Genomic DNA, 461,373 nt, shown 5'->3' on the forward strand with positions numbered 1-461,373 from the left:
TTCCACGGCCGGCGATGGAGAACACGTCTTCCACCGGCATCAGGAAGGGCTTGTCCGTCGCGCGCTGCGGCGTCGGGATGTAGCTGTCCACCGCCTCCATCAGCTTCAGGATGGCGCCCTCGCCGACGTCGCTCGTGTCACCCTCGAGCGCCTTCATGGCGGAGCCAGGGACGATGGGAATCGAGTCGCCCGGGAAGTCGTACTTCTTCAGCAGGTCGCGAACTTCCATCTCCACGAGCTCGCGCAGCTCGGGGTCGTCCAGCAGGTCGACCTTGTTCAGGAAGACCACGATGTACGGAACACCGACCTGGCGCGCCAGCAGGATGTGCTCACGCGTCTGGGGCATCGGGCCGTCCGCGGCCGAGACCACGAGAATCGCGCCGTCCATCTGCGCCGCGCCCGTGATCATGTTCTTCACGTAGTCGGCGTGACCCGGGCAATCCACGTGCGCGTAGTGCCGGTTCTTCGTCTGGTACTCCACGTGCGCCGTGGAGATGGTGATGCCGCGCTCACGCTCTTCCGGCGCCTTATCGATCTGGTCGTACGCCAGGAACGTGGCGCCGCCGGTCTTGGCCAGCACCTTCGTGATGGCCGCCGTCAGCGACGTCTTGCCGTGGTCCACGTGTCCGATCGTGCCGATGTTCACGTGGGGCTTGTTACGCTCGAACTTCTCCTTGGCCATGACACTCCTCTAAAAAATGGAGCCCTGAACCAGGATTGAACTGGTGACCTCATCCTTACCAAGGATGCGCTCTGCCAACTGAGCTATCAGGGCTTGGCGATGCTATGAACTACAACGTTTGGAGCGGGAAATGGGATTCGAACCCACGACATTCAGCTTGGAAGGCTGACGCTCTACCAACTGAGCTATTCCCGCGTTGCCGAGTGGAGGGAGATGGATTCGAACCATCGAAGGCGTAGAGCCGGCAGATTTACAGTCTGCTCCCTTTGGCCGCTTGGGTATCCCTCCGCACTTTTACTTCAGACTGCGTACTGCACCCCATACTGCTCGTCTCGGGCCCTCATCCGCGGCCCCCGTCCTGCTTGGCCGGCGGCGGGACTTGAACCCGCGACCTACTGATTACAAATCAGTTGCTCTACCGACTGAGCTACACCGGCACTCATCCGGCTCCTGCCCACCGCCCTACCCCACCTCCACCGAACCCGTCAACAACCCGGCTCCGATGTGCGAGGCGCGCCCTTTTAGAAGTCCCCATCATCCAAGTCAAGGGGATTGATCCCAGATGATGGCCGACTAACGGGAGGCGCTCCCCCGCTGCCGGGCGACCTCGTATAGCAGAATGCCGGCAGAAACGGACGCATTGAGTGAACCGACCTGACCCGCCATCGGAATCCGCAGGCGATGGTCGCAGTGCTTGAGCACTCCCTCCCTCACCCCTGCCCCCTCGGCCCCCACCACCAGGGCCAGGGGCCCGTCCAGTCGGGCGCTCCACATGGGCTCGGTCGCGTCCACGTCCGCCGCGGCCACCCAGAGCCCTGCTTCCTTCAGTTCTTCCAGGGCGCGAGAGATGTTCACGACCCGGGCGATGAGGCAGTGCTCCACCGCGCCCGCTGACGCCTTGGCCACCGTGCCCGTCACCTGCACGGCGCGGTCCTTGGCGATGACGACCCCATGCGCACCCAGCGCGTGGGCCGAGCGGATGATGGCGCCCAGGTTGTGCGGATCCTGGATACCGTCGAGCACTACGACGAGGGGAGGCCGCTTGCTGGCCTTGGCCGCGTCGATGATGTCCTCCAGCGCCGAGTACGTGAAGCCTCGAAGCTCGAGCACGACGCCCTGGTGGACCCCGCCGTCGGCCATGGCGGCGAGGCGCTCGCGCGACACCTTCTCCACCCGGACACCCGCGTCCCGGGCGCGGCTGAGCAGCTCCCCCGCCGCCTTGGCGGCCAGCTGCCCCTCCACGATGAACAGCCGCTCCACTTCGTCCGGTCGGGCCCTCAGGGCCTCGAGGACCGGATTGACGCCATAGACGTGACGCGCCGGGGAGTCCCCGCCCTCACGCTCACCTCGACCACCCTTGGGGGGACGCTCACGCATGGGAATTAGAGGACCTCGACGGGAACGGAGAGGGTCTTCTGCTGGCGCGCGCAGATCTTCTCCGTGCAGATGAAGAAGACGAGCTTCGCGTCCACCGAGCCCTTGCCCGCGGCCGTGGCGGAGAAGGGAATCTCGAAGCGGGGGTCCGCGAACTCCTGGCCCGCGGCCTTCTTCGCGACCGAGTCCTCTCGTCCCAGCTTCTCCTTCGCGACGGAGACCTGCGTGCCCTTCACCTCGAGCTTCAGCGGGGCCTCCTCGGAGACATGGGCGCCGGGCTTCGTCTTGACCGAGACCACGAAGACGCCCTTCTCCCCCGTCTTGACCTGGCTGGAGGAGCCGTCCGTGGACACGTCATAGAGGCTGGCGGGGTCCACTTCGTCGGCGGACGCCGGGGCCGTCCAGACGCAGGCCACCAGCAACGCGGCAACGGAGGTGAAGCTTCGGATGTGCGACATGGCGGGTCTCCTGAAAACGGGTGCTGCCTATCATGCCTGCGACGTGGGGCGCCGGCATTCTCTTCACGCGCCCCCTGCTCCGCTCGTGGGCGTACGACTCGTGCGCTTCCTGCGCGGTGCCGGAGATGTTGGCAGCCCCGGCGAGGGAAGACTTCGAGGTGGCAGGAGGTCTGGCACGGACACGGGGTCCGCGCCCGCGACCAGTTCCTCGGCGCGGATGATGATGGGCGTCGCCAGGTCCATGCCCGTGACAGCCTCCATCTCAGGCAAGGCGGGCGAGCTGTTCACCTCGAAGACCTTCGATTGGCCCTGGACGTCCAGCAGGTCCACCGCAGCCACCTCCAGCCCCACCAGCCGTGTGGCCTTCTCCGCCGTGGCACGCTGCCCAGGCGACAGCTCCATCGCTTCCAGTCGAGCTCCCTTGATGAGCGTGTGAGCGAACCGACCCGGACGCGCGCGGCGGCGCACCGCGGCCACCGCCTTGCCACCCACGACGAGCACACGTACATCCTGGCTCGTGCTCTTCACGTACTCCTGCATCACCAGGTTGTGGCCGAGGCCAAGCACCGCCTCGAGCGCGGCCTCCAGCGACTGGAGGCTCTCGCACACCATCACCCCGTGATTCTCCTGCCCCTGGAGCAGCTTCACGAGCACGGGCACCCCACCCACCAGCCCCACCATCTCCTTCAAGTGGGCGGCGTCCCGCGCCATCACCGTGGCGGGAATGTCGATGCCATGCGCGGACAGCAACTGCAGTGAGCGCATCTTGCTGCGCGACTGCGCGATGGCCTGGGCGTGATTGACGAGCGGCACCCCGCCCAGTGCGAACTGATTCACCACCGCGAGCCCGTACGTGTTGATGGATTGGGCGATGCGCGGAAGGACCACGTCCGTGGGCGAGAGCTTCTTGCGGTCGTAGTAGAGCGTGGCGCTGCCCCCGTCCAGGTGCATCTGCACCCGGAGCGGGTTGAGCACGCGCATCTTGTGCCCCCGCGCGCGGCCCGCCTCGACAAGACGCCGAGTGGAGGGAATGGAAGCGGACCGCGAGAGGAGGGTGACTTTCATGGGCAGGGGACGGCAACCGGGCCGGAGGCGAGGGGACCTATAATCCCCGCACCGTCCCGGGTAAAGCCGCCCCCGGCCGCCTGCCTAGCGCTGACGGATGGCGCGAACCTCGATCTTGATGGGCGCTTCTGGTCGGGAGTTCTTGATGCGCTCGCACGCCGCGCCGTTGAAGAGAACGCCGTCCGACGTCAGCGACCAGGTTCCGTCACCCGCCAGGGTGCGCTCACCCTCGATGTAGACGACGATGAGCTTCGGGTCCGAGGGAAGCTGCGGGCCCTTCAGGGGAATCAGGCAAGGCTCCAGGTTCAAGACCTCCTTGCTGATCCGCTCCAGCGCGTCTGCCAACTCCACCTGGTTACCTGCCTGATAGAAGGCTCGGCCACACAGGCCCGTCGCCGCGATGCACGTGTCGTTCGCGCCACAGGCCGTCGGGTCATCGGTGCAGGAACGGGCGAAACCACCCGCCGACGCCATCGCCTGGAGCACTGCCGGACCATCACCCGAAGCCGTCTCGGCGCCAAAGCCGATGACGATGGTCGTGATCTTCTTGTCGCTCAGCGCCTGCACAGCCCGCACGGAGGCATTGGTGTCGAGGCAGCCACGCTTCTCGAAGGCGGTGGAGATCTGCGAACCGCAGAGATTGCCAGCGATGGTGCACTTGCACAGTTCCGGTTGATCTCGGCCAGAGTACTCATTCTCCGGGTTGCAGTTGGGCAGACCGTCCGTCAGCAGGATGACGAAGTTCTTGCGGTCCTTGTCCTGCAAGCCGGCCATGGACCCGATGAAGTTCAGGCTTCCGCTCGTCGGAGTTCCGCCCACCGGCTGCCCGGTGCCGTGGTTCGGAATGCCCTGGATCAAATCGTTGATGGAGTTGGCGTGGGCCAGCAGCGACGCATCGTCCTCGACGACCGGCAGGTCCTTGCGGACCGACGTCGCGGTGGGACCGGTGCAGGCCTCGATGCTCGAGCCCGTCGAGGCCTCGGGATAGGTCGTGAGCGCGAAGCGCACGTAGGGACCGCTGTTCGCGAGGAACTGGGGGACGGCGGCCTGCAGCTCCGACCACCGAGTGGGGCACGTGGCCGTGGGGCACGCGTTCTCATTGCCACACAGCACCGTCAAGCCGTCCTTGTCCTGCACCTGGCAGGACGGCCGCGACGTGTCCACCGGGAGCGTCATCGAGCCGGAGATGTCCACCAGCATCATGATGTTGGGCTTGCTCGCCAGGGCGGAGATGGTCTCCTCGACCGTCGTCTGTGCGATGGCGAGCGGCTCCACCGGCTCGAAGTCGTAGGACTGACAACCCGCGACGACGACACCCGAGAGGGCGCCGAGGACGAGAGCGCTCAGGAGGGGCAACTTGGCGCGCATAGGTAATGAATTCCTTCTGCTTCTCATGGGGGGACGCGGAGCTCCGCGCGGCCGGGCTCTTCAGGGGACGGCTTGGGTGAAGAGTATCGCGTGACTCCCCTCGGAGGCTACAGCCTCAAATGGAGGGCTGCATCCGGTTCAACTGATACTGCGAGGTTACAGCAGGAACCGATGGGTTCCCCTCGACAGGCACACACGTGGTGTGGCGTGGACGACATTGGCGCCTGCCTGATCCCTCTTCACTACGGCTCACCTAGAGCGTCAGCGTGCGCGCCCCCTGCGTCAGCCGCCATAGGGAGGCCAGCCCCATCACCTCGTCCAGGGGGCCCTGAAGCGCCTCGGGCTCGAAGCCACACAGGCGCACCGTCGTGTCGCAGGCGATCAACTTCGCGCCCAAGGCCCTCGCCTCCTCCATCATCTTGAGGGGAGCCGGTACGCCCAGGGTCTCGCCTCGGGCGTGCTCCTCTCGCTCCCGCTCGCCCTCGGGCTGACCGAAGGTTCCGCCCACCCAGGACCGGAGCGCGTCGAAGGCGAAGACGAAGTAGACCTCGTCACCCATGGCCACGGCGGTGATGCCCATGGAACTCGCCTGGAACGCCGGCTCATACGTGGCGTGCTGCAGAAAGAAGAAGACGCGTCCAGCCATCAACGCAGCACCATAACGGGGTTCGAGTCCGAGCGGGCAACCGGCATATAACCCGGGACGTTCCCCTGCTCGAGGCGCCCCCATGCCAACACCGACCTCGCCGCCACCTTCTCGCACCATCGCGCTCCTCCCCTCTCGCGGACGACGGTGGTGGCACCTCCTGCTCGGAGCGGGGCTGATCGCGAGCTCCGGGGGCACCGCGCTCGCGTACTCACACGCCTCGGGAGAAGCCTCGCCGGCCGTGCCCACCGCACCCGCCCCAACTCCGGTCCCGTCAGGTGGTTTGAGGGAGCAGGTGCTGATGTTGCTCGACCCCTCCCAGGGACCTCTTCGAGAGGAGCAGTGGCGTCAGCTTGGGCCCCAGGCCGTGCCAGTCCTTCGCTCGCTCGTGGTGGACCCGTCGGTTCCCTCGACTCGACGCGCTCGCGCCATGGCATCGCTCGCCCTCATCGACCCGCCGCAGGGCGCCCCTTCCATCCAGGAAGTGCTGGAGGACCCCCGCGCTCCCGCGGACGTGCGCGCCAGCGCCGCGGGTGCCCTGGCGCGCTGCCTGGGGACCGAAGCCATTCGCCCCCTCGCGGCTCGACTCATGGACCGTGAGGACCCCGTTCGGGAGGCCGTGGCCCTGGCGCTCGGGCGGCTGGGCGGACAGCAGGCCCGTCAGGCTCTCGAGGAGCGACTCCCCATCGAGGAACGCCCTCTCGTGCGCGAAGCCCTCCAGCGAGGACTCAGCCTCGCGGAGCCCTGAGCGTCCGTGACGTGACTTCCGGACTCGCGTCGGCCCTAGGCTTCCGTTAGATGGGGGCCATGCGCCCCACGGTCCTCCTGTTCGACATCGATGGCACCCTCGTCACCACCGGTGGAGCGGGACGCCGTGCCATGGACCGAGCCTTCGAGCAGCTTCATGGTCGCCGCGATGCCTGCGACTCCTTCCACATGTCCGGCATGACGGACCGAGCCATCGTCCGCACCGCTCTGCGCATCATCGGCGTCGAGGACACCGATGCCGCCATCGATGCCGGCATCGCCGCCTACCTCGCGCACCTCGCGGATGAAATCCAGAAGGTGGAGGCCCCTCGCTACCGTGTGTTCCCCGGCATGCGCGAGGCCGTACTCGAGGCGCGAAGCCGCCCCGGAGTCGCCGTGGGACTCGGCACTGGCAACGTCCGCGACGGCGCGCGCCTGAAGCTGGAGCGAGTGGCCATCCATGACCAGTTCGCCTTCGGCGGCTTCGGCTGCGACCACGAGAACCGCGTGGAGCTGATTCGTCGAGGTGCCGAGGCGGGCGCGGCGACGCTCGGTGTCCCGCGCGAGCAGTGCCGGGTGGTCGTCATCGGAGATACGCCCAAGGACGTCGATGCGGCCATCGGCATCGGCGCCGAGTGCATCGGCGTGGGCACCGGGACCTTCACCGCCGAGGCCCTTCTCCAGGCCGGCGCACACGCCGCCTTCCCTGACTTCTCGCACCGCGAGGCCCTTCCGACGCTGCTCGGCGGAAGCTGACGCCTCCCACCCGCGCTCGGAGCCGAGCCCGGCCTGTGGTATCTCCCGCCGCCCTTCCGAGGAGCCCGTCGCATGTCATCCACGCTCGAGTCCTATGAGCTCATCCGCTTCGCCGAGGCCTTCGAGGGTCGGATCGCGACCGCGGGCGAGATGCTCGCTGGCCGCCCCGGCCTGGAAGCCGAGAAGAGCTGGCTGACCACCGCCTTCGAGTTGGTGCGCACCACTCGCGCCCCCGCCGCTGGCGTGGTCGACCGCGTCAAGGACCTGCCCGAGCTGGATGAAGCTCGCGAGGAATACGCCTTCCATCAACAGGGCCTGTGGGTCGATGCCCTGGAGAAACTGCACGCGGGCATCACCTTCACCGCCAGCAGCCGCGCTCCCGTCATCGAAGCGCTCTTCCCCCACCTCAAGTTCGCCCAGCTCCGACGCGCGCCTCGCGAAGTCATCTTCGAGTACGCCACGTCGTACGAGCGGCGCACCCGCAGCTCCTACGTCTCCCGCATCTTCGCTCGCGAGGACTTTGCGCTCGTCCGTCCCGTGATGGACCAGGTCGCCGCCGCCCATGCCGCGTGGCGCGCCAGTCATGAGCCCGCGCCACTCTCGCTCGAACAGGAGGCCGTGCTCCGCGAGGAGTTGGTGAACCTGGGGCGCAAGCTCGAAGTGGCGCTGCGACAGGCGCGCCTGCTCTCCGAGGCCGCGCTCGTCCCCGTGCCCAGTGTCCATGAAGCCGCCGCGCTCGGCCTCAAGCCCAAGCGTAAAGCGGGTCGCGGACTGGCTCCCTCCGATGATGGATTGGGGGCACTGGACCTCGAGCCCTCGGACTCCATGGAGCCCACCGAGGCCGAACTCGCGGAGGTCGCTGCCCTGGATTCGTCGTCCGACGACGCGGAGCCTTCCGCCCTACGGCACAGGGCTGGGAGCAACCCGGCGGCGACCGAACCGCTCAATACGGATGAGCCCGTGGACGTCGACGTGCACTCGACTCGCGGCAAGAACGAGGCACAGTCTGCCCCCGCTCTCGAGGGTGTCGAGGACGCGTCCGTGTCCGAGCACCTGGGGACGAGCGAGCCGGCGCCTTCCGATGTCGAGAGCCCTGCGTCCGAAGGCGGACCGGTCCAAGGCGGAGCTCGTGGCCGCAAGCGCGATGCGAACGCCTCCGCGCCCGTCGTCGAGTCCGGGTCCGACGCAACGGGCGTCCCCGCTCCGTCGGCCCAGGGTTCGGCTCTTGAACTCGATGGCGGACACGCCCCCATGGATGAGCGCGCGGACACGACGGAGGAGCCGCGTGCCTCGGGCCCTCGTGGACGCAAGCGTGACGCCGAAGGTGCCCCCACTTCAGTCGCTGAGGGCGCGGACATCGCAGGGACTTCACGTCCCGCCGGGGGCCGCGGGCGAAAGCGCGGCACAGAACCGGGTTCGACCTCTGCCGACGCAGCCAGTGCGCCAGAAGGTGCGCGCGGACAGGTGACTCGTGGCCGTGCGCGTGATTCGAGTCCACTCCCCACCGCTGGTGGTGACACTGCTGACGCATCGGCGGACTCGGGTGCCCAGAGTTCCCGCGGACGTGCTCGCGATTCGAGCGCACCCTCGGCATCCACCGATACCGCGACCCCGGAAGGCTCGCGTGCCCAGGCTCCCGCCGTGCGCAAGAAGAAGGGCGTGACGTCGACCCCTGGCGCGGTAGGCACCGAGACCCCCTGAGCGAGCCTCGGCTCGCGCGTTCAAGGAACCCGGACATGGCGGACGCCGCCCTTCCCATCGACCCGCTCCTTCCGGAAATTGTCTCCACCTTGCGCGGTGCGCGCTCGCTCGTGCTCGAGGCTCCTCCTGGCGCCGGAAAGACGACGCGCGTGCCCCGCGCACTGCTGGAGGCCGGGCTCGGCGGGGGCAAGGAGATCGTCGTCCTCCAGCCGCGACGCCTCCCCACCCGACTCGCCGCCCAGCGCGTGTCCGAGGAAATCGGCGAGCGCGTGGGCGACACCGTCGGCTATCAGGTCCGCTTCGAGGACGTGCGCAGCGCCAAGACCCGCCTGTCCTTCGTCACCGAGGGTGTGCTCGGGCGCCGCCTCCTGTCCGACCCGACCCTTCGCGACGTGGGCATCGTCGTGCTCGACGAGTTCCACGAGCGACACCTGTCCGCCGACATCTCGCTCGCGCTGCTGCGCCGCCTGCAAGAGACTCGTCGCCCCGACCTCAAGCTCGTCGTCATGTCCGCGACCCTGGAGGCCGAACCCGTCCGGGCGTACCTTGGAGGTTGTCCCTCCCTGCGCTCCCAGGGCCGACGCTTCGACGTCAGCGTGGAGTATCTCCCCGCTCCAGATGACCGGCACCTGGACCTGCAGGTCCTCTCCGCCATCAAACGCCTGTTCACCCACGGCGTGGATGGCGACGTGCTCGTCTTCCTTCCCGGCGCCGGAGAGATTCGCCGCACCCGCGACGCCTGCGCGGAGTTCGCCGAGCGCCATGACGCCGACGTCCTCCCGCTCCACGGAGACCTGTCCCCCGCGGAACAGGACCGCGCCGTGCGCAGGAGCTCGCGCCGGAAGATCATCCTCTCCACCAACGTGGCGGAGACCTCCGTCACCATCGACGGTGTCGCCGTGGTCATCGACACTGGCCTCGCACGTGTCGCCAGCCACTCGCCGTGGTCCGGGCTGCCCACCCTCAAGCTGTCCAAGGTGAGCCGCGCCTCCGCCATCCAGCGCGCCGGACGCGCCGGACGCACCCGTGCCGGCCACTGCATCCGCCTCTACACGCAGCACGACTTCGATGGCCGTCCCGAACAGGAGGCCCCCGAAATCCGCCGCATGGACCTGGCGGAGACCGTGCTCTCCCTGCGCGCCTCCGGCGTCGTCGACCTCGGTGCCTTCCCTTTCTTCGAGCCTCCTCCCGCGGCGTCACTCGACGCGGCCGAGACGCTGCTTCGCCGTTTGGGCGCCGTCGACCCGAAGGGCATCGTCACGGACGTCGGACAGCGCCTGCTGCGCTTCCCCGTCCACCCCCGCCAGGGCCGGGTCATCGTCGAAGGTGAGCGCCGGGGCGTCGGCGCCGAAGCAGCCACGCTCGCCGCGCTCATGGGCGAGCGGGACATCCGTCGAGAGGCCCGCGCCAATCTGGGCGGAGGAGGCCGCGCCGCCGCCGTCGTCAGTGGACCCTCGGACCTGCTCGAATTGCTGGAGCGCTTCCGCGAGGCCGAACGCACGGGCTTCGCGTCCGGTCGACTGCATTCGCTCTCCCTCGAACAGGGCGCGGTGCAGTCCGTGGACCGCGTCCAGAAGCAGCTACGGCGCACGGTGCGCAGCCAGGGCGAGAAACCCCACCGCGCGGAGGACATCGAGCAGGCTCTCATGCTCAGCGTCCTCGCCGGCTACCCGGACCGCGTCGCGCGCAGGCGAAGGCCTCGCTCTCCCGAGCTGCTGCTCTTCGGCGGCGGCACCGCGTCCCTCTCCGAGCTGAGCGTCGTGCAGGACGCGGACTTGATGGTGGCCGTGGACGCCGAGGAGCGCCCTGGCAAAGGCGCCGTGGTGCGACTGGCCAGCGCCGTCGAACCCGAGTGGCTGCTGGACCTCTACCCCGAGACACTCGAAGAGGTGGACACCCTCCAGTGGAACGCCGAGGCACGACGCGTGGAACGCCTCACGCGCCTTTCCTACGGCAACCTCATGCTCGAGGAGACCCGCGCCCACGCGCCCGCCTCGGAACAAACCGCGCGGGTGCTTGTCGAAGCGGCGCTCGCGGCGGGCCCCGGACGGTTCGCGGACCCCGAGGCCCTGCAGCAGTGGCGCACGCGCGTGGCCCTGCTCACGCAGGCCTTCCCCGAGGCGAAGTTCCCCACCGTGGATGACGCCTTCCTGCGCGATGCGCTCGCATCCCTGTGCTCGGACGCGCGCAGCTTCAAGGACCTGGAAGGCGTGTCCCTCATCGACGCGCTCTACGCGCGACTCACCTCCGAGCAACAACGCCTGCTCGCCACCCACGCCCCCGAGCGCGTCACGCTGCCCGGAGGCCGCGGCGTCAAGGTGAACTACGAGCCGGGCAAGCCGCCCTGGGTCGAGTCACGCCTGCAGGATTTCTTCGGGATGGCCCAGGGCCCCAGCGTGTGCGCCGGCCGCGTGTCGCTCGTGCTCCACCTGCTCGCGCCCAACATGCGCGCGGTGCAGGTGACGACCGACCTGGCGGGTTTCTGGGAGCGGCACTACCCGGCGCTCCGCAAGGAGCTGGGACGCAAGTACCCGCGTCACTCGTGGCCCGAGGACCCGAGGCACGCGCAACCGCCCGCGCCCCGCCCTCCGCGCCGCTGACTAGAAACGCTTGCGCATCTCCAGGTGGTCGATGCCGCCTTCGAGGAAGACGGTGCCCATCTCGGTGTAGCCGTGCTTCTTGTAGAACTCGAGGGCGTAGAGCTGCGCGTGCAGCATGATGCCCTTGACGCCTCGTCGCCGGGCTTCCTCCTCCAGCGACGTCAACAGCAGCGAGCCCACGCGTGCCTTGCGATGCGCCTGGAGCACCGCCATGCGCCCTACCTGGCCCCACAGGCCCTGCTCACCCACGGGAGGCTGAGGCAACATCACCAGCCGCCCCGTGCCGATGGCGTGGCCTCCCTGGTTGGCGATGATGTGGTAGGCGTGCGCGTCTTCTGCATCCCGCTCGATGCCCTCGGGGACGTGCTGCTCCTCGATGAACACCACCTCGCGGATGGCGAGCGCCTGCATGAGCTCCGCCTCACTCTTGATCTGAGTGATGGAGACGGGCGCGGAAGTATCCGTGGGACTGGCCATGTCGCGGGCAAGGTACACAAAAGGACGCGAGGTCAACAGGCGGAAAAGCACCCGGACATGTCAAGGTCCCAACCGTCCATGAACCCCCGCCCCGTCGCCAGCCGTCTGCCGCTGGCGGGCTTCTACTTCTTGTACTTCGCCACCGTGGGCATCGTCCTTCCGTTCCTGCCCGCCTGGTTCAAGTCCCTCTCCCTCTCCGCGACGCAGGTGGGGCTCCTGCTGTGTCTCAGCCCGTGCATCTCGCTCATCGTCCCCTCGTTGTGGGGGCACCTCGCCGACCGCACCGGCCGTACGTCCCGCGTCCTCACCGTGCTGGCGCTCGGCGCGACGCTCGCCTTCGGACTGGTGGCCAGCGCTCGCACCTTCGAGACACTCGTCCCCGCCATGGCGCTGTACGCCTGCTTCGCCTCCGCGTTCACGCCGCTCGTGGACAGCCTCGCCCTGCACCACGTCGCGCGCACCGGTGACAGCTTCGCGCACGTGCGGCTCTTCGGCTCCGTGGGGTTCATCGTGTCGTCCGTTCTCTTCGGACTGCTCGCCACGGATGTGGACCGGACCGTGGTCCTCGTTCCACTCGCGCTGCTGGCCATGCTCGTCCCCTGGAGCCTCGCCCTGCGCGACACCGCGGCTCCGAGCCGGGGGCTGAGCCCCTTCGCGGGACTGAAGCTGCTGCGTCACCGCGACGTGCGCTGGCTGCTCGCCGCCACGAGTCTGCACTGGATGGCGTGCGCGCCCTTTCATGGGACCTTCTCCATCCACGTCATGGCGCTGGGCTTGTCCCCCGCGGTGGTGGGAGTCGTGGCGGGCCTCGGTGTCCTCGCGGAAGTGGGAGTGATGGCGCTCTACCCTCGCGTGGCCGGCGGGCTGGCGCCGCGCCTTGTCCTCGCGGTCGCCTTCGCCGCGAGCGCGCTGCGCTGGGGCGGCATGGCCCTGGTGTCGTCTCCCACGGGCATGGTGCTGCTCGCGCCCCTGCACGGCCTGACGTTCGGCGCCTTCTACGTGGGCAGCGTGGCCTTCCTGTCGCGACGCGTACCCCCGGAGCTGCGGGCCTCCGGACAAGCCCTGTTCGCCGCCTTCACGTTCGGCCTGGGCGGCCTGGTGGGCTACCTGTCCGCGGGGGCCGGCTACGACTGGCTGGGAGGACACCGACTCTTCGCCGTCGCCGGGGTGCTGGAGCTCTTCGCGGCCGGCCTGGTCCTGAGGGCCTCCATCCTGCCCGCGGAGCCGGCGTCGGGGCCCCTCTCCGCGGGGGCCTCGGGGTGATAGGCTGGGGGCCTCATGCGTATCGCCCGACTGCTCGCACTCGCCCTGGGCCTGCTGGCCGGCCCCGCCACCGCTCAGCCGGAGTTCTTCTTCGGCACGGGTGAAGCCCCCACCTTCCGCGAGGAAGCCGTGGACAAGCGCTTCCTCCGCACGCGCCTGTTCCAGGCCCTGAACCAGGGCACAGCGGATGCCGCCTGCGCACAGGTGCTGGGCGCGTACCTGACGCTGCTCGGCGAGGTGGGCACCCAGTTCCACAAGCGCGACGAGAACTTCATGCTGGACCCCGCGCTGGTGCAGGCGCTGAGCACGCAGCTGGTTACGGACCGCTTCCCGGGCAACAGCTTCTTCGTGGCCATGGTGCGCCGGGTGCTCATCGACAAGCAGCTGCGCACCGACTGGCTCCAGACGGCCGAGTCGCTCGTCCCCTTCTATCCCGCCATCGACATGGCGCGGATGCGCTTCCTCGCCGATGGCGTGAAGCCGGTGGACAGCTTCCTGCTCACCCTGCCCGTGTTGCGTGAGCGCTATGCGGAGGAAGTCAGCCGCGTCAACTCGGTGGCCGTCTCCACCGCCGAGGCCCTGTTCCGCGACAACTACCTGGACCACGACGTGGCCTTCAGCGGCATGGAGCTGGTGGACGTCAAGCTGGAGAAGCCCAAGAAGAAGAAGCTCAAGAAGGGCGAGGAGCCCGAGCCGGAGCGCATGGTGGCCCGCCTCGTCTGGGTGGAGCCCGAGCCTCCCGCGACGGCGACCTACGAGTTCCAGTTCGGCAAGCCGCGCAAGCGCGAGCGCGTGGACATCGTCGCCATCCTCCAGGACAAGCAGTACGTCGACCTCAACAAGCTGCTCAAGGGCAACCGCGTGCTCGTGCGGGGGCGCTTCTGGGAATACAAGAAGGGCCTGTCGTCCGTCGAACTGCGCGACGCCCTGCTCTTCCAGGAGCGGGACTGGGCACGCGTGGGCGCCCTCGTCGATCCGATGGCGCTGGCCACCTGCCCCCTGGCCGTCAACGACCTGTCCGGCATCGCCCCTGTCCAACCCGGCGCATTCAACAGCAGACCGCGCTGAGCCCCCGTCCCTCGCGGGAGCCCCACCTCCGCGAGGTGGGATGGTGACGTCGGCCTTCGACACGTCGGTCCCTGGCGTCGCATCCCTGGCATGACGGCTGCTTCGTCCCTCGCGCCAACGCCAGCGAGGGATGACATGAAGGTCGACGCCGAGGCCCCAGCCGACAGCACTCCGACGAAGCAACGCCCCGACGCGGAGCGGTTCCAACGGGCACTCCAGGAAGCACCTCAGCGAAGCGCCGCGCTGCCCGCATCCAGGCCGCCGGCCGCGCTCGCTCCCCTCCGCGCACCGCCCCCCACGCTTCGCGCCCCGCCCCGCGCGGAGGCACTCATCGCCGCGCGCGCCACGTCGCCCGTCCTTGCGACCACTCGGGGAGCACTGGCCAGTCCAGAGCGCCTCGCGGTGACACGCCAGGCGATGCATGCCGAGTCCTCCCGCCTGGGCAGCGTTCGCGGTGAAGCCCAGGCCTCAAACCAGGAGCGCACCGAGCACCGACTCACGGACCTCCTCGCCCGAGAGCTTTCGCGCGAGCCCCGGGTGCCCACGAGCGCCCCCCTCAAGACGGAGTCGACGCTCGCGCCACCCGAGGCCCCTCGGCTCGCCGCATCGCCAGAGAGCACGGGGACAGAAGGACGCATGCCCGTGACAGGCGCGGGCAGCGCGGCACGGAGCGAGGCGCCCCCCACCTCCCGCGTCGATTCGGCGCTGGAGCTCATCGAGCGCATCGAGGTCTTCGTGAAGTCGCAGCGTCCCGCGCTGAGCATCAGCGTCCGGGGAACCCTCGACGCGACGGTGGAGGTGGAGCGGACGGGCCCTCGCGAAGTGGTGCTGCGCATCCAGGGACACCACGGGCCGGTGCCCACCCAGGATGTCGCTCGGCTGCGGGATGCCCTGGAGGCACGCGGGCTGAAGCTCCGCTCGCTGCGTGCTGGATGAGCGGGCCCGAAACGACGAAGGCCCTCTCGCCAGCGACGGGCGGGAGGGCCTCCACGAGACTCACGGGCGCGAACGGCGCCAGTGGCCTACTTGCCGGGCGCGGTCTCCAGCATCGCGCGCTTGCCGTCCTTCTCCTTGTACTCCTCGGCCTCGGCGAGCGGCGCCTTCTTCTCCGCGATGTTCGGCCACTTATTGTTGGAGAAGTCGGCGTTCAGCGCCTTGTACTCCGCCCACTTCGCGGGGAGCTCGGTCTCCGGGAAGATGGCCTTGGTGGGGCACACGGGCTCACAGGCGCCACAGTCGATGCACTCGTCCGGGTGGATGACCAGGAAGTTCGCACCCTCGTAGAAACAATTGACCGGGCAGACCTCGACACAGTCAGTGTACTTGCACTTGATGCAAGGGTCCGCGACGACGTAGGCCATGAAAGCTCTCCTCTAAATATCTTCAGCGCGTCCGTGGGCGCGCAGACTAATGGTTCGTTCCAGGGATGGCACCCTGAATTTGTGACACCTGTCCGACGCGTGTCGCTGTCAGCCGAGCAACCCCTGGGCCCGCAGCTGTTCGGCCACGAGGATGGACCCGCGCGCGGCCCCCATCTTGGTGTTGTGGGAGACGAGCACGTACTTGAAGCCGTTCTCCAGCACACCATCCTCGCGCACGCGGCCCACCGTGGTGGCCATGCCGCCATGCGTCTCCCGGTCCAGCCTCGGCTGAGGACGGAAGGGGTCGTCCATCACCTCAATCCAGCGAACAGGCGAGGAAGGCAGGTCCCGGGCCACCTCGGCGCCGCGCCACTCGCGCATCGCCTGGGTGACCTCCGCCACCGTGGCCTTGGTGCCGAGCGAGACGAAGACGGACTCGGTATGCCCCTCCATCACCGCCACGCGGGTGCAGGTGCAGGACACCCGAATGTCGTGGGGAGTGAGGGCCGCGCCCCCTGCGTTCAGGGCACCGAGGATCTTCTTCGTCTCCACCTCGACCTTGTGCTCCTCCTTCGGGATGTAGGGGATGACGTTGTCGATGATGTCCATGCCGATGACGCCCGGAGAACGTCCAGCGCCGGACATGGCCTGCAGGCTGGTCATCAGCACGGCCTTCACCCCGAAGCGCTCGACGAGCGGGGCCAGCGTGACGGCGAGGCCCGTCGTCGTGCAGTTGGGGCTGGGGACGATGAAGCCCTTCCAGCCCCTCGTGCGCTGCTGCTCGCGCACGAGCGGCGCGTGCGCGGCGTTGACGGGAGGGATGAGCAGCGGGACGTCATCGTCGTAACGGAAGGCGCTGGCGGCGGAGAAGACGGGGATGTCCCTGGCCAGCCGCGGCTCCAGCTCACGCGCCACGTCCGCCTCCACGGCGGAGAAGACGAGGTCGTAGTCCCTGGCCTGGAGCGCATCGCCGCTGATGACCTGCATGCGGGCCGTCTCGGGCGACAGCGGCTCCGAGACGAACCACGCCGTCATGCCGTTGGCCGTGCGCAGGGCGTCCCCGTAGGATTTACCCGCCGAGCGAGGCGACGCGGCCAGGCCGGTCAGCTCGATGAACGGGTGATTCCTGAGGGCAGCGATGAACTGCTGCCCCGCGAGTCCGGTGGCGCCAACGAGGGCGGCACGAAGCTTGGCCATGGGGACGGGTCTCCAAAGGAGGAAGTCCGCCGCTCCATACACCCTTTGACGACGCACCGCATCCACCGAACCTCAGCGGGGCAGCGCCACCTGGGCACGGACATGGCGCTCGGTGGGGTAGCCCCCCCGAATCCAGCCCGAGAGGCCTCCGTCGAGACACACCGCCTCACGCCCATGCATGCGCAGCAGGCGGCAGACCCGGCGCACCTCGGACCCGTCGTGCGTGCCACCGCACAGGACGATGAGCTCGTCGTCGGGAAGCATGCGGTGGTCCCGGGCCACCTCCATGGGGGTCATCCTCAAGGCGCCGGGGATGTGCAGATCATGATGCTCCCATTCGGACGAAGCGCGACAGTCGATGACGAGGACCTCGTCATCTCCCAGGCGCAGATACAGCTCGGTACACAGGATGCTGGGCTCCACGAGGACCTCCGCGGGGGGCTCTCGGGGCTCAACCCGGGACCCCGCGGACCTCTTCCATCCCGCCTGGTCGCCTGCCCCTCCCCGGTTGCACCGGGGCCGGCGGGCCTACAGGCCGAGCTGCTTGGCGATGATCTCGTTCATCACCTCGCTGGCCCCGCCACCGATGGGACCCAGGCGGGCATCCCGCCAATGACGCTGGATGTCGTACTCCATCATGTAGCCCGCGCCCCCGTGGAGCTGGAGGCACTCGTCGGCGACGCGGCACGCGGTCTCCGTGGCGACCTTCTTCGCCATGGAGGTCTGCGCCACGGCCCACTCCCCCGCCGCGTGAAGGCGCAGGGCGTGGTAGGTCAGCTGACGGGCGCACTCGCGGGCGGTGAACAGGTCCGCGAGCTTGTGGCGCACCACCTGGAGCTGACTGAGCGACTGGCCAAAGGCGCGGCGCGACTTCACGTGCTCGACGACGCGCTCCAGCATGTCCTCCATGGCGCCCACGGCCCCCAGCGCGAGCGACAGGCGCTCCCACTGGAAGTTGCCCATGATCTGCGAGAAGCCCTGGTTCTCCACCCCCAGCAGGTTCTCCACGGGGATGCGGCAGTCCTCCAGGAACAACTCGGCGGTGTCCGAGGCCCGCCACCCCAGCTTCTTCAGCTTGCGGCTCACCGTGAAGCCGGGCGTGTCCTTCTCCACCACCAGCATGGACAGCCCCTTGTGCCCCGCGGAGGTGTCCGTCTTCACCGCCATGACGACGAAGTCCGCGCGCACGCCGTTGGTGATGTACGTCTTGGAGCCGTTGACGACGTAGTGGGCGCCATCGCGCCGCGCCGTGGTGCGCAGGCCCGCCACGTCCGAGCCGGCATCCGGCTCGGTGATTCCCAGCGCGCCAATCTTCTCGCCCCGAATCGCCGGGGCCAGCCAGCGGCGCTTCTGCTCGTCCGTGCCGAACAGGTGGAGGGGGCCGGTGGCGATGGTGAACTGCGCCCCCAGACCCGCGGACACTCCGCCCGAGCCACACCGCCCCAGTTCCTCCAGCAGCACCGCCTCGTAGAGGGGGCCGGCGTCCGTGCCGCCGTACTCGACGGGGTACTTCAGCCCCAGGAAGCCCAGCTCACCGAAACGCGCGAAGAGCTCCCGGGGGAACTCCTCCGCCTCCTCCCAACCCGCGACGTGGGGGAGGATCTCCTTCTCCACCACCGCCCTCACCGTGCGGCGAAAGGCGTCGTGCTCTTCCTCGTACACCCCATGACCATGCAGCATCTGGAAACCCCTCGGCCCATTCGAGCGCGCGAAGCCCAGCGACGGGCACCGCTTCTGACGCGAATCGTACCGGCCGGAGCCGCCCACGGCTTCCGTTGAATCTTGACCGGGCGGCGGAGGGCTGCGTATAAACCCGGCCCCAGCCGTTGGCGCCATAGCCAAGTGGTAAGGCAAAGGTCTGCAAAACCTTCATTCCCCGGTTCGAATCCGGGTGGCGCCTCAATGAAAAAAGGCCCGATGCGGAAGTTACTCCGCATCGGGCCTTTTCATTTTCCGCGGGCCCAGTGGCGGGCCGGTCGCACGTAGGCCCGGCACTCCCCCTGGAGGCGGTTCAGCGGATCAGCAGCCCAGTTCCACGGCGCCGATGTCGGGAGCACCGCCGCAGAAAGGCAGGCCCACGTCGGTGCCCTTGTCCACGGCCAGGGCGCCCGGGCCGAAGCCCTCGCCCAGGTCCGCGGAGCCGCTGGCGGACGACGCGTCACCCGTCGTGGACTTGAACTGGTCCACGCTCACCACCGCGCCGTTGCTCTTGAACTGACCGCTGGCGGCGAAGAGGTTGTTGCCCAGCTTCATGCCCGGCGCCTGTCCGCCCATGTCCACGGAGATGGCACCGTCCAGGATGTTGTTGCGCACCACCGGAGACTGGGTGGGGCCGCCCGTGCCGTGGCCAATGACGAGGCCGGTGGACACGTTGGTGACGGTGTTGTTCACCACCACGGTGCCCTTGGAGTTCTCCAGGCGGATGCCCGTCCCCTCCCCGCCGCCCGCCGCGGTGATGTCGTGCACGCGGTTGCGGCGCACGACGATGCCGGAGGGCACGGGGCCCTCGTGATTCCCACCGACGGAGATGCCCTTGGCGCCGTCGTAGATTTCGTTGTCCTCCACCATCACGTTGTTGGCGGAGTAGTGCACCACCACCACGTCGCCCTTGGCGGTGCTCGACGGGCGGAACTGGTGCATGCGGTTGTTGCGGATGACCACGCCGTAGCAGGTCTTGATGTCCACCGCGTTCTCACGGTTGTTGTAGAAGTGGTTGTTCTCCACCAGCACCCCGTCCGCGGGCGGCAACGAGCTGAAGCCCTCGGGCCCCAGGCACTGCACGGAGTCACCCGAGTTGTCGTGGATGTCGTTGTTGCGGACGGTGATGTCCTTGGACGTGGGCTGCACGACGATGCCGTGCGAGTCCTGGTTGCCCGTCGTCTTCAGGAAGTCGTGGATGTGGTTGTTCTCGATGATGGCGCCAGTGGCCTTGTTGTAGGTCGTCACGCCCGCGCCACCACCACCGTGGTGCAGCTCCGAGTTCACCAGCGTGGAGCCGGCGACGTTGCCCTCGAAGGTGACGCCGAAGATGGGCTGACGCTGCACGTCCAGCTCGAAGCCGTCGATGACCCAGTGCGGCTGACGCACCTGCACCATCGCGCCACTGCCAGCACCGGGGATGATGCGCGGGCTGCCCTCGCCCTGGAGGGTGATCTTCCCGCCCTCGGTGCCCGGCTTCGCGTTGGCGCCGATGATGACGCGCTCGGCGTACGTCCCGGCCTGCACACGGATGACCTCGCCAGGGCCCGCCTGGCTGATGGCCTTGTTGATGGTGCGCAAGGGCTGCGCGGCGCTGCCGTCACCGGCGTCATTTCCAGAGGGGCTCACCACCCACTCGCGGGTAAAGGACTTGGCTGACGCGGGCGACAGCGCATTCGCCTGGATGCCCGGCTGGGGCGAAGGCGTGGCGATGTTGGAGTGGTCCGGATGCGACGGCAGCGCGGCCACGGGCGTGTTGGGGACGGCCTGGACACCGATGGGAGGCAGGCTGCCGGTCGCGCTCGGGGCGCCGGGCGTCGAAGGATTGGAGGGCGTCCGAGTCACCGGAGCACCGGGGATGTTCGGCGTGGGAAGGAAGGCACCCAGGCCCGCTGCGTGAGCGGTCGAACCGAGCATGAGCAGGCTGGCGGCCAGGGTGGCCACGGGAGTCTTCAGCTTCAGGTAGTTGCCTTTGAAAATTCGCATGAGCAGGACCAACGCGAGACGCGCCGCGTTCTATTCGCCACGTGCCAAGCCCACCCGAACGAGCCAACGGGCGTCCGGTCCGTGACAGGCCCCGCCCCGGCGGGTACGGTGTCGCCCCCCGTGCGCACCGCCGTCCTGCTCCTGCTCTCCGTCGTGCTGTTCGCCTCCTGCGCGAGCCCCAAGCCACCACCGAACCTGGCCGGCGCCTCGATGGACAGCCCGGCCAGCGAGCGCCAGGACGCCGGGACGGATGGGGGCTCCGTGGAGCCGCTACCCGTCGAGGACGCCGGGACGACCGACGCGGGCGTGGAGCCCTCCACGGCCGTGAGCACGCCCGGAGAAGACCCGCTCGCCCAGGGCATTCCGGGGCCCGGCGAGCTCAAGCGCCTGGACTTCCGAGGCGGAGAGCCCCGGCTCCCCATCAAGCTCATGGAAGGACGGCGCGAGGCGACGTTCTCCCCCCGAGGCCGGATGCGGATGCGCTTCGGTGGGGCGGTGGACAAGGTGCTGGACGCCGCGGCGGGAACGCGGTGGACGGTGCGCGTGACACAGGGCGAGCCGGCGGTGCTCGCCGCGCGCGTGCAGCTGGGCGAGCACCGGTTCGCGGACCGGGAGGGACTCGCCGCCGCGCAGGAAGAGTGGAAGGCGCGGGGCCTCGCGGTGCGCGCGCAGGTGCTGGGCGCGGTGTACGGCATCGCCGGCAAGGTCATCGACAACCGGCGCTCGCTGCTCCTCGTCGATGAAGTTCTCACCCCCGAGGACGCGGCGACACGACAGGCGGAGCTGCTGCACCAGTTCGGCGCCAGGACGACGCTCTTCGAGGAGGTCCGCACCCCGGCGCGCGCCATCCTCGAGGTGCGCGACGAGTCCGGCGCGGTGGTGGGCCTGGCGCAGGACCGACTGGACGCGGACTCACCGGACGGCGCGGGCTTCGACGTGCGCCAGGTGGAGTTCGGCGTCGGCTACGACTTCCACGGCTTCGAGGACCGGACCTTCCGGGGCGCGCTCCAGTTCTCCGTGGACCGCGCGGGCCTGCTGGCCGTGGTGAACGTGGTGCCGCTCGAGGACCTGCTCAAGGGGCTGGTGCCGGCGGAGATCTTCGCGCGGGCCCACTCGGAGGCGCTCAAGGCCCAGGCCGTCACCGCGCGCGGCGAGGTGCTCGCGAAGGTGGGCATCAAGCACCTGGCGGACCCGTATCTGCTGTGCTCGGAGCAGCACTGCGCGGTGTACCGCGGCCGAACGGGCGAGGCGGCCAGCACCTCCGCGGCGGTGGAGGCGACCCGGGGCGAGGCGCTGTTCAGCGCGGACGGTCGGCTGGTGGACTCCGTCTACAGCGCGGTGTGTGGTGGCCACACCGAGGACAACGACATCGTCTGGGGCGGCCCACCGGACCCGAGCCTGCGCGGACGCCCGGACATCCTGGAGCCCTCGGAGGCCCCCCCTTCCCCTTCGCGGCTGGAGGCCTGGCTGGCCACGCCCGACGTGGGGGCCGCCTGCCGGCTGTCCAGCTTCGCCCAGCCCAGCAAGTTCCGCTGGGAGAAGCGCTTCACGGCGGCGCAGGTGGACGCGCTCGTCGCCCGGCTGGGCGTGGGCCGAGTCCAGGCCATGAGCTTCCAGGAGCGGGGCGTGTCCGGCCGGGCCCGGGTGCTCGCGTTATCCGGGGACCTGGGGGCCACCCAGGTGCGTGGCGAACTGAACATCCGGCGGCTCTTCGGGATGTTGAACAGCAGCATGGCGGTGGTGGAAGCCGAGCGGAACGCCGAGGGCCGGCCCACCCACTGGCTTTTCCGTGGCGGAGGCTGGGGCCACGGAGTAGGGATGTGTCAGACGGGCGCCATCGGCCGAGCGGAGGCCGGGCAGCGATACCAGGATATCCTCCGTCACTACTTCAATGGTGCTGAAGTCGCCCCTATTTACTGACGTGAAGAGGGGGCGCGCCTGCGGAACAGTGCACGTCTCGTGAATGTCCTCCCCTGCCCACCTGTTCTGCCGCGAACGGGACGGGACTAGGCAGCGGGCCCGGAGGTTTATCATCGCGCCGTGAGCACGGGTTCCTCTCCGAAGACAGACTGGCGCCGCAAGAGGCGGCGGCAATCCCCGTGGCGAGTGGTCGCCGCGGTGCTGCTTGCCCTGGCGGTCCATGTCGCCTACCTGTCGGTCGTGCTCTTCACGGGAACGCTTCCCCCCACGGGGCGTGAGCGCAAGCCCGTCACGCGTCCTCCCACGTCCGTGGCCGTGCGGCCCCTGACGGAGGACCAGTGGTCCCGGAACCGGGGCAAGACGGACTCGAAGACGCAGACGACCCAGAAGCCCCGCGTCCAGGACAAGAAGCCCGAAGAGAAGAAGCCGGAGACCCGGCCCAATGGGCAGGTGGTGGACCTGGCGCCCGGCAACGAGCAGGAAGCCCCCGACGCGAAGTACCTCGCGGAGCACAACAACCGCGTGGACAAGGAGACGCGGGCCCGGGAGCAGACGCCCTTCTACCGGAACGCCATGCCGCAGCGCACCGCGCCCCAGGAGCAGAAGGGCGCGGACGTGGAGCCGCAGGCGCCGCGCATCGCCGGCAACAACGGCATGGGCAACGATGACAGGCCGCTCGCCGAGGGTGGCCAGAAGTTCGCCTTCGAGATCCCCGACATCCACCGCAAGAACGAAGTGAAGGTGAAGACGGACCCGAACACGCCCGGGGGCGTGGCGGTGAACAACCAGAACGAGAGCGACGAGCTGTCGGGCAACGCGAAGCGGCTGCGAATCCAGCCGGGCGACACCGGAGGCGAGGAAGAAGGCTCCGCCGGACGCGTGGGCTCGCCGGGCATCGCCGCGTTGATGCCGTCGCGCGCGGTGATGGACAAGGTGGTGGGCGCGGCGCCCAATGACCACCTGCGCGACGTGGACGAAGGCGACGGCACGCTGCTCAACTCTCGTGAGTGGAAGTACGCCAGCTTCTTCAACCGCGTGAAGCAGAGCGTGGGCATGCACTGGAAGCCCAACGAGACGCTGCGCCGCAGAGACCCTACCGGCAACATGTTCACTGGGAAGGACCGGCACACGATGCTGGAGATCACGCTGGACGAGAAGGGCCGCGTGACGAACATCGAGGTGGAGAAGAGCAGCGGCCTGGACTTCCTGGACATGGAGGCCGTGTCCTCGTTCCAGCGCGCACAGCCCTTCCCCAACCCACCGCCGGGGTTGTTGAACGACGACTCGAAGGTGCGCTTCTCGTTCGGCTTCTTCCTGGAGATGGGCGGCGGCCCGCGCATGCGGCTGTTCCGTCAGCCCAACTGACGTTCGCTTCACCACGCGTGGCGTGCGAGGTCCTCGCGGCCGGACGCGGTTCCCACTACGGTGCCGCGCCGTGGACACCTCCCCCGCCGAGAGAAGCGTCGCGCTCCAGCAGCGCAGCAAACGCATCCGCTTCGTGTTGCTCGCCATCCTCCTGGCCAACTGGGTGGTGGCCGGCGCGAAGCTCATCTTCGGACTCATCAGCCAGTCCGCCGCCGTGACGGCGGATGGACTCCACTCGTTCATCGACGGTGGCTCCAACGTGCTGGGCCTGGTGGCCATGGGCGTGGCCTCGCGGCCCGCTGACGACGACCACCCCTACGGACACGGCAAGTTCGAGGCGCTCGCGTCGCTGGGCATCGGCGCGATGATTGGCATCGGCATGTTGGAGTTGGGGCGCATGGCGCTCGACTCGCTGATTCATGACCGTCACGCGCAGGTGACGCCGGCCATGGCGGTGGTGATGGTGCTCACCCTCTGCGTCAATCTGGTGGTGACGCGCGTGGAGGGGCACTACGGGCGCAAGTACAAGAGCAGCCTGCTGCTGGCGGACGCGAGCCACACGATGTCGGACGTCTTCGTCACGCTGGCGGTGCTCGCGTCGTTGGGCCTGGTGGCGATGGGCTACCCCAAGGCGGACGGCATCATCGCGCTGGGCGTCATGGTCTTCGTGGCCTGGGTGGCCTACGGCATCGTCCGGCAGGCGGTGGGCATCCTCTCCGACACGGCGAGGTTGGACCCCGCGCAGGTGGCGCAGCACACCGTGGGCGTGGCCGGCGTGCGCAGCTGCCGCGACGTGCGCAGCCGGGGCATGGAGGAGAGCGTCTACGTGGACCTGAAAATAGAGGTGGACCCGAACCTCACCACCGCGCAGGCCCACGAGGTGGCGGACCGGGTGGAGCGCACACTCCACGCCGCCTATCCGCAGGTGGTGGACGTCGTCGTCCACGTGGAGCCGGAGCACGACAACGCGGACCGCGCGCAAGGTGCCACGCCGCACGTGAGCTGAGTCGGCCCCCCGCGAGACGCGTGGGAGCGCGAAGGCCACGCGTAACGACAAGGGCCGCCTCCCCACGTAAGGGAGACGGCCCCAGGAAGCACCCGGCCTATACGGCCCGTCAGGCGACGGCGGGCTTCGGCTCCGGCGTCATGTAGTCCTCGATGGGCGGGCACGAGCACACGAGCTTGCGGTCCCCGAGCACGTTGTTCAGGCGGCCCACGGACGGCCAGAACTTGTTGTCGCGCACCCACGGCGCCGGGAACACCGCCAGCTCTCGCGAGTACGGGCGGTTCCACTCCGGATTCGTAATCGTGCGGACCGTGTGGGGCGCGTTCTTCAGGACGTTGTTGTCCTTCGGCATGCGCCCCTCCTCGACCTCACGAATCTCCTGACGAATCGCGATCATCGCGTCGCAGAAACGGTCCAGCTCCGCGCGGGACTCGCTCTCCGTCGGCTCGATCATCAGCGTGCCCGCGACGGGGAACGACACCGTCGGCGCATGGAACCCGTAGTCCATCAGCCGCTTGGCCACGTCCTCGACCTCGACACCCGACGTCTTCTTCAGCGGGCGCAGGTCGACGATGCACTCGTGCGCCACCCTGCCCCGCTTGCCCCGGTACAACACCGGGTAGTGGGGCTGGAGCCGCTCGGCGATGTAGTTGGCGTTGAGGATGGCCAGCTTCGTCGCCTTCGTCAGGCCCTCGCCGCCCATCATCGCGATGTACATCCAGGAGATGAGCAGGATGCTCGCGCTGCCCCACGGGGCCGCGGAGATGGCGCCGATGGCGTCCGCCCCGCCCGTCTGGATGACCGGGTGTCCCGGCAGGTACTTCACCAGGTGGCTCGCCACGCAGATGGGACCCATGCCCGGGCCACCACCGCCGTGCGGGATGCAGAACGTCTTGTGCAGGTTGATGTGGCAGACATCCGCGCCGACCAGCCCGGGCGCCGTGAGGCCCACCTGCGCGTTCAGGTTCGCGCCATCCATGTACACCTGCCCACCACGCTCGTGGATGATGGAGCAGATCTCCTTGATCTCCTCCTCGAACACGCCGTGCGTGGACGGGTACGTCACCATCAGCGCGGCGAGCTTGTCCTTGTGCTCCTCCGCGCGGGCGCGCAAGTCGGTCAGGTCGATGTTGCCGTTCTCATCGCACTTGGTGACGACGACCTTGTAGCCCGCCATGACGGCGGAGGCCGGGTTGGTGCCGTGCGCGGAGGACGGGATGAGGCACACGTCGCGGTGCCCCTGCCCTCGCCCCTGGTGGTACGCGCGGATGACGAGCAGGCCCGCGTACTCGCCCTGGCTGCCCGCGTTCGGCTGCAGCGAGCAGCCCGCGAAGCCCGTGATTTGCGAGAGCATCTGCTCGAGCTGCTCGAAGATGACCTTGTAGCCGGCCGCCTGCGAGGTGGGCGCGAAGGGATGCAGCCGGCCGAACTGCGGCCACGTCACCGGAATCATCTCCGCGGTGGCGTTGAGCTTCATCGTGCAGCTGCCCAGCGGAATCATCGAGTGCGTCAAGGACAGGTCCTTCGCCTCGAGCCGCCGGATGTACCGCAGCATCTCCGTCTCGGAGTGGTAGCTGTTGAAGACGGCGTGCGTGAGGAACGCGCTCGTGCGGCGCAGCTCCGGCACCACCGGCGTCTCCACGTTGGCGCCCACGTCCTCCAGCGACGGCGCCGCCGCCTTGCCCGCGCCCGTGGCGAACGCGGTGAGGATGGCCTCCACGTCGGACACGCGGGACGTCTCGTCCAGCGACACACCCAGCGTCTTCTCGTCGATGCGGCGGAAGTTCATCCGCGCCGACTCCGCCGCCCCGAGCACCGCGCGCACCTGCGGCGTCGTCAGCTCCACGCGCAGCGTGTCGAAGTACTGCTCGTGCCGGACCTTCAGGCCCAGCTTCGCCAGCCCCCGCGCCAGCAACACGGTGAGCCCGTGCACGCGCTCGGCGATGGCCTTCAGGCCCTGGGGGCCATGGTAGACGGCGTACATGCTGGCGATGACGGCCAGCAGCACCTGCGCGGTGCAGATGTTGCTCGTCGCCTTCTCGCGGCGGATGTGCTGCTCGCGCGTCTGCAGCGCCATGCGCAGCGCGCGCCGGCCCTGCGCGTCCTCGGAGACGCCGATGAGGCGGCCCGGCATCACGCGGGTGTACGCGTTCTTCGTCGCGAAGTAGCCCGCGTGCGGACCGCCGTACCCCATGGGCACGCCGAAGCGCTGCGCGCTGCCCACCGCCACGTCCGCGCCGAACTCGCCCGGAGGCGTCAGCAGCGTGAGGCTCAAGAGGTCCGCGGCGACGATGAACAGGCCCCCCGCCGCGTGAACCTTCTCGCCGAACGCGCGGTAGTCCAGCACCGCCCCATCCGTGGCCGGGTACTGCACCAGCGCGCCCACGTACTTCTTCGCGCCCAGGTCCACCGTGCGGTGGTCACCCACGACGACCTCCACGCCCAGCGGCTCGGCGCGCGTGCGCACCACATCCACCGTCTGCGGGTGGCAGCCCTCGGAGACGAAGAAGGCGGCATTGGCGTCGTCGCCCTTCACGTGCAGCGCCAGCGCCATCGCCTCGGCGGCGGCCGTGCCCTCGTCGAGCAGGGACGCGTTGGCGACCTCCAGGCCCGTCAGGTCCATCACCAGCGTCTGGAAGTTGAGCAGCGCCTCCAGCCGGCCCTGGGCAATCTCCGCCTGATAGGGCGTGTACTGCGTGTACCAGCCCGGGTTCTGGAAGATGTTGCGGAGGATGACGTTGGGCGTGTGCGTGTCGTGGTAGCCCATGCCGATGAAGGACCGGAACACCTGGTTCTTCGCGGCGATGGCCTCCAGCTGAGCGAGCAGGTCATGCTCCCCACGCGCCGGCCCCAGCCGCAGCGGCTCCTTGGAGCGGATGGCCGGAGGCACGGTCTGGTCGATGAAAGCATCGAGCGAGTCCACGCCCAGCGCGGACAACATCTGCTTCAGCTCCTGCTCATCCGGACCGATGTGCCGGCCGGCGAACGACTCCTGGTACTTCCAGTTCAGGGACATGGCGGTGGTGGCTCGCGTGCGACTCACGACGGCGGAGTCGGAAAATTCGAGGACCGTCACTAACAACGGCCCTGCGGCGCTTCACTCTCAGGCTTCTTTGAGCAGGTTGCCGTAGGCGGCGGCATCCAGGAGCTCGCTCAACTGCTTGGTGTCCGAGAGCTCGATTTCGACAATCCACCCGTCGCCATAGGGGTCGGTGTTCAGCGTCTCGGGGGCGTCGGAGAGTGCAGCGTTCACCTTCGTGATCTTCCCGGAAACGGGAGAGAAGAGCTCGGAGACGGCCTTCACGGACTCGACGGTGCCGAACGGCTCGTCCTTTTCGATCGTCGTGCCCACCTTGGGCAGCTCCACATAGACGACGTCGCCGAGCGTGTTCTGGGCGTGGTGGGTGATGCCCACCGTCACCTTGTTGCCCTCGACGCGGGCCCACTCGTGCTCGTTGGTGTACTTGAGGTTTTCGGGGATGTTCGGATCGGACATGGGGTGCTCCTCGACAGGGCTAGAAGGAACTCAGGGCTTCTTGTGGAACGGCGTCTTCACCACCACGGCGGGAACGGCGCGACCGCGAATCTCGACGTCGAAGGTGGAGCCCTCCGCGGCCAGCTCCGCGGGCACGTAGCCGATACCGATGGGCTTCTTCACCGTCGGGCCCATGGTGCCGCTCGTCACCTCGCCCACCGGCTTGCCGTCCTTGTGGATGGGATAGCCGTGACGGGGGATGCCCGCGCCGGTCAGCTCGAAGCCCACCAGCTTGCGCTTCACGCCCGCGGCCTTCTGCGCCACCAGCGCGTCCTTGCCGATGAAGCCCGCCTTGTCCAGCTTGACGATCCACCCCAGCCCCGCCTCCAGCGCGGTGTGCGAGTCGTCGATGTCATTGCCGTAGAGCGCGTACTTCATCTCCGTGCGCAGGCTGTCGCGCGACGCCAGGCCGCACGGCTTCACGCCGTCCTGCTCGCCCTCGGTGAGCAGCGCGTTCCAGAGCGCCACCGCGTCACCCGGGGCGCAGTACAGCTCGAAGCCATCCTCACCCGTGTAGCCGGTGCGCGAGATGATGGCGCGCACGCCCGCCACCTCGCCCTCCGCGAAGCGGTAGGTGCCCACCTTGGACGTGTCCGTCTTCGTCAGCCGCTGCACCAGGCCGGCGGCCTTGGGGCCCTGCACGGCGATCTGCGCGTAGTCCTCACCCCGGTCCACGGGCGTGACACCGCGCGCATGCTCCTTCATCCACGCGAAGTCCTTGTCGCGGTTGCTCGCGTTGACGCAGATGAGGATGCGCTCGGGGCTGAAGCGGTAGGCGACGACGTCGTCGACGAAGCCTCCCTGCTCGTTGAGCAAGCCCGCATAGACGGCCTGCCCGTCCGCGATGCGAGCGAGGTCATTGGAGATGAGGGCGTTGACCGTCTCCAGCGCGCCGGGACCCGCGAACTCCACCTCGCCCATGTGCGACACGTCGAAGAGTCCAACGTGGTTGCGCACCGCCTCGTGCTCGGCGATGACGGAGGTGTACTGAACGGGCATGTCCCAACCCGCGAAGTCGACCATCCGAGCGCCCAGCGCGCGGTGGGCGTCGTTGAGCGGCGTACGCCGGGCCATCGGCTTCTCCTGATGAAGGGGGAGTGAAAACGGCGCGGACTATAGCCGCGCACCTTCGCCGATCAAGGCCGACGGGGACCGTCTACACTGGGACCAACATGAAGATTCGTAATCGATTGAATCCGTCCAACCCCTGCTTCTCCTTCGAGTTCTTCCCCCCGAAGACCGACGAAGGGGTGGCCAACCTGCTCAAGACGCTGGAGGACCTGGCGCCGCTGGAGCCCGGGTTCGTCTCCGTGACGTACGGGGCCGGCGGCAGCACGCGGGACAGGACGCTGGAGCTCGTCACGCGCATCAAGGCGGAGACGGGAATCGAGGCCATGGCCCACCTGACGTGTGTGGGCCACACGCGGCAGGAGCTGCGGGAGCTGCTCCAGCGACTGACGGACGCGAAGATGGACAACGTCCTCATCCTGCGTGGAGATCCGCCGCAGGGACAAAAGTCCTTCGTCACCGCCGAGGGCGGCTTCACCTACGCCACGGAGCTGGTGCGATTCATCCGAGAAGAGGATTTCAACTTCTGCCTGGGAGGCGCGTGCTATCCGGAGGGCCACGTGGAGACGGCCTCCCGTGACGACGACCTGCGTCATCTCAAGGCCAAGGTCGATGCGGGGCTGGACTTCGTGGTGACGCAGCTCTTCTTCGACAACGCGTTCTACTTCGACTTCGTGGAGCGGGCCCGTCGCGCGGGCATCAACGTCCCCATCGTCCCCGGCATCATGCCCATCACCAACTTCGAGCAGGTGCAGCGCTTCACGCGGATGTGCGGAGCGACGGTGCCCATGCGGCTGGGCCTGCAGTTGGAGCGGGTGAAGGACCAGCCGGACGCGGTGGTGCAGTTGGGCGTGGCGCACGCCACGGTGCAGTGCATGGAGCTGCTGTCACGCGGCGTGCCCGGCATCCACTTCTACACGCTCAACAAGTCCCCGGCGACGCGGATGATCGTGAGCGCACTGAGAGCCCGTACATGAGCGGTCCTGGTATCCAACTTCCTCCGGAGGACCCGCGCGCGAAGGTCATCGAGATTGTCCGCGCCCCGGCCTTCTTCCTGCTGTGCACGGGCGTGCTGAACGTCATCTTCAACATCCTGGGCTTCGTGCTCGCCGCGTTGAATGTGACGTCGCCGTTCGCGGGCCCGGGCGGGGCTCCGCTGGAGCTGTCGGGCTCGCTGGCGCTGATGCTGCTGGTGGGCATCCTCTGCGGCGTGCTGTCCACGTGGGGCGCGCTGAGCGCGCTCAACCTCAAGGGCTACGGCCTGGCCACGGTCGGCGGCATCACCGCGCTGTACATCCTGTCCCCCGGCTGCGTCGTGGGAGTGCCGGTGGCCGTCTGGATGCTCTTCACCTTGCGCCGCGACGGCGTGCGCGAGGCCTTCCGAAGCTGACGGGCCCGCAGGACGGGCCCGCAGTCGGAGGCGATGTTTCAGACAGACGTGTTGGACGAGAAGCCAACGGGTGTCTCGTCCCGTCGGGAGGCATTCATTCCAGCCTTCCGCACAAAGACTGTCGAGTCCGTGTGCGAGTGGCTGCCCTGGAGTCCCAAGGCGTCTGGGAGTCTTCGTCCACGGAGTTCTCATGTCGCTGGAGGGGACGAGCACCCTCGTCATCACCCGGCTGCTCTGAAGCGCCGCGCGGCGGACGTGGGCCGCTGGTTCCCGACAGGGCCGTGCGACTGACGGTCGGACTGGTGAGGTCGCTTCACGGGCCTCACTCATCCGGCCCCGCGCAACTGGCTTTCATGGGTGCGGGGTGGACGGCTCGGGCGCTCCGAGCCTTCCAGCGACTCACATCCCAGCCGCCCACGGAGCCCTTCATGACGTCGAGAGTCCTCCTGTCCGCCCTGCCCGCGCTGCTCGGCGCACTCCTCCTCCAAGCCACGCCCGCGTCGGCGCAGGTGGGCACGACGGACCTGACGTGCTCCGGCGGCGCCTATCAGACCTGGGAGCCCGGACTCCGGCTGTCCAACCGACGCGTCACCGCCACGAACTACACGAGCTACGACACGTGCACCTCGAACGACACGCTCGTCACCTCGGGCGTGCTCGTGGCCACGACGGAGCTGTCCACCAGCTGCGGCGGCAACCTGGGCCCCAGCGAGACGACCGTCACCTGGGATGACGGCTCCGTCTCGACCTTCGCCCTCAAGGGCGCCGGAGTGGATGTCATCAACGGCGCCCGCGTCTTCGTCTCCGTCGGGCTGGTGACGGGAGGCCGCTTCCAGGGAGACGCCGTGATGATGACCCAGGCCATGAGTCCCCTGGACCTCACGCCGTGCCTGTATCCCTCCGGCCTGACGGCGCTGTCGGGCCCGAGCACCCTCCGCCTTACGCGCCTGTTCTGAGGCGCGGGCCTTCGCGCCTCACGACGAGCAGGCGACCCCAGTCACTGAGCGCGCTCGGGGCAGGCAGATGGTGAAGACACTGCCCTCCCCCTCGCGGCTCTCCACCCGCAACGTCCCACCGTGCTGCCGCACCGTGCTGGACACCACCGTCAGCCCCAGGCCGGTGCCGTGCTCCTTGGTGGTGAAGAGCGGGTCGAAGATGTGGTCCAGCACACCCGCCGGAATCCCTCCGCCGTTGTCGGAGACCCGGATGTGGAAGGCCCGTCCGACGCCCAGCTCCGCGGAGACCTCCACGACTCCCTGGCGGCCCAGGGGCATCGCCTCCACCGCGTTCTGCACCAGGTTGATGAGGACCTTGCGCAGCATCTCCCGGTCCACCCAGGGGGGCTCGAGCGCCGTGGGCACGCGGTTCATCACCGCCACGCCCTCGCGGGAGGGCACCACGTCGATGACCTCTTCCATCAGCCCGTGCAACGAGCACGGCTGGAGCACCAGCGGACGCTCCCGCACGAACTCCAGCATCTCCGACGTGAGGCTGGCGCAGACGCCCAGCTCCCGGTCGACGATGGCGAGGAAGCGCTGCAGCCGGGGGTCCTCCAGCGCCCCCTCCACGTTGCGCAGCCTCCGCGCCACCGCCGCGTTCGCCGTGCGGGCGGCCGCCAGCGGATTGCGCAGCTCGTGGCTCACCGTCGCCGTCAACTGCCCCACCGCCGCGAGCTTCTCCAGGCGAGCCATCCGCTCACGCGAGTCCTCCAGCTCCCGGCCACTGCGCTCCGTCACCCGCTCGCGCTCCTGCTTCTCGCGCTCATACGCGCGCTCCAGCAACACCTGCCGCTCCGCGACGCGCCGCATCTCCCGCGCCACGCCCCGACACGCGAGCACCAGCACCCCGTCCACCAGCCCCACCCAGAACGCCAACTCCAGCACGCTCCACCCCGGCGCGCCGGAGAACGTCGCCCCCGGCTCCGGCCAGCCAATCCCTCGCAGCACGTGGGCCACCACCGCCGTCACGCCCGCGGTCAGCAGCACCCTCGGGTCCCGATAGAAGCTCAGGAGCGCCAGCGAGCCGAAGACGTGGAAGTGTGTCTCCAGCCGCGCGCCCGACAGATGCACGAGCAGCACGGACCACAACACCTGCGTCACCGCCATCACCTGCCGCGTCACCACCGCGCCCGGCCGCACCAGTGCCAGCGTCACCGGGATGATGCACAGCGGCCCGCCCAGGAGCAGCGCCACCCACAGCGGCTCCGGACTGGGGCGCAGCCTCCAGTCCCACGGGTGCGCGGACGTCACCACGGCCAGGGCGAGCGCGAAGAGCCACTGCCCCCCCATCAGCCAGATGCACAGCCCATCCGCCCGCCTTCGCACCGCGCTCAAGTACTCCGACAACAGCCACCGCACGCGCGACTCCAGCGCCGCGTCCAGCGGCTTGGAATCCTGTCGCCCGGGCTCCGCCGCCAGCGGCGTGGGACGCAGGACCTCCAGCGTGCCCAGATGACTCGCCAACGCCCGTCCCGCGAGCGCATCCGCTTCTTGGTTCTTCGACATCCTCAGGCTCACCCCGGCCGTGCTGGCCCCTCAGGATCCGCCCCATACTAACGCGCCGCGCATATCCAGCAATGCAGTTATTTCGGCTTTAACAGGTTGTGGCGTCGCCAACATCTGTCCCGGCCTCGTGGGCGGCGGGGCGCTGCGGGCTCCAATGGCAGGCGTTGTACCTGGGTACAATTCCAAAGCCAGACGCGACGACATCCGGTCAATCCGGCTTTAAATCGAGTTGCAGGAAGCCGCCCTGGACATATCATCGCGGCGTGGTGATGGCGGAGGACGCGGCCCACGCAGGCCGGAGCCTGCTCTGGCCCGGGCCGGTGGACTCCCCGACGGCTGGCGTTGGATTGAAGGCCTCGCTCCGCCCCCGGGGGGGTGGGCGGAGCGAGGCCCGCGGTATCCCTTCAGCTCAGCGTGCGGCGTGCACCAGCAGCTTGCGCAAGAGCGGCTCCAGCAGCTCGCGCCCCCGCAGCGCCGAACGCCACCGCTCCGGAATGGCCCGCGCGCCCAGCATCACTCCCGCGACGCCGCCCGCCACCGCCGCCGTGGTGTCGGTGTCATTGCCCAGTCGCACCGCGGCGCGGACCACCTGCTCGTAGCCGCCGCCGGCCGCCACGCAGTCGCGCGCTGAACGCAGACAGTCCACCACATACCCCGAGCCGCGCCCGGGCGTGTCCTCGGCGCCGCGCGGAAGGACGGCATCGTCCAGCTCCGTGCGGGCCTCGGTGCCCTCGGGATGCAGCGACCGGAAGGCCTCCAACGCGGCGTCCCAGGGACGGTCCGAGCCCTCCAGCGCGCGGCGGGCCCAGAGGCAGTACAGCGCGCAACACACCCGCGAGCGAAGGTGGCCATGCGTCACCAGGGACTGGAGCATGGCATCGGAGGCGAGCTCCGCGTCAGTCCCGCGATGCCACAGCGCGAGCGGAAGCACGCGCATGAGCGAGCCATTGCCGTTGTCCTGCTGACCCGAAGGTCCGGAGCTCGTCCCAGGCACTCCGGCGCGGAACATGGACAGGGCCCGGTCCGTCTGGATGCCCACGTCGAAGACCTGGCCATCCACCGCGAGGTAACCCCATTCCCGCCAGTTCACCAGGCGCCGGCCCAGGTCCTCCAGGTCCAGCCGCCCCTGATAGAGCAACGAGTCCAACAGGCACAGCGCGTGGGCGCCATCGTCGGACCATGTCCCAGGGGGAACGTCGGGGTGGGAGCGACCAAAGCCCGCGGGGGGCTCGAACTCAATCGCGTCCGCCGAGGGAATCCTCTCCGACGGGTGGAACTCGTAAGGCACGCCCAGGGCGTCTCCCACCAACAGCCCCAGCAGCCCTCCCTCGATTCGCTCCTCGCGCGTCACCACGAACCCCCTCCAGTCCTTCGCCCAGCGTCCGGGATTGGACGCTGGCGCCCACGCCCGCCCTCCGTCAAGCCGTCACGGCGCGGACGCGGCAAGGGGCCTTCCGGGAGCAGGCGTGCAACGGCCCCCCTGCCCGAGCACGCCGCCAGGGTGATGTTCCCCGGCAAGGCGGTCCGCACTTTCGTCCCCTGAAGAGTCGTTCGCTCCGGAGCCCCCGGCGCCATGCAGGCGATGAGCGACTCCCCGCACCGGGCCAACTGGTGCCGAACCACGGAGGAGGCATTCGCATGGCTTTCAACCTCATCGACATGGTGCGTGAGCGTTTCACGGGCAACGTGATGCAGCAGATGGGTTCCGCGATGGGCGAGGACCCCAGCACCCTGGGCAAGGCCTTGCCCGGTGCCATCGCCGCGGTGGGCGGGAGCGTGGCGGAGCGAGGCTCCACGGAAGCAGGCGCCCAGCGGCTGATGTCCCAGCTCAACGAAGGCGGCTTCACGGGGCCCAACGCGGGCAAGGAAGACATCCTCTCCGCGGACACCGAGGAGAAGGGACAGGGCATGCTCAGTGGCCTGTTTGGAGACAAGCTGGGCAGCATCACCAGTGCGCTCGGTCGCTCCAGCGGGTTCAGCAACAGCAAGTCCGCGGGCGGGATGATGGCGCTGGTGGCTCCCGTCATCATGGGCGTCATCGGCAAGCACGTGCGTGACAACCGCATGGGCGCCGCGGGGCTGGGACAGCTCCTGGGCAGCCAGAAGTCGCTGCTGTCGTCCGCGCTGCCCGCGGGGCTGGGCAGCATCCTGGGCATCGGTGGCGCCGCCGCGGCGGTGGGGCCTCGCGTCGTCGAGGAGGTCCACGAGACGCGCGCCATCCCCACCGTGGAGACGGTGCGGCGGCAGCAGCCCATCGAACGGGCGCCGGTGCACCACGCGGAGCCCAAGAAGAAGAACCTCTCCTGGGTCATCCCCGTGGCGCTGCTCGCGCTGCTGGCGGGCTGGTTCCTCACGCGCGGACGCCGCAGTGAGCCCCGGCGCGAGCAGGCGGCCGTCACGGAGCCCGCGCGGCCCCAGGCGCAGCCGCAGCCACAGCAGCGCCCGACGGACACCGGCGTGGGTGGCGGCGGCACGGCGGGCACCACGCCGCCGGTGGCCCGGGATGCGCAGGGCATGCGGCAGGCCATCGACAGCGGCGCGCGCAGCTTCATCCTGGCGGGCGTGGCCTTCGAGGAAGGCTCCGCGACGCTGACGCCGCAGAGCGACGCGAGCGTGGGGCAGCTGGCCTCGGTGCTGCGTGAGAAGCCCAACTCGCGCGTGCGCATCACCGGCCACACGGATGCCACGGGTGATGCGACCGTCAACAGCCAGCTGGCGAAGCGCCGGGCGGAGGCGGTGCGCTCCGCGCTCGTCGATGATGGCATCTCCGCCAATCGCGTGGACGTCGCCGCCGTGGGTGCCGCGCAGCCCCTGGCGCCCAACACCACCACGGAGGGTCGCGACATGAACCGCCGCATCGAGGTCCAGGTGCTGAGCCGCTGAGTCCTCGGACGTCCCCGGTCCGCCGGGCGCGTCGTCAGACACGAGCACGGGTCGGGCCTCCGCGTGGAAGAACACGTGGGGGCCCGACGCGTCATGTCGTCGACGACAGACAGCGCCCTCGCCCTCCCGCGTCATCCCACGGCACATCGCGCCGTGGCCCGCAGGGGGCTCGGCCTGCGACGTGTGAACACACCGTGCGTTCATTCCATGAGTGGGACGCAACGACCAGAAGCCGCCACATCCCGCATGCCTGGCGGTCCGCGCTGTGAATTGGCCATCACCTCCCGGCGCGGTGGGGATGAGCCTCTTGTCCCGGCCCCTCGTCTGGAAGGTGCCTGCAACTGTCCCCGCTGAGACAGCACACACCGACCCGCGTCGCACCCGGCCGGGCTTTTCAGAGTACTCGGATTGCCTCACTTTCAGGAGCGAGTCCGGGGGCCGCGCGCTCCCAGGCTCAACTTCCATGTCGGGGGGGAGCCCATGACAGTGATTGCGTTCCGGAGCAGGGAAAGAGAAGTCATCGACCCTGGGTGCGAGCTGGAACGGCGACTGGGACTGACGGCGAGCGAAGACAGGGCCCGGGGCATGTTCTTCCTGGGCGTGCTGGACGTGGTGCGCCGCGAATCAGGAGAGACGGCGGCGGCCCGCTGCCTGGCGGCCTCCGGCGAGCGGCGCTTCGTCCCCTTCTTCCTCTACCCGGTCAGCGCCTTCCTCCGGATGTCTTTCGCGGCGGCGGAAGTCCTCGCACCCAGACTCGGCGGCTTCGAGACGGCGATGCGCATCATCGGCGCCCAGGCGACCCATGACTTCCTCGACTCGGTGGTGGGCCGCAGCTTCCTGATGCTCGCCGCGGGAGATCCGCGTCGACTCATCAACAATCTTCCGTCTGGCTATCGCACCGCCGTCACGTATGGCGAACGGCATGTCACCTGGACGGGCGCGCACGAGGGCTGCTTCAACGTGTTCAGGGACTTCATGCCGCACACCTACCATGAGGGGGTGTTGCTGGCGGTGTTGCAGGCCGTGGGGACGCGCGTCGCCAGGGTCCGCGGACGGCCCTTGAGCCTGCTGGACTGCGAATACGTCATGTCCTGGGCGTAGGAAACGCCGCCATGCCGTCATCAGGGGCGGCGGATGTGAAGTGCCGCTCAACTCCTCCCGAGGAGGGCGTGGGTTTCCCAGACAAGCGGCGTACGACCATGACATGGACGCGAGCACGCACAGGGACGAGGGTCTGGAGATGGGCGAGGAACGCGGCGGGGTCGACCCCCTCACGGAGCTCGCGAGAAGACTGGCGTTGACCACGTCGCGCGACAAGGCGCGAGGCATGTTCTTCCTGGGCGTCCTGGACGTGGTGCGCCGCGTGGCCGGAGAGGCGGCCCGAGCCCGGTGCCTCACCACCTCCAAGGAGCGCCGCTTCGTCCCCTTCTTCCTCTACCCCATCAATGACTTCCTCCGGTTGTCGTACTGCGCCGCCGGGCTGCTCGCGCCCAGGCTCGGCGGCTTCGACAGGGCCCTGGAGACGATGGGAGCGCAGGCCACGCGGGACTTCCTCGCGTCGGCGCTGGGAAGGACGCTGCTGACCGCGGCCAATGGCTCACCCCGCCGGCTCGTCGAACACCTGCCGTGGGGATACTCCGCGTCCGTCAGCTACGGTGAGCGGCACGTGTCGTGGGAGAGCGAGCGCAAGGGCTGTCTCCACATGCGGCGCGACTTCATGCCTCCTCCGTATCACCAGGGGGTGTTGCTCGCCGTATTGCAGACCCTCGGCGCCAGGGACGTGCGCGTCGAGGGTCATGAGCCACGGCTGCTGGACTGCGACTACGCCCTGGCCTGGGAATGAGTCACGCCGGCCGCGTCACTCGTTCTGGCTGATGTAGTGGATGATGGCGGCGTAGAACCCCAGCTCGTCGAACAGGTCCGGGCCGAAGCCGACGACGTCCAGGTGGTCCTGGTCCAGGACGCTGGAAAGCGACGTCATCTGCGCGCTGCCGGGCGCGTTGAGGTCCGTGACGGGCCCCAGCGAGCCGTCCACGGTGATGGAGTCCAGCCCGAGCGGCGCGTCCGTGTAGCGCAGCCGAGGCCCCATCTGCTGGGAGTTGATGCCAACCACGCCGTCGTCATCGCGCTCGTTGCGCACGCCGTCGCCCTGCCCCGCCGCGCCGTCGTTGTCACAGTCGTCGACGCAGAACCCATCCCCGTCGATGTCATAGAACGCCAGGCGCACCAGGAAGAACGCGGGATTGACCTCCAGCCCTGCCTGCGCGGTGAGCAGCGACGCATAGTGGGAGGCATAACGCGCGTCCATGGGGTTGGCCGCGTTGAAGGCCTTCATGCCCGTGACGATGCCGTCCGTGGCGTCCGCGTCGTTGTAGATGAGCTGCTTGACGGCGGCGATGCCGTCGTTGCCCGGCTTGTAGATGATGTCGCCGAAGATGTTCGCCAGCGCGGAGGCAACGGACGTCACCCCGGGCCCCAGGTCCAACACATACTTCGCCACCGGCGAGCCCCGGTGCGGCGAGGACACACTCACGATGACGTCCACCACGGCGCGGCCCTGCCGCTCGAAGAGCACCTTGGAGGCCTTGCGCGCGTCGATGCCGCCCTGCGAGTGGCCGACGATGTTCACCCGCGTCGCGCCCGTGGTCGCCAGCACGCCCTCGATATCGGACGCCAGGTCCAGCCCACGCACCTCCGAGGACTGGAAGGCCTGCACCTGCGCGCCGAACGCCCGCTGTCCCGAGTTGAGATAGGGGTTGCAGCTCAATTCCAGCAATTCGTCACACGCATCCCCCACGAAGTTGCCCAGCTCGTCCCCGAAGTAATCAAAGCCCAGCAGGTCGTCATAGCCGGACAGGCCATGCGCGAAGACCACCGGATGAAGCGTGCGCCGCGCTTGCTGTGCCCAGGCGACGCCCTCCCCTCCCATCCACCAGGCGCAGACGAGCGCCAACCCTGTCTGAATCCCTCTCATGTCGCTCACTCCTCACCCACGCCTGCTCGCGTGGGCCCTCAGCGCCTCTGCGGGCAGACCCGCCACCCGCACGGCTCGTGTCCGGCCCGTTCCCCCTGGCCAGCACCCACCGACGAACAACGTGCGACGCGAGACAACCGGGCAGTCAGGCCCGGCGGAGGACTCGCCGGAGAGCGTCTGCCTTTACTAGCGAAGACCCGGGCTCCCCAGGGCGGCCAATTCCAGGAGCGTCGTGAAACACACACGCCATCTCCCCAAAGACTGTCAATGGGAGGAAGGGACAAGATTCCGGATGGCCGCCTCGAGCGTGTTGCGGATGAGCATGGCGATGGTCATGGGCCCGACGCCGCCGGGCACGGGGGTGATGAAGGACGCGCGCTCGGAGGCGGCGGCGAACTCCACGTCACCCACCAGCTTGTTGTCCTCCTCCTTGCGGTTCATCCCCACGTCGATGACCACCGCGCCAGGCTTTATCCACGCGCCCTTCACCAGCTCCCGCACGCCCACCGCCACGACGAGGATATCCGCCCGCGACACCTCGCTCGGCAGGTCGCTCTTGCTGTGGCAGAGTGTGACGGTGGCGTTGCGCTGCAGGAGCATCAGCGCCATCGGCTTGCCCACGATGTTGCTGCGGCCCACGACGACGGCCCGCTTGCCGGACGGCTCGCAGCCAATCTCCTCCAACAGCCGCATGACGCCCAGGGGCGTGCAGGGCCGGGTCGCCGCGCGGCCCAGCAGCAGGCTGCCCGCGTTCATCGGGTGGAAGCCGTCCGCGTCCTTCTCCGGCCGCACCGCGGAGATGATGACGTCCGCGTCGATGTGCCGGGGCAGGGGCAGCTGCACCAGGATGCCGTGCACCGCGGGGTCCTCGTTGAGCCGGTGCACCAGCGCCAGGAGCTCGTCCTGCGACACCGTGGAATCCCGGTGGTGCTCCCAGGAGTGGAAGCCCACTTCCTCGGCGGCCTTCTTCTTTCCGGTGACATACGTCTTGGACGCGGGGTCTTCCCCCACCCGCACCACGGCGAGTCCGGGGACGAGGCCCCGCTCCACCTTGAGCCGATCCACCTCCGCCTTCACCTCGGCTCGCACCCGCGCCGCCACTGCCTTGCCGTCGATCAACTGGGCCATAGCGCGGCCCACTCTATGAGAGACTCCCTTCCCGGTAGGGAGGGAAACCGCGGCCATGGGCTCAGGAAAAGTGCTCGGGGTGATGATAGGTCTCTGTGTCGGGCTGCTCATCGGCAGTCCGTGGGCCATTGTCCTGCTTGGGGCAGTGGGTGGCTTCGTCGGACACCGGTTCGACGAGATGAACGCCCTGCCCGCCGAGTCCCCCGACGCCCTCGCCGACTTCCCCCCCGTCGTGCCCTCCGCGTTCGCGGGACGGGGCGGGCCCCGCGACGCCGCGTCCGTGCAGGAGGAGGCCGACGCGCACCTCACGCGCAGCCTCTGTGCCCTCTTCGTGGAGGTCGCTCGCGCCGACGGTGAAGTCCGCCGCGAGGAGGTCCGGGAGATTCGCCGCTACTTCGAGGAGGTCCTCAAGTACGGCCCGGACTCGCTCGAGTTCGTCCGAGGGCGCCTCAAGGACTTCATCTCCGTCCCGCCCGACCTCGATGACGCCGTGGCGGCCTGCCAGGAGGCGCTCCCTTCCAGCGAGCGGCGCCGGCTCCTGGACGCGCTCTTCGAGCTGTCGCTCGTGGACGGCTCCCTGCAGCGCTCCGAGCGCGAGGTGCTCAGCCGGGTGGGCGACGGCCTGAAGCTCTCCGCCGAGGAGCAGCACGCCATCGCCGCGCTGCACCTGGGTGACAGCTCGGCCCACTACGAGGTACTCGGGCTGACGCCCGACGCCACGGACTCCGAGGTAAAGAGCGCCTTCCGGCGGCTCGCCGCGGAGCTCCACCCGGACAAACATGCCCACCTGAAGGGCGAGGACGCCGAAGAGGTCGCCCGCCACTTCCAGGAAGTCCGCGACGCCTACGAGGAAATCCGGCGCCTGCGCGGGATGTAGCCCCCGGTTACATCCCGCCATCGCCCACGACGAGGTCTTCTCCCGCCATGAGCTCGCAGAAAAAATCCCCTCCGAAGAAGAAGGACGAGGCGTTCCACAACAACCCCTTCAAGGGCGCCATCAAGTCCATCCAGGACCAGGAGAAGAAGGAGGCACAGGCCCGCGCCGCCTCCGAGGCGGAGAAGCGCAAGCCCGCGGCCGCCCCCGTGCGCGCCAAGGCGAAGCCGACCCGAGAGAGCGCCGAGGACGACGCCGCCCTCTTCTATTCCGCCATGGACGGCGTGGCGCAAATCACGAATCGGGGCGAGGCGCCCAAGTCCAACCCGCGCCTGCCGGAGCTCATCGACGAGAACGCGGAGGCGCTCGCGCAGCTTTCCGAGCTGGTCGCCGGCCAGGGAGACTTCGACATCTCCTCCGGCGCGGACGAGTTCCTGGAGGGCACCAGCCCCGGCGTGGACCGCAACCTGCTGCGCGCCCTGCGCCGCGGAGACTTCTCCATCCAGGGTCAGTTGGACCTGCACGGCAAGACGCAGCCCGAGGCGAAGGCGGCACTGGAGCGTTTCCTCTCCGACAGCCGCCGCGCCCGCCACCGGTGCGTGCTCATCGTCCACGGACGCGGTTTGCACTCCAAGGACCAGATGCCCGTCTTGAAGGAGCTGATGAAGTCGTGGCTGTCACAGAAACGTATTGGCGGACTGGTGCTGGCGTTCGCCACCGCACGTCCACAAGACGGAGGAACGGGGGCTGTCTACGTCCTGCTGAGACGGTGACAGCCGTATCCTTTACGCGCGCCCGGCACTGTGCATACATACCGCCATGGCACGTGAACTGATCGACCTGCACATCCACGTGGGCGGCTCGGTGGCCCCCCACATCCTCTGGTCCATCGCCCATCAGCAAGGCTTCAAGCTCCCAGTCAAGACGTACTTCGACTTCGTGGAGCTCATCACCTCCCGTCCGGGCAAGGTGGGGAGCCTGGACGACTACCTGAAGATCCTCCACACCTGGACGGAGAAGATTCAGTCGTCGCCCAGCGCGATTGAGCGCTCCGTCTACGAAATCATCGGCAAGGAATACCGGGGCAGCCGGGTGACGCAGATTGAGCTGCGCTTCAATCCCATGAAGCGCAACCTCCAATCCGAGCTGGACCTGGACCACATCATCCACGCGGCGCTGCGCGGCATGGACCGGGCGGTGCTCGAGTACGGCGTGAAGGTGGGCTTCATCTTCTGTCTGGCCCGTGAGTTCGACCACCGGCTCAACAGCATCCTGGTGGACAAGGCCATCAAGTACCGCACGCGCGGCGTGTACGGCATCGACCTGGCCGGCACGGAGACCAACGCCATGGAGCTCAAGCCGGAGGTCGTCGCGCAGTACGAGGACCTCTTCGCCCGGGCGCGGCGCGCGGGGCTCAAGTGCACGGTGCACACCGGCGAGACGCGGGGCACGGGCGCCGAGGGCGTCATGTCCGTGGTGGAGAAGCTCAAGCCGCACCGCATCGGCCACGGCATCCGCGCGGCCTATGACGAGAACGCGATGAAGGTGCTGCGCGAGAACGACATCGTGCTGGAGCTGTGCCCGACGTCGAACCTGCACACCAAGGCGGTGGAGGGCGTGGAGGAGCTGCGCCACATCATCCGCACCTTCTGGGACCGCAAGGTGAAGTTCACCATCAACACCGACGGCCCCTACCTGCTCGAGACGGACATGCGCCGGGAAATCGAGCTGGTGGAGAACAACGGCATCCTCACGCCGGAGCAGGTGGACCAGACGCTCGCCTGGGCCCGCCAGGCGTCGTTCATCCCCGCCTGAGCCCGCGCGCATGTACGGACTGACTCGCTCGCTGCTCTTCCGACTCCCGGCGGAGCCCGCGCACCGGCTGGGCCTCTTCGGGTTGAGGGAGCTGGGGCACTCCCAGGAGCTGTGCCAGTCCCTGCGGGGACGGGCCCTGCGGGGCGGCACCGACGCGCTGGCCGTGGAGGTGGCGGGCCTGCGCTTCGCCCACCCCGTGGCCCTGGCCGCGGGCCTGGACAAAGACGCGGAGGCGGTGGACGGCCTGTTCGCCTGCGGCTTCTCCGCCGTGGAGATTGGCACCCTCACCCCCCGCCCCCAGCCGGGCAACCCGACGCCCCGCTTGTTCCGTCTGCCGGAGCACCAGGCCGTCATCAACCGCATGGGCTTCAACAACCACGGCGCCGCCGTGGCCGCGGCCCACCTGCGCCAACGCGACTGGCGCCCCGGCCCGCTGGGCATCAACGTGGGCAAGAACAAGGACACGCCGCTGGAGCGGGCGGTGGACGACTACGTGGCGTGCGTGGACGCGCTCGCGCCCCTGGGCGACTACGTGGTGGTCAACGCCTCGTCACCCAACACGCCGGGCCTTCGCAAGCTCCAGGAGCCCGAGCAGCTCTCCGCGCTCCTGGGCGCGGTGCAGGAGCGTCTGGCCTCCGTGGCTCCGGGCAAGCCGCTGTTCCTCAAGATTGCCCCGGACCTGACGCCCGAGGCCGTGGACGAAGTGGTGGACGTGGTGCGCGCCCAGAAGCTCGCGGGCCTCATCGCCACCAACACCACGGTGGCGCGGCCCTTCGAACATCCGCTCGCGAAGGAGGCCGGCGGCCTGTCCGGCGCTCCCGTGCGGGAGGCCGCCAACGCCGTCATCCGCCGCGCGTACCAGCGCTCGGGCGGAGCGCTGGCCATCATCGGCGTGGGCGGCGTCTTCACCGCCGAGGACGTCTACGAGAAGCTGCGTGCGGGAGCATCCGTGGTGCAGGTGTACACGGGCTTCATCTACGAGGGGCCGGGCATGGTGCGCCGCATCCTCCCCGCCCTGTCCGCCCTGCTCGCGAGAGATGGCTTCACGAGCGTCACTCAGGCCATTGGCGCGGAGCACCGGAGCGCGGGGACGCCCGCTTCCTGAAGGCCGGGGCTCGCCCTGGGGGCGGCCCGTCGGCCGGGGGCCCCTCGTCTCGCGCCACGGTGGTGGGGACGTAAAGGGGCCCGACAAAAAAGTGAGCGCTCGCCGGCGCCTTGGAGTTTCACCGGCGAGCGCCCCGGGCCGTCTGACTGGGAGACGGGCCTCGAAAGCTATTCCTGGACGGTCAGCGAGCCACCGACGGTGCTCACTTCCACCTCGTGGGTGCCCGCGCCATAGGTCTTCTTCCGCGAACCCAGGGCGACGCTGCTCCCGTTGAAACTCCCCCCTACAGAGCTGAATTCCACTTGCGCGTCCGCTCGCTCCGGCAGCTTCAGCCGGACGTTGCCCGACACCGTCGTGATTTCGGTGTCCTCGAGCTTCCGGGGAGCCAGTACCACCTCTCCCTCAACGCTACTCACCGACAAACGTCGCTCCGAGCCGTTCACTTCCACACGGCCGTTGACGGTGGCGTGCTTCTGCGGCCCCGTCACGCCCTTCACCACCACCGCCCCGTTCACCGCCGACACTTCCAGCTCCGACGCGCGCGGCACCTTCACCGTCAACCGCACCGTGCCCTGGTCCGCCCGGCATGACTGCTGCCGTTCCGCACACGGCCCACAGCACACCCTCGCCCGCACCGCGTCACCGTCCTGGGTGACTTCGACCTCCAACGGCTTCCGGGAATTGTCGGGGTTTTCCGGAACCGCTTCGATTACCACATTATTCCCGTCTACCGCATCTACGCGGACCGCGCCATTAACATTGGAAAGATGGACCTGGGGAGTTCCATCCGTGTCGAACTTCCAGGTCTGCGTCGTCGGGGCGGCGGAGGCCAGCACGGCCAGGAGGGGCAGCAGCATGAAGGGTGCTCCGAGGTAGGGTGTGAACACCCCACCTACGAACGAGCCGGCGCCCCATTGCCGGCCAACGACGCGAAGTATCCACACCGGTCTGACATGCCCTCAGGGGCCGTGGACCACGCGTTGGTACAGCGCGTCATGGAGGCGGATCAGCCGCTCCAGGGACAGCTCGCGGGCGACGAAGTCCCGGGCCGCGCGGCCCATGCGCTTCGCCTTCTCCGGGCTCGAGAGCAATTGGTTGAAGGCCTGCGCGAGTTGGGCCGGGCGCTCGGCGGGGACGACGAGGCCTCGCTCGCCGTCGCGGACGAGGTCGGTGTTCCCCCCCACCCGCGTCACCACCATGGGGAGGCCAGCGGCCATGCCCTCCATGACGGCGTTGGACATGCCCTCCGCGCTGGAGCACAGCACGCCCAGGGTGGCGCGCGCGTAGATGGCGGCGACGTCCGTGCGGTGCCGCAGGAAGTGCACGGTGTCCGACACCCCCAACTCCGCGGCCAGCTTCTCCAGGCTCTTGCGGCGGGGCCCGTCGCCCACGAGGAAGGCGTGCAGCGGCGTGCCTCCGTGGTGGAGCATGGCGAGCGCCAGCAGCAGGTCCTCCTGGCGCTTCACCGGGTGGTTCATGTTGGCGACGTGGACGATGACGGGCGCGTCGCCGGTGTCGGGCAACGGGGACTTGAGGCCCTCGCGCATCCGCGCGTCGAAGCGGGCCAGGTCCAGGCCGTTGTGGATGACGGAGACGCGGGAGGCGGGCAGGCCCTCCTCTTCCACCAGCATCCGGCGGATGGCCTCCGCGTTGGCGACGACGTGGTCCGCCATGGCCGTCAGCCGCGAGTGCACCGCGCGCCGCGCGCTGCCCTGCCAGTGGGACAGGTCCAACCGTCCGACGATGACCTTCGTCCCAGCGAGCTTCGCGGCCGGCACGGCGATGAGCGTGGAGTAGAAGTCATGCACGTGGACCAGGTCCACGCGATTGGTCTTCAGCCACCGGGCCATGCGCATCACCTGGTACGCGGTGTTGGCCTGCGCGACGGAGCCCTTCAGGGGAAACGTCTCCGCCACGTAGCCCAGCTTCCACACCGCGCCCATCAACGGCCCCGCGTCCTCCAGTACGGAGACCTGGAGCTGGTAGCTGGGGGGAAGGCCCCGCAGCAGCTCCAGCACCTGCACCTCCGTGCCGCCAATGTGGAACGACCGGGTGAACTGCACCAGGCGCAGTGGCCTGGCCCCCATCTTCACGTCCTCACGCCGCATGTCCCGACCCCTCCCACGCCCCCACGGGCCCGACAGGCGCCTGTCCGTCCGGGATGCCCACCGTCTCCGTCACCTCCGCCGCGCGGGCGATGCGGTGCGCCGCGGCAGCCAGGCCGAAGAGCACGTAGCAGTGAGCGGAGAGGATGTATCCGGAGAACAAGTCACACGTCAGGTAGCCCGCCACGGACGCGGACAGCGCCCGTGCAATCCAGCCCACCTCTCGACTGCGTGATGCGGTGAAGGCGCCTCCGGATGCGCCTCCCGCGAACATCATGAAGAGCGCCAGGCCCACCCAGCCCAGCTCTCCCACGACGTCCAGGAAGATGTTGTGCGCCACGTACGCGCGCCGCGCTTCTGGAGGCGCGTACTCCGCCCACGCGTAGCGGAAGCTGCCCGCGCCCACCCCCAGCAGCGGCCGGTCCAGGCTGATGCGGCTGGCCACCTGCCACGCGTAGACGCGGCCCATCGCGGACGCATCCTCGTGGAAGGCCGCCACCGTCTCGTTGCGGGCCCAGAAGCTCTCCGGCGCGAAGACGAGCAGGCCCATCACGAAGAGCGCGCCCACGACGATGGCCTGGATGCGGCGCTTCTCACGGAAGGCCCACAGGCCCATGGCGACGGACAGGCCGATGAAGCCACCGCGCGAGTGCGACAGGACGATGGCCACCACCGCCAGCACCGCCGCCAGCAGACACGCCACCCGCCACACCCAGGGCGAGCCCTTGCGGGCCACGAAGGCCACCGCGAGAGGCACCACCAGCACCAGGTTCATGGCCATGTGGTTCGGGTCCGCGTACACGCCCACCCAGCGCGCGCGGAAGCCCTCCACCAGGTTCTCCCCCACCACGTACCAGTTGATGACGCCAATGGACGTCACCACGGAGGCCAGGACAATGGACCCGCACACGACGGCGAGCCTGCGCCCATTGGAGATGACGTTGACGACAGTGAGGTAGATGGCCGTCAGCTTCAACAGCTCCATGCCCGTGTAGCGGGCCACCTCCGCGTTCACCGCCCACGACACGGACAGCACCGCCAGGCAGGAGAAGCCGATGAGCCCCCAGCCCCGCGCGCCATCCAGGTAGAGGGGCTCCGCGCGCCCCAACCTCCGAATCACCATCAACCCCGCGGCCACCACTGACGTCAGCAGCGCCAACCGAAGCGGCGCCAGCACGGGGATCCACTCACCCGGCACCGCGTACATCACCGCGGCGAATGCGGTCAGCGCATAGAAGGCCCACACGTCACGGCGCTGCCCCTGCTCTCCCGGCACCATGTCCCTCCTCCTCTGGCAGTTCACGCGCGTACACCTTCGCGTGCGCCACGCAGTAGCAGAGGGCGTGCCAGGGTCCGGGCTCGCAAAGGCCCGGATCTCCACAGGCCGGAAGGCCCCCGGATGCCCGGAGACCCTCCCGGACTGAAAAAGCTACGGCACCGGGTGGCTCTCCATGGGCAGGACTTCGGACGCGACGGGACTCCACTTCGCGTCCTCCAGCCACGCCGCGCCCAGCTCCGACAACAGCCGCGTGAGCGTCACACCCACCATGCGCCGCAGCTCCGCGCGAGCCTCCGGGGCCACCGCGCCCTCCAGGCCCGACAGGGCGCGCACGGAGGCGGAGTCGAGCAGGCGCGGGGCCTGGGGGGTGCCCTCGAAGAGGCGCTGGCCCAGCTCCACCGTGCGGCCCAGCGGCACCGGGCGGGCGTCCGGCCGGGCCTCCAGCACCGCCATGGCGACCACGGCGGCGAAGAGGCGCTCCACGCCAAGTGTCTCCAACGGAACACCGAAGCGGGCCACGGCCTCGAGCGCGGACTCCGGCGTGCCACCCAGCACGCCCCGGAAGACCTCCACCTGGGCCTCCGCGCGCGCCAGCACGGCCTCGCTGGCGGCGACCTCGCGCAGCGAGCGGAACGGCACCGGCTCCGCGCCCTCCACCTTCAGCGCGCGACGGGGCCGCTTGCGGCGCAGCGCCTCCAGCGCGGCGGCCTCCTCCGGCAGCACCAGCAGCACGCCGTCCACCACCGCTCCCGGCGACTTCGCCAGCCGGTCCGCGCGGAACTTGAGCTGGAGCGTCAGCGTGAAGCCCGTCTGGAAGATGCGCCGCAGGGGCGTGTCGCGCAGCACCTCGGTGGCCTGCGAGGGGTCCGCCCCCGTCAGGTGCTCCAGCCCGAGCGAGAGGTAGTCCCGCACCATCTCCCCGACCCGGCGCACCGCGTCCAGGTCGCCGGGGTCCGCGAGCTCCGCCACCAACGCCGCGTTGGCCACGCCCGCCAGTTCGTCCTCCGCGTTCTGACGTTCGACCTCCGTCAGTCCCCGGAACGCCGCCGCCAGGTAGTCCACGTGGCCCTGGGACGCCGTCAGCGCCGCCGGGGTTGACGTACTCGAGGGCCGACGCGACGGAACGTCCACGCGGCTGAAGAGGGCCATCGCGTCCTCCAGCGTCGGGAAGCCCAAATCGAGCAGGCGCGCCTTGCGGAACTGGAAGGCCGTCTCCTCCAGCTCGGCGGGAACCTCCCAGCGCACGGCCTCCAGCAGGCGCACGGCCTCGAAGGGGTTCTCCGCGATGAGGTCGGTGACGAGCGCGCGCACCGCGGACATCTCCGCGCCCTCGGCCTTGATTTCGACCAGGTAGCGACCCTCCGGAGTCTCCAGCGTCACCCCCTGCGGGTTGACGTCCGGGTTCTCCTCCAGGTCATGCACGGCGACCAGTTCGTGCAGCAGGTACTCCAGCACCTCCATGTCCACCGCGTGCAGCTTACGCAGGAACTCCGGGGTGTCATCGAAGCCGCCGCGCGCGGCGCGCAGCCACGTCAGCACGGCGTGCGAGTCCAGCTTGTCGCGCTTCCACGCGCCCAGGTCCACGAAGGCGCGGAACTGACCGGGCGACGCGAGCTGCACCAGCTCCGTCGCGTCCTCGAGCCCCACTTCCTGGATGGTGACGTAGAGGCTCTCCGGAGGCAGGGCGCGCACCAACGCCTGTGCATCCGCTCCCTCCAGAAGCGCGTCCATGCGCCTCCGGGGTGACAGCCTCATCAACTGCTGCTGCAACTCGCGCAGGGCGAGCTGCGAATCCCTGCCATTACCCTTGCCGTTCTCGGAGGACACGGCGCCGTGCCTACCACAGCGCCTCCCTCGTCGGGAGGGGAACGCCACGGAGAGCGGCGACTAGACGATGGAGCCCCGGGGTACCGGAGCCTGGGCTCAAACGCGCGAGGCCTTGCCGAAGGTGTCCAGGAGCGCGCCCCAGACCTCGTCCACGCCCCGCCGCTCCGTCGAGGAGAACGGAAGAATCGCCTCCATGGGCAGGTCCAGCTGGCGCGACAGCTCCTGGAGCCGGGGCAGCGTCTTGGCCTTGGTGAGCCGGTCGATCTTGGTGGCCACCACCAGCACCTTGCGCTTGTGGGATTGCAGATAGTCGAGCGTGGCCAGGTCGTCCGGCGTCGGGCCGACCTCCGCGTCGATGATGCTCACCACCACTTCGAGCCGATGCCGCTTCTCGAGGTAGGTGGTGATCATCTGCTCCCACTGGGCCTTGTCCGCCTTGCTCGCGCGGGCGAAGCCGTAGCCCGGCAAGTCACACAGGCGCACCTGGTGGCGGAAGGTGCCGCGCTCCAGGTCCACGTCGAAGAAATTGAGCGTCCGGGTACGGCCCGGGGTGTTCGACACTCGCACCAGCTTCTTGCGGCCGGTGAGGGTGTTGATCATGGAGGACTTACCGACGTTGGAGCGGCCAACGAAGGCCACCTCGGCGGTATGTCCCTGCGGGTAGCCCTTGGGCTCCACCGCGGTGACGACGAAACGGGCGTCCAGAATCTTGATCAATCGACTATTTCTTCGCGGTGGAGGGGGGAGTGGCCGGGGCCTCGGTCCGGGCCGCGCGACGGGCGCGTTCGGCCGACCAGTGGTCGATGGCCTTGAGCGACTCCTTGAAGTCGAACGGCCGCAAGGAGGGCGAGGAGGCGTCGTGGCAGGAGCGGCACTGCTTCTCGGACGGGTCCACCAACCCCACCAGGCGCGCCAGCTCCGGGTCCTTCATCACGTACTCGGGCGAGTAGTACTGGCCGCCGCCGTGACATGTCTCGCAGCTCACACTGGCCTGCGTCTGCGCCACCTGGTCCGGTGAGTGGCACGACAGGCAGCGGCCGTCCTTCTGCTGCTGCTCGGAGAGGGAGCTCACCGCCCGGGCGTGTTTGGACTGCATCCACGCCTCGTAGGCCTCCGGGTGGCAGCCCTTGCAACTGTCAGCGCCGACGAAATCAGCCGCCCCGGCCGCGCCACAGAGGGCCAGCAGGAGGACGGAAAGAATCCTGGAGCCAGGAGCGCGCATGGCTCGCGAAGTAGCAGACCCCCCCGGACGGGGCAAGGCGTCTCGTGGTTGAATGCCCGTCGGAATCGTCCGTTGAAAAGAGAGGGCAGCGCTTGAGCCCCGCCCGCCCTTTCCATTAGGGAGGAAGTCGTGATGAGGACCTTGATTGCGCTCGCCGTGATTGCCGTCGCCTTCCCCGCTGTCGCCAAGCCGTGGCAGGGCGTGGAGCCCGGCGTCACCAAGAAGGACGAGGTCGTCAAGAAGTTCGGCGAGCCCTCGCGCACCGTCAGCCAGGACGGCAAGGAGACCATCGCCTACCTCGGCAAGGAGGCCATCAAGGGCACCAGCCAGGCGCAGTTCAAGGTGGACCCCGGCACGGGACTCATCGAGCGCATCGACGTCTTCCCCGGGCCCGTCATCGACAAGGAGACCATCGAGACGAGCTACGGCCCCGCCTGCCCCTCCGGCCCCGTGCCCTCCTCGCCGTGCTACCAGCGCAAGCTGACGGACGACTTCCGCACCTACTTCCTCTACCCGAAGCTGGGGCTGGCCATCTTCTTCAACGAGGACGGCAAGACGGTGCAGTCGTTCACCTTCACCACGCAGAAGGCCGCGAAGTAGGCCCGCGGATGCACGTCTTCGGACTGACGGGCGGCATCGGTTCCGGAAAGAGCACCGTCACCCGGATGCTCCGGGAGCTGGGCGCGGAGGTGCTCGACGCGGACGTGCTCGCCCGCGAAGTCGTCGAGCCGGGCACGCCGGGCCTCGCCGCCATCGCGGAGCGCTTCCCTGGCGTGGTGGGCCCCGACGGCCGCCTGGACCGAGCGAAGCTGGGCGCGCACGTGTTCGGCAACGACACGGAGCGCGCCGCCCTCAACGCCATCACCCACCCTCGCGTTCGCGAGGCCTTCATGGAGAAGCTCGAGGCGCTGACGGCTCGGGGCGTGGAGCGTGTCATCTACGACGTCCCGCTGCTGATCGAAGCCGGGATGCACGAGTGGATGGAGGGGGTGGCGCTGGTGTGGGTGCCCCGGGACCTGCAAAAAGCGCGGCTGATGGCGCGTGACGGGCTGGATGCGACGGCCGCCGAGGCGCGGCTGGCCGCCCAGCTCCCCCTGGACGACAAGCGGGTCCACGCGACGTGGGTCATCGACAACAGCCAGGACCTGTCATCCACCCGGGAGCAAGTGGAGTCGGTCTGGCGCGCCATGCTCGCGCGCGGCTGACGGGCGAGTATGCTCCGCGCGCAATGAGCGAGACGCGCAAGAAGACCGGTGCTGGGACGTATTTCATCACCGGCTATCCGGGGTTCATCGGCAAGCGGCTGGTGGAGCACATCGCGCGGGAGGACCCGAAAGGGCACGTCTACGCGCTGGTGCAGCCCAAGGCGCTCAAGGAAGCGCAGAAGCACGCGTCCAAGCTGAAGGGCGCCACGGTGGAGCTGCTCACCGGCGACGTGGTGGACATGCACCTGGGCCTGTCGGGCGAGGAGTACCAGCGCCTGTGCGAACGGGTGACGGACATCTTCCACCTGGCGGCGGTGGCGCAGTTGGGCGTGGCCAAGGACACCGCGTGGCGCGTGAATGTGGACGGCACGCGCAACATGCTGGAGCTCGCGCGCGACTGCGAGCACCTGGCGCGCTTCAACCACTTCTCCACCTGCTACGTGTCCGGCGACCGCGTGGGCGTCATCGCCGAGGACGAGCTGGACCGCGGCCAGGGCTTCCGCAATCCGTACGAGGAGACGAAGTTCCAGGCCGAGCGGTTGGTGATGCGCGCCAGCTCCACCCTGCCCGTCACGGTGTACCGGCCCTCCAGCGTGGTGGGCGATTCGCGCACGGGGGAGATCGACAAGTTCGAGGGGCCCTACTACCTGGGCATCCTGCTCGTCACGTCGCCGCTGGTGGTGCCGCTGCCCCTGCCCGGCAACGGCGTGGCGCCGCTCAACGTGGTGCCGGTGGACTACGTGGTGGAGGCGGTGTGGCGCTTGTCGAAGGACCCTCGCGCCGCGGGCCGCACGTTCCACCTGGTGGACCCGAACCCGATGAGCGCACGGCGCGTGTACGAGCTCATCGCGGAGAAGGCGAACAAGAAGCTGCCGCGCTTCAACCTGTCGGCGCGCGCGGCGGACGTCATGCTGCGGCTGCCGGTGCTGGAGAAGCTGGCCCGGCCGCAGCGCGCGGCCATCAGCTATGTGAACCATCTGGCCATCTACAACTGTCACAACACGCTGGAGCTCTTGGACGGCACGGGCGTGCGTTGCCCTCCCCTGTCCTCGTACCTGGACCAGTTGGTGGCGTATGTGCGCGAGCAGTACCGCAAGCGCCGAGAAGGCTCTGAAGTGGATGACCCGTTGGACCAGGGCTCCGCGACGGGGTGAGCGAGCGGGGCCTCCGTGCTAAATCAGGGGGCCTCATGGCACGCACCTTCCAGGTAGGCGATACCTTCACGCACGTCCGCGAGTGCGACCTGTACCGGCCGATCTACTACGCGGGCGCATCCGGGGACTTCAATCCCATCCACATCGACCCGGAGGTCGGCAAGGTGGCCGGCCTCGACGGCGTCATCTTGCAGGGGCTCTGCACGCTGGGCTGGGCGGTGGAAGCCGTCGCCGTCTTCGTGGGAGACCCGGGCCGCATCCGCAAGGTGAAGGTGCGCTTCTCTCGCCCTGTTCGTCCCGAGGACGTCGTGACGTTCGAAGGCAAGGTCACCGCCATCGAAGCGGACCGGCTCACCACGGAAGTCACCGCCACCAACCAGCGCGGCGAGGCCGTCCTCAAGGGCGCCGTCGTCGAAGCCTCCATCGGATAGTCGCCATGGCCATCGACAAGCGCTTCATCGGCCGGGAATACGGCCCGTACACGTACACGATTGGCGCGGAGAAGCTGCGCGAGTTCACCCTGGCCGTGGGAGGCGCGCATCCCGCCGCCGGCACACCGGGCGAGCCGCCTGAGCACGTCAGTCCCCTCCTCTACGACGACACCGCCGCGAAGCAGGGCCCGTACGGCGACCTGATTGCGTTCCCCAGCTTCGCCGTCGTCTTCGCCATCCGCCCGTTCGGCGCGGCCGTCGCGGACCCGGAGCTGGGCGTGAATCTGCTGATGCTGGTGCACGGTGAACAGGAGCTGGAGTTCCTGGACGTCATGCGCCCCGGCGACGTGATGACGACCACGGGCCGCATCGAGAACATCTACGTGAAGGCCGGCAAGGAGTTCGTCGTCGTCAACACGGAGTCGCGCAACCAGCGCGGCGACGTCGTGGTGAAGGGCGTCTGGACGGGCGTCGTCCGCGCGTAGCCGTGGCACGTGGGCTCGGGGGCCATTGCCCCCCGGGCCCGCCCTACTCCTGCGCGCGCATGAGGGTGTCGACCGCGGCCCTGTCCGCCTCGAGCGACGCCCGCTCCGAAGCCGGGAGCACCAGGGCGTCGAATTCGCGGAGCGATTGATTCGCGCGTGGCAGGTCCGCCAGCGCCACGGCCAGCTCGGCACGAGCCACCAGCGCCCGCGCTCGCTCCAGCGGCGTGCCGGCATCGGGCTTCTTCAGCGCGGCGTCGAGGACCTTCGCGGCCGTCGCGTCGTCACTCTTGAAGTCACGCAACCGCCGTGCGGTCTTCAGCGCCTTGCCCAACAGCGTGGCGGAGTCGTCTTCGTCGTCACCGTAGCCACCAGGCTCGTCGCGACGGATGAACATCACGCTGTTGCCGGACGGGTCGACGACGGTGAAGCGCGTCTGCCCCTTCTTCATCCGGGTGATTCTCGGCACGCCTCGCACGGGCACCTTGCCGTAGGTCTTTCGCAGGGCCGCCGCGAAGCCTTCATGCAGCTGCTCGACTTCGTCGACGATGATGAGACAGCAGCTATAGGCCGCCAGCGGGTCCAACCCCTTCACACCGAAGAAGTGGAGCTGGGCCCCTCCACGCCGCGTCGCCGCATAGGGATTCGGCAGACGCTGCTGGTACGTCACCTCGAAGCCCAGCAGGCCGTAGAACTCGAGCGTCGGTTCGAGCGCGACACAGGGCAGCGCCGGAATGCTGGCGTCATGCTTCATGGGTGTGTGCCTCCCGCGCGACGCGGGCCCAGGAGTGGCCTCGACTCACGCGCGAACACGAAACAACCTGTCATCATGACAGGACCCTGTCAACACACCCAGAAAGGCGCGCCTGCGTGAACCCGGCTTCGAGGGAGGTCAGGCGGCGGCGATGACGCCTTCGTCGAGGAGCTGGGCGAGGATGCGGGCGGTATCCAGCCGCGTCATCCCGGACAGCGAGAAGAGGTCCTCGAACGTCACGGCGCCATCAATCTGCGCGAGGACGAAGCCCGCGCGGTGGTCCAGGCTGAGCCAGATGATGTCATCCGGCTGGAGGCGCACGCGGGGCACACGGCCCAGGTCGCCCAGCTTCGACTCCAGCATGGCCATCAGCATGCGCTCGCTGCGGATGAGCAGCACATCCACGCGCGGGTCTCCCGGCGCCAGCTCCTGCGCCTTGAACAGCAGGTCCACCGCGCCCGAGTGGTCATCCAGCTCCAGCAGGTCGGCCGCGCCGCGCAGCAACCGCTCCAGCTCGCTCTCCGTGACGGGGACACCGAACTCGTCCGTGTCACCCTCGGGGACGCCGTACTCCTGCGTGGTGGGCTCGTCGCGCGAGAGCAGGTCCAGCACGTCACCTCCTGGTGGAGGTCCGTCGCCCTCTGGAATCAGCACGCTGGGAGAACGCTCCTCGTCCTCTTCGTCCAGCGGGTGGCCCTCGCCTTCGGCCCACGCGCCCCAGTCGCCATCCAGCGAGGGCAGTGGCGTGCCTCGCGTGGACGCATCCGCCGATGCCCCCGCGAACGGGCTGCTCCGTCCGAATGGGGTCTCCAGCGCGGCCAGGGATTCGCGCGCCCGGACATTGTCGGGGTCCAGCACGAGCGCCCGCTCGAACAGCTTCTGCGCACCCTGGGCGTCGCCACTCAGGCGCAGCCACAGTCCCGCCTCGACGAGCTGGTTGGCGCGCTGGGTGCTCATCTATCGCCCCATGCCACTGCGTGACGGGCCCTTGAGCTGGGTCAGACATCCCGTGAGCAGCTCACACGCGCGGCCCAGCGCCCCCACGTCCTCACCCGCGCGGACCTGCCGCGCATGTTCCAGCACCTGCTCCGCGCGAGGCACCGCGTCGGCGGGAAGCCCACCACCCCCGGGCAACAGCCTCGCTCGCGTCAGCGCATCCATGACGTCGCGCGCGAGCGAGTCCAGCTCCATGCGCTTGACCTTGAGTTCCTCGGAGATGCGCGCGGCCATGAGGTAGCCGCGCTGCTCATCCATGATGCGCTTGAGCTCCTCCTCGGTGAGTCCACTGGACGCGGTGACGGTGATGGACTGGCGCAGGCCCGTCTCCCTGTCGCGCGCGGAGACGGAGACGATGCCCTCCGCGTTGATGTCGAACGTCACCTCGATTTCCACCTGCCCCCGAGGTGCCTCGCGCAGACCGGTGAGGACGAACTCGCCCAGCAGCTCGTTCTGGTGCGCCAGCTCGTGCTCGCCCTGGAGCACCATGATCTTCACCAGCCGCTGGAAGTCCTTCGACGTCGCGAAGACCTCCGTGGCCGACGTGGGCACCGTCGTGTTCTTCGGGATGATGCGCCGCACGTAGCCGCCGGCGATGGCCACCCCCAGGCTCTGCGGCGTGACGTCCAGGAGCAGCAGCTCGCCCTCCTGCGCCACCAGCGCGTGCGCCTGCACCGCGGCGCCCAGCGCCACCACCTCGTCCGGATGCACGCCCTTGCACGGCTCACGTCGGAAGTAGCCGCGCACCGCCTCGACAATCTTGGGCATGCGCGACATGCCACCGACGAGGATGACTTCCTTCAGCTCCGAGGCCCGCACACCCGCCTCGCCCAGCACCTCCGTGGTGATGCCCACCACGCGCTCGGCCAGGTCCGCCGTCAGGTCATCCAGCTTCTCGCGGGACAACGCGGCCTGCAGGTGCAGCGCGGCGCCGCCACCGGGAGGCGTGCTGATGAACGGAAGGTTGAGCTGCGTCTCCTTCACGCTCGACAGCTCCACCTTCGCCTTCTCCGCCGCGTCCTTGAGCCGCTGCAACGCCATGCGGTCCTTGCGCAGGTCGATGCCGTGCTCCTTCGCGAAGCCGAAGACGAGCCACTCGATGATGCGGTTGTCCCAGTCCTCGCCCCCCAGGTACGTGTCGCCGCCGGTGCCCACCACGTCGAAGACACCCTGGTTGATCTCCAGCACCGACACGTCGAACGTGCCGCCGCCCAGGTCCAACACGGCCACGCGGCCATTCACGGTGCGGCTGAAGCCATACGCCAGCGCCGCCGCGGTGGGCTCGTTGATGATGCGCAGCACGTCCAACCCGGCGATGCGCCCCGCGTCCTTGGTGGCCTGCCGTTGGGCGTCGTTGAAGTACGCCGGCACCGTGACGACGGCCTTGCTCACCGGCCTGCCGAAGTGCGCTTCCGCGTCCGCCTTCAGCTCCTGGAGGATCATGGCGCTGATCTCCGGAACCGACATGTCCTTGCCGCCCATGCGGATGCGCAGGTCATCGTGCTGCCCCGGCACCACCTCGTAGGGCAACGAGCGCAGCGCGTCCTGCACCTCGTGCGAGGAGAACTTCCGGCCGATGAGCCGCTTGGCCGCGTACACCGTCTCCTGCGGGTTGGTGATGGCCTGACGCTTGGCGATGCCACCCACCAGTCGCTTGCCGTTCTTGGACACGGCGATGACCGACGGCGTGAGCGCCTGGCCCGTGCGGTTCTTGATGACGACGGGCTGCCCGTCCTGGACGGTGGCGACGATGCTGTTCGTCGTCCCCAGGTCGATGCCTATGAGGGGTTCGGGATCAGCCATGAGAGAGCGTGCTCATCCTAGAACGTCCAGCGCAGCTTCTTGAGCGCCGTCTTGGCCTCGGCATTGTCCGGATCCAACTTCGCTGCATCTTCGAAGACCCGCTTGGCCAGTTTCTTCGATCCCGCGTCGGCGAGCACCCGTCCCAGCAACAAATGGTGCTCGATTCGCCCTCCCTGAAGGTCCACGGCACGCTGTGCCAGGGAGCGAACCTCGCCCACGTCCTGGCCCTGCTGGAGTCCCAGTCTGGCCGCACGGAAGGCGGCCTCCGGGTTCTGCCCATCCAGGGAATACGCCAGCCGATAGGCCGCGAGCGCCCCCACGGTATCGCCGTGCTGCTCCAGTTCCCGCCCGCGCGCCAACTCGATGGCCCCACGCTGTTCGTCGTGGCGGCGGCGCGCCTCCGTCAGCAGCGTCGTCACCTCGCGGTTCTTCGGATCCAACGTCTGGACCTGGTGGAAGTCCTGGTAGGCCCGCTCCCAGTCGCCTCGGGCGATGGCCGCCTTGCCGCGCGCCACCAGCTCCGACAGCCGCACGTTGCGCGCCATGTACGGGTGCCGAGCGAGCCGCGCCTGCCGCTCCGCCCTGCGTGCCTCCGACTCCGCGTCCTGCACCGGAGGTGGCGTCGACGGGGCGGACGCCTGCAGCGGGGACGAGAGGCGCGCCGGGCGCGGCGTGGGAGCGAAGGGCATCAGCTCCTGGGTGGGATCCATCACCGGCACGGGCACGGGCGCGGGGGTCGCGGCGGCCACGGAAGCCGTCGCGAGCGCCGGGTGTGCCTTGAGGTACGCGTCCCGCTTGTCCTGCTGGGTGAGGATGTTGTGGGCGTCCGTGAGCCTCCGGAAGATGCGCTCCATGCGCGCGCGGAAGCTGCCCAGGTTCTTTCCGAAGTAGCGGTCCGGGTGATAGCGGCGGGACGCGTTGTAGTACGCCTGCTTCACCTCGGCGGCCGGAGCACCGGGGCGCAATCCGAGGACGGCGAAGTGATCCAACCCGTCCAGCGCCCGCTCCAGGTCGATGATCTCCTTCTTCCGCTCCGGCTCCAGGTCCACTTCCTCGGCCAGCGCGGCGTCCACCGCGGGAGCCGGCTGGTTCTTCTGCACCACGCGCGCGGGGACGATGGCCCCCTTGGCCCGCAGGGCGAGCAGCACGGCGATGGTGCGTGCTTCACCCAGGGTAGAGCGTGACAACACCTGGTCGATGCGCTCCACCCTGCCGACGAGCGACAGGACAGACGCTTCCTCCGACGAGAGCTGGAGGCGAGCGAAGTCCAGATTGGGCACCGTGGCGATGTGGTCCGTCCGGGCCCCCAGGCCGACAATCGTATTTGGCGCGCTCACAGGACGGTCCACGAATGGGTTGCCGAAAGGTCGAGCCTAGGTTTGGGGGACGCGGGGCGTCAAACACCCAGTGCCCCCTCCCAGGCTCCATCCGGCGGAAAATCGGCCTCAGAGGGCCATGAGCACCCGCTCGATGATGGCGAGGCTCTGATCCAACTCCTCCCGGGTGACAGTGAACGGAGGGGCGAAACGGACCGTCCGGTCACCCGCCGCGTTGCCCAGCACCCCGGCCTCGCGCAGCCTGGCGAGCACCTGGGGCGCCTCCCGGTCCACTTCCAGGCCCACCAGCAGGCCCTGTCCTCGGACCTCGACGACGCGACCCGGGGGCAGCTTGCCCTGGATTTCCCGCAGCCGGCCCAGGAAGTACGCACCCTTGGCCGTCACTTCGTCCAGGAAGCCCGGCTGGCGGATGACCTTGAGGGCGGCGTGGGCGGCGGCGGCGGCCACCAGGTTGCCGCCGAACGTCGAGCCGTGGCTGCCCGGGGACAGGCTCGCGCCCACGTCCTCGCGGCACAACATGGCGCCAATGGGCAGACCATTGCCCAGCGCCTTCGCCATGCTGATGGCGTCCGGCCGGATGCCCTCGCGCATGAAGCCGAAGGGGATGCCGGTGCGGCCCATGCCCGTCTGGATTTCGTCGACGAGGAGCAACAGGCCCTTCTCGTCGCACAACGCGCGCAGCCCCTTGAGGAAGCCCTCGGGGGCCAGACGCACCCCTCCCTCCCCCTGGATGGGCTCCACCAGGATGGCGGCGGTGGCCGGACCCACGGCGCGGCGGACCGCCTCCAGGTCACCGTACGGCACGTGGTGGAAGCCGGCCGGCAGCGGCTCGAAGCCCGCGTGGTACTTCGGCTGTCCCGTGGCCGTGACGGTGGCCAGGGTGCGGCCGTGGAAGCTGCGCTCGAAGGTGATGACCTCGTAGCGCTCCGGGGTGCCCCGGTCCTTCATCACCTTGCGGGCCAGCTTCAGCAGCGCCTCGTTGGCCTCCGCGCCGGAGTTGCAGAAGAAGGCGCGCTCGAACCCACTCCACTCACACAGCTGCGCCGCCAGGTCGATCTGCGGCTGCGAGTAGAACGCGTTCGACACGTGCCACAGCGAGTCCAGCTGCGCGTGCGCCGCCGCCACCAGGTCCGGATGACAGTGTCCGAGCGCGCACGTCGCCACGCCGCCGATGAGGTCCAGATACTCACGACCGTCCGCGTCCCACACGCGCGTACCCCGACCTTTGACCAGGACGATGGGCTGCTGCTTGTAGTTCTGCAGCAGGTGGCTCTTGGCCTTGGAGATGAGGGTGTCGTTGGAAGTCGAGGCGGCGGCGGAGGGCACGGGCTGCGGCAAGGGTGTCTACCTTCCTTGGTGGTGGGGGAACGGCTGCGAGCGCGCCATATACCGCGCTAGAGGATGTAGCGCGACAGGTCCTCGTCCTGGACGATGGAACTCAGGCGCTCACGCACATAATTGCCGTCCACCTGGAAGTCGCGGGGCCCCAGCTCACTGGCGGAGAAGGACACCTCGTCGAGCAGTCGCTCCAGCACGGTGTGCAGGCGGCGAGCACCGATGTTCTGCGTGCGCTCGTTCGCCTGCTGGGCGATGCGCGCCAGCTCCGTCACCGCGTCGTCGGTGAAGGACAGGCGCACACCCTCGGTGTGGAGGAGCGCGGTGTACTGGCGCAGGAGGGAGTTCTTCGGCTCGCGGAGGATGCGGATGAGGTCGTCACCGGAGAGCGCCTCCAGCTCCACGCGGATGGGGAAGCGCCCCTGCAGCTCGGGAATCAGGTCGCTGGGCTTGGAGACGTGGAACGCGCCCGCCGCGATGAAGAGCATGTGGTCCGTCTTCACCATGCCGTACTTGGTGTTGACAGTGGAGCCCTCGACGATGGGGAGGATGTCTCGCTGCACACCCTCGCGCGAGACGTCCGGGCCGCTGCTGCCCTTGGCGCCCTCGCGGCTGGCGATCTTGTCGATTTCGTCGATGAAGACGATGCCGCTCGACTCGGCGCGCACCACGGCCTCGCGCTGCACGCGGTCCGGGTCCACCAGCTTCTGGGCCTCTTCCTGACGCAGCAGTTGGAGCGCCTCCGGCACGCGCACGCGACGTCGGCGCGTCTTGCTCATGCCCGGCATGTTCTTGAAGAGGTCCTGCAGGTTGACGCCAATCTCCTCCATGCCCTGGCCGGAGAAGCCGCGCATGAACGTCTGCCCGCTGTCGCTCGTCTCCACGTCCACGAACTGGTCATCGAGCGTTCCCGCGCGCAGCTGGGCGCGGAGCTTCTCCCGCTCGGTGTCTCCCAGGCGCTGTGGCGCGGGAGGAGGCGGCGGAGGCGGCGAGAAGCCGAAGGGCGGCGGCGGGGGCGGAGGAGGACGGGAGCCGCCACTGTGGAGCAGCTCCATCAGCCGGTCCTCGGCCAGCTCCTCGGCGCGGGGGCGGACCTTCTCCGTCTCCTCCTCGCGCACCAGGGAGATGGCGTTCTCGACGAGGTCGCGAATCATCGACTCCACGTCGCGGCCCACGTAGCCGACCTCGGTGAACTTGGAGGCCTCCACCTTCACGAAGGGCGCCTGCGCGAGCTTCGCCAGCCGGCGGGCAATCTCCGTCTTCCCCACGCCGGTGGGTCCAATCATGATGATGTTCTTCGGATGGATTTCGTCGCGCAGGTCGTCATTGACCTGCTGACGGCGCCACCGGTTGCGCAGGGCGATGGCCACCGCGCGCTTGGCGGCGTTCTGCCCGACGATGTAACGGTCCAGCTCGCTCACCACCTCGCGAGGCGTGAAGGCGGACGGCTTTCGCGATTCGGCCACGGGGGGCTCCTAGAGCTCTTCGAGGGAGATGTTGGCGTTGGTGTAGATGTCGATTTCGCCGGCGATGGAGAGCGACTCCCGCGCCACGTCCCGCGCGGGCATCTGCGTGTGCGCCATGAGCGCGCGCGCGGCGGCGAGCGCATACGGGCCTCCGCTGCCCACCGCGGCGATGCCGTAGTCCGGCTCAATCACGTCACCCGCCCCGGAGAGGATGAACGTCTTGTCCTTGTCCGCGACGACGAGCAGCGCCTCCAGCCGACGAAGGAACCTGTCGGTGCGCCAGTCCTTGCCCAGCTCCACGCAGGCGCGCGCCATGTTCTTCTGGTGCTCCTTGAGCTTGCCCTCGAAGCGCTCGAAGAGGGTGAAGGCATCGGCGGTGCTGCCCGCGAAGCCGGCGAGCACCTGGCCCTCGCCCAGCTTGCGAACCTTCTTCGCCGTGTTCTTCATCACCGTCTTGTCGAGGGAGACCTGCCCGTCGCTGGCGATGGCGACCTTCCCGTCACGCCGCACACAGAGGATGGTGGTTCCGTGGAACATGGAGCGGGTTTAACAAGCCGCGCCCCGCGTTTCCAAGGAACACCGCCTGCCTGTCCGCTCCCGCACCGTTTCCTCGCGCCAGGGAGCGGCGAGGCGCACCCTCACGCCCGGGGATGGGCCGCGTCGTAGACCTGCTGGAGCTGCTCCCAGCTGACGTGGGTATACCGCTGCGTGGTGGACAGACTCGCGTGGCCCAGCAGCTCCTGGATGCTGCGGATGTCCGCGCCCCCTCCGAGCAGGTGCGTGGCGAAGGAGTGACGCAGCGCGTGTGGACTCACCTTGCGCGCCAGCGCGCACTTCAGCACGTGCGCGTCCAGGTGTCGGCGGATGCTCCGAGGCGTCAGCCGTCCCCCACGGAAGTTGAGGAAGATGGCCTCTGGCGCCTGGCTGGGTTTCGGCTCCGCCAGCAGCTCCCCGCGCCGGGCGAGGTATGCCTCCAGCGAGCGGATGGCCTGCGCGTTGACGGGGACGAGGCGCTCCTTGCTGCCCTTGCCCATGACCCGGACGATGCGCCCGCTCCGGTCCACGGCGAGCAGGTCCAAGTCACACAGCTCGCTGATGCGAAGCCCGCCGCCGTAGAGCAGCTCCAGGATGGCCTTGTCGCGCAGCCCGAGCACCGTCTTCAAGTCATGCACGTCCAGGAGCGCGAAGACCTCCTCCACCGGCAGGACCTTGGGCAACGCCTTGGGCAACTTGGGGCTCTTCACCAGCTTCGCGGGGCTCGCGGGCAGGAGCTTCTGCCGCACCAGGTACTTGTAGAAGGACTTGATGGACGCGAGCCGACGGGCGCGGCTCGCGGGGGCATGGTCCACGCTCAGCGTGCCCAGGTAGCCGCGAATGGCGGCGTGGGAGCCGGCCAGGAGCGAGAGCTTCATCCGCTCGACGAGGTAGCGCTCGTAGTCCACCAGGTCGACCAGGTAGTTGCGCACCGTGTGCGGTGACGACCCCTTCTCGTCCTCCAGGTGGACGCGGAACTTCTCCAGCAGCGGCGAGAGGGTCGTCATGGCGAGGCCAGCGTAGGGGGCCCGGAGAGGCTCGCAAGATTCCGGGCCCCGCGAAACCCCTACTTCGTCGGCACGGCGGGGGCAACGACTGGAACCACGGGCGTCGGCGCGGGCAGCAGCGCGACACACGTGGCGTCCGACAGCCACGCCTTCTCACACATCCACGTGAGGATGGGGTTGCGCACCTGCCAGAGCAGCACGAAGAAAATGAGCGCCCCGAGCCCGAACCGAGCCCAGCCGGACAGCCCCTCCGTCTCGCCATCCTCGTCCTGCTGGGCGAGCATCGCCGGGCGGACCATGTCCCGTCGGTCCACGCGCGCTCCCCGGGGCAGCCTTGGACGCCGGGTCACGAGCGTGGACAGTCCATGTGTCAACATGAGGCGGTCATTGAGCGCCCAGCCGGAGCCCTCCAGGAGCAGCGCCAGATTGCGGCGCCGCAGCTTCAGCCAGCCGAGCAGGCCCGCGGGCGCCATGACGACGATGGCGATGAGGGACGCCGCGGTGATGACGTCCACCATCGTCAGCGACTTCACCTGCGTGACGATGAACGCGAAGGACGAGCCCAACGCCGCCGCCGCGATGCTGCCCGCCGCGATGACTCCCGCGAGCCCACCGGGAGATGGGGCCGGAGCCGCCGCCGGAGCCGCGACGGGAGCAGGCGCCGCCGCCACGGTCTGCGAATACCCCTGCTCCAGCGTGGCGTCGAAGGTCTTCTCCCCCGCCGACGCGAGCCCTTCAATCTTGCCGGTGATGAACGAGGCCATGCGAGTGAAGGGCATGGTCATCGACTCCCACAGCGACACGGGCTGGCGGACGACATGCGTCACCGTGGCGTCGTGCTCCTGGCCATCCACGTCGTAGAAGACGCCGCGCTTGCCCACGACGAGGTCCGTGCTCCGGCCGCGTGTGACGGGCACCGCCACCTCGTAGCCGGGCGTGCCGTCCTTGGGCGCCACCAGCACGTAGAGGATGCACGTGGTGCCCTGGCTCGTGAGCGCCGCGTGCTCCGCGCGGTTCTTCGCGAGCACCGACAGCGTGTACTTGCGTCCGCCGAGGATGAGCGTCCCCTTCTCCATCAGCGCGGGCGCCTTGGGGAGATAGAGGTTGGGCATGCTGATGAAGTTGTTGGCGAACACCAGCAGCCAGCGCTGGTAGAGCACCAGTCGCTCCAGCTCGACGATGGCGGCCAGCGTGGGCGCCAGCGAGAGGTCCGCCTGACTGGCCGCGTCGATGGCGTCCAGGTCCGTGAGCGACACGGTGGGCAGCGAGTCGGCCAGCTTGTGCACCGGGTTCGCCTCGCGCTGGGTGAACCATGCGAGCACGGCGTCCGCCTTCGCCACCAGCTCGCGCCACGCCGTGTCCGACAGGCCCTCCGAGTCTCCCGTCACCGGCGCGGCGACGTCGCGACGGAACGACTGCAGCTGCTCATACGAGGGGCCACGCAAGAGCCGCGCCCACTCCAGCACGCCCGAGGCTTCCGGCACCGCGATGGGCAGATCCCCCGCCGCCTTGCCCAGCGCGGCCGAGTCACCCAGCGAGCTCTCCACCCGCTCCGCGCGCAGCCTCAAGTTGGCCGCGGCCTCCGGCTGCACCGCCACCAGGCGGCACTGGAGGAAGTACGTGTCCAGCAGCGGCGCCACCTCGCGGATGCGTCGCGCGCGCGACTCGCTCTCGTCGCCCCACACGAAGACGTCGCCACGCTTGCCCAGATGGGCCAGCAGCGCCTCGCGAGCCTCGCGGAAGCGCTGCAGCATCGGCCGGTCCACGCCCGCCTCGCCCGAGCGGTTCTTCAACTCGGGGAAGGACGCCATGACGTCCTTCGCGAGCGGGCGCAGGGACTCCGGCAGGCGCTCCGGGGCGATGATGCCATCACCGTTCTGCCCCGACTTGCGCAGCTCCAGGTCGCTCGCTCGCACCTGGCCAAGCGAGATGCGCCCCATGTCTGGCGCGCCCACCGTGCGCAGAATCATCTCCGCCGCGGTCCGCAGCGAGGCCGCGTCCGAGGACAGCGCGTTCAAGTCCAGCACATCACTGTTCGCGTCCGCGCCGCGCCGGTCCTTCAAGTGCTTCGCGGCCCAGGCCACCGCGGCGCGCACCTCCGCCACGCGGACGCGCGCATTGCCGTCCGTGTCCAGGAACTTGAGGAAGGCCGGGTCGCAGCTCAGCCCCTCCAGCGGACACGCCGTGGCGATCCACTGCGTCTCGGGAATGCGCGCGGCCTCCACGAGCACATCGAAGGAAGGAATGTCGACCTGAAGCGAGCCGCCATAGCGGCGATAGGTGAGCGGAGTCGAAGTCATACAGGCGGCGGACCTAAGCACACCCGACGTCACCTCGCACGGCTCCGAAGCAGCGTCTCTCCATGAGGCCAGCCGCTCGGCTGTCACGTCGGACCGGGTGTCCCATCACCCGGACGACGGCGCGTTCCAAGCCACCGGAACGACGTGCGCCTGCGAGTGGCGAGCCCCCTGCAATCGACGCGGCGGCACACCTGGCCTCGCACGAAAGAAAGGCAGCCCATGCACGCCGCCGCCGAATACGACGACCGCTTCCACCTGAGCCGCAAGCGCTACTACCAACTGCTCGCGCTCTCCACCCTCTGGTTCACGGTGAACGAGACGCCGCTGCTGCCCGTTGGCCTGCTCTTCGCGCTGCGCTTCGTGGGAGCCAACTACGAGACGACGTTCTTCCACTCCCTGCGCACGGGTCGAAAGGTCGCCCTCATGTGCCTGGGCATGGCCCTGTTCTCCCTGCTCCTCTTCGGCCCCCACGCGGGCTTCAGCGTCGGGCCCGGAGGCGTGAGCTTCCAACTCACTTCTGGGCGGTAGAAAACCCCAAGCAGGACGCGCTGTTACCCGCTATCGCCTTGATTCTCCTCGGGTCAGTCTTCCCGCCCCGTCCCAGCCTGTCCCCCAGTGTGCCGCCCCGTTCCACGCTGGAGGGGCACACTGGGGACACATGGCGGCTCCGTCACTGACTCGCAGGGCTACCAGCTCCGTTCAAGCTTCGTCGTCCGGCAGGAGCATCCGGAGAAGCTCGTCGTCGGGTCCGAGCGGGCGCCAGCCAGCGGGCGGCGGATTGGCGCGCAGCACCTCCCTTGCTAGTCGCACCCGCTCCCTGTGGGTGTCTGGGACGATGCCGGACCAGAGGCCAAGAGCCTTGGCGACCTTGAAGCGGTTGTCGTCATCCAACACGGCGGGCCAACCGTCAGGGAGGCTACCCCATAGCTCGCGCACGAGCTGCCCACGCACCAAGCGGGTCACTTGCTTGCTTCGCACCGCCTCGGCAACCAACCCATCGTACACCTGAACTCCTGCAACGTCGTCCGGACCAAGTTCCTCTGCCAGTGCCACCAACGACGCGGTGGGACGGGCCTCGGCAAAAGCCGTGAGTGAGTCGTAGCCGCGTTCGCGGACGCGCTCATACAGGCGGGCCTTCCAGCTCCCCTGCCACGAACGTCCATCGGTCATCGGCTTCTCCCTTTCGTGAATGTGATCGGGACGCGGTAGGTCTTCATGCGTTCCGCGACGATGTCCAGGACCTGATTCCGCGTCAACAGCCGTCCGGCCTCAACCTCGGCATCCATCAGAGTCTGCATGATCATCCGGTTCCACTCACCGGGCCATGTGCGCCCCAGCTTCCAGTTGCCACCTCCGTGAATCGCTTCGTGGTGGGCCAGCTCCAGTCGGACACAGAACTGGTCAATGTCCATGTCGCCCTTGAAACCGCGCGCCTCGAACCACTCGCGGTGCTCCTTCGGCATGACGTGGTGCTTCGGTGCCTCGGACATGCCCGCTCCAGCTCTATCTGTCACCTGCATGCCGCGCACCTCGGGACTGTCGCCCAGCGCTTCTCGCACGCCCTCGGGCAGGTCCTGGTGAGCTTGCGCCATCATGACCTGACCACCGTGGATGCGGATGGCCGCGCTCACCACGGGAACGGAGAGGACGCCCGCCTGGACGAGCCTGCGCATCATCTCCACCCACTCAGCGGAGACGACGAGCCTCGAGCCGGCCATGACGCCGCCTGAACTCATGACGAGTCCCACGCCGAGCGTCGCGGGGGCGGACGGTGGAAGCCTGGGCATCCCCATCTTCAGCGTGGAAACCATGGCGAGCATCTCCAACACCTGCACCGCTACCATGACCTTGCCGCCTTCCTCCATGGCGGTCTTGGCATCCGCAAGCATCATGTTGAACTCGTGCGTCAGCTCCCCCATCAGTTCGGGCATCGCGAGGGTCGCCGCCTCGACGCGCTCGGGGTCACGAGAGGCGAGGTCCGCCAGCGTGGGCTCCATCAAGCCCTGAACGCGGTGGAGGTCCAGGAACAACTTCTCGTCGCCGCACATCGGGCACTCGCGCAGCAGGACGTCGGAGAGCTGGAGGAAGTCCACCCAGGTGGCGAACAGCAGGGCACCGAACATCGCGGACTGGAGCCGTGGGCCCGCCATGCGCAGGACGGCAAGATCCATCTCCGAGTCCCCCAACTCCGACGCGCCCCCCGCCAGCATCGTCGCGCTTCCGAGGGCGCCGCGAACCCACGCCACTTCATTGGTGCCGTGGTCGAGATAGCGCGTGAACGCTCCCCCACTGAGAGCCCTGCCACTGAACACGGGAGCGCGCTCCGCGAGTTTGGAGAGCATGGCTTCGGCCCCCTTCATCGAGCCTTTCACCTCAGCGAGGGAGTCGAGGAGGGATTGCCGCGCCGAGACGGCTTGCGGGCCCCTGCCTCCGATAGCTCCAGATACGGTGCCAGGTCCAGCGAGCGTCACGGCTGTTCGTGGAGTCCCCTGTCGCCACCGCCGTTGTTCCTCAGCGGGTCCAGCGAAGGAGGACGGGAGGTCAACCGGACCGCGTGCGGACGTGTCGCTCGGCGCATCTCTCCGCGAGGGAAGCGGGGTCACACGAGGCGCCTCGCTCAGCGCTCCACCTCTCCCAGGGGACTGAACCCCTGAGGCGACTCCCGAGGACAGCGACAGCAGCAACACGGCCAAGAACAGGGCGTCAGCGCGCATTGTCCACCCCCATGCCCACCGAGGCGAACGCCCCCGGGCGTAGCGTCCCTTCCTTCGTGGGGAACAGCAGCGTGCCCCCTGTCCCCATCGCGTAGAGCTTGCCGCCAAGGAACCTCCAGCGGACCTCCGTCGCCCCGAGGTAGCGCGCTCCCGGCTTGCCAGCGCCCACTGCGAGCCCCTTCAAGGCCACCTCCAGGCTGCGCGAGAAGAGCTGCATGGCCACGCGCCCGTCGACATCGAAGCGCCCCCACGAGAAAGCTTCCGCGCCGAGCGTCAGCGTGAAGTGCCTGGAGTGACCACCGAGACCGGCTGCATCCCAGTCCACTTCCGCTTCGGTGAAGGCCGAGTAGCCATCCGGAAAGGTCGCCTCCGCGAGAGGCCCGCCGTCAGGCCCCGCTCCCTGGAAGCGCGCCAACTCGTAGTCCGGCCCGAAGAAGCCTTGCCGGAAGCCGCCGTGCTGCCGCCGCCCCTCCAACCGGAGCCGCAAACGGAGCTTCTCTCTCCCCAGGTCGAGCCCAGCGCCCACGACAGCGCCCCACGCGCCATCCGCACCAGGACGGCCTCCCACCCCGACAATCACATGGGCTTCGTAGTCGGGCCGAATCAGGACACCGGTCGTGATGTCCAGGTGCGCCAGCGTCACGGAGGGAGCGCGGCCCCCGGCTCGCCCCCAGTCATGCACTCCCGACAGCGCCAGCGTGTACCGCCCCGCGTATTGGGGCTTACCGAAGATGACGTGCTCCAAGTCCAGGGACAGCTCCGCCCCCATCACCCGCGCGCCCAGCACGTCCGAGGTGAAGGCTTCTGTGTAGAGCGGGCCCAGCTTGCCTGTGAGGACGCCCCCGGCCGGGTGGTAGTCCGGGTTCGTGCGGTTGGAGTAGCGGCGGACCAGATGCCCGGAGAGGAGGCTGTGTTCCTCCAAGGCGCCGACCCACACCCCCAAGGGCGTGTACTCGGAGCCGAACTTGAGGCCGCGAACGAGTTGCCCCCAGTCCGAGAGCGTGTCCCAATCCTCGCGACGCACGAAGGCCGCGCCGTCACCACCGCCCCACATGCGGAAGCGCACGGGAGCGCCCACGTTGACGCCGAAATCGCGGCCACCATCGAGGATGAACGTGGGCTCCACCTGCAAGTAGCCCTCTTCTTTCCCCACGCCACCGCGAGGCAGGAACGCCAGCGTCGTGGCTTCCACGCGCGTCAGGTAGTGCCACTTGCGCGCGGGGGGGGTCGGCGGGGAGGTGGGTGCTTCTTCCTCGGGGGCGGGAGGCTCCGAAGCCCATCCCGTCCTGGACAGAAGCAACAGCAGCAGCGCGGCCAGACAGCTTCGCTTCCTGTGCATACACGTCTCCTGTGCGTGCCCCGGAATGAGGCACGAAGAACACACGTCTCCCGGTCGGCTTGAGCGGCTCGCGCCATGCCGGTGGTGAATCAGCGGTGGTGAGGGGAAGAGGTGCCTCAGCTACGCGGTCGGCTGCTTCGTCAACGTGCGGCGGCGCGGACCGGCACCGGGCTCCGTGGGCACATCATCCGGGTTGCGCGAGTCAAACGACGCTCGCCGCGCGCCCCGGGGTGAGGCTGAATCCGTCGTGGGCTCGGAGCGACTCCACACCTCAGTGACAGGGGGCGTGATGCCGCCTTCGTCGCTCGGCAACTCGAAGTCCCAGAGTCCTTCGCTGGCCTCCCCGAGCGCATGCTGGGCCTCCTGCAATGCCTCCTCGCGCGTGTACCCGCCCAGCCGCGCCAACTGTGAGCGCAGGACAAGCTCCAACTCGGCAGCCGTGGCGAAGCGCTCGGAGGGGTTGCGCCGCAGCACCGTGTGGAGAATGTCCCGGAGCGGAACCGAGAGCCCTTGCGCCGCGTGCTCTACGTCCCGGGGGTGATAGGCCATGGCGCACCAGATAGCGTCCTCCGCGAATGCTGGCAGCTCCGTCACCATGGACGCCACCGAGGCCGCGAGCGCCTGTTGTCGCGCCTCTTTCGACAACCGCGCCTCCACCTCTTCAATGCGGACGTGCCCTGGGTCGTAGAGGTGGCGCCCCGTGGCGAACTCCAGCAGCGTCAGCCCCAGGGAGAACAGGTCCGCGCGCGCGTCCACCACTTCGCCCAACAGCATCTCGGGAGCCGAGTAGAGGACTTCACCTTGGGGGCGCGGCAGGGAGGTGGCCAGCCGCCCGGTGAGGCGCGAGAGGGCCACGCCAAAATCCGTCAGCCTCACCTCGCCATGCGGCCCCAGCCGGATGCGGGCGGGGTTCACGTCGCGGTTGACGATGCCAAGCGGGAAGCCCGCGTCATCCGTGCATGTGTGAGCGTAGGACAGCGCAGCAGCGACCTCCGCGCCCACGTAGAGGATGAACGCCTCGGAGAAGTAGCGACCGCGCGCCTGGGCAACGGCCAACAGCGTGTTGAGCGAGAGCCCTTCGGCGTTCTCCATCGCCACGCACAGGCCATGCTCGATTTCAAAGAGGCCATGGACGCGGGCGATTCGGGGGTGACGAAGGTACTGCGCCAACCGGACCTCTTCTTCCAGACGGGCTCGGGTGCGAAGGAACTTCTCCGTCACGTCCGCCGCTTTCGGCAACGGCAGGCACTTGAGCACCACGCATTCCCCGAGGCCCTTGGGCGTGCGGGTCTGCGCGAGGAGGATTCGCTCACCGACGCGGCCTTCTCCCAAGTCCCTGAAGAACTCGTAAGAGGTGTCGCCGTTCGTGAATAGGACAACGCTCCCGGCAGGCCGAGAGTCAGACGGATTGAACATGGGCGGGAAGCTCCGAGTGCCCGCGCGAGAGGGATTCGCGCAAAGGCAGACTCAAGGTACTGCCAGCCCTTCCAGACCTGAACGACCTGACAGGTCTAAAAAGATGGAATTATCATTCACCCCGAGTGAACAAGAAAGGACCCATTCTGCAAAGCCCCTTTACGCCCTCAGAGGGAAACTAGGGCCAGCGATCGACGGGATAGGCCGGAAGACTTCGCCCCACCACCGCAGCTCCTGGCTTGGACCAGTCCTCCTTTTCAACGTACCCCCGCTTTCCCAGGACGATGCACACCGGCACGGTGCGGCCATCAAGCAGGTGAGCCTCTGTGTAGCGCCCTACGAGGACCTCCCCTCCGGTCCATAGGTAGCCCGAGAGCCGCGTGCCTTCTGGCAGGCCACGCACGTCGCTGATGTTCACTACCCCAGTGACAGGGCCGTCAGCATAGGAACCCGCTTCGCCTATGTCCCCAGGCTGGCGGATGTCCAATGTCAGCATCACTGAATACCCCGGCCTCAAACGCAGTCCCCGTTTCTGGTCCCGATTGAACATGAAGTCGCGTGCCTCGGAGGGGCAGTCGCCCGGCTCGGGCCGGACCTGGGCACCTGGGCACCCAAGAGAGAGCGCAGCGGCAGCAGAAGCACCCGCGCACGTCTTGAGGAACCCAGCCCACGGTGACGGAGGCCAGCTCGGACGGGAGGCCAGGGTCTTCGGCTTCCTGGAGGTGGACTCGGCGGGAGGGGGCATCGGAAAGGGAGCGCGCTTCACAGGAGAGCTTTCTTTCTCGGCAGGTGCAGGAGGGGGCAACGCTACCCCAGGGGACGACGCCATGGGGGTGGGGGGCACGGCAGGGGGCGGTGAGGCAGCAGGGCCAGCATCCCGCACCGTGGAGGCCGTGAGGGGCGCGCTGGGCCTCTCCGCGTTCGCGGCAAGGCGCAGGGCCATGTAGCCCGCCAGCGAGGCCACAACGAGCCCCAGGGCGGCCACGGCCCCCGCTACGCGTCGCCCTCGGGATTGCTTCGGCACCGGGGCCGGGGCCACTTCCTGGGGAACGTCGTTGTGGGGTGCCTCGGACGCAAGCGGGAGCTGGGGCCTAGGGACATGAATCGGCACCCTCCACGCCTCGCCCTCTTCCGACAGCAACGCCTCCAACTCGCGCCGCATGACTTCCGCCGTGGGGGCGCGCTTCTCGGTCTGCCGGTCAATGAAGTGCATCGCAGCCGCGCTCAGTGAGTCGGGCACTCGCGGATTCAACGCGTGCGGTGCTGGGGGAGGCCACTGGGCGCCCACCAGGGTGCGCGGCGCCTCGCTCTCGGGCTGGGGATTTGTCAGCAAGTCATAGAGGCAGACGCCCAGCGCGTACACGTCGTCGGTCGCCTTGAATTCGTAGCGCGCGCCGTGCTCGTGCCCATGCTCGCGGAGGAAGCGCGCCGCCTCGGGAGAACGGTAGCGCCGGGTGCCGGGGGGCAAGGGCGTGTCCGTCAGCTCTGGAGCAAGCGTGTAGTCCCCCACGCTGAAGTCCAGGACGAAGGGCTCCCCATCCGAAGCGCGCACGAGGATGTTCCCCAACTTCAAGTCGCGGTGAAAGACGCCGCGCACATGGAGGTGGGCCAAAGCCCCCGCGAGCTTGCCGAACACCCGGGCCACCTCATGCGCCGTGGGGTGCGTCTTCTCCACCCACTCCCCCAGCGTATAGCCCTCCACGTAGTCGAGGACGACGTAGAGCCACCCCTGGGTTGGGTGCTGCCAGCGTCCGTGTGCGTGAACCTCCACGACGTTGGAGTGTCCGCTCACCTGGGACAGGCACACCATCTCACGCAATAGCCGCGCGTCGGCCTGCTCAGCGTCCCCGCTACTGGCGCGGTGCATGGCCATCTTCATCGCGAAGCGGTGGCCTTCCTTCTCCACGAGGTAGACGGCGCCGAAGCTCCCCGCGCCCAGCGGTTTCACGACGCGCCAGCCGTCCACTGTCTGCCCGGGTTGCAGGTGCGCCGGGCTCAGCCCTATCAACATGGAAGGCGGTTCTAGAACGAGATGCGGGGAATAAGAAGACTACGCCCGCCCTCATTGTCGCGAAGTTCCAACCGGAGGGCCGCACCTTCCGACCAGTTGGGCGCCCCAGTCTCCACCACTACGAGGGCCACCTCACCCGGTTCAATCCGAGGCTCCCTCATGCGCACCGCGAGCACGTTGACGCGCTCGCCGCTCGCGACCACGGAGAGCCGCGCCTCCACAGGCCTCCAGGGTTGAGCGCCAGTGTTGCGGACTCGGAGGGCAACAGCTCCCCACCCACTTGCGCGGTACGTCACGACATCCCGAGAGACCACGTCTCCCCTCCCCTGGGACAGCAGCCTCTCCGGCTCACCAGCCTTGACGCCCAGTTTGTCCAGGAGGCCCGCGAAAATCATCCCAGCCGGGCCGCTCGCCACGCTTCGGGCACGGAGCGCTTCCAACTCGGCATCCTTGGCCGCACAGGCGACGCGGACCTCGTCCAGCTCGGCCTGAATCGCTTCTGCGGCGCGAGGCAGGCGCGACACCATCACCTGCGCGTCCACCTCGGCAGGGTGCGTGACGAGCGAGAACACGACGCGGGCAGGTGCGGCGCCATCCGCGAAAGTGACGGTCAGCTCCACGCTTCGTCCGGGCCCCAGATCCATCGCGGGCTTGAGGAAGATGGCCCGTGCTGTGACCTCGAAAAGCGCGAACCGGCTTCCAGCGCCCCCGGCCATCACCGCATCACGGTCTACAGGGGAGTCGAACTCCAACGCGGTGAGGTAGTCCGAAGCGACGTGCAGCTCCACCGGCTTGTCGGCGGTGGACACCGTGAGCGACACCCGCCGCCGCTTCATCTCTCGCCCGCGTAGGGACTCCTGGGCCTCCGCCGTGGCCGAGAGCCCCACGAGGAGCACGAGGGGCAGGGCAAGCCGGGCAAGTGACGGGAACACGCGCGGGCGACCTCCAAGGGACATGGCGGAACCGTACCAGGAAGCACACGACTTCCAGCGGTTCTCTGTTTGTCCTGACGCGGGGGAGGGACGCCGGTTTCCATCAAGATCTGCCGCCCGCGCCCCTTAAAACTCCCGGCGCCGCTCGGAGCGCTCGGCCTCACGCGGCATGTGTTCAGGAACTTCGCGAACCAGTGCGCCACGCTGAACACATCGAGCTGGGGGCCTCACGGTTTTCCAGGGAGTTTTCTCGGCGTGTACCACCGCCAAGCAAGGCGTGAAGGGACCTCGCTCCGGAAATCCGAACCGGGGGGGCCTGCCCTGAACCACTCCCGGAATCCGCACCCATTTACCGAGGGCAAGCCACGGACAGACGTGGCCAGGAAAAGGCCCAGGAAATTCGTCGCGTGAGCCACTCGCGGAAACCGCACGCATTTACGGGGAGACAGCACACCGTCAAACGCGGCCAGCGAAGGCCCAGCGGAGCCAGTCGCGGAAAGCGTCCCCATAAAGAGAGTTGAAGGAGAACAACGCATGCTTGAACAGGTTGAGCAGTACCGCCCCCACGTCATTGCCGCGCTCACCAACGCCGCTCCCCAAGGGCTCACCGTGAAGGAGCTGTGCGGCGCGCTCGGAGCGGGAGAGCAGGCCATCCGCCGTTGCCTCGCGGCGCTCGTTCTGACGGGCGTCCTGCGCGAGTCCGCACGGTACACGCCCGGCGCTCGTGGTGCAGTGCCCCGGGCCTACAGCCTTGCCGCGAGGGGCCAATGAACGCGCGCTGTCCCCAGCCCCGTCGCGGTCATGACGGAATGACTGACGGACAGTGGTCTCTCCTCTCCCTTCTCTCTCTTCTTCTTAGGAGTGAGAGGACTCCGTCATTCCGTCATGAAGAGGGTCACTTTCAGAGGAGAAATAGCCATGACGGAGCTGTGACGGGCCAAACACGCGTCCGTCATTCCGTCACGGCAGCGCCCCAGCTTCATCGCCCGCTTCGGTCAGCCGCGAAGCCCTCCAGCGTCGCCGCGCCTGTGCAACGCCGCGCCGTGGCCGTGCCTCCATCCAACCCCTCACCCCCGCACCCCATGACCTGGACTCTCTGCATCACACCCTCGCGCTTCACCCCGGACCAACTCTCCATCCTGGAGTTCTCGTCCATCGATGACCTCATGTCGGAGTTCTTCGAGGACGCCACGGACCCGATGCTTCGCGCGGAGAAGAACGGTCACGCGATCATCCCCGCGCGGCCCTGCCCCCCTCGCGCTGATGGCCTCTACGAAGGCAAGGGCGGCGACCCCACGCCCACCCCATACAGGCGCAATGCGAACTTCTCGCACGTCACCTTGGCCGTCGTGGACTTCGATTGCGAGGAACAGTCCGCGCTGGATTCGTGGCTCGCGGGCCTGCGCCAGCGTGGCCTCTGGTTCGTTGCGTACCCGACCCACTCGTACGGGCAGCCCACCAAGCCCATCCGCTACCGCGTCGTCCTGCCGTTCAGTGAGCCCGTCGCTGTTGGCTCGCCCAGTAGGTGGGCCGATAGCCTCTGGCCGCGCCTCATGGACTCCCTGGGGCTCGCCTCTCAGGCCACAGCCGCGTTGAAGGCGGATCCAGCCTGCAAGGATGTGGCGCGGCTCTACTACCTCCCGAGCTGGAACCCGTCGAACGCAACCCCGCGCCCCGCCCCCGAGCATCACCAAGGTCAACCGCTCGACGTGGAGGCGCTGTTTGGGCCCCTGCTGCGTCAGCCCTTCGCGCGCTACGTCGAGCGCCCTAGCGAGCAGCATGTCACCGGAGCCGTGCCCGTGGACCTCCAGGCCATTCGGAAACGACTGCGCCGCTTCAGGCGTAAGGACTACTGCCAGGCCATCGCGCAGATGGACGCAGGCGAAGTCCTCATTCTCGATGGGCAGCGCCACCTTGGCATCAACAGGCTGACGGAGATGCTGGCCCGAGTTGCCGCGCCCGATGAAAGCTCGGAGAGTCTTCTGGCCATCGCCCAGCGCTCGCTTGACGCACTCGCCAGCCTGGAGCCCTCCCGCGATGTCTGGGGCGAGGCGCTTCGAGGGTTGGACGGAGCACGCGCCAAGCTCCAGCAGTGGGACCTTCAGCGGAAGGCCAACCGAGAAGCGGAAGAAGCCGCATGGCGTCGCACCGTCATGCTCGTGGCCACCTCCAACCACCGACGTGGGAGCACCCCGTGACTCCGAACTGCCCCAATGAAAACGAGGTTGCGCCTGCCACCGACTATGAAGCGGCTCTTGCCGAGGTGGCCAAGCTCCCTCTCGTGAAGGTCGTCCCGCTGGAGCGCTACCTCACGCGCCGCCCGGGTGGACGGGCTTTCAACTCAGACCTTCTCACCCAGAAGGCCGCCGAGGATTACCTGATGCTGCGCGAACTCCTGTCCTCTCGCGCCACATGGCCGCGCGGCGCCAGCCCCCTGGCTGCATCACCCAACGTGCCGAAGCTGTGCGTCGGAGTGATGGGGCTCGAATGCCGCCCCAACGCACCGGAGCTGTTGGTACGCGAGGACGACATGTACGCGGTCAATACATGGGAAGCGCCGACGCTCACTCCTGCGCCGGGCGAGTGGCCTGATGTGCGGCGGGTCCTCCTCTGGCTCGCGGAGGATGAAGCTGGGCTCGACTGGCTCCTGAACTGGATTGCGTTCAAGGTCCAGAACCCGGGCTCCAAGCCGGGAACCGCAGTCCTGCTTCAAGGCCCCCCGGGCACCGGGAAGAACGTGCTCTATCGCATCCTGGCTCACGTGCTCGGCCCCTCGAACTGCGTCCAGATTGGGGAGGCGGACCTCGCCAAGCCCTACAACCACCACTTCGCCACGAAGCTGTTGGTCTTCGCCAACGAACTGCTCGACAACCACAAGCGCGGTGGGGCGCTGGGCGACGGGCTCAAGGCGACCATCACCGATGGCGAGGTGTTCCTGGAGAGCAAGGGCGTTGGCCGCACCCCAGCGGTCAACCGCGTCGCGCTCATCGCGGCGACCAACCGCTCCAAGCCCATCGAGCTTGAGGAGAGTGACCGGCGCTGGACGGTCTTCCACAACAAGACGAAGCCCGCCGAGTACCAACACCCCGACCTGGGGATGACCCACCGGGATTTCTTGGAGGCGCTCCATGCGCAGGGCGCTGATGACGCCTTCACACCGGAGTTCATGCGGCAGGTAGCAGCCTTCGCCTATGAGATGGGCACCTACGTCGTGGACATGAAGCGAGTCCGAAGACCGCACACGAACGCCTCCCGCGATGAACTCCAGCAACTCAGCGAGCCTGTGACGGAGCAATTCCTCCGCGAACTCAGCGAGAGCGCCGACCCGGACCGCCAGCTCTACGATTGGGCGTCTTACGAACCTCGTGGCAACGCAATCTGGCACTCCCCTCCGGGTCCCCGGGTCGGCAAGACGCAAGCGTTCGTAAACGACGCCCTCTTCATTGCCGTGGTCGGGTTCTGCAAGTCCATCGGGCAGCGGCACCCACCTCAGAAACGAACTTTCCTGGTCGCGTTGAAGTCAGCGGGCTGGGTTGAGCAGCGAGACAGCAAGAGTCGGGGTTGGCTCCCGCCGTGGCACGCGACACGTAGCGACGCACCAGCGACGGACGCCGCGAACGTTGTTCCCTTCAGCCCGTTGCGCACCCCGCCCGCGCCATGCCCCGTCAGTGCGCATCCCGTCACGCCGCATCTGAGTCCCCCTACTGAGAACACCCCATGAGTACATGCCCGCCCCAGGGCTCGCACGGGCCCGAGTTCCTCACCGTGAAAGAAGCCGCCAAGCTCCTGCGCGTGAACCGGAAGACGCTCTATGAGGCCATCCGGCTCGGGCAGGTGCCCGACATCGTCCGCCTCGGAAGAGTCCTCCGCATTCGTCGAAGTGCCCTGGTAGAGTGGCAGCCGGGTAACAGCGGTCCTGCGCTCGGAGAAAACCGATGAGCGTCAGACTGCGGAAGTGGACGGACACGAAGGACAAGTTGCAGGAGGCGTGGGTTGTGGACGTGAAGCTCCAGCATCCGGATGGGCGAGTCGAGCGCATCCGCAAGGTGTCCCCGGTGAACACGCGCCGGGGTGCCGAGCAGTACGAGCGGGAGCTACGCCACGCACTCCTCAGCGGCACCTTCGGGAAGGAGAAGACACCGGAGAAGCGCATCCCCACGTTGGAGGGGTTCACTCCGCGCTTCCTCACCTACAGCGAGAACAACAACAAGCACTCCACTGTCGTCACCAAGAAGCAGATTCTAAGGGACCACGTCCTCCCGTTCTTCGGAAAGATGGCGCTGGATGCCATCGGCCCGGCAGAAATCGAGGACTTCAAAGCACTGATGCGAACGAAGCCGTCTCGCTCACGCGTCAGGCAGGACACCCCGGTGCGGCCTGCCCTCAACGCGCGCAATGTGCCGAGTCCAGAGCCTCTGTCCGCCAAGTACATCAACGACACACTCAAGGTGCTCCACAAGCTGCTGGCCTTGGCGCAAGAGCAAGGCGTTGTCCCGCACGTCCCCCACGTCAAGGGGCTCAAGACGCAGAAGCCCTCTTTCGACTTCCTTGGCTTTGCGGAAGCGGAGCACCTCATCGAAACGTCCGAGCCCGAGTGGAGGCCCCTACTTCTCGTCGCCATCAAGGCAGGGCTTCGACAGGGCGAGTTGATTGGTCTCCAGTGGAACGACTTGGACTTGAAGGGAAGCAAACTGCAAGTCAAACGCTCCATCTGGCGAGGGGTGACAGGCTTGCCCAAGAGCGGGCGTGAGCGAACAGTGGACCTCCCCGCGTCGGTGGTAGACGCACTCAGGACGCATCGACACCTGCGCGGGCCTTATGTGTTCTGCCAGGAAGATGGCCAACCGCTCACATCCGGCAAGATGGTCTCCCCACTCGAACGCTCGCTCCGTCGAGCGGGCATCACTCGCGAGGTGGGAATCATCGGCTGGCACGACCTGCGACACACCTACGGAAGCCACCTCGCCATGCGGGGAGTGCCGATGAAGGTCATCCAGGAACTGATGGGGCATGCCGACATCGCAGAGACGATGCGCTACGCCCATCTATCGCCGGAGACACGAGCGAGCGCGGTGCAGCAGCTTGACCAGCCGAGCCCTCTGACTCTTGCCGTTTCGGGTATCGCCACCGAAGGGGCACATAGGGGGCACACGCCGAACGCGGCGGCTCTCAGCGGTTCGGCAAACCACTGAAAACCCTGGAGGTTCGGGACGGAGAGGCGTGAGCTTCCAACTCACGCTCCGGTGAACCCCACGCGACGCGCGACTACGGGAGGGCCGACACGCTGTAGACGCCGGCCTTCGGCCCCTGGGAGATGATGTACACGGCGCGCGAGTCATCCTTGCCGCCGAAGTACACCGGCACCTGGACGCCCTGGTCCAACGGCTTTCGCGCCTGCGTCTTCGCGTCGTACACGGCGATGTCGTACGTGTCCGAGTCCATCCGCGCCGACGTCGCCAGCACGCGCTGACCATCCGCGGAGAGCTTGTAGCTGAAGATGCCCTGGAGCCACGTCTGCGGGTCCGCCTTCTGGGGCAGCTCGAGCGCCTTGAAGTCACACGCGCGTCCGTTGCGGATGCAGTTGGCGCGGAACACCACCTGCCCGTTGCCCGGCATGAAGCCGTAGCCGAAGACGCCCCGGTGCACCTTCTCCGCCTTCTCCGCGCCCAGGGGATAGAGCATCAGGTCCACGGAGTACTCCGGCTTGAGGAAGCGCGAAAGGAAGGCCACGTAGCGCGCGTCCGAGCCCCAGACGAAGTTGGGCACACGGTCCCCCACCCGCTTGGGCGCGCCATCCGGCAGCGAGGCCACGGCCATCAAGCCCGCGCGCGCCGTCACGTCGTACCTGTCCAGGAAGCCCACGGCCTGCGAGTCCGGGGAGAAGGAGAAGATCTCCACGCGCTCGCCCACCTTGCGGCCCGGCCCGCCGGAGGCAGGGCCCACGTACAAGTCACCCGGCACGTCCGGCTTGCCGTTCTCCGAGCGCGCCAGCCACTTGCCATCCGGAGAGAACCCGAAGGCCTGCGCCGCCACGGCCAGCCGCTTCGGCTTCTGCGCCGGCAGCTCCGCCAGGTACAAGTCGTAGAGCCCGCGCACGGACTCACTGCGCACCTGGAAGGCCACGCGCTGACCATCCGGAGACACGGCGTAGTCACCCACCTGGTCCGCGAGCTTGCGCGGCGCCTCCTCGGGCTTCTCCACCGACACCGCCGCGAGGCCACCCGCGGCGGACAGCCGCCGCTTGAGCAGCAGCGTCTTGCTGTCGGAGGTGAACTGCGCGGTGCTCACCTCGGCCGCCACGTCGACGAACGGCCCCGAGGGCAGCGGGCCCAGCTTCAGCTTGCCGCCGTCCACGAAGGCCAGCTTCGTCCCGTCCGGCGACGGCAGCATGTAGCTGACCGCCGTGCCCAGCACCGTCGGCTCCGCCTTCGCGTCATCCAGCACCGCCACGTTGAGCGAGCCGGACTGCGAGGCCGGGTTGTAGCCGGTGAGGTACAGCGCGTGCTTCGAGTCCGCCGAGAACAGCAGCCCGCCCGGCACGTTCGTCACGCTGTCGCCCAGCTTGCGCGGCTCGCCCCCCTCCACGGCCACCACGAACAGCTCCCCGAGCAACATCTGCGGAGGCACGCCGTCCAGCCGGGGCTTCTGCCCGTTCAACAGGTACGTGGCGAAGCGTCCGTCCGACGTCAGCCGCAGGTCCGCCGCGCGGCCCGCCGCCAGCAGCAGGCCCTGCCCTGCTCCAGCGGGCGCGCCACGTCCGGAGCTGCTCGGCGCGGACGCGCGGCTCGGAGGCGCGGAGCCACCCGAGGCCGTCGCGGCGGGGGCATTCCCCTTCGCCCCGCTGTCCTCGCCCTTCTTGCACCCCGTGCCCGCCACCATGAGCGAGGCCATCAGGCCCGCGCCCAGAAGTCGTCCCAGCCTCGGCCGCATCATGCGCTCCTCTGCTCCTCAAGCTCCGGGGTGCCCGACGAGGGGACACCCGCGTGCGGCAGCCACGCCGCCAGGTCCTGCTTCGCGCGGGCCGAGTACGCCGCCCGCTTGTCCGCCTTCTTCATCCGCCCGGTCAGCGGCGGGAAGAGGCCATAGATGATGTTGGAGGGCTGATGCGGGTAGTCCGGCGGGTGCGCTTCGCCCGTCACATGACGGAACAGCGAGCCCAGCGCCGTCGTCGCCGGGGGCGGCACCCACTCCTTCCCGCTCAGGCGCGCGTGCAGCGCCAGCGCCACCAGGTAGCCACACGCCGCGCTCTCCACGTACCCCTCCACGCCGGACACCTGCCCCGCGAAGAACACCCGGGGCTCGGTCTTCAGGGACAAGTCAGCCGACAGCAGCCGGGGCGAGTCGATGAAGGTGTTGCGGTGGATCTGCCCCATCCGGAGGAACTCCGCGTTCTGGAGGCCGGGGATGCAGGAGACGAAGATGCGCTTCTGCTCGCCCCACGTCAGGCGCGTCTGGAAGCCCACCATGTTCCAGGACGTGCCGGCGCGGTCCTCCATGCGCAACTGCACCACCGCGTGCGGCTCCTGGCCCGTGCGAGGGTCCCGGAGTCCCACCGGCTTCATCGGCCCATAGGCCAGGGTGTCGTCGCCGCGTTCCGCCATGACCTCGATGGGCAGACAGCCTTCGAAGTACTTCGGTTCCTCGAAACTGTGCGGCACCACCTTCTGCCCCGCCTTCAACTCCGCGATGAAGCGGTAGTACTCCTCGCGGTTCATCGGCAGGTTCAGGTAGTCGTCGCCGCCGCCCTTGCCGTAGCGACTCTGTCGGAAGGCCACCGTCAGGTCGATGGAGTCTCCGGAGAGGATGGGGGCGATGGAGTCGTAGAAATACAGCTTCTGCCCCACGTGCCGCTCCAGCTCGCGAGTGAGGGCATCCGAGGTCAGCGGCCCGGTGGCCACGACGACGGGGCCCTCCTCTGGCAGCGTCTCCACCTCACCGGCAACCAGTTCCACGCCCGCCTGGCGTAGCAGCGACTCGGTGATGGCCTTGGAGAAGCCCTCGCGCTCCACCGCCAGCGCGTCTCCGGCGGGTACCCGGTGGGCATCCGCGCTGCTCAGAATCAGAGAGCCCAGCGAGCGCAGCTCCGCGTGCAGCAGGCCAATGGCGCTCTCCGGGTTGTCCGAGCGCAGCGAGTTGCTGCACACCAGCTCCGCGAGCTGATCCGACTTGTGCGCCGGAGAACGCTTGTGGGGCTTCATTTCGCGCAGCACCACCGGCACGCCCCGGCGGGCGAGCTGGTATGCGCACTCCGTACCGGCCAGGCCGCCGCCAATCACCGTCACCCGCTGCTGCTTCACGTCCGCCATCCTGTTCCTCCCGGTAGCGCCGAGCGCCAGCCCGTCAGCGAACAGTTAGCAGGACTGGCACGCCCTGTCCCACTCGCGAAGCCATGGGCGTCAACCCGGCGTCTTGTCCAGGGCCCCACGTCCGGCCGCCTGCCCCCCGAGCCACCTTCGCCCCTGGTTGGAAGGCGCGGTTTCCCCACCTGGGTTGCACCCCTACGTTTCTCGCGTTCATCGCTCGAGGCAGCGTTCTTCCGAGCGAGCGCACAACGCACTCGAAGACAGCAACACGGAAACGAGGCCACCATGAGCCGAGCCCAAGATTTGCTGAAGGTTCGCGAGATTCTTCAGCGCCGCAGGCGGGAAATCCTCACCACCAGCAGCGGCACGCACCGCGAGCTGACCGCGCTCAAGGAGCAGGAGCGGGATCCCGAGTACGAGGAGAACGCCCAGTCGGAGCTGGCGGACTACACCCTGTCCAGTCTGATGGAGGCCCAGCGCCGCGAGGTCATGCTCATCGACGCCGCGCTGCTGCGCATGGACACGGGCGTCTTCGGCGAGTGCGTGGACTGCGGCCAGGAGATCTCCATGGACCGCCTGGAAGCCCTGCCCTTCGCCATCCGCTGCGCGGAGGACGCCGAGCAGCACGAGCAGGACACACGCGGCGGGCACTACGCGACGCCGTCGCTGTAGCCCCGCGCTGGTGACGTGACAGGCGGGCGCTCCCTGGTTCCGCCGGGGAGCGCCACTCGTTCTTCAGTCGCCCTCTTTCTTGAGGACGACGAAGCGGTAGTTCTCCAGCTCGTTCTGCCCCGCCGTGTAGAGCACACTGAGGAGCAAATCGTAGGGGACCTTGCGGTCCGCGATGACCGACAGCTCCTTGCTGAAGGGCGCCTGAGGGTTGCGCTCGGCGATGTACTTCAGCTTCTCCACTTCCTTCTTGAACCGGGCGTCGAGCGGGAGCACCAGCCGGCCCTGGAGTGCCTCGGCGGGGAGCTGACCGTTCTGCAGCCGCAGCACCTCCCGCTCCCCCACCAGCAGGCTCTTGGCGGTGATGGTGACGGCGATGGTGTCCTGCGGCGTGGCGCGCGTGGTGGAGATGGGCGGCCGGACGTCCTCGGAGGCCGTCACCGCGGCGGAGGACGACGCGAAGGACTTGAGCAGGAACACCAGGAGGATGGTCATCATGTCCATCATCGCGGTGATGTTCAGCTCCTTGATTTCTCCCGCCGCGTCGCGCTCCTTGCGCTTCTTGCGAGACAGCGCCCGGCGGAAGCGCAGCCGCGCCAGGGCCTCCTCGTCGACGGCATCAGGCGCGTGCGACATGGGTTCGGAGGACATGGCTCAGGTCCCCGCCAGGGTGACATCGGGGAACAGCAACCGGCGCTGGGGACCCTGCTCCTCGCGCAACGCATCCATCGTCTGGATGAGCACGTCGTAGGGCACATCCGCGTCCGCGCCGACGATGACCTTCGTCTCCTTGGGAAACTCGGTCTTTATCTTCACCATCCACGCGTTGAGCGCGGCGTAGTCGTAGACGCCGTCGGCGGTCGTCGGCACCGTGGGCGCGCCGCCTTCTCCGAGGATGGCGTTCTCACTGCTGACGAAGTGGCCCCTGCGGGAGATGAGCACGGACAGCGTGAGCTTCGGCTCGTCGCTCGGCGACTCAGGCGTCATCGCCGTGGACGGCGCGCCGTAGCCTGGCGCGCTCACGTTGAGGATGCCGAACGAGGTCAGCCCCGTGATCGACAGCAGCATGAAGATGATGAGGTTCATGAGGATGTCGAGGTACGGGACGACGTTCAGCTCGCCCGACTCTTCTTCCTCGCGGACCTTCAGCTTGCGGCGGGAGTAGTGGAACGCCATGGCGCGCGCTCGCCCCGCCCTACGACGCGCGGGCTTCGAGCTCCGTGGCCGCCGGGTCCACGCTGCCGCGACGCGACAGGAGGTTCTCCAGCTTCAGCGCGTTGAGCTCCAGGCTCTCCACCATGCTCTTCGCGTACGACGTGAGGAACAGGTGGAAGATGATGCAGACCACCGCGATGGAGAGCGCGAAGGCGGTGTTGTTCATCGCCTTGGAGATGCCGTCCGACAACAGCCGCTGCTTCTGGTCCGCCGGCACGTCGCCCAGCGCCTGGAAGGTGCCGATGAGACCGAAGATGGTGCCGACCAGGCCCACCAGCGTGGCGATGTTCGCCAGGGACCACAGCCAGGGGATGCGCTTGGACACGTGCGGGCTGTGCTCGATGAGGGCCTCTTCCACCGCCTTGGCCACCTCGATTTCACCCCGGTTCGCGTGCACCAGCCCCGCGCGGATGACCTTGGCCAGGGGCGCGGTCGGCGCCATGCCGCACACCTTCACCGCGCGGTCCAGGTTGCCGCCGCGCACCAGCTTGGAGATCTGCTCCATGAAGGGCGCCGGGTTCAGGTTGTAGCGGAACACCAGCGTGACGATGCGCTCCAACGCCACCGCCAGCGCGCACGCCAGCCAGAACAGGTTCACGAACATGAACGGACCGCCATCCTTGAAGAACTTGATGACGGAGTCCGTGACGCCGAGCTTTCCGGCGTCCGCGGCCGCGAGGCTCGCGTTGACCAGCAGCTCGCTGACCACCGAGGAAATCATTGGTCGGGTTGTAGGGCGGGCCCGCCGAAGCTGTCAAGCCACGGACGGGCCAGCCCCCTGTAAACACTTGGGTTTTCAGGCCGCCGACGAAGTTCCCGGGTCCGTGGGGACGCCCGACTGCTCAGCGACCTCCCGCCGGTAACCACACTCCTTGTTCGGGCAGGCGACGTACGCGCCGTCCCGCTTGGAGTACTTCTGGAGCAGATACGGCGACGCGCAATCCGGGCACGCCTCCGCCAGGGGCCGGTCCCATGCGGCGAAGCGGCAGTCCGGGTAGCGGTTGCAGCCGAAGAAGATCTTCCCGCGGCCACTGCGGCGCTCGGTCAGGTAGCCCTGCTTGCACTCCGGGCAACCCACGCCGATGGAGATGGGCTTGGACGTCTTGCAGTCCGGGTAGCCCGAGCACGCCATGAAGCGCCCGAAGCGGCCGCGCTTGATGACCATGGGCTTGCCGCACTTCTCGCACAGCTCGTCCGTCGTCTCTTCCTCGACGATGACGATCTTCCCCTCGGCATCCCGCTTGAAGTCCTTGGTGTTCTTGCAGTCGGGGTAGTTCGAACAGGCGAGGAAGTGCCCCATCTTTCCGAACTTGATGACGAAGTGGTTGCTGCACTTCTCACAGGCGATGTCGGTCTTGATCTCCTCGCGCTTGACGTCGCGCATCTCCGCCTTCGCCTTCTCGAGCGTGTCCTTGAAGGGCCCGTAGAAGTCGCGCAGCACCGACACCCACTTCGCTTCACCCTCGGAGATCTGGTCGAGCTTCTCCTCCATCGTCGCGGTGAAGGTGACGTCCAGTTCGTGGGGGAAGTGTTTGACGAGCATCTCGTTCGTCATCTGCCCCAGGTCCGTGGGCCGGAAGCGGCCCTCGAGCTTCTCCACGTACTTCTTGTCCTGGATGGTGGAGAGGATGGCCGCGTAGGTGGACGGGCGGCCAATGCCCTTCTCTTCCAGCTCCTTCACCAGCGTGGCCTCGCTGAAGCGCGGGGGCGGCTGGGTGAAGTGCTGCTCGTGCAGGAGCTTCTGCAGGCCCAGCTTGTCGTTGTCGTTGAGCAGCGGCAGGTCGCCCACGGCGTCGGCGCCATCCGCGCCCTCTTCGCCCGCGGCCTTCGCCTTCTCCTTCTCCGACTCCTCTTCCGGCGTCAGGCCCGCGCCGTACACCGCGAGGTAGCCGGGGAACTTCAGCGTGCTGCCGGAGGCGCGGAACGTGGCTCGGCCCGCGGCGATGTCCGCGCTCGTCTGGTCATACACGGCGGGCTTCATCTGGCACGCCACGAAGCGGTTGTAGATGAGTTCGTAGAGCCGGAACATGTCCTGCTCGTCCATCGCGTCGAAGAAGGGCCGCACGCGCTCCGGCGGGTACTCCAGCGACGTGGGGCGGATGGCCTCGTGGGCATCCTGCGCGCTCTTCCTGGACTTGTAGACCACCGGCTCTTCCGGCAGGTACTCCGCGCCGTACTTGGAGCCGATCATCTCCCGCACCTGCTTCACGGCGTCGTCCGACAGACGCGTGGAGTCCGTGCGCATATACGTGATGAGCGCCGTCTGGCCTTCCTCGCCGAGGGGCACGCCCTCGTAGAGCTTCTGCGCCAGCGTCATCGTCTTCTTCGCGGTGAAGGACAGCCGGTTGGCCGCCTCCTGCTGGAGCTTGGAGGTGATGAAGGGCGCGGGCGCGTTGCGGCGCCGCTCGCGGCGGTCCACCTTGGCCACGGAGAACGCGGCGTCCTTCAGCTCGTTGACCAGGCCCTCGGTGATGGCGCGGTCCTTCAGCTCCACCTTCTTGCCGTCCACCTTGGACAGCTTGGCCTTGAACGGCGGCGGGCCGGTGGGGCCTTCCAGGAGCGCGTCGAGCGTCCAGTACTCCTCGGGGACGAAGGCCTTGATCTCCGCCTCGCGCTCCACGATGAGGCGCACCGCGACGGACTGCACGCGTCCGGCGGACAGGCCCCGGCGGATCTTCTGCCAGAGCAGCGGCGAGATTTGATAGCCCACCAGGCGGTCCAGGATGCGACGCGTCTGCTGCGAGTCGTAGTTGTCCTGGTTCAGCTCACGCGGCTGGGCGATGGCTTCCTGGATGGCCTTCTTGGTGATTTCGTTGAAGGTCACCCGCATCGCGTCCGGATGCGCCAGCTCTTCCTTGATGTGCCACGCAATGGCCTCGCCCTCGCGGTCGGGGTCCGTGGCCAGGAAGACCTTGTCGGCGGACTTCGCCATCTTCTTCAGCTCGTTGAGCACCTTCTCCTTGCCCTTGATGACCTCGTACTCGGGCTGGAAGTCGTGCTCCACGTCGACGCCAATCTTGCTCTTGGGCAAGTCCTTCACGTGCCCCACGGACGCCTTCACCGTGTAGCCGGAGCCCAGGTACTTCTTGATGGTCTTCGCCTTGGCGGGCGACTCCACGACGACCAGGTAGTGCGGCCCCTTGCCGCGCGGCGTGGCCTCTTCCTCGGCGTCCGCGTCCACGGCGGGCAGCGAGTCGTCGTCACCCTTCTTGGTGGTACGCCGGCGGGCCGCGGTCTTCTTGGCCGCGGTCTTCTTGGCCGCGGGCTTCTTCTTGGCCGCAGTCTTCTTCTTGGCGGCCGTGCGACCGGCCGCCTCGCGGGGCGCCTTTTCCTCGGTCGCCTCGGTCTCTTCCGCCTTCTTCTTCGTCCGCGTGGCCATGACTCTCCTACCTAGATCTTCTCGTACAGCCTGCCCGGGTGCTGGACGACCAGCCCCGTCATCTCCAGCTCCACCAGCGCGCTGACGAGCGCCGCGGGTGTGAGGGTGCTCCCGGTCAGCACCTCATCGAACGTCCGGGGAATCCGGTCCAACACCGCATAGGCGCCCCGCGCTTCCGCGGAGAGCCCTTCCCACGAATCAGCCTTTCCCGGCGCCACCATCCACCCAGGGTCAACACCCACCGCCCGCCAGACGTCCTTCGCATCCAGGCACGCACTCGCGTGCCCTTCCCGCAGCAGGGCGTTGCAGCCTGCCGCATCCGCCTGACGTACATCCCCCGGCATCGCCAGCACCGGCCGGCCCTGCGCCCGCCCCGCCTTCGCCGTGTGCAAACTGCCCGACTCCGCCCCCGCCCTCATCACCAGGACCGCATCCGATGCGCCGGAGATGAGCCGGTTGCGCCGGGGAAACGTGGAGGTGCTTGCCCGCACCCCAGGCGGCAGCTCGCTGAAGAACACCCCGCCCCTCTCCAAAAAGTGAGGAAGCAGGCGGGCTTGCGCCGGGTCCAACGCATCCAGCGCCGACCCCAGAAAAGCCCACGTCTCCGCGCCCACGTCCAGTGCACCCCAGTGGCACGCCCGGTCCACGCCCGCCGCCGCACCCGACACCACCCCCACCCCACCCTCGGCCACCTGACGGGCGAAGGCACGGGCAAAAGGCAGGAAACCCTGATCCGGATGTCGGCTGCCCACCATGGCCACCCGCCTGCGCGGCGGCCCGGGCTGGCCCCGGTGGAACAGCAGGGGCGGCGCGTCCTCCACCTGCTTGAGACGCTCCGGATAGGTCCGCTGTTCGGCGAACGCCACCCGCATGCCTCCTGCGTGACACGCCTCCTGCAACCGCTCCGCGACGACGGGGAGCCGCTCCAGGGTCGCCAGCCGACGACGAACTTGTGGGGAAACCGGCGCTTCGGACACCCAGTCTCCTACCGGAGTCGCGGCCAGGGGAGCGAGACGACCGTCGGCGAATGCGCGCAAGGCGGCCAGCGTCCTCGGCCCCAGGCCGGGAACGGCCCAGAGCGCCAGGCATGCCTGCTGTTCCGCCGTGAGGCTGTCCGTCTCAGCGTCCGCCATACCCAACCCCCCTCCATTCCCACCTATATAGAAGATGGGTCCGCAGGGAGGGGCGCGACACATAAACACCGGACCGCCACCGGTCAAGCACTCAACCCCTCCTGGACGGGAGGGGATGCACTTTTCCTGCCGGAATCAGCGGCTGGCGGTGGGGGCGGGGCTGACGCGCATGTACGCGCGGTCGCCGGTGTTGATCTCCTCGGTGGAGCGCATCATCAGGCAGTTGTTGGTGCGCTCCTTCACCTCGGTGACCATGCACGTGCCGATGTTCTCCCACGGCAGCGCCTTGTCGGACGCGGGCGGCGGGGGGAGCTCCGGCTTGCCCAGCACCTGCCGGGACGGGTCGCCCTGGCGGAGGATGAGGAAGGTGTTGCCCAGCTGGACGCCATCCGCGCTGCCCTTGTCCAGCACCACGGTGTTGTGCTCGCCGAGCAGCGACAGGTACGGCACCAGCGCCGTCACGACGGTGGCGTTGAGCTCCTTCGTGTTGGGCCGGGGGGCGACGCGCTCGCTGAGCTTCTCGCCGTAGGGGCCCACCAGGTCGCCACGCTCGATGCCGTCCCAGGTGTCGACGATCTGCGCGGTGACGACGCCCTTGTCCACGCGCACCACGCGCAGCGTGCCCACGAAGTCCGTCAGGAAGCCCAGCTCCTTGCCCGAGCGCGGGTGCTTCACTTTCTGCGTGGTGTGGAAGACGACGTAGCGGTCACCGACCTTCGCGTCGGCCTTGCGCTTGAAGCGCACGTAGACGTTGTCCGGGAAGGCCAGCATCAGCGCGCCGTTCGGGGAGCCCTCGATGCGGCCCGCCTCCTCCAGCTCACGGGCGGTGACGAAGCCCTGCGTCGTCACCGGCCGCGACGAGGACACGTCGTAGCCAATCTTGCCCGACACCGAGACCATGTCCCCGCCGGACAGCTCCGTGGGGGCGGCCACGTCGACGGTGTCGTCGCCGGTCTCCACGCGCTGGGGCACTTCCTCGCCCCCGCCGAAGAAGCTCACCTGGTTGCCCGGGTAGATCCAATGCGGGTTGGCGATCTCCGGGTTGTAGGACCAGACCTTCGGCCAGTACCAGGGGCTGCCCAGGTAGCGCGAGGACAGGTCCCACAGCGTGTCACCGGACTCGACGGTGTGGACCACGCCGGGGGCGCTGTCACGGCCCTTGGCCGCGCCGGGCGGCAGCGTCACGTTGGTGCCGGAGGGGCGCTCGGGCGCCTCGTCCATGACCTCCGCGCCTTCCGTCTCACCGCCGGCCTCGGTGTCCTCCGGGTCGCTGCCCTCCTGCTGCTGCGCGAATGCGCTCCAGGCGGGGGCGACGGCGAGGCTCAACATCAGCGAGGTGAGGATCCGGGTGCGCATCGCACGACATCCTTTCGAAGAAGACTTCACTGCGGGAGGGCGGCGAGCCGCTGCTCCGCCTGCGTGGCGGCGGCCGTCCCCGGAAACTGGGTGACGACGCGCGTGTAGAGAGCCCGGGCATCCGCGGCCTGGTTGAGCCGCATCCGGCACTCGGCGAGCCGGAGCATGCCGTCCAGCATGGCGTCCCCGGCGGGATAGGTGGCGATCAGCCGCTCGAACGACTTCGCGGCGTCCTTGAACTCGTTGAGCCCCATCTGACCCAGCCCGCTGAAGTACAGCGCGTTGTCCGCGCGCGGGTGGCGAGGGTTCTCCTCGGAGAAGCGGCGCAGGCGCTGCACGCCCCCCTCCACGTTGCCGGTGCGCAGGAGCGACACCGACTTCTCGTAGTCGGCCTCGAGCACATCCGGGTCCGGCTGGTCCGCGGGGTCATCCTCCCGCGTGGTCACCATGGTGGCCCCGCCCGTCGACGCCAGGGTGGTGCCACCCGAGGCGGACCCAGGCGTGCCGTCCGGCACCGAGCTGATGAACATCTCCACCTGCTCGGACTCGGGCTCCACCACCGCCACCTGCGTGGACAGCTTGGGCGCGGGCTCGAAGCGCGGCTTGAGCTTCACCACCGCCAGGTCCGGGGTCGACGTCAGCGCCCCACCCTGCTCCGGCGCGGTGACTCGCACGGGAACCGTGGAGGACTGCTTCGCCGCGGGGGCACTAGGGGCCCGCGCGCGGTCAACGGCGGCATGGGCCTCCAGGCGCTCCAGCCGGTCCACCAGGCGCGTCTGCGACTCGCGCAGCGTGCGCAGCTCCGCCTGCAGCGCCGCGACCTCCGCCTGGGAGGCGGCGGTGGTGGCACAAGCACACAGCGCGCACAGCGGCGCTGCGGCGAGCAAGCGGAAGATGGCGGAGCGCTCGAGCACGGGCCTCGACGGATGAAAGTCCCTCCGAGGATAGGAAGGCACGTCGGAGAGCGTCAAGAAAACGGCCGGCGCTCCCCGCCTAGAACCTGTTTACCACCAGGTTGAGGTGGCGTCCGGTACGCCCCGCGTCACGCCGGTGGGAGAAGAACCGCGAGGGCTCGCACGCGGTACAGGCCTGTAGCACGTCCACATGGGCCGCCCGCAGCCCCGCACCCAGCAACGTCAGCCGCACCGCCCGTGACAGGTCCAACCGGATGCGCCCGCCCTCCTCGGCCACGACTTCCGAGCCGAAGCGCGTCGTGAAGCGCTGCCCCAGCTCCGCCGAGACTTCGTAGCAACAGCGCTGAATCGCGGGCCCCACCGCCGCCAGCAGCCGCTCTGGCCGAGCCCCCCGCGCCACCAGCGCCTCCACCGCGCGAGCGCTGATATCCGCGTCCGTCCCACGCCACCCCGAGTGCACCGCCGCCACACGCCGTCCGTCCGGGTCCACCAGCAACACCGGTACGCAGTCCGCCGTGCCCACGGCCACCCACGTTTCGGGCACTTCGGTCCAAAGCCCGTCCGCCTCGCCCTCGGGAGGCCGCAGCGTGTCGCCCCCCTCCTCCACCCGGGCCTCCAGCACCCGGTCCCCGTGCACCTGGGAGACACGCGACAGCGCGCCCAGCGGAGCACCGGCCGCCGTGGCCAGCCTGCGCAGGTTCTCCTCCACCTTCGCCCGGTCATCTCCCGTGGAGAACCCCAGGTTGAGCGAGGCGAAGGGCCCCTCGGACACACCGCCCGCGCGAGTCGCGAAGCCGTGCGGAACGGGAAGCAACGAGGACGTGAGCAACTCGGTCGCCATGAGGTGGCCCTTCTAACCGTCACGCCCGCCCCGACGCACGCGGACGTCGACGTGCGCCAACCGGATGCGCCAACGGAATGATAAAATTCCCGTGCAAGTACGTTTGACAGTCCGCGTCAGCCCATTGACAATTCCGCGGACTCTTCGTGAAACGAGTTGAATCCTTTCGAACGAAGTGACGCGAACGCGCGCATGCCCTTGGGTCCCGACACCGTAGGCCGGAAGCTCCTCTGGAGCATCGCTCTGCCGGGGTTGGTGGTGGCGTTGCTGGGCGTGGGCCACTTCTGGCGCGAGGCGCGGGTGGCGGTGCAGGACGCCACGCAGGTGGAGTCGCTCGCACTCGCGGAGTTCGTCGCCTCGACGTTCATGTTACCGCAGGGGCCCGGTGCGCCCGCGCATGGCGCGGTGGCGGAGGTGCTCCACTCGGACACGCGGTTGTTCCGCTCGGTGGCGGACGTGCGTGTGCTGACGCCGGACGGGCGCGTGCGCTGGTCTCGCGAGCCGTCCGAGGTCGGCTCGGTGCACCCGGAGGCCTCGCGGCTCACCCGCCCCGGGCCGGAGACGGCGCGCTCGGCGGACGATGTCACGGAGGTGGTGCGGCCCCTGGGCGGTCCCGAGTGCGGGAGCTGTCACTCGCGCGGGGAGGTTCCGGGCGCCAGTGTCCTGCAGATGCGGATGACGGAGCCCGCGCTGCATCAGCAACTGACGAAGGTGTTCGGTGGCGCGCTGGGGTCCATGGCGGTGTTCGCCATCCTGCTCGCGCTCGTCATCGCGTTGTCGCTGCACTTCAACCTCACGCGTCCGCTGCGTCGGCTGAGCGCGGCCATGGGGCGCGCGGAGGCGGGAGATCTGCTGGTGCGCGCGGACGTGCGCGGCACGGATGAACTCGCGCGCCTGGGCGCCGCCTTCAACCAGATGCTGGCGCGGCTCACCGCGATGAAGGCGGAGGAGATCGACACCCACCGCGACCTGGAGCTGGTGAAGGAGAAGCTCGCGCTCAAGGACGAGTTGGAAGACCGGCTTCGCGAGCTGTCTCTGCTGTTCGACGTGACGCGCTCCCTCAACGCCACGCTGGAGCTGGACGAGCTGCTGGAGGCCGTCACCCGGCTGGTGGTGGAGCGGCTCCAGATTCCGGAGTTCTCCATCATGCTCGTCAGTCCGGAGGGCGCGCTGGAGGTGAAGCAGGCGTGGCCGGAGGGCCGTGGCTCGGAGGGGCTCACCTTCTCCGTGGGCGAAGGCGCCTGCGGCCGCGCGGCCCAGACGCACAAGGCGGTGTACCTGCCGGACGTCGCGGACCACTCCAGCATCTTCGCGCGGCGCGGACTGGTGACGGACGCCATGCTCACCGGCGCGCTGCTCGCGGTGCCCATGGTGCACGCGGGCACGCTCATGGGCGTGGTGAACTTCCAGCGTCCGCTCATCGCCAGCTTCTCGGCGGGGGAAATCGAGCTGCTCACCGCGGTGGCGGACATCGCGGCGGCCGCCGTGAAGAACGCCCAACTGCACGCGGAGACGGTGAAGCTCACCATGACGGACCCGCTGACGGGGGTGCCCAACCGGCGTCACCTCTTCCAGCGCATGGAGCTGGAGCTGGCGCGAGCGCAGCGCTTCGGCACGCCGCTGGCGCTGCTCATGGTGGACGTGGATCACTTCAAGCGCCTCAACGACCTGGCCGGCCACCGGGCGGGAGACGAGACGCTCCGCCGCGTCTGCGACATCCTCCGCTCGCGCGTGCGCAAGGTGGACACGCTGGCGCGCTACGGCGGCGAGGAGTTCGTCATTCTCCTCCCCCATTCCACCAAGCAGGACGCGGTGGACGTGGCGGAGAAGCTGCGTCGCGCGGTGGCGGAGACCATCGTGCTCAACCAGCCCGGCCTCCCGGGCGGCCACGTCACCGTGTCCGTGGGCGTGTCCCACTTCCCCAGCGACGCCAACACGCAAGAGGGACTCGTCGACAGCGCGGACGCGGCCCTCTATTGCAGCAAGCGCACGGGCCGCAACCGCACGACGCCGTTCGAGATGGGCATGGAGATCCACCCCGGTCGCGAACGAGGCCCCCACGCGCCTCCGACCGAGCCGACCGCCAGCGCTCCTCCCGGCAGCGTGGCCAAGGCGTAGCGCGCGGCCCGGCTGCCTCAGCGGGACACGAGCGTGCGCACCGTGGGCAACATCAGGTCCGCCCACTCCTCGTAGCCTTCCTCGGAGGGGTGGAAGCCATCCCCGGAGAAGAAGTGCGGCGAGCGGGGAAACATCTCCTGACTCGCCGAATACATGTCCACCAGGTGCAGCCCCTCCGTGCGCGCCACCTGGGCGATGGCGGCGTTGAAGGGCTCGATGCGTCCTTCGTAGAGGGCACTGGGCACCAACTTCGCGACGGGCGCCATCGCCATGTCCGCGATGTTCACCAGCACCAGGGGGGCACCCGTCTGCTTCAGACGCCGGGCGATGCGCTCCAACTCCTCCTGGAAATCCTCCACCGCCGTGCCGCGCCAGAGGTCATTGGTCCCCACCCCCAGCGTCACCAGCGTGGGTTGCGCGGCCACCGTGGCCTTGAGCTGCCCGGTGAAGACGTCGCGGACGCGCGCCCCGCTGACGCCCAGGTTGGTGAGCCCCACTGACAGCCCAGCTCGGCGCAGCCGTGAGGCGAGGCGCTCGGGATAGCCCCCGCCGCGCGGCGCGCCCACGCCCACCGCGGTGCTGTCTCCGAGCGCGACGTAGTTGACGCTCATGTCCGCCGCTCCACTACGGCATGCGCAGGGCGCGGAGCATGCGGCTGCCTCCCGGGGCCGCCACGCGCAGGAGCAGCGTGCTGCCGGCGGGCGCCGCGCGAATCGCCTTGGCCAGGTCGTCCGCGCTGTTCACCGGCTTGCGGTTGGCCTCCACCACCACCATGCCCGGCTCGAGCTGCGCGCGGTCCGCCGGAGAGCCCGGCACCACGTCGGTGATGAGGGCGCCCTGGCGCTCATTGAAGCCCGCCTGCTGCGCGGTGCGCGCATCCAGGTTCTGGAGGCTGACGCCCACGCGGCGCGAGCTCTCCTGCGAGTCGTCGCCCTGCGGCTTGCGCGAAGTCACACCCTCCAGGTCGGGCCGCGTGCCAAGAATCACCTTCACGTCCTGCTTCTTGCCTTCACGGAACACCGTCAGCGTGGAGGTGCTGCCCGGGCGCTTGAGCGCCACGGTGCGAGTGAGCTGGCCGCTGGACGTCACCGGCTGCCCATCGATAGCGGTGACGACGTCGTCGGACTTCAGGCCCGCCTTCGCCGCCGGAGAGGCAGGATTCACCTGCGTGAGGATGGCGCCCTCCGTCACTGGCAGCTTGAGCGCGCTCGACAAGTCCCGCGTCAGGTCCTGGATGCCCACGCCCAGCCACGCGCGCGTGACGGAGCCTTCCTTCTCCAGTTGGGGCACCAGCGCCGTGACGAGGTTGCTGGGCACCGCGAAGCCGATGCCCGTGCCGCCGCCGACGATGGCGGTGTTGATGCCGACGACCTCACCTCGCATGTTGAACAACGGGCCGCCCGAGTTGCCCGGGTTGATGGCCGCGTCGGTCTGGAGGAACTCGTCGTAGGGCCCCGCGCCGATATCGCGTGCTCGCGCGGAGACGATGCCCAGGCTGACGCTGGAAGCCAGTCCGAAGGGATTGCCAATGGCGACGACCCAGTCGCCCACGCGCAGCGCGTCGGAGTTGCCCAGCTTCACCGTGGGCAGCCCCTCCACCTTGTCCTTGATCTTCACCACCGCGACGTCGGTGAGCGGGTCCCTGCCCACGACGACCGCGGAGAACGAGCGCCCGTCATCCAATCGCACGGTGATGGACACCGCGTCCTCCACCACATGGTTGTTGGTGAGCACGATGCCCGTCGGCTCGATGATGAAGCCGGAGCCCGCGCCCTGGCGGAGCTGCTCCCGCCCTCCTCCCCGGCCTCCCCCACCGCCAAAGAAGCGGTCGAAGAGCGGGTTGTCCTCCATGCCCCTCGGCCCTCCGCCACCGCCACGGGCCTGCACGTCCACGTTGACGACGGCGGACTTCACCGAGTCCACCAGCGGCGCCAGCGAAGGGAGCGCCTGAGCCTCCCGGGTCGCCGGCTGGAGGTTGCCGGGCTGGCCCTGCGCGGGAGCGGGCGCCGGAGCCTGCGCCCACGAGGCCGACGGGACGGCGAGGAGCAGCGCGGTGGCCAGGGCTCTCCGGAACGCGACGGAAGAACGGTTCATATGCTCCCCAAGCTAAAGCCGAAATGCTGTCCCGCAAGCGAAACGGCCCACGGTCATCCATCGAAACATTCGAGCCCGACGCCCACGTGCCGGAAGGTCACCCCGGGCGATAGAGACGGTAGTCGAGTTCCGGAAAGACGTTGTCGCGGCCCTCCAATTGAGCAAGCCAGCCCTCGTCGATGGTGCCCGCGCGCAGTTCGTCGTGCAGCCGGAGGAAATGCCGCACGTGCTCCTGGGTGCGTCGCCTGGCGTACTCCACCATGGTGCCCGTCTTCATGATGAAGGCCCAGTCGGAGCTCTGGGCGAGCAGGAGTTCCCGCGCCGCCTGGTTGAGCGCGCGACGTTGCAGAGCCGTGGCGTCGGGGAAGTCCCGCGCGAGTTCCACCATCTTCCGCGCGCAGTGGGTCAAGTGGCGGTAGACCCAGTCGTTGGTGCCATCCAGCCACATATGGGCGTAGCCTCCCGCGCCCCAGGAGGACATCGGCGGCGTGGCCACCTGGTTCTCCGGCGTCTCGCGCAGGTCGTCCGACGGCGTCACCAGCTCGAACGTGGACTGCTCGCGCGCCGCCTTGCGGATGAGGGCTTCCAGGAACCACGGGCCCTCGAACCACCAGTGCCCGAACAGCTCCGCGTCGTAGGGCGCGACGACCACGGGCTTGCGACCTCCGAGACGCGAGGCGAGGTGCTCGATTTGTCGCTGGCGGTTGAAGAGGAAGTTGCCGGCGTGCACCGCGGCGCGCTCGCGCGCCAGCTCCGGGTCATAGGGCTGCTTGTCGTTCGTCTTCCCGGTGATGCGGTAGTACTTGAAGCCGGTGTTCTTCCGGTCCCCCGTGGGCTGGATGAAGGGACGGATGTAATCCAGGTCCAGGTCCCAGCCGATGTCCCGGTAGAACTCGCGGTAGTCCGGGTCGCCCGGATAGCCGTGCTCGGAGCTCCAGACCTGCTGACTGCTCTCCGGGTCTCTCGCGAAGGCGGCGACACCCGACTCGGTGAAGATGGGTGCGTAGGGGCCGTGCAGTGGACGCGGCGTGGCGTCCGTCAGGCCGTGCGTGTCCACGAAGAAGTAGCGGATGCGCTCGGTGGCCAGGACGCGCTCCAGACCCGGGTAGTAGCCGCACTCAGCCAGCCAGATGCCCGCGGGGTCCCTGCCGAAGTTCTGACGGTAGTGGTTGGCGGCCACCGTGACCTGGGCGCGCACGGCCTCCGGCACCTGCTGCATGAGCGGCAGGAAGCCATGCGTCGCGTTGCACGTGAGGATGTCCAGGTGGCCCGCGTCCTGGAGGCGCCGGAACGCGGCGACGAGGTCCCGACGGTAGCGGTCGTGGAAGGCCCGGCGCAGGGACTCGAAGTGGTCGCGATAGAAGCGCGCCAGTCTTCCGAAGGTCGCGTCGTTCCGGGTGCGGTGGACCTCGCGGTCGCCCAACTCGCAGAGCTGGTCCAGCTTGCGCGAGTAGCGCGTCATCAGCAGCTCGTCACGCAGCATGGTGACGAGCGTGGGAGACAGCGTCATCGACAGCCGGAACGGGATGCCGTCTTCCGCCAGGGAGTCGAAGGCGAGGAGCAACGGGAGATAGGTCTCGGAGATGGCCTCGTAGAGCCAGTCCTCTTCGAGAAAGTCCTCGTGCTCGGGGTGTCGGACGAACGGAAGATGCGCGTGAAGGACGAGTGCGAGAGAGCCCAGGCTCATGGTCGGTCGAAGTGTCCTTGCGGGTTCACGAGCGGCCCCCGCCCGAGGGCGGCTTCCGGTGCGCGTCCTGTTCCGAGGTTCCTGACGGGTGTGTCACCGCGCCAGGGGTCGTGTTGCCCGACAGGTCCGAGTAGCGCCGGTCCGACGCCCCGGAAGCACGAGGTGGTGACTCGAAGTAGCGCAGGTCCGAAGCGCCCGACGCACGAGGCGGGGACTCGAAATAGTTCAGGTCCGAGGCGCGGGGCGCGGACGCGAATTCCTCCGGGCCCGTGTTCGCGGGAGCCCGCTGTGAGGGGTCGGCGTAGCGCATGTCGGAGGCACCTGGCGCACGACCGATGTCCAGGTACTGATACGCGGGACGAGCGCCCTGCGCTTCTCCGCGCACCGCGCCATCCTGGTATCGCTGGTCGGAGGCGCCAGGAGCGCGCACCTGCCCCAGTTCGAGATACTCGAACGCATGCGGTGACGACGTGGCCTGCACGACGCCGTCCCCGTACCGCATGTCCGACGCACCCGCCGCGCGCTCCTGTGCTTCCAGGTAGCGATGCGAGGCGAGGTAGCGCTGGTCAGAGGATCCCGGTGCGCGCTCAATGCCTTGCAGATAGGTCCCGGAGCCCACCTGGGCGCCCGGTCCTTCGGGGGACGGGGGAACACCGGGCCCGACACCTTCACGGTGGACGACGGGAATGTCCTTCACACCCGCGCTGCCGGGTAGGTTCACGCGGTGCCACGTGACGTACTCGCGCTCGCGGTTCTCCTCTGTCGGGGTGGCGACGGGAGCCTCCACGGGTGCCTCGGGCTCCACCGGAATGGGCCGGCGAAGGAAGCGCACCGAGGTATCCGTCGACACGCCCGCTGGCGGAAGCGCCACGCGATTGCTGGAAGGACCGATGCGATGATTCCGCCCGTCGTGCCCGACGAAATGCGCCTCGAACCGGTACGGCCTCCCAGGTGAGAGCCCGTGGATGTAGTAGCCGCGCGACTCGAGTGCGCAATCCACTTCGCGCACGAGCGACTCACCATCGAATACACGCAGGACGGCCCGAGGATCCTCCAGTCCGTGCATCGCACGCGCGCGCGTGGCGGGACTGAAATCCCACAGGGCGAAGAGGGTATGGGGGTCCCTCGGGAGGAGCAGCGCGGTGTCGTCCTGATACTCGACAGGAAGTGGCTCCAGTCCTTCGGACTCCGCACCCACGCGGGGGGCCGAAGTTGACGCAGCTTGCTCCTGGAGATGATGCCGACGGGCCTCTGCCTCACCTCGGACGCGTGCGACGAAGAAACCCTCGATCAGCGGCTCGGCGGGGTGCTGTTCCACCGGGGGCGCTGAGGGAGGTGTCCCCGAGCCCGGCTCGGATGGGGTGGCGGGGGCCGCTTCAGCACGAGCACCAGTCTCGACCTCGGGCTCCGCGAACGTCGCCGTGTCGCGCGAACCGCGGGGCTTGGGTGGAAAGTTCACGATGTGAGCCGGACGCGCGGAGGGGGGACTGTCCGGCTTCTCGGAAGCGCGCTTGGCCGCCACGCGTTTGGGTGCGGAGACACGTCCCTGCTCCGACATCTCGGTGGCCGCCTTCCGTGGGGTCTTTGCACGCGGTTTGTCAGCGGAGAGCGAATCCGCGGGCTTCGCCGTCTCGATGATGGGTACGGCGCTTTCGACAGGGAAGTCGCTTCCCGTCGCGGGGACCGACTTCGCGGCGACGGCAGGCTCCTGCTCCGTTTCCGACACGGTCGAGCGATTCACCTCCGTGGGTGCCTCGCTCGTCGTGGGCGGAGCGGCGGCGACCTTCGGTGCTCGCTGCGCCTTCACCTTGGACGATGCGGCCAGCTCCGCCGTGGGCTCGAACTGGGGCTTTGCCTTGGACGTTGCGGCGGCGACCTTCGCCTTGGGCTCGTCCTGACGCTTCGCCTTGGACGATGCGGCGGCAACCTCCGCCATGGGCTCGACCTGGGGCATTGCCTTGGACGGTGCGGCGGCGACCTTCGCCTTGGGCTCAACCTGGGGCTTTGCCTTGGACGATGCGGCGACCTTCACCTTGGGCTCATCCTGACGCTTCGCCTTGGACGATGCGGCGACCTTCTCCTTGGACTCGACCTGACGCTTCGCCTTGGACGAACTGGCGGCGACCTTCGCCTTGGGCTCGACCTGGCGCTTCGCCTTGGACGAACTGGCGGCGACCTTCGCCTTGGATGGCGCGGCCGGAACTTTCACGGGGGGCTGTGCTTTCGCCCTGGATGACGCAGCTCCGGCCTTCACGGTCGGCCTGGCCGATACAGGCCCCGCTTTCACTGACGGTTGCCCCTTCGCCTTCGAGGGCACGGTCAGCGCCTTCACTGGCGGAGCGGCTTTGGACGCGGTCCGGGTCAACGCCTTCGACTTGGCGGAGGGCGTCATGACCTTGGCCTTCGCCGCAGCATCCCGAGTGGATTCAGGCCTCTTGGGGGCCTTGGCGGGCTCGGCCGAGGCTTTCTTCGCGGCGGGGCGCTTGCGCGGCAGCTCGATGCCCGCCAACCGGGCAAGCTTCGCTAGCGCGGGAACGAACCCGGCAAGGGCGGCGATCAACTCTTCCTTATTGAGCTTGCTGTATCCGCTCCCCAGATGCTTCCGGGCCAGCTCTCTCAGGGAGCCGACGGTGACGCTCTTGAGGTCGTCCATGGGCAAGGTCGCCTTTAGGTCGCCGGCCGTGGTGGGTCAACGTGCCAGCATTGCTTGTGTTCGTCGCCCGACCCCCTCCCCACCACCTCACCCGATGACACCCAGGATGCACCTGGGTATTCTGCCCCCGCTTTGAGCGACCTGCCCAGACTGCTCCTGTGCAGCTTCGACGTCATCCCCGGCCCTTCCGGCTCGTCACGTCGTTTGACCGAGTACCTCAAGGCGTTGCCGGATCGCTTCTCCGTGGTGGTGCTATCGGCGAAGACGCCTGACCACTCCCACATCGAGAAGTACCAGGGTGCTCGACTGCTGCGCGTCCCGGTAGGCTCGGGCGACCTCGCCTCTCGAATCCAGGCTTTCGAGCGGGCCGTCCGCCGCCAGCTCGAGAGCGAGGACTACGCGCTCGCCCACTTCACGGACCCGTTCGGCGGCTATGCCCTGTGCGAGCTGAAGGGCGACTACGGCTACCGCCTCATCTACGAGGCCCAGACCTTCCCCTCGCAGGAGCTGCGCTACACGCATCCGCAGACAGAGGGCGACCGGCGCTTCCTGTCGAAGGTCCGCAGGCAGGAGCTGTTCTGCCTGATGAACGCGGACCTCATCGTCACCGGCTCCCAGACGACGCGCTCGTACATCCAGTCGCTCGGTGCGAGCGAGGAGCTCATCCGCGTCGTGCGCGCACCGGTGGACCTCGCGCCGTTCGCGCCTGATGTCCTGGGCGCTCCGGATGGCGAGCCCCTGCGGTTGATGTACCTGGGCAGCCACGTGGGCTGGCAGGGCCTGCCGACGTTGCTGCGCGCCGTAGCGCTGGCGGGGCAACAGGTCGAGGTGCGCCTCACGCTCGTGGGAGCGCAGCACCCAGACTGGCAGCCCCATCTGGATGACCTCGTGAAGGACCTCGGCCTGAAGGACCGGGTGGAGTTCCAGCCGCCGGTGCATCACGACGACGTGGCGAAGGTGCTCGCGCTGGCGGACGTGGGAGTGCTCGCGCTCGACGACGTGGAGCGCAATCGGCTGCAGGGTGGCCCCCTGGCCAAGGTGTCCGAGTACTTCGCCGCTGGCCGTCCCGTCATCGCCACCGACCTGCCCGTCTGCCGCGAACTCATTCCAGAGGATGCGGCGCTCTTCTTCCCGGCCGGGGACAGCCGGTCCATGGCCGACCGCATCATCGAGCTGGCACGGAACGTTCCCCGTCGTGTCGAGATGGGCAATCGAGCCCGCGAGCACGCCGAGGCAGCGCTCGATGCCGGCGTCATCCGGGGCCAGTTGCTGGACCTCTACGACTCGCTATTGGAGAAGCGAACGGGTCCGGTGACGAGGTCGAGCGAGGACGATCTACCGGCGGCGACGATGGTGACGGGGACCCCCACCAGCCGGCTCGCGACGCTGCTGCCTCCGGACAGTGGGCGGGTGAAGATTCCCCAGCCCGAGAAGCGAGAGCCTGTCGCGGAGAGTCCCGCCGAGCCGCCTGTCGACGCCTCCAGTGACGACCCTCCCGTGGTGATGGGGATGGTGCTGGACGACGGGTTCGATACGCGACTCATCAAGACGGAGCCGGACGCACGCCCCATCGAACCGCCCGTCGTGATGGGTCTGCCCCTGCGCGAGAGGGCTGTCGTTCCTCCCGCGGCGACATCGAGTCCCGAGGTCTCCACCTCGAATGGAGCAACGAGTCCCGCGCCGTCAGAGCCGACGCCCCTGACGTCGACGGCCATATCCGCGGACCCGACGCCCGTCACGCCGATTCGCGCAGCGTCGACCGAGGCGACGGGGTCCGAAGAGAAGCCTACCGACCGCCAGATGGAGGCTCGCGAGGAGGACGAAAAGCCCGAGGAGCCCAGCAAGTCCGCGACACCGCACCTCGAAGATGCTCCACCTGGCCCGACGCCGGTGGAGCCACAGTCGTCCAGGACGGACGAGGAATCACGTGCCCGTCCTGAGGCTGGCGAGCCCTCGAATGGGGACGACCGCGCGGATGAAGCGCCCTCGCCCACTCCGGTCGTCCGTGCACCTGCACCGCTGAGTCTCGACGAGCCCCCTTCGCCCACGCCCATCGTTCGGGCTCCAGCGCCGCTCCAGAGGGACGAGCCGCTCTCGCCCACGCCGATCGTTCGGACTCCAGCGCCGCTCCAACGGGAAGAGCCCCCTTCGCCTACGCCCATCGTCCGGGCTCCAGCGCCGCTCCAGAGGGACGAGCCGCCCTCGCCCACGCCCATCGTTCGGGCTCCAGCGCCGCTCGATCGTGACGAGCCGCCCACCCCCACGCCCATTGTTCGGGCTCCCGCTCCGCTCCAGCGGGATGAGCCGCCCTCGCCCACGCCCATCGTTCGGGCTCCCGCTCCGCTTCCGTTCGACGAGCCGCCCTCGCCGACGCCCATCGTCCGGGCTCCGGCGCCGCTCCAGAGGGACGAACCGCCTTCGCCCACGCCCATCGTCCGCAGCCCTATCGCCGCAAGGCACGAGGACGAAGCACCTGCTCCGACGCCGATCATCCCTGCTCGCTCCGTGCTCGCCAGTCGCAGCACATCGTCGCGAGTGGAGACGCCTTCCCGTCGGATGTCTCAGCTCACCACTCCGACAAAGGGGACTCAGTCCGTCGACTCGGAGCGAGGAGCAGCCCGTACGGATGCGGTCCGCGAATCGGAGCGTCCGTCTGGGCGCACCAACTCCGTCTCCGAACCTGAGCGGTCCACAGGTCGCGCCGGTTCCTCCGCCGAATCGGACCGCCCGTCGGTTCGCGGCGCTGCCGTTCCCGAGCCAGAACGTCCTTCTGCGCGCGGCAGTTCCTCCACTGACTCTGAGCGCCCATCGGTTCGTGGCGCTGTCGTGCCAGAGCCTGAACGCCCCTCGGCACGCACGAGCGGCTCCACCGAATCGGAACGCCCGTCGGTTCGCGGTGCCCCGGTTCCCGAGCCTGAACGTCCCTCGGCACGCACGAGCGGCTCCACCGAATCGGAACGCCCGTCGGCTCGCGGTGCCGCGGTTCCCGAGCCGGAACGCCCCTCCACACGTACGGGTTCGTCCACTGACTCGGAGCGTCCCTCCGTTCGCGGTACTCCCGTCCCCGAGCCGGAGCGCCCCTCTGGTCGAACCCCATCCGTGCCCGACGTGGAACGTGCGTCAACTCGCACGGGAACCACCGACTCGGAGCGTCCCTCCGTTCGCGGAGCCACTGCCCCGGATCCGGAGCGTCCCTCGGGCCGGACCACGTCCGTGTCCGAGTTGGAGCGCGCGTCAGCTCGCACGGGAACCACCGACCCGGAGCGTCCCTCGGGCCGAGGAGCCGTCCCCGAGCTCCCTCCACGAAGCACCGACCCGGAGCGACACACCCCGCGCCCCTCGGGCATCGTCGAACCCGAGCGTCCGCGCGGCGCCTTTGACGCCGACCGACTCCCGCCCCTGGTCCGCCCGACCCCGCCCACCGAGCCCGGCCGCACCGCATCACTCCGTGGAAGCGCGACCGATCCCGAGCGTCCACCCCCCGTCCTCACCCCGGGCCCCGTCCTCACCAGCACGGACCGCCCCGCCCCCCTCCTGGGCGACCTCCCCTCCCTCGATACGGATCGCGGTCCGCCGATCCTCCGGCCCGGCGCTCCAACGTCGGACACGGACCGTTCCGCCCGAAGCGAACCCGACCGCCCACCCGCGCTGCCCCCTCGCGCCAGCGCGCCGCCGCCCCCCGTCCCCCGTCAGCGCCCTCCCCGGCTGATGTCCGTGGACGGACCGCCTCGGCTGGAGCCCATCGACGGAGCCGCCGCTCGCCCCGCGCTGAAGGCCGCCACCTCGGCCGCCGAACCCGAGGACGAGCCCGAGGAGATCTCCGAGGACGAAGCCCAGGCCATCGAGGATGGTGATGACGCGGGGCCTACTCCATCCCACTCCCGCCCACGTCTCGATGAACCGGACGAAATCAGCAGCGACGAGGTGGAGGAGGCCGAGGTCTCCGTCAGCAGCGCCGCGCAGCTGATCGAAGACGAGGACGAACTCCAGGAGGCCGAAGCCGAGGAGGCCCTCCCGGAGCCGGCCACGGACGACGACGGCCCCGCGCCCGAGCCCCTCTCCTCGACGCTGAATCCCTGGTTCGCCCAGCTCGCCCACGGGTACTGTCCACCCGAAGGCACTCGGTTCGCCCGTCACACGCCCCCCACCACCTTCCCGGGGCGGGATGACGATACGGATCCGTCCCGATTGCCCCCCACGCCCCGTGCACAAGGCGTCGTTCGCGGCAAGGGCTCGTGAAGCAGCCAACCGAGCACCCTCCGGAAACTTTCCAAGCTTCACGCCCGCCCAGTAGGATGTTGCGGTTTTCACTGCACTTTTTACGGGTGAAAGGGCTTCATGGAGCGCCGCGTCCTCATCGTTGAAAGCCAAAACGACTTCGCCCTCAGCATGGCGACCGTGCTCAAGAGCGCGGGTTACCAGACCGCCATGGCGGCGACTGCCACGGATGCGCAGCGCGAGCTGGAGAAGCGCCGGCCGGATCTCGTCGTCCTCCGAGCCGAGCTGCCGGATCAATCCGGGTTCACGCTGTGCGGGCAGATCAAGAAGGGCAAGTGGGGCCAGAATCTCAAGGTCCTGCTCCTGTCCTCCGACACGGGAGTTGAAGGTCTCACGCAGCACCGGCAGACGCCGGGCGCCGCGGACGGCTACCTCGTCATCCCCTTTGAAATGGGGGAGCTGGCGTCGCTGAGCACGGGCATCGTCCCCCCGGGGACGGATGAGTCCGACGCGTCCCTTGACGCGGCGCTCTCAGGCAACGGCCCTCGCGAGGCCCCGCCTCCGATGCCGGCCATCCGCACCAGTCCGGGCGGTCCGCCCAAGCTTCCCAAGCGCGAGCGCCGCAGCGCGATGACGGAAGAGGACCGCGCGTTCCTCGACCGCGCGTTCCAATCCATCGCCGACCGCAAGGCGGAGCTGCTGGCGGAGTCGCGCCAGCTCAAGCGCCCACCTCCGCGCCGCGAGCTGATGGGCACGCCGGAGGGGAAGATCCAGATCCTCCGCGACGAGCTGAAGACGCGCGAGGCCCAGCTCGCCCGCCTCTCCGAAATCTGGAGCGTGCGCGAGCGCGAACTCCTGTCCGGCGAGGACCGGCTCCACGAGAAAGACGTGGAGCTGCAGGGCCTCAAGATGCAGGTCGACGACCTGTTGCGCCGCTTCAACGAGGCGCAGCAGGCCATGCTCCAGAAGGAACGCGAGCACGGCGCCACCGTCGATGATCTGCTGCTCCAGAAGTTCTCCTCGGAGAAGGACCTCATCGAGGTCGTCGCCTCCAAGGAGAAGGACATCAACCTGCTGCGCAAGGAGGTCCACAACCGCGAGGACGAAGTCGCGCGGCGTGGCACCGACCTGGAGCACCTCCGAGCCGAGTACGACAAGCTGGAGAAGCTCCACAACGTCGTCACGCTGGAGTTCGAGGTCAAGGAGCAGAAGCTCCATGACACCGTCCGCGCGAACGAGGCGGAGATCGCCCAGCTGGGCAAGCGCGGTGACGACTTCGAGTCGGAGCTGGGCCGCACCGTCAGCGAGAGGGATCAGCGCTACGCCGAGCTGGACGGGGAGATTCAGGCCCTCCAGGAGCGGCTGCAGCAGACGGAGCAGGAGCGCGACACCACCGTCCGCGGCCTGGAGACCCGAGCCGCCTCCGCCGAGGAGCACGGCGCCCGGGGCGACGCGGAGATCATCCGGCTGAACGCGGAGCGCGACGCGCTCGAGGCGCGGCTCAGCCAGCAGGTGGCGGATCTGGAGTCCGATCTCGCGCGCACCACGAGCGAGCGCGAACAGCTCCGGATGGACAAGGACGCCCAGGAGACGGAGCTCAATCAGCGCGTCGAGGATCGCGACGCGAAGATCTCCTCCCTGGACCGCGAGCTGGCGGAGACCATCGCTCACAACGAGCGCACCGAGGCGGACCTCAACTCCAGCATCCAGCAGCAGCTGGAGCGCATCGGCGAGCTGGAGGGCGAGGTCGAGGCCGTCAAGGCGCACCTGGCCGACCGCGAAGCCGAGCTGTCTGGCGAACTCCAGGCACTCACCGACGCGAAGAACGCGCTGGAAGAGGACCTCACCGGCCGTCTCGAGGCGCTGCAGATCGCCAAGGACGCGCTGGAGGAAGACCTCACCCGGCAGCTCGAGGACGTGCGCGCGGCGAAGGCCGAGCAGGAAGCCGACCTCACCGGGCAGATCCAGGCCCTCACCTCGCAGCTCGAGGAATCGCAGCGCCTTGGCGAGCAGCTCCAGGCGCGCGTCGCATCGCTGGAGGACACCGTCGCCCAGCGCGAGTCCACCATCGAGGGGCTCCAGGGTGACGTCGCGGCGAGGGATCAGCGCATCTCCGAACTGACGGGAGACCTGGAGGCCACCAGCCAGACGCTCTCGCAGACGCAGGACACGCTGGCTCGCACCGAGCAGCAGCTCGCGGACACGCAGAACACCCTGGCGAGCACGGAGCAGACGCTCTCCGAGACTCGCGGCGAGCTGGAGGCCACCAGCCAGACGCTGAGCGAGACGCAGACGCGGCTGGCCCAGACGGAAGAGGCGCTGTCCACCACGCGCGGCGAGCTGGAGGCCACCAGCCAGACGCTCGCGCAGACCCAGGACACGCTGGCTCGCACCGAGCAACAGCTCGCGGACACGCAAGGCACGCTGGCCCAGACGGAAGGCTCGCTGGCGGAGACTCGCGGCGAGCTGGAGGCCACCACCCAGGCGCTCACCCAGACGCAGAACACGCTGGAGGAGACGCGCGACGAGCTGGGCACCACCACCGCGCACCGCGACGCCCTCAAGGTCGAGCTGGACGAGACCCACGGGGCGCTGCAGACGACGCAAGCCGCGCTGGCGAGGACCACCGGCGAGCGGGATCAGCGCATCGCCGAGCTGCAGGCCCTGGGCGAGGCCAAGGACGCGCTGGAGCAGCTGCTCACCGGCCAGATTGGCCATCTGCGCGGAGAGCTCGCGGAGACGCTGGGCAACTACGAGGCGGAGCGGGCCGCGCACGAGAAGCTCGCCGCCGAGACGAGCGCGAACATCGAGGACCTCACCAGCGAGCGCGACGGACTGCGCTCGGAGCTGGAGGCCACCAGCCAGTCGCTCGAGCAGGTGCAGGGACAGCTCGCCGCCACGAGCGATGCGCTGTCCCGTGAGCAGCAGGCGCACACGACCAGTCGTCAGCAGGCGGCCAGCGCCCAGTCCGCGCTGGAGGCGGAGCTCAACGACGCGCGCAACCAGGTGGAGGAGCTGGGCGAACAGCTCACCATCACCAAGCACGAGCTGGGCGCTCGGGTGGCGGAAGTCACCCAGCTGTCGTCCCATCTCGCTCAGGTCGAGGACACGCGGGCCAACCTCAAGGAGCGGCTGGACGCGCTCACCGAGGAGTCCCAGCGCCGCGAGGAGCTGCTCCAGAACGACCTGGCCACCAAGGGCAAGGAGCTCTCGGACACGCTGCGCAAGCTCACCCAGGTGACGCAGGAGAAGATGCGTCAGGCCGAGGTGCTCAACCGCGAGGTCGCCACCCGCACCGAGCAGCTCAAGGCGCTGGAGACCAAGCTCCAGACGCAGGCCGCCGACGCCAAGCGCCACGCGGACGGACTCGGCCAGCAGATGGCCGGGCTCAACAACCAGTTCGAGCTGGCGAAGAAGACGCTCGGCGAGCGCGAGGAGCAGCTGCGCGCGGCGGGTGCCCAGCACCAGAAGCTGGTGCAGGAGCGCGACGGCGTCTCCGGTCAGCTCCAGCAGTCCGAGGCCCGGCTCCAGCAGCAGGCCCAGCAGGCGCAGCAGGAGCGCGCCGAGGCCAAGCGAGCCTCCGACGAGCTGGCGGCGAAGCTGGCCAAGGCCGAGCAGCGCGTCGCGCAGCTCACGCAGGAGGCCCAGGCGAAGGCCGCCGACGCCGACGCGAAGGCCAAGGACATGCAGGGTCAGCTCGCCACCCGCACCAAGAAGGTGCAGGACCTGGAGCTGGCGCTGGAGAACGCCCAGGGCGCCAAGGCCCGCGCGGAGAAGGACCTGGTCGCGAAGGTGTCCGCCGCCGAGGGCAAGGCCAACGAGGCCGCCGCCCGACTGGCCACCGCCCAGAAGGAGCGCAAGGACCTGGAGGCGCGGCAGCTGCGCGAAATCGATGAACTGGGCGCCAAGCAGAAGGCCGAGCTGGAGCGTCGCGAAGCCATCAAGACGCAAGAGGTGACGCGCCTGCAGCAGTCCGTGCAGGAGAAGAGCAAGGCGCTCAAGGTCGCGGAGCTGGAGCTGGCCCGCTTCAAGAGCAAGTCACCCGCCACCCCTGCCCCGGTCGCGGGCAAGGCCGCCAAGGCCGCGGCTCCCTCGGACGACGACGAACAGCTCGCCCTGCGCACGCAGCTCAATCAGATCATCCCCGCCGCGGCCGCTCCCGCCGCGGCTGCTCCCGCGAAGGCCGCCAAGGCCGCCGCGAAGCCCGCCGCCGCGAAGAAGGCCGCCCCCGCCCCCGCCTCCGCGGCCACGCCGCTGGGTGGCGAGGAGTCGGAGCCCACCGACCGCACCATGCTCGTGCAGCTCCCCGTCGGTGGGGTGAAAGAGGATGACGACTGGACGGCGCTGGTGGACGAGCTCGACAAGTAGCTCGCTGCCCGGGGGCCGCCGCCACGGTGGCGGCCCTCGCCGGAAATCCCTACCTCGCGCTGTCTGGAGTTCCGGCACCCGCCGGGAAACCGGCACGGGGGCCGGGGAGCCTCAGGCGGTGTCGCGAGCCTTCGGGCCGCGACATCCATGCCCTACCGAGGCGGAAAACTCAGAGGGCGGCGCGCGCGTCGCGCACCAGTTCCTTGAAGTGCAGGCTGGCGAGGACGTCGCGGAGGGAAGCCTCACGCCCGACGCTGTGCGCCTGCATCTGCGCCTCACGCCAGCGGCTCACCAGCGTCCGCACGGCGATGTACGACAGCAGCAGGGGGAAACCACCCGGCAACAGGATGATTGCCAGCGCCATCACCATCCTCATCCACGCCCACACCATGACCACGGACCTCGCTGCTTTCCTTCGTGAGTTGCGCCATAGAGATGCACGACGTGTGCCCACGGTGCGCAAATAATTTCCCCACGTTTTTCCGCAGGGTTGGAGGGCAGCGAGGCAGGAAGGTTGGGGACGAAGGCCACGGACCCTGGCATTTTTGCCGCAGTCGCCTGGGGGGCGTCGGTTAAGTTCCACCGGGTGAGCACCCCTTCGACGGCAGAGATCCGCACCTTCACCAGCGTGGCGGACGCGGAGAAACACCTGGAGCAGGTGGGATACCTGCCCTCCCCGGAGATCGCCACGGCGGCCTTCCTGGCGGACCGGATGGACAAGCCCATCCTCGTCGAAGGCCCCGCGGGTGTGGGCAAGACGGAGCTGGCGCGGGCCATGGCCACGGCGCTGGGCCGCGAGCTCATCCGCCTCCAGTGCTACGAGGGGCTGGACGAGGCCAAGGCCCTCTATGAGTGGGAGTACGCCAAGCAGCTGCTCTACACCCAGCTCCTCAAGGACAAGATTGGGGAGATGGTGCAGGGCACCTCCACGCTGTCGGAGGCGGCGGACCGGCTGGCCTCGAGCGACGCCGTCTTCTTCTCCGAGCGCTTCCTCCTGCCGCGCCCCATCCTCCGCGCCCAGCTCTCCGAGCGCCCCGCCCTGCTGCTGGTGGATGAAATCGACAAGGCGGACCCGGAGTTCGAGGCCTTCCTGCTGGAGGTCCTCTCCGACAACGCCGTCACCATCCCCGAGCTGGGCACCTTCCACGCCAAGCACATCCCCCGCGTGCTGCTGACGTCCAACAACGCGCGCGAGCTGTCCGACGCGCTCAAGCGCCGTTGCCTGCACCTGCACATCGACTTCCCGGACCGGGAGCGGGAGCTGCGCATCGTCCGCTCGCGGCTGCCCCACGTGCCGCAGATGCTGGCCGAACAGGTGGTGGAAGCCGTCGCCGCCATCCGCGCCCTGGACTTGAAGAAGGCGCCCTCCATCAGCGAGACGCTGGACTGGGCGCAGAGCCTGGTGCTGCTCAACGCGGAGCAGCTCACCTCGGACGTCGTGGCCTCCACGCTCAATCTCGTCCTCAAGTACGAGGGCGACATCGAGAAGGCCCGCGCCAACCTGCCGCAGATCGCCCAGGCGTGAAGCCCTTCATGACGCCCGCCCTCCCGGGGGCGGCGGGAGGGTGTCCGACAGACGGTGTATGCTCGGGGCTCGCGCCCACCGAGGCCCTGGCTCACTTGTGCTCCTGAAGGAACGCTTCCAGATCACCCGGCCGCTCGAGGAGCTGGAGCTCTCCCTCGTGCGCGCGTCCCTGGCGACGCCTGGCCTGCTCGACGAGCGCGAGGAGGCCGTGCTGCGCACCGCGCTGTCACTCGCGCGGCTCTACAAGGTCCAACACGGGGGGCTGGACGTGGGTGTGGGCGCCCTGCTCACGCCGTTCCGCGAGGAAGTGGAGCGCCGGCTCACGCCCGTGCTCGGTGGGCTCCGGCCTCCGACGCGAGACAGGCTGGTGCCCCACGTGAGGGACTTGCGCGAGCACGCCGCGAAGGCGCGTGACGGCGTGGTGGCCCGGCTGCGAGGGCGTGTCCCTCCGGAGGCGTTGGACCGCGAGCTGCGTCACAAGGAACTGGTGATGGTGACGGGGGGCGGAGGCGGCACCGCCTTCGTGTACCTGGGCGTGATGAGCCTGCTGGCCGAGCACGGCCTGGAGCCGAAGCTGCTCGCGGGCGCGTCCATGGGCGCCATCCTCGCCATCATGCGCTCGCGCATGGCTCTCTTCGACCCCACTGAGATGATCAACATCGTCCGGGGGCTGTCCTTCCGGAAGCTCTTCCGCTTCATCTCCACGGAGAGCCGCTACGGTCTGCCCGCGGCGCTGCGCCTGTTCCTGCGCGCGGGCCTGGGACGTTTCTTCGGCGCGGGCCCCGAGGGCAGCGGCTTGCGCCTCAAGGACCTGCCAGTGCCCACGCTCATCTCCGTGGGCGGCATCCGCCGAGGCATGCTTCCCCGCCCGCTCGAGTATTACGAGCGCCTGATGGGCACCAGTCCCCTGGGCCTGCTCAACCCCGCGGGCGTGGCGCGCCGCATCCAGGCCGCCATGGGCGCCATGGCGGAGCTGTTCACCCGCCCCGAAATCACCGTGCGCCTGCACCTGGGCTCGGACGACTCCACCGGCGAATTCGACGCGCTCGACGCCGCGGGCTTCTCCTCCGCGCTGCCCGGCGTCATCCACTACGACGTGCTGCGCGAGGACCCTCGCATGCACTCGCTGCTCGATGACCTGCTCGCGCACCACGGCGTGGCGAGACTCATCGACGGGGGCCTCGTCGACAACCTCCCCGCGAAGGCCGCGTGGAAGGCCGTCGCGCGAGGACGCATCGGCACGCGCAACACCCTCATCCTCGCGCTGGACGGCTTCGCGCCCCGACTCGCCACGCCCTTCTGGCTCCCCCTCCAGCGCCTGGCCGCGATGACGGTGGCCCCCAACCTGCCCTACGCCCATCACATCAAGCGCTTCTCCCGCACGCTGTCACCGCTGGATGTCGTGCCCTCCGTGGAACTCGCGTCCAAGGCGCTCCACTACGGCCGAAAGGCGCTCGCCGAGGACCTGCCCTTCTTGCGACGCATGCTGGCCCCACTGCCACACGTGCTCTGATTTCCCTGAAACGGCTTTCACGCTTTGACCTCATAGGGTCCAGTGGCTAGAAGGGCCGGGCAGTCCCACTTCTTACAGGCCGAAGGAACCCCCGCATGAGCTCGACCTCGACCAGTGTTTTGCGTGCCGACCAGATATGGCTCGACGGCAAATTGGTGAAATGGGACGAGGGCCACGTGCATGTGATGACGCATGCGCTGCACTACGGGCTCGGCGTCTTCGAGGGCATCCGCGCGTACAAGACGCATGATGGCCAGCTGGCGGTGTTCCGCCTGCGCGAGCACATCCAGCGGCTGCTCGACTCGGCGCACATCTGCATGTTGAAGATGCCGTACACCGAGGACGAGCTCGTCGAGGCGTGCCTGGACCTGCTGCGCAAGCAGAAGGACCTGTTCGCCAACGGCGCGTACCTGCGGCCGGTGGCCTTCATGGGCGATGGCGCCATGGGCCTGGGCGCGGTGAACCCCACCCGCGTGGCCGTGACGGCGTGGGATTGGGGCGCGTACCTGGGCGACAAGGGCATCCGCGAGGGCATCCGCGCCAAGGTCAGCTCCTTCACGCGCCTGCACGTCAACGTGAACATGGTGCGCGGCAAGATTTCCGGCCAGTACGTCAACTCCATCCTCGCCAAGCGCGAGGTGGTGCTGGCGGGCTACGACGAGGCCATCCTCCTGGACATCAGCGGCTTCGTGGCCGAGGCGTCCGGGGAGAACATCTTCATGGTGAACAAGAAGGGCGTCATCAAGACCCCACCCTTGTCCTCGCCCATCCTCGACGGCATCACCCGCGACACCGTCCTCAAGATTCTCCGCGACAGCGGTCGCACCGTGGATGAGGTGACCTTCACCCGCGACGCGCTCTACATCTGCAACGAGATCTTCTTCACCGGCACCGCCGCGGAAATCACCCCCGTGCGCGAGGTGGACGACCGCACCGTCGGGACCGGCAAGCCCGGCCCCATCGGTACCTTCGTGCAGGACATGTACTTCCGCACGGTCCGGGGCATGGAGCCGCGCTACGCCGAGTGGCTCACCTACGTCTGACCCCCGGCGCCAGGCCTCCGGCGCCGTCCGGGGTAGGGAGCCTGCCTCCCTGCCCCCAGACCCCGGGAATCATCCCTTCTGCCCTCCCAACGCGGGTTTGGGCTAGAAAGGGGCCCGATGGCACCCGCCGGACACGCCTACGACGACAATCCGTTCAAGCTTGAGAACCCTTCCATCCTCGACATCGCTCCCGCGGAGCCGAAGTCGGTGGAGGAGACGGGGCTCAAGATGGGACTGCTCGCGGACATCGCGCTGAAGTTCCTCTATTACACCGGCACCGGCACCGGCATGGTCATCGCGGCCGAGATGCGCCTTCCATGGTCGGGCGTCATCGAGCACGTGGTGGACTTCCTCGCCACGGAGAAGCTGGTGGACCTGCGCGGCGGCAAGGGCTTCGGCCGCGCGTCCGTGGAGTTCATCCTCACGGAGAAGGGCCGCGAGTACGCCCGCGACGCGCTCACCCGCACCACGTACGTGGGCCCCGCCCCCGTGCCCATTGAGCAGTACAACGCGCTCATCACCAGCCAGACGGAGGAGACGCCCGTCGTCAGCCAGGAGGAGCTGGTGATGGCGCTCAGCCACCTCACCGTCCCCGCCGAGCTGATGGACAAGCTGGGCCCCGCGGTGAACTCCGGGCGCTCGCTCTTCCTCTACGGCCCCCCGGGCAACGGCAAGACGAGCCTCGCGGAGGCCGTCTCCCACATGTTCGGCGGCGAGGTCTACGTGCCGCACTGCCTGGAGATCGGCAATCAGATCATCCAGGTGCATGACCACCTCATCCACACGCCCGTCTCGCTGGAGATGGGCGGCGATGCGTCCGGCCGCCGTCAGAGCTTCGAGATGGACAACCGGTGGATGCTCTGCCGCCGGCCCGCCGTCGTCGTCGGTGGCGAACTCACGCTGGAGACCCTGGACCTCATCTACTCGGAGAGCACCCGCTTCTACGAAGCCCCGTTCCAGGTGAAGGCCAACGGCGGCATGCTCCTCATCGACGACTTCGGCCGCCAGAAAGTCCACCCCACAGACCTTCTCAACCGGTGGATCGTTCCCCTGGAAAAGCGGGTGGACTTCCTCACCCTCCATACCGGCAAGAAGTTCGAAATCCCATTTGATCAGCTTCTCGTCTTTTCCACGAATTTGGACCCCAAGGAGTTGGTGGACGAGGCGTTCCTGCGCCGCATCAAGTACAAAATCGAGGTCACCAATCCCGACGAGGAGTCCTATCGGGAGATCTTCCGCCGGGTGTGCGAGGCGGCGGGAATTCCCTATGTGGACCAGGCCGTCACGTACCTCGTCGAGCACTATTACAAGCCCAGGACGATGCAGCTTCGCGCGTGCCATCCCCGCGATTTGGTGGGGCTCATCAAGGACGCGGCCCGGTACCGGCAGATACCGCCGGCCCTGTCCAAGGACCTGCTCGACCAGGCGTGCGAGGTCTTCCTCGTCAATCTCTAGTGGATTTCGTTGTTACAACCGTGCGGAATTTCTAGAATCCGCATGCCGTTGTATCGCTCGGCCGCACGCTTCGGTCTCCGCCCCGCGGGGATACGACGCAAGAAGGAGCCGCAGTCCGTGAAGGAACGCTACCAGGACATCGACGAGAAGAACGAGGCGCTGCGCGAGTACCTCGACATCTACAAGGACAAGCAGCCAGCGCGTGACTTCCTCGAACAGTTCGAGATGTCGTGGATCTACCACGACGCCGCACTGGAAGGCGTGGTCTACACCCACCAGGAACTGAAGGCCGCGCTGTTCCCCAGTCGCGCGAGCGCCGAGGCCTCCATGATTCCGGTGGTGCTCGAGATTCGCAATCACAAGGCCGTCTGCGACTTCATTCGCGAGGAAGCCGCGGGCGCCAAGAAGCAGGCGCAGATCACCCTCACCACCATCAAGCGGATGCACGACCTCTTCCTCGGGAACACCCCGGAGGCATTGGCCGAGCGAGCGCGCATGGAGCGACGGGAGCGCACGGAGAAGGAGCTCGCCAAGGAGCGCGAGCGCTCGGGGCTGCGCAAGGACATGCCGCTGCACCGCACGTACTTCCACGACATCCACCAGCCCGCGAAGATCCAACCGGCGCTGGAGAAGCTCGTGGACTACACGGCCAGCGCCGAGTTCCGCGAGTTCCATCCCATCAAACAGGCCGCCACGGTGCAGCACAGCTTCCTGCAGATCTTCCCGTTCACCGAGCACAGCGGGAAGGTGGGGCGCATGTGCAGCAACCTCATCCTGCTGCGCAATGGCTACATGCCCGCCGTCATCCACTCCATTGACCGGCAGCGCTATTACGAGTGCTTCCGGGGCCCGGTGGCGCAGTTCCGCACGGTGCTGATGGACGCCATGGAAAACTCGCTCGACAACGGGGTGAAGTACTTCAGGGACCTCGGGCGCAAGTACAAGGCCATCAACAACTAGTTGGACCTCCTCAAGGGGGCAGGAAGGCGTCCGGGCACACGGCCTTCCGCCCCTCCGTGAACGTCGGGGGGGGCGTTTGCACCATTGATGTGCGGGTGACACCGCGCCCTCAATGTCGAGGAGACAACATCCGGCATCTCGAAACCCGAGGCCGGAGGAAGTAAAGAAGACCATCCATGCCCGTGACCCAGTCCTTCAACAGCCGCCGTGCCCAGGGAACCATCGGGGGCGAGCTGACGGAGCCTCCGCCACCGCGACTGGCCCTGCTATCGGCCCGGGACAAGCTGGACCGGCTGCTCCAGGTGGCCAAGGGGCACCGCAAGGCGCTCATCCTCACGCACGACAACCCGGACCCGGACTCGCTGGCCGCCGCGGTGGCGCTCGCCCACCTGCTGGAGCGCCGAGCGGACGTGGAGGCCCACGTGGGCTACGGGGGCATCATCGGCCGGGCGGAGAACATCGCCTTCGTGAAGGTGCTGCGGCTGCCCATCTCCCACGTGTCGCAGATCGACTTCGACGAGTACGACCTCTTCGGGTTGGTGGACACGCAGCCCAAGGTGGGCAACCACTCGCTGCCCGTGCGGCTGGAGGCCCACCTCGTGGTAGACCATCACCCGCTGCGCGAGGAGAGCCTGGCGTCGCCCTTCGCGGACGTGGGCGGGGACTTCGGCGCGACGTCCACCATGCTGGTGGAGTACCTGCGCGCCGCGCGCGTGGAGCCCTCCGTCGAAGTGGCCACCGCGCTGTTCTACGGCATCAAGGCGGACACGAGGGACCTGGGCCGCGAGACGACGCAGACGGACATCGACAGCTACCTGTGGCTGTTCCCGCGCATGGACAAGTCGATGCTCGCGCAGATCGAACACCCCGAGCTGCCGGCGCGCTACTTCCAGCTGTACCACACGGCTTTCGAGCGGGCGAAGGTCTACGGCACCGCCATCGTCACCGACCTGGAGGAGGTCTACTCCCCGGACATGGTGGCGGAGGTCGCCGAGCGGCTGATGTTCCTCGAGGGCACGAAGTGGTCGCTGGCCTTCGGCACGTACCGCAACCAGCTCTACTTCAGCCTGCGCGTGAAGGACCGGCGGATGAACGCGGGCCGGCTCATCCGCGAAATCTTCGAGGACTACGGCGGCTCCTCCGGCGGCCACGGCAGCATGGCCGGCGCGCGGCTGCCGCTGTCGGGCAAGGCGGCGCAGCGCAAGGCGCTCAAGCGTGAGCTGGTGAGTCGCTTCCTGGAGGCCTTCGGCGTCTCGGACGAACGTCCCGTGTCGCTGCTCTCCGCGCAGGACTCGTGATCTACTGGGACTACAACGCCGCCGCGCCTGTCCGGCCGGAAGTCGCGACGGGGCTCGCGCACGCCCTCGTCCACGGTGGCCATGGCAATGCCTCCAGCGTGCACGCCGCCGGCCGCGAGGCCCGCGCCAGGCTGGACGCCGCGAGAGCCCGGGTGGCGCGCGTGCTGGGCTGCGAGCCGAAGGAAGTCTGCTTCACGGCCTCGGGCAGCGAGGCGGATGCCCTGGCCCTGGTGGGCGCGTGGCATGCGCGTCCCTCGCCGGAGCGACGTCGGCTGGTGACGTCGGCGGTGGAGCACCCCGCCCTGCTGGGCGCGGTGGCGCAGCTCGAGCGGGAAGGCGCGCAGGTGGTGCGAGTCGCCCCAGGCCCGGATGGGCGCGTGCGCGAGGAGGACCTGCTCGCGGCGCTGACGCCGGACACCGCGCTGTGCTCGCTGATGTGGGCCAACAACGAGACGGGCGTGGTGCAGCCCGTGGCGGCCGTCGCCCGCGCGTGCCGCAAGCAGGGCGTGATCTTCCACACGGACGCGGTGCAGGCGGCGGGCAAGCTCCCGCTGTCGCTGCGCGAGGTGGACGCGGATCTGCTGTCGTTGTCGGCGCACAAGTTCGGCGGGCCCTCGGGCGTGGGCGTGCTGGTGGTGCGCAAGGGCGTGGACGTGCGCGCCCTCACCCCCGGACACCAGGAAGGGGGCCGTCGCGGAGGGACGCAGAACATCCCGTATGCGGAGGCCCTGGCGCTCGCGCTGGAACTCGCCGCGGGTGAGCAGGCGACGCTGGCGGCCCGGCTCGGCGCGCTGCGCGACGACTTCGAGCGCGCGGTGCTGGAGTCGGTGGTGGGCGTGACGGTGAACGGCGCGGGTGTGGCCCGCGTGCCCAACACGAGCAACCTGCGCTTCGATGGCGTGGAGGGCGAGGCGCTGCTCATCGCGCTCGACCTGGATGGCGTCTGCGTGTCGATGGGCGCTGCCTGCGCGTCCGGGACGTTGACGCCCTCGCACGTGCTCCGGGCCATGGGACTGTCAGCGGTCCAGGCACGCGGAAGCCTCCGCTTCAGCCTGGGGCCCGACACCCGCGAGGACGATGTGCGCCGCGTCGTCGACGCACTCCGTCGTCACGTGCCCCTGGTTCGCGCCCTCGCGGGCTAGGTCCTCTTCGCGCCCGACGCACGCGCGTGGCCCCGCGTCCTTGCACGCCGCCACGTACGTCAGGCGCACTTGACGCATATCCATCCCCGCCGAACCACGAGCATCCTCCTGTGAATGCCGCGTCCCCCTTGGGGGCATGGGCGCTTGATGAAGGCGACTCCGGTGGAAAGCATCATCCCCACTGCCGACAAATCAGGGGGGCTGCAAATGGGTCAGGGTTCGAAGGGGCTGGGGTTTCTGAGGAATCGGTTCGCGGTGCTCGTGTACGGGCTCGCGCTCGCATGTGGCCCGGGCTCGGCGGAGCTGGGGGCCGGTGACACACAGCGCCCTGGAACGGAGACGGGTGCGACTCGAGTCACCGCGCTTCGGGGTGACACGAGCGCCGCTGGCGACGACCCGGCGCTGTGGGAAGAGCAGATGACACCGCTCAACGCGAAGGAGTTGTTCCGGAGCCAGTGCCCCTCGGCGGCCGACGCGCAGGGCCCCACGCTGTACGTCGCGAACACGGGGCCCCGGGATGCAGAGGCTCCGCTGGGCTCCTCGGACAATCCCTTCCCCACCATCATGGCGGCGGTGAAGGTGGCGCAGCCGGGCGACGTCATCCAGGTTCGCGAAGGGACGTATCCCGAGCAGGTCGCCATCAATCCACTGAAGGCGCGCGCCGGAACGGCCACGTCGCCCATCGTCCTGAGGGGGGAGCCGTCGCGCCGACCTCGCATCGTCCCTTCAACGACCGACGTGGGCAGCCTGCTGGTGCTGAGCCAGCCCTATTGGATCGTCCAGTCCGTGGAGGTGGACGTGCTCGAGCGCCCCTCGTTCGCCGCGCTCTTCGAGGACAGCACCACCTGCTCGCAGTTGACCGACTCCGTGCTCCATGGCGGCCGGGCTGGCGGAGGGGTCGTCGTCAGCGATGCGACTCGCGTGCTCGTCGACGGCAACGCCATCCACGACTTCTCCAGGACGGGCCTCGACTCCCACGGGGTGGCGGTGAAGGGCTCCTCGCGCGAGGTTTTCATCCTGGAGAACACCATCCACGATGCGTCGGGCGACGGCGTGCAGTGCCAGCCCAGTGAAGCGAGGCCGTCCACCGTCTTCATCGAGCGAAACCAGATGTACGACTGCGGCGAGAATGGCATCGACGTCAAGGCGTGTGACGACATCGCCATCTACGAGAACGTCCTCTTCCGCTTCCCCAACCTGGAGCGCTACCCGTGGCAGGAGAAGACCTCCGCCGCCGAGGCGGTGTTGATCCACGAGGACGCGACGAACATCCAGATTGTCGGCAACCTCGTCTTCCAGGCGGGCCGCGGCATCTCCATTGGCGGGACGTCCCCGGTGGACAACCCCGTCAACGTGCTGGTGCAGGGCAACAGGGTGACGGACATCTACAACTTCGCGAACCGGCACAACGGCCAGGGCATCCGCGTCGTGAGGGCGCAGGGAGTGCGTGTGCTCGGCAACCTCATCGAACGCACGGCGGACTCGGGCCTGCGACTGGCCGCGGACGAGCCCTTCGTCGTCTCGGACCTGACCGTCTTCGACAACACCCTGAGGGACATGCGCAGCTTCGTGAAGCTGGGCCGCGACACGTCCCGCCCCGGCCTGCGGTTGGACCGCAACCGCTACGAAGGAGCGAGCGGCATCTTCAGCGCCTTTGGACTCCTGTCCGAAGGTGACTTCGCGGCCTGGCACGGCAGGCTCACACCCTACGGACTCGAACAGCACTCCGTGCGAGTCACACCGGGAGACCCCGATGACCTCCCGCTCCCCATGTTCATCCCCACCGCCCTACCAGTTCTGCTCGGGGAGTGACTTCTCACGCACGTCTTCGTCCGGTTGGCCGTAGCCTGGCATCCCGTCCTCGCGCGGCTCATCGGGCTTGGGCGGAAGCCGCTGGGGAAGGTCCTCGCGTGTCTTGCGCTCGGGGGCGGGCTCTTCGGGCTGGGGCTTCGGAGGCTGGGGCTGGGTGGCCATGGCGATCCTCGGGGTGCGGACATGCACGCTCGGAAGGAAGCATCTCCATCCCCTCGGCCAGAGGGGACTGGGGCCGCGAGCCTCGGCGCGAGCGCGCGCCTGCTCCCCTACTCCGCGCGCGACGTGCCGGAAGGGGGCACCGGCGTGCTCGCGGCTGCGTCGTCACTGGCTCCGAACAGGCCACGCACCACGGCGGCGATGGCCAGCGGCGTGCCCACCCGCTCGTCGTAGTGCGGCGCGAGCGCCTGGGCGAAGGACTCGGCCGAGGGGAAGCGGTCCTCGGGACGCTCGGAGAAGGCGCGCCGCACCACGTCCTCGAGCGCCTCCGGCACGTCCGGGCGCAGCTCCCGCAGCGGCCGGTAGCTTCGCGAGCGGATGGCGTGGAACACCTCGTCCGGCGTGGTGCCGGTGAAGGGACGCTCCAGCGTCAGCAGCTCGTACAACACCACCGTCGCCGCCCACAGGTCCGCCTCCGGGCTCACCTCGCCGAGCAGCGACTCCGGGGACAGGTAGTAGGGCTTGCCCAGCACCTCGCCCTCCTGGAGCTTGCCGTCGACGAGCACGCGGGAGACGCCGAAGTCGCCCAGCTTGATTTCGCCCACGCGGGAGATGAAGAGGTTGGACGGGGACACGTCACAGTGGACGATGCCCAGCGGCTCGCCCTGCGGCCCGGTGGCGCCGTGCGCGTACGCGAGCGCCTCCAGCAGCACCTTGCCCAGGTACACCGCGAAGTCCAGCGGCAGGGGGATGCCGCGCACCTTGCAGCGACGGAGGATCTGACCGAGGTCCCGGCCATCCACCAGCTCCATGACGATGAAGTAGATGCCCTCCAGCTCGCCTGCATCCAGCACCGTGACGATGTTCGGGTGGTGCAGCTGCTTGGACAGCTGCGCCTCGCGCGAGAACAGCGACACCGACTCCGGATCCGCCGTCAGCGCCGGCAAGAGCCGCTTGAGGGCCACCGTCCAGCCCTCACGCGGGCCGGACAACACCCGCGCGCGATACACCTCCGCCATGCCGCCCTTGCCCAGCACGGAGAGAATCTCGTAGTGGCCGAAGACCCGCTGGGTCCTGGGGGGCGAGGGCGTCTGACTCACGGGCTGGTGCTTCCGGCTCCCGCCGACTCGCGGCCCGGCGCGCGCTTTCGATTCTTCGCCTGCCTGGCCTGCTCGATGTCACCGGCCAGCGCCTTCACCAGCGCGGCCTCCCAGGGCTTGGGCTCCTCGGGCTTCCAGCCCAGGTCCAGCGCCCGGCGCAGCAGATACGGAACCCGGCTCTTGTTGCCGGCCATGTCATGCGCATACGCCTGCCACGCATAGACATCCGGCCGCCCGGCGGGCACCGAGGAGATCCGGTTCAGCGACTCCAGCGCCTTGGAGGAGTTGCCCGTCCCCAGATGGCAGCCGGCCATGCCCACGAGCGCGTCCAGGTTGCGAGCATCCTCCAGGAGCGCTGCCTCGAAGCGCGAGCGGGCGACCTCCCACTTGCCCACCGCGAGCAACTGCAGGCCCATGCTCACGGGACTTGTCGCCACCACGGGGGGGCGGGCCTCGGCGACCTTCGCCTCGGGGCTCTTCGGCGCCGCGGCGACGGCCTCCTCGGGCTCGTCGGTGGCGGCATCCGGCGCGCTCCCCTGCGCTCCAGAAGCGGCGCCCTCCTCCTCGCCCTCCTCCACCGGCGCGCCGCCCAGGCCCCGCAGCAGCAGCTGCGAGTCCTTCAGCCCCGGAGAGTGGCACCCCTCGGGCAGCCGGAAACGCGCGGTGATGACCGACGACTGGGGGTTGTAGACGGCCAGCACCGGGAAGCTCCGGGCACCCACGCACTCGGGTACCCCGGACAGGCACACCTGCACCGTGGCCACCAGGACGTTCCCCTGGAACTCACCGGTGAGGACCTCCGTGCCCGCGGGGAACTTGCAGCCGCCCCCGGACCCGGCGGACGTGCCGACCAGGCGCTCGCCCACCATGTGCAGGTCCACCTGCCCGTAGGTATCCCCCATATAGGGGCCTGCGAGCTTCGGGCCCGCCCAGGCGAGGCCGGAGGTGACGGAAAGAGCCGTCACGAGTCCCTTGTTTAGAAGCGAGGGCGGCATGTGCGGGGTGTGGGGGGCTCCCATCATAGGGGGGCCGTGGCTGGCTTGTAAACGCGCGAGGATGCCTTGACCCCGCCGCTTCCCATCCTTATCATTTCAAAAGGTGGTCGCGAGATTTCTCAGTTATTTCGAGGCCTTGGTGGCACTGTAGCTTTGTTTCAAGGGCTGTCCCCTGCGGGGCGCGTGATGCCCAGCGGAAATTCGAACCGATACGTCCGTTCCGGGGTCCGTTTCGGCTTCCATGTGCAAGCCCTCCCCTCTCACGAGGGATGAGGGAAGCCTGCGGAGGCATGATTTCGGTCCCCACCTGGCTTTTAGGGTTCAATGGACGCTGGGCACACGGCCATGCGGCGGGGGACTTTTTCTGCGGAGCGGCGGCGGTGAGCGAGACGGTGGTGGAAGAGGCGGCGGCGGCGAGGAAGCAGACGCTGCGGGATGAGTTGACGGCGCGCCGAAAGGCGATGACGCCCGACCTCATCGATACGCGGGGTCTCAAGGTGCAGTCTCGATTCCTGGCGACGCAGTACTATCATAAAGCGAGGACTGTGGCGTTGTACGCCCCCATCCGGGGCGAGGTGCCGACACGGGACATTCTCATCGCGGCGTTGCAGGACGAGAAGATCGTCTGCTACCCGCTGTCCCATGTGCACGGGCGGATTCTCTCGTTCCGGGCCATCAAGTCGGAGGCGGAGTTGGAACCGGGCCGGCTGGGCGTCCGGGAGCCGACGAACTCCTCGGACCTGATCGCGGTGGACCAGATCGACCTGTTCGTTGTTCCGGGTCTGGGCTTCACGCGGGACGGCAAGCGACTGGGACGCGGAGGCGGCTACTACGACGCCACCCTGCGCGCGGCCAGTGCTCGCAGTCGGCGGGTGGGACTGGCCTTCAGTGATCAGCTCGTCGAAATCCTGCCTACGACAGGGGACGACGTGGACATGGACCTCGTGGTGACGGAATCCGAGACCTGCCGCGGCCTGTTCCGCGAGCCGGAATTCCTGGATACGTGAAGGTCCTCTTCATGGGAGACGTGGTGGGTCGTCCGGGGCTTCAAGCCGTCCGAGCGCTCCTGCCACGCCTGAAGGCCACCCATGGCGTGGACGTGACGATCGCCAACGCTGAGAACAGCGATCAGGGTGCCGGCATCTCTCCGGAGACGGCCGACACCCTGCTCGCCGCTGGCGTTGACCTGCTGACCAGCGGCAATCACTTCTGGTCCAAGAAGGCCATCATCCCCTGGGTGACGGCCCATCCGGACAAGCTGCTGCGGCCGGCGAACTACCCCAAGGACACTCCAGGACGAGGGCACGGCGTGGTGACGCTCAAGGACGGGCGCGCGCTGGGCGTCATCAACCTGGAGGGCCGCGTCTTCATGCGCGCGCACGACAACCCCTTCGAGGTGGTGCAGGGGTTGGTGGAGGAGCTGCGCGCGCGAACGCCGTGCATCCTCGTGGACATGCACTGCGAGGCCTCCAGCGAGAAGAACGCCATGGGGGCGCACCTGGATGGGCGGGTGTCCGTCGTGGTGGGGACGCACACCCATGTGCAGACGGCGGATGAGCGCATCCTCCCCGGCGGCACGGCCTTCATCACCGACGTGGGCATGTGTGGCCCACTGGACTCAGTCATTGGGATGAAGAAGGAGCAGTCCCTGGCGCGCTTCCTGGGGCAGAAGAACGCGCCCTATGAAGTGGCCGAGCGGCTCGTCTATCTCCAGGGTGTGGTGGTGGACATCGACGATGCCTCCGGACGCGGCAAGAGCATCGAGCGTGTCCGAGTCCACCTTCCGGGCACCTGAAAGTCGCGGTGGAAGGGCCGCTCGCGCGGCGCCACTTTCGGCTAAGGTCCGCCGCCCATGAATCCGGACGCGCTGCGCAAGGCGACCCCCGAGGAGCAGTTCGAAGAAGTCACCCGAGGCACGGTGGATCTCCACTCGCCCGAGGACCTGAAGAAGAAGCTCAAGTACGCGTATGACTCGGGCAAGCCCCTGGTCATCAAGGCGGGGTTCGACCCGAGCCGGCCGGACCTGCACCTGGGGCACTCGCTGCTGCTCACGCGCATGCGACGCTTCCAGGACTTCGGGCACACGGTGGTGTTCCTCATCGGTGACTTCACCGCGCTGATTGGCGACCCCACGGGCCGCAACGCCACGCGCCCCGCGCTCACCCGCGACGAGGTGAAGGCCAACGCGGAGACGTACAAGCAGCAGGTCTTCAAGGTGCTGGACGAGGCCAAGACGACGGTGCGCTTCAACTCCGAGTGGTTGGACCAGCTCGGCACCGAGGGGATGATTCGCCTGGCGTCGCGCTACTCGCTGCAGCGCATGCTGGAGCGGGACGACTTCAAGAAGCGCTTCCGGGAGAACGTCTCCATCGCCATCCACGAGATGCTCTACCCGCTCTTGCAGGGGTTCGACTCCGTGGCGCTGAAGTCGGACGTGGAGCTGGGCGCGACGGACCAGCTCTTCAACCTCCTGGTGGGCCGGCAGCTCATGCGCGAGGAGAACCTGGCGCCGCAGGTCATCATGACGGGCCCCATCCTGGAGGGCCTCAGCGCGAAGCTCGTCGAGGGGAAGATCGTCGGCGACAAGATGTCCAAGAGCCTGGACAACTACGTGGGCGTCAGCGAGCCGGCGGACACCATGTTCGGCAAGCTGATGAGCATCACCGACGACCTCATGTGGCGCTACTACCAGCTCCTGTCGTCGCTGACGCTCAAGGAGCTGGGCGAGTTGCAGGCCAAGGTCGCCAGTGGCGAGGTGCATCCGAAGGTCGCCAAGCTGGGCTTCGCGCGGGAGATGACGGCGCGTTTCCACGGCGCCGAGGCGGGGCGCAAGGCGGAGGAGGACTTCGAGAAGCGCTTCGCGAAGAAGGAGCTGACGGCGGAGGACCTGCCGCAAGTGGAGAGCTCCCTGGCCGGCGCGGCGACAATGCCGGTGACGAAGATCCTGGTCGAGGCGAAGCTGGTGGCCTCCTCGACCGAGGGGCGGAAGATGATTTCCCAGGGTGGCGTGCGGGTGAACGGCGAGAAGGTGATGGACGCCAAGGCGGAACTGGGGGCCGGCGAGTACACGGTGCAGGTCGGCAGGCTGAAGGCGGCGCGCGTCAAGCTGGTGTGAATTCCCTGGGGCACCCCGACGTCCCAGGTGCCCGAGGAGCCACCCCACCCGCCCCCATGTCGAGGGGCGGGGTGGGATTGGGATAGAGTCACGCACCATGCGTTTTCCCGCCCTGAGCCTCGGCCTGCTGCTGACCGCCCTCCCCGCCCTGGCGGGCCCCGGCGCGTTCGTGTCCGACGTCTCCGTGGACGCGGTGGAGCAGCCGGAGTCATCCAAGGTCGTCTTCACCGTGGAGGCCGGGACGACGTACCCCCTGCTCAAGAAGGGCGGACCCGGGCGATCCTGGTGCAAGCTGCGGGGTGTCTCCACCGAGGGCTGGGTGCTGTGCGAAGGCGCCCAGGAGTCCGCGGTGCAAGCGGCTCCGAGCGCCGCGGTGCTGGCGGCCGCGGACCGTGCGGACTCAGCCCAGCGCGCCCAGGCTCGGCAGCAGCTGTTCGCGGCCCGCGCGGATGAGTCGGACGAGGAGCAAGCCGTGGCCGTCGTCGTCTCGGCGCCCAGTGGCGCGGCCCCGCGCTACGAAGGAGCCGCCCCGGCCGCGAGCGCTCCCCCCCCGACGGTGGCGGTGACTTGGAAGGCCGCCACGGGCTGTGCGACGACGTGCTCCCGCAAGCCGCTCTTCGACAAGCGCCCCACGCTGTCCGCGATGGACAAGGAAGTGCTGGCGCTGTGCCCCGCGCGCCCGGATGTGAGCGTGAGCGCGAACGACGTGCGGCGCTTCGTCACCCGTTACTACGACGACCCGCGCATCCAGCAGGCCCTGTCGGCGGCGGGACGCCCGGGCACGCGTCAGCCGAACATCGACTGGCTGACCAGCCTGTGGGTGAGCACGGGTCCGCGCAACGCCTTCACACACGTGTTCTGCGGAGACGACTGGGATAGGGGCCCCATCGGCGGACTGCACTTCCTGCCGCGCTATGCGCAGCTCGAGTCCGAGGGAAAGCTCTGCTACGGCGGCCCGGCGCGCGGGGGCGTGGCCAAGAACAAGGACAAGTACCTCATCCGCTACCAGGGCGTCGCGCCCTGGTCCTGTGGGGAGAAGCGGATGGGCGGCTTCTCCGAGGCCCCGGACGCGGTGGGCATCCTGTCGATTGGCACACGGGCCTTCGCGCGGTGCTGCGCCCGCGACGGCGCGAAGAAGGAAGGCGGCATCTACGGAGCGAAGGACCTGGGAGACACGCGCTGGCAGATCTGGTGCGGCACACGCAACGGCACCTACGGCATCGCCACGCTCTACCCCACGGACGACGCCGCCACCTGCGGCGAGTGAGCCCGGCCCACCTCGGCCGCGAAAGCGCCAGTCTTGGCGCGAAGGCGAGCCCCGAGAGGTCCACGCATGACGCCTGCGGCGAGACGGACGTGCGAGGCCCGTAGCCCGGTCACCTGAAAACACCCAGGGCCCGCTCGTGTCTCCGAGTCGGGCCCTGAGTCGAAACCAGGAGGACCGCCGTGAAGCCCGCGCTACTTCGCCGGCCCCACGGTGAGCACCGCGCCCGTCGAGTACGCGGTGAACTCCGGCGCATACATGGACTGCACGGTGGCGGGACCCACGCGGAAGGTGCCCGCCATGTTCGCGCGCAGCCGGTACTTGAAGGTGTATTCACCCGCGGGCAGCCACTCGAAGAAGAAGTTGGTGCCCGAGTCGCGCGTCTCCTCGTACCAGACGATGCCCAGGTCCCACTTGTGGCGGGACTGCGCGTTCTCCGGCTCCAGGCCCGCGGCACGCGGATCTCTCAGGTGGACGTACTCCGCGGCGTGTTTCGTGCGCAGTGACAGCTGCACCTCCACCTCGTCACCGGGGTTGAGCAGCGCCCCCTCGGCGAGCGGCTGGAGCACGGCCTCGCGGCCCTCGCGCTCGCGGCGGAAGTAGCGGCGCGACACCTGGAAGAAGTCCCCTCGGTCCTCGTCCGGCAGCTTCTCCGTGGAGAAGTGCCATGTGGCCGAGGCGAAGGCGAAGCCCTTCGTCGTTTTCTCCACCACCACGGAGCTCATCGTCTCCGGCCGGAGCTCCGGCCCCGGCACCACCACCTGGTTCTTCTTCCCCGTGTACACGTCCGGCGCGAACTCCATCTGCACCACGCGCGGGCCCACCGTCACCTTCGCGTCCTCGCGGATGCCCAGGGCGCCCTCCGCCTCCAGGTACTTCACCAGCGCGTAGAGCGCCTCGGCCGTGGCGCGCGTGGACTTCCAGTGGTTGAGCTTCTTGTCGAGCAACAACCACTGCACCAGGCCCTCGCGCCGCTCGTCCTTCGGCTTGAGCTCCGTCAGCACGCGCAGGGCGAAGGCCTGCGTCTCCGTGGTGTCGTTGTACCAGAGCCAGCTGCGGTCCTCGGGTGCCCAGTAGGTACCCAGGTCCTCCGTCGTCTTCGACGAGTCCATCACGCTGTCCCAGACCTTCAGCGCGTCCGACTGGCGTCCCGCGCGCTTCAGCGTCAGCGACAGGTAGCCCTTCAGGTAGGGCGAGTGCTTCTTCCAGTGCGTGAAGCTGAAGGCGAGCATCGCCTTGCGCTCGTCCGCGGTCAGCGCCTCGCCGGTGTAGCTGGCATCCGGGTACGCGGAGGCCACGTAGTTGAGGAAGGTGATGAACTCCCAGCTCTGCCCCTTCTTCGTGAGCTTCTCCGCGTACTCCTCTCGGAAGTGTCGGGCCAGATAGCCCCACGCGTTGCGCGTCATGTCCTGCGGCACCTCGACGCCGTACTCCATGGCGCGCGACAGGCCGTGGACGATGTAGAGCGTCATGTACGGCGACGGCGGGCCGCCCGGCCACCAGGGGAAACCACCGCTGGACGTCTGTGCCTTGCGCAGCTTCCCCATGGCCGCGTCGCGCTCGGCGCGCGCAATCTTGGGGTCCAGCACCTTCACCAGGTCCTGGTCCGAATCCGGGCCGCCCTTCGCCATCTCCAGCCAGGGCGTCTCCTCCAGCGTCATCTTCCGATTGGGGTCCACCGAGTCCCAGGTCTCGAAGCGCGTGGGACGCTGGCTCATCTCCTTCGCCATCTTCGCCACGGCCGGATACTTCGCGTAGAGGCTGGCGAGGATGCCGGAGGACACGAAGCGATTGAGCGTCTGCTCCGAGCACTCATAGGGATAGTTCACCAGGTACGGCAGGGACTGGAGCGCCGCGTAGAACAACTGCGTGTCCACGGTGACGACGAGCTGCTCGTTCACCCGCGTCGCGTCGCCCCCCTTCTTCAAGTCGTCGAAGCGCATCGTCTTGGAGCCCGGCCCCTTCAACGTGACGAAGCGCGACTGCGCCAGGTGGACGCGGCCGGGCAGCACGGGCAACGGCCGCAGCTCGCCGTCGCTCAGGTTCCCCGCGCGAGCCTCCACACGGAAGGCCACCGTCCCGACGCGCGCGGGCGTGGTGAGCGGGAAGCGCAGGTTCGTCCCCTTCCCCGGCGCCACCGTGAAGTTCTGCGACGCGCCCTTCACCCCGAACTCCGACAGCAGGCTCTTGCGCGTCTCCGGGTCCACGATGTCCAGCGTGAGCGTGCCCTGGCGCGCCTCTTCCGACGCGTTGTTCACCACCACCTCCAGCACCGCGCGGTCTCCCTCACGCAGGAAGCGCGGCACGTAGGGCCGCACCATCAGCTCCTTCACGCTGCGGGTGGTGCGCTGCACCGAGCCGCCCTCCAGGTCCCTCGTCAGGCCGTGGACCCACACGCTCCACGCCGTCACCGAGTCCGGCACGGTGAACTCCAGCGTCGCGGACCCGTCAGCGCCCGTGAGGAGCTGCGGCACCCAGAACGCCGTCTCGGCGAAGTTGGAGCGCAGCGCGGCTGGTGCGGCCGCCTCGGCCTGGGCGGGAGCGCCTTGCAGCTTGTCCGCCGCGGCGTTCATCTCCTCCATCGGGGGCATGCCGGGCGGCGGAGGTGGAGCCTCGGGCTCTTCCCGCATCGACTTCTCCTTCGACTCGGAGCGAGCCACCGGCGCCGGGCGCGGCGCGGAGACACCTCCAAAGGACTCGAAGGACCGCGAGTTGCCATTCCGGTAGCGTCTGCGCCCTGGCCCTCCCAGGCCGTAGTTGTCCTCGAACTTCAGCCGATCCGAGGTCGGAGGCTCCCACTGGAAGGCCTCGCCATAGCCCTGGGAGACGAGCCACTGCGACTGCCCCATCGACAGGGACGACAGCAGGGACACCGACGACATGCGCGGCGGATAGAGCGAGGAGACACTCGGCGGCGAGTGCGGCGCGAACAGGTCCAACGACTGGTCGTACATATACGCGAGCAGCTCGGCCGCGCCCGCCTCCACCTTCGCGCCCTTGGGGCCCTTCACCGTCACGCGGAAGGTCTCCTTCGCGCCCGGGCGGAGCTTGTCGCGGAACGTGGCGAACTCCAGGCTCAGCTCCTTGTTGTCCCACGGGACGAACACGTGCTCGGAGAACTGGACGAGCTGCCAGTCGCGCACGAGCGTCAGCACCGCGGTGAAGCCTCCACGCAGCGCCTCCGTCACCGGCACCTCCACCACCGCCGGCGTCTGGCCGCCCACCAGCGACTTGCGCAGGACACGCTGGTCGCCCTGGTAGAGGTCCAACATCAACGGCTGGCCCTCGAAGCCGGAGATGGCCAACAACCGAGCCACCTCTCCGACGCGCACGCTCGAGTTCTCCACCGTCAGCGCCGCCGCCAGTGCGACGGGCGCGCGCGCACCCGCGACCAGCAGCTCGCGCGCCACCGTGAACTTCTGCCCGAAGGCATCCGTCGTCTCGTAGTGCAGCCGATAGGCGCCCGCCTTCAGCGAGGGCAGCTTCACGCGCGCGACACCGTCCGCGCCGTGCTGCACGGTGCCCTTCGTCTGCTCCGCGCCGTCCTCCCAGCGTGCCATCACGGACTGCGGCTTGTACGTCTGCATCCACCGCGCCTGGAGCGCATCACCCGGCGTGGGCTTCTTCACCGCGTCCGGGTCCACCTCCAGGAGCGGGAGCGCGGGCTGCGGCTCGTCCGCGGGCATCAGCGGCTGCGTGGGCTGCTTCAACGCGACCAGGCGCCAGCGTCCCGCGCCCGGCTGCGGCGCACCGTCCAGGGTGGAGCGCACCAGTCGGACCTCGGCCTGCGAGCCTTCGCGCAGGAAACCCGTGTCCGTGTCCACGCGCCCCTCCACCGCGACGAAGCCCAGGCGGAAGGCCCGACTGGCCGAGCGCGTCTCGCCGCCCTCGTCCGTGGCATCGGCCTCCACGCGATAGCGCCACGTGAGGCCCGGCGTGCGCGCGGAGCGCTCATCGGCCTCCGGGGTGAAGGTCACCTTGAAGCCGCCGTCCTCCTCCACCGACGACGAGCCCGCGGCCACGAGCTGCCGCTGCCGAGAGATGAAGCCGGAGTCGTACCACCACCACCAGGGCAGCACCGGCTCACGGTAGGCACGCCAGCGCACCGTGCCCGACGCCACGGGCAGGCCGAAGTAGTAGCGCGCCTCGCCCTTGAAGGTGGCCGGACGGTTCAGGCGCAGCGGCGCGTCCGCGTCCTTCAGCGTCACCTCGAAGGTGGGCCGCTTGTACTCCTCCACGCGAATCGTGGACAAGCCCCCGGACTCCACCTGCACCGTCCACACGCCCAGTAGCCGCCCCGTGGGAACGGTGAACTCGCCCGCCACCGAGCCGAAGTCATTGGTGCGAACGTTGAGTCGCTCCACCTCCTGGTGGTTCGGGTCGATCAACCTCACCACCAGGCTGTGCTGCTCCAAGGTCTTGTACCGCGCCTGGTCTCCACGTCCTGAGAAGGCCACCACCTTCCACTGCACCTTCTGCAAGGGCCGGTAGACGCTCCGGTCCGTGAAGACCAGGGACGACGTCGCCTCCCTCGGCGGCGAGCGGTTGTAGAAGGCCAGGCCATTGGGCAAGAGCAAGGCCCCGCGTCCCTCGCCCACCACCATCAGGTACGAGCGGTAGCCCTGTCCCGGCGGCGCGGGGAAGGACACGTCACCCTGAGGATTCGTCCGAGCGCGGGCCGCCTCGCGGAAGCCGGTGCGGTAGTCCATCTGGATGAGCCGCACCAACACTTCCGAGGCGGGCTTGCCGGAGTCGCCCTTCAGGATGCGCGCCTCCATCGAGTTGCCCTCCACGTTCCGGGTGAGGGCCACCCACGGCGTCACGGCCAGGAAGGTGGCCTGGATGCGGTTGCCCTTCTCCCGGAAGTCCTCGCGCGCGGAGGAGAGGATGAGGTACGTGCCCGTCTCCTTCAGCGGAGGCGTGACGAAGGTGCGGTGCAACTGGAAGTCGGGCGTCGCGGGGAGCTGGGTAGACCACGTCGTCGTGGGCTTGCGTCCCCGGTTGTAGCGCATCAGCTCGTCGCCGGAGGGCAGGACGTTGTAGTCGTCCACCTTCTTCAGCCGCGCCTCGACGTCGAGCAGGAACGCCCGGAAGTAGACCACCGGCACGTTGCGGTGGGTCACCTCGATGGAGCGGCGGTCCGCGCCGTCCGACTGCATGGAGGCGACACGGAAATCAGGCGCCTCCAGCGTCTCCACCAGCGTGCGACAGCGCGTGGCCCCCAGCGACTTCGGGTGGGCCTGCATTCCCTCCTTCGCCAGCGCATGCGCGCGCACCGCGTGGCCCGCGGCGTTCTCCTGCTCCGCGAGCAGGCCCTGCCCCATGGACCACCAGGGCACGTCCCGGAACGCGTTCAGGTGCGCAGCCAGGTGCTGACGGATGCGCGCGCGGTCCTCCGCCTCGGAGAAGTGCTGGTGCAGCACCTCGTAGCGACGCAGCCGGGCCTCCAGCGCCGCCTCACGTCGCCCACCCGTCCGGTGCCACGCCTCCAGGTCCCCCAGCACGGCGGCCACCTTCACCAGCGGGTGGATGTTGGCATCCGTCAGCTCCACCGTCGGCGCGCCCTCCAGCAGCGAGCCCAGGTCCAACCGGAACACCTCGTTGGCCTGCTCGGGTCGCCAGTGCGAGCTGTCCGCCAGCAGCTCCACGCGCAGATACGAGACGGCGTCGCGCAGCGTGGAGCGGATGCCCGCGGGATAGGTGTTGGGCTCGACGTACTCGGACAGCACCTTCACCGGCTCGGCGCCCAACGACTGCCGCTGCTTCCAGACGTCCTCGTAGGCGCGCTGGGCCTCGGTGAGAATCTGGTCGTACGTCCACGCCTTCAGGTCCATCGGCCCCGATGACGCCACCTGCTCGCGCTGCCGCACCTCCCAGCCGTACGCCTGCGCATAGGTGACGAGCGCGTTGGCGTAGTAGAGGTTCAGCGTCGCGCGAGCCAGCGCACCCTTGGGCCAGGGTTGTTCGCGCAGGAAGCGCACCGCCGTCTCATAGCCGTGCAACGCCGAGCGGAGCTGTACGGTGCGAATCAGCGCGCGCGCCCACTCGGACTCGTCCGCGCCGTTGCGCGCCTGGGCGAGGCGGGCCTCCGCGGCCTGCGCGGCGGCCTCCACCTTCTGGTTCGACACCAGCGCGTCGATGTCCTTCCAGGAAGAGAGCGCCTTGGCCTGCGCCGCCCGGGCCACGGGCGTGGCGAGCAGCAACAGGGACAACAGCGACAGCGCGACAGCGGATGTCCAGGTCCGGAGGGTGTGGTGCATGGTCGGCACTCTAGACACAGGAGGCCGCCCAGGCGTTCCACATTACGGCTCAGGAAGTCGGAGTCGCCTCGCCCGAGGGGGCCTTGCGACGCAGCCCCACCAGATAGACCTCCATGCTGGCGCCGCGCGTTGCCTCGGGGCGAACCACCTTCACTTCCTCGAAGAGGGCGCGCACCTGGTTGCGGAAGTCCTCGAAGTCGCCGCCCATGAACACCTTCGCCACGAAGGACGAGCCCGGCCGGCCCCGCGCCACCGCGAGCTCCAGCGCCTTGCCCGCCAGCCGCAGGCTGCGCGCCTCGTCGGTGGCCTTGATGCCGCTCGTCTTCGGCGCCATGTCGGAGATGACCGCGTCGAACAGACCGTCATGCATCGCGGTCAGCTTCGCGTCGAAGTCGTCCGCGAGCACGTCCAGCACCGCCGTGCGCACGTGCCGCTGCGTGAAGGGACGGATGGCGACGATATCCACGCCAATCACCTGCCCCGAAGCGCCCACGGCCTCCGCGAGAATCTGGAGGAACCCTCCAGGCGCGGCCCCCAGGTCGAGCACCACATGGCCCTTCTTCACCATGGGGAAGCGCTTGATGAGCTCGTCCACCTTGAAGGCGGAGCGAGCGCGAAGGCCCTCCTGCTTGGCTTTCTGGAAATAGTGGTCTTTAGGACGGTAGGGCTTGCCCATGTCAGAGGGGCTCCCTACCATCCGCTACTGTCTTCGGGAAGCCGGAGCGGTCGTGGGTGTCGAGGCCCGCGCAATGGCGGATCCGGAGGACGTTGAGATGGGCACCCGGAGCTTGACGGCAGCGCTGTGCCTCACCCTGTTTTCGTCGGGTGGAGCGGTCTACTGCTACACCCGGGCGGACGCACTCCAGGTCCAGGGCCAGTGGCTGATGGAGCGAGGCACCGCCCAGGCCGAGGATTATGCGCTGCGGCTGGACGGCAAGGCCGCGGACGCCCAGCTGAAGACCTTCGCCGAGCGGCGCGGGGTGATGGAGAAGGCCCACCTGTGGGAGCGGGGCATGATGCTCGGCATCCTGGCGGCCGCCATGGCCCTGGTGGGCGCGTACGTGCTGTTCCTGCTCAAACGCCTGGATGACCAGCTCCTGGATGCCATGGGCGACCTGCGCCCGTCCTCGCCCCCGTCGGTTGCTCCCTCGGAGCCCACGGGAGCACTCATGTCCAGCCTCCAACGGTAGGACTCCCAGGCGCCTCGGCGCGCTGGCACAATGGCGACCCTGCTCTCGCGGAGGTGGCCATGCCCGGCTGTGCGCACTGTGGACACTCGCTCGACATCATCGCCAATCAGGTGGGACGCAGCGACACGTGTCCGAACTGTGACGAGGACGTGCGCTCGTGCCGCAACTGTCGGCACTACGACGCGAGCGTGGCCAAGGAGTGCAAGGAGCCCTTCGCGGAGGTGCCCGCCGACAAGGACGGCGCCAACTTCTGCGAGCTGTTCCAGGTGGGCGAAGGCGGCCTGCACGCGAAGGCCAGCCGCGACGCGATGATGAACGCCGCGGAGGCCCTGTTCAGGAAGCGCTGACGAGGGCGACGGCTCAGCGCGAAAGCCCCGGCGCCACCGCCACGGCCGAGCCCACGAACGGGACGACCTTGGAGAAGCCCTGGGGCGGGTTCGCGAGCGCGGAGGGTCCACACTCGCCCCACTGCGTGATTCCGTGGGGCAGGAGGTCCTTCAAGTCGTAGCGCGCGCCGTTCAGCTCGAACGCGGTGCTCCACACGATGCGCGCCGTGAAGACGTTGAGCGACAGCGAACGTCCGGAGCTCGCGGGCCCGTCGAAGGCGCCGCCCACCACGACGCTGGCCCGGCGGAACGTGGCGATGGGACGCCCGGCGGAGAACGACTCCGGGTCGTCGAAGTGGGGCCGCCCGGGGCGCTGCTCGTTGAGGTAGACGGTGAAGTCTCCCACCGGATCCACGCTCAGCGACAGGCCGCCGTTGTCGAGCGTCACGGACTTGAACGGCGTGGAGCGGAAGGTCAGGAGCGCGGTGGACTCGGCCACCTTCCCGCTGGGGTCCTCGAACAGCGGCCCGTGCAACCCCTCCAGGTGGATGAAGTAGCCCAGGTCCTGGAGCATCGAGTCCTTCGACGCCAGATAGAAACGGCCCGTCACGTACCACGCCACGCTCGCCGGAATCACAGGTGCCATCACCACCTCCACGGCGACACCCTAACCGACGCGCGGCCCGTGCTAAACGGCGGGACATGATCCGCAACCTCCTCGCCCTGTCCACGCTGCTGTGCCTGACTGGCTGCACCACCATCGGCGCCACCAACTACGCAGTCCCCAAGGAGCGGGCCACCGAGTGCAAGCAGATCTGCACCGACCTGGATATGGAGTTGGGCGCGGTGGTCGTCATCCGCAGCTCGGCCGGGTGCGTGTGTCAGCCGCGTCCCGCGGAGGGCTCGCCCACGGGCGCCGGCGCGGCGGCGGCGGGCAGCGCGGCCATCCAGGTCATCGAGGAGGAGCAGAACAGCGGCACCTACGCGCAGCAGCATCAGAGCACCCGGTAGGCCCCCGGCGCGGCGCGGGTCCAGGCGGGTGTTCGAGGCGACGGGCGGGCCCTGACTGACGGACCCGCCCCGTCCACACGGCTCAGAAGCCGTAGAGCTTCGAGATGATCTCCTTCATCACCTCGGAAGTCCCACCGCCGATGGTGATGAGGCGCACGTCGCGCCACATGCGGGCGATGGGCGTCTCCTCGATGTAGCCCATGCCGCCGAAGAACTGCTGCGTGTCGTAGGCGACGCGCTGGGCCAGGTCTCCCGCGAACAACTTCGCCATGGAGACCTCCTTCACCGGGTTCTCCTTCCGGTCGAAGAGGTCCACCGCGTGGTACGTCAGCCGCTTCGCCGCTTCGATGGCCGTCAGGTGCTCCACGAACTTGTGGCGCCACACCTGGAACTTCATCAGCGGCCGGCCGAATGCCTCGCGCTCGCTGCCGTACTGGATGGCGTCCTCCATCATCCGCTCCATGCCGGACACGGTGGTGATGGCGCCGACCAGGCGCTCGCCCTGGAAGTTCGTCATGATGTGGTAGAAGCCCTCGTTCTCCTCGCCCAGCACGTAGCGGGCGGGGATGCGACAGTCCTCGAAGTAGAGGATGGCCGTGTCCGAGGACAGGTTGCCAATCTTGTCCAGCTTCTTGGAGACGCCGAAGCCCTTCACGTCCGTGGGGAACGTCACCAGGGAGATGCCGCCGTAGCCCTCGCCACCCGTGCGCACCGCCAGGGTGATGAAGTCCGCGCGCGTGCCGTTGGTGATCCACATCTTCGAGCCGTTGATGACGTAGTCGTCGCCGTCGCGCCGCGCCGTCGTCTTGATGCTCGCCACGTCCGAGCCGCACCCCGGCTCGCTCACGCCCAGCGCGGCGATGCGCTCGCCCTTGAGCGCGGGCTCCAGGAACTCCCGCTTCTGCTCGTCGGTGCCAATCTCGTTGATGATGGGCGTGGCCATCTGGCTCTGCACCAGCAGCGCCATGTTCACGCCCGCGTTGCGGCTGTAGCTCAGCTCTTCGCAGAACGCCGTCACGTACCAGTAGTCCAGCCCACTGCCGCCGAACTTCGGATCATGGTTGATGCCGAGGAAGCCCAGGTCCGCGCACTTCTTGAACAGCTCGCGAGGAAAGATGCCCGCCCGGTCCCACTCCAGCCCGTACGGCGCCATTTCCTTTTCGACAAACGCGCGCACCGTCTTGCGGAAGGCCTCGTGCTCCTCGGTGAAGGGGTTCGGCATGCACACTCCTCATTGGCGGGGGGACAACAAGATTGATTTTCGAATCAATAGCAGGCGTCCCGGGGAAGCAACAAGGACCGGCCATCAGCCCCGTACTCCGGGGCAACCCCTGAAGAAAGTCCTGCTCGCCCGGCAGGCGGGCGTTAGGTAGGCCCGGTGGGAGATAGTCCGCATCGCGGAGTATCTCCTTGACAGACAGTTCAGGAACTGTAGTTTCCGGGCCGCAGAATTTCCAAAGGTTTGAGCCGGCGTGGAGTCCTGGAGGGGTCCGGGGACCGCGAGCTGGCAGGAGCAGGACGACCGTGATTCGACGCATGTGGGTGGCCGCGGTGCTGGCGGCGGTGATGATGACGGGCTGCGGCAAGGGCGGCGCCAAGCCTGCCCTGCCCGAGCAGCAGGGCCCGGCGGCGATGGGTGTGAAGGCCATCGCGCCCGCGACGGAGCTGGAGGCCAGCATGACCCGCGTGACGGGTCAGGTCCGCTCCAAGCAGGAGGCGACGCTGAGCGCGCAGGCCACCGGCACCATCGCGAAGATGCTGGTGAAGGTCGGCGACAAGGTGAAGAAGGGCCAGCCGCTGGCGGTGCTGGATACCTCCAACGTCGTCATTGGCGTGGAGCAGGCCCGGGCGGTGAAGGCGGCCGCGGACGCGGCGCTGCAGCTGGCGACGAACAACCTGGAGCGCACCCGCAAGGTGGCGGAGTCGGGTGGCATCGCCGCGGCGGGGTTGGATCAGGCGGAGATCGGCACGAAGCAGGCCGCCGCCCAGGCCGCCCAGGCGGGCGCCACGCTGCGCATGGCGGAGGAGAACCTGCGCGACATGGCCATCATCGCGCCCTTCGACGGCGTCATCACCGCGCGCATGAAGAACATCGGCGACACGGTGGCGATGATGCCGCCCACGCCCGTCTTCACGCTGGTGGACATCACCGGCCTGGAAGTGCGCGCGCTGGTGCCGGAGTCCGTGGTGGACAAGATCAAGCCCGGCTCCAAGACGCAGGGCACGGTGAGCCCCAGCGGGATGCGCTTCGAGGTGACGGTCGCCAACGTGGGCGCCACCGTCGACATCACCAACCGCACGGTGGAGGTGCTGGCGGACGTGGTGGGTGAGACGGCGTCGCCGCTGCGCCCGGGCGCGCTGGTGGACCTGGACTTCTCCAACGTGGCGGGCCAGTCCGATGACAAGGGCCTCTTCCTGCCGACGCAGGCCGTCAGCGCGCGGGGGCAGACCGGCTTCGTGTGGGTGGTGCAGGACGGAACCGTGCGCAAGCGCGACGTGCGCGTGGAGCGAGTGCTCCCCGGCTACGTGCGCATTCTCCAGGGCCTGGCCGCCGACGAGCGCGTGCTCGCCGACTCTTCCCTGGACGTGAAGGAGGGCACGGCCGTCCGCGTGGTGCAGTGACGCCTGCCCTCCCCCTTACCTTTTGGAGCTCCTGAATGAGCCCGCTCAAGACATTTATTTCACGGCCCATCTTCACCGCCATGTTGATGATGGCGGTGGTCGTGTTCGGCATCAACGCTTACCCGCGCATCGGCGTCGACCAGTTCCCCGACGTCGACTTCCCCGTCGTCACCGTGACGACGGTGCTTCCTGGCGCGGACCCGGAGACCATCGAGAAGAACGTCAGTGACCCGCTGGAAGAGGCGCTCAACACGCTCAACGGCGTGGAGCAGCTTCGCTCCATCAACATGGAGAGCGTGTCGCAGATCGTCGTTCGCTTCACCCTGGCCAGCAAGGTGGACGTGGCCGCGCAGGACGTGCGTGATCGCGTCCAGGCCACGCTGAGCAAGCTGCCGGACGAAATCGAGACGCCCGTCGTCGAGAAGTTCGACATCGGCGCCGCCCCCATCATCACCCTGTCGCTGTCTGGCGCGCTCCCGATTGAAGAGCTGACGCGCACGGCGGAGGACATCATCAAGCCCGCGCTGCAGCGTCAGAAGGGCGTGGGCAGCATCGACGTCATCGGCGGTCGCGAGCGGGAGATCCAGCTCGTCGTCGACCCGGACCGCCTGCGCGGCTTCGGGCTGGCCATCAGCGACGTGAGCCAGGCGGTGCGCGCGCAAAGCCTGGACGTCCCGGGTGGCCGCACCATGGACGGCGGTCGCGAGCGCGTGCTGCGCCTCACGTCCGAGGCGAAGAGCGTGGATGAGATCCGCAACATCATCATCGCCAGCCCCAACGGCGCGCCGGTGCGCGTGCGAGACATCGCAGATGTGGTGGACGGCCCCGAGGAAGCGCGTGGCGCCGCGAAGAACGGCGACCGCAGCGCGGTGGCGCTGGTGGTGCGCAAGCAGTCCGGCTCCAACACGGTGCAGGTGGCCTCGCTCGTCAAGGAGTCCCTGGGAGAGATCAACAGCCGGCTGCCCGAGGGCATCACCGTGGACATGGTGTCGGACAACGCGCGCTTCATCCGTTCGTCCATCGCCTCGGTGCAGTTCGACATGGTGCTCGGCGGCATCCTCGCCGTGGTCATCGTGCTGCTGTTCCTGCGCAACCTGAACTCCACCATCGTCGCGGCCGTCGCCCTGCCGGTGTCCGTGGTTGGCACGTTCGCGGTGATGGCGGCGCTGGGCTTCACCTTCAACATGATCACGATGCTGGCGCTGACGCTCTCCATCGGTCTGCTCATCGACGACGCCATCGTGGTCATCGAGAACATCGTCCGTCACATGGAAGAGGGAAAGACGCCCATGCAGGCCGCGCTGGACGGCGCCGGGCAGATTGCCCTCGCCGTGCTCGCGGTGACGCTGGCCATCGTCGCGGTGTTCATCCCCGTGGCGTTCATGGACGGCATCATGGGCATGTTCTTCTACCAGTTCGGTGTCACGGTGGCGGTGGCGACGCTCATCTCCTACGCCGTGTCCATGACGCTCACGCCCATGCTGTCCTCGCGCATGCTGCGCCACCACGGTCAGCCCACGGGCGTGTCCGCGGCGGTGGAGAAGGTGCTGGTGGGCATGGAGAACGGCTACCGCAAGATGCTGGCCGCCATCCTCCGTCGCCGCCTGGTGACGATGGCGGTGGCGGTGGTGGTGCTCTTCGCGACCTTCGGCCTGGCCCGCTTCCTCAAGTTCACGTTCATCCCGGAGTCGGACAACGGGAACATCAAGCTGGCGGTGGAGCTCCCCATCGGCTCGACGCTCTACGAGACGCAGGCGGAGATCGACCAGCTCGACGCCCAGGTGCGTGCACTGCCGGGCATTGCCTCCACCTTCGCCACCGTCGGTGGCGGCGTGCAGGAGGAAGTCCACAAGGGCGAGCTGCTCATCAACCTGGTGCCCATCAAGGAGCGCAGCTATCCGCAGGGTGAGCTGAAGACGTATCTGCGCGGCGCCATCAAGCCCCGTCCGGGCGTGTCGGTGACGGTGCAGGACGTCACTGGCATCGCCGGTGGTGGTTCGCGCTCGCAGCAGGTGCAGTTCAACCTGCGCGGCGACAACTGGCAGGAGCTCATCGCCACGTCGGAGAAGATGAAGGTGGCGATGAGGACCAACAAGGGCCTGGTGGACATCGACTCCACGTACCGCTCCGGCAAGCCCCAGTACGACGTGGTGGTGGACCGCGAGCGCGCCGCCAGCCTCGGTGTCCCGGCCGCGTCGCTGGGCACCACGCTGCGCGCCTTCCTCGGCCGCGACAAGTTCGCGGACTACCGAGAGGGCGGCGAGACGTACGAGGTGAAGCTGCGGCTGCCGCCGGAGACCCTGGCGTCCGCCGATGCACTCGGAAAGCTCACGGTGCGTGCCCCCAGCGGGCAGCTCGTGGAGCTGCGCAACCTGGCCTCCGTCACTCCGGCGGATGGCCCGGTGCAGATCGACCGTGAGTCCCAGAAGCGGCAGATCACCCTGCTCGCCAACCTGGCCTCCGGCTACCAGCTGGGTGACGCCGTGGCCTTCATGAACACGACCGCGGAGAAGGAAGTGCCCAAGGGGATCATCTACGACTTCGAGGGCAACGCGAAGGAGATGGGCAAGGCGGTGTCCGCGTTCGGCGCCGCGCTGCTGCTCGGCATCATCCTCGTGTACATGATTCTGGCGGCGCAGTTCGAAAGCCTCGTCCACCCGTTCACCATCATGTTGTCGCTGCCCTTCGCCTTCATCGGCGCCATTGGCGCGCTGCTCATCACCGGCCAGGCCATGTCCATGTTCGCCCTCATCGGCGTCATCATGCTCATGGGTCTGGTGGTGAAGAACGGCATCCTCCTGGTCGACTTCACGCTGCAGTTGCGTGAGGAAGGCAAGAGCGCCACGGAGGCCCTGCTGGGCGCCGCTCCGGTCCGTCTGCGTCCGATTCTCATGACGACCATCGCGATGATCGCCGGCATGATTCCGGTGGCGATTGCCCGGGGCGACGGCGCGGAGACGCGCGCGCCCATGGCCATCACCATCATCGGCGGCCTCATCACCTCCACGGTGCTGACGCTGGGCGTGGTGCCGGTGGTGTACTCGCTGCTGGACCAGCTCACCGAGAAGTTCAAGCGGCGCAAGGGCCCGGGCACCGCCCCGGACCATGGCACGCCGCACGCGGTGGGTCCGCACGGCGAGAAGGCCGCGGTGGCCGCGGCCGCGCGAGTGGAGACGGCCTGATGCGAGTGCCGGCGAACAGACCGGCCCTCCGCGTGCAGCCGTCCGGCGCAGGCGAGGAGGAGCTCGAGCTCACCGAGGAGGGCGGCGTCACGGACGACGCCCTGCCCGAGGCCGAGCAGGACTCCCCCACGCCCGCGTCACGGCGGCTGCACGAGCTCATCATCCAGCTCGGGCGGTACCGCTCCCTGCGGGACCCGCTGCATGGCATCTGCGAGAGCAATCAGCTCACCCCCACGCAGATCCACGCGCTGATGTGGCTGGGCAATGACGGCCCCACGCACGTGGGCGTCCTGGCCCAGCGTGTCGGCATCACCAAGAAGACCATCACCGGTGTGGTGGACCGGCTGGAGGACATGAAGCTGGTGGAGCGCACGAGGGACGCCGAGGACCGGCGCGCCGTCGTCGCGCAGCTCACCACGGAGGGCGTCAAGCTCTTCAACCTCATCAGTCGCAGCGTGGACCAGGGCCTGCGACGCATGCTGGACCTGCTCCCCGCCGACGACCAGGAGGCCCTCTTCGGCCTGCTGGAGCGGGTGCTGAAGCGGCTCGGGGGCCCCGCCTCCGAGCAGGCCCTCTAGGATGCACGAGCGCGCGCCGGTGGCGACCTCCGCCCGGCGCGCGCTCCGTTGTTTCCCGAAGTTGTTCTCCCTCTTCTTTCTCGTGCTCGTTATCCCGGCGTCGGGTGCCACCCCGCTGGGCCAGGAGCTGGCCGGACGGTGCCGCGCCTGGGCCGCGGATGCGCGCAACCCCTGGGCGCTCGCGCACGGCGTCGTGCTGGAGGGCCAGGCCTTCCGCGCGAGTGACGGCCGGCTCGCCTCCGACGTGATGGTGTCCGACTTCCTACGCCGGACTCCCGCGTCCGAAGACAGTCCCTCGAAGCAGGCGGACCTCTTCTTCGAGTCCTCCACTCCCGACGGAACTCCCGTCGAACCCCACCCTGCCCTCCTCGTGAAGACGTTGCTGGCCGCTGGCCAGCCGCTGTCCCAGCGCTTCACGACGGCATGGGGCACGGTGACGCTGCGCGAGGTGGTGGAAGACGTGAAGCGCGACTTCCGTATGGAACAGGTGGCCTCGCCCGAGAGCGCCTGGAAGCTCGAGGTCCTCTCGCTGAGCGCTCGTCCTGGCGACACGTTCCGCGACGGCACGGGACGCAAGGTGAGCGTGGATGCGGTGATGGAGCGCGCGCTCGCCACGCTGGAAGCGGAGCAGGCCGCGCTCGCCTCGGGCATGAAGGCCGGGCGACCCGAAGTGCCCAAGCGAGGTCAGGGCATCTACGCGCATCCGTGCGGTGGGTTGCATTACTTCCAGGCCGTGGCGGGCTGGGCACGACATCCATCCGTGCGTGCGACGTGGAGGCCACGGCTGGCGGCACAGGTGGAGGTGTTGCTGTACCGGCTGGACTCGGAGACTCGGCAGTACGAGACGGCCTGGGCTTCGGCGCCCACGCAACGCGAGCAGGTGCTGGCGCAGATGCTGAAGTTTCAGGGGCACTTGCTGGAGACGCTCGGACGCTTCCGCGATGACATCGGCTGGCGCCCCACGGCACGCCAACAAGACACCGTGGAGCGCGCGCGCAGGTATCTGGAGAACACGGTGCGCAGGATGGACGAGACGGGCCTGCTCGCGGCCCCCGCGTCCGTGGCCACGCGGAATCGACAGCTCGCGCTGGACCTGGTGGGCGACACCTGCCACGCGGCGCGGGGCGAAGCGCTCTGGAGCCGCCCTTCCGCCAGACGAACTCCGTAGCCAGCGCGAGGCGTCCGCCGCGTCACACGCCCAGGCGCGCCATCTCGTCCTCCGTGAAGCCCGCTTCCGCGAGCACCTCGCGAGAGTGCTGGCCCAACGCGGGAGGCTCGCGCAGCGGCGTTGGCCCCATGCGCAGCGGCGTCAGCAGATGCGTCACCTTGCGGCCCAGTCGAGCATCCTCCGCCTCGACAAAGAGGCCGCGAGCACGAAGCTGCGCATCGGCCAGCACCTCGTCCCCTTCCGCCACCGGCTCCACGCACAGGTCCGAGCCCGCGAACTTCTCCGCCCAGTACGCCAGCGGCTGCTCCGCGAACAAGCGCGTCAGCTCCGCCTTCACCCGCGCCCCGTCCTCGCCCGGCGTGTACGCGTCGTCGAGCAACTCCGGGCGCCCCAGCCGCTGACACACTCCCGCGAAGAACTTGGGCTCCAGCGCCCCCACGGCCAGCCACCGGTCATCCGCCGTGCGGTACAGGCCGTAGCACGCGTACCCGCCATTGAGCGCCTCGCGGCCGCGCTCGAGCGGCGCGCCCTGCTCGCCCATGAAGAGCCGGGCCGCCAGGTGCATGTGCAGAAAGGCGGTGGCCCCATCCGTCATGGACACGTCAACGAAGCGGCCCTTCCCCGTGCGCTCGCGTTCGTGCAGCGCCGCCAGGATGCCCACCAGCGCGAAGAGACTCCCACCGCCGATGTCCCCCATCTGCACGCCGGGAAAAGCCGGTGCCCCACCCGCCTCACCGCCGTAACCCAGCAGGCCCGCGCGGGCCACGTAGTTCAAATCGTGCCCCGCCTTGAGCCGGTCCGGCCCCGTCTGCCCATAGCCGGAGATGGCGCAGTAGATGAGCCGGGGGTTCTCCGCCCGCAGCACCGACTCGCCCACGCCCAGCTTGTCCATGACACCCGGCCGGAAGCTCTCCACCAACACGTCATGCGTGCGCGCCAGCCGCTTGAGCGCGTCACGCCCCTCGGGCGTCTTGAGGTTCAGGGTGAGCGACCGCTTGTTCCGATTGAGGCCGTAGAACAGCGCCCCCACATCATCGCGCGACGGCGGCATCGCCCGGACATAGTCGCCGCCCTCCGGCTCCTCCACCTTCACCACCGTGGCGCCCAGGTCCGCGAGCACCAACGTGGCATAGGGGCCGGGCAACAGGCGCGACAGGTCCAGCACGCGCAGACCCGTGAGTGGCAGCGAAGACATGGCGGTTCTCCAGGAGTCGAACGAGACGAGAGGGGCCTGAAACGACGTGCGGCGCGCCCCCGGAGTGGGAACGCGCCGCGCGGGTCGGAGCGAAGGTCGGCACCAGGGCCCACCCTCACGCTCCGAGGGAACTACGACAGCAGCTTCGCGAGCTTCATCGCGAGGCCCATGTCCATGGGCTTGAACTTCAGCTTGCCCTGCATGGCCGCCATCTGGGCGTTGAGCTTCTTCTCGCGGATCTTCACGAAGTCCTCGTTGCTCACCAGGATGGTCATCTTGGACGCGCCCTCGATGCCCGGGGAGACCCAGCCCTCGGCCTTGGTCAGGTCCAGCGTCCACTTCCCGCCGCCCTCGCCGGAGATGTCGAAGTGGATGATGGCGTTGATGTCCTTCGCCAGCTCCGGCTTCGCCTGGAGAACTTCCGGAATCTGGGTCTCGATGATGTCCTTCGCGGTCATGACGCGCTCCTTGGCCTGGTCGTTGATTGAAGAATCAAGACGGGTGGAGGGGACCGTAATGGCGCCCCCCTGACAGGTCAAGCAGCGCGACGCGCGGTGTTCATCACGCGCTGGTGCTGCTCGCGGTGGACGGGTTCAGCGAGCGGCGCACCATGTCCAGCAAGTCGTTCAGCTCGAAGGGCTTGGCCAGGTGACCCACGGCGCCAATGTCCTGGGCCTTGCTGCCCACGTTGCGGTCCGCGCTGAGGACGATGAGCGGGATACCCGCCACGGCGGGCGGCTTCTGTCGCATGCGTTGGGCGAACTCCCAGCCATCCATCACCGGCATCATCAAGTCCAACAAGATGAGGTGGGGAGGCTCCGGCTCGAGGCGCTCCAGCGCCTCCTTCCCGTTGCGGGCACGACGAATGACGAAGCCTTCGGCCTCCAGAATCTCGGAGAGGGCTTCGAGGATATCCGGGTCGTCATCCACGACGAGGACGACGGGAGCACCATCAGGCTGTGTGTTAGGCGGAGTCAGGGCAGTCTCCCTCGGTGCGACGCTGGGGATTCTTCCACCATCCTCCCATCCAGCGGCGCAAGAAAGTGCGCTCCCCGCACACGATGGGGATGCACGTTGCAAAACCGACAGTGCCGCCCCACCCTTTCCGTGACCTGCTGGACAGGAGGTGGAAAACGTGAGGAGCCCTGGGGAGATGGGAGCTGGCAGCACGGCGGAAGCGCCTGGCCTCGTCCTCGTCCCCACGCAGGGGCCCCCTCGCCTGCTGGGCGGGTTGCTGCTCGAGCATCTGGGCCTCCAGGAGCTGCCCCCGGGCGCCACCTCCGTGGAGGCGCTCCTGGGCGCGGCGGGCTTCCAGCGTCGCGCGGGAGACATGCGCGTGTGGGAGCGGGGAGATGAGGTGGTCCTCGCCGGAGAAGAGCCCCTGGGCGACGGAGGGCGGCTCCTGTGGACCTTCCCGGTGGGCTGGAACGAGTCGGATGCGCGCCGCAGGGTGCGCTACCTGGGCATGGCCTCGCATGACCTGCGCGGCTCCCTGGCCAACATCCGCTCCTATGCCGCGCTGCTGCTCAATGGCCGCGTCCCGCTGGAGCCCAAGGTGCAACGCGGGCTGGAGACCATCCTGCGCAACGCGGACCGCTCGCTGTCCTTCTCGCAGGACTTCTTCGACTCGAGCAGGGCCGACCTGGGCTCGCTCGCCTGCGAGCCGGAGCGCCAGTCGCTCATCCCCCTGCTGGACGCGGCCGTGGAGCGCCAGCGCGCGGCGGCCACCGCCGCGAATGTGGCGCTCGTACTGGACCTGGATCCCCGCGTGGCTCCGCCCGACGTCGCCGTGGACGGAGCCCGAATCCAGCACGCCGTGGAGGCCTTCATCCTGTACCAGCTCTCCCGCTCCCAGCCCGGCGAGGTCATCTACCTGAGGGTGCACCCGGGTGCCCCGAGGGTGCGGGTGGAGGTGCGACGGGAGGGTGTCCCCCTGTCCGACGAAGACGCCTCCGTCGTGTTCCGGCGTGAGGAGCGGGCCTTTCGCGAGAAGAAGCTGGAGGACCCGCTGCGCATCTACCTGGCCCGCCAGGAGGTGGAGGCGCACGGCGGAAGCGTCGGCGTGGAGACGGATGCGTCCGGTAGCTCCCTCTTCATCACCCTCACCGCGCTTCCGGGGGCCATGCTCGGCACTCCAGCGGCCCTCCAGGCATGAGGCCTCCGCTCTTGCTGGCGGTCCACGGCGCCCCCCGCTATGCTCCGGCCGATTTCGCGAAGGAGCCGTGATGCTGGGGCTGAAGCCGATGGAACTTCTTCTCATCCTGTTTGTGCTGCTGCTCCTCTTCGGGGCCACGCGGCTGCCGCAGCTCGGCTCGTCCCTGGGCAGCGCGATTCGCAACTTCAAGCGCGGCTTTGGCGGTGAAGAAGAGACGGGTACGCCGGGCGCCGACAAGAAGGGCACCGGCACGCTCGCCGGCGGCGGCAACGTGGACAAGGACGTGAAGTCCACCACGCCCAGCAGCCACGCGTAATCCGCTCCGGGCACTCCCGGAAAGCACGACGCCCGCTCCACCCCGTCTTCCGGGGCCGAGCGGGCGTTGACGTTTCAACCACCTGGCCTGTCCGTCCCCTGTCCCAACGGGGCGGCACGCCCCCAGTCGATAGCACTGGGGGCGAGCGGCCGAATGCTCAGTCGATGACGGCCACGTTGTCGTACATGGCGTCGATCTGCGCCTTGTACTTCGTGCTGCAGACCTTGCGCTTGACCTTCAGGGTGGGCGTCAGCTCGCCGGACTCCTGGGTGAAGTCCGCGGGCATCACCGTGAAGCGCTTGATGGTGGCGTACGGCGGTGAATCCGCGTTCATCTTGTCCAGCACCGCCTTCACGGCGGCGTGGATCTCCGGCCGCTTCGCGTTGTCCGCGTAGCTGCCCACCGGGGCGCCCTTCTCCTCGAGCAGCTTGCGCGCGGAGTCTTCCGCCACGGTGATGAGCGCCACGAGGTACGGGCGCTTGTCGCCGTACACCATGGCCTGGCTCAGCAGCGGGAACGTCTTCAGCGTGTTCTCGATGTTCTGAGGCGCCACGTTCTTGCCGCCCGCCGTGACGATGATGTCCTTCTTGCGGTCGGTGATGCGCAGGTAGCCGTCGGCATCCAGCTCGCCGATGTCACCGGTGTGGAACCAGCCGTCCTTCTCCAGCACCTCGGCCGTGGCCGTGTCGTTCTTGTAGTAGCCCTTCATGATGCAGGGGCCACGCACAAGCACCTCGCCGTCCGCGGCGATCTTCGCCTCGGTGCCCGGCAGCGCGGGACCGACGGTGCCAATCTTGATCTTGTTCGGACGGTTGGCGTTGGTGGGAGCCGCCGTCTCCGTCAGGCCGTAGCCCTCCACGACCTTGAAGCCCAGCAGGTCGAAGAAGTAGCCAATCTTGCGCGACAGCGGCGCGCCACCGGAGACGAACAGGCGCATGTTGCCGCCCAGCTTCTCGTCCAGCGTGGCCCGCACCTTGGTGAACACCAGCTTCTTCGCCAGCGTGAAGCCGAGCGTGTCGTACGGCCGGCCCTGCTGCATCGCATCGACGTACTCGTCGAAGAGCTTGAAGGCCCAGCGCGTCAGCCGGCCCTTGAGGCCCGGAGCCGACGTGCCGTTGGACACCACCGTGTTGTAGACCTTCTCGAAGACGCGGGGCACCGACGGCAGCACCGTGGGACGCGTCTCCACGATGTTCGCCATCAGCTTGTCCACCGACTCCGCGATGATGAGGCGGAAGCCCATGCTCAGCCACGCCGCCTTCACCACCTGGGCGAAGACGTGCGCCAGCGGCAGGAACAGCATGACGGCGTCCGACGGCTCCATCATGCCGATGGCCTGCACCGCGTGCGCCTGGTACGTCCAGTTGCCGTGGGTGAGGATGGCGCCCTTCGGATCACCCGTGGTGCCGGAGGTGTAGATGAGGCAGTTGGTGTCCTCGGACTTCACGGACGCCACCCGCTCCTCGAAGGCGCCAGGGTTGGCCTGGTGCGCCTCGCGGCCCTGCGCCATGACCTCCGCCAGGGCGACTTCCTGGCCGCCCGCCACGGGACCGTCGAAGACGATGACCTTGGTGACGGTGGGACACTCGGCCAGCTTCTGCCGGACGCGCGTCAGCCGCCCCGCCTGCTTCGCATCCTTCTCGTCGTTGTCCACGAGGACGAACGACGTCTCCGAGTGCTTGATGACATAGCGGAACTCGTCCGGAAGGTTGGACGAGTAGATGGGCACGGTGATGGCCTGCGCCGCGGTGATGGCCAGGTCCGCGACGATCCACTGGAGGCTGGTGTTGGCGAACAGCGCCACCCGGTCTCCGGGCTTCACGCCCTGGGCCACCAGGCCCGCGGACAACGCCTTCACGTCGTCCAGCACCTGTCCGAACGTCACGTCCTGCCAGCGGCCGTCCTTCTTGTGCGTCACACCCGCCTTGGAGGCGTTCTGCGCGCGCTGGATCAGCAACTGGACCAGGTTTCCCTCTTGCGCTCCGGCCGCCGAAGCCGAAGGTGCTACCTGATTCTCTGCTCTCACTTGAGCTCCTCCTCGATGTCGGCTTCGACCTTCTTCGCCCACTCCTGGATGCGCTGACCCTCCGGAGGGTCATACGCGACGCTTCCCTGCTTCACCTTCTGGATGGCGTCACGCGCCTCCTTGGCCTTGTCGTCCTTGAGGAGCGTCTCGGCGAGGAAGTAATGCGCGCGCAGCATCTCCGGGTGTTTCTTGATGGCCTTCTCGTAATACTCCGCCGACTTCTTCAGATCCCGCTTCGGCCAGGGCAGCTCGTAGAAGTAGCGACCCTTCACGAGGAGCGGCGCGCTCCAGTTGAAGGTCGGATCAATCTTGACGGCCGTGTCCACGCGCTCGTTGAACTTGCCCTCCAGCCCCTCACCCAGCGCCTTCATGACGCCTACTGCTTGAGAGTAGGCGCCGATACCCGTCGCCGCGTAGTAGTGGCCCTCCACGCGGGCGGGGGCCAGCTTGATGGCCTTCTCGGAGACGTCCCACGTCTGCCGCCCGAGCACCTTCTTGAGCTTCTCGTTGCCCGCCCCGTCCGCCTGCCACTGGAGGAGCCGGGCCTGACGCCACACCAGCTCGAAGTCGTCCGGCGTCGCCGTCAACGCCTTCTTGAGCTCCGCCTCCAGCTCCTTCACCGCCGCGGCGTCCGCGCGACTGGCGTGCAGAGCATCCAGGCGGGCCCACACCTCGGCGTCGGCCGCCCGTGCCGAACCGGCAACGAGCAGGCACAAGGCAAGTAAAATCAGGCGCATGGGCGGTGGGCTTAGCACGCACGCTCGGCCGCACGCAAACCACGCAGGCAGCCTTTCCGGCAAAAAACAAGAGCGGGGCCGGCAAGGGTGGAAGACCCCGCCAGTCCCGCTCAGTCCGCGTATCTCCCCAGGTGGGGAGAAGGTCGGCTCAGGCCGCGTCGGCGGCGGCCTGCTCCTCGTTCTCGTTGAAGGCGGACAGGTAGCGCTCCAGGAACGTCTTCGTCTTGAGCTCCACCTGGCGCACGCGCTCGCGCGATACGCCCCACCGCTGTCCCAGTTCCTCCAGCGTCAGCGGCTTGTCCTGCGTCAGCCGCTCCGTGAGGATGTCCCAGCCCAGGTCGCCAATGCGCTTGCGGACCTTGGTGAGCGCGTCGTGGATTTCGGTGTCCTGCTCATTCGAGAGGAACACGTCCTGGGGCGACGGCCCGTTGTCCTCCAGGCGGTCCAGGAAGGTGGTCTCCCCTTCCTCGTCGATGGAGGCGTCGAGCGAGAAGTCCACCATGCTGCCCCGCTCGGCTTCTCCGCCACGGACCTGGCTGCGGTTGTCCTTCAGGTAGCGGGTGATGTAGGCGCGAATCCACCACACCGCATACGTCGCGAAGCGCACGTTCTTCTTCGGGTCGAAGTGCTCAATCGCCTTCATCAAGCCCACGTTGCCTTCCTGGATGAGGTCATCCAGGCGCGCGCCGCGATTGGCGAACTTCTTCGCCACGGCGACAACGAAGGCCAGATTGGAGGTCGCGAGCGTCTGTCGCGCGGACTCGTCGCCCTTGCGAGCACGACGTGCGAGCTCGTACTCCTGCTCGCGCGTCAGTTGGTGATGTCCCCCCAGGTGACGCAGGTATTGCGACAGGCCCTCCGCCGCAAACTTCGTCGAGTTGGCCATGATTTCCCGTCCTCCGTTCGATGCCGGACGCGCTGTCCCCGCCGACTCGCGTCCACCTGCATCTAGGACGCCCAACGAGCGAAAGGGTTTCTCATTCCATCGCCGAAAGTCGTTTCGACTGTCGACCGTCGTCCCGTGGCGGACGAGAGGCTCGCGCTTCCGCTGACTTGCAAGGTTGAGGAGCGCGGTTATCCCTCGGCGATGGTCACGCTACGGCTACTCACGTAGAACGCTTGAGCGCGGGGAAGATTTTCTGCGGATTGAGCAACCCTGATGGGTCAAAGAAGGACTTGAGCCGCCGCTGGAGGTCGAGCAGCGCGGGTCCTTGTTCGAGCGCGAGAAATTCCCGCTTCGCGAGGCCCACACCATGCTCGCCTGTGATCGTGCCGCCCAGTTCCACCGTCATCACCAACATGCGGCGCAGGGCTTCGTCCACCAGGCCACGCTGGTGCGGCCCCTCATAGAGGATGTTGGCGTGGAGGTTTCCGTCGCCCGCGTGGCCATAGGTGGCCACGGTGAGTCCCAGCTCGGCGCCCATCATTTTCAGTCGCTGGATGATTTCGGGAATTTTTGAGCGCGGGACGACGATGTCCTCCGAAATCTTGTGAGGCTTCAGCGCGCGCAGCGCCGGCGAAATGGCCCGCCGCACGGCCCACAGCTTCTCTCGCTGCCCCTCATCCCGCGCGACGAGCGTCTGGGTGGCGCCCTGCTGTGCGCAGATGTCGCCGAGCCGTGACAGTTCCTCCAACAGACCTTCTTCACCGTGGCCGTCGACCTCCGCGATGACGACCGAGCCGGCGCCCGCGGGAAACTGGAAGCCCCGGCCGTCCACGGCGCGCAGGGCCACGTCGTCGATGAGCTCCAGGCAGCGCGGGAGGATGCCCGCGGCGAGCACGGCCGAGACTCCGCGCGCGGCGTCCAGCACGGACGGAAAGACGACGAGGGCGGTCAGGACTTTTCGTGGCAGCGGAATGAGCTGCAGGGTGATTTCGGTCGCCACGCCCAAGGTGCCTTCGGAACCCACGAAGAGGCCCACGAGGTCATAACCCGCGACGCCCTTGATGGTGCGGCGGCCGACCCGCAGGACTTCTCCGTCCGGAAGCACCCACTCCAGGCCGATGACGTAGTCGCGCGTGACGCCGTACTTGAGCGCGCGAGGTCCCCCCGCGTTCTCCGCGACGTTGCCGCCCAGCGTGCAGAACTCCCAGGAGTTCGGATCCGGTGGATAGAAGAGGCCCTGCGCTTCCACGGCCTTCATCAAGTCGCCCGTCACCACGCCGGGCCCCACCACCGCCGTGAGGTCCTCCGCGGAGATGGAGTGGATGCGGTTCATCCGCTCCAGGCTCACCGCCACGCCACCATTCAGGGGCAGCGAGCCACCGCTCTTGCCACTGCGCGCGCCACAGGGCGTGAAGGGCACGCCGTGCGCCACGCAGGCCTTGAAGACGGCCGACACCTGCGCGGTGGTCTCCGGAAACACCACGACATCCGGAGGGAACACGCCGCTGTCGGACTCGTCCCGCCCGTAGGCCGCGAGCGTGTCCGCGTCGCGCCGCAGCTGCCCTTGCGCGAGGACGCTCGCCAGGGCTGCACACACCCGCTCCACGCGCTCGGCATCCACGCGGTCTGTCCGCGCGGACGGGCCACTCATCGCCGAGCCCCCAGCCGGGCCCACAGCTCACGACGAAGCGAGCCATCTCGCCGCAGCTCGCCCTCGTACGCCTCCGCGTGGGTGATGGCGTCGTGTTGCTGGGCGCCTCGCATGCGCAAGCACGCCTGCTCTGCTTCGATGATGCAGGCGGTGGCGGGGCTGCCCAGCACGCGGGCCAGGGCGCTGGACACCTCGCGGGCCAGGTCTTCCTGGAGGATGAGCCGATGCGCGAAGCAGTCCACCAGCGCGGACAGCCTGCCGAAGCCGGCCATCCGCTTGCCCGGCACATACGCGACATGCACGCGGCCCGTCACCGGCAACAGATGGTGCGGACACATGGAGACGAAGCGCAGGTTCGTCACGACCACGAGCTCGCGCGACGAACCCTTCGGCGTGGGGAACGTCTTGCCCAGCACCTCCTCGGGCGTCTTGGCGTAGCCATCCAGGAACTCACGGCTCCAGGCGTCAGCCACGCGCTGCGGAGTGTCCACCAGGTTCGCATCCCCCAGGGGCAGTCCGGCGGCGTGCAGGAAGGCCTCCACCGCGCGAGCCATGGCGGCGGGGTCCGGCAGGCTGACCAGGGGACTCGGGACGGGGGCCTTGCGAGTGCGAGCTTTGGACGAAGTCACGGGGGAAGGGGCTCCTACAAGGGGCGTTCAGGGAAAGCCGACGCTATCCGATGCCGCGATGAGGATCTCGTCACCTCGCACACGGACTTCGTAGATGCGGACGCTCGCGTCGGGACGCCAGGGGCAGCGCCCCGTCCGCACATCGAAGGGCCAGGCATGCAGCGGACAATGCAGCAGGTGGCCGTCCAGGTCCCCCTCGGCCAGCGAGCCGCCGCGATGGGGACAGGTGTCGGCCAGCGCATGCAGCCGCCCGTCCACACGGACGAGCGCCACCCGGGTGTCTCCCACCTGGACCACGGCGCGACCCCGTGCGTCCAACGCGGTGAGCCGAGCCACCGGAATGTATCGTCCGTCCGGTTGTCCTTCGTCCATACAGGTGTCTCCAACGCCCCGCGAGCCGTCGTCCATCCCGGTGAATGCGGTGACAGAGGTGTACGTCCCACCGCCGTGCTAGCCTGCCTTGACTCGCCCTGGTGCCGTCAGTAGAGCACCTGTGCCTCCTTCATTCCGATGATCCAGCGCGCCCATACCTTCGCCCGTGGCATCGCGACGTTGCTCGTCGCGCTGTGGGCGTTGCAGCCGCTGGGGGCCCTGCTCCACGTCCGGGACGAGCACGCCCACCGCTTCTGCCCCGAGCACCAGACCTTCGAGGAGACCGCCCGGGGCACGGGCTCGATTCAGGCTCGGCTGGCTCCCGAGAAGCTGGCGCAGTTGTCCGCCCTCCCCTCGTCGAACACCGACTCGACGCGGCTGACCCATGAGGCCTGCCCGCTCCTGACGTCGGGCTCGCGCGACGAGCTGTTCTTCTCCTCGCCGTCCTCCTGGGCCCTGGCCCGGCTCGCGGTCAGTCGTCCCGCCACCGCGCCACCCCACGTCTCTCCCCCGCTCTCCGTCCTCGACACCGCGCCCAAGTCCTCACCACCCGCGCACGCCTGAGACGCGTCCAGCAGGAGTGGTCAGGTCATGGAGTGGGGCGTGTGCGCACGCGCGCGTCCAGTTTCGAGGAGCATTCCCGGTGTCATCCGTCTCACGTCGTCCGCACGGCGCGTTCATCGCCGTGTCCATCGCAGCCCTGTTGTCCACGGCCACCGCCGCGGCCCAGGAAAACCAACCCCCTCTTTCTCCCGATGCGGGTGTTCCCGAGCCCGACGCGGGAACACCCGATGAAGTCCCCGCGGGCCTCACGCCCGAGGAGATGGCCGAAATCGAGAAGGCCTTCGGTGGCGACACCCAGCAAGGTGTTCCCGCCGGCACGTCCTCCGCGCCGGACCCCACGCCCGGAGGCGGCCTGCCGCTGTCGATTCCCGGAGGGACGAGCGGCACCAACTTCCTGGACATGAGCTTCATCCTGGATCTCGCCGCGGCGGCCTTCACGTCCAAGGAGCCGCTCCAGGGCGGCGCGCATGACCCCACGCGCAACGGCTTCAACCTCCAGCAGCTGGAGCTGTCCATCGGCTCGGTGGTGGACCCGTACTTCCGCTTCGACGCGAACATCGTCTACAGCCAGTTCGGCGTCGAAATCGAAGAGGCCTACGGCACCACGCTGGCCCTTCCCGGCAGCCTCCAGGTGCGGGCGGGCCAGTTCCTCACGCGCTTTGGCCGCCTGAATGCCACGCACCCGCACGCGTGGGACTTCGTGGATCAACCGTTCGCCATGAGCCGCGTCTTCGGCGCGGAGGGCAACCGGGGCCTGGGCGTGGAGCTGTCCTGGCTGACGCCCCTGCCCTGGTACGTGGAGCTGACCGGCAGCCTCACCGATGCCACGGGCGAGGCCACCGCGCGCAGCTTCCTGGGCGCATCGAATGACCGCGTCCTCTCGCCGCTGGACCTCCAGGCCACGGGCGTCCTGAAGCAGTTCTTCGCGCTGTCGGACGACCTGTCCCTGCTGTGGGGACTGTCCGGCGCCACGGGCCCCAATCCCACCGGCTATCGCAACCGTACGGATGTCTTCGGCACCGACGTGTACCTGCGCTACCGCCCCATCACCGAGGCCAGCAACACGCTCGTCACCCTCCAGGTGGAGGCCCTCTACCGCCGACGCCAGGTGCCCGATGACGTGCTGACGGACATCAACACCTACGCCCAGCTCGCGTGGCGCTTCTCGCAGCGCTGGGCCGCCGCCGCGCGCTATGAGTTCGGAACACCGGCGAAGAGTGAAGGCGGCGCGGTGGCGTTGGATCCGCTGGACCCGGAGTGGACCAAGAACCGGGACCGGATCTCCGCCAACCTCACCTTCTGGCCCACCGAGTTCTCCCGCCTGCGGGTGCAGGCCGCCAGAGACCGGGCACGTTGGCGCGACGAGGCGGACTACTCCGTCTTCCTCGCGCTCGAGCTGGTGACGGGCGCCCACGGCGCTCATGCGTTCTAAACCTCTTTCACGGGAGCCCTGCCCCATGCGCCACCTTCGTTTCGTCGCGGCCCTGTGCGCCGCCCTCTGCCTCTTCGCCGCCGCGCCCGCTCGCGCGGCCCTCAATGTCGTCACCACCCTTCCGGACCTCGCCGCGCTGACCAAGGCGGTGGGCGGAGACCTGGTCCAGGTGCAGTCCATGGCGCTGGGAAGCCAGGACCCGCACCGCGTGGACGCGAAGCCCAGCCTCGCGCTCGCGCTGCGCAACGCGGACCTGCTCATCTCCGTGGGACTCGACCTGGAGATCGGCTGGTTGCCCAATCTCCAGACCGGCTCGCGCAACCCGCGCATCCAGGTGGGCAACCCCGGCTTCCTCAATGCCTCGCAGTTCGTCCGGTTGCTGGAGGTCCCCGCCACCAAGGTGGACCGCAGCGAGGGCGACGTCCACCCCGGAGGCAACCCCCACTATCTCTATGACCCGCGACAGGGCGCGGCGGTGGCTCGCGGTATCGCCGAGCGACTCGCGCAGCTCGACGCGAAGAACGCGGCGACGTACCGCGCCAACGCCGCGAAGCTGACCGCCGAGCTGGATGCCGCGCGCGTCGGCTGGGAGAAGCGCCTCGCGGGCCTTCGCGGTGCGCCCATCGTCGCGTTCCACCGGACGACGCCGTACCTCGCGGACTGGCTGGGCTTCGAGCCCATCGCGTTCCTCGAGCCCAAGCCGGGCATCCCTCCCAACCCGTCCCACGTGGCCGGCGTCCTCGTGCTGGCTCGGCAGCGCAAGGCCCGCATGGTGCTCATCGAGAGCTACTACAACGACCGGGAGGCGAAGATGGTCGCGGGCATGATTCCGGCGCCAGTCGTCGTCCTCCACGGCGGCACGGACTTCCGCTCGGGTGAGACGTACGTCCAGCACATCAACGAGCTGGTGGGCAACCTAGAGAAGGCGCTCACCCCTGGAAAGGGAGGCTGAGTCATGAGGACTCGACTGCTGCTCCCCGTGTTGCTCCTGTCCGGCTGCGCGCTGGACTCGGGCGAGGGCTTCGCGGTGTTGGAGCCCACCGTCACCGCGAGCTACGTCCCCGTGGCATCGCGTGACGCGGGCAATGGCTTCCAGCGCCTCGCGTCGGACTATCAGGTGAGCCTGGGCTCGGCCGCGCTGGGCATCTCCCACGTGGAGCTGGTGGGGGGCGCGGGAGGCGGAGGGCCAACGACGTTCGACCCCGCCAATCCGCCACCGGGTTACAGCCTGTGCCACAACGGGCACTGCCACAGCGACAGCGGCGGGCTCGTGGACTACGAGGACATCGAGGCGGAACTCGGTGGAGGCGGCTCCTCATCCACGCTCGTCGCCGCGCTCCATGTGGATGGCGAGCTGAACCTGCTGACCCCCGAAGCCACGCCGGTGGAGTGTGAGCCTGACTGCGAGCTGCCCCGCACCACCGTGTCCCGAGGTGTCTGGGAAGTGACGTCGGTGACGCTGACGGGCACGGTGCGCGACTCGCGCGCCACGCCGAGGCTTCAGGAAACGGCCTTCCGGATGACCGTGGTGTCCGAGGACGTCGCGGAGGGCGAGGAGGCCACGCCGCTCTTCACGCTGACGGGCGAGGTGGACGTGCCGTCGGACCGGGAGCACGAGCCGCGCGTGAAGCTGGCGCTGGCGCTCGAGGTTCCGCCCACCGTGTTCGACGGACTGGACTGGGCCACATTGACTCCTGGCGCGGACGGCGTGCTGGACCTGGGCACCGTCGCCAACGAGGCGGCGCGCAAGGCCCTGCTGGAAGAGCTCGCGGCCCTGAAGCCCGAGGCGGAGGTGCGACGTGAAGACCGATGAGCCCGTGAGTCCCGAGGCCACAACCCACGCGGTGCCGCCGAGCTTCACGCTCGGCGAGCCGCTGCTCACCTGCACCGAGCTGGTCATCGGCTACAACGATAAGGCCATGCTGCCACCCATCAACATGGTCATCCGCCGGGGCCAGTTCGTCGCGGTGGTGGGCCGCAACGGCTCCGGCAAGAGCACGTGGTTCAAGACGCTGCTGGGGATGATCGACCCGGTATCGGGCGCCATTACCCGGGGCCATCCGGAGATGCGCAGCGCCTACGTGCCACAGACATCCAGCATCGACTCGCTGCTGCCGCTACGGGCCTGGGAGCTGACCGCCTGGGGCCGGCTGCGCAACTGGAGCTTCCTGTGGCCCTTCGCGCGCAAGGCGGACCGGGCCGCCGTGGAGGTCGCGCTGGAGACGGCCGGCGCCAAGGCCATCGCGAACAGGCCCTATCGCGAGCTCTCCGAGGGACAGAAGCAACGCACGCTCCTGGCCCGACTCATCGCCACCGAGGCGGACATGGTGCTGCTCGACGAGCCGACCGCCGCGATGGACGCGGTGGCCGAGCGCGAGACGATGCAGCGGCTGTGCATGCTCGCGCGGCAGCGAGGACTGGGCGTGGTGGTGGTGTGCCACGACCTGGAGGTCGCCGCCGAGCACGCGGACGTGCTGCTCTTCGTGGACCGGGAGACCTCCGCCTTCGTCGTGGGCGACGCGCGCACCGTGTTCTGCCACCCCGCCTTCCGTCGTCAGTACGGCGACGAGTACTGCCACCGCGCCCCCGAGGGACCCCACCGTGGATCCGATGCTCGCTGAACCGTCCCAGTGGCAGCAGTTCGTCGAGGGGTTCGAGCTGTTCCGGGACCCGCTGCTGTGCGCACTCCTCGCCGGAGGCGTGCTGGGCTTCCTGAGCGTCTACGTGGTGCTGCGGCGCATGGTGTTCGTCAGCGCCGCGGTGGCCCAGTCCGCCGGCCTGGGCGTGGCGCTCGCGTTCTACATGGGCATCCACCTGGGCTTCGAGGTGGAGCCCGTCATCGGCGCCACCGCGCTCGCGCTCCTGGCGACGCTGCTCCTGATGATGGACCCCACGAAGCTGCGGCTGACGCGAGAGAGCCTGCTGGGCCTCGCCTACGCGCTGTCCGGCGGCGCGGCCGTGCTGGTGGGTGACCGCATCGCCCAGGAGTCCCACGACATCCAGGGCATCCTCTTCGGCACCGCCGTGCTGGTGACACCCGAGCAACTGCGCACCGTGGCCATCGCCAGCATCCTCGTCATGGTCATCCACCTCTGGTGGTACCGGGGCATCACCTTCGCGAGCTTCGACCGCATCGGCGCGCTGGTGCAGGGCCTGCCCGTCCGCCTGTTGGACGGCGTGCTGATGGTGTCCATCGGCGTCATGGTCGGCGTGTGTGCCCGAGCCCTCGGCGCGCTGCCGGTGTTCGCCTTCTCCACGCTGTCCGCCATCGCCGCGCTGATGTTGGATTTGCGGCTGCCCTGGACGTTCTTCGTGGCCACGCTCGCGGGCATCGTCTCCGGCGTGGGCGGCTACATGTTCGCCTACTTCTTCGACTTCCCAGTGGGTGGCTCGCAGACGGTGGTCGCGGCGATGCTGGTGGGCCTGGCCATGGGTGCGCGCGCACTCATCCAACTGGCCCAGCGCGGAGCGAAGTGAGCAGCAACCGCGCCGGGTGAGCGACATTCCCCGGCGCGCAGATATGAGACTGAGTGACATCCGTTCCCCCTTCATCTCGACGATGGATTTCCCGAGGGGGTGCGCATGAGGCAGCGAGGCTGGTGGCTGTGTCTGCTCTGGATGGCGAGCATGGGTTGCGTGCATGGCCCACGCACCACGGAGCCCGAGACGCCGAAGTTCGAGCACGTCTTCCAGAAGCCCCTGGAGGAAGCGCTGGCCGCCACCCGGCAGTTGCTCGCCTCCCGAGGCTACGCCATCGAGGAGACGACGGACCCCACCCAGTTCCTCACGAAGTGGAAGACCCAGGACAGGGGCGACACGGGGAATGACCGCTACACGCGCTTCGTGGTGACGGGCCTCTCCGTGGCCCCGCGACAATCCGTCGTCCGCATCTTCCGGATGAACTTCAACGCCATGGGCAACGACGTCAACCACAAGGCCAACTGGTGGCGGATCGAGTACAACTACTATGTCCACGACTCGAGCCCCTTCAACGACCAGGGGCCACCGCTCCGAAATGCGCGGAGCGAACGCATCGAGTTGCGCACGCTGACGAATGGCACGCGAGACCTGGACCTCGAGCGGGAGTTGACGCTGAGACTGGAGTCGACCCCGTCGTTGGAGGTGGTGAGCGGCAACGTGCGAGAGGAGCCGCGCCCCAAGGCCGTGCGCGACTCGGACTTCTACCTCACGAGGTGGAAGCAGGAGGCCGCCGAAGCGGGCCCCTGTGGCGAGGCCATGCGTGGGCTTCCGGAGGTGCTGGACCTCGGACTGACGCTGCTGGTGGGAGAACAGCTCGGCTCTCGTGAAGCCCCCTCGGTGGTGGGAGAGCTGGTGTGTCAGGTCGCCGAGGCAGGGCTGCCCGTCGCACTGGGGTTGTCCATTCCCCGCTCCGAGCAGGAACGGGTGGACCGCTACCTCGCGAGCCCGGGCGCTCCCGCGGACCAGGATGCGCTGCTAGAGGGGCGCTTCTGGCAGCGGCCCTACCAGGATGGCCGCAGCAGCCGCGCCATCATGGACCTCATCGACCGCGTCCGCGCTCTGCGCATGGCGGGGTTGAGCGTGACGCTCCTTGCGTATGACACGGACCTGGCTGGCGGAAGCAAACGCGATGCTCAGCAGGCCGCTTTCTGGAACCAGCGCCGCGAGACAAAACCGTTCGAAGTCCAGGTCATCCTCGCCGGCAACACGCATACGCGCACCGTCACCGGCACCCCCTGGGACCAGGACTTCACGCCCATGGCGCATCTCTTGAAGTCCCCACGCCTCGTCGTTCTGGAGATGAGCTACGCCCAGGGGACGCGCTGGGGTTGCGACCTGGACCGCGAAGGGAAGCTTCAGTGCGGGCTCATTGGCTCGACACCGTCGGGCAGGGTTGCGGCACACCCCGGCATGTCGCCGTTCATCACGTCCTTCGCCACGCCGACGCCCGAGGGTACCCACGGCATGCTCTATGTCGGAGCGCTGACGCCGTCCCTCCCCGCCATCTCCAAGCAGCAGGAGGCGCCGCTTCCCATTCGCCCCCCGCTGCCGCCGCTGCGGGATGGAGACAAGCCTCCGATGTTCTAGGCGTCAACGGACCGCGGTGGAGACCTTCTTGAACTCGGGCGTGCCAGCGCGCCCGAGCAAGTCGAACAGCGCGGCCTCCACCGTGGCCACCGTCGCTCCCGCATCGCGGCACAGGTCCAGGCCCACGCGCCGGTCCTCCGTCGAGCGCGACAGCACCGCGTCCGCCAGCAACACCGGCGTGAAGCCACGCTCCGCGAAATCGCGCACCGTCTGGAAGACACAGATGTGCGTCTCCATGCCGGCCACCAGCACCTGCTTGCGCGTCCCCAGTTGCGCGAGCACGTCCGGCACGGCGGCGCTGAACTCCAGCTTCTCCACCGCCTTGAAGCTCCCCAGCTTCAGCCGCAGCAGCGAGTGCGTGGGCCCCAGGCCCTGGGGATACTGCTCGGTGATGATGACGGGGAGGCCGAGCGCCCGGGCGCCTTCGACGGCGGCGCTGGTGCGCGCGAGCATCCGGTCCAGCGCGTCGCGGTCCATGGCCGCGCACAGGCGCTCCTGGATGTCCACGACGAGCAACGCGGCCTGGTCCTGAGTGAGACGGAAGGTGGGCATGCCCCCTCTCCTCGCGCGAACGACTCCGGCCCGTCAAGCGGCGGGCGCATCGGACGCCCTTGGCTCGACGCTTTCGCTCAGCCGGCTTCGGGCGGGCAACACTCGCGACACAGGGCCCGGTTGCGCCCATGCGCCACGGCCATCAACAACCCGCCTCCCAGGGTGAGCCCCATCTCCCACCGCTCGCCCGCGCCCTCGGGGACCAGGAACGCCCCCGCGCCCAGCAGGGCCAGCCCACCTCCGGCGAGCACGGGCACCACCCCACGCCGATGCAGCCTCCATCCCGGGATGAAGGCCGCGAGCGCGCCCAGCAACACCAGCGCGAACAACCATCGATGCGTCCCCTCCCCGCCCAACCACCGCGCCGCCGCCGCCGGCACGAGCCCGAGCACGGCGGGGAGCACCACGCAGTGGACGACACACAGCGCGGAGAGCAGCTGCCCCACCCCATCCCAACGCGAGGGCGCGGCGAGACTTCGTTCCAAGGAACTCAACAGGACACCTTCTCCAACGGGCGGAAATCAGGAGGCACCGGGAGCGGAGCCTCGGTCGTGTGGACCAGTCGCAGGATGCGGCCACGCCCGTCGACATACGTCCGCGCGCGCCGCAGCTCCGGCAGGTGCGCGTCCGCGTCACGCCACCGGTCGAGGAAGGAATTGAAGTCCTGCACCGCCAGGACCCTGTCTCCCAGGGCCGCCCGCGCCTCGGCCAGGAGCAGACGGAAGTGACCGCAACCCGGTCGCTCAACCACCAGGGCCCGGGCCAGCTCCAGCGCCTTCTCCTCGCGCTCACCGCGCAGCCGGGCTCTCGCCAGCGTCTCTCGCGCGGGGCGGGAGAACGGCGCGGGTCCCGACGCGCGAAGCCGGCGCTCCATGCGCCACGCTCGAATCAACGTGGCCTCCGCGCGGCCTCCATCTCCCCGCCGTGCCTCCAGCGAGCCACGCAGCTCGTTCTCCGCTACCTCCAGCACCCGCGCGACATCGCGAGGGCACAGCGCGCGTCCCTCCGAGCGACGCACCTCGGACAGCGATGGCTGCAACTGCTCGAGCGCCACGCATGCACGCTCCACGTCCGACAGCCGTCCCCCATCCAGCGCGTTGATGCCCCGCGTATACAGTCGGACACCGTCGCGAAGGACACGCTCGGCGGTGGTGAGCTCGCCGGCGAACTCCAGCTGCACATCCGCCGCCGCTCGACAGAATCCGAAGCGCAGGTGCGTGGCCACCAGCGTGGTCGCCGCGAACAGCAGCGCCTGCGGCTCGCCTCCCGCTGACTCCACGCGCTGACGCAGCCGCCGCGCCCATGTCTGCGCGTCACTGTACTGCCCCGCTTCCGCGCAGCCGTGGCTCAGCAGCCGCATGGCCAGCTCCGCGCAAGGCGCGAAGACAGCGGGCAGCGACTCCCTCGCGAGGTACACGTCATCCGCTTCCACCGCGGTCTCCAGCACGCGGTAGGCGGCGTCCGTCTCGCCCAGCCGGCCCAGCAGTCGTCCCGAGGCCAGCAGCGCGAAGCTGGCTCCGGGCGCGAGCTTCGGCAGCCGCAGCGCGCTCTCCCGTGCCGCTTCGGGCCGGGCGCTCGGGAGCATGGTGCAGACCCAGGCGAAGTGGACGCCGGAGTGGTCGGGGTTCGTGCGCAGCAGCTCGCGCAGCATCACCTGCGCATAGGGCTGCCCCTGGCCGGGACGCCCATCCGGCTCGTAGCCATCCGCCAGGAAGCCGGCCAGCAACAGCCGCGCCTCGGAGTCCTCCGGATAGCGGTCGACCAGGCTCTCCATCTCCCGCACGAAGGCGTGGCGCCCGTTCGACGGTCCCTTCTCCGCGAGCAGGCTGGCCGCGACGATGTAGCGCTGTTCGACATCCGGCAGCCCCTCGCTCAACGCGAGCGCTCGGGCCATCGCGTCGGCCCGAGCAGCAGCGAAGCGCGCTCCAGCCCCCCGCGTCAGCGCCAGGCCCCACCACGCCATGGCCAGCTCCGGGTCCAGCCGGGCCGCCTCCGCGAAGGAGCGACGCGCCTCCGAACCCCAGCCCAGGTGCAGCAGGCTCAAGCCCTGGTCGAAGTAGGCCTGCGCCAGCGGCACGCCCGTGCTCACCTTCAGGTGAGATGTGCCCAGCCCCTCGCGAAGCGGCGGTCGAGGAAGCGCCTCATCCGCGACGTCCTCCCAGGCGGCCTGGACGTAGACGGATGGCTCATCGTTGCGAAGCAGTCGCGACAGCATGATGTCCTCCCAGTGCCCCGGAAGCCGAGGCGCCACAGGCGTTGAAACCCAAATCCAGTGAGCGGATGCGCGTGCCGAGCCGCCACCACGCGGCGGCCAGCGTCTCCGGTGGAACAGCGGGCGCCTTGCGTCGAGCCGCGACACAGGCGCGCCTCCATTCGAGTCCCACTTCCCGGGTCACCCAGTCTTCGTGCCCGGCGAACCACTCGGCGAGCCCCGCCAGACTCCGACGGACCTCGCGTCGCTCCTCCACTGTGGCGGGAGCGCGCCACGTGCCCAGCTCACAGGCCCGGTACGTCGGACCCGACGGGGCACGCTCCAGCCAGCGAGGGGTGAAACCGTCCCGTGGGACGAAGACGGCCTGACCGCACTCGCACAACGCGCCGAAGCCCCACAGCGACAGACGACCTCCGTCCGGCAACGCGACGGAGTACGCGCTTTGACCTTCCACCCCCTCGGGCCGCGCGTGGCGGACGAGGCCGCGACGCATGAGGAGGTTGCCCTCCGGGCAGAGCACGTCCTGCCCGAGACACCACAAGGTGACGTCGAACAACCGGTCCGCGTCCCGATGGACGTCGTGAGGGAGAATCGGTAGGGCTTCGGCGATGGACATGCGGGCCTTTCGACTCAGCTCGCGGACTTCTTCGCGGGGCCGGAGCGAACGGCGACCTCGCCGAACAGGGCCTTGGGGTCCACCGCGCCGCTCCCCTTCTTCGAGAGCACCGCGTTGATGGCCCGCACCAGCTTGCCGCGCACCCGACGCGGAAGCGGCTGGTCCGCGAGCGCCGCCTGGAGCTGCTGCCCGCTCACGCCCCTGCCACTCTTCGGCTTGGCGAGCGACAGCTCCGTGTAGCTCTTGCCCTGCGTGTCCTTGTTGCGCCGCTTGTCGGAGCGCTTGCGCTTGAGCGTGCGGTCCGTTTCGGCCTGGGCCTCCAACTGGCGCGACAGGCGCAGCAGCGTGTCGGAGGCAATCTGCTTCTCGGTCAGGAACTGCTGAAAGGCTCCCATGGTCTTCGTCTCCAGGAGGGGCCGGCACGAAGCCGGCCCCGAATTCAGGGTGAAGCGCCGGGGCACCCGCCCCGGGCTCGCGGCTAGTGCTCGTGGCCCTCGTGCGACGCCTCCTCGATGACGAGGTTGACGGACGCCGCGGACGTGGGGCCGAAGGTGAAGGTGTGCGTGCCGACCGTCAGCGGGACGACGTGCCGTCCCTTGATTTCGGTGCACGTCTCGGAGCTCTTGGTGCTCTCCTCGATTTCCACCGCCGCGCCGCTGCCGTTGGTGATGGAAACGGGGACGTCCGCGCTGGTGTAGAGGACGTAGTCCGTGGCTTCCGACGCGGCGAAGGTGACGGAGCCCGTGCGGCCGCCCGAGCCATCCACCAGGGTGATGTCGTAGCGGCGGTGGTCGTTGGCCACCAGCGGAGGCGTGCCCGTGGTGGTGGCGAGGATGGGGACGGCAGGACCCTCGCGCAGGTGCTCGCACCCCTCGACGTCAACGGGCTCCTCGGGCTCCTCGTCGTCGCCGCAGGCGGCGGACAGGAGCGCGGTGGACATCAGGAGGGCGGCCAGAAGCTTCTTGTTCATGTGTGTAGCTCCACGTGGATGGACAGCAGGTCCCCAGCCACCAACGCCGCCACGGACCCCACCGGTGAAGGCGGAGCCAGAACGGACACCGGAGGCGGGGTGGGAATCGCGCGGAACACGCGCGACACGGGGGCGAGAGCGTGCACGCAGGGGAAACGGGCCATCCGGCGGCGCGTCGCGCGACCGCTGACGCACGGCTCCATTTCCTGGAACCGGACGTCAGTCAGTGGCCACGGACCGCGGCCTTCTCACGGCGTGACTGTGCCGGTGGCGAGGGACGCGTACCCTGGGTGATGGCTCAGGCGCGAGGCGGAGAGGCCTTGGGGGCCAGATGCAGCCGGGCGACAGGCTCCGCATGGAAGCGGAACACCGCCAGCGCCGGCGCGGAACGGGTGGGCACCCGGGTGAGGACGGGGCTGCCCTCCACCGGAGGCGGGGCCTCCCGGCGGATCAACGTGTGAAGACAGTGCGCCTCGGCGCCATGGCCCGGAGGAGCATCCTCACGGGAGGCGAGCCGGACGTCGTCGAAGGACTCCTCGACGACAGGCGCCAGGTGCGAGCCACCCTCCTCCACGTGGACCACTTCCCCATGCTCCAGACACGTCGCGTGCTGGACCAGGGCGAAGTGCAGCACGTTCCCCATGTACGCCAGCGCACACACGGCCACGAGCGGCAGCGCCAGCAGGCGCGACCGGGCGAGACACGAAGGCGTTGGGCGAAGAGAGCGGCTCACGTGAAGGGATTTCCGGCGGTAAACGCAATGCGGTTGTAAGCCAGACGGAGCGCGCGTGCAAGTCATACGGAATCACACACATCACTCCGTGCCCCCGCACGCGGCGAGTGTCTCCACCGACGTCACACGAGGGCGTGGAGCCTCCGGCCGGCGAACGGGCGGGCCGCTGAGTCGGGGCACCACCGCGTCCAGGGGACTCGCGCCGATGGACGGTGGGCCCCTCGGAGAATAGGTTCGCCAGCTCCCGGGCTCGTCCCGGGCAAGCCGAGGGACAGAAATACCCGTGCAAGAGCTCATCGACGTGCTGCGACACCAGGCACGCCACTTCGCGCCCGAGCTGTCACAGCTCGCCTACAAGCGGGGTCTGGCGGTGACGCAGCTGGACGGCACCACCCGCCCCATCCCCATCACCGCGACGCCCGTCATCCTCGACGCCGCGGAGATCCGCCGTCGCGCGGAGCTGTCCGCGCGCCTGTCCTCCGCCACGGTGAAGATGGCACGCGCCACGCTCGAGGGGCCCGACGCCCAGGAGCTGCTGGGCGCCCTGTCCCCGCTCGAGCGAACGCTCGCCGAGCGCACGTGGCGGCAGTCCGCGCGACTGGCCACCACCCGCGTGGACTACTTCGTGTCGGGCGGGAAACCCTGGGCGCTGGAGGTCAACGCGACCATCCCAGCCATGCAGGGCTATTCGGACATCGCGGCCCGCTCGTTCATCGAGGTGGTGGCCCGGCACTTCCGCTATCCGGAGAAGGCCCTCGCCTCGCTGCTGGCCCTCAACGGCAGCAACGCGCTGGCGCTGTACCGAGCCCTGCTGGACGGCTACGCGGCCGAGCGCCCCGGGAAGTTCCCGGACACGGTGGCCCTGCTGTGTCGCCGCAACGACGCGCAGATCTCCGAGCTGCGCTGGCTGTGTGAGCGCTTCCGCGAGATGGGCGCGGACGCGGACCTGGTGCACCCGGACGAGGTCTCCGGCGACGACGCCTTCGAGGTGCGCGGCAAGAAGTACGACCTCGTCTATCGCCACCTCTTCGTGCGGCGGCTGGAGCAGACACCGTCCCCGTGGGTGGAGGACTTCCTGGGCACGGTGCCCGGCAAGAAGGCCGTGTTCCTCAACCCTCCCGCCTCGCAGGTGGAGGTGAAGTCCACCTTCGCGCGGCTGTCCCAGGCGCTCGCGGAGCCCGCGCTCGCCGAGGCCGCGGGCCTCACCGCCGAGGAGCTGGAGGCCGTGCGCACCTCGGTTCCCTGGACGCGCATCTTCAAGACCGGCCCCGCCTCGGGCCCGGACGGAGGGCAACTGGACGACCTGGTCGCCGAGGTGGCGAGGACGCCCGCTCGCTTCGTGCTCAAGCGGGCCTGGGACTATGGCGGCAAGGCCGTCTTCATCGGTCGCTCGGTGGGCACGGTGCCCTACACGGAGCGCGTGACGGCCGCGTATGGCGAGCTGCTGGGCTGGCCGGAGCTGTGCGCCCGCGCCGCGGCGGACCCGACGGGCGGCGGGTTCGTGGTGCAGGAAATCGTGGACTCTCCCCCGGAGGACCACCTGCTCTGCGAGCCGAACGGTACGGTGTTCCCCGCATCGTTCTTCGTGGACTACTCGGCGTACGCCTCCGTGGGGCTGGAGAAGCAGCCTGCCTGGGGGGGCGTGTGTCGGGGCTCCCTGGCGGAAATCGTGAATATCGTGGGCGGCGGCGGCGTGCTGCCACTCATCACCACCGAGGTCGCCTCGAAGCTTTTGCTCGCGTGGAAGGCGATTTAAGGGAAGCGTCCTACGGGGTCCGCGCACGCCCCGGGTGAAGACGCTATAAGCAGTGGCGCCGCCGGGCTGAAGCTCCGGCGCGAAAGGATACGGTTCATGGCCTGGGAAACTTCCGGATGGCAGACGGCCGAGAGCGACTCGGTCAACTCCGTGCTGGTGCAGGAGTCGAAGCGCGCGTTCATGACGCGCGTGCATGGGTGGATGTTCGCGGGGCTGCTCGTCACCGGCGTGATGGCCATGGCGACGCTGAGCAACGAGGCGCTTTTGCGCACGGTCATCAACTGGCGCCTGGGATTGTTCGGCGTGCAGCTTGTCGCGGTGCTCGGGCTGTCGTTCCTCGCGCCGCGCCTGTCGGGCCCGGTCGCCGCGGCGCTGTTCCTCGGCTACTCCGCGCTCACGGGGATGACCCTCTCCGTCATCTTCCTCATCTACACGGCGGGCAGCATCGCCCAGGCGTTCTTCCTGACAGCGGGCGTCTACGGCGCCATGGCCATCTACGGCACCGTCACGAAGAAGGACCTGAGCGCGTGGGGTACCTTCCTCTTCATGGGCCTCATCGGCGTGGTGCTGGCCGGCGTCGTCAACATCTTCGTGCGCAGTGACATGGTGTCCTTCGTCGGCGCCTGCGCGGCCGTGCTCGTCTTCTCCGGCCTGACGGCGTACGACACCCAGAAGCTGCGGGAGATGCACGCCAACACCGGCTACAGCAGCGCCGCCACGGTGAGCATCGTCGGCGCGCTGACGCTGTACCTGGACTTCATCAACCTGTTCCTCGCCATCCTCCGGCTGCTCGGTCGCCGTCGGTAGTCGGCCAGTCAACAGTTCCAGCCTTACGAAGCGGCGGCGCGTTCCCACCCGGGTCGCGTCGCCGCTTTTCGTTTTCGAGCGTTGACCCGATTTCCAGCCTTCTTTCCTCCATCCATGGGCACAGGAGGAAACCCGCAATGTTCAGGCCCCTCGCGTCATCACTCGTCGTGCTGTCCCTGCTGTCCGCCAGTCTGGCGTCAGCGCACGGCTCCATGGAGGTCCCCCTCAGTCGCGTCTACAGCTGCTTCAAGGAAGGTCCGGAGTCGCCCAAGTCCGCGGCGTGCAAGGCCGCCATCCAGGCCGGTGGCACGCAGGCGCTCTACGACTGGAACGGCGTGCGGCAGGGCGCGGCCAACGGCCGGCACCGCGAGCTCATCGCCGACGGCAAGCTTTGCAGCGCCGCCAACGAGAGCCACAAGGGCCTGGACCTGGCTCGCACGGACTGGCCCGCGACGCTCATCGCCCCGGACTCCAGCAACCGCTTCGAGTTCGTCTTCCACGCGACGGCGCTGCACGCGACGTCCTACTTCCATCTCTACGTCACGAAGGAAGGCTACAACCCGGCGCTGCCGCTGAAGTGGTCCGACCTGGAAGCCACCCCCTTCTGCACGCTGACGGGGAACGCCCTGCAGTCGAACAACCGCTACCGCTTCACGTGCCCCTTCCCGCAGGGGCGCACGGGGCAGCACGTCATCTATGCCATCTGGCAGCGCTCCGACAGCCCGGAGGCCTTTTACTCCTGCAGCGACGTGAAGTTCAGCAACACGCCGCCGCCGCCCACGTCGTGGAAGGAGCTGGGCGCGGTGCAGGCCCGCGAGGACCTGCCGGCCCGGAGCAAGGTGACGCTGCGCCTGTTCAACAGCGGCGGAGGTGACGCGGAGACGCACCCGCTCCAGCTCGACTCGGCCACGCCCGCGGCCACGTGGATGTACCTGCTGGCCCAGCGGGTGAACGCCAGCTCCAGCCGCGTGCAGGTGGGCGAGCTGCAATCCACGGGCGTCGTCAACCCCGTCAACAGCGCCACCGGAAACCGCGTCTACTCGCGCGAGGCGAGCGACACCTTCCAGCTCGATATCGAGAAGCCCACGGGCGGTGGCGGAGACCCCGCGCAGTACACGTACCCGAATGGCATCTCCAACTACGTGGCGGGAACGCTCGTCCAGGGCACGAACGGGAGCATCTACCGCTGCAAGCCCTTCCCCTACTCCGGCTGGTGCCAGGGCTCGGCGCCGTACTACGCCCCGGGCACCGGCAGCCACTGGGGCGACGCATGGGAGTTCGTGCGCTGAAGCGGACGTCCGCTGTCACGACGTGAGCCCGCACGCGGGCCGCGACACACCCGAGGGCGGGGAGCCGACAGTCGTCAGCTCTCCGCCTTCTCCTTGCGCGCGAAGGGCATCACCAGCCGCGCCACGGGGCGGCCCTGCATCAGGTGCTCCTCGACGATTTCGGGCACGTCCTCCACCTTCACTCCGCCGTACCAGGTGCCCTCCGGGTAGACGACCACGGAGACGCCAAAGGAGCAGGTGTCGAGGCACCCGGCCGCGTTGGCGCGCATCCGTCCCTTCACCCCGCGCTTGTCGAGCTCCGCCTTGAAGGCCGCGCGCACCTCCTCCGCGCCCTTGGAGGCGCAACAGCCCTTGGGATTCCCATCCGGGCGGCGGTTGGTACAGACGAAGACGTGGCTCTGGAACGGAGGAGGCATGAGCGCCTCCTAACGCGCTGGTTCCCCGAAATCGACCCCCACCTGTCCGCCGGACAACGGACCGAACAGGCGGGCAGATGACGAATCGGGACGTCGCCCCTAGCCAGCTACAGGGATGATGCACAGACTTTCAGCAAACGTCCCCCAGTGATCACGCTCGTTTGCATCGGAGTGACGCTACATGCCTCGCCAGCTGTTATCAGCAAACGTAGAGTCCCCCTTGACTTGGCGCGGAAAAGGCCCCGAATCTGCCCCTCCTGGCTGGTCGTGCTACAGGCCGCTACGCCTTTCCCCCGCACCGAGGCTCGCCGGCGGAGCCACATTTAGTAGTGTGTGCGACACTTCCCAGCACTACTAGTGGGGTCAGTGCTGTTCTTGATCAGCCGCCCCCAAACGCGTATTGATCCGGCCGCCTGGCCAGCGGCCAGGCAATCTCCCCATCTGCGGTCCGGGGCTCGAGCCCCGCCACGAAACACTTCGCGAGTCCACTCCGGAGTCGTCCACGGCTGTCCGCGTGACGTCCCTGGAACCTTCGGAATCTCGCGCCCTTAGCGTTTCGCAAATTTTGCATCACAACCCAGAGTGTATTTTTGGAGGGTGGCGACATGGAGAAGGAGCTGAGTGCGAAGCCCCTGGTGAGCGGGAAGGAGCGGCGGGCGAGTCGCGGCAAGGCGAAGGTCGCCGCGACGGGGCTGAGCGTGGAGCGCTACTTCACGACGCCTGGAGTGGACCCGGCGGACGAGCTGGCGTGGGAGTACCGCAGCGCGAGCATCACCGGTGAGGACGGCAAGGCGGTCTTCGAGCAGAAGAACATCGAGGTCCCCCGCTCCTGGTCGATGCTGGCGACGAACGTGGTGGCGTCGAAGTATTTCCGGGGCACGCCGGGGACGGATGAACGTGAGACGAGCGTGCGCAAGCTGGTGGCGCGCGTGGTGGACACCCTGTCCCGCTGGGGCGTGGAGGGGGGTTACTTCTCCGCCGAGACGGACCGCGAGACGTTCCACGCGGAGCTGACGCACCTGCTCTTGCGGCAGAAGGCCTCGTTCAACTCGCCGGTCTGGTTCAACGTGGGCGTGGAGGCGCAGCCGCAGTGCTCGGCGTGTTTCATCAACAGCGTGGATGACTCCATGGAGTCCATCCTCACGCTGGCGCGCACGGAGGGCATGCTCTTCAAGTACGGCAGTGGCACGGGCAGCAACCTGTCCACCATCCGGGGCAGCAAGGAACTCCTGGCGGGCGGCGGCACCGCGTCCGGGCCGGTGTCGTTCATGCGCGGCTTCGACGCCTTCGCCGGCGTCATCAAGAGCGGCGGCAAGACGCGGCGCGCGGCGAAGATGGTCATCCTCAACGCGGACCATCCGGACGTGCTCGAGTTCATCCGGTGCAAGTCGAACGAGGAGAAGAAGGCCTGGGCGCTCATCGAGGCCGGGTATGACCCGTCGTTCAACGGCGAGGCGTACGCGTCGGTGTTCTTCCAGAACTCGAACAACTCGGTGCGCGTCACCGACGACTTCATGAAGGCCGTGGTGGCGGACGGGCCGTGGCAGACGCGCACGGTGCGCGAGGGCCAGCCGCTGGAGACCTTCCGGGCAAGGGACCTGTTCCGCGAAATCGCCGAGGCCGCGCACCTGTGCGGCGACCCGGGGATGCAGTTCGACACGACGGTGAACCACTGGCACACGTGCGCGGGCACGGCGCGAATCAACGCGTCCAACCCGTGCTCGGAGTACATGTTCCTGGACGATTCGGCGTGCAACCTGGCGTCGCTGAACCTGATGCACTTCCGCGACATCGCCGGCGACTTCGACGTGCCCGCCTTCAAGCACGCGGTGGACGTGCTCCTCCTGGCGCAGGAGATCATCGTCGGCTTCTCGCGCTACCCCACCGAGCGCATCGGCAAGAACAGCCACGACTACCGGCCGCTGGGGCTGGGCTTCGCGAACCTGGGCGCGCTGCTGATGGCGTCGGGCCTGCCGTATGACTCCGACGCGGGCCGCAACTACGCGTCCGCCATCACCTCGCTGATGTGTGGCGAGGCGTACGCGATGAGCGCGCGCATGGCGGAGAAGCAGGGTCCGTTCGCTGGCTACGCGAAGAACGCGGAGCCGATGCTGGGCGTCATCCGCAAGCACCGCAAGGCGGCGTACAACGTCCCCGCGCAAGGCGTGACGGCGGAGCTGCACGCGGCGCAGAAGGCGGCGTGGGACGTGGCGCTGGCGCTCGGCGAGGTGCACGGCTTCCGCAACAGCCAGGTGACGGTGCTGGCGCCCACGGGGACCATCGGCTTCATGATGGACTGCGACACCACGGGCATCGAGCCCGACATCGCGCTCATCAAGTACAAGAAGCTGGTGGGCGGCGGGATGCTGAAGATCGTCAACCAGACGGTGCCGCAGGCGCTGGAGAAGCTGGGTTATCCGCAGACGCAGGCCCAGGACATCATCAGCGCCCTGGACAAGGCGGACACGATTGAAGGCGCACCGCATCTGAAGTCCGAGCACCTGGCGGTGTTCGACTGCGCGTTCAAGCCGGCGAAGGGCTCACGCAGCATCCACTGGATGGGCCACATCCAGATGATGGAGGCGTGCCAGCCGTTCCTCTCCGGAGCCATCTCCAAGACGGTGAACATGCCGGCGGACTCGACGGTGGAGGACATCGAGAAGGCCTACATGGAGTCGTGGAAGCGCGGCCTGAAGGCGGTGGCCGTGTACCGCGACGGGTGCAAGCGCACGCAGCCGTTGAACACGTCGAAGGAGACGGTGAAGGACACGCGCAAGGCCCCGGTGGCCGCCGTCGTCGAGCCCGCGGTGAAGCCCGAGCCTCGCGCGGTGCGGCGCCGGCTGCCGGACGAGCGGCGCTCCATCACCCACAAGTTCTCCATCGGCGGCCATGAGGGTTACCTCACGGTGGGCATGTACGAGGACGGGACGCCGGGTGAGCTGTTCATCGTCATGGCGAAGGAGGGCTCGGTGGTCAGCGGGCTGATGGACAGCTTCGCGACCAGCATCTCCCTGGCGCTCCAGTACGGCGTCCCGCTGAAGGTGATGGTGGACAAGCTGAGCCACACGCGCTTCGAGCCGAGCGGCTTCACGGGCAACCCCGCCATCCCCATCGCCAAGTCCATCACCGACTACATCTTCCGGTGGCTGGAGCTGAAGTTCCTGCCGAACGAGGACGCGGTCGAGGACGCCATCCTCGCCCCAGCGGACGCGCCGGCGACGCAGCCCGCCCTGCCCGCGCAGGTGACGTCGCTGTCGCTCCCCGCGCAGAACACTCGCGCGACGTGGCTCAACCAGGCGGACGCCCCGCCCTGCCACACCTGCGGCGCCATCATGGTGCGCAGCGGCGCTTGCTATAAGTGCGGCAACTGCGGAGCCACCAGCGGCTGCAGCTGAAGCCGTCGGACGCGGACTTCCGTGAAGGACGACAAGGGCTCCGGGACCATGCGTTCCGGGGCCCTTGCCATGTGCGGTGTACCGCGCGGGCGTCAGTCCCGGGTCAGCGTGACATCGTCCACCTGGATATAGGTGTCCGTGCCGGACGCCCACAGGCCCGCGAACAGCTCCACCGAGTGGTTGGCGCCCGAGTCGAAGCTCACCGAGAGCTGTGTGTAGCCCGACAACGGTTGGGTGTAGTGGACCTCGGAGAGGACGGGGCCGCCCCTCGGCAGGCGGGCACCGAAGTAGCCGTCGTTGTGCGCGCCGGACGTGCGCACCCAGCCCTTCAGCGTGTAGCGCGTGTGGGGCGTCACGGCGGCCTCCTGCTTGATGGCATGCCAGCCCTGCGTGCCCCGGGCCCAGGCGTTGTTGGCGCCCGTCCGCGCGAAGCCCGCGCCCCGGTCGATTCCGGCGTTGCCGTCCGCGTACCAGGGCGACGTCGCGCTCGTGGACGCCTGCTGCTCGAAGCCCGCGTGCGCCACCAGGTTGGTGCCCCGCTTGAGGCTCACGTCATCGAGTTGCAGCCAGGTGTCTTCGGTCGCCCAGAGGCCTCCGTACACCTCGACGATGGCGTTTGGGCCGGAGTTGAAGGTGACGACCTGCTCCGTGTACGCCGGCAGAGAGGCGAAGGCGCGCTCACCGAGGATGGGGCCATTGCCGGGGCCGCGTGCTCCGAAGTAGCCCGTCGTGTTGTTCGCGGACGTGCGGACCCAACCCCGAAGCGTGTAGTCGGTGTGCGGCTGAACGACGACGCTCTGCTTCAGCGCGTTCCAACCGGAGTCGTAGCGCACGAAGCCGTTGTCCTGCCCGGTGCGCGCCTGACCGACGTTGCGGTCCACGCCGGCATTGCCCACCGGGTACCAGGGCGCCGTCACGGGGGTAGCGGACTGGGACTCGAAGCCGGGCTCGGAGAGGAGGTTGTCTCCGTCCGCGTCCGCCACGAGCGTCGCTCGCATCAGGAAGGTGTTGTACGGCGTCCACTGGGACATGACGAAGTAGAGGCTCGTCGCCGTGCTGCCCCACGGGTGGATGAACGCGTTGTAGAGGCCCGGGAACTGACTGCCGAGGGCGAGGATCTTCTCACCGCTCCACGGCCCCACAGGCGTTCCCGCGTCCCGCATGACGGCTGCCTGCCGGTGCTCGTTCAGGTACGTCATGAGGAACCGGCCGAGCGCCGCGTTGTACGAGACGGACAGCTCTCCCGCGATGCCGATGGCCACGGGTTGGGATGCGGCCTGGGACACAGCCCAGCCGTTGCCGTCCCAGTAACGGTAGGCGTTGATATCGAGGAGCGCGCCCTCGGGCACCCGGGCGAGGTGGACGTTGCCGTAGCGTCCGTTCGGCGTACCGTACAGGTAGACGAACCCACCATTCTTGACGAGCGCGGCCATCTGGAAGTTGTTCGTCCAGGAGGCGTTGTTCCACCAGCGCGCGTTCGCGTGCTTCACCCACGTCTGTCCGTTGTCGTCCGAGTACGCGAGGCCCGAGTAGTTCGTGTACCACCGGCCCGCTTCGCCCCAGTGGTGGATGGACATGTAGTGGATGAAGTGGCGCGAGCCCACCGTGACGCCCGCCGTGGGGATGACTGTGATTTCGTCGTTGTTGATCTTCTTCGAGGGGAGGACCTCCTTCGCGTGCCGGGCGTAGTCCTGGACCATCGAGGAGAAGGTGAGCCCATCCGCGAGATTCGTATCGGACGAGCGCGCGAGGACATTGCTCCGCCAGCCCGTCCCACACCCGCCATTGCCACACCACCCCGCGCCGAACGTGTCACCGAAGAGGACGAAGACCTCTCCCCCACCCTTGTCCCAGACAATGCCAAGGTCCGTCCCATACACCTCGTGATTCGCGTGGGTCTGATTGGGATTGGGGAGGAATTCACCGGCGGGAGTGGCCCCCGTCACCCGGGAGACCTTCGTCACGCCTGTCGGAGTCACGGCTCCGGCGGCGCCCGTGTACATCCAGGCAAGGATCCATACGGCTCGGTGCAACGACGACCACTCCCAGGGCTGCTCGCGACTCATCGTGCGTCTCCGCCTCTCTGGTTCGTCTCGATGCGTTCAGGACATCCGTGCCGGGGGAACACAAGCCCACCGACCCGGCCGGCGCATCCAAGCACAGACAGACGGACAGACAGGCCATGGTGACCACGCCTCGGCGCACGGATGAACGCTTCGTCAGGTGTGGAGCATCGAGGGAGCGCGAGGCCCGTGGACGACGGACCTCGCGCTGCACCGCGACGTGGCTCAGTCCGCGCGGGACGCGGGGAGACGGTCGTAGACCTCCGACGCCTTGGCGGACACGCGCGACAGCTCATCGAGCGTCGTGGATGCCACGGGCGTTCCACCCGAGTCCGCGATGACGAAGGCCACGGGACGGCCACGGGCGCGAATCGGCACGACGAGCAGACGCGACGACGGGCCGCCGAGCGCGGAGAAGATGGCCTCGTCTTGAGGACAGGTGGGAGTGTCGAAGCTGCTGGGCCCGAGCTGCTCCAGCGCGGACATCAGGAGCGACGGCGCTTCCAGGTCCACCTTGAGCGCGGAGACTTGAGGACTGTCGCATCCGGGCCCCCACGCATGGCCGACGCGCACGAGCCCGAAGCTCTCCCCCAACAGGAAGGCCCGCTGGAAACGTCCGGCGCAGTAAGCGAGCAGCACCTTGCCGAGCACTCCCTGCGTCCCCACGTCCTCCAGCGCCGTGAGCACCTGCTCCGCCGACACCGCGGGCCCCTCGCTCCCGGGAGCCACGGGGGCATCGGTCGCGGCCAGGAGCGTCCTCAGCGCTTCCGACTGTTCACGCGCCTGGGGCTGCCAGGGCTGCTGAATGAAGTCCCAGGCGGAGGCGAGGGGCAGCTCACTCGCGGGCGCAGCTCGCTGCACCGTGCCGTCGAGGTCCACCGCGCGGTCCTCCCATGTGTTCTCCGCGACATGACCGATGGTGCCGTTGCCCTCGGAGCCCTGCCACCCCACGAACTCCCAGGTCGAGGCGAGCTGCATGGGTGCGTCATCCGTGGCGGGCAGGTCATCGAGTTCGATGGGCGCGCGCCGCGTCACCGCGGGCTTGGGGGGCTCCAGGACCGCGGGCTCCGCGTTCGCCGCGCGGACCGCGTCCAGCGAGACCACGGTGCCCTCGGGGGACGGACTGGCCTCTCCCGAGGCCGCATCGTGGGACTCTCCCGTGGCGGCTCGTGCGGACTTGAAGTCGCCCAAGGACGAGAGTGGCTCGGGGGCTTCGAACGTGACAGCCGCAGCCGGGGCGGGTTCGCCTGACGTCTCCTTGGACTCGGTGGCGGTGCTGGAATCAGGGAGGTTCGAGGCCACTGGCTCGGGCTCCGTGACCGCACGCTGTGGAGAGACGTTGTCAGCCGGGAGTTCGCTCGCGGAATCGCTTGTCCCGGTGACATCGCGCTGAGTCGTGGGCTCGACGCGAGTGGACTGCTCGCCGTGCGACGCGAGCAAGGCACCGGCGGCCTCCAGTTCGAGCGACTCGCCGGCATCCTCATCACCTGCGAGGCTTTTCGGCTGAATGGAGTCATCCGAGGTGGCGGGCCCGCTCGGGTCTGCGTCGCTCGGTCGCGACCTTACGAGCTTCCAGGGCTCGCCTTCGCTCGTGTGCCCTGTGCCTTGCGACTCCGCCGTGGAATCCGCTGAACTGGCGGGACGTGCGCTGTGCGCTGACGCGATTCCGGTATGAGCCGCCTCTTCGCTGGCGTCCAGGTAGGCGACGGACGTCGACTCCGAGGCGCCGGTGGGCGGCACGAACAGCGTGGATGGCTCCGTGCTGGATGAGGCCGACTCGCTCGACGCGTCACTTGGCAGGTCGGCGGATGCCGAGATTCGAAGCCCTGTTTGGGGCGACCCATCGCCTGGGTCCACCAGGGTTTGTGGAGTGGCCTCCGCGACCTCTTCGATTCGTGGCGTTGAGTGGACTGGCGTCGGGTCGGTGGAGGTGCTCGAGGACGGAGCCTCGGATGCGGCGACGTCGGACGCTTGGGCGAGCGACGTCTCGAATGAAACGTGCTCGCTGGACTCCCCCATGGCCGAGCGGAACTCGATCGTCGTCACGGCCGGGACTGGAGTCTCTTTGCTCGAAGCGCCCCCTGGCGTGCTGGACTCGGACTCCGCCGACTTGGGCGCAGCCTCTTCGATTGCGCCCCCTGTCGCCGTGCTGGCGGTAACCGTTCCGACTTCGGGGACATCATCATCGCGGGTTGCGAACGAGGACTTTGCTCCCTCGAACAGAACGAGGCCACTCGATGTCTGTGACTCGGACGTCACGACTTCGGTTGAGGTTTCCTCGGTCGCGCGAGTGGCCCGTGTTGGGACAGCAAGCGAGTGGACCTCTTCGAGCATGCTCGACGGCCCATGTTCACCCTGCCCGACCTCAATCGATGCGTGTACCGATGCGGCTGACTCAACACCGTGGGCTTCGCCCTGAGTGACCTCGGGAAAATGCGGCGCCACTGAGCGGTCCAAGCCGAGGGCATCGCTTGCGACAAGCGCGGGCGCGTCCGAGACAGGCGCAAAGTCGGGCACCATGACTTCGAGCGACCCCACCGTCGACGCGCTCGGCTCGGATGCAAGCACTGCTTGGTTGTCTGCGTTCGGACCGATCAACTCGGATGCAGTGGCTCCGTGCACCACCGCTGCCGATGCACCTGACTCGGACGGAAGTCCTGGCGGCGCGGATGCGGTCGAGTCTTCCGTTGCGAGATCAATGCCTCTGTGCAGCGTCTCCGTCGACTCCGGTGCGATGCCATCGTGCACGCTCACCGACACGGGCACATCAGCCGAGACCTCGGCAGCAGTGCCTTCACGCGCCGCAAACACGGGTGCAGCGGTATCGCCCCCAGCTTCTTCGCTCGCGATGCTCCACGACGTGGGCGGCTCCGTCACCGCACCGAACGCACTTCCTTCGCGAGCGGCATTCACAGATGCGACATCATCGAATGTGGAACCCTCGCTCGCGATGCTCCACGACGTGGGCGCATCCGTCACCGCACCGAACGCACTTCCTTCGCGCGCGGCATTCACGGGTGCAGCGACTTCGAATGTGGAACCTTCGCTCGCGATGCTCCACGACGTGGGCGCATCCGTCACCGCATCAGGGGCACTTCCTTCGTGCGCGCGCTCTATCGATGCAGAGAGAGCGAATGCACGGTCCTCGCTCGGTTGCCCCCACGACTCGGGCACATCTGACAACGACTCCGACGCAGGCACTTCGCGCGCGTCAGCGCCCCCTGCGCTCGCGGAAGCAGGTGCGGGCAGCCCGACCAATCCATCGATCGCGCGAGGGGTGATTCCCGGTGCGGCGTCCGAGACCGACGAAACAGACTCCGTCGCCGGACGCGTTGAATCTGCCCACTCGACTTCGAGCGGAGCCGGCTGACCGGGAGACACCTCAATGACAGCGTCGACTCCATGCGGAGACGTTGGCGTCGCGCTCGGCAGATCCAACTGTGCAGAGCCACCTCCCTCGAAGGGCGCCATTCCCTTCGGTGCCATACCCGGCGGCTGAGGCCCTGTGCTTCCCGGCGGTGTCGACCGCAGCAGTCCGGGCGATTGTGGCGACTCCGCCAACGAAGGCTGCACGCCCCCCGACGGGGTCGCGACGTGCGCGTGAGATGGAACTCCAGGCTGCGGCGGACGCGCCATTCCAGGCGGCGGACCCACGGGGCCACTCGCCACCGAAGCCGGTCGCCCTCCCGCGGCCACACTCAGGCCCGGAGGAACCACTCCCTGTGGACCAGGGGCCGACGGAAGGCCCGTCCCTGATGGCGGCCTCGCGCCTGCCATTCCATGAGGCACGGTGCCCGGAGGACCCGATACGGCGGGCATCCCTGCGCTCGAAGGCCGTGTGACTGCTGCCATACCCGGCGGAATCGCGCCCTGCGATCCTGTTCCCGCTGGCATGCCCGGCAGCACCGCACCATGCGGCCCTGAACTCACTGACATGCCCGGCGCTCCTGCTCCTGCTGGCATGCCCTGCGGCACTGATCCTGCGGCCAGGCCCTGCGGAATCGCGCCCTGCGACACGGCTCCCGCTGACATGCCCGGTGACACCGCACTCGGCGGCACTGCTCCCGCTGACATGCCCGGTGGCATCGCACCCGGCGGCACTGCTCCCGCTGTCTGGCCCAGTGGCACCGCGCCCGGCGGCGCTGCTCCCGCTGCCAGGCCCGGTGGCACCACACCCGGCGGCGCTGCTCCTGCTGCCATGCCTAGCGGCACCGCACCCGGCGGCACCGCGCCCGCTGCCATGCCCGGCGGCACCGCGCCCGGCGGCCCTGAGACGGGCCGCGCACCCACGCCACCCATCCCTGGGGGAACGGCCCCCTGCGCTCCGGGCACCGTAGGCATTCCCGTCCTCGATGGGGGGCGTGCCCCCATCATCCCGGGAGGAACGGTGCCTTGTGATCCTGGCGGCGGGGGGGCACTCGGGCCGGCGCTCTGCGGTCCCTGCGCGGATGGCATGCCCGTATTCGACGGAGGCCGTGCCCCCATCATCCCCGGCGGAATCGGCGCACCTTGCGGGCCTGCGGGAACACTCGCCCCCGGTGGCGGCCGTGCTCCCGCCATCCCTGGCGGAACCGCTCCTTGGGGTCCAGCACTCGAACCACCAGGACCTTGCGGCCCCTGTATCGATGGCGTGCCCGTGCTCGACGGAGGCCGTGCTCCCGCCATCCCTGGCGGAACCGCTCCTTGTGCTCCCGGCGCCAGAGGGGCATTCGGGCCCGCAACGCCCTGTGGTCCCTGCGCTGACGGCATGCCTGTACTCGACAGAGGCCGTGTCCCCATCATCCCAGGGGGAACAGGGCCTTGAGGTCCCGCCCCCATGGGGATGCTCGCGACAACAACGCCCGGCGGGCCCTGCACCGAAGGCAGGCCCGTGCCCGACGGAGGCCGTGCCCCCATCATCCCCGGCGGAACCGCGCCAGGCACCGAAGTGACAACGCCCGCGCTCGATGGAGGCCGTGCCCCCGTCATCCCCGGCGGAACCGCGCCTTGCGGCCCTGGCACCGAGGGAACACCGGCAGTCGAGGGCCTCGTGCTCGCCGTTCCGGCAGGCACCGGTCCCGCGACGGCAGGAGTCCCCGTGGACGAAGGCGGGCGCACGCCCGGAGGCCCCATTCCCTGTCCTCCGGGAACCGGAGCCATTCCCGCTCCCGGAGAGGGCCTCGCGCCCGGCGCTCCCGCGACAACCTGCCCCGCGCCTTGCGGAATCGAGGGCAGGCCCGTCCCCGAAGGAGGCCGTCCACCCGGAGCGACCATCCCAGGAGGCACCGCCAGCTCGGCGAATGGTCCAGGCCCCGCTGGCCGCGCGGCACCCGCATTCACGGGAGCACCCGAAGGAGGCACTCCACCCGCCGGCACCAGAGGCTGAACTCCAGGTCCGCCTTGCGGCCCTACCGACGACGCGTCACTCACGCTCGGCCGCATCGATACTGCCTGCGGCCCCATCGACGACGCTTCACTCGCGCCCCGAACCACCGCGCCTCCAGGCGCAGCCGGCGGCCCCATCGTCGACGCCTCACTCGCGCCCGGCCGAACCGCCACGGCTCCAGGCGCGGCCGGCGGTCCCACCACGGACGCGGGCGGCCTCGCCCCCGCGCCTCCTGGGGCGCCAGCACCCGGCGCCCGGTTCAACCCAGGCGGCTGATGCGGAGACCACTGCCCTCCCGAGTGTCGCGAGACCATGCCGGGCGGCTGCGCGGCAATCCCTCCCTGCCCCTCCCCCACGACACCTCGCTCGCCCTGCCCCGCGAACACCGGCGGTCTCGGCGCGGGAGGCTCCACGACCTCCTCCATGACGCCCTCGAGCACCTCCTCGGTGTCCACGAGCTCCAGTTCCTCGGTGGGGTCGATCTCCTCCGCCGCCTCGAACTCTTCCTCCGGCTCAATTTCCTCCGCCACCTCCAGCTCCAGCGGAGCCACGGGCGGAGACAGCCGCGGCGGCGCAGCGGGCGACAGTCGGGGCGGCCCATCCATCCGGTTCCCCCCTTGAGCCACCGCCACGGGAGCAAGTTGCGGTGGACCCGAAGGTGCCAGCATCGGAGGCCCTGCCTCGGCCCGAGCGCTTCCTCGAAGCTCCATCGCGTCGCCGGAAATCCCGGCCCCGGAAGCGCTCGACGCGCTCCACTCCACGTCCTCCGCCGCCACGTCCTCGGCGTCGTCGCTCAGGAACTGCCCGGGCGCCAGCCCCCCGAATATCCCCTCCGTGCCCGGCTCCGCGCGTACGGGCGCTGGAGGCGGAGCCACCTCGGGCAGCGGAACCATCACCCCGCGCCCCGGTGCCACCGCGCCCCGAGGCTGCACCGCGCGCCGCGCCGTGGCCATGCTCATGGAGCGCGACTCGCGACGGATGCCGTAACGCTGCGCCTGGTAGTGGAACAGCCGCAGTTCCGGAGTGATGTGCGGAAGGATGCGCAGGCCCGTGATGAACCCGAGCGCGTCCGTGTGCTGGATTTCAAAGGGGCTCGCCATCGCCACCTTCAACCGGCGCCCCTCCTGGGCCAGCGGAAAGGCCAGGTGCTTCTCCGCCAGCGCCGCCGGCAGCAACCTCAGCGTCGCGTCGGTGACGACCTCGAAGTCGGCCTCCTGGGCCACCGGGTAGCGCGTCTGCTCCCCCAGGACCATCGCCACCGTGTCGATGTCCAGCAAGTCCAGCTCGATGAGGATGGACCCCAACCGCCCACCGTAGATGAGCTGGGCCTTCAGGGCCTCGTCGAGCTGCGCCTGCGTGAGGAGGCCCTTACGGACCAGGATCGCTCCGAGCTTTTCCGCCATGCCCTTCGGAGTCTAGACGGCTTCGCCTCCCCTCGGGGCCGGCTCCCCGCCCCTCCCCGCGTCATTTCGACCCGCCACCCCGGCACCTCGCACACAACCCGGCCGCAACAATCGCGCTCCGTGTGAAATCAGACGGGGCTCCACCGACCGCCCTCCCCGCGAGGCGGTGTCCTTTCTGCATCCAGAACCCTTCCCCCGCACAAACGCCACCGGCCCCACACATCCTCCTGCTCTTGCAACTCAATCATCAACAGCGAGGCGGCTCTGTCAGTGATAACCGCTATAACCGGTTGTGCAGCCTGAGCTGCGAAGTCCCATCCCCACAGGAGAGCAGATGAAACGAATCCAGCTCGCAGGTCTCGTCGCCGCGCTGACACTCAGCGCGCCGGCCGCGCTGGCCTCGGCCCCCGTGTGCAAGGCGGCGGCCTCCCCCGCTTCCCAGCGCGCCACGAAGGTCGGCGAGGACGTGTACCGACGCTTCGAGTCGGCACACCCCTACGCCACCGCGGAGCTGCGCAGGCAGAGCGGTCCGCTGCACACCGACGTCATCACCCACCCGGGGGCCGCGTACATCGCCGCGCACTTCGAGCGGCTGGAGCTGGAGGAGGGAGACTTCGTCGTCGTGCGTTCGCCGGACGGCACGCGCTCGCGACGGTATGACGGCTCGCACCCGGGGGCGCGCGACGGCTTCTGGGCCATGCACATCCCCGGCGACACCGCCATCGTCGAGTTGCACGGCACCGACTCCCCAGGGCGCCGAGGCATCCTCAACCAGCACGGCTACTCCATCGACCGCTTCGCGCGCGGCTACACCAACGCGGAGCAGGGCTTCACGTCCGAGCTGAACAAGGCCCTGTGCGGCGTGGACGACTCGGGCTGGGCTCCCTGCTACGCCACCAGCGAGCCGACCCTCTATGGCCGCGCCCGTCCCGTGGCGCGCCTGCTCATCGGTGGCTCCAGCGCCTGCACCGGCTGGCTCGTGGGCAGCCAGGGCCACATCCTCACGAACCAGCACTGCATCGGCACCGCCAGCGATGCGCAGAACACCGACTTCGAGTTCATGGCCGAGGGCGCCAGCTGTGCGACGAGCTGCGGGAGCTGGTTCGGCTGCCCGGGCCACGTCATCTCCGGCGGCACGCTGGTGCAGGCGGACGCGCCTCGTGACTACGCGCTGGTGCGGCTCGCGGTGAACCCCACCAACAGCTTCGGCTACCTCCAGGTGCGCGGCGCGGGCGCGGTGGTGAACGAGCGCATCTACATTCCCCAGCACCCCGCGGGGTACGGCAAGAAGATCGCCGTCACCTCCACGGACTCCACCGACGAGTCTGGCTTCGCGGAGGTCTACAGCCTGAACGAGGCGTCCTGCCAATCCGGCGGCCCCAATGACGTGGGCTACTTCGCGGACACGCAGGGAGGCTCGTCCGGCTCGCCCGTGGTGGGCTACTCGGACCACCTGGTCGTCTCCCTGCACCACTGCGCGAACTGCCCCAACCGGGGCGTGCCCATCCAGGCCGTCGTCAGCCACCTGGGAGCCAACCTGCCCCAGTGCGCGCTGCCCACCGCCGGCTGCCCGGACCCCAACGGCAACGGCGAGCCGCCCCCGGAGGAGCCGCCTCCGCCGGCCAACTCCTTCACGTACACGGCCACCAACACCAACAACGCGCAGCAGAACACCACCAACAAGAAGCTGGCCCTCACCGCCGGCCAGCAGCTCACCGTGGCCACCTGTGGGCTGACGGGCGCGAAGACCACGGGTGACACGTACATGCGGCTCTTCAACCCCGCGGGTACTTCCGTCGCCACCAACGACGACGCGTGCGGCGGCCGGGGCTCCAGCATCACCTTCACCGCCACCACCGCGGGCGAGTACGAGGTGCGCGCCGGCTGCTATTCCACCGGAAGCTGTGGCGGCACCGTCGTCTGGGAGATTTCCGGGGGCAATCCCCCGCCGGCCACGTCCGGCTCGTTCGCCTTCAGCGGGAGCAACACCAACAGCGCCCAGCAGGCGACCACCAACCGCGACCTCACCGTCACCGCCGGCCAGGTCCTCACCGTGGCCACCTGCGGAGCGACGGGCGCGTCCTTCACCGGGGACACGTACCTGCGCCTCTTCAGCGGCGCCACCCAGTCCGCGGCCAATGACGACGCGTGCAGCGGCCGAGGCTCCAGCTTGAGCTTCACCGCCACCACGTCCGGCACGCTCCAGATTCGCGCCGGCTGCTACAGCAATACGACGTGCAGCGGCACCGTGGTCTGGAACATCCAGTAGCGACCGCGGTCCACCGCGCGTCGCGCTCACGGAAATCCGTGTCCGACGCGGGGCCCGGGCCACGGATTTCCGTGGCCTGGGCACGCCCGCCTCCTCAGTAGGCGTTCTTCGAGAGGAAGCCGCCCAGCGCGGTGCGCACGAGAATCTTCAGGTCCATCAAGAGCGACCAGTTCTCGATGTAGTACAGGTCGTACTCGATGCGCTTCTCGATGCACGTCTGACCGCGCAGGCCGTTGATCTGCGCCCAGCCGGTGATGCCCGCCTTCACCTTGTGCCGCAGGTGGTAGCGCGGAATCTGCCGCTTGAACTCCTCGATGAAGACGGGGCGCTCGGGGCGCGGGCCGACCAGGCTCATGTCCCCCGTCAGCACGTTGAAGAACTGTGGCAGCTCATCCAGGGAGTACTTGCGCAGGACGGTGCCGATGACGGTGCGGCGCGGGTCGTCCTTGGCCGCCATCATCGCCCCGGAATGCTCGGCGTCCACGCGCATGGTGCGGAACTTGAGGATGTGGAAGGTGCGGCCATCCATCCCCATGCGCTCCTGTCGGTAGAGCATGGGACCGCGGCTCGTCAGCCGCACCGCCAGCGCGGTGGCCGCCATGAGCGGCGCGGTGACGAGGATGGCCAGCAGCGAGAAGAGGATGTCGAAAGCGCGCTTGGAGACGCGGCTCCAGCCCTCCATCGGGTCACCCTGGAGCCGGATGATGGGCAGGCCGCCGAACTCCTCCAGCCCGCCGTACAGGGTGATGTACTGGTAGAGGTCCGGCACCACCCTGACGTCCACGGTGCGCAGCGCCAGTTGCTCCATCAGCCGCTTCACGTGCGCCTGGTCCTCCAGCGGCAGCGCGAGGATGACCTGGTCCACCGGCTGCGCATCCAGCACGCGCTCCACGTCGTCCACGTGGCCGATGATGCGCACCCCGTTGACGTATTGGCCCACCTTCTCCGGCCGCAGCGACAAAAGGCCCGTCACGCGGAAGCCCAGCTCGCGGTGGCCCTCCACCGTCTCCACGACACGCTGGCCCAGCTCCCCCGCGCCGATGACGAGGATGGACTTGAGGTTGTGGCCCCGGCGCCGCACCTCGCTCAACACGTAGCGGAACGCCAGCCGGATGCACGTCACCAGCACGAAGGCGTAGACGACGAAGATGACCAGCGTCAGGCGCGAGTAACGCTCCCGCGCGAAGTACGTCGCGGCCACCAGGATGAGCGTCGCGGTGATGGTGGACTTGAAGACCTCGAACACCTCACCCGTGTTCGTCCGGGAGCGGTTCGTCGCGTAGAGCCTCGACTGCTTGAAGGCCGCCGGGAAGATGACGAGCACCATCAGCAGCGAGACGAGCGAATCCTCCCAGGGTGGGATTCCTTCCGTGACGGGGACGATGCCGGAGAACCGCGTGGCGTACGCCAAGGCGAACGCCACCGCGAGCATCACCATGTCCGCGACAACCTTGATGGACGTGTAGAAGCGCTGGAGACGACTGAACACGCCTGGACTCCTGTAACCTGGTCAACGGGGCGCCACCCCTTTGCAAGACTCGCACCCCGGTACAACGAGCACGTGCCCTGCCCGACTCCCTCTGACAGGCTGGCGTCGTAGCACGGAAAATCCCGTGAAACCAACGAGTTACCCCTGCCCCGGGTGGACAGTGACAAGAGGCGGACACGACTCGCTGATGAAAGACGGAGCCTGGGATGACAGCGGCGTCACACCGCCGCCACGCGACGTGGGGATTTCCTCGACACCCTGAGGACGGACTCCACCTCGGACAACATGGCGCGCTGGAAGACAGCGCGCCCAAAGCGCTCGGCCTGTGAGCGGGCATCCTCCGCTCGGAAGCCGACCTCCCACGTCTCGAAGCGCCGCACGGCGTCCGCGAGCGAGGCGGGTGTCTGCTCGGAGAAGAAGAGTCCCGTGCGGCTGTTTACCGTCTCCAGCGCCCCGCCCTTGCCGAAAGCGATGACGGGGCGACCGGTGGCCTGGGCCTCCAGCGGGGTGATGCCGAAGTCCTCCTCGGGCGTGAAGATGAGCGCGCGAGCATCCCGGTACAGAGACGGCAGCGCGTCGTCGGAGACGTTGCCGAGGAAGCGGATGTGCGGCGACGACGCCGTCGACCCCAGGCGCGAGGCCTCCTGCCCGGTGCCCACGACCCACAGCGGAGCGCCCAGCGCGCGGAAGGCCTCCAGCGCGATGTCCAGCCGCTTGTAGGGCGCGAAGGCGCCGAGCCACAGGAAGTAGCCACCCTGGCCGCCCCCCTCCAGGGGAAGCCGGGTGAAGCGCTCCAGGTCCACGGGAGGATGGACCACGGTGGCGCCGCGGCCCCAGAAGCGCTGGAGCTTGCCGGCGACGTGGTGGCTGTTGGCGACGAAGTGGTCCACGCGCTCGGCCGAGGCGCGGTCCCACCGCTGGAGCCAGGGACGCACGGCATGGGCCGCCACGCGCACCGGCAGGCGGGTGCGCCCCGGGCCAAAGTAGTCGTCGAACAAGTCCCACATGTACCGCATGGGCGCGTGCACGTAGCTCAGGTGCGGCAGCCCCGGCGGCACGCGCAGCCCCTTGGCGACGCAGTGGCTGGAGGAGAGGACGACGTCGTAGTCGTCCTGGAGGCGCAGCGATTCGATGGCCCGGGGCATCAGGGGCAGGAAGTGCCGGTAGCGCTCGTGGATGCCGGGAATCCGCTGAAGGAAGGACGTGAAGATGCGGCGGCCTTCAATGGCCGGGGACTGGCTGCCGGGCCGGTGGATGAGGGTGTAGATATCCGCGTCGGGCAGCACTTCGCAGAGCGCATCAAGCACACGCTCCCCCCCGCGGTGGGTGACGAGCCAGTCGTGGACCAGGGCGACCTTCACGATGCGGGCCTTCTAGCACCGGGCGTGCCGCGTGCCGACAGCAACGCGAAGCGGGCGCCTGCCCGCCCCCCATGAGGGCCGCGCGTGTGGTACGCCAAGCACGTGGCTCATGTCCTCCTCGACCTGCGCATGGTGCGCGGCCGGCTGCACGGGATTGCCCGCTATGCGCTCGAGCTGGCGCGGCGCGTCCCCTCGCTTGCCCCGGACCTGCGCTTCACCGCGCTGGTGCCCCCCGAGGGCCTGCCCTCGGACCTGGGAGCGCTCGCGCCGCGCGTGCCCATGCATCGCTCGTTCGCGGGGTTCCTGTCCCCGGTGGAGCAGCCCGCGCTGGCGGCGGACCTGGCGCGCCTGTCGCCCGACGTCTTCCACGCCACGTCGTTCGCCCTGCCCCTGTTCTGGAGCGGCCCGCTGGTGGCCACGCTGCACGATGCCAACCACGTGGCGCTGGCCCATCAGTATTCGCCAGCGCAGAGCCTGTACTACCGCGTGGTGGTGGGGCCTCGCGCGAAGCGGGCCGCCGCCCTGGTGACGGTATCCGAGTTCTCGCGCGAGGAGCTGGCGCGGCACCTCAAGCTGTCGCCCTACCGGTTGCAGGTGATTCCCAATGGCGTGGACGCGCGCTTCCAGCCACCCTCCGCGGCGGAGGCCCGCGAGTTCAGGGAGCGCAACGAGCTGCCCGCGCGCTACGTGGCGGCGGTGGGCAACGCGAAGCCCTTCAAGAACCTGGCGCTGTTGAAGCACTTCGCGGCGGACCTGCCGGTGCCCATCGTCCTGCTCGCGGGCAAGGGCGCGGTGGCGCACGAGTTGGGGCTGTACGAGAACGTGATTGACCTGGAGGAGCTGCCCGAATCGGAGATGCCGCTCTTCTATGGCGCGGCGGCGGCGCTGCTGCTGCCATCGAAGTACGAGGGCTTCGGCCTGCCCGCGCTGGAGGCGATGGCGACGGGCTGTCCGGTGCTCGCCTCCGACGCGACGGCGCTCCCGGAAGTCGTGGGCGGCGCCGCGCTGCGGCTCTCCCCCGAGGACCCGGTGGCCTGGCGCGAGGCGACGCTGCGCGTGCTTCGGGACGAGGCCCTGCGCACGGAGTTGACGGACCTGGGCCGCGAGCGCGCCGCGCGCTTCACCTGGGACGAGTGCGCGCGCAAGACGGTCGCCGTGTACCGGCGCGTGCTCGAAAGCCACCCGCCTTCTCCTCGTTGACGGAGGCGGGGTCCGAGCCCGCGACAGCTAGCGGGACGCCGGACGCGCGCGCAGCACGTCACTGCCCTCGCACAGCCCCAGGCCCCAGATGAGGGCGAAGGAGAGGTGCACGCTGGAGTGGAATGGCAGGTAGTGCACCAGCGCGAGGATGTGGAAACCCACGAAGGACAGGAGCGCGCCGGTGGCGGCCAGCGAGCCCGCGCGATAGCGACGGATGAGCGCCAGCCCCAGCAAGCCATGCATGGCCAGCGTCAGCAGGAGGCCCACCAGCCCCGTCTCGGCCCACACCGTCAGCCAGAGGTTGTGCGAGTCGGTGGCCAGCAGGTCGGTGATTCCCGACTCCCCCTGCCGCGCGAGCACCGCGGCCTTGTGGTTGCCGAAGCCCACGCCCACCAGCGGGTGCTCGCGCACGAGGCCCCAGCCCACCGTCATGGCCAGCTCACGCTCACCGCCGTAGATGTTGCCCACGGCCTTCTCCATGCGGGCGCGCCAGGCGGGTGAGGCCAGGACGACCACCACCAGCACCGCGATGAGCCCCAGCCCCGCCTTGCGTGCGACTCCACTGACCAGCAGCAGCAGCGCCACCACGCTGACCAGCAACGCCGCGCCCAGCGCCGCGCGAGCGAAGGCGTTGTAGATGGACACCAGCATGCCGAGCACCACCGCGCCCGCCAGCACCCGCCGCCGCGCTACCTCGGAGCCGCCCAGAATCGCCAGCGCGGGGCCCATCGCGGCAATCGCGCCATGGGCGAAGCGCAGCCGGTGGAAGAAGACGCCCCCGGCCGCGTAGCGCGGAGACGTCTCCGTGCCGAAGTTCTCGTGAAGCCGGCCCGGGTTCAGCTTGAGGAACGCGAAGGGCTCCCAGGGCCAGCGCACCCGGTTCTGGAACATGCCCAGCGCCGCGGCGAACAACCACCCCGCCGCCACCGTGCCCGCGAGCGCCAGCCACGGCACACCCACCGTGCCCACGCACGCCACGGCCGCGCCCGCCACCGAGTCCAGCACCTGTCCATAGCGCGAGCTTCGCGGCCACCCACTCGCAGCGCCCGTCAGCAGCGCCAGCCCGGGAGACACCACCTGCCACGCGCACAGCGCCACGCTGGCCAGCACATAGGCGCGCACGTCGGGGGCGAGCTTCAGGTGGCGCCGCGCGGCCAGCACCAGCGCCAGTAGCACCGCCGCGGACGCGGCCACTTGAAGAACGACCTCCGCCAGCACCAGGCCCACCGCCCAGGCGAGCAGCACTCCAGCCACGGCGCGACGAAGGAATGTGTCCAGCCGGGGCTGGGCGAGAAGGTCCATGGATGGACTCACGCTACCTCACCGCGAGCCAACGGCGGGGCATGTGAAGAAAGCCCTCGCGTCGCAGCCACAGCGCCCCGGCCGCCAGCACGAGCAGGACGGGGGGGGTCCACGCGGCCACCAGCGGCGTCAACCTCTCGGTGAGCACCAGCGTGCGGCACACCATCATCAAGCCCCACATCGCCACCGCGACGAGCAGGCCCTCGACGATGGCGGCGGTGAGGTGCCCTCGGCGATTCGTGCGCAGCGCCAGCCCCACCCCCAGCAGCGCCGCGGGAAGTGCCGCCAGCGGATAGGCGAAGCGGTTGTGCAGCGCGAGCTCGAACTGCTTCGTCGCGAGCCCCACCTCCCGGCGCGCGACAATCTGCTCGCGCAGCTCCCGCACCCGCATCTGCTCCGGACGTCCCGGCCGGATGCGAAAGGCAGAGGCGGCGATGCCCAGCTCATATTCGGCGCTCTCCAGGCTCTTCACGGAGGTGTGCTTCTCCCCGGTGAAGGCGCGCTCCACCACGCCCATCAGCCGCCAGCGCGTCCCGTCCACCCACTCCATCCGCGCCGCGTCCAGCCGCCGCTGCAGCTTGAACTCCCGCGACAGCGTGAAGATGGACACGTCCTGGAAGCCCTCCTGCGCGCTGCCCGCGCGGAGGAAGAAGATGTGGTCGCCTCGTCGGAACCACTGCTTCGGCGTGTAGTAGAAGCGCCAGTCACCCCAGCGGTTGAAGCGCTGCGTGGTGATTTCATCGACGCGGCGCCCGGCATGCGTCGCGACGACTTCATCGAAGGCGATGAGCCCCGTGCACGCCATCAACCCGAAGGCCAGCACCGGCGCGTACAGCGCCGTGGGCCCGAAGGTCAGCGCCCGGATGGCCGTCACTTCGCCTTGCTTGCGCAACGCGGACACCGTCGTGCCCGCGGCCAGCAACAACGCCGCCGGTCCGAGCTGCTGCACCGCCATCAGCGCCTTGTACCCGTAGAGCTTCGCCGCGTCCGTCACCCAGCCCGGCCCGGTGTACGTCTTCGCGCGGTCCACGAAGTCCACCACCACGAAGACGAGCACCAACCCACCGAGGATTCCCAGCGCGTAACGAACGTAGGTCCGCAGCACGTACCCGAAGAGCGTCAGTCTCACCGGACCGTCCCAGAGCGGCTCACCCGATACAGGGCCACCGCACCCACCAGCATGAAGACGACGTTGGCCAGCTGTCCCGCCAGGGGTGCCGGCAGCTTGCCCTGCTGCCCCAACTGCTCGAAGGCGCGGCTCAGCAGGTAGTACAGGACGTAACCGCCCAGTGTCAGCAGATAGCCCCACGCCCGGCCCGCCTGTCGCCGGCCGATGGCCAGCGGCGTGCCCAGCAGCGCGAAGGCGATGGGAGCCAGCGCGCCACCGAGTCGGCTGTGCAGCGCCATCCTGAAGCCGCGCGCATCCCCACCGCTCGCCTCCGCCTCGCTCGCGGCCTGGAGCAACTCCGATGGCGTCAGCTCTTCCTTCGCGGAGGTGAAGCGACCCCGCTTGCCCATGGACGCGCCCACGCCCACGCTGATCTCCGCCCGGTCGAAGTGGATGACGCTGTAGTCCTCGGAGGCTCGGCCGGAGCGGTGTACCTCTCCATCCTCCAGGGCGAAGCGCAGCACCTCGCCACCACTGGACGTCCCCACCTGCCCCCGGTGCGCGAGCACCAACAGCGGCGAGCTCGCCTCGCGGTCGTCGTGCAGCAGCACGTTGGTCCACTTCCCATCCGGGGACACCTGCTCCGCGTACAGCGTCAGGTCGCTCAGGTCCTCGTAGAAGGTGCCGGACTTCACGTCGCCCACGACGTTCTTCCGGATGACCTCGCTCACCAGCTCCTTCACTCCCGTAAGGCCCCAGGGCTGCGCGGTGGAGGTGATGAGCAGCATCAGCGCGCTGAGCGCCACCGCCACGCCCATGGGCGCGAACAGCAGGCGCGTGGGCCCCACCCCCAGCGCCTGGAGCGCCGTCAGCTCGCGGTCTTCTCCCAGTCGCCCCAGCCCCAGCAGGATGGCCAGCAGGAAGGCGATGGGCAGCGCCATCATCAGGAAGTGCGGCGTGAGATAGGCCACCAGCCGGCCCAGGTCCGTAATCGTCACCGACGAGCCCAGCAGCACGTCCGTGCCCCGCAGGAACTGCATCACGAACAGCAGCAGGAACATGAAGGCCACCCACACGCCGAGCGGGACCAACAGCTCCTGAAGGAGATAGCGGGAGATGCGCGTCACGGTGCCGCCTTCAGCCCCTTCACGCCGATGTCATGACGAAAGTGCATGCCCTCGAAGCGCACCGCCGCCACCGCCGCGTAGGCTCGCTCTCGCGCTCGCGCCAGGTCATCGCCCCGCGCGCACACCGTCAGCACCCGTCCGCCGCTCGTCACCAGCACCCCGTCCCGCATCTCCGCGCTCGCGACGAACACCGTGGCGTCCTCGGGGACCGCATCCAGCCCGTCGATGCGCTGCCCCTTGCGAGGCGCCTCCGGGTAGCCCTCCGCCGCCAGCACCACGCCCACCGACGCGCCAGGCGCCGCCACCAGCGGGCGCGCCTGCAACTGTCCACGTGCGCACGCGTCCACCAGCGGCAGCAGGTCTTCACCCAATTGCATCATCAACACCTGCGTCTCCGGGTCCCCGAAGCGCGCGTTGAACTCCAGCACCTTGGGTCCGTTGCGCGTCAGCATCAGCCCCGCGTACAGCACCCCCTTGAAGGGCAGCCCGCGCCCGCGCAGCACCGCCAGCGTCGGAGCGATGACGCTCTCCCCGACGTCGGCCAGTTGCTCCGCGTCGAGGAACGGCGCCGGGCTGTAGGCCCCCATGCCGCCGGTGTTGGGGCCGGTGTCGCCATCGCCCACGCGCTTGTGGTCCTGCGACAGGGGCAGCATGACGTAGCGCTCGCCGTCACACAGCGCCATGGCGGAGACCTCCTCGCCCTCCAGCAGTTCCTCCAGCACCATGCGCTGCCCCGATGTGCCCAGGGCCGCCACCGCGCGCACCGCCTCTCGCGCGGAGTCCACGTCGTGCGCGACGATGACCCCCTTGCCCGCCGCCAGCCCATCCGCCTTCACGACGATGCGGCCTTGCGCCACCGCGTAGGCCTCCGCCTCGACGGCGTCCGTGAAGGTGCGGAAGGCCGCGGTGGGGACTCCCGCCTCGGCCATGATTTCCTTGGCGAAGGCCTTGGAGCCCTCGATGAGCGCCGCGCCCGCCACGGGCCCGAAGCAGGGGATGCCCGCCTTCGCCAGCGCGTCCGCCACGCCGGCCACCAGCGGCGCCTCCGGTCCCACCACCACCAGGTCCACCGACTCCCGGCGGGCGAGCGCGACCACCTCGTCCGGCGCATCCGCCTTCACGGGCACGTTGGTCGCAAGCTTCGCCGTGCCCGGGTTGCCGGGGGCACACCACAACCGCGTGAGCCGAGGACTCTGGGAGAGCTTCCACGCCAGCGCGTGCTCACGGCCTCCGGAACCCAGCAACAGGACCTTCACATCCACCTCACCGTTCCAACAGGTAGAGCATCCGCTTGGCCGGGAGGTACGCGGGGTCCAACCCCACCACCTTCACCAACTGAGTTCGCGCGTCGTCACGCCGCTGCGCCGCTTCCAGCTCCGCGAGCCGCGCCTTGGCCGACAGCAACGTGGGAGACAGCCCCAACGCCTCGCGCAACGAGCGCTTCGCCGGTTCCACCTGACGGCTCTCCGCCAGCACCAGCCCCTGCGCCAGATGCGCCACCGGCAGCTGCCGCCCCGCGGACACCGCGCGCGTCGACAGCGCTCGCGCCTCCGCCAGGTTCCCCCGCCGCAGCGCGATGAGCGCCCGGTACGACAGCGCGCCCGCGTTGTTCGCGTCCGACTCCAACACGTCGCGGAAGTGCCGGTCCGCCGCGTCCAGGTCTCCCTGGTGGAAGCGCAGCAAGCCCTCGTAGAGATACGGCCCCGGGTCCTCGGCGTTCTCCGCCAGCGAGAGGATGACGTCCTCCACGCCCCTCACCGTCTCCGAGGGCCGCATCCAGAAGCGCGTCGCCACGGGCCTGGGCTCCAGCCGCAGCGGGTCCGCGCGCAGCGCCAGGTTCAGCGCCCGGAAGGCGTCCTCGCGCCGCTTCGCGCCCGCCGCCGCCACGCCCGCCAGCAGCTGCGCGTCCAGCCGACGCTCATCCCGAGTCAGTGCATCCTGAAAGCGCTCCAGCGCCTCCGCGGGCTTCTTCTCCAGCAGCAACAGCCGGCCTTCCAGCACCAGCTCCAGCGCGCGGTCTTCCAGCCGCCCCTTGATGCCGTCCAGGTGCTTGCGAGCCCTCGCCGCGTCGCGCTGTTCCAGGGCGACGAGGAAGACCTGCAGGTGCGCCTCGGGCAGATCCTTCACCAACCCGAGCGCCTCCTCGGCGGACTTCACTCCCGCCTCGCTGTTGCCCGCCGCGCGCTCCGCGGCGGCCAGATGGACGAGCACCTCCGCCACATCGCGGCCACCATGGCTGTCGCGGCTCTTCAGCAGCGCGCGCAACTCGCGCACACCCGTCGCGGGATTGCCTTCCATCTGGTAGCGCAGCACCGCGAGCGGCAGCAGGGCGCGCAGCTCACCGGGGTCCGCCTTCACGCGCGCTTCGTACAGCCGGCGCGCCTCGCCCACCTCGCCCACCTCTTGATAGATGCGCGAGGTCGCCGCCAGGCTGTCCCAGTCCCTCGGGTCCACCGTCAGGCGCTTGCGCAGCGTCTCCAGCGCGAGCGAATACTCACCGTCCGACTCGTGCGCGAGCGCGCGGTAGTACTGGATGCGCTTGAACTCCGGCGCCAGTTGCTGCGCGGAGTCGAAGTGCTTGCGTGCCAGCCCGCCCGACGTCGACAGGTACGCCCGACCCAGCACCAGATTGGCTTCGGCCTTCTGCTCGTTCGTCGCCTGCGCCTGCACCAGCAACTCGTTCGCCAGGGCCTTCGCCCTATCGAGCGGCTCGGACTGTCGAGAGCGCGTCAGGAGCAGGTTGGCGTGCGCCAGCAGCAGCAGCGGGGTGCGCCCCGCGCGCGACTCCGACGCCTCGATGAGCGCGCTCGCCTCCGAGAAGGTGGACTCATCCAGCCCGGCGCCTCGCCCCAGCGCCAGCGCCTGGACGTAGCCCGCGATGGCCGCGTCGCTGCGAGGATCCAGGAGCAGGGCCTGCTGGAAGGACTCCTCGGCCTCCGAGTAGGAGGAGCGCTCGTCGCGGGCGAGTTGCTGCTGCCCCTCCGCGAGCCGCTCCGCGCTCGTGCCTTCCAGCATCAGGTACTTCAGCTTCCACCGGGGCAGCACCGCCTTCACGGCCTCGGGAATCACCGCCACGGGAGGAGACTCCGTCCGACGACGCTCCTGCTCCTGGTGCTGCACGAAGAAGTAGCCGCCCACGCCCGTGCCGACGACGAGCAGCGTCAGTCCACCGACGAGCGCCCAGCGTCCTCCCCTGGAGGAGCCGCGCGAGCCCGGCATTTCCGCGGAGCCGGAGCGAACGTTGGACTGACTCCGGGCCGCACCCGACGCCGCGCGGGGATTGCTGCGGGGCTCGGAGCCCAGCGAAGGCACACCGGACGCAGCACGCGAGCCCTCCCGGGGCATCAGCTCCAGCGAATCGGAGCCACCCTCCTCCGGCGCGGTGAGCGGAGGCAGGAAGTCCGCCGTCCCGGGCGCGGCGACGGGCACCGGGGCCGCCGCCTTGGGCGCCCCTCCCGCGGGCTCACGCTGTCGACAGTCGTCGCAGATGCCGAGCGCCTGGTCGAATGGATCCAGCAGCGGCTTGTTGCACGTGCGGCAGCCCATGGTCGCGGGCTTGGGCGCGGCGGCCGCGACCGGAGCCGACGCCGTGCGCTGCGGCGCCGCGGCTGCCGGCGGTGCCACAGAGACCGGCACCGCGCCGGGCTCCGACGAGATGCGCGCGACGGGCGCGGGTGGAGCCGTGGGTGCGGGCCCGAGGAAGTCGAGCAGCGGATCCCCTCCGCCGGACGACTCGGGAGCCGGCCCCAAGGCCGCGAAGGGATCCACGGGGGGCGCCGTCGCGGGAGACGGCGCAGGCAGCGCGCCGAAGTCCGCGAACAGGTCCGCTTCCGGCGCCGCGGCTTTCGCGGGCCGGGCCGGTGGGGCGGGCGGCTCCACGGCGGCGGGCGGATTGCCGAAGTCGCCAAACAGGTCATCCGCCGGAGGTGGCGCGGACGACGCAGGGGTGGGCGCCGAGGGACGCGGCGGTGCGGCCGGCACGTCCCCTGAGGGCACGGCCGAAGGATCGCGCCGGACGAGCTGCAAGTTCCGGCAACGGGGACACTGCGCGCGGACACCCTTCGCCGTGATCAGTCGATCATCGATGGCATAGGCAGCCGCGCATTTCTGGCAGACGATGCGCATGAGTCAGTGCCGGAAGTGTCGCACTCCGGTCACCACCATGGCCATCCCATGTTCGTCGGCGGCCGAAATGACCTCCGCATCCCGAACAGAGCCGCCTGGCTGGATGACGCACGTCGCCCCTGCCCTGGCCGCCTCGTCCAGGCCGTCCCGAAAGGGGAAGAAGGCATCCGAGGCCACGGCGGCCCCCTGGAGGGCCTGTCCGCCGCGCTGCATCGCGATTCGGACCGAATCCACTCGATTCGTCTGTCCGCCGCCCTGGGCCAGCAGCTGGCTGCCAGAGGCGAAGACGATGGCGTTGCTCTTGACGTGCTTGCACACCTTCCAGGCGAACCGAAGGGCCCGCTCCTCGTCCGGTGTGGGTGCCCGCTTGGACACCACCTTCCAGCTCAATTCCGGCTCCACCGCGTCCCGGTCCATGAGGAGCAGCCCTCCGGACACGCTCCGGCCATCGAGCTGAGCCCTCGGCCGGGCGGTCGGCGAAGCCAGCGCCGCCCCCGCCTCCAGGAGCCGCAGGTTCTTCTTCGCCGCGAGCACCTGGAGCGCCGCCTGCGAGTAGGAGGGCGCGATGACCGCCTCCAGGAATGTCTCCGCCATGGCCTGGGCCGTGGCCTCGTCCACCTCGCGGTTGAACGCGACGATGCCACCGAAGGCGGAGATCTCATCCACCGCCCGTGCCGTGCGGTACGCCTTCACCAGCGAGTCATCCACCGCCACACCACACGGAGTGTTGTGCTTGATGATGACGGCGGTGGGGTGCTCGGGGAACTCGAGCACCAGCCCCAGCGCGGCATCCAGGTCCAGGATGTTGTTGTACGAAAGCTCCTTGCCCTGCAGCACCCGGGCGAAGCCCACCGTCGGCTCCGAGGGCGCCGAGTGCTCACGATAGAAGGCGCCGCGCTGGTGCGGGTTCTCCCCGTAGCGCAGGTCCTGCGCCTTGCGGAACGACAGCGACAGCTCTCCGGGGAACGGCTCGCCCGCCTCGGCGGACAACCACGCGGAGATGGAGGCGTCGTAGGCCGCCGTGTGCGCGAATGCCTTGCGCATCAGCTTGCGGCGCGTCGCCTCGCCCACCGACTTCTGCTGCTCCAGCTCCGCGAGCACCGCGGGGTAGTCGTCCGGGTCCACGACGATGGCCACGTGACGGAAGTTCTTCGCGGAGGCGCGCACCATCGCGGGCCCGCCGATATCAATCTGCTCGATGACCTCCGCTTCGGCCGCGCCCGACGCCACCGTCTGGCGGAACGGATAGAGGTTCACGGCGACCAGGGAGATGGGCTCGATGCCGTGAGCCTTCATCTCCTCGCGGTCCGCCTCCAGCTCCAGCCGACCGAGGATGCCGCCGTGGATGCGCGGGTGGAGCGTCTTCACACGTCCGCCGAGAATCTCCGGACTGTGTGTGTGCTCGGACACCTGCGTGGCGGCGATACCGGCGCCCTTGAGCGCCTCCAACGTGCCACCCGTCGACAGCAGACGGTAGCCCAGGCCAACCAGCCCCTGGGCGAAGGGAACCAGACCTCGCTTATCGGAAACGCTGAGGAGAGCCAGCACGTGTGCGCCTCGGTGTGCGGGGAGCGGCGGTAGTAGCAACCACCCCCTGGGGTGTCAACGCAACACGTCGGCGCTACGTCGGCGGCAGCAAGCCGCCGGTCACTTCAAGGCTTGCGGGCCGAGACAGGAGGCTCGGCCTCGGTGGCCTCGCGCAGCTTCATCAGCCCGCGCGTCTCCACCTGACGGATGCGCTCACGGGTGAGGTTCATGATTTCCCCCACCTCCTCGAGCGTGATGCCGCCCTTCTCCGCCACGTCCAGGGCGCAGGTGTGCTCCAGCTCCCAGATTTCCTTGTCCGGGAAGTTGAGCTTGATGGACCCCGTCTCCGGATTCACATCCAGATAGAGGTTGTGCTTGCAGGAAACGAACATGCACGGGCGCGGACCGTTGACGCAGTCGGCGCGGGTGCGCGGACGCGTGTCGTCCATCTGCTTGAGCAGGTCCGCTTCTTCCGGGTCCACCTGACCCGTGAGACGTCGACGGCGCAAATCACGCGCCATCTCCTTGCGCGACATCGTCTTGGACCGTCGGCGCTCCTGCGCCAGGTCCTCTTGCGCCTGGTCTCCGCCCTCCTCCACTTGCTTCACTTCCGACATGTCCCCTCCACGTGAGGCCAGTCTAACCGGGTCCACCGGCTCCAGGGCCGGCATCTTATTGCGAACTCATCGTTTCGTCTTCGCGTGCGGTGACTGCGCTGCCCAGCCGGGCCACGTCCCGGACCAGATCCTGCGCTCTTTGCCGCAGCGTTGCCAACTCCGCCTCGAGCGAACGTCGGTGCTCTCCCCCGAAGGCTCGCTCTCCCAACTCGTCCCGCAGCCCATCCAATAGACCGCCGAGGTCCCGCTCCACCTGGTCGATGTGGTTGCTGTGGAACACGAAGGACTTCTTGATGTCCTCGAGGGTGTGCCCCTCCGCCATCATCTTCTTGATGACGTTGATGCGGCGCACCGCTTCCACCGGATAGAGCCCCAGGCTCCCCTGGTGCTTGCCCTTCCGCCCCACCCGACGGCTCCTCGGTAGCAACCCCGCCTGGACGTACTTGCGGAAGGTCGCTTCCGACAGACGCACGCCCCTCGGACGAAAGATTTCCAGAATCGCGCTCGCGGGAAGTCCTCCCGCGTTGTCGCGCTCAATCCGAGCAATCTCGTCGGGAGCCAGCAGGTCCATCGGTTCCATTGAATATAAGCTACTCAGAGGAGGACACTGAGTGCCAGAAACAGGCCTTCGGTGTCAAGGCAGACCGCTACAGGTCCGTTGCGGTGTCGGCCGGTTCACGTTTCGAGAAAGAGGGCGCGAGGACGCGTCCGTGCGTCACGGCGCGGTGTCACGACGGGGGTAGATGGAGACCCGGAGCGCTTCGAACAGCACGAACCGCGGGCGAGACGACGGCGCCCGTTGGGCACGCACGCGTCAGCGCGGGGTCGACAGGGGGATGCGGGATGCGCCGAGGTGGCGCGGGCTCAGCGGCCGCGCGGCGCGCGGAACTCGCGCGTCACCGTGGCGCCGGCGGTGATGGTGACGTCGAAGCGCTTCTCGCCCAAGGGGTGCTTGAACAGCAGCGTGTACGTGCCGGGGGGCAGCTTGTAGGAGGCGCGTCCCGAGACTTCGCCCAGGCGTCGCCCATCCAGGAACACCGTCGCGTACGGGGTTGCCCGGAGTTGGAGCAGGCCCGTCGCGCTGGGCGCGGCTCGCGGCGTGGATTCCGAGCGGACCTCCGGGTCGACGGCCTTCGAGCCGATACCAAGAACGGCCTCTCGCTTCAGGCCTTCCACTTCCACATCCGACTCGGAGGGCACCGGCTCGGGGCTCGCGGCGGACGGAGTGGTGCCTGATGCGACGGAGCCCGGCTCGGCCTGGGACGGCGTCACGGCGGGCACCGGGCCGTTCGTCTCCTTCACGACACTTCCGCCAGGCTCGCCCCCAGGAGGCGCGCTATCGGTGGGCGCCGGTGGGGTGGCTCCGGTGGGCGTGCCGTCCTTCGGAGCGGCGGCCAAGGGGCCGTTGCCAGTGGTGGCCGTCTCCGTCGACGGGTCTCCTCGGAGACCATTCATCACCCCGGCCCCCACGATGAGCAGCAGCCCCAGTCTCATGGTGAGACCCAACATGCGACGAGGCCGGAGCCACACCGAGGGCTTCGGCCTTCCCGGCGAGGTATCGGTGACAGTGGGGACCTCGCTGCCGGAGAGGGACTGAGGCCCCCCCTCTCGCGCATCCAGCACGGGCGCTCGGGTCGAAGGTGCGGTCGACGCGTGCCCACTGGAGGTTGCCCCGGCACCGCGCTCCTTGGAGTCACGCTGTTCGTGAGAGGCGGTCGACAGCTCAGGAGCCACGGACGCAGACACGACATCGGCACGCCCGGAGTTCGACGGGAGGGCCATCTCCGAGGCGGGCGTCAGCGCATCGGAGGAGTCCCGCTCGCTAGCATTCGCCGGGAGATCCTCCTCCCAGGCGCCGTCTTCCTCGGAGTCTTCCCACGAAGCCCCGATACTCCCCTGCTTCGCAGGGCTCATCGCGTCTGCCTCGCGTGAGGGACGCACGGCCTGCCCCGACTCGGAGTTTTGTCCGGAGGGCTCGACGTCGCCGCGCGCCACCTCGTCGCCACCCAGCGAGGAGCGCTCCGACTCGGCGCCTCGCGACGAAGCATCGGAAGGAGCCTGCGTCGCGACCGGCGCCAGCCCACCCGAACGGCTCGGTGTCTTCGTGGGCACCGACGTGCTCTCGGCGCGGAGCCCAGCGCCAGTGCCCGCTGAGTTCATCGCCACGGATGCCAGCTCGCCCGAACGGCTCGGCGCCTTCGTGGGTGCCGATGTGTTGTCGGGGTGAAGCCCTTCCCCCCTCGAACCATTCGCCACGGGCGACAGCCCACCCGAACGGCTCGGCGTCTTCGTGGAGGCCCGCGCGAAGTCCCCCTCCCCCTGCGAACCACTCGCCACGGGCGACAGCCCACCCGAACGGCTCGGCGTCTTCGTGGGCACCGGCGTGACGTCGGAGCGCGGACCTCCACCGCCCCCCTCCTCCGACGAAGCCACGGCGGGCGTCCCCTCGGGACGGCTCGGGCGCACCGTGGCGATGGGCGCGGCCAACGGCGGCAGCGGCGCGTTCGCGCGAGGCACGGGTGACGAAGCCACCGCGGGCAGCGGCATCATCGGCGTGGCCATGGGTGGCAGCGGCACGGACAGCGCCTCCACGTCCTCACTCCGACGGGGAAGCACGAACGTGGACGCATCCACGTCCTCATCGGGCGAGGACGGCACCGCCACCCCCACGCGTCCCGCCGCCATCACCGCCGTGGGTTCCCTGCGCGGCGCTGGCACATCGTCATCATCGTCGTCGGGAACCGGCGTCCCCTGGACCACGTGCGTGCGCTCCTGCACCGTGGGCATCGCCTGCGTGAGGCTCCCGGGGAACAGGCGCCGCAGGAAGGCTCCCAGGTCCGTGTCGTCCACCGACGTCGCGTGCTTCAACACGCACTGGGCCAGGGCCCGCTCCAGCTCACCCGCCGTCTGGAAGCGCGCGGACGGGTCGCGCTCCAGCGCGCGCATCACCACCGCGTCCAGCTCCGGGGGCACCTCCGGGTTGAGCCGGGCCGGCGGAGCAATGGCGCTGTGCTGCACCGCGCGCAGCACCGCCAGCTCCGAGTCCCCGTCGAACAACCGCCCGCCCGTCAGCATCTCCCACAGCACCACGCCCAGCGCGAAGAGGTCCGTGCGGGAGTCCACCGCCTCCCCTCGCGCCTGCTCCGGGGACATGTACGCGAACTTGCCCTTGAGCACTCCGGGCTGCGTCAGCTTCTTGCCGGCCTTCGCGATGCCGAAGTCCGTCAGCTTCACCGCGCCGTCGTATGACAGCAGCACGTTGTGCGGCGTGACGTCCCGGTGCACCAGGTCGAGCGGCTGCCCGTTCACCTTCAGCCGATGCGCGTAGTGCAGCCCCCGGGCCACCTCCGCGCCAATGTGCGCCACCAGCATCGGAGGCACCGGGTCCATCATCTCCTTGGACCGCCGCCGCAGCTCCCACAAGGAGCAGCCACGCACGTACTCCATGGCCAGGTAGTACGTGTCCTCGTGCTTGTCGAAGTCGAAGATCTGCACCACGTTCTCGTGGTTCAGCCGCGAGGCCAGCCGGGCCTCCGCGATGAACATCCCCACGAACTCCGGGTCGCTGGCGAGGAAGGCACGCACCCGCTTGATGACGACTTCCTTCTCGAAACCCTCCGCGCCCCGCGCGGTGCACAGGTAGATCTCCGCCATCCCGCCCTCCGCGAGCTTGCGGCGGACGACGTACTTGCCGATCTGCATGCCGGCGACGAGCGTCAAGAGGGCTTCCGGAACATGCGCTATTCGAACTTCACACTCACCACGTTGAGGTCGATGGCCTTCACCTCGATACGTCGACTGAGCGTCTTCTTGAGGTCGGGGTTGAAGAATTTGCAGTCATAGGTGCCGACGCGCAGCTCCACCGCCTCGAACGGCGTCTCCCCCAGCTTCTTCCCTCCGCACGTCACCTCCGCCCACGGCCGCACCGCGAAGCGGACCTTGGCCGTGCGCGTCTCCGCCCGCGACTCCTGCCTCGGAGGACGCGGCGGCGTCACGGGAGGCGCCACCCGAGCCTCCGGATGCAACGTGAAGCGCTCCACCTGCTCCGGCCCCGAGCCCACCGTCACCGTGCGCTCACTCGGCTGATGCTTCGCGGCCTCGACCCGGACTGCCAGCGCCACCCCCGGCGCGGCCTCCAGCATCACCGGCGCCGCGCCCTGCGGCCGCCCATCCACGATGACGACGGCCTGCGCGGGCTGCGCCTCCACCCGCAGCCGCACCTTCGCCACGGCCGCGGGCTCCTGGGCCGGCGGTGCGTTCTCCACGGCCACGGGCGGCGTCTCCGGCACATGCGCCTGCTGCACCACCGGAACCAGCCGCAGCACGCCCAGCGGCACCGGCCCCGTGGCCTGGACCTCCAGCTCCGTCCGCAGCTCCTGGTAGCCCTCGCGCGACAGCACGAGCGAATAACGCCCCTCGGGCATCGCGGGCAGCGTCACCGGCGTGCGCTCCGCCAGCTCCTGCCCGTCGAACATGACCCGCGCCCCCGTGGGCACGGACTCGACGCGCGCGGGCGCCTGCGCGGCGGGCCCCGGCTTCAGCCAGCCCCACAGCAGCACCAGGACCACCAGCCCCAACCCCACCGTGGGAATCCACCACCCCAGCCGCGAAGCCGGGGGCGGCGTCTCCGCCTGACGCCCCGCCGCTGCCTTCTTGCGCCCGGGCCGAGACATCCCCAGCGACAGCGTGGGCGCGTCCTCCTCCTGCTCCTCCAACGCGTCCAGGGCCGCGGCGCCCCGAGGCAGCGGCAGCGCCAATCGTGACGGCCGGGGCAGCGGTCCCGCCATCTCCGGCATTGCCAGCGTCGGCGCGTCCTCTTCCACGTGATGCACGACGGCGGGCATCGGCCGCGTGACGGCGCGCCCCTCCGCCCCCTGCGACTCCTGCTCCCGCGCCTGCGGGTTCGACACGCGCGAAGCAGCACGCCCCTCGACAGGCTTCGGCTCGGTGGCGGCCTTCACGTCCGTCAGCGTCGCGCGCGCGGCGGCGCGGCCATCCATCGTCGGCGCGTCCTCTTCCACCCGATGCACCGGCGGCACCGCGCCCAGGCCCGAACGCGAGGCCCTGTCCGGGGGTGCCGACTCCACCGCGCGGCGCTGCCCCGTCATCCGGGAGCTGGGCGACTCCAGCTCGATGCGCCCCGTCCTCCCCGTGCCACGAGGGCGCAGCGCCGCCGTCTCCCCCTCCGGCGCCACACTGGCGCGAGACAGCGCGGGCCGCAGCCCCGAACGCCGCGAGCTCGCGTCCTGCCGCCCGGAGCCCGACGCCGGATCCGAGTCCTCCATCAACAGCTCGCCCGAGCGCGCCTCCGACGCCAGCCGCTCCGCGTAGATCTCCTTCATGTACGCGCCGACATGGGCCGTCGACGACGGCAACCGACGCTCCGTCAGCCAGTCCTCCAGCGCCAGCTGCAGGTGGACCGCTTCCTGGTAGCGCTCCGCCGGGTCCTTCGCGAGCGCCTTGAGGACGATGGCGTCCAGATCTTGCGGCACGCGCGGCGTCACCTGCGACGGCGGCGCCACCTTGCACTCGGCCACGGCGGCCAGCGTCTGGATGTCACTGGGGCGCTTGAACAGGCGCGTGCTCGTGAGCAGCTCGTACAGCACCACGCCCAGCGCGAAGATGTCCGAGCGACAATCCACGCGCTGCCCCGCCGCCTGCTCCGGCGACATGTACGAATACTTCCCCTTCAGCACGCCCGAGCGCGTGACGGTGGCCTGGTCCGCCGCCTTGGCGATGCCGAAGTCCACCACCTTCACGCCGCCTTCGAACGTGACGAGGATGTTCTGCGGGGACACGTCGCGGTGGACGATGTCCAGCGGCCGGCCCGACGTCGGGTCCGTGCGCTTGTGCGCGTAGTCCAGGCCCGAGCACGCCTCGATGAGGATGCGGCACACCAGCGGCACGGGTATCGGCTGCCCCACGGCCTCCGACTGCTTCCACACCCGCCGCATGTCCTCGCCATGGATGTACTCCATGGCGATGAAGAACGAGTCGTCCTGCGCGCCCAGGTCGAAGATCTGCACGACGTTGGCGTGATTGAGCCGCGCGGCGATTCGCGCCTCGTCCAGGAACATCTTGACGAAGTCGTCGTTCTCCGCGAGGTGCGGAAGAATTCGCTTCACCACCACCAGCTTCTCGAAGCCCTCCGGACCTGGCTGGCGCGCCAGATACAGCTGCGCCATCCCGCCCATGGCGAGTCGCTTCAGGAGCTGGTACCTGCCATACGTTTCAATGGTCACGGCGACCTGACCGCACCCCACGGGGAAAACCCACGGCCCGTGGCCTTCCGGGATCCGGGCGCGGCGAAGCCCGGAGCGTAAGCGCACAGGACAGGGGGGTCAAACCCTTGTAGGCACGGCGGAACCGACAGCGCCGCGATTACCTCCGAGCGGCGCGGACCTCGCGCGACTCCCGCATCAGCGCCTCCAACTCGTCCAGGTGCCGCTTGAGCACCGGCATCAGCACCGGCGCCGCGTCCACCCGGTCGAACAGGTCCAGGACCCGGTCCACCTTACGCTCGATTTCCTGGGCTCGAGCCGGAGTAATCCGGCGGAGCAGCATGTCCGCGCCGGCCTCCATCAGCGCGCGGGCCACGGCGTCCCGGGAAGCGAGCGGCTCTTGCTGTCGGCGGCCCTCACCCTGGATGACCCGCAGGCCCGGGGCGCGCGCCGGGGAAGCGCGACCCGCGCTCGTCGTCTTCGTGTTTTCGGAGTCTGGGGACATCACCGGGTGCCTCCTCGGCGGGCGCGGGTACGACCTCAGGGTACACACCGTGAGGAGCCCTCCAATTTTCTGGTCATCCGCACAGGCGGAAGCAGACCTGTAGCACCCGGGACCGACATGAACGTCGAGGGCCGGATGACCGGCCCTTCGACTGGCTCACACATCGAGCCTGCTCCCCCGCTTCAGCCCGCGTCGCAGGAGCGACGGTAGGAGATGGCCACCTTCGCGCCCGGCGCCGGCACGTTGGCGAAGATGACGCTGTTGGTGGGGGCGTCGTAGCGCCAGCCCGTCGTCACCGGGGCGCCGTCCACCGTCACCGTGACGCTGCCCGGCTCCGGCGCGTCGCTGAGCGGGAAGCGGTCCTGCGCGGAGAAGGCCTTGTTGGCCACGGCGGCCAGGAGGGGCCCGTAGTTGGCCGCGCACACGTTCATCACCTCGCCGCCGGTGCGCGCCGTCGCCTCCGCGTAGCGCGTGCCGGAGCCGCCCGCGGTGCCACACGCCGTCGCCGTGGGGGCAATGGAGTAGAACGTCGCGCGCTGCGGCTGGTTCTGCCCCTTTCGCTGCTGCGCCCACTGCACGTAGGTGTCCACCGCGTCCGGCGAGTGGTCGTCCTCGTCACCCACGAAGACGACGACCAGCGCCGCCGAGTCGCGCAGGAAGCCCAGGTTGCCGTCCTGCGGCACGGGCGTGCGCGGGTCATCCGCGGTGTTCACCAGCGGCGGAGACAGCGCGCGGCGCATCGCCTCGAAGCCCTGCTCCACCTGGGCGCACTGCCCCACCTGCACGTTCTGCTGGAGCAGCGCCGTCAGGTTCGCCATGCCGTTGGTGAGGATGCGGGGCCGGGCGTTGTTGACCGGGAAGAAGCGCCCCGCCTCGCCGCCCTGCGCGCCGCCGGGGCACGTCCCCGACACCGCCGTGATACCCGTCGTGGTGACGGCCACGTGCATGTCCACCTTTTTGGCGAGCGCCGCGTCCACGAACGAGGGGATGGCGGACACCAGACGCGGGTGCTCCTCCACCATGGACGCGGTGTTGTCCACGACGAAGAGGACGTCCACCTTGCTCACGTCCTGCTGGGTGAAGGTGTCCGTCTTGTCCACGCGCTTGGAGGACTCGCCGATGAGCGGCACCAGCAGCGGCGCCGGCAAATCGGACGAGCTCACGAAGAGCGGCGACAGGTTCATGCCGTACACCTGCGCGGCGTAGTCCAGGTCCACCGTGAAGGCCTCGCCCGGCTGCAGCGTGAAGGGCAAGGGCGCGGGCACGCCGCCCACGGTGAACTCGCCATCCGTGGTGCCAGGGCCAATCCACACGTTGGAAACCGACACGGGCATGGTGCACGCGTTGAGGTAGTTCACCTCGCGCGGCTCGGGAGGACAGTCGCGCCGCGCCACGCCCCAGTCCACGTACCAGGGCGACGCCATCAGACACGTCGCCTGCGAGTGGGCCAGCAGCGGCACGAGGATGACGGGATTCGCCGGGTCCATCTGCTCCACCTGGAGCATGCCCGTGAAGTCTCCGCCCGCATGGGGTGCCTGGAAGGCCACCTGGAAGCTGAACCAGTCACCCGGATAGATGATGACGCCGAAGAGGTCCCCACCCGGCATGCGGAAGCTGCCGCCGCCATTGTCGCGCAGCCGGATGTTCTTCACCGGGCACAGGTCCGTGCCCTTGTTCTCCAGCTTCACGCCCAGCACCGCGCCCCGGCCCGGAGGCACCGTGCCGAAGTCCACCGCGAGGGGCGTCACCGTGAGGTCGCAGGGCGCGTGCTCCTCCGCCTCGCCCTGGAAGTCCAGCTCCACGGTCGCCGCCGAGTACGCGTTCGTCGTCATCACCAGCACGCCCGCGGACGAGCCTGGACGCGTGGGCTCGTAGAAGACGGGGATGTTGACCTCCTGCCCCGGCTGCAGCGTGTACGGCATGGCCAGCGGGGTGTGGTTGAACTGGGGCGCGCCGGAAGGGTCCGGCTGCCACGCCAGCGTCTCCAGCGTGAGCGCGCCCGCGTTGGAGGAGCCGCAGTTCTTCACGTTGACGATGACGCGCGTCTTCGAGCCCAGCGGCTGCTTGCCGAAGTCGTACGTCACCGGGGACACGCACAGCTCCGCCGCGCCGCCGAAGCCCTTGAGCTTCACGTCCGTGGTGGGGTGCCGCTTGCTCACCACGTGATAGCGGGCCATGTCCTCCGCGGGGCCCATGTGGCCGGGGCTGTAGCGAATGTTGAAGCCGCGCACCTCGCCCGGCTGGAGCACCAGCGGGAAGCCCGCGTTCGCCTGCGAGTAGGAAGCGTCCAGCCCGTCGAGCGTCAGCGAGGTCACCGTCATTGGCTCGGTGCTGATGTTGCGGATGCGCGACTCGCGGATGGCGTCGCGGTCCACCGGCACCGCCGCGAAGTCCAGCACCGGCGGCTCCGCCACCACCGCCTGCTCCAGCGCCTCCGCCGTCAGTTGCACCGGCACGTCCGCGCAGCCCCGGCACGGCGTCACCGCCAGCACCACCTGCTTGCGGCCCACGCGCACGGGGTTGAACGTCAAGGACAGCTCCGCGCGGCCGCCCGGGGCGACGACCATGGGCCCCGCCACGAACTCGTCGCGGTCCGCGCCGACCAGGCGGGGTGTCACCTCCACCGGCAGCTCCGTGGGGTTCTCCAACGTCAGCGCCAGCGTCTTCGTCGAGTCCGCCTCGATGCGCCCGAAGTCCAGCACCCGGGGCGACACCCGCGCCCACGCGTCGATGCCCAGGCCCGTCAGGGGGATGCGCAACAGCGGTTCAATGCGCGTGTCCGAACGCACCACCAGCATCGCCCCCTGGCCGCCCGCCATCATGGGCGCGAAGCGCACGCGCAGGGCACACGCACTGCCTGGCGCCAGGCTGTGGGGTCCCTCATGGGTGAACTCCGCCCGGTAGGCCCCTTCAGGACCCTCCACCCAGACCTCGTTCACATCGACGGGGGCCCGCCCCACGTTGCGCAGCGAGATTTCGGTCTCGCGTGCATCGAAGAGGGCGACCTTCTCGAAGTCCATCCCGCCCGGGGTCGCCGTCAGACGCCCGTCCGCGAGGGACGACCGTTCGCGATCCGCACACCCCGCAGCCACCAGCCCCAACACCGCGAGGGCCCAAATGCCCCAGCGCCCCGTCATGGCCTCCACCCCTTCCCCACGCCCATCGCCCAGGTCCGCCCACAGCCTCAAACGAGGCGCTGGAGCGGATCAGTTGGCGAAACTAGGCACCCACCCATGGGCGGGCAACCACCCACGAAGGACAATCCCGGTGTCAGGGGGCCCCGCCCCGTTCACTTTCAAATCTTCGGGATTCGCAGCGTCTTGCTGATCATCGCGCTGCCGCTGGCCGCGTACAGCAGCACCAGCGGATGCAACACCACCGGCCCCACGTCCCACGCGCCCCCCAGCAACGTGTCGCCAATACGGCCCATCCACGTGGCCGCCGCCAGCACCATCACCAGCGCGAGGCTGGTGGGGATGGGCGTGCCCTCGAAGTACTTCACCTTCCCCGTCGCGTCCGCCAGCTCCGCCGACGTGACGTTGAAGCGCGCCAGCCGGCTGATGCCACACGCCACGAAGTACAGGAGCACCGCCACGTCCAGCGCCCCCCGCATCCCCACCGCGAAGGCCAGCGCGGCGGGCGCCATGCCGAAGGAGATGACGTCCGCCAGGGAGTCCAGGTCCGCCCCCAGCGGCGACTTCTTGTAGCGCCACCGGGCGATGCGCCCGTCCAGGACGTCCATCACCAGCGCCACCGGCATCAACGCGAAGGCCACCCACAGGAAGCCCACGCGCCACGTGGCCAGGTACTGCATCGCGGCGAGGATGGTCCCCGCGCCCGCGAAGCCGTTGCCGAGCGTCACGAAGTCGGCGAGCACGAAGGTGCGAATCATCGAGAAGTGGCGGCGTGGGCGGCGGGCACGCGGCTGCTCGGTCGTCATATCCGCGTTCTCCTAGCACAGTGAATCCTCACTGCCCGTCCCTCACTGCTGCGTTTCTTGCCGCAGTGCGTCTGACTCCAGGCTCCCAGGAAAAGTCAAACCTCAGAAAACTTTTGACGTGTGGATCAGCCCCTTCCTACGCTCGCGCCCATCCATGCCTCCAAACCAATCCGTGTCCTCTTCGCGGGGGGCGACCTGGAAGTCCGGGCGCTCCCGCTGGCACCTCCCCCTTCTCGCCGGCCTGAGTCTCGCCTTCGCCACCGCATGTGGTGAGGATGATGACGGAGGCCCGGTGACGCCACCCGTGGAAGGCCCTCCGAAGTACGAGGCCACCATCCGGCGCACGGCGCACGGAATCCCTCACATCATCGCCAATGACATGGGCAGCCTGTCCTACGGACAGGGCTACGCGTTCGCCAAGGACCATGTCTGCATCCTGTCGGACCAGATCCTCAAGGTCCGCGGTGAGCGCGCGCGCTACCTGGGGGCGGGCCCCGGCAACACCTACGCGGGCAGCGACTTCGGCTACCGCGTCCTCCAGCTCCAGGAGAAGGCCCAGGCGGCCTTCCCCACCCTGCCGGCGGACATCCAGGAGATGTTCAACGGCTACGCGGCGGGCTTCAACAAGTACCTGTCGGAGACGCCGGCGGCGGAGCTCCCCGCGCCCTGCACCAACGCCCCCTGGGTCAAGCCCATCCAGGGCGTGGACCTCCTGGCCTATGACATCAGCGTGGGCCTCGCGGGCAGCGCCTATCAGCTCATCCTCGCCATCGCCGCGGCCTCGCCCCCCATCCCGGGCGCGGGCTCCGAGGGCCGTCCGGTGCCGGGCAGCTTCAAGGTGGAGCGTCCGGACTTCAGCCAGGTCGGCAGCAACGGCTGGGCCATTGGCGCGGACCGCTCCGCGTCCGGCCACGGCATGGTGGTGGCCAACCCGCACTTCCCCTGGGAAGGCGAGCTGAAGCTCTGGGAGAGCCAGCTCACCGTGCCCGGCCAGCTCAACGTGTACGGCGTGGGCCTGCTGGGCGTGCCCGCGGTGCTCATCGGCTTCAACGACAACGTGGCCTGGACGCACACGTTCTCCTCGGGCCAGCGCATGACGCTCTACGGGCTCCAGCTCGTGCCGGGCAAGCCCACCCGCTACAAGTACGGCACCGAGGAGCGGGACATGACCGCCCGCGACATCACCATCCTGGTGCGGCTGCCGGAGGGCTCGCTGACCAACATCACCCAGCGCTTCTACAGCAGCCACTACGGCCCGGTCATCGTCATCCCCGGCACCGCCCCGTGGACCACGCAGTCGGTGCTCAGCTTCCGCGACACCAACCTGGACAACACCCAGCTCGTCACCCAGTTCGTCGGAATGAACCGGGCCAAGAGCCTGGAGGAGTTCCAGAACGTCTACGCCAACGTCCAGGGCATCCCCTGGGTCAACACCATGGCGGCGGACCGGGCCGGCAACGTCTGGTACACGGACGCGACGCCCACCCCCAACCTCACGGCCACGGCCATCGGCACGTGGCGCGCGGCCTCCAGCGGCCTGGACCCGGCGACCACCGCCATCTGGCAGAGCATGGGCCTGGTGCTCCTCGACGGCAGCAACCCGGAGAACGAGTGGCGTGACGCCGCGGGCGCCCGCGGGCCGGGCCTCGTGCCCTTCAGCGGGGTTCCGAAGCTGGCCCGCCGCGACTTCGTCTTCAACGCGAACGACAGCTACTGGCTGGCCAACCCGAGCCAGCCCCTCACGGGCTTCTCGCCCCTGCACGGCCTGGAAGGCGTGGGCCAGACGCCGCGCACGCGCATGAACGCCGTCCTGCTCACGGAGGAGAACGGCGCGTCCGGCTCCGACTACAAGTTCACCGTGGCGGAGCTGGAGAACGCCATCCTCGGCAACCGCGGCATGACGGCGGAGCTGCTGAGGGATCAGCTCGTCGCGCGCTGCACGGGCAAGACGACGGTGCAGTACAACACCACGCTCGTGGACATCCGCCAGGGCTGCGCGGCGTTGGCCGCGTGGGACCTGCGCTACGACGTGGGCAGCAGGGGCGCGGCCCTGTGGCGCGAGTTCAGCGGCCACTTCAGCATGGGCGCCCTGTCCAACGGCGGCACGGGCACGCTGTTCGCCAACCCGTTCAACGTGGCCCAGCCCATCGCCACGCCGAACACGCTGGCCGCCGAGCCGGCGGCGGGCACCGACCCGACGATGCTCGCCCTGGCCGCGGCGGTGTACCGCCTCCAGGTCGCCGGCATCCCCGTGGACGCGCCGCTGGGTGACTCGCAGTACACCACCCGCGTGGACGGCAAGAAGATCCCCATCCACGGCGGCGGCTCCTACGACGGCACGGCGAACGTCGTCTCGTGGGGCACGCTCAAGTCCACCACGCCCGACTCCGACTTCAGCGCGGTGCGCGGCGCGCAGCTGCTCAACTCCCGCACCAACCTCACGAACACCGGCTACGTCATCAACAACGGCAGCAGCTTCATCATGGCCATGGAGTTCACCGACACGGGCGTGAATGGCCGCGCGGTGCTGACCTACAGCGAGTCCAGCGACAAGAACTCGCCGTACTTCTCCGACCAGACGGAGCTGTTCTCCAACAAGCAGTGGCGGCCCATCGTCTTCACCGAGGAGGCCATCGCCGCCACCAAGGTGGAGGAGAAGAAGATCTCCGGCAACTGACGTCCTCCGGGGCTCCCCCTCTCACGAAGGGGAGCCCCGAGCAGTCCCAAGCCCCTGCTCCGGCGGGGGCTTTTTGCTTTCGCGCGGACACTTGGGGCCCCGGAAGGGAAGTCCTCTGTCCGCCCGGCGATGCCCGCCCTGTCGGGAGGCTACCGCCCCGGCGATGCGAACCCAGGATGCCCTGGCAGACCGCCCGGCACCGCATGGCGTCACGCGGTGAAACGGCCCCGGGGGCAACGGTTCTGCGAAGGAGCGGCGGTTCGCCATGACGACACCCGTCTACAAGACAGCCATCATCGACAGGGTCTTCTTCCTGCGCTGGGAGGCTCCCCCCAACCGGGAGGACATCCAAGCGGTGTTCCAGCAGATGCGCGAAACGCATGAGCGGCTCAAGCCGCCCCTCGTGCTGGTGGCGAGCCTGTCGTCCAGGTCCGCGGTGCCCAACAGCGAGCAGCGCAACAACCTCTCCGCCTTCCAGTCCGACGCGCGACCGCTCTTCACCCAGATTCACGCCATCGTCGAGGGCAACGACCTCCAGTACAACCTCCAGCGCGTCATCATCGCCGGCATCAACATCGTCACGCGCACCCACGACGAGACGCTCCAGCGCGTCCACCAGCGCGCCGAGCAGGTGGCCCCGCTGCTCTCCGACAGCCTGGGCGTGGACGGCTCGAAGGTCATCGAGGAGGCCCGCAAGCGCGGCGTGGTGTGAGACGGGCGAGGGCGCGTCGGCCCGCAATCCTCACGACATGGGCTGACGCGCCGGCAGCTTCGTGGGCCTGACGGCGGCCCGCACGTAGTGGTGGTCGAACAGGTCCACGTAGAGGTACTCCGGCCAGGACACCATCGCGCGCGCGCCGAGCATCACCCCGCGCATCAGCTCGCTCACCATCATCCCCGCGGCCGTCGTCGCTCCGACGACGCAGGTGGGGGCGTGGCCTCGACCCTCGAAGCACGCGTCCATCGCGTCCTGTGACAGGTAGCTCCCCAGGTGGGGAATGATGGCCGGCAGGTCCACGCGGCCATCCGGGAGGATGTAGAGCTGCTCGTACAGCGGCGCATCCGGTTGGAAGACATGCAACGCGGCGCCAAACCCCAGCATCAGCCCCGTCATCGCCGGCACGCCGCGCTCACGACAGGCGCGGTGCAGCGCCTGCTTCGCCCCCGCGCCCGCGATGTCGATGACCTCCACCACGTAGTCCACTGGCGGCAGGCCCTCGCCCCCCGACAGCACGTCCTCCACGTTGGCCTCGGTGATGCCCGCCCCCACACGCCGCAGCCGCAGCTCCGGGTGGATGTCCAGGCACATGCGCCCCACCACCTCCACCTTGGACTGGCCGAGCGTGCTCTCGAAGCAGCCCGCCTGGCGGTTCATGTTGTGCCGCTCGTAGGTGTCGAAGTCCGCCAACGTCAGGCACCCCAGCCCCAGCCGCGCCAGGTCCACCGCGCACTGGCCTCCGGCGCCTCCCACTCCCGCGACCAGGACGTGCGTGCGGGCCAGCCGCTCCATCACCTCCGGACCGATGACGCCCAGGTTGCGCTCGAAACGGGGCTCCACCATGACGCCTCCACTTTCTCCCCACGAGGCGCCGAGGTGCTCGTCGCGCGCGCCGTCCTCCGCCCCGCCGGGAGATGTGGATGTGGTCCTCGATTTTCGGACCCGGGAGGGTGGCGCACACCCAGGTGTTCAGCACTCCCCCTCCCCGAAGGACGTTGTCCGCCGCAGGGCACTCCAGACGTCTTCCATCACGTGATTCGGTCCGGCAAGCCCGCACCGCCGCGTGCTCCTCGGAAGCCACACCCGTGATGCCCCTGCTTCAGTCGTGAAGCGGGTCACCGGAACCACACCCACCAGGGCATGTCAGACGGTTGCTTCACAGTGGACAGCAAGCGTGAAGTCCAGAGATAGAAGGCACTCCAAGGCTTTCGCGTGTTCATTGCCTGGCTTGAATTGTGCTCTGCGGGTGACACGGCACGGGGGAGCTTCGACCCGTCAACACGCAGCGTCCCCCGAACCCTTCTTCTTCGACTCGAGGTTTCTATGCGTTCGTGGTTCAGCCTTTCTGTTTGTCTGACATTCCTGTCGCTGGGTTGTGGAATTTCCGAGACGCCCTCAACCCCAGAAGACTTACGCGACAGCGCGACGGAGGCGCTGGTCTCCGGGGTCTCCTCGCTGGAAGGTGTCGCCAGCAGCGCCTCCACCCGGTGGGCTTCGCGCGAGCCGGTGTTCGGCGACGTCGCGCACTACCGGTTCGAGCTCCAGGTGGGTCCCGGAGCGCATGACACCGTCACCGTGCACCGCGTGGTGAAGGAGCGCGCGCCGTGGGTGCCCGCCAGGGCGAACCGGGCGGTGTTCCTGGTGCATGGCGATGCGTGGGGTTTCGACGCGGCCTTCCTCTCCAGCGTGGGGTCCGCGCATGTGCCGGCGAACCACTCCATCGCGGCCTATCTGGCCCAGGAGAACGTGGACGTGTGGGGCATCGACATGCGCTGGGTCGGGGTGCCCGCGGGGACGCAGGACTTCGGCTTCATGGCGGGGTGGAACCTGGGCACGCACGCGAAGGACGTGGGCACGGGCCTGCTGCTGGCGCGGACGCTGCGGCTCGCGGGCGGCAACGTGGGTTCGATGCACCTGCTCGCGTGGAGCCGGGGCGCGATGGTCGCCTTCGCCTATCTCAACTCGGAGGCGCGGCTGCCCCGGCTGCTGCGACAGGTGGACGGCTTCATCCCCGTGGACATGGCGGTGCGCCACGCGCCCCAGTTCGCGCAGCAGCAGGCCTGGGCGTGTGAGCGTCACACGGCGCTGAAGGCCCGGCGCGACGCGGGCGTCACGGAGGGTGGCCTCCTGGGCCCCGCGCCCGGCATCACCCTCCAGTACATCGGCCTGTTGGCGGCCACGGCCCCGGACGCGCCCTCCCCGCTGCTGCCGGATGACGTCTTCGGCCCTGGCACCGGCCGGCCCACCAACCGCCGTGCCGCCATCGTCTCCGCGGCGGCCACGGGCGCGCTGCTGGCGCCGCTGCCGGCCCTCACCCCGGGCTACCACCTGATGGCGGGCATCCCCGACGCGACGGGCCTGCCGGGCAGCATGACGTACACCTCCGAGCCGTACCTCTACGAGTACGCCCAGCGCGCGGCGCCCTACCAGAGCCTCAACGAAGTCGTGGAGTCGGACGCGTGGACGTGTGGCCTGGACGTGCCCTACGACGACCACCTCCAGCGCGTGACGGTGCCGGTGCTCTACGTGGGCGCGGGCGGCGGCGTGGGTGAGTACGGTGTTCACTCCACGACGCTGCTCGGCAGCCAGGACGTCTCGTCACTCGTCGTTCGCGACCTGCCGACGGCCGCGCGCGCGCTCGACTTCGGGCACGCGGACCTGTTCCTCGCGGACACCGCTCCGCAGCGCGTGTGGCAGCCCATCCTCCAGTGGGTGCGCGCCCACTAGCGACAGCAGGACTCAGTCCGACTTCCAGAGACCGTGGCGCCGGGCCCTGCGGCCCAGCGTCACGGGGTCCATGCCCAGCGCCACGGCCGCGCGACGAAGCACCCCGCCGTGGCGCTCCAGGGCCTCGCGGATGAGCTCGCGCTCCACCCGCTCCAGCCGCGCGCGCAGCGAGCCATCTCCCGTCAGCTCGTTGCGCGCCGGGGACACCGTCACAAGCGAGGGCGGCAGCAGCCGGCGCGACACCACCTCCCCCGGACGCGACAGCAGCACGGCGCGCTCCAGCACGTTGCGCAGCTCGCGCACGTTGCCCGGCCACGGGTAGGAGCGCAGCATGTCCTCCACGTCCTGGGACATGCCGCTGGCCGAGCGGCGCAGGACCCGGTTGAACACGTGCAGGAAGTAGCGCGCCAGCTCCGGCACGTCCTCGGGCCGCTCGCGCAGCGGGGGGATGTCGATGGTGAAGCTGTTGAGGCGATAGAAGAGGTCCGAGCGGAAGCGTCCGGCGCGAACCTCCTCTCCCAGGTCCTTGTTGCTCGCGGCCAGGACGCGCACGTCCACGTGCCGCACCTGGGTGCCACCCACCGGACGGACGTCGCCCGTCTCCAGCACGCGCAGGAGCTTCGCCTGGAGGTTGGGCGTCGTGTTCTCGATTTCGTCCAGGAAGATGGTGCCGCCGTTGGCCAGGACGAACAGCCCCGGATGGTCCGCCACCGCGTTGGTGAAGGCGCCCTTCACGTGGCCGAACAGCTCGCTCTCCAGCAGCGTCTCCGTGAGCGCGCCGCAGTCCTGCACCACCAGCGGCAGCTCTCCCCGGCCACTGAGGCGGTGGACGATGCGCGCCAGCACCTCCTTGCCCGTGCCCGTCTCGCCCTGGAGCAGCACCGCCACGCGGTGGGGCGCCACCTGGCGCACCATCTCCATCACCCGCTGCATGGCCGCGCTGCGCAGGCCCACTTCCTCCTCGCCCCGCCCGCCCGGCTCCGCTGGCCGCGCCTGGGACAGCGCCCGCTCGCGCAGCAGGTTGCGCTCCAACTCCAGCGTCATGCGCCACTGCTCGGTGCGCACGCCGCGCTCGCGTCCGGCCTGGAGCACCGCCTGCCTCACGGCCTCGCGCGAAGGTGACTCCCCAAGCGCCCGGAAGACGAGGCCCGCGTTGAACAGCGCCACCAGTCGCTCCGGCGCGGCGGGCGCGCAGTAGATGATGCGCGAGGCCAGGTCCGAAGGAGGCACGGCGCCCGACAGCTCCACGTCCGTGCTCGCCGTGGCCAGGCCCTCCACCAGCGTCAAGGCCCGCGCCTCCTCCTGGCCACAGACGAGCAGCGCCGCCGCGTCACCGCGCGCCAGCAGCGCATGCGCCTCCTCCGCGCTGGCGGCGAAGTGCGGCACGGCCTGCCCCTCCAGCGCCGCGCGGATATCCCGCGCCTCCTCTTCGCTCGCGAACACCACCACCACCTGGAGCCGCGCCGTCGTCAGGTAGCGCGCCAGCTTCACCCCGTCGGAGCCCTCGAAGGAGTGGAAGAAGACGCCGAGCGCCGTCACCGCGCCACCCGACTCGTGCCGCCAGCGCACGTCGCCTCTCGCGCGGATGTGCTCGTTCGAGTCCGGCAGGGAGAATGACAGCTCCACGGACTCGCCCTCGCGCGGCCCCTCCTGGGGCCCTCGCGGCGTGGCGATGAGGCCGATGCCCGTCTCGCTGATGTTGACGGCCCAGCACCCCGGAAGGGCGGGCTGCGTCACCACCTTCACGTACAACGGCTTGCGTTCGCTTCGAGGGGCGTAGGCGGACACAGGCCGCGTCATGACCCTCGCAGTCTACTGCACCAATGAAGCCTTGCTGGGAAATTGCGGCGCCAGAAGATCCTTCACCGTCCACTCCCCTTGGCCCTGGCGAAATCCGTCTACGGGCAAACCAGCGGGTTTGAGTCGACTCAGGGCCCTGGGACGTGGAGCAACAGGCCCATGAGGACATCATCGACGTAGGAGCCGTCATCGAGGCGGAGGAAGGCGCGACGGGTGCCCTCGAGGACGAAGCCCTGGGAGAGATAGAGCGCGAGGGCCCTCGGGTTGTCGGCCCGAGCGCAGAGTTCCACTCGGGTGACGGCGCCACCGTCCGGGTCGCGGTGGGCGCGGACCCAGGTGAGCAGGTGGTCCATCAAGGCCCGGCCCACACCCAGCCCTTGGGCCGAAGGATGCACGCCGATGCCCAGCACGCCCACGTGACGCAGCATCCGATAGGAGAGGCGCAGGATGGAGGCTTCCCCCAGCAGCGCTCCGTGCGAGTCCGTCACGACCAGGGGGAACGCGGTGCCATCCTGCCGGTGCAGCCCCGCGCCATCGCGTTGGGCCGTGAAGGTGGCCGCGTCCACGGGCAGCTCCTCCGGGTGCTTCACGATGCCTTGGCGGGCCTGGACAATCGCGCGCTCCAGCTCGAACAGCGCCGGCCCATCCTCTCGCGTCGCCTCCCGGACGAGGCCGGGGCGACCGTCACGTAGCATCAACTGGACCGGCTGGAATCGCATGAGAAGGTCCTTCGCGAACGACGAGTGGGCGCCCGTGACGCAGGGCCTGACGGTACCTGACTCGCCCGCACGCTCGGGGCATGATGTGGCCACTTCGATGAGGGGGACGATGCCTTTGACGATGACCGCGAATGCTCGGAGCGCTCGGAGCGAGGAGCATGAGCTCGCGCTGCTGTTGAGCGGACGCTGTCGCAGGTGTGCCGAGCGGATTCCTGGAGGGACGGCGCTGCGCGGTCGCCCCTGTCCCCGGTGCGACGAACAGACGCTGCCCAGCGCCACGGACCGAGAGGTCCTCCACCGACTCGCCTCCGAGCGAGCCACGGTGCGGCTGGGCATCGCCGTCGCGGTGGTGGCGCTCGCCGCGCTGGTCGCCAGTTGGGTGCCCCTGCTCACGTCCCTGCTGCTGGTCGCCGCGCTGGTGTGGCTGCGCGTGACGCTGGTGACTCCCGCGCTCCAGTTGCTCACGCCCCAGCGTCGGCTGGTCTCCCGGTGGACGCTGCGCCTCGCGGCCGGCTGCTTCGTGGCGCTGTCCATCCTCGTGCTCGAACTCCTCACGCTGATTCCCGGCTTCGGCGCGCTGGTCAAGGTCGCGCTGAGCGCTGGCGAAGTCGCGCTCGCCGGCCTCTTCGCGCGCCGCTACCTCGCATGGCAGACCGAGCGCGAGGCGCGCGGTGTCGCCGTCGCCTTCTGGGAGATGGGCCTGCTGGTGGGCTGGATGTTGATGCTGCTGGCCTTCACCGCCGCGTCGGTGCTGCTGGTGTTGTACGTGCTCCAGTCACTGGGGCTCGTGCAGGGCTTCCTTGCCGCGCCGATGGGAGGGAGCTGAGCCATGCTCTCCTTCGCCCTCGCCTCCCAGGTCATCGGCCTGAGTGGAGCCTCGGGAACGCGCGCGGGAGGCAGCCTGCTGCTGCTCGCGCTCGCCGCGCACTACCAATACCTGTCGCTGCCGCCGGAGCTCGGGTGGCTCGCGACGCCGCAAGCGCTCGGGGCCTTCGTCGCGCTGCTCGCGTTCGAGATGTACACGCAGCGCGACAGTGACTTGCGCATGGTGCTGGGCCTGGCGCAGTTCGCGTTGAGCGCGGGCAGCGGCGCCACGGTGGCGCTCGCATCCATGGGCGTGGGGACGGAGCAGCTTCCGCCCTGGGCCGTGGGCGCGGTGGGCGCCTTCGTCGCCGTCGCGACGCTGTCGGTGCGCCAGTGGGTGCATACGCGCGTGGACCAGCTCGAGACGGAGGTGCTGCATCCCCGGCGGTGGCTCCTGCGCACCGAGGACGTCTTCGGCCTGGGGCTGGCGGCGGTGGCCATCCTCTGGGCGCCACTGTCGCTGGCGCTCGTGCTCCTGTTCACCCTGGCCTGCGGCGCGGCGGGACTGGTCGCCCATCGACTGGAAGCGCGCTCGCGCCGCTCGTGTCCCGCCGGGTGCGGGGCGAAGATTCGCGAGGAGGCCTCGCGCTGCCCCAGGTGCCGCGCGGACGTGCCCGTGGCCAAGGCCGTGGACCTGCGGCTCGGGGGGCGGATGCGGGACGCGCTTCGCGGGGCGCTCGGGTCCGGGAACTCCAGCGCTCCGCGCATGGAACCAGGCATCCAGCGCGACGGCGGCAAGGCCCCTTCCCGGCTGGGATGATGGGCGGTCCCCGCCGTTCCTGGCATGCTGCGGACGGCTCCCATGTCTTCGACCGCGGACGCGTCTTCTCCTGGCCCGGTGCTCCGGGTCGCACAGCAGGTTCCCCGCACCGAGGCGGAGGGCCCGGGGCGCCGCTTCGCACTCTGGCTCCAGGGGTGTCCGCTGCGCTGCCCCGGGTGCTGCAACCCGGAGATGTTCGCGATGGAGCGTGGCACCGTCGTGACGGTGGAGTCGCTCGCTGCCCGGGTGCTCGCGACGCCTGGCATCGAGGGCTTCTCGCTGCTCGGGGGCGAGCCCTTCGCGCAGCCCGGCCCCGCCGCGGACCTCTGTGAGCGGCTGCACGCGGGCGGCCTCAGCACCATGGTCTTCAGCGGCTACGCGCTCGCGGAGCTGAAGGCCCAGACGAACCCGGACGTCGAGCGGTTGCTCGCCAGCCTGGACCTGCTGGTGGATGGGCGCTACGAGAAGGACCAGCCGGAGACGCGCCGGCGGTGGATTGGCTCCAGCAACCAGGTCATGCACTTCCTCACCCCGCGCTACTCGCCGGAAGACCCGACGTTCACCGCGCCCAACACGGCGGAGCTGCACCTCGTCGAAGGCCGGCTCATCATCAACGGCTGGCCAGACCTCGCGGACCGCCTCCGTCCATGACCCGCGTCTCGCCTTCCGAGCATTCGCTGCTCACGCTCGCGCGCGCCATCATGGGCCTGGGGCAGTACGCGCCCGTCGAGGACCTGCTTCGTGCGCGCCACACCACGCCCGCGCGACTGAGTCCCGGCGCCCTGCGCTCGCTGCGTGACACGTTGGCCAAGGGCACCGTCCTCGCGCTGGCCCGCTGCGGTGGGGCACGCCAGCGACGTCACCTGTCCTCCGAGTCAGGCCCCTCGCGCCTGTGGGAACGACACGGTCCTCCCGCGCTGCGCTTCTCCGTCCTCTGCTTCCACACCCTGCGCTGGCTCGTGGAACAGCCGCTCGCGATTTTCGGCCACAGGCCCCTGGATGTGGACGCGCCTCCGACGCTCGCCGACGAGCTGTTCCTCTACCTGTCCTGTCGACTGGTGGCGGGCACACCCTGCGCTCTGTCGATCGCCCTGCAGCCCCAGTTCCAGCGCTCCATCCTCTGTCGGCTCGGGTTTCCGGACCTGTTCGGCGCCTCGCTCGGACGCGTGGACGCGGAAGGCTTCGCGCCGCTGCTCGCGGAGGGAGGCTGGCTGCTGGAGGCGCTCCAGGACGAGCTCGCCCTTCGCTGGCGCCGACTGGAAGAGAGCAAAGCGCGGCTCATCGAGCCCAAGCAACTGGTCGACCTGGGCACCGCGCAGGAGCAGGTGCTGGACGGGTTTCTCGACGCGGTGGACCGCGCGGGCCGCAGGGACCTGGCGGGCTTCGTGCTGGAGGCGCTGCGGCCCCTGGTCGACCAGCCCGCGTCGCGATGGGTGACCAACCTGTCTCCTCGCGCATCGCTGAGCGTGAAGGCCCAGGCACGCCGGGCGGCGGGAGCGAGCCTGCGCGCACTCGGACGGATGGCGCGCTGGGATGCCGAGCACCGCGCGGTGCGCTTCTTCGACGACGGCTACGAGGGCGCGCAGTTGCTGCTCTCCGCCTGGGCGTCCTTCGGTGAGCCCGGCTTCCGCCTCGCCTCGGACCGGGAGCGTGAGCTGACCACGGACCTGGCGGCTCCCGTCGAAACGATTCCGGATACCCTTCCCCTCCCTTCCTCCGAGAGCGCCCCATGAGCCGCGCCTATCGAATCTCCGTCTCCGAATCCCTCAACCGCATCGTCCAGGCCGAGGACGGCGTGTGCTCCAAGCTGGAGCTGTTGCCCTTGCTGTCTCGCGAGGAGACCGCGGGCCTGCTCGCCTCGGAGCTGGCGAACCGGGGCTTCACGCAAGAGGGCGACGTGGCGGTGCGCGTCGAGGCCGACGGCGTGCGCGTGGCCGTGGACGTCACCACCGGCGAGGTGAGCGTCACGTTGTCGGACGAAGCGTCGGTGGAGCTGAGGGCGACGGGCGAGGTCCTCTCCCACACCCCGGACGGATCCGAGGCGACGAAGAAGCTCGCGCGTGAGAAGGCGCGGGCGAAGCTGGAGGACCAGACCCAGGACGCCACCGAGTCGCTGCGCGAGGACATCACCCGGCGGCTCGAAGGACGGCTCAGGGACCTCAAGTCGGAGCTGGACTCCATCGCCAACAAGGTGACGGGCGAGGCCCTCAAGGTGCGCGCGTCGCAGCTGGGCACGGTGGAGGAGATTCACGAGGACGCGGCCACGGGCTCGCTCACCATCAAGGTTCGCGTATGAGTCAGCGCATCCCCGAGGAGTCCCTCCCCACGGAGCTGACACCCTTCGCCGCGGTGGAGGCCGCGTATCCCGCCGAGCTGGGCCGCCTGTGCGAGGCGCTGCTGCGAGGCCTCCCGGTGATGGTGGAGGCGGACAAGGAGCTGACGCCGTACTTCTACAAGTGCCTGCGGGACAGGTTGAAGAAGGACGGCAAGCAGTTCCTCTACCTGGATGGCCGCGCCGCCACGGAGCCACCGCCCGGAATGCCCGCGCCCAGCATGATGGCCACGCTCATCGGCCAACTGCGCGACGCGGTGCGAGGCGCGGTGCGCGAGCGCATCGTCGTGCTGCCCCATCTCGACCTGCTCACCACCAGCAGCGGCGGCCTCACGTCCGAGGCGCGCGAGGTGATTCCGCTGCTGTATGAAAACCCGGAGATGCTCTGGGTGGGATTCAAGGACCCGTCGTTCCCGCTGCCACGGGTCATCGAGAACCTGTTCCCCCACAAGGAGAGCATCCTCGGCGTCAGTCGCGAGCGGCTGCGCTACCTCGTCACTCAGCGCGAGTGTCGCAAGTTCGGCCGGGGCCTCCAGCCCTACTCGCTCTACAAACACGTGTCCGGCGTGAATGCCGTACGACTGCGGCGGCTGCTCGGGGCCATCACCGGCGAGGACTATCCCAGCGACGCAAGGCCCGCCTTCGCGCAGCTCCGCTCGGCCACGCTGAGCGGCTCGCTCAATGTGCCGGAGATTGACCTGCACACGGAGATTGGCGGCTACGCGAAGGTGAAGGAGCGCCTCCAGCGAGAGATTCTCGACGTGCTCGCGCACAAGGAGACGCTGTCGGACCCGGAGGCGGTGAAGCGCGTGGAGGGCCTGCTGCCCCGGGGGATGATTTTCTGGGGCCCGCCGGGCACCGGCAAGACGCTCTTCGCCAAGGCGATGGCCTCGTCGCTGGGCGCCGCGGTGCTGGTGGTGAGCGGCCCGGAGCTGAAGAGCCGCTGGGTGGGCGAGAGCGAGGAGAACCTCCGGCAGATCTTCGTCCGCGCACGTCAGGCCGCGCCCAGCATCATCATCTTCGACGAGCTGGACTCCTTCGCGGCGGCGCGCGGCACGTACACGGGCTCCGGCGTGGAGCACTCCATGGTGAACCAGCTCCTCACGGAGATGGACGGCTTCCGCAAGGAGGAGCTCGTCTTCGTGGTGGGCACCACCAACTTCGTGGAGTCGCTGGACCCCGCGCTGCTGCGTCCGGGCCGCTTCGAGTTCCAGCTCTGCATCCCCTACCCCAACAGCACGGACCGCCGGGCCATCCTGTCCATCTACGACAAGAAGCTGGCCCTGGGCATGACGGAGCGGGCGCTGGACTACGCGGTGAAGCGCACCGGAGACCGCGTCGAGGGCACGGGCACGCGCTTCTCCGGTGACCACATCCAGGCCTTGTGTCGGGCCCTGGCCCGGCGTCGGCTGAGGGATGCAACGCAGACCCCCACCGAGCCGGTGGACGTGGAGAAGGCCCTCACGGACTTCCTGGACCGGCCGGAGCTCACGTCCGCCGAGGAGAAGGTCGTGGCCACCCACGAGGCCGGCCACGCCGTGTGCGCGCTGTTCTGTCCCAGCGCGCCCGCCATCGACCGCATCAGCATTCGCGGAGACCTGGCCGGCATGCTCGGCTTCGTGCAGTACGCGGACCCCGCGCATCGCTACGTCGTCACGCGCAGCCAGTTGCTGGACAGCATCTGCATGCTCTTTGGCGGACGCGAGGCGGAGGCGTTGCTCCTGGAGGACCTGTCCATCGGCAGCGCCCATGACCTGGAGCGTGCCACCGAGATTGCCCGCGAGCTGGTGGAGATGCTCGGCATGGGTGGCGACGGAATCCCCGTGCGCCGGTTCGACGCCCCGGGACGGGACGCGGAACGGCATGCGCTCTCCGATGCGACACGCGGCACGCTGGAGGCCGCGGTGCAGGAGGTGCTGGAGGTGCAGCGAGCCCGGGCCCGCGACATCCTCCACCGGGAGAAGACCCGCCTCGTCGCGCTTCGGGACTTGTTGCTCGAGCGCAAGGTGCTGGACCGCGAGGCATTCGTCCACCTGGCGCCCACGCTGGCGTCGCAGAAGGAGCCGGCCCATGGCTAGTCTCATCCTCCGTCTCCTGGTGAATCCCCAGACGGGTCGCAAGGACATCGTCATCCAGTACGAGAGCGACTCCGACGCGCTTCCCATGGAGCACGAGGAGGAGCACCGTCGCCTCGTGGACCAGCTCATCGCCGGGGGCGCGCTCAAGGCCTCTGAGGTGGGCCGCATCATCGTCCAGCGAGACACCCCGTCCGGGCAGGCCGCCCAGCCCGAGTCCACGTCCGAGAGCACCGCCGAGAAGGTGAGCCAGAAGGCCTGATGTCCACGCTCGTGTTTCCCACCGAGGAAGCGCTCCACCTCGCGCTGACCTCCCGCCTCGTCCCTCCCGAAGTCCAGGCCACGCCGGCCCGCTATCGCCGGTCCGCCGAGGGTGTGCTCCACGTCACGTCCCAGGCGCCCTTGTCGAAGGCCGTGCTCGCGGAGCTGGCGACTTTCGGCATCAAGGCCGACGCGAAGGCACCTCGCGCGGAGGACTCCGTGCTGTGCTGGGCGGAGCTGCTGGCCCCGCGTCGGGTCCCCGTCGAGAGCGCGCCCCTGGGCGCGGTGTTGTTCCTGCCCGTGGATGGCAACGGGCTGTTGTCGCTCGCGGGCGAGCTGCTGCGCCTGGGCTGTGACCGCCAGGAGGTCTGCTTCGCCGAGGAGAAGAAGGGCCAGCGCGCCCTGCTTCGCGCCTCCGCCCCGCCCTACTTCACGCTCACCGGCGCGATGGACCGCGCGGGGGGCCTGCGAGCCTTCGTGCCCGCGGTGCCAGGGCAGACTTCCGTCTGGGTGGAGTTGGGCCACGTGCATCCGCTCGCGCGCACGCTCCTGCCCGCGCCTGGCACCGTGCTGCTCATTCCCGGCGAAGGCCCGTGGCTGACGGCGCCGGACGGGCCGTGGACGGACCTGTATCAGCTCACGGACCTGCGGCTCCCCGAGCCCGCGGAGGACTGGACGCCCTCGGCCGCGCCGGGCCGGCTCTCCGTCCACATGAGGCTCACCCGGGCCGCGCGCACGGAGGCCGCGAGTCTCTGGGTGCTGCGCGAGAACGCCGTGGCGCAGGTCGAGTCACTGGTCCACACGCTGCCGGAAGCCCTGCTCGCGCAGCTTCGCTTCGCGGTGACCGGGCCCGCCGACGCGCCGTGCATCATCCTGCGAGCACGGCATGGCCGTGAGCGGCCACCGGAGCTGGGCCTGTCCGCCATGGCCTATTCGCCGCTGCCCCAGCTCGCGGACCTCTACCTGCCCTGTGACGGCCTGCTGGAGCCTCCCGTGCGCAGAGACCGTCTGCGTGCGCTCCTCGCACCCGTGCCGGACACCGTCACCTGGTTGCACCCCACGGGCGCCGGCGGCTTCCGCGCGGAGCGAATCCCCGAGCAGGCCTTCCAGCCACTCGAGTCCTGGGTGGACTACGTGGTGGACACCGCCGCCGCGGCCCTGGAGCCGTGGGTGAAGGGGGCCACGTTCGATTTCGGCGCCATCGAATCCGCGGACGGCGAGTGGATGCCCGGTGCGGCGGGCCCCGCTCCCACCGGGGAGAGCGAGGACCCGAACACGTCGACACGAAGCACCCGCCGCACGCGACGAGGGCAGGCGCCCGTGCCGGAGCCCGTTGAGCCGGCGCAGCCAGCGACGACGAAGCGCTCGTCGTCCCGAGGCTCGGGGACCCTCCTAGAGCCACTCACACCCGCGCAGCTCGGTGCCGCCGAGGAAGCCCTCGCGGTCGCGGAGAAGTCCTTCCTCGAACTGGAGGTTCCCGCCGATGCCCCCGAGCGACAGGCGCTCTGGGTTCACATGGCGGAGCTGAATGGTCAGCTCGGCCGAGGGCGCGATGCGGCGCTGTGCTGGACGCGCGCGCTCTGGAACGCCTCGGGCCCGGCTGCCACGGAACTGGCCGTGCGCTGGGCGGAGGCGGAGTCCCGCGCGGGTGCCTCGCGGGCCGAACTGCTGACCCGCGCCACGCCCTCCGAGGACGACGTGCGCAGCTTCGCCAGCGGGCTCGTCCTGGGTGCGCTGACGTCTCCACGGACGCCACCGGGGGATATGCCCGCGCTGCAGCGCTGGTTGGATCGCCACGACACCGCGCTCGACGTGCGCACGCTGTGGCTCTCGCGCGCCGCGCTGGACACGCTCGCGGGGGGCGACCCGCTGAGCCTCGCGAGGACGGGGGACCGGCTGCTGGAGATGCTCCAGCGCGGGCTCTCCCTCTCGCGCGATGTCCCGCGCTTCCTGCGGGGCGGCACGGATGCGTCGGCCCTTCCTCGGCTCGCGGCACAGCTTGACGCGCTGCTGGACCGCTTCGAGCGCACCGCGCGTCGGCGCTCCTCCGTGGAGGCGCCCGCCGAATTGACCCAGGCCTATGTCCGCCTCGTCTTCGCCTGTGGCCTCGCGAGGCTGGGACAAGCGGACCGCGCGCGGGCGCTGGTGGCCTCGGCCACGGCGGCGCTCGACACGAAGGAGCCCATCCATGGGTTCCTGTCGCGGGCCTATGGCGCACGCGTGGCGCAAGCGCTGGAGGGCGAGCCGCTGGAGACTCCGCTGCCCGCGGACATCTCCGCGGAGCTCAACGCGCTGGCCACCTTCCAGCGCTACAAGGTGGACCGGCTGCGTCAGGCCTCCGCGCTGCTGGAGCCCAGCGAGCGGTTGGACCCGGCCCGGGCCTTTGGACGCGGGACACGCGACCTGCGAGGCGAGGAGTTCGCGGCGCTGCGAGACATCCGCGACGCGGCCACGGTGACGCACGAGGTGGTCCAGTTGGTGAGGCGCGCCACGGGAGCCCGCCTGCCCGCGCCCGAGCGACTGCGCCTCATCGGCGGCTTGCTGGAGACGTTGCCTCGGCTGGCCCCTGCGCGGGCGCTGCCGCTGCTGGATGAACTCGTCTCAGCGATGGAGGGGCTCCCGGGAGAGTCCCAGGCCCAACTCCTGGGTGACGCGCTTACCCTGGCGGCGCTGTTCGGCCGGGCGGACCGCGCGACGTCACTGGCGGGGCGGCTGCGGCTGGTGTTGGCCGGACTTGCGCCGGAGTCCCCCGCGTGGGGCGCGGGCATCCTGGAGGCCAGCCTGCGCGGCCTGCGTCGCGTCGGCCTGTCTCGCGAGACGGGCGAGATGGTGGCGGCGACGCGAGGTCTGCTCACCCGGGCCAAGGCGCCCGTGGCGGCGCGACTGGGTGTCGCGTCGGGAATGGCGATGCTCGGGCATGTGGACGAAGCGCTGCCGGTGTTCAACATGGCATTCGATGCGCTGGCCGCCGCGAAGGGCTCCCCCCCTGAGCGGATGGCCCTGACGCGAAGTCTGGCGGGAGCACTGGCGCATACGCCGACGAACGTCGCGCTGCCGGGACTGGCGAGACTGTCGGAGGGGCTCGCCACGGTGACGGACAGCTTCAATACCAACAGCCACTTCTGTCTGTCCGTGGTGGAGCTGGCGGACGCGCTGGTGCTGGGTCATGTGGAAGTGGCGCAGGGCGCGAGCGAGCGGGCACGAAGCTGGTTGGACGAGGATGAGTTCTTGGTGCGGCGACGCATCCATCAGGAGTTGGAGGACCGTACATGAGCAGTGTTCCCCGACGGGAGGAGCCCGTCGCCGACCCCATCTCCGCGCTGACGTTCGACGCGCTGTCACGCGAGGCGCAGGGGCTGCGCGAGCGGCTCAACCGGTTCCGACAGGGACTGGGGCGACACTTCGTGGGCAAGCAGACGCTGGTGGACCTGATGACCGTGGCGGCGGTGGCGCAGGAGCCGCTGCTCCTGGTGGGCCCACCGGGCACGGCGAAGTCGGACCTGGTCCTCAAATTCCGCGAAGCGCTGCGCATCCCCAACGAGGACTACTTCGAATACCTGCTGACGCGCTTCACCGAGCCATCCGAAGTCCTGGGCCCCATCGACATCAACCTCCTGCGCCAGGGCCGCTACATCCGGCGCGAGGGAGGCAAGCTGCCCACCGCGAAGCTGGTGTTCCTGGACGAGGTGTTCAAGGCGAGCTCGGCCATCCTCAACGCGCTGCTGACAGTCATCAACGAGCGCAAGTTCTACCAGGACGGCGCGCCGCAGCCGGTGAAGCTCAAGGTGCTCTTCGCGGCGACGAACGAGCTGCCCGAGCACGCGGAGCTGGGCGCGCTCAAGGACCGCTTCTGCCTGAAGGCCGCGTGTCGCCCGGTGCAGGACCGCTACTTCCTGGAGCTGCTCGACTCCGGCCTGGAGTCCCAGACACACCGCGAGCTGAACCAGAAGCCGTGGGCGGAAGGACACGCGACGCTGGAAGACCTCCTGAAGGCGCACCGCTACCTGACGCTGATGATGGGGCGCAAGGAGATGGGGCCGGACGGGCGCGAGCTGAAGGACCGTGACTTGTTCTTCCGCGACGAGCTGCTGCGCGAGTTCCGCCGCGTGGTGCAGACGCTGACGCGCGAGGACGGCGTGTTTATCAGCGACCGAAAGCTGGTGAAGCTCTACCGGCTGCTGCGCACTCGTGCGTGGATCTTCCACGGTGGCGCGGTGGAGCGTCAGGACCTCCAGCTCCTCTCCTATCTGGGCGAGACGCGGGAGGAGATCGACCTGCTCGAAGAGAAGGTGCCTCGACTTCTCGGCCTGACGTGATGCGCGTCCGCTGAACGTCACGAGGACCTGGAGCCATGCGTCCAGGTCCCCGTGTCACGAGCAGTCGCTACGGAGTACAGGACACGTTGGCGGGCGCGGCCCAGAGCTGGTACCAGCCCGTGTCATCCATCGCGGTGAAGTAGATGCTGCCGCCGACGCGAGCGAAGCGTTCGGGCGACGACGTCACCAATGACGGAGTCGCCGTCACCTCCGCCGTGGTGGCGTTGGTGCCGTAGCTCACCCAGGGGTTCGTGTAGGAGCCCGCCGAATCCGCTCCCGCGAAGATGACCCCGCCGCCGTCGATGGGATGGACGGACGAAGAGAACTCGTCGGAGACGCTCAGCGAGCCAGGCATCGAGCGCGTCTGCGTGGCTGTGCCATCCGTCACCCACAACTTCACCACGCGATACGCGGGCCCCGGAGTGCTGATGGCCACGGCGAAGTACAGCTTTCCTCCCGAGCGGGTGAACGACTGGAGAGACGGGAACGCAGCCTCCTGGTCCGCGTAGGGGTTCTCCAGGACGGTGACGGTGGCCTTCCCTCCGCCCGCCTGCGCGACGCGATACAGCCCCATCCGCTGCGTCACCGGGTCCGCGTTCGTCAGGTACACGTGCGCGCCCAGCGAGCCGAGCATCCGCATCTCACGACCGAAAGACTCCAGCCGCACCGTGCCCGAGGCCGTGCCGTCCGACTTCCACACCTCCGTGTTCACCCCGTCCCGGAGCGTGAAGAGTCCCGTGCTCCCGTCCTCGGTGATTCCGACATCGACCACGGGTACCACGTTGGCATCCAGTCGCTTGACGAAGACCGTACCGCCGGACGTCCCATTCGTGCGCCACAGCGCGGTGCCGTGCTCCGGGCTGGACAGGAAGAACAGATGCGCGCTGGAGGTCCGCACGTAGCTCGGCGACAGGGTACTCAGGACGCCGAGGTTCACGAGCTGCGTCGTCCCCTCGGCCGAGCCATCCGTGCGCCACAGCTCCACCTGGAGCCTCGGCGGGTCCATCACCTGCCAGGTGCGGAAGAACGTGACGAACGTACCGTAGGAGGCGAACTGGGAGAGAGCCGAGCCCGCGGACCCGGGCGTCAGGTCCTTCAACACCTGCGTGCCCGCCTCTGTCCCGTCGGTGATCCACGGCTCCCGACCGTACTCCTCGGTGTAGACCTGGAACAGGAAGCGACTGTCCAGGGACGAGAGCGAAGAGATGTTCCTCCCAGGCGACGTCGCGGAGAACGCCTTCACCGGCGCGGTGCTGGCCTCCGTCCCCTGGCTCTTCCACAGCGTGGCGCTTCCATCGCGAAGGTTCACGGAGAAGTAGGCCGTGCCCTGCACGTCCCGGATGCCCGTGGGCATGGGAGTGAAGGTCGGCGACTGGGGCGTCCCGGGCGGCACGACCACCTTCACTCGCCGCGCCCCCTCGGGTGAACAGGCCAGGGTGGCCACCTGGGACGGCTGCGACTCCAGCGGAGAGGGCTCCAGTTCCGGAGCACCCCCACACCCCCATCCACCCAGACAGAACACGGCCAGGCCATACTTCGCGCGCATGGTGTCTCCTCCCCCTCGGAGCACGGGCTGCGACGGTGGGAACCAGGGAAGCACGGAGCAACTGCCCCTCGGTCCGAGCAGGCTGTCCATCGCAAGACAGGGCTCGGCCCCTGGGCCCCCTGCCGAAAGTCCCCAGAATCACCTCCGCGCGCCGACACGCCCCTCCATCGGGCGCCTTCCGAAGTGATACAGAAAGGACGCATGGCAGCAGTGGAGTCGCGAGGCCCCCAGGACACGGAACGCTGGTTGTGCGCCGGGCTCACCCTCGCGCGACAAGAAGGCCTCGACGCGGAGTCCCTCGCCACGAGCGTGCCCTGGCTCCTGGCCACGCTCGCGGAGACACCCACGCTTCCGCCACCCGCGCTGGTCGCGGACCTAGGAAGGCTCGTCGCCGGCCATCCCCTGGCCCCATCCCTGCCCATCCCCGACACCCTGCCCCGCCTTCGCGCCGCGGTGCGCGCGTACGACGACCATGTCCTCGCGAGGCTCGCCGCCGAGCCTCACCTGGAGGCCGTGTCCGCCGCGCTCGCCCGCCTGCCGGAGCCGCTGCGGCCCCGAGGCGTGGCCTTCCTCGTGGCCCGCCTCCTCTCCCGCATGGGCTTCACCGCCGGCACCTCCGTGAGCCCAGCCCTCGCGCGGCGCGTCCTGGAACGTCCACCTGGGGAACTGTTGTCATCCGGATACATCTCCCTGCGCGAGCCCGGCCCCGCGTTGGAGCAACTGGCCCAGGGCTACGAGTCCCTGAGCACCGGGGCCCGGCGCGCGAGTGCCCTGCTGGGTGACGCGGAAGCCTTCACGCTGGAGAACCTGGAGCACCTCCAGGGCAAGGCGCAGCGGCTGGCGCTGGAGCAGGCGGTGGAAGCCGCCGAGGCCCTCTCTCGCGCCCTTCCGCCCCGCCTCCGCGCACGCCCCGTGTCCACCGGCCCCGCGCCCACCGCGATGGAGGATGACGCCGCGTTTCCGCAGGGCGGATTCTCCTCCGTCTCCAACGTGGGCAGCCTGGAGAACCTGGTCACCTCCGAGCTCGTCTACATGGAGGATGAGCCCACGCTGGACTTGTTCGACGTGCGCTACGTCGAGGGCGAGCTGCTCTACTACACCCGCGACGAGAGCCTCGCGGTGCGCCGTCGCCGCGTGGTGACCTTCGTCCTCCCGCCGAGCCTCGCGGACGCGCGGGTGAAGGACACCGGCGTGCGGTGGCAGCGCGCAGTGGTGGCCATGGGACTGGTGTTGTGCCTGGTGCGCCGGCTGTCCGTGTGGCTGGGAGACCAGGACCTGCGCTTCCAGGTCGCCTTCCCCTGGGATGGCGACGGGCCCCACCCGCTGGAGGCGGAGCGCGGCCTGTGCGAGCTGCTGCTGCGCGAGTGGCGAGCCCGGGGGACCGCGGAGATTCTCACCCCACGAGACTCCGACGAGGTGCTGGCGAACGCGGCGGTGCAGGCGAAGCGGGCCCGGGTGGACGTGCTGTTGCTCGACGCGACCCGTCAAACGCGGCTCGACACGACGAAGGTGCCCGCCCGCGTGGGGCTGCATCACCTGGATTTGAGCGAGCCGAGCCCGAGGCTCCATGTGCCGGGCCGGGGAACTTCTTCACCCGCGCGTGAAATCCCGGAAGTTGGCGCCGAGGGAGGCCCTCCCGAGACGCCATGGGAGGCCTGGACCGGAACGACGCTTGAGCTTGCGCGAGGGCTTCTCTAGCGTCCGGTCCGGGAAGCGCCACGCTTGGCGCAGGAGAGGACGGGCCATGCCGCGGTACGAGTTCAAGGAAGGCAGCTCCAACAAGTTCTGGGAGATCACGTTCGAAGGAAAGTCCTTCACGACGCGATGGGGCCGCATCGATACCGACGGCCAGGAGAAGACGCAGTCCTTCGACTCTCCCGAGGCGGCGCAGAAGGAGTACGACAAGCTCGTCCGCGAGAAGGAGAAGAAGGGCTACGAGTTGGTGGGCGACGGTGAAGGGGGCGACGACGGGGACGACGAGTCGCCGAGCGTCGAGGGAAAGTCCAACCCGGAGCTGGAGGCCGCCATCCAGAAGGACCCGGCCAACGTGGACGCGTACCTCGTCTACGGCGACTGGCTCCAGAGCCAGGGCGACCCGCGCGGCGAGCTGGTCGCGCTGCAGCACGCGGTGTCGAAGGCCGAGGGCACGGAGGCCTCCACCCTCAAGCGGCAGATCACCGCGCACATCAAGAAGCACAAGGCGTTGCTGCTCGGCGGACTGGCCAAGGCCTGGTCCGAAGAGGAGCTCAAGGTGGAGTGGCACCTGGGCTTCATCCGCGACGCGCGGCTGGGCAAGAAGGACTACGACTCCGAGCTGGAGGTGCCCGAGACGCTGGTGAAGCTGCTCGCGCATCCTTCCGCGAAGTTCCTCCAGTCGCTCACCATCGGCATGGTGGATATGGAGGGCGAGAACTATTACGCGGGCGTCGTCGAGGCCATCGTCAAGACGAAGGGCATGCCGACGCTGCGCAGCCTGTTCCTCGGCGACTTCGAGTACCCGGACGAGACGGAGATCTCCTGGTCGTACATCAACGACGTCACGGGGCTCTACAAGGTGCTGCCCAACCTGCGCTCGCTGCGGCTGCGCGGCGCGGACGCGGACCTGGGCAAGATTGACCTGCCGGAGCTGCGTGAGTTCTCGATGGAGACGGGCGGCCTGCCCTTGGGCGCGGTGAAGTCCATCGCCAGCGCGAACTGGCCGAAGCTGGAGAAGCTGGAGGTCTGGTTCGGCTCGGAGAACTACGGTGCGGAGGGCGGCGTGGAGGACATCCAGCCCATCCTCGACGGCAAGGGCCTGTCGAACGTCAAGGTGCTGGGCCTGCGCAACTCGGAGTTCACGGACGAGCTGGCGAAGGCGCTGCCCACCGCGAAGATTCTCCCCCAGCTCGAGAAGCTGGACCTGTCCATGGGCTGTCTGTCGGACACGGGCGCGCAGACGCTCGCGGACAACGCCGCGGCGTTCAAGCACCTCAAGCACCTGGACGTGACGGAGAACACGCTCACCAAGGCCGGCGAGAAGCTGGTGGCGAAGCTGGCCGCGACGGTGGCGGCGGGCAGCCAGCGCGACTACGACGAGGAATACCGTTACGCGGCGGTGGGCGAGTAGCACTCCATGACGGCGGTGCCTGACTTCATCCTCATCGGCAACGCCGAGAACCGGCGCGTCACGCTGTTCCAGGACGCGCTGGCCCGCCAGGGCCTTCCTCCCGCGAGGGTGGTGCCCTGGCGGGAGCTGGTGAAGCACCCCGCCCTCCTCGCGCGGCTGCCCGACACGGACGCCTTTGTCCGCATCGACGCCGCGGGGGAGAGCTGGGAGGTGGAGAAGGCGCTGCTCAAGCGCGGCCATGAAGACGCGCTGGAGCATGGCTGTCAGGTGCTCGCGCCGGAGGACGTGGACGCGCTCGTCGAGGACCACGGGCGCATCCTGGCTCCACGACAGGGGCACCTGGGCTTCCTGCGAGTCCTCTCCGAGCTGGAGGCGGTGTTCCGGGAGCGGCCTCGCTGGAGGGTGCTCCAGTCGCCCGCGAGCATCGCGGACCTGTTCGACAAGCGCATCACCTCGCGGAGGTACGCGGCGTTGGGTGTGCCCGTGCCGGAGCCCTTGGACGGGGTGACGGACGCGGCGTCGCTGCGCGAGCGGATGGACGATGAGGACTGGCGCGAGGTCTTCGTGAAGGTGTCCTGCGGCTCGTCAGCGTCGTGTCTGGCCATCTTCCGCAGGCACCGCGAGAGGGAGTCGCTGGTCACCACCATCGAGCAGGCACCGACGGGTTGGTACAACTCGCTCAAGGTGCGTCGAATCACGGAGCCGGAGCGCGTGGAGGACGTGCTGGGCTTCCTGCTGCGCGAGGGCTCACAGGTGGAGCGCTCGATTTCCAAGGCGCGACTGGGCGGCGACACTTTCGACTGTCGGGTGCTCACGGTGGGTGGGGAGCCCGCCTTCACGGTGGTGCGCCAGAGCCGAGGCCCCATCACCAACCTGCACCTGGGCGGCTGGCGTGGGGAGCCGGAGGAGCTGGAAGCAGCGGTGCCGCGCAACGAATGGAAGGCCGCGATGGAGAGCTGCCGCGTGGTGGCGCGGGCCCATGACTGCCTTCACGTGGGCATCGACCTGATGTTCGAGGAGCACTTCACCGGGCACCGCGTGGTGGAGGCGAACGCCTTCGGCGACCTGCTGCCCGGCCTGCAGCGCGAGGGATTCAGCGTCTACGAGTGGGAGATTCGCGAGGCACTGGCACTGGCTCGTGCCAATGCCTCTCCTCCCAGACCTTGACGCTCACCGGCGTCAGTCGCAGCCCGTGGCGTCGCGAGAGGGCACCCAGTTGCAATCGAAGGTGTGCACCTCGCCAGTGGCACGACCCCGCCCAGGAGCCGAGTCGAGCATCGTGTTCCAGAACCGCGAGAGCACCGAGGTGAGCGAGTTGGCGGGCCCCGTCGGAGGGTCGCTGTTGTAGAGCAGCGCCGCATGCACGTTCGGCTCGGTGGTGCCGTTGGCGCGGAGCACGACGGGGTCGCTCGGCGCGAAGAGCCACTTCATGCGCGACGACGTGTTGTCTCCAGTGATTCCCATGGCCCGGTTCATGGACTCCACCCAGGTGGCACGGGCCGCGCGCTCCGCCGGGGTGTTGGTCGTCGATTGGAACGGCAGCCCGGTGTTCGACATGTAGAGCTGGTCCTGGCGGTTCTGCCAGACAAGCGTGGGCAGGTCGAAGCCCCCTTCCGACACGGGTGCGGTGATGATGTCGTAGAGCACCGGACCACTGATGCACTCGTGCGGAGGATGTACGGGGTCCCCCGGTGTGCGCGCGGCCACACAGGACGGAGTGAGCGAAGACTTCCAGATGCTCGTCAACTGCTCGAAGGCCTCCAGCCCCGAGCCAATCCCCAGCACGGGATAGTCTGGGTGATTCCAGTCGAGCGGCAGGTACCCGGCGCCCGGAAAGACAAGCAGCCGTCCCGCCTTCGCGGCCTTGGGGAGTCGCTTCACGACGCGATGCGTGTTGTTGAAGGCGCCAAAGCCTCCCGCCGAGCCGCCCCGCCACAACACGCGCAGCGGCTTGTTGTCGTCCAGGCCATACCGCTCGACGAGCACGGCGAGCATCGCCTCCACGTTGTAGGCCCCCGTGAAGCGCCAATCCCGCTGCGTCCCCTTGTAGGTGATGTCGGGCGCATCCAGTGCCGTACCCGTCCACAAGTCACTCGAGCAGTAATGGCCAAGCACATCGATGGCGCCACTGAAGTCGTCGGGGCTCGCGGGATCGCGCTCACGCAGCGCCCGGTCCGCCGGCAGGTTCACCGACGACACCAGGTCGATGGCCCGATTGCCGCAGCCACCCAACGGACTCTCGCTGTCGAACGCGCAGAAGCCACCGCCTTCGAGGCGCAGCACCCACTGCGTCGGAAGAGCCCCTCCCGGAGGAACTGGGGGGAAGGTGACCTCCAGGACGAACTCGTCGCCCAGGTTGCACCGGGCATCCGTCCAGCGGGCGTCCCGAAGCGCCGGGCGAACCGTCTCCGTCAGCCGGCGCATGGGATTGCCGGCGCGAGTACACGCGGTCACGTTGTAGCCATTGCCCGAAGGCCGACAGGTGGCCGTTCCCCCGGACCAGGCGGACGCAAGCGAGGAGCAGGATACCGAGGCTCCAGGCACACACGCCGTCGCCACGGCTTCGAGCGATGGGCCCGTGGCGCCCACCTCGGAGAGGGGCGCATGGTGAGGTTCCGCCTCACCACAGGCGGTACAGGTCAGGACGACGGGGAGCAGCAGGAGGAGGGAGCGCATTCCCTCTCAACCCGCGACACTCCAGAGAGTTGCGGAGGTCCTGTTTCGATTCCCGAGGCCGGAGCCCGCCACGAAGGCGGACTCCAGCCTGGAAGCCTTTCGACTCAGGCTTCGGGAGGCGTGTCCAACACGGGCTTGCGTCGGTTGAACAACCGCTGCACGACGACGAAGAACAGCGGCACGAAGAAGATGCCCAGCAACGTGCCGACAATCATGCCACCGAGCACGCCGGTGCCAATGGCTCGCTGCGCGCCCGAGCCCGCGCCGGACGCAATCGCCAACGGCGTCACGCCGAAGCCGAACGCCAGCGACGTCATCAGGATGGGCCGCAGACGCGAGCGCACCGCGCTCAACGTCGCCTCAATCAACTCCATGCCCTTGTCGAGGTTCTCCTTCGCGAACTCGACGATGAGGATGGCGTTCTTGCTGGAGAGTCCCACGGTCGTCAGCATCGCGACCTGGAAGTAGACGTCGCGGTCCATGCCCCGCAGCGTGCTTCCCAGCACCGTCCCGAGAATTCCCAACGGCGCCACGAGCAGCACGGCGGTGGGAATCGTCCAGCTCTCGTACATCGCCGCCAGGCAGAGGAAGACCAGCAGCAGCGAGAGCGTGTAGAGCAACGGGGTCTGCGCGCCCGCCGCGCGCTCCTGGTACGACTGCCCCGTCCACTCCAGGCCCACACCGGGCGGAAGCTGGGAGACCAGCCGCTCCACTTCGGCCATCGCCACACCGGAGCTGACGCCCGGAGCGGCCTCGCCGTTCATCTCCATCGCCGACACGCCGTTGAAGCGCTCGAGCCGAGGCGAACCCGAACCCCAGCGCGGACTCGCGAAGGCCGAGAACGGAACCATCTCACCCTTCACGTTGCGCACCGACCAGCGGTTGAAGTCCTCGGGGGCCATCCGGAAAGGCGCATCGGCCTGGATGAACACCCGCTTGACGCGACCCCGGTCGATGAAGTCGTCGATGTACTGCCCACCCCACGCCACGGAGAGCGTGTTGTTGATCTCCGCGGTCGCGAGGCCGAGCGCGGAGGCCTTCGCGACATCGACGTCGACGCGGAACTGGGGCGTGTCCTCCTGTCCGTTCGGACGCACGTTCGCGAGCAGGCTGCTCTGCGACGCCGCGCCGAGGAACTGGTTGCGCGCGGCGGTCAGCGCCTCGTGGCCCAGACCGACGTTGTCCTTCAAGAAGAAGGAGAAGCCCGCGGAGGTGCTCAGCTCCGCCACCGCGGGAGGCGGGAAGGCGAAGGCGAGCGCATCTTGAATCTGCGCCAGCTCTCCCATGGCCCGACCCGCCACGGCGTTGACGCCAAGATTGGGCGCCTTCCGCTCGGCCCAGTCCTTGAGGCTGATGAAGGCGACGCCAGCATTCTGACCGCTGCCGCCGAAGCTGAAGCCCTGCACGCTGAACATCGCGTTGACGGTGTCCTTCTCGCTCTCGAGGAAGTGCCGCTCCACCCGCTCAATCACCTTCATGGTGCGCTCCTGCGTCGCACCCACGGGCGTCTGCACCATCGCGAACAGGAAGCCCTGGTCCTCGGAAGGAAGGAAGGAGCTCGGCAGGCGCAGGAACAACACCACCATCACCGCCACCATCGCGACGAAGGCGAGCATGAAGCGCTTGCTCCGCGACAGGATTCCGCGCACCGCCCGCTGGTACTGCGCATTGCTCTTGTCGAACCCGCGATTGAACGCCCCGAAGAACCCCGTCTCCTTCGCGTGGTGTCCCTTCGCAATCGGCTTGAGCAGCGTCGCGCAGAGCGCCGGCGTGAGCACGATGGCGACCAGCACCGAGAGCGCCATGGACGTCACGATGGTCACCGAGAACTGCCGGTAGATGACACCCGTGGAGCCCGCGAGGAACGCCATCGGCACGAACACCGCGGAGAGCACGACGCCAATGCCCACCAGCGCGCTGGTGATCTGATCCATCGACTTGCGGGTGGCCTCCAGGGGAGACAGGCCCTCCTCGCTCATCAGTCGCTCGACGTTCTCGACGACGACGATGGCGTCATCGACGAGCAGACCGATGGCGAGCACCATCGCGAACATCGTCAGCATGTTCGCCGAGTACCCCAACGCGGTGAGCACCCCCAGCGTCCCCAGCAGCACCACGGGCACCGCGATGGTCGGAATCAGCGTCGCGCGGAAGTTCTGGAGGAACAGGTACATCACCAGGAACACCAGGAGGATGGCCTCGAGCAGCGTCGAGACGACGCCCATGATGGCCACTCGCACGAACGGAGTCGTGTCGAACGGCACCACCGCCTTCATTCCCTTCGGCAGCAGCGGCTTGAGTTCCTCCAGCGCGGCGGTGATGCCCTGTGCCGTCTCCAGCGCGTTGGCGCCCGTGGCCAGCGACACGGCCACGCCGGTGGCGGGCTTGCCGTTGTAGCGGCTGATGACGCTGTAGTCCTCGGAGCCCAGCTCCACCCGGGCCACATCCCCGAGCCGCAGCAGGGAGCCTTCCGAATTGCCGCGCACGATGATGTTCCGGAACTGCTCCGCCGTCTGGAGGCGGTCCTGCGCCGTCACCGTCGCGTTGAGCTGCTGGCCCTGCACCGCGGGCGTTCCACCCAACTGCCCCACCACCACTTGCTGGTTCTGGGCCCGGATGGCGCCGATGACGTCGGTCGGCGTCAGCGTGTAGGTGTCCAGCTTGTTCGGGTCCAGCCAGATGCGCATCGCGTACTTCGTGCCGAACACCTGGGTGGCGCCCACTCCGGGAACGCGGGAGATGGGGTCCACCATGTTCGTGGCGACGAAGTCCTGGATGTCGTCGCCCGACATGCTGCCGTCCTCGGAGACGAAGCCAATCACCTGCAGGAAGCCCGTGCTCGCCTTGCTCACGGAGATGCCCTGCTGCTGCACGGTCTGCGGCAACAACGGCGTCGCCAGCTGCAGCTTGTTCTGCACCTGCACCTGCGCGATGTCCGGGTCGGTGCCGTTGCGGAACGTCAGGATGATGTTGGCCGAGCCGTTCGACTCGCTCGTCGCCGACATGTAGAGCAACCCATCGAGCCCCTTCATGCTCTGCTCGATGACCTGCGTGACGGAGTCCTCGATGGCCTTCGCGGAGGCACCGGGATAGACGGCGTTCACCGTCACCGTGGGGGGCGCGATGGCCGGGTACTGCGCGATGGAAAGCTGGGTGATGGACAGCGCGCCGGCCATCATGATGATGATCGCCAGAACCCAGGCGAAGATCGGTCGATCAATGAAGAATCGTGCCATGTGAAGGTCCGGTCACTCTTGGGACTTCGCGGGGACCAGGGGTTCGGCTTCCCCTGGCTTCGCGACAGTCGAGGGGGCTTCGGTCGCCTGGACCGGCATCCCCGGTTGGATTTTCTGGAGGCCTTCGATGATGACCCGGTCACCCTCGACCAGGCCGCTGTCGACCAACCACCGGTCGCCCACCGTCCGATTGGCCTGGACGACGCGCGGCTCGACCTTGCCGTCCTTGCCCACCACCAGGGCGGTGGCGTTTCCCTTCGGGTCCCTGGCGATGCCCTGCTGAGGCACGAGGAGCCCCTGCTGGCGCAGCCCGTTGCCCACGAGGGCGCGGACGTACATGCCGGGCAACAGGGACTGGTCGGGGTTGGGCACCGTCACGCGCAGCGCGAAGCTGCCCGTGCCCGGGTCCACCGTCACGTCGGAGAACGTCAGCGAGCCGGCGTGCTCGTAGCGGCTGCCGTCCTCGAGGAGGATGGTCACCGGCGTGCTGTCGGTGCTCTTGAGCGTCCCAGCGCTCAGCTCCTTGCGCAGCCGCAGCAGCTCGCCGCTGGACTGGCTCACATCGACGTAGAGAGGATCCAACTGCTGCACCACCGCGAGCGCCGTCGGCTGATTGGCCGTGACGAGCGCGCCCTGGGTGACCGACGACTTGCCGATGCGCCCGGCGATGGGTGAGGTGATGCGGGCGTAGTTCAGCGTCACGCTCGCTCGCTGCAACGCGGCCTGGGCGGCCTTCACGTCCGCCTCCGCCTGGCCCAGGGCGGCAATCGCCTTCTCGTTGTCCGCCGCGGTGACGGCCTCCAGCCGGGTCAGCTCGGCCGACCTCTTGGCGGTCAGGGCAGCTGACGTCAAGGTCGCCTGGGCACGCTCGAGCGCCGCCCTGGCGCTGCCGTAGTCCGCGCGGTAGGTCGCGTCCTCAAGCTCGTAGAGCGGCTGGCCTGCCTTGACCACGCCCCCTTCCGTGAACAGCCGGCGCTGGACCAGCCCGTTGACCTGGGGCCGCACCTCGGCGACGAGGAAGGCATTGGTACGACCCGGCAGCTCCCGGGTCAGGAGTACGGACTCCGCCTTCAGGGTGACGACGGTGACCTGGGAAGGCCCATAGGACTCCTGCGGCGGGGCTGCCTTCTGACAGGCGGCCAGCAGCGCGGCGCAGGACGACATTCCAACGAGCGCCAGCCGGAGCGAGCGCGAGCGAGACCACATGAAAACCTCGGGAGCGGGGATGGGAACAGGGCGCCAGCCATCAGCGCGCCCCTTCCTCTATCGAAAGCGTGGGTTCCTGCCACCAAAACCTGACGAACATTGGAGCGAACCCCACGGGGCGAAAATCGCTGGACACTTACGAAAGTGCCCCCGGTAGTCTGACAAGGCGCTGGAAATCCCGATTGGACCGTGAGCACCGCTCCTTGAAATGCTTGGGGACAGCTCAAGGAGCCGTGATGCCGCGCACCCCCTCTTCTCGTCGGAAGCACCCTCGCCAGCAGCGGGCCCAGGCCACGTGCGATGCCATCCTCACCGCCACCGCCCGCCTCCTCATCCGTGACGGCTACGAGGCCACGACCACCAACCACATCGCGCAGGAGGCCGGCGTCAGCATCGGCTCGCTCTACCAGTACTACCCGAACAAGGAGGGGCTGGTGTTCGCCGTGCTGGAGCACCACGGCACGCGGTGGCTCGCGGAGCTCGAGACGGCGCTGCGCGACTTCGCCTCGGCGCCGCTGAACATCGCGGTCCGCGCCATCATCCAGCAGATCCTCTCCAGCAAGCGGCTGCGCTCCCAGCTTGATCCGCTCCGGCATGTCCTGCTGCCGGTGCTGCGTCCGCTGGGCTACGTGGACGCCTTCGAGCAACAGCTCTCCCGTCTCGTGAGAACCTTCCTCGCGGCGCGACTGGAGGACATCCGTCCGCGTGAGCTGGACATGGCCGTCTTCATCATCGTCCACACGCTGGAGGCGCTCTGCCATTCCGCGGGCATGGACCGCCCCGACTACCTCACGAACGAAGCGTTCCCGGAGGAACTGTGCGCGCTCGTGCTCGGCTACCTCCGCCTGGAGCCCGCGGCACTCAGCCACCCGCCGCACACGTCCACCGCGCCTCGACAGAAATATGAGCAATAGGCCCGTGGAGCACGCTCCGAGGCCCCCGTTCCCCTCGGAGACGCGAATGTGAGCAGCCATGCGAGTTGAGCCGGGGTGCAATCAAATACATCCTGATTGCACCTCCAGCGCTTGTCGCCACGGCTCTCCACTCCATGAATCTGAATCCCGATGACCAGCAGCGGGCCGCCGCGTACCAGCAGCTCGCGCTCGGAGCCTTTCCCGTCCTCACCCAGCCGCAGCTCGACGCCATCCGGAACCGGGCCCGCGACTATCAATCACAGTTCCGCGCGCACCCCGCGCTTCATGACACCGTCAACGTGCTCCTGCTCCTGGGGCTGTTCGCGGCGGACCTGCTATCCCTGACGTTACTGCCCTCCCTCCTGCCGTGGCCCCTGTCGACCCCTGGCGGCACGGTGCTGGCGGGGATGGTGTCGGGCGCGGTGCATGGCTTTCTGGTGTGCGGCATCGTCACCTTCAGCGTCCACGAGGGCGCCGCGCACAACCTCCTCATCCTCGGCAGGGGCCGCGTCGCGCGGGGGCTGCGGGTGCTCGCGAACAATGCCTGTCGGCTCTTCCTCGCGGACCCGCTCCATTACGCGGAGGCCCATGCGAGTCATCACCGGAGCCTGGGGACGCCCGACGACGGCTCCTTCACCCACTTCGTCCGCTTCCGTCGGCTCCTGGGCAGCCTGCTCCCGCTGGCGCCCATGCTCAGCCACTCGGACTACTTCCCGTGGCGGCCCCAGGAACACACTCGCAGCCGCCGGCTCTCTGTCGCGCTGACCAACGCGTACCTCGCGCTCTGCGCGGTGCTGGCCACCTGGCTGCATGGCTTTCTCTTCACCGGGGTGGCGCTGTTCCTCGTCGGCAGCTGGCTCAGCTTCGTCCTGGACCGGCTCCGCGAGAGCACCGAGCACCTCTTCATGCCCCTGGACCGGGTGAATGGAACGCGAGAGCTGGGCCTGGGGTTCTGGGGGCTGCTCCTCGGAGGCGGGCCCTGGGGACAGCCGTGTCATCTGGCGCATCACCTGGCGCCCGCGCTGCCCTGGTACCAGCAGCTTCGTCTGCACTTCTTCCTGCGCCGCCTGTTGACCCCGGAGCAGCGGCGTCACTTCTTCCTGAGGCCTGTCGTCGGCCTCCCCGCGCTGCTCTGGCGTCTGGCCACCGCGACACCTCCCGCGCCGGCCCGGGACTGAAAGGTTCACTCCATGACACTTCCTTCTCAACGCGCTGACGCGCCCGCGAGGGGTGCGCCCTTCGACGCCATCTTCATCGGCTCGGGAATCGGCTCACTGGGCGCGGCGGCGGTGCTCGCGCGGCACGGCCTGAAGGTGCTCGTGCTGGAGCGCCACTCCGTCGCCGGAGGAATGACCCACACCTTCCAACGCAAGGGCTACGAGTGGGATGTCGGCGTGCACTGCCTGGGCAAGCTGCATGACCCCGACGCTCCGCTGCGACGCGTGTTCGACTTCGTCACCGACGGAGCGCTCGGCTGGGCGCGGATGGACCGCGTCTATGACCGGCTCGTCTTCGACGACCAGCGCTACGACTTCGTCACCGGCGCGGAGGCGTTCGAGGCCGAGCTGGGCCGCGCCTTCCCCGCCGAACGCAAGGCCATCGCCACGTACCTGAAGCTGCTGCGCGGCGTGGAGCGAGCATCCCAGCGCTACTTCATCCAGCACGTCCTCCCCCGCTGGCTGACGCCGCTCACCTATCCCGCGCTCGGCTGGCCCTTCCGCCGCCACTCGAACCGGACGACGCGGGACGTGTTGCGCTCGCTCACGTCGGACTCGCGCCTGCTGGGTGTCCTCACCGGCCAATGGGGCAACTACGCCCTTCCTCCCGGAGACAGCAGCTTCGCCATGCACGCCCTCATGGCCGAGTACTACCTGGAGGGCGGCTGCTATCCCGTGGGTGGCGCCGGAAGCATCCTGGGCCACATCGCCCCGGTCATCACCCGCGCCGGGGGACAGGTTCGCGTCCGTGCCGAGGTGAAGGAGATCCTCGTACGAGACGGTCGTGCCCTGGGCGTGCGCCTCGCCAGCGGCGAAGAGCTCCTGGCCCGATATGTCGTCAGCGGAGCGGGCGCGGCGCAGACGCTGGGGGTGTTGCTCCCGGAGGCCTGGCGACCTCCCGAGGCCGTGCGAGCGCTCCAACGGATTCCCCAGTCCATCGGACACCTCGGCCTGTACCTGGGCCTCCGAGGCACACCCGAGGAGGTGGGCCTGCCCGCCACCAACGTGTGGGTCCACGCCGGCTATGACCACGACGCGAACCTGCGCGCGTTCAGGGCTGACGCCTCGGCGCCGCTTCCCGTCGTCTACCTGAGTTCCTCCTCCGCGAGGGACCCCTCGTGGGCTCAGCGCCACCCGGGGCGCTCCACGCTCACCGCCCTGTGTCCCGTGCCCTACTCCTGGTTCGAGAAATGGGAGGGCACGCGCTGGCATCGGCGAGGGCCCGAGTACGAGGCCCTCAAGGCACAGCTCTCCGAGCGACTGCTCTCCGTCGTCCTCGCCCAGTTCCCTCGGCTGCGCGGGAGGGTGGAGCACCAGGAGTTGTCCACGCCACTCAGCACCGCGCACTTCTCCAATCGCTTGCAGGGCTCCATCTACGGACTGGAGCACAGCCCGGAGCGCTTCCGGCAACCCTGGCTCCGCTCGCGGCTTCCCATCCGCGACCTGCTCCTCGTGGGACAGGACGCCGTCTCCGTCGGCGTGGGCGCATCGCTCATGTCCGGCGTCCTCGCCGCCTCCGTCATCCTGCGACGCAACGTCCTGGGCGACATCGTCCGCCAGTCTTCTTCGCTCCGCGCGGCCTGACGGTCGCGACGCCTCCTCTCTCCACCTCTTCTGACGGCGCCCGCGAACCGGGTGACCGCCGCGCCGGCGCATGTCCGGACGCCCCTGCCTCGCCCGAAAGGACTCACCATGAAGCCCTCGCTCCGATTGCTCCAGACCCTCCTGCGCGGACAGACCCGAGGACGGCTGGGCCCCCTGGAGGAAAGCGTCACGCAGTGGCGCGTCCTGCCCACGGACCTGGACCTCTTCGGCCACATGAACAACAGCCGCTATCTGGCGATGATGGACCTGGGCCGCGTGGACCTGCTCGTGCGCGCGGGCCTCCTGTCGGACCTGCTTCAACACCGCTGGGTCGTCCCCGTCGGAGAAACGTCGCTCCAGTTCCGGGGCTCGCTGCGCCTGTTCGAAAAGTACGAGCTGGGCACGCGACTGGTGGCGTGGGACGAGCAATGGCTCTACTTCCAGCAGGAGTTCCGACGCCCCTCGGAGCCCGAGCGTCCGGTGGCCACCGCCCAGGTGCGCGCCGTCGTCCGCGACGCGAAGGGCACCGTCCCTCCCTCTCGAATCATCCAGGGTGTGCTGGGACATGAAGCCCGCAGCCCGGAGCCCACCGAGGAGCTGCGCCGCCGCTTCGGTTTGAACCCGCCTCGCGCCAGTGCCGCCGTTGTACCCGGCGCTTCGCACGAGCCCCTGGCCATCGTCGGCATCGGCTGCCGGCTTCCCGGAGGCATCGAGGACACGGACAGCTTCTGGAAGGTGTTGATGGAGGGGCGCGAGTGCATCGTCGACATCCCCGAGGAGCGATGGGACCCGAAGAAGTTCCACGATGCCTCGGGCCGGGCCCCCGGGCGCAGCCATGTCCAGCGCGCGGGACTGCTCCAGCAGGACCTTCGCGAGTTCGAGCCCGGCTTCTTCGGCATCACCCCGCGCGAAGCCAACGCCCTGGACCCACAGCAGCGCTTGATGCTGGAGGTCTCCTGGGAGGCGCTCGAGGACGCGGGTGTGCCCCCGAGCGGGCTGGCGGGCAGCCGCACCGGCGTCTTCGTCGGCGGCTTCATGATGGACAACCTCATCCTGCACGCGAGCCCGGACAACCGGGAGCGGCTCGACAGCCACTCGGCGACGGCGAGCACGCTTACGATGCTCTCCAATCGGCTGTCGTACTTCTATGACTTGCGAGGCCCCAGCGTCTCCATGGACACGGCCTGCTCGTCCTCGCTCGTCGCGCTGCACCTGGCCTGTCAAAGCCTGTGGGCGAAGGAGAGCGACGCGGCGCTCGTGGGCGGCGTCAACGTGCTCCTCCTTCCGGAGACGCAGGTCACCATGTCCAAGGGGAAGTTCCTGTCCCCGCGTGGACGCTGCCACGCCTTCAGTGACCAGGCGGACGGCTACGTGCGTGCCGAGGGCGCCGCGGTGCTGGTCATCAAGCCCCTGTCCGCCGCGCTGCGCGATGGCAATCCCATCCATTCACTCATCCTCGGCACGGCCGTGAATCAGGACGGACGGACTCCGGGCATCACCGTGCCCAACGCGGAAGCCCAGGTGGCGGTGATGCGCGAGGCGTACGCGAAGGCCGGCGTCGACCCGCTGCGCGTCTCGTATGTCGAAGCACATGGCACGGGCACGCCCGTGGGAGACCCCATCGAGGCGAACGCCATCGGCACGGTGACAGGCGTGGGCCGCACGGATGGAGAGCGCTGCCGGATGGGCTCGGTCAAGACGAACCTGGGCCACCTGGAAGCGGCGGCGGGAGTGGCGGGCGTCATCAAGGCGGCCCTCGTCCTCAAGCACGGCACCGTCCCACCCCACCTGCATCTGGAGAAGGTGAACCCTCGGATTCCGCTCGATGCACTCGGGCTACACATCCCCACGCGTCCGGAGTCCTTGCCTCGCGGGACGGAGCCACGTGTCGCGGGCGTGAACTCCTTTGGCTACGGAGGCACCAACGCCCACGTCGTCCTGGCCGAGCCGCCCCCGCGCGTGGCCACCCTGACACCCCGGCGCGCCGAGGGACGCCCTCACCTGCTTCCACTGGGCGCGAAGTCGCCCGAAGCCCTTGCCGAGCTCGCGGGCCGCTACGCCGGCTGGCTGGAGGCGGGACGCGGCACACCGGAACAACTCTGCCGCGACGCAGCCGTGCACCGCTCGCACCCGCGCCATCGCCTGGCCGTCCGAGGCACGAGCCGGGAAGCCCTGGTGGCCACACTGCGTGCCTTCGCGAACGGCCAGCGCGATGTGCCCGGATTGGACTTCGTCGCGGAGCCGCCCGAGGGACGCAAGCTCCTCTTCGTGTACACAGGGATGGGCCCGCAGTGGTGGGCGATGGGGCGACAGCTCCTGACCACCGAGCGCGTCTTCCGTGACGCCGTGGAGGAATGCGACGCCCTCTTTCGCGAAATCTCCGGCAGGTCCATCGCGGAGGAGCTGACGCGGGACGCGGCATCTTCGCGCATCACCCGCACGGAGGTGGCCCAGCCCGCCAACGCCGTGCTGCAGGTGGCGCTCACGCGACTGTGGGCCTCATGGGGAATCATTCCCGACGCCGTGGTGGGACACAGCATCGGAGAGGTCGGCGCGGCCTGGGCATCCGGGGCGTTGGACTTGAGGGATGCGCTGCTCACCGCGTTTCACCGCAGCAGGCTCCAGCAGCGGATGGCGGGACACGGGGCGATGCTGGCCGTTGGACTCGGTCCGGATGAAGCGCTCGACCAGGTCCAGCGCCATGGTCCTGGCATCGCCATCGCGGCCATCAACAGCGCGCGCTCCGTCACGCTCGCGGGGGAGCGAGCACCGCTGGAGCGCGTGGCCGCGGAGCTGGCTTCCACCCAGCGCTTCCACCGCTTCCTCCAGGTGGAGGTGCCGTATCACAGCCCCCTCATGGACCCGCTTCAGGGCGAGCTGCTCACCGCCCTGACTCCGCTGCGCCCCCGCGCGCCGCGCATTCCCATCTACTCGACGGTGTCGGGGCGACGCATGGTGGAGACCGAGCGCCATGACGCGACGTACTGGTGGAACAATGTCCGAGGCTCCGTGCGCTTCGCGGAGGCGCTCCAGCAGGCCGTGGTGGACGGGCATGGAACGTTCGTCGAGGTGGGACCGCACCCTGTCCTGGCCTCGTCCATCCGGGATGTGCTGAGCGCGTCGAAGGCCCGCGGAGAGGTCCTCGCGTCGCTCGTGCGAGAGACTCCCGAGCAGGAGACGATGACCACCGCGCTGGGGAGGCTCCATGTGCTGGGCGCGGGTGTCTCGTGGCAGGGCTACTTCGGAGCGGGAGCGTTCGCGGGAGCCCCGCGCACGCCCTGGCAGCGCAAGGTCTACTGGGAGGAGAGCCTCCGCTCCTCACGCCGGCGACGCGCCTTCGTGGGACATCCGATGCTGGTGGACTCCGAGCCCGGCCCGTCACCCACGTGGACGTCGGAGCTGAGCCTCGCGGCACTGCCCTATCTCGCGGACCATCAGGTGGCCGGGAGCCTGCTCTTTCCGGGCGCGGGGCATGTGGAGCTGGCGCTGGCGGCACGGCACGCGCTCACGGGGGATGCGCGCTGCTGCATCGAGGAGCTGGAGCTCGCGTCGGCGGTGCTGCTCCGGGAAGCCGCGAACCCGCGAGTGCGCCTGAGCTTCTCCTCGGAGACCTCCCGCTTCCTCGTTCAGCGACAGGACGAGGAACAGCAGCCCGTGGTCTGCGCGCGAGGCAAGCTCGTCTCCTCGGGGCGGGGAAGCCGGACCGTGGACGTGGCGACGCTCCAGGCCAGGCTGTCGGACCTGACGACACCCGAGGCGCTGTACGCGTCCCTGGAGCGCCGAGGGCTGCGCTACGGCCCCGCCTTCCGCGCCGTGGTGGCGTTGCACCGCGCGCCGGGGGAGGTGCTCGCGCGACTTGCCCTCCCCGACTCCGTGGACGAGCGCGGCTACCACCTGCACCCCGTGTTGCTCGATGCGGCGTTCCACAGCCTCATCGCGGGAGCGACGGAGGATGCGCACCACGACATCGTTCCCACGGGCATCGAGCGCATCCAGTTGCTCGCACTCCCGGGTCGGAAGCTGATTGCCCACGGGCGACTCCTGTCCGTGAGCGGAGGAACCCTGCGCGGTGACATCACGCTGATGCACGAGGACGGCACCCTCGTGGCCGAGGTCACTGGCTTCACCTGCCGCCTGTTGCCCCGGGCCGCTTCGGACGAAGAGACGCTCCTGGAGCGCTCGGTGTACCTGCGGCGGTGGGAGCGAATCGAGCCCTCGGAGCCGGAGGTGCGTGAAGAGGTGACGTGGGTGGTGCTCGGTGGCTCCCTGCCCGAGTCAGGGGCGCGTGGCTGGCACCATGCCACTGACACCTCGGCACTGGAGGCCGTTCTCGGTGCGCGGATGGAGCAAGAGCGGGTGCGGCTCGTGGACTTGCGCTGGCTGGACTCAGCGCCCGAGAGCGAGGCTCCAGTGACGCGCGGAACGGATGCTGCGGATGCCCTCCTGCGCGTGCTCCAATCGCTGCGCCCAGGGCGGGTCGAGCGCTACTACCTGGTCACGACGCGCGCCGAGTCCGTGCTCGACGAAGCGGAGGCAGCCTCACGGGTTTCCGAAATCCACTCCGTCGCGCCGACACAGCCAGACGTCCCTTCGCTGGAGCACGCGCCACTGCTCGGTCTTGCCCGTATCGCCATGACGGAGCGGCCGGAGTTCGGCTCGGCGGCAGGCATGGCGCTCGGCGCAACACCTCGCCCCTTTGCGCCGACACCGTCGGACCTCCCTTCGCTGGAACACGCACCACTGCTCGGGCTGGCCCGTACCGCCATGACGGAGCGGCCGGACCTTCGCCTCACCTGGGTGGACCTGGACGCGACTCCGTCGAGCGTGGAGGCCTTGCTGGTCCGCCTGAGCGGGCTGGGCACGGAGCAGGAGGTCGCCGAGCGCGGTGGGCTGTTCCACGCCTCGCGCCTCGTGCGCGGCTCTCTCATGACGTCCCCCGCCCTCTCGCGAACCCAACCGCTGGAGCCGGTCCCCGAGGGCATGGGCCATGAGCTGGTGCTGGGAGAGGAAGGCCGACTCGACACGCTCGGCTTCGTCGCGAGAGCGCGCCGCGCTCCCGATGCCGGTGAAGTCGAAATCGAGGTGGAGACCACCGCCCTGGGCTTCAAGGACATCATGAAGGCCCTGGGCCTGCTCTCGGCGCGCGTGAAGCAGAACACCTATATCGGCGACGCCATCGGCATGGAGGGCGCAGGACGCATCAGCGCCGTGGGTGCGGGAGTGACGGACTTCGCTGTCGGAGACCGCGTCTACGGCGTCGCCCCGCGCTTCGTCGCGTCACACGTGGTGCTGCCCGCGGGCCACGTGGTGAAGCTCCCCGAGCACCTGTCGTTCGAACAGGGCGCCAACCTCATCGTCTTCCTGACCGTGTATCACTCCCTGGTGCGCGTGGCCCGGCTGCGCCGGGGCGAGCGAATCCTCATCCATGGCGCCACCGGTGGCGTGGGTCTGGCGGCCATCGAGGTGGCCCGGTGGTGTGGCGCGGACATCATCGCGACGGCCGGCAGCGAAGAGAAGCGTCAGTACCTGCGAGACCAAGGCCTCACGCACATCAGCAACTCCCGAGACGTAAGCTTCGCGGAGGACGTGCGCGCCTGGACGGGCGGGCGCGGAGTCGACGTGGTGCTGAACTTCATGCCCGGCGAAGTCATGACGCGAAGCCTCGACTGTCTGGCGCCGTTCGGCCGGTTCATCGAGCTGGGCAAGGCCAGCTTCGAGCAGGATGAGTTGCTCCGTCTGCGCCCGTTCAACGAGAACCTGATGTACGCGGCCGTGGACTTCGACCGACTCCTGGAGAGCCGACCCGAAGAAGTGCGCGAGCTGTACCAGGAGGTGATGCAACGCTTCGAGGAGGGGAGCTTCCGTCCCCTGCCCTCGCGCTCCTTTCCGGCGAGTCAGGTGGAAGAAGCCTTCCGCGCCATGGCGCGCGGCAAGCACATCGGCAAGGTGTGCATCTCCCTGAAGGACCCGGCGCTGCGTGTGCGTCAGCCCGCGCGGCGCGAGCGACTCGCACCGGACGCCACCTACCTCGTCACCGGTGGCCTCGGAGGGTTTGGCCTGGAGGTGGCGCGCTGGCTCGTGGAGCAAGGAGCGCGGCACCTGGTGCTGGTGAGCCGCAGGGGGGCCCAGTCCGAAGAAGCACGCGAGGCCCTTGCCGCATGGAGTGCTCAGGGAGTAGTGGTCCATGCGCTCGCGGCGGACGTGGCCCGGTATGCGGACCTGGAGCAGATCTTCGCGCGGCTCCACGCCGAGCTGCCGCCACTACGAGGTGTCTTCCATTGCGCGGTCGCACTGGACGACAAGCCCCTGGAGCGATTGGACCGGGCCTCGCTGGAACGGGTGATGGCCGCCAAGGCACAGGGAGCCTGGAACCTGCACCTCATGACCCGAGCGTTGCCACTCGACCACCTGATTCTCTTCTCCTCCATCTCTTCGCTCATCGGCAACGCGGGACAGGGGAGCTACGTCGCGGCCAACAGCTTCCTGGACCAACTAGCGGTGTACCGCCGCAAGCAAGGACTGGCGGCGACGGCGATTCAGTGGGGTGCGTTGGGTGAAGCCGGGCTGGTCGCGCGCAATGCCCACGTGGCCCAGCACCTGGAACACCTGGGCTTGCGAGGCCTGTCCACCCACGCCGCGCTCCAGGCGCTCGGACGCGTCCTGGACGCCCCTCCCGTGCAACTGGCCATCGCGGACGTGGACTGGAATCGGCTGGGTGCAGCGCTCGTTCCCTGGAGCGGCTCACGCCGGCTCGTTGGACTGCTGGAGACGCCGGAGTCGTCTGCCGACGCGGAGCGGAGTGGCGGGCTCATCGAGCGCGCCCTCGGGGGGCTCGATGACGAGGCCCGCCGCGAGTTCATCACCCGGACGCTGTCGAGGATCGTCGCGAGGGTCATGCGCACGCAGGACGGGGCGCTGAACACGGCCCAGCCACTGCGTGAACTGGGAATGGACTCCATCATGGCCCTGGAAATCGTCACGGCCATCGAAGGCGAGCTGGGCGTGAAGGTCTCCACGATGGAAGTGGTGAGCGGCCCCTCCCTGCGCGAGCTGTCCACCCTGATGCTGGGACAGGTCCAGCGCGCGCAGTCAGCCGCGTGAGCTTCACGGACTCAGGGCACCGGAGCGCGCTGCTGCGCGAGGAGCCAATCCCAGAACGCGTAGTTGTTGTACTGCTGCGTCCAGCAGTCGTGGGCTGAGCCCGGCAGCACGGTGAGGCGACCGATGGCCGTTCCGGTCGCCACCACCCCGGCCTGTGACGTCCACGTGGGACTGGATGCGCCGGGGAACAGGTACGTCTGCGTCGTGGTCGACTGTGCCACCGCCACCAGTTGGAACTGTCCGTAGTTCTTCGTCACGCCCTGCATCCAGGAGCGCTCGGCGGACAGCGACGAGCCGTCCGCATACGAATGCACCGCCCACACCGGCACATTCAACAGCTTGGTGATGGTGGGGCCCGGAGTTCCGATGTTGGTGGCCATGGGCGCGAGCGCCGCCAGCCGGTGGCCGTACTCATACGCATACTTCCAGCTTCCGTAGCCACCATAGCTGAGGCCCGTGAGGTAGATGCGCGTCGGATCCACTCGGTAGTTGGCCACCAGGAAGTCGACGAAGGCGTTCAGGTCCGCTGGCACCCAGTTCGTCGGGGCGCGAGGCGAGAAGACGATCACCTGCTTCTGACCGAAGTACGCCTTGCCCTCGCTCGTGGTCCGAATCTTCTTCAGCGCCCCATGCCGGGAGACGACCTCCAGCAGGTTCGCCTCCGTGGTGGAGGTGCCGAACTCCGTCAGGCCATTCAATTGGATGATGACCGGATACGAAGTGTTGGGGGACGTCAGGTATCCGGGCGGCAGGTACTCCGCATAGCCATAAATCGCCCCTGTGCTCGCGGGCAGTCGCGCCACGACCTGGTCCTCGGTCGTGATGACGAGCCTCGCGGACTGCGCACCCCACTGTTCAAACCCTTCATCCTCGACGCCGCCTCCGCAGGCGACGGTCCACATCGCGATGGACAGCGCAATCACTCCAAGCCGCATGGTGTTCTCCCTCGATGAGCGCCTGAATCCTCCTTGAGTCTGCACAACCCGAACCCATGGCGAAAGTCGACAGCCCGAAACCGGGGAGACCACTACAACTCAGGTGCAAATGTCTCCAGGAGCCAGCAGTTTCGGATCACACCCGCACACAACCCTCCAGCAATCCCTTCATGCGCTGTCGGTCGAGCGACAGTCCCTGGAAGATTCCTGTCTTGGATTGACGCCTTTCGGGCGCATCATTCCCGCCGCCTCACACCCCAGGAGTGACTGATGATGCGAAAGCTGGTTGCTGGAGGAGCGATGATGATGGCCCTCACCACGGGCCTGTTCGCCACCACGTCCATGCAGTCTCCACCGCGTTCCGGAGGCGGCGCGTTTGCCGAGGACCCCGCCACGCTGACGTCAGGGGAGCAGGCGGGATTGATTGGCAGATGTTCGGTCGACGGTTCGTTCTGCATCAACACGGCGGATTGTCAGCGCCGTGGCATGGGCACCTGCGGCTGACATCTCGGGATGACCGCAGGAAGGGACTCGCACAAAAGTGCGAGTCCCTCGTTCCTCGAACGTCCTGGACTCGCGCCCCTCCGGAGCGGTCACGACTACAGCCACTTCATTGCAATAATATCACAATGGCCGTCCACGCCGCTCCAGTTCCTTGCAAGAGACCCGCTGAGTGATTCGAGTGCTTGCAGCGCTTGACCGGACAGTGTCTGTCACGCCAGTTCGCAATCAGGGACGCAGTACCTGACATCGATGAGGGTGCGCGTCTGCGTCAGATTCGACTGGCAACCCGCGTACAGCGTGGCGGGCTGCCCGTTCTTCCGAGTCGTGCCGCACTTCGAGACGCAGGCCTGGACGTTCTCCAGCCAGTACACGAGGTCATTGTTCGGACAGTTGGGTGGAATGCCAATGCCCTGCTCCACACTCTCAAGCGCCGTGCTGTCCGGTGCATCGGCGGCGGCCTCCACACCGCCACAGGCCGCGAGGGACAGGAAAGAAAACGTGGCCACCGCGATGGCAAGGCGAGACATGCGCATGTGCGACTCCTTCGGATGAGAGGAGTTGCCATGATGGACGCCACCCTCACTTCGGCCCAGGCGCCCCCGCCCAGGACTGTCGCGCCGAGCACGCCACCGCCCAAGTGATGCGTTCGGGTTGGAAAGCTGCGCGATAACGCGCTTCCCACCCACCACCGGGACTTGTAGGGTGCCATCTGCCATGCGGCGGCTTGGATACCCAGCGGGTAGACGGTCCGTGGTGACACGGTCCGCTGCCTCTCCGGGGTACCCCCGGGGAATGATTTCGAGGAGCACAGCCCCACGCGAGGCCGGGACTGCGGCGAGCCGCAGTGCGGGCCACGCCAGACGGGACAGGTGGGTCCCAACCGCCGCGTGGCGCACGAGTGAGGCATGAGCAAACGGATCGCCGTGGCGAATGCGCTCGCATCCGCCTTCCTCTCCGGGCCCTGGACGACCGCGGGACTCGTCGAACGCGGAGCCGAAGTCATCGGTGGCCGGACGCCGTGGCTCCTCTCGGTCGTACGGAGCACACGACGGTTCTTCCCTCGGCCACCGCACGCCCGCTTCGAACTGCTCGCGGACATTCTCGCCACGCGTCCCGCCCTTCAGCGAGCCTGCGGCAATCCCCACGCCCCCGTGAAGATTCTCCACTGGGTCGCCACCGAGCCGGAAATGGGCCGCCAACCGTGGCCCGTTCCGTCACTCCCAACCCAGGCGGAGCTCACAGATTGGCTCGGGATGACCGACGCGCAATTGGGGTGGCTGGCGGATGCTCGCGGACTCGAACGCATGACCCCGCCAGGGCAGTGGCGGCGCTACCGCTACACCTGGATTCCGAAGCGCAGCGGCGGTGAGCGCCTCCTGGAGCAACCCGGGCTGGACCTCTCGCGGCTCCAACGCAAGGTGCTGCACGGCATCCTGGATGTCATTCCGCCCCATGAGGCCGCATACGGGTTCGTCGCGGGCCGAGGCGTCCGCGGCTTCGCAGAGCCCCACGTGGGGCAGGCCGTCGTGGTGCGCGTGGACCTGGAGGACTTCTTCCTCTCCGTGAAGCCAGCGCGCGTCTGGGGGGTGTTCCGCGCCGCGGGTTATCCCGACGACGTGGCCACGACCCTCGCGGGGCTTTGCACGACCCGAACGCCCAGCGGAGTGCTGGAGCAGGCCCGTCGGTCGACGGATGGAGAAGCGCTCACCGCTCGCTGGCGACTGGCACGAAGGCTCGAGTCCCGGCACCTCGCCCAGGGCGCACCTACGTCACCTGCCCTCGCCAATCTCGCCGCATACCGACTGGATGTTCGTCTGTCGGCGCTCGCCTCGGCGCTGGGGGCCCGCTACACGCGCTACGCGGACGACCTTGCGTTCTCGGGAGGCGAGGCCCTGGCGCGGAGCACCGGCCGACTGCTGCGATGCGTGGCGCGAATCGTTCGGGAGGAGGGCTTCACGGTGCGAACCGAGAAGACTCGCGTGATGCGCCGGGGTCGCCAGCAACGACTGGCGGGTGTGGTGGTCAATGAGCACCCTTCCGTGCCTCGGGCGGACTACGACCGACTGAAGGCCATCCTTCACCTGTGCCGCACTCGAGGGCCCGCGAGCCAGAACACCGGGAGCCATCCCGAGTTCCGCGAGCACCTGCTCGGCCGGGTGGCCTGGGTCTCTCAGCTCAACCCCACTCGGGGAGCCAGGCTTCGCGCGATCTTCGAGCAGATTGCGTGGGAGTGAGGCCCCCGGTTCTTGAATCACCCCAGGGATGCAACTCCACACCACGTGGCGGGATGAAGCGCGGGCCTGCCTCGGCGGTCCGTGGCTGTTCCTGGCGTCTCCGCATGCTTTGGGCCGAGAATCGCGGGCGTCGGCGCTCTTGAGGCGTCGCCGTGCACCCGGCGGTCCGCCATGGCCAACGCAGCCTCCCAGCTCACCGTCCTCCAGCCACGTGCCCCCCTGGCGCGACTGCGCGACGCCGCGAACCTGCTGGCCTCGCTCGCGCCCGGCACGCTCTTCGCCGTGGCGCTGGCGCTCGTGTCGAGCCAGCCGCGCTTCTGCTGGCTCACCGAGCCCCTGCGCTACCCCTGGGAGCTCTGGGTGGTGGCCCTCGCAGGCACGACAGCGACGGTGGCTGGGGTCGCGGACTGGCGATACCACCGCGTGGCCCAGCTGCGGGTCGGCCCCAACGAGCACCGCGCGGAGTTCCTCGCCCTGGCGGGTGGCGGCTTCCCGCTCTTCCTGCTGATGTGCGCCGCCTCGGTGGCACGCCGCCCGCTCGCGTTCCTGCTGCCCGTGCTCGTCGTCCTCATCGGGACGGTGGTCCTCATCTGCTACGACGAGTTCGTCTTCCACCGTCGGCGGTGCGATGCCTGGGAGACCCTGCTGCATCGGACCCTGCTCGGCGGCCATGCGACCGCGTTCCTCGCCTGGGCGCACTTCTGCTTCGTCCGCGAGGGCCTTCATGGCTGACCGCCCGCGCTCCCCATGGCGACGCGGCACCGAGCTGCTGACACGCGCCGCCCACCTCTACGACGCGCCGGGCTCGACGCTCGCCCACGAGGCCCGAGGAGCGTGGCGCGGGGGCTTCGTCAGCAGCGTGATGTGGATGGCGCAGGCACTCGCCCAGGTTCGAGGACGGCCCGTCCTCAGCGCCTTGCCACACGCGGGACGCTGGGGCGCGCTCAAGTACGGCGGGGCACTCCTCGCGGCCCTCGGTTGCTGGGGGCTCGCCGTCGTCCTCGGACTGCCGCACGCGCTCGGCTTCGTGCTCGCGGTGCTCGCGTTCTACGCCGCCGAGGTCCAGGGACTCTTCCTCTTCCCCCTTCTGATGGATGGCTCCGAGCACCCCTGGCGCAGCGGACGCGCATTGCTTCGCCGAGCAGGCGGTACTCCGGGCGCCGTGGGTACGGTGATCATGCTGGCGGGAGTGATGCTCCTCGGGGGGCTGGTCGGTCGCGGCTGGGTCCGCTGCTGGTGCCTGGGCTGTCTCGCGGTGGTGCACTGGTACGAGGACCTGCGCGCGTGAAGCTCACGGAGCTCTGGAGTCGCGGCCTCGCCAGCGCGATGGACGCCGTGCGCGTCAACACCGTGGCCCTGGAGGTCCGACCGGAGATCTCCCTCTGGCACAAGCAGCGCCGACCCGGCATGGGCGCGGTGATTGCCGCGGGCAATGTCTTCCTGCGCCTGTCTCGCAGCCACATCCGGATGTTTCCCTCGGCGAAACGCTGGCGGAACTGGGAGCTGGATTCCTTCGCGCTCCTCCACCCGGACCGCGCCGCCGAGGCACGCGGGGGCCGCGCCGTCGCACTGGAAGCCCTTCCTGGTGAGCGCCTCGACCGACTGCTCGCGCAAGGCCGACTCACCCAAACCATGGTCGAGGCTGCCGCGCGCGAGCTGCATCGAGCCCATGGTCTGACGCCACCCCACGCCTCGCGCCCGTGGTCCCACGGCGATGCCCACCTGAAGAACCTCCTCTATGACGAGGCCGGACAGCGCGCGTGGCTCATCGACTTCGAGACCGAACACGACCCGCACCTCGCCACCGCCGAGCGCCACGCGGATGACCTGTTCGTCTTCCTGCTCGACCTGGGCGGACGCGCGACTCGGGAGCAGGCCCTCCCGTTGGCGGTGGCCTTCCTGCGTGCCTATCCCGAGCCTCACGTCCACAAGGCCCTGCGAGTCCGCCTGCGGCCACCTCACGGACTGGAGCGAGCCCTCTGGAAGAGCCGCTCACACCACCTCCCGGAAGCACGGCTCCTGGAATGGCTGGAGCACCTTCGCCAAGAGGTGACGCGGATGGAGTCGGCCTCGGGCGCGGAGGACGCACCGGAATCCCGCCCCCTCGCGACCTGACCTCGGTAATCCGCTCTACTCGCGCGGCGAGACCCGCGGGGCCACGTCCTGCCGCCGCCACAGGGGCTTCACCGGCACCCGCTCCAGGATGCCGGAGCCGAAGACCCGGTCCAGCTCCAGATAGTCCATGTGCACGTAGCCGATGTGACACCCGCACGTCGTCTTCGCGCACGGCCGAGGCCTCAGCGCCTGGTCGAAGTCCGGAGCGTAGATGTTCCCAATCGGCTCATCGATGAAGTGACACCGGCGCGCCGTGCCCTCCCCGTCCACGGAGATGACCGACTCCCCTCCCCGGCACGCGCGGCCCAGGCTGGGATGCCGCACGTTGTTCACGGGAAACAACGGGTCCACGGCCGTGAAGCGCGCCACGTCCTCGGGCGAGTACGGCTCCTCCTGCCCGTCCTTCACCGCGTTGATCCACAGGTACGTGTCGTCGGACAGCTCACGGCGCAGCGCCTCCGCCTCCTCGGCGAAGCGCAGGAACCCCACCATGCCCGCGCTGTGCCGGACACCCAGCGCCGTCAGCGTCTCACACTGCGCCACGAAGCGACGGCGCTTCATCCACTCCGGATGGTACGTCGCCCAGATGCCGAGCTTCTCCGCGCGGCAGTCCTTCACCCAGTCCAGCTTGCACGACAGGTTCGTCTGCGCCGCCACGCGCTCCACATGCGGCAGATGCGTCAGCCGCGCCAGCGCCTGCTGATACCAGGGCCAGATGAGCGCCTCGCCCCACGGCGTGAAGAACACGGACACCGTGTCCCCCGTGCGCGCCTCCACCCACGCCAGGAACCGCTCCAGGTCCGCGCGGTCCTTCGCGAGCTCCTCGTCGGTGTGCTTCCACTTGCCGAAAGGACAGTACTCGCAGCCGTAGTTACAGCTCGACAGCGGCCCTCGGTAGAGCACGGTGAGCTTCATCGCCAGGAGTACTCCTGTGACAGCTCACGAACCCCCGTCGAGTGCAGCCAGGGGCCAATCAAATCCGAGAGCTCCACCCCCGAGGGCGTGAGCCGCAGCGCCTGTCCGTCCCGCCGCGCCAGCCCGTGCGCCTCCAGCTCCAGCAGCTCCGGGAAGTCCTCCAGCACGTCGGTGCAGAACTGCTCGTGGTACGTCGAGAAGTCCACGCCCTCCGCCAGCAGCGACAACAGCATGTACCGCCGCCGCCGCTCCTCACCGTCCAGGCGGAAGCCATACCCCACTTCGCCAAAGGACTCCGCCGTGCGCGCGCTGTACGACGCGATGATGGAGCGCACCTCGCGCGAGCCGACTGCGTACTCCGACGAGTAGTGCACCTGTCCCGTGTACGAGCGCGCCCCGCACCCCAGCCCCACCATGCCGTCCTCCTGGCAGCGATACACCGGGCCCCCCGCGTCCGGCGCATGGCTCGCGCGGAACATGCGCATGGACACCTGGGTGTAGCCCTGTGCCAGCAGGAACTCCCGGCCCGCGCGATACAGCGCGATTCGCAGGTCATCCCACGCGCGCGCCTTCTTCCCCAGGAAGGTGAGCGGACGCACGTAGAGCGGATAGAGGTAGATCTCCTCGGGCGTGAAGCGCAGCGCCTGCCGGATGGAGTACAGGAACGTCTCCACCGTCTGGCCCTCCATGCCGTAGATGAGGTCCAGGTTCAGCGTCGGAAACCCCGTCGAGCGGATGAGGTCCAGCGCCGCCTCCACCTGCGCCGTCTGCTGAGGCCGCTTCACCGCGGCCACCTCCGCCTCGATGAAGCTCTGCACGCCGATGCTCACCCGGTCCGTGCCCCGCGAACGCAGCGCCCGCAGCTTCTCCGCGTCCACCGTCTCCGGCGACACCTCCACCGAAACGGGGATGTGGTGCGGGTCCGCGCCCAGCACCTTCTCCGCCAGGTCGAAGACGCGATGCAGCCCCGCGACGTCCAGCAGCGTGGGCGTCCCTCCGCCCACCGCGAGCCGCGCGAAGCTCGCCGTGCCCAGCGCGGCCTTCACCCGGTGCGCCTCGCGCTCCAGCGCCCCGAGGTAGCCGTCCACCACGTCCTGCTTCGGCCCCGCCGCCGTGAAGAGATTGCAGAAGCCACAGCGCATCTCGCAGAAGGGGACGTGGAAGTAGAGGAACAGGGCATCGCGCCGCTCCTCGGCCCACACCGACTCCAGCGAGAGCGCTGGCGTGAAGGGCCGGTAGGCCGTCTTGTGCGGGTAGCCATAGAGGTACGCCACGTAAGGCGTCTCTCCCAGCATCTGCTCCAGGCGCGTCATGGTGAGGACTCTCACGACAGGGTGAACTCGGCGTAGGGCACCGTCCAGACGACGGGGTGACCCACGCGATGACCGTTATAGCCGTCCTCGCCGTAGGCCGTGCCGTGGTCCGAACAGACAATGCAGAAAGCCGGCCCCCGGCGCCGCAATGCGGCGAACAGGGGTGGAAGCTGACTGTCCACGTATTCCAGGGCTGCCGCGTGGGACGCGACGGAATCCTCGGAGGCCCCGGCCAGGTAGTGGCGGTTGGGCTGGTGCAGCGCGGAGACGTTGAGGAAGAGGAATACGCGCTGCTCTCGAGGAAGAGCCTCCAGGCGCTCGACGGCCAGGGACACCTGGTGCTCGGTGGAGCGAGGCTCGCGCACCCCCAACTCGGGGCCCCAGTGGCTCTCCGCGAAGAGGCCCGGCAGCACGTTGCCCAGGGGGTTGAGCTTGTTGAAGAAGCCCACGCCGCCGATGCACACGGTGTGGTAGCCGCGCGCCGACAGGCCCGTGACGAGGTCCGGCGCGTCGAGCACACAGGTGCCCTGCCCCGTCGTCTCACTGCCCTCGAAGCGCATGGAGAACAGCCGCGAGTGCCTGCCAGGGCGCGCGGGGGTGGGCAGGAAGCCGGCGAAGAACGCGTGGTGCGCGGCGTACGTGAAGCTCGCGGGCGAGTGGCGCTCCTCCCACTGTCCTCCCGGCATCAGCGCGGCGAGGTGGGGAATGCGTCCCTCGGTGGCCAGCCGTGTCGCCACGTCGTGGCGCAGGGTGTCCAGGGTGATGAAGAGCAGGTCGTGCGAGCCGACCACCGTGTTCATGTCCATTGCGAGAGCACTTCCACGAGAGCCTCGTGTCGCGAGGTGATGCGCTCCACCGTGAAGGTCGGTGGCGCCAGCGCGGCGGGCCACTCCCGTCCATGGGAGACCCAGCACGTGGCGAACCCCATCCGCGTGGCGCCGACGATGTCCCGCACCGGGTCATCCCCGATGTGGAGGACCTCCGACGGCTCGCGATTCACGTGCGCCAGCGCCGCCTTGAAGATGGCCGGGTCTGGCTTCTCCACGCCCACCTCGCTCGAATAGAAGCCCTCTGGAACGGAGTGGTAGAGGTCCGCGTGAAGCAGCTTCCTGCGCTGAGTGCCGGAGAAGCCATTGGAGACCACGACGACGGGCTGGCGCTTCGACAACTCCCGGAGCCAGACCGCCAGCTTCGGGTCTCCCACCACGAAGTCCGCGAGGTTCAACTGGAAGTCCGCCCAGAGCGCCTTCGCGTCGAGCCCCGTCTCGAACGTCTTCGTCACGTCGGAACAGAAGGCCTCCCTGTCGCGGCCTCCTCGCTCGTCGAAGGTCCGGAGCGTGACAAGGTCCTCGGCGCGACGGTGCTCGGGAAACACCTCGGGGAACCGGGCCATGAAGCGCTCGAAGTAGCGCCCGAAGGCGGCCTCGCGGTCGACCAGGGTGTCATCGACGTCGAAGAAGAGGGCCTTCGGCCGCACGGGCCCATACTTCCCGAAGGCCTTCGGCTTGTTCATCCACTTCTTGTCCTCGTAGTGGCGCTTGCGTCCCATGTCGGCGTCTCAGCTCGCGATGCGCGAGGCGCGGTCGTAGTCCAGCAGCGCCCCGAGGACTTCTTCCCGGGAGTCCGTCAGCAGCAGGTGCCGCGCGTACTCCTGTCCCTGCGCGAGCTGCGCCAGCAGGGGATAGACGGGGCGCGTCCGCGTCCAGAACTCGCGGCCCAGGAAGATCATCGGACTGATGACGCCCACGCTGTTGTAGTGGTTCTGGCAGGCATCCTGGAAGATTTCCTGGATGGTGCCGGCGCTTCCGGGTGCGTAGACGATTCCCCCTCGGGCGATGGTGAGCAGCCCGTCCTCGCGCACGCTGTTGGCGAAGTACTTGGCGATGTGCGTGGCGAAGGGGTTGGGCGGCTCGTGGCCGTAGTGCCACGTGGGGATGCCCAGGCTGGAGCAGGCGAAGACGTCCTTGGGCTCCAGCGGAAAGGCCTCGCGCACCTGGAAGGCCCGGCCCAGCCAATCCCGGTCCGTGTAGCTGGGGGCCTTGGAGAGGATGGCGAGCGCGCCGTCGAGTTCGGCCCCCGAACGCACCGCGAACCAGGCGCCCAGGTGAGTGGCCTCCATCGCTCCCGGACCGCCGCCGCTGACGAGGAAGAAGCCCGCGCGCGTCAGCTCCCGGGCCAGCATCGCCACCTCGCGATAGTCGGGCTGGCCGCGCTTCATGGAGTGTCCGCCCATGATGGCCACCACCTTCCGGGACGGCCCGGAGGCGGCGAGCAGGTCCTCCATCGCGTCCGTGACGGCGTGGTCATGCAGTCGCTGCGCGAGCGTCTCCAAGAGCGTGGGCGGCGTGCCACGGCCGTGAGCCTCCCAGTGTCGATAGATGCGTGCGTCGAGCGTGTCCTCGTACGTCTCCGGGCGCATCGGGTCGAAGCCGGCGTACAGCTCCTCGGGAGAGTAGAGGCCGCCCCGGTAGGGCTGGTACGGCACGCCGGTGATGGGAGGGAAGACGAGCGCCCCATGCGCGAGCGCGGCCTGCAGGGCGTCCTTCTCCAGCTCGCACCCCAGGAACACCGTCCCGGCGAGCGCCGCGGTGCTCAGCTCGCGCGTGTAGCGCCGCAGGTCCAGTCCCTGGATGACGACGTTGGCCAGGCTGCTGCCATCGCGAAGGTGCCGCTCGAAGGCCTCGGGAGTCTCTAGCTCAATCACCCGCGAAGGATTCCATGCCTCGGGGCCGGCTAGAAGAGGACAACCATGGTGCCCTGCGGCATTCGCTCATACAGCGCGGCGATATCGCGGGGGTGGAACACGACACAGCCCCAGGACAGCCGACCTCCGCTCTCCTCCAGGGACCACTCCCCTGCCCACCCGTGAAAGCCGATGCCGCTTCCCAGTCGAGTGGTGGCGTCCGTCGCCGCGCGGGCCTCCCAGGCCCGGACGATTCGCTCGCGCGTCTTCGCGGTGAGCCAGCCCTGCTTCACACCCCGGCTCGCGTCCCACGGGTTCGGGTAGTTCACCCGCAGCCAGTGGCCGCCGTAGAACGCGGCGTAGGGCCCGGGGATGTCCCCGCGCAGCGTCTGGACGATGAAGTACATGCCGACGGGCGTGCGGTTGTCTCCTCGCTGCTGCTTGGGCCCCGCTTCCTGGCCAAACCCCACCTCCACGCGGGCCCGCTCGACACCTCGCTCGTAGAGCCGGAGCTGGTTCCGCGCGTGGGAGATGAGCACCAGCACCGGCTCGCTCGCGGGTTGTGGCAGGCGGGAATGCTCGGCGGTGAAGCGCCGGGACTCGTCTGCGGACAGGAGGCTGCCGGTGTGCAGCGACACGGCGAGTCGCTCGGACGCGCCCACCTGGCCGAGCACCTGCCCCTTCGTGACGAGCGCGCCGGGACGAAGCGCCACGGACTTCAGCCCCGCGTACTCCGAGCGGGCACGAAGCAGCTCATGGTTTTCGTGATACAGATGTTCCAGCGTGACACTGTCACCTCGTGAGCCGACGGACACCACGCGACCCCGGGCCAGTGCTCGCACGTCGCTGCCCGGCCTGGCGCGCGCGACGTCTGGCCACGGCGCGAAGCCCTCCGCCGCCGCGTGCTCGGGCCGAAGATACGACTCGAAGACATCCGGGGTGGAGGCGGTCGCGACCTGGGCAAGGCCCACCCAGGCGAGGCACAGCAACGGGAACCAGGAGCGTGGCGCGGCGGAAGTCACTCGCGGTGGACACTCGGCGCTCGCGGACCGTTCCGTCAACTCCCGCGTTTCTTCCATGGCGGCGAGGTGGACGTCACTCGCGGGGACTCTCGACCCTTGGAGACCGCGCCATCCACTCGTGCGTTTCTCGCGGCGCGGCGCGGTGGACGTCGCTCGCGGGGGACTCTCGGCGCGTGGAGGGCCTTCCGTTGTTGCCGCCCACGTTCCTCCCCGCGAGCCTCCTCGCCAGCTCACGGGCTCAGCGCCGCGCCTCCAGTGCGCGAAGCGCGGCCTGGGCCTGGAGCAGCTCCGGTCGGGCATTGGCGGCGGCGGCGTCCTGGGCGGCGAGCTGGAGCTGCCTCGCAGCCTCCTCGCGCTCTCCCAGTCGCAGGTGGGCCCGCCCCAGCGCACAGCGCAGCAGTGACTTCAGCTTCCGGTCTCCGAGCATCCCCGCGAGCTGGAGGCCTCGCACCGCGTCCTCCTTCGCCAGCTCGGGCGCATCCGCCTGGCTGTGCAGCAGCGCGAGCCCATGGTGGGTGTACGCCATCCCGCCCCGGTCCCCCATGCGCGCCTTCAAGTCGAGCGCGAGCTGGAAGTAATGCACCGCCCGCTCCCTGTCTCCCGCGCGCGCATAGGCATCCCCCAGGTTGAACAGGGCCGTGGAGTGCTCCCACGTGTCCCCCGCGCGCTCCGTCCAGCGCAGCACCGCCGCGTACTCCGCCGTCGCCTGTCCGGGGCGCCCCTGCCCCATCAGCAGCGTCCCCATGGCCCGGTGCAGCGCCGCCTCCACACTCGCCCGCCCCGGACCCTCCTGGTACGGCGCCTGGAGCAACCTCGCCCGAGCACTCGCCAGGCGCGCCTCCGCCTCCTCGAAGCGCCCCAGCCCACACAGCGCGAGCGCACACAGCGCGTCCAACGAGGCCGTACAGACCAGCGCGTCCGGGCCCGCCGCGAGCTCCCCCACGGCCTGCCCCAGCGACACCACTTCCTCGTAGCGCTCCAGCGACAGCACCACCGCGGCCAGCTTGCGCAGACAGTGGAGGTGCTCGGGCGTCGCCAGCACCGCGCGAGGATCCTCGAGCGAGATGGCGATGCGCCAGGCGGACTCGGCCTCCGCTCGCTCTCCCGCCAGCCGATGCGCGTCCCCGATTCGCTCCCACAGCACACGGGACCACTGGCGCGCGGCGTCCAGCGACAGCGACGCGGCGACGTCCAGCGCGACGCGGTACACCCCCAGCGCCGCCGCCGGCTCCAACGCCGCGAGGTTCCACGCGGCGACCTCCAGCAGGTGCGGCAACGCGCGCTGGGGCACCTTCGCCGCGAGCCAGTGGCGCACCACCTCCGCGCAGGCCCGCCGCCGCGACTCCGCAGGCAGGGCCTCGTACGCCTCCGCCGCGCGCCGATGCAGCGCCAGCTCCTCCACGTCCGACGAAGTCACCTCAGGCGGCCCTGGTGGCCGAGCCCCCACCGCGTACCGCCCCCCCGAGACGGGCCTCAGCCAGCCCCCCGCCTCCAACCCCGCGAGCGCTCCGAAGCCACCGACGAGCGCCCCCAGTACCGACCGGGGAAAACAGGGCCCCAGCACCGCGCTCACGTGCAGCGCCTCGCGCCGGGCGGGTGACAACGCCTCGTGGCGCGCGGCCAGCACCGCCGGGCCCGACGAAGGAAGGGGCACCAGCGGGTGCTCCTCGTGGAACGCGAGCGCATGCAGCAGGTGCAGCGGATGGCCCGCGCCGACCTGGAGCAACGCGTCCCTGGGCCAGCCCGGACGCAGACGCGTCGCGACCAGCGCCTGGGCATCCTCCGGATTGAGCAGGCCCACCTCCAGCATCTCCGCGGTCGGCGGCACGAGCCCCGGGCCGCCCGTGCGCTCCAACACGAGCACGAGCACCGGCGCGTGCGCCAGCCGCGACACCAGCACCTCGACGAGCGCCCGGCTGAGCGGGTCCGCGTGCTGCCAGTCCTCCAGGATGAGGATGCGCGGTCCCCGGTGCGGCAGCAGCGCGTGGCAGAGCGCATCGAACAGCGCGATGCTCTCCGAGGAAAGGCTCGCGGGGATGCCCTGCCACTCGCGTCCCTCCAGGAAGTGCGCGACGCGCTCCGCCTCCGCGCTCGACATCCTCCCCACGCCCGCCACGGGCCGCAGGCCCCGCGTGGCCTCCAGCAGCTCCAGCAAGGGCCCCGCGGGAGTCCCCGGCAGCGCCAGGCCACTGCCCTCCCAGACCTCGAAGCGATTGGCCGTGAGCGACTCCACCAGCGCGTCCTTCAGGCGCGACTTGCCCATGCCCTCCGCGCCCACCAGCCAGACGGCGCGCCCCAGCCCCCTGCGGGCCTCCTCGGCGCACCACTTCAGCCGCTCCAGCAGCGCGGTCCGCCCCACGAGCGGCGGCTGACAGGCCCCCGTCCCCCACCGGCGAACCCCTTCAGCCAGGGACACCCGTGACGACACGCGCGGGCAGGTGGACAGGCCAGGGGAAAGTCGTGTCCCGCAGGCCAGGCACACGCCCGAAGACGAGGTCATGAGCACCTCCAGAGCCCGAACCTCTAACGCTCCCGGCCCCTCGCGCCTCTCGCGCCCAGGGGTTGTGCGTGTGTATTGAATTCGCCTGTGGCCCTGCCCTCCAAGCCACCGCACGCCTCCTCGGCGCTTCTGGGGGTGCGCTCAAACCCTCACAATCCGCGCCAATCCGCCACCAATGACAGACGTTTCCAGCCCCACCGCCCCAGCCCTCACCCGCAGTATGTTCCGCCCCGTTTCTTGGAGGGCAGGCAGGCGTGTCGAGAACTGTTGAATACGAAATAAATTTGGTCGATGGTTGTCTCCGTCGCAACGCGGCGAACCCCCGCCGTGACCTTGGAGAACCCCCCCAGCTGAAACCAGAAACCGGCCCGTCGTGAGATGGCCGCCGGACACACTCCCTGTCTGTCTGTTTTTGAATCCCCAGAGGTCCCTACATGAAGAAGTCTCTTCTGCTGGCTGGAGCACTGCTCGGCCTGAGCGCCACCGCTTGTGGTCCCCAGGACGACGTCACCGAGCTGGGCGAGGCCCCCGCCGGGCTGGATGCCACGGCGTTCGCCACGTCCGTCTCCGCCGCCGCGCTGACGGCCACGGGCTGTACGCAGCTCACGGCCGCGTCCGTCATCGCCAAGGGTCATGACGGCAACGTGCCGGCCAACACGATGGACGACAAGCTGGGCACCCGCTGGAGCTATCTCGGCAAGGGTGGATGGATCGACTACGACCTGGGCGCCAGCAAGTCCATCTCCGGCGTCACCATCGCCTGGCACGAAGGCACCACGCGGGCCAACACCTTCACGGTGTCCGTCTCGCCGGATGGCTACACGTACACGCAGGTGTTCAGCGGCACGAGCAGCAAGTCGTCCTCCGCGGAGACGTACTCGTTCAGCAAGGTCACCGCGCGCCGCGTGCGCATCACCTTCATGGGCAACACCATGAACGACTGGGCGTCCATCGCCGAGGCGCGGGCCTGCTCCGCCACGACCACGACACCGCCCCCGACGACGCCTCCCCCCACGGGCAGCAGCGTGGTGTGGGTGGGTGACTTCGAGACGAACAACATCAGCCAGTGGACGCGAGCGCAGATGGTGAGCGCGGACCGGCTGGCGATGGTGTCCTCGCCGAAGCGCCAGGGTGGCTACGCGCTCAAGGCCACGGTGAAGCGGGGCGACGACCCCATCAACTCCAGCGGCAACCGCAACGAGCTGGTGCGGATGACGCGCGAGCCGTCGGGCTCCGAGTACTACTACCGCTGGAGCACGATGTTCGACTCCACGTTCCCCAACGTGAACACGTGGCAGCTCTTCACCCAGTGGCACCAGGAGAGCGATACCGTGGGCGGCTCGCCCCCGGTGGAGTTCTACGTCTACGGCAACGAGGTCCGCCTCAACATCGGCGGCAACCCGGGCACCATCGTCTGGCGCGCCCCGCTGACGCGCGGCAAGTGGATGGACTTCATCTTCCACGTGCGCTGGTCCGCGGACTCGAAGGTGGGCTTCGTGGAGCTGTACCTCGACGGCAAGCTGGTGATGCCCAAGCGCTACATCGCGACCCAGTACTCCGGCCAGGTCAACTACCTGAAGATTGGCCTGTACCGGAATGACACCATCACCCAGACGGGCATCGTCTACCACGACGGCTGGCTGATGGCCCGGAAGCTCGAGGACGTGCTCAACCCCACGGCGGTCATCAAGGCCCCGTAGGCACGCCACGGCTGTACGGCACCCCACACCGTGCCCTCATCCGGGCCGGGGTCGCGTCCCCACGCGGCCTCGGCCCGGAGTAGTTTCCGGACATGCCCAACAGCCTGCGCGTCGTCCATGTCCAGGTCCACGTCAAGCCGGAGCACGTGGACGCCTTCCGCGAAGCCACCCTCGCCAACGCGCGAGCGAGCGCCCAGGAGCCCGGCATCGCCCGCTTCGACGTCATCCAGGACGCCGACGACGCGACGCGCTTCGTGCTCGTGGAGGTCTACCGGACGGCCCAGGCTCCCGCCGAACACAAGGAGACGGCCCACTACCTCACCTGGCGCGACACCGTGGCGCCGATGATGGCGGAGCCGCGCGCCAGCCGGAAGTTCGTCAACCTGTTCCCCGAAGACGCCGGGTGGTGACCTGAGTCCCACGGCCTTCGAGTTCGCCACCGCGACACGCATCGTCTTCGGCCCGGGCCGGCTGTCCGAGGCCCCTGAACTGGTGCGCTCGCTCGGCGGTCAGCGGGTGTTGCTCGTCACCGGGAAGGCCCCCGCGCGAGCGCGCGGCCTGAAGGCGTCGCTGGAGGCGCTCGGCCTCACCGTGGAGTCCTTCGCCGTGGAGGGAGAGCCCACGGTGGAGCTCGTGCGCCAGGGCCTGGGCATCCTCGGGGAGGCTCGCTGTGACGTCGTCGTGGCGATGGGCGGAGGCAGCGCGCTCGACGCGGGCAAGGCGCTCGCCGCGCTGGCGACACAGGGGGGAGATCCACTCGACTATCTGGAGGTCATCGGGCGGGGCCAGCCGCTCACCCGGGCGTCGCTGCCCTTCGTGGCCATTCCCACCACGGCGGGCACCGGTTCGGAGGTGACGCGCAACGCGGTGCTGGGCTCGAAGCAGGCCCAGGTGAAGGCGAGCCTGCGCGGGCCACAGCTGCTGCCGCGCGTGGCGCTCGTGGACCCGGACCTGCTCATCGGCGCGCCGCCCGCCGTCCTGGCCTCCAGCGGCATGGATGCGCTGTCCCAGCTCATCGAGCCCTTCCTCTCCGCGCGCGCCAACCCCCTCACCGACGCCCTGGCACGCGAGGGCCTGCGCCGCTCCGCGCGCTCGCTGCGTCGAGCCGTCCTGACGGAGCCGGACGCGGAGGCGCGCGAGGACCTGGCGCTGGCCAGCCTCTTCGGCGGCCTGTGCCTGGCGAACTCCGGGCTGGGCGCGGTGCACGGCTTCGCGGCGCCAGTGGGCGGCATGTTCGACGCGCCCCATGGCGCCGTCTGCGCGGCCCTGCTTCCCGCCGTGCTCGACGTCAACCTGCGCGCCCTTCGCGCTCGCGCACCGGAGCACCCCTCCCTGCTCCGCTTCCGTGAGCTGGCCGCGATGCTCACCGGCCGGCCCGATGCTCGCGAGGAGGACGCCCTCGCGTGGGTGGAGTCGCTGCGCGCCGAGCTCCAGATTCCCGGCCTCGCCACCTACGGGCTGACGCCCGCGCGACTGCCAGAGTTGGTGACGAAAGCGCGCGCCGCGAGCAGCATGAAGGCCAATCCGTTGACGCTCACCGAGGCGGAGCTGACGGAGATCGCCACCCGGTCCCTGTAGCGAGCCGCCCCACACCTTCGAGGAATGCCCATGGAAGACATCGAGCTTCAGACCCGTGAGGGAGCGATGGACGCGAAGCTGTTCCAGCCGGAGGGGCGCGGCCCGTGGCCCGCCGTCATCCTGCTGACGGACGCGCTGGGCATCCGCCCCGCCTTCGAGCACATGGCCCAACGACTCGCGGACGGCGGCTATGTCGTCCTGCTGCCGAACGTCTTCTACCGCGAGGGCCGCGCCGCGAGCCTCGACCTGAACGGCACTTTCGCGGACGAGGCGTTCCGCAAGCGCATCTACGCGCTCATCGCGACCCTGACGCCGGAGCGGCTGCGCGACGACGGCGCGGCACAGCTCGACTTCCTCTCGCGACTGCCCCAGGTGCGCGGCCCCAAGGTCGGCGTGGCCGGCTACTGCATGAGTGGCTCCATCGCCGTGCGCCTGGCCGCGGACTTTCCGGACACCATCGCCGCGGCGGTGTCCAACCATGGAGGCAGGCTGGCGACGGAGTCCCCGGACAGCGCCCACCTGCGCGTGGGTGACGTTCGCGGCGAGCTCGTGTTCGGCCACGCGGACCAGGACAGCTCCATGCCGGCCGACGCAATCCTTCGGCTGGAGACGGCACTGAAGAACGCGGGCGTCCGACACCAGTCCCGACTCCACGTCGGCGCGCGACACGGCTATGCGGTGGACGGCTCCGCCACCTACGACAAGGACGCCGCCGAGCAGCACTGGCGCGAGCTGTTCGACGTGTTCGGCCGCACCCTCTCCACCTGAGGGCGAGGGCCCCGGCTTGCGTTTGAAAGCGGCCGGCGTTATTCGTAGCGACATGGTTCTGGTCGTCAGTGCTCGTCGATTTAGCAGCCCCCCGGCTCCCTTTGGGTGTCGGGAGGGCGTGCCGCACTGAGCGCACGAACCTCTCGTTGGTGAAACGCCGTCAGGCGCGACGCCCACCCGAAGCCGCCGGGGGGGGCATCCGAGGCCGGCGGCGCCTGGCGGACTTCTCGCTCGGCGTGCCGGAGACCCTGCGTTTCCACCGCTTCCGAGAGGTTTCCATGTCGTCCCCTTCCGTCTCCATCCTCAGCGCCGAGGAGCTTCGGCGCGCGCTCTCCGTTCGTGACCTGACCGACCCTGCTTCCGGCCCGCATGCCCTGCAACGGCTGGTGGCCTCCGCGCTGGACGCCCTGCGCGCCGCCTGGGGCTGCGACGTCCTCATCCACCGACAGAGCCCCGTCGTCTCCATCGCCGACAACTACGACCGGCTCCACTACCCACCGGGCGGCGTGGCCCGGGACGCGCGCTACACGCGGTATGTCTGTGACACGGCCCTCTTGCGCTCACAGACGTCCGCCATGATTCCGGCCGTGCTGCGCAAGCTGGCGGCGTCCCCACCCGAGGACGTGCTGTTGGCCTGTCCAGGCCTCGTCTACCGCCGCGACTGCATCGACCGGCTGCACACCGGCGAGCCGCACCAGATGGACCTCTGGCGCGTGCGACGAGGACCGCCCCTCACCTCCGCGGACCTGCGACAGATGATTCACACCGTCGTGGGCGCGCTGCTGCCCGGGCGAGAGGTGCGGCTCACCGACGCCGTGCATCCGTACACGACGGACGGGCTCCAGGTGGATGTTCGCGAGGGGGAGGAGTGGGTGGAGATTGGCGAGTGCGGCCTGGCGCTGCCAGCGCTGCTCGCGGAGAGCGGCCTGGAGGCGGGCCCCGTCACCGGGCTCGCCATGGGGCTGGGGTTGGATCGCATCCTGATGTTGCGCAAGGGCCTGGATGACATCCGGCTCTTGCGCTCCACGGATGCGCGCATCTCCGCCCAGTTGTTGGACCTGGAACCCTACCGTCCGGTGTCGCTGATGCCGGCGGTGCGCAGGGACATGTCGCTCGTCATCGACGAGGGCCGGACGTCCGAGGAGCTGGGGGACGCGGTGCGCGCCGCGCTCGGCGAGCGGGCGGAGCTGGTGGAGAGCGTGGAGGTGGTGACGGAGACTCCGTACTCCGCGCTCCCTCCCAGCGCAGTGAAGCGCCTGGCCCTCCGTCCGGACCAGAAGAACGTGCTGCTGCGGGTGGTGCTGCGCGCGTTGGAGCGCACACTGACGCATGACGAGTGCAACGTCCTGCGCGATGACATCTACGCGGCGCTGCACCAGGGCACCACATGGGAGTGGGCCGCGCGACCCCACTGAAGGCCGCGCGGCGGAGGGCCGGACGCTCAGACCTTGTAGAGCAGGTCCATGTACTTCTTGAGCAAGTCGCTCACCAGGCCCCTGAAGGGGACGGCGGCCGCCATGCCGTAGACGGGCGCCATCGTCCCCTTCTCGCCCGGGTGGGCCTTCACGTGCTCCACCGCCTCGCGCAGGTCCGCGAGGAAGCGCTCGGCCACGCCCGGCTGCGCGTGCCGCAAGGTGACGCAGAGGTGCACGGCCGCGGGCTTGTGCAGGCCGTTGAGGCTCCACCCGCGCTCGCCCATCCGCTCCATCACCTTGAAGATGTCCAGCGTCTGCGAGCCGAAGGCGATGACGAACAGCGGGTCTCCCAGCACATGCAGCTCGGGGACGGAGCGGATGCCCTGCTTCAGGGTGTCCGCCGTCTCCAGGATGCGGCGCGTGGCCTCCATGTAGCCCTGCTCGCCCATGCTCACCAGCGACGCCCAGGCCACGGCGATGAGGGCGCCGGGGCGGCTGCCGGAGAAGGTGGGCGAGAAGTAGATGCCCCCGGGCCACTCGGTGGCGGTGAAGTACTGGTGCGAGCGCAGCGCCGTGCCCCGGTACAGCACCACCGACGAGCCCTTCGCCGCGTACCCGAACTTGTGCGTGTCCACGGACATGGACGTCACGCCCGGCAGCCGGAAGTCGAAGGGCGGCACCTGACGCCCCAGCGCGCGCGCGAAGGGCAGCACGAAGCCGCCCAGGCACGCGTCCGTGTGGAAGCCCAGGCGCTTCTTGCGCGCCAGCTCCGACAGCTCGGAGATGGGGTCGATGACGCCGTGGGGAAAGCCCGGCGCGGAGCCGATGAGGAGGATGGTGTTGCGGTTGAGGGCCTTGCGCGTCGCCGCCACGTCCGCGCGGTAGTCCGGCCCCACCGGCACACGCACCATCTTCACGCCGAAGTAGTGCGCCGCCTTGTCGAAGGCCGGGTGCGCGCTCGAGGGCGCCACCATCTCCGGCTTCGTGATTCCCTTCGTCTCCCGGGCCCAATCCCGGTACGTCTTCACCGCGAGCATGATGCTCTCGGTGCCACCCGAGGACATGGAGCCGCAGACGTGCTCGTCGGGCACGCGGCCCGCGTTGGCGGCATCGGCGCCCAGCATGCTCGCCGCCATGGCCACGACCTCCGCCTCGAACTTGGTGGCGCTGGGCCACAGGTCCGCGTGCAGCGGGTTGCTCTGCGAGTGCAGGGCGTAGACGCGGTTGAGGAAGTCGATGTGCTCCTGGTCACCGTTGTAGACGGCACCGGACACCTTGCCCTCCCGCCAGCGCTCCTCCTCCTGGGCCTCCAGCGCCTGGAGCTCGCGCAGCACCTCCTCGCGAGAGCGGCCCGTCACCGGCAGCCGCCCGAAGGCCGTCATCTTCCCCCGGTAGGGCTTGAGGCTCCCCTCCAGCTCGGACAGCAGCGTGTCGGTCTCCTTCGACAACAAGTCCCGCACCAGCGGCACGGCCTTGAGGTAGCGCTCGGCCGCCGACAGCAACCGGGGCGGGACGTGGTTCAGCAGCTTGAGCGACTTCGGGTCTGGCAGGGCCATCTTCACTCCTTGGCTTCAGGCGCTCCGGGCGCGATTGAGGCGCGCGAAGATGGCCTTGTTGCTCTTGTAGAGATTGACGAACTCGCGGAACAACTCGTCGTACATCGCCCGGTTCGCCGGGTCGGGCTCGAAGGTGCGAGCGATGGGGACGAGCGACGGAATCTCCTCCACCGTCAGCTCGCCCAGCGCCACCGCCGCCTGGAACGCGGCCCCGCGCGCGTTGGCGAGCACCGGCTCGTCCACCTGCTGAATCACCCGGTCCAACACGTCCGCGTGAATCTGGCACCACAGCGCGGACCTGGCGCCGCCACCGATGATGCGCAGCGAGTCCAGCCTCCGGCCGACGAACTGCTCCACGTAGGTGAACAGCCAGCGCGAGTTGTAGGCCACGCCCTCCATCACCGCCCGCACCAGGTGCGCACGGGTCGTCTTGAGGGATTGGTTGAAGAAGCCCCCGCGCAGGGACTTGTCGTCCACGGGGCTCCGCTCCCCGTTGAGCCAGGGCATGAAGATGAGCTTGTCGCTGCCCGCGGGCACCTTCCCCGCCTCGCGCTCCATCAGCCGGTACACCTCCGCGGAGTCCTCTTCCGCTCCGGGCCCGCCCCCCTGGCCATACAGGATGTTGTCCTTGAGGAAGGTGAGGCAGATGCCAGCGGACTCCTGCTCGTTGGCCAGCAGATAGCGCCCCGGCAGCGCGGAGGGGACGGAGGCCATCTGATGGAACAGGTCCGACTTCTTGTAGGGCACGTGGCAGCACAGCCAGGACGACGTGCCCACGCACAGGTGCGCCTCGTGGTCTCTCACCGCGCCGGAGCCCACCGCCGCCGCGAGGATGTCCGGCGCGCCCGTCACCACGCGCACGTCCTCGCTCAGCCCCAGCTCGTTCGCGGCCCGGGCGCTCAGCGGCCCCAGCACGCTCGCCGCGGGCACCAGGTCCGGCAGCTTGTCGCGGTGCAGGCCCACCATCTTCAAGAGCCGCTCGTCGTAGACGATGCGGTTCAGCGCGCGGTTGTCCGTCACCCAATGCAGGGTGATGGAGTCGAACGACGCCGCGAAGCGTCCGCTCAGCCGCAGGTTGAGCCAGTCCTTGGGCTCCAGGAACTTGTAGGCGTCGCGGTAGATGTCGGGGTGCTCGGCCTGGAGGTAGAGGATGTGGCCCACCGGGTCCTTGCCGGAGAGGCTGGGCACCCCGCCCGTCAGGCGAATCCACGTCAACAGCCGCGCCGCGCCGTAGCCTTCGATGGGAATGAGCCCGCCTGCCACGCGCCGGACGTGGGGGGCGCCGCGCGAGTCCATCCAGATGAGCGCCGGACGCAGGGGCTTGCCTTGCGCGTCCACGGCCACGGTGCCGGACCACTGGGAGCTGCAGTTGACGCTGACGATGTCACGCGCGGCCACCCGCCCCGACGCCAGCAGGCGACGCGTGCCCCGGACGACGGCGCTCCACCACGCCTCCGGGTCCTGCTCCGCGCCTCCATCGGGCAGGAGGTCGAGCGCCAGCGGCTCCACCTCGCCGCCGAGAATCCTTCCGCGAAGGGTGACGACGGCCAGCTTCACGGCCGAGGTGCCCAGGTCGATGGCCAGGATGGACTTCTCGCCTGCTTGGGACACTCGGCCCTCCGAGCCGGACTGCGTGATGCCGCCAACGCCGCGGCGCCGGGACTCTAGAAAGCGCGTCGCGCATCCCGCCATCCACAACTCACGGCAAGGGCGCTTTTCTGAACGCCTGGGCCCCGCGCGCGCCCGAGGTGCTAGCCTGCGCCGATTCCTGGGGGTGGCATGCGCCGGTTCTTCGTCAGCGCGCGGGAGCTGTGGCAACGGCACCCGGTGGCGCTCGGTCTCTCGGTGACCTTCACGCTCAGCCTGCTGCTGCGCTGGCTGTATCTGCAGTCCGCGCCGGACCGCGCGTGGCCCTTCTCCATCTTCTTCTACGGGGACGCGCGCTTCTTCCACACGTACGCGCTGGAGCACGTGCGCGGCACGGAAGGCCCCGCCACCCTGCCCTACCATCCGCCCCTGTTCCCCTGGCTCCTCGGGGTGCTGTACCGCGTGCTGGGGGAGCCCCAGGGCAATGCCTATCCATACAAGCTGTGCCTCGCCGCCCTGAGCGCGGCCACGGTGGCGCTGTCCTGGGCCTGGTGGCGCAAGCTGCTGGGCACCGCGTGGAGTCTGGTGGGCGCGGCCCTCTTCGCCTCCAGCTTCGGCTGGCTGGTGCTCTCCACGACGTACAGCAACGAGGTCCTCTACGCCTTCTTCCTGTCCGCCACGCTCGCGCTCGTCCTGCGGCACAAGGCGGGGCCGACCTGGGGCGGCGCCGCGCTCCTGGGCCTCGTCATGGGCCTGGGCTCGCTCACCCGCGCCGAGCACCTCTACCTGTGGCCCTTCCTGCTCGCGTGGGCCTGGCTCTACCGGGGCTCGACGCCGCTGCCCGCGCTCGCCATCCGCTGGGGCGCCGCGGTGCTCGTCTGTGGACTGGTGCTCGCGCCGTGGGCCGTGCGCAACGCGAAGGTGCTCGGCGAGCTGAACGCGAACACTCCGACGCTGGAGCCGCTGCCGGTGCTCGCGCCCGTCACCGCCTATGGCCCCATCAACTTCGCCATGGCGAACCACGCGCGCGCCACCGGCGGCTTCACTCCGGACTCCGTCAATCAGCTCGGCCAGGAAGGCCACCTGGACGTGGCCAATCCCGCGCAGCGCAAGCTCTTGCTGCATGGCTATGCGGTGGGCCTGGAGTGGATGCGCGAGCACCCCGCGGACGCCGCGCGCCTCTGGAGCACCAAGCTGTCGCGCTGGCTGGACGGCCTGAGCCTGGGCCTGGGCGCCTCCAACCTCCCCTCCGGCCTGAGCGGCGCGCGCGCCCCGGTGGACCTCTTCGTCCCCGAGGGCACGTGGCTGAAGTGGCCGCTGCTCGTGCTGCTCGTCGCGGGCGCCGCGCTGTCCCTCACCCGCCCCTGGCGCGAGCTCAGCCTGCTCACGCTGGTCGTCCTGCACCGCGCGCTCATCACCGTCGCCTTCTTCGGCTACACGCGCGGCCTGCTCACCATCTTCCCCGCACTGGTTCCGCTGCTGCTGCTGCCCCTCGTCGTCCTCACCGCGCGCCGCCCCGCACTGGCCACGCGCGTGCCCGCACTCGTGGTGGCCCTGCTGCTGCTGTTGTGGGTGGAGGCCGGCGCGCTGGCGCTCGGCGCGCCTCGAGGCTTCATGGCCAGCGGAAGCACGGACAGGACCAGCGGCAAGCTCATCCAGGATGACTGGGTGCGCATCTGGCCGCGCTAGCCCGCAACACCCTGTCAATAAAATTTTGGTGGCAGTGGCACACTTCCGCGCTCAGAGCCATGGTGGGATTTACTTACAGTGCGTTATGGCGTTGGCCAGTGAACACTTCGCGGCCTTGTTTTTCCTAGGGATCCAGTTTCGATTGGTAGCCGGGGAATAAGGCATATTCATTTTTTGGTGAGGCATCAGTAAGGCGTCTGCGGGCTCCGTCTTGGAGCCACCTCGGGTCCGCCCCTCGGGACCCCCTTAGAGGAGAACCGCATGCGCCACACCAAGGTGTCAGCAGCATGTCTTGCCTTGCTCATGTCAGCGACGAGCTGGGCGGTGCAACCCCCCGAACAGGGGCAGAGCGCCATCGCCAGCAAGGCGTTCTACAAGCCCGAGTTCTACCTGCCCATCCAGAACACACCGCTGGAGCAGGCGATGCGGACCATGGCCAAGGACACGGCCACGGGCTGGGATGACTTCTTCGCCCGCAACGGGAAGGACTTCCGCGTCCACATCGACCCTCGCACCGGCACCCCGTCGGGCATCGAGGGCTCCATTCCCCTCATCCCCGGCAAGGGCTTCCGCAACAACGTGACGCTGGACGGCGTGCGTGAGTCCATTGGCCGCTCCGTGGCGGCCGTGGACGAGTCCGTCATCGGCGACCTGGTCTTCAAGTTCATCGCGGACAACCAGGCCGCGTTCAACATCGACCTGATGCAGCTGGGCTCGCCCCGCATCACGGCGGTCAACGAGAACCTCTGGCAGGTCCACATCCAGCAGGTGGTCAATGGCCTGCCGGTGCGCCACGCGCGCATCGCCGCGACCATCAGCCACGGCAACCTCATCCTCATCGGCACCGAGGCGTGGGCCAACGTGGGCATCGACACGCGCCCGGCGCTCGCGCCGAACGACGCGCTGGTCGCGGGCAACGGCTTCGTCGGCCTGAACGCCAGCCCGCAGCAGCTCTGGCAGCAGCCCACGCTGGAGGTCGCCCCCATGGCGCCCCAGGGTGAGTCCTTTGCCGGCGCCGTGGGGACCGGCTACGAGCATCGCCTGGTCTACGCCTACGGCTTCCAGGACCCGGACGCCCACCAGCGCTGGAAGGTGACGGTGGACGCGCACTCGGGCGAGACGCTCGCCATCGAGGACGACAACCACTACTTCGACGCGCAGATCCAGGGCGGCATCTACCCGTCCACGAACATCGGCACCTGCGTGGACAACACGGTGTGCGGCACGATGAAGCCCAACTCGCCCATGCCCTGGGCGAACACGGGCCTGGCCTCGCCCAACAACTTCACGGATGGCGCGGGCATCTTCGCCTATAGCACTGGCACCGCCGCCACCACGCTGTCCGGCCGCTACGTCCGCGTGGCGGACACCTGCGGCGCGATCAACGTCAGCTCCACCACGGGCAACATCGCCATGGGCGGCGCGAACAACGACCACGACTGCATCACCGGCCAGGCGGGCAACTCCCCCGCGTCGCGCTCCAGCTTCTACGAGCTGAACAAGCTGGCCGAGCAGGCCCGCGGCTACCTGCCGGGCAACACCTGGCTGTCCACGCAGCTGCTCGCGAACGTCAACATCAACAGCACCTGCAACGCCTTCTGGAACGGCACGTCGGTCAACTTCTACCGCAGCGGCGGTGGCTGCCGGAACACCGGTGAGATTGGCGCCGTGTTCGACCACGAGTGGGGCCATGGCATGGATGACTTCGACTCGAACGGCGTGCTGTCGAACTCCAGCGAAGGCTACGCGGACATCGCGGCCATCTATCGTCTGCAGACGTCCTGCGTGGGCTACGGCTTCTTCCAGACCGGCAGCCGTGGCTGCGGTGTGACGCCGGACGGCACGGGGCAGAACCAGAACGAGTCGCAGGTCGGCACGCCGTGGTGCAACACCCGGTGCTCCGGCGTGCGTGACGCGGACTGGCAGGCGGCCACCTACGGCGGCGTGCCCGCGCCCCCGGCCACCCCGCAGAACTTCGTGTGCCCCAACTGCAGCTCCGGCACGGGCCCGTGCAGCCGTCAGGTTCACTGCGCCGCCTCGCCTGCCCGTCAGGCCGCCTGGGACCTGGTCAAGATCGACCTGGCTGGCGCGCCGTTCAACTACGACTCCAACACGGCGTTCATCGTCGGCAACAAGCTGTTCTACCAGGGCAGCGGCAACGTCGGCGCGTGGCACTCCTGTAACTGCACCGGCGGCACGTCCGACGGCTGCGGCTCCACCAACGGCTACATGCAGTGGCTGGCGGCGGACGACGACAACGGCAACCTGGCGGACGGCACGCCGCACATGACGGCCATCCACGCCGCGTTCAACCGTCACAACATCGCATGTAACACCACCCCCCCGGTGAACTCGGGTTGTTCGGCCGGCCCCACCGCGGCGCCCACGCACACCGCCACCCCGGGTGACGGTCAGATTGCCCTGAACTGGACGGCCTCCGCTGGCGCCAGCGAGTACTGGGTGATGAAGACCGAGGGCATGGGCTGCAACTTCGGCAAGGCGAAGGTCGCCACCGTCACGGGCACCACGTACACGGACTCCGAGGTCGCCAACGGCCGCGAGTACTGCTACTCCATCGTCCCCGCGTCCTCGAACGCGTGCTACGGCGCGGCGAGCGCGTGCTCGTGCGCCACGCCGGCCTGCACCGCGCCGGGCCTCGCCACCCTGTCCACCCCCAGCAACGGTGCCACCGGCGCGGAGCTGGCCGCGGTGCTCGACTGGGCGGACGTGTCTGGTGCCTCCACCTACGAGGTCCAGGTCTCCACCGACCCGACGTTCGCGACGGTGACGGCCTCGGCCAACTCGCTGGTCTCCAGCACGTGGACGGTGTCCCCGGCGCTGAACGTCAACACCACCTACTACTGGCGCGTGCGGGCGAACAACTCGTGCGGCGGCGTGGGGGCCTGGTCCACCGCGTTCAGCTACACCACGCGCGGCTGCACGCCGCTGTCGGCTCCGACGCTCGCGTCTCCGGCGGACGGCGCCACGGGCGTCGCGACGTCGGCGGCGCTGGACTGGTCCGACGTGCCGAGCGCGGCCAACTACGTGGTCGAAGTGGCCTCTGATTCGGCGTTCACCAACATCGTCCGGACGGGCACCGCCCTGTCGGCCAGCAACTGGACGGTGACTCCGGCTCTGACGAGCGCCACCACGTACTACTGGCGTGCCCGCGCGGCGGATGTCTGCGGTGCCAGCCCCAACAGCACCGTGCGCAGCTTCACCACCAGCACGGTCTGCACGCCCGCGGTGGCCACGTTCAACACCACGCTCCAGGCTCCGACCTGCGGCAACGTGTGCGGTTGCGACACCGGCACCACGCTGGTCAACGGCCGCGGCACGCTGTCTGGCGGCGCCGAGCTGAACCAGCCGAACACCATCAACGACTCGTGCGCGGACGGCGTCTCCGGCGTCTACCACACCGATGAGAGCATCGACCGGGTGGTCATCAAGACGACGGACCAGGGCGCGTTCGCCACGGGCAAGCAGGTGACGGTGGAAGTCACCGTGTGGTGCTGGGGGACGACGGACTTCTTCGACCTCTACTACACGACGAACGCGTCGGCTCCGTCCTGGACGGCGCTGACCACCAACGTGGCCTGCACCGCGGGGGGGGTCGCGAGGACCTTCACTCACACGTTCAACCTGGGTGCCACGGCGGGCACGCACGCCATCCGTCCGCAGTTCCGCTTCAACGGGACGGCGAGCGCGTGCACCAGCGGCTCCTACAACGATCGTGACGACCTGGTGTTCTCGGTCGGCACGTCCGTGGCCGCGGCGGACAGCGGCAAGTCCGTCACGTCGCAGGGCCGCTCGGCCCCCGCGGGCCGCTGAAGCCCGGCGCCACGCCTCCACGCTTCCCAGGTCGGAGGTGCGGCGCTGACGTCAGCCTGAGCTGAACGAGAAGGGCTTCCGGGACACACTCCGGGAGCCCTTCTTCACGTCCGGGCGCCACGCCGCTCAGTGGCGGTCGCTCTCCGAAGGCGGCCCCCCGTGCTCGGACGTGTCGTCCATGGGGCCCGCGAACAGCAGCCCCTCCTCCACCGCGCCCCGCCCCGCCTGTCGCCGGGCATTCTCGCGGCGGTGGACGCGCCTCCAGTTCAGTTGCCGCGCCCGGAGCAGCTCCTGGACGAGCACCTGCGCGGCGGCGGCCAGGGGCACTGCGACGACCGCGCCCAGGAGGCCCGCGAGCGCGCCGCCACAGAGCACGACGATGGAGATGAGCAGCGGGTTCATCCGGATGGCCCGGCGCTGCACCATGGGGCCCAGCACGTTGGACTCAATCTGCTGGTAGACCATGAAGACGACCAGCGCGATGACGGCCGCGCGCAGCCCCACCGTGGCCAGCGTCGTGAGGCTCACCAGCACGGCGCTGATGACACTGCCGATATAGGGAATGACCCCCAGCACCATCACCGCCAGCCCCAGGGCCAGGAAGAAGGGCACGCCCTGGACGAGCGCGACAGTGGCGGCCACGGTGCCGCCGATGGTCATCACCAGCAGCGTGCCGGCGACGTAGTTGCTCACCGCGGCGCGCATGCGCTCCACCAGCCCGCGCACGTGGTGCCTCCGGCGTGGCACCACCCACTGGAGGATGCTCTCGTAGAGTTCCTTGCCGAACAGCAGGCTGAAGACGGAGAGGGCCACCACGGTGATGCCCGCAGCCAGCAGTCCCAGGGTGGAGGAAAGGACCCCGACGGCACGACCCGCCAGGTCCATCGGCTCGAAGCGCAGCAGCTCCTCGGGATGCATCTCGAAGCCGTAGCGAGCTCCCAGCTCCCTCACCCATTGGGATTCGGAGAGCCGCTGCAGCAGCCCCGGCATCGCCTGGACCAGGCCCTCAATCTGCTGGACGAGCGCGGGCACCAGCGTGCCCACCAGCACGCCCACCAACCCCAGGAGCACCAGCGCCACCACGGCCACGCCCAACCCTCGCTTCAGGCCCCACCGCTCCAGCCGGCGCACCAGCGGATCCAACGCGAGGGAGAGCAGCAGCACGACGGCCAGGAGCGTGAACAGCGGATACAGCCGTCGGAGCACCAGCCAGCAGATCGCCAGGAGCAGCACCTGCAGCCCCACGGCCCACACCGTGCGGGCGGGAACGTAGACCGGCAGTTGGCGACTGGAGTCCTTCATGAGCGACAAGGTAGGAAGTGATGCGCCGCCAGTCAGGCCCCCTCGCGTGCGAGCCTGACAAGCTCCGCACATGAGAGCGGCCTGTCGGGCTCGCGGCGGATGGCCGTCCCCCCGTGGGGCAGCCGAGCGGCCAGGCCCCTCTGCGCCAGCTGACTCCACGGGGCGGGCAGCGGCGCTCCGAATCGAACCCGTGCGATGGGGGTGCAGGCGCCCCACCCTTTTGTTCGACGAGGTGGGGACACAACTGGACCACGCCCTTGTCCGATAATCTTCAAGCAGGTCTGGAATCGCCACGCCACGAGGAGGGCGACACGATGTGGATTGAAGCCATCGTCATGCCCCGGGAGCAGCCCACTGCGTCCCGGCCGTCCTCTCGTCAGGGTGGCAAGCGTCCAGCCGCGTCCGCGCCCGCCAGGAGTCGAGCGGCGGTGCATCGGCAAGCGGGCGAGGAGAGCCAGCAGTTCCGCGACACGGTGCTGGGCTTCCTGCGGGCGCGGGAGTTGATGAGCGCCGTGCGCTGGGTAAGCGAGCCGGGGTTGTTTCCCCTGGTGACGCTGCACTGCACGCGCGGCGTGCTGGAGCAACTTCGCAAGGAGCCGGGGTTCGAGGCGGGGTTGTCCATGCCGTTGGAGTTGATGACCTGAGCACTGACGTCCGCCGGGAACGTCCCTAGGTTTCCCTTGGGAAACATGGGCGGGCCCGGGGCGTGTGGGGCGCGCGGCGCTCCTCCCTCCTCTGGCTCGCGGAGGGAAACATCATGAGCGAGTTCATCATCAAGCGATTCTCGACACCCGATGAGCGCCGGCCGTTCGAGGCGCACGGGCATGCGGACGTTCTCCAGTTCGACGGAGGGCGCACGGTGGGGATGGGCGTCTTCGAGCCCGGCTGGAAGTGGTCCCAGGACGTCAAGCCCATCGCCGGCACGGAGAGCTGCCAGGTGGCCCACTCCATCTACGTCGTCAGCGGGAGGATGGTGGTGAAGATGGATGACGGGGACCAGAACGAGATGGGTCCTGGGGACGTGGCCATCATCCCACCGGGACACGACGCGTGGGTCATCGGCAACGAGCCCTGCCTCTGCGTCGACTTCGAGGGCATGGCGGAGTACGCGCAGCGAGAGGCCGCGAAGTCGACCCGGCCCGGCATGACGCCCGAGTCGGCGCCTGGCCTTCACTGAGTGAAGGGCCTCGGAGGGCGCACGCACGGCACCTGGTGCCTGGGCCCTCCGCGTGAAGGAAGCGGCCCCGGTCCGTCTACAGCCGGGGGTCCACCGGCTCGCTCTCCAGCGCGAGCACGCTGAAGACACACTCGTGGACGCGCCGCAGCGGCTCCTTCCGGACGAAGCGCTCCAGTGCCTCCACCCCCAACGCCAGCTCCCGCAACGCCAGCGAGCGCTTCGTGGACACCCCTCGCTTGCGCAGACGCTCCAGGTGCTCCGGCGCGGTGTACTCCGGACCGTAGATGATGCGCAGGTAGTCCGGGCCCCGGCACTTGATGGCCGGCTGGAGGACTCCCTTCTGGCCTCGGGCCACGTACGCGAGGGGCTTCACCACCATGCCCTCCCCGCCTCGCGAGGTCAGCGACTCCCACCAGCGCGTCGCGTCCTCGACGGCCCGCGCGTCACTCAGTGACACCACGCGATGGGACGTCGCCATGAGCCAATCCGGGTCCGCGCGACACACCTTCGCCAGCGTCTCCAGGTGCCACACGCGGGCTCTTGTGCAGCAGGGAGCCCAGGTCTGTCGCGGGGGAATGGGTCGTCGAGAGTGGCAGGAGCATTCAGTGCCAGACCCGGGTCGAGGCGATGAGCGTGTCGAGGTCGATGCGAAAGGCGCGAGTGCCTTCTCCACCGTAGAGCCAGGGACCGCGCCCGCACATCCAGGTCGGCTGCCACCGGGTACCGTCCGGGTCCACGAAGACGAAGGTGCCCGCCGGAGTCAGCGCCTCCTCGCGGCCACCGTGCAGGACGAACAACTCGAAGGTGGAGCGCGCCGAATAGGAGCCTCCGAACAACACGTGCGTCGCCCCCACGGCGAGCGCGCTCGCCCCTGTGACAGGCGTCTTCCAGACAGCGGGCTGGCCCTCCGTGCGCAGGCGGACCAGGGGAAAGTCCGTGTAGAAGTACAGCCACATCTCGTCATTGGAGGCGACGTTGAGCGCGTAGCAGTCGACGATGACATCGGTGCCCACGGCCTTCGCGTCGTACTCACTGAGGCGCTGGCCCCGCGCATCGAAGAGGACCAACCCGCTTCGTCCAATCGGCTCGCTGTCGATATCCCCGCGCCCCCACCCTCGATTGCCGAGCACGCCTTCGTCGAAGTAGCTCACCCACAGGCGCCCGTCGGCGGTGGCCTGCACGTCCTGGATGCCATCGCCGAGGGTGAGTTCACGCGTCACACGCCCGTCGCGGGAATAGACCACCGCGTTGCGTTCGTGCGCGTCCTTGTCGAGGTAGCCGCAACGGCCGCCCACCAGCAGCAGCTCGCCCTCCGGCAGGGGCTGCACGAAATGGAAGTTGCGTCGGTTGGGCGGCAAGCGGACGCACTCGGGCGGAGCATCCGGCGAAGAGAAGCGCAGGACCTCGTAGGTCTGCGGCACATCCGCCAGCGACTTCGCGAAGGATGGGAGGCCCGGTGCGACCTTCTCCCGGTCATCCCGTTCTCCCTCCAGGGCCAGGAGCCACAGGTCGAAGTCGGGTCCGACGCCTTGGGCCATCAACTCCCGACCCGAGAGGGCCTCGGAAAAGTCGACGAAACACGGCACCTCGAGATGCGTCAACTCACGCTCGGTCATGGGTTTTCTTTCGCGCAGGGAGCCGAGGGGCCAGCTCCAGGAACCGTGTGCTGGGGGGCCGGTTTCGAGGCGTCGGACGCCGGGCGCGGAGACGACCTGACGCCCTCCCCCATCAACCCACCCGCATGCGCGACGGGCTCCTGCGCTAGGATTCCAGGCCCCCCCGCGCGCTTCGTTCCCTGCTTCGGAGTCCTTCATGTTGTCGCATCGCGCAGTCGCGCCGCTGCTCGTCCTTTTCCTGTTCACCGCCTGCTCGGATTCCGACCCCACACCCGGGCCCGTGGACAGCGGAACCAAGACGGATGCCGGCCCTGGTCACGACGGAGACCCTGACGGTGGCCCACCCCTGGATGGTGGCCCCGACACGGATGCGGGCCCCACGCTCGACGGTGGCCCCGACACGGATGGCGGCTTCACTCCAGACAGCGGCCCCGACACGGATGGCGGCTTCACTCCAGACAGCGGCCCCGACCTGGATGGTGGGTTCGTTCCGGACGCGGGCCCCGACACGGACGGTGGCTCGACCACGCCTCCCGTCGTCCTCACGGAGACCCTGGCGGACACATACACGGGTGATCCCTACTCGCTCGCCCTGTCTGCGAGCGGTGGACTCGCGCCCCTGACCTGGGACGTCACCGCCGGAGCACTGCCCGCGGGCCTCACGCTCGGCACCAACGGCTCCCTCGCCGGCACACCCTCGGCGGCCGGTGATGCGACCTTCACCGTGCGCGTGCGGGACGCCTCGGGCGCGAGCGACACCGCCGACCTCGCCCTCTCCGTCTACGCGCGTCCTCGCATCGTGCAGTTCCAGCTCTCATCCCATGAAGTCGGCGAGAGCGTCTCGCTCACGCTGACCGTCGTCGGCGGCAAGGCCCCCATCACCTTCGCGCGCGTGGGAGACCTGCCGCCCGGCCTGACGCTGTCGGCGCAGGGACTCCTCCAGGGAACCTTCACCGAGGCGGGCCAGTTCAGCTTCGTCGTCTCGGCGACGGACGCCAATGGAAGGCAGGCGCAGTATGCCACCCAGCTCACCGTCCTCACCGCCTTCAGCGTCACCACCGCTTCACTGCCCGGAGCCACCCGGGATGCGGCCTACCAATCCGCCCTCGCGGCCACCGGAGGCGTCGAGCCCCTGAGCTGGGCCGTCACGATGGGCGCGCTGCCAGATGGCCTCACGCTGTCCTCGGAGGGTGTCCTCTCCGGGACGCCCACCGTGCAGGGAACGTTCGACCTCATCGTCACGGCGACGGACTCCACGGACCGCACGGCTTCGCGGAGCCTGGTGCTGACCATCTCCAGCTTCAGCCCGCCGGTCTTCAAGGTGGGCCACTACAACCTCACCTATTTCGGCTCCGACACGCAGGGTCCCGTGAACTCGACGTCGCAGGGCGGCGCGCTGGATGACCTGCAGATTGCCTCCGCGCGCGACGTCATGCTCCAGGCGGGCGCCAACCTGTGGGGCATGGTGGAGATGGTCGACGTCGTCGACTTCGACACCCTCAAGGCCCAGCTCCCGGGCTTCAGCGGCTTTCTCTCCAACAACGCCAACTACGTCACGGGCAGCACCTCTCCGTACGGCGGCACCACGCAGAAGCTGGGCATCCTCTACGACAGCACGCTCACCTTCCAGAGCGCGGAGCTGCTCCGCGTGGGCAGCGAGAGCGACTTCGGAAACCGCCCGCCCCTGCGCGTGAACTTCACCACCGAAATCCAGGGCACGCAGACGCCGCTCGTCGTCATCGTGGTCCACATGCGCGCGGAGAACGGCGTCGACACCAGCCCCCGCGCCGCCCGTGAGCGCGCGAGCGCCGCGCTGAAGGAGTACCTGGACCAGAACCTGTCCAACGAGCACGTGCTCGTCCTGGGCGACTGGAACGACGACGTGGACGAGTCCATCACCCTGGACCCCGGCACCCAGCAGCCCATGCTCACGCCGTACCAGAACTTCGTGTCGGACCCGAACGGCTACACCTTCATCACCCGTGAGCTGTCGCTGGCGGGCGACGACACGTCCATCGGCTTCGAGAACATGGTGGACCACACGCTGGCCAGCAACGAGGTGGCCGCCCGCTATGTCCCGAGCTCCGCCGAGGTCATCTACGCGGACGAGTGGGTGCCCGACTACTTGAACACCTTGAGCGACCACCGCCCTGTCGTCAGCACGTATGCGTTCAGCTCCGCGACGGAGCCGTTCGTGCGGCTCAAGGACCCCCACGGAGGCACCTTCCTCGCCGGCTCCGTGCTCCACATCCGGTGGCATGCATGGGGTGTCGGTGACGTGCGCGTGGAGGCCACCACCGATGGTGGCACGACGTGGAGCGTGCTGGCCGCCTCGGTGCCCGCCGTCCAGGGCAGTCATGCGTGGACGCTGCCCGCCCTCTCCTCCACGAACACGCTCGTGCGGGTGGTGGACACGTCGAATGCCACCCTCTTCGACGAGAGCGACGCGCCGGTGACCATCGTCCAGGGCGCCGGCCGCGTCATCATCAACGAGGTGCTCGCCAACGAGCCCGCCGTCAACGGCAACAACAACCCCGCCTACGAGTTCGTGGAGCTGGTCAACGTCGGCGCCGTCGCCGTGGATATCTCGGGATGGAGCGTGTGGGACTCCGCCCTCTCGCGCCACGTCTTCCCGGCCGGAACCACGCTGGGCTCGGGCAAGGCCGTGGTCGTCTTCGGAGGGACCGCGGGCATCCCTGCGGGCAGGACGAACGCGGTGAGAGCCTCCAGTGGAGCGCTCGGACTGAGCAACGATGGCGACACCGTGCGCTTGCGCAAGGCGGACAACACCGACGTGGACACGTACAGCTACGTCTCTCCCGCTGACAATGTGTCCGACAACCGCTCCCCGGATGCGGACCCGAACGGGGCCTTCGTGCGGCACACGTCGCTGCCCTCCGGCCTCAGCTCGTCCCCGGGGTTGCGCGCGGACGGCACCGCGTTCTGACGCACCGCGAAGGCGCTCGGGAATCCCCGGGCGCTCTCGCATCCTGGCTACACGAACGGTGCGGGGAGGAGTAGGAAGCGGGGCATGCGCACCCTGCTCTCCTCCGTGCTGCTCTGCCTGTTGGTGACTCCCTCGCTCGGCTCCGCCCAGACCGAGCGCACCCGCCCCCGCGCCAGGAACCTGGGCATCACCTTCGGTGGCCAGTCAGGTCCGCTCGGCGCCATCACCGATGTGCCCGGCGTGGAGGTGGGCCATACGACGCTCATCTCCGGCGAGGGGCGCATCGAGCCCGGAAAGGGCCCCATGCGCACCGGTGTCACGGCGGTGCTGCCCCGTGGCAGGGACGGCGTCGCGGAGCCGGTGTTCGCCGCCATCTACGCCCTCAATGGCAACGGTGAGATGACAGGCACCCATTGGATTCAGGAGTCCGGTGAACTCAATGGCCCGGTGATGATTACCAACACCAACGACATCGGCGCGGTGCGCGAGGGCGTCATCTCCTGGGCGATGGGCAAGGACCTCGCGTGGGACCTGGGGCTGCCCGTGGTGGCGGAGACTTGGGACGGGATGCTGAACGACCTCTATGGCTTCCACGTCAAGCCGTCGCACGCCATCCAGGCACTCGAGTCCGCACGCCCGGGCCCCATGCTGGAGGGCTCCGTCGGAGGCGGCACCGGCATGGTGTGCCACGGCTTCAAGGGCGGTATCGGCACCGCCTCGCGCAAGCTGCCGGAGTCCGCGGGCGGCTACACCCTGGGCGTGCTGGTGCAGTGCAACTACGGCTCGCGACGCCTCTTCTCCGTCGAAGGGGTTCCCGTCGGCGAGGAACTGGCGGACCACAAGCCCTGCTATCTCGGCACGCAGAAGCCCGGCAGCCCGATGATGAGCTCCCTGACGTCCTGCGGCGCCACCGGCGGTCCGCCCGCGGTGCCCACTCCCTTCGAGGGCGCGGGCTCCATCATCATCATCGTCGCGACGGATGCCCCCCTGCTGCCCCACCAGCTCGGACGGCTCGCGCGGCGCGTGCCGCTGGGCATCGCGAAGATGGGCGGACTGGGTGAGAACTACTCGGGAGACATCTTCCTCGCGTTCTCCACGCAGAGCCTCAAGCCCGCGGCCCAGGAGCGTCCCGCCAACGTCGCGGTGCTCAGCAACGACAGACTCAATCCCCTCTTCGAGGCCACGGTCCAGGCCACACAGGAAGCCATCCTCAACGCGATGCTCGCCTCCGACACCATGACGGGCGCGGACAACATCCGCGTCTACGGCCTGCCCCCGGACGGACTGGTGAAGGCCCTGAAGAAATACGGACGGCTCACGCCCGCGCCCAAATCCAAGCGGCCCCCGGCAGGCAAATCCGGCCGATGAGTCCAGGCCCGAGACAGGAGTGTGCTCGGAGGTGCGCGCGAAACATTCAAGACAGGCGGACGGCCGAGCCTCGGCCTCTGTGAAACGGAACACTGTCATCTGTCGACACGTCGGTTGGGCGTGACGACGTCGTGACGTCCGTGATTAAGAAACGAGGATGCGCTTCTCCTTCTTCGCGACGCCCACCACCCTGAAGAAGCTCAACTCCCCCGAGCTGCCAAAAGTCCTCCTCGCTGGAGGATTTAACGGTTACTGGAACTTCGGGGACATCCTCATGCTGCAAGGGGTTGTCCGCTGGCACCGCGCGCGCCAGGAGTCAGCGGTCGTCGCCTCCCTGCATGAGCTGGGCAGGGTGACGGACCCGCAGTCCCTGAAACAACTTCCCGCGGTGCTCGGCACGGAGGACTTCGTCTTCTTCTCGGGCGCGCCCTGGGAGGAGGCGGACCGCTCGGCGAGGAGCCTGGGGTTGGAGCCCGTGTCCCCGCTCCTGCTTCGGGGGCCCTGCCGCCTGCACGTCTATGGCGGCGGGTACTTCAACGGGCGCTGGGGGGACTCCATGCTGGAGCTCATCGAGACGGTGCTCCGCGCGTGGCTGCCGGGCCACTACGTCCTGTCGGGACTCCAGGTGGGGCCGGAGTTCGCCAGCCGCCTCGCGGCGCATGCGCGGCAGTGGCAGCCGGCGCTCGTCGGTTGCAGGGATCCGGAGTCCACCGAGGCCCTCGTCGCTTGCGGCCTGGAAGCGCGCCTGTCTGGAGACGACGCGCTGGAGGAGTTGGATCGCGCGGGCGCGCAGGCCTCACGCGGCGAACCCCGCACGCCTGGCGCCGGACGCTTCGCGCTGCACATGAACCTCTCCACGTATGTCTACACGAACGTGGGAGAGGACCCGGCGCTGATGCCCACGCCCACCACGTTGATGAACGGGCAGCTCCAGGCGCTGCGGGCGCACTTCGGAGAGGACGCCTCGCCCGTCGTCCTCAACGCGTACATCGATGAGCGGCCCGTGGTGGAGGACAGCGTCGCGGCCATGCGCAAGACGTCCTTCCCGGAGTACTTCCCTCGCGCGGACGTCATCGACCTGGTGGGCCTGCTCTTCCAGGGACGACTGCATCAAGCCGTCGAGCAGATCCAGCAGGGCGAGGTGCTCTTCGCCTCGTCCTACCACGTCACGTTGCTGGGCAAGGTCGCCGGAGTGCCCACCCACCTGTTCGCCTTCAACGACTACTACCGCCAGAAGAAGGCGGGGCTCGCCGAGACGGAGGGTTCGCTCGCGGAGTTCCTCTCAAGCGACTGGAGCCAGTCCCTGGCCCGAGGCACGGAGTACATCGAAAGCCAGCGGGCGCTGCGCCGCGAGTGGCTGGAGCGACTGGCGGTCAGCCTGGAGCTGCCAACGCCGGACGTGAGCTGGGTGTCGCGCGCGTCCCTGTGGATGGAGGACCTGCGCCAGGAGCTCCAGCAAGCGCGGCTCCAGCGGGCCGAGGATGCCCGGGCGGCCCAGGCCGCCGCGAGGGAAGCGGAGATGCGCCACCAGGCGCTGCTCGAGCGCGGCGAGGCCACGGAGTCCCGGCTGCGGGAGCTGGAGCAGCAGCGCACGCGGTGGGAGGCGGAGCAGTTGGAGCTGCACACCCTGCGGGCACGGCTCGCCGCGCGCGAGGAGGAGCGGGAGGAGCTGTTCTCCCTGCGTGAGCAGCTCGCCGCGCGCGAGCAGGAGCTGCGCGCCTTCGCGGAGCGGGAGGAGGAGCTGCGGGCCAGCTACGAGGCCCTGCTCACCACCGAGCCCCCGCTGCGCCACCGGCTGGTGGACGACCTGAATGACCGCCTCATCAAGGCCGGTGGCCCGCGCGCCCACCGCGCCATCAAACAACTGGTGCGGGCCACGGTGAAGCGCGGCAAGTAGCTACGGCGCCGGTGCGTGGGACGAAGCCCCCTTCTTCCCGGCGGGGGGCTGCTGTCCCGCCACCCACGCGTCGACCTTGCGCTCGAGCACGTCCAGCGGCAGCGAGCCCCCGAGCAGCACCACGTCGTGGAACTCGCGCACGTCGAAGCGCGAGCCCAGCGCCTGCTCGGCGCGCGTGCGCAGCTCCTGAATCTTGAGCTGCCCCACCTTGTACGCGAGCGCCTGCCCGGGCCAGGCGATGTAGCGGTCCACCTCGTTGGTGATGTCCAACGCCTGGCGGGGCGCGTTCTCCATGAAGTAGTCGAGGGCCTGCTGGCGCGTCCACTGCTTCACATGCATGCCGGTGTCCACGACGAGGCGGACGGCGCGCCACATGTCATAGGAGAGCTGGCCGAACTTGTCGTAGGGGTCCACGTAGAGGCCCAGCTCGTCCCCCAGCGTCTCGCAGTACAGCGCCCAGCCCTCGCCATAGGCCACGTAGTAGCCGTAGCGACGGAACTCAGGCAGCCCCAGTTGCTCGGTGGCCAGGGCCGTCTGGAGGTGATGTCCGGGCACCGCCTCGTGCAGCGTGAGGGGCACCATCTCCCAGAGCGGGCGCGTCTCCGGACGGTAGAGGTTCACCAGGTACGTGCCGGGACGCGAGCCGTCCGAGGCCGCCGGGTAATAGAAGCCCGTCGTCACGTCGGGGGCCATGGCCTCCGGTGTCGCCTCCACCGCGTAGGGCTGGCGCGGCAGCGTCTTGAACAGGCGCACCAGCAGCGGGTCAATCCGCTTGGACAGGGCCCGGTAGCGCATCAGCAGCTCGTCGCCGGTGCGGGCGTAGAAGCGCGGGTCCGTGCGCAGGAACTGGAAGAACTCCGCGAGCGAGCCCTGGAAGCCCGTCCGCTTCATGATGGCCTCCATCTCCCCTCGGATGCGCTTCACCTCCGCCAACCCCTGGGTGTGGATCTGCTCCGGCGTCAGCGCGGTGGTCGTGTACTTGCGCGCGAAGAAGCCATACATCTCCACGCCGTCCTGAAGCTGCCAGACGCCCACGGCCTCGGGCGCGCCCGGGAGGTACTCGGCGGTGAGGAACTGGTGGAAGCGCCGCAGCGCGGGCACCACGCCCTCGCGCACGGCCTTCCGGCCCGCCTCCGCCAGACGCTGCTGCTCCGTGGCGGGGAGCTTCTCGGGGAAGCGCAGGAAGGGGCTGTAGAAGCCGCTCTTCGTCGGGTCCTCCACGAGCTGCCGCTCTATTTGAGGCGGGATGCGCTGGAGGATGACTCGCGGATGCACCTTCTTCTGGCGCAGACCCTCGCGCATCAGCGCCACCACCTGGTCCACATAGGTGCCGAAGCCCTGGAGCCGGACGAGCCAGTCCTCGTAGTCCTTCACCGTCTCGAAGCGCAGCGTGTCCGCGAGCTGGTAGGCCGTCTGCACGCCAGGGGGCTGCTTGATGCCCTCGGGGATGCCTCCCATCTGATTCGTGGGCAGCAGATACCAGCCGAAGCGGTGCTCCTCCACCCACGTCTCGTGGTCCCTGCGGAACAGGTCCAGGTTGAGCTGCTCCTCGGCGGACAGCCGCGCGCGCTCCACCTTCTTGAGCTTCTCCAGCACCTGTCGCGAGTGCTGGTGGTCCGCCTGGATGGCCGCGAGGCTCAGGTCATCCCAGCGCTCGTTCCAGCGACGGTCGCCCTGCACGGACGCGTACGTCGGACTGTGCTCGAGCTGGTACCGCCAATCCTGCTCGATGAGGGCACGCAGCGTGCTGGCCGCGTCCGGCTTCTTCGCCTCGGCATCCACGGACATCATCAGGAGAACTCCCAGGGTGGTGAGTTGGAGCCACTTCACGAGAACAGCTCCAGCAGGTCTTCACGGGTGATGGCCGCGGCGCCGGCGGCCTCGCTCAAGGCCGCTTCCATCAGCGCGCGCTTCTTGTCCTGGAGTCCGAGGATGCGCTCCTCGACGGTGCCCTGGGACACCAGGCGGTACACGTTGACGGGCCGCTCCTGACCGATGCGGTGCGCGCGGTCCGCCGCCTGCGCCTCCACGGCCGGGTTCCACCACGGGTCCACCAGGAAGACGTGGTCCGCCGCCGTGAGGTTCAAGCCCGTGCCGCCCGCCTTCAACGACATGAGCAACACCGGCGGGCCGTCCTCCGACTGGAAGCGGGAGGTGACATCGCCGCGATTCACCGTGGTGCCGTCCAGCCGGTCGAACCCGATGCCCGCCTGCTTCAGCGCCGGCTCGATGAGGTCCAGGAGCGAGGTCCACTGGGAGAACACGAGCGCCTTGTGGCCCTCCGACACCGCGGTATCGAGCGCGTCCACCAGCGTCTCCACCTTCGACGACGAGGTCGCCTTCTGACCGGGGACGAGCGCCGGGTGGCACGCCGCCTGTCGCAGTCGCAGGAGCGCCTCCAGCGCCTTGAGCACGCTGCCGCCCTCGTTGAGAAGGGCGACCACTTCCTTGCGCGTCGCCGCCATCACCGAGTCGTAGATGGAGCGCTCGCGCTCATCCAGCGACACGTGCATCACCGACTCGATGCGCGGGGGCAGCTCCGGCGCGACGTCCCGCTTGAGCCTGCGCAGCACGAAGGGGCGGATGCGACGGCGCAGGTCCGCGGAGGCCGCCGCGTTGCCCTCGGAGATGGGGCGCGACACCTTCTCCTCGAACTGCCGCCGTCCCCCGAGCAGGCCCGGGTTGGTGAAGTGCATCAAGCTCCACAGCTCGTCCAGCCGGTTCTCCAGCGGCGTACCGCTGAGCGCCAACCGGAAGTTGGACTTGAGGCCGAACGCGGAGCGCGCGACCTGGCTCTCCGGGTTCTTGATGGCCTGCGCCTCGTCCAGCACCAGGGCGGCCCACTCCCTGGCGCCCAGCGCCGCCGCGTCCAGTCGCAGAATCGAGTACGTGGTGAGCGTCACGTCGGCCGCCGGGTCCAGCTCGCGGCCGGGGCCGTGGTAGACGCAGACGCTCAACGACGGACGGAAGCGCTTGAGCTCCGCCACCCAGTTGGGCAGCACGCTGGTGGGACAGACGACGAGCGAGCGCGGCCCCAACACGCAGATGGTCTGCAGCGTCTTTCCCAGACCCATGTCGTCCGCGAGGATGCCGCCCAGGCCCGCGCTCTTGAGGAAGCCCAGCCAGCTCACACCCGTCTGCTGGTAGTGACGCAAGGACGCGTTGAGGTCCTCCGGCAACACGGGCGGCGGCAGCTTCTCGAAGCCCTCGACGAGCGGCGCCAGCTTGTCCAGGCCCGGAGGAGGCGGCTGCTCCAGTGTCTCGCACAGCGAGGAGAGCTGCGGCAGCGCGTGGTTGGAGACGCGGCCGTCCGGCTGACGCGCGGCGAGCAGGTCCGCCACGCGCTGACCATGCTTGTCCAGCCACGCGCGCGGCAAGGGCGCCCAGCCCCCTCCCACCAGCGGGACCAACCCCAGTCCTTCCTGCCACGCCCGGACGACGGCCGCCGCGTCCACCGAGCGGGCCTCGCCGCCCTTGCCCCCCTCCACCTGGAACTCGAGCGTGAAGCGCACCTGCGGGATTCCCGCGCCATCCCCCGCGGACTCCACCGAGAGCGATGGACGCAGCCGCACATCCGGACTCACCACGGACGCGCCGTCACCGGCCAGGTCTCCGCCCCACCGTCGCAGCCGGTCCGCCCAGCGCACCATCTCCGGGCCCTGCACCGTCACCCGACGTCCGGGCACCAGGTTCAGCTCCTCGCGAAGGTCGTGGATGAGCCGCTGCTCCACCGCCTCGTCGCGCAGCGGCACCGCGCCGCGCAGGTACACCATCTTCCCGTTGTCGATGCGCACCGTCGGCGGCGCGCCGTAGACGAGCGTGGGCAGCACGGACAGGCCCGACTCGAGCTGGTTCAGCTCCAGCAGGATGCGCGGCTTGAGCTCGCGGTCGATGGACGGCACGCGCTTCGTGCGCACCTCCACCGGCATCCGGCGGCCCAGCTCCGGCAGCACCTTCGACGTCAGCTCGCCGAGGTTCTCCGCGCTGTACGTGCGGACGATGGGGAGGTTCTGGAGCCACGGCCCCGTCATGCCCGTCTCACCCATGCGGGCCAGCGCGTCTCCCACGCGGGCCACGCCGGGGCTCACGACTTCGGACACGCGCGAGTCGCGCGCCACCGTCACCACGAGCTGCCCGCCGCGCTCCTCGACCAGCGCCCGGGGCACCACCACCTCGTCGGGGATGGCGACGGGGCGACCGTCCAACAGGACGTTGCGCGCCTGCACCAGCACCTTGAGCAACGCGTCGAGCGTCTCCGGGTTGAGCGTGCCGCGCGTGCGGCGCTGCTCCAGGATGCGGTCGGCGAGCAGGTCCGCCTGCTCCACCTGGAGCTTCGCGGCCTGCGCGGGCTTCGCGATGTACGAGGTGAGGCTGCCCTCCAGCGCCTCTTCCTTGCCGTCCGCGTGGGCCAGCGTGCGCTTGAGCTGGAGGCCGTCCCCCGTGCGCGTGAAGTGATAGGCGATGCGAGACCAGCGGGTCGCCGCCGTCTGCATGGGCGCGTCCTCCCGCTCCGCCTGTTGGAGCGAGATGGCCGCCGCGACGACATGCTCACACGGGTCCACGAGGCTGGGGCAGTCACACTCCCAGGCGTCGTCGGCGGGATAGAGGGCCACCGTGAAGGGGACCGGGCGCCCCGCCGAGCGGACCCTCAGCTCCAGCTCGCTGTCCGTCTTCGACTGGAGGACCACGGCCCCGTCACGGGCGAGACCCACGCCTTTGGACCAGAGACCGGGGCGGGCTTCCTTCCGAACGGCTTCGAGCAGCTTGGCGAATGCGGACATGGGAGTGTCGACTCCCTACGCCCCCGGGGTGCGCCGCGCAACGGCGATGCGCACCCCGGCTCCCTCGCTCAGCCGCAGGTCAGCGTCCAACGGCAGGTATTAGACAGGCATTCCTTGCCATACAGGCACGTTGCCCCCTTGGCCTTCTTCGGCTGACACTTGCCGCTGTTGAGCCCCCAACCGCAGTACTGGGTGCTCGCGCAGTCGGTCTCCTGGTCGCAGATGCAGGTGCCCGCGCTGTTGCAGCCGGACGCGGTGCATGCGTCGCTGACGCACTCCTCCTTGAAGCGGCAGGACTCGCCCACCGCCTTGGAGTCCGGCGCGTAGTGCTCGCCGCACAGCACCGGGTACGCGGCCTCGCGCGTGCCCTTGTCCACGTAGGTGGCCACGCCCGCGGTGTCGATGTCCGCCGCCGCGTCCGCCATGCCCGTGCGCGGGTTGGACGCGCGCTCCCACACCTTGAGGAAGGCCTCCGCCGAGCCGGACAGCCCCGTGGTGTTGGCGCCCACGCGGCCCAGGTCCTTCAGCAAGTCAGGCAGGTAGCCCACGTGCGCGAGGCCGAACTCGTCGAAGCCCGTGCCCAGGCGCGCGGGACCGGAGACGTTCTGCTGACGCAGGTGCGCATCCGCCTCCGCCTGGAACGTCGCGGAACACGCGCCGTTGTTGCCGAAGCGCGGACGCGTCTGCTGGATGAAGCCGTTGAGGTCCGCGCCGAAGGCCATGGGGACCTTGAGGCCCTGGCGACCGAACTCGACGGCCTGGGCCAGCGAGCGCGTGGAGCCATGGCAGTTGTTGGCGACGCCGGAGCGCGTGTACGCGCGCGTCTCGTCATGCGCGGTGCGCAGGCCGAAGATGCCACCCGTCTGGCGCAGGTAGCGCACCACCCACGCGGGCGTCGTCTTCTCGTCGTCGGCGAGCTTCGGGTTCATCACCTCGCGGAAGTGGCCGTGGGAGATGACCAGCGGGTAGTAGGTGTTCGCCTGGGCGACGGCGAAGGCGTCCTGGAGGCCCTTCTCCGACAGGTGGGCCACGTCGATGAGCATGCCCTTGCCCATCATCGTCTGGAGCAGCGCCTTGCCGTCCGCGGTGAGGCCCTTAGTGTTGCGGCAGTTGCCGGCCGCGTCGCGGTACACATCGAAGCCCAGCGTCATCGTGTCCGTCGTCACGCCGCAGTCGGTGTCGATGTGGCAGTTCTCCGTGAACTGCGCCGCCTGGAAGATGGCGTTGTGCAGCGCCGCGCCGCCGAAGCGGTTGTCCAGCTGGTGCACCGGCTGGAGCGAGCGGACGCCCAGGGCGTGGAAGCGGTCCAGCTCCAGGCGCCAGTCCTTGGTGCCGAACAGCTTGCTCGTCTCGATGGAGAGCACCATGGCCAGCTTGCCCGAGGCGATGATGCTGCGCGCGTGCGACGGCGTCAGGGCGATCTCCACCCAGTCGGTGCGCGCGTCGAAGGCCCGCGCCATCTGGAGCTGCAGCTCCACGTCCACCATCTCGTCACACGGCCGGGAGATGTTCTGGTACGGCAATGCCTTGCAGAGGAACTCGTTGCTGACCAGCGACACCATGACCAGGGACATGCCGCCCTGGTGCGCCTGCCGCAGCCACCCCTCCCACGACTGCTGATGCGCGATGGTGTCCCAGCGCGGCCACTGCGTGTTCACCGACATGCGCCCCAGGTGGATGCCCGTGTCGCCCTCGGTGCCCTCGATCTTCCCGATGAACTCCGAGCCCACCGCGCCGCCCAGGCCAAAGAACGCCGCGAGCAACGGGTTGCCGCTCAAGTCCACCCCGGGGCAGAGGTTGAGCAGGTTGCTCAGGTCCATGCGCACCCGGGCGTGGTCACTCTCCGGCAGGCCACCGTCACAGCTCACCAGCGAGCCGGTGTGGCTGCCGTGGAACCACCCGCCGCCGAACGCCTCCTCCGCGAACATGTGGTGGTGCAGCTCCGCGAAGCCCGGCGCGGCCAGGGGCTGCGTCTGGGCCTCGGTGGCGACCTCGACGGGAGCCTCACCCTCCTGCACGGGGCCGCACGCGAGCCCGAGACAGAGGGTGAGAGGAAGGAGGGCCAGGGCTCCCTGGCGCCGACGGTGCTGAGACATGAACATGGAGGGGGATTCCTTCTGGGATGCGGGGGCGGACGGCTCCGCCTTCGCGCCCGGGAGGATACTCCCCGCACGACGGGCATATCGAGCAATCCACGCCCACCTCGAGACCGTGGTTTCAGGGGACGTCTCCGTGCGTCACGAGGAGTCGCCGGCCTGGAAGCGGCGGGCGCCGGGGTGTCGGTCCAATGACAGGCGCGTCTGAACCCGGTTGACGGCGTGGAGCGGAACAACAGACACAGTGCGGCAGGTCGGGCGCACATCCGCGCTACCAGAGCCATGCTGATACGATTGTCCTCGCCCATGGCGTCCCGCACTGGCGCGAGGTCGGCCGGGGTCTCGAAGGAGCAGTCATGTCCCTGCGCCGTGCCCTCCCGTGGAGTCTCGCCCTCCTGTTGTCCTTCACCACGGCCGCCTTCGCCGAGCCGGCCACCACCGAGGTTCTCGCGCCCGAGTCCAGCGAACCCCAGGACGCGGCGAGTCTGGTCTGTGTCGCGGTCCGGTGCTCGACGGTGAGCGAGTGCTGGGCCGCGTGCCCCGGCGCGAGCAGCGTGAGCTGCGTCAGCAATGGGTGTCGCTACACCCTTCCTGGTGGTGGTGGCGGCGGTGGAGGCCCGTGGTGCGAGCTGACGCGGTGCAGCGACGACGCCGACTGCGTGTGCAAGGGGCAACAGGGTTACTGCGAAGCCCGCGCCTGTCGGTACTGAAGTCGAGGTGTGCCTTGGGCCGTCCTCGCGGCGGCCCGAGGCAAGGCGGTATCCTCGTGCGCCGCACCTGGAACGCGTTCCGCGGTCCGGTGCGCCACAAGGGCTTATGCACCTGGACGACTACACGCGATACGACGCGATGGGGCTGGCGGAGCTGGTGCGTCGCAAGGAAGTGACTCCGACGGAGCTGACACAAGCGGCGCTCGCGGCCATCGCCCGCGTCAATCCGAAGCTGAACGCGGTCATCGACGTCCGGGAAGCGGACGCGCGGGCCGCCGTGCAGACGGGGCTTCCCCAGGGTCCTTTCACCGGGGTGCCCTTCCTCATCAAGGACCTGGCGTTGCATGCGGCGGGCGTCCCGACGGACCTGGGGAGTCGGCTGACGCGCGGACTGATGCTGCCGTTCGACTCCGTGTTGATGGAGCGCTTTCGCCGCACGGGCGTGGTGTTGCTGGGCCGGACGAACACGCCGGAGTTCGGCAACAACGCGACGACGGAGCCGGTGCTGCATGGCCCCACGCGCAACCCATGGGATTTGGGACGCAGCTCCGGTGGCTCCAGTGGAGGCTCGGCGGCGGCGGTGGCGGCGGGCATCGTCCCGGTGGCCCATGGCAATGATGGCGGCGGCTCCCTGCGCATTCCCGCCGCCCTCTGTGGAGTGTTCGGCCTGAAGCCCACGCGCGGGCGCAACTCCGTGGGGCCCAATTCAGGAGAGGCCATCAACGGCCTGGGCGTGGAGCATGTGGTGACGCGCTCGGTCCGCGACAGCGCTGCGATGCTGGATGCCACCCACGGTCCCGCGGTGGGCGACCCGCACTACGCGCCGCCGCCGGAGCGGCCCTATCTCAACGAGGTCCGGCGGGAGCCGGGGCGGCTGCGCATCGCGATTTCGAGGAGGCCCGCGTCCGGAGGGCCCGTGAGCCCCGACAACGTCGCGGCGGTCGAGGACGCCGCGAAGCTATGCGCCTCCCTGGGGCACGACCTCGTCGAGGCAGCGCCCGTCTATGACGACGCCGCGCTGGTGGAGGCGATGGTGACGGTCTGGTCCTCGACCAACGCGGCCCTGGCGGGGATGCTGGGCGGGGCCCTGGGACGTCCCGTGGGCCCGGACACGCTGGAGGCCACCACCTGGGCGGCGGTGCAGCATGGCCGTTCGCTGAAGGCGACGGATCTCCAGGCAGCGCTGGGAGTGTTCAATCAGGTCAGCCGCGCCGTGGGCGCGTTCTACGTGGACCATGACCTGCTGCTGACGCCCACGGCGGCGGTGCCGCCCTACCCGCTGGGCGCGATGGATTCCAACAAGCCGATGAGCGCTGGCGAGTGGTACCGCCACGTGTTCTCGATGATTCCCTTCACCGCGCTCTACAACGTGACAGGACAGCCGGCGATGTCCGTGCCGCTGCACTGGAACGCGCAGGATCTGCCCATCGGCGTCCAGTTCGTGAGCCGCTTCGCGGATGAGGCCACGTTGTTCCGCCTCGCGGGACAGTTGGAGGAGGCACGTCCGTGGTCCGTGCGCCGGCCTCCCGTGCATGCGGCGCGGGACGCCTGACACGCCCTTGAGTGAGCGGGCTGGGCCTCTCAAGGAAGAGAGGCTCAGCGCGGGAGCGGCAGGTATCGACCGAGCCCGTCCATGACCAGGCTCTCGATGCGCACCACCGTGCGCTTCGGGCCGACCTCCAGCCTGTCGAACTTCGTGAGGATGGAGAGGAACGGCGTCTCCCGCTTTCGCTCGCGAACCTCCGACCAGGGAATGAACAGGGGAGGATGGAAGGGCATGACGACAGGAATCATCGAGATGTAGAGGCCATCCTCGTCCGCCCCCACGGTGAGCGAGTTCCTGTAATGGACCCAGCCCATCCGCCCCGTGACACCACTGATGGCGCCCCTCGGCATGGGTTCGTCCGTGCGAAACCTCCGCGCGAGCCAGAACCAGCCCCCCTTCAGCGACGAGAAGAACGCCAAGGCCAGCAGGCCCACCACAAACAGCGGAATGCCCAGCCAGAGAGGAATGGAGGTCGCGGCCAGCAGGAACACGGAGGGTGTCTCCATCATCGTCACTCTCCCTGCCGAGGCGCGCGCGCCCAGACCACATCCCAGATGGACGCAGGGGACGAAAACCCAGGCACCACGAGCCGGACCATCACTTCCGTGGAGGCCACCTGGGCGCCCTGACTCCGAGCCTCCGCGAACAAGCCGCGGAGCAGCGCGGGCCCATCCACATACACCGCGGACAACAGCCCGGACTCGCCCACCGGAGCCGGCGGCGAGACGTCCGGGTCACGAGGCTTCAAGCCCCAGGCCTCGAGGATGTCGCGGTACAGCTCATCCAGGTCATACAGCGGCGCATGGATCCCCAACGCGCCACACGGACAATCCCAGCCAAAGCCCCGAGCCAATCCACCCTGGTCCAGCATCCGGCCCCGCGCGGCCTCTCCACAGAGGCCACACTTCACTGAACCCACCTCGCCTGTGAGCTCATGCCGGGCGTCGAAGGTGATGCTCAGCGTTTCCATCAGTTCGCCGGGGGCAGGTAGAAGTCGAGGGATTCCGTCACGGCGGCCCGGAGCCGAATGCGGGTGGAGTGCTCCCCCGCCCGAAACGTGTCGAGCTTCATGAAGAAGAACGACGTGACCTCCCTGTCATGAATCTCCGACCAAGGGATCCGCAGCGGGGGATGAAAGAGTCGGAAGATGAGATTCGGCACCAGGTAGAGCCCCTGCGCATCGCCGCCCACGGCAAGACAGCTCTTGTAGTCGATCCAGCCGATCTTCCCCGTGGTGAAGTTCCGCATGTCGCTCGGGGCGGGTCCGTCCGCGCGGAACTGCCTTGCGAGGCCATGCCAGCCACTCATCCACGACGCCACGCGCAGGGCCAACGCGAACCCCACGACGAGCAGGAGCGTGGCTCCCCAGGGATGCGTCTTGACCAGGAGTTGGAGGAAGGACGAGGGCATGGCCGCTGTCCTAAGTCGCCAGGGTCAGTCGCGAAAGCGCCTCGCGCAGTCGCTCGGGAATCGCCGTGGACTTGCGCGTCTGGCGGTCCACGAAGACGTGGACGAAGTGCCCGTGGGCCGCCGCTTCCGACGCCCCTTCCTTGAAGATGCCAATCCCATACGTCACCGAGCGCGTGCCCAGCTTGTCCACCCGAAGCCCCGCCCGCAGCGCGTCTGGATAGGCGAGCGGCGCGCGGTAGTGGCACTTCGACTCCACGACGAGCCCGATGACGGAGCTGCCGTGGATGTCCAACCCGCCCTCCTGGATGAGGAAGTGGTTCGCCACCGTGTCGAAGTAGCTGTAGTACGTGACGTTGTTGATGTGGCCGTAGACGTCGTTGTCCATCCACCGTGTGGTGATGGGCAGGAAGTAGCGATAGCGCTCGGCGGTCTCGACGTCACTCACGGCTTCAGTCTCCCCATGACTACCAGTACCCCAGCGCCTGCTGGAACAGCCCACTCAACACGGGCCGCGACATCTCGCGGGGAGCATTCTGCAACAGTCGCTGCTGGGGGAAGGCCCCCTCCGTCAGCGCCGCCACGTCCGCCTCGGTGTACCCGACTCCGCCCAGTCCGTTCGGCATCCCCACCGCGCGCATGATGCGGATGAGCTTGTCCGCCAGCACCTCGCCCGCGTCCTTCGGCCCCGCGCCGCGCGCGTCCGCGCCCAGCCACGTCGCGGCCTCCAGGTGCCGCTCCGGACTCTCTTCCGCCGTGTACCGGAATACCGAGGGGGCGTTGAGGATGACCGCCATTCCATGGGGCACGAGCGGTTCGTCCTGGGGATATCCCGTGGGCCTGAACTCGCGCACGAGCCCCGCCACCGCGTAGGCCATGCCGTGGGGCGCATGCACGCCCGCGTTGCCGAACGCGATGCCCGCCAGCGTCGCCGCCCACATCAACTGCTCGCGTGCCTCGTGGTCTCCCGCGTCCTTCACGCCGCGCTCCAGATACAGCCCCATCAACCGCAGGGCCTCGCGACATCCCAGGTCGCTCCACGGGTTGGCGCCCTGGCTCATGGGTCGCAGGCTGGGTCGCGGAGGCGCGGGGCGGCGGACGTAGGGTCGCGCCGTATAGGACTCCAGCGCGTGGGAGAGCACGTCCAGACCGCTGGCGGCCACCACCTCGCCCGGCAGCGTCGCGGTGCAGTCCGGGTCCACCAGGGCTTCGGTGGGACGCAGCGCGTGCGAGGCGATGCCCGTCTTCGCGCCCAACGAGAGCAGGTCGAAGATGGTGATGCCCGTCACCTCGCTGCCGGTCCCCGACGTCGTGGGGCAGGCGATGTGGGGCTTGAGGGGACCGGGCACCGGCCTGCCCTCGCCCACGGGGGCATTCACGTAGGTCAGGAAGTCGGAGGGCCACGTCGCATAGAGGTTCGCCGCCTTGCACGTGTCGATGACGGAGCCGCCACCGAGTGACACGTAGCCGTCCGGCCGCAGGTCCGCGGCGAACCGCACCGCCTCCAGAAAGGAGCGGTCCGTGGGCTCGACGCGAACGTCCGTGAAGACGCCGACCTCGAGTCCGGCCGCGAGCAGCGAGGCGCGCACCTTCTCGAAGTGCGGCAGTCGGGCCACGCCCGCATCCGAGAACAGCGCCACGCGCTTCATGCCGAGCGCCCGGGCCCGCTCACCCACCTCCGACAGACAGCCTCGACCGAAGGTGACGCGCGACGCATCCATCGTGAAGGCGGAGTCACACCCCTCCCCCACCGACTGGTAGTGGCAACAGCCAAAGCCCATGACAGTCCTCCCACGCCGGTTGCCGCCGCAATCTAGCGTGGGTGGGAGGAAGAACGGGCGACATCCGCCAGCGCCAGGGTCTCGCGGCGGGAAAAAGGTACGGACGTCACAGCCCATCGCGGAGCGCGGGAGGGCCATCGAACCCCTCCGCGCTCGTGGCTCGGGGTCCCGCATTCAACCCCTGAGGACTCCACCAAGCCGTGCTCAGCAGTCGTGGTTCGGAGGTGTGCCTCCGTCCGCCGAGCCCCTCCACTCGCGTGGCGAGGAACTCCATCGAGCCGTGCTCAGCAGTCGTAGTTCGGAGGCGTGCCGCCGTCCTCGACGGGCACCGGCGCGGGTCCGCCCTGCTTCGCGAGCGACTCCCCACAGTCCAGCGAGGCCTCTCCCGAGAGCGTGCGATAGAGCACACACGACGCCCGCTCGACGAAGAACGCCTGTCGCGGCCAGTCCGGTCCGCGCGCCGCGAGGATGGCCACCGCGTAGTGACCACCATCCGGCAGCCGCACCAGCCCCACCTCGTTGAGCACGTTGTAGCGCGAGTCATCCGAGCAGCACCCTGGAGGCAGCCAGCCCGCCTTGTGGCGCATCGAGGCCCGGACCTTCGCGGGCAGGAGCGTCCCCAGCCAACCACCACACCCCTCGCGAGGCGTCAGCTCCATCCACGCGAGCATGCGCGAGGTCGGCTTTGGCTTCAGCAACTGGCCCGCGCTCAAGCGATGCAGGAAAGACACGGCGTCCGCAGCACAGAGGTAGTTGTCATTCCCCATCACCTGGGGCGAGTTCGTCGCGCGGCGCGGCTTGCCGTAGTTCCACTTCGTCAGCGCGGTGTTCTTCACGTCCAGCGAGCGCAGATAGTCATTGATGGCGTCCGGCCCGCCCACCAGGTCGATGACCGCGCCCGAGGCCTCGTTGTCCGAGGTGCGGAAGACCTTCTCCGCCAGCGGCGCCACCTTCGACTCTTCTGCCTTCTTCAAGGCCGCTGCCACCCAGAACACCTTCGCCGAACTGGCGGAGATGTGCGGCACCGTGTCGGAAGACCCCGCGTACTCTCCGGTGCGCAGGTCCTTCACCGCGATGGCCACGTCCGCTCCCGGAGCCAGGCGCGCGGCCTCCGCCGCCAGCGAATCCACGACGGACCGAAGTGCCTCGCGCTTCGGAGCCCCTGCTGCCGGAGCCGCCGCCAGGGCGCTTCCCATCGTGAGCCAGGACAGCGCCAAGGCCCCAAACCAACCACGCGGCACGAACCACGTTGTCATCATCGTCCTCCAGGAAGTGCTGCCCCCCCGCGGGAGCCGCCGAGCCCGCCACGAAGGCCCCCAGGGCATCCGCGACGCCCAGCCGGGACGCTCTCTCGTAGTCGAAGTCCACCACGCCCGCCAGGGACACACCGGCGCCACCACGACCAAAGCCGGGGACGTAACGCGCCCGTCCGAGCACGTGTCCAGTCCCCGTTGACTCCCGGGTGACAACGACAGCCCTGCTTCAAGATTTCTCGGGAGTCTCGTGGAAGAGCCGCGCGAGAAAGCGCGTGAAGCTGAGGGAATCGCCCGAGGAGACGGCCCGTTCCGCTTCCAGCTCTCTCCAACAGAGGGTGATGCACTCGCGCCGGAGGCGGGCGATCTCCTGGTCCACCTCGACCAGCTCCACATGGTGCTCCCTCAATTGGTCGATGATTTGCTCGGCATGCGTCAGGGCCTTGCGGAACTCCCTCGACAGGATGCCATCCGCTCGCATCTGGACCGCCGCGGAGTCTTCTTCCAACTCCAGGGATTCACGCCGTGCGTCGAAGCGGGCCGCGAGCTCGTCGGCCTCGCGCTTGAACCGCAGTCGCACCTGTCTCTTCTCTTCGTCGGGGAGCCGGGCCTGGAGCGCCGCGTCTTCCGCCCAGCGCTTGTGCTCGGCCTCCAGGTCCTTTCGAGCGTTGAGTTCCTCTCGGTCCACCTGGACACGCCGTCCGTCGACGCGGTCGAGCGCCGAGCGATCCACGTCGTGGTTGCGCTCACGAACCTCCTCCATCCAGCCATGGAGCGACTCCTGCTCACCCAGGAGTCGCGCGTGGGCCGCCTGGGCGCGCTGCGCCACGGCCGGTCGGTCCACTCGAAGCTGTTGAAGTCGCGCCTCCACATCGCCTCGGGACGCACGGGACTCGGCCCATTGCCTTTCCAACCGCAGGTGTTCCTGGGCCACGGGCTCCTTCCGATACAGCAAGAGCGCGCGCGAAAGCCCCAGTCCACCCACGAGCCCCGCTCCCACCAACCACCACGGAGAAAACACCACGCCGGGGATGAGCCCCAGGATCGCGGTGACCAGCACGCCCCCGGTCATGCCGCGCTCCAGAGAGTCCTCACGAGAAAACTCGCGGGGGGCCAGCGAAGCGGGAGCGATGAAGCGCGCCAGCGCCCGCGCGTGGGCTTGCGCGCGCGTCGGCTGCGGTCCGGGCTCCGGAACAAGTCGCTTGTCCAGTCCTTCGTCCAGGGTCAGCTCCGGCAAGCGCGAGGGCGCGAGTGCCAGCAGGGACAACAGGGTTCTCGGCACGTACTCGCGGATTCGAGCATGAGGCGAAGTCAGTAGCGCCTGGAGCAATGGAGAACGGGTCGGCTCGACAAAGTCCTTCCGCCGGAACAGGAGGCAGTCGTCGCCCCCCTGGAACCGCTCCCAGAGCGACGGGTCGTGCGCGAGCGCGACCAGCGAGAGCCAGACCCCCCACGCCGGGAAGAGGTCCAACTGGAGGTTGAGCGAGCCCGAGTCGCGCGCTGGATGCTGGTAGTTGGCGTGCCCCCGCTCATGGCTCTCGCGCCCACGCAGCGAGAACACACACATTCCATCGTAGTCGATGAGCCGCAGTCCTGAGTCCGTGACGAGGACATTGCCATGCTGGAGATCACCATGCGCGACAGCGGCGCGGCTCAGCGCCTTCACCAGGTCGAACCACTCGGCGGCGAGCTGGAACAGCCTCGCGGGCTCATGCAGGTGGCGCCCGACATAGCTCTCCAGGGACTCTCCCTGGACCCACTCCATCTTGACGATGGGCACCCACCGCCCTCGGACGTGGATGCCTCGGGGAAGGAACGTGAAGCCAACCATGTACGGCAGCCAGTGCTGCTCCAGATGACGTTGGATCTCCAGGTAGCGGGACTGCAAGTCGTAGGGAAATGGGCGGGTGAAACAACGCACGGCGTAGACCTTCTCGCCACACGTCACCTTGTAGATGGTCGCGAAGTTGCCCGCGCGCGGCCGCGGCAGGCCCGCCATCGCGCCCGTTCCCAGCTCGACGACACCCTCTCTCAACTCGGGGTCGGCGAACGCCTGCCGAGGATGCTGGAGCGCCGTCTGGTAGTCGCTGTCCGACGGGAGAATCACGACCTCACGCCCCCACCGTCACGCGAAGCAACGTGACGTCATCGTTGCGGATGACCTTGTTTGTCCGCAGTCCATCCACGAAGCGAGCGAAGGACACCGGGAGGTCCTCCGACGTCCCCGTGGGTAGCGCGAGCCAGGGCGCCCCACCCCGCTCGTGCTCGGACAGGAACCAGTGGGCCAGCGCATCGGTCATCAGCAGCAGGATGTCTCCAGGACGCACGTCCCCTACTTCGGTCCGCACCGCTTCGCCCACGCGCGCGTTCTGACCGGACTGCGTGGACACCAGGAACGGACGCGAGCCGAACGACGCGGCCGTCTCCAGGGGAAAGGACCGCACCAACCGGTCTCCTCGGACCTGGAAGAGACACGAATCCCCCACCGCCAGCGCCGTCCAGGTGCCCACCGCGTCGCCACCGCGCGCGGCCTCCAGTCGAACCCCCATCAGCGTGGCGAACGCGCCCTCCAGGAGCTTCTCCCGCGCGTACCAGGGAAGGTCCCGACTCCCGACGTCGGCGTGCCATCGCCGCTGCAGCCCGGGCAGGGCCTGGAGCAGCGCGGAGGGCTCACCCATCCGCCCCTCGGCGAACTCCCCCGCGAGCAGCCGGGCCCACAGGCCCGAGAAAAGGCTCTCCGTGGCGCCATCGGCGACGGCGACGTGCAGCACCTCGCCCTCGAACGTGGACGACTGCTCCGGCGCGCATGCATCCTCGTTCTCGGTGGGCGTATTGCCCGCCTTCTGCACCCACATCGCCTCGATCTGGATTCTCACGTGACGACGTCCTGGCCGGGGCTACCGCAGGTTGCTGGGGCGCGTTCCGATGTTCAGGAACTTGATGAGCGACACGATGTCCGCGTTGAAGGCGAAGCCCCGGGCCCCCTCGCGCACCGCGTGCCCCTCCTCTCGCGCGGCGGCGAGCATCCCCGGAGTCAGCGGGCTGGACAGGTCGAAGAGCAGCCGCGCATGAGCGTCCGGAAGCCCCACCTCCGCGTCGGGGAACTGGATGGGCGTCGCCGGGTTCGATGACAGATGCACGTTGAGCAGCAGCACCGCGCCGTCGGAGCTTCGCAGCGCGCGCAGGGACGACGCGACGGCGGTCGGGTCTCCATCCGTGGGCTGCCCATCGGAGACGTTCACGACGATGGGAGGAAAGCCCTCGGGGTGCTCGCGCAACCAGTCCCCCACCAGGGAAGACGCGCGGGAGAGCACCTCGCACATCGGCGTGGGGCCGTGCGCCACCGGCTCGAACCAGACAGGGAAGCGGACCTTCTCCCGCACCAGCCCGCCCATGCCGTCCTCCCGCTCCCGCGTGCGCTCCTCCAGCCGCGCGGGGGCGTGGCCAATCTCGCTGATGGGAACCAGCCCCCGACCCGCGAGCGGACCCGAGAACGCGGAGCCCACGCGCTCGCCATAACCCAGCACGCCCAGGTGGAAGTAGTCCCGGATGCCCTCCTCGCGGGCACAGCGCACCACCAGGTTCTGGAGCAGCCGGTTGGTGACGTCCGCGACGCCCTCGGCCTTCTTCCGCGAGCCACCCGGCCCACCAAAGGGGTCATCCATGGACCCGGACTGGTCAATCAAGAGGAGGATGCATGCGGGCGCGGTGCGGCTGATTTCCGCCGAGTAGGCCATGGCGGACGAGCGTACCGGTTCACCCTCTCGTGCGCGACGACAGACGACAGCGGCCCCCGCGTCCCACCGCACCCTCGAGACAGGCGGCGCGATGGAACGGGGAGCCTGGGCTTGCGAAGCTAGAGGCCCGTCGGGCCCGTCGGGCCCTTCGCCAGCTCCGCCACGAAGCCCGCGGCGATCTTGGAGAACTTGAGCGCGTGGTTGGCCGTGCTGCCGGACTTCGCGATGGTGTCGCCCGTCGTGTGGATGTAGGGATTGCCCTGGCTGACGACAGCCTCATGCGGGATGGAGGCCGCGAAGCCCGCGTTCGTCCACGACGCGTGGTCCGAGCAGGCATAGCCGCACGTGGTGTTCACGTGGGTGATGCCGGCACCGTAGGTGTTGATGACGTTGCGCAGGAACGTGTTCTGCGCGGAGTTGGTGTAGTCGGTGACGATGCCCACGTCGGCCGACGTGCCCCGGTAGTTGGTCATGTCCAGTTGGAGCACGCCCACCACGTTGATGCCGTTGTTCTTGTGGTACGCGGCGATCTCCTTGGAGCCGCGCAGGCCCACTTCCTCGGCCGCGTAGCCCATGAACTTCACCGTGCGCTGCGGCCGGTAGTTGCAGGCCACCGCCGCCCGGATGACCTCCGTGAAGGAGGCGATGCCGGAGGCGTTGTCATCCGCGCCCGGCGCCGTGCTGCCGGAGGAGATGGAGTCCAGGTGGCCACCCACCACGACGACTTCGTTGGGCAGCGTGGTGCCCCGGATGGTGAGGATGACGGAGGGCTGCGCCCAGGCGGTGTGCGTGAACAGCTCGGACGTGATGTCCGTGCGGCCGGCGGCCAGGGTCGCCCAGCGGCTGCGCAGCCAGTTCGCCGCGCTCACGCCCGTGCTCGACGTGTAGTAGCGCGTGGTGTACGCGGCCATCGAGTTGATGGTGCTGCGGACGTTCGCCTCCGTCATCTGGCCGATGAGGCAGTTGGCCGTGGCGGCGTTGTCGATGGTGTAGGTGATGAGGTCGCGCGTGGACGCGTCGGACGCGGGCACCAGCGACTGCTCCGCCTCGTCACGGCTCTCGAACGTCACGAACCCCGCACAGCGGTTGAACCGGTCGTGCATCACCTCGGCGATGCGCGACAGCTGCGACTCGCGCACGGGAATCACCACCACGTCCTCCTTCGACAGCGAGGGCGCGGGGACGCTCCAGCCTTCCCGCGCGAAGGCCTCCGAAACGGGGGCCAGGGCGTCGGAGCCCAGCGAAATCCACAGCTCTTTGTCCTCGGCTTCAGCGAAGGCCGCGGTGGGGCTCAGCAATAACAGGGCAAACGGAATCAACCGCTTCATGGGCAGCACTCCTCGGTGGTTGGGTGGTGCGACGCGGATCACCGCGGGCGGCCGCATCGCACGGCCTCCGCGTGTGGTCCCCAGGACGTGCGCAACGCCAACCCGCGCGCGTCGACGGAGACGGACCCGTACTTTCCGTTTTTCCGGTGAATCCCAGCAACACACCCCTCCCCTGAGCACGGGAGGGAAGTGTTCACCCGTCAACAGAAGCCCCTCGCCCGGCTGCGTCACCCTCCTGGACCGACACCGGCCCTATTCGTGGAGAAGGCCTTCAGTCGCCGGACCGCGCGGCCAGGGCGCCCAGGCCAGGGCGCACGGCGGCCAGGGGCGAATCGGACTCGGCGAGGCTCGCCTCGGTGCGCACCATGGGCAGGCCGTGGGGCTGCCCGCGAAGGAAGGCCATGAGCTTCTCGCGGACGATGCACCGCAGCTCGAAGGCCTTGCCGGAGTCCGACGCACTCACCAGCGCGCGCAGCTTCATGGTGCGCTCGGAGAGGTCCGTCACCTGGAGCGCCTGCACCTTGCCGTCCCACAGGCCGTTGGACTCCTGCTCCAGCACGCGCTTGAGCTCCGCGCGCACCGAGGGCACGTCCGTGCGGAAGTCCACGTACAGCTCCGCGGTGCCCATGATCTCCGGCGACACCTTGCTCCAGTTCTGGAAGGGCTTCTCCAGGAAGTGGCCCATGGGAATCACCAGCCGGCGCAAGTCCCACACCTTCACCACCACGTAGGTGAGCGTGATTTCCTCCACCCAGCCCCACTCGTTCTCGACGATGACGGTGTCGCCGATGCGGATGGGCTGGGTGATGGACAGCTGGATGCCCGCGAGCAGCGTGGAGATGGACTTCTGCGCGGCCAGGCCGATGAAGAGGCCGGCGATGCCCGCGGAGGCCAGGAGCGACACGCCCACGTTGCGCACCGCCTCGAACTGGAGCAGCAGCAGCGACGCGCAGATGAGCACCACCGCCACTTCAATCACCCGGCGCAGCACCGACAGCTGCGTGCGCAGCCCGCGCGCACGGGCCACGTTGCCGCCCTGCTCCTCGCGCGCCACCGTCTGCTCGACGAAGCCCGCCGCCAGCTTCACGAAGCGCAGGAGGAACCACCCCACCGCGGCCAGCCCCACCGAGCGGGCCACCAGCTCCACGCCGTGCTTCGCCACGGGTGGCAGCTTCAACGCCCACAGCCCCGAGGCCACCAGCACGACGAAGAGCAGGTAGCGCACCGGCCCTCGCGCCGACGCCGCCAGCTGGTCATCCCAGCCGGACTTCGTCATCGACGTGGCCCGGTCCACCAGCCGCATCACCAGCCACTCCACGCCCCGCCCCAACAGCCAAGCTCCCGCCACCAACACGCCCAGCCCCGCCCACTGCCACAGCTCCAGTCCACCCCAGGAGCCCTCCGGCACCGGCACGGGCAAGGGCGGCGCGGCCCCTTCCACACCGGAGGCCTCGGTGGGCAGGGCAAACAGCAGCGACTGCAGGGAGCTTGTACGAACCATGTCTCGGGCCTCTCGTGGCGGGACGCGTGCGAGCCAGCGCGCACCGGACGGTGTGCCCTGGCGGGTGCCTCCACCCTCGGGTGAATGTTTGAGGTCAAACCTACTAACGGTATGAGTGGGCCGCGTCCATGAACTTCTCCGAGCCCGGACGCCCTGCGGCCCACGAGGCGTCAGCTCGGGGACAGCGACTCCCGGGGTCCAAACGACCCGGCGTGCTTTCCTGGGATGGCGGGGCTGAGCGACACTCGGGGTTCGTGCAGAGAGCCCTCGGGGCGCGCGGCGCCTGGCCGTGCGCTCCCTCATGGAACGCGAGGAGTCGACGATGAGCATCTGGAATGTGGCGGGTCGCTGGGCCCGGAACGTCCTTCAGCAGCCGGCCGCCGCCCCTGTCGGCAACGAGGCCCGGGCGAAGAATGGAAGCGCCGCGGAGACGCCGAAGGACTCCTTCACGCCGTCGCCGTCGCCGGGCCCCAGTCCCACCCGGCCGGAGCTGAATCCCGCGCCACCGGAGGGGTACTCGAAGCCGGTGAAGGCGAACGAGCTGCCGGACGTGGGCAACGGCTCTGGCGTGCTGACGCTGAACCTGGCCAACGGCGCGGGCTCCAAGTACCGCACGGAGGACAACCGCGAGGACCAGGCCCGGCTCATCCGCGAGACGGGCGCGAACATCGCGGGCTTCCAGGAGGTGGACATCAACGTCGACCGCAGCGGCAACGCCAACACCGCGCTGAGCGTCGTCGCCCACCTCAACCCGGCGTTCGAGGCCTTCAAGTCCGGAACGGTGCCCACGGTGCCCATCGGCGAGGACGCGCCGGCGACGGCCATCCGCAAGGGCAACGACGGCACCACGCTCTACCAGACGCCCGAGGGCACGCTGGTGACGGGCGAGTCCTTCTCCGGTGATGACCGGAACATCAAGGGCGACAGCGGCGCGGACGCGACGTACGGCAACGCGGTGTACGTGGGCGCGCCGGACAAGGTCGTCGACGCGTACACCATCACCCTGCCCGCCGCCGAGTCGGGCGGCCCCACGGTGTCCTCGCCGGAGCAGCTCGCGGCGCTGGGCGACGGCAAGGTCACCGACGCGGAACGCAACGAGCTGGGTCAGCGCAACGAGGCGCTGCGCAAGAACAGCCCCTCCGAGCCGCGCACCGCGCTGGTGACGCGCGTGGTGGGGCCGGACGGTCGGGAGAAGAGCATCATCAACGTGCACCTCGCGGCGGGCAGCGAGTCCAGCGGGCTGCGCGCGAAACAGCTCGCGTACCTGGCCGACATCGCCCGGGCGGAGGCGAAGGGCCCTCCAGCGCGCGAGCTGGTGGTGATGGGCGACTTCAACGACTCCACGAAGAACGTGGGCGACGCGCTGGAGGGCGCGGGCCTGCGCCGCGTGGTGGGCGGCAAGAAGGCCAACGGCGACAACTTCGACCAGGTCTGGGTATCGGGCGGGTTGGACACCGACACCAGCGCCCAGGTGAAGACGGAGGGCGTCAGCGACCACGCCCACGCCGGCTACACCGTCATCCGCTGAGCACGGCCCCGCGTGACGGCTGGCGGGCTACTTCTTGCCAGTCGTCGCGGGAGGCGCGGCCTTGGGCAGTCGCGAGATGTGGCTCGCGGCAATCCGCCAGCGCCCGTCGCGCTTGATGAGCGTGTCGGTGAAGCGGAAGTCCACGTCGAAGGGCGAGCCACCGGAGACGCCCTTCACGGAGGTGATGCCAATCACCACCGCCGTGTCGCCGTAGAGGCGGACCTTCATGTCGTGGTTGCGGAAGACCTCGTAGCGAGGCTCCTTCGCGCGGACCTCGGCCAGGGTGGCCGCGCGGTCCGTCACGTTTCCCGCCGAGTCCATCTGGGTGAAGCCGCCGGCGAGAAAGCCCTCCAGGAAGGCGACGTCGCCCTTCTGGAAGGCCTCGCACGCGGCGTGGAGCCCGTCGAGCACGGCCTTCTCATCCGCGCTCGGAGACGCGGCGACCGAGGGAGACGACAGCGCGAGGACCAACAGGGTGAGCATCGACTTGAGCATGGAGGGCCTTCCAGGAAAGGCCCTCGACGTACAGGGGATGCCACCGGCTGTCGAACCGTCGTTGCTTCTTGAAGCTCAGTCGTCGCTCGACGCCCGCTGGCGCAGCACGAGCAGCCTCGGCTCGGTCATGTCCTCGATGGCGTACTTCACGCCCTCCCGTCCCAGCCCCGAGCCCTTCACGCCGCCATAGGGCATGGTGTCGACGCGGAAGCTCGGCACGTCACCCACCACGACTCCGCCGACCTCCAGCTCGTCCCACGCCCGCATCGCGCGCGACAGGTCATTGGTGAAGAGGCCGGCCTGCAAGCCGTAGCGGCCCTCGTTCACCGTGCGCAGGGCCTCGGTGAAGGACGTGAAGGACTGGAGCAGCACCACCGGACCGAAGGCCTCCTCCGCGCAGAGCGGCTCGTCCGCGGGCACGCCCTCCACCACGGTGGCCTCCAAGAGCGCGCCCTTGCGACCACCGCCCGTCAGCACGCGAGCGCCTTTCGCGACCGCGCTCTGAATCCAGCCTTCGAGTCGCCGCGCCGCGGGCTCATCAATCATGGGGCCGAGCGTCGTCGCCTCGTCCCGGGGGTTGCCCGCGCGCAAGGCCTGAGCCCGGGTGACGAGTCGCTCCTTGAGCGCCTCGTAGTGCGAGGCATGCACGAGCACGCGTTGCACGGAGATGCAGCTCTGCCCCGACTGGAAGAAGGCGCCGTGCGCCACCCGGTCCGCGATGACGTCCAGCGAGGCGCCGGGCTCTCGGTCCACCACGCAGGCCGCGTTGCCACCCAGCTCCAGCACCACCTTCTTGCGTCCGGCGCGGGCCTTGAGGTCCCAGCCCACCTTCTCCGAACCAGTGAACGACAGCAGCTTGAGTCGCTCGTCCTCGATGAGCGGACCGATGTCCGCGAGCGAGGGGGTGATGACGGAGAAGGCACCTTCGGGCAGGGCCGTCTCCGCGAGCACCTCCGCGAGCAGCATCGCGCTCACGGGCGTGCGGTCCGACGGCTTGAGGATGAAGGGGCAGCCCGCGGCGATGGCGGGGGCGACCTTGTGGGCGACGAGGTTGAGCGGGAAGTTGAAGGGGGTGATGAGCGACACGGGGCCCACCGGCACGCGACGGGTGAAGCCTCGGTAGCCCTCCGCTCGCGGCGACACCTCCAGGTCCATCACTTCTCCCCCGCCCCGCACGGCCTCCTCGGCGGCGGCCTTGAAGGTCTCGATGAGGCGCGTGACTTCACCGCGTGCGTCGCGCAGGGGCTTGCCCGCCTCGATGCAGAGCACCTGGGCCAGCTCCTCCGCGCGCTCCTGGAAGCGGCGCACGCAGTGTTCCAGGACGGACTGGCGCGCGTGGGCCGGCAGCTTGCGCATGGGCTCGGCGGCGCGCACCGCGGAGGCGATGGCCTCTTCCACGGCGGCGGCGTCCGCGAGCGCGACTCGCGTCACCACCTCTCCGGAGTACTTGTCGACGACGGGCAGGTCCGAGTTGGGCTGGCGAGGACGATTGGCCAGATAGTACGGGTAGCGTTCAGCCAGCATGGAGCACCTCGAGTTCCTTGTCCCCGACGCCGAGCGCGCGGGTGTTGTCCGAGTAGTCGATGGGCAGGTCGATGACGTGGACGCCGCCCGCATCGAGGCTGCGCGCCAGCGTGGCGCCGAACTCCGACGCGCTCGTGGGCCGGTGACCCCTGGCACCGTAGGCCTCCGCGTAGCGGACGAAGTCGGGGTTGCCCAGGGCCATGCCGAAGTCCGGCAGGCCCATCTCCCCCTGCTTCCAGCGAATCATTCCGTAACCATCGTCGCGTACGACGATGACCACCAGGTCCAGGCCCAGGCGCACCGCCGTCTCCAGTTCCTGCGAGTTCATCATGAACCCACCGTCTCCGCAGACCGCGACCACCTTGCGGCGGGGGTGCACCATCCTGGCGGCGATCGCCGACGGGAGCCCCGCGCCCATCGTCGCCAGCGCGTTGTCGAGCAGCAGCGTGTTGGGCCGCCGCGTGCGGTAGTAGCGGGCGAACCACAGCTTGTACATGCCGTTGTCCAGGCAGACGATTCCGTCGTCCGGCAGCGCGCGGCGCACCTCCGCCACCAGTCGCGCGGGGTAGATGGGGAAGCGGTCATCCGCGAAGCCTTTCGCGAGCTGCGCCTCCAATCCCGCCCGAGCCTTCTCGAACGGCGTGAAGTCCCAGTTCGTGCGCGAGCCCAATCCCTCCGCGATGCGCCAGACGGCGTTGGCGATGTCGCCCGTCACCTCCAGCTTCGGGAAGTAGACGGGGTCCACCTCCGCCGAGGAGAAGTTGAGGTGGACCACGGCGCGGCGGCTGTCGCGCATGACGAAGGGCGGCTTCTCGATGACGTCGTGGCCCACGTTGATGATGCAGTCGGAGGCTTCGATGGCGCGGTGGACGAAGTCGCCGTCGGACAGCGCGGCGGTGCCCATCCACAGCGGGTGGGACTCATCGACGACGCCCTTGCCCATCTGCGTGCTGGAGAAGGGAATGCCCACCCGGTCCACGAGGACGCGGAGCATCTCCGACGTGAGCTTCCGGTTCGCGCCCGCGCCAATCATCAGCAGGGGCCGCTTGGCGGAGGCGATGGTCTCCACGGCCTGCGCGATGGAGCCTTCATCCGCCACGGGCCGCTTCCAGGCACTGGGGGCCAGGAGCGCGGCCTCGGTGGAGTCACGCGCCACGTCCTCGGGCAACTCCAGGTGCGTCGCGCCGGGCCGCTCCTCTTCCGCGCGTCGGAAGGCCTCGCGCACCGCCGACGGGATGTGCTCCGCGGAGACAAGCGTGCGCGTCTGCTTGGTGAGCGGGCGCATCATCCCCACCACATCGACAATCTGGAAGTGGCCCTGCTTGCTCGCCTTGATGGGCTTCTGCCCGGTGAGCATCACCATGGGCATGGCGCCGAGCTGCGCGTACGCGGCGGGCGTGACGAGGTTGGTGGCGCCCGGCCCCAGCGTCGCCAGGCACACGCCCGCGCGCCCCGTCAGCCGCCCCCATGTCGCGGCCATGAAGCCGGCCGCCTGCTCATGCCGGGTGACGACCAGCCGCAGGCCGGAGGCACGCATCGACTCCAGCAGGTCCAGGTTCTCCTCTCCGGGGAGTCCGAAGACGCAGCGCACGCCCTCCGCTTCGAGTGCTTTGACGAACAGGTCCGAGGCCTTCATCGCAGTCCTTCCTTCCGTGACAAGGGAAGTTCTACGGTCCGGGCTCGATTCGTACATTCGTTTGTTCGCATGGAGTCGATAGGCGCCATCTATGATGGCGCCATGGAGCTCAGGCACCTGCGCTACTTCACCGCCGTCGCCGACACGCTGCACTTCGGCCGGGCCGCGCGGCGGGTCCACGTCTCCCAGCCCACGCTGTCCCAGCAGATCCGCCAGCTCGAGGAGGAGCTCGGTACACCCCTCTTCGAGCGGGCCAGGACCGGGGTGCGGCTGACGCAGGCGGGGGAGCTGTTTCGCACCTACGCCTCGCGGGCACTGGAGGACGTGGACGCGGGTCGGATGGCGGTGGGCGCGCTGCGGGGCCTGGCGACAGGCTCGCTGCGCGTGGGCTATCCGCCCAGCATGCGCGGCCTCGTCGTGCCCGCGCTCGCCGCCGTGTTGCGCCGCCATCCAGGGCTGGTGTTGAGCGCGGAGGAAGCGGTGGTGCGGCGGCTGGAGCGACGACTGGCGGATGGAAAGCTGGACGTGGGGTTGGGCTATGCGCCGGCGCGCTCGCCGGACCTGGACACGGAGGCCGTGTTCGACAGCCGGCTCGCGCTCGTCGTGGCGCGCGGGCATGTGCTCGCGTCAGCGGAGTCGGTCGGGGCCCGGCAGCTCGCGAGCGAGCCCTTCGCCCTGCTCTCTCCGGGGCTGCGCGTGCGCTCCCGCGTGGATGCGTACTTCGCCACGCTGCGCCTGTCCCCGCGCATCGCGCTCGAATCGAACGCGGTCGCCACGGTGCTGGCCATCGTCCGCGCGGGGCTGGCCGTCACGGTGCTGCCCGAGCCCCGGCTCGCGGACGTGGAACGACTGGTGGTGAAGCGGCTGGCGCCCGCGCCACGCTCCGAGCTGGCCGCCCTCCTCTGGCGCAAGGGCGCGCCCCGTGCTCCCGCCGCCGAGCTGTTCGCCTCCGAGGTCCGCGCTCGCGCGAAGGAGACGGGCGACTGAGTGAAGCGCGTCCCGCATACTCACAACCAGGTGGTTGACTGTCACTTCGTCGCCGCTATGCTCAACAAAGTGGTTGAACGTCGTCCGGATGCCCCGTGGCGACTCCATCACCTCCCGAGGGAACGATGCGAATCCCCTTCTGCAGTCTGTTCGTCGATGACCAGGAAAAGGCGCTCAAGTTCTACACGGAGAAGATGGGCTTCGTGGAGAAGGTGAACGTTCCCGCGGGAGGCGCGCGGTGGATCACCGTGGTCTCCGCCGAGGACCCCAACGGCACCCAGCTCGTCCTGGAGCCCAATGGGCATCCTGCGGCGACGACGTACCAGAAGGCCCTCTTCGCGGATGGCATTCCCGCCACGGCGCTCATGTCCTCGGACATCCAGAAGGACTATGAGCGGCTGAGCGCACTTGGCGTGGAGTTCCGGCAGAAGCCCACGCAGATGGGGCCTGTCATGGGGGCCATCTTCGACGACACCTGCGGAAACCTCATCATGATCAACCAGCTCTGATTCAGGGTCCGAGGGGTGCGAACATCGCGCCCCCGGGAAGGTCGGGCCGTGGCGGCATCGCGACGAATCACCCCACATATCTGGGATTGCCTCGCCTCGTCTGACTCCGTCACGCTCCCTCTCAAACAGGGAGGAATACATGCAAGCAGAACGGAGTCTTTGCGGTGCATTGGGGATGGCCATCCTCATGCTGACGGGCTGCGCTCCTGACGAACTCTCGTTCGAGCACGAGGAGGCGCTTCTCGGCGACAACGAGCGAGCGCTGTCTCTCGATGATTCGGGAACCGCTGAGGACGCCGGAGAACCCGACGCGGGCGAGGAGGATGCGGGAGACCCAGACGCGGGCGACGAGGACGGGGGCTCGCCTGATGCCGGGGAACCTGACGCAGGTGAGCCAGGCCCCAGTGGCCCGACCCCGGACTACTGCTTTGGAAACTGGGAGACCTTCTACTATTCCAACATCCTCTACACGATCCCCGTGGGGAGGGCTCGCTGCAACTGCGGCTACTTCGCCCAGTTTGGCGAGACGACCTCTTGGAGCATCTCCACCAACCTCGGGTCCTGTCTGAAGTAAAGACAACCTGAATCATGAAGACCGCATCACCGCGCCCGGGCAGGAGGTCCGCCGCCCCGTGCCTGGGCGTGTTCTTCGTGGAGAGGAGGCCCCTGCTCACGCCGAGGGCCCCCCTCTCCACTTCAACCACCGTCCGCGATGCGAAGGTCGAGGACGTGTTCCCAGCTCAGTAGATGCACTTGAGGCCGAGGTTCAGCACGAACGGGACACCGGTGTTGGCATAGGTGTCCATCGTGCCCGTGGTATAGCCGAAGTGCTGGCAGACCCGGTTGACGGACCCGCGCAGGTGCCACCACGAGGCAAACGGCGGGTTCATGCCACTGAGGAACGGGAACCGGGAGTCATCGGTGTCGACCCCGCGAATCGCCACGAAGCTGCTCGAGACGCAGACCAGTCCGAAGAGATCCGCCGATGTATCCGCGAAGCCCGTGAAGAACCCCGCGCTGTAATAATTATTGCACTCATTATCCGCGATGGCTCCCCCGTTGAATGCCGCCTGCGAATCGAGCGAGGTGGAGCTGCCTTGCCACAAGGCCCATGCCCGCGCATCACTGCCAGGGATGTCCTGCCAGGTCACCATGTCCGAGGTGAAACAATGGATGCCCATCAACTCACCATCTTGATCGCCGGTGTACATCCCTCGCGCGTAACCGTAATTCGCACACACCGCCTCCGCGCTCCGGTTCGCGTAGGCCCAGCCCACGTCGTTGCGGTTCGCGATGGGAAAGCCACCCGCGCTTCGCATCGCAGCCGTCGTGTCGAACCATACCGTTCCGGCGAAAGCCGGAGCCGAGACCAGTGCGACGATGGTGGATGCAAGGGCTGTCACGAGCTTGGAAATTCGCACGGCTCCAAACATGCTTCTCTCTCCTGGAAGGGACATCGACTGAGGTAGCCGAGAGAGATACGGAGCCCTGGCAAATCCTGGTCGTCGTTGGCTGTGCATTCCCGAGAAGGGGTGCAGCGCACTGCACGATTCTCATACAATTGGATTCACAGATGCACGTCAGCACAGGGCCTGCTTCGGCCCAGCGGCTCCACGCAGCAAGCAAGCGTCGAGTCCTGCCTCCGCGCCCTGGGCAGCCAGGCTGTGCGGACAGGGGCCGTCGCTCATTCCGCTTCCCGCCGGGAGGGGTTGTCAGGCCCGGGAACGTCGGCCAGTCTCCCGCGTCCATGCACGAGACTCGCCTCACCGAGCTGCGCGCCGAGTTGTCCGCGACCCACCACGATGCTCGCGTCACCAGGATGGTCGAGTTGGGCCGCCTCGCGCCGACGAACCCCGAGGCCCGAGAGGTCCTTGGGCACTTGTCCGAGGGCGATGCCCATGACCGGCAGCTCGCGCTGTTCGCCCAGTACAGCTGGCGCGATGGGCGGCAGGTGCTCTCCGCCACCACCGACGTGTCCGCTCGCGTCCGTTCCCTGGCCTACCATCTGGTGGCCCTGGCCTGTGACGACACGCAGGCGCTGGAGGCGCTGAAGATGGCGCGCGTCGTTCGCCGGCAGGATGGACTCCTCCGAGGGCTCGTGCGGACCGAGCGGAGGGGCGTCATCGATGCGTATCTCGACGGGCTGGCCTCCTGTGCGGACGTGCCTGACTTCGCTGACGCCGTCCCCTGGGCCACCCCGGAGGGAATCCGCCGCCACCTCCCCCGAGCACTCACGCGCCCCAGCATGCGCTTCTGGAACCGGTTGGCGCACGACGCCCCCGGCATCCTCGCGGAGGTGCTCTCCGCGCGACTGAAGGCGGTGACGGGCGAGCCCGACCCCGTGACGAGGATGTACCTCCGGGCGTACCTGCCTCGCATCGCCGATCAGGCTCCCGACGCGGCCCTGGAAGTGTTCGAGCTGCTGCTCTCCCGCCACATCCACCCCGACACCTATGACTGGCATTGCCTGGTGCTTCATCGGCCCGAGGCCGCCGTGGCGCTGCTCCAGCGGCATGAGCACGCCCCTGTCTTCGAGAAGCAGTTCGCCCGCGCCGCGCCGCGATTGAGCGAGGACGCGCTCGTGTGGCTCGTTCGCCGCGCGCCCATCACGCTGGGGGACGCCAGGACCCTGCTGCCCCGGCTCTCTGAGTCCGCCCGTCGCGCCGTGGTCGAGGCGTGGTGCGCGGCCGTGGATGTGGCTCCGGACTGGGGCGCGCAGTTGCTCCGCTCCATCCCCGACACCCACGAGCGAGACCGCGTCCACGCGCGATGGAGCGTGGCCGCGAGGAATCCGGAGGGCATCATCCCTCCCGCCACGCTGACCGCGCTGCCCAACGATCTGCGTGAGCGCGAGGCGCGCCGACACCTCCACGAGGTCGTCGCCCTGGGCACCCGCCCCCTGCCGCGCATGGAGTACGCGCGACTGCTCTCGTGGGACGAGGCAGAAGCGGTCCTCAAGTCCCATCTGGGCCACCCGGAGGGCAACATCCGCGGCGAGGCGCTGGCTTCGCTGCTGGCCATCCCCGGGTTGCGCGCCGACGAGCCGGCCCTGGTGGACCGCGCCCTGCCCCTGGTCCTGGCACGCAAGAACGAGCAGGACCCCGTGCGCACGGCGATGCTGGGTGCGCTCGTGCTGTGGCCCCGCCGTGTGTGGCGCGCGGAGCACACCGAGGCCGTGGGCCGGATTCTGCGCGACGCGCTGGATGCGGCGGACCTGTCCCATCGGACCGCGGTGCTCGCGGAGACGCTGCTGCTGCGCACCTTCGCCCGGGCTCCCGCTTGGGGCGCGACGTGGTTGGCCACCCTGCTCAAGGAGCGCGGCCAGCTCTTCAACACGCGCCTGGGCGAGTTCCTCACGGATGACGAGGTGCGCACCGCCGCGCCCCACCTCCTGGGCATCGCCCGGGGATGGGCTCAGCGCGAGCGTGGGGGGCCGATGCTGGCGCTGGTGAACAGCCTGGGCGAGCGTGTGAGCCTGGTGCCGGGCCTGCCCGAGCTCGCCGCATCCATTCGCGACGAGACGCCCTGGTCCTTGCTCGCGCTGGGGCTGGCCCAGTGGCAGTCCAAGTACGACCGGGCGGGCTTCGAGTCCACCGTGGGCGCCGTGGTCCGGCGCTTCCACGACCGGGGTTGGTTCTCCGAAATCATCGCGCTGGCCCACTCGGAGGAGGAGGCACGGCCGCTGCACTCCGAGCTCGTCTCCGCACTGGAGCGTGTGGCGCTCCACATGGGGAAGGAGGCTCACTCCGCCTTGACGGTGCTCCGCTCCAGGGCGTGGATGGCCTTTGACGGGTTGCTGCCTCGGTTGCTGCGGTCTGATGCCAGCGTCATCTGCTTCCCCGTCGTTCACACGTACCTGCACCGCCGCAGGCAGGAGCTGCTGACGCCCTACCTGAGCGCGCCCGTCATCACGGGCCGCTTCGCGACGGCGAAGACCGGCTGGCTGCTGGCGTTCAACGCCAACGGCTTCCATCGGTGGACGTCGGAGCAGAGCGCCCTGTACTCGAACGCGGTGGGGCGGCTGGTCGAGGACCTGGAGCGCGACACGCCGACGTTGCTCTGGGGCGTCGCGACGCTCGCGGCGGTGGATTGGGCGCCGATGGAGGGGCTGTGCGCGCTGGTGGATGACGCGCGGCTCGCGGTGCGCGACAAGGCCATCCAGGTCCTGTCGCGGTGCGACCAGGGCCAGGGGGTGCCGACGCTGCTGCGCTGCCTGGAGGATGCCCGCGCGCGCGTCGCCATCTACGGACTGCGACGTGCTTTCAACGGCATGCCGCCTGGGCGTGTGCTGTCGCTGTTGGCCAGCGTCCCGCTCACCAAGGTCACCGTCGCCAAGGAGGTGGTGCGCCTGCTGGGGGAGCTGCGCACGGACGCCGCCTACGAGCGACTCCTGGAGTTGGATGGAATGCGCCTGCATCGGGATGTGCGCATCGCCATGCTGCGCGCGCTCTGGGACCACCTGGAGCGCGAGCCCACCTGGACTGTCTTCGCCCGTGCGGTGGAGGACGCCGACTGGGTCATGGCCGCGCGCCTGGGCGACGTTCCCGCGGACCGGCTCACCGAGGACTCTGACCGCAAGCTGTCCGCGCTGCTCGGACGGGTGCTGGCGCGGCCCGAGCCGGAGGCGCGCATTGAACTGCTCCAGCGTGCGGCGTGGCTCGGCGTGAAGGATGTCGAGCGGACCTTCCTCTCCGCCTGTGGGGCTCGGCTGGCGTCGCCCTACGATGACGAGGTGGGCGCGGCCATGCGGGCCGTGCTCCATCGCTCCAATGAGCGCGACCTGGAGCGATTGGAGGGCATGTTGGAAGCAGTGGCCCCGGACCGGCGCGCGTTGACCGTGGCGCTGGAACAGCTCCTGCGCCTCGACGTGAAGTCCCGCGCCAGCTACACGCTGGCGGCGCGCGCGGCCGAGCAGGTCCTCTCCCAGGACAGCCGCCTGGCGCCGCTGCGTGTGCGGTGCGCCACGGCGGCGCTGGCGCCTCGGGAGCTGGCGGAGCGACTGGTCCACATGGGCGAGGCGGGCCATCTGCATGCGGATGCGCTGGAGGCGTGCCGTGCCTCGGTGAACACGTTGCCCGTGGGCGACCTGGAAGCCGTGGAGGCCCGACTCACCATGAGCGGGAGCGCGGAGGCGCGACGCGTGGCGGTGTGGTGCCTGGTGCGCGACTCGGCGCCGGGGCGTGGATGGACGCCGGAGCGCCTGGGCCGGCTGAAGCGGCTCCAGCAGGACGTGTCGCCGCTGGTCTCCGGTGCCGCACAGGCCATCTTTCCGCCTCGCGAGCAGGTGTCGCCGGCCGTGGCGCCCTCCACGTAGGACCGCTCACCCTGGGCGGTCTGGCCTTCATCCATCGATAGGCATTGAGCCGAGGACGATTCCCATGACCCCTCCCCACCCTGCCCCCCTGTCTGTTCTAAGCGATGCCCAGGTCCAACAGTTCATCGAGGAAGGCTTCGTCCGGCTCGATGACGCATTTCCCAGACAGGTCGCGGACGCCGCGCGCGACATCCTCTGGCGCGATACGGGCTGCTCCCCGGAGGACCCATCCACCTGGACACGTCCCGTCATCCGGCTCGGTGAATACATCCAGGAGCCCTTCCGACAAGCAGCCAACACTCCTCGCTTGAGGGCCGCGTACGACCAGCTCGTCGGTCCCGGGAGATGGGCTCCCCGGATGAGCCTGGGCAGCTTTCCCATCCGCTTCCCCAGCGCCGAGAATCCCGGCGACGACGGTTGGCACGTCGACACCAGCTTCCCGCCTCCAGATGGCGGAACGGGCTCCTTCTTTGAGTGGCGCGCCAATGTCGCCTCCCAGGGGCGCGCGCTGCTGATGCTGTTCCTGTTCTCCGACGTCGGAGAGCACGACGCCCCCACGCGCATCCGCGTCGGCTCCCACCGGGACATCGCGAGACTCCTCGCCCCGGAAGGCGCCGCGGGACTGAGCTTCATGGAGATCGCGAGCAGGCTCGACACCACCACCCACTGTCCTGAAGCACGGGCCACCGGTGACGCGGGAACCGTCTACCTGTGCCACCCCTTCATCGTGCACGCGGCGCAGCCCCACCGGGGTGCCCGGCCACGCTTCATGGCCCAGCCTCCGCTGTTCCCCTCGGGGCCCAGGACGCTCGAAAGCAACGACGGTGACGAGTTTCCCGTCACGCGGGCGATTCGCCGGGCACTCGGCGCGACTCCCGCGCCCTGACGAACCGTCCGCCGCGTTCGAACATGGAGCGTGGAGCCGCCCCCCGCGGGTCGGCTCCACGCTCCCGTCGAATCCCAACCGCAACGGTCATCCCGCCCCGGACCCGCACCGCGTGGGGTGTGAGGAAGCAAGGCACGCTCCGGGGTGCATCTCCTGGAAGACACGGCCCGCGAACAGGTGGCGCATTTCTCGCGAGAGAATCTCCACCCGCGCCACAACCCCCTGGTTTCCCAGCGCTTTCGCCAGCAAGTCCCCTGAAGGGATTCAGGTGGGCGTCGCGTCTCGCATGACGCTGCGGATGCTCAGGTCCAATTGGCTCTGGAGCACGCGAAGCAGGCTGCTGAGCCCCTGGGTGTCCTCGCCCAGTCGGGCCGCGAGGCGCTGGCGCACATCATCACGCAGCCGCTCCCGCGACTGCGCCAGCCACCGCTTCACCGTGGACCGGTCCACCTGATACGCGCGGGCAATCTGCGCCGTCCCCAACCCCTCCACCAGATGCAGGCGCAGGAGCGTCCGTGAGCGCGGCTCCAGCGCCTTGAGCGCCTCCTGGAACGCCGCCGCGAAGTCCTCGCGATAGTGCTCCTGGATGAACCGCCGGTCCGCGTCCACCTCCGGCACGCTCGTTTCCGCGAGCTTGGAGTCGTCCAGATCGAACGAAATCCTCCGCTCCCGCATCAGGTTGAGCGCGGTGCGCAGCGCCGCGACACGGAGCCACGCCAAGAGGGTGCCCTCTCCCTCGTAATCCGCGATTCGCGGAGCGCGATCACCGCTGGGAAGAAAAAGCTTCACGCGCAGCACCTGGAGCGCCTCGTCCACCACCGAGACTTCCATTCCTCGGTGCAGCAACGCTTTTCGGAGCTGTGGGACGTAGCGGGCCTCGAACTCCGCAAGGGCCTGCGCATCACCGCGAGCGCAGGCTCGCGCGAAAGACACGTCTACTTCATGGTCGGTGCCATTCATCGTCATGACCGCCCACGTCGGTTATCGTCCTCGCGTCATGGAATGCCTCGAGACGCGACGACTCTTCGCCTTCGCACAGGGTGAACTGGACGCAGAAGCCGCGCACCAGGTGGAGCAGCATCTTGATTCCTGCGCCTCCTGTCGAGCACTCGTAGGGGAGGCGGCCCGCACGGAGGACGGGGAAGCAGGCTCGTCCACTCCGTCCCCTTCCTCGTCGGTCCCCCCGCTCTCCTGGCTCGAGCGCGGCGCGCTGCTGGGCCGCTACGTCGTGCTCGAGCGCATCGGAGCGGGCGGCATGGGCGTCGTCCACGCCGCATATGACCCGGAGCTGGACCGTCGCGTCGCGCTCAAGCTGATTCGCATCGACTCGACGACCCCCGCCCACCTGGAGCGCGCGCAGGCCCGACTGCTGCGCGAGGCCCAGGCCACCGCGCGCGTCATCCACCCCAACGTCATCACCATCCACGACGTGGGCCGCTTCGGGGAGCACGTCTTCCTCGCCATGGAGCTGGTGGACGGCACCACCCTGCGCTCGCACATCCGCGCTCGCAAGGGACGCAACGACTGGCGCGAGACACTGAGCCTCTTCATCCAGGCGGGACGCGGTCTCGCCGCCGCGCATGCCCAGGGACTGGTCCACCGCGACTTCAAGCCAGACAACGCGCTCGTCGGCAAGGACGGCCGCGTGCGCATCACCGACTTCGGACTGGCGCGCATCGTCGAGGGCATCGACGACACGCCCACGCCTCCGGGCTCCTCGTCTCCCGTTCCCCTGCGCTCCGAGTGGCACACCCGCTCGGACATGGTGCTGGGAACTCCCGCGTACATGGCTCCCGAGCAGAAGCGCGGCGAGCCCTCCGATGCGCGCAGCGACCAGTACAGCTTCTGCGTCGCGCTCCATGAAGCGCTCTACGGCAAGCGGCCTTTCGCCAGGCCCGCCGCGGTGGTGAACGCCACGCCGGAGCCCCCCCTTCCCGAGCCAGGGCCGCGCCCGCCGCAGGGCTCGGATGTTCCCGCCTGGGTGCATCAGGTGATTCTCCAGGGACTCTCCGCGTCACCCGACGCGCGCCACGACTCCATGGAGGCGCTGCTGCGCAGGCTCGGCCATGCCCCGGGAGAAAAATGGCGGCGCGCGGTGCTCGCCGCGAGCGCGGGTTTGTTGCTCCTCGCCGGTGGCGCGGCCCTTCACCGCTCCACCTCCGGAGACCCCTGCGCGGGCAGCGAGCAGTCCCTCATCGGCATCTGGGACGCCTCCCGCAAGGCCACCGTCCAGACCGTCTTCAAGAGCAGCCCCCTCCCCTACGCCGCCGGAGCCTGGAGCGAGGTGGAGCGCACCCTGGACGGCTTCGCGCGCAACTGGGTGGCGGCGAGTCACGAGGCCTGCGTCGCCACGCGAGTGAAGGGCCAGCAGACCGAACGCCTGCTCGAACGGCGCGTCATCTGCCTGGACCAGCGACTCAAGGACCTGGGCGCCGTGGTGGACACGCTCGCGACCGCGGACACGCAGGTCATCCAGAACTCGCCGCGCATGGCGCACGGCCTGGAGAACCTCTCGGTCTGCGCGAACCTCTCCGCGCTCGCCGCACCGGAGCCTCCGCCCACCGACGAGTCGAGCCAGAAACACATGGAGGCCGTGCGCGCCCAGCGCGCGCAGGTCCGCGCGAAGCTCACCGCGGGCCAGCTGGCCCCCGCCCTGGCGCTCGCAACCGAGGTGGCACGCGAGGCGCACGAGATTGGCTACGGGCCCCTGGAGGCCGAGGTCCTGGACCTGGTCGCCGAATCCCAGGGAAAGAACCTCGCCTACCGCGACGCCATCAAGACCCTGCACCACGCCATCCAGGTCGCCACCGCGAGCCGTCATGACCGCCAGGCCGCCGAGTCCTGGGCGGGGATGATCCGGCTCATCAGCCTGGTGGGGCCCGAAGTGGACCCCGATGGCGTGGCCCCGGCCCATGCGGAAGCCGCCCTCAAGCGGCTGGGCGAAGACGCACGCATCGAGGCGATGTACTTCCGCAACCTCGCCAGCCTGCACCGCACCCGAGGCCGCCCCGCGGAGGCGCTGGCCGCGAGCGAGAAGGCGGTGGAGCTCGCCCGGAAGGTCTACACCGCGAACGAACCCGAGCTCGGGACGGCGCTGCTCACGATGAGCCACGCACTCCATGAGTTCAATCGCCACGCGGAGGGCCTGCGCTACCTGCTCGAGGCGGAGGCCATCTACCGGAAGACCTACGGCCCCAATCATCCCTATCTGGCGACCGTCCTGGGCAACCTCTCCGTGTTCAGCATCCGGGTCGGCGACTCCGAGAGCGCGCTGAAATACGCCAGGGAGTCCCTGGCCATCCACCAGGGCGCCTATGGCGAGGAGAGCGAGCCCGCCGCCAGCGTGCTTCACAACATCGGCGGCTTCCTGCTGGAGTTGGGGCGCACGGAGGAGAGCATCCAGCACTATCAGCGGGCGATTCGCATCCGCGAGAAGGTGATGGGCCCCGAGCATCCCGAGGTCGCCTCCTCCCTGTCGAGGCTCGGGACCGCGCTGGCCTCCCTGGGGCACTTCGAGGAGGCCTTGAAGCATCACCAGCGCGCCTTGCTCATCAACGAGAAGAGCCTGGGCCCCCAACACTCCATGGTGGCGCTCGACCTGCTCGGCATCGGCGATGACTACCAGGGGCTCGGAGCCCCGAAGAAAGCCATTCCCGTCCTCGAGCGGTCGGTGACGGTCTACGAGAAACAGACGTCGACCAAGAACGACGACTTCCTCGCGGATGCCCGGTTCTCGCTCGCGCGTGCGCTCATGAGCACGTCCAACGGCCTGGAGCGGGCCCGCCAGCTCGCCACCGCCGCGCAGGAATACAACCACCGCTTCCCCAAGCCCCGAGCCCGGCAGGTCAAGGAAGTCGAGCAGTGGCTGGCGACCCATCGCGCGCCGGGCCCCCGCCAGGCTCCGAGCGAAGCCGAGACACGCGAACCCGGTCCCCATTATCCTCCGGCGCATGGCCAGCCCCTATGACGTGACACCGGTGCGCAGCCCCTCGGAGCTCGCGCGCATCCTGGACCTCCAGCGCAAGAACCTGCCGAAAGCCATCAGCACGGAGGAGATGCGCTCGCAGGGCTTCGTCACCGTGGAGCATGACGTGTCGGCCCTGGAGCGGATGCACGCCCTGGCCCCCAGCATCATCGCGAGCCACGCGGGAGAGCTCGTGGCCTACGCGCTGACGATGCCCCGGGAGTGCCGCTCGCTGATGCCCGTGCTCGTCCCCATGTTCGACCTGCTGGACACGTTGGACTACCAGGGCCGTCCGCTGGGTGAGCAGCGCTTCTATGTCATGGGGCAGATCTGCATCGACAAGGCCCACCGGGGCGTGGGGCTGTTCGACCAGCTCTATGCCGGGCATCGCGAGCTGTACCGCGAGCGCTTCGACGTGCTGGTGACGGAGGTCGCGACCCGGAACACCCGCTCCCTGCGCGCCCACGAGCGCGTGGGGTTCAAGCCGCTGCACACCTACCGCGACGCGACGGACGAGTGGGCCATCGTCGCCTGGGACTGGAGCGAGCCCTCCGCGTAGCCCGCCGATCCGGGCTCCGGCCGGCGCCCCGACAGCGGCGCGGCCGGCCCGTGATGCACGCGACGTCAGGACATCTTCGCCATGCGTCGGCAGGACTCGACGCAGCGGCGACAGGACTCCGCGCAGGCCTTCATCACCGCGTCGTCCGCCATGCGCTCGCACGCGACGGCACACCGCTCGCAGACCTCGGCGCAGACAGCGCACGTCTGCGGATGCAGCGGCGAGGCGCGAAGCATGAAGTCCGCGCTCGTCTTGCACATCTGCACACAGTCCTCCATCAGGCGGATGGTGTCCGCCGAGGCCATCTTCCCGCCCTTCTGGAGGCAGTACGTCATCGTCTGCAGGCACACCGCCGCGCAGGACATGCAGTTGCTGATGCAGGCGCGCATGTCATCCGTGAGTTGATTGTTCGCGCCGACGAGGAACGGCTGCATCTGGAACTTCTGGGATTCCACCTGAGCCATGCGACAACCTCCGTGCGTTGGGTTCGCGTACAGGTGGGGAGCGACAGGGCGCTTCACAACGTCCGCGAGGGCTTCCCAGGGGCAAGCGGAGAGACAGGGCCTGGGCACCATGACTGGCGACCAGACGTGCTCGCGGTGGTCAGCGCGGGCCGCCTGCTCATGAGGATGGGGGCGTGGCTAGAACCAGGCCGAGCACTGCCCGGAGCTGGTGTTGCACAGCCGCAGATGGAAACGCGCGACGCCCGAGTAGCTGCCATTCCACGCGGCGTTGACGACCCACCCATCGGCGTAGAACTGGAGCTTGACGCCACTGCCATGACTGCTGGTGGACCACGTGCCCTTGTAGTAGCCGCCGCCCGTGGCCGTCCACGTCTTGCACACGCTCGCCTTCCTGCCGCCGGGCGCCGTCAACGTTGTGCAAGCCCTGGCGAGTTCGGCATCAGCGGACGCGTCCGGGGCGGCTTCGGAGACCGGGTTCGACCCGGCCACACCCGCCGCGGCCAGAATGCCTGCGAGGACCTGAAACATGGCGTGACGCTCCTGCCCGCATGGGGCCGTGCAGCCGATGCCGGCTGATGAGAGCGGCCAAGCTGTCGTCGGAGCGTCGGAGCGGCAATGCACCCCGGAGGGACCCTCGCTACCCGATGCGAGACACGCGATTGCGGGCCGGCGACCCGCACGCGGCCCCGCACCGCGACGCGGGCGCCGCGCTAGGGCCCGACGACGGAAAAACGCCGGCCCCCCCGAAAGTCCTGGGGAGGGCCGGCGTCGCGCGCGGACAGGATGTTTTCCTGGTCCGGGTCGCGCTAGAGCGCGGTGGCCCAACGCGTGTCGTGGTCGCTCCAGAAGCGGTGCAGGTAATTGTCGGCCTGCTGGATGATGACGGCCTCCGTCCCGTCATCGAGGACGGCCGTCACGGTGATGGCGTTCATGTTCCAGTTGTCACCCGTGGCGAAGATGTCCGGCTGGCCGGAGGTGAACTGGATGCTGAACTCGACGAGGTTGGCGAGCAGCATGCCCGTGGGCGTCACCATCGTCACGGTGTGCGAGGTCCAGTCGGGCCAGCGCGCGCCGTTGTTCAGGTTGATGCTGGCCGTGAGCTGGTTGCCGGACAGCCCCACGTACTTGATCGCGGCCACCGCGTGGCTGGCATTGCGCAGGTCGTCTCCGCCCGTGGCGACGGTGATGCGGAGCCGGGTGACGGAACGGAGTCCATCGTCGGCGTGCGCCATTCCGGGCAGCAGGAACAGCACGGCGGCGGCAAGCATCGCCATCAGGCTCGAACCAAAGCGAGGCGTCATCGCAGTGGGGAAAAGGGCAGCGGTCATCGTCGTCTCCTCTAGGGGTGGGTCACACTCGTGGGCATGGCGCGGCCCCAGGGGCCACGTCGCTCACGAAGCGAAGCCAAGGTGCCGCGAAGCCAGGAACCTGCCCACTGCCAGATTTCTTGCCCTGCCTCGGATGACGGCGAAGTGGAACCCTCGCGAGCATGGGAAGACTCGCGACACTCCCCCTGCTCCTGGGGCTGCTCTGGAGCACACCGCTGCTCGCCGCGACGGCCGAGGACTTCGGCGCACAGCCGGAGGCGCTGCGCATCCAGGTGGTGACCTTCGGTCCCGGCACATACGTCCAGGAGCGCTTCGGACACAGCGCCCTCTGGGTCGAGGATACGCGGCTGGGTGAGGTCGCGCTCTACAGCTATGGCGTGACCTCCCATGGCCCCGCCGCCGAGGTGCGCTACCTCCTGGAGCGACCCACCTATTGGGCCGCCCGGCTCTCGGTGGAGCATTCGTTCTTCCTCTATCGCGCGCGGGGGCGCTCCATCTTCCTCCAGGAGCTGGACCTGTCCGTGGAGCAGCGACGCCGACTCCTCGCGCGCCTCGAACGCGACGTGAATCCCGAGACGCGCGAGTACGCGTATGACCCGCTGCGGGGAAACTGCGCGACGCGCCTGCGCGATGCATTGGACGACGCCCTGGGCGGAGCGCTGCACGCCCGGCTCGCGGGCCCCGCCGCGCTGACCCACCGCGAGCACCTTCGCCGCTACACCCGCGACACCCCGCTGTTCCAGTGGGCGCTGATGCTCTGGCTGAACGACGACGTGGACGCGCCGATGACCCGGTGGGAGGAGGCCGCCTTTCCCCTGGAGCTGGCCCGGGCACTCGCGGAGTTCTCCTTCATGAGCGAACTGGGCACTTCGACTCCGCTCGTGAGGCGAAGCCACGATGAGCACCTGACCACCACCATTCCTCCCCCGCTGGCCCCAGGCCCCACCTCTCTGACGCGAGGGCTCCTCGCCCTTCTCGTGGCGGGCGTGATGGTCCTGCTCGCGGTGCCCCGCGCGCACACGCACCGGTGCGCCTTCCAAATCACCTTCGGCCTGTACCACGCGTTCATCGGCGCGACGCTCGGCACGGCGGGCGCCATCGGCTTCGTCCTGATGCTCGGCTCCGAGCACCCCTACTTCGGCCTCAACGAGAACCAGTGGCTGGCCCATCCCCTCTCACTCGCGCTGCTCCCGCTCGGCCTGGGCATCGCCTGGGGGAATGAGCGCGCCGAGCGCCGAGCACGTCACTGCGTCGGCGTGCTCGCCCTCGGCTCCCTGCTGGCGGTGCTGCTCAAGCTGTCGCCCACGTCACACCAGGACACGCTCGAGCCGATGACCGTCCTGCTCGCCGCGAACATCGGACTGGCGCTCGTCCACGTGAAGCGGTGGCGGGCCCCCCAGACGCTCACCCACCGGCGAGGAGCATCACTTCGACCCGAGCCCCACCCTCCGGGAGATTCGACGCGCGCAGCGACCCTCCACTCGCCTCGATGAGCCCGCCCACCAGCCGCATCCCCAGGCCCGAGCCCTCCGACTTCGTCGTGCCTCCCGTGAGACGCGCCCCGTCCAGCAACCCCGCCCGGAAGCCCGGCCCGTCATCACTCACCCGCAGGAGGATGTTCCGCGTGCCGCCCTCCGGCTCGACGCTCACCTGGACGGTGCCGGCGCCACGTTGCCCATCCCCTTCACACGCATTCACGAGCAGGTTCGTCACCACGTGCGCCAGCCCCCGCTCGCCGCCCACCACCCAGACGCGCGGCCCCTGTCCCTCCGGTGCCCCGGGCCCGAGCAGGATTCGCACATGCGAGTAGCGCGTCTGGACCACGGCGGCCGCGTTGCGCAGGGTGGCGGAGACCTCGACGGGGGTCGCCTCGTCAATCATCGCCAGCTCGCCCAGGGCGCGTGACTTCACGCTCTCCACGAACTCCCACAGCTCGCGCAGGTCCGACGCCAGCCCCTGCACATGCCGCGAGCACGAGGCGCCTCCCGGGTCTCTCAGGAGCAGGTCCGCGCGAAGCCGCGCCGCCGACAGGAGCGTCCGCGCATCGTGGTGCTCGCGCAGGATGACGCTCAGGTTCGTGCGCGCCCGACGAATCCTCACCCCCTCCGCACCGGACTTGAGGACCATCCGGCGCGCCACGCCACACGCGACCGCGGCCACGCTCCCCGCGCTGCCGACGAAGATGACGAGCAGCGCGACCTCCGAAACGCCATACGTCAGTTGACTGGCATTGAACCGGAAGTCGAGGGCGACGAGTCCCCCCAGGAGCAGCAGGTTCGCGCCGGTGCCCACCCAGGCGACACGAGGTGACAGTCGCAACGCGGTGATGAAGACCACCGCGATGACGGCGGAGGGGTCCGGCATCCGCAACAGGCCGGTGTAGCTGTCGCCATGCCACAACAACGTGGACAGGAGCGTGCCCTGGGCGACCACGGCATCCAGGAGCGCGGAGGCCACCAGCAGCCTCGGACCGAACAGTCGCCGCCGTCCCGCCCAGAACGCGACGACGGACAGCGTCATGCCCGAAAGCAACAAGGCCAGCTCCAGCACCGCGGCCGGCCAGCCCCCATCCGCGGCCACGCCTCCCAACGCCAGGAAGCGCGCCATGACCAGCGCGCAGAAGACGATGCGCACCGCGCTCACCAGCACTTCGCCGTCGTTGGACGCATCGGTGAGGACCTTGCGTGTTATGCTTTCCTGTATGGCCATGGTCCAACACCTCCTGCTGATAGAGGACTCGGTCAGCCTGGCGCGCGTGCTCGAAGACGTCCTGCAATCCCGCGCTGAACGAATCACGCACGTCACCACCCTCGCCGCCGCGCGCGAGGTGCTGCGAACCCAACCTCCCGACGCGGTGCTCCTGGACGTCAGCCTTCCGGACGGCACCAGCGACTCCCTGCTGGATGACCTGCTCGCGGTGGAGCCCCTGCCGTATGTCATTGCCATCAGCGGCAGCGCGACGGCCGAGCAGGCCTTCCGACTGGCCGCCAGTGGCGTGCGCGCCTTCGTCCCCAAGCCGCTGGACCTCGCGCGGCTGGAAGCCGTGTGGACCCAGACGCTGTCAGGCCCTCCGGAGCTGGGCCCCGCGTTGAGGGCGAGCGCCGGCAAGGTGCCGCTGCATCACTTCGAGAGCCTGGTCCGCGACACCCTCGTGGACGAGGCCCTTGCCAGGTCCGGAGGCAGCGTGCGCGGCGCCGCGAAGCTGCTCCAGATTTCCCGCCAGCTCCTCCAACACATTCTCAACGCCCGGGATTGAGTCGGGCCTCCTCGCGGCTACCTCCGGTCCGGCGTTCCGGCGAATCACCTGCGCTCCCTGGGACGAACGGCTCCCGCCCACAATCTTCAAGCGGCGTACCAGGGACGCGACGCGGCGTTCTCCCCCACGAGCGGCCTCGCGAATCACTCCCGCGCGAGCACCCACGCGTGGCCCCGAGGACAACCCGTTGGCCCGGTCCGTTGCCTCACGGGCCACAACCCCATCGCGATTCCATCCTGGCGGAAGCGATGAGCCCCCACGAAGCACCTGCCCGGAGATCCACCATCAGCGCCCGGGTAGGAACCGACCGGGGGGAATCCGCGAGAGGCCAATCCCACCCCCTACCACCCAGCGTTGCTGCACCCTGGCGTTCCGCATACGCCACGTGCGAATGAGCGCTGCGTTCCGGGTGGAATCGCGGGCGTCACGGCTCCGAATCCCAGCGCCGCGCGGCTTCTTCCCCTCCGGCCATGCGAGCGCGGCCGCCGCCCCACCCCTCTCGGCCCGGTGCGGGCGCGGCGTAGCATGGCCGAGTGAATACGGAGGCCCCTTGGCTCGTCCTCCGAGGCAATCCTCATTGGAGCCAATTGTCTCGTATATGATGCTTTGGTAGAGGACCGCCGCACGCAGCATCCGCCTTTTTCCCTGCCATCATGGTTTTTTCCGTCCACCACTGGGCCGCGTGGGCTCCCGGGCTTGTCGGGCAAGACGCCTGGCGGTCCTGGCTCTCACAGCCGCATCCGCTTCCGGCCGAGGGCACCCCGCCCTTGACCGAGATGCCGGCGATGATGCGCCGTCGGGTGGACCGGCTGGGTCGCATCGCGCTGCAGGCGGCCTACTCGTGCCAGGCGGACGCGCCTCCGTGTCCCATGGTGTTCGCGTCGCGCTACGGGGACATGGGCCGCTCCGTGGAGCTGCTGGAGCAGTTGGCCCAGGCCACCCCGCTGTCGCCCACGTCCTTCAGCCTGTCGGTGCACAACGCCATTGGCGCGCTGTACTCCATCGCCCGGGGTGACCTGACGGCGCAGAGCGCGGTGGCCGCGGGCGCGGAGACGGTGGAGGCGGCCTTCGTGGAGGCGTGCGGCCTCTTGTCCGAGGGCGCCCCCGAGGTCCTCGTCGTCGTCTATGACGAGCCCCGCCCCGCCCCCTTCGCGCACTTCCCCGAGCAGGTGGCGCTCCCGCACGCCTGGGCCTGCAGCGTGCGGGCGGCCGGAGAAGGCCCCACCTACCAGCTCACCTGCGGCGCCTCGGAGGGCGCACCGGAGCGGGCGTCCGTGGACCCGCTGCCGGAGGAGCTCTCCGTGCTGCGCTTCCTCGTCTCCGGCGAGGCGCGCTTCGAGCACCACACGGGCTCCCGACTCTGGCGGTGGCACCGCGATGCTTGAGCGATTGGAGCGCGGCTGGCGGGTGATCGCCACGGGCATCTCCTTCGCCACCTTCGGCGTGGGGGGGCTGGCGCTGCGCCTGCTGTTCTTCCCCCTGCTGTCGCTCCTGGTCCGCGACAGGCCGCGCCGCACCCGGCTGGCCCGGCTGGCGGTGCACCACTCGTTCCGCTTCTTCGTCGGGCTGATGCACTTTTTGGGGTGCCTGGACTACCGCGTCGAGGGCGTGGAGAAGCTGGCGCGCCCCGGGCTGCTCATCCTCGCCAACCACCCCACGCTCATCGACGTCGTGTTCCTCATCTCGCTGGTGCCCAACGCGGACTGCGTGGTCAAGGCGAGCCTGGCGAACAACCCCTTCATGCGCGGCCCCATCGAGGCCACCGGCTACCTCTGCAATGACTCCGGCCCGGAGCTCGTAGAGGCCTGCATCGCGTCCGTGAAGGCGGGCAACAACCTCATCATCTTCCCGGAGGGCACCCGCACGCCCTTGTCCGGCCCCATGAAGCTGCAGCGCGGGGCGGCCAACATCGCGGTGCGAGGCCCGTGCGACATCACCCCGGTCACCATCCAGGTGGCGCCCATGGCGCTCACCAAGGGGATGCCGTGGTGGCGCGTGGCCCCCACCCGGATGAAGTTCAACATCGTGGTTCAAGACGACATTCGCGTGTCGTCGCTGGTCGAAGAGGCGCACGGAGAGGCCCTCGCGGCCCGCCATCTCACCGAGAGATTGCACGACTACTTCTCCACGGAGACACAACGCCATGCAGGCGCTTGAGCAGGAAATCAAGAAGCTGGTCATCGAGACGCTGAACCTCGAGGACCTCAAGCCGGAGGATATAGACCCGGCGGCGCCGCTGTTCGTCGAGGGGCTGGGGCTCGATTCCATCGATGCCCTGGAACTCGGCCTGGCGCTCCAGAAGGCCTATGGGGTAGCGCTGGCGAGCGACTCCAAGGAGAACCGCCGTCACTTCGCCAGTGTGCGCGCCCTCGCGGATTTCGTGAGCGCCCACCGCAAGTCCTGAGGACCCGCACCACCCATTCGAGGGGGATATGCACATGACCAAGACCCAGCTCTTCGAGAACCTGCGCACGCTCCTGCAGGACACCTTCGACATCGACCCGGCCCGGATTACCCCCGAGGCCCGCCTCCGCGACGACCTGGACATCGACAGCATCGATGCCGTGGACCTGCTCGTGAAGCTCAAGCCCGTGACGGGCAAGCGGCTTCCGCCGGAGGTCTTCAAGTCGGTCCGGACGATTCAGGACGTCGTCGACGCCCTGCACAGCCTGCTCGACGAGTCCGTGGCGGCGTGAAGCTTCTGCGTCCAGCGCTGCTCGGCGTGCTGAGCCTCGCGTATCCGCTGCTGGTGTACTGGGGCCTGGGCCGGTTCGAGCCTCGCTGGATGGCGGTGCCCCTGGCGGGCATGGCCGTCGTGCGGGCCGTGGCCACGCGCGAGCGTGTCTGGCTCGTCACGGCCGCGGGGGCCCTGGTCCTCGCGAGCACCAGCCTGCTGGGCAACCACGCCCTGCCGCTGAAGCTCTATCCGGTGCTCGTGAACACGATGCTGCTCACCGTCTTCGCCACCAGCCTCGTGTCCCCGCCCAGCGTCATCGAACGGCTGGCGCGGCTGCGCGAGCCGGAGCTCCCCCCGTCCGGCGTGGCCTATACGCGGCGGGTGACGCAGGTGTGGTGCGGGTTCTTCGTCGTCAACGGGAGCATCGCGCTGGGCACCGCGCTGTGGGCCAGTGACGCCACGTGGGCGCTGTACAACGGGCTCATCGCCTATGGGCTGATGGGCGTGCTCTTCGCCGGGGAGTGGCTGGTGCGCCGACGCGTGAAGGCAAGCCACGCCCATGGCTGAGCGCATCGCCATCGAACACCTCCTCAGCCGTGGACGCCCCTCCGACTTCCCGGTGGCGTTTCGCGAGGGGCAGGTGCTCGCCTTCGCGGACTTCGAGGCCCGGGCCGCCGGCTGGCGCGCCGCGTACGAGCGGCACGAGGGCCACCGCTTCGCCCTCTCCTTCGAGGACACCTTCGAGTTCGCCGCGGCCCTGCTCGGCGCCTGGCACGCGGGCCGGTGCGTCTATCTTCCCTCGGAGATCCAGCCCACCACGCGCGAGAAGCTCCGCGGCGAGGTGGACGGCTTCGCCGGCCAGATTCCCTCGTCCACCCCGCTCCTGAAGTTCCAGGAGGGCGCGCGCGCGGAGTGGACGCCGCTCTCCCCGGAGGCCCAGGCGCTGGTCGTCTACACCTCCGGCTCCAGCGGAGAGCCCGCCGCCATCCCCAAACACCTGGGGCAGCTCACCCGCGAGGTCGCCACGCTGGCGGACCTCTTCGATGACAGGCTCGGTCCCAGCCGAGTGCTCGCCACGGTGTCGCACCAGCACATCTACGGCCTGCTGTTCCGGGTCCTCTGGCCGCTGACGTCGGGCCGGCCGTTCCTGGCCCGGAGCCTGCCGTACCCCGAGGACATCGTCGCCGAGCTTTCGCACGGGCCGGCGGCGCTCATCGCCAGCCCCGCCCACCTCAAGCGGCTGCCGGACACGTTGGACTGGGCGGGCGTGCGGGGGAACCTGCGCTCGGTGTTCTCCTCGGGGGGCCCCCTGTCCACCGACGCGCTGCACGCCTGTCGCGGACTGCTCGGGCAGGCGCCCGTGGAGGTCTACGGCAGCTCGGAGACCGGGGGCATCGCCTGGCGCCAGCGCACCCAGGACGAGGCGCTGAGCTGGAGGACGATGCCCGGCGTGGAGGTCCGCCTGACGGAGGACGCCCTGGCGGTCCGCTCCCCCCACCTGCCGGATGGGAACTGGTTCCAGACGGAGGACCGGGCCCGGCTGCTGCCAGAGGGCTTCGAGCTGCTGGGGCGCATGGACCGGTTGCTCAAACTGGAGGAGAAGCGGGTCTCCTTGAGCGCCATGGAGCGGGCCCTGTTGGAGAGTGACCTGGTCCGCGAGGCGCGGGTGGTGCCCCTGTCCGAGGGAAACCGCTCGGTTCTGGGGGTGGTGGCCGTGCTGGGGCCCACCGGCCGGCACCTTCACGCCGACAGTGGAAAGCCCTTCCTGAACCGGGCCCTTCGAAAGCACCTGTCTTCCCAGTTCGAGCCCAGTGTCCTTCCGCGTCGATTCCGGTATCTGGAGGCGATGCCAGTCAACTCCCAGGGCAAATCCACCGAGGCCGCGCTCGTCGCCCTCTTCGACTCCCGCCGCCCGCCCCTGCGCGTGCTCGAGCACACCGCGGACCGCGCCGTGCTGAGCATCGAGACACCGGCGAGCCTGCCGTACTTCAAGGGCCACTTCCCGGAGAAGGCCATCCTGCCCGGCGTGGCGCAAATCGAGTGGGCGCTCCATCTGGGCCGGGAGTTGTTCACGCTCCCGCCGGAGTTCCTCCGCATGGAGGCGGTGAAGTTCCAGCAGCTCATCGTCCCCGAGACGCTCCTCACCCTGGAGCTCACCTGGACACAGGCCAAGGGCAGCCTCCAGTTCAAGTTCACCTCCGAGGCCGGCACCCACGGGAGCGGCCGCATCCTGCTCGGTGAGGTCCGCGGATGAAGCTCTGCGTGGTGATTCCCGTCTACAACCACGGCGAGGCGGTGGGCGCGGTGGTGAACTCCGTGCGCGCGCACGGGCTGCCATGCCTGCTGGTGGATGACGGCAGCGAGCCGGGCTGCGCGAAGGTCCTGGACACGCTGGCGGAGGCGGACAGGTCTGGCATCGAGCTGGTGCGCCTGCCCCGGAACGAGGGCAAGGGCGGGGCGATGATGGCGGGCTTCCGGGCGGCGAAGGCCTCCGGCTTCAGCCACGCGCTGCAGATTGACGCCGACGGCCAGCACGACACCCGGGACATCCCCCGCTTCGTCGAGCTGGCGGCCTCGGCCCCGGAAAAAATCATCTGCGGCACGCCCATCTACGACGAGTCGGTGCCCAAGGGCCGGCTGTACGGCCGCTACGCCACGCACATCTGGGTGTGGATCAACACGCTGTCACTGGCCATCCGCGATTCGATGTGCGGCTTCCGCGTGTATCCGCTGACGCCCACGCTCGCGCTCATCGACACGGTGAGCATTGGCAGGCGCATGGACTTCGACGTGGAAGTCATCGTGCGGCTGTACTGGCGAGGGGTGGGCATCCTCAACCAGCCCACCCAGGTGCGCTACCCCACCGACGGCATCTCCCACTTCGACGTGCTCTGGGACAACGTGCGCATCTCCCGCATGCACGCCCGGCTCTTCTTCGGGATGTTGCTGCGGCTGCCGCTGCTCTTGTGGCGGAAGGTCTCCGCATGAAGCCGCGGCATTGGGCGGAGATGGGCGAGAGCACCTTCGTGCTCGGCATCTGGCTGTTGTACTGGGTCCACCGGCTGCTGGGGCGCTGGCCGTTCCGCCTCTGTCTGTACCCCGTGGTCCTGGTGCACTGGCTGGCCCGCCCCGTGGTGCGCAAGGCGTCGCTCCAGTACCTCTCGCGGGTGGAGCAGGCCACCGGCGCGCTCGGGCGCAAACCCGGGCGAGGCGACAGCCTGCGCCACATGGTCACCTTCGCGGAGACGATGCTCGACAAGCTCCTGGCCGTCAGCGGGAGATACCGCTTCGAGCAGGTCCACACCGAGGGGCGCGAGCAGTTCTACGAGGTGGTGAAGGCGGGCAAGGGCGGCATCATCGTCACCGCGCACATGGGCTGCCTGGAGCTGTGTCGCGCCATGGCGGAGAAGCGTGGCGAAGTGAAGCTCCACATCCTGGTGCACACCCGCCATGCCGAGCAGTTCAACCGCCTGCTCAAGCGGCTCAATCCGGACAGCGGCTTCCAGTTGGTGGAAGTCACGGACATGGGGCCTGGGACAGCCGTCGCGCTGGAGAAGTACGTGACGGAGGGCGGGTTCGTGGTGATTGCCGGAGACCGGGTGCCGGTGAGCGCCAGTCAGACGGTGGACGTGGACTTCCTGGGGCACAAGGCCGCCTTCCCCGTGGGGCCCTACGTGCTGGCCTCGCTGTTCAAGTGCCCGCTGTACCTGCTGGGGTGCATCCACGAGAACAACGGATACACCATCCATTTCGAGACCCTGGCCGAGCGTGTCGAGCTCCCCCGGGGCAAGCGCGCGGCCGCGTTGACGGGCCACGCCCAACACTATGCCGAGCGGGTGACGGCGCTGCTGAAGCGCTCTCCGTTCGATTGGTTCAACTTCTTTCCCTTTTGGGATCAGGCGAATGCCTCCGCCAGGAATCAAGAATGAGCGTGCGGTCCGGTTCGATGGGAGCCGGCTCGCCATTGAAGACGTGTCCGCGCTGTCGCGCCGGGAGCGCGACGCCGAGCTGAGCACTTCCACCGACTTCCGCCGCAGAATCACCCGGGGCGCGGAGTTCCTGGACCGGCTGCTGGCGGAGGACGGGAACATCTACGGCGTGACGACGGGGTACGGAGACTCGTGCACCGTCTCCATTCCGCCCGAGCTGATCGCCGAGCTGCCGCACCACCTCTACGCGTACCACGGCATTGGAGCCGGCCGGTTCCTGACGCCCGAGGAGACGCGCGCGGTGCTGGCGGCGCGGCTGGCCTCGCTGGCCCAGGGTGTGTCCGGCGTGGGGCTGGGGTTGCTCACCCAGTTGGAGCTGCTCCTGCGCCACGACATCCTGCCGCTGATTCCCGCCGAGGGTTCGGTGGGCGCCAGTGGCGACCTCACGCCGCTGTCCTACGTGGCGGCGGTGCTCTGCGGAGAGCGAGAGGTCTGGTACCGGGGCGAGCGACGTCCCGCCGCGGAGGTGCTCGCGCGGCACGACCTGAAGCCCCTGAAGCTGCGCCCCAAGGAAGGCCTGGCCATCATGAATGGCACGGCGGTGATGACCGCCCTGGCCTGCCTCGCGTGGGAGCGCGCCGAGTACCTGGGACGACTGGCCACCCGGCTCACCGCCTTCAACGTGGTGGCGAGCGCCGGCAACGCGCACCACTTCGACGAGGCGCTGTTCGCCCTCAAGCCGCATGTGGGACAGCAGCGCGTGGCCGCGCGACTGCGCGTGGACCTGGCCACGGACCGGCCGAGCCGCAACGAGCAGCGCTTGCAAGACCGCTACTCCCTGCGCTGCGCGCCTCACGTGATTGGCGTGCTCGAGGACGCCCTGCCCTTCTTCCGGGCGCAAATCGAGAACGAGCTGAACAGCGCCAACGACAACCCGCTCATCGACCCCGACAGCGAGCGGGTGCTGCACGGCGGCCACTTCTATGGGGGCCACATCGCCTTCGCCATGGACGGGCTCAAGACGGCCGTGGCCAACGTGGCGGACCTGATGGACCGGCAGCTCGCGCTGCTGGTGGACACCCGCTACAACCACGGGCTGCCCTCCAACCTCTCCGGCTCCACGGGGCCCCGCGCGGCCATCAACCACGGGCTCAAGGCGGTGCAGATCAGCGTCTCCGCGTGGACGGCGGAGGCCCTCAAGCAGACGATGCCCGCGTCCGTGTTCTCCCGCTCCACCGAGTGCCACAACCAGGACAAGGTGAGCATGGGCACCATCGCCGCGCGCGACTGCCTCCGGGTATTGGAGCTGTCCGAGCAGGTGGTGGCGGCGATGCTCATCGCGGCGCGTCAGGGAATCACCCTGCGCGGCCGGATTGCTCAAGAAATGAATCTGGCGCCGTCTCTTGCGTCGATGCAGGCCGATCTGGAGCAGCGAATCCCGCTGGTGGTGGAGGACCGAGCGTTGGACAAGGAGCTGCAAGGGCTGCTGGGCGCCATCCGCGCCCGCGAGTGGGGGCTCTATGAGGCCTGACCTCAGCCATGAAATCGAGCTGTCGCCGCCCTTCCATGACATCGACCTGATGGAGGTCGTCTGGCATGGCCACTACGTGAAGTACCTGGAGCTGGCGCGGTGCGCGCTCCTGGCGAAGTTCGATTACGACTACCCGCAGATGCTGGCGTCCGGCTTCGCGTGGCCCGTCGTGGACATGCGGCTGAAGTACGTGCAGCCCGCGCTCTACGGAAAGACGCTGAAGATTCGCGCCGAAATCACCGAATGGGAGAACCGGCTCCGTATCGACTATGTGATTCGAGACGCCTCCACGGGCCGCAAGGTGAACCAGGCCCACACCGTCCAGGTCGCCGTGTCGATGGCCACCAAGGAGCTCCAGTACATCTGTCCGCCGGTGCTCTGGCAGCGGCTGGGGGTGAAGCCCGAATGAAGCGCGCGCTCTTGCTGGTGATGCTGCTGGTGGGCTCGACGGCCAGCGCCGGTGACGACATCGTCGCGGGGGTCCGAGCCCGGCTGGCGGACGTGCCGCTGTTGCGGGGGGACTTCGAGCAGAAGAAGACGGTGGCCGGCTTCAAGAAGCCGCTCGTCTCGCGCGGGGCGTTCCTGCTGTCGCGGGAGCACGGCGTGCTGTGGGACACGCGGGTGCCCTTCGCGTCCACGCTCACGCTGACGCGCAAGTCGCTGAGCGCCGAGCAGGGAACGGGCGCGGCGGCCTATCGCCTGGACGCGAGCAAGGAGCCGGGGCTCGCGGCGATGAACGAGGTGATGTTCGCGCTCCTGTCCGGTGACGTGGCCGCGCTGTCCAAGCGCTTTCGCGTCGAGGGCGAGCTCGTGGGCACGACAGGCTGGAAGCTGACCCTGACGCCCACGGACGCGGGCCTCGCGCGGGTCTTCAAGAGCATCCATCTGGAGGGAGACTCGTACGTGAGGCAGGTCAAGCTGGACGAGGCGCGCGGCGACACCAGCGTCATCCAGTTCGACAAGCTGAGCCAGACACCCGCCCCCAATGACGCGGAAGCCGGGCGTCTTGCGAAATAGGGCCGCCATCCTCTGGCTGTTGGTGGTGCTGGCCGTGGGTGTGCACCAGGTCCAGTTCTGGCGCTCGGCGCGCCTGGACACCGACGTCCTGGCGCTCCTGCCCGAGGACGAGCAGGCCCCGGAGGTCGATGCCGCCACGCGCAAGCTCGCGGACCAGGCGGGCCGGGAGCTGGTGTTGCTGGTGGGTGCGCCGGATTGGGCATCCGCCCAGCGCGCGGCGGACCTCGTCACGGCGGAGCTTTCGAAGGACACCTCGCTCCTGAGCCCCTCCGCCCTGGACGCGTCCTCGCTGGATGCGGCGCTGGAGCTGTACCGTCCCTATCGAGACAGGCTGCTGACGCCCGCGCAGCGCACGTGGCTTTCGCGGGCGACACCGGAGGAGCTGGGCGGCACGGCGCTGATGAAGCTGTACCAGCCCGCGGGGCCCCACCTGACGGACTGGGAGGCGGACCCGCTGGGCCTGTGGCCGGACTGGTGGGCGGCGCGCGCCTCCGAAAGCACCGCGCGCCCGCGCGACGGTCGCCTCTGGCTGTCTGGCGAAGGCCGCGAGTGGGTGCTCCTGGCGTGGCACAGCCAGGTCTCCGCCTTCGCGCTGGGCGCCGACGGAAACATCACCACCGTGGTGGACCGCGCGCGGGCCGCCGTGACGACGCAGGTGCCCGGCAGCCGGGTGGTGGCCGCGGGCGTGCCGCTGTACGCGGAGGCCGCCGCGTCCCAGGCCAGCAACGAGATGTCCACCATTGGCATCGGCTCGCTGGTGGCGGTGCTCGTGCTGGTGTGGCTGACGTTCCGCTCGGTGCGGCCCATCATCCTGGTGGGTGTGTCGCTGGGCATCGGCTGCGCGGTGGCGATGAGCGTCACGGCGCTCGTGTTCGAGCGGGTCCACCTGCTCACGCTCGTCTTTGGCTCCAGCCTGGTCGGCGTGGCGGAGGACTACGGCTTCCACTACTTCGCCGCGCGCCAGGGCAAGCCGCCCTCCGAGCGCGGGCCGCTGATGCGCAGCCTGCTGCCGGGCATGGTGATGGCGCTGCTCACCAGCGTGGTGGCGTATCTGGCCCTGGGCGTGGCGCCCTTCCCCGGGCTGCGGCAGATGGCGCTGTTCTCCGCCACGGGACTGGTGGGCGCGTTCCTGACGGTGGCCTGCTGGTTCCCGACGCTGGACACCGGCGCCCTGCCCGTGACGTCCTTCTCCACGCGCTTCGCCACGTCCCTGGCGCGCTGGCCCCGCTTCGCCTCCACCCGCGCGTGGTGGGTGGGGACCGCGGCGCTCGTCCTGTTCATCATCGGAGGGCTGTGGCGCGTGCGGACGCGCGATGACGTGCGACAGCTGCAGGGCGCGCCGGCGCATCTCATCGCCGACCAGCGCGAGCTGGGGCGGCTCCTCGGGTTGCCCAGCCCCGCCCAGTTCTTCCTCGTGGGAGGCCAGGACGAGGAGCAGGTGCTCGCGCGCGAGGCTTCGCTGAAGGCGCGCTTGGACCCGCTGGTGACGGACAAGGTCCTCGCGGGCTATCGCGCGGTGTCTGACTGGTTGCCCAGCGCGGAGCAGCAGCGCTCGGACGCGAAGCTGAGCGCCCGCGCGGAAGCGCAGGCGGTGGCCGCCGTGGCCCAGGCCACGGGCGAGGAGCCCACCCGCGCGCGCTTCGCGGACGACGTGCTCACTCCGGAGCGGCTGCTCGCCAGTCCCGCCTCGGCGGCCATCCGGCAGCAGTGGTTGGGGCGCCTGGGCGAGAAGCACTTCAGCATCGTCATGCTGCGCGGGCTGAATGACCCGTCGGTGCTCCCGCGCATCGCCGACGCCGCTCAGGGGCTGGAGGGCGTGCGGTGGGTGGACAAGACGCAGGAGATCTCCCGGCTCCTGGAGCGCTACCGCCGGCTCATGGGCGGGCTCATCCTGCTGGGCTATGTCGCGGTGCTGTTGCTGCTCGTCGTGCGCTTCCGACGCGAGGCGTGGCGGGCCTGGCTGCCCACGGTGGTGGGCACGCTCGTCACGCTGGCGGTGTTCGGCTGGGTGGGCGAGCCGCTCCAGCTCTTCAGCGTGCTGGGCCTCATGCTGCTGCTGGGCATGGGCGTGGACTACGGAATCTTCATGTTGGAGCACCCGGGTGAGGGCTCCGCCTGGCTCGCGGTGGCACTCGCGGGCGTGAGCACCCTCCTCTCATTCGGTCTCCTGGGGCTCTCGGCCACTCCGGCCCTGCGCTCCTTTGGTCTCACCATGCTCCTGGGCGAAGTCACCATCTGGTTGCTCACGCCCTGTTGCAGACTGCCTCCTGGCAAGGACGTGTCGTGAAGGTAGAAAAGACAGAAGTCGTCATCATTGGGGCGGGCCCCTCTGGCTCGGTGGCCGCGGGGATTCTGCGCAAGCAGGGTCGTCAGGTGTTGATCCTGGAGCGCGAGCAGTTCCCTCGCTTCTCCATCGGAGAGAGCCTGCTGCCGCAGAGCATGGAGTACATCGAGGAAGCGGGGATGATTCGCGACGTGGTGGAGGCGGGCTTCCAGTTCAAGAATGGAGCGGCCTTCGCGCGCGGCGAGACGTACACGGACTTCGATTTCCGCGACAAGTTCTCCAAGGGCTGGGGCACCACGTACCAGGTGCAGCGTGGAACCTTCGACCACGTGCTGGCGCTCGCCGCCGAGCGCATGGGCGCCACCCTGCGCTTCCGCCACACCGTCGAGTCCGTGGATGTCACCGGCGCGGAGCCCGAAATCACGGTGCGCTCGCCCGAGGGCGAGACCTACCGCGTGCAGGCGCGCTTCCTGCTCGACGCCAGCGGCTTTGGCCGTGTGCTGCCCCGCCTGCTCCAGTTGGAGACGCCGTCGAACTTCCCGGTGCGCGGCGCGCTCTTCACGCACGTGGAGGACCGCGTGCCGTCCGGCGGCAACTTCGACCGCAGCAAGATTCGCGTCACCGTGCATCCCAAGCACGTGGACGTCTGGTACTGGACCATCCCCTTCTCCAACGGGCGCTGCTCGCTGGGCGTGGTGGCCAGGCGCGAGTACCTGGAGCAGTTCCAGGGCACCGAGACCGAGCGGCTCAAGGCCATCGTCGCGGATGACCCGACGCTGTCGAAGCTCTTGAAGGACGCCGTCTGGGACACGCCCGCGCGCAGCATCACCGGCTACGCGGCGAACGTGAAGTCGCTGTGGGGCAACGGCTTCGCGCTCCTGGGCAACGCTGGCGAGTTCCTGGACCCGGTGTTCTCCTCGGGCGTCACCATCGCCGTCAAGTCCGCGAGCCTCGCGTCCAAGTGCATCGGCCGTGTGTTCGCGGGCGAGACGGTGGACTGGGAGCGCGACTACGCGGTGCCGCTCAAGGCGGGCGTGGACACGTTCCGCACCTTCGTCGAGTCCTGGTACGCGGGCGGCTTCCAGAACGTCATCTTCCACCCCAACGCGTCCCCCGAGGTGCGTCGGATGATCTCCGCCATCCTGGCCGGCTACGCCTGGGACAAGGAGAACCCCTTCGTGGCTGACAGCCGGCGACGGCTCGGCGTACTCGAGCAGCTGTGCGCCACCTGATTCCCATCGTCGTCCTGTTCGGGCTCGTCTCCTGCGTCACTTCGCCCCCGCGGCCGGTGGCGCCGGAGGTGGCCCTGCCCACGCTCACGCTGGCTCCGGCGACGTTCGGAGGCAGCGTGAGCCTGTCGCAGCGCTTGAGCTTCGCGCATGACGCGGACCCGGGCGGACCTCGCTCGCTGGAGGCGCTCGTCGAAATCGACGTGTCGTCGCTCCAGCTGGCGGGGTTCGCGCTGGGTCAGCGCGTCTTCACCCTGCAGTGGGACGGCGCGAAGCTGGACGAGCAGCGGGACGCTCGCGTGCCCGAGCAGCTCCAGTCGCGCACGGTGCTGCGGGACCTCCAGTTGGTCTACTGGCCGGCCCCGGCGGTGCGCGCGGCCCTGCCGCCGGACTGGACGCTGGAGGATTCGCCGGGCATGCGCGTGCTGCGCCACGCGGACAAGGACTGGCTCACGGTGCGTTATGATGGAGAGCCGCGCTGGGTGGGCCGCGCGGAGCTGGTCAACCTGGCGGAGCATTACCGGCTGACCATCGAGTCACGCCCCTCGGAGGAATGAGCTCATGATTCCGCCCGTCTTCCTGAATCAGCTCGGCCTCGTCTGCGCCCTGGGACAAGGCCTGCTCGAGGTGGCCACGGCCCTCTTCGGTGACAGGCCCACGGGCGTCTCCGAGCGCTTCGACTTCGCGGACCGGCCACTCCACGTGGGGTACGTCACCAAGCCGCTCCCCCCCACGGACGAGCTGCCGGTGCCGCTGCGCAGCCGGAACAACGCGCTCCTCCTCTCCGCGCTCTCCCAGGTGCGTCCCGCCGTGGACGAGGCCATGCGGCGCTATGGCCCGGAGCGCGTGGCCGTGGTCCTGGGTACCAGCACCTCCGGCATCGGGGAGAGCGAGGCCGCCATCGTTTCGCGCGCGGCCACTGGCCAGCTCCCCTCCAACTTCGATGTCCGTCAACAAGAGTTGGGCTCTCCCGCCATGGCGCTGAACCATGTGCTGGGCGTGAAGGGCCCCTCGTTCGTCATCTCCACCGCGTGCTCGTCCAGCGCCAAGGCCCTGGCCACGGCGGCGCGGCTCTTGCGCTCCGGCGCGGCAGACGCCGTCATCACGGGCGGCGCGGACGCGCTGTGCCGCTTCACCATCGCGGGTTTCACGTCGCTCGACTCGGTGAGCGACGCGCGCTGCAACCCGATGAGCGTCCACCGCCGGGGCATCAACATCGGCGAGGGCGCGGCCCTGTTCCTGATGACGCGCGAGCCTGGGCCCGTGCGGCTCGCGGGTTGGGGCGAGTCCTCGGACGCGCACCACCTCTCCGCGCCCGAGCCCGGGGGCCGGGGCGCGCTCATCGCCATGAGGACGGCGCTGGGGCGCGCGGGAATCACCCCGGCCGACGTGGGCTACGTCAACCTGCACGGCACCGCGACGCCGCAGAACGACGCCATGGAGAGCCGGGCGGTGAGCGCGCTTCTGGGGGGCAACGTGCCGTGCAGCTCCACGAAGCCGCTCACGGGCCACACGCTGGGGGCCGCGGGGGCGCTGGAGGCGGCGCTGTGCTGGCTCACCCTCACGGACGACGCCCAGGGGCGGCTGCCTCCGCACTGGTGGGATGGAGTGGCTGACCCGTCACTGCCCGCCCTCGCGCTGGTGAAGCCCGGTGAGGCGCTCGGGCGCCCGCCGCGCTATGTCCTGAGCAACTCGTTCGCCTTCGGTGGCAGCAATGCCGCCCTCATCCTGGGAAGGGCCTGATGCGCACGCCCATTGCCTTCGACATCTCCGAGATTGTGCCCCACGCCGACCGCATGCGGCTCATCGACCGCGCGGTGGAGGGCGACGAGGAGAGCCTCGTGGCCGAGGTGACGCTGCGCGAGGACTGCCTGTTCCAGGAGGCCGGCGCCGTGGGGGGCTGGGTGGGCATCGAGTTCATGGCCCAGGCCATCGCGGCCTACGCGGGCTGGCGGCAGCGGCTGCAGGGGGAGACGCAGCGGATGGGCTTCCTGCTCGGCACCCGTCGGTATGAGTGCAGCCGTCCCTCGTTCAAGGTGGGCGAGCAGCTGCGAATCGAAGTCCGCCGGCAGTTCTGGACGGACAACGGGATGAGCCAGTTCGATTGTACGCTCGGGATTGGAGACGAGACGGTGGCCACGGCCGCGCTGACGGTGTTCCAGCCCCCGGCCTCGATGGACGTGATGAAGGCGGGCACGGATGAGTGAGAAGTCGGTACTGGTGACGGGCTCCAGCCGGGGCATCGGCCGCGCCGTGGCGCTGAGGCTGGCGCGCGACGGCTTCGACGTCGTGGTGCACTGCCGCGCGAAGGTCGAGGAAGCGGAAGCGGTGGCCGCCCAGGTCCGCGAGCTGGGACGGGCCTCCCGCGTGCTGCGCTTCGACGTGGCGGACCGCGCCGAGACGGAGAAGGCGCTGCTCGCCGACGTCGAGGCACACGGCTGCTACTACGGCGTGGTGTGCAACGCGGGCATCACCCGGGACAACGCCTTCCCCGCCATGCCGCCCGAGGACTGGGACGCGGTGATTCACACCAACCTCGACGCCTTCTACAACGTGCTCAATCCCCTCTCCATGCCGATGGTCCGCCGGCGCAAGCCGGGGCGCATCGTCACGCTGTCCTCCGTCTCCGGGCTCACCGGCAACCGAGGCCAGGTGAACTACAGCGCGGCGAAGGCCGGCATCATCGGCGCCACGAAGGCGCTGGCGGTGGAGCTGGCGAGCCGGGGCATCACCGTCAACTGCGTGGCGCCCGGTTTGATTGACACGGAGATGGTGGAGCCGCACATCGTGGAGGAGGCGCTGAAGTTGATTCCGGCGAAGCGCCTGGGGCGGCCCGAGGAGGTCGCCGCCGCGGTGAGCTTCCTGATGAGCGAGGACGCGGGCTATGTCACGCGGCAGGTCATCTCCGTGAATGGAGGGCTGTTCGGATGAGGCGCGTCGTCGTCACGGGCTTTGGAGCCCTCAGCCCCCTGGGTCACGACTGGCCGCAAGTGGAGGCGCGGCTGAAGTCGCTGCGCAACGCGGTGCAGGTCATCGAGGACTGGAAGCAGTACGAGGGGCTGAACACGCAGGTGGGTGCCCCCGCCGCGCCCTTCGTGCTGCCGCCGCAGACGTACTCGCGCAAGACGATGCGGGGCATGGGCCGGGTGGCGCTGCTGGCCACGCGTGCCAGTGAGCTGGCGCTCGTCGATGCCGGGTTGTTGGGAGACCCGCTGCTGTCGAGCGGGAAGATGGGCGTGTCCTACGGCTCGTCCACGGGCTCGCCGCCGAGCATCGGTGACTTCGGACGGATGCTGGTGGCCAAGAGCACCGAGGGCATCACCGCTACGTCCTACGTGCGGTCCATGTCCCATACCGCCGCGGTCAACATCGGCGTCTTCTTTGGCCTCACGGGCCGCATCATCACCACCTCGAGCGCGTGTACGTCGGGGAGCCAGGGCATCGGGTACGCGTACGAGGCCATCAAGATGGGCCGGCAGGTGGCGATGCTCGCGGGCGGCGCCGAGGAGCTGGATGCCACGGGGGCCGCGGTGTTCGACACCCTGTTCGCCACCAGCACGAAGAACAACGGCACGCCCGAGCTGACGCCCCGGCCCTTCCACTCGCAGCGCGACGGCCTGGTCCTCGGCGAAGGCGCCTGCACGCTGGTGCTGGAGGAGCTGGAGCATGCCAGGGCCCGAGGCGCGCGCATCTACGCGGAGCTGGTCGGCTACGGCACGAACAGCGACGGGCGACACATCACCCAGCCCCACGCGGAGACCATGGCCCAGGCCATGCGCCTGTCGCTGGAGGACGCGGGCCTGGAGCCGGGCGTCGTGGAGTACGTGAATGCCCACGGCACGGCCACCGACACGGGCGACGTGGCGGAGACCACGGCGACGCAGCAGGTCTTCGGTGAGCGGATGCCCATCTCCTCGCTCAAGAGCTACATGGGGCACACCCTGGGGGCCTGCGGGGCGCTGGAGGCGTGGATGACCATCGAGATGATGCGCTCGGGCTGGTTCGCCCCGACGCTGCACCTGGACGCGGCCTCGGTGGATCCGCGCTGCGCTCCGCTGGACTATCTGGTGGGGGATGGCCGAAGAATCCAGACCGAGGTCGTCATGACCAATAACTTCGCCTTCGGCGGCATCAACACGTCGTTGATCTTCCGCCGGTGGCAGTGACGGAGAAACCCATGAAGAAGGCAATGCTGCTGTCGCTGCTCGCGCTCACCGTCTCCAGCCCCGCGCTGGCGCGAGACACCGTGACGATGATTCCGCTCGCCTCCGTCCTGTCGATGCCGCAGGCCCAGGGGAAGCTGGATGGCACGGTGAAGTTCTACCTGGCCGGCGCGAAGACGCCCGAAGTCACCAAGGAGCTGGGCGAGGACGTCTCCAACAAGAAGACCAGCGGCGTGGGCAAGTCCGACGAGGAGGGCTGCAAGTGGGCCATCCTGTCGGCGCTGATTGCGCTCCAGGAAGGCGCCCAGAAGCGTGGCGCCAACGCTGTCGTCAACATCGTCAGCTATTACAAGAGGAACGAGCTGCAGAACGCCTCCGAAATCGAGTGCCATGCCGGCACCTTCGCCGTCGGCGTGACGCTCAAGGGCACCTACGCGAAGGTCGCGGGCAAGAAGTAGCTGTTCGCCGGGTCGATGACGCGAGCGCACCTCGCGTCATCCCCGGGGTGCTCACGGCGGCCGCGTCCTCCTGGATAGGCTGCAATTCGCGAGTACCGAGGTGTCTGGGTTAGGCTTCCGCCCGTGACTCCCTACACGATGCTGCACCTGGCGCTCGCGGGGGCATTCTTCGTGCTCGCGCTGGTGCATTTCGCGACCTGGGCGGCGGTGCGCTCCCAACGTGTCCAGCTGTGGCTCGCGACGAGCTTCCTGGGCTTCGCGGCGCTGAGCCTCTCCGCGGGGGCCACTCGGCACGAGGTCGGGTGGATGTTCGTGGACACCCGTCCGTGGTTGTTGCTCGGCGCGCTGTGTTCCATTCCCCTGCCCTACACGTTGCTGCGAGTCCTCTGGGCCTTGCTGGACGTGCCGTTGACGCGCTCGCGGCGGGTGCTGCTGGGTGTGGCGGTGGCGTTCGGCGCGATGCGGGTCGCGGACGTGCTCGGGTCCGTGCTGGCGACGTCGGGGCCCCGGATGACGTCCGAGGACCTGTCCCGCGCGACGGTGGGGTTGGGGCTGCCGATGTTCTGGCTGCTGGCCGTGACGGTGGGAGGCACGTGGGCCCTGGAGGCCTTGCTGACACTGAAGCGTCGGGGCGCCATGGCCGCGGCGGTGCTTGGGGCCGCCCTGCTCGCGCTGGGCATCCTGGGGCGAGAGCTGGCGGTGGACGTCGGGTGGATTTCAGGTCCGCCCCTGTTCGCGCTCGTGGGTCTTCCGTTCCTGCTCCTGGCCACCACCTCGCTCGCCATCCTCACCGCTCGGTCCTTGAGGGGCGCGGACCTGGGCACGGGAATTCATCGCTACCGACGGCTCTCGCGCCTCGGACGTGGCGGCATGGGCGAGGTCTGGTTGGCGGTGCGCACGGGCCGCGCGGGGTTTCATCGGCTGGTGGTCCTCAAGCGGATGGTCGACGAGGACAGTGAAGACCCGGCCGTCCGGCTCCACCGTTTCATTGGAGAGGCTCGCACCGCCGCGCGCCTGCACCACCCGAACATCGTGTCCGTGCACGACCTGGGACAGGTGGACGGCGCGTGGTTCATCGTCATGGAGTACCTGAGCGGGGTGAACGCACTGAAGCTCGCGAGGCTGGTGCGACGCGGGGGCGAGGTGCCGCTCGAGGTCGTGGTGGAGATCTGCCTGCAGTCCCTGAAGGGGCTCGCGTACGCGCACGAGCGAGGCGTCATCCACCGCGACATCAGCGCGGACAACCTGGTGGTGACGTTCGACGGGGTGGTGAAGGTCGTCGACTTCGGCATCGCGCATGGGGTGGGCAGTCCGCAGGAGCAGCTGGCTTCGCGTTCGACGGCGTCTCTGCCTCCCGTGAGTCGGCTCACCCAGGCCGGCGATGTCATTGGCAAGCTCGCGTACATGCCTCCGGAGCGTCGGGCGGGTGGGGAGGCGACGACGTCGGGTGACATCTACGCGCTCGGCTGCGTCCTCCATGAGCTGCTCTGGGGAGACCTTCCGGGCATCAGCCTGAGCCTGCAACAGCGCGCGCGGTGGGAAGGCCCGGAGGCTCCCCCCGTGAATCGGCTGCTTCGTGGGATTGTGGAGAAGGCGCTGCACCTGACGCCCGCGAAGCGCTTCTCGGATGCGAGCGAGTTGGAGCAGGCGCTGCTCCCCGTGAGGCAGGCGCTTCCCGTGGTCGACCTCGCGAGCTGGCTGCGTGAGAACTACCCGGAGCGCTGGTCGCATGAGCGCGAGCTGTCAGAGCTGAGCGACCCCACGCCCGAAGAGGTCCAGGCCCTCCTGACCCGTGCGCCAACTTCCGCGCCTGCCGAGTTGGAGCCCACCCAGCTCATCGGGCAGAAGGATGCGCAACCCCAAAGCGAGGAGGCCACCCGGCTCCTCCGAGGGCCGGGCTGAGCCACGAGTGGCGCCGACGGCGGAATTCGGGAGCCGTGCCAGCACGTGGGGCGGCGCTCCGCATTCCGCCAACAAAGACATATCAGCGTCTCGGAGCGTCCGAGTTGAACGGACCCGGGCGAAGAATCCTGGTGTCTCGCGTTCGATTCCTGCGCGAGGCGCCTGTCCCTCTGGATGGCGCCTCGCGTCCGCCAAGGGAAAGTCATGTTCATCGAGACATCAAGGCACCGAAACACCGGGCTCACTGGAGCCCGAGGGCTCCTCCTCACCATGGGCGCAGGACTGCTCGTCGCATGTGGCGCCCCCATGGACTCCACTCCGACTACCGACGCATCCCTCGTGGCCATCGGCACGTCGGAGCAGTCGCTGTATGTCGACTCGGACGAAGTCTGGGGGCGCCCCAACCTGACGGTGTGCTGGGACACGCCGGGCTCCGCTACCGAGAAAGAGTGGGTGCGCACCTCCATCCGCGACACCTGGGAGAAGGAGAGCAACCTGGTGTTCTCCGGTTGGGGCGCCTGCCCCAGCTCCGCGGACATCCGCATCACCATCAGCGACGAAGGGCCTCACACGGAAGGCCTGGGCACTGAAATCGAGGACGAGGTCGAGGGCATGGTGCTCAACTTCACCTTCGCCAACTGGAGCCCCTCCTGTGCCTCCAGCGCCGCGCAGCGTGAGCACTGCATCCGCTCCATCGGCGTTCACGAGTTCGGCCACGCCCTGGGCTTCGCGCACGAGCACAACCGTGGAGACACACCGTCCACCTGCACCACTCCGTCCCAGGGCAGTGACGGGGACACCTACGTGGGCGCCTGGGACTTGATGTCGGTGATGAACTACTGCAGCCCGACCTGGAACAACGACGGGCAGCTCAGCACCACGGACATCCAGGGCGTGCGGCAGTTCTACGGGCAGCCTCGTGGGGCCGACCAGCAGTTCCACGTCGCCAAGGTGGACTCCGACTTCCGCGCGGACATCCTCCAGACGTACCGGGGCTGGGGTTCTATTCCCATGTGCCGCTCGACGGGGAGTGGATGGTCGTGCACCAACCCTTCCGCGACCGTCTACAACTGGGGTTCTCCGGAGCAGCGGTACGTCACGGGTGACTTCAACGGCGACGGACGCACGGACCTGGTGCAGACCTATCGCTTCTGGGCCAGCTACCCGGTCTGTTACTCCACGGGCCTGGGGGCCTGGTCCTGCTCCAATCCCTATGCGGACATCTACAACTGGGGAACCGGGAGCCAGCGCTTCATCACCGGCGACTTCAGCGGTGATGGGAAGACGGATATCGCGCAGGCGTACCACGACTCGTCGATGCTGCCCGTGTGTCGCTCCACTGGCACCGGCTGGTCCTGCAACAACCCGGCGGCCACGCTCCGCACGACGGACTCTCCCGAGGTGCGCTACCTGTCGGGAGACTTCAATGGCGATGGGCGGGATGACATCGCGCAGGCGTATCGCCGCTGGTTGACGCAGCCCGTGTGTCTGTCGACGGGCACGGCCTGGTCCTGCAGCAACCCCAGCGTAGCCATGTACGACGCGGGCAATGCCGAGCAGGACTTCCTCACCGGCGACTTCAACGGCGACGGGCGGGACGACATCCTCCAGTCCTATCGCGGATGGAATGCCATGCCGCTATGCTACGGCCTGGCCTCGGCGACCTGGTCCTGCAACATCCCGTCGGGCACGTTCTACAACTCGGGCTCGCATGAGCAGCAGATGCTGACGGGCGACTTCAACGGGGACGGGCGCACGGACGTCATCCAGACCTACCGTGGCTGGGGGAGCATCCCCACGTGCTACTCCACGGGCTCCGGCTGGAGTTGTAGCAACTCGTCGGCAACCATCTACAACTCGGGGTCCTCCGAGCAGCGGTTCATGACGGCGGACGTCAACGGCGATGGGCGCACCGACGTCGTCCAGGTCCACCGCTCCTGGGCGCGCTACCCGGTGTGTCTGTCGACGGGCACTGGCTGGAATTGCGGCAACTGGCTGTCGACTGTCTACGACATCGGGACGTACTGAGCAGTCGAGTCTCGCTACTGCTCGGGTCGCTGCCTCACGGAGAAGATCCACCCCTCCCCCGTGCTTGCCGACGTGGGAGGGGCGCCGGTGAAACCCGAGGACCACGCCGACGCGGCTGACAGTGCGGCCAGCAGTGCATCGAGCGCATCTCCGTCCGCGTCAGAGACCATCGTGAGCAGGTCGCTGTCGGGGATGCGCAGGTCCGTGGACTCGCGGACGCGCCGGAGGATTTCTCGTCGGCGTTCCTCGAAGCCACGGCCCTTGTAGGTCTTGGGCAGGCCGAGCCACCGGACGACCTCGGCTGGGAGGACCTCCACCACGGCGGGCCCGGGGCTCGTGCTCCAGGGAGGAAAGGCGCCGCGACAGGAACCGAGTGCCCGCAGGCCCCAATAGGTCTGCTTGTACATGCGCAGGTTGGTGGGGGCGAACGGCGCGGAGCACTCCACCTCCGTGACGCGCTTCTTCTCTGGCCCGACGGCGGCCCTGAACGACTCCGCCGAGGTGAACATCTCGCCGATCGCCTGTCCCAGTTCTCGAGGGCCCGTGACGGGAAGACCCAATGCGACCAGTTGGCTGGCTTCGAGGCTGAAGCAGAAGTCGAGTCCCACCACGTCGACGACCTGGGCCGCCAGCCACGGGCCCAGGCCCTCCGACACCGCCTTCGCGCCTCGTGAAGAGAATGGCCGCTGGAGTTGGACGAGGTGCCCCTGGCCGCCCCTGAAGCTCAGGGTCGCGGCCCAGACCTTCCGGTGTGCCTGGACCGCACCGCTCCAGTCCACGCCCACCGCTCGTCCTTCATGAGGCAGCCACATGCGGCAGGAGCTCAGTCGCGGCGTCACATGCCTCTCCTGATTGATCTCGACCGGGCCTCGCAAACTTCACGGCTGCGGCATGGCGCTCGGGAGTCTATCGCAGGGGCCACATCGGCCCGCGTCCGCGCGGGACTCGTTCATCGGTCTCCGCCCGGTGTCACGGTGACTTCGCGACACTGGGAGGAGACCTCCCGCGCCGGGCCTGGCAGGGCCTGACGCAGGAGCGACTCAGCAGTGGATCACGCGGCCTGGCTGTAGCGGTCGCAGATGGCCAGATACTCGTCGCTCGACATCTGGACGGCGGCGACGCGCAGTTGCTTGGCCTTGGGCTTCTTCAGAGTGGTCTTCACGACCACCGACTTCCCGATGGGGATGCCCATGTACGACTGGTCGACGTAGGTGTTCTCCTTCATGTCGTCCCAGGCAATCAGCACGCCATCCGGGAAGAGGATGCCGTCCCGGCCGATGGTCAGCACGGGCGTGTCCAGACTTCCCAGCGGCTTGACACAGTTGAAGATCATCCAGATGGACGTCGCCGTGATGAAGCCGCAGAAGGCCATGACGCCCGTCTCGCCAATGGAGCGGTAGGTGAGCGCGCCGAAGAAGGCCGTGGACAGCGTCCAGATGACAGCGCCCACGATGAGCTTCGTGCGCGAGTAGTAGAACGCGTGCGGCTGGTCCGACTTCGCCTTCGTCTTGGCAGAGCTATAGATTTCCATGAGGTGATGCCTGTTCGGGGTTGGGGGAAAAAGTCACGGCTCGAGACGGTCGGTCAGGTAGGCCAGGAGCACCGGGGCGTTGACGATCGTCTCCTCGTCGATCTTCCGGAACCTCCCGTGCGCCGTGATGATCAGCTCCCGGGTCGACACGCCCTGGTCGTGCCCGTCCTGGAAGCGGATGCTCTCGATGTCATCCCAGCGGATGAGCTGCTTCTTGTGCGTCAGTCCCTCGGAGCTGAGCGTCAGCGGGCCGAAGGCCACGGAATGCCCCGAGGCGACCTGGCGGCGCACCTTGTCCAGGAGCGCGGCGACGACACGGTCCGTCACCTCGGCCTCGAGTTCGTCCGAGTCGCTCCACAGGTTCAGCCGCAGCCGGTACTTGCCGCCGCGGTGGCGAAGCACGAGGCGGTCATGGTTGTGCTGGCGGACGATGCTGCCCACGTTCCCCCAGGCCAGCGTCGTGTCACCGGACGTGAGCCGCAGCGAGTCCACCGTCAGTGATTCAGGGGCGCGCAGCCAGACGAACAGGTCGCTGGCGCGCCACCCGATCACGTAGATGCCGCAGGGGATGCCCAGGATGAGGATGAAGAACCCGAAGTAGCTCCGCAGCAGGTCATGAACCATCGACAGCGGGAGCAGGTGGATGGACATGGGTGCGAGCACCGCCGCCATCACCACGTAGATGAGGATGAGGCCCACCACGAGCCAGTAAACGGCCGGCGTGGGGAAGACCAAGGTGTGTACGCGCTTCAGGGGACAGCTCCCAACGGGCCGGATGGGTTCACCGAGGGCCACAAGTCCCGGTGAATGAATGTTCGTTCACCCCTTTATAGACAATGACAGTCGCCTTTTCGACCACCAAACACTCGAGCGCCCGCAGACAGTCGGTGAAGTCACGCATTCCCTGGCAAGCTGAGGAAACCCAATCAATACAACACGCCAAACACTTCCAGCCTCTCATTCACTGAGAGACCCCTGAGCAGGACTTCACGCGTTGTGTGTTTTCAATCCCGTCGTGTTTCACCTCGGTCAGCTCCACGGGAAGGAGGTGGGCACTCTTCGCTTTCGCAGAGCACAGGAATGTCGCTCGCCTGCCCACGCAGACAGTCCCACGCGCGCCACACGTGTCCTCAGCGACAGGTCGCGAAGCGAACGACAGCACCCATTGCGACGCGAACGAGCCCACCTCGTCCCATCAATGAAGTCGATGCCAGGTCGGCGGGAACTTCGAGCCGAAGCAGCAGTCGCGCCCATCACCATCAGGCAGTGACTTGATGAAGAGCTCCACGGGAAGGTGAACGTGCTCGCCCACGGGCTTGGAGGCGCGATTCTTCCTGAAGGCCACGCACCATCTCCGCCACAAGGGACGAGCGCTCCTGCCCTGCGATGAGCGCGAGGTCCGGAACCAAGAGCCTCGGCCTCACGAGGAGCGACAAAGGGCCCAAGACCCGCGTGAGAGCGCGTCACCCCCAACAGGACAAAGGAGGAGTCGCGCACTCTCGCGACAGACGTGAGCGGCGCCCGCGACTGCTGCGGACCACCTCGCGCTCCGGATCCGAAGCAGCGCTCGCGCCCTCTCCCCGAACGACGGAACACTCGCTCCCTCTGCGCCAGGGACGTCCTCATCGCCTTCGCAGGCCCCACGGCAACCCCGACCCCTGAAACGACAAAAGCCCCCGAGTCTTTCGACTCGGAGGCTTCTATCGGAGTGCCCAGGGCGGGATTCGAACCCGCACACCTTTCGGCGCCACCCCCTCAAGATGGTGTGTCTACCAGTTCCACCACCTGGGCGTTTCTGCGCGGACCATCTACAGGACCGCACCGGATCACGCAACGAGTTTCTAACCGCTGCGTGCTCCAGATTTATTCGACGGGCTCTTACGGAGCCGGAGTCGGCGCCGCCGGCTGAGCAGGGGCCGACTGGCCCTCCGCCGGAGCCGCCGGAGCCTCACCACGAGGCTGCTCGACCGCGCCAGGCGCCGACTGCTCGCCCGCCGGAGCCGCCGCGCCCGGGGTCGCCGGAGCCGAAGCCGCCGGAGGAGGCGAAGCCACCGAACCACCCGCCGCCACCGAGGAGCGAAGCCCCACGAAGGAGAGGCCGAGCGAAGTGAAGAAGAACATCGCGGCACAGACGCCCGTGAGCTTGCTCAGGAACGTCACGGCACCACGGCCACCAAAGGCGCTCGTGGCCGCGCCGCCGCCGAGGGCCGAGCCCATGCCAGCGTCCTTACCCGGCTGCAGCAGGATGACGAAGATCATGAACACGCAAACGAGGACGTGCACGATCGTGACGAAGGTCAGCATGAGAGATCTTTCGAACGTTCCGTGAAAAGGAGGCGCACCCTACACAAACTGCCGAATGGGTGACAACTTCTTCCGCCCGCCAGTGAGCCTACTCTAGGTGGCCGCCTTGATGATGGCCGCGAAATCGCCCGCCTTGAGGCTCGCCCCACCGACAAGCGCCCCATCAATGTCCGGCTGCCCCAGCAATTCCGCGGCGTTGTCGGGCTTCACACTGCCACCGTACTGGATCCGCACCCGCCCGGCCGTCTCCCCGTCGTACAGCCGACCGACGAGCCCACGGATCGCCGCGTGGACCTCCTGGGCCTGGGCCGACGTCGCGTTGCGCCCCGTGCCGATGGCCCACACCGGCTCGTACGCCAGCACGAAGGTCGCCACGTCCTTCCCCTCGAAGCCCGCCAGCCCGACCCGGACCTGACGCTCCACGACATCCAAGGTCTGGTTCGCCTCGCGCTCGGCCAGCGTCTCGCCCACGCAGAGGATGGGCTTCATGCCGGCCGCCAGGACAGCCCGGGCCTTCTTGTTCACCGTCTCGTCCGTCTCGCCGAACAGCTGCCGGCGCTCCGAGTGCCCCACGATGACGTAGGCGCACCCCAGCTCCGCCAGCATCGGCGCGGACACCTCACCGGTGAAGGCACCAGACGACTCCCAGTGACAGTTCTGCGCGGCAAGCTGCAGCGGCGCCCCTTCCAGCGCGACGTGCAGCGGCTGCAGCGCCAGGAACGTCGGCGCCACCACCACCTCCACCACATCTCCGACGGCGGCCACGGTCCCCCGCAGCTCGCGCACCAGTGCCAGCGCCTCCGGCACCGTCTTGTTCATCTTCCAGTTGCCGGCGACGATCTTCCGACGACGAGCCGAGACGGCCATGAATCGCTCCCCCAGAGGTGTGGTGGTGTTGCTTGGCGGCGCGGAAGATTAACGCGTTTCCAGCGCCTTGATGCCCGGCAGCTCCTGACCTTCCAGGAACTCCAGTGATGCGCCTCCGCCAGTGGACACATGGCTGAGCTCCTTCGCCACGCCCATCTGCTCCACTGCCGCCGCGCTGTCGCCGCCGCCAATGACGGTGACAGCCTGCTTGTTGTTCGCCATGGCCGTGGCGACCGAGCGGGTGCCCTCGGCGAACTTCGCCACCTCGAACAGGCCCATGGGGCCGTTCCAGATGACGGTGCGCGCGTCGCGGATGTGCTGGGTGAAGATGGCGCGCGTCTTGGGGCCGATATCCAGGCCCATCATGTCCTGGGGCACCACGTTGTCCGGCGTCTCGAGCGCGATGCTCTTGTCCGTCAGCTCCGTGCCGACGATGTGGTCCACCGGCAGGACGATGGGCGTCTTGAGCCGGTGCGCCGCTTCCAGGAGGCGCGTGGCCAGCGACAGCTTGTCCCCCTCGACGCGGGACTTGCCGACCTCCACGCCCTGCGCCTTGAGGAAGGTATAGGCCATGGCGCCGCCGATGAGCAGCGCGTCCACCTTGGGCAGCAGGTTCTCGATGACCTTGATCTTATCGCTGACCTTGGAGCCCCCGAGGATGGCCACGAAGGGCTTCTCCGGGTTCTTCAGCACGCGGCCCAGGTACTCGATCTCCTTCTTCATCAACAGGCCCGCCGCCTTCTCCTTCACGAAGGGCACCATGCCCGCCGTGGAGGCATGGGCGCGGTGCGCGGTGCCGAAGGCGTCGTTGATGTAGACGTCGGCCAGCGCCGCCAGCTCGCGGGCGAAGGACTCGTCGTTGGCCTCCTCCTCCTTGTGGAAGCGGAGGTTCTCCAGGACGACGACCTGGCCTTCCTTCAGGTCCTTCACCTGCTTCTTCACGCCGTCCCCGATGCAGTCATCCGTGAGGATGACCTCGTGCTTGGGGCCGAGCAGCTCGGCCAGTCGCGCGGCGACCGGCTCGAGCGACAGCTTGGGATCCGGGCCCTTGGGGCGGCCCAGGTGGGAGGCCAGCAGGACCTTCCCGCCGAGCTCCAGCGCTCGCCGGATGGTGGGCAGCGCCTCTCGGATGCGGGTGTCGTCCGTCACGCGCCGCCCCTCCAGCGGGACGTTGAAGTCCACGCGGATGAAGGTGCGCTTGCCGGTGAGCTGCAGCTCGTCGATGTAGCGGATCATCTGGTCTCCCCTGGGCCCCTGACGGGGACTAGACGCCCTTGGACACGAGGAACTTCGCCGTGTCCACCATGCGGTTGGAGAAACCCCACTCGTTGTCGTACCAGGCCATGACCTTGACCATGTTGTCGCCCATCACGAAGCAGTTCGTGGAGTCGAAGATGGCCGAGTGCGGGTTGCCGTTGTAGTCCACTGACACCGTCAGCGCGTCGCTGAACTCCAGGATGCCCTTGAGCGGGCCGGCGGCGGCCTTGCGGAACGCCTCGATGATGGCCTCGGCCGTCACGTTCTTGGTGGTGTTCACCGTCAGGTCCACCAGCGACACGTTCGGGGTGGGCACGCGCACCGACATGCCGTGCATCTTGCCCTTGAGCTGCGGCAGCACCTCGCCAATGGCCTTCGCGGCGCCGGTGCTCGAGGGAATCATGGACAGCGCGGCGGCGCGGGCGCGACGCATGTCATCGTGGGTGAGGTCCAGGATGCGCTGGTCGTTGGTGTAGCTGTGGATGGTCGTCATCAAGCCCTTCTCGATGCCGAAGCCGTCCAACAGCACCTTGGCGACGGGCGCCAGGCAGTTGGTGGTGCACGACGCGTTCGAGACGATGTGGTGCTTGGCCGCGTCGTACTCGCCGTGGTTGATGCCGTAGGCGATGGTCAGGTCCGGGCCCTTGGCCGGCGCGGAGATGAGGACCTTCTTGGCGCCCGCCTTCAGGTGCTTCTCGGCGCCCTCGCGGCTGGTGAAGCGGCCGGTGCACTCCAGCACCACGTCCACGTTCATGCTCTTCCACGGCAGCACCGTGGGGTCCTTCTCCGCGGTGACGGTGATCTCCTTGCCGTCCACCACGATGCCCTTGTCCGTCGACTTCACCTCGCCCGGCCAGGTGCGGTGCACGGAGTCGTACTTGAACAGGTGCGCCAGCGCGGCGGGCTTGTCGAGGTCGTTGATGGCGACGATCTCGAGGTCTTCCTTGCGGCTGAGGGCGGCGCGCAGGATGCAGCGACCGATGCGACCGAAGCCGTTGATGGCGATGCGGGTGGCCATGTTCGTGTCTCCTTGGGAGAGGTGGGCGCAGATGGGGCGCCCACGGGTCATCACGTCAGAAAATAAGGGCCGCCGACCGTAGGCACGCGGCCCCGCCGAGTCAACGCTTCACGTCGCTCGCGCGACGACGCGCGCGCCGAAGCTGAACAATCACCCCGAGCAACAGCCAGAGTCCGGTGCCCGTTCCCGCGCTCGCCCCACAGCCGCAGCCGGAGTCACCGAGCGGATAGAACTGCGGCAGCACGTCCAGGACGATGGGGGCCGGAGGCTCGGGCGGCTCCGGAGGATGCGGGTCCACCCCGCGTGGCGCCACGCATCCGCTCAGGAGGCCTGGGCCCGAATCGCCAGAGTCCCCGACGGGCGGCGTGGCCGGCGCGGGGAAGCCCGCGCGCACCAGGAACGCGGACAAGAGCCGCGCCCGGGCCGCCCGGTCCACCACCGACTCGAAGGGAACACCCAGCAGGAGCACCTGTCCCCCCGGCATTGAGAACACGCCAGCCGACAGGTTCGTCCCCGCGTACCGCAACACCGCCGAGCCCCCCGACGCCGGGGTGAGCACGTCCGTCACTCCCACCGGGTAGGCCCCCCGGGTGCCGTCGTCCAGCGTCAGTCCGGTCAACTCGGAGAGGAAGTCCCCCGGCACGCCCTCCACGCTCAAGGGCGGAGTGCCCGTGCCAGGCGAGGCCCGGAGGATGTCCGCGAGGAACGCCTTGTCGTCCGCGTCCCCCACCGACAGCGCGGAGGTCAACTGACCACCGGACAACAACAGGTGACCGCCCCCCGTCACGAAGGCGCGCAGCGCGTCCTGCTCCGCGCGCGTCGGACGGGCCCCCGCCTCGCCACCCCGGCCGGTGAACCAATCCACCACGCGGTACCCCGCTCCCACGGACACCAGCCCCGCCGCCACCGCGCCGCTCGTCGCGCTGTCGAAGGCGAGCCCCGACTGGCTCATCGCATCCCCATGGCGACGCACGTACGTGCCGTCGTTCATCGCCTCCAGCAGCACCCGCAGCGGAGCCTGGAGGTCATAGACGTCCAGCGCCTCGCCACAGGCCAGCGCCGAGTCCAGCCGCTCGAACGCGTTGACGACCAGCGCCGGCGGCGCCTCGCCCGCGCGAACTCCGACGATGGCGGAGGGAAAGCCCTCGCCGCCCGCGCTCACCGCCGCGACTCGGAAGTAGCGCACCGTGCCCGCCGCCAGCGGCAGGCTGAAGGTCGTCTGCGTCACCTCGGTCCCCTCGTCCCAGCCCTGACCATCCGCGCTCTGATAGACGCGGTACGCGGTGGGCGCGTCATGGCCCTCCTCGTCCGGGTTCGCCGCGGGTATGGCCCAGCGGACCTCCACCGTGCCCGCCGAGGCGTTGCGCGCCACCACCGCACCCGGCGCCTCCGGAGGAAGCTGGATGGCCACGCCGTCGCGGGTGGCGAAGTACTTGATGAGCCCCTGGAGGATGGCGCGCGCGGCAACGCGGCGGAAGGCCGGCTCCTTGAGGCGGTTCGAGTCGGCGACGGCGTCGTGGTAGGCGATCTCCAGCAGCACGGACGGCATCTCCGAGTTGTGCGTGGGGTTCACCTCGCCCAGGTTCGCGGAGCGCAGGTTGCGCACGCGCCAGTTGGCGTCCACCTCTCGACGGACGTCCCGTCCCAGTTCGTCCAGCAGCGCTCGCGCCAGCACGTCACTGCCAGGCACGCCCGTGAAGTTCAGCGTGCCGTCCACCGGGTTCGGCCCGTACACGTAGGCCTCGGTGCCGACGACGTTTCCCGTCGTCGAAGCGTTGGTGTGCCAGGCCACGTAGACCGCATCCTCGCCCTCCTCGTGCAGCCACGCCGCGAAGCGCGCGCGCGCCGTCACGTCCGCGTTGCGCTCGTTGGCCAGGGCGTTGGCCCCGGTGGGCGCGTACACGGATGCCGGGGCACCACTGAACTGCACGTGGTAGCGCGCGGCCTCCTCGTAGCGGGGGCGCGGCAGCGCGGCCATCTGAGCATCACCGATGACGCCACTGCCGCCGCCGAAGCGCACGGCGTCCAGCGACACCGTGCTCCCCTCCTCCGCGTCGTTCTTCAACACCACCGAGGCCGCCTCCGGCCCCGCGCCCGACTTGAAGAAAAAGCGGCCCAGCAGCACCCACGTCCCGCCATGGCGGCGCTGGTTGACACGGAAGTGGCTCTCCCCTCCCGAGTGGCGCACCACATAGTGTGCGTTCGTCGTCCGAGCGGGGTCCGCCCCATAGGAGACATAGACGTTGTAGTGACCATCCGCCGGCACCACCGGCGCCCAGGTGGCCGACGCCGTGGGAGTGGTCGCGGTGGTGAGCACGCGCGTTGCCCCCAGCGTGAACGGCTCCACCGCGTTGCCCATGGGCGTCGGGGGCGTGCCCCAGCCCTTCTGCGCGGTGGTCTGGAACAGGCCGGCGTCCCCTTCCTGCGAGTAGCCCACGCCCCCTTCGTCGACGATGACCATGCGCGGGTTGAGGTCCGACTCGCGCACCGGCACCACCGTGGCGCCGGCGCCCATCAACATGGGCAGCAGGTACTGGTTCACAACCTCGGCGGAGATGAGGTCCTCCACCACCGCCCACGTGTTGGGCCGCTGCGTGGCCCAGCGCCCCAGGGGCGCGGCCCGGTAGAAGCCGTGGCCCGGGCTCAGATAGATGACCTTCCCGGACAGCGCTCCGGCCCGCGTCCGGGTCTGCGGTACGCCCGAGAGCGACACACGCACCGTCCCATCGCGAGCTTCCCGCCTCACGACGGGCGCCTCGGTGGCGCTCAGCTTGCGCGTCTCATGCGCGCGGGGCGAGGGCGCCGGGAGGTACACCACACCGGGAGGCTCCAGCCCACAGGCGTTCACTTCTTCTTCTTGAACAGGGGCAGGGGCCTGGGCCCCCGCGAGTGACGACGTCAACAGGAAGGCCAGCAGCACGCCACCTGGACGCGCCCGGAAGAAGTTGGTGCTCATGGCGAGTGACCTTACCTATTCACATCTCCACGGCAATCGAACCCGTGAGTGCTAGCCTGCCCGCCCCTTCAGCTTCCGATGACCGTACCTGCCCGGCCACCTCCCCACTTCCCTCCTCGTCGCGGCTCGGGGCTCTTCGCCTCGTTCGGCCACGCATGGGCGGGCCTCATCCACACCGTCGTCCACCAGCGCAACATGCGCGTGCACCTCACCTCCGCCATGCTGGTGGGACTGGTGGGCAGCGGCATCGCCCTGGGGCTCGCGGAGAAGGTGACGCTCATCTTCTGCGTGCTGCTCATCTTCTTCGCGGAGATCCTCAACAGCGCGCTGGAGCACCTGGTCGACCTGGCCGTGCAGCAGTTCGACGAGAAGGCCCGGCTCACCAAGGACGCCGCCGCCGCGGGCGTGCTCGTGCTCGCGCTGGGCACGGTGGTCATCTTCGCGGCCATCCTCGTGCACAACTGGGAGACGGTGCGCACCAGCACGGACGCCATCATCCGACAGGTGGCGTTCGGCATCCCCCTGACGGCCTGTGTCCTCGTGCTCGTGCTCCCCCAGCGCCGCCCGCTCTGGGTGGATCTGCTCGCCTTCCTCGGCGGCGGTGTGCTGCTGGGCATCCTGGCGACACGCTCGGCCAGCATGGTCTTCAGCGCGATGACGGCGGGGCTGCTCTTCGTCGCCGGGTCCGCGGCCTACACCCGCCGACGCGAAGCGCGCTCCACGGGGCAGCCACCGGGCGATTCGCCCATCAGCGGACATAAAAAAACCGGCTGACGCCGGTCCACCTGCCACCTCGTGGGCGGGAGCCCCGAAAACCAGTCCGGAGCCCGCTCACCCGCCGAGGGTCTATTCGGTGAAGTCTCGCACCATCAGGCGCGCTGGCGCCACTCGGAGCCCTGCTCCTGGGCCGGCACCGCGACTTCCTTGTCGCCTTCCTTCAGGTCCGACGTCACCAGATCAAGCAGCTCCGTGGCGATGCCGATGACCTGGTGCGGGGTGTACCCGCTCGCGCGCAGCTGGTTGAAGAAGGTGCGCGCCAGGATCCGGGTGCCCTTTTGATCGGTGCTCACAGTGAATGCCTCCAAATGGGGCGGCGAAATGAGGGGGGCCGCCGTGTAATCACGCGAGCCCTGTTCTTCAACCCCCGTGCCAGTCGTTCTCTTCCGGAATGATTCCGTAATAATTCCAATGGCTTGGATGAAAATATGGCCCGGCATGGCCCCGCCAGGGGTGCGAAGGAGCCTACGCACCCTGGGGAACCCCCGAGGGAAGTGGATGGCGGGGTGCATCACGGGATACGCACCCGGATGAGGGCTCGGGCCCCCCGTGGTTTCAAGTGCTTGCAATCTTTCACCGGGGTGAAGCAGATACGCGCCCCCACCAGGAGCGAACGGCAATGGCGTATCGGGTGAACAACATCGGGCTGTGGCTGGACGAGCCGGAGGAGCTGCTCGGTCAGCGGGCCGCGGAGAAGCTGGGCGTCACCCGCTCCGATCTGGCCTCCGTGCGGGTGGTGCGTTCAGTGCTGGACGCTCGCAAGAAGGGCAGCCCCCGCTACATCTACACCCTGGAAGTGGAGATGGCCCCCGGCCGCAAGCCGGCGCACATTCCGCCGGACGTGGGCGAAGCCCCTCCGCCGCCGGAAGTCCTTCCCCCGGTGAAGGCGCCCGAGCAGTGGCCCATCATCATCGGCACCGGCCCCGCCGGGCTGTTCTGCGCCCTGGGCCTCTTGGAACGCGGCGTGCGCAGCATCCTGCTGGAGCGCGGCCGTGAGGTCGTCGCGCGCCGCAAGGACGTGGCGAAGCTGATGCGCGACGGCACGTTGGACCCGGAGAGCAACATGAACTTCGGGGAAGGCGGCGCGGGCGCGTACACGGACGGCAAGCTGTCCACGCGCATCAATCACCCCATGGTGCGCAAGGTCATCGAGGCCTTCGCCCGCTACGGCGCGCCGGACCACATCCTCATCGAGGGCAAGCCGCACATTGGCTCGGACCTCCTGCCGGGCGCGGTGGCGAAGCTGCGCGAGGAGCTCATCGCCGGCGGCTGCCAGGTGCACTTCGAGCAGCGCGTGGACGACCTCCTCTACCGCGACGGGCACGTGGCCGGCGTGAAGCTGGCCGACGGGCGCACGCTGGAGAGCAATCGCGTCATCCTCGCGCCCGGCAACTCCGCGCGGGAATTGTACGAGCGCTTCGCCGCCGACGGCCGCGTCCTCGTGGAGGCCAAGCCCTTCGCGCTGGGCTTCCGCGCCGAGCATCCGCAGGCGCTCATCAACGGCATCCAGTACGGCAGCGCCGCGAAGAATCCGAAGCTGCCCCCCGCCGACTACAAGCTGGCGGAGAACCTGGACGTGGATGGCGAGGTGCGGGGCGTCTATTCGTTCTGCATGTGCCCGGGTGGAATCGTGGTGCCCACGCCCACCCAGGACGGGCTCCAGTGCACCAATGGCATGAGCAACTCGCGCCGCAACGCGCGCTACGCCAACGCCGGCATCGTCGTCTCCGTCTCCGTGGCGGACTTCGAGCGCGAGGGCTTCCGTGGCCCGCTGGCGGGCCTGGAGTTCCAACGGCACTGGGAAGAGAAGGCCTATGAGTTGGGTGGCGGACGCTTCTTCGCGCCGGCGCAGACGATTCCGGACTACCTGGCCGGCCGCGTGAAGAAGGACCCGGGAGGCACCAGCTACCGTCCGGGGCTGGCGCACGTGGACCTCAACCGCCTGTTCCCGGAGCGGCTCACCACCTCGCTCAAGCAGGCGTTGAAGACGTTCGACCGGAAGATGCGCGGCTTCATCAGCGAGGAGGGCAAGCTGATTGGAATCGAGAGCCGCACCTCGTCGCCGGTGCGAGTCACGCGGAACGAACTTCTTCAGTCGGTGTCCATGAAGGGACTGTATCCGGCGGGCGAGGGCTGCGGTTACGCGGGCGGCATCGTCTCGTCGGCCATTGATGGTCTGCGCATCGCGGAGCAGATTGCCACCGAGCTGGCGTGAGGCGAGGTCGTGCCTCACGGAAGGAGAGCTGCCATGCGTTACATCGTGCGCACTCCGGACGGAGAGCTGACCTATCCCAGCCTGGGTGACGTGGAGCGCGCCTACACCCAGGGCCTGGTGGACCCGGACGACGAGGTGCGGGAGGAGAGCTCCAGCCTGTGGCGCAAGGCGGGCAGCCTGCCCGTGCTCGCCCAGGCACGCCGTCCGTCGTCGGGGCTGGCCGCTCGGGGACAGTGGCTGCCCGTGGCGGGCGCGGTGCTCGTGGGCGCGCTGGCCCTGGCGCTGGTGCTGCGCGACTCCTGGCACCTGCGAATCCTGGGCATCATCCTGGCGCTCGTCGTCAGCTCCATGCTCACCCGGGTGACGTTCAAGGCGTTCAAGCGGCCTCCACCCCAGCCGTGAGCATCAGAGGCCCGGTCCCCTCGGCCGAGGCGCTCCAAACGGCATCCCCCCGGCTTCGCGGCTCGCCCCCTCCCCTGCCCTCCAGCGCGAGGGCCAGGCGTCCGCCGACATCGGCAAGCGCACGGCCCATGTTGTCCGCTGGAAGCAGTCCACGGGCGTCCGGTCCCGTGGCACCACGCGAGAGGGAGGACGCACCTTGCTCAGCACCTATCTGTCCCGGGATGCCGCCCGCCGCCTGAAACACGGCGCCCCCTGGCTGCGCCGGGAGGACATCGTCTCCATGGAGGGAACGCCCCAGCCCGGGGAGCCCGTGCAGCTCCGGGACGAGGACGGCGCGGTGCTGGGCCTGGGTGACGTGGACCTGGAGGCCTCGCGCGCCGTGCGCCGCCTGGGCATGCCGGACGAGGCCGTGGAGGGTCTGATTCCCCGCCACCTCCGCCACGCCTTCGAGCGCCGGGGCCGGCTGGTGGATGACCCGCGCTTCTGCCGGGTGGTCAACGATGACGGGGACGGCCTGCCCGGCCTCATCGTGGACCGGTACGACACGCACTTCGTCGTGCAGACCCTCACCCGCTCCATGGACGCGCGGCACCAGGAAATCACCCGCGCGCTGGTGGAGGTGACGGGCGCGGGCTCGGTGCTCCTGCGCAATGATTCCGGGCGCCGTCAGGTCCTGGGCCTGCCCACGCAGCGGCCCCACGTCCTCTACGGCACCCCGCCCCGCTGGTGCCGGCTCTTGGAGCTGGGCGCCCGGTTCACCGTGGACCTCACCTACGGCCAGGGCACGGGCTACGCGTATGACCAGCGCGAGCTGCGGCGCGTCGTCGGGCGCATGGCCTGGGACGGCCGCGTGCTGGACGCCAGTTGCAACGTGGGCGGCCTCTTCGTCCACGCGGGACTGCATGGCGCCCGACACATCCTCGCCTTCGACGCGGACGCGGATGCCGGAGACCTGGCCCGGGAGAACGCGGAGGCCAACGGGCTGTTCGGCCGGGTGATGGTGGAGAAGGGCACCGCCCTCCAGGCCCTGCGCGCGGTGCGAGAGACCTTCGACCTGGTGTTGCTGGACACGCCCCGGGTGGGCTCCGAGGAGGAGTTCGTGGAGCAGATCCGGTACGCCCTGCGGCGCACCCGCCATGGGGGCCGCTTGCTCGTGGTCGGCTACCACCCACCACTGGCCCTGGGCGGCTTCGACGAGCTGGTGGCCACCGCCTGCGAGGCGGAAGCGCGCATCGCCACCCGGCTGTCCCGTCCTGGACTCCCCCCGGACCACCCCACACTGGTGGGCTCCCCTGGCGCGGAGTACCTCGACGCGGTGGCGCTCGAGGTCACCTGACGCGAGTCCCCCGCGCCGCCTTCCGGGGTGCTAGTGTCCGCGCCCGCGATGACCAACGAAAACGTCCCCGATACCGCGACCCCCACCCCGGCAGGTTCCGTCGAGACCGTCCGCAAGGTGTACGCGGTCGACCTGCGTGAGAAGGACCGCGTCAACACTGTCTTCCGCGTCACCAAGAAGGAGAAGGTGACGGCCCGAAGTGGCAAGGTGTTCCTGGCCATGACGCTCGTCGACAAGAGCGGCGAGGTCGACGCGCGCGTCTTCGACAAGGTGGACGCGCTCGAGCCCGCCTTCCAGTCGGGCGACTTCGTGCTCGTCCAGGGCAACGTCATCCAGTTCCACGGCCGCACCCAGATTGTCGTGGAGGCCGTGGAGCGTCTGGACCCCGAGCCCCTGGACCCCAAGGAGTTCGAGCCGCCCCCCGCCCCGCCCCCGGAGGCGAAGCCCGCCGCCGAGACGAAGCCCGCTCCCGAGCCGCGCGCCGAGAAGGCGGACAAGGTCGAGAAGGTAGAGAAGACGGACAAGGGCGAGGGCCGTCACGAGGGTGGCGGTGGCGCTCGCGCAGTGGGCCTCATCCGCGAAATCGTCAACGAGCGGGTCAGTGATCCGCACGTGAAGCAGCTCCTGATTGCCTTCCTGGAGGATCCGCAGGTGGCCTCGGGGCTGCCGGTGGCGCCGGCGGCCAAGGGCATGCACCACGCGTGGCGTGGCGGTCTGGCCGAGCACCTGCTGTCGGTGATGCGGCTGACGCTGCGGGTGGCGGACCACTACCCCATGGCGGACCGCGACCTGCTGCTGGCGGGCGCGCTGCTGCACGACGTGATGAAGGTGGCGGAGATCTCGCCGGACAAGGGCTTCGACTACACGGACGAAGGCAAGCTCGTGGGTCACCTGGTGATGACGGCCCAGAAGATTCGCGAGAAGACGCTGGCCATCCCCGGCTTCCCGCCGCTCCTGGAGCAGCACCTCACGCACCTGGTCATCTCCCACCACGGCCAGCTCGAGTACGGCAGCCCCAAGGTGCCGATGACGCTGGAGGCGCACATCGTCCACGCGCTGGACTCGCTGGACTCGCGCATTGCCTCGTGGCTGGAGGCCATGCAGCGCGACCCCAACGACAAGTGGACGGACGTGTTGCGCCACTACGACCGTCAGCTCTGGAAGGGCCCCGCGCCCACCAGCCGGGGCCGCGCTCCGGTGGAGGGGGGCGGCGCTGGCGGAGGCCGTCGCAAGTCTCGCGAGGAGAAGCGCAAGGCCCGGGGGGAGAAGTCCCCGAGCCAGGGCACGCCGCCCGCCGAGGGCACCGCCCCCGCCGCGCGCGAGGAGTCTCCGCGTCCGCCTCGTGAGGATCGTCCGCCGCGCAAGGAGCGCCCGCCCCGCGAGGAGCGTGCCCGGGACGAGCAGCGTCCGCCCCGTGAGGACCGCCCGCCTCGTGAGGACCGTCCGCCTCGCGAGGAGCGTGCGCCCCGCCCGCCCCGTGAGGACCGTCCGGCTCGCGACCCGAGCGGCCTGCCCAAGGAGCTGACCTTCAAGCCCTTCAGCGCGCTCACGTCCCTGCCCCCCGCCTCCGAGTCCACATCCAAGAATGGAGAGGGCTCCTCGGAAAGCTGAGTCGTCATGGCGAAGAAGCTGGGTGAGCGCCTCATCGAGGCAGGACTCGTCAACGCCGGGGCCGTGGAGCAGGCCCTGGAGCACCAGAAGATCACCGGCCACAAGCTGGGGGATTGTCTGGTGGAGTTGGGGCTCCTCCAGGAAGCGGCGTTGCTGCGCTTCCTGGCCGCGGAGTTCCAGACGCGCTTCGTGAGCGCGGACAAGCTGGCCAAGGCGAAGATTCCCACCGAGGTGCTCGACAGGCTCCCGGTGCGTCTGGCCGAGGCGCAGAACGTGCTGCCGCTCGCGGTGGACCCGGACAGGAAGCTGTTGTCCGTGGTCGCCGCGGAGCCGCAGAACAAGGCGCTGATGGACGAGATTGCCCTCGTCACGGGCATGTCGGAGGTCTACGCGTACGTGGGCCTGCGCGGCGCCATCGCCGCGGCCATCCGCAAGCACTACTACGGCGACCCCACCGCGTTCGCCGCGCTGCTGGAGTCGGCGAGCGCGCACTCGAACCCGACCGAGTCGACGTCGCGCACGGGGGCCGCGGAGCACAACCGCACCTCCACCAGCAACCGTACCAGCCTGTCGTTCCGGATGGAGACGGACGCGCGCATGCGGCTGCAGCGCGCCAGCGGCACGCAGGTGGCGGGGCGTCCCTCCTCCACGCAGCGGCGTGAGCCGGGCGGACCTCGCGGGCTGGTCAGCGACATCGACTACGTGGAGACGCTGGGCATCCTCGTGGGGCTGCTGGAGCAGGACCGCCAGCGCCACCGGGGACACTCCGCGCAGCTCGCGCGCCAGGCGGGCATCGTCGGCCAGCGCATGGGCATGCCCCACAAGGAGCTGGCCGCGCTGTCCATCTCCGCGTACCTGCATGACCTGGGCAAACCCTCCGAGCGGCACTTCTCGCTCGCGAGCAATGCCGTCAACTCGGAGTGGAAGGCCCAGGCCCGCGCGGCCTGTCGCGCGCCCACCAAGCTGTTCGAGACGGTGCACCTGCCCACGCAGGTCAACACCATCCTCGCGCAGCTCTATGAGGCCTGGGACGGCTCCGGCACCCCGCAGGGCGCCAAGGGCGAGGAAATCACCCTGGGCGCGCGCATCCTCGCCGCGGTGGACAGCTTCCTGGAGCTGACGAAGAACCCCGGCAACGCGCTGGGCAAGGCGCTGACGAAGGAGCAGGCGCTGGAGCACCTGAAGACGAACTCGGGCGTGCTCTATGACCCCGTGGTGGCGGACATCGTCATCCAGCTCCAGAGCGGTGAACTCTTGCGCCACCGGCTGGAGAGCGAGGGCCGGCAGGTGCTCGTCGTGGAGCCGGACGAGACGGCCCGGGGCGAGCTGCTGGAGGCGGTGCTCAAGCAGGGTCTGGTGGCCCACGCGCTGTCCACGCAGGAAGGCGCGCAGGACGGGCTGGCGCGGCAGGACTGCGACGTGCTGGTGGTGAGCCTGCGACTGGGGCAGCAAGAGGTGCTCGATCTGCTCCAGCAGGCGCGCTCCACGCCGGAGACGGCGGGCCTGCCCATCGCCGTGGTGGGCGAGCCGGACGCGTCCACGCGCGAGCGGCTGATGATGGGCGGCGCCACGGAGCTGCTGCCTCCCGGTGACAAGTCCCTGGTGGCCAAGGCGGTGCGCGCGATGCTCGAGGACCGGGTGCTGCACAACGGCCCGGGCCGCGTGGTGCGAGGCAGCTTCGACGAGCTGCCTCCTCGGGAGCTGCTGCGCACGCTGGGTGGCGGAAAGAAGAGCGGCAAGCTCCAGTTGCGTCAGCACACGCTGGAGGGCTCACTCCACCTGGAGGGAGGCCGCGTCGTCTTTGCCTCCTTCGGCGGCCACACCGGAGAGCCCGCGCTGCAGGCCCTGCTGAAGCTCAAGCAGGCCGACTTCCAGTACGACCCGGACGCGCTGCTGCTCGACGTGCCGCAGATGGACCAGGACCTCCAGGCCCTGGCCGGCGGCGTCACGTCAGCGTGAGGTTGAAGAGGGCGGCGGCGTTGGCGGTGGTGACCTCTGTCACCGTCTCCAGCGCCACGCCCTTCAGCTCCGCCAGCTTCCGCGCCGTCTCCACCACGTGAGAGGGCTCGTTCTTCCGCCCCCGGTGCGGCACGGGCGCGAGGAACGGGCTGTCCGTCTCCACCATCAGCCTGTCCAGCGGCGCGAAGCGCACGGCGTCCTGGAGCGCCTCCGTCTTCTTGTAGGTGATGACGCCGGACAGCGAGAGGAAGAAGCCCCTGTCCAGGTAGCGCCGCGCGGCGTCCGTGTCTCCGGTGAAGCAGTGGATGACACCTCGGGAGACGCCCACCTCACCGAGAATCGCGTCGCAGTCCTCGTGCGCATCACGCACGTGGACCACCAGCGGCTTGCCCAGCTTCACCGCGAGGGCGCACTGGTGCCGGAAGACTCGGGCCTGCACCTCACGGGGTGAGTGGTCGTAGTAGTAGTCCAGCCCGGCCTCGCCCACGGCGCGGACTTCCGGGCGGGCGCAGGTGCGATCCAGCGTGGCCAGGTCGTCTTCCGTGGCCCGCGCGGCTTCGTGCGGATGGATGCCGAGCGTGGGCGACAGGAACTCCGGATGCGCGGCGGCCAGCTCCAGCGCATTGCCCCACTCGCCAGGGCCGTGGAACTGCCCGACGACGATGGCGTGGACGATGCCCGCGGCGCGCGCCCGCTCCAGCACGGGGGCCACGTCCGCGAAGTCCTTCACTTCCAGGTGGCAGTGCGCATCCAGCAGTCTCATGGCTCCTCCTGAAACAAGTCGTCCAGTTCCTGCCGGGCCTCGGGTGAGGTGAAGGTGCTCACCGAGGCGCGCACACGCTCGCGGCCCGCCTCGTCCCCCAGACGCCACACCCCATCGGCCGCATCCAACCGGTCCTCCTCGTCCGCGCTCACGTCCTGGAGCAGCGCGAGCAGCCAGGGCAGCGCCCGAGGGTCACCCAGCCGACCCAGGCCTCGCGCGGCGGCACCACGGCAGGAGTCCTTCACGTCGTCGAGGATGACCTTCAACCGCTCCAGCGCGCCGGGGGCCTTCACCTCGCCGAGCAGCTCCACGGCGAGGGCGCGGTCCTGACTCCACTTCTTGCGCGAGCGCTGAAGCAGGTGCGCCGAGCCCGCGGCGTCACCCAGCTTCGCGAGCACACCCGCGGCCTGGGTCCTGTCGAAGGCGGGCAGGAGCCAGCGTCCGAACAGGCGCTTCACGGCGGGCAGGGCGCGCGCATCCTCCAACTCGGCCAGGGCGCCGAGGGCGCGAAAGCGCAGCAAGTCCGCGTCGAGCGCATCGATGAGCACGTCGAGTCCCGCCGGATGCTTGAGGGCGGCGATGCCCCGGGCGGCCTCGAAGCGAACCTCGGGGACGGAGTCTTCGAGCATGCCCGCCAGTGCCCCGCGCAGCTCCGGCCGGTACAGGTCCGCCAGTCGACCGGTGGCCTCCAGGCGCACCAGCGACTCCGCGTCCCGCAGGTAGGAGATGAGCAGCGCGGGCAGCTCCTCGGGAGGAAGGACCACCGTCGCCAACGCGATACCCGAGCGCTTCACCTCCGGCTGGGCATCCGCCAGCAGCCGGGGCACCACTTCCGAGAAGTCCGCCGCGGGCGACGGGGCTTCCAACGCGAGGTGATGGAGCTGTTGCGCCGCCTCCGCTCGGAACGCCGGACGCTTCTCGCGCTCGAGGGTCAGCAAGGCCCGGTCTCGCTCCGCACGCCAATCCGTCACGTCCAGTCACCTCGCTGCCCGGCTGCCTCGCGGCCCCGAGCCCCATGAGTGGGGAATGGCCCCAACCTCACGCCCATCCGTCACGACTCGCCCTGGACAGCCACGGCCCCGGGGCGACGAGCGGCTGACGACCGCTCTACCAGCGCTTCACCTGAAACTCGCTCCGGAAAGACACAGCCCCGAGTCTCGCGAGACGGAACTCGACCGCTCCGCTCATCCGCGACGTGTCGGCCCGGGCTCGTGCGAGAGACAGCCTCCACGCGCCCGCACCGGGCCGGCGAGCGGAGCAGGTTCGCTCCGCCCACCGACACATCACTTCACGTCGCTGCCCGGCGGGACGTTGCCCGGATCCAACAAGGACAGGTCCTTGCCGCCAGGGCCCGCGGTCAGGAGCATCCCCTTCGACTCGATGCCCTTCAGGCTGCGCGGCTTCAGGTTCGCGACCACCACCACGTTGCGCCCGACGAGCGTCTCGGGAGCAAACGCCTCCGCGATGCCGGAGACGATGGTGCGCGGGCCGCTCGGCTCACCCACGTCGACGGTGAGCTTGAGCAGCTTGTCCGCCTTGGCGACCTTCTCCGCCGCCAGCACCTTGCCGGACTTGAGCACCACCTTGACGAAGTCCCCGTACTCAATCTCCCCCGAGCCAGCGGCCTCCGCGGCCCCTGCCCCCGAGGACGCCTGAGTGACAGGCGCGGGCTCGGCCGGCTTCTTCTCGGCCTTCTTCTCCTTGCCGCCCCCTTCGGCCTTCTTCGCCTCGGGCGCGGGCGTGGCGGCGGGCTCCCCCGGCGGCGTCACGATGATGGCGTTGACGCGGTCCTCTTCCAGTCGCGGCAACAGCGGCTCCGGAGTGCCGATGGGACGGCTGCGATCCAGCAACGGATACTTCGCCCCCTCCAGCGCCTGGAACGTGAGCGGCGCGGCGCCCAGTTGTGCGAACAGCTTCTCCGACAACCGAGGCGTCACCGGCGCCAGCAGCGCGCCCAGCAGGTACACCACGTCGGCGGCGTCGGACAGGTCCGCGCGCGCGGCCTCCGCGTCCTTCTTCAGCAGAGCCCACGGCGCCGCCGTCTGCACGAAGGCATTCGCCGCGGAGGCGATGTCCGTGATGACGCGGATGGCGTTGCGGTACTCCAGCTTCTCGAAGGCCTCGCGAACCTCGGGAACACGAGCGAGCACGGACTCCACCAGCGCACGGCCCGGTCCCTCGGACCGACCTGGCGCGAGCGTCCCGCCCAGCGGCCCGGCCAACAGCGACAGCGCGCGATTGGCCAGGTTGCCCACGTTGTTCACCAGCTCCCCGTTCACCCGCAGACGGAAGTCCTTGAGGTTGAGGTCCAGGTCCTCCACGCCCGCGCCCAGGTTGGCCGCGTAGAAGTAGCGCAGGTAGCTGGGGTCCAGCTGGTTGAGGTAGTCGCGCACCGGAACCATGGTGCCGCGGCTCTTCGACATCTTCTCCCCGTTCACCGTGAGGTGGCCGTGGACCTTGATCTCACTCGGGATGTGCAGGCCCGCCACGTCCAGCACCGCGGGCCAGAAGAGCGCGTGGAAGTAGACGATGTCCTTGCCGATGAAGTGGACGATGCGCGCGCCGCTGTCCTTGGCCCAGTAGTCCAGCGCGCTCTTCGCCTTGCCCGTCTCCTTCGCCCACTTCTCCGTCGTGGCGATGTAGCCGATGGGCGCGTCCAGCCAGACGTAGAAGTACTTGTCCGTCTCGCCCGGAATCGCGAAGCCGAAGTAGGGGCCGTCGCGGCTGATGTCCCAGTCCGCCAACCCCTTCTCGAAGAAGCCCTGGAGCTGCGCGGCGAGCCCGGGATGAATGAAGCCAGGCTTGCGCAGCAGCTCCTGAAGGAAGTCGGCGTGGCGAGACAGCTTGAAGAACAGGTGCTCGGACGTTTTGCGGACCGGCGGCGTCGAACACAGGGAACAGCGCGGGTCGATGAGGTCCGTGGGGCTGTACGCCTTGCCACACTTCTCACAGGCGTCGCCGTACTGGTCCACGGCCTTGCAGTTGGGACAGGTGCCCTTGATGAAGCGGTCGGGCAGGAAGCGACGGTCCTTCTCGCAGTACGCCTGTTCGACGTCCTTGCGCTCGATGTCGCCCTTCTCCTTCAACCGCCCGTAGATGAGCTCCGCGTACTGGCGGTTCTCCGGCGAGTTGGTGGAGTGGAAGTAGTCGAACCGGACATCCAGGTCCTGGAAGTCCTTCTGATGCTCGTCCTGGAAACGGGCGATGAAGTCCTCGGGCTTGAGGCCCTGCTTCGCCGCGTTGAGTTCGATGGGTGTGCCGTGCGTGTCGTCAGCACAGAAGTAGACGACGTCCTTGCCGCTGGAGCGGAGGAAACGGACGTAGATATCGGTCTGGATGTACTCGACGGCATGGCCGATGTGGAGCGGGCCGTTCGCGTACGGAAGCGCACTGGTGACGAGGATTCTCTCCGCCATGGACTCTCCTGGGGGCGGCGGACATTAGCCGCTCGGTGGGCCGAGGTCATCGACGGCGTGGTGCCCGCGAGCACGAATGCACCGCGGGGCCGGGGATGTTATCGACCGGAAACGCATGTGCACCATCATCATCCTTCGCCAGGTCCATCCTGAGTGGCCGCTGGTGCTCGCGGCCAACCGGGACGAACTCCTCGCGCGTCCCGCGACAGGCCCACAAGTCCTGCTGGAGTCTCCCCGCGCCGTGGGGGGACGGGACGTGGAGCGCGGCGGGACGTGGATGGGCGTTACTAACGAGGGCCTCTTCGTGGGCCTGACGAACCAGCGCGGCGGGCAGGCGAGGGGCCCGGCCCCCCGTTCGAGGGGCGAAGTCGTCCTCCAGGCCCTCGGTGCGGGCACGGTCGAGGGCATCGAGCGCTACCTGGACACGCTCTCCGGCGAGGACTTCCTCCCCTTCAACCTCCTCTATGGCGACGCCCGGACACTCCGGGTGGCCTATGCCCGGCCCGGACAGTCCCGACTCCGACGCGAGGATGTCCCGCCGGGCATCCATGTCCTGCCCAACGACGTGCTCGACTCGACGGAGCTGCCCAAGGTCCAGCGGGCCAGGAAGCTCGCCGAGGGGCTGGTGCACGAGCCCTGGTCCCGGTTCGAGGGAGGCCTGAAGGCCCTGCTGGCGGACGACCTGCTGCCTCCCCTGGAGTCCCTGCCCGCGCAGCTCTTCGGCGAGTCGTTTCCCCAGGACTTCCGCCAGCAACTCCAGGCGCTGTGCATCCACACGCCAGCCTATGGCACGCGCTCCTCGGCCATCGTCGCCCTCGCTCCCGGACGCGTCGGGCACTACCTGACGACCGAGGCGCGCCCCTGCGAGGGGCCCTGGCAGGACGTCACGGCGATGCTTGATGCGCCCCGCCCCCCAGCGTGAGCCCCGCCCGTCCCGGCCCCAGTCGCGACAGCAGGCCCGCCAGCAGGACCCACAGCCGGGGCTCCCTCTCGAGTCCCGGTGCCCTCAGCGCCCGGTGCAACGCGACGAAGTCCCGCGCCACCTCCGGGTCGTCGAGCACCGCGCAGCCTCCGAGCAGCAGCTCTTCTCCAGGAGGCTCGTCCTCCGATTCCGGCCCCGAGGGAGAAGAACCGCCCAGGAACGCGGCCGGAACCAGCATTCCGCACAACACTCCCGGCCGCCCGCCTTCACCGCGCAGCGCGTGGACCTCTCCCGGGGGAATGACGACCAGACTTCCAGGCAGGGCAGTCAGCCGAGCGCCGCCACATGACACCTGCTGGACATGTCCGGCATCCAGCGTGAGCTGGAGCTCATCGTGGACATGCAGCGCCTGGGAGTTCGCTCGGCCACTCACCCGATACAGCACCAGCCCTGGATACGACACCGGGCGCCAGACCTGCGCCGTCGCATAGCCGTCCCATTCCGTCGCCATGGCCTGCTCCCGCCCCGTCATGCACGGGTGTCAGGAAAGCTAGACGCGACGACAGGCCCTCACAGCTGGCCGCGAGGCCCCGGGTTGCTGTCCGCTGCCGGGCAGTCCCCTTCAGCGCGGCGCGACAGGCGCGGGCTCGCCCACCAGGACGCGTGCACGGCCGTCCATGGAGAGCTGCACCTCTTCCACCGTGGCGAAGCCCGCCGTGCGAGCCAGCTCGGCCAGGTGCCGCATCCACGGGTTGTAGGGCATGCCGTTGTCGGAGCAGCAGGGCACCACGGCGAAGGGAAGGCCGTGCCGGGCCGCGTACTCGATGATGATGCGAGTGGCGCCATCGGGGTGCATGCCCACCACCAGCTCCGCGTCGCACGGTTCCTCCAGCGTGAACGGGCGCTGGGCGTACGTCACCGGCAGGTGCTTGTGCCGCAGGTCGAAGGTGGTGACGGCCCGGCCGCGCCGGGTCAGCGCCTCGTTGAGACGCCCCTGGCCTCCCGCCACGTCGAAGACGCGAGGGGCCACGAAGCGCGACACGATGAAGTCCGCGAAGAGGTCGAAGCGACGCTTGTCCGCCATACCCGGCCTCCTCTACCCGAGCCAGACGCCAAGTGCACGTCCCCCGCCGCCCGCCCGCTCCTCAGGCGCCGAGGCACACCGTGGCCAGGAGGCGCTCGATGACGAGCCGCCCATTGCCGGAAGACTTGAGCGACAGGTCCGCCTCCGCGCACGCCACCAGCGAGCCCAGCAGCTCCTTGCGCTCGTAGCCGGCGGCGGCCTTCATGCTGAACGTGAGCGCCCAGGCGTTGGGCATCTTGCGCCGCGTGCCCTTCAACTCCGCCTCCAGCTTGGGAAACACCCGGGCCTCCACGTCCTTCGCGGTGCGTGGGGGGGTGCCCCCGGCGTAGCGGAACATCCACTCGTGGGCTTCCAGCAGGCCGCGAACGATGGAGGCCACCGCGCCCAGCAACTGGAGCGCATGGGTCCCCTGCCCCATCGCATCCTCGGCGTACGACAGCGCGCCGCGGAAGTCCCGCTTCTGGAGCGCCTCGGACAGCTCGAAGAACTCCTCCTCGCGAGCGTGGTGCACCAGGGAGACGACATCGGAGCGCTCGATGGCCGGCCCATCCGAGTAGGTGGCCAGCTTCTCCAGCTCCGACTGGAGCAGGCGGATGTTGCCGCCGACGCGCTCCTTGAGTTCCTCCAGCGCGCCGGGCCCCAGCTTCTTCTTGAAGGGCGCCAGGAACTCCTTGGCGATATCGGAGAGGTCCAGGTCCTTGTGGCGAGCGGCCACCTTGCGCTCGACGACGTGGCCCTTGTCCTGCACCAGCTTCACCAGCGGATTCTTCGCGTCCACCTCCGTGGCCGCCATCACCAGCGAGTGCCCCGCGGGGACTCCCTTCTGGATGAGGTCCATCAGCACCGTGGCGTCGCCCTCCGGCGCGGTGATGCGCTCCTCCTTGCAGAAGGCGGCGGCCTCCTTGAGGAAGGCCACGTCCGCTTCGGCGAGGTCGACGTTCAGCTCTTCCTTCCACTGCTCCACCGACGGAGCGCCAGACGCGGACGGGTCCAACCGGTCCACGCCCCACCCCGCGCGCGCGGCCAGCGCCAGCAGTCTCCTTGCGCCTTCCTTGCGCTTGCCCGCCTTCCACGCCTCGCGAGCCTTGGCCAGCGGATCTCCCCGCCCCTTCTTCGGCGCGAGGAACTCCGGGTCCCTCACGACGACGACCTTGCGGCCAGGGAACAGCGGCATGGTGGCCAGCTCCTGCGCCACCTCGCGCGGGCTGCCCGCGTCCAGCGTCACCAGGTTGAGCCCCACCGCCGCATCGGGAACGAGCACCTTCACCAGCTCGTCCGCGCCCTTGCGGACCAGGTACTCCTCGCCCCACAGCAGGTACAGCGGAGAGACCTTGCCGGCCTTCACGCCCGCGAGCACGTCGTCCAGGTCCGAGCTCATCGTGCGGTCTCCGTGAACAGGTCGATGAGCATCCGCTCCAACTGCAGCCGGGGCGCGCCGTTGCGAGCCACCGCCGCGCGCGCCGCCTCCAGCAGCGCGTGACGACGGTGCAGCCCCGCATCGGAAATACGCGAGGCCACCTCCACCGCCAGCGAGCGCAGGTCCCGGTTCGCCAGCGAGTCCTCGCGACCGGCCCTCACCAGCGCCACGTCGCGCGTCCACAACACCAGCAACTCCAAGGTCGCCTCCGCGTCCTCGCGCGAGCCGCCGTGCTCGTCCGCGAAGCGCAAGAGGCCCACCGCGTTCTCGCCGCGCAGGGACTCGAAGGCGGTGACGACGTCCTTGCGTCGCGCCAGCGCTTCCACGTCCAGCGCCAGCGCGCGGCCCAGGCTGCCACCGGCCATGATGGCCGCGAGCTGCGCGGTGTCAGCGTCCAGCTTGCGCTCGGTGCGCACGCGCTCGGCGACGAGCTCCACGGAGAGCGGACCGAAGTGCACCTTGCTGCACCGGCTGCGGATGGTGGGCAGGAGCTTGTCCATGGCGTTGGCCACCAGCACCAGCGTGGTCTCCGACGGAGGCTCCTCCAGCGTCTTGAGGAACGCGTTCTGCGCCTGCACGTTCATCGCCTGCGCGGAGATGACGATGGCCACCTTGCGACGAGACTCCAGGCCGCGCAGGGCCAGCCGCTCCTGGAGCCCACGAATCTGCTCCACGCGAAGTTCACGACTCGGCGTGCCCGTGAAGTCCGAGCGCCCCGCCAGCCCGCGCGACACGCGCTCATCGTCCGGCATCACCCACGTGACGTCGGGATGGAGTCCGCGCGCCACCCGCACGCAGCTCGCGCAGGCGCCACAGCCCACGTTCGGCTGCTCGGGGCAGGTCAGTGCCTGGGCGAGCCCCACGGCCGCGAGCTCCTTGCCCACCCCCTCCGGCCCAGCGAAGAGATACGCATGGTGCACCGCACCACCGCGAAGTGCCGCCTGAAGTGAATCAATCGCGCGGGGCTGTCCCAGCACCGATGCGAGCGTCATGGCGCGTGTATCCCTGCTTGCGCGCCACGCGTCAACCGCTGCCTTGACCCTCATTCGAGCGCGGGCCAGAGTCGGGGGGCTTTGCTGCCTTTCCTCCAGAGCAATCTGTCGCTGGCCGTGGGAGCGGTCCTGGTCCTCCTCCTGCTGGGCGCGCGAGCCTCCAGCGGCGACGCGGACCTGAAGCGGGACCTCACCGGGGCCCTCCGACTGCTGGTGATGTTCCTCGTGGTGCGAGTGGCCGCCTGGGCCCTGCCGCACACGACGCCCCCCGGGCCCATGAAGGCGCTGCAGGTGGCCTGGATGCTGACGTTCGCCTTCGGCGTCATCCGGGCAAGCGTGGGCTTCGGGCTGAAGCTGATGCGGCTGCGCTCCTCGGGCGTGGCGACGCCGAAGATTCTTCGCAACGTCATCGACTTCCTGCTCTACACGCTGGCCGCGGTCCCCATCCTCCAGACGCAGCTCAACCTGGATCTCACGGGACTGGTGGCCACGTCGGCGGTGCTGTCGGTGGTCATCGGTCTGGCGCTCCAGGAGACGCTGGGCAACCTCTTCGCGGGCCTGTCGCTGCAGCTCGACAAGCCCTTCGAGGTGGGCGACTTCATCCGCATCGGCGAGCACACCGGACGCGTGGCCCAGGTCAACTGGCGCTCCATCCGCATCATGACGTTCCGCCGCGAGCTGGTGACGTTGCCCAACTCGATGGTGGCCAAGGAGCAGCTCAAGACCTTCTCCCAGGACCGGGAGCCGGTGGGCGTGGACGCGCAGGTGCGGGCCACCTACGACACCCCTCCCAACGTGATGAAGGCGGCGCTGCTGGACGTGGTGCGGGAGATTCCCCAAGTCCTGGTGGACCCCGCGCCCATCGCCCGCACGCTCGCGTTCGACGAGCAGTGCGTGCGCTACATGGTCCGCTTCTTCGTGAATGACTTCTCGCTCGCGGACGCCGTCACGGCGGAGGTCTACACACGGCTGTGGTACCGGCTGCGGCGCGACGGCGTGGAGCCGCCCGTGCCCCATCGCGTGGTGCGCATGCGCGAGGACGCCCTCAGGCCGGAGTTGCCCGCGCACACCGTGCTGCGGCTGCTGCGCGCGGTAGACCTGTTCGAGCCCCTGGCGGACGCGGACCTGGAGCGGCTGGGCCAGGAGGTCCACGTGCGCCGCTTCGGCCGGGACGAGCACGTCATCCAGGAGGGCGACGACGGCCGCACCTTCTACGTGCTCGCCTCCGGAGAGGTCAGCGTGCGCGCGGGCAAGTCCCAGGCGGAAGTCACTCGACTGGGCCAGGGAGGCTACTTCGGGGAGATGTCGCTGCTCACCGGAGAGAAGCGCGCGGCCACCGTGGTGGCCCTGGAGGACTCGCTGCTGCTCGAGGTGGACCGCCCCACCTTCGCGCGGCTGTTCGCCGAACACCCCGGACTGGCCCGGCAGCTCTCCGCCATCCTGGCCCAGCGGCGCACCCAGCTGCGTGCCGTGGCCCAGGCCAGCGGCGCCGGCACGGACCCCATCCCCGCCGAAGTGGGCCGGATTCTGGGCCGGCTGCGCCAGATTTTCGGCCTGCACGCGTCGCACGAGTAGGCCCTGGAGACCCTCGTCCCCGGGGGCCCTTCGCGCCCCGGTTGGGCCTGCTCGCCCTACCCGCCAGGGAGTCCATCGGTCGGTGTCTGCGGCGCCTTCCCCGTCAGAGGGAATGTCAGACCCCTCCGGTAGTATGTCCTCATTCTCGCTACCGGAAAGGAAGTCGACATGACCACCCTTCGTGAGACCCCGTGCGTTTCCGTCAACCAGTTGGGCCAGTACCTCACCGGAACGCCGTCCCTCCGCAAGCGCATCATCCACGGGCAGCGCAACCCCGTGGACCCCCAGTACCTGCGCTACCCCGCGGCCGCCCAGGCCATCACCGAGTACCTCTGCGAGGGCCGTGACGAGGTCATCCTCCGCTACCACCAGCGCCGGCTGCTCAATGCCCAGCCCGACTCCGACTTCGACGCGCACCGGCTGGCCTTGTGCGCCGAGGCCCTCCAGCGCTGCCTCGCCGCCGCGGACGACCTCGTCTCGTGCGCCGTCGCCAGTCCGGCGGACCTGGACCCGGCGCCCCTGGAAGTCGCCGGTGTCTCCGTCAAGGTCCGGCCGGAAGTGCTGCTGCGCGGCGTGGATGCGCGCGGGCAGATGCGCTCGGGCGTGCTGAAGCTCTACTTCTCCAAGCACGCGCCGCTGGATGAGCGCGCCGGCCAGTACATCGCCACCGTGCTCCACCGCTTCGCCGAGGAGCGACTGGAGCAGCGGGGCCCCGTGGACCCTCGGTTGGTCGGAGTGTTCGACGTGTTCGCCGGCCGGCTCTTCGTGGCGCCCAAGTCCCAGCAGCGCCGGCTGAACGACGTCCTCCTCGCGTGCGAGGAAATCGCCGGCTGCTGGAACCGGAACTGAAGGCTCGCCGGCCCCGTCCGACCCAGGTCGACACGGGGCCGGTGTTCATTTCCGGGACGCGACTTCCCGTATCCGCGAAGGCACTTCGCGGATACGCGGGGGACCTCCCTGGGAAGCCAGGGGATTTCCTGGCGTGAGAGACTGGCACGGCCTTCGCTTTGAGAGGCCGCCATGGACTCGCTCCGCCAGGATTTCCGTTACGCGCTGCGCACGCTCAGGCACTCCCCGGGCTTCACGCTGGCCGCCGTATTGACGCTCGCGCTGGCCATCGGCGCGAACACCGTCCTCTTCAGCGCCATCCACGCCATGCTGCTGCGGCCGCTTCCGTTCCAGATGCCGGAGCAACTGGTTCGCCTGTGGTGCAAGCAGGAGGTCATCAGCACCGCCTCCCTCTCGCCCCCGGAGCTGCTCGGTTGGCGGGAGCACGGCCGCGGCTTCACGGGGCTCGCGGGCTTCACCCGGCAGGACTTGAGCCGCACGGGGGGCGACACTCCCGAGCGGGTCCGCGCGGGCCGAGTCACCACCAACTTCTTCAAGCTGCTGGGGGTCGCCCCCGCCCAGGGGCGAGACTTCCTGGACGAAGACGCGCAACCTGGCAACAGCTCGAGCGTGGTGGTGGTGAGCCATCGCTTCTGGCGAAAGTCGCTCGGTGGCGCGGCGGACGCGGTGGGCTCGTCGTTGCAGTTGGACGGGCGCACCCACACGGTGGTGGGTATCCTGCCGGAGGGCTTCACCTTCCCTGAGTTCAACGAGGACGCGGACCTCTGGCAGCCCCACTGGCTGGACCCGGAGGCCCACGGCAACCACTACATGCAGGTGGTGGGGCGGATGGCGCCGGGCGTCACGCTGGAAGCGGCGACGGAGGACCTGCTGCGGGTGGCCCTGGCCATCGCCCGGACCGAACCGGGTGAGAAGCCGCACAAGGTGACGTCGGCGCTGTGGCAGCAGTACCTCACGTCCAGCAGCCGCCCGGTGCTGTGGACGCTTTGGGCAGCGGTGGGCTTCGTTCTCCTCATCGCCTGCGCGAATGTGGCCAACCTGCTCCTGGTACGCGCCCTGGCGCGGCAGCGGGACGGGGCTATCCGCGCCGCGCTCGGCGCGAGTCGGGGCCGCCGGATGCAGCAGGCGCTGGCGGAGAGCGTGCTCCTGGGCCTCTTCGGTGGCGCCCTGGGACTGCTGTTGGTGCTGTGGGGCATGGAGCTGGTGCGCGCGCTGTTGCCCCAGTCGATGTTGCGCATGGCGCCCGTGGAGCTGAGTGTCCCGGCGCTGCTGTTCAGCCTCGCCCTCTCCGTGGGCGCCGGGCTCCTCTTCGGCCTCGCGCCCGCGCTGCACACCGCCGGCATGGATGTACTGCCGCTCTTGAAGCAGTCCGGGAGCGCGGTGGGCGCCCGCGCCAACCACCCCCTGCGCAACGCGCTGGTGGCGGTGCAGCTGGCGCTGGCGCTGGTGCTGCTGGTGGGCACCGTGCTGATGGTGCAGACGCTGCGCAACGTGCAGGCGGTGGACCCGGGGTTCGACGCGGAAGGCGTGCTGACAGCGCGGCTGTCACTGCCCGAGGTGAAGTACGGCACACCCGACCGGCTGCGAGGTTTCTACGGCGAGTTGCTAGAGCGCCTGCGCGCGCTGCCCGACGCGGAAGCGGTGGGTCTGGTCAACGACGCGCCCCTGGGAGGAACCAACGCCAACGGAAACTTCACCCTGGAGGGCGCGATGGACCAGGACACCGACCGCTACCTCACCGAGTTCCGCGTGGCCACCCCGGACTACTTCCGTGCGATGCGCATCGCCGTGCGCCAGGGGCGGGAGTTCGGCGCCCAGGACTCCGCGAAGGGCGCTCCCACCATCATCGTCAACGAGGCCTTCGTGCGCACGTTCCTGGAGGGCGGCAACGCCCTGGGGCGCAGGGTGCGACTGGACTGGAGCGACTCCGGCTCCTTCCGCGAAATCGTCGGCGTGGTGGAGGACGTGCGCCACTTCCGGCTGACGGAGCCCGCCACGCCGGAGGCGTACCTGCCTTATGAGCAGTATCCGGTGAAGACCATGTCGGTGCTGATGCGGACGCGGCGCGCGCCGTCGATGGTGGTGTCGTCGGTGCGCCAGGAGCTCAAGGCCGTGGACGCCGAGCAGCCCATCTATGACCTGGCGCCGTTCGCGGACCGGATGGACCGCCAGCTCTCGCGGCCCCTGGCCACGGCGAGACTGCTCGCGGCCTTCGCGCTGCTCGCCGTCATCCTGGCCGGCGTGGGTGTCTACGGCGTCATGGCCTACGCGGTGGGTCAGCGCACGCGGGAGCTGGGCATCCGCCTGGCGTTGGGCGCGCATCCCAGACAGGTGCTCGGGCTGGTGATGCGCCAGGGACTCCAGCTCACGCTGGTGGGCGTGGGCGTGGGGCTGCTGGCCGCGTTCGGCTGCATGCGGCTCCTGACGACGCTGTTGTACGGCGTGCAGGCCAACGAACCTGGCGTCTACGTCAGTGTCGCCGCGGTGCTCGCGGGCGTGTCGCTCATGGCCACGTGGTTCCCCGCGCTGCGCGCCAGCCGCGTGTCGCCGTCCATCTCGCTGCGGGCGGAGTAGCACCGCCACGACTCGCCGTGTGGGGAGGGGCAGTGCGGAACGCCCTTCCCCATCAGCGTCAAGCCCCTGGTCTCCGTCGCTCCTTGGGCTGACGAACACGTGGGTTGAGTTCACCCCATCCCCTTGCTTGGGTGACGAGGAGCGCACCAGCGGACGTCCCGGACAGTGGGCCCTTTGACGCTTGGCGATGGAAGGGTTTAAGAGTCCGCATGCACTTCGACTGGACCTTTCTGGTTCGCGTGAGCGCGCTGGTGTTGCCCGCCATGCTGCTCATGGTTCTGCATGGCGCGGCGGCGAACGCCGCGGAGACGAGCGCCCCGATGGAGAAGCTGGCGAGCCGCCGCATCTTCTTCGGACACCAGTCGGTGGGCGGCAACATCCTCGACGGAGTGAAGCAGCTTCCCGCCTCCCCGCAGGGACTGGTGCCGCGCGTGGTGGAGGTCCAGAGCCCCACCGAGTCGCTGGCGCCCGGCACCCTGGCCCACGCCATGGTGGGACAGAACGAGAAGCCCGAGTCGAAGATCGCCGACTTCGAGCGGATGATGGACGCGGGGCTCGCGAAGTCGACGGACGTGGCGTTCTTCAAGTTCTGCTACATCGACTTCAACGGAGCCACGGACACGCGCGCGCTGTTCGAGAAGTACCGCGTCGCGATGGAGGGCCTGAAGGCGCGTCACCCGGGCACCACGTTCGTCCACGTCACCGCGCCGCTCACCACGGTGCAGCGCGGCGCCAAGGCGTGGCTGAAGGAGCTGCTCGGCCGACCGGTGTGGGGCATCGCCGAGAACGTGCAGCGCGAGACGTTCAACGAGCTGATGCGCAAGGCGTATGGCGGCAAGGAGCCCCTCTTCGACCTGGCGCGCCTGGAGTCCACGGCGCCCGACGGGACACGGGAGACCTACGAGCTGAACGGGCAGACGTGGCCGGCGATGGTGCCGGGCTACTCGGACGACGGCGGCCACCTCAATGCGACGGCGCAGGCGCGGCTGGCGAAGGAGCTGCTCAACTTCCTGGCGGGCCTGCCCGCGCCCGTCGTGCAGCCCCCCATCCCCGCTGTCCAAGCCACGCCGTGACATGATGCCGTTCCATCAATCACTGTCGCGCGAGCTCGGGGGCCTCCTGTCCCGCCTGAAGTTGAGGCGATGTCAGGAGGTGGGGGACTCGCCCACGGTGCTGGGCCGCGTGTGGATTCACGGCGCGGGCCGCGTGCACGTGGGCTCCCGCGTGGTGCTGGATGGACGGCTGGCTCCCATCGAGCTTCACGCCATGTCCAGCGACAGCCTCATCATCCTGGGGGACGACGTCGCCATCGAAGGCGGCGCCTCCTTGGAGGCCCTGAGCTCCATCACCGTGGGCCCGGGCGCGAGGCTGGGGGCATTCATCAAGGCGATGGACAACCAGCACCACCCGCTGAGGGGCAACCGCCACGAGCGGCCTCCGTCGGTGCCGATGGTCATCGCGGAGGGGGTGACGGTGGGCAGCCGCGCCATCCTCCTGCCAGGAGCGCAGCTCCAGAAGGGCTGCACCGTGGCGCCCGGCACCGTCATCTCCCGCAAGATTCCCGCGGGCGTGACGGTGGGCGGCGCGCCCGCCCGGGTGTTGCGCAGGGAGGTGACGGGATGACGTCGCGAATGCCATTCGTCCGGGTGCCTGCCGTGGTGGCCCAGTTGGAAGCGCTGCGCAAGTCCGTGGAGCCTCGGGCCCAGCGCGCGGTGGCGATGGTGCGCGCCCGCTGGCTGTTCCGCGCCGTCCAGTCGGTGGGGCACCACGTGGCCGCCTACGGGCCCATCTCCGTGCACAACGCGGGGGAGATGGTGCTGGGAGACCGGCTCACCTTCGTGGGCGGAATGCTGCCCAGCTCGCTCGTGTGCCATCCGGGCGCGCGCCTGAGCATCGGCGAGGAGACCCAGTTCAACTACGGTGTCTCTCTGGAGGCGTGGAAGTCGGTGAGCGTGGGAGCCCGGTGCATGTTCGCGTCGTTCATCCGGGTGGGAGATCGGGATGGACACCACACCGCGCCCATCGTCATCGAGGACGACGTCTGGGTGGCCCATGGCGCCATCATCATGCCCGGGGTGCGCGTGGGGGCTCGCTCGGTGGTCGCCGCCGGCAGCATCGTCACCCAGGACGTGCCGCCCGACACGCTGGCCATGGGCAATCCCGCACGCAACATGAGCCTGGAGCTGGTTGCTCGCGACACAGGCAGCTGAGCGCCTCAAGCCTTTTTCCCGGGTGCGTCTTCTTCACGCCCGGATTGCTTCCGCACCCTTCCACCGCATTTCCAGACAGGACTTCCTACCGTGAGCATTCGTGAACGCATTCGTACCTTCATCGTCGACACGTTCTTCGTGGACGAGTTCGGCGATGACGACTCCTTCCTGCGCAAGGGCCTCATCGACTCCACGGGGATGATGGAGCTGGTGGCGTTCCTGGAGCAGGACTTCGGCCTCAAGCTGGAGGACAAGGAGCTGGTGCCGGAGAACCTGGACTCGCTCACGCGCGTCGTCGCCTTCGTCGAGCGCAAGCAGCAGCGCCTGCCGCAGGTGGGCTGAGAGCGAGCGCGCCATGTGTGGCATCGCGGGCTTCACCTACCCGGCGGGAGGGGGCGCCGGGGCCGCGCGGGCGGAATCCGCCGAGCGGCTGCGCAGGATGACGGCCAGCATCCGCCACCGGGGCCCGGACGCGCAGCGGGCCCTGTTACTGGACGGCGTGGCCCTGGGCCATACGCGGCTGTCCATCGTCGACCTGGAGGGCGGACACCAGCCCATGCGGGACGCGGCGACGGGGCTCACCGTCGTCTTCAACGGGGAGATCTTCAACCACGTGGAGCTGCGCGAGCAGCTGTCGGGGCAGTACGCCTTCCGCACGCGCTCGGACACGGAGGTCATCCTCGCGGCGTTCCTGGTGTGGGGCATCGACTGCGTGCGCCGCTTCGAGGGCCAGTGGGCCTTCGCGCTGTGGGACCCGCGTGACGCCACGCTGTGGATGTCGCGAGACAGGGTGGGCATCTGCCCGCTGTTCTACGCGGAGCTTCCCGGGGGACACCTCGCGTTCGGCTCGGAGGCCAAGGCCCTGTTCGCCAGCGGGCTGGTGACGCCGTCCCTGGACGCTCGCGGGCTCAAGCAGACCTTCCAGCTGTGGTCGCCGGTGGCGCCGCGCACCTCGTTCGAGGGCGTCCGGTTGTTGCCGCCCGCGCACTCGGCGCGGTTCCGCGCGGGGACGCTGGAGACGTTCCGCTACTGGGACCTGGACTTCGGCGTGGAGCCGAGCACCGCGAGCGCGGAGCGCATCCAGGAGGAGCTGGGCGAGGCGCTGGAGCGCGCCGTGCGACTGCGGCTGCGCGCGGACGTGCCGGTGGCGGCGTACCTGTCGGGCGGACTGGACTCCAGCCTCCTGTGCTCGCTGGCGCAGGAGCAGTTGGGTGGGACGCTGCGGACGTTCTCCGTGGGCTTCGCTCACGCGCGCTTCGACGAGCGTCAGCATCAGGCCACGGTGGCGGAGCAACTGCGCACGCAGCACCGCGTGGTGGAGATGAGGGACGGGGACATCGGCACGCTGGTGCCCGGCGTCATCTTCCACGCGGAGCAGGCGATGATGCGCTCGGCGCCCGCGCCCTTCCTGAGGCTGAGCGAGTGGGTGCGGGAGAACGGCATCCGGGTGGTGCTCACGGGAGAGGGCTCGGACGAGATGTTCCTCGGCTACGACCTCTTCAAGGAGACCAAGGTCCGGCAGTTCTGGGCGCGGCAGCCGACGTCGAAGTGGCGGCCCCTGCTGTTGCGAAAGCTCTACCCCACCCTGTCGGTGAGCCAGCAGAACGTGGAGCTGCTGCGCGAGTTCTTCGGCATGGGGTTGGAGGACCCGGGGAGCCTGGGCTTCTCGCATCTGGTGCGCTGGTCCAACAGCGGTCGAATCCTCCGCTTCCTCGCGCCGGACTTCGCGGCGAGCGTGGTGGACGAGGACCCGATGGCCTCGGTGCTGGCGACGGTGCCGAAACACGTGGCCTCGTGGCGGCCCCTGGCGCGCGCGCAGTACCTGGAGGCGAAGACGCTGCTGTCCGGATATCTGCTGTCCGCGCAGGGCGACCGCATGCTGCTGGGCAACGCGGTGGAGGGACGCTTCCCCTTCCTGGACACATCGGTGATGGAGCTGGCTGCGCGAATCCCCGAGCGCGTGCGACTGAAGGGGCTGGACGAGAAGCATGTCCTCAAGCGGTTCGCCCAGGGCCGCGTCCCCGCGTCCATCCTGGAGCGCAGCAAGTTCCCGTACCGCGCCCCCATCGCCGGAGCACTGGTGGGGCCGGAGGCGCCCGCATGGGCCAGGGAACTGCTGGCGCCAGAGGCCATCGCGAAGGTGGGAGTCTTCGACGCACGCAAGGCGGAGCGACTGGTGGCCAAGCTGCGCGCGCCCAACGCGGCGGAGAGCGAGGCCGACACCATGGCCCTGTTCGCCATCGCGTCCACGCAGTTGCTCGCGCAGCACTTCCTCACCCCGCGTCCGTTGCCGCAGGCCGACGTGGACGCAGTGGTGCTGGAGGCCGCATGAGCGCGACGGACTCCTCACCCGCCAGGGTGTCTTGCCATTCTGAGCACCCGACAGCCACCCCTGCCTGGGGACGAGAGGGCTCATGAGTGCGACGGACTCCGCACCCGCGTGGGTGCTTGGCCATGCGGAGCGAACGCCGGACGCGTCGGCGGTGGACTCACCATGGACGCGGCTCACGTATCGACAGCTCGCGGAACGGATGCGGGCCCTCGCGGGACACTTGCAAGCAGCGGGCGTAGTGCCCGGAGACAAGGTGCTCATCGCCCTGCCCCTGGGATCGGCGGGCGCGGTGGCCTCGCTCGCGGTGCAGTCCCTGGGCGCATGCGCGGTGGAGCTCGATCGGGAGACGGGAGCGACGTCCGTCGACGCCATCCTCACGCAGACCGGCGCACGCCACGCCTTCATCTTCGGGCAGGACACACGCAAGTGGGCGGGCAAGCCAGGACTGGGACACCTGTACGTGGTGCACTCCGCGCGCCCACCCGAGCGGATGATCCAGGCGCTGTCACCCGCGACGTGCACACGGGTGCAGGAAGACGGAGCGCTGGACGCAGACACCCAGGTGACGCCGCTGGACGCGCTGCCCGCGACGCCGGCCCACGCCCACGCGTCCATCGTCTACACGTCTGGCAGCACGGGCACGCCCCGAGGCGTCATCCAGACCTTCGGCAACATCGCCGCGAACACGCGCTCCATCGTCGAGTACCTGGGCCTGTCTTCCCGTGACAGGGCGCACCTGGTCCTCCCCCTGCACTACTGCTACGGCAAGAGCGTCCTCCAGACTCACCTGCTCGTGGGTGGCTCGGTGTTCCTGGACCCGCGCTTCATGTACCCGCAGGTCGTGCTGGAGGCGATGGTGGCGGAGAAGAGCACGGGCTTCGCCGGCGTGCCGCTCACCTTCGAGCTCTTGCGCAGACAAGCCGGCGCGGAGGCCCTGTCGAAGCTGCGGCTGCGCTACGCGACGCAAGCCGGCGGCGGCATGTCACCCGACACGATTCAGTGGACGCGTGAAGCGCTCTACCCCGCCGAGCTGTACGTCATGTATGGGCAGACCGAGGCCACCGCGCGACTGAGCTACCTGCCACCGACCCGAGCCACGGAGAAGGCCGGCTCCATCGGCGTGGCGATTCCCGGTGTCGAGCTGCGCGTGGTGGGCGAGGACGGCAAGGCACTGCCCACGGGCGAGACGGGCCACCTGGTGGCGCGCGGAGCCAACGTGACGCCGGGCTACCTGGGCGCCCCCGAGGAGTCGGCGGCCATCCTCAAGGATGGCTGGCTCTGGACGGGCGACCTGGCGTGGCGGGACGCGGACGGCTTCATCTTCCTCGTCGGCCGCGCCAAGGAGATCCTCAAGGTGGGCGGCCACCGGGTGAGCCCCGCGGAGATGGAGCATCAGCTCGCGCGGCACCCTTCGGTGCGCGAGGTCGCCGTCGTCGGCGTGCCGGACGCGCTGGGGGGTGAGGCGGCGTGCGCCGTGGTGGTGCTCCAGGAAGGCGTCGAGGTCAAGGAGGACGACCTGCGGCGGTTCTGCAGGGAGTCGCTGCCGGCGCACAAGGTGCCCCGGCACGTGGTGTTCGTGGAGGCGCTGCCGCGCGGGCCCAGTGGGAAGGTGCTCAAGGCGGAGCTGCGCACCCAGTATTCGTCGGTCGGTTCTTCGTGAAGGGATTGAGAGGGGTCCACACAATGAGTTTCTCCAAGCAGGTGCTGGAACTGGATTGGGAGGCGAAAGCCACCGAGCTGTCCGAAGGGCTGCGCGAGACGGTGCTGAAGAAGCTGCGCAAGCGCGGCCTCGTGGTGGCCATCTCCGGCGGCATCGACTCCGCATGTGTCGCGGCGCTGGCCGTGCGCGCGCTGGGTCCCGAGCGCGTCTTCGGCATCCTCCTGCCGGAGAAGGACTCCAGCGGATGGAGTTCGCAGCTGGGCCGCAAGCTCTGCGAGAAGCTGGGAATCAAGTACCAGCTCCACGACATCGCCCCCATCCTCGAGGCCGCCGGCTGCTACCGGCAGCGCGACGAGGCGGTGCAGTCCGTCTTCCCGGAGTTCACGCCCGACATGAAGTGGAAGATTGTCATGCACGGCGACCGGCTGAACACGGACGCGGTGAACTTCTTCTACGTCGTGGTGCAAGTGAATGGCGAGGAGCGCCGCTTCCGGCTGCCGCCCCAGGCGTATACGCAGATTGTCGCCGCGACGAACTTCAAGCAGCGCACGCGGAAGATGATGGATTACTTCCACGCGGACCGGCTGAACTTCGCGGTGGCGGGCACGCCCAACCGGCTGGAGTATGACCAGGGCTTCTTCGTGAAGCTGGGCGACGGCGCAGCGGATGTAAAGCCTATCGCCGGCCTCTATAAAACCCAGACATACAAGCTGGCCAAACACCTGGGCGTCATCGACGAAATCACCAGCGGCGAGCCGACCACTGACACGTTCAGCCTTCCCCAGTCGCAGGAGGACTTCTACTTCTCCGTGCACTACTCGCAGCTGGACTTGCTGATGTGGGCCAAGAACCACGCGGTGTCCACGGAAGAAGCCGCGCAGGTGATGGGCCTGACGCCCACGCAGGTGCAGCGCGTCTACGACGACATCGACCAGAAGCGCCGCAGCACGGCCTACCTCCACTCACCGCCGCTGCTGCTGGAGAAGGTGCCGGAGCTGGAGCCGTACAAGCTCGGCTGAGCCTGGGGCCCGCCCGAGTGGCGGGAGGCACTCCACCACCTCCCGCCCGGCGCGCCGCTCATTCGAACTCGTCGCAAGCCTCTGCGCGGACAGGAATGCCCTTTCGCGCGTCGTCGCGGACGTACAGCTCGCCCTTGCGGAAGAAGTCCTGGCCGCCCTGCAGACGCACCACGTTGCGCTTCGCGTCCGCCACCGTCCACTGCAGCGTCTCGCGCGAGCCTCCCGCGTACGCAACCTCCAGCGTGGACGCGCCAGCAGCGGCTCCCGCCTTCACGGCCGTCAGCTTGCCTTCGAGGCTGTCCTGCCCGAAGTCGACCTCCAAAGCGCCGTCCGACTTCACCGTCACCGCGGGGATGGCCGAGCCACAGGGCTGGTCGATGACGTAGCCCTTCCCCTTGCGATGCACCTGCACCCACCGGCCCACGAGCGCCTTCACATCCATGGCGCCCGAAGCCGCGGAGGCCTCGCCACCCGCGTGCACGGGACAGTCCAGCTCCGAGTACGCCAGCTGCCCCACCCGCACCTGCTTCCCCTGGACGACGCGCACGGGCACCACGTCCGGCGGCGGTGACTCCGCGAACACCTGCACCGCGTCACCCGAGGCCAGCGCCGCGCCGCCATTCGCCCCATCCACCGTCTTCAGCGCCGCCTGCGCCGCCTTCACCTTGCACGTCGTCAGCGCCGTCGAGGATGAGCGCGAGAAGCCGTCCTGGCCGGACCACCCCGCCCCGCAGCACCCCGTCCCCGGACCCTTCAACACCAGTCGCTCGGATTCCAGACCCAGCGTCCAAGTGCCCCCAGGCTGGAAAGTCGACAGTGTCCAATCCTTCACGGACTTCTTCCGCACGGCCAGGGTGCAGTCACATTCACCCATGCCCTGCCCTTGTGGAAAAGTTGAGGTGTATTGAACGAGCGTCTGGTTGTCGCCCTCGAGCACCGCGAGGGTGCCGCCCTCTCTGGCATAGACGCCGGTGAGGGCCTGTTGCTGCGCGGCGGCAAGAGTGGCCCACAGACACAATGACGCGCCTGCCGCGCGTCCATAACGCAGTGCATTCATTCGCGATCCCTTGTTCGAGTTCCGCGGGGAATGGCGCCTGTCCTAGCTCTGGCGCACCCAGGAAGTCAGTCAATTCCTTGGGGGGTCGAGGCAACTCTAATTCTCAGCGTTCGACAATCCTGACATCTGTTGTTCCCACACCCCATCGTTTCCAATCGCGGAGCGCCCATGTCCCCCCGCATTGAAGGTCGTCAGCAGACGTACTCGCCCACTTCGACGCAGGCCTCGGGCCTGCCGCAGGGCCGTGACGCGCAGTTGAACCTGCAGCAGCTCTGGCCGTACATCGAGAAGTACGCGCAGAAGTACGGCGCGGACCCGAAAGTCCTCGCGGGCATCGTCGCGCAGGAGTCGTCGTTCAAGAACCACGGCGTGCACCAGGACGGCACGGGCCACGGGCTCATCGGCCTGGACGACAACGGCCTGCTGCCCTCGTTCGAGAAGTGGTCCGGCATGCAGGTGGGCCGCGGGGCGAACGCGCAGACGATTCCGCCCGAGAAGCAGATGGAGTTCCTCGCGAAGACGATTGGCGATCTGACCAAGAAGCACGGCAGCAGCCTGGCCGCCGCGCGCGAGTGGCACCGGGGCGCTGGCGCGATGAACGACGCGCGGGGCTACGACTACCAGAACAAGATCCAGAACCACATGAACAGCCTGTTCCCCGGCGGCAAGACGCCGAGCGGAACGACGGCCAACGTGCCCGACAGCACGGTGACGGGCGGCAACACCAACAACAACACGCCGGGCACCAGGCCGGGTGTGGCGGCGAACCAGGCGGACCCGCGCAAGCCGGTGGGTGAGTCGGACTATCAGATCAAGAAGGGTGACACGCTCTGGGGCATCGCCTCGAAGCTCAAGGGCCAGGGCATGGAGGGCTCGCACTGGGATGTCATCAACCAGATTCGCGAGATGAACCCGAAGATCACCGACCCGAACCTCATCCTCGCGGGTGACTCGCTCAAGCTGCCGGGGGTCGCGGGCAAGGACCAGAGCACCTTCACGCCGGGCACGAACAAGCCGGGGCCGGTGGACCTCAACCCGAAGCCCACGGGCCCGCAGGCCACGGACGGCGCCGCCCCTGTCACGGGTGATGGCCGCGTGGACCCGAGCAAGGTTCCGCAGATCAGCCAGTACAACCCGGCGGGCAAGAACGGCTCGTACACGAACGGCCCGGCGAACTGCGGCCCCACGTCGATGGCGCAGATCGCCCGCGCCTACGGCTACGGCAAGGACATGACGGACGCGCAGCTCATCAACCACCTGGGCAAGATTGGCGGCACGTCGTCCAACGGCACGGGCGTCAACGGCATCTCCGCGATGGCGAAGGCGATGGGCAAGGAGTCGGTGATGAAGGGCCCCGGCGCCAACGTGGAGTGGATCACCGAGCAGCTCAAGGCGGGCAAGCTGGTGGTGGCCAACGGCGACTACCACGCCATGCCTCCGCACCAGAACGAGGGCCGCACGTCCGGCCACTACGTCACGGTGGCGGGCATGGATTCCAAGGGCAACTTCATCGTCCGGGACCCGGCCGATGCGAACGTGAAGACGATCACTCCGGAGCAGATGAAGCACTTCCTGAGCTCCAACCCCAACGGCGGCTACCAGATGGCCATCGGCTGATGCGGATGGAGTGAAGTAGGCTTGCGCGGACCGGCACTCCCTGGGTGTCGGTCCGTTGCGTTTCCACACCCCGAGGTCCCGCGATGACGCAGAGCAAACCGACGCACACCTGTCTCTCCTGCAAGAAGACCGAGGGGGGCGAGGTGATTGGCTCCACCTACATTTCCACGGGCGAGAACGGGATGATCGTCCGCTTCTGGATGTGTGACGCATGCGCCCTGACGATGGGACCGGACCAGGGCCCCATCGACATGGACGAGCCCGCCGGGGCCGCGCAGCAGGGCTGAGACGAGCCCTCGCGCGGGGCGAGGAGCCGCGCGAGGGCCCGTATCGGCGGGTGGCCAGGAGCCCACGACGGGGTGGAGCACGGGCAGCGGGCGGGGTATGGAATACGGCGTCCCCGCCCCCGTCGGAGAAGTCATGAACAAGCTCCTTGGCCCTGTGTCCTTCGTCCTCGCCTCGGCCGCGCTCGCGGTGGCCCTCTGGGCCCCGGGGCGTACCGAGGCTCCCTCCGCCTCCGAGCGGCCCGAGCCTGTCGCCGCCCTGCCCGCCAGCCAGGAAGGCCTGGAGCGGCGCATCCAGGCGCTGGAGGACACCACGCTGAGCCTGTCCCGGCGCCTGATGGAGCTGGAGCGGCGGCCTGCGGTGGCCGGGACTGATGGAGGTGGCGCCGCGGCGCCCGCGCTGACGGCCGAACTGGATCAGCTCCGCGCGGAGGTGCGAGGGCTCATGACCGGGGAGACCCTGAGCACGGAGGGTGGCCGCGAGGCGCTGAAGGACGCGATGCGTTCGGTGCAGGAGGAGATGCGCACCGAGCAGTTCCGCTCGCGGCAGGAGGAGTGGATGCAGGCGCAGGTCCGCTCGACGGCCCAGCGCACGGAGCGAATCAAGCGGCTCGTGTCCGAGGCGAAGCTGAATTACTCCCAGGAGCAGGAGCTGACGCGTCGGTTGGAGGCCGAGGAGACTACGCGCAACACCCTGTTCGAGGAGGTGCGCACCGGCGCGAAGAATCCGCGTGAGATTCGCCAGGCGATGCGGACGCAACGGGAGGAGACGGACCAGGCGATGACGGCCCTGCTCGATGAGGGCCAGCGGGCCAAGTACGACGTCATGCGGCGCGAGGAGCAGATGAACTCCCGCCCCCGTGGCAATCGTGAGGGTCGGTCTCAGGACCCGTAGTCTGGGATTGGGAGGAGCTGTCCTGACAGGGCATGGCTGGCATCACCCCCAGACAGGAAGAGCAGCCCTCGAAGTCATCCACACGAGCATTGTCGCGCCCGGAAGAACGCCCCCGCGAAGGGAAAAGCTCGACCCCGTCGAGAGGTGGATTCGAGCCTTTCGCCCAGCTTCAACGCTCGACTACTCCTTGTACGAGGGAGGAACCGGGCGCGGGTCGCACGCAATGCCTGGGCACCGCTTGTTCTCCGAGCAGCTCCCATCGCAGCACTGGTACTGACGCGGCGGGCACACGGGGGCCCCAGCATCCTCCTCCACCCGTGGCGGCTCGGAGCGGACCTTCGCCTCACTCGACGCGTCTGGAGTTGGCGGCGCGGACGCATCGCGCTTCAGCTCGTCCCCGGGCCCCCTGCATCCCAGGCCGACCAGCAACACCCCCGCCACCATCCACCGCGACCACTGATTCGACTTCACGAACATCGGCATCCTCCGTGAGGCTGCGGCCACTCCGCCCATGACGCGGCGGCCCTCTCAAAAACAAGGGGCGGCCCCGGAAACCTCCCGGGACCGCCCCTCACATTTCCCGTTCCGACCTCATGCCCAGGCCGGACGAAGCACTAGCTCCTGCGACGACGGCGCAGCGCGAGCGCCAGAATGGCCAGGGCCGGCACCAGCGCACTGGTGGCACTGCCACCCGCCGCGCTGCAACCACCCTCGTCCGCCAGGTTCCGCACCGTCACCGCCACTTCGGCGGGCTCGCTCGAGCTCAGGTCATCCTTCGCCCGGACGCGGAAGAGCAGCACCGTGGTCTCCGACACCTCGGGGGCGACGAAGAATGCCTCCGCGGTATCCGACTTCTCGAGCTGCACGGACGGACCCGCGACCTGCGTCCACTGCCACGTGATGTCATTGCCATCGGCGTCCTCGGCCGAGGCGCGCATCTTCACGCCCGAGCCTTCGTGCACCGTGTAGCTGCTCATCGTGGTAACCACCGGCGCGTGGTTGTCGCGCGTGACGGTGATGGTCACGATGCTCGCCGCGCTGGCCTGTCCATTGGCCGTCGCCACGAGGCTGAAGCGCAGGACGATGGACGCCCCCGTCACTTCCGGAGCGGTGAAGCGCGGGGAGCCTGTGTCCGCCCCCGTGAGTTCCACCGTCGGACCCTCGGTCTGGGTCCAGGCGAAGGTGATGTCCTCGCCGTCCTCATCCACTGCGCCGCCCAACAGCGTCACCGTGGAGCCCGAGCCAACCTGCCGGTCCCCACCGGCATCCGCCACCGGAGCACGGTCCAGCTGGCGAACGGTGATGGTGATCTCCGCCTCGCTCTCGGCGATGCCGTCCGTTGCGATCAGGCTGAACGTGAAGGCGGTGTCCGCCGTCACCTCCGGCACAGCGAACGTCGGAGTGGCGCTGGTCTCGTCATCCAACGCCACCGCCGGACCCGCGGTCTGGGTCCACGAGAAGCTCAGCTCCTCGCCGTCCGCATCCGTCGAACCGGACGCATCGAGCGTGACGCTGCCAGAACGCTCATCCACCGTCGTGGGGCCGCCATCCTTCACGCGAGCCACGGGGACAGGGGCGTTGTTCACGTTGGCGACGAGGACCTGGACCACCTTGGGCTGGCTGGAGTCCGTGCCATCGCTCACCACGAGCTGGAACGTGAAGATGGTGTTCGCCGGAACCAGCGTGCTGAAGGTCGGCGTGGCCGTGTTCGCGCCGTTGAGCGTCACCGCCGGACCGCCAATCTGGGTCCACGCGTACGTCAGCGTGCTCTGCGCGGAGGCATCCGGATCGACGCTCCCCGTGCCGTTGAGGGTGATGACCCGGGGGGTCACCACACCGCCAGCGACCACGACCTCCGTTACCGTCTGGGACAGGCCCGCCTCCGCCACCGGCGCCACGTTGCAGGTCGGAGCCGTGCCCGTGCCGGTGAAGGTCTCCGCGACCAGCGAGTAGAACGGCGTCGTGTTGGTGATACCCGTGAGGCTGATGTTGGCGATATCCCAGCCATACGCGCCCACGCCACCGTCGGACGCATGACGGAAGCGCACTCGCACCTGATGGCCCGCGAAGTCCTGCCCGAAGTTGGCCGTGTACCGGGTGAACGAGGGATAGCCCGCGCTGAGGCGCGTGAACCCGCGCCAGCCGCCCAGGTAAGGATTTCCCTCATCAATCACCTCCACGTTGGGCATCGGATTCGTGGGGGAGATGGGCGGGATGAAGAGGTACCAGCTCTGCCACGGCCCCTCGTCGATGGACAACTCGATGGCACCACCATCGAAGTGGACCCAGACCCCGCTCAGGAACGCCGACTCGAAGCTGAAGCGGTGGAAGAACGTCAGCGTGAAGTCCTCATTCGCCGCGACATTGAACAGCGGCGAGGTCAGCCGCTTGTCGAGCGAGGTCGCCTCGTTGGAGGTGTGCCAGTACCCGGTCGTGGCGTAGCCGTTGTCCCACATCGGACGGTAGTTGAAGGTCGAGGCCACCCACGGGGTGTTCTGCGCCTCGACGTAGTCCGTGTCCGACGTATTGGGCTTCTCGTCGTAGTTGACCTGGCTGCGGAACGCACGAAGGGTCGTGCCGTTCAGCAGGTTGTGCGGGAACGTCACGTCCACGCCCAGGAGCGCGAGCGCGCCCGAAGTCTGAGCGGGAGCCGCCGTCAGGGCGACAGCCACGCTCGCCGTCGCCGTCGCACCGCGAGCGATGTTGCCAAACGAGAGCGAGCTGCCGCTCGAGAAGGCGCCCACGACGCCCGGGCTCGAGCCGTTGAACGCCGCGGTGGCCGTCACCGCGCTCAGGTTCCCGGCGCCCGCGTTGCGCACCGTCACCTTGAGCAGGCCCGTCTCGCCGGCGTCCAGCACGCCGTCCTTGTCGCAGCCGACGCTCGAGTCATCCAGGGTGATGCTCACCACCTCGAGGGCATCGCCCGTCTGGTAGCTCTCCACGACACCGATGTGGTCCGCGCTGTTGCGGTCCGCGACGCGCGCACCGAAGCCGGCACCGCGCTTGGCGAAGGCGCTGACGAAGCGCTGGTAGTCGGCGGGATCGCTGGCGGCGGCGACAGACAGCAGCGCGTCACGCCCCTCCAGGAAGGTGGGGCTGACCGGCGTGGCCTTGTAGGCGGCCACCAGGTAGCGCTTCATCCGGTCCTGTGCCTCCTGGAACGGATGGGCGTTCAACAGGCTCGCGTAGCACTCCCACAACATCGAGGCCCAGACCTCGCCCGAGTTGTGGACCTCCGCGTTGTTCCCGCCCCCGTTGGTCGGGTGGGTGGTCGGAATGGCCGTGCCGTCCGCCATGTGGCGGAGCGTCAGGCCGTTCTTGGCCATGTTCGTGCTGTACGGAACGCGGCGGATGCCGAAGTAGTAGCCCTGGTTGCGACCACCGCTCTGGGTGTAGCCGGCCATGCCGTAGGTGCCCTGCCACTGGTTGTTGCCGGTCCGGGTCACGTCCTCGGCGCGCACCGACAACAGCATGGCGTGGAAGTCACCCCAGCCCTCGCCCATGGAGCCGCCCTGGTTGTTCGTCAGACCCGAGCCGTTACCGACGAGGCGGTTGGAGATGTAGTGCCCCCACTCGTGCGCGACGATCTCGTTGTCGAGCGTGCCATCGCGGTCGAGGTCCGCGTTGCGGCGGAGGCGGCCCTTGACAGGCGCCGTGGCCAGCGCCGTCCGCCAGGCGTCACCGTCCGGCTTGGTCACCAACAGCGAAGGGATGGTGATGGCGCGGTCGACAGCGGCGACACCACTGGCGCCCATGGGCCCCAGAGCACCCGCGGCGCTGTTGGTGATGAAGACGCCGATGGCGCCCGCGCGCTGGGCGTTGAGGACCTTGTAGGCGAAGGAGCAGGTGCCGCGCTCGATGAGCGCGATCTTACCGGTGAACGGCGTCGTGCCACCGTACGGGTCGGCGCCAGTGTCATTCGCGCAGCCAATCCGGTAGGCCAGCGTCGTCGCCGCGTCCGGCCCCGTGGGGGGCAGCGCAAAATCACCCTCGAGGTTGAAGACCGTCGGCCCGAAGGACGCGGTGTACGAGAGGTAGCCGCGCGCCAGGGGCGCCGGCTCGCTCACCGTGAGTTCCGCCACGCCGTCGAAGACGTACTGCTGCATGCGAGGACGGGCGCCGTCGGCCGGAGTCGCCATGTTGGCGTTGTTACGGCCGCCGGAGTCCTGCGCCTCCACGCGAAGGCTGTCGTTCTCCAGGCCACCCCGCCCGAAGTTGCTCAACTGGGCGTTGCCGGAGGCCTCGTCGAAGCCCGCGTCGTAGAACCAGTCGTGCAGGAAGTTGGTGATGTAGAACAGGTTCACCACGGCGGCCAGACGCTGCGTCTGGTTCGCGGCGGGCGACTTCGTCAAATCGAACGTGTAGTCGAACCCGCGGCCCGCCACGTCGCTCAGCGGCGCACGCAGGTCGAAGCCCGGCTGGAAGCCGTCGCCACCACCGAGGTCCGCGTACGCATCGACGTTGTTACCCGTCGTCACCGTCGCGTTCGCCGGCAGCCACGGGTCATTGCGGCTGAACGGGAAGTTCTGCAGCGTCACCAGGTTGGCCGGGATGTTCAGGGGCGCCTGATAGCCATCCGGGGTGCCCGTGGGGTGCGGCGTGGCCTCGGTGCCCTGGGGACCGTCATAGGGCAGCTTGCTCGCCGGGTCCGCCCACACGCGGTAACTGAACTGCTCCGACACGGTCAGGTTGTGCTTGAGCAGCAGCGAACCGTCGCGCGCGTCGATGACGTAGGCGGTGTAGGAGGCGTCCGGGTTGCTCTCCGGGCCCGCGTTGACTTCCACGTAGTACGCCGGCACCAGGCCGTCGGGCATCGGGAAGAGGACCTTCTTCGAGCGCGGCGCCTCACCAAAGCCGTGCGTCGACAACTGGCGGGAGTCCACCGTGTAGTGGCTGTAGTCACCCTTCGCGCCCGCGGGCACCAGCGCCCGGGCGTCGAGCTGAGCGCCCGTCAGGTCCTGGAACGCGCGGGAGATGGCCTGCGGCGCCGAGACGCGGAAGGCCGACGCCTGGGCGTTCTTCTCGTCGTCCTGCTGACGCGGCTGCAGGTAGCCGGAGATGGCCACCAACTGCTGGCTGGCGTCCATGACGACCTTGACCTCGTTGCGGAACACCTCGATGCCATTGACCCGGCGGCCGTAGGTCGCGACCACCGCGCCCTCGCCCCCCTTGGGCATGTGCACCTGGCGCAGCTCCGCGCTGTTCACCTCGGAGGCGTTCAGGCGGTACAGGTCCGCCACGCTCCGCAGGTGCTCACGCGCCGCGGTGTTCGCGCTGGCCTGCGTCAGCGGGCGCGAGGCCTTCGCCTGGGGACCCGCGCTCAGGGAGCGCTCACTGAAAACGAAGGTCGGTACGCCGAGACGACCTTCCACGCTGTTGATGCGCAGTCCGCGCTGGGACGCCGACGCGGCGGACTGAGGCAGGGAGCGATCCGCCGGCGTGAGGAGGAAGGCATCAACCGCGGCCTGCCTCGCATGAGCCTGCGGGGACCACATCAGCACGGCGAGCACGGCGCTCACCGTGCCCATCCAAAGACGCTTCATGAACGACGACCTCTTTCGGGTGGTGTTGAGGGCCCCACGCCGTCGGACGCCTGCTCGGCCAGGGCGTCCAGAGGTTAAGGATTATTTTGTTATCAACACAATAGCCCCCCCTTAACTCACCCGCCGTTCCCGCCAGTAAATCAAGAATAAACTTCTTTGCTGGCTGAAAATACGGAGAAGGCGTGCTTGCGGGATGCAGTTGCGCGAGGGGGAAAGGCGTGCTTCAGCCGAACGGAGGGCGGGCGTTGTGAGAGATGACGAGGACCTCGTCCGGCCGGGCCTCGGCGCGCGCGTACGTGAGGAGCGCGGCGAGGCCATCCGAGTGCTTGGGTCCGGCCGTCTCCAGCACCACTTCCTCCCGGTGGGGGTGGAAGAGGTCGGCCTCGCCCAGGTTCTGCTCCATCCACCGCCGCCAGCCCGGCAGCGGGGCGCCCAGTGAGGGCTGCAGCCCCACCACGTCGTAGCCCTCCGGCGTGAAGGCCCGGTGCAGCCCCACCACCGTGGCGCCGGTGCCGAAGCCGCTCACCACCAGCCGCACGGAGGGATACGCCTCGCGCACGAAGTCGCGCAGCTCCGAGGCCCAGCCCTCCACGCAGCCCACGAGCGCGCCATTGGAGAGCTGTCGCGGCCAGCACCAGCCCTGTCGCTCGTAGCCCAGGGCCACCTCCCAGGCCTCGGAGAGCCGCCGCACGGTACGCACCTCGCCACCGAACCCCTGCCCTCGCAGGTAGGCGGCGCCCGCCGTATCCGTGAGCGCGAGCACCGGCAGCCCGCGCTCCTTGCCCAGCGCGTCCAGCGCGAGCGAGGACGAGGAACCCGACAACTCCACCAGCCCGCAGGCTCCCTCGGGCATCGACTCCAGGTAGCGCGAAAACGTCAGGTACTTGAGCCCCCCGGAGGGAAGCTCTCCTCCCCACAGCACCACCGGCCCAGCGGGGGACAGCCGTGACAGGGGAAAGTGCATGGGCGGACCTCCCTCAGTTGAGGCCCGCGTGGACACCCGGGCCCACGGCTGAACCTCGGCACCCTCTTGCCCTGGCGGCCAGTCCCCCCCTTCTCCCGCTGTCTTCCCGTGGACCGCGAGGCTGCCCGTCCGCTGACCTGGGACACTCGTCAGCCCCCGGGGGCGATGCGAAAGGTCTCCTGGGGCACCCTCCTGTGCGATAGTCACAATCAGCGAATCGCATGTTGCGCAGGCTCCTTCCCACGCTCGTGGCCCTGGGTTGTGGGCTCCTCGCCCTCGGTTGGGGGCTGGTGAGCCTTCAACGCATCTTCACGCGCGAGCGCGAGGACGCGCACGAGCAGGTCCGCTCCCGCCGCGACGCCCTGGCGCACGCCGCCACGGAGACCCTGCGACAAATCCTGGCCCGCCAGCTCGAGGAGCAGATCGCCGCCATCCACGCCGCCGTGGACAATCCGCTGGCTCCGGGCGAGGGCTTCTACCTCCAGTTCCGCGGCCACCAGTTCCTGCCGCGCCTCATCCACCCCCTGCCGGGCCAGGACATGCCCGCGCGCGCTCTCTACGAGATGCTCTCGGACCACGTCCGGGGTGGCGCCGCCCTGGGAGGCACCTGGGAGCCCCGGCTCACGCGACTGCGCGCGGCCGAGGCCGCCCTCCTCGCGGGCCAGACGTCGCGCGCCACGGCGCTGGTGGAGGAGTTCCTGCGGCACCACACCCGCCAGACGCTGCCCGTCGAGCAGGAGCTGCCCTTCCTGTTGCTCGCGGTGGAGCACCTGCAGCGCGGCCCCGCCACCACGCCGCTCATCCGGGCCCTGCTGCGCGAGGGACTTCCTGAGGAGTTCGGCGGCATCAGCCGGGGGGCGGGGCTGCAACGCGACTTGCTGCGCGAGCGCTCCCACTTCTCGCAGGCCGACTTCGACTTCCTCCAGTCCCGCATCCTCCGGCTGAGCCGCGCGCTGGGAGAGCCCACGCGCGACTTCCTGGAGCGCTCGCGCGAGGCGGGCGCCGGCATGCTGGTGATGCCCCCGGAGCTGGTGGAGCCGACCCTGCTGGGAGAGCAGTGGTACGTGGAGCCTCGCGGAGAGGTGCTGTACGGCATCTCCGTGGACATCGCGGCGCTGCTGGTCCCCATCGCCCAGGACATGCGCACGCGCGGGCTCTTCGAGTCGGACGGACAGATGCGGCTGGTGGGGGGACGCTCGGCGATGCCGGCACGGGAGCTCATGCTGCTCGTGGAGCTGCCCGAGTGGGCGCGCGTGGAGGCCAACATCGAGGCGCGTTATGGCCTGAAGACGTTGCTGGTGGCCGTGTGCGGTGCGCTGGCGGCGGCCATCGTCGCGCTGGCGCTGGTGGCGCAGCAGCGCAAGTACCGCTTCCTGGAGCTCAAGAGCGACTTCGTGGCCACCGTCTCGCACGAGCTGCGCACGCCGCTGGCCTCCATCCGACTGCTCGGCGAGACGCTGGAGCGCAAGCTGACCCATGCGCCCGAGGTGCGCGACTATCCGGCCCGCATCGTCCAGGCCGCCGACGGCCTCCACTTCCTGGTGGAGAACATCCTGTCGTTCAACCGCATCGACAAGGGCCGCTGGACGCTGCGCGCCTCACGCGTGCGCCTGGAGGAGCTGGTCAACCCGCTGCGGGACGACCTGGCGTCGGCCACCTCCGTGCCGGTGGAGCTGACCACCGACATGGACGACGCGGAGCTGGAGGCGGACCCGTCGCTCTTGCGCCTGCTGTTCTCCAACCTGGGCCGCAACGCGTGCGCCTACAACCAGCGCAGCCCCGTGCGCATCTCCGTCAGTGCCCGCGTGTTCGAAGGCCACGGCTGCACGATGCTCTTCCGCGACAACGGCGTGGGCATCCCCGAGTCCGAATGGGAGAACGTCTTCCAGGACTTCTATCGTTTGATGCCTCCCGGGCAGGAGGTCCACGGCAGCGGGCTAGGCTTGGCGCTGTGCCGGAAAATCATGAAGCTGCACCATGGCGATATCCAGGTGGCCTCCTCCACGCCCGAGGGGACCACGTTCGCGCTGACCTTCCACGAGCCGCGTCGATGACCACCTCCACCCCACCCTCCTCCACCCGTCCCACCATCCTCATCGTCGAGGACGATGCGCACCTGCGCGTAGGGCTCCGGGACAACCTGCTGGACGAGGGCTACGACGTCTCCGAGGCCCCGAGTACCCGCGACGCGGAGCCGCTCTTGCGTCAGCGCGAGTTCGACCTGCTCATCCTGGACGTGATGCTCCCGGGCGAGGACGGTTACAGCTTCTGTCGCCGCCTGCGCGCGCAAGGCGTCAAGAGCCTGGTGATGATGCTCACCGCGCGTTCGCTCGAGGACGACATCGTCCGGGGCTTCGACGCGGGGGCGCAGGACTACCTCACCAAGCCCTACCGGTTGAGGGAGCTGCTCGCGCGCGTGGGCGCGCTGGTGCGCCGTGCGGGCGTCGCGCCGACCCAGGTGTCGACGTTCGGCGGCTACACGCTGGACCTGGGCCGCCGCACCGTGACGAAGCCGGACGGCGTGGGCGTGGAGCTGACGCGCACGGAGTTCGACCTGCTCGCCTATCTGCTGCGCCACCGCGAGCGCGCGTTGCCCCGAGGAGAAATCCTGGACGCGGTGTGGGGCCGCGACGTGGTGGTGGACCCGCGCACGGTGGACAACTTCGTCTCCAGCCTGAAGAAGAAGCTCGGCTGGACGAGCGCGTCGGGCTTCACCATCCACACCCTTCGCGGGGTGGGCTACCGGATGGAGGTCTCCGCCTCATGACCGAACCGTGACGAAGAGATGGCCTGCCTCCGGCCATCCCACGTCGTGGACTCCGTAGGTTGAGTCCTGCGTGGACGGGGCGCTCCAAGCCAACTGCCCACGCCGGAGAACCACCGTGTGGTGCGGTGGACTCCGGGAGCGCCCGTCGGTGGGAGGAGGCTTCCGTGTTCAAGTCGGTCATCGAGCGGCAGCGAGCAGGGCGGTTGGGCCTGGGGTTGTGGTGGTCCGTGGCCGTCCACGCGGGGTTGTTCGGCGCGGTACTCGTCATCTCCGCCCGTCCCGCGGAGCTTCCCCCGGAGCCCGAGCCGGACATCGTCCTCACCCTGCAGCGGGGTCAGCAGCAGGTGGCCAAGGGGTACACGGCCCCGGCCCAGCCGAAGCAGGCCACCCCGCCGAAGCCGCGCAGGCCCAAGCGCACCACGATGCCCACGCAGATCAACCCGCTTCCGGCGGACCCTCAGCCGGTCGAGCCGGAGCCGGCGGCGAACCCCTCGGATACCGACGAGGTGGTGCCTCCGGGTGATGGCGTGCCGGGGGGCCACCCGGACGGAGATCCGACCAGCAACATCACCGGCGTGGCATTCATCCCTGGCCTGCCGAATGGCGTCGGCGACGGCACGGGCGAAGAGGTGCTCCCGTTCGGACAGGGCATGACGCAGCCCGTGCTCATGGGAGGCCCTCCGCTCGAGTACACCGAGCAGGCCCGCATGGCCCGCGTGGAGGGGACCGTCATCGCCAAGTGCGTCGTGACCCGCGAGGGAGACGTGCGCGACTGCCGCATCATCAAGGGCCTGGCGCACATGGACGAGGAGGTGCTGGATGCACTGCACCACCGGCGCTACAGCCCGGTGACCTTCCAGGGGCGCCCGCAGAGTGTCTCCTATGTCTTCACCCTCCGCTTCAAGCTGCCTCGCTGACCTGGGCCCGCCGCGCGTCCGTCACAAGTCGTAGCCGCCGACGGCGGACGCCGGCACCAGGACGTGCTTGAGCACATACGCCTTGAGGCGCTGCCGGACGTCCTCGTCCAAGGTGAGGACGACCTGGGGGTGGATTCGGGCCCCCACCTCGAAGAGCACCGCCTGCATCAGCATGCCGTCATCGGTGATGGAGGCCAGGCGGTCCAGCGTGGGGTCGGAGCGCTCCGTCTCGCCCTTCTGCTTCTGACCCGCGTGGACGATGAGCGCCGAGCCCAGGCATTCCATCTCCTCCACCGTCGTGTAGTGCTCCTTCTCGGTGCCGGTCATCTCCTGACGGTGCGCGGGCTCGCCCAGCCACAGCGCCTTGCAGTTGGCGAAGGCGAGCCAGGACGGGTCGTGGTCCGGATCGAACTGGACGGTGACGCCCTGGCCGGCCCGCTCGGCGTAGCCTCGGGGGACGATGGCATCCTCACGGACGACGAGCCCCAGTCCGGCGTTGGCGCGGAAGAACTGCCGGATGATGGGGTAGCGCGGGTTGAGGACCAGGCACCACGCCCAGGAGTCCAGGGCCTCATCGAAGCGCCCCAGCCGCGCGAACGCGTTGCCCAGGAAGAACCACGAGCGGTGGTCATTCGGGTTGATGCGGGTCGCCTTCTGGTAGTGCTCCAGCGCGGTGGCCGCGTCGCCCGCGAAGTACGCCGCGTCTCCCCGGAAGTTCCACGCGAGATAGCAGTCCGGGCACACGCGCGTGGCCTGTTCGTACAGCTTCGCCGCCTCCGCGTAGCGCTTCGCCTGGAAGTGAGGCTCCGCCTCGTCGAGCAACGCCCGCGCCTCCGGGTGCTCGGGCCAGTCGAGGATGACGAACTCGCCCTGCTCCGTCACCACGCGAGGGGCCTCGCGCGAGGGCACCCGCTGCGGCCAGAGCTGATCCGCCCAGCCCCCGGGAGGAGAGTCCTTTCCCTCGATGTTGTACGACACCGGGGACGCATCCATCCGCTTCACGATCTCCGCGGGATTGAGGAACGGAGGCTTGTCCGGCGCCTTCACCTCCGCGTCCGTCCCCGAGGTGAGCGCGGGTTTTTGCGTCGAAGCGCAGCCGGCCACGAGCACGAAGCAGAGGACGACGAGGGGGCGGCGCACGGGAGGCCCTTTCGGTGAGCGGTCGCCCCCAGTCTATGCCGCCCTCGTGCCCCGCTTGCCCACTCGTGAACGATTGAGCGCCTTCTCCCCTGGGGTGTCGCCGCCCCTGGCGCAGGCAAACTCGTTTTACAATGATGTCGGATAGCGCCTGATTTCGAACCACTGCGGTGACGCATCCGTTGCATTCACGAAGCGGGGAGGCAGGTCATGGAGCGAAGCATCGCGAAGGCAATCGTCCTGGTGAGCCTGGTGGCCTGGGGCTGCGGCGGTGGACCCGAGCCGCTGGAGGCCGACATCACCGCTTCGCGATGCGGGACGGAGGAGCCCTCGGAGGAGACGCTGACGCGGGTGGCCCAGGAGTCGACCCGAGGCGGCGTGAGCGCGATGCGGCTGCCGGGCTCGGTGCGGGTGCCGACCTATGTGCACGTCATTCGCCGGGGCACGGGCATCGCCAATGGGGACGTCCCGCTGGCGACGATTCTCGCGCAGCTCGAAGTCCTGAGTGCGGCCTATGGCGCCACACCCTTCTGGTTCGACCTGATGTCGGTGACGCGGACGACGAACGCCACCTGGTACGTGATGGCACCCGGCAGCGCGGCGGAAGCGGCGGCGAAGAATGCGCTTCACCAGGGCGGCAAGGAGTCCCTGAACCTGTACCTGGCGAATCCGGGGAATGGCCTCCTCGCGTGGGCCACGTTTCCGTGGGGTGTCGCCGGTGCGCCGCTCAGTGACGGCGTCGTGTTGTTGAATGCGGTGCTGCCCGGTGGCACCGCGTCGCCATACGCCCTGGGAGATACGGCCGTGCACGAGGTGGGGCACTGGCTGGGCCTGCTGCACACCATGGCGGGCTGCACGACGGACGACGGCGTGAGCGACACGTCTCGATCCAAGCCGACGTACACGTGCGTGGTGGGTGGCGACTCGTGTCCGACCGACATGGGGCTCGACCCGGTCCGAAACTACATGGGCTACGTCGATGACGCGTGCATGTCCGAGTTCACCCCGGGCCAGTCGGCGCGCATGGACTCGATGGCGCGCATGTATCGCTGACCCAGGGCTCCCGGGCCCCAAAGCACGCGCGTATCGGGGACTCGCCTGACTCAGCGATGAGCCAGCTCGGGCTCCGCTCTCAGCTGAGGCACCGCTCGCAGCTCCGTCACTCCGCCCTCGGCGAGGGGCTTCATCCGCGTCGTGGCGGTCAGCTCCGCGAGGATGCTCACCGCCTCGCGCGCCGCGGCCTCCGGACGCACGCTGGTATCGGAGATGCCCGCGATGAGCCGGGTGATGTCGTGGTCCGCCCTCCCCTGTCGCCACCAGGTGGTCGCGGAGGGCGCCGTCAGGTACGCGGAGAAGGCATGGTGCCCTGAGCCCGGCCGCTCGCCGATGACGTGGATGAGTGCTCGTGGCGCGCGTTCCTCCGCGTCACCGAACAACAACTCGCCCACCTGATACCCGGCTCGCACGCGTCCATGCTTCAGCACCAGGTGCTCCGGTGCCACCTTCCACCCCGCCGCGTCCAGCTCACGCCTCAGCTCCGTCAGGAACGGGTGCAGGTGCCCCTCATCCATCAGCGAGCGTGCATCCAGTCCGTCCGAGATGAGTATCTGCGCATCCCAGCGGCCCTCGTGCCTCAGCCGCAGCATCCGGACCGCCAGCTCGGAGGCCGAGTCCAGCCGCTCTCCCGAGGGCGGATGCAGGATGTAGTCGCGACGGTCCTCCGCGCACGTGCGCAACATCACCGCCTCGGGAATCCCCGCCACCACCGAGTCCGTCAGCTCCGACCAGAGCCCCACCTTCGCGTCCTCGTACAGGGCACGCAGCTCTCGCTCCAGCGACGGCTCCAGCTCCCACGGCGTCTCGCCATGTCCCACGGCCAGCGGAACGCCCCGCTCACGCACCGCCGTCATCTCCGAGCGCGCCTCCTCCAGGATGCTCGCGTCCGAGCGCTCATCCCCCTTGCGGCGGCGATACTGGAGATAGACCCAGGCCGGGTCCCCGAAGTGCTCGGTGGGCCGCCCCGCTGCATCGATGACCCCGAGCGACTGGAAGAAGGCCCACATCCGGTCGTCGACCTTGAGGCCCCGCTTCTCGCGCAGCCGCACGTGGTCCTGGAAGCTCGTCGTCAGGTAGCTGAGCATCGGGTCATTGCGCGTGGGCAACGCCATCAGATAGCCGGGCGCGGCCTCCACCACCTGCTCCAGACACCAGGTCAGGTCGTCCAGCGACACGTCCATGTGCAACGTCGAGCACACGTCCAGGCCAATCATCAGCCCGTGCAGCTTGCCCATGACGATGTCCTCCAGGCAGCAGCGCACGAGCTGCTCCCGGGTGCGGAACACCTCCGGACCGATGAACCCCGCCACGTCATTCACGTGAACCCACGGCGCGGGCGTCCGTCCCGCTCCGAGCTGCGCCAGCGACACCCGCGCCTTCAGCGCCCGTGCAAAGCCGTACTTGCGTGACTCATGCACCAGCATGTCGCAACCGAAGTGGTGCCCGTTCGTCGCGTCCGCGCCCTGCCCCGTCTCGAAGTAGAGCCCGTATCGCCCCGTCCGGCTCGCCGCATGCTCCGCCATCTTCTCCAGCGTGACGTCGAAGGTCCGATTCGCCGCCTCGTTGCCCGCAAGGCTCTGGAACCAGATGCCCGTGGTGCCAGGCCGCAGCGCCTCCACCTTCGCCTGCACGTCGATGTGCGAGAGCACGCAGTGAGGCATCACCTCCGTCAGTCCGAAGGTGACGAGGAGGTCGTGCAGCGCCGCCTCCACCGCCGCCACGGACTCCGGCGCGGAAGACACGGGATTCGTCCCGAGCACCACATCGCCCACCGCGAAGGACCAGCCGTTGAACACCTGCCAGCGGATGTCGTCCGGGTGGTCCGTGGGCGAGTTCGGCTGGAGCCGCGCACCCAGATATCCCTTCGCGCCCAGGTTGCTGCCCGGCAACGGATGGAAGATGCGCGAGCCCACTGCCTTGAGCTCCGCGTCGCTCATCAGCTTCACGACACACGCGATGACGTCGCTGCCCAGGCCCCCCAGGATGCCTTGGACATCCGCCTCGTCGGCAGAGAGCAGGTACGCCTTGAGCTGCCCCAGCGTCCAGTCCTCCAACCGCTGGAGCTCCTCGACGTCCAGGGCCTCCATCATGAAGGCGTGGAGCCGGTCCTCGAAGGGAGGGTGCGAATGCAGGTCGCCCAGCCGCGTGCGAGCCAGCAGCGCACGGGCATTCGCCCGGGAGTCCTCGTCGGCAGCGGCGATGCCGAGGGCCTCGTCACCCTCCTTGAACGCATTGGCTGCGCCGAGAATCCGCTGGAAGAGACGCGAGTCGAATGAACCTTGAACCCGATGGATGTAGCCGAACACGTCCTCACCTGTGAGGACGTCACGGAGACTGACGCTCATGGCGCGAGACAATGTATCCGGCGTTTCATTCCGGAAGCCATGCCCGCACCGCGCTGTCCGCTGGATGACGCCTGGGTGCTCGCCCGACGGTCGGTCGGGAATGGGGACCGCCTCACTCGTCCAGCAGGCTCGACCAGAAGCCCACCATCCGGACCACGTCCGCCGCCCCCGCCTTCCGGTCCACCTCCGCATGGCTGATGAGCGGCGTGGAGAGCTGGTGCACCTCCGTGTAGGGGCGCAATGCGTCCGCCAGCAGCACGGACTCCATGGCTGGAATCACCGTGTCCCCCGCGCCATGGAGCAGATACACGGGCGAGGCAGGCGCGGGAGACCTGCCCGGCGACATCGACGGGTCCGCGGCGAAGTCCCGGACGAGCGGCAGTAGCAGGGGACCCAGCGCCGCCACGTTCCGCGTATTCACGTACCCCATCAGCTTCGACGCCGGCTCGGGCATGCGGGTCTCCAGCACCCGCGCGTGGGCGAAGGTCACTTCCGCCAGCTTCTGGTCCTTCTGCGTCTGGTGTGAAGCGCGCAGGAAGGTCCGGATGCCCTCGCGCAGGGGCTCCACCTGCTCCGGGGGCACCAGCCGGTCCGCGACATTGAGCAGGATGATGACCACGCCATAGTCATGCGGCGCCAGGTGTGAACCGTCCGGCAACACCCCACTGCACAGAAAGGCCAGCACGCGGGGCAGGTCGCCATGCCCTCCGAAAGAGAGCGTGGAGGCGACCTTGTCTCGCAGCGCGGGACGCCCCGCCGCCACCACGGAGAGCCCTCCCGCGAAGCTGATGCCGAACAGGTCCACCTTCCCGCCAGGCGCCAGGTCCTCGCGGGCGGCGGTCCACAGGGCCGCGTCCTCGATGATGTCGGGAAGGCGCGCGGTGATTTCGTAGCGCAGGAGGTCCGGCGGCTCGGGGGTGAGGACCGTCTGCCCACCCGTGGCCAGGTCTTTGGCCAGCTTCACCAGCCGGGGCTCGTCGATGCCGTCGGCATGGACGCCCGAGGTCAACACCACCGTGCGCCCCCGGACCTCCCGTGGCCGATACAGCCGCGCACGCACGTCCCCGTGGCGCGTGGGGACAGTCAGCTCGCTGACCTCGAAGGGCCCGGTGCGCCATCGGGCCACGACCTCTGGAACCGAGCCCTCCATCCCCGCGGCGCGAACGACGAACGACAGGCCGCGCAGCCAGTCCATGCCCACCAGCACCACGCCCACCAGCACCACGACCAGGCCAAGGCCCAGGTTCCGCCGCGTCGCCCTCTTCATGGAAAGAGGTGCTCCACGAAGGTGCACAGGCGCTCGCGCTCGAAGGGCTTCTCCAACAGCCCTCTCGAATGGCGGCCCACGAACTCGCGCGCCTGCGCGGTGAAGGCCCCACCCGTCATCAAGCCCGTGCGCAGCACCAGCTCGGGCGCCAGTCGCTCCAGCTCCACCACGAAGTCCATTCCGCTCATGCCCGGCATCATCAAGTCACACAGGATGGCATCGAATCGCTCGCCCGTGGACAGCCGTCGCAACGCCTCGCGTGCGTCCTGCACCGCGTGGACCTCATACACGTCGCGCACCAGCCGGCTCACCGAGTTGCCCACGGACGGCTCGTCATCGATGAGCAGGAGCCTGCGGCGGACCAACGACGGCACCACCGCGCCGAGCACCGGCGATTCAGGCGCGGCGACCGTCCCGACCGAGAGCGCCGGCAACACCACGCGGAAGGTGCTTCCCCAATCCTGCGCGCTGCTCACCTCGATACGGCCCCCCATGGCCTGTACCAGCGTGAGACAGATGGACAGGCCCAGCCCCGTCCCCTCCCCCACCGAGCGCGTGGTGAAGAAGGGGTCGAAGATGCGCCGCTGGACTTCCGGCGCCATGCCCATCCCGTTGTCGGTGACCTCCAGCTCCACCTGCCCCACGCGTCCGGTGCGCAGGCTGACACGGACCCGGTTCTCCTCGACGGGACGCGGAGGAAGCGCCTGGAGGGCGTTCACCAACAGGTTCAGCACCACCTGCCCCAGCCGCACCTCGTTGCCGTGAATGGGCGGCACGCGCTCCAGCGTGCACACCACGCGCGCCCGGTGCGTCAGCTCGTTGCGCACCAACCGCAGCGCGCCCTCCACCGCGCGCAGCACGTCCACCGGACCGTGATGCTCCTCGTCCCCGCGAGCGAAGGTGCGCAGGTCCCGGACGATGGCGCAGACCCGTCCGGCTCCGTCGAGGGCGTCCGACACGACCTCTCGCAGCTCGGGCATTTGCTCCGAGGACAGCTCCTGCTGCGCCAGCAGGTCCCTCACGAACGCGAGGTTGGAGGTGACATAGGCCAGCGGGTTGTTGATTTCGTGCGCGACTCCGGCCGCCAGCGTGCCCACCGACGCCATCCGCTCGGCGAGCAGGAGCTGCGACTCCAGGCGCTTGCGGTCGGTGATGTCGCGGATGATGGCCACGAGGAACGTCTCTCCAGCGCCGCTGAACGTGGCCTTCTTCGTCACCAGCACCCGGGCCAGTCCCGTCCGGTCCGTGAGGGTCTCCTCCGTCTCGTCGGGGATACCCGAGCGGAACACCTGCTCGTCATTGCGCCAGAAGCTGTCCGCCTCGTGCGCGGGCACGAACTCGTGGTCGGAGCGGCCCAGCAAGGCCTCCGCGGGGTGCCCCATGAAGCGGCAGAAGGCGCTGTTGAGCGCCACCCAGCGGTGCTGCCGGTCCTTCACGAAGAGCGGCTCAGGCACCGCATCCAGCGCGCTGCGGAGGAACTCACAGGTGCGGCGAAGGGCCTGCAAATCCCGCTCGCCCGTCTCCGTCTCCATGCGCCGGCGCAAGGCCGCCAGTCGCGCGCCCCAGCCCGTCGCCGGGGAGGCCACGCACTCGTCGGCTCCGGCCTCCGCCATCGCCTGCGTCTCCGCGTCCGCGCGCGTCGTGAGCACCACCAGGTGCGTACGAGCCGAAACCCGGAGTGCGTGGAGTCGACTCACGTCCGCGAGCACGTCCTCCAGCGGGCCCCCTGAATCCCACGTCACCAGGAGCCCCTCCTCCACCGGAGAGGCAATCACATCGGTGCCCGTCACGCACAACACGTGGCAGTGCTGTCCCGCTCCCGATGCGCGAACGCCGCGCTCCACTGCTTCCGCCACCGCCGGAGGCACCGCCACCAGTGTTGCGAGCACCGCTTCACGCTCCTCGGCCCGGGGAGGCCTCGATGTCCCCATCAAGAAGACACGGAGACACCCGACCGGATTGCAGCGCTCCAGCGCCCCACGGTCAACGACGTTCCCTGCGCGACACCGAGGAACCCCGCGGTCGCGAGGCACCAGGGACCCGACGGGTCGCCGCCGCCACCACGCGCGGCCCCACGAGGCAGGCGCCCAGGAGCGGACAGCGCTCGCAGTTCTCCGGCACCGGCTGCGCCGGGCACGCCCCACTCATCCCATAGTGGCAGAGCGCGAAGTCGTACCGGACGGGGTCTTCCGCATCCAGGGCCCGCAGCGACGCCGTCACCTCCTCCGCCGTGCGCCAGGTCAAATCCTTGCGACGTGTCAGGCCCAGGTGCCCGGCGATACGGCCGATGTGCGTGTCCAACGGAATCATCAGGACCGAGGGTGCGACCCGCTTCCAGATGCCGAAGTCGACCGCGTCCGGGCCTCGGACCATCCACCGCAGGAACAGGTTCAGCCGCTTGGCGGCGCCCGGCCCCAGCGGGGAAGGCAGCAGGTGGTGGAGCCCTCGCTCGGGTCCCATCGCCGCGCGCAAGGGCTCGAGCGGCACGCGCCGCAGCGCGGTGGTGAAGGCGCCCAGCGCGCCATGCAGACTCCCCTCGGCCGCGAGTCCCTGGACGAAGAGGGACTCCAAATCTCCATGCTCCCGCAGCGCGCGTCCCATGCCCAACAGCAACACCGCGACGTCGGTGCCCACGTTGAAGCGATAGACGAAGCCGTCCAGCAGCGCCTTCGCTCCCGGAATGTCGAGCGCGCGCACGAACGCCGCGGGAGACGGCCCCATGCGCTGGAGCAGCGAGTCCACCTTGGGACGGAACAGGTCCGCGCGGCCATAGGCCAGCGCGCAGGCGAGCAGCGCGCTCACCTCGATATCGCGAGCGTCTTTGTAGCGGTGGGGGAACTCCACCGGGTCGAACCCGATGCGGGCCCGGGCATCCGTGGAGGCCAGGAAGGCGTCGAGCCGGGGGCGCAGGTGCTCGGCCGCCCGGGGGCTCAGGCCGGGATTCGACTTCGAGCGGCGTGTCACGTCGGGGCTCCCAAATGCTCCTGGAACGGCGGCCCGCCGCCCACGCTTCCCGAGACCTGGCGTCCCGGGAGTCCACGCCCCCTTCCGAACCGGGAAGGGGGCGCGGGGGGCATCCTATGTGGCTACGGGCTCACGGCGAACACGATGTCGTCGTGGTCGTCGTACGAGGTGGTCCCGCAGGGCGCCGCGCTGCCGTTGTAGCGGAAGCGGGCGCGCACGGCCTGCAGCGTGCCGGCGGGCAGCGTGTACGTGGCGGTCAGCGTCTGCTGGCCGGTCGCCACCGGGGCGACGGTGGCGATCTTCGTCCACACCGGGCTGTTGGCGTTCGCCGTGTAGTACAGGTCCAGCTTGTCCGGCCGGATGGCGAAGACCCACACGGTGGCCTCCACGCGCACCGTCTGGCCCGCCGCGAAGGGCGCGCCGCTGACGGTGGACACCCGGATGCGGTCGTTCGACTCGTCGGCGTGGTACGCGCCGGAGAGGCCGTCCGCGCAGGAGTTGTTGATGGTGTTGGGAGCGTGAAGCTCGGGCCCCAGGCCGGCGCGGCCGTTGAGCAGCGTGGTGGAGTCACACACGTTGCCCACGTTGGAGCAGCGCGGCACGCGCAGCACCGTGTCGTAGATGGCGTTGCTGGAGGCGTTGCTGCTGGTGACGGAGATGGAGGTGCTGTTGGCGGTGTTGCCGATGAGGTCGTAGGCCTTCGCCACCACGGTGTGGCTGCCGTTCGCGACGGCGGCGGAGTTCCACGAGGCCGAGTACGGAGACGCGGTGGCGGTGCCCACGACGTTGCCGTCCACCAGGAACTCCACGCGGCCGATGCCGGTGTTGTCCGCGGCGGTGGCGGAGAGCGTGACGCTGCCGGACACGGTGGCGCCATCCGAGGGGGCCGTGAGGCTCACGGTGGGCGGCTCGCTGTCGGCGAGGTTCGCGGTGCCCTTGGCGAGCTCCGCCACGTACGCGCCCGCGACCTTCGCGAACTTGAGCGCGTGCGTCGCGGTGTTGTTGCTCTTCGCCAGCGTGTCGCTGGAGGTGTGGATGAGGTTGTTGTGCTGGCCCATCAGCGCCTCGAACGGAATCGACGCGGCGAAGCCCGCGTTCGTCCACGAGGCGTGGTCCGAGCACGCGTAACCGCACGTGGAGTTCGCCGCCTGCACGCCCGGGACATAGGCGGAGATGAGGCTGGTGATGAAGGTGTTCTGCGCCGCGTTCGTGAAGTCCGTCATCAGCGCGACGTCGATGGTGGAGCCCTTGAAGTTCGTCATGTCGAGCTGCAGCGCGCCAATGACGTTGGCTCCCTGGTTCTTGTGCTGGTCGGCGATTTCCTTGGAGCCACGCAGGCCCACTTCCTCGGCGGCGTAGGCCATGAACTTCACCGTCTTGGCCGGGTGGTAGCCGTTGGCCATGGCCACGCGGATGACCTCGGTGAGGGTGGCGATGCCGGACGCGTCATCATCCGCGCCGGGGGCATTGCCGGAGGAGCTGGTGGAGTCCAGGTGACCGCCCACGACGACGATCTCCGACGGCGTCTCCGTGCCGGTGATGGTGAGGATGACGGACGGCTGCGCCCACGCCGCGTGGGTGAACAGTTGGACGGTGACGTCACCACCCGTCTGCGCACGCGCTCCCGCGTAACCTTCCCACAGGCCCTTGAGCCAGTTCGCCGCCTGCACGCCCGTCGCGGACGTGTAGTAGCGCGTGGCGTAGCTGGAGAGGTGGGTGATGTTCGCCAGGATGTTCGCCTCGGTCATACTCCCGAGCAGCGTGTTGACGACCGGGCCGTTGTCCAGCGTGTACGTGACCGCCAGAGGGCTGAGCTGCGTCTGGCCGACACTCGCGAGGGCCGCGAGGGCCTCCGCCTCCGTGTCGTGGTAGACGAAACCACCACAGCGGTTGAGCTTGTCGTGCATCACCCGGGAGACCCGGTTGATTTCCGACTCGGGCAGCTTCAGCGCGACGACGTCGCCCTTCTGCCCTGCAAGTGAGGGAACCTTCGCCCCCGCGACGATGAACGCGGCGTTCACCTCCGACAGCGCGTCCGAGCCGAGAGTGATCCACACCTCTCGCTCCGACGCCTTCGCGAACGCCGAGACACAACCGAGCATCAACACCAACGAAGCCAATCGCTTCATGTGCATGGGGCTCCTCCTCTTTCGGGAGGTCTGCTTTGTGGGGGACGACCTGCAAACCTATTCGCGACAGAGCAGCGAATGTTGACTACTCTGCGTAAACGTTGCCTGCGGGTCAATCCTCAAACCAGCCCCAATACAGAAAAACCGTATCAACGGCCAAACGCCAGAATTCCCGGATGTTGATTATCGAGTGAGTTCCCGCACCGCGTGGCCCAGTTCCGGGAGGATGAGCGCGTCCAGGGCCAGTCGCGCGGCCTGGGGCGAGCCGGGAAGCGCGAAAATTATCATTCCTTGATACGTGCCTGCGGTCGCCCGGGACATCATCGCGGGGCTGCCAATCTGTCGGTACGACAGCATGCGGAACAGCTCGCCGAAGCCGGGCAGCTCCTTCTCAAACAAAGCCCGCAGCGTCTCCACGGTGGTGTCGCGCCGGCCAATCCCGGTGCCACCCGTGAAGAGGATGGCCCGAGCGCCCGAGGCCTGGGCCTCCGCCACCGCGGCCCGGATGGCCTCCGGCTCGTCCTTCACGACGACGTATCCCGCGATGCCGTGGCCCGCGGCCTCCAGCCCTTCACGAAGAACCTTGCCGCTCGCGTCACGCGCGGCGTCACGGCTGTCCGAGCACGTCACGATGAAGGCGCTGACGTGGACCGGCGCACGCGACTTGTGCTCCCGCGGCACGTTCCCTTCCGCGGCATCAGGGGTGTGGCCATGGTCGTGTGAATGTGAGTGGCCATGCCCCCCGTGGCCGTGGTCATGACCCGCGTGCCCGTGCGAGTGGCCGTGGTCGTGGCCCCCGTGCTCGTGCGTGTGTCCGTGGTCGTGGCCCCCGTGCTCGTGCGTGTGTCCGTGGTCGTGGCCCCCGTGCTCGTGCGCATGGGAGTGGTCATGGCCCCCATGCTCGTGCGAGTGGCCGTGGTCATGGCCTCCTTGCTCGTGCGAGTGGCCGTGCTCGTGGCCCCCGTGCTCGTGCGCATGGGAGTGGTCATGCCCGTGGGCACGGGGGTGGTCATGCTCGTGGGCATGGGAGTGGTCATGCTCGTGCTTGTGGGCATGGCCCTCGTGCCCGTGGCCGTGGTCATGCCCGTGCTCGTGGCCCTCGTGCTTGTGGGCATGGCCCTCGTGCCCGTGGCCGTGGTCATGCCTGTGCTCGTCGCCCTCGTGCGCATGGGCATGGTCGTGGGCATCGCCCTCGTGGCCGTGGTCATGCCCGTGCTCGTGCGGGTGCTCATGCGCGTGGGTGTGCTCGTGCGCGTGGGACTGCCCGTCGCCGTGCTCATGGGGGTGGCTGTGCCCGTGCTCATGCTTGTGTGCATGAGTGCGCACAGGGTCATTCCCGTGAGCGTGGCCGTGGTCATGCCCGTGTCCGTCGCCATGACGGGGGTCATGGTCGTGTCCGTCGTGTGCCATGAAGAGGACTCCGTTGCGTCTGGTGCTTCAGGAATTGTCGGGGAGGTCGACGACGAGGGCGCCGTCCTGGACCTCGACCGTCACTGTCGGCTGGTCGTCACAGACCCCCGGGGAGGTCTCGTTCCGGCCCGTATCCATGTCGAAGCCGACCTCATGACACGGGCAGACAACGAGGTTGTCCTCGAGGCGACCTCCGGACAGCAGGCACCCCGCGTGGTTGCACCAATCATCAAGGCCCTTGTATCGGCCGTGAATCTTCGCGATGCAGACGTTGCGCTTGCCCACTTCGTAGCCGCGCATTTCCTTCTCGGCGAAGTCCGCCGGTCCGAGCTTGATCTTCGTCATCGCCGTCCTTTTCCCATAACGAGGAGCGGCCTGCATCCCCGTTCCCCGGGCATTACCTTCCTCCGCGTGACTCCAGCCGTGACCGCTCCCATCGTCGACAAAGCCACCGTTGCCCAGGTCCTCCGGGACATCTCCCTGCTACTCCAGCTCCAGGGCGAGAATGGCTTCCGCTCTCGCGCCTACGACATGGGGGCCGACCGCATCCTCGGCCTTACCCAGGACCTGGGCGCCATCGTCTCGGAAGGACGCCTGGAGAGCCTCCCGGGCATCGGCCCCGCGCTCGCCGAGAAGATCTCCGAGCTGGTGACCACCGGACGGATGACCTACTTCGAGGACCTGCGGGCGAAGTTCCCCCCAGGCCTGCTGGAGCTGATGAAGCTGCCGGACATCGGCCCGCGCAAGGTCGCCGCGCTCTGGAAGGAGCTGGGCATCGGCTCCGTCGAGGAGCTCGAAGCGGCCTGCCGCGAGGGCCGCGTGCGCGAGCTCAAGGGCTTCGGAGCGAAGAGCGAGGCGAAGATTCTGGAGGGCATCGCCCTGTTCCGGCGCGCTCGCGGCGAGCGCAAGCTCCTGGGAGACGTGCTCCCCATCGCCGAGGCCCTGCTGGAGCGCGTGCGCGCCTCGCCCGGCGTGGTGCGCGCGAGCCTGGGTGGCAGCGTGCGCCGCCGCGCGGAGACGGTGTCGGACGTGGACATCATCGCCTCGGCCGCGGTCGCCGGGCCCGTGCTGGACGCCCTGGCCACCTCGCCCGGTGTCGCCACCGTGCTCGGCAAGGGCGACAGCAAGTGCTCCGTGCGCATGGAGGCGGGAGACCTCCAGGTGGACCTGCGCGTCCTGCCGGACGAGGACTTCGCCACCGCCCTGCATCACTTCACCGGCTCCAAGGCCCACCACATCCGCTTGCGCAACCTGGGCCACGAGCGGGGCATGAAGATCTCCGAGTGGGGCGTGCACCGCGACGACGGCACTAAGCTTCAGGTGAACGACGAAGCGGCGCTCTACGCGCTGCTCGACATGCAGTTCGTCCCCCCGGAGCTGCGCGAGGACAATGGCGAAGTGGAGGCCGCGCGCGCGGGGAAGCTCCCCACCGACCTGGTCACGATGGACGACGTCCAGGGCGCGGTCCACGCGCACAGCACCTGGTCGGACGGACGCAACTCGCTGGAGGAGATGGCGCTCGCCGCGAAGGCGCTGGGCCTGAAGTACCTCACCATCACCGAGCACAGCGAGGCGGCCATCTACGCGGGCGGCCTCAAGGTGGAGGCGCTCAAGCGCCAGTGGGAGGAGATCGACCGCGTCAACGAAGCGGTGCCCGGCATGCGACTGCTCAAGGGCATCGAGGTGGACATCCTGGAGTCCGGCGCGCTCGACTATGACGACAAGGTGCTGGAGCAACTCGAGGTCGTCATCGCCTCCATCCACGTGCGCCACGGCATGGACGAAGAACAGATGACGCGCAGGGTGCTCACCGCGATGGACAACCCGCACCTGCACATCCTCGGACACCCCACCGGCCGCCTCATCCAGAGCCGCGAGCCCTACCCGCTCCGGATGGAGGACATCCTGGAGCACGCCGCGAAGCGCGGGGTGTCGGTGGAGATCAACGGCAAGCCCGCACGGCTGGACATCAAGGCCGAGTATGTCCGGAAGGCCACCCAGCTCGGCGTGAAGCTGGTGGTCAGTTGCGACGCCCACCGCAAGGAGGACCTCGGCAACCTGGCCTATGCCGTGGCCACCGCGCGGCGCGGCTGGGCCCGAAAGCAGGACGTATTGAACACGCTGCCGGCGGAACGCTTCCTCACCGCGCTGCGCGCCGGGCGGTGATAGGCTGCGGCGCGCGCCGATGTCCCGCCTGTCTCCGCTCGCCCTCGCACTGTGTCTCGTCACCCTGCCCGCCGCCTCGGCGGACCCGGGGCGGCCCTCGCGCGCCGACCTCCAGCGGGTGCTGGAGCAGCACAGCCGCTCGGTGGTGAAGGTGAGCGGTCCCCGACGCGCCGGCCCGGGCATCTTCGTGGGCACCGCGGGGCAGGTGCTCACTTCCATGGACCCCGTGGGCCTGGAGTACGTGGGCATGAACGTCGCCACGGTGGAGCACGGGGGGCAGGCCCTGCCCGCGCGGGTGTTGCTCGCCAACGTGGCGCTGAAGGTCGCCGTCGTCGCCGCGCCAGATGGCGCCTACCCCGCCGTGCCCGTGCGCCTCCTCAAGGAGGGCGACAGCCTGGCGGGGCGCTGGGTGGTGGGCGTCATCCCTGGCGCCCGGAATCGCCCCGCGAAGCCCGAAGCGGCCCAGGCCGCGCGCGCACCGGCGCCCTTCTATGATGTCCCCCTGGCCCTGCCCCCCGGCAGTCCCCTGTTCGACGCGGACGGGCGACTGGTGGCGGTGGTGGTGCAACGCACCCGGAGCGGCTGCAGGGTGCTCCCCCTGGGCGAGGTGAAGCTCACCCTCACCTCCGCGAACGAGCCATGAGTCAAACGGTGGCGACCCCCTGGCGTCCCAACGCCGTGCAGGAAGCCGTGGGCCTGTGGGCCCTGGGCTTCGCGGGCATCATCGCCGCGTTCCTCATCTTCGGCGGCACCAGCATCCCCAAACTGGTGGCGACGGTGGGCTTCCTCTACCTGCCCCTCATCCCCATGCGCTGGCGGGACGAGGACTACCGCGACTACGGCCTGTCCCTGCGCGCGTGGCGCGAGGACGTGCGCCTGTTCCTGTTGTTCTCCGCGGTGGTGGGCCCGCTCTTCTTCCTGGCGTTCGCCGGCTTCGCGGAGCTGTTGCCGCACCTGCCCGAGACACTCGCGCGCCACCTCACGCCGCTGGGCGGAGAGGCCCACTTCCGCCTCCGGCTGCCTCCGCGCTTCGGGGAGTGGGTGGTGGATCAACTCTTCGTCGTGGCGCTGCCCGAGGAGTTCTTCTACCGGGGCTATCTGCAGACGCGCCTGCGCGACGCGTGGCCGCAGGGGCGCAAGTTCCTGGGCGTGCGGCTGGGCCCCGCCTTCTGGGTGACCGCGGTGCTGTTCGCCCTGGGGCACCTGGCCATCTTCCAGGCGTGGCGCCTGTCCGTCTTCTTCCCCGCCCTGCTGTTCGGATGGATGCGCGAGCGCACCGGCACCGTCGTGGGCGCCGCGCTGTTTCACGCGGCCTGCAACCTCTTCGTGCGAGTGCTCGAGGTCTCGTTCTTCGGCGGGCCCTGAGCCCCGCCTGGAGCCGCCATGTCTTCATTGGACCCCGCGACGAGCCCATCGCTCGACGCCCGCTGTGCCTTCCACCCGGAGATGACCGCCACCGCCGCTTGCCAGCGCTGTGGCACCTTCGCGTGCCACGACTGCCTGCGGTGGGCGCGCGACGGGCGGCGCTACTGCGGCTTCTGCGCGGTGAGGGCCCTGCCACCGCTGGCCTCCCGGGCAGACCGCTTCCTCGCCAACCTGGTGGACTCCATCGTCGTCTTCGTCCCCTTCACCGTGGGACTCGTCATGATGGCGCTCACCGAAGACCTGCCGGGCCGGGAGCTCTTCTCGCTCGTCTTCCTGCTGGGCGGAGTCCTCGGCTCCCTCCTGCTGTGCGGCGTGCAGCTCTACCTCGCGGCGAAGAACGGACAGAGCCTGGGCAAGCGCTGGCGCCACATCCGCGTGGTGAGGATGGACGGGAGCCATGTTTCACTCGTCCGAATCCTCCTCTTGCGAAACCTGCTCCCCAGCATCCTGAACCAGCTGCTGTGCGTGTCTGGCCTTGCCGACGCGCTCTGCATCTTCCGGGAGGACCGGCGCTGCATCCACGACTACCTGGCGGACACCCAGGTCATCCAGGTCCCCGAGCACGAGCGCACCGGAACCCCGTCCTACCGGGGCTGATCCACCCCAGCTCCCCGGAAACCCTCATTTCTCCCCCTTTGGGGGTGGAAAAATGCCGGGATAATTCACCGTTAATTCCCGGGAGCCCCGCCCACGAGTCGGCTCGGACTCCACCCACAGCCCCCTCCGATTCCACCCCTGGAAGAACGAGACACACCTCCAGTCTCACAAGAGGGCTGAAATCACTGAAACACTGGCAAAAATAAGCGGAGAAAGCGGGGATGGCGCGTCGCAGCACTGAGATCCGAAACTCCATGTGACGTCAGCGCGACAATCCTGGCATCCCCCGCTGTCAATGAGCTTCGAATGACCATCCGCCGAGTCGACACCAAGCCCGTCAGCGTCCGTCCCGCAACCACCGAGGCCCAGCCGAAGAACACGGCGAAGGCCGCCACCCCGCTGACCACCAAGGACGGCTTCGGCCCCTCGGCGCGTCCCACGGAGCTGGCGCGTGCGGAGAAGACGCTGACCCAGGCCCCCGCTGGTCCTGGCCGGATCGCGCTGACCAGCCCCGAGGCGCAGCAGGCCGTGCAGGCCTCGCTGAACCACATCAACCCGTTGAAGGGCGCGCAGACGCTGCTGCCCCAGCCCACCACGTTCGTTCCCGCCAACGTCGAGCGCGACGCGCTCGGCATGACGCACGTCCGCCTGGACCGCGTTCACGAGGGCGTGAAGGTCTTCGGTGAGCAGATCATCTCCCACCTGGACAAGGACGGGAAGGTCACCGGCGTCACCGGCGAGCAGTCCACGGTGCCGGCGGGCCTGGGCCGCGAGCTGCCCAAGCTGAACACGCAGTCCGCCATCGACATCGCGCGCAAGGAGTTCGGCCTGAAGCCGGACAAGCAGCCGAACGCCGAGCGGGTCATCTACCAGGACAAGGCCGGCGAGTATCACTCCGCGTACCGCGTCCAGATGCAGGCGATCGAGGGCCAGGACCGCCCCCAGAAGATGAACTACCTGGTGGATGCGAACACCGGGAAGGTCTTCGAGTCCTTCAACGAGATTGGCGGGTTCTACGGTTCGAACCGCGCGGCCCCCAAGGGCGCGGCGGCTCCCGAGCCCATCACCGCGACGTCCACCACGAAGACGGAGATCGCCGACCAGGGCACCGTCACGTCGAAGATCGCGTTCGACAAGGACGTGACCATCGACAAGCTGAAGCTGGACCTGGACATCGCCCACACGTTCAAGGGCGACCTGAAGGTCACGCTGACCAGCCCCTCCGGCACGAGCGCCGTGGTGCACGACCGCAAGGGCGGCAGCACGGACGACGTGAAGGGCTCGTTCGACCTGAGCGCGTTCGCCGGTGAGAGCGCCAAGGGCGAGTGGACGCTGACCGTCGAGGACAAGGCCCGGCTGGACAAGGGCACGCTGAACGGCTGGGGCGTGAGCATCACCCCGACGGAGACCACGCCCCCCGTCGAGGAGCCCACCAACAAGACGGTGGACGACACCTCGCTGTACAGCGGCAAGGTCGCGCTGGAGACCACGAAGGGCGCGGACGGCAAGTACACGCTCGAGGACGGCACGCGCGGCAAGGGCGTGAACACCTACGACGCGATGAACAAGACGACGGCGTCGGGCAAGACGCAGATCACCGACGACAACAACGTCTGGGGCGAGGCCTCCGACGGCCCGCGCACCAAGGCGGCCGTGGACGCGCACTACGGCGCGGAGATGACCTACGATTTCTACAAGGAAATCCTGGGCCGTGACTCCATCGACGGCGCGGGCGAGGCGCTCAACTCCTTCGTCCACGTGCGCACCAACTACGTCAACGCGTTCTGGGACGGCACGAAGATGAGCTACGGCGACGGAGACGGCAAGACGTCCGGCCCGCTCACCGCGCTGGACATCGCCGGCCACGAGATCACCCACGGCCTGACGGAGCGCACCGCCGGCCTCATCTACCGCAACGAGTCCGGTGGTCTGAACGAGGCGTTCAGCGACATCATGGGCGCGGGCGTGGAGTGGTACGCGTCCACGAAGAACCCCGAGGTGAAGTTCAACTGGACGGTGGGCGAGACCGCCTGGACGCCGACGAACGGCTCCAACGAGGACGGCCTGCGCTACATGAACGACCCGAAGAAGGACGGGTACTCCATCGACAACTACAAGGACTACCCGAAGCAGACGGAAGTCCACGGGTCGAGCGGTATCGCGAACAACGCCTTCTACCTGCTGGCGAACGGCGGCACGAACAGCACGTCCAAGCTCGAGGTCAAGGACGGCATCGGCATGGACAAGGGCCTGAAGATCTACTACCGCGCCCTGGCCCACTACATGACGCCGAACACCACGTTCGCCCAGGCCCGCGCCGCGACCATCACCGCGGCCACGGACCTGTACGGCGCGGACTCGGCCGAGGTGGCGAAGGTCAAGGAGAGCTGGACCGCCGTCGGCGTGAACTAACGCTGACGTGAGCGCGGAGGGCGGGGACCGAACTCCTCGCCCTCTGGCTCCAGCCGCCACGACAGTGATTGCAGCCCCGAGGCCTGGGGACTCACGCCAGCCCACTGGTGCAAGAGTTCCCGGGCCTCGTTGCGTTCAGCCTCCGGCAGCTGCGAGATGCGCGCGCCGTGATTGCCTCCCGCCACCGTGTAGAGCACGGCCTCGCGAGCCCCACCCAGCTCGTACGCCGCCGCGCTCCACGGGTCATGGCCGCCGTAGATGAACATCAGCCGCTCGCCCTGGGTGGACACCCAGTCCTGGATGTCCGGCATCGCCTCCGGACGGAACACGGGGCTCAGGCCGGGCGGGACGTACACCGCGGGCACGTCGGTGCCCGGATGCTGGAGCTGGCTGGCCAGGTGGACCTCGAAGGGCCTCGGGTGCCCCAGCTCCACGGCGGCCTGGTAGAAATACGGGCCATAGGCCTCCACGTCCGCGTCGGAGAAGAAGTCGAGCCCCACGCGCCCGTCCAGCTCGTCCATGAGCGCGGAGTCGCTCGCTGAGTCGTTCGGCACGGTGTTGCAGCGCGCGAGGCTGTCGTACTGCCAGAAGTAGAAGTAGTGCTCGATGATGGCGTGCTCGAAGGCTCGCTCCCGGCCCAGGTGCTGGAAGGTGAGGCCGCGCTGCTGGGCCCTCGCGTCCATCAGCGGCAGCAGGGCCGTGCGCCGGTCCAGGGCCGCGCGCTGGAAGGACTTCAGCCGCTCCCGACACGCCGCCTCGCCCACGGACTCCTGGAAGGTGATGAAGCGGTCATCGTCGAAGCGGGCGATGGGCGCCACGTAGGCCACCGTCGCGTCCACGTCCTGGGGATGGAAGCGGCGGAAGAACACCATCGTCTCGCCCCCCTTGCTCGCGCCCGTCGAAATCCACCGCAGGGGATACACCGGCTTGAACGCCTCGACGATGCGATGGAAGTCGTCCGCGGACTGCCGGATGGTGAGCTGGCTCCAGTCCGTTGGCGTGGGGCGGCTCGGCCCGAAGTAGCGATGCTCCACGGAGAGCTGATTGGCGTCGAGCAATTGCGTGGGCTCGCGCCGCGACGGCTCCGTGGAGACGAAGTAGCCCCCCGAGTAGAGCACCATGGGACTGGAGCGCGAGATGTGCAGCAGCGTCAAACGCTGGCGGAAGCGCTGGCCGTCCGGATGGGCATGGTCCACCGGCTGCTCGAACTCCATGACGAAGAAGCGGTGGTTCGGCAGCTGCGGGCCCGCGGGCTCCTCGCGCACCGTGAGGCCGGGGATGCGGGCCAGTTGCACGAGGACGTCCTCTTCCGTCGGCGGCTCTCCCCCGTTGTCACAGGCCGACAGCAGACACAGAAGCAGGACGGATGCGAAACGCCCGCGGCGCAAGAGGGGCTCGGCGAAAGACATGGCGCTCCAGTTCCTGCCGGGCACCACCGCCTGCGAGATGCGAGCACGGGAGTCCGGCGCGTGACGCTGAGGCTACTCCGATTCGCGCGCCACCTCGCTCGCGCGGGCACCGCGGGCGAAACCCGCTCAGGGAGCCGAGGACTCGGCGCTGGCGCCCGCCAGGGCCACCGCGTGCCGGTCATCCTGCGGCAGCCCGTCCATCAACAGCATCATCGTGTGGGCGCTCGCATGGCGCAGCGCCTTGGCGGCGGCGTACTCGGGAGAGGACCACCACGCGCGGGCCTGCTCGATGGTGGGGAACTCCAGCAGGGCGAAGCGGGGCGGCTGCCACGTCCCCTCGAGCGCCTCCGTCGCCCCACCCCGGACGAGATATCGGCCGCCATAGTGGGCGATGGAGGGAGGCGCGAGCTGCTTGTAGCGCTCGTAGGTCTGCACGTCATGCACCGAGATTTCGACGACGACGTAGGCAGGCATGGGCGCTCCTGATGTGGGATCAGAACACGAATGGGAACCGCACCGGCCCCCCCTGCTCATGGTGCTTGGGGAAGACCCAGGCGCCGACCTTGGCCTCGATGCAACGCGCGAACGACGTGCCGCGCAGAGAGGCCGTCTCGGTGACGACCTCGGACACTTCTCCACTCGGAAGGATGGACCAGCGCACCACCACGCGCGCGCCCTCGTCCACCGGACGCGGCTTGACGTCCGCGCACGCGGTGACTTCGCTCTTGTTGGCGAGCACCACCTCGAAGACATCCGACTGCGCCAGCGACACGCGCGGATTCTGGATGGGCGCCACCGGCGGGATGTAGACGGAAGGGGCGTCTTCCGGCCCACCCGAGCCTGGAGAAGGCCCCGCCAGCTCCCGCGCGAAGTCCTCATCGGGCCCCAGGTCGTCATCCGAGCCGGGCTGCGGCGGGCTCGCGCGCACGGGCGCCTCGACGGGCGTGGGCGGCGGCGACACGGGCCGCTCTCCGGAACCCAGCTTGACCTCGGAAACCCTCGGCGACACGGCGGCGACCGCCGGCGCGGCCTCCACGTCCCGGTCCATGCTGGACGAAGGCGCGGCGGCTCCCACGGACTTCGCGAGTCCCCCACCGGACACGGCCAGCACAGGCACCGCGCCACCCCGCTCCACGGCCGCGACCCCCGCGAGGGAAGGACGGACCGCCGCGACTGGCGGCAACGTCGGAGCGATGGGAGCGGCCACGACGTCCATCGCGATACCCCCACCGGACGGCGCGGAGACACCCTGCGCGGCACCCGCAAGGGCCGCCCCCGGCACGGACACGGGAGTCGTTGCCACGGCCTCGGGGACAGGCGCGCTCGCGACCACGGGCGGGGCCACGGCCACGACGGGCGGAGCCACCACCTGGGAGGACGCGGGCTTGAAGAGCTCCGCGACATTCATCCGGGCGAGCAGCGCCGAGGCGCCATCCCAGCGACCGAACAGGCCCATGACGAGCGCGACCGTCACACCCCCCGCGACGCCACCGGCCAGGGTGAACCACCAGCCGCCCACTCGCGAGCGGGCCTCCACCTGCTCGGAGACCTCGGTGACTTCGGCGAGCACCGCGTGCGTTCCCACGGTTTCAACCGGTGAGCTGGACATCGCCCGAGGGGACGCCTCGACGGCCCATGCGGGAATGCCCGAGGCCTCCGCCACGGTGGCCGCGGGCAGCTCCGGCCCCTCGGAGAAAGCGGCCGACAGGGCCGCGTCCACGGCGGCGCTGAGCTCCAGCTCCAGGGGAAGCGGCGCCAGCGTTTGGAGCAGCTCCGGAACCTGCCCCAAGGGCAGCCATGCCGCGAAGCCCGCGCGCCAGCACAGCGAGTCAGGCCCCAGCTCGCCGCGCTCCCACGCCCCCTTCAGGGCCTCCGCTTCGAAGGGCCCCGCGGGCCTGGCGCCCAGCGCGATGAACCACGCGTGCTTCTCGGTGGGAACCGGCGTCGGCGCGGGCTCCTCCTCCACCACGGACGACACGAGCGAACGACGCACGCCCTTGTGCAGCCGCTCACCATGCACGTCACCGCGAGCGCGCGACGTCGCCGCCGGCACGCGCGGGTTCTTGTCCGTGCGCAGCTTGCTGACGAAGACGTCGAGCTCCGCCTCGGAGACGCCACCGAACACGGGGGTGCCTCCGCCTTCAGGCTCCGTCGTGCCCGCCGAAACCTCCTCCGGCAAGGCCTTTCCTTCCCGTGAGTCGCCGACCATTCGCCAACTCCTTGATTCCGCCCCGCCCCAGCTCCATCCGAATCCCTCAATGGAATGCCGATGCGCGATTTCGTCAACGGAGAGTCTCTGCGCGAAGGTAGCCAGGGTCCACACTCAATGAGGATGCGGAATGGAATTCTCCACCGTCATTCCGGATAACTCGGCACACCTCCTCACATTCACATACGGATGCAGTGCCATGCCTTCAATCACTCCTGGGTCAGAGACGCTTCTCTCGGATCAGAAAGAGGGGGCGCCGGGGCTTGCCCGCAGTCGCCCCACGCCTCCGCTTGGAGCTACTCCTTCAGTGCGGAAGTGAACTGCATCAGCGTCTTCTTCGCGTCCCCCAGCACCATCATCGTGTTGGGGCGCACGAAGAGCTCGTTCTCGATTCCGGCGAAGCCCGGGTTGAGCGAGCGCTTGAGCACGACACACGTCTTCGCCATGTCCGCGGAGAGGATGGGCATGCCGTAGATGGGGCTGCTCTGGTTGGAGCGCGCCGCCGGATTGACCACGTCATTCGCTCCCACCACCAGCGCCACGTCCGTCGCCGTGAAGTCGTCGTTGATGACGTCCAGGTCGAACAGGTGGTCATACGGAACGTTGGCCTCGGCCAGCAGCACGTTCATGTGCCCCGGCATCCGTCCGGCCACCGGATGGATGGCGTAGCGCACGTCGCAGCCATTGGCCTGAAGGACGTTGGCCAAATCCCTCACCGCGTGCTGTGCCTGCGACACGGCCATGCCGTAGCCCGGCACGACGATGACGGAGCGGGCCGCGCGCAGCACCTCCGCGGCCTCCTCCACGCTGCCCACGTTGGGCGCCGGACCCGAAGCAGATGCGCCCTCCGTGACGGCCTTCGCCTCCGGTGCCGCGCCGAACGCGCCGAAGAGCACGTTCGCGAACGAGCGGTTCATCGCCTTGGACATCATCATGCCCAGCAGGAAGCCGGAGAAGCCGTCCAGCGCGCCGCAGATGATGAGGACGTTGTTGCCCAGCGCGAAGCCCGTCGCAGCCGCGGCCAGGCCCGCATACGAGTTGAGCAGACAGATGACCACCGGCATGTCCGCGCCACCAATGGGCAGCACCAGCAACACCCCCAGCAGCACGCCCAGCGTCGCGACGGAATAGAAGGCCCACGACGCGTCGGGCGAATAGACGAGAAAGCCAATCAGCCCCAGCGTGCCGACAATCATGAGCATGTTGGAGATGTTCTGTCCCGGGTAGGTGACGGGCCGGCCGGTGATGAAGCCCTGCAGCTTCCCGAAGGCCATGATGCTTCCGGAGAACGTCAGCGCGCCGAGCGCCACCTCCAGGCCCGTGGCGGTGATCTGCAGCGTGCTCATGTGAGGACCTCCGTGCTGGAGGTACTCGACGACGCCCACGAGCCCCACCGCCAGGCCGCCGAAGGCATGCGAGAGCGCGATGCGCTCGGGCATCTTCGTCATGGGAATCCATAGGCCCATGCCCGTGCCCACCGCGGAGCCGATGAGCAGCGCCACGACAATCCACTCCCAGCGCACGATGACCTGCGTCACGCCCACGCCGTACAGCAGCGTGCCCGCGACTGCGGCCACCATGCCAATCTCCGCGAGCAGCACGCCCCGCCGGGCCGTCTGCGCGTCGCCCAAATCCTTCAGGCCCAGCACGAAGAGGATGGAGGCGCCCAGGTACAGCAGTTGGACGAACGTCTCCGTCAGGGAGAGGGTCATCGCGCGCCACCCTTCTTCTTGAACATCCGCAGCATGCGGTCGGTGATGAGGAAGCCACCCACGACGTTGATGGTGGCGGCCAGCACCGCCACCGCGCCGAGCATCGTGGACACCGTCCCGTAGTGCCCACCCGCCGCGAGCAGCGAGCCCACCAGTGAGATTCCGGAGATGGCGTTGGTGAAGGCCATCAGCGGCGTGTGCAGGAGGTGCGGCACCTTGGAGATGACCTGGTAGCCCGTGAAGGCCGCCAGGAAGAAGACGTAGAGGCCGAAGATCAGCGTCAGCGACATGTCAGCCCTCTCTCCTGGCCTGGTCCGCCATGGCCATGTCCGCGACGGCCGGGTGGACCACGTCCCCGCCCCGGGTGATGAGCATTCCCTTCACGATTTCATCCGCGACATCCAGCTTGAGCACGCCGTCCTTGTCGGTGACGTGCGCGAGCAGCTTCTCCATGTTGCGCGAGTACATCGCACTGGCATGCACCGAAATCTGGCTGGGCAGGTTGCGCTCGCCGATGACGGTGACGCCCGTCTCGGTGCGGTAGCGCTCCCCCGCGCGCGTCAGCTCGCAGTTGCCACCCTGCTCCGCCGCGATGTCCACCACCACCGAGCCACTCTTCATCCGCCGCACCATCTCCGCGGGCAGGAGCACCGGCGCGCGCCGCCCCGGCACCAGCGCCGTGGTGATGACGACGTCCGACTTCGCCACGTGCGTCGCCAGCACCTCCGCCTGCTTGCGCTTCGCCTCCTCGCCCAGCTCCTTCGCGTACCCGCCGGAGCCCGCCGCGTCCGCGATGTCGATGTTGACGAAGCGCGCCCCCAGGCTCTCCACCTGCTCCTTCACCACCTTGCGCACGTCGTACGCCTCCACCACCGCGCCCAGCCGCCGCGCCGTCGCGATGGCCTGCAGTCCCGCCACGCCCGCGCCCAGCACCAGCACCTTCGCGGGAGGAATGGTGCCCGCCGCCGTCATCAACATGGGGAACAGCCGGGGCAGCGCCTCCGCCGCCAGCAACACCGCGCGGTAGCCCGCGATGGTCGCCTGCGAGCTGAGCACATCCATCATCTGCGCCAACGTCGTGCGCGGAATCATGTCCACGGCCAGCAACGTCACCCGCCGCTTCGCCACCTCTCGCGCCAGCGCCGGATTCGCCAGTGGGTACGCCAGGCTCACCAGCACCGAGTCCGCCTTGAGCCGGCCCAGCTCCGACTCGTCCGGCGGCTGAATCTTGAGCAGCAGGTCGGCGGCGGCGTAGAGGGCATCGACGCTCGACTCGACCCGGGCACCCGCGGCCCGCAGCTCGTCGTCGGAACACTCCGCGCCCAGGCCCGCACCGCTTTCGACCACCACTTCATGCTTCTTGCCGATGAGGCGTTTCACGCTCTCCGCCACGAGCGCGATCCGCCTTTCACCCGGCACCGTTTCACGGGGGATGGCGATGATCATGCGGGCGAGCATAGGCCCATCCCCTCCGCCCAATTCAATCCCAGCCAACGAAAGCCATTGCAATCCGTGTCAAGCACGGCCGCGTCACGAGTGTTCACCATGCAAGGCGTTGTCGCGAACGTAAGGGGTTCCCCCGAGCCCCGACATCCCCCCACCCGGACGGTTCCACCCGAAATCCGAGGCCCATACCGGCCCGACTCTTGCTGTCGGGGGCCGACGCACCCGTCCCCCCGTCGGATAGACTCGCCGGGAGAAAGCCACCATGCCCTTCGACCTCCGGGAAATCCTTCGCCAGTCCGAAGCCGCCTCCTCCGATGGAGGGCTCCCCACCTGGCTGAAGGAGAGCTGGAGTGACTCGGAGGGATTCATCGCCGCGCTCGCCACCCACCACGCGGGCCGGGGTGGCCCCGCGCCGAAGAGCCGCCCGGGCCAGCACCACGACTTCTTCCACGACCTGGTCGTCCGCCACGCGGACTCCGGCGCTGCGGCCTTTCGCGCCTGGGACTCCGCGCGAGGATGGCAGGCCCTGGGCTACCGGGAGCTGGGCGAGCGTGCGTCCCGCCGCGCCACGGAGTGGGCCGCCCAGGGCGTCAAGCCGGGCGTGAAGGTCGCGCTCGTCCATCCGCTGGGACAGGAGCTGCTCGTCTCGCTCATGGCCGCGCTGAAGCTGGGCGCGTGCATCAGCGTCCTGCCGCCCACCGGGCCCCTGTTCCTGTCGCGAAGGCTCGCGCTCCTGGAGCCCCAGCACATCTCCGCGGAGGCCCACCAGGCGCCGCTCATCAAGGGCTTCGAGAACCTCCTGCTGCGCTCCCGAGGGGACGCGGCGCCCTCGTTCGCCTCCCATACGTACCGCCCCGCCGACACGGTGGCCCTGCTGTTCTCGCCGCGAGTCGACCCGCCGGACACCCCCGTGCCCCTCAGCGCCGAGCGCGCGTGGACCGGCGCGCTGTGTGACGGGCTGCTCACCTTCGGCCTGGGCGCGGGCGACGTGCTCGCGGCGCCCGGCCTCCACTTCCTCCAGCACCAGCCCGCCCTGCTCTTCGCCTCGCTGCTGAGGGGCGCGACCTTCCTCCACCTGGAGCCCGCGGACCTGGAGCGCACCCCCGGCCTGCTGCTCGAGCACCCGCCGCGAGCGCTCGGCGTCTCTCCGGCCCTCCGAGACACGCTGACGCGCGCCCGCTCCGGGCCCCTCAAGGGCGTGGGGCACTGGTTCCGCTCCGTCGATGCCCTCCATGACTGGGAGGCCTGGCGGGAGTGGGTGCGACAGTCGGAGCTGACCAGGGTGCCCCACGCGCTGGTGCTCATCGACGCGTCGGAGGGTGGCGTGGTGCTCGCGTCGCCCCGCCGCATCGGCGAGCTGAACGCGGCCATCGCCCCCGCGCCCGGGCGCCCCTGGACGTTGAAGGACCTCAACCTGAGTGGCCAGGAGGCCGCGGGCGACGTGGGCGTCTTCACGCCGCTGCCGGACAAGGACCATCCCCCCGGCCACGTCATCCTCACCCGCCAGCGCGAGCAATTCCTCTACGCCGGAACGCGCGACGTCCGCCGCGACGGCCGCATCTACCCCTCAACGGAAGTCGTGGAGGCGCTCGCCGACCTGCCGTTCTGCCAGGGGGCCTGCGTCAGCATCGCCGCGTCGGGAGGCACCGCGCAGCACACACCTCACGTCCTGCTCGTCTTCACTGGAACCGAGGACGCGGAGCGCTTCACCCAGGAGGCGGGCAACCGACGCCTGGAGATTCGCCGCCGGCTGGAGCTGCGGCTGGGCGCCGAGCACCTCCCGGACCGCATCGAGCTGTTCCCCCTTCTCCCGCACAGGACGAAGGACGGACAGGTCAACGCGGAGTGGTGCCGCTCCCAGTACCTCACGGGCGCGCTCCACCAGAAGTCGTCGGACCCCGTGTTCCAGGCCCTCACCGCGCTGAGGGGCCGCGCTCGCGAGAGCGTCCGGGGCCCCGGCGACGACGAGCGCTCCCGCTAGCGCGCGTACGCGGCGGACGCGCCCGCGTTCCCTGGCGACGCGTCCTGGCCGACCCGGCCCCCTCCCCCTTCGAGGCCCCAGAGGGAAACGGCCGGATCTGAACGCTGGCACGCGCCACGCAATGGCGTGGCTCAGCGTCTGACGTTCCATCCCGGAACCCACGACGCCCACGAGGTGCTCGCATGGGAGCCCAGGTCGTCATGGGAGCGATGCTGCAGTGCAGTTTCGGCCTCGCCCCCTCGTCGCTGGTGGTGCTGCCCACCAACAAGGTGGTCAGCCCGACGCCCGCGGCGAACGTCCTCGACAACAAGCCCCTGGTGAACATCCCTCCCTTCGGGATGTGCCAGTCGCTGGCCAACCCCACGGTGGCGGCGGCGACGGCGGCCGCGCTCGGCGTCCTCACGCCCATGCCCTGCATCCCCGCCACCGCGGCGCCCTGGGTGCCCGGCTGTCCCAAGCTGATGCTCGGCAACGCGCCCGCGCTGGAGAGCAACTCCAAGCTGATGTGCTCGTACGGCGGCGTCATCCAGGTCGTCTCCCCCGGACAGGTGAAGGTCATCGATGGCTGACCTGGCCCAAAGCCTGCCGCCCTTCGACGGCACCTTCCTGGAGCAGCCCCTGGAGGGCGAGCCTCCCCGCCTGGCACCGGGCGAAGAGCCCGACCCCCGCGTGGAGGCCGTCACGGAGGCCGTCGCCAGCGGCGACTACGCCAACGCGGCCCGCAGCGCGGAGGCCCTGCTGCGCGAGGGTCAGCGCGACACGCGACTCGTCGGCGCCTACCTCTTCGGCGCCTTCCAGGAGCAGGGCCTGCTCGCGATGCCGGGCCTCTTCCGCTCGCTCCTCCTGGTGCTCACCACCAGCCGCGCCGCGTTCGGCCCGGAGGCCAAGCGCGACATCTTCCTGGAGAGCGGACTGCGCTGGCTGTTGCGCTCGGTGAACAAGCACCTGGCGCACAACGAGAAGAAGCAGGACGCCTCGTGGCGGCGCTGGTGCGAGGCCGACAACCGCGCGCCCATCGAAGAAGCCCTCAAGCTCTCCGAGCCCATCCTCGCCGCGATGCCCTCCGCCCTTCCCAAGAATGGCTGCGAGGAGCCCATGCGCAACCTCAGCCACTGGCTGAGGCGTCACCTGGAGGCCCTGCCCCCACCCGCGCCGCCGCCCGCGCTCGCGCTCGCACCCCAGCCGCTCCCGGAGACCGCGCCCTCCCGCGACAACGCGCCCCCGGAGAAGTCCGCGCCCGCGCCCCGCGCCGAGCCGGCCGCGCCCACCGTGGGTGGCGTGCCCATCTCCGCGCCGCTCGCGCTGCTGCTTCGCAAGCTGGACGCGTTCAACACGCTGGTCGACCGCGGAGAGATGACGAAGGCGGGCGTGATTGCCGCGGACGTGCTGGCCACTGTGGAGCGGTTCGACCCGCGCGTGTACCTGCCCTCGCTCTTCACCCGCTTCTACTCCGGCCTGAGCGGCCACGCGCGCGACCTGGAGCCATTCCTGCAAGAGGCCGACTCGCTGCCCATGCGCGCGCTGGAGCAGCTCTACCGGGTGGACCTGGAAGCCTTCCTCGCCCAGCCCTCGCTGACCTCCAGAGAGGAGGACTGACGCCATGCTCGACGCCACGCCCACCTCCTCCACCCCGGCCGCCGGGGAGCCCTCCATCGAAGCGCGCATCATCGAGCGCGCCCACGAGTTCGACATCCCCGCGCTGGTGGAGCTGCTCTTCAAGGAGGGCTACGGCCCGGATGACCTGGAGCTGCGCAGCCACCGGGGCACCGTGCACGCCCCCCAGCTCGTCCACTCCATCGAGTTCGCGCGCAACCCGCGCCGCGCCATCATCACCGTCAACCTGGGACTGCTCAGCGTCCAGTCGCCCCTGCCCTCCTTCTTCCTCAAGGCGATGGAGTCGCTGCATCACGACGCGATGGAGAGCTTCCTGGGCTACTTCGACCACCTGCTCCTGCGCGCGCGCTTCGCCGGCCTCTTCCCGGAGCGCGACGGCTCGCTCTTGCCGGGCTGGGAGGGCTCCGCCGCGCACCGCCTGCGCCTCTTGCGCCCCGCCTGTCCCTCCACGCTGCACTGGCTGTTCTCCCACGCGTACCCGGAGGCGGAGGTCCGCGTGCGGCGCGCCACCCGCCGCCAGCGCATCGACACGCGCGGCATCCAACTGGGCGGCGCGGCGCTGGGCGACGGCACCTCCATGGGCGGCTTCGCCACCGTGCCCACCGGTGGCCTGGAAGCCTGGCTGCACATGAACGAGGCCTTCTGTGGCACCGGCACTGCATGGGCCATTGAAGCGCGACGCCGGCTGCGCTCGCGCGTGTTGCCTCACCTCATCGATACACCGGTGTTCCTCACCGTGGTGCTGGTCATCAGGGACCAGCACGGACACGCCCGCGTCGAGGACTCCAGTCACCTGGGCTACGAGCCCATCATCGGCGGACCCGAGCAGTCGCGGCAGGTGGTCCTGTTCTCCGGTGACACCACGCCGACCTCACCGCCTCCGCAGTGACGCAGGACCCCGGCGCGTCCCGCCGGGTCGCAGAAAGGCCTTCCACCCGAGGGGAGTAACGTAGCCATGTCAATCCAGGAACAACTGCCCAAGTCGCGCATCACGCTCACGTACCGGACCACCATCAATGGCGAGCAGGAGGCGGTCGACCTGCCGCTGCGCATGCTGATGCTGGGAGACTTCTCGCTCGGCTCCTCCGAGGACCGGAAGGTGGACCTCGATGCGCGCAAGCTGCGCTCGGTCAACGGGCGCAACCTGAACGAGCTGATGGCGGACATGAAGATGTCCGTGAACTTCCAGGTGCCCAACCGCATCAACCCGGACGTGGAAGCCGACCTGAACGTCGAGCTGCCCATCACCAAGATGAAGTCCTTCCACCCGGACGAAATCGTCAACCACGTCCCCAAGCTCAAGGCGCTGCGGCTGCTCAAGAAGCTGCTGTTGGAGATGCAGTCCAGCATCGACAACCAGAAGGCGCTGCGGAACATGGTCTACGAGCTGTTCTCCAACAAGGAGGCGCTCAAGGCCGTCCTCGCCGAGCTGAAGGACTACGAGTCGCTGAAGCTGCCCAAGGCGATTCCCGCGAACGCCACGCCCGCCGCCAACGGCGCTGGGGCCACCACGCCCGCCGCCACGGCCCCCGCGACCGCGCCGGCCACCGTCCCCGCCACCGTGAACTCGTAAGCCGCCGCTCACGTCCACTCCATTTCCACGAAGGTAACCGTCATGGCTGAAACCTCATATCTGCCTGGGTTGTTCAAGAGCGTGCGGCTGGAGCGTCCCGTGGACGCCAAGCCGATGATCTCCGAGAAGTTCGTCCCCGCCCTCGATGAGAAGGAAGTCACCATCGAGGCGCGCTTCATGTCCTCGCTCGCCGCGCTCGTCCAGAACGTGTCGCCGGCGACGACGGATGCGGGCGACGCGGTGCGCTTCGACAAGGGCCAGGTGCTCGACGTCGTCGACCGCATCGACGCGATGATCAACGACCAGATGAACGAAATCCTCCACCACGAGCGCTTCCAGAAGATGGAGTCGGCGTGGCGGGGCCTGGAGGACCTGGTCTCCCACACCAACTTCAAGGCGAACATCGCCATCGACCTGCTGGACGCCGCGCAGGACGAGCTGGGTCAGGACTTCGAGAACAACTCCGCGGACGTGTTCGCCGGCTCGTTGTTCAACAAGGTCTACATCCAGGAGTACGACCAGTACGGCGGCCAGCCCTTCGGCGCCCTGGTGGGCCTGTACGAGTTCTCCTCCACGCCGGGCGACATCAAGTGGCTGACGCAGATGGGCAAGGTGGCCAACGCGGCGCACTGCCCGTTCATCGCCGCCGTCAGCCCCAAGTTCTTCGGCTGCGACAAGGTCGAGGAGATGGAGGCCATCAAGGACCTGGAGGGCGCGCTCGCCCACCCGCGCTACGGCAAGTGGAACGAGCTGCGCAACAGCGAGGAGGCCGCGTACCTGGGGCTGACGTTCCCCCGCTACGTGCTGCGCCTGCCCTGGCATCCGGACAAGAACCCGTGCGACGACCTCCACTTCACGGAGGATTCGCAGGGTGACTCCAACAAGTACCTCTGGGGCAACTCGTCCATCCTCTTCGCCCGCAACATGGTGAAGGCGTTCGAGAACTCCGGCTGGTGCCAGTCCATCCGCGGCCCCAAGGGCGGCGGTCTGCTCACCGGCCTTCCGGTGGACACGTTCTTCATGCGCGGCCAGGAGGAGCTCAAGGCCCCGGTGGAGATCGCCATCCCGGACTACCGCGAGTTCGAGTTCGCGCGGTGCGGCTTCATGCCGCTCGTGTACAAGAAGGGCTCCAGCGAGGCGACGTTCTTCAGCACCCAGTCCGCCAAGGTCGCCAAGCGCTTCAAGGACCCGAAGGACTCGGAGAACTCGCAGCTCGTCACGAACCTGGCGTACACGTTCTCCATCACCCGCCTGGCGCACTACGTGAAGTGCATCATGCGCGACAACATCGGCAGCACCGCCGATGCGCCCTACATCCAGCGTCAGCTCGACGCGTGGCTGGCGGGCTACGTCACGACGGTGGCAAGCCCCGATGACCTCACGGTCCGCCGCTTCCCGTTCAAGGCCACCAGCGTGGTGGTGGAGCAGCGCACGGGTGAAATCGGCTGGTACGACTGCAAGGTCGCCGTCCTGCCGCACATCCAGTTCGAAGGCCTCAACGTGGAGCTGATGCTCGAGTCCCGGCTCGGGTAGGCCCCGCTTCTCTTCACCCAACCCCCAACCATCCAGGAGTGAGTCATGCCTCAATTCGCACGTGACTTGGACGTCTATCAGGGCTTCAACTTCAAGAAGGACAAGCAGACCCCCGTGGGCTTCATCACCTCCATCACCGTGGGCGGCATCGTCCTCGTGGCGGACCAGGAGACGATTGCCGACCCGGAGCAGCCGGACAAGGCGCTGGCCACCAAGTGTGTCGGCGTCCTGAACAGCTACCTGTGGGAGACGGGCGTCACCGACGCGCTGTACCTCTCCGCGCAGATCTCCACGGCGAACAAGCAGAAGATCGCCGAGATGCTGCTGGGCACGTTCTCCAACATCGAAGTGGTGATGAAGTACGTCATCTACGAGTACGACCCGCTCGCGAAGAAGTACTTCAAGTCCAACTTCGTGGACGCGGACCTCAACGGCCTGCTGGAGAAGAACGGCGACCGGCTGAACATCAACGTGGCGGACAACGAGTCGCGTGAGGTGCAGTCGCCCAAGAACTTCACGTTCCAGATTGGCGTGAAGCCCAAGACGCTGGAGCAGTCCATCAACGTCGCGGCGGCGTCCTCGAAGAACATCGTCAAGAAGTGGGGCGTCACGGAGACGGCGTAAGCCCCTCCGCCACGAAAACAACATGCCCCCCTTCAAGCTCGCACGGGTCCGGTGGCACGTCGGCCAGACGCTGCTTCCGGAGCATTTCGAGGCCCAGGAAGAGTCGCTGGAGGCCCAGGTCCGCCTCCACGCCTCGCTGTCTGGCACGCCGGGTTACGGCGTGGCGGCGATGGCCTGGAGCGAGCCGTTGCTGGCCGGTGGAAGCCTGTCCGTCTCGACGTTGACGGCGGTCACCCCGGCTGGCTTCGTGGTGGATGTGCCCGGCAACGCGGTGCTGCCGCCCTTCTCGTTGGAGGGCACGGGCCGCGCGGAGGCCACCATCTACCTGCATGTGATGGGGGACACGACGAACGCGCAGAGCGTGCGGCTGTACGCCGAAGACCCGCCAGTGGTCGAGCGGGTGATGCGGCGGCTGCGCCTGTCCGCGGAGCCGGTCCTGGACGGAGCGAAGGACACGCTCCCCCTGGCCGTCTTCCGAAGGGATACCGAGGGCGTGTGGCGGCTGGCGGAGGACCTGGTTCCTCCGCTGCTGCTCGTGGGCCCCCACCCGTTCCTCGGGGCCCTGCTGGAGCGGCTGGAGGCGCTCCTGGAGCAGTCGCGGCTGCAGCTCATCGCCCGGCTCTCCGACAGCTACCTGCGCACGGACCGGCTCAGCAATGCCCGCCGCGCGCTGTGCGAGGTGCAGCGGCTGCAAGCCCTGCTGGAGGACATGCACCGCCATGTCTCCCCGCACCCGTATGTCTTCTTCGATTCCCTGCGCCGCCTGTACTTCGAGGCGTGCTGCTACCTGGAGCTGATGCCCGACAAGTCGCTGCCCACCTACCAGCACGAGGCCCCGGGCAAGGGGCTGAGCCGCTGGGTGGAGCTGCTCACGCGCGCGCTCCAGCCGGAGGCCACCCGCGCCACGCACCGGGCCTTCACGGCGCGCGACGGCCAGTTCATCTTCTCCCCGCTGCCGCCCGAGGTCCGGGAGAGCGGCGAGCTGTACCTCCTGGTCCAGCGCCGGCTGGCCGGAGAGCCGCTGCCGGTGGACGGCGTGAAGCTGGCGGGGCCCTCGCGCCTGGCCACGGTGCGCCGCATGGCCCTTAAGGGCATCGCCTTCGAACACGTGCCGCACCCGTCCTTCCCGCACGCGCTGGGCCCTGAGATTGATTGGTACAAGCTGTCCCAGGGCGAGGAGTGGCAGTTCGCGCTGCGCGAGGACGGCCTGGCCTTCTATGCCACCCCGGCGCTCCAGGGCGCCCAGGTGTCCCTCTTCTGGCGCAGGTCCTGACATGGCCCGCGCTTCCTTCCTGGACAAGTTCGCGGTCCGTGGCGACAGCCGGGGCACCGGACGCAAGGGCTCGAATGAGCTGGAGCACGTGCTGCGCAACCTGGAGGCCGTGCTGAACACCAAGGCGGGGTACGGCTTCTTCCGCCGCGACTTCGGCCTGGGCGAGTACACGGAGAAGTACGGCACGCGCGAGCTGGTGGAGACGCTCACCCGCGAGCTGCGCGACGAGATTGCCCACCACGAGCCGCGCCTGTCGGACGTGGAGTTGACGCTGCGCGGGCGCGACGCGGGGCTGTGGCTGCACTTCGGCCTCACGGGCACCGTGGCCGGCGAGCGCCACAAGCTGCGCCTGCGCTTCGACACCCTCAGTGCCCACGTGCGCGTGGAGGAGGAGCCATGACGACCGGCGGCTTCGACGACAAGTTGGTGATGTCCGTCACCCTGACGGCGGGCGGCACCGCGCACGCCATTCCCGCGGGCGACGTGAAGTCCTTCGCGCTGGAGCTGCGCCCCTGGGGCTTCGAGGGCCGCGTGGAGTTCGACCTCGCGGACAACACGTCCGCGGGGGGCATGGAGACGGACGCGCTCAAGGCCGCCTTCCTCCAGCAGGACTTGATGGAGGTCCAGCTCGAGCTCAAGAGCACGTTCACCGACACCGCGAAGCAGCCGGCGCTCACGTGCCTCAAGATCAAGGGCCTGGTCTCCGAGCGCACCCTGGTGGAGATGCCCGCGACGACCGCCCCTGGCGCGCCCCTGCTGCACCGCCGCTACGGGGTGACGTTCCAGGACGCGGCCCAGCTGCTGTGGAGCCAGCACTTCCCCTGCATCCTCTACACGCAGAAGTCGATGAAGGACGTGCTGGACGCCCACAAGGGCTCGCACATCACCTTCAACTACGACTGGAGCGCAGGCCTGGACAGCACCTGCCCGCAGTTGTTCCTGGGCCTCACGCCGGAGGAAGGCGCCAGCTTCTACGACTTCCTCCTCTGGTACGTGGACACGCGCAACGGCGTGCTGGCGTACGACTACGCGGCGGGCAAGTACGCGCTGTCCACGGCCAAGGCCGCGACGGGCACGCCCGTGCAGTTGGTGGGGCCGGAGATGGACCAGGTGGCGCTGCGCTTCCCCGAGGTGGCGCGCCACGACGTGAATGTGCTCAACGCGGTGGCCGAGGGCCCCGCCACCCGGCCCATCACCCAAGCGCGCGCCGTCACCGGCATCCGCCAGGACGTGCTCGTGCGCACCCCCATCACCACGGAGGTGGACGCGCGGGTGACGCTGGAGACCGGGCGGCTCAAGCTTCGCGGCATGGAGGTCGACCTGACGTGGAGGCGCTTCCCCGCCACCGCGCTGACGCCGGGCATGCTGGTGAAGCTGCCCACGACGCAGGCCTGGGCCGCGGCGGGGCTGGGCGCCGGGCAGACGTTCCGGGTGCGCTCCATCGCGTTGCGGGGGGACGCGCTCGCGTCCTCACCGGACGCGGACCACCTGGCCAAGAGCACCGGCTTCGACTTCGCCATGCACACCGTGCTGGAGCCCCAGGCGGAGACCTGGGTGGAGCTGCCCGCCTACACGCCGCCCACCTGGCCCCGCTACGTGGAGGGCCTCATCGTCAGCGAGATGGGCGAGCAGCCGCACGAGACGTGGCAGGCCTACACCGACTCGGCCACGTCGCAGGACGGCTACAAGGTGAAGATTCCCCTCTGGCAGAACCAGATTGTCACCCTCCCGTTCAACCCGAACCTCCTGCCCGGGCACTTCTACTTCCCGGCCTACAAGGGGGAGCGGGTGCTGGTGGGGCTCGACTTCCAGAAGGCCTGGCTCAAGCGATTCCTGGATTGGCGTGACACGGCGCGCATGCCCGCGGACGGCCAGGGCACCCATCTGCTGGTGGGCAAGACGCCCGAAAACGGCACCTCCATGCGGCACTCCTATGCGGAGGGCAAGCCGGTCTTCCTCTTGCAAAGGACCAACGCCAAGGACACGGCCCGCATCGAAATCAAGGAGGGGACGCTGACCATCCGGGTGAAGGAAGAGCCCGCGTAGGCGCGCTTTGGAGGCGTGAAGGAACCATGGGAACGCTGGTCTGCACCATCGAGCTGGACAAGCAGAAGGGCATCACCGTCACGGTGGACAACGCCGACGGGCAGATTCTCCAGACGGTGACGATGGACGGCACCAGCATCACCCTCAAGGTGGCGGGCCAGACGGACACCAGCACCGTGGTGCAGAAGGCGGACAGCATCGTCGTCACCGTCAAGGACTTCAAGGTGGACGCGGAGACCATCACCCTCCTCTCCTCCAAGACGTCCGACTGGAAGAGTCAGGACACGCTGACGGTGGAGAGCACCAAGGACATGACCTTCACCTCGCAGGCGAAGCTCACGCAGAGCGCCATGCAGGACGCAAGCCTCTCCTCCTCGGCGAAAATCAACGTGGAGGCCACCCAGGCGCTGGCGATGAAGGGCATGACGGCGTCGATGCAGGCCACCGGCGGCGAGGCCAAGGTAGACGGCCTCACGCTGAAGCTGTCGGGGACGACGGAGGCCTCCATGAGCGGGCTGAACGTCAAGGTGTCGGGCCAGGCCGCGCTTGACCTGGAAGCGCAGGGCATGGCCAACCTCAAGGCCTCCGGAGTCACCAGCGTGTCCGGCGCGCTGGTGAAGCTGGGTTGAGGGAGCACACCCGATGAGCGGCACCAAGGACAAGCTGCACCAGGACTTCCTCGAGGAGATGGCCTCACTGGAGCGCTTCCGTCAGCGCTTCCACGAGCGCTACCCCGCCGCCCCCCTGGAGCGCGAGGACCCGGACGTGCGCCGCCTCATCGAGGCGATGGCGTTCTTCTCCGTGCAGACTCGGCAGGCGACGCTGCACAACCTGCGCTCCACCTGGCGGCGCCTGTTCGCGGGCTTCTTCGACTTCCTGCTGGAGCCGCTGCCCACGCGCGCCGTCGTCCAGGCGATGCCCGCGGGGAAGATGGGCGAGCCGGTGCTGCTGCCGCGCGGCACGGAGCTGCGGCTGACGCCCACGGAGGGCGAGCCCGGCATCTTCCGGCTCCAGCGTGACTTGCGCGTGCTGCCCGTCACCCTGGAGTCCACGCAGGTGCGCCCCCTGGTGCGCGGCGGCCACCGGCTCATCCTCCACTTCGAGTCGCGCCACGAGCGCGCGGACGCGGTGGAGACGATGAGCCTGCACGTGCGCCACCTGGACGAGTACCTGCCGTCGCTGGCCGTGTTCCACTCGCTGCGCCAGCACCTGCGCGACGTCAGCGTGGTGTACGGCGAGCTGGCGGATGAGCACTCCACGGGCGCGAAGTGCGAGGTGTCGTTCGACCGGGAGCCGCCCGCGCCGGATGACTCGGCGAGCTTCGCGCACCCCCTGCAGCGGCTGCGTTCGTTCTTCCTCTTCCCGGAGACGGAGCTGTTCCTCCACGTCGCGGTGCCGCCCACGCGCGGCGAGTGGCGGCGCTTCAGCCTCTGCTTCGACCTGGCGCAGGAGTGGACCGTGGGCCGCTCCCTGCGGCCGGACTTCCTGGTCCCCTTCGCCGTCCCGGTGGAGAACCTGCGCGCGGAGCCCGCCCAGGTCATCACCACGGACGGCACGCGCTCCGAACACCCCATCCGCAACATGAGCGCGGGGCGCGAGCTGGCGCTGCACTCGGTGACGGGCGTGTACGAGATGACGAAGGCGGGCCTGTCCCCGCTGCGGCCCGCCCACCTGCCCGGAAAGGGCCCCGGCTACGAAGTGGAGGAGGTCCCCACCCAGCACGGCCCTTCCCCCCACCTGGTGCTGCGCATGCCGGAGGCCTTCTCCGCGCCCCGGAAGCTGCTGGTGGAGGCGCTGTGGCACCAGCCGCGCTTCGCCTCGGAGGCCCTGGGTCGGCTCACCGTGGGCGTGCCGGGGCGCCACATCGAGGGTCTGGACTGGCGGCTGGTGGGCCAGCTCCAGCCGGACCGCGAGAGCCCCCTGCGCGATGACCTGACGGCCCTCACCCAGTTGCTGGCCTGGAAGGCGCAGCCCACGCTGGGGCTGGAGGAGCTGCGCGCCGTGCTGGAGCACCTGGGCACCCCCGGCGAGGGCCCCTTCCGCCGCGTCCTTCCGCTCCTGCGGGAGCTGAGCGTGCAGCGCGTGCCGGACAGCGCCCGGCGCGGCTCGGGCCTGCGCCACGTGTACGAGGTGGTGCTGGAGCCCTTCGAGGAAGGTTTCGAACCCCTCGTGGTGTGCTTCCTGACGCGGGTACGGGAATTGCTGGACGTGTGGAACAACGAAGCGACGGTGGAGCTGCGAGCGACCATCGCCGGCGCGGGTCCCCTCGTCCTTCCGGGAGCCTCCTGACATGAAGATGTCTCACTGGAAAGCCATCCTCCTGGCCTATCGACGCGTGGAAGAGCTGCTCGAGCGGGAGCTGGGCTCACCGAGCCTGGACTCCGCCCTGCGCGAGCGGCTCTCCCCGGGCGCCATGGAGGCCATGTCGCGCGGCCTGGTCTTCGAGCTGGAGCAGCTGCGCATCCACCTGGGCGAAGGGCTGCGCTCAGACGACGTGGAGCAGGTGCTCCAGCCCTTCGCGTTCCTCGTGGACGAGAAGGTGCTCGGCCGGCTGGCGAATGACGACGCGCAGCACTGGCCGCTCTTGCAGCTCAAGGCCTTCGGCGTGGACTCCGGCGGCGACCTCTTCTTCGACCTGGCCGACGCGGGGCTGCGCAAGCAGGACACGCCGCCCTTGCTCTTCGAGATGCTGCACTTCTGCCTCACCGCGGGCTTCGTGGGCCGGCACGTGGGCCACCCCGCCCGGCTTCGCGACTACCGCGAGCAGCTGGTGGCCCGCATCCCCCAGCCGCACGCCGTCGCGCCGGAGGTCACCACCGAGGACATGGGCCCCCCGCCCACCCTCTACGACTTCCCCTGGCGCTACTACGCCGTGACGATGTCCATCATCGTCGCGGTCCCCGTGCTGCTCTGGCACCTGTCCAACTGAGAGCCACCCCATGAATCCGCCGCCCCCCGCGTCACGAATGGACGCGAGCGCGTCCCGGAAGGCCATGGCCGAGCTGGTGGAGCGGCTGGAGCAGGTCGTCACTTCGTCCCTGGGAAGCCTCGCGGAGGGCACCCGCCCCCTGCTGGACGTGCTTCGTGAGGGGGCCCGTGCCCTGGAACCCGGCCCTGGCGGCGCCCGGCTCTCCCCGAAGGAGCGGGAGGCATGGGGCGTGCAACTGGAGGCGACATTGGAGCGACTGGAGGACGTCCTCGAAGGACTCCAGCTCGCGGCCCGCGCGAAAGCGGGCGGGAAGAGGGATTGAGTCATGGCGGGCGAGAAGACCCCTATCGCCGCGGCCGCGAGCGCTGCGGCGAACGCGAGTCCTGCGACGGTGGAAGCAGCGAAGCCCTATCTGACCTGGGTGTTGATAGGTCTGGCGGTGCTGCTCGCCGTGGCCCTCGTCGTGGGGCTGGTGTGGTGGTGGCGCAAGCGGCGCCGCGCCGCGCCGCAGGTGGAGCCGCGCAGGAAGCTGGACGCGAACGCGCTGGTGCGCATCCGCAAGCAGTTCCTGAGCGCGCTGCCGTGGCGCTACCGAGTGGCGGTGATGGACTTCCCCACGGTGGTGGTGTTCGGCCCGGCGGGCGCCGGCAAGACGACGCTCATCGACCTGGAGGTGGACTGGCGGCGGCAGGAGCGTCAGTTCATGCCCAGCTTCACCTCGGACCCGCTGCTCCAAATCTTCCTCGGGCCCGACAAAATCGTGCAGGAGGTCTCCGCGTCCCTGCTGGAGGATGACACCCAGGAGGCGCGCCGCGCGCTGCGGCGCCTGTGGGAGGCGAGCTTCCGACGGCAGAAGGGCCGGGTCGCCATCGCGCTGGACGCACGCTGGCTGGCGGAGACTCCGCCGGACGAAGTGCGCCGGGTCATCCAGCTGGTGCGCGGGAAGATCAACCTGCTCTCCGAGGTGTGCAAGGGCGCCGTGGAGACGCGGCTGTGCCTGACGCACATGGATGCGATGGTGGGCTTCCCGGACTTCGCCCAGCTCTTGCGCAGCCATGGCATTCCCCTGCACTGGGACGTGCCGCCGCCGGGTGAGGAGGCGAAGCTGGCCGCGGGCCTCCAGCCGATGGAGCAGTACTTCGCGCTCGGGCTCGTGTCGCTGTCGGTGGAGGCCTTCAGCCGGCTGGAGGAGTTCTACGCGCGCGGTGGCGAGTCCTTCGCGGCGCTCTCGCGCTTCGTCACCGGGCTGTGGGAAGGCGGCACGCTGTCGTATCGCCCGGAGCTGTCGCGGGTGTACCTGTCGTCGCCCATGCCGGAGGCGCGCTCCACGGGCGTGTTCGCCATCGCCCCGGAGAAGCGAAACATCGAGCTGCGCGCGCGCTACCGCGGCAAGCACCTGAGCCGCTGCGCGCTGCTGCTCGCGGTGGGCTGTCTGCCGGTGCTCGGGGCCTACGGGAACTTCTACAAGAAGCTGGAGGAAGCCCAGCGGCACATGGAGGACTTCGAGGCGACGGTGCAGCGGCTGGGGCAGCAGCACCTGACGGCGTCGGGCGAAGTCGTGGTGGACAAGGGTCAGGGCGCGATGCAGTCCATGGACACGCTGCTGGCCGCGGCGCGCTACTTCCCGCTCTTGAGCCACAGCTTCCTCGACGAGCAGGAGGTGCTGAGAGATCAGCTCGCCAACACCGTCCGGCTCTCGTACCTCAAGCCGCTGTTGGAGAGCTGCCAGGAGCAGTGCCAGCGCTGCGGCACGCTCATCCCCGGCTGCGCGCCGGCGGAGCTGGTGGGCAACCGCTCGCGCTGGGCGCCGACGCACTCGGACGAGCGCTGCGAGCGCGAGACGCTGTGCCGCCCGGAGCAGATGCTGCACGTCATGGCGGTGACGCGCGCCTCTCGCGGCGACGACATGGGCCGCTTCATCCTGTCCGGACTGGACGTGCAGTACCGCAAGCGCTGGAACTGGGCCGCGGACTCCCTGGGCTTCATCGGGACGCACGCCGCCGCGAAGGAATCCAACTGGATGCAGGCCACCAAGCTGCGCGAGGAGGTGGTGGGCGACTACATCATCTCCAGCGACCAGGCGTGGCGCGCGGGGATGCAGGCGCAGGGTCAGTTGCCGTGGATGCGCTGGCCCTACGAGTGGTTGACGGAGGAGAGCTACCTGGGCCCGTGGCGAGACCACCTCCAGCGGCTCCAGCTGGTGATGGGCGCCAGCGAGCTGGACCTGGAGCAGTGGCGGGTGCTGACCAGTGAGCGCAAGCGACTCCAGATAACCCTGGCCCAGAGCGTCGCGTACACGTCCGCGCGCAAGATGCTCGCGCTGCTGGACGCGTCGGGCGCGCCGGAGAGCCAGGCGACGCTCAAGGGCGTGGAGAGCACGCTCGACTCGATTGACTGGCACCGCGAGCACGAGCCGATGCTGGCCGCGGTGCTGCGCATGGAGGAGGAGATCGACGCGGGCCTGAAGGCGGCCGCGGAGATGTCCACCGCGGAGCTGCTGACGCGCACCGGGGGCCTCTTCGTGCCCACCAACGGGGATGCGCGCCTGGAGGTGCGAGTGCTGCAGCAGTCCTTCGAGTTCCGCCCGAAGGAGCTGTCCCGCGTGCTGCTGGACAAGCTGCTGCGGCAGATGGAGCAGGGCCAGCGGCCGTTCCAAAGGCAGACGGTGCGCCTGCCGGCGGGCGCGGTGGCGTCCGCGTCGGAGATGGGGATGGGCATGTCCATGGAGGACGCGATGGACATGGGCCGGGTGGACACCCTGCCCTCGCGCCATGGTTCGGAGTGGCTGACCTTCGAGACGGACATCCGGCCGCTGGTGGACGAGTTCACCATCCGCATGACGGACTCGAAGCTGTCGCGGGCGGAGGCCGCGCAGCGCCAGGGCTATGTGCTGAAGAAGGTCTCCAACTTCGGACAGCGCTACCGCCAGGACCTCCTGGTGAAGTACCGCGACTACCGTTTCACCGCGTTGACGACGTCGCTGGCCTCGGAGCTGTCGGCGGTGACGCAGCCGACGTCGGAGCTGGTGTCGATGCTGCGCGAGGTCGCCACGGGGGCGGGCATCGGCCCCATGGAGGGCCCGTACTACGAGCCGCTCCGGCAGGAGCTGTCCGCGTTCCGGCCCATCGTGCAGCTCATGACGCCGGACAAGGACGGCCAGACGGCGCAGCTCGCCGCCTATCTCTTGCTGGTGTCGCAGTTGCACACGGAGGTGTCGGGCTTCAACGCGGCGCCGGTGCTGGGAGAGCGCGTGGTCGTTCCCGCGTCGCTGCGCGCCGCGGGCGAGGAAGTGCCCGCGTCGACGGAGGAAGGCGGCCGGCAGCTCACGGACCTGCTCTCGCCGCTGGGCCGCGTGGGCCTGTCGATGCTGCTGGACGATGAAGGCTCCTACCTGCGCCGCGTGGATGCGTGGCTGGACAAGCAGGGCATCCTCGGGGAGCTGCGCCGGCCGTTCCGCGAGCCCTTCCTGATGACGCGAGAGCTGGGCCGGGCCGAGCTGGAGCGCGTGCTGGAGGAGCAGTGGGAGTGGCGCTTCCGGACGCTGCTCACGCCCCTCTTGCGGCGCTATCCGTTCGCCGTGGAGGCGAGCCAGGAGCTGGACCCCACGGAGCTGGAGGTGCTCAAGCGCAAGGACGGCGCCTTCTGGCAGTTCGTCAACCAGGTGCTGTCGCCGGTGGTGGAGGAGCGCGGCACGGAGTGGATGCTGCGCCGGGCGCTGCGTCAGCAGCTGTCCGTCCCCCCGCGAATGCTGGCGATGCTCGGGCGGCTTTCGAAGCTGGCGAAGCTGCTCTGGAATGACGAGGGCAAGCCCCAGGCGCTGATGCTCCAGGTGCGTCCGCTGCCGCTGCCGCCGTCGGGCGAGAACGGCTTCGTCACCATGTCCTTCCTGAAGTGCGGCGCGGCGGCGGCCTTCGGCTTCAACCAGACGCCCGCGTGGCAGGACTTCGCGCTGGCGTGGTGGGAGCCGCGGTCGGCGTCGGTGGGTGTCGAGCTGCGGGTGCCGGGGCGCGAGGGCAAGCGGTATCGCTCCACCGAGTTGTCGCGCTCGTCGTGGAACTGCTTCCGCATCCTGGATTCCGCCACGTTCGACGCCGAGCACAACGCCATCTGGCCGCTGCCGGGTCCGGATGGCTCGGAGCACTCGGAGATCCGCTTGCGCTTCGGCATGCGCGGTGGGCCGTGGACGCTGTTCCAGGAGGTGACGCGATGAGCGCGACGAAGGGGCCGTGGCTGGTGATGCTGGCGCTCGCGCTGGGCACGGTGGCCTGCGCGCCGACGCACCTGACCATCAACGTGAAGTCGCCGCCCGGGACGAACCAGGGACGGCCGATGCACATGCTGGTGCGCGCGGTGGATTCGCAGCGATACATGACGGAGTTCTACGCCGACGTGGCCGAGCGCGTGGTCCACCCGGATGACTCGGTGGTGCAGACGCTCGTCGTCTATCCCGGCGAGAAGACGCAGACGAAGGTGAAGATTCCGGAGGAGTCGCCGCTGGCCATCTCCTTCCTCTTCACCACGCCGGACGGGGCCTGGCAGGTGCTGCTGGACACGCCCATTCCGGGGCGCGTGGATATCGAGCTGGAAGAGAGCCGCATCCGCACGGACGCTCCGAAGAAGAAGCGCGCCCCCAAGGGCGAGGGGTCCAAGGTCGAACCCCCGAAAGTGGAACCGCCCAAGGTCGAGCCGCCCAAGGTGGAGGGCCCGAAAATCGAGGCCCCCTCCGCCGGGAAGTAGTCCAAAGGCGTCCCGTGCCGTCGTGCGGGGCGCAGCCCCACCGAAGCCCCTCACTTCGAGCAGACCCCATGAGCTACGACGACGTTCAGTTCATCGGCTATCACCACCAGCTTGGCTACAACGCGAAGAACCCGGGCGCCCCTGGGCGTATCTGGAACGGGACGCACAAGCTCTTCCCTGGCCCTCCACACCGTGTCGTGGCCGGCAAGGGGACCCAGGCGTACAAGGGCCACGCGAACGACCGCACCGACCTGACGAACCGGTGCTCCTACGTGAAGAACGCCATCCTGGCGGCGGCCAACAGTCCGCACACGGACATGGACGCCACCACGCTCAAGGTGTTCGTGATGCCGGAGTTCTTCTTCCGGGGCGTCCGCGGCGGCTACCCGCTGGAGCTCATCGCCGACGTGCTCAAGGACTTCCGCAAGTGGTCGTTCAATGCGCGGCCGGATCGGTTCAGGAACTGGCTGTTCGTCCTCGGGACCATCATCGGGTACATGGATGTGATGGACCCCGTGGTGCCCAACAGGAAGACGGGCGTCGAGGTCTTCAACATCGCGCTCATCCAACAAGGGGGCTTCCTGAACCCGGATGGGAAGCACGAGCGGCTCGTCTACAAGGAATACGTCTCCGGCATCGACTACATCAACGAGACGACGACGACCTTCGATGCCGCCTGGGCTCGCATCGGACACGTCGACACGCGAGGAATGAGCCTGCTCGGCTCCGTCAACAAGTACCGCGCCACGGTGCCCACCCTGGGCTCTCACGACGCCTTGTCCCAGGCCCCTACCCGAAGCCAGAACCGCGACGAGTGGTCCACCAACTCCTTGCAGGGTGGCTGCATCTTCCGGCTCGGCGATGCCCACGAGGACATCAACGAGGTCTGCATCGGAGTGGAGGTCTGCCTGGACCACTTGCAGCGGCGCATGAAGAACAGCCCGGAGGGAATCGACACCATCGAGCCGATGATTCAAGTCATCCCCTCCGCCGGGATGGACATCAAGGATCCCGCCGTCCGTGTCGTGAACACGGGGTATGTCTTCAACGTCGACGGCCTGCGCACCCAGGCAAGCGCGCCGCCCGCCATTGAACTGAAGCAGTGGAACGGAGCGGCAACGGTCGCCCTGGAGACCCCGGGCACGTTCAACATCATCCCAGTCCCCAACCCCGTGCGCGTCGGCGGCGCGTTGGTCGCCACCGACTACTTCGCCTCCGCCGGCGAGGTGAAGATCTACGACACCCGGGTGATGCCCCCGCGCGTGCCCGTCGGTAACTTCCTGGCCAACCTGTTCGGGGAGTTGTAACGCCCAGGGTCCTGGAACATCCGACCAGGCTCCGTCGAGAAGTGTCTCTCGAACGACTACGAGCCTGGATTCGTGCGAGTTGTCGCATGTCCGCGACAACCCCTTGTCTCGGAATCACCCGACGGATTGTCAGCGACTCACGCCCGGAGCGGGCCTCCGGGCCCTGGTGTCACGGGAGGTGGCGGCAGCGCCATCCGCGCCTCCAGTGAGTCGAGCGACGCACCGACGGTGCCCGCCACGCCATCCACCTGCGACTTCAAACCCGTGCGCGCCGTGGTGACCTGCTCCTCGGCGGAAGCGCCCGCGGCCTCCATCTGAGCCTGGGCGGCCTGGGCCCCGGCGTCGACCTGTTGCTCCAGCGCGGGGAGCCGCGCCGTCACCTGGGACTTCACCGCCTCCACCTGCGCGGCCATCTGGTCCTGGATGGCCGTGACTTGCGCGACAGCCTGGTCCCTCGCGGTCCCCACCTGCGTGACGGCGGCGGACACCGCGGCGTCCATCTGCGCGCTCGCGGGCTGCACCTGCGAGAGAACGGCCTGCTTCAGCGAGTCGACCTGCTGCACGAGCTGCTGCTGGAGCGTGTCCACCTGTTGGAGCGCCTGGGTCCGCACCGTGTCCACCTGGGTGAGCACCTGCTCCTGGAGCGACTGCATCTGCGTCGCCATCTGCGAGGAGAACGTGCCGAGCTGCGTGGTGATTTGCGTCACCACCTGCTGGATGGACTGCACCGCCGGAGTCACGAGCGGCTTGGGGAGGTTCGCCGCCGGAATCGCATCCAACAGCGTACTCACGCGCGTGAGCAGCGCCTCCAGCGAGCCGACGAGCGTCTGATACAGCGTCTGGAGTTGCTCCAGCACCGCGGGCAGCGGAGTGAAGAGCGACAGCACCTGCTCCTTCACCGTGGCCAATTGCGTGAGGACGGACTCCAGCGTCGCGAGCGCGGTGTTGACCGCCTGTTGCAGCGGCTCGCGGATGGCGGCGACGGCGGCGACCGCGCCTTTCACCAGGGCATCCAGCGCCTCGCTCGCCTGGGTGATGATGCCTTCCACCTGGGCCTGCGCGGGCACGACGGCCTTCTCCACCGTCTCCACCTGCGAGAGCAGGGACTCGACCTGCCCGGACATCGTCGACTCGAGCGTGCCCAGCGACGTCGCCGCGCCCTCGCGGCTCGAACGCAGTGGCGAGCCCACGCTCCCCTCCAGCGCGGCCAACGACGACGCCATCGATACGGAAGCGCCATCCACCTGGGTGCGCAGGGGGGACAACTCCGCGCGCAGCCTGGCCGCGTCCGCGTCGTCCTTTCGCGACGCCAGCTTCGCGTCGAGCGCGTCGATGCGCCCCAGGAGCGCCGCGAGCACGGGCTCCAGCTCGGGGCGAATCGACGTGATGAGGGCATCGATGCCACTTCCCACGGACTCGACGGCCGTGCGCGAGGAGCCCACGCGCGCCGTGCAGCCCGTCCCGCACGACTCCAGGTCGCCTCGAAGCTCCGTCAGCGTCCCCAGCAGTGCCTTCACGGTTCGACCTCCCTTCGGCTCCGGGCCCACGCATGGAGGCCCCACGTCACTCGCGCCCATGGGCCGTGCCCGGGCGACAGGCCCTCGCGCGTCACTTGAGTCGCTCCAGCGCCACGCGTGCCTCGGCCGCGGCCCCATCCAGCGGAGCGGTGCTCCCGTTGAGTCCCGACAGGGCACCGTTGAGCGCGGCCCGCGTCTCGGCCACCTTCGCGTTCACCGCCGCCTGTGCGGCCTCCAGCTTCGCCTGCGTCTCCGCCGTGGCGCCGTCCAGCTTCGCTTGAGAGGCACCGGCCGCCGTCTTGTACGCGGCGGTCGTCTCGCCCATGGCCCCGCTCACGCCCGCCGTGAGGTCCGCGCGCGCCGTCTCGACTTGCGGCGAGACATCGTAGGTGGATTCGGCGGCGGCGGCGCCTGGCTCCTCCTTCGTGCGGAACATCATCACGCCCTCGGCCATGCGCACCGTCTCGGTGTCCGGACCGGAGACCCGGCGCAGGTGCCACACGGGCTTCATGTCCTGGTAGTCGTGGACGATGGACGTCTGACTGGTGTCGTTCTTCCCCAGCAGGATTCCGTCCCCCTGCCCTGCCTGGGGAAGCCGCGCGGCGTCAGCCCAGTCGAGGTGACGATGCAATTCCGCCCGGTCGAAGTGCAGCGCGACCAGCACGCGCGCGTTCTTATACGGCGGGAAGTAGAAGTGTCCGGGGAAGAAGCCCGGCTCGGCCGGCACGCTCACCGCCTTGTTCCACAGCGGCACCGTCACCCGCCACGTGAGCACCGAGGTCTTCTTGTCCTCCGACAGCAGATAGATGCGGTCCTTCTCCCCGCCTCCAGGGCTGAGCACCTTGCCCTCGACGTGGATGGGATAGCGCGGCGTCCGATGCACCGGCAGCGTCACCATGGTGTCCGTCGTGCGCTCCACCAGGAGCGACATCTCCACCGTGAACCCCGCGTCCTGCATCTGAAGCCCCGCGTGAGGCCCTTCGTTGAGCGTCCGAGCCTCCAGCTTCAGCTCCACGGAACGCAGGTCCTCCCCCATCCCCACCGCCGCGCTGCCCCACAGCACGCCCTCCAGCCGAATCCCCGCGCCGGGATTCACCGCGACGGTGGGGTAGTGGCGGAACGTGAGTCGCATCCGTCGTTGGGGGACGCGCAGGCGGGAGACCTCCAGCGTCTGCCGCTGCTCCACCTGGGAGACGATGGGCGTGCGCACCAGATGGTCCTGATGGAGCCCCACGACTCCCACGGTCGCCGGGACATCCAGCGTGGAGGGCTTGAGCGCGGAGACATTGAGGACCCGAGCTGCGTGCCGGGGCACGGCCGGCATCACCACCTCCACCCGCTCCACCTTCTCGCGTGAGAGGGGCGCGGCCGTGCCCACGGGCGCCTTGCGGCCCAGGAGCGCATAGCGGTCCTTCACGCTGTCATAGGTCCACACGCCGCCCCGGCTCGCCGCAAGCCACGCGACGAAGTCATGGAAGCCCACGCCCGGCGCGTCCTCTCCCAGCGCGAGACAGATGAGGGGCCGCTTCTCGTCGAGCACGTCCCAGTCACAGTCCAGCGCGAAGGCCCCCGCCGTGTGCTCCGTCAGCAGGGCCGCCAGGGTGGTGTCCGTGCGCAGCTCGGTGGGACGGTGCTGGCGCCAGAGCACCCGGGCGGCGTCCTCGAACTCCACCGTGTAGCGCCGGAAGCGCACCGGCGCGCCCTCCACCGGGCCGTGCGTCCGAGCTTCCATCCCCCGGGCACGCGCCAGCCCATGGAGGGTGAGCGGCTCCGGCGGCGTCTTCGGAACAGGGTAGCCCCCCTTGATGATGGAGAGCTTCACGTCCAGGAGGTCCTGGGTGGAGAACGCGGTGAAGAGCGCCGCGTCATCCTTCTCCAGTCCGGTCCAGAAGCGCACCGAGGCGGTGAAGCCGTGCGGCAGGAGCTGGACGGAGAAGGCCTCCACCTGTCCGCCGGGAATGACGAAGGTCTGCCCGCCCTGGGTCAGCGTGAGGGACAGCGCGAGTCGTTCCTGGAAGGCCATGCGTCCGCGAGCACTTGCCCGTTCCGTGCCAGCCCGAAGCCGGGCCCCTGGCCCCGAAACCCGCCGCCCTGCGCCTCGCTTGCGGTCCGCGAGGACGCAACCGCGTTCCACCGGCACGCATGACGAGGCCTCGCCTGGGGTGCTTGCGACGCAGCGGCCTTGGTACGTGCCTTGCTCTCGGCCTCAACCCGGCATGTGTCCGCGGGCTGTCTCCCGCATGAACCCCTTGTCTGTCACGTGCCATGGGATGCGGATGAGCGGTTGGCGCGCCAGGTGGCAGCGAAGATGGACTCTGGCGGCCTTGCTGCTGGCGCAGGTGGCTCGCGCCCAGGAGCCAGCGTCCCTTCCAGCATTCGCCCTGGAGCGCCTGGAGGTGAATCCAGGCCCTGGCCCCCTGGCGACGGGCGGCGGAACCGTGCTGCGCGACGGCGAGCTGCGGGTGATGGTGCTCGGTCACTATCAACACGAGCCGCTGACCTTGAACGCCAAGGGGGAGAACATGCCCCTGTTGCGCAGTCGCTCGACGGCGGTGTTCGTCATGGGCTGGGGCCTGAGCTCCCGGCTCCAGTTGGACGTCCGGCTGCCCGTGCTGACCCAGCGAGAGGGAGATGACCTGACGTCGCAAGGGGTCATCGCCCCCACGCGCCATGGCGTCGGCGCGCCGCGCGTGGGGGCCCGCGTGGGGCTCTTGCGCACGGAGGAGGACGACTCCGTGGACCTGGCCGCGGAGGTGGGGGTCTTCCTCCCCATGGGAACGCAGGGAGCGCTGGCGCGCGAAGCGGAGACGAGCCTCCTCGCGAAGGTGATGGTGGGAGGAAGGCTGGGCACCCGCTTCGCTCCGTCCTTCGAGCTGGGCATGCTGGTGCGCCCCACCGCGGTCATCCAGGTCCCCACGCTGGAGTCACGTGAGCTGGGAAGTGAGCTCCGGATTGGCGCGGGGTTGATGACGGTGGGCTCGCCGTTGCGGGCGGAGCTGGCGCTCAACGCGGGCCTCTCCTGGAAGCAGGCACGCGGCGCGGTGGAGCTGTTGGGAGGCGGGCGCTATGCACCTCGGGACGGCGTGGAGCTGTTCGCGCTCGGCGGCCTGGGCTTCGGCGCGGAGCCGGGCATCCCTCTCTTCCGGCTGCTCGCGGGCGTCTCCTTCTCGTACATGCTGGGGGAGGACTCGCGACCGGACTCGGACACGAGCATCGTCCACGAGTCCGTGCCCCTGCCCATCCCGACGAGGCGCGCGAGCGAGTTCCAGAGCAGCCAGGGTTCAATGATTCCGAATCCCGGGGAGATGTCGCCCATCGCGAACGTGTCGAGGGACCGCTTCGTGCTCGAGGGCAAGGTGTACTTCCGCAGTGGCAGCACGGAGCTGCCCGCCGAGTCCGCGGACCTGGACCGCGCCGTGGAGATGCTGCTCACGAATCCCGCGGTGAAGATGATGACGGTCGACGGGCATACGGATGACTCGACCGCGGAGACGTTCAATCCACGCCTGGGCCGAAGCCGCGCCGAGGCCGTGTGGCGCTACCTCGTGGAACACGGGGTGTCCCCCAACAAGCTGCGGCTCCGGAGCTACGGCCCGGAGCATCCCGCTCAAAGCAACAGCACCCCCGAGGGCCGGGAGCGAAACCGCCGGGTTGAGCTCCTCCTCATGCTGCCGACCACTCAGGAAGCCTCGCCATGAAATCATCGGGATGGATGCACCTTTTGACCTGCGCCCTGGCGCTGGTCGCGCTTCCCGCGTTCGCGGAGGCGGATGTCTTCGGGCTCGGCGCGGGGCGTGATGAGACGCTGACCGTCCAGGCGCATGAGAGCCGGGTCATCAACAGCTATGCCGCGGTGACGTCGCCCTTGAGCAAGGGGGACCACGAGCTTCAGGTCGACGCCCCCGAGGGCTTCGTCGCCGGTGACCTGGTGATGGTGTTGCAGACGCTGGGCGTCGGCCCCGTGCGGTCCTCGTCCGTGGCCACGTTCACCTTTGGCCCCCGGGAGCAGAGCCCGGGGGGAGTCTGGGAGCTGGCGCGAGTGGCGCGGGTGCGGGGAGCCGTGCTGACGCTGACCCGTCCCGTGCTGAATGACTTCGTGCCCCTGTCCACGCAGGTCATCCGCGTGCCTGAGTACACGAGCGTCACCATCCATCCGACCGGGGAGCTGAAGGCCCGGAGCTGGAATGGCACCTCTGGTGGCGTGGTGGCCTTCCTGGCCTCCGGCACGCTGCACAACGGCGGCATAATCACCGCGAGCGGCGCGCTGTTGCGTCAGCAGCCCCTGGGTGATGGCGGCGTCGTCTTCTTCCGGGCGCGCAAGCTCACGGGCGCGGGCCGCATCGAAGCCAATGGCCAGGCGTTGCCGTGGGACCTGGGCACCGAGGGCGGTGGCGAGGGAGGAAGCATCTCCGCGCGGCTGGTGGAGAGCGCCGAGTGCGAAGCGCTGATGGCCCAGGGTGGGCCCGGGGTTCCCGCGGAGTCCTTCGGCGCCCAGGAGGGATTTGGCCCTGGAGCGGGCGGCAAAGTGCTGCTCCAGGCAGGCAGCCTGACAGGCTGTCCCGTCCGCGTGACGGGCGGAGAGAGCGTCTCCGGCGATGTGGGGACGAGCGTGGGTGAACCGGGTGATGTCACGCTGGTGGAGCACGCGCTCATCATTCCGAGGACGCCGGTCATCACCACCCCCGGCGACGGCCAGGCGCTGACCGCTCCGACGCCGGTCGTCACGGGCACGGGAGATCCCGGCGCCACCGTCTTCCTGCGCATGGGCAACATCGAGCGCCCCGCCACGCCGGAGTGGGAGTTTCCCGCCACGCCGGTGGGCGACGCTGGAGACTTCTCGGTCCGTGTGCCAACGGACCTCGATGACGGCGTCTACTCGCTCACCGCGCACGCCGAGTTCGAAGGGCTGAGCAGCCTGTCGAGCGACCCCGTCTATTTCACCGTGGAAGCCTTCGCGCCCCCGCTCGCGCCCGTGATTCTGACGCCGACCGAAGGGGAATTGGTGGGCACCGGCGGCACCGACTTCTCGGGCACCGCCGAACCCGATAGCCGGGTGGACCTCCTGCTGGATGGCGTCCCCTACGCCACCATCGATGCGAGCCCCGCCGGCGAGTGGTCCTTCCTGCCGAGCACCCCGCTCACCGAGGGGGCGCGCACGCTGACCGCGACCGCTACCGACGCCGACGACAACACGAGCCCCGTCGCCGAGCGCCACTTCACCGTGGACACGACGCCGCCCCTCGCACCGGTGATTGAGACGCCGATCGACGCCGCACGGGTGGGCAGCGCCGGGACAGGCTTCTCTGGCACCGCGGAGAACTCGAGCACGGTGACGGTCCTCGTGGACGGCCTCCTCATCGGCACCGCGACGGCGCACACCACCACTGGCGCATGGTCGCTGCCCAACAACACCTCGCTCGCCGAAGGCTCCCGCACGATGACCGTCACGGCCAAAGACGCCACTGGCAATACGAGCCCCGCAGCGCAGCGCACCTTCTCCGTGGACAAGACGCCCCCCGTCGCACCGGTGATTCAGACGCCGATCAACGCCGCACGGGTGGGCAGCGCCGGAACAGACTTCTCGGGCACCGCCGAGAACTCGAGCACCGTGACAGTCCTCGTGGACGGCCTCCTCATCGGCACCGCGACGGCGCACACCACCACTGGCGCATGGTCGCTGCCCAACAACACCTCGCTCGCCGAGGGCTCCCGCACGATGACCGTCACGGCCAAAGACGCCGCTGGCAATACGAGCCCCACCGCGCAGCGCACCTTCACCGTGGACAAGACGCCGCCCGCCGTCCCCGTGATTCAGACGCCCGCTTCGGGCGCCGTGGTGGGCGCCACTGGAACGAACTTCTCGGGCACCGCCGAGAACTCGAGCACCGTCACGGTCCATCTGGATGGCAATTTCGTCGGCACCGCCACGGCGCACGCCACCACCGGTGCCTGGACGGTGCCCGCGAGCAGCTCCCAGGGAGCAGGGCCGCACACCGTGACGGCCACCGCCACCGACGCCGCCGGCAACATCAGCTCCACCGCGGAGAACGCCTTCACCGTGGACGCGGCGGCGCCTGACGCCCCCGTGATTCAGACACCCGCTTCGGGCGCCGCCGTGGGCACCGCTGGCACGGGCTTCTCCGGCACCGCCGAGAACTCGAGCACCGTGACGGTCCTCGTGGACGGCCTTCTCATCGGCACCGCGACGGCGCACACCACCACTGGCGCATGGTCGCTGCCCAACAACACCTCACTCGCCGAGGGCTCCCGCACGATGACCGTCACGGCCGAAGACGCCGCTGGCAACACGAGCCCCGCCGCGCAGCGCACCTTCACCGTGGACAAGACGCCCCCCGCCGTCCCCGTGATTCAGACGCCCGCCGCGAGCACCGTGGTGGGTGCCACTGGAACGGACTTCTCCGGCACCGCCGAGGCAAACAGCATCGTGACGGTCCTCGTGGACGGCCTCCTCATCGGCACCGCCACGGCGCACGCCACCACCGGTGTCTGGTCCCTGCCGACCAACACCTCGCTCGCCGAGGGCTCCCGCACGATGACTGTCACGGCCGAAGACGCCGCTGGCAATACGAGCCCCGCAGCGCAGCGCACTTTCACCGTGGACAAGACGCCCCCCGCCGTCCCCGTGATTCAGACGCCCGCTTCGGGCGCCGTGGTGGGCGCCGCTGGAACGGACTTCTCCGGCACCGCCGAGGCAAACAGCATCGTGACGGTCCACGTGGACGGAGCCTTCGTCGGCACCACCACGGCGCACGCCACCACGGGTGCCTGGACGGTCCCCGCGAGCAGCTCCCTGGATGAAGGGCCGCACACCGTGACGGCCACCGCCACCGACGGCGTCGGCAACATCAGCCCCACCGCGGAGAACGCCTTCGCCGTGGACGCGGCGGGGCCCGTTGTCCCCCTGATTCAGACACCCGTCGCGGGCACCGTGGTGGGCAGCGCCGGCACGACCTTCTCCGGAACCGCCGAGAACTCGAGCACCGTGACAGTCCTCGTGGACGGCCTTCTCATTGGCACCACCACGGCGCACGCAACCACCGGCGCCTGGTCCCTGCCCAACAACACCTCGCTCGCCGAAGGCTCGCACACGATGACCGTCACGGCCAAAGACGCCGCTGGCAACACGAGCCCCACCGCGCAGCGCACCTTCACCGTGGACAAGACGCCGCCCGCCGTCCCCGTGATTCAGACGCCCGCCTCGGGCGCCGTGGTGGGCACCGCTGGAACGGGCTTCTCCGGCACCGCCGAGGCCAACAGCATCGTGACGGTCCGCGTGGGTACCACCGTCGTCGGCACCCCGCAGGCCACTGGCACGGGCGCCTGGTCGGTGCCCACGCAGACGGGCTTCACGCACGGCTCCTACACCGTGACGGTCACCGCCACCGATGCTGGCAACAACGTGGGCCCCGCCGCGACCCGCACCTTCACCGTGGACACCGCGGCGCCCTCCGCGCCTGTCATCCTGACGCCGAATCCCGACACAGTGGTGGGCCCCGCGGGCACGGGCTTCTCAGGCACCGCCGAGGCGAACAGCACCGTGAGCGTCAGCGTCGACGGAGTGCCCATCGGCAACGCCCAGGCGAGCGGCCCCGGCGGGGCATGGTCCCTTCCTGTCAGCACGGGCTTCGCCAACGGCACCCGCACGGTGTCCGCCACCGCCACGGACGCGGCGAACAACACCAGTCTCCCCACGGCCATCAGCTTCGTCGTGGACGTGACGCCGCCCGCCGCGCCCGTGATTCAGACCCCCAACCCCCTCACCGTGGTGGGCACGGCGGGAACGGGCTTCTCCGGCACCGCGGAGAACGTGAGCACCGTCACGGTCCGCGTGGATGGCGCGCCCGTCGGCACCACCCAGGCCGGCCCCAGTGGGAACTGGCTGCTCGCGCCCCAGGCTGGCTTCACCCATGGAACGCACACCGTGACGGCCATCGCCACCGACGCGCTCGGCAACACGAGCAGCACCGCGGAGAGCACCTTCACCGTGGACATCGCCGCTCCCGCCGCGCCCGTGATTCAGACGCCGGCGGAGGGCGCGGTCATCGGCCCGGCCGGCACTTCGTTCTCCGGCACCGCGGAGAACCTGAGCATGGTGAATGTCTACGTGGATGGCCAGTCCGTCGGCGGAATCCAGGCCTCCGGCACCGGCACCTGGTCCCTGCCCGTCCGGACGGGATTCACGAACGGCGCCCACACCGTGACGGCCACCGCCACCGATGCCGCGAACAACCTCAGCGCCACCGCCAGCCATGGCATCGTCGTCGACATCATCGCCCCCTCCGCGCCTGTCATCCAGGTTCCCACCGAAGGCGCGGTGGTGGGCCCCGTTGGCACGGGGATCTCCGGCACCGCCGAGGCGAACAGCACGGTCAAGGTCAGCGTCGATGGCGCCGCGCATGGCACCGTCCAGGCCAACGGCCTGGGGGCCTGGTCCCTGCCCGTCAGCACGACCTTCACGCACGGCCCTCACACGGTAACGGCCACCACCACCGACGTGCAGGGCAACACGAGCGTCGTCGCGGAGCGCCACTTCTCCGTGGACATCGAGGCGCCCACCGCGCCGGTGATCCAGACGCCGAACTCCACCACGGTGGTGGGCCCCGCGGGAACGGGCTTCTCCGGTACCGCCGAGGCGGACAGCACGGTGAAGGTCAGCGTGGATGGCGCGCCCGTCGGCACCGCCCAGGCCAATACCTCCGGCGCATGGTCCCTGCCCACGCAGGGCGGCTTCACGGACGGGGCACATACGGTGACCGCCACCGCCACCGACGCGTCGAACAACACGAGCGCCACCGCGACGTCCACCTTCACCGTGGACATCACCGCCCCCGCGGCTCCCGTGATTCAGACCCCCAATCCCGACACCGTGGTGGGCGCCGCGGGCACGGCCTTCTCGGGCACGGCCGAGCGACTGAGCACCGTCCGGGTCAGCGTCGACGGCGGCCTCATCGCGTCCCCGCAGACCACCGCCGAGGGCACCTGGTCGATAGCGATTCGCACGGGCTTCGGCGCAGGCTCGCATACGGTGACGGCCATCGCCACCGACGCCTTGAACAACACGAGCACCACCGCGACGTCCACCTTTACCGTGGACCTGACGCCCCCCGCCGCGCCCGTCATCCTGACGCCGACCGTGGACATCGTGGTGGGCGAGGACGGAACGGGCTTCTCCGGCACCGCCGAGCCCCGCAGCAGCGTGAGAGTCCTCGTGGATGGGGACCTCGTCGGCACCGCCGTGGTGAATGGCGGCGGGAACTGGTCACTGCCCACCCTGGTGGAATATCCGCATGGCACCCACCTGGTGACAGCCACCGCCACGGATCCCGCGAACAACACCAGTGCGCCCGCGGAGGTCCGCTTCACCGTGGACGTGACGGACCCCAGCGCCCCCACCATCCTGAAACCCACGACGGGCACCCTGG

General features: G+C 69.0%; 363 protein-coding genes, 6 tRNA genes, 1 other RNA gene and 1 pseudogene (1 of these 371 only partly in view). 188 read left to right on the forward strand and 183 right to left on the reverse strand.

What is annotated here, in order from left to right; all coding sequences use genetic code 11:
- The 10 genes from HUA78_RS12820 to HUA78_RS12865 all read right to left on the reverse strand — a co-directional run.
- A partial coding sequence (locus HUA78_RS12820; RefSeq protein WP_174455253.1) for a GTP-binding protein occupies positions 1 to 682 on the reverse strand: 682 nt, incomplete at its 3' end.
- A gap of 17 nt (positions 683 to 699) precedes the next feature.
- Positions 700 to 775 (reverse strand) — tRNA-Thr (locus tag HUA78_RS12825).
- Positions 776 to 801: 26 nt separating this feature from the next.
- Positions 802 to 877 (reverse strand) — tRNA-Gly (locus tag HUA78_RS12830).
- A 9-nt stretch (positions 878 to 886) separates the two neighbouring features.
- Positions 887 to 970: transfer RNA gene (locus HUA78_RS12835), tRNA-Tyr, on the reverse strand.
- A 76-nt stretch (positions 971 to 1,046) separates the two neighbouring features.
- Positions 1,047 to 1,119: transfer RNA gene (locus tag HUA78_RS12840), tRNA-Thr, on the reverse strand.
- Positions 1,120 to 1,255: 136 nt separating this feature from the next.
- A complete protein-coding gene (gene rlmB / locus HUA78_RS12845) occupies positions 1,256 to 2,059 on the reverse strand; it encodes a 23S rRNA (guanosine(2251)-2'-O)-methyltransferase RlmB (protein ID WP_141642655.1) in 804 nt (267 codons plus the stop codon).
- Between the two features lie 5 nt (positions 2,060 to 2,064).
- The gene (locus HUA78_RS12850) at positions 2,065 to 2,514 is read right to left on the reverse strand and encodes a hypothetical protein (RefSeq protein WP_141642656.1); all 450 of its coding nucleotides are present in this window, start codon (positions 2,512 to 2,514) and stop codon (positions 2,065 to 2,067) included.
- A gap of 63 nt (positions 2,515 to 2,577) precedes the next feature.
- Entirely contained in the window at positions 2,578 to 3,579 is a 1,002-nt protein-coding gene (locus HUA78_RS12855; RefSeq protein ID WP_174455252.1) for a RimK family alpha-L-glutamate ligase, read from the reverse strand.
- Between the two features lie 84 nt (positions 3,580 to 3,663).
- Entirely contained in the window at positions 3,664 to 4,947 is a 1,284-nt protein-coding gene (gene cglB, locus HUA78_RS12860; protein ID WP_174455251.1) for an adventurous gliding motility lipoprotein CglB, read from the reverse strand.
- Between the two features lie 253 nt (positions 4,948 to 5,200).
- Positions 5,201 to 5,593 carry a hypothetical protein gene (locus HUA78_RS12865; RefSeq protein WP_174455250.1) on the reverse strand — a complete coding sequence of 131 codons (393 nt, stop codon included), beginning with the start codon at positions 5,591 to 5,593 and terminating at the stop codon, positions 5,201 to 5,203.
- 430 nt (positions 5,594 to 6,023) lie between these two features.
- Between HUA78_RS12865 and HUA78_RS46375 the strand changes: the two genes are divergently transcribed.
- The 4 genes from HUA78_RS46375 (at position 6,024) to hrpB (ending at position 11,397) form a co-directional block, all read left to right on the forward strand.
- Entirely contained in the window at positions 6,024 to 6,341 is a 318-nt protein-coding gene (locus tag HUA78_RS46375) for a HEAT repeat domain-containing protein (RefSeq protein ID WP_254614476.1), read from the forward strand.
- 50 nt (positions 6,342 to 6,391) lie between these two features.
- Positions 6,392 to 7,096: an HAD family hydrolase gene (locus HUA78_RS12875; protein ID WP_174476398.1), complete on the forward strand. Its 705-nt coding sequence runs from the start codon at positions 6,392 to 6,394 to the stop codon at positions 7,094 to 7,096.
- A gap of 72 nt (positions 7,097 to 7,168) precedes the next feature.
- Positions 7,169 to 8,797: a hypothetical protein gene (locus HUA78_RS12880; RefSeq protein WP_174476399.1), complete on the forward strand. Its 1,629-nt coding sequence runs from the start codon at positions 7,169 to 7,171 to the stop codon at positions 8,795 to 8,797.
- Positions 8,798 to 8,832: 35 nt separating this feature from the next.
- Entirely contained in the window at positions 8,833 to 11,397 is a 2,565-nt protein-coding gene (hrpB, locus tag HUA78_RS12885; protein WP_174476400.1) for an ATP-dependent helicase HrpB, read from the forward strand.
- Here hrpB and HUA78_RS12890 read toward each other — a convergent pair whose 3' ends face one another.
- Complete coding sequence (locus HUA78_RS12890; protein ID WP_141642664.1) at positions 11,398 to 11,874, reverse strand: GNAT family N-acetyltransferase; 477 nt, start codon at positions 11,872 to 11,874, stop codon at positions 11,398 to 11,400.
- A 78-nt stretch (positions 11,875 to 11,952) separates the two neighbouring features.
- Between HUA78_RS12890 and HUA78_RS12895 the strand changes: the two genes are divergently transcribed.
- The 3 genes from HUA78_RS12895 (at position 11,953) to HUA78_RS12905 (ending at position 15,141) form a co-directional block, all read left to right on the forward strand.
- On the forward strand, positions 11,953 to 13,137 hold the full coding sequence (locus tag HUA78_RS12895) for an MFS transporter (RefSeq protein WP_174476401.1): 1,185 nt from the start codon (positions 11,953 to 11,955) through the stop codon (positions 13,135 to 13,137).
- Between the two features lie 15 nt (positions 13,138 to 13,152).
- Positions 13,153 to 14,205, forward strand: a complete 1,053-nt coding sequence (locus tag HUA78_RS12900; protein WP_174476402.1) for a hypothetical protein — start codon at positions 13,153 to 13,155, stop codon at positions 14,203 to 14,205.
- A gap of 135 nt (positions 14,206 to 14,340) precedes the next feature.
- Positions 14,341 to 15,141, forward strand: coding sequence for a hypothetical protein (locus HUA78_RS12905; protein ID WP_174476403.1), 801 nt, complete (start codon positions 14,341 to 14,343; stop codon positions 15,139 to 15,141).
- Between the two features lie 86 nt (positions 15,142 to 15,227).
- Here the strand turns inward: HUA78_RS12905 and fdxA are convergent, their stop codons facing one another.
- The 4 genes from fdxA to HUA78_RS12925 all read right to left on the reverse strand — a co-directional run bounded on the left by fdxA (position 15,228) and on the right by HUA78_RS12925 (position 18,443).
- Positions 15,228 to 15,566 (reverse strand): ferredoxin FdxA, encoded by a 339-nt coding sequence (gene fdxA, locus HUA78_RS12910; protein ID WP_141642668.1) that lies wholly within the window; start codon positions 15,564 to 15,566, stop codon positions 15,228 to 15,230.
- 108 nt (positions 15,567 to 15,674) lie between these two features.
- A complete protein-coding gene (gene asd, locus HUA78_RS12915; protein ID WP_174465650.1) occupies positions 15,675 to 16,763 on the reverse strand; it encodes an aspartate-semialdehyde dehydrogenase in 1,089 nt (362 codons plus the stop codon).
- Positions 16,764 to 16,835: 72 nt separating this feature from the next.
- Positions 16,836 to 17,186: a rhodanese-like domain-containing protein gene (locus HUA78_RS12920; protein WP_141642670.1), complete on the reverse strand. Its 351-nt coding sequence runs from the start codon at positions 17,184 to 17,186 to the stop codon at positions 16,836 to 16,838.
- 105 nt (positions 17,187 to 17,291) lie between these two features.
- Positions 17,292 to 18,443: an acyl-CoA dehydrogenase family protein gene (locus tag HUA78_RS12925; RefSeq protein ID WP_141642671.1), complete on the reverse strand. Its 1,152-nt coding sequence runs from the start codon at positions 18,441 to 18,443 to the stop codon at positions 17,292 to 17,294.
- Positions 18,444 to 18,591: 148 nt separating this feature from the next.
- On the opposite strand from HUA78_RS12925, the gene HUA78_RS12930 reads away from it, so the two are divergent.
- Positions 18,592 to 18,663: transfer RNA gene (locus HUA78_RS12930), tRNA-Cys, on the forward strand.
- Positions 18,664 to 18,782: 119 nt separating this feature from the next.
- Here the strand turns inward: HUA78_RS12930 and HUA78_RS12935 are convergent.
- Positions 18,783 to 20,447: a nitrous oxide reductase family maturation protein NosD gene (locus tag HUA78_RS12935; protein WP_254623697.1), complete on the reverse strand. Its 1,665-nt coding sequence runs from the start codon at positions 20,445 to 20,447 to the stop codon at positions 18,783 to 18,785.
- Between the two features lie 120 nt (positions 20,448 to 20,567).
- Here HUA78_RS12935 and HUA78_RS12940 point away from each other — a divergent pair, with 120 nt between their 5' ends.
- The 3 genes from HUA78_RS12940 to HUA78_RS12950 all read left to right on the forward strand — a co-directional run bounded on the left by HUA78_RS12940 (position 20,568) and on the right by HUA78_RS12950 (position 24,738).
- Positions 20,568 to 22,367 carry a SpoIID/LytB domain-containing protein gene (locus HUA78_RS12940; RefSeq protein WP_371745565.1) on the forward strand — a complete coding sequence of 600 codons (1,800 nt, stop codon included), beginning with the start codon at positions 20,568 to 20,570 and terminating at the stop codon, positions 22,365 to 22,367.
- Positions 22,368 to 22,487: 120 nt separating this feature from the next.
- Positions 22,488 to 23,732, forward strand: coding sequence for an energy transducer TonB (locus HUA78_RS12945; RefSeq protein WP_141642674.1), 1,245 nt, complete (start codon positions 22,488 to 22,490; stop codon positions 23,730 to 23,732).
- A gap of 70 nt (positions 23,733 to 23,802) precedes the next feature.
- Positions 23,803 to 24,738, forward strand: coding sequence for a cation diffusion facilitator family transporter (locus tag HUA78_RS12950; protein ID WP_174476405.1), 936 nt, complete (start codon positions 23,803 to 23,805; stop codon positions 24,736 to 24,738).
- A 109-nt stretch (positions 24,739 to 24,847) separates the two neighbouring features.
- On the opposite strand, the gene gcvP is transcribed toward HUA78_RS12950, so the two are convergent.
- The 3 genes from gcvP to gcvT form a co-directional block, all read right to left on the reverse strand.
- Positions 24,848 to 27,754, reverse strand: a complete 2,907-nt coding sequence (gene gcvP / locus HUA78_RS12955; protein WP_141642681.1) for an aminomethyl-transferring glycine dehydrogenase — start codon at positions 27,752 to 27,754, stop codon at positions 24,848 to 24,850.
- An 87-nt stretch (positions 27,755 to 27,841) separates the two neighbouring features.
- Complete coding sequence (gene gcvH / locus HUA78_RS12960) at positions 27,842 to 28,234, reverse strand: glycine cleavage system protein GcvH (RefSeq protein ID WP_174455238.1); 393 nt, start codon at positions 28,232 to 28,234, stop codon at positions 27,842 to 27,844.
- A 30-nt stretch (positions 28,235 to 28,264) separates the two neighbouring features.
- Entirely contained in the window at positions 28,265 to 29,347 is a 1,083-nt protein-coding gene (gene gcvT, locus HUA78_RS12965) for a glycine cleavage system aminomethyltransferase GcvT (protein WP_174455237.1), read from the reverse strand.
- Positions 29,348 to 29,445: 98 nt separating this feature from the next.
- Here gcvT and metF point away from each other — a divergent pair, with 98 nt between their 5' ends.
- The 3 genes from metF to HUA78_RS12980 all read left to right on the forward strand — a co-directional run bounded on the left by metF (position 29,446) and on the right by HUA78_RS12980 (position 31,687).
- Positions 29,446 to 30,318 (forward strand): methylenetetrahydrofolate reductase [NAD(P)H], encoded by an 873-nt coding sequence (gene metF / locus HUA78_RS12970; protein WP_174476406.1) that lies wholly within the window; start codon positions 29,446 to 29,448, stop codon positions 30,316 to 30,318.
- On the forward strand, positions 30,315 to 30,731 hold the full coding sequence (locus HUA78_RS12975; protein WP_174462366.1) for a hypothetical protein: 417 nt from the start codon (positions 30,315 to 30,317) through the stop codon (positions 30,729 to 30,731). Before metF ends, HUA78_RS12975 begins: the two co-directional genes overlap by 4 nt.
- Positions 30,732 to 31,159: 428 nt before the next feature.
- Positions 31,160 to 31,687 carry a hypothetical protein gene (locus HUA78_RS12980; RefSeq protein ID WP_174462365.1) on the forward strand — a complete coding sequence of 176 codons (528 nt, stop codon included), beginning with the start codon at positions 31,160 to 31,162 and terminating at the stop codon, positions 31,685 to 31,687.
- 18 nt (positions 31,688 to 31,705) lie between these two features.
- Here the strand turns inward: HUA78_RS12980 and HUA78_RS12985 are convergent, their stop codons facing one another.
- Positions 31,706 to 33,235, reverse strand: coding sequence for a sensor histidine kinase (locus HUA78_RS12985; RefSeq protein WP_174465655.1), 1,530 nt, complete (start codon positions 33,233 to 33,235; stop codon positions 31,706 to 31,708).
- 409 nt (positions 33,236 to 33,644) lie between these two features.
- Positions 33,645 to 34,589: an ADP-ribosylglycohydrolase family protein gene (locus HUA78_RS12990; RefSeq protein ID WP_174455235.1), complete on the reverse strand. Its 945-nt coding sequence runs from the start codon at positions 34,587 to 34,589 to the stop codon at positions 33,645 to 33,647.
- A 284-nt stretch (positions 34,590 to 34,873) separates the two neighbouring features.
- Between HUA78_RS12990 and HUA78_RS12995 the strand changes: the two genes are divergently transcribed.
- The 3 genes from HUA78_RS12995 to HUA78_RS13005 all read left to right on the forward strand — a co-directional run bounded on the left by HUA78_RS12995 (position 34,874) and on the right by HUA78_RS13005 (position 37,961).
- Positions 34,874 to 36,118, forward strand: coding sequence for an OmpA family protein (locus HUA78_RS12995; RefSeq protein ID WP_174455234.1), 1,245 nt, complete (start codon positions 34,874 to 34,876; stop codon positions 36,116 to 36,118).
- Positions 36,119 to 36,598: 480 nt separating this feature from the next.
- Positions 36,599 to 37,219, forward strand: coding sequence for a TIGR02265 family protein (locus HUA78_RS13000; protein ID WP_141648747.1), 621 nt, complete (start codon positions 36,599 to 36,601; stop codon positions 37,217 to 37,219).
- Positions 37,220 to 37,322: 103 nt separating this feature from the next.
- Positions 37,323 to 37,961 carry a TIGR02265 family protein gene (locus tag HUA78_RS13005; protein ID WP_141648748.1) on the forward strand — a complete coding sequence of 213 codons (639 nt, stop codon included), beginning with the start codon at positions 37,323 to 37,325 and terminating at the stop codon, positions 37,959 to 37,961.
- A 15-nt stretch (positions 37,962 to 37,976) separates the two neighbouring features.
- Here the strand turns inward: HUA78_RS13005 and HUA78_RS13010 are convergent, their stop codons facing one another.
- Complete coding sequence (locus HUA78_RS13010; RefSeq protein ID WP_174476407.1) at positions 37,977 to 39,092, reverse strand: triacylglycerol lipase; 1,116 nt, start codon at positions 39,090 to 39,092, stop codon at positions 37,977 to 37,979.
- Positions 39,093 to 39,356: 264 nt separating this feature from the next.
- Positions 39,357 to 40,220 carry a bifunctional methylenetetrahydrofolate dehydrogenase/methenyltetrahydrofolate cyclohydrolase FolD gene (folD, locus tag HUA78_RS13015; protein WP_174465659.1) on the reverse strand — a complete coding sequence of 288 codons (864 nt, stop codon included), beginning with the start codon at positions 40,218 to 40,220 and terminating at the stop codon, positions 39,357 to 39,359.
- Positions 40,221 to 40,275: 55 nt separating this feature from the next.
- Here folD and HUA78_RS13020 point away from each other — a divergent pair, with 55 nt between their 5' ends.
- The 4 genes from HUA78_RS13020 to HUA78_RS13035 are packed head-to-tail and all read left to right on the forward strand — an operon-like array spanning position 40,276 to position 44,014.
- Entirely contained in the window at positions 40,276 to 41,097 is an 822-nt protein-coding gene (locus tag HUA78_RS13020; protein ID WP_141648751.1) for a TerB family tellurite resistance protein, read from the forward strand.
- Positions 41,098 to 41,144: 47 nt separating this feature from the next.
- Complete coding sequence (locus HUA78_RS13025; protein WP_141648752.1) at positions 41,145 to 41,867, forward strand: Smr/MutS family protein; 723 nt, start codon at positions 41,145 to 41,147, stop codon at positions 41,865 to 41,867.
- 46 nt (positions 41,868 to 41,913) lie between these two features.
- On the forward strand, positions 41,914 to 42,909 hold the full coding sequence (locus tag HUA78_RS13030; RefSeq protein WP_174455231.1) for an adenosine deaminase: 996 nt from the start codon (positions 41,914 to 41,916) through the stop codon (positions 42,907 to 42,909).
- Positions 42,910 to 42,919: 10 nt separating this feature from the next.
- Positions 42,920 to 44,014 carry a quinone-dependent dihydroorotate dehydrogenase gene (locus HUA78_RS13035; protein WP_174476408.1) on the forward strand — a complete coding sequence of 365 codons (1,095 nt, stop codon included), beginning with the start codon at positions 42,920 to 42,922 and terminating at the stop codon, positions 44,012 to 44,014.
- A 167-nt stretch (positions 44,015 to 44,181) separates the two neighbouring features.
- On the opposite strand, the gene HUA78_RS45935 is transcribed toward HUA78_RS13035, so the two are convergent.
- The 6 genes from HUA78_RS45935 to HUA78_RS13065 form a co-directional block, all read right to left on the reverse strand.
- The gene (locus tag HUA78_RS45935; protein ID WP_217442461.1) at positions 44,182 to 44,871 is read right to left on the reverse strand and encodes a DUF4097 family beta strand repeat-containing protein; all 690 of its coding nucleotides are present in this window, start codon (positions 44,869 to 44,871) and stop codon (positions 44,182 to 44,184) included.
- Positions 44,872 to 44,973: 102 nt separating this feature from the next.
- The gene (gene exoK / locus HUA78_RS13045; protein ID WP_174455229.1) at positions 44,974 to 46,122 is read right to left on the reverse strand and encodes a spore coat polysaccharide biosynthesis glycosyltransferase ExoK; all 1,149 of its coding nucleotides are present in this window, start codon (positions 46,120 to 46,122) and stop codon (positions 44,974 to 44,976) included.
- Positions 46,112 to 47,398 (reverse strand): spore coat polysaccharide polymerase ExoJ, encoded by a 1,287-nt coding sequence (exoJ, locus tag HUA78_RS13050; protein ID WP_141646365.1) that lies wholly within the window; start codon positions 47,396 to 47,398, stop codon positions 46,112 to 46,114. The genes exoK and exoJ overlap by 11 nt, the downstream gene beginning before the upstream one ends.
- 150 nt (positions 47,399 to 47,548) lie before the next feature.
- Positions 47,549 to 49,273 (reverse strand): DUF6178 family protein, encoded by a 1,725-nt coding sequence (locus tag HUA78_RS13055; protein WP_141646364.1) that lies wholly within the window; start codon positions 49,271 to 49,273, stop codon positions 47,549 to 47,551.
- Positions 49,274 to 49,321: 48 nt separating this feature from the next.
- Positions 49,322 to 49,942 (reverse strand): ribosome biogenesis GTP-binding protein YihA/YsxC, encoded by a 621-nt coding sequence (yihA, locus tag HUA78_RS13060; RefSeq protein ID WP_141646363.1) that lies wholly within the window; start codon positions 49,940 to 49,942, stop codon positions 49,322 to 49,324.
- A 4-nt stretch (positions 49,943 to 49,946) separates the two neighbouring features.
- The gene (locus HUA78_RS13065) at positions 49,947 to 50,447 is read right to left on the reverse strand and encodes a cytochrome c3 family protein (RefSeq protein ID WP_141646362.1); all 501 of its coding nucleotides are present in this window, start codon (positions 50,445 to 50,447) and stop codon (positions 49,947 to 49,949) included.
- Positions 50,448 to 50,579: 132 nt separating this feature from the next.
- Here HUA78_RS13065 and HUA78_RS13070 point away from each other — a divergent pair, with 132 nt between their 5' ends.
- From HUA78_RS13070 to HUA78_RS13090, 5 genes are read left to right on the forward strand one after another with little or no spacing between them, the layout of a single operon-like run.
- On the forward strand, positions 50,580 to 51,047 hold the full coding sequence (locus HUA78_RS13070) for a hypothetical protein (RefSeq protein WP_174455228.1): 468 nt from the start codon (positions 50,580 to 50,582) through the stop codon (positions 51,045 to 51,047).
- Between the two features lie 8 nt (positions 51,048 to 51,055).
- The gene (gene coaE, locus HUA78_RS13075; protein WP_141646360.1) at positions 51,056 to 51,652 is read left to right on the forward strand and encodes a dephospho-CoA kinase; all 597 of its coding nucleotides are present in this window, start codon (positions 51,056 to 51,058) and stop codon (positions 51,650 to 51,652) included.
- Between the two features lie 23 nt (positions 51,653 to 51,675).
- Positions 51,676 to 52,806 (forward strand): SDR family oxidoreductase, encoded by a 1,131-nt coding sequence (locus tag HUA78_RS13080; protein WP_174455226.1) that lies wholly within the window; start codon positions 51,676 to 51,678, stop codon positions 52,804 to 52,806.
- 35 nt (positions 52,807 to 52,841) lie between these two features.
- Positions 52,842 to 53,237, forward strand: a complete 396-nt coding sequence (locus HUA78_RS13085; RefSeq protein ID WP_174455225.1) for a MaoC/PaaZ C-terminal domain-containing protein — start codon at positions 52,842 to 52,844, stop codon at positions 53,235 to 53,237.
- A 5-nt stretch (positions 53,238 to 53,242) separates the two neighbouring features.
- A complete protein-coding gene (locus tag HUA78_RS13090) occupies positions 53,243 to 53,722 on the forward strand; it encodes a MaoC family dehydratase N-terminal domain-containing protein (protein WP_141646358.1) in 480 nt (159 codons plus the stop codon).
- A 43-nt stretch (positions 53,723 to 53,765) separates the two neighbouring features.
- On the opposite strand, the gene HUA78_RS13095 is transcribed toward HUA78_RS13090, so the two are convergent.
- The 9 genes from HUA78_RS13095 to HUA78_RS13135 form a co-directional block, all read right to left on the reverse strand.
- Positions 53,766 to 54,473 (reverse strand): hypothetical protein, encoded by a 708-nt coding sequence (locus HUA78_RS13095; RefSeq protein ID WP_174476409.1) that lies wholly within the window; start codon positions 54,471 to 54,473, stop codon positions 53,766 to 53,768.
- Between the two features lie 138 nt (positions 54,474 to 54,611).
- Positions 54,612 to 55,430, reverse strand: coding sequence for a hypothetical protein (locus HUA78_RS13100; RefSeq protein WP_141646356.1), 819 nt, complete (start codon positions 55,428 to 55,430; stop codon positions 54,612 to 54,614).
- A complete protein-coding gene (gene dnaK / locus HUA78_RS13105; protein WP_141646355.1) occupies positions 55,431 to 57,272 on the reverse strand; it encodes a molecular chaperone DnaK in 1,842 nt (613 codons plus the stop codon). It abuts the gene before it with no gap.
- A gap of 17 nt (positions 57,273 to 57,289) precedes the next feature.
- A complete protein-coding gene (locus tag HUA78_RS13110) occupies positions 57,290 to 58,609 on the reverse strand; it encodes a DnaJ domain-containing protein (protein ID WP_174476553.1) in 1,320 nt (439 codons plus the stop codon).
- A gap of 108 nt (positions 58,610 to 58,717) precedes the next feature.
- The gene (locus HUA78_RS13115; RefSeq protein ID WP_174476410.1) at positions 58,718 to 59,947 is read right to left on the reverse strand and encodes an aspartate aminotransferase family protein; all 1,230 of its coding nucleotides are present in this window, start codon (positions 59,945 to 59,947) and stop codon (positions 58,718 to 58,720) included.
- Between the two features lie 56 nt (positions 59,948 to 60,003).
- The gene (gene hslU / locus HUA78_RS13120; RefSeq protein WP_174462359.1) at positions 60,004 to 61,410 is read right to left on the reverse strand and encodes an ATP-dependent protease ATPase subunit HslU; all 1,407 of its coding nucleotides are present in this window, start codon (positions 61,408 to 61,410) and stop codon (positions 60,004 to 60,006) included.
- A gap of 9 nt (positions 61,411 to 61,419) precedes the next feature.
- A complete protein-coding gene (gene hslV / locus HUA78_RS13125; protein ID WP_141646352.1) occupies positions 61,420 to 61,947 on the reverse strand; it encodes an ATP-dependent protease subunit HslV in 528 nt (175 codons plus the stop codon).
- Between the two features lie 101 nt (positions 61,948 to 62,048).
- Positions 62,049 to 62,951 (reverse strand): tyrosine recombinase XerC, encoded by a 903-nt coding sequence (locus HUA78_RS13130; protein WP_141646351.1) that lies wholly within the window; start codon positions 62,949 to 62,951, stop codon positions 62,049 to 62,051.
- A gap of 59 nt (positions 62,952 to 63,010) precedes the next feature.
- The gene (locus HUA78_RS13135; RefSeq protein ID WP_174476411.1) at positions 63,011 to 65,251 is read right to left on the reverse strand and encodes a kinesin; all 2,241 of its coding nucleotides are present in this window, start codon (positions 65,249 to 65,251) and stop codon (positions 63,011 to 63,013) included.
- Positions 65,252 to 65,470: 219 nt separating this feature from the next.
- Here HUA78_RS13135 and HUA78_RS13140 point away from each other — a divergent pair, with 219 nt between their 5' ends.
- Positions 65,471 to 65,779 (forward strand): hypothetical protein, encoded by a 309-nt coding sequence (locus tag HUA78_RS13140; protein WP_141646349.1) that lies wholly within the window; start codon positions 65,471 to 65,473, stop codon positions 65,777 to 65,779.
- Positions 65,780 to 65,950: 171 nt separating this feature from the next.
- Here HUA78_RS13140 and HUA78_RS13145 read toward each other — a convergent pair whose 3' ends face one another.
- The 6 genes from HUA78_RS13145 to HUA78_RS13170 all read right to left on the reverse strand — a co-directional run bounded on the left by HUA78_RS13145 (position 65,951) and on the right by HUA78_RS13170 (position 73,663).
- Positions 65,951 to 66,421: an NUDIX hydrolase gene (locus HUA78_RS13145; RefSeq protein ID WP_141646348.1), complete on the reverse strand. Its 471-nt coding sequence runs from the start codon at positions 66,419 to 66,421 to the stop codon at positions 65,951 to 65,953.
- Positions 66,418 to 67,593: a DUF2380 domain-containing protein gene (locus HUA78_RS13150; RefSeq protein ID WP_246137556.1), complete on the reverse strand. Its 1,176-nt coding sequence runs from the start codon at positions 67,591 to 67,593 to the stop codon at positions 66,418 to 66,420. Before HUA78_RS13150 ends, HUA78_RS13145 begins: the two co-directional genes overlap by 4 nt.
- A 361-nt stretch (positions 67,594 to 67,954) precedes the next feature.
- Positions 67,955 to 69,304, reverse strand: a complete 1,350-nt coding sequence (locus HUA78_RS13155; protein WP_174476412.1) for a hypothetical protein — start codon at positions 69,302 to 69,304, stop codon at positions 67,955 to 67,957.
- Between the two features lie 120 nt (positions 69,305 to 69,424).
- Complete coding sequence (locus HUA78_RS13160; protein WP_254623698.1) at positions 69,425 to 70,636, reverse strand: protein kinase; 1,212 nt, start codon at positions 70,634 to 70,636, stop codon at positions 69,425 to 69,427.
- A 262-nt stretch (positions 70,637 to 70,898) separates the two neighbouring features.
- On the reverse strand, positions 70,899 to 72,731 hold the full coding sequence (locus tag HUA78_RS13165) for a serine/threonine-protein kinase (protein ID WP_174476414.1): 1,833 nt from the start codon (positions 72,729 to 72,731) through the stop codon (positions 70,899 to 70,901).
- Positions 72,732 to 72,742: 11 nt separating this feature from the next.
- Positions 72,743 to 73,663 (reverse strand): DUF2381 family protein, encoded by a 921-nt coding sequence (locus HUA78_RS13170; protein WP_174476415.1) that lies wholly within the window; start codon positions 73,661 to 73,663, stop codon positions 72,743 to 72,745.
- A gap of 534 nt (positions 73,664 to 74,197) precedes the next feature.
- Between HUA78_RS13170 and HUA78_RS13175 the strand changes: the two genes are divergently transcribed.
- From HUA78_RS13175 to HUA78_RS13195, 5 genes are all read left to right on the forward strand, one after another.
- Positions 74,198 to 74,434, forward strand: a complete 237-nt coding sequence (locus HUA78_RS13175; RefSeq protein WP_141649257.1) for a hypothetical protein — start codon at positions 74,198 to 74,200, stop codon at positions 74,432 to 74,434.
- A 311-nt stretch (positions 74,435 to 74,745) separates the two neighbouring features.
- Positions 74,746 to 75,861: a hypothetical protein gene (locus tag HUA78_RS13180; RefSeq protein WP_141649258.1), complete on the forward strand. Its 1,116-nt coding sequence runs from the start codon at positions 74,746 to 74,748 to the stop codon at positions 75,859 to 75,861.
- Positions 75,862 to 75,926: 65 nt separating this feature from the next.
- Positions 75,927 to 77,384, forward strand: coding sequence for a DUF5906 domain-containing protein (locus tag HUA78_RS13185; RefSeq protein WP_141649259.1), 1,458 nt, complete (start codon positions 75,927 to 75,929; stop codon positions 77,382 to 77,384).
- Positions 77,381 to 77,602: a helix-turn-helix domain-containing protein gene (locus tag HUA78_RS13190; RefSeq protein ID WP_141649537.1), complete on the forward strand. Its 222-nt coding sequence runs from the start codon at positions 77,381 to 77,383 to the stop codon at positions 77,600 to 77,602. Before HUA78_RS13185 ends, HUA78_RS13190 begins: the two co-directional genes overlap by 4 nt.
- Positions 77,599 to 78,855 carry a site-specific integrase gene (locus HUA78_RS13195; RefSeq protein WP_174476416.1) on the forward strand — a complete coding sequence of 419 codons (1,257 nt, stop codon included), beginning with the start codon at positions 77,599 to 77,601 and terminating at the stop codon, positions 78,853 to 78,855. Before HUA78_RS13190 ends, HUA78_RS13195 begins: the two co-directional genes overlap by 4 nt.
- 73 nt (positions 78,856 to 78,928) lie before the next feature.
- Here the strand turns inward: HUA78_RS13195 and HUA78_RS13200 are convergent, their stop codons facing one another.
- Entirely contained in the window at positions 78,929 to 80,596 is a 1,668-nt protein-coding gene (locus HUA78_RS13200) for a PD40 domain-containing protein (RefSeq protein WP_174455218.1), read from the reverse strand.
- Complete coding sequence (trmFO, locus tag HUA78_RS13205; RefSeq protein WP_174462357.1) at positions 80,593 to 81,969, reverse strand: methylenetetrahydrofolate--tRNA-(uracil(54)-C(5))-methyltransferase (FADH(2)-oxidizing) TrmFO; 1,377 nt, start codon at positions 81,967 to 81,969, stop codon at positions 80,593 to 80,595. The genes HUA78_RS13200 and trmFO overlap by 4 nt, the downstream gene beginning before the upstream one ends.
- A 282-nt stretch (positions 81,970 to 82,251) precedes the next feature.
- Here trmFO and HUA78_RS13210 point away from each other — a divergent pair, with 282 nt between their 5' ends.
- Positions 82,252 to 82,638 carry a TraR/DksA C4-type zinc finger protein gene (locus HUA78_RS13210; protein ID WP_141648807.1) on the forward strand — a complete coding sequence of 129 codons (387 nt, stop codon included), beginning with the start codon at positions 82,252 to 82,254 and terminating at the stop codon, positions 82,636 to 82,638.
- Between the two features lie 63 nt (positions 82,639 to 82,701).
- On the opposite strand, the gene HUA78_RS13215 is transcribed toward HUA78_RS13210, so the two are convergent.
- The 8 genes from HUA78_RS13215 to pgeF all read right to left on the reverse strand — a co-directional run bounded on the left by HUA78_RS13215 (position 82,702) and on the right by pgeF (position 91,473).
- The gene (locus tag HUA78_RS13215) at positions 82,702 to 83,286 is read right to left on the reverse strand and encodes a biopolymer transporter ExbD (RefSeq protein ID WP_254623699.1); all 585 of its coding nucleotides are present in this window, start codon (positions 83,284 to 83,286) and stop codon (positions 82,702 to 82,704) included.
- 3 nt (positions 83,287 to 83,289) lie between these two features.
- A complete protein-coding gene (locus tag HUA78_RS13220) occupies positions 83,290 to 83,811 on the reverse strand; it encodes a biopolymer transporter ExbD (RefSeq protein WP_174476417.1) in 522 nt (173 codons plus the stop codon).
- Between the two features lie 19 nt (positions 83,812 to 83,830).
- On the reverse strand, positions 83,831 to 84,571 hold the full coding sequence (locus HUA78_RS13225; RefSeq protein WP_141648809.1) for a MotA/TolQ/ExbB proton channel family protein: 741 nt from the start codon (positions 84,569 to 84,571) through the stop codon (positions 83,831 to 83,833).
- Positions 84,572 to 84,646: 75 nt separating this feature from the next.
- Entirely contained in the window at positions 84,647 to 87,229 is a 2,583-nt protein-coding gene (gene topA, locus HUA78_RS13230; protein WP_141648810.1) for a type I DNA topoisomerase, read from the reverse strand.
- Positions 87,230 to 87,240: 11 nt separating this feature from the next.
- The gene (locus HUA78_RS13235) at positions 87,241 to 88,362 is read right to left on the reverse strand and encodes a DNA-processing protein DprA (RefSeq protein ID WP_174455215.1); all 1,122 of its coding nucleotides are present in this window, start codon (positions 88,360 to 88,362) and stop codon (positions 87,241 to 87,243) included.
- Between the two features lie 135 nt (positions 88,363 to 88,497).
- Entirely contained in the window at positions 88,498 to 89,718 is a 1,221-nt protein-coding gene (locus HUA78_RS13240; RefSeq protein WP_174455214.1) for a LysM peptidoglycan-binding domain-containing protein, read from the reverse strand.
- A gap of 26 nt (positions 89,719 to 89,744) precedes the next feature.
- Complete coding sequence (locus HUA78_RS13245; RefSeq protein ID WP_371745566.1) at positions 89,745 to 90,674, reverse strand: tol-pal system YbgF family protein; 930 nt, start codon at positions 90,672 to 90,674, stop codon at positions 89,745 to 89,747.
- Positions 90,675 to 90,711: 37 nt separating this feature from the next.
- Positions 90,712 to 91,473 (reverse strand): peptidoglycan editing factor PgeF, encoded by a 762-nt coding sequence (gene pgeF, locus HUA78_RS13250; protein ID WP_174455213.1) that lies wholly within the window; start codon positions 91,471 to 91,473, stop codon positions 90,712 to 90,714.
- 192 nt (positions 91,474 to 91,665) lie between these two features.
- Between pgeF and HUA78_RS13255 the strand changes: the two genes are divergently transcribed.
- Positions 91,666 to 93,591, forward strand: coding sequence for a diguanylate cyclase (locus HUA78_RS13255; protein WP_174476419.1), 1,926 nt, complete (start codon positions 91,666 to 91,668; stop codon positions 93,589 to 93,591).
- A 17-nt stretch (positions 93,592 to 93,608) separates the two neighbouring features.
- Here HUA78_RS13255 and HUA78_RS13260 read toward each other — a convergent pair whose 3' ends face one another.
- From HUA78_RS13260 to HUA78_RS13275, 4 genes are all read right to left on the reverse strand, one after another.
- Positions 93,609 to 94,202 carry an SGNH/GDSL hydrolase family protein gene (locus tag HUA78_RS13260; RefSeq protein ID WP_174476420.1) on the reverse strand — a complete coding sequence of 198 codons (594 nt, stop codon included), beginning with the start codon at positions 94,200 to 94,202 and terminating at the stop codon, positions 93,609 to 93,611.
- A gap of 13 nt (positions 94,203 to 94,215) precedes the next feature.
- A complete protein-coding gene (locus tag HUA78_RS13265; RefSeq protein ID WP_174462353.1) occupies positions 94,216 to 95,685 on the reverse strand; it encodes a trypsin-like peptidase domain-containing protein in 1,470 nt (489 codons plus the stop codon).
- Positions 95,686 to 95,782: 97 nt separating this feature from the next.
- Complete coding sequence (locus HUA78_RS13270) at positions 95,783 to 97,372, reverse strand: glycoside hydrolase family 57 protein (RefSeq protein WP_174476421.1); 1,590 nt, start codon at positions 97,370 to 97,372, stop codon at positions 95,783 to 95,785.
- Between the two features lie 25 nt (positions 97,373 to 97,397).
- Positions 97,398 to 100,025 carry a DUF4912 domain-containing protein gene (locus HUA78_RS13275; protein ID WP_174476422.1) on the reverse strand — a complete coding sequence of 876 codons (2,628 nt, stop codon included), beginning with the start codon at positions 100,023 to 100,025 and terminating at the stop codon, positions 97,398 to 97,400.
- Between the two features lie 132 nt (positions 100,026 to 100,157).
- Between HUA78_RS13275 and HUA78_RS46390 the strand changes: the two genes are divergently transcribed.
- A complete protein-coding gene (locus HUA78_RS46390) occupies positions 100,158 to 104,264 on the forward strand; it encodes a glycosyltransferase (RefSeq protein ID WP_254623700.1) in 4,107 nt (1,368 codons plus the stop codon).
- 99 nt (positions 104,265 to 104,363) lie between these two features.
- On the forward strand, positions 104,364 to 108,611 hold the full coding sequence (locus tag HUA78_RS13285) for a response regulator (RefSeq protein WP_174476423.1): 4,248 nt from the start codon (positions 104,364 to 104,366) through the stop codon (positions 108,609 to 108,611).
- 169 nt (positions 108,612 to 108,780) lie between these two features.
- Here HUA78_RS13285 and HUA78_RS13290 read toward each other — a convergent pair whose 3' ends face one another.
- On the reverse strand, positions 108,781 to 108,975 hold the full coding sequence (locus HUA78_RS13290) for a hypothetical protein (RefSeq protein ID WP_246137619.1): 195 nt from the start codon (positions 108,973 to 108,975) through the stop codon (positions 108,781 to 108,783).
- Between the two features lie 222 nt (positions 108,976 to 109,197).
- Here HUA78_RS13290 and HUA78_RS13295 point away from each other — a divergent pair, with 222 nt between their 5' ends.
- The 8 genes from HUA78_RS13295 (at position 109,198) to HUA78_RS13330 (ending at position 119,359) form a co-directional block, all read left to right on the forward strand.
- Positions 109,198 to 110,136 (forward strand): MoxR family ATPase, encoded by a 939-nt coding sequence (locus HUA78_RS13295; protein WP_174455206.1) that lies wholly within the window; start codon positions 109,198 to 109,200, stop codon positions 110,134 to 110,136.
- 97 nt (positions 110,137 to 110,233) lie between these two features.
- A complete protein-coding gene (locus tag HUA78_RS13300; RefSeq protein WP_371745567.1) occupies positions 110,234 to 111,649 on the forward strand; it encodes a patatin-like phospholipase family protein in 1,416 nt (471 codons plus the stop codon).
- 95 nt (positions 111,650 to 111,744) lie between these two features.
- Positions 111,745 to 112,692, forward strand: coding sequence for a branched-chain amino acid transaminase (locus tag HUA78_RS13305; RefSeq protein ID WP_174476425.1), 948 nt, complete (start codon positions 111,745 to 111,747; stop codon positions 112,690 to 112,692).
- Positions 112,693 to 112,809: 117 nt separating this feature from the next.
- Positions 112,810 to 114,147: an AAA family ATPase gene (locus tag HUA78_RS13310; protein WP_141647032.1), complete on the forward strand. Its 1,338-nt coding sequence runs from the start codon at positions 112,810 to 112,812 to the stop codon at positions 114,145 to 114,147.
- A gap of 117 nt (positions 114,148 to 114,264) precedes the next feature.
- Entirely contained in the window at positions 114,265 to 115,107 is an 843-nt protein-coding gene (locus HUA78_RS13315) for a Fic family protein (protein ID WP_141647033.1), read from the forward strand.
- A gap of 176 nt (positions 115,108 to 115,283) precedes the next feature.
- Positions 115,284 to 116,405 (forward strand): bifunctional oligoribonuclease/PAP phosphatase NrnA, encoded by a 1,122-nt coding sequence (locus HUA78_RS13320; RefSeq protein ID WP_174467767.1) that lies wholly within the window; start codon positions 115,284 to 115,286, stop codon positions 116,403 to 116,405.
- Positions 116,402 to 117,547, forward strand: coding sequence for a cysteine desulfurase family protein (locus HUA78_RS13325; protein ID WP_174476426.1), 1,146 nt, complete (start codon positions 116,402 to 116,404; stop codon positions 117,545 to 117,547). Before HUA78_RS13320 ends, HUA78_RS13325 begins: the two co-directional genes overlap by 4 nt.
- Positions 117,548 to 117,754: 207 nt before the next feature.
- Positions 117,755 to 119,359, forward strand: a complete 1,605-nt coding sequence (locus tag HUA78_RS13330) for a right-handed parallel beta-helix repeat-containing protein (RefSeq protein WP_174476427.1) — start codon at positions 117,755 to 117,757, stop codon at positions 119,357 to 119,359.
- Here HUA78_RS13330 and HUA78_RS13335 read toward each other — a convergent pair.
- The 3 genes from HUA78_RS13335 to HUA78_RS47690 all read right to left on the reverse strand — a co-directional run bounded on the left by HUA78_RS13335 (position 119,336) and on the right by HUA78_RS47690 (position 121,583).
- Positions 119,336 to 119,521 carry a hypothetical protein gene (locus tag HUA78_RS13335; RefSeq protein WP_141647037.1) on the reverse strand — a complete coding sequence of 62 codons (186 nt, stop codon included), beginning with the start codon at positions 119,519 to 119,521 and terminating at the stop codon, positions 119,336 to 119,338. The two genes, HUA78_RS13330 and HUA78_RS13335, sit on opposite strands and share 24 nt — an antisense overlap.
- A gap of 107 nt (positions 119,522 to 119,628) precedes the next feature.
- Positions 119,629 to 120,618 (reverse strand): serine/threonine-protein kinase, encoded by a 990-nt coding sequence (locus HUA78_RS13340; RefSeq protein ID WP_174476428.1) that lies wholly within the window; start codon positions 120,616 to 120,618, stop codon positions 119,629 to 119,631.
- Entirely contained in the window at positions 120,615 to 121,583 is a 969-nt protein-coding gene (locus tag HUA78_RS47690) for a tetratricopeptide repeat protein (protein ID WP_174462345.1), read from the reverse strand. The genes HUA78_RS13340 and HUA78_RS47690 overlap by 4 nt, the downstream gene beginning before the upstream one ends.
- 196 nt (positions 121,584 to 121,779) lie before the next feature.
- On the opposite strand from HUA78_RS47690, the gene ssrS reads away from it, so the two are divergent.
- From ssrS to HUA78_RS13370, 5 genes are all read left to right on the forward strand, one after another.
- Positions 121,780 to 121,974: non-coding RNA, 6S RNA (gene ssrS, locus HUA78_RS13350), on the forward strand.
- A 19-nt stretch (positions 121,975 to 121,993) separates the two neighbouring features.
- Positions 121,994 to 122,620 (forward strand): 5-formyltetrahydrofolate cyclo-ligase, encoded by a 627-nt coding sequence (locus HUA78_RS13355; protein ID WP_141647040.1) that lies wholly within the window; start codon positions 121,994 to 121,996, stop codon positions 122,618 to 122,620.
- A complete protein-coding gene (locus HUA78_RS13360; RefSeq protein WP_141647041.1) occupies positions 122,617 to 123,408 on the forward strand; it encodes a TIGR00282 family metallophosphoesterase in 792 nt (263 codons plus the stop codon). The genes HUA78_RS13355 and HUA78_RS13360 overlap by 4 nt, the downstream gene beginning before the upstream one ends.
- 57 nt (positions 123,409 to 123,465) lie before the next feature.
- Positions 123,466 to 124,728 carry a tyrosine--tRNA ligase gene (gene tyrS, locus HUA78_RS13365; RefSeq protein ID WP_174476429.1) on the forward strand — a complete coding sequence of 421 codons (1,263 nt, stop codon included), beginning with the start codon at positions 123,466 to 123,468 and terminating at the stop codon, positions 124,726 to 124,728.
- A gap of 97 nt (positions 124,729 to 124,825) precedes the next feature.
- A complete protein-coding gene (locus HUA78_RS13370) occupies positions 124,826 to 125,995 on the forward strand; it encodes an EndoU domain-containing protein (protein WP_174476430.1) in 1,170 nt (389 codons plus the stop codon).
- Positions 125,996 to 126,186: 191 nt separating this feature from the next.
- On the opposite strand, the gene HUA78_RS13375 is transcribed toward HUA78_RS13370, so the two are convergent.
- Positions 126,187 to 132,252 (reverse strand): alpha-2-macroglobulin, encoded by a 6,066-nt coding sequence (locus tag HUA78_RS13375; protein ID WP_174476431.1) that lies wholly within the window; start codon positions 132,250 to 132,252, stop codon positions 126,187 to 126,189.
- Positions 132,253 to 132,301: 49 nt separating this feature from the next.
- A complete protein-coding gene (locus HUA78_RS13380) occupies positions 132,302 to 132,949 on the reverse strand; it encodes an RlmE family RNA methyltransferase (RefSeq protein WP_141644925.1) in 648 nt (215 codons plus the stop codon).
- Between the two features lie 76 nt (positions 132,950 to 133,025).
- On the opposite strand from HUA78_RS13380, the gene HUA78_RS13385 reads away from it, so the two are divergent.
- Together HUA78_RS13385 and HUA78_RS13390 are read left to right on the forward strand one after the other, a co-directional pair.
- Positions 133,026 to 133,442, forward strand: coding sequence for a hypothetical protein (locus HUA78_RS13385; RefSeq protein WP_141644926.1), 417 nt, complete (start codon positions 133,026 to 133,028; stop codon positions 133,440 to 133,442).
- A 59-nt stretch (positions 133,443 to 133,501) separates the two neighbouring features.
- A complete protein-coding gene (locus HUA78_RS13390) occupies positions 133,502 to 133,789 on the forward strand; it encodes a hypothetical protein (RefSeq protein WP_141644927.1) in 288 nt (95 codons plus the stop codon).
- Positions 133,790 to 133,802: 13 nt separating this feature from the next.
- On the opposite strand, the gene HUA78_RS13395 is transcribed toward HUA78_RS13390, so the two are convergent.
- A complete protein-coding gene (locus tag HUA78_RS13395; RefSeq protein ID WP_174476432.1) occupies positions 133,803 to 134,414 on the reverse strand; it encodes a hypothetical protein in 612 nt (203 codons plus the stop codon).
- Positions 134,415 to 134,470: 56 nt separating this feature from the next.
- Between HUA78_RS13395 and HUA78_RS13400 the strand changes: the two genes are divergently transcribed.
- Complete coding sequence (locus HUA78_RS13400; RefSeq protein ID WP_174476433.1) at positions 134,471 to 134,779, forward strand: hypothetical protein; 309 nt, start codon at positions 134,471 to 134,473, stop codon at positions 134,777 to 134,779.
- 82 nt (positions 134,780 to 134,861) lie between these two features.
- Here HUA78_RS13400 and HUA78_RS13405 read toward each other — a convergent pair whose 3' ends face one another.
- The gene (locus HUA78_RS13405; protein ID WP_174455195.1) at positions 134,862 to 136,001 is read right to left on the reverse strand and encodes an acyl-CoA dehydrogenase family protein; all 1,140 of its coding nucleotides are present in this window, start codon (positions 135,999 to 136,001) and stop codon (positions 134,862 to 134,864) included.
- A 302-nt stretch (positions 136,002 to 136,303) separates the two neighbouring features.
- On the opposite strand from HUA78_RS13405, the gene HUA78_RS13410 reads away from it, so the two are divergent.
- The 4 genes from HUA78_RS13410 to HUA78_RS13425 all read left to right on the forward strand — a co-directional run bounded on the left by HUA78_RS13410 (position 136,304) and on the right by HUA78_RS13425 (position 142,329).
- Complete coding sequence (locus HUA78_RS13410) at positions 136,304 to 137,401, forward strand: efflux RND transporter periplasmic adaptor subunit (RefSeq protein WP_246137383.1); 1,098 nt, start codon at positions 136,304 to 136,306, stop codon at positions 137,399 to 137,401.
- Between the two features lie 35 nt (positions 137,402 to 137,436).
- The gene (locus tag HUA78_RS13415; protein ID WP_174462339.1) at positions 137,437 to 140,583 is read left to right on the forward strand and encodes an efflux RND transporter permease subunit; all 3,147 of its coding nucleotides are present in this window, start codon (positions 137,437 to 137,439) and stop codon (positions 140,581 to 140,583) included.
- Positions 140,583 to 141,161 carry a MarR family winged helix-turn-helix transcriptional regulator gene (locus HUA78_RS13420; RefSeq protein WP_174455194.1) on the forward strand — a complete coding sequence of 193 codons (579 nt, stop codon included), beginning with the start codon at positions 140,583 to 140,585 and terminating at the stop codon, positions 141,159 to 141,161. Before HUA78_RS13415 ends, HUA78_RS13420 begins: the two co-directional genes overlap by 1 nt.
- An 82-nt stretch (positions 141,162 to 141,243) precedes the next feature.
- Positions 141,244 to 142,329, forward strand: a complete 1,086-nt coding sequence (locus HUA78_RS13425; protein WP_371745568.1) for a hypothetical protein — start codon at positions 141,244 to 141,246, stop codon at positions 142,327 to 142,329.
- A gap of 22 nt (positions 142,330 to 142,351) precedes the next feature.
- Here HUA78_RS13425 and HUA78_RS13430 read toward each other — a convergent pair whose 3' ends face one another.
- From HUA78_RS13430 to HUA78_RS13440, 3 genes are all read right to left on the reverse strand, one after another.
- Positions 142,352 to 143,524, reverse strand: a complete 1,173-nt coding sequence (locus HUA78_RS13430) for a CaiB/BaiF CoA-transferase family protein (RefSeq protein WP_174476435.1) — start codon at positions 143,522 to 143,524, stop codon at positions 142,352 to 142,354.
- Positions 143,525 to 143,655: 131 nt separating this feature from the next.
- On the reverse strand, positions 143,656 to 143,982 hold the full coding sequence (locus HUA78_RS13435; RefSeq protein ID WP_141644934.1) for an SCP2 sterol-binding domain-containing protein: 327 nt from the start codon (positions 143,980 to 143,982) through the stop codon (positions 143,656 to 143,658).
- Positions 143,983 to 144,085: 103 nt separating this feature from the next.
- Positions 144,086 to 144,454: a response regulator gene (locus HUA78_RS13440; RefSeq protein WP_174455191.1), complete on the reverse strand. Its 369-nt coding sequence runs from the start codon at positions 144,452 to 144,454 to the stop codon at positions 144,086 to 144,088.
- 223 nt (positions 144,455 to 144,677) lie between these two features.
- On the opposite strand from HUA78_RS13440, the gene HUA78_RS13445 reads away from it, so the two are divergent.
- Entirely contained in the window at positions 144,678 to 145,679 is a 1,002-nt protein-coding gene (locus HUA78_RS13445) for a sensor histidine kinase KdpD (RefSeq protein WP_217440166.1), read from the forward strand.
- A gap of 70 nt (positions 145,680 to 145,749) precedes the next feature.
- Entirely contained in the window at positions 145,750 to 145,995 is a 246-nt protein-coding gene (tatA, locus tag HUA78_RS13450; RefSeq protein ID WP_174455190.1) for a twin-arginine translocase TatA/TatE family subunit, read from the forward strand.
- Between the two features lie 157 nt (positions 145,996 to 146,152).
- On the opposite strand, the gene HUA78_RS13455 is transcribed toward tatA, so the two are convergent.
- The 6 genes from HUA78_RS13455 to HUA78_RS13480 form a co-directional block, all read right to left on the reverse strand.
- Positions 146,153 to 148,021: a long-chain fatty acid--CoA ligase gene (locus tag HUA78_RS13455; protein WP_174455189.1), complete on the reverse strand. Its 1,869-nt coding sequence runs from the start codon at positions 148,019 to 148,021 to the stop codon at positions 146,153 to 146,155.
- A complete protein-coding gene (locus tag HUA78_RS13460) occupies positions 148,018 to 148,758 on the reverse strand; it encodes a tetratricopeptide repeat protein (RefSeq protein WP_174476436.1) in 741 nt (246 codons plus the stop codon). Before HUA78_RS13460 ends, HUA78_RS13455 begins: the two co-directional genes overlap by 4 nt.
- 148 nt (positions 148,759 to 148,906) lie before the next feature.
- On the reverse strand, positions 148,907 to 149,644 hold the full coding sequence (locus tag HUA78_RS13465) for an RNA polymerase sigma factor RpoD/SigA (protein ID WP_141644938.1): 738 nt from the start codon (positions 149,642 to 149,644) through the stop codon (positions 148,907 to 148,909).
- 220 nt (positions 149,645 to 149,864) lie between these two features.
- Positions 149,865 to 151,295, reverse strand: coding sequence for an FAD-binding oxidoreductase (locus HUA78_RS13470; RefSeq protein ID WP_174466016.1), 1,431 nt, complete (start codon positions 151,293 to 151,295; stop codon positions 149,865 to 149,867).
- Entirely contained in the window at positions 151,292 to 151,849 is a 558-nt protein-coding gene (folE, locus tag HUA78_RS13475; protein ID WP_217440203.1) for a GTP cyclohydrolase I, read from the reverse strand. Before folE ends, HUA78_RS13470 begins: the two co-directional genes overlap by 4 nt.
- 102 nt (positions 151,850 to 151,951) lie before the next feature.
- A complete protein-coding gene (locus HUA78_RS13480) occupies positions 151,952 to 152,296 on the reverse strand; it encodes a Rieske 2Fe-2S domain-containing protein (RefSeq protein WP_174455187.1) in 345 nt (114 codons plus the stop codon).
- Between the two features lie 138 nt (positions 152,297 to 152,434).
- Between HUA78_RS13480 and HUA78_RS13485 the strand changes: the two genes are divergently transcribed.
- From HUA78_RS13485 to HUA78_RS13515, 7 genes are all read left to right on the forward strand, one after another.
- The gene (locus HUA78_RS13485; protein ID WP_174476437.1) at positions 152,435 to 152,860 is read left to right on the forward strand and encodes a hypothetical protein; all 426 of its coding nucleotides are present in this window, start codon (positions 152,435 to 152,437) and stop codon (positions 152,858 to 152,860) included.
- Between the two features lie 79 nt (positions 152,861 to 152,939).
- A complete protein-coding gene (locus HUA78_RS13490; protein ID WP_174476438.1) occupies positions 152,940 to 154,292 on the forward strand; it encodes a zinc-regulated TonB-dependent outer membrane receptor in 1,353 nt (450 codons plus the stop codon).
- A 25-nt stretch (positions 154,293 to 154,317) separates the two neighbouring features.
- Positions 154,318 to 155,244 (forward strand): metal ABC transporter substrate-binding protein, encoded by a 927-nt coding sequence (locus tag HUA78_RS13495; RefSeq protein WP_174476439.1) that lies wholly within the window; start codon positions 154,318 to 154,320, stop codon positions 155,242 to 155,244.
- Positions 155,245 to 155,247: 3 nt separating this feature from the next.
- Positions 155,248 to 156,105 carry a hypothetical protein gene (locus HUA78_RS13500; protein WP_174476440.1) on the forward strand — a complete coding sequence of 286 codons (858 nt, stop codon included), beginning with the start codon at positions 155,248 to 155,250 and terminating at the stop codon, positions 156,103 to 156,105.
- Positions 156,092 to 156,913 (forward strand): ATP-binding cassette domain-containing protein, encoded by an 822-nt coding sequence (locus tag HUA78_RS13505; RefSeq protein WP_174476441.1) that lies wholly within the window; start codon positions 156,092 to 156,094, stop codon positions 156,911 to 156,913. The genes HUA78_RS13500 and HUA78_RS13505 overlap by 14 nt, the downstream gene beginning before the upstream one ends.
- On the forward strand, positions 156,894 to 157,769 hold the full coding sequence (locus HUA78_RS13510; protein ID WP_141644946.1) for a metal ABC transporter permease: 876 nt from the start codon (positions 156,894 to 156,896) through the stop codon (positions 157,767 to 157,769). The genes HUA78_RS13505 and HUA78_RS13510 overlap by 20 nt, the downstream gene beginning before the upstream one ends.
- A 105-nt stretch (positions 157,770 to 157,874) precedes the next feature.
- On the forward strand, positions 157,875 to 159,359 hold the full coding sequence (locus HUA78_RS13515) for a hypothetical protein (protein ID WP_174476442.1): 1,485 nt from the start codon (positions 157,875 to 157,877) through the stop codon (positions 159,357 to 159,359).
- A 3-nt stretch (positions 159,360 to 159,362) separates the two neighbouring features.
- On the opposite strand, the gene HUA78_RS13520 is transcribed toward HUA78_RS13515, so the two are convergent.
- The 7 genes from HUA78_RS13520 to HUA78_RS13550 all read right to left on the reverse strand — a co-directional run bounded on the left by HUA78_RS13520 (position 159,363) and on the right by HUA78_RS13550 (position 164,442).
- Positions 159,363 to 159,911: an isochorismatase family protein gene (locus tag HUA78_RS13520; RefSeq protein WP_141644948.1), complete on the reverse strand. Its 549-nt coding sequence runs from the start codon at positions 159,909 to 159,911 to the stop codon at positions 159,363 to 159,365.
- A gap of 77 nt (positions 159,912 to 159,988) precedes the next feature.
- Positions 159,989 to 160,396, reverse strand: coding sequence for a MerC domain-containing protein (locus tag HUA78_RS13525; protein ID WP_174476443.1), 408 nt, complete (start codon positions 160,394 to 160,396; stop codon positions 159,989 to 159,991).
- Positions 160,397 to 160,401: 5 nt separating this feature from the next.
- A complete protein-coding gene (locus HUA78_RS13530) occupies positions 160,402 to 162,126 on the reverse strand; it encodes a hypothetical protein (RefSeq protein WP_174476444.1) in 1,725 nt (574 codons plus the stop codon).
- Positions 162,098 to 162,739 carry a hypothetical protein gene (locus HUA78_RS13535; protein WP_174476445.1) on the reverse strand — a complete coding sequence of 214 codons (642 nt, stop codon included), beginning with the start codon at positions 162,737 to 162,739 and terminating at the stop codon, positions 162,098 to 162,100. The genes HUA78_RS13530 and HUA78_RS13535 overlap by 29 nt, the downstream gene beginning before the upstream one ends.
- A 14-nt stretch (positions 162,740 to 162,753) precedes the next feature.
- Positions 162,754 to 163,134, reverse strand: coding sequence for a hypothetical protein (locus HUA78_RS13540; protein WP_141647053.1), 381 nt, complete (start codon positions 163,132 to 163,134; stop codon positions 162,754 to 162,756).
- An 83-nt stretch (positions 163,135 to 163,217) separates the two neighbouring features.
- Positions 163,218 to 163,709 carry a hypothetical protein gene (locus HUA78_RS13545; RefSeq protein ID WP_174455179.1) on the reverse strand — a complete coding sequence of 164 codons (492 nt, stop codon included), beginning with the start codon at positions 163,707 to 163,709 and terminating at the stop codon, positions 163,218 to 163,220.
- A gap of 298 nt (positions 163,710 to 164,007) precedes the next feature.
- Complete coding sequence (locus HUA78_RS13550; RefSeq protein ID WP_141647051.1) at positions 164,008 to 164,442, reverse strand: hypothetical protein; 435 nt, start codon at positions 164,440 to 164,442, stop codon at positions 164,008 to 164,010.
- Positions 164,443 to 164,725: 283 nt separating this feature from the next.
- Between HUA78_RS13550 and HUA78_RS13555 the strand changes: the two genes are divergently transcribed.
- The 3 genes from HUA78_RS13555 to HUA78_RS13565 all read left to right on the forward strand — a co-directional run bounded on the left by HUA78_RS13555 (position 164,726) and on the right by HUA78_RS13565 (position 168,294).
- Entirely contained in the window at positions 164,726 to 166,198 is a 1,473-nt protein-coding gene (locus HUA78_RS13555) for a hypothetical protein (protein WP_174467328.1), read from the forward strand.
- A 96-nt stretch (positions 166,199 to 166,294) separates the two neighbouring features.
- Positions 166,295 to 167,005, forward strand: a complete 711-nt coding sequence (locus tag HUA78_RS13560; protein WP_141647049.1) for a Bax inhibitor-1/YccA family protein — start codon at positions 166,295 to 166,297, stop codon at positions 167,003 to 167,005.
- A 137-nt stretch (positions 167,006 to 167,142) separates the two neighbouring features.
- Positions 167,143 to 168,294, forward strand: coding sequence for a lytic polysaccharide monooxygenase (locus HUA78_RS13565; protein WP_174462327.1), 1,152 nt, complete (start codon positions 167,143 to 167,145; stop codon positions 168,292 to 168,294).
- Between the two features lie 74 nt (positions 168,295 to 168,368).
- Here HUA78_RS13565 and HUA78_RS13570 read toward each other — a convergent pair whose 3' ends face one another.
- Positions 168,369 to 168,710: a ferredoxin gene (locus HUA78_RS13570; protein ID WP_141647047.1), complete on the reverse strand. Its 342-nt coding sequence runs from the start codon at positions 168,708 to 168,710 to the stop codon at positions 168,369 to 168,371.
- Positions 168,711 to 169,315: 605 nt separating this feature from the next.
- On the opposite strand from HUA78_RS13570, the gene HUA78_RS13575 reads away from it, so the two are divergent.
- Positions 169,316 to 172,105: a vitamin B12-dependent ribonucleotide reductase gene (locus HUA78_RS13575; RefSeq protein ID WP_174467329.1), complete on the forward strand. Its 2,790-nt coding sequence runs from the start codon at positions 169,316 to 169,318 to the stop codon at positions 172,103 to 172,105.
- A gap of 92 nt (positions 172,106 to 172,197) precedes the next feature.
- Here the strand turns inward: HUA78_RS13575 and HUA78_RS13580 are convergent, their stop codons facing one another.
- The 3 genes and pseudogenes from HUA78_RS13580 to HUA78_RS47695 all read right to left on the reverse strand — a co-directional run.
- On the reverse strand, positions 172,198 to 174,069 hold the full coding sequence (locus tag HUA78_RS13580; protein WP_371745569.1) for a DUF4185 domain-containing protein: 1,872 nt from the start codon (positions 174,067 to 174,069) through the stop codon (positions 172,198 to 172,200).
- A gap of 324 nt (positions 174,070 to 174,393) precedes the next feature.
- On the reverse strand, positions 174,394 to 175,359 hold the full coding sequence (locus tag HUA78_RS46400) for a general secretion pathway protein GspE (protein WP_254623701.1): 966 nt from the start codon (positions 175,357 to 175,359) through the stop codon (positions 174,394 to 174,396).
- A 5,205-nt stretch (positions 175,360 to 180,564) separates the two neighbouring features.
- A pseudogene (locus HUA78_RS47695) lies at positions 180,565 to 180,936 on the reverse strand (hypothetical protein); the annotation flags it as partial.
- A 334-nt stretch (positions 180,937 to 181,270) separates the two neighbouring features.
- Between HUA78_RS47695 and HUA78_RS13590 the strand changes: the two are divergent.
- Positions 181,271 to 183,205, forward strand: a complete 1,935-nt coding sequence (locus HUA78_RS13590; RefSeq protein WP_174467271.1) for a serine protease — start codon at positions 181,271 to 181,273, stop codon at positions 183,203 to 183,205.
- A 94-nt stretch (positions 183,206 to 183,299) separates the two neighbouring features.
- On the opposite strand, the gene HUA78_RS13595 is transcribed toward HUA78_RS13590, so the two are convergent.
- Both HUA78_RS13595 and HUA78_RS13600 read right to left on the reverse strand, forming a co-directional pair.
- Positions 183,300 to 184,694 carry an undecaprenyl-phosphate glucose phosphotransferase gene (locus HUA78_RS13595; protein WP_141643802.1) on the reverse strand — a complete coding sequence of 465 codons (1,395 nt, stop codon included), beginning with the start codon at positions 184,692 to 184,694 and terminating at the stop codon, positions 183,300 to 183,302.
- Positions 184,695 to 184,912: 218 nt separating this feature from the next.
- Complete coding sequence (locus tag HUA78_RS13600; protein ID WP_174455172.1) at positions 184,913 to 186,055, reverse strand: glycosyltransferase; 1,143 nt, start codon at positions 186,053 to 186,055, stop codon at positions 184,913 to 184,915.
- Positions 186,056 to 186,139: 84 nt separating this feature from the next.
- Between HUA78_RS13600 and HUA78_RS13605 the strand changes: the two genes are divergently transcribed.
- Positions 186,140 to 187,255 carry a glycosyltransferase family 1 protein gene (locus HUA78_RS13605; protein ID WP_174455171.1) on the forward strand — a complete coding sequence of 372 codons (1,116 nt, stop codon included), beginning with the start codon at positions 186,140 to 186,142 and terminating at the stop codon, positions 187,253 to 187,255.
- A 27-nt stretch (positions 187,256 to 187,282) separates the two neighbouring features.
- Here the strand turns inward: HUA78_RS13605 and HUA78_RS13610 are convergent, their stop codons facing one another.
- From HUA78_RS13610 to pssA, 13 genes are all read right to left on the reverse strand, one after another.
- Positions 187,283 to 188,557, reverse strand: a complete 1,275-nt coding sequence (locus tag HUA78_RS13610; protein WP_174467272.1) for an O-antigen ligase family protein — start codon at positions 188,555 to 188,557, stop codon at positions 187,283 to 187,285.
- A gap of 13 nt (positions 188,558 to 188,570) precedes the next feature.
- Positions 188,571 to 189,686, reverse strand: a complete 1,116-nt coding sequence (locus HUA78_RS13615) for an LptF/LptG family permease (RefSeq protein WP_174462321.1) — start codon at positions 189,684 to 189,686, stop codon at positions 188,571 to 188,573.
- A complete protein-coding gene (locus HUA78_RS13620) occupies positions 189,683 to 190,792 on the reverse strand; it encodes an LptF/LptG family permease (RefSeq protein ID WP_174455168.1) in 1,110 nt (369 codons plus the stop codon). Before HUA78_RS13620 ends, HUA78_RS13615 begins: the two co-directional genes overlap by 4 nt.
- Positions 190,789 to 192,054 carry a phosphoribosylamine--glycine ligase gene (gene purD / locus HUA78_RS13625; protein WP_174462320.1) on the reverse strand — a complete coding sequence of 422 codons (1,266 nt, stop codon included), beginning with the start codon at positions 192,052 to 192,054 and terminating at the stop codon, positions 190,789 to 190,791. Before purD ends, HUA78_RS13620 begins: the two co-directional genes overlap by 4 nt.
- A gap of 1 nt (position 192,055) precedes the next feature.
- Complete coding sequence (locus HUA78_RS13630; protein WP_174467273.1) at positions 192,056 to 194,917, reverse strand: tetratricopeptide repeat protein; 2,862 nt, start codon at positions 194,915 to 194,917, stop codon at positions 192,056 to 192,058.
- A gap of 3 nt (positions 194,918 to 194,920) precedes the next feature.
- Positions 194,921 to 196,465: a bifunctional phosphoribosylaminoimidazolecarboxamide formyltransferase/IMP cyclohydrolase gene (purH, locus tag HUA78_RS13635; RefSeq protein ID WP_174462318.1), complete on the reverse strand. Its 1,545-nt coding sequence runs from the start codon at positions 196,463 to 196,465 to the stop codon at positions 194,921 to 194,923.
- 104 nt (positions 196,466 to 196,569) lie between these two features.
- Positions 196,570 to 197,061 carry a sigma factor-like helix-turn-helix DNA-binding protein gene (locus HUA78_RS13640; RefSeq protein WP_141322767.1) on the reverse strand — a complete coding sequence of 164 codons (492 nt, stop codon included), beginning with the start codon at positions 197,059 to 197,061 and terminating at the stop codon, positions 196,570 to 196,572.
- A gap of 55 nt (positions 197,062 to 197,116) precedes the next feature.
- A complete protein-coding gene (locus HUA78_RS13645) occupies positions 197,117 to 197,641 on the reverse strand; it encodes a MerR family transcriptional regulator (protein ID WP_141643792.1) in 525 nt (174 codons plus the stop codon).
- A 284-nt stretch (positions 197,642 to 197,925) separates the two neighbouring features.
- The gene (locus HUA78_RS46410) at positions 197,926 to 200,781 is read right to left on the reverse strand and encodes a serine/threonine protein kinase (RefSeq protein WP_254623702.1); all 2,856 of its coding nucleotides are present in this window, start codon (positions 200,779 to 200,781) and stop codon (positions 197,926 to 197,928) included.
- A 20-nt stretch (positions 200,782 to 200,801) separates the two neighbouring features.
- Positions 200,802 to 203,303 carry a serine/threonine-protein kinase gene (locus HUA78_RS13655; protein ID WP_174476447.1) on the reverse strand — a complete coding sequence of 834 codons (2,502 nt, stop codon included), beginning with the start codon at positions 203,301 to 203,303 and terminating at the stop codon, positions 200,802 to 200,804.
- A gap of 139 nt (positions 203,304 to 203,442) precedes the next feature.
- Entirely contained in the window at positions 203,443 to 203,787 is a 345-nt protein-coding gene (locus tag HUA78_RS13660; protein ID WP_217440163.1) for a hypothetical protein, read from the reverse strand.
- Positions 203,788 to 203,969: 182 nt separating this feature from the next.
- Positions 203,970 to 206,924 (reverse strand): choice-of-anchor D domain-containing protein, encoded by a 2,955-nt coding sequence (locus HUA78_RS13665; protein WP_174476448.1) that lies wholly within the window; start codon positions 206,922 to 206,924, stop codon positions 203,970 to 203,972.
- 158 nt (positions 206,925 to 207,082) lie between these two features.
- Positions 207,083 to 207,727 carry a CDP-diacylglycerol--serine O-phosphatidyltransferase gene (gene pssA / locus HUA78_RS13670; RefSeq protein ID WP_141643788.1) on the reverse strand — a complete coding sequence of 215 codons (645 nt, stop codon included), beginning with the start codon at positions 207,725 to 207,727 and terminating at the stop codon, positions 207,083 to 207,085.
- A 292-nt stretch (positions 207,728 to 208,019) separates the two neighbouring features.
- Here pssA and HUA78_RS13675 point away from each other — a divergent pair, with 292 nt between their 5' ends.
- Positions 208,020 to 210,404, forward strand: a complete 2,385-nt coding sequence (locus HUA78_RS13675; RefSeq protein ID WP_371745570.1) for a penicillin acylase family protein — start codon at positions 208,020 to 208,022, stop codon at positions 210,402 to 210,404.
- Positions 210,405 to 210,669: 265 nt separating this feature from the next.
- The gene (locus HUA78_RS13680) at positions 210,670 to 211,116 is read left to right on the forward strand and encodes a DofA protein (protein WP_141643786.1); all 447 of its coding nucleotides are present in this window, start codon (positions 210,670 to 210,672) and stop codon (positions 211,114 to 211,116) included.
- Between the two features lie 30 nt (positions 211,117 to 211,146).
- Here the strand turns inward: HUA78_RS13680 and HUA78_RS13685 are convergent, their stop codons facing one another.
- Entirely contained in the window at positions 211,147 to 211,965 is an 819-nt protein-coding gene (locus HUA78_RS13685) for a ThiF family adenylyltransferase (protein WP_141643785.1), read from the reverse strand.
- A 480-nt stretch (positions 211,966 to 212,445) separates the two neighbouring features.
- On the opposite strand from HUA78_RS13685, the gene HUA78_RS13690 reads away from it, so the two are divergent.
- Positions 212,446 to 213,849, forward strand: coding sequence for a hypothetical protein (locus HUA78_RS13690; protein WP_174467147.1), 1,404 nt, complete (start codon positions 212,446 to 212,448; stop codon positions 213,847 to 213,849).
- A 12-nt stretch (positions 213,850 to 213,861) separates the two neighbouring features.
- On the opposite strand, the gene HUA78_RS13695 is transcribed toward HUA78_RS13690, so the two are convergent.
- Entirely contained in the window at positions 213,862 to 215,649 is a 1,788-nt protein-coding gene (locus HUA78_RS13695) for a sigma 54-interacting transcriptional regulator (protein ID WP_174467148.1), read from the reverse strand.
- A 128-nt stretch (positions 215,650 to 215,777) separates the two neighbouring features.
- Positions 215,778 to 216,368 carry a GNAT family N-acetyltransferase gene (locus tag HUA78_RS13700; RefSeq protein ID WP_174455158.1) on the reverse strand — a complete coding sequence of 197 codons (591 nt, stop codon included), beginning with the start codon at positions 216,366 to 216,368 and terminating at the stop codon, positions 215,778 to 215,780.
- Between the two features lie 109 nt (positions 216,369 to 216,477).
- Here HUA78_RS13700 and HUA78_RS13705 point away from each other — a divergent pair, with 109 nt between their 5' ends.
- From HUA78_RS13705 to HUA78_RS13745, 9 genes are read left to right on the forward strand one after another with little or no spacing between them, the layout of a single operon-like run.
- Positions 216,478 to 217,194: a hypothetical protein gene (locus tag HUA78_RS13705; protein WP_174455157.1), complete on the forward strand. Its 717-nt coding sequence runs from the start codon at positions 216,478 to 216,480 to the stop codon at positions 217,192 to 217,194.
- Between the two features lie 3 nt (positions 217,195 to 217,197).
- Complete coding sequence (locus tag HUA78_RS13710) at positions 217,198 to 217,992, forward strand: DUF4126 domain-containing protein (RefSeq protein WP_174476449.1); 795 nt, start codon at positions 217,198 to 217,200, stop codon at positions 217,990 to 217,992.
- A gap of 42 nt (positions 217,993 to 218,034) precedes the next feature.
- Positions 218,035 to 218,643 carry a 4Fe-4S single cluster domain-containing protein gene (locus HUA78_RS13715; RefSeq protein ID WP_174476450.1) on the forward strand — a complete coding sequence of 203 codons (609 nt, stop codon included), beginning with the start codon at positions 218,035 to 218,037 and terminating at the stop codon, positions 218,641 to 218,643.
- Positions 218,640 to 219,725: a hypothetical protein gene (locus HUA78_RS13720; protein WP_174476451.1), complete on the forward strand. Its 1,086-nt coding sequence runs from the start codon at positions 218,640 to 218,642 to the stop codon at positions 219,723 to 219,725. The genes HUA78_RS13715 and HUA78_RS13720 overlap by 4 nt, the downstream gene beginning before the upstream one ends.
- The gene (locus HUA78_RS13725) at positions 219,722 to 220,288 is read left to right on the forward strand and encodes a hypothetical protein (protein WP_141643778.1); all 567 of its coding nucleotides are present in this window, start codon (positions 219,722 to 219,724) and stop codon (positions 220,286 to 220,288) included. The genes HUA78_RS13720 and HUA78_RS13725 overlap by 4 nt, the downstream gene beginning before the upstream one ends.
- Positions 220,285 to 222,402: an AAA family ATPase gene (locus HUA78_RS13730; protein ID WP_174462311.1), complete on the forward strand. Its 2,118-nt coding sequence runs from the start codon at positions 220,285 to 220,287 to the stop codon at positions 222,400 to 222,402. The genes HUA78_RS13725 and HUA78_RS13730 overlap by 4 nt, the downstream gene beginning before the upstream one ends.
- On the forward strand, positions 222,395 to 222,661 hold the full coding sequence (locus HUA78_RS13735) for a hypothetical protein (protein WP_174455152.1): 267 nt from the start codon (positions 222,395 to 222,397) through the stop codon (positions 222,659 to 222,661). The genes HUA78_RS13730 and HUA78_RS13735 overlap by 8 nt, the downstream gene beginning before the upstream one ends.
- On the forward strand, positions 222,661 to 225,933 hold the full coding sequence (locus HUA78_RS13740; protein WP_174467151.1) for a hypothetical protein: 3,273 nt from the start codon (positions 222,661 to 222,663) through the stop codon (positions 225,931 to 225,933). The genes HUA78_RS13735 and HUA78_RS13740 overlap by 1 nt, the downstream gene beginning before the upstream one ends.
- Positions 225,930 to 226,976: an AAA family ATPase gene (locus HUA78_RS13745; protein ID WP_141643774.1), complete on the forward strand. Its 1,047-nt coding sequence runs from the start codon at positions 225,930 to 225,932 to the stop codon at positions 226,974 to 226,976. Before HUA78_RS13740 ends, HUA78_RS13745 begins: the two co-directional genes overlap by 4 nt.
- Positions 226,977 to 227,043: 67 nt before the next feature.
- Here HUA78_RS13745 and HUA78_RS13750 read toward each other — a convergent pair whose 3' ends face one another.
- On the reverse strand, positions 227,044 to 228,522 hold the full coding sequence (locus tag HUA78_RS13750; protein ID WP_174467152.1) for a hypothetical protein: 1,479 nt from the start codon (positions 228,520 to 228,522) through the stop codon (positions 227,044 to 227,046).
- Between the two features lie 201 nt (positions 228,523 to 228,723).
- Here HUA78_RS13750 and HUA78_RS13755 point away from each other — a divergent pair, with 201 nt between their 5' ends.
- The 3 genes from HUA78_RS13755 to HUA78_RS13765 are packed head-to-tail and all read left to right on the forward strand — an operon-like array spanning position 228,724 to position 232,795.
- Positions 228,724 to 230,220, forward strand: coding sequence for a hypothetical protein (locus HUA78_RS13755; protein ID WP_174476452.1), 1,497 nt, complete (start codon positions 228,724 to 228,726; stop codon positions 230,218 to 230,220).
- A gap of 46 nt (positions 230,221 to 230,266) precedes the next feature.
- A complete protein-coding gene (locus HUA78_RS13760; protein ID WP_174466593.1) occupies positions 230,267 to 231,628 on the forward strand; it encodes a WGR domain-containing protein in 1,362 nt (453 codons plus the stop codon).
- A gap of 6 nt (positions 231,629 to 231,634) precedes the next feature.
- On the forward strand, positions 231,635 to 232,795 hold the full coding sequence (locus HUA78_RS13765) for an STM4014 family protein (protein ID WP_174455147.1): 1,161 nt from the start codon (positions 231,635 to 231,637) through the stop codon (positions 232,793 to 232,795).
- A 12-nt stretch (positions 232,796 to 232,807) separates the two neighbouring features.
- On the opposite strand, the gene HUA78_RS13770 is transcribed toward HUA78_RS13765, so the two are convergent.
- From HUA78_RS13770 to HUA78_RS13780, 3 genes are all read right to left on the reverse strand, one after another.
- On the reverse strand, positions 232,808 to 234,304 hold the full coding sequence (locus HUA78_RS13770; RefSeq protein WP_174455146.1) for a pectin acetylesterase-family hydrolase: 1,497 nt from the start codon (positions 234,302 to 234,304) through the stop codon (positions 232,808 to 232,810).
- Between the two features lie 104 nt (positions 234,305 to 234,408).
- Positions 234,409 to 237,540 carry an efflux RND transporter permease subunit gene (locus HUA78_RS13775; protein ID WP_174466595.1) on the reverse strand — a complete coding sequence of 1,044 codons (3,132 nt, stop codon included), beginning with the start codon at positions 237,538 to 237,540 and terminating at the stop codon, positions 234,409 to 234,411.
- 12 nt (positions 237,541 to 237,552) lie between these two features.
- Positions 237,553 to 238,746: an efflux RND transporter periplasmic adaptor subunit gene (locus HUA78_RS13780; RefSeq protein ID WP_174476453.1), complete on the reverse strand. Its 1,194-nt coding sequence runs from the start codon at positions 238,744 to 238,746 to the stop codon at positions 237,553 to 237,555.
- A gap of 236 nt (positions 238,747 to 238,982) precedes the next feature.
- Here HUA78_RS13780 and HUA78_RS13785 point away from each other — a divergent pair, with 236 nt between their 5' ends.
- The 4 genes from HUA78_RS13785 (at position 238,983) to HUA78_RS13800 (ending at position 249,562) form a co-directional block, all read left to right on the forward strand.
- Positions 238,983 to 239,660 carry a TetR/AcrR family transcriptional regulator gene (locus HUA78_RS13785; RefSeq protein WP_174476454.1) on the forward strand — a complete coding sequence of 226 codons (678 nt, stop codon included), beginning with the start codon at positions 238,983 to 238,985 and terminating at the stop codon, positions 239,658 to 239,660.
- Between the two features lie 134 nt (positions 239,661 to 239,794).
- Positions 239,795 to 240,838, forward strand: a complete 1,044-nt coding sequence (locus HUA78_RS13790; protein WP_174466598.1) for a fatty acid desaturase — start codon at positions 239,795 to 239,797, stop codon at positions 240,836 to 240,838.
- Positions 240,839 to 240,850: 12 nt separating this feature from the next.
- On the forward strand, positions 240,851 to 242,461 hold the full coding sequence (locus HUA78_RS13795) for an NAD(P)/FAD-dependent oxidoreductase (RefSeq protein ID WP_174476455.1): 1,611 nt from the start codon (positions 240,851 to 240,853) through the stop codon (positions 242,459 to 242,461).
- Between the two features lie 108 nt (positions 242,462 to 242,569).
- A complete protein-coding gene (locus HUA78_RS13800) occupies positions 242,570 to 249,562 on the forward strand; it encodes a type I polyketide synthase (RefSeq protein WP_174476456.1) in 6,993 nt (2,330 codons plus the stop codon).
- An 11-nt stretch (positions 249,563 to 249,573) separates the two neighbouring features.
- Here HUA78_RS13800 and HUA78_RS13805 read toward each other — a convergent pair whose 3' ends face one another.
- Entirely contained in the window at positions 249,574 to 250,497 is a 924-nt protein-coding gene (locus HUA78_RS13805; RefSeq protein ID WP_174476457.1) for an alpha/beta hydrolase-fold protein, read from the reverse strand.
- Between the two features lie 270 nt (positions 250,498 to 250,767).
- On the opposite strand from HUA78_RS13805, the gene HUA78_RS13810 reads away from it, so the two are divergent.
- Positions 250,768 to 251,001, forward strand: a complete 234-nt coding sequence (locus HUA78_RS13810) for a hypothetical protein (RefSeq protein WP_174476458.1) — start codon at positions 250,768 to 250,770, stop codon at positions 250,999 to 251,001.
- A 209-nt stretch (positions 251,002 to 251,210) separates the two neighbouring features.
- On the opposite strand, the gene HUA78_RS13815 is transcribed toward HUA78_RS13810, so the two are convergent.
- Positions 251,211 to 251,534 carry a hypothetical protein gene (locus tag HUA78_RS13815; RefSeq protein WP_174476459.1) on the reverse strand — a complete coding sequence of 108 codons (324 nt, stop codon included), beginning with the start codon at positions 251,532 to 251,534 and terminating at the stop codon, positions 251,211 to 251,213.
- A gap of 372 nt (positions 251,535 to 251,906) precedes the next feature.
- Here HUA78_RS13815 and HUA78_RS13820 point away from each other — a divergent pair, with 372 nt between their 5' ends.
- The 4 genes from HUA78_RS13820 (at position 251,907) to HUA78_RS13835 (ending at position 255,350) form a co-directional block, all read left to right on the forward strand.
- Positions 251,907 to 253,235, forward strand: a complete 1,329-nt coding sequence (locus HUA78_RS13820; RefSeq protein ID WP_174476460.1) for a reverse transcriptase family protein — start codon at positions 251,907 to 251,909, stop codon at positions 253,233 to 253,235.
- A gap of 171 nt (positions 253,236 to 253,406) precedes the next feature.
- Complete coding sequence (locus tag HUA78_RS13825) at positions 253,407 to 253,967, forward strand: hypothetical protein (RefSeq protein ID WP_254623703.1); 561 nt, start codon at positions 253,407 to 253,409, stop codon at positions 253,965 to 253,967.
- On the forward strand, positions 253,960 to 254,523 hold the full coding sequence (locus tag HUA78_RS46415; protein ID WP_254623704.1) for a hypothetical protein: 564 nt from the start codon (positions 253,960 to 253,962) through the stop codon (positions 254,521 to 254,523). Before HUA78_RS13825 ends, HUA78_RS46415 begins: the two co-directional genes overlap by 8 nt.
- Positions 254,520 to 255,350, forward strand: a complete 831-nt coding sequence (locus tag HUA78_RS13835; protein ID WP_371745571.1) for a hypothetical protein — start codon at positions 254,520 to 254,522, stop codon at positions 255,348 to 255,350. The genes HUA78_RS46415 and HUA78_RS13835 overlap by 4 nt, the downstream gene beginning before the upstream one ends.
- A gap of 15 nt (positions 255,351 to 255,365) precedes the next feature.
- On the opposite strand, the gene HUA78_RS13840 is transcribed toward HUA78_RS13835, so the two are convergent.
- The 7 genes from HUA78_RS13840 to HUA78_RS13870 form a co-directional block, all read right to left on the reverse strand.
- Positions 255,366 to 256,265, reverse strand: a complete 900-nt coding sequence (locus HUA78_RS13840; protein ID WP_174466605.1) for an STM4011 family radical SAM protein — start codon at positions 256,263 to 256,265, stop codon at positions 255,366 to 255,368.
- Positions 256,262 to 257,578 carry an STM4012 family radical SAM protein gene (locus HUA78_RS13845; protein ID WP_174476461.1) on the reverse strand — a complete coding sequence of 439 codons (1,317 nt, stop codon included), beginning with the start codon at positions 257,576 to 257,578 and terminating at the stop codon, positions 256,262 to 256,264. The genes HUA78_RS13840 and HUA78_RS13845 overlap by 4 nt, the downstream gene beginning before the upstream one ends.
- A gap of 11 nt (positions 257,579 to 257,589) precedes the next feature.
- Positions 257,590 to 258,384 (reverse strand): STM4013/SEN3800 family hydrolase, encoded by a 795-nt coding sequence (locus HUA78_RS13850; protein ID WP_141645182.1) that lies wholly within the window; start codon positions 258,382 to 258,384, stop codon positions 257,590 to 257,592.
- Positions 258,375 to 259,127: an HAD family hydrolase gene (locus HUA78_RS13855; RefSeq protein WP_217442463.1), complete on the reverse strand. Its 753-nt coding sequence runs from the start codon at positions 259,125 to 259,127 to the stop codon at positions 258,375 to 258,377. Before HUA78_RS13855 ends, HUA78_RS13850 begins: the two co-directional genes overlap by 10 nt.
- Positions 259,128 to 259,136: 9 nt before the next feature.
- Positions 259,137 to 260,282 carry an LOG family protein gene (locus tag HUA78_RS13860; RefSeq protein ID WP_141645183.1) on the reverse strand — a complete coding sequence of 382 codons (1,146 nt, stop codon included), beginning with the start codon at positions 260,280 to 260,282 and terminating at the stop codon, positions 259,137 to 259,139.
- Positions 260,283 to 260,311: 29 nt separating this feature from the next.
- Entirely contained in the window at positions 260,312 to 261,283 is a 972-nt protein-coding gene (locus tag HUA78_RS13865) for a L,D-transpeptidase family protein (protein WP_174476462.1), read from the reverse strand.
- 238 nt (positions 261,284 to 261,521) lie between these two features.
- Complete coding sequence (locus HUA78_RS13870) at positions 261,522 to 263,783, reverse strand: AAA family ATPase (RefSeq protein ID WP_174462292.1); 2,262 nt, start codon at positions 263,781 to 263,783, stop codon at positions 261,522 to 261,524.
- Positions 263,784 to 264,217: 434 nt separating this feature from the next.
- Here HUA78_RS13870 and HUA78_RS13875 point away from each other — a divergent pair, with 434 nt between their 5' ends.
- From HUA78_RS13875 to HUA78_RS13895, 5 genes are all read left to right on the forward strand, one after another.
- Positions 264,218 to 265,483, forward strand: a complete 1,266-nt coding sequence (locus HUA78_RS13875; protein ID WP_174455130.1) for a heparin lyase I family protein — start codon at positions 264,218 to 264,220, stop codon at positions 265,481 to 265,483.
- Between the two features lie 92 nt (positions 265,484 to 265,575).
- Entirely contained in the window at positions 265,576 to 265,893 is a 318-nt protein-coding gene (locus HUA78_RS13880) for an antibiotic biosynthesis monooxygenase (protein ID WP_141640926.1), read from the forward strand.
- Position 265,894: 1 nt separating this feature from the next.
- Entirely contained in the window at positions 265,895 to 267,061 is a 1,167-nt protein-coding gene (locus HUA78_RS13885) for an iron-containing alcohol dehydrogenase (RefSeq protein ID WP_174476556.1), read from the forward strand.
- Positions 267,062 to 267,091: 30 nt separating this feature from the next.
- Complete coding sequence (locus HUA78_RS13890) at positions 267,092 to 267,829, forward strand: dienelactone hydrolase family protein (RefSeq protein ID WP_254614466.1); 738 nt, start codon at positions 267,092 to 267,094, stop codon at positions 267,827 to 267,829.
- A 278-nt stretch (positions 267,830 to 268,107) separates the two neighbouring features.
- Positions 268,108 to 269,244, forward strand: coding sequence for a hypothetical protein (locus HUA78_RS13895; protein WP_174476463.1), 1,137 nt, complete (start codon positions 268,108 to 268,110; stop codon positions 269,242 to 269,244).
- A 26-nt stretch (positions 269,245 to 269,270) separates the two neighbouring features.
- Here the strand turns inward: HUA78_RS13895 and HUA78_RS13900 are convergent, their stop codons facing one another.
- Positions 269,271 to 270,800, reverse strand: coding sequence for an aminotransferase class V-fold PLP-dependent enzyme (locus HUA78_RS13900; RefSeq protein WP_174476464.1), 1,530 nt, complete (start codon positions 270,798 to 270,800; stop codon positions 269,271 to 269,273).
- Between the two features lie 15 nt (positions 270,801 to 270,815).
- Entirely contained in the window at positions 270,816 to 272,411 is a 1,596-nt protein-coding gene (locus tag HUA78_RS13905) for an FGGY-family carbohydrate kinase (RefSeq protein WP_246136966.1), read from the reverse strand.
- Positions 272,412 to 272,579: 168 nt separating this feature from the next.
- Here HUA78_RS13905 and HUA78_RS13910 point away from each other — a divergent pair, with 168 nt between their 5' ends.
- Complete coding sequence (locus HUA78_RS13910; RefSeq protein ID WP_174455124.1) at positions 272,580 to 274,076, forward strand: glycosyltransferase family 39 protein; 1,497 nt, start codon at positions 272,580 to 272,582, stop codon at positions 274,074 to 274,076.
- Between the two features lie 261 nt (positions 274,077 to 274,337).
- A complete protein-coding gene (locus HUA78_RS13915) occupies positions 274,338 to 277,907 on the forward strand; it encodes an endopeptidase (protein WP_174476465.1) in 3,570 nt (1,189 codons plus the stop codon).
- Positions 277,908 to 278,033: 126 nt separating this feature from the next.
- Here the strand turns inward: HUA78_RS13915 and HUA78_RS13920 are convergent, their stop codons facing one another.
- Positions 278,034 to 279,209, reverse strand: coding sequence for an AI-2E family transporter (locus HUA78_RS13920; RefSeq protein ID WP_174455122.1), 1,176 nt, complete (start codon positions 279,207 to 279,209; stop codon positions 278,034 to 278,036).
- 314 nt (positions 279,210 to 279,523) lie between these two features.
- Between HUA78_RS13920 and HUA78_RS13925 the strand changes: the two genes are divergently transcribed.
- Entirely contained in the window at positions 279,524 to 279,853 is a 330-nt protein-coding gene (locus HUA78_RS13925; protein ID WP_174455121.1) for a hypothetical protein, read from the forward strand.
- A gap of 113 nt (positions 279,854 to 279,966) precedes the next feature.
- Positions 279,967 to 280,386, forward strand: a complete 420-nt coding sequence (locus HUA78_RS13930; protein ID WP_174465504.1) for a cupin domain-containing protein — start codon at positions 279,967 to 279,969, stop codon at positions 280,384 to 280,386.
- A 76-nt stretch (positions 280,387 to 280,462) separates the two neighbouring features.
- Here HUA78_RS13930 and HUA78_RS47700 read toward each other — a convergent pair whose 3' ends face one another.
- A complete protein-coding gene (locus HUA78_RS47700; RefSeq protein ID WP_371745572.1) occupies positions 280,463 to 280,918 on the reverse strand; it encodes a hypothetical protein in 456 nt (151 codons plus the stop codon).
- 70 nt (positions 280,919 to 280,988) lie between these two features.
- The gene (locus HUA78_RS13940; RefSeq protein ID WP_174476466.1) at positions 280,989 to 282,002 is read right to left on the reverse strand and encodes a hypothetical protein; all 1,014 of its coding nucleotides are present in this window, start codon (positions 282,000 to 282,002) and stop codon (positions 280,989 to 280,991) included.
- A gap of 196 nt (positions 282,003 to 282,198) precedes the next feature.
- Here HUA78_RS13940 and HUA78_RS13945 point away from each other — a divergent pair, with 196 nt between their 5' ends.
- From HUA78_RS13945 to HUA78_RS13955, 3 genes are all read left to right on the forward strand, one after another.
- Entirely contained in the window at positions 282,199 to 284,949 is a 2,751-nt protein-coding gene (locus tag HUA78_RS13945; protein WP_174476467.1) for a putative Ig domain-containing protein, read from the forward strand.
- An 84-nt stretch (positions 284,950 to 285,033) separates the two neighbouring features.
- Positions 285,034 to 286,317 (forward strand): P1 family peptidase, encoded by a 1,284-nt coding sequence (locus tag HUA78_RS13950; protein ID WP_174476468.1) that lies wholly within the window; start codon positions 285,034 to 285,036, stop codon positions 286,315 to 286,317.
- A 157-nt stretch (positions 286,318 to 286,474) separates the two neighbouring features.
- Positions 286,475 to 288,214, forward strand: a complete 1,740-nt coding sequence (locus HUA78_RS13955; protein WP_174476469.1) for a hypothetical protein — start codon at positions 286,475 to 286,477, stop codon at positions 288,212 to 288,214.
- On the opposite strand, the gene HUA78_RS13960 is transcribed toward HUA78_RS13955, so the two are convergent.
- The 3 genes from HUA78_RS13960 to HUA78_RS13970 all read right to left on the reverse strand — a co-directional run bounded on the left by HUA78_RS13960 (position 288,215) and on the right by HUA78_RS13970 (position 295,091).
- The gene (locus HUA78_RS13960; protein ID WP_174476557.1) at positions 288,215 to 290,002 is read right to left on the reverse strand and encodes a DUF885 family protein; all 1,788 of its coding nucleotides are present in this window, start codon (positions 290,000 to 290,002) and stop codon (positions 288,215 to 288,217) included. It lies immediately after the preceding gene.
- A gap of 38 nt (positions 290,003 to 290,040) precedes the next feature.
- Entirely contained in the window at positions 290,041 to 292,995 is a 2,955-nt protein-coding gene (locus tag HUA78_RS13965; RefSeq protein ID WP_174465508.1) for a DEAD/DEAH box helicase, read from the reverse strand.
- A gap of 68 nt (positions 292,996 to 293,063) precedes the next feature.
- Positions 293,064 to 295,091, reverse strand: a complete 2,028-nt coding sequence (locus HUA78_RS13970; RefSeq protein ID WP_254623722.1) for a membrane dipeptidase — start codon at positions 295,089 to 295,091, stop codon at positions 293,064 to 293,066.
- A gap of 356 nt (positions 295,092 to 295,447) precedes the next feature.
- Between HUA78_RS13970 and HUA78_RS13975 the strand changes: the two genes are divergently transcribed.
- Both HUA78_RS13975 and HUA78_RS13980 read left to right on the forward strand, forming a co-directional pair.
- Positions 295,448 to 295,801 (forward strand): hypothetical protein, encoded by a 354-nt coding sequence (locus HUA78_RS13975; RefSeq protein ID WP_174462280.1) that lies wholly within the window; start codon positions 295,448 to 295,450, stop codon positions 295,799 to 295,801.
- A gap of 106 nt (positions 295,802 to 295,907) precedes the next feature.
- Positions 295,908 to 297,353: an amidase gene (locus HUA78_RS13980; protein WP_174465510.1), complete on the forward strand. Its 1,446-nt coding sequence runs from the start codon at positions 295,908 to 295,910 to the stop codon at positions 297,351 to 297,353.
- A gap of 44 nt (positions 297,354 to 297,397) precedes the next feature.
- On the opposite strand, the gene HUA78_RS13985 is transcribed toward HUA78_RS13980, so the two are convergent.
- From HUA78_RS13985 to HUA78_RS14035, 11 genes are all read right to left on the reverse strand, one after another.
- Positions 297,398 to 297,856: a hypothetical protein gene (locus HUA78_RS13985; protein ID WP_174465511.1), complete on the reverse strand. Its 459-nt coding sequence runs from the start codon at positions 297,854 to 297,856 to the stop codon at positions 297,398 to 297,400.
- Positions 297,857 to 297,858: 2 nt separating this feature from the next.
- The gene (locus HUA78_RS13990) at positions 297,859 to 298,317 is read right to left on the reverse strand and encodes a hypothetical protein (RefSeq protein WP_174476470.1); all 459 of its coding nucleotides are present in this window, start codon (positions 298,315 to 298,317) and stop codon (positions 297,859 to 297,861) included.
- Positions 298,317 to 298,757: a hypothetical protein gene (locus tag HUA78_RS13995; RefSeq protein WP_174476471.1), complete on the reverse strand. Its 441-nt coding sequence runs from the start codon at positions 298,755 to 298,757 to the stop codon at positions 298,317 to 298,319. Before HUA78_RS13995 ends, HUA78_RS13990 begins: the two co-directional genes overlap by 1 nt.
- 10 nt (positions 298,758 to 298,767) lie before the next feature.
- Positions 298,768 to 299,202, reverse strand: a complete 435-nt coding sequence (locus HUA78_RS14000; protein WP_141640902.1) for a thioesterase family protein — start codon at positions 299,200 to 299,202, stop codon at positions 298,768 to 298,770.
- Between the two features lie 19 nt (positions 299,203 to 299,221).
- The gene (locus HUA78_RS14005) at positions 299,222 to 300,535 is read right to left on the reverse strand and encodes a hydroxyacid-oxoacid transhydrogenase (RefSeq protein ID WP_174465513.1); all 1,314 of its coding nucleotides are present in this window, start codon (positions 300,533 to 300,535) and stop codon (positions 299,222 to 299,224) included.
- Between the two features lie 284 nt (positions 300,536 to 300,819).
- Positions 300,820 to 301,731, reverse strand: a complete 912-nt coding sequence (locus HUA78_RS14010; RefSeq protein ID WP_254623706.1) for a serine hydrolase — start codon at positions 301,729 to 301,731, stop codon at positions 300,820 to 300,822.
- A 286-nt stretch (positions 301,732 to 302,017) separates the two neighbouring features.
- Complete coding sequence (locus HUA78_RS14015) at positions 302,018 to 303,895, reverse strand: hypothetical protein (protein ID WP_174476472.1); 1,878 nt, start codon at positions 303,893 to 303,895, stop codon at positions 302,018 to 302,020.
- Between the two features lie 4 nt (positions 303,896 to 303,899).
- Complete coding sequence (locus HUA78_RS14020; RefSeq protein ID WP_174476473.1) at positions 303,900 to 304,664, reverse strand: protein phosphatase 2C domain-containing protein; 765 nt, start codon at positions 304,662 to 304,664, stop codon at positions 303,900 to 303,902.
- Between the two features lie 21 nt (positions 304,665 to 304,685).
- Entirely contained in the window at positions 304,686 to 305,525 is an 840-nt protein-coding gene (locus HUA78_RS14025; RefSeq protein ID WP_174476474.1) for a VWA domain-containing protein, read from the reverse strand.
- A gap of 119 nt (positions 305,526 to 305,644) precedes the next feature.
- Complete coding sequence (locus HUA78_RS14030; protein WP_174455106.1) at positions 305,645 to 306,853, reverse strand: M20/M25/M40 family metallo-hydrolase; 1,209 nt, start codon at positions 306,851 to 306,853, stop codon at positions 305,645 to 305,647.
- A gap of 271 nt (positions 306,854 to 307,124) precedes the next feature.
- On the reverse strand, positions 307,125 to 308,354 hold the full coding sequence (locus HUA78_RS14035; protein WP_174455105.1) for a mechanosensitive ion channel family protein: 1,230 nt from the start codon (positions 308,352 to 308,354) through the stop codon (positions 307,125 to 307,127).
- A 322-nt stretch (positions 308,355 to 308,676) separates the two neighbouring features.
- Between HUA78_RS14035 and HUA78_RS14040 the strand changes: the two genes are divergently transcribed.
- Complete coding sequence (locus HUA78_RS14040; RefSeq protein WP_174476475.1) at positions 308,677 to 309,882, forward strand: endonuclease/exonuclease/phosphatase family protein; 1,206 nt, start codon at positions 308,677 to 308,679, stop codon at positions 309,880 to 309,882.
- Between the two features lie 27 nt (positions 309,883 to 309,909).
- Here the strand turns inward: HUA78_RS14040 and HUA78_RS14045 are convergent, their stop codons facing one another.
- The 3 genes from HUA78_RS14045 to HUA78_RS14055 form a co-directional block, all read right to left on the reverse strand.
- Positions 309,910 to 310,377, reverse strand: coding sequence for a nuclear transport factor 2 family protein (locus HUA78_RS14045; protein ID WP_174465062.1), 468 nt, complete (start codon positions 310,375 to 310,377; stop codon positions 309,910 to 309,912).
- A gap of 75 nt (positions 310,378 to 310,452) precedes the next feature.
- A complete protein-coding gene (locus tag HUA78_RS14050) occupies positions 310,453 to 311,901 on the reverse strand; it encodes an aldehyde dehydrogenase family protein (RefSeq protein ID WP_174476476.1) in 1,449 nt (482 codons plus the stop codon).
- Positions 311,891 to 313,537, reverse strand: a complete 1,647-nt coding sequence (locus HUA78_RS14055) for an acetolactate synthase large subunit (protein WP_174455101.1) — start codon at positions 313,535 to 313,537, stop codon at positions 311,891 to 311,893. Before HUA78_RS14055 ends, HUA78_RS14050 begins: the two co-directional genes overlap by 11 nt.
- A gap of 102 nt (positions 313,538 to 313,639) precedes the next feature.
- On the opposite strand from HUA78_RS14055, the gene HUA78_RS14060 reads away from it, so the two are divergent.
- From HUA78_RS14060 to HUA78_RS14070, 3 genes are all read left to right on the forward strand, one after another.
- Positions 313,640 to 314,524, forward strand: coding sequence for a LysR substrate-binding domain-containing protein (locus HUA78_RS14060; RefSeq protein ID WP_174455100.1), 885 nt, complete (start codon positions 313,640 to 313,642; stop codon positions 314,522 to 314,524).
- Between the two features lie 125 nt (positions 314,525 to 314,649).
- Entirely contained in the window at positions 314,650 to 315,033 is a 384-nt protein-coding gene (locus tag HUA78_RS14065; protein WP_174455099.1) for a VOC family protein, read from the forward strand.
- A 175-nt stretch (positions 315,034 to 315,208) separates the two neighbouring features.
- Entirely contained in the window at positions 315,209 to 315,607 is a 399-nt protein-coding gene (locus HUA78_RS14070) for a hypothetical protein (RefSeq protein ID WP_174455098.1), read from the forward strand.
- Positions 315,608 to 315,773: 166 nt separating this feature from the next.
- Here the strand turns inward: HUA78_RS14070 and HUA78_RS14075 are convergent, their stop codons facing one another.
- Entirely contained in the window at positions 315,774 to 316,466 is a 693-nt protein-coding gene (locus tag HUA78_RS14075; protein ID WP_174455097.1) for a hypothetical protein, read from the reverse strand.
- A 314-nt stretch (positions 316,467 to 316,780) separates the two neighbouring features.
- On the opposite strand from HUA78_RS14075, the gene HUA78_RS14080 reads away from it, so the two are divergent.
- Together HUA78_RS14080 and HUA78_RS14085 are read left to right on the forward strand one after the other, a co-directional pair.
- Entirely contained in the window at positions 316,781 to 320,347 is a 3,567-nt protein-coding gene (locus HUA78_RS14080; protein WP_254623707.1) for a hypothetical protein, read from the forward strand.
- A 64-nt stretch (positions 320,348 to 320,411) separates the two neighbouring features.
- Positions 320,412 to 321,233 (forward strand): phytanoyl-CoA dioxygenase family protein, encoded by an 822-nt coding sequence (locus HUA78_RS14085; RefSeq protein ID WP_174455096.1) that lies wholly within the window; start codon positions 320,412 to 320,414, stop codon positions 321,231 to 321,233.
- A gap of 264 nt (positions 321,234 to 321,497) precedes the next feature.
- On the opposite strand, the gene HUA78_RS14090 is transcribed toward HUA78_RS14085, so the two are convergent.
- Entirely contained in the window at positions 321,498 to 322,199 is a 702-nt protein-coding gene (locus tag HUA78_RS14090; RefSeq protein ID WP_174455095.1) for a sigma-70 family RNA polymerase sigma factor, read from the reverse strand.
- A gap of 31 nt (positions 322,200 to 322,230) precedes the next feature.
- Here HUA78_RS14090 and HUA78_RS14095 point away from each other — a divergent pair, with 31 nt between their 5' ends.
- The gene (locus HUA78_RS14095) at positions 322,231 to 325,200 is read left to right on the forward strand and encodes a tetratricopeptide repeat protein (protein ID WP_174476477.1); all 2,970 of its coding nucleotides are present in this window, start codon (positions 322,231 to 322,233) and stop codon (positions 325,198 to 325,200) included.
- Positions 325,184 to 325,756, forward strand: a complete 573-nt coding sequence (locus HUA78_RS14100; RefSeq protein WP_174455093.1) for a GNAT family N-acetyltransferase — start codon at positions 325,184 to 325,186, stop codon at positions 325,754 to 325,756. Before HUA78_RS14095 ends, HUA78_RS14100 begins: the two co-directional genes overlap by 17 nt.
- Before the next feature lie 65 nt (positions 325,757 to 325,821).
- On the opposite strand, the gene HUA78_RS14105 is transcribed toward HUA78_RS14100, so the two are convergent.
- The 3 genes from HUA78_RS14105 to HUA78_RS14115 form a co-directional block, all read right to left on the reverse strand.
- A complete protein-coding gene (locus HUA78_RS14105; protein ID WP_217442464.1) occupies positions 325,822 to 326,220 on the reverse strand; it encodes a four-helix bundle copper-binding protein in 399 nt (132 codons plus the stop codon).
- A 177-nt stretch (positions 326,221 to 326,397) separates the two neighbouring features.
- Positions 326,398 to 326,748 (reverse strand): hypothetical protein, encoded by a 351-nt coding sequence (locus tag HUA78_RS14110; RefSeq protein ID WP_141640884.1) that lies wholly within the window; start codon positions 326,746 to 326,748, stop codon positions 326,398 to 326,400.
- A 278-nt stretch (positions 326,749 to 327,026) separates the two neighbouring features.
- Positions 327,027 to 327,548 carry a hypothetical protein gene (locus HUA78_RS14115; RefSeq protein ID WP_174455091.1) on the reverse strand — a complete coding sequence of 174 codons (522 nt, stop codon included), beginning with the start codon at positions 327,546 to 327,548 and terminating at the stop codon, positions 327,027 to 327,029.
- A 161-nt stretch (positions 327,549 to 327,709) separates the two neighbouring features.
- Here HUA78_RS14115 and HUA78_RS14120 point away from each other — a divergent pair, with 161 nt between their 5' ends.
- On the forward strand, positions 327,710 to 329,041 hold the full coding sequence (locus tag HUA78_RS14120) for a DUF4105 domain-containing protein (RefSeq protein ID WP_174476478.1): 1,332 nt from the start codon (positions 327,710 to 327,712) through the stop codon (positions 329,039 to 329,041).
- Here HUA78_RS14120 and HUA78_RS14125 read toward each other — a convergent pair.
- Entirely contained in the window at positions 328,953 to 330,257 is a 1,305-nt protein-coding gene (locus HUA78_RS14125) for a sensor histidine kinase KdpD (protein ID WP_174476479.1), read from the reverse strand. The genes HUA78_RS14120 and HUA78_RS14125 overlap by 89 nt on opposite strands.
- Here HUA78_RS14125 and HUA78_RS14130 point away from each other — a divergent pair.
- From HUA78_RS14130 to HUA78_RS14235, 22 genes are all read left to right on the forward strand, one after another.
- Positions 330,256 to 330,804 carry a response regulator gene (locus HUA78_RS14130; protein ID WP_254614464.1) on the forward strand — a complete coding sequence of 183 codons (549 nt, stop codon included), beginning with the start codon at positions 330,256 to 330,258 and terminating at the stop codon, positions 330,802 to 330,804. The two genes, HUA78_RS14125 and HUA78_RS14130, sit on opposite strands and share 2 nt — an antisense overlap.
- 653 nt (positions 330,805 to 331,457) lie before the next feature.
- Positions 331,458 to 332,189, forward strand: coding sequence for a beta-ketoacyl synthase chain length factor (locus tag HUA78_RS14135; protein ID WP_217442465.1), 732 nt, complete (start codon positions 331,458 to 331,460; stop codon positions 332,187 to 332,189).
- Entirely contained in the window at positions 332,182 to 332,961 is a 780-nt protein-coding gene (locus HUA78_RS14140; protein ID WP_141640878.1) for a 1-acyl-sn-glycerol-3-phosphate acyltransferase, read from the forward strand. The genes HUA78_RS14135 and HUA78_RS14140 overlap by 8 nt, the downstream gene beginning before the upstream one ends.
- Positions 332,948 to 333,208 carry a phosphopantetheine-binding protein gene (locus HUA78_RS14145; RefSeq protein WP_141640877.1) on the forward strand — a complete coding sequence of 87 codons (261 nt, stop codon included), beginning with the start codon at positions 332,948 to 332,950 and terminating at the stop codon, positions 333,206 to 333,208. The genes HUA78_RS14140 and HUA78_RS14145 overlap by 14 nt, the downstream gene beginning before the upstream one ends.
- Before the next feature lie 34 nt (positions 333,209 to 333,242).
- Complete coding sequence (locus HUA78_RS14150) at positions 333,243 to 333,500, forward strand: acyl carrier protein (RefSeq protein WP_141640876.1); 258 nt, start codon at positions 333,243 to 333,245, stop codon at positions 333,498 to 333,500.
- Positions 333,497 to 334,048, forward strand: a complete 552-nt coding sequence (locus HUA78_RS14155) for a hypothetical protein (RefSeq protein WP_141640875.1) — start codon at positions 333,497 to 333,499, stop codon at positions 334,046 to 334,048. Before HUA78_RS14150 ends, HUA78_RS14155 begins: the two co-directional genes overlap by 4 nt.
- Positions 334,041 to 335,735 (forward strand): AMP-binding protein, encoded by a 1,695-nt coding sequence (locus tag HUA78_RS14160; protein WP_174476480.1) that lies wholly within the window; start codon positions 334,041 to 334,043, stop codon positions 335,733 to 335,735. Before HUA78_RS14155 ends, HUA78_RS14160 begins: the two co-directional genes overlap by 8 nt.
- Positions 335,732 to 336,469 (forward strand): glycosyltransferase family 2 protein, encoded by a 738-nt coding sequence (locus HUA78_RS14165; protein WP_174462258.1) that lies wholly within the window; start codon positions 335,732 to 335,734, stop codon positions 336,467 to 336,469. The genes HUA78_RS14160 and HUA78_RS14165 overlap by 4 nt, the downstream gene beginning before the upstream one ends.
- Positions 336,466 to 337,410: an acyltransferase gene (locus tag HUA78_RS14170; protein WP_141640872.1), complete on the forward strand. Its 945-nt coding sequence runs from the start codon at positions 336,466 to 336,468 to the stop codon at positions 337,408 to 337,410. Before HUA78_RS14165 ends, HUA78_RS14170 begins: the two co-directional genes overlap by 4 nt.
- The gene (gene hutH, locus HUA78_RS14175) at positions 337,385 to 338,941 is read left to right on the forward strand and encodes a histidine ammonia-lyase (RefSeq protein ID WP_174455085.1); all 1,557 of its coding nucleotides are present in this window, start codon (positions 337,385 to 337,387) and stop codon (positions 338,939 to 338,941) included. Before HUA78_RS14170 ends, hutH begins: the two co-directional genes overlap by 26 nt.
- Positions 338,931 to 339,350 (forward strand): thioesterase family protein, encoded by a 420-nt coding sequence (locus HUA78_RS14180; protein ID WP_141640870.1) that lies wholly within the window; start codon positions 338,931 to 338,933, stop codon positions 339,348 to 339,350. Before hutH ends, HUA78_RS14180 begins: the two co-directional genes overlap by 11 nt.
- Positions 339,347 to 339,958: an outer membrane lipoprotein carrier protein LolA gene (locus HUA78_RS14185; RefSeq protein WP_174455084.1), complete on the forward strand. Its 612-nt coding sequence runs from the start codon at positions 339,347 to 339,349 to the stop codon at positions 339,956 to 339,958. The genes HUA78_RS14180 and HUA78_RS14185 overlap by 4 nt, the downstream gene beginning before the upstream one ends.
- The gene (locus HUA78_RS14190; RefSeq protein ID WP_254623708.1) at positions 339,927 to 342,245 is read left to right on the forward strand and encodes an MMPL family transporter; all 2,319 of its coding nucleotides are present in this window, start codon (positions 339,927 to 339,929) and stop codon (positions 342,243 to 342,245) included. The genes HUA78_RS14185 and HUA78_RS14190 overlap by 32 nt, the downstream gene beginning before the upstream one ends.
- The gene (locus tag HUA78_RS14195) at positions 342,242 to 343,474 is read left to right on the forward strand and encodes a tryptophan 7-halogenase (RefSeq protein ID WP_174476481.1); all 1,233 of its coding nucleotides are present in this window, start codon (positions 342,242 to 342,244) and stop codon (positions 343,472 to 343,474) included. The genes HUA78_RS14190 and HUA78_RS14195 overlap by 4 nt, the downstream gene beginning before the upstream one ends.
- Complete coding sequence (locus tag HUA78_RS14200) at positions 343,462 to 344,028, forward strand: DUF3261 domain-containing protein (protein WP_174476482.1); 567 nt, start codon at positions 343,462 to 343,464, stop codon at positions 344,026 to 344,028. The genes HUA78_RS14195 and HUA78_RS14200 overlap by 13 nt, the downstream gene beginning before the upstream one ends.
- Before the next feature lie 4 nt (positions 344,029 to 344,032).
- On the forward strand, positions 344,033 to 345,214 hold the full coding sequence (locus HUA78_RS14205; protein WP_174455081.1) for a beta-ketoacyl-ACP synthase: 1,182 nt from the start codon (positions 344,033 to 344,035) through the stop codon (positions 345,212 to 345,214).
- Positions 345,214 to 345,678 carry a hotdog family protein gene (locus tag HUA78_RS14210; RefSeq protein WP_174455080.1) on the forward strand — a complete coding sequence of 155 codons (465 nt, stop codon included), beginning with the start codon at positions 345,214 to 345,216 and terminating at the stop codon, positions 345,676 to 345,678. The genes HUA78_RS14205 and HUA78_RS14210 overlap by 1 nt, the downstream gene beginning before the upstream one ends.
- On the forward strand, positions 345,671 to 346,402 hold the full coding sequence (fabG, locus tag HUA78_RS14215; RefSeq protein ID WP_174455079.1) for a 3-oxoacyl-ACP reductase FabG: 732 nt from the start codon (positions 345,671 to 345,673) through the stop codon (positions 346,400 to 346,402). Before HUA78_RS14210 ends, fabG begins: the two co-directional genes overlap by 8 nt.
- Complete coding sequence (locus tag HUA78_RS14220; RefSeq protein WP_174455078.1) at positions 346,399 to 347,637, forward strand: beta-ketoacyl-ACP synthase; 1,239 nt, start codon at positions 346,399 to 346,401, stop codon at positions 347,635 to 347,637. Before fabG ends, HUA78_RS14220 begins: the two co-directional genes overlap by 4 nt.
- An 11-nt stretch (positions 347,638 to 347,648) precedes the next feature.
- Positions 347,649 to 348,092: an excinuclease ATPase subunit gene (locus HUA78_RS14225; RefSeq protein WP_174455077.1), complete on the forward strand. Its 444-nt coding sequence runs from the start codon at positions 347,649 to 347,651 to the stop codon at positions 348,090 to 348,092.
- 123 nt (positions 348,093 to 348,215) lie between these two features.
- Positions 348,216 to 349,994, forward strand: a complete 1,779-nt coding sequence (locus tag HUA78_RS14230; protein WP_174476483.1) for a serine/threonine-protein kinase — start codon at positions 348,216 to 348,218, stop codon at positions 349,992 to 349,994.
- Between the two features lie 306 nt (positions 349,995 to 350,300).
- Complete coding sequence (locus HUA78_RS14235; RefSeq protein ID WP_174476484.1) at positions 350,301 to 352,022, forward strand: FG-GAP-like repeat-containing protein; 1,722 nt, start codon at positions 350,301 to 350,303, stop codon at positions 352,020 to 352,022.
- 14 nt (positions 352,023 to 352,036) lie between these two features.
- Here HUA78_RS14235 and HUA78_RS14240 read toward each other — a convergent pair whose 3' ends face one another.
- The 10 genes from HUA78_RS14240 to HUA78_RS14285 all read right to left on the reverse strand — a co-directional run bounded on the left by HUA78_RS14240 (position 352,037) and on the right by HUA78_RS14285 (position 361,955).
- The gene (locus HUA78_RS14240; protein WP_174476485.1) at positions 352,037 to 352,861 is read right to left on the reverse strand and encodes a DUF429 domain-containing protein; all 825 of its coding nucleotides are present in this window, start codon (positions 352,859 to 352,861) and stop codon (positions 352,037 to 352,039) included.
- A gap of 212 nt (positions 352,862 to 353,073) precedes the next feature.
- Positions 353,074 to 353,553 (reverse strand): hypothetical protein, encoded by a 480-nt coding sequence (locus tag HUA78_RS14245; RefSeq protein ID WP_174455073.1) that lies wholly within the window; start codon positions 353,551 to 353,553, stop codon positions 353,074 to 353,076.
- 33 nt (positions 353,554 to 353,586) lie between these two features.
- The gene (locus tag HUA78_RS14250) at positions 353,587 to 354,288 is read right to left on the reverse strand and encodes a DUF6585 family protein (protein WP_254623709.1); all 702 of its coding nucleotides are present in this window, start codon (positions 354,286 to 354,288) and stop codon (positions 353,587 to 353,589) included.
- Positions 354,289 to 354,748: 460 nt separating this feature from the next.
- On the reverse strand, positions 354,749 to 354,898 hold the full coding sequence (locus tag HUA78_RS14255) for a hypothetical protein (protein WP_174476486.1): 150 nt from the start codon (positions 354,896 to 354,898) through the stop codon (positions 354,749 to 354,751).
- 364 nt (positions 354,899 to 355,262) lie between these two features.
- A tRNA-Leu gene (locus HUA78_RS14260) sits at positions 355,263 to 355,344 on the reverse strand.
- An 87-nt stretch (positions 355,345 to 355,431) separates the two neighbouring features.
- Positions 355,432 to 355,857 carry a preprotein translocase subunit SecG gene (secG, locus tag HUA78_RS14265; protein ID WP_141640856.1) on the reverse strand — a complete coding sequence of 142 codons (426 nt, stop codon included), beginning with the start codon at positions 355,855 to 355,857 and terminating at the stop codon, positions 355,432 to 355,434.
- 93 nt (positions 355,858 to 355,950) lie between these two features.
- Complete coding sequence (tpiA, locus tag HUA78_RS14270) at positions 355,951 to 356,724, reverse strand: triose-phosphate isomerase (protein ID WP_174476487.1); 774 nt, start codon at positions 356,722 to 356,724, stop codon at positions 355,951 to 355,953.
- 48 nt (positions 356,725 to 356,772) lie between these two features.
- Positions 356,773 to 357,960 (reverse strand): phosphoglycerate kinase, encoded by a 1,188-nt coding sequence (gene pgk, locus HUA78_RS14275; RefSeq protein WP_174476488.1) that lies wholly within the window; start codon positions 357,958 to 357,960, stop codon positions 356,773 to 356,775.
- Between the two features lie 28 nt (positions 357,961 to 357,988).
- Complete coding sequence (gap, locus tag HUA78_RS14280) at positions 357,989 to 358,999, reverse strand: type I glyceraldehyde-3-phosphate dehydrogenase (RefSeq protein WP_174455071.1); 1,011 nt, start codon at positions 358,997 to 358,999, stop codon at positions 357,989 to 357,991.
- A gap of 100 nt (positions 359,000 to 359,099) precedes the next feature.
- Complete coding sequence (locus HUA78_RS14285) at positions 359,100 to 361,955, reverse strand: N-acetylmuramoyl-L-alanine amidase (protein ID WP_174476489.1); 2,856 nt, start codon at positions 361,953 to 361,955, stop codon at positions 359,100 to 359,102.
- A 78-nt stretch (positions 361,956 to 362,033) separates the two neighbouring features.
- On the opposite strand from HUA78_RS14285, the gene HUA78_RS14290 reads away from it, so the two are divergent.
- Complete coding sequence (locus HUA78_RS14290) at positions 362,034 to 362,729, forward strand: diacylglycerol kinase family protein (RefSeq protein WP_174455069.1); 696 nt, start codon at positions 362,034 to 362,036, stop codon at positions 362,727 to 362,729.
- A 95-nt stretch (positions 362,730 to 362,824) separates the two neighbouring features.
- On the opposite strand, the gene HUA78_RS14295 is transcribed toward HUA78_RS14290, so the two are convergent.
- Positions 362,825 to 363,025 carry a hypothetical protein gene (locus tag HUA78_RS14295; protein ID WP_246137768.1) on the reverse strand — a complete coding sequence of 67 codons (201 nt, stop codon included), beginning with the start codon at positions 363,023 to 363,025 and terminating at the stop codon, positions 362,825 to 362,827.
- 326 nt (positions 363,026 to 363,351) lie between these two features.
- On the opposite strand from HUA78_RS14295, the gene HUA78_RS14300 reads away from it, so the two are divergent.
- The 5 genes from HUA78_RS14300 to HUA78_RS14320 all read left to right on the forward strand — a co-directional run bounded on the left by HUA78_RS14300 (position 363,352) and on the right by HUA78_RS14320 (position 370,255).
- Entirely contained in the window at positions 363,352 to 364,947 is a 1,596-nt protein-coding gene (locus HUA78_RS14300; RefSeq protein ID WP_141648330.1) for an NAD(P)/FAD-dependent oxidoreductase, read from the forward strand.
- Between the two features lie 33 nt (positions 364,948 to 364,980).
- Entirely contained in the window at positions 364,981 to 365,349 is a 369-nt protein-coding gene (locus HUA78_RS14305; protein ID WP_141648331.1) for a hypothetical protein, read from the forward strand.
- 196 nt (positions 365,350 to 365,545) lie between these two features.
- The gene (locus tag HUA78_RS14310; RefSeq protein WP_174476490.1) at positions 365,546 to 366,685 is read left to right on the forward strand and encodes a class I SAM-dependent rRNA methyltransferase; all 1,140 of its coding nucleotides are present in this window, start codon (positions 365,546 to 365,548) and stop codon (positions 366,683 to 366,685) included.
- A 48-nt stretch (positions 366,686 to 366,733) separates the two neighbouring features.
- Complete coding sequence (locus HUA78_RS14315) at positions 366,734 to 368,296, forward strand: 3'-5' exoribonuclease YhaM family protein (RefSeq protein WP_174476491.1); 1,563 nt, start codon at positions 366,734 to 366,736, stop codon at positions 368,294 to 368,296.
- 6 nt (positions 368,297 to 368,302) lie between these two features.
- Positions 368,303 to 370,255: an HD domain-containing phosphohydrolase gene (locus HUA78_RS14320; RefSeq protein ID WP_174476492.1), complete on the forward strand. Its 1,953-nt coding sequence runs from the start codon at positions 368,303 to 368,305 to the stop codon at positions 370,253 to 370,255.
- Here the strand turns inward: HUA78_RS14320 and HUA78_RS14325 are convergent.
- From HUA78_RS14325 to metG, 3 genes are all read right to left on the reverse strand, one after another.
- Positions 370,242 to 371,018, reverse strand: coding sequence for a TatD family hydrolase (locus HUA78_RS14325; protein ID WP_174476493.1), 777 nt, complete (start codon positions 371,016 to 371,018; stop codon positions 370,242 to 370,244). The genes HUA78_RS14320 and HUA78_RS14325 overlap by 14 nt on opposite strands.
- Positions 371,015 to 371,989, reverse strand: a complete 975-nt coding sequence (locus tag HUA78_RS14330; protein WP_174455064.1) for a HEAT repeat domain-containing protein — start codon at positions 371,987 to 371,989, stop codon at positions 371,015 to 371,017. Before HUA78_RS14330 ends, HUA78_RS14325 begins: the two co-directional genes overlap by 4 nt.
- A 312-nt stretch (positions 371,990 to 372,301) precedes the next feature.
- Entirely contained in the window at positions 372,302 to 374,434 is a 2,133-nt protein-coding gene (gene metG, locus HUA78_RS14335) for a methionine--tRNA ligase (protein WP_174476494.1), read from the reverse strand.
- Between the two features lie 115 nt (positions 374,435 to 374,549).
- Here metG and HUA78_RS14340 point away from each other — a divergent pair, with 115 nt between their 5' ends.
- Positions 374,550 to 375,356, forward strand: a complete 807-nt coding sequence (locus tag HUA78_RS14340; protein WP_174476495.1) for an NRDE family protein — start codon at positions 374,550 to 374,552, stop codon at positions 375,354 to 375,356.
- Here the strand turns inward: HUA78_RS14340 and HUA78_RS14345 are convergent.
- From HUA78_RS14345 to holB, 4 genes are all read right to left on the reverse strand, one after another.
- Positions 375,319 to 375,867: an AraC family ligand binding domain-containing protein gene (locus HUA78_RS14345; RefSeq protein WP_174476496.1), complete on the reverse strand. Its 549-nt coding sequence runs from the start codon at positions 375,865 to 375,867 to the stop codon at positions 375,319 to 375,321. The genes HUA78_RS14340 and HUA78_RS14345 overlap by 38 nt on opposite strands.
- Positions 375,868 to 375,978: 111 nt before the next feature.
- Positions 375,979 to 376,440 (reverse strand): hypothetical protein, encoded by a 462-nt coding sequence (locus HUA78_RS14350; RefSeq protein WP_174455060.1) that lies wholly within the window; start codon positions 376,438 to 376,440, stop codon positions 375,979 to 375,981.
- 61 nt (positions 376,441 to 376,501) lie between these two features.
- Entirely contained in the window at positions 376,502 to 377,818 is a 1,317-nt protein-coding gene (gene holA, locus HUA78_RS14355) for a DNA polymerase III subunit delta (RefSeq protein ID WP_141647601.1), read from the reverse strand.
- Positions 377,815 to 378,849 (reverse strand): DNA polymerase III subunit delta', encoded by a 1,035-nt coding sequence (gene holB / locus HUA78_RS14360; RefSeq protein WP_174455058.1) that lies wholly within the window; start codon positions 378,847 to 378,849, stop codon positions 377,815 to 377,817. Before holB ends, holA begins: the two co-directional genes overlap by 4 nt.
- Before the next feature lie 81 nt (positions 378,850 to 378,930).
- Between holB and HUA78_RS14365 the strand changes: the two genes are divergently transcribed.
- The 10 genes from HUA78_RS14365 to nadE all read left to right on the forward strand — a co-directional run bounded on the left by HUA78_RS14365 (position 378,931) and on the right by nadE (position 391,068).
- A complete protein-coding gene (locus tag HUA78_RS14365) occupies positions 378,931 to 380,424 on the forward strand; it encodes a mechanosensitive ion channel family protein (protein WP_174455057.1) in 1,494 nt (497 codons plus the stop codon).
- Positions 380,425 to 380,592: 168 nt separating this feature from the next.
- Positions 380,593 to 381,273: a hypothetical protein gene (locus HUA78_RS14370; RefSeq protein WP_174455056.1), complete on the forward strand. Its 681-nt coding sequence runs from the start codon at positions 380,593 to 380,595 to the stop codon at positions 381,271 to 381,273.
- A 171-nt stretch (positions 381,274 to 381,444) separates the two neighbouring features.
- Positions 381,445 to 383,847, forward strand: a complete 2,403-nt coding sequence (locus HUA78_RS14375; protein WP_174476497.1) for an ABC transporter permease — start codon at positions 381,445 to 381,447, stop codon at positions 383,845 to 383,847.
- Between the two features lie 209 nt (positions 383,848 to 384,056).
- The gene (locus tag HUA78_RS14380; RefSeq protein ID WP_141647596.1) at positions 384,057 to 384,920 is read left to right on the forward strand and encodes a hypothetical protein; all 864 of its coding nucleotides are present in this window, start codon (positions 384,057 to 384,059) and stop codon (positions 384,918 to 384,920) included.
- A gap of 1 nt (position 384,921) precedes the next feature.
- A complete protein-coding gene (locus HUA78_RS14385) occupies positions 384,922 to 385,470 on the forward strand; it encodes an acetyltransferase (protein WP_141647595.1) in 549 nt (182 codons plus the stop codon).
- A complete protein-coding gene (locus HUA78_RS14390; RefSeq protein WP_174476498.1) occupies positions 385,467 to 386,057 on the forward strand; it encodes a DapH/DapD/GlmU-related protein in 591 nt (196 codons plus the stop codon). The genes HUA78_RS14385 and HUA78_RS14390 overlap by 4 nt, the downstream gene beginning before the upstream one ends.
- 90 nt (positions 386,058 to 386,147) lie before the next feature.
- Positions 386,148 to 386,399 (forward strand): acyl carrier protein, encoded by a 252-nt coding sequence (locus tag HUA78_RS14395; RefSeq protein ID WP_174476499.1) that lies wholly within the window; start codon positions 386,148 to 386,150, stop codon positions 386,397 to 386,399.
- A gap of 13 nt (positions 386,400 to 386,412) precedes the next feature.
- On the forward strand, positions 386,413 to 388,389 hold the full coding sequence (asnB, locus tag HUA78_RS14400) for an asparagine synthase (glutamine-hydrolyzing) (protein WP_174476500.1): 1,977 nt from the start codon (positions 386,413 to 386,415) through the stop codon (positions 388,387 to 388,389).
- 82 nt (positions 388,390 to 388,471) lie between these two features.
- Positions 388,472 to 390,049 (forward strand): class I adenylate-forming enzyme family protein, encoded by a 1,578-nt coding sequence (locus HUA78_RS14405; protein ID WP_174476501.1) that lies wholly within the window; start codon positions 388,472 to 388,474, stop codon positions 390,047 to 390,049.
- Positions 390,050 to 390,072: 23 nt separating this feature from the next.
- Positions 390,073 to 391,068: an NAD(+) synthase gene (gene nadE / locus HUA78_RS14410; RefSeq protein ID WP_174455051.1), complete on the forward strand. Its 996-nt coding sequence runs from the start codon at positions 390,073 to 390,075 to the stop codon at positions 391,066 to 391,068.
- A gap of 58 nt (positions 391,069 to 391,126) precedes the next feature.
- On the opposite strand, the gene HUA78_RS14415 is transcribed toward nadE, so the two are convergent.
- Entirely contained in the window at positions 391,127 to 392,125 is a 999-nt protein-coding gene (locus tag HUA78_RS14415; protein WP_174476502.1) for a hypothetical protein, read from the reverse strand.
- A gap of 168 nt (positions 392,126 to 392,293) precedes the next feature.
- On the opposite strand from HUA78_RS14415, the gene HUA78_RS14420 reads away from it, so the two are divergent.
- The 3 genes from HUA78_RS14420 (at position 392,294) to HUA78_RS14430 (ending at position 394,921) form a co-directional block, all read left to right on the forward strand.
- A complete protein-coding gene (locus tag HUA78_RS14420) occupies positions 392,294 to 393,742 on the forward strand; it encodes a C39 family peptidase (protein ID WP_174476503.1) in 1,449 nt (482 codons plus the stop codon).
- Between the two features lie 83 nt (positions 393,743 to 393,825).
- Positions 393,826 to 394,029: a hypothetical protein gene (locus HUA78_RS14425; protein ID WP_174476504.1), complete on the forward strand. Its 204-nt coding sequence runs from the start codon at positions 393,826 to 393,828 to the stop codon at positions 394,027 to 394,029.
- 133 nt (positions 394,030 to 394,162) lie between these two features.
- Positions 394,163 to 394,921 (forward strand): hypothetical protein, encoded by a 759-nt coding sequence (locus tag HUA78_RS14430; RefSeq protein WP_174476505.1) that lies wholly within the window; start codon positions 394,163 to 394,165, stop codon positions 394,919 to 394,921.
- A 180-nt stretch (positions 394,922 to 395,101) separates the two neighbouring features.
- On the opposite strand, the gene HUA78_RS14435 is transcribed toward HUA78_RS14430, so the two are convergent.
- From HUA78_RS14435 to HUA78_RS14445, 3 genes are all read right to left on the reverse strand, one after another.
- Entirely contained in the window at positions 395,102 to 395,398 is a 297-nt protein-coding gene (locus tag HUA78_RS14435; RefSeq protein ID WP_174476506.1) for a hypothetical protein, read from the reverse strand.
- A 137-nt stretch (positions 395,399 to 395,535) separates the two neighbouring features.
- Positions 395,536 to 400,464: a myxosortase-dependent M36 family metallopeptidase gene (locus HUA78_RS14440; RefSeq protein WP_174476507.1), complete on the reverse strand. Its 4,929-nt coding sequence runs from the start codon at positions 400,462 to 400,464 to the stop codon at positions 395,536 to 395,538.
- A 223-nt stretch (positions 400,465 to 400,687) separates the two neighbouring features.
- Positions 400,688 to 401,428 (reverse strand): hypothetical protein, encoded by a 741-nt coding sequence (locus HUA78_RS14445; protein ID WP_141647745.1) that lies wholly within the window; start codon positions 401,426 to 401,428, stop codon positions 400,688 to 400,690.
- Between the two features lie 221 nt (positions 401,429 to 401,649).
- On the opposite strand from HUA78_RS14445, the gene HUA78_RS14450 reads away from it, so the two are divergent.
- From HUA78_RS14450 to HUA78_RS14460, 3 genes are all read left to right on the forward strand, one after another.
- Entirely contained in the window at positions 401,650 to 403,482 is a 1,833-nt protein-coding gene (locus HUA78_RS14450) for a HAMP domain-containing sensor histidine kinase (RefSeq protein WP_174476508.1), read from the forward strand.
- On the forward strand, positions 403,479 to 404,195 hold the full coding sequence (locus HUA78_RS14455) for a response regulator transcription factor (RefSeq protein ID WP_141647747.1): 717 nt from the start codon (positions 403,479 to 403,481) through the stop codon (positions 404,193 to 404,195). Before HUA78_RS14450 ends, HUA78_RS14455 begins: the two co-directional genes overlap by 4 nt.
- Positions 404,196 to 404,359: 164 nt before the next feature.
- Positions 404,360 to 405,112, forward strand: a complete 753-nt coding sequence (locus tag HUA78_RS14460; RefSeq protein WP_174476509.1) for an energy transducer TonB — start codon at positions 404,360 to 404,362, stop codon at positions 405,110 to 405,112.
- Between the two features lie 21 nt (positions 405,113 to 405,133).
- Here the strand turns inward: HUA78_RS14460 and HUA78_RS14465 are convergent, their stop codons facing one another.
- Positions 405,134 to 406,252 (reverse strand): tetratricopeptide repeat protein, encoded by a 1,119-nt coding sequence (locus HUA78_RS14465; protein ID WP_174476510.1) that lies wholly within the window; start codon positions 406,250 to 406,252, stop codon positions 405,134 to 405,136.
- 207 nt (positions 406,253 to 406,459) lie between these two features.
- On the opposite strand from HUA78_RS14465, the gene HUA78_RS14470 reads away from it, so the two are divergent.
- On the forward strand, positions 406,460 to 407,302 hold the full coding sequence (locus HUA78_RS14470) for a zinc metalloprotease (RefSeq protein WP_174476511.1): 843 nt from the start codon (positions 406,460 to 406,462) through the stop codon (positions 407,300 to 407,302).
- A 50-nt stretch (positions 407,303 to 407,352) separates the two neighbouring features.
- Here HUA78_RS14470 and eutB read toward each other — a convergent pair whose 3' ends face one another.
- The 7 genes from eutB to HUA78_RS14505 all read right to left on the reverse strand — a co-directional run bounded on the left by eutB (position 407,353) and on the right by HUA78_RS14505 (position 417,765).
- A complete protein-coding gene (gene eutB / locus HUA78_RS14475) occupies positions 407,353 to 409,650 on the reverse strand; it encodes an ethanolamine ammonia-lyase subunit EutB (protein WP_174476512.1) in 2,298 nt (765 codons plus the stop codon).
- Positions 409,651 to 409,762: 112 nt separating this feature from the next.
- Positions 409,763 to 410,917, reverse strand: coding sequence for a hypothetical protein (locus tag HUA78_RS14480; RefSeq protein ID WP_174476513.1), 1,155 nt, complete (start codon positions 410,915 to 410,917; stop codon positions 409,763 to 409,765).
- Entirely contained in the window at positions 410,914 to 412,806 is a 1,893-nt protein-coding gene (locus HUA78_RS14485) for a hybrid sensor histidine kinase/response regulator (RefSeq protein WP_174476514.1), read from the reverse strand. Before HUA78_RS14485 ends, HUA78_RS14480 begins: the two co-directional genes overlap by 4 nt.
- A 94-nt stretch (positions 412,807 to 412,900) precedes the next feature.
- Positions 412,901 to 413,881, reverse strand: a complete 981-nt coding sequence (locus HUA78_RS14490; protein ID WP_174476515.1) for a TIGR02757 family protein — start codon at positions 413,879 to 413,881, stop codon at positions 412,901 to 412,903.
- Positions 413,882 to 414,003: 122 nt separating this feature from the next.
- Positions 414,004 to 416,016 carry a M20/M25/M40 family metallo-hydrolase gene (locus HUA78_RS14495; protein WP_174476516.1) on the reverse strand — a complete coding sequence of 671 codons (2,013 nt, stop codon included), beginning with the start codon at positions 416,014 to 416,016 and terminating at the stop codon, positions 414,004 to 414,006.
- Positions 416,017 to 416,193: 177 nt separating this feature from the next.
- On the reverse strand, positions 416,194 to 416,691 hold the full coding sequence (locus HUA78_RS14500) for a molybdenum cofactor biosynthesis protein B (RefSeq protein WP_141646326.1): 498 nt from the start codon (positions 416,689 to 416,691) through the stop codon (positions 416,194 to 416,196).
- A gap of 756 nt (positions 416,692 to 417,447) precedes the next feature.
- The gene (locus tag HUA78_RS14505; protein ID WP_141646325.1) at positions 417,448 to 417,765 is read right to left on the reverse strand and encodes a Rieske 2Fe-2S domain-containing protein; all 318 of its coding nucleotides are present in this window, start codon (positions 417,763 to 417,765) and stop codon (positions 417,448 to 417,450) included.
- Between the two features lie 78 nt (positions 417,766 to 417,843).
- On the opposite strand from HUA78_RS14505, the gene polX reads away from it, so the two are divergent.
- The 5 genes from polX to HUA78_RS14530 all read left to right on the forward strand — a co-directional run bounded on the left by polX (position 417,844) and on the right by HUA78_RS14530 (position 424,020).
- Positions 417,844 to 419,586, forward strand: coding sequence for a DNA polymerase/3'-5' exonuclease PolX (gene polX, locus HUA78_RS14510; protein WP_174455037.1), 1,743 nt, complete (start codon positions 417,844 to 417,846; stop codon positions 419,584 to 419,586).
- 19 nt (positions 419,587 to 419,605) lie between these two features.
- Positions 419,606 to 420,229, forward strand: a complete 624-nt coding sequence (locus HUA78_RS14515; protein ID WP_174461956.1) for a serine protease — start codon at positions 419,606 to 419,608, stop codon at positions 420,227 to 420,229.
- Positions 420,226 to 420,951 (forward strand): myxosortase MrtX, encoded by a 726-nt coding sequence (mrtX, locus tag HUA78_RS14520; RefSeq protein ID WP_174455035.1) that lies wholly within the window; start codon positions 420,226 to 420,228, stop codon positions 420,949 to 420,951. The genes HUA78_RS14515 and mrtX overlap by 4 nt, the downstream gene beginning before the upstream one ends.
- Positions 420,952 to 420,969: 18 nt before the next feature.
- Positions 420,970 to 421,608, forward strand: a complete 639-nt coding sequence (locus HUA78_RS14525) for an RDD family protein (protein WP_254623711.1) — start codon at positions 420,970 to 420,972, stop codon at positions 421,606 to 421,608.
- A 306-nt stretch (positions 421,609 to 421,914) separates the two neighbouring features.
- A complete protein-coding gene (locus tag HUA78_RS14530) occupies positions 421,915 to 424,020 on the forward strand; it encodes a M4 family metallopeptidase (protein ID WP_141646320.1) in 2,106 nt (701 codons plus the stop codon).
- Here HUA78_RS14530 and HUA78_RS14535 read toward each other — a convergent pair.
- From HUA78_RS14535 to HUA78_RS14560, 6 genes are all read right to left on the reverse strand, one after another.
- Positions 424,017 to 425,429, reverse strand: a complete 1,413-nt coding sequence (locus HUA78_RS14535) for a S28 family serine protease (protein WP_174461955.1) — start codon at positions 425,427 to 425,429, stop codon at positions 424,017 to 424,019. The genes HUA78_RS14530 and HUA78_RS14535 overlap by 4 nt on opposite strands.
- Positions 425,430 to 425,555: 126 nt before the next feature.
- Positions 425,556 to 425,903: a DUF1330 domain-containing protein gene (locus HUA78_RS14540; RefSeq protein ID WP_141646318.1), complete on the reverse strand. Its 348-nt coding sequence runs from the start codon at positions 425,901 to 425,903 to the stop codon at positions 425,556 to 425,558.
- A gap of 19 nt (positions 425,904 to 425,922) precedes the next feature.
- The gene (locus HUA78_RS14545) at positions 425,923 to 427,608 is read right to left on the reverse strand and encodes a GYF domain-containing protein (RefSeq protein WP_174476517.1); all 1,686 of its coding nucleotides are present in this window, start codon (positions 427,606 to 427,608) and stop codon (positions 425,923 to 425,925) included.
- 326 nt (positions 427,609 to 427,934) lie between these two features.
- Complete coding sequence (locus tag HUA78_RS14550) at positions 427,935 to 429,350, reverse strand: NAD(P)(+) transhydrogenase (Re/Si-specific) subunit beta (protein WP_174476518.1); 1,416 nt, start codon at positions 429,348 to 429,350, stop codon at positions 427,935 to 427,937.
- Complete coding sequence (locus tag HUA78_RS14555) at positions 429,347 to 429,640, reverse strand: NAD(P) transhydrogenase subunit alpha (RefSeq protein WP_141646315.1); 294 nt, start codon at positions 429,638 to 429,640, stop codon at positions 429,347 to 429,349. Before HUA78_RS14555 ends, HUA78_RS14550 begins: the two co-directional genes overlap by 4 nt.
- 1 nt (position 429,641) lies before the next feature.
- The gene (locus tag HUA78_RS14560; protein WP_254623712.1) at positions 429,642 to 430,808 is read right to left on the reverse strand and encodes a Re/Si-specific NAD(P)(+) transhydrogenase subunit alpha; all 1,167 of its coding nucleotides are present in this window, start codon (positions 430,806 to 430,808) and stop codon (positions 429,642 to 429,644) included.
- Positions 430,809 to 431,058: 250 nt separating this feature from the next.
- On the opposite strand from HUA78_RS14560, the gene HUA78_RS14565 reads away from it, so the two are divergent.
- The 17 genes from HUA78_RS14565 to HUA78_RS14645 all read left to right on the forward strand — a co-directional run bounded on the left by HUA78_RS14565 (position 431,059) and on the right by HUA78_RS14645 (position 450,413).
- Positions 431,059 to 432,777 carry an AMP-binding protein gene (locus HUA78_RS14565; protein WP_174461953.1) on the forward strand — a complete coding sequence of 573 codons (1,719 nt, stop codon included), beginning with the start codon at positions 431,059 to 431,061 and terminating at the stop codon, positions 432,775 to 432,777.
- Between the two features lie 182 nt (positions 432,778 to 432,959).
- Positions 432,960 to 433,346, forward strand: a complete 387-nt coding sequence (locus tag HUA78_RS14570; RefSeq protein ID WP_141646313.1) for a DUF4280 domain-containing protein — start codon at positions 432,960 to 432,962, stop codon at positions 433,344 to 433,346.
- Positions 433,339 to 434,373: a type VI secretion system protein IglI family protein gene (locus HUA78_RS14575; RefSeq protein ID WP_174476519.1), complete on the forward strand. Its 1,035-nt coding sequence runs from the start codon at positions 433,339 to 433,341 to the stop codon at positions 434,371 to 434,373. The genes HUA78_RS14570 and HUA78_RS14575 overlap by 8 nt, the downstream gene beginning before the upstream one ends.
- Positions 434,374 to 434,377: 4 nt before the next feature.
- Complete coding sequence (locus HUA78_RS14580; protein WP_174476520.1) at positions 434,378 to 435,280, forward strand: hypothetical protein; 903 nt, start codon at positions 434,378 to 434,380, stop codon at positions 435,278 to 435,280.
- Positions 435,281 to 435,346: 66 nt separating this feature from the next.
- A complete protein-coding gene (gene tssB, locus HUA78_RS14585) occupies positions 435,347 to 435,964 on the forward strand; it encodes a type VI secretion system contractile sheath small subunit (RefSeq protein WP_141642940.1) in 618 nt (205 codons plus the stop codon).
- 42 nt (positions 435,965 to 436,006) lie between these two features.
- The gene (gene tssC, locus HUA78_RS14590; protein WP_141642939.1) at positions 436,007 to 437,497 is read left to right on the forward strand and encodes a type VI secretion system contractile sheath large subunit; all 1,491 of its coding nucleotides are present in this window, start codon (positions 436,007 to 436,009) and stop codon (positions 437,495 to 437,497) included.
- Between the two features lie 45 nt (positions 437,498 to 437,542).
- Entirely contained in the window at positions 437,543 to 438,121 is a 579-nt protein-coding gene (locus tag HUA78_RS14595) for a hypothetical protein (protein ID WP_141642938.1), read from the forward strand.
- A 22-nt stretch (positions 438,122 to 438,143) separates the two neighbouring features.
- Entirely contained in the window at positions 438,144 to 439,394 is a 1,251-nt protein-coding gene (gene tssK, locus HUA78_RS14600) for a type VI secretion system baseplate subunit TssK (RefSeq protein WP_141642937.1), read from the forward strand.
- A 1-nt stretch (position 439,395) separates the two neighbouring features.
- Positions 439,396 to 439,794, forward strand: coding sequence for a GPW/gp25 family protein (locus HUA78_RS14605; protein WP_174468229.1), 399 nt, complete (start codon positions 439,396 to 439,398; stop codon positions 439,792 to 439,794).
- On the forward strand, positions 439,791 to 441,440 hold the full coding sequence (locus tag HUA78_RS14610; RefSeq protein WP_174476521.1) for a hypothetical protein: 1,650 nt from the start codon (positions 439,791 to 439,793) through the stop codon (positions 441,438 to 441,440). Before HUA78_RS14605 ends, HUA78_RS14610 begins: the two co-directional genes overlap by 4 nt.
- A 26-nt stretch (positions 441,441 to 441,466) precedes the next feature.
- Positions 441,467 to 442,069: a hypothetical protein gene (locus tag HUA78_RS14615; RefSeq protein ID WP_141642934.1), complete on the forward strand. Its 603-nt coding sequence runs from the start codon at positions 441,467 to 441,469 to the stop codon at positions 442,067 to 442,069.
- Between the two features lie 13 nt (positions 442,070 to 442,082).
- Positions 442,083 to 443,729: a type VI secretion system baseplate subunit TssF gene (locus HUA78_RS14620; RefSeq protein WP_141642933.1), complete on the forward strand. Its 1,647-nt coding sequence runs from the start codon at positions 442,083 to 442,085 to the stop codon at positions 443,727 to 443,729.
- A 1-nt stretch (position 443,730) separates the two neighbouring features.
- On the forward strand, positions 443,731 to 444,369 hold the full coding sequence (locus tag HUA78_RS14625) for a DotU family type IV/VI secretion system protein (protein WP_174461948.1): 639 nt from the start codon (positions 443,731 to 443,733) through the stop codon (positions 444,367 to 444,369).
- A gap of 10 nt (positions 444,370 to 444,379) precedes the next feature.
- Positions 444,380 to 444,691, forward strand: a complete 312-nt coding sequence (locus HUA78_RS14630; protein ID WP_246137192.1) for a hypothetical protein — start codon at positions 444,380 to 444,382, stop codon at positions 444,689 to 444,691.
- A gap of 3 nt (positions 444,692 to 444,694) precedes the next feature.
- The gene (locus HUA78_RS14635) at positions 444,695 to 448,579 is read left to right on the forward strand and encodes a type VI secretion IcmF C-terminal domain-containing protein (protein WP_174455029.1); all 3,885 of its coding nucleotides are present in this window, start codon (positions 444,695 to 444,697) and stop codon (positions 448,577 to 448,579) included.
- The gene (locus HUA78_RS14640; protein ID WP_141642930.1) at positions 448,576 to 449,106 is read left to right on the forward strand and encodes a hypothetical protein; all 531 of its coding nucleotides are present in this window, start codon (positions 448,576 to 448,578) and stop codon (positions 449,104 to 449,106) included. Before HUA78_RS14635 ends, HUA78_RS14640 begins: the two co-directional genes overlap by 4 nt.
- 68 nt (positions 449,107 to 449,174) lie before the next feature.
- Positions 449,175 to 450,413, forward strand: coding sequence for a hypothetical protein (locus HUA78_RS14645; protein WP_174455028.1), 1,239 nt, complete (start codon positions 449,175 to 449,177; stop codon positions 450,411 to 450,413).
- Between the two features lie 137 nt (positions 450,414 to 450,550).
- Here HUA78_RS14645 and HUA78_RS14650 read toward each other — a convergent pair whose 3' ends face one another.
- Both HUA78_RS14650 and HUA78_RS14655 read right to left on the reverse strand, forming a co-directional pair.
- Positions 450,551 to 451,930 (reverse strand): hypothetical protein, encoded by a 1,380-nt coding sequence (locus HUA78_RS14650; protein ID WP_174476522.1) that lies wholly within the window; start codon positions 451,928 to 451,930, stop codon positions 450,551 to 450,553.
- 91 nt (positions 451,931 to 452,021) lie between these two features.
- A complete protein-coding gene (locus tag HUA78_RS14655) occupies positions 452,022 to 453,953 on the reverse strand; it encodes a hypothetical protein (RefSeq protein ID WP_174476523.1) in 1,932 nt (643 codons plus the stop codon).
- 301 nt (positions 453,954 to 454,254) lie between these two features.
- Here HUA78_RS14655 and HUA78_RS14660 point away from each other — a divergent pair, with 301 nt between their 5' ends.
- Entirely contained in the window at positions 454,255 to 455,628 is a 1,374-nt protein-coding gene (locus HUA78_RS14660) for an OmpA family protein (RefSeq protein WP_174455025.1), read from the forward strand.
- Between the two features lie 14 nt (positions 455,629 to 455,642).
- Positions 455,643 to 461,373: the 5' portion of an Ig-like domain-containing protein gene (locus tag HUA78_RS14665; RefSeq protein ID WP_217442469.1), read on the forward strand. It continues 1,712 nt past the right edge of the window; 5,731 of the gene's 7,443 nt are visible here — the first part of the coding sequence; the start codon lies at positions 455,643 to 455,645; its stop codon lies beyond the right edge, outside the window.

It is taken from the genome of Myxococcus sp. CA033, from assembly GCF_013336625.1.
Lineage (GTDB): Bacteria > Myxococcota > Myxococcia > Myxococcales > Myxococcaceae > Myxococcus > Myxococcus llanfairpwllgwyngyllgogerychwyrndrobwllllantysiliogogogochensis.

Bases quoted from the DNA above. Each gene is read 5' to 3' on its own strand.
- rlmB (WP_141642655.1), bottom strand. From the start codon at position 2,059: ATGCGTGAGCGTCCCCCCAAGGGTGGTCGAGGTGAGCGTGAGGGCGGG.
- HUA78_RS12850 (WP_141642656.1), bottom strand. From the start codon at position 2,514: ATGTCGCACATCCGAAGCTTCACCTCCGTTGCCGCGTTGCTGGTGGCC.
- HUA78_RS12855 (WP_174455252.1), bottom strand. From the start codon at position 3,579: ATGAAAGTCACCCTCCTCTCGCGGTCCGCTTCCATTCCCTCCACTCGG.
- cglB (WP_174455251.1), bottom strand. From the start codon at position 4,947: ATGCGCGCCAAGTTGCCCCTCCTGAGCGCTCTCGTCCTCGGCGCCCTC.
- HUA78_RS12865 (WP_174455250.1), bottom strand. From the start codon at position 5,593: ATGGCTGGACGCGTCTTCTTCTTTCTGCAGCACGCCACGTATGAGCCG.
- HUA78_RS46375 (WP_254614476.1), top strand. From the start codon at position 6,024: ATGGCATCGCTCGCCCTCATCGACCCGCCGCAGGGCGCCCCTTCCATC.
- HUA78_RS12875 (WP_174476398.1), top strand. From the start codon at position 6,392: ATGGGGGCCATGCGCCCCACGGTCCTCCTGTTCGACATCGATGGCACC.
- HUA78_RS12880 (WP_174476399.1), top strand. From the start codon at position 7,169: ATGTCATCCACGCTCGAGTCCTATGAGCTCATCCGCTTCGCCGAGGCC.
- hrpB (WP_174476400.1), top strand. From the start codon at position 8,833: ATGGCGGACGCCGCCCTTCCCATCGACCCGCTCCTTCCGGAAATTGTC.
- HUA78_RS12890 (WP_141642664.1), bottom strand. From the start codon at position 11,874: ATGGCCAGTCCCACGGATACTTCCGCGCCCGTCTCCATCACTCAGATC.
- HUA78_RS12895 (WP_174476401.1), top strand. From the start codon at position 11,953: ATGAACCCCCGCCCCGTCGCCAGCCGTCTGCCGCTGGCGGGCTTCTAC.
- HUA78_RS12900 (WP_174476402.1), top strand. From the start codon at position 13,153: ATGCGTATCGCCCGACTGCTCGCACTCGCCCTGGGCCTGCTGGCCGGC.
- HUA78_RS12905 (WP_174476403.1), top strand. From the start codon at position 14,341: ATGAAGGTCGACGCCGAGGCCCCAGCCGACAGCACTCCGACGAAGCAA.
- fdxA (WP_141642668.1), bottom strand. From the start codon at position 15,566: ATGGCCTACGTCGTCGCGGACCCTTGCATCAAGTGCAAGTACACTGAC.
- asd (WP_174465650.1), bottom strand. From the start codon at position 16,763: ATGGCCAAGCTTCGTGCCGCCCTCGTTGGCGCCACCGGACTCGCGGGG.
- HUA78_RS12925 (WP_141642671.1), bottom strand. From the start codon at position 18,443: ATGCTGCATGGTCATGGGGTGTACGAGGAAGAGCACGACGCCTTTCGC.
- HUA78_RS12935 (WP_254623697.1), bottom strand. From the start codon at position 20,447: ATGCGAATTTTCAAAGGCAACTACCTGAAGCTGAAGACTCCCGTGGCC.
- gcvP (WP_141642681.1), bottom strand. From the start codon at position 27,754: ATGTCCCTGAACTGGAAGTACCAGGAGTCGTTCGCCGGCCGGCACATC.
- gcvH (WP_174455238.1), bottom strand. From the start codon at position 28,234: ATGTCCGATCCGAACATCCCCGAAAACCTCAAGTACACCAACGAGCAC.
- gcvT (WP_174455237.1), bottom strand. From the start codon at position 29,347: ATGGCCCGGCGTACGCCGCTCAACGACGCCCACCGCGCGCTGGGCGCT.
- metF (WP_174476406.1), top strand. From the start codon at position 29,446: ATGAAGATTCGTAATCGATTGAATCCGTCCAACCCCTGCTTCTCCTTC.
- HUA78_RS12975 (WP_174462366.1), top strand. From the start codon at position 30,315: ATGAGCGGTCCTGGTATCCAACTTCCTCCGGAGGACCCGCGCGCGAAG.
- HUA78_RS12980 (WP_174462365.1), top strand. From the start codon at position 31,160: ATGACGTCGAGAGTCCTCCTGTCCGCCCTGCCCGCGCTGCTCGGCGCA.
- HUA78_RS12985 (WP_174465655.1), bottom strand. From the start codon at position 33,235: ATGTCGAAGAACCAAGAAGCGGATGCGCTCGCGGGACGGGCGTTGGCG.
- HUA78_RS12995 (WP_174455234.1), top strand. From the start codon at position 34,874: ATGGCTTTCAACCTCATCGACATGGTGCGTGAGCGTTTCACGGGCAAC.
- HUA78_RS13000 (WP_141648747.1), top strand. From the start codon at position 36,599: ATGACAGTGATTGCGTTCCGGAGCAGGGAAAGAGAAGTCATCGACCCT.
- HUA78_RS13005 (WP_141648748.1), top strand. From the start codon at position 37,323: ATGGACGCGAGCACGCACAGGGACGAGGGTCTGGAGATGGGCGAGGAA.
- HUA78_RS13010 (WP_174476407.1), bottom strand. From the start codon at position 39,092: ATGAGAGGGATTCAGACAGGGTTGGCGCTCGTCTGCGCCTGGTGGATG.
- folD (WP_174465659.1), bottom strand. From the start codon at position 40,220: ATGGCCCAGTTGATCGACGGCAAGGCAGTGGCGGCGCGGGTGCGAGCC.
- HUA78_RS13020 (WP_141648751.1), top strand. From the start codon at position 40,276: ATGGGCTCAGGAAAAGTGCTCGGGGTGATGATAGGTCTCTGTGTCGGG.
- HUA78_RS13025 (WP_141648752.1), top strand. From the start codon at position 41,145: ATGAGCTCGCAGAAAAAATCCCCTCCGAAGAAGAAGGACGAGGCGTTC.
- HUA78_RS13030 (WP_174455231.1), top strand. From the start codon at position 41,914: ATGGCACGTGAACTGATCGACCTGCACATCCACGTGGGCGGCTCGGTG.
- HUA78_RS13035 (WP_174476408.1), top strand. From the start codon at position 42,920: ATGTACGGACTGACTCGCTCGCTGCTCTTCCGACTCCCGGCGGAGCCC.
- HUA78_RS45935 (WP_217442461.1), bottom strand. From the start codon at position 44,871: ATGCTGCTGCCCCTCCTGGCCGTGCTGGCCTCCGCCGCCCCGACGACG.
- exoK (WP_174455229.1), bottom strand. From the start codon at position 46,122: ATGCGGCGTGAGGACGTGAAGATGGGGGCCAGGCCACTGCGCCTGGTG.
- exoJ (WP_141646365.1), bottom strand. From the start codon at position 47,398: ATGGTGCCGGGAGAGCAGGGGCAGCGCCGTGACGTGTGGGCCTTCTAT.
- HUA78_RS13065 (WP_141646362.1), bottom strand. From the start codon at position 50,447: ATGCGCGCTCCTGGCTCCAGGATTCTTTCCGTCCTCCTGCTGGCCCTC.
- HUA78_RS13070 (WP_174455228.1), top strand. From the start codon at position 50,580: ATGAGGACCTTGATTGCGCTCGCCGTGATTGCCGTCGCCTTCCCCGCT.
- coaE (WP_141646360.1), top strand. From the start codon at position 51,056: ATGCACGTCTTCGGACTGACGGGCGGCATCGGTTCCGGAAAGAGCACC.
- HUA78_RS13080 (WP_174455226.1), top strand. From the start codon at position 51,676: ATGAGCGAGACGCGCAAGAAGACCGGTGCTGGGACGTATTTCATCACC.
- HUA78_RS13085 (WP_174455225.1), top strand. From the start codon at position 52,842: ATGGCACGCACCTTCCAGGTAGGCGATACCTTCACGCACGTCCGCGAG.
- HUA78_RS13090 (WP_141646358.1), top strand. From the start codon at position 53,243: ATGGCCATCGACAAGCGCTTCATCGGCCGGGAATACGGCCCGTACACG.
- HUA78_RS13095 (WP_174476409.1), bottom strand. From the start codon at position 54,473: ATGAAGCATGACGCCAGCATTCCGGCGCTGCCCTGTGTCGCGCTCGAA.
- HUA78_RS13100 (WP_141646356.1), bottom strand. From the start codon at position 55,430: ATGAGCACCCAGCGCGCCAACCAGCTCGTCGAGGCGGGACTGTGGCTG.
- dnaK (WP_141646355.1), bottom strand. From the start codon at position 57,272: ATGGCTGATCCCGAACCCCTCATAGGCATCGACCTGGGGACGACGAAC.
- hslV (WP_141646352.1), bottom strand. From the start codon at position 61,947: ATGTTCCACGGAACCACCATCCTCTGTGTGCGGCGTGACGGGAAGGTC.
- HUA78_RS13130 (WP_141646351.1), bottom strand. From the start codon at position 62,951: ATGACGACCCTCTCGCCGCTGCTGGAGAAGTTCCGCGTCCACCTGGAG.
- HUA78_RS13135 (WP_174476411.1), bottom strand. From the start codon at position 65,251: ATGACTTCGACTCCGCTCACCTATCGCCGCTATGGCGGCTCGCTTCAG.
- HUA78_RS13140 (WP_141646349.1), top strand. From the start codon at position 65,471: ATGCACGCCGCCGCCGAATACGACGACCGCTTCCACCTGAGCCGCAAG.
- HUA78_RS13145 (WP_141646348.1), bottom strand. From the start codon at position 66,421: ATGACCGATGGACGTTCGTGGCAGGGGAGCTGGAAGGCCCGCCTGTAT.
- HUA78_RS13150 (WP_246137556.1), bottom strand. From the start codon at position 67,593: ATGCTCTCCAAACTCGCGGAGCGCGCTCCCGTGTTCAGTGGCAGGGCT.
- HUA78_RS13155 (WP_174476412.1), bottom strand. From the start codon at position 69,304: ATGCACAGGAAGCGAAGCTGTCTGGCCGCGCTGCTGCTGTTGCTTCTG.
- HUA78_RS13165 (WP_174476414.1), bottom strand. From the start codon at position 72,731: ATGTTGATAGGGCTGAGCCCGGCGCACCTGCAACCCGGGCAGACAGTG.
- HUA78_RS13175 (WP_141649257.1), top strand. From the start codon at position 74,198: ATGCTTGAACAGGTTGAGCAGTACCGCCCCCACGTCATTGCCGCGCTC.
- HUA78_RS13180 (WP_141649258.1), top strand. From the start codon at position 74,746: ATGACCTGGACTCTCTGCATCACACCCTCGCGCTTCACCCCGGACCAA.
- HUA78_RS13190 (WP_141649537.1), top strand. From the start codon at position 77,381: ATGAGTACATGCCCGCCCCAGGGCTCGCACGGGCCCGAGTTCCTCACC.
- HUA78_RS13195 (WP_174476416.1), top strand. From the start codon at position 77,599: ATGAGCGTCAGACTGCGGAAGTGGACGGACACGAAGGACAAGTTGCAG.
- HUA78_RS13200 (WP_174455218.1), bottom strand. From the start codon at position 80,596: ATGATGCGGCCGAGGCTGGGACGACTTCTGGGCGCGGGCCTGATGGCC.
- trmFO (WP_174462357.1), bottom strand. From the start codon at position 81,969: ATGGCGGACGTGAAGCAGCAGCGGGTGACGGTGATTGGCGGCGGCCTG.
- HUA78_RS13210 (WP_141648807.1), top strand. From the start codon at position 82,252: ATGAGCCGAGCCCAAGATTTGCTGAAGGTTCGCGAGATTCTTCAGCGC.
- HUA78_RS13215 (WP_254623699.1), bottom strand. From the start codon at position 83,286: ATGTCCTCCGAACCCATGTCGCACGCGCCTGATGCCGTCGACGAGGAG.
- HUA78_RS13220 (WP_174476417.1), bottom strand. From the start codon at position 83,811: ATGGCGTTCCACTACTCCCGCCGCAAGCTGAAGGTCCGCGAGGAAGAA.
- HUA78_RS13225 (WP_141648809.1), bottom strand. From the start codon at position 84,571: ATGATTTCCTCGGTGGTCAGCGAGCTGCTGGTCAACGCGAGCCTCGCG.
- topA (WP_141648810.1), bottom strand. From the start codon at position 87,229: ATGGCCACGCGGACGAAGAAGAAGGCGGAAGAGACCGAGGCGACCGAG.
- HUA78_RS13235 (WP_174455215.1), bottom strand. From the start codon at position 88,362: ATGGCGGACGCTGAGACGGACAGCCTCACGGCGGAACAGCAGGCATGC.
- HUA78_RS13240 (WP_174455214.1), bottom strand. From the start codon at position 89,718: ATGCGCACCCGGATCCTCACCTCGCTGATGTTGAGCCTCGCCGTCGCC.
- pgeF (WP_174455213.1), bottom strand. From the start codon at position 91,473: ATGGCGACCGAGTTGCTCACGTCCTCGTTGCTTCCCGTTCCGCACGGC.
- HUA78_RS13255 (WP_174476419.1), top strand. From the start codon at position 91,666: ATGCCCTTGGGTCCCGACACCGTAGGCCGGAAGCTCCTCTGGAGCATC.
- HUA78_RS13260 (WP_174476420.1), bottom strand. From the start codon at position 94,202: ATGAGCGTCAACTACGTCGCGCTCGGAGACAGCACCGCGGTGGGCGTG.
- HUA78_RS13265 (WP_174462353.1), bottom strand. From the start codon at position 95,685: ATGAACCGTTCTTCCGTCGCGTTCCGGAGAGCCCTGGCCACCGCGCTG.
- HUA78_RS13270 (WP_174476421.1), bottom strand. From the start codon at position 97,372: ATGAGCCTGGGCTCTCTCGCACTCGTCCTTCACGCGCATCTTCCGTTC.
- HUA78_RS13275 (WP_174476422.1), bottom strand. From the start codon at position 100,025: ATGGACGACCTCAAGAGCGTCACCGTCGGCTCCCTGAGAGAGCTGGCC.
- HUA78_RS13285 (WP_174476423.1), top strand. From the start codon at position 104,364: ATGGAGCGCCGCGTCCTCATCGTTGAAAGCCAAAACGACTTCGCCCTC.
- HUA78_RS13290 (WP_246137619.1), bottom strand. From the start codon at position 108,975: ATGGCGCTGGCAATCATCCTGTTGCCGGGTGGTTTCCCCCTGCTGCTG.
- HUA78_RS13305 (WP_174476425.1), top strand. From the start codon at position 111,745: ATGAGCTCGACCTCGACCAGTGTTTTGCGTGCCGACCAGATATGGCTC.
- HUA78_RS13310 (WP_141647032.1), top strand. From the start codon at position 112,810: ATGGCACCCGCCGGACACGCCTACGACGACAATCCGTTCAAGCTTGAG.
- HUA78_RS13320 (WP_174467767.1), top strand. From the start codon at position 115,284: ATGCCCGTGACCCAGTCCTTCAACAGCCGCCGTGCCCAGGGAACCATC.
- HUA78_RS13330 (WP_174476427.1), top strand. From the start codon at position 117,755: ATGGGTCAGGGTTCGAAGGGGCTGGGGTTTCTGAGGAATCGGTTCGCG.
- HUA78_RS13335 (WP_141647037.1), bottom strand. From the start codon at position 119,521: ATGGCCACCCAGCCCCAGCCTCCGAAGCCCCAGCCCGAAGAGCCCGCC.
- tyrS (WP_174476429.1), top strand. From the start codon at position 123,466: ATGAATCCGGACGCGCTGCGCAAGGCGACCCCCGAGGAGCAGTTCGAA.
- HUA78_RS13370 (WP_174476430.1), top strand. From the start codon at position 124,826: ATGCGTTTTCCCGCCCTGAGCCTCGGCCTGCTGCTGACCGCCCTCCCC.
- HUA78_RS13375 (WP_174476431.1), bottom strand. From the start codon at position 132,252: ATGCACCACACCCTCCGGACCTGGACATCCGCTGTCGCGCTGTCGCTG.
- HUA78_RS13380 (WP_141644925.1), bottom strand. From the start codon at position 132,949: ATGGTAGGGAGCCCCTCTGACATGGGCAAGCCCTACCGTCCTAAAGAC.
- HUA78_RS13385 (WP_141644926.1), top strand. From the start codon at position 133,026: ATGGGCACCCGGAGCTTGACGGCAGCGCTGTGCCTCACCCTGTTTTCG.
- HUA78_RS13390 (WP_141644927.1), top strand. From the start codon at position 133,502: ATGCCCGGCTGTGCGCACTGTGGACACTCGCTCGACATCATCGCCAAT.
- HUA78_RS13395 (WP_174476432.1), bottom strand. From the start codon at position 134,414: ATGGCACCTGTGATTCCGGCGAGCGTGGCGTGGTACGTGACGGGCCGT.
- HUA78_RS13400 (WP_174476433.1), top strand. From the start codon at position 134,471: ATGATCCGCAACCTCCTCGCCCTGTCCACGCTGCTGTGCCTGACTGGC.
- HUA78_RS13405 (WP_174455195.1), bottom strand. From the start codon at position 136,001: ATGCCGAACCCCTTCACCGAGGAGCACGAGGCCTTCCGCAAGACGGTG.
- HUA78_RS13415 (WP_174462339.1), top strand. From the start codon at position 137,437: ATGAGCCCGCTCAAGACATTTATTTCACGGCCCATCTTCACCGCCATG.
- HUA78_RS13420 (WP_174455194.1), top strand. From the start codon at position 140,583: ATGCGAGTGCCGGCGAACAGACCGGCCCTCCGCGTGCAGCCGTCCGGC.
- HUA78_RS13430 (WP_174476435.1), bottom strand. From the start codon at position 143,524: ATGTCTTCGCTGCCACTCACGGGTCTGCGCGTGCTGGACCTGTCGCGC.
- HUA78_RS13435 (WP_141644934.1), bottom strand. From the start codon at position 143,982: ATGACCGCGAAGGACATCATCGAGACCCAGATTCCGGAAGTTCTCCAG.
- HUA78_RS13445 (WP_217440166.1), top strand. From the start codon at position 144,678: ATGGGAGCTGGCAGCACGGCGGAAGCGCCTGGCCTCGTCCTCGTCCCC.
- tatA (WP_174455190.1), top strand. From the start codon at position 145,750: ATGCTGGGGCTGAAGCCGATGGAACTTCTTCTCATCCTGTTTGTGCTG.
- HUA78_RS13460 (WP_174476436.1), bottom strand. From the start codon at position 148,758: ATGCGCCTGATTTTACTTGCCTTGTGCCTGCTCGTTGCCGGTTCGGCA.
- HUA78_RS13465 (WP_141644938.1), bottom strand. From the start codon at position 149,644: ATGGCCAACTCGACGAAGTTTGCGGCGGAGGGCCTGTCGCAATACCTG.
- HUA78_RS13470 (WP_174466016.1), bottom strand. From the start codon at position 151,295: ATGAGTGGCCCGTCCGCGCGGACAGACCGCGTGGATGCCGAGCGCGTG.
- folE (WP_217440203.1), bottom strand. From the start codon at position 151,849: ATGGCTCGCGCGGTGGAGGCCTTCCTGCACGCCGCCGGACTGCCCCTG.
- HUA78_RS13480 (WP_174455187.1), bottom strand. From the start codon at position 152,296: ATGGACGAAGGACAACCGGACGGACGATACATTCCGGTGGCTCGGCTC.
- HUA78_RS13485 (WP_174476437.1), top strand. From the start codon at position 152,435: ATGATCCAGCGCGCCCATACCTTCGCCCGTGGCATCGCGACGTTGCTC.
- HUA78_RS13495 (WP_174476439.1), top strand. From the start codon at position 154,318: ATGCGCCACCTTCGTTTCGTCGCGGCCCTGTGCGCCGCCCTCTGCCTC.
- HUA78_RS13500 (WP_174476440.1), top strand. From the start codon at position 155,248: ATGAGGACTCGACTGCTGCTCCCCGTGTTGCTCCTGTCCGGCTGCGCG.
- HUA78_RS13515 (WP_174476442.1), top strand. From the start codon at position 157,875: ATGAGGCAGCGAGGCTGGTGGCTGTGTCTGCTCTGGATGGCGAGCATG.
- HUA78_RS13520 (WP_141644948.1), bottom strand. From the start codon at position 159,911: ATGCCCACCTTCCGTCTCACTCAGGACCAGGCCGCGTTGCTCGTCGTG.
- HUA78_RS13530 (WP_174476444.1), bottom strand. From the start codon at position 162,126: ATGCTGTCGCGACTGCTTCGCAACGATGAGCCATCCGTCTACGTCCAG.
- HUA78_RS13535 (WP_174476445.1), bottom strand. From the start codon at position 162,739: ATGTCCATCGCCGAAGCCCTACCGATTCTCCCTCACGACGTCCATCGG.
- HUA78_RS13540 (WP_141647053.1), bottom strand. From the start codon at position 163,134: ATGGGAGCCTTTCAGCAGTTCCTGACCGAGAAGCAGATTGCCTCCGAC.
- HUA78_RS13545 (WP_174455179.1), bottom strand. From the start codon at position 163,709: ATGAACAAGAAGCTTCTGGCCGCCCTCCTGATGTCCACCGCGCTCCTG.
- HUA78_RS13560 (WP_141647049.1), top strand. From the start codon at position 166,295: ATGGCCTGGGAAACTTCCGGATGGCAGACGGCCGAGAGCGACTCGGTC.
- HUA78_RS13565 (WP_174462327.1), top strand. From the start codon at position 167,143: ATGTTCAGGCCCCTCGCGTCATCACTCGTCGTGCTGTCCCTGCTGTCC.
- HUA78_RS13570 (WP_141647047.1), bottom strand. From the start codon at position 168,710: ATGCCTCCTCCGTTCCAGAGCCACGTCTTCGTCTGTACCAACCGCCGC.
- HUA78_RS13575 (WP_174467329.1), top strand. From the start codon at position 169,316: ATGGAGAAGGAGCTGAGTGCGAAGCCCCTGGTGAGCGGGAAGGAGCGG.
- HUA78_RS13590 (WP_174467271.1), top strand. From the start codon at position 181,271: ATGAAACGAATCCAGCTCGCAGGTCTCGTCGCCGCGCTGACACTCAGC.
- HUA78_RS13610 (WP_174467272.1), bottom strand. From the start codon at position 188,557: ATGGACCTTCTCGCCCAGCCCCGGCTGGACACATTCCTTCGTCGCGCC.
- HUA78_RS13630 (WP_174467273.1), bottom strand. From the start codon at position 194,917: ATGCGCATCGTCTGCCAGAAATGCGCGGCTGCCTATGCCATCGATGAT.
- HUA78_RS13640 (WP_141322767.1), bottom strand. From the start codon at position 197,061: ATGTCGGAAGTGAAGCAAGTGGAGGAGGGCGGAGACCAGGCGCAAGAG.
- HUA78_RS13645 (WP_141643792.1), bottom strand. From the start codon at position 197,641: ATGGAACCGATGGACCTGCTGGCTCCCGACGAGATTGCTCGGATTGAG.
- HUA78_RS13660 (WP_217440163.1), bottom strand. From the start codon at position 203,787: ATGTCCCCAGACTCCGAAAACACGAAGACGACGAGCGCGGGTCGCGCT.
- HUA78_RS13665 (WP_174476448.1), bottom strand. From the start codon at position 206,924: ATGACGGGGCGCTGGGGCATTTGGGCCCTCGCGGTGTTGGGGCTGGTG.
- pssA (WP_141643788.1), bottom strand. From the start codon at position 207,727: ATGACGACCGAGCAGCCGCGTGCCCGCCGCCCACGCCGCCACTTCTCG.
- HUA78_RS13680 (WP_141643786.1), top strand. From the start codon at position 210,670: ATGACGACACCCGTCTACAAGACAGCCATCATCGACAGGGTCTTCTTC.
- HUA78_RS13685 (WP_141643785.1), bottom strand. From the start codon at position 211,965: ATGGTGGAGCCCCGTTTCGAGCGCAACCTGGGCGTCATCGGTCCGGAG.
- HUA78_RS13690 (WP_174467147.1), top strand. From the start codon at position 212,446: ATGCGTTCGTGGTTCAGCCTTTCTGTTTGTCTGACATTCCTGTCGCTG.
- HUA78_RS13695 (WP_174467148.1), bottom strand. From the start codon at position 215,649: ATGACGCGGCCTGTGTCCGCCTACGCCCCTCGAAGCGAACGCAAGCCG.
- HUA78_RS13700 (WP_174455158.1), bottom strand. From the start codon at position 216,368: ATGCGATTCCAGCCGGTCCAGTTGATGCTACGTGACGGTCGCCCCGGC.
- HUA78_RS13705 (WP_174455157.1), top strand. From the start codon at position 216,478: ATGCCTTTGACGATGACCGCGAATGCTCGGAGCGCTCGGAGCGAGGAG.
- HUA78_RS13710 (WP_174476449.1), top strand. From the start codon at position 217,198: ATGCTCTCCTTCGCCCTCGCCTCCCAGGTCATCGGCCTGAGTGGAGCC.
- HUA78_RS13715 (WP_174476450.1), top strand. From the start codon at position 218,035: ATGTCTTCGACCGCGGACGCGTCTTCTCCTGGCCCGGTGCTCCGGGTC.
- HUA78_RS13720 (WP_174476451.1), top strand. From the start codon at position 218,640: ATGACCCGCGTCTCGCCTTCCGAGCATTCGCTGCTCACGCTCGCGCGC.
- HUA78_RS13725 (WP_141643778.1), top strand. From the start codon at position 219,722: ATGAGCCGCGCCTATCGAATCTCCGTCTCCGAATCCCTCAACCGCATC.
- HUA78_RS13730 (WP_174462311.1), top strand. From the start codon at position 220,285: ATGAGTCAGCGCATCCCCGAGGAGTCCCTCCCCACGGAGCTGACACCC.
- HUA78_RS13735 (WP_174455152.1), top strand. From the start codon at position 222,395: ATGGCTAGTCTCATCCTCCGTCTCCTGGTGAATCCCCAGACGGGTCGC.
- HUA78_RS13740 (WP_174467151.1), top strand. From the start codon at position 222,661: ATGTCCACGCTCGTGTTTCCCACCGAGGAAGCGCTCCACCTCGCGCTG.
- HUA78_RS13745 (WP_141643774.1), top strand. From the start codon at position 225,930: ATGAGCAGTGTTCCCCGACGGGAGGAGCCCGTCGCCGACCCCATCTCC.
- HUA78_RS13750 (WP_174467152.1), bottom strand. From the start codon at position 228,522: ATGCGCGCGAAGTATGGCCTGGCCGTGTTCTGTCTGGGTGGATGGGGG.
- HUA78_RS13755 (WP_174476452.1), top strand. From the start codon at position 228,724: ATGGCAGCAGTGGAGTCGCGAGGCCCCCAGGACACGGAACGCTGGTTG.
- HUA78_RS13760 (WP_174466593.1), top strand. From the start codon at position 230,267: ATGCCGCGGTACGAGTTCAAGGAAGGCAGCTCCAACAAGTTCTGGGAG.
- HUA78_RS13765 (WP_174455147.1), top strand. From the start codon at position 231,635: ATGACGGCGGTGCCTGACTTCATCCTCATCGGCAACGCCGAGAACCGG.
- HUA78_RS13770 (WP_174455146.1), bottom strand. From the start codon at position 234,304: ATGCGCTCCCTCCTCCTGCTGCTCCCCGTCGTCCTGACCTGTACCGCC.
- HUA78_RS13775 (WP_174466595.1), bottom strand. From the start codon at position 237,540: ATGGCACGATTCTTCATTGATCGACCGATCTTCGCCTGGGTTCTGGCG.
- HUA78_RS13780 (WP_174476453.1), bottom strand. From the start codon at position 238,746: ATGTGGTCTCGCTCGCGCTCGCTCCGGCTGGCGCTCGTTGGAATGTCG.
- HUA78_RS13785 (WP_174476454.1), top strand. From the start codon at position 238,983: ATGCCGCGCACCCCCTCTTCTCGTCGGAAGCACCCTCGCCAGCAGCGG.
- HUA78_RS13790 (WP_174466598.1), top strand. From the start codon at position 239,795: ATGAATCTGAATCCCGATGACCAGCAGCGGGCCGCCGCGTACCAGCAG.
- HUA78_RS13795 (WP_174476455.1), top strand. From the start codon at position 240,851: ATGACACTTCCTTCTCAACGCGCTGACGCGCCCGCGAGGGGTGCGCCC.
- HUA78_RS13800 (WP_174476456.1), top strand. From the start codon at position 242,570: ATGAAGCCCTCGCTCCGATTGCTCCAGACCCTCCTGCGCGGACAGACC.
- HUA78_RS13805 (WP_174476457.1), bottom strand. From the start codon at position 250,497: ATGCGGCTTGGAGTGATTGCGCTGTCCATCGCGATGTGGACCGTCGCC.
- HUA78_RS13810 (WP_174476458.1), top strand. From the start codon at position 250,768: ATGATGCGAAAGCTGGTTGCTGGAGGAGCGATGATGATGGCCCTCACC.
- HUA78_RS13815 (WP_174476459.1), bottom strand. From the start codon at position 251,534: ATGCGCATGTCTCGCCTTGCCATCGCGGTGGCCACGTTTTCTTTCCTG.
- HUA78_RS13820 (WP_174476460.1), top strand. From the start codon at position 251,907: ATGAGCAAACGGATCGCCGTGGCGAATGCGCTCGCATCCGCCTTCCTC.
- HUA78_RS13825 (WP_254623703.1), top strand. From the start codon at position 253,407: ATGGCCAACGCAGCCTCCCAGCTCACCGTCCTCCAGCCACGTGCCCCC.
- HUA78_RS46415 (WP_254623704.1), top strand. From the start codon at position 253,960: ATGGCTGACCGCCCGCGCTCCCCATGGCGACGCGGCACCGAGCTGCTG.
- HUA78_RS13840 (WP_174466605.1), bottom strand. From the start codon at position 256,265: ATGAAGCTCACCGTGCTCTACCGAGGGCCGCTGTCGAGCTGTAACTAC.
- HUA78_RS13845 (WP_174476461.1), bottom strand. From the start codon at position 257,578: ATGACGCGCCTGGAGCAGATGCTGGGAGAGACGCCTTACGTGGCGTAC.
- HUA78_RS13850 (WP_141645182.1), bottom strand. From the start codon at position 258,384: ATGGACATGAACACGGTGGTCGGCTCGCACGACCTGCTCTTCATCACC.
- HUA78_RS13855 (WP_217442463.1), bottom strand. From the start codon at position 259,127: ATGGGACGCAAGCGCCACTACGAGGACAAGAAGTGGATGAACAAGCCG.
- HUA78_RS13870 (WP_174462292.1), bottom strand. From the start codon at position 263,783: ATGACCTCGTCTTCGGGCGTGTGCCTGGCCTGCGGGACACGACTTTCC.
- HUA78_RS13875 (WP_174455130.1), top strand. From the start codon at position 264,218: ATGAAGAAGTCTCTTCTGCTGGCTGGAGCACTGCTCGGCCTGAGCGCC.
- HUA78_RS13880 (WP_141640926.1), top strand. From the start codon at position 265,576: ATGCCCAACAGCCTGCGCGTCGTCCATGTCCAGGTCCACGTCAAGCCG.
- HUA78_RS13890 (WP_254614466.1), top strand. From the start codon at position 267,092: ATGGAAGACATCGAGCTTCAGACCCGTGAGGGAGCGATGGACGCGAAG.
- HUA78_RS13895 (WP_174476463.1), top strand. From the start codon at position 268,108: ATGTCGTCCCCTTCCGTCTCCATCCTCAGCGCCGAGGAGCTTCGGCGC.
- HUA78_RS13900 (WP_174476464.1), bottom strand. From the start codon at position 270,800: ATGGCCCTGCCAGACCCGAAGTCGCTCAAGCTGCTGAACCACGTCCCG.
- HUA78_RS13910 (WP_174455124.1), top strand. From the start codon at position 272,580: ATGCGCCGGTTCTTCGTCAGCGCGCGGGAGCTGTGGCAACGGCACCCG.
- HUA78_RS13915 (WP_174476465.1), top strand. From the start codon at position 274,338: ATGCGCCACACCAAGGTGTCAGCAGCATGTCTTGCCTTGCTCATGTCA.
- HUA78_RS13920 (WP_174455122.1), bottom strand. From the start codon at position 279,209: ATGAAGGACTCCAGTCGCCAACTGCCGGTCTACGTTCCCGCCCGCACG.
- HUA78_RS13925 (WP_174455121.1), top strand. From the start codon at position 279,524: ATGTGGATTGAAGCCATCGTCATGCCCCGGGAGCAGCCCACTGCGTCC.
- HUA78_RS13930 (WP_174465504.1), top strand. From the start codon at position 279,967: ATGAGCGAGTTCATCATCAAGCGATTCTCGACACCCGATGAGCGCCGG.
- HUA78_RS13940 (WP_174476466.1), bottom strand. From the start codon at position 282,002: ATGACCGAGCGTGAGTTGACGCATCTCGAGGTGCCGTGTTTCGTCGAC.
- HUA78_RS13945 (WP_174476467.1), top strand. From the start codon at position 282,199: ATGTTGTCGCATCGCGCAGTCGCGCCGCTGCTCGTCCTTTTCCTGTTC.
- HUA78_RS13950 (WP_174476468.1), top strand. From the start codon at position 285,034: ATGCGCACCCTGCTCTCCTCCGTGCTGCTCTGCCTGTTGGTGACTCCC.
- HUA78_RS13955 (WP_174476469.1), top strand. From the start codon at position 286,475: ATGCGCTTCTCCTTCTTCGCGACGCCCACCACCCTGAAGAAGCTCAAC.
- HUA78_RS13960 (WP_174476557.1), bottom strand. From the start codon at position 290,002: ATGTCCGTGGATGCCGAGGCGAAGAAGCCGGACGCGGCCAGCACGCTG.
- HUA78_RS13965 (WP_174465508.1), bottom strand. From the start codon at position 292,995: ATGTCCGCATTCGCCAAGCTGCTCGAAGCCGTTCGGAAGGAAGCCCGC.
- HUA78_RS13970 (WP_254623722.1), bottom strand. From the start codon at position 295,091: ATGTCTCAGCACCGTCGGCGCCAGGGAGCCCTGGCCCTCCTTCCTCTC.
- HUA78_RS13975 (WP_174462280.1), top strand. From the start codon at position 295,448: ATGTCCCTGCGCCGTGCCCTCCCGTGGAGTCTCGCCCTCCTGTTGTCC.
- HUA78_RS13980 (WP_174465510.1), top strand. From the start codon at position 295,908: ATGCACCTGGACGACTACACGCGATACGACGCGATGGGGCTGGCGGAG.
- HUA78_RS13985 (WP_174465511.1), bottom strand. From the start codon at position 297,856: ATGATGGAGACACCCTCCGTGTTCCTGCTGGCCGCGACCTCCATTCCT.
- HUA78_RS13990 (WP_174476470.1), bottom strand. From the start codon at position 298,317: ATGGAAACGCTGAGCATCACCTTCGACGCCCGGCATGAGCTCACAGGC.
- HUA78_RS13995 (WP_174476471.1), bottom strand. From the start codon at position 298,757: ATGCCCTCGTCCTTCCTCCAACTCCTGGTCAAGACGCATCCCTGGGGA.
- HUA78_RS14005 (WP_174465513.1), bottom strand. From the start codon at position 300,535: ATGGGCTTTGGCTGTTGCCACTACCAGTCGGTGGGGGAGGGGTGTGAC.
- HUA78_RS14010 (WP_254623706.1), bottom strand. From the start codon at position 301,731: ATGGGAAGCGCCCTGGCGGCGGCTCCGGCAGCAGGGGCTCCGAAGCGC.
- HUA78_RS14025 (WP_174476474.1), bottom strand. From the start codon at position 305,525: ATGGCCTACTCGGCGGAAATCAGCCGCACCGCGCCCGCATGCATCCTC.
- HUA78_RS14030 (WP_174455106.1), bottom strand. From the start codon at position 306,853: ATGAAGCGGTTGATTCCGTTTGCCCTGTTATTGCTGAGCCCCACCGCG.
- HUA78_RS14035 (WP_174455105.1), bottom strand. From the start codon at position 308,354: ATGGTTCGTACAAGCTCCCTGCAGTCGCTGCTGTTTGCCCTGCCCACC.
- HUA78_RS14040 (WP_174476475.1), top strand. From the start codon at position 308,677: ATGAGCATCTGGAATGTGGCGGGTCGCTGGGCCCGGAACGTCCTTCAG.
- HUA78_RS14045 (WP_174465062.1), bottom strand. From the start codon at position 310,377: ATGCTCAAGTCGATGCTCACCCTGTTGGTCCTCGCGCTGTCGTCTCCC.
- HUA78_RS14050 (WP_174476476.1), bottom strand. From the start codon at position 311,901: ATGCTGGCTGAACGCTACCCGTACTATCTGGCCAATCGTCCTCGCCAG.
- HUA78_RS14055 (WP_174455101.1), bottom strand. From the start codon at position 313,537: ATGAAGGCCTCGGACCTGTTCGTCAAAGCACTCGAAGCGGAGGGCGTG.
- HUA78_RS14060 (WP_174455100.1), top strand. From the start codon at position 313,640: ATGGAGCTCAGGCACCTGCGCTACTTCACCGCCGTCGCCGACACGCTG.
- HUA78_RS14065 (WP_174455099.1), top strand. From the start codon at position 314,650: ATGCGAATCCCCTTCTGCAGTCTGTTCGTCGATGACCAGGAAAAGGCG.
- HUA78_RS14070 (WP_174455098.1), top strand. From the start codon at position 315,209: ATGGCCATCCTCATGCTGACGGGCTGCGCTCCTGACGAACTCTCGTTC.
- HUA78_RS14075 (WP_174455097.1), bottom strand. From the start codon at position 316,466: ATGTTTGGAGCCGTGCGAATTTCCAAGCTCGTGACAGCCCTTGCATCC.
- HUA78_RS14080 (WP_254623707.1), top strand. From the start codon at position 316,781: ATGCACGAGACTCGCCTCACCGAGCTGCGCGCCGAGTTGTCCGCGACC.
- HUA78_RS14085 (WP_174455096.1), top strand. From the start codon at position 320,412: ATGACCCCTCCCCACCCTGCCCCCCTGTCTGTTCTAAGCGATGCCCAG.
- HUA78_RS14090 (WP_174455095.1), bottom strand. From the start codon at position 322,199: ATGACGATGAATGGCACCGACCATGAAGTAGACGTGTCTTTCGCGCGA.
- HUA78_RS14095 (WP_174476477.1), top strand. From the start codon at position 322,231: ATGGAATGCCTCGAGACGCGACGACTCTTCGCCTTCGCACAGGGTGAA.
- HUA78_RS14100 (WP_174455093.1), top strand. From the start codon at position 325,184: ATGGCCAGCCCCTATGACGTGACACCGGTGCGCAGCCCCTCGGAGCTC.
- HUA78_RS14105 (WP_217442464.1), bottom strand. From the start codon at position 326,220: ATGGCTCAGGTGGAATCCCAGAAGTTCCAGATGCAGCCGTTCCTCGTC.
- HUA78_RS14110 (WP_141640884.1), bottom strand. From the start codon at position 326,748: ATGTTTCAGGTCCTCGCAGGCATTCTGGCCGCGGCGGGTGTGGCCGGG.
- HUA78_RS14115 (WP_174455091.1), bottom strand. From the start codon at position 327,548: ATGACCGCTGCCCTTTTCCCCACTGCGATGACGCCTCGCTTTGGTTCG.
- HUA78_RS14120 (WP_174476478.1), top strand. From the start codon at position 327,710: ATGGGAAGACTCGCGACACTCCCCCTGCTCCTGGGGCTGCTCTGGAGC.
- HUA78_RS14130 (WP_254614464.1), top strand. From the start codon at position 330,256: ATGGTCCAACACCTCCTGCTGATAGAGGACTCGGTCAGCCTGGCGCGC.
- HUA78_RS14125 (WP_174476479.1), bottom strand. From the start codon at position 330,257: ATGGCCATACAGGAAAGCATAACACGCAAGGTCCTCACCGATGCGTCC.
- HUA78_RS14135 (WP_217442465.1), top strand. From the start codon at position 331,458: ATGGTTTTTTCCGTCCACCACTGGGCCGCGTGGGCTCCCGGGCTTGTC.
- HUA78_RS14140 (WP_141640878.1), top strand. From the start codon at position 332,182: ATGCTTGAGCGATTGGAGCGCGGCTGGCGGGTGATCGCCACGGGCATC.
- HUA78_RS14145 (WP_141640877.1), top strand. From the start codon at position 332,948: ATGCAGGCGCTTGAGCAGGAAATCAAGAAGCTGGTCATCGAGACGCTG.
- HUA78_RS14150 (WP_141640876.1), top strand. From the start codon at position 333,243: ATGACCAAGACCCAGCTCTTCGAGAACCTGCGCACGCTCCTGCAGGAC.
- HUA78_RS14160 (WP_174476480.1), top strand. From the start codon at position 334,041: ATGGCTGAGCGCATCGCCATCGAACACCTCCTCAGCCGTGGACGCCCC.
- HUA78_RS14165 (WP_174462258.1), top strand. From the start codon at position 335,732: ATGAAGCTCTGCGTGGTGATTCCCGTCTACAACCACGGCGAGGCGGTG.
- HUA78_RS14170 (WP_141640872.1), top strand. From the start codon at position 336,466: ATGAAGCCGCGGCATTGGGCGGAGATGGGCGAGAGCACCTTCGTGCTC.
- hutH (WP_174455085.1), top strand. From the start codon at position 337,385: ATGCCTCCGCCAGGAATCAAGAATGAGCGTGCGGTCCGGTTCGATGGG.
- HUA78_RS14180 (WP_141640870.1), top strand. From the start codon at position 338,931: ATGAGGCCTGACCTCAGCCATGAAATCGAGCTGTCGCCGCCCTTCCAT.
- HUA78_RS14185 (WP_174455084.1), top strand. From the start codon at position 339,347: ATGAAGCGCGCGCTCTTGCTGGTGATGCTGCTGGTGGGCTCGACGGCC.
- HUA78_RS14190 (WP_254623708.1), top strand. From the start codon at position 339,927: ATGACGCGGAAGCCGGGCGTCTTGCGAAATAGGGCCGCCATCCTCTGG.
- HUA78_RS14205 (WP_174455081.1), top strand. From the start codon at position 344,033: ATGATTCCGCCCGTCTTCCTGAATCAGCTCGGCCTCGTCTGCGCCCTG.
- HUA78_RS14210 (WP_174455080.1), top strand. From the start codon at position 345,214: ATGCGCACGCCCATTGCCTTCGACATCTCCGAGATTGTGCCCCACGCC.
- fabG (WP_174455079.1), top strand. From the start codon at position 345,671: ATGAGTGAGAAGTCGGTACTGGTGACGGGCTCCAGCCGGGGCATCGGC.
- HUA78_RS14220 (WP_174455078.1), top strand. From the start codon at position 346,399: ATGAGGCGCGTCGTCGTCACGGGCTTTGGAGCCCTCAGCCCCCTGGGT.
- HUA78_RS14225 (WP_174455077.1), top strand. From the start codon at position 347,649: ATGAAGAAGGCAATGCTGCTGTCGCTGCTCGCGCTCACCGTCTCCAGC.
- HUA78_RS14235 (WP_174476484.1), top strand. From the start codon at position 350,301: ATGGACTCCACTCCGACTACCGACGCATCCCTCGTGGCCATCGGCACG.
- HUA78_RS14245 (WP_174455073.1), bottom strand. From the start codon at position 353,553: ATGGAAATCTATAGCTCTGCCAAGACGAAGGCGAAGTCGGACCAGCCG.
- secG (WP_141640856.1), bottom strand. From the start codon at position 355,857: ATGCTGACCTTCGTCACGATCGTGCACGTCCTCGTTTGCGTGTTCATG.
- tpiA (WP_174476487.1), bottom strand. From the start codon at position 356,724: ATGGCCGTCTCGGCTCGTCGTCGGAAGATCGTCGCCGGCAACTGGAAG.
- pgk (WP_174476488.1), bottom strand. From the start codon at position 357,960: ATGATCCGCTACATCGACGAGCTGCAGCTCACCGGCAAGCGCACCTTC.
- gap (WP_174455071.1), bottom strand. From the start codon at position 358,999: ATGGCCACCCGCATCGCCATCAACGGCTTCGGTCGCATCGGTCGCTGC.
- HUA78_RS14285 (WP_174476489.1), bottom strand. From the start codon at position 361,955: ATGAGCACCAACTTCTTCCGGGCGCGTCCAGGTGGCGTGCTGCTGGCC.
- HUA78_RS14290 (WP_174455069.1), top strand. From the start codon at position 362,034: ATGACCGTACCTGCCCGGCCACCTCCCCACTTCCCTCCTCGTCGCGGC.
- HUA78_RS14300 (WP_141648330.1), top strand. From the start codon at position 363,352: ATGGCGTATCGGGTGAACAACATCGGGCTGTGGCTGGACGAGCCGGAG.
- HUA78_RS14305 (WP_141648331.1), top strand. From the start codon at position 364,981: ATGCGTTACATCGTGCGCACTCCGGACGGAGAGCTGACCTATCCCAGC.
- HUA78_RS14315 (WP_174476491.1), top strand. From the start codon at position 366,734: ATGACCAACGAAAACGTCCCCGATACCGCGACCCCCACCCCGGCAGGT.
- HUA78_RS14320 (WP_174476492.1), top strand. From the start codon at position 368,303: ATGGCGAAGAAGCTGGGTGAGCGCCTCATCGAGGCAGGACTCGTCAAC.
- HUA78_RS14325 (WP_174476493.1), bottom strand. From the start codon at position 371,018: ATGAGACTGCTGGATGCGCACTGCCACCTGGAAGTGAAGGACTTCGCG.
- metG (WP_174476494.1), bottom strand. From the start codon at position 374,434: ATGGCGGAGAGAATCCTCGTCACCAGTGCGCTTCCGTACGCGAACGGC.
- HUA78_RS14340 (WP_174476495.1), top strand. From the start codon at position 374,550: ATGTGCACCATCATCATCCTTCGCCAGGTCCATCCTGAGTGGCCGCTG.
- HUA78_RS14345 (WP_174476496.1), bottom strand. From the start codon at position 375,867: ATGGCGACGGAATGGGACGGCTATGCGACGGCGCAGGTCTGGCGCCCG.
- HUA78_RS14350 (WP_174455060.1), bottom strand. From the start codon at position 376,440: ATGGCGGACAAGCGTCGCTTCGACCTCTTCGCGGACTTCATCGTGTCG.
- holA (WP_141647601.1), bottom strand. From the start codon at position 377,818: ATGAGCTCGGACCTGGACGACGTGCTCGCGGGCGTGAAGGCCGGCAAG.
- holB (WP_174455058.1), bottom strand. From the start codon at position 378,849: ATGACGCTCGCATCGGTGCTGGGACAGCCCCGCGCGATTGATTCACTT.
- HUA78_RS14370 (WP_174455056.1), top strand. From the start codon at position 380,593: ATGACCACCCTTCGTGAGACCCCGTGCGTTTCCGTCAACCAGTTGGGC.
- HUA78_RS14375 (WP_174476497.1), top strand. From the start codon at position 381,445: ATGGACTCGCTCCGCCAGGATTTCCGTTACGCGCTGCGCACGCTCAGG.
- HUA78_RS14380 (WP_141647596.1), top strand. From the start codon at position 384,057: ATGCACTTCGACTGGACCTTTCTGGTTCGCGTGAGCGCGCTGGTGTTG.
- HUA78_RS14385 (WP_141647595.1), top strand. From the start codon at position 384,922: ATGATGCCGTTCCATCAATCACTGTCGCGCGAGCTCGGGGGCCTCCTG.
- HUA78_RS14390 (WP_174476498.1), top strand. From the start codon at position 385,467: ATGACGTCGCGAATGCCATTCGTCCGGGTGCCTGCCGTGGTGGCCCAG.
- asnB (WP_174476500.1), top strand. From the start codon at position 386,413: ATGTGTGGCATCGCGGGCTTCACCTACCCGGCGGGAGGGGGCGCCGGG.
- HUA78_RS14405 (WP_174476501.1), top strand. From the start codon at position 388,472: ATGAGTGCGACGGACTCCGCACCCGCGTGGGTGCTTGGCCATGCGGAG.
- nadE (WP_174455051.1), top strand. From the start codon at position 390,073: ATGAGTTTCTCCAAGCAGGTGCTGGAACTGGATTGGGAGGCGAAAGCC.
- HUA78_RS14415 (WP_174476502.1), bottom strand. From the start codon at position 392,125: ATGAATGCACTGCGTTATGGACGCGCGGCAGGCGCGTCATTGTGTCTG.
- HUA78_RS14420 (WP_174476503.1), top strand. From the start codon at position 392,294: ATGTCCCCCCGCATTGAAGGTCGTCAGCAGACGTACTCGCCCACTTCG.
- HUA78_RS14425 (WP_174476504.1), top strand. From the start codon at position 393,826: ATGACGCAGAGCAAACCGACGCACACCTGTCTCTCCTGCAAGAAGACC.
- HUA78_RS14430 (WP_174476505.1), top strand. From the start codon at position 394,163: ATGAACAAGCTCCTTGGCCCTGTGTCCTTCGTCCTCGCCTCGGCCGCG.
- HUA78_RS14435 (WP_174476506.1), bottom strand. From the start codon at position 395,398: ATGTTCGTGAAGTCGAATCAGTGGTCGCGGTGGATGGTGGCGGGGGTG.
- HUA78_RS14440 (WP_174476507.1), bottom strand. From the start codon at position 400,464: ATGAAGCGTCTTTGGATGGGCACGGTGAGCGCCGTGCTCGCCGTGCTG.
- HUA78_RS14445 (WP_141647745.1), bottom strand. From the start codon at position 401,428: ATGCACTTTCCCCTGTCACGGCTGTCCCCCGCTGGGCCGGTGGTGCTG.
- HUA78_RS14450 (WP_174476508.1), top strand. From the start codon at position 401,650: ATGTTGCGCAGGCTCCTTCCCACGCTCGTGGCCCTGGGTTGTGGGCTC.
- HUA78_RS14455 (WP_141647747.1), top strand. From the start codon at position 403,479: ATGACCACCTCCACCCCACCCTCCTCCACCCGTCCCACCATCCTCATC.
- HUA78_RS14470 (WP_174476511.1), top strand. From the start codon at position 406,460: ATGGAGCGAAGCATCGCGAAGGCAATCGTCCTGGTGAGCCTGGTGGCC.
- eutB (WP_174476512.1), bottom strand. From the start codon at position 409,650: ATGAGCGTCAGTCTCCGTGACGTCCTCACAGGTGAGGACGTGTTCGGC.
- HUA78_RS14480 (WP_174476513.1), bottom strand. From the start codon at position 410,917: ATGAAGAGGGCGACGCGGCGGAACCTGGGCCTTGGCCTGGTCGTGGTG.
- HUA78_RS14495 (WP_174476516.1), bottom strand. From the start codon at position 416,016: ATGCACATGAAGCGATTGGCTTCGTTGGTGTTGATGCTCGGTTGTGTC.
- HUA78_RS14505 (WP_141646325.1), bottom strand. From the start codon at position 417,765: ATGACGAAGATCAAGCTCGGACCGGCGGACTTCGCCGAGAAGGAAATG.
- HUA78_RS14515 (WP_174461956.1), top strand. From the start codon at position 419,606: ATGTCCCGCCTGTCTCCGCTCGCCCTCGCACTGTGTCTCGTCACCCTG.
- mrtX (WP_174455035.1), top strand. From the start codon at position 420,226: ATGAGTCAAACGGTGGCGACCCCCTGGCGTCCCAACGCCGTGCAGGAA.
- HUA78_RS14525 (WP_254623711.1), top strand. From the start codon at position 420,970: ATGTCTTCATTGGACCCCGCGACGAGCCCATCGCTCGACGCCCGCTGT.
- HUA78_RS14530 (WP_141646320.1), top strand. From the start codon at position 421,915: ATGACCATCCGCCGAGTCGACACCAAGCCCGTCAGCGTCCGTCCCGCA.
- HUA78_RS14535 (WP_174461955.1), bottom strand. From the start codon at position 425,429: ATGTCTTTCGCCGAGCCCCTCTTGCGCCGCGGGCGTTTCGCATCCGTC.
- HUA78_RS14540 (WP_141646318.1), bottom strand. From the start codon at position 425,903: ATGCCTGCCTACGTCGTCGTCGAAATCTCGGTGCATGACGTGCAGACC.
- HUA78_RS14550 (WP_174476518.1), bottom strand. From the start codon at position 429,350: ATGACCCTCTCCCTGACGGAGACGTTCGTCCAACTGCTGTACCTGGGC.
- HUA78_RS14555 (WP_141646315.1), bottom strand. From the start codon at position 429,640: ATGTCGCTGACGCTGATCTTCGGCCTCTACGTCTTCTTCCTGGCGGCC.
- HUA78_RS14560 (WP_254623712.1), bottom strand. From the start codon at position 430,808: ATGCTCGCCCGCATGATCATCGCCATCCCCCGTGAAACGGTGCCGGGT.
- HUA78_RS14565 (WP_174461953.1), top strand. From the start codon at position 431,059: ATGCCCTTCGACCTCCGGGAAATCCTTCGCCAGTCCGAAGCCGCCTCC.
- HUA78_RS14570 (WP_141646313.1), top strand. From the start codon at position 432,960: ATGGGAGCCCAGGTCGTCATGGGAGCGATGCTGCAGTGCAGTTTCGGC.
- HUA78_RS14575 (WP_174476519.1), top strand. From the start codon at position 433,339: ATGGCTGACCTGGCCCAAAGCCTGCCGCCCTTCGACGGCACCTTCCTG.
- HUA78_RS14580 (WP_174476520.1), top strand. From the start codon at position 434,378: ATGCTCGACGCCACGCCCACCTCCTCCACCCCGGCCGCCGGGGAGCCC.
- tssB (WP_141642940.1), top strand. From the start codon at position 435,347: ATGTCAATCCAGGAACAACTGCCCAAGTCGCGCATCACGCTCACGTAC.
- tssC (WP_141642939.1), top strand. From the start codon at position 436,007: ATGGCTGAAACCTCATATCTGCCTGGGTTGTTCAAGAGCGTGCGGCTG.
- HUA78_RS14595 (WP_141642938.1), top strand. From the start codon at position 437,543: ATGCCTCAATTCGCACGTGACTTGGACGTCTATCAGGGCTTCAACTTC.
- tssK (WP_141642937.1), top strand. From the start codon at position 438,144: ATGCCCCCCTTCAAGCTCGCACGGGTCCGGTGGCACGTCGGCCAGACG.
- HUA78_RS14605 (WP_174468229.1), top strand. From the start codon at position 439,396: ATGGCCCGCGCTTCCTTCCTGGACAAGTTCGCGGTCCGTGGCGACAGC.
- HUA78_RS14610 (WP_174476521.1), top strand. From the start codon at position 439,791: ATGACGACCGGCGGCTTCGACGACAAGTTGGTGATGTCCGTCACCCTG.
- HUA78_RS14615 (WP_141642934.1), top strand. From the start codon at position 441,467: ATGGGAACGCTGGTCTGCACCATCGAGCTGGACAAGCAGAAGGGCATC.
- HUA78_RS14620 (WP_141642933.1), top strand. From the start codon at position 442,083: ATGAGCGGCACCAAGGACAAGCTGCACCAGGACTTCCTCGAGGAGATG.
- HUA78_RS14625 (WP_174461948.1), top strand. From the start codon at position 443,731: ATGAAGATGTCTCACTGGAAAGCCATCCTCCTGGCCTATCGACGCGTG.
- HUA78_RS14630 (WP_246137192.1), top strand. From the start codon at position 444,380: ATGAATCCGCCGCCCCCCGCGTCACGAATGGACGCGAGCGCGTCCCGG.
- HUA78_RS14635 (WP_174455029.1), top strand. From the start codon at position 444,695: ATGGCGGGCGAGAAGACCCCTATCGCCGCGGCCGCGAGCGCTGCGGCG.
- HUA78_RS14640 (WP_141642930.1), top strand. From the start codon at position 448,576: ATGAGCGCGACGAAGGGGCCGTGGCTGGTGATGCTGGCGCTCGCGCTG.
- HUA78_RS14645 (WP_174455028.1), top strand. From the start codon at position 449,175: ATGAGCTACGACGACGTTCAGTTCATCGGCTATCACCACCAGCTTGGC.
- HUA78_RS14655 (WP_174476523.1), bottom strand. From the start codon at position 453,953: ATGGCCTTCCAGGAACGACTCGCGCTGTCCCTCACGCTGACCCAGGGC.